420 protein-coding genes, 10 tRNA genes, 11 pseudogenes and 1 riboswitch (2 of these 442 running past the window's edge) are annotated in these 461373 nt (G+C 57.7%); of the genes and pseudogenes, 232 read left to right on the top strand and 209 right to left on the bottom strand.

All coding sequences use genetic code 11. The annotated features are described in order from the left end of the window. The 25 genes from fliQ to yegS all read left to right on the top strand — a co-directional run. Positions 1-156, top strand: partial view of a flagellar biosynthesis protein FliQ gene (gene fliQ, locus LVW35_RS20390; protein ID WP_010208761.1) — the 3' portion only. Its footprint begins 114 nt before the window's first position; 156 of the gene's 270 nt are visible here — the last part of the coding sequence; its start codon lies beyond the left edge, outside the window; the stop codon is at positions 154-156. Positions 157-160: 4 nt separating this feature from the next. After that, on the top strand, positions 161-946 hold the full coding sequence (gene fliR / locus LVW35_RS20385) for a flagellar biosynthetic protein FliR (protein WP_233891777.1): 786 nt from the start codon (positions 161-163) through the stop codon (positions 944-946). Positions 947-949: 3 nt separating this feature from the next. Then, on the top strand, positions 950-2086 hold the full coding sequence (gene flhB, locus LVW35_RS20380) for a flagellar biosynthesis protein FlhB (RefSeq protein ID WP_233891776.1): 1137 nt from the start codon (positions 950-952) through the stop codon (positions 2084-2086). A gap of 370 nt (positions 2087-2456) precedes the next feature. After that, the gene (gene cspE / locus LVW35_RS20375) at positions 2457-2660 is read left to right on the top strand and encodes a transcription antiterminator/RNA stability regulator CspE (protein ID WP_233891775.1); all 204 of its coding nucleotides are present in this window, start codon (positions 2457-2459) and stop codon (positions 2658-2660) included. Positions 2661-2815: 155 nt separating this feature from the next. Beyond that, positions 2816-4930, top strand: a complete 2115-nt coding sequence (gene flhA / locus LVW35_RS20370) for a flagellar biosynthesis protein FlhA (RefSeq protein ID WP_442799692.1) — start codon at positions 2816-2818, stop codon at positions 4928-4930. 12 nt (positions 4931-4942) lie between these two features. Beyond that, on the top strand, positions 4943-6259 hold the full coding sequence (gene flhF, locus LVW35_RS20365) for a flagellar biosynthesis protein FlhF (RefSeq protein WP_233891773.1): 1317 nt from the start codon (positions 4943-4945) through the stop codon (positions 6257-6259). Positions 6260-6365: 106 nt separating this feature from the next. Further along, complete coding sequence (fleN, locus tag LVW35_RS20360; protein ID WP_003192912.1) at positions 6366-7199, top strand: flagellar synthesis regulator FleN; 834 nt, start codon at positions 6366-6368, stop codon at positions 7197-7199. Continuing rightward, positions 7196-7936 (top strand): RNA polymerase sigma factor FliA, encoded by a 741-nt coding sequence (gene fliA / locus LVW35_RS20355; RefSeq protein ID WP_016976604.1) that lies wholly within the window; start codon positions 7196-7198, stop codon positions 7934-7936. The genes fleN and fliA overlap by 4 nt, the downstream gene beginning before the upstream one ends. Before the next feature lie 168 nt (positions 7937-8104). After that, on the top strand, positions 8105-8479 hold the full coding sequence (locus LVW35_RS20350) for a chemotaxis response regulator CheY (protein WP_015885173.1): 375 nt from the start codon (positions 8105-8107) through the stop codon (positions 8477-8479). Positions 8480-8497: 18 nt separating this feature from the next. After that, positions 8498-9286 carry a protein phosphatase CheZ gene (locus LVW35_RS20345; protein ID WP_033900779.1) on the top strand — a complete coding sequence of 263 codons (789 nt, stop codon included), beginning with the start codon at positions 8498-8500 and terminating at the stop codon, positions 9284-9286. Between the two features lie 11 nt (positions 9287-9297). Continuing rightward, positions 9298-11502 carry a chemotaxis protein CheA gene (locus tag LVW35_RS20340; RefSeq protein WP_233891772.1) on the top strand — a complete coding sequence of 735 codons (2205 nt, stop codon included), beginning with the start codon at positions 9298-9300 and terminating at the stop codon, positions 11500-11502. A gap of 48 nt (positions 11503-11550) precedes the next feature. Beyond that, complete coding sequence (locus LVW35_RS20335; protein ID WP_233891771.1) at positions 11551-12681, top strand: protein-glutamate methylesterase/protein-glutamine glutaminase; 1131 nt, start codon at positions 11551-11553, stop codon at positions 12679-12681. After that, the gene (locus LVW35_RS20330) at positions 12681-13421 is read left to right on the top strand and encodes a flagellar motor protein (RefSeq protein ID WP_033900785.1); all 741 of its coding nucleotides are present in this window, start codon (positions 12681-12683) and stop codon (positions 13419-13421) included. Before LVW35_RS20335 ends, LVW35_RS20330 begins: the two co-directional genes overlap by 1 nt. A 15-nt stretch (positions 13422-13436) precedes the next feature. Next, positions 13437-14324 (top strand): flagellar motor protein MotD, encoded by an 888-nt coding sequence (gene motD, locus LVW35_RS20325; RefSeq protein WP_233891770.1) that lies wholly within the window; start codon positions 13437-13439, stop codon positions 14322-14324. Positions 14325-14375: 51 nt separating this feature from the next. After that, positions 14376-15164: a ParA family protein gene (locus LVW35_RS20320; RefSeq protein ID WP_233891769.1), complete on the top strand. Its 789-nt coding sequence runs from the start codon at positions 14376-14378 to the stop codon at positions 15162-15164. Next, the gene (locus LVW35_RS20315) at positions 15164-15946 is read left to right on the top strand and encodes a CheW domain-containing protein (protein WP_233891768.1); all 783 of its coding nucleotides are present in this window, start codon (positions 15164-15166) and stop codon (positions 15944-15946) included. The genes LVW35_RS20320 and LVW35_RS20315 overlap by 1 nt, the downstream gene beginning before the upstream one ends. A gap of 54 nt (positions 15947-16000) precedes the next feature. Continuing rightward, positions 16001-16483, top strand: a complete 483-nt coding sequence (locus LVW35_RS20310; protein ID WP_010564003.1) for a chemotaxis protein CheW — start codon at positions 16001-16003, stop codon at positions 16481-16483. Further along, on the top strand, positions 16484-16876 hold the full coding sequence (locus LVW35_RS20305; protein WP_233891767.1) for a DUF2802 domain-containing protein: 393 nt from the start codon (positions 16484-16486) through the stop codon (positions 16874-16876). It begins immediately after the preceding gene. Positions 16877-17129: 253 nt separating this feature from the next. Beyond that, positions 17130-18875, top strand: a complete 1746-nt coding sequence (locus LVW35_RS20300; RefSeq protein WP_233891766.1) for a ShlB/FhaC/HecB family hemolysin secretion/activation protein — start codon at positions 17130-17132, stop codon at positions 18873-18875. Positions 18876-18886: 11 nt separating this feature from the next. Continuing rightward, a complete protein-coding gene (locus LVW35_RS20295; protein ID WP_233891765.1) occupies positions 18887-19408 on the top strand; it encodes a toxin-activating lysine-acyltransferase in 522 nt (173 codons plus the stop codon). Positions 19409-19432: 24 nt separating this feature from the next. After that, positions 19433-27199 (top strand): hemagglutinin repeat-containing protein, encoded by a 7767-nt coding sequence (locus LVW35_RS20290; protein ID WP_233891764.1) that lies wholly within the window; start codon positions 19433-19435, stop codon positions 27197-27199. A gap of 11 nt (positions 27200-27210) precedes the next feature. After that, positions 27211-27519: a hypothetical protein gene (locus LVW35_RS20285; protein ID WP_233891763.1), complete on the top strand. Its 309-nt coding sequence runs from the start codon at positions 27211-27213 to the stop codon at positions 27517-27519. Positions 27520-27543: 24 nt separating this feature from the next. Continuing rightward, on the top strand, positions 27544-27870 hold the full coding sequence (locus tag LVW35_RS20280) for a hypothetical protein (RefSeq protein ID WP_233891762.1): 327 nt from the start codon (positions 27544-27546) through the stop codon (positions 27868-27870). Positions 27871-27897: 27 nt separating this feature from the next. Then, positions 27898-28440: a hypothetical protein gene (locus tag LVW35_RS20275; RefSeq protein WP_233891761.1), complete on the top strand. Its 543-nt coding sequence runs from the start codon at positions 27898-27900 to the stop codon at positions 28438-28440. Positions 28441-28533: 93 nt separating this feature from the next. Then, positions 28534-29454 carry a lipid kinase YegS gene (gene yegS / locus LVW35_RS20270; protein ID WP_233891760.1) on the top strand — a complete coding sequence of 307 codons (921 nt, stop codon included), beginning with the start codon at positions 28534-28536 and terminating at the stop codon, positions 29452-29454. On the opposite strand, the gene LVW35_RS20265 is transcribed toward yegS, so the two are convergent. The 3 genes from LVW35_RS20265 to LVW35_RS20255 all read right to left on the bottom strand — a co-directional run bounded on the left by LVW35_RS20265 (position 29413) and on the right by LVW35_RS20255 (position 31779). Next, positions 29413-30072 (bottom strand): response regulator transcription factor, encoded by a 660-nt coding sequence (locus LVW35_RS20265; RefSeq protein ID WP_233891759.1) that lies wholly within the window; start codon positions 30070-30072, stop codon positions 29413-29415. The two genes, yegS and LVW35_RS20265, sit on opposite strands and share 42 nt — an antisense overlap. Further along, on the bottom strand, positions 30069-30959 hold the full coding sequence (locus tag LVW35_RS20260) for a sensor histidine kinase (RefSeq protein WP_233896524.1): 891 nt from the start codon (positions 30957-30959) through the stop codon (positions 30069-30071). Before LVW35_RS20260 ends, LVW35_RS20265 begins: the two co-directional genes overlap by 4 nt. Before the next feature lie 370 nt (positions 30960-31329). Then, a complete protein-coding gene (locus LVW35_RS20255; RefSeq protein ID WP_233891758.1) occupies positions 31330-31779 on the bottom strand; it encodes a hypothetical protein in 450 nt (149 codons plus the stop codon). Between the two features lie 539 nt (positions 31780-32318). On the opposite strand from LVW35_RS20255, the gene LVW35_RS20250 reads away from it, so the two are divergent. Further along, the gene (locus LVW35_RS20250; protein WP_010208794.1) at positions 32319-33254 is read left to right on the top strand and encodes a chemotaxis protein CheV; all 936 of its coding nucleotides are present in this window, start codon (positions 32319-32321) and stop codon (positions 33252-33254) included. Positions 33255-33294: 40 nt separating this feature from the next. Then, positions 33295-34101: an MOSC domain-containing protein gene (locus LVW35_RS20245; protein WP_233891757.1), complete on the top strand. Its 807-nt coding sequence runs from the start codon at positions 33295-33297 to the stop codon at positions 34099-34101. A 3-nt stretch (positions 34102-34104) separates the two neighbouring features. Here the strand turns inward: LVW35_RS20245 and LVW35_RS20240 are convergent, their stop codons facing one another. Further along, complete coding sequence (locus tag LVW35_RS20240) at positions 34105-34842, bottom strand: SDR family oxidoreductase (protein ID WP_233891756.1); 738 nt, start codon at positions 34840-34842, stop codon at positions 34105-34107. Between the two features lie 100 nt (positions 34843-34942). On the opposite strand from LVW35_RS20240, the gene LVW35_RS20235 reads away from it, so the two are divergent. Continuing rightward, positions 34943-35836: an AraC family transcriptional regulator gene (locus tag LVW35_RS20235; protein WP_233891755.1), complete on the top strand. Its 894-nt coding sequence runs from the start codon at positions 34943-34945 to the stop codon at positions 35834-35836. Between the two features lie 51 nt (positions 35837-35887). Here the strand turns inward: LVW35_RS20235 and ppnP are convergent, their stop codons facing one another. The 8 genes from ppnP to LVW35_RS20195 form a co-directional block, all read right to left on the bottom strand. Further along, a complete protein-coding gene (ppnP, locus tag LVW35_RS20230) occupies positions 35888-36172 on the bottom strand; it encodes a pyrimidine/purine nucleoside phosphorylase (RefSeq protein WP_010208796.1) in 285 nt (94 codons plus the stop codon). Positions 36173-36235: 63 nt separating this feature from the next. Continuing rightward, positions 36236-36778 carry an exonuclease domain-containing protein gene (locus LVW35_RS20225; RefSeq protein WP_233891754.1) on the bottom strand — a complete coding sequence of 181 codons (543 nt, stop codon included), beginning with the start codon at positions 36776-36778 and terminating at the stop codon, positions 36236-36238. A gap of 73 nt (positions 36779-36851) precedes the next feature. Beyond that, positions 36852-38735, bottom strand: a complete 1884-nt coding sequence (locus LVW35_RS20220; RefSeq protein WP_233891753.1) for an acetyl-CoA carboxylase biotin carboxylase subunit — start codon at positions 38733-38735, stop codon at positions 36852-36854. A gap of 140 nt (positions 38736-38875) precedes the next feature. Continuing rightward, a complete protein-coding gene (locus LVW35_RS20215) occupies positions 38876-39637 on the bottom strand; it encodes an enoyl-CoA hydratase/isomerase family protein (RefSeq protein WP_233891752.1) in 762 nt (253 codons plus the stop codon). Continuing rightward, a complete protein-coding gene (atuD, locus tag LVW35_RS20210; RefSeq protein ID WP_233891751.1) occupies positions 39634-40791 on the bottom strand; it encodes a citronellyl-CoA dehydrogenase in 1158 nt (385 codons plus the stop codon). Before atuD ends, LVW35_RS20215 begins: the two co-directional genes overlap by 4 nt. Positions 40792-40804: 13 nt before the next feature. After that, a complete protein-coding gene (locus LVW35_RS20205) occupies positions 40805-42421 on the bottom strand; it encodes an acyl-CoA carboxylase subunit beta (RefSeq protein ID WP_233891750.1) in 1617 nt (538 codons plus the stop codon). A 3-nt stretch (positions 42422-42424) separates the two neighbouring features. Further along, positions 42425-43297 carry an SDR family oxidoreductase gene (locus LVW35_RS20200; RefSeq protein ID WP_233891749.1) on the bottom strand — a complete coding sequence of 291 codons (873 nt, stop codon included), beginning with the start codon at positions 43295-43297 and terminating at the stop codon, positions 42425-42427. Between the two features lie 13 nt (positions 43298-43310). After that, positions 43311-45089 (bottom strand): acyclic terpene utilization AtuA family protein, encoded by a 1779-nt coding sequence (locus tag LVW35_RS20195; protein ID WP_233891748.1) that lies wholly within the window; start codon positions 45087-45089, stop codon positions 43311-43313. Between the two features lie 153 nt (positions 45090-45242). On the opposite strand from LVW35_RS20195, the gene LVW35_RS20190 reads away from it, so the two are divergent. Both LVW35_RS20190 and LVW35_RS20185 read left to right on the top strand, forming a co-directional pair. Continuing rightward, positions 45243-45866, top strand: coding sequence for a TetR/AcrR family transcriptional regulator (locus LVW35_RS20190; RefSeq protein WP_038844366.1), 624 nt, complete (start codon positions 45243-45245; stop codon positions 45864-45866). A gap of 94 nt (positions 45867-45960) precedes the next feature. Beyond that, complete coding sequence (locus tag LVW35_RS20185; protein WP_233891747.1) at positions 45961-46749, top strand: substrate-binding periplasmic protein; 789 nt, start codon at positions 45961-45963, stop codon at positions 46747-46749. Between the two features lie 42 nt (positions 46750-46791). Here the strand turns inward: LVW35_RS20185 and LVW35_RS20180 are convergent, their stop codons facing one another. After that, positions 46792-47343, bottom strand: a complete 552-nt coding sequence (locus LVW35_RS20180; protein ID WP_233891746.1) for an RNA polymerase factor sigma-70 — start codon at positions 47341-47343, stop codon at positions 46792-46794. Between the two features lie 301 nt (positions 47344-47644). On the opposite strand from LVW35_RS20180, the gene LVW35_RS20175 reads away from it, so the two are divergent. Beyond that, positions 47645-48397 carry a thioesterase II family protein gene (locus LVW35_RS20175; RefSeq protein ID WP_233891745.1) on the top strand — a complete coding sequence of 251 codons (753 nt, stop codon included), beginning with the start codon at positions 47645-47647 and terminating at the stop codon, positions 48395-48397. Positions 48398-48450: 53 nt separating this feature from the next. Continuing rightward, positions 48451-61332, top strand: a complete 12882-nt coding sequence (locus tag LVW35_RS20170) for a non-ribosomal peptide synthetase (protein ID WP_233891744.1) — start codon at positions 48451-48453, stop codon at positions 61330-61332. A gap of 59 nt (positions 61333-61391) precedes the next feature. Here the strand turns inward: LVW35_RS20170 and dsbG are convergent, their stop codons facing one another. Genes dsbG through dsbD form a run of 3 tightly spaced genes read right to left on the bottom strand, consistent with a single transcriptional unit; the run spans position 61392 to position 64708 of the window. Next, positions 61392-62153, bottom strand: coding sequence for a thiol:disulfide interchange protein DsbG (dsbG, locus tag LVW35_RS20165; RefSeq protein WP_233891743.1), 762 nt, complete (start codon positions 62151-62153; stop codon positions 61392-61394). Next, positions 62129-62980 carry a TlpA disulfide reductase family protein gene (locus tag LVW35_RS20160; RefSeq protein WP_233891742.1) on the bottom strand — a complete coding sequence of 284 codons (852 nt, stop codon included), beginning with the start codon at positions 62978-62980 and terminating at the stop codon, positions 62129-62131. The genes dsbG and LVW35_RS20160 overlap by 25 nt, the downstream gene beginning before the upstream one ends. Continuing rightward, positions 62981-64708: a protein-disulfide reductase DsbD gene (gene dsbD, locus LVW35_RS20155; RefSeq protein WP_233891741.1), complete on the bottom strand. Its 1728-nt coding sequence runs from the start codon at positions 64706-64708 to the stop codon at positions 62981-62983. Between the two features lie 177 nt (positions 64709-64885). On the opposite strand from dsbD, the gene LVW35_RS20150 reads away from it, so the two are divergent. From LVW35_RS20150 to LVW35_RS20140, 3 genes are all read left to right on the top strand, one after another. Continuing rightward, the gene (locus LVW35_RS20150; protein ID WP_010208813.1) at positions 64886-65566 is read left to right on the top strand and encodes a response regulator; all 681 of its coding nucleotides are present in this window, start codon (positions 64886-64888) and stop codon (positions 65564-65566) included. Continuing rightward, entirely contained in the window at positions 65563-66885 is a 1323-nt protein-coding gene (locus LVW35_RS20145; RefSeq protein WP_233891740.1) for an ATP-binding protein, read from the top strand. The genes LVW35_RS20150 and LVW35_RS20145 overlap by 4 nt, the downstream gene beginning before the upstream one ends. A 123-nt stretch (positions 66886-67008) precedes the next feature. Continuing rightward, positions 67009-67776, top strand: coding sequence for an N-acetylmuramoyl-L-alanine amidase (locus tag LVW35_RS20140; RefSeq protein ID WP_233891739.1), 768 nt, complete (start codon positions 67009-67011; stop codon positions 67774-67776). A gap of 125 nt (positions 67777-67901) precedes the next feature. Here LVW35_RS20140 and LVW35_RS20135 read toward each other — a convergent pair whose 3' ends face one another. Further along, positions 67902-68828 (bottom strand): IS110 family transposase, encoded by a 927-nt coding sequence (locus tag LVW35_RS20135; protein WP_233891738.1) that lies wholly within the window; start codon positions 68826-68828, stop codon positions 67902-67904. Between the two features lie 448 nt (positions 68829-69276). On the opposite strand from LVW35_RS20135, the gene LVW35_RS20130 reads away from it, so the two are divergent. Further along, complete coding sequence (locus LVW35_RS20130; RefSeq protein WP_233891737.1) at positions 69277-70671, top strand: aspartate aminotransferase family protein; 1395 nt, start codon at positions 69277-69279, stop codon at positions 70669-70671. A gap of 83 nt (positions 70672-70754) precedes the next feature. Then, positions 70755-70979 carry an MbtH family protein gene (locus LVW35_RS20125; protein WP_049712200.1) on the top strand — a complete coding sequence of 75 codons (225 nt, stop codon included), beginning with the start codon at positions 70755-70757 and terminating at the stop codon, positions 70977-70979. 23 nt (positions 70980-71002) lie between these two features. Here LVW35_RS20125 and LVW35_RS20120 read toward each other — a convergent pair whose 3' ends face one another. From LVW35_RS20120 to minC, 8 genes are all read right to left on the bottom strand, one after another. Next, positions 71003-72349, bottom strand: coding sequence for an amidohydrolase (locus LVW35_RS20120; RefSeq protein ID WP_233891736.1), 1347 nt, complete (start codon positions 72347-72349; stop codon positions 71003-71005). A gap of 17 nt (positions 72350-72366) precedes the next feature. Next, entirely contained in the window at positions 72367-74532 is a 2166-nt protein-coding gene (locus LVW35_RS20115; RefSeq protein ID WP_233891735.1) for a mechanosensitive ion channel family protein, read from the bottom strand. Between the two features lie 52 nt (positions 74533-74584). Further along, positions 74585-74761, bottom strand: coding sequence for a hypothetical protein (locus LVW35_RS20110; RefSeq protein ID WP_010208820.1), 177 nt, complete (start codon positions 74759-74761; stop codon positions 74585-74587). A 100-nt stretch (positions 74762-74861) separates the two neighbouring features. Then, the gene (locus LVW35_RS20105) at positions 74862-76151 is read right to left on the bottom strand and encodes a M18 family aminopeptidase (protein ID WP_233891734.1); all 1290 of its coding nucleotides are present in this window, start codon (positions 76149-76151) and stop codon (positions 74862-74864) included. A 97-nt stretch (positions 76152-76248) separates the two neighbouring features. After that, on the bottom strand, positions 76249-76884 hold the full coding sequence (locus tag LVW35_RS20100; protein ID WP_233891733.1) for an RluA family pseudouridine synthase: 636 nt from the start codon (positions 76882-76884) through the stop codon (positions 76249-76251). 95 nt (positions 76885-76979) lie between these two features. Further along, on the bottom strand, positions 76980-77234 hold the full coding sequence (gene minE, locus LVW35_RS20095) for a cell division topological specificity factor MinE (RefSeq protein ID WP_010208824.1): 255 nt from the start codon (positions 77232-77234) through the stop codon (positions 76980-76982). Between the two features lie 3 nt (positions 77235-77237). Continuing rightward, positions 77238-78050, bottom strand: coding sequence for a septum site-determining protein MinD (gene minD / locus LVW35_RS20090; RefSeq protein WP_034099397.1), 813 nt, complete (start codon positions 78048-78050; stop codon positions 77238-77240). Positions 78051-78216: 166 nt separating this feature from the next. Continuing rightward, positions 78217-78954: a septum site-determining protein MinC gene (minC, locus tag LVW35_RS20085; RefSeq protein WP_033900844.1), complete on the bottom strand. Its 738-nt coding sequence runs from the start codon at positions 78952-78954 to the stop codon at positions 78217-78219. Positions 78955-79073: 119 nt separating this feature from the next. On the opposite strand from minC, the gene LVW35_RS20080 reads away from it, so the two are divergent. Both LVW35_RS20080 and LVW35_RS20075 read left to right on the top strand, forming a co-directional pair. Then, positions 79074-80006: a lipid A biosynthesis lauroyl acyltransferase gene (locus tag LVW35_RS20080; protein WP_233891732.1), complete on the top strand. Its 933-nt coding sequence runs from the start codon at positions 79074-79076 to the stop codon at positions 80004-80006. A gap of 33 nt (positions 80007-80039) precedes the next feature. Next, positions 80040-81170, top strand: a complete 1131-nt coding sequence (locus LVW35_RS20075; RefSeq protein WP_233891731.1) for a patatin-like phospholipase family protein — start codon at positions 80040-80042, stop codon at positions 81168-81170. Between the two features lie 110 nt (positions 81171-81280). On the opposite strand, the gene LVW35_RS20070 is transcribed toward LVW35_RS20075, so the two are convergent. The 7 genes from LVW35_RS20070 to puuE form a co-directional block, all read right to left on the bottom strand. Next, the gene (locus tag LVW35_RS20070; protein ID WP_233891730.1) at positions 81281-82066 is read right to left on the bottom strand and encodes an outer membrane protein OmpK; all 786 of its coding nucleotides are present in this window, start codon (positions 82064-82066) and stop codon (positions 81281-81283) included. A gap of 436 nt (positions 82067-82502) precedes the next feature. Beyond that, positions 82503-83849 carry a nucleobase:cation symporter-2 family protein gene (locus LVW35_RS20065; RefSeq protein WP_233891729.1) on the bottom strand — a complete coding sequence of 449 codons (1347 nt, stop codon included), beginning with the start codon at positions 83847-83849 and terminating at the stop codon, positions 82503-82505. A 114-nt stretch (positions 83850-83963) separates the two neighbouring features. Then, entirely contained in the window at positions 83964-85259 is a 1296-nt protein-coding gene (locus LVW35_RS20060) for a urate hydroxylase PuuD (RefSeq protein ID WP_233891728.1), read from the bottom strand. Positions 85260-85310: 51 nt separating this feature from the next. After that, complete coding sequence (locus tag LVW35_RS20055) at positions 85311-85814, bottom strand: ureidoglycolate lyase (protein WP_233896523.1); 504 nt, start codon at positions 85812-85814, stop codon at positions 85311-85313. 135 nt (positions 85815-85949) lie between these two features. Continuing rightward, on the bottom strand, positions 85950-86945 hold the full coding sequence (gene alc, locus LVW35_RS20050; RefSeq protein ID WP_233891727.1) for an allantoicase: 996 nt from the start codon (positions 86943-86945) through the stop codon (positions 85950-85952). Between the two features lie 41 nt (positions 86946-86986). Beyond that, positions 86987-87502, bottom strand: a complete 516-nt coding sequence (gene uraD, locus LVW35_RS20045; RefSeq protein WP_233891726.1) for a 2-oxo-4-hydroxy-4-carboxy-5-ureidoimidazoline decarboxylase — start codon at positions 87500-87502, stop codon at positions 86987-86989. Next, positions 87499-88425 (bottom strand): allantoinase PuuE, encoded by a 927-nt coding sequence (puuE, locus tag LVW35_RS20040; RefSeq protein WP_233891725.1) that lies wholly within the window; start codon positions 88423-88425, stop codon positions 87499-87501. Before puuE ends, uraD begins: the two co-directional genes overlap by 4 nt. A 345-nt stretch (positions 88426-88770) precedes the next feature. On the opposite strand from puuE, the gene uraH reads away from it, so the two are divergent. Beyond that, on the top strand, positions 88771-89124 hold the full coding sequence (gene uraH, locus LVW35_RS20035) for a hydroxyisourate hydrolase (RefSeq protein WP_233891724.1): 354 nt from the start codon (positions 88771-88773) through the stop codon (positions 89122-89124). 146 nt (positions 89125-89270) lie between these two features. Continuing rightward, complete coding sequence (locus tag LVW35_RS20030) at positions 89271-94481, top strand: dermonecrotic toxin domain-containing protein (RefSeq protein WP_233891723.1); 5211 nt, start codon at positions 89271-89273, stop codon at positions 94479-94481. On the opposite strand, the gene LVW35_RS20025 is transcribed toward LVW35_RS20030, so the two are convergent. From LVW35_RS20025 to LVW35_RS20015, 3 genes and pseudogenes are all read right to left on the bottom strand, one after another. Beyond that, the gene (locus LVW35_RS20025) at positions 94462-95103 is read right to left on the bottom strand and encodes a LysE family translocator (protein ID WP_233891722.1); all 642 of its coding nucleotides are present in this window, start codon (positions 95101-95103) and stop codon (positions 94462-94464) included. The genes LVW35_RS20030 and LVW35_RS20025 overlap by 20 nt on opposite strands. Before the next feature lie 12 nt (positions 95104-95115). Next, on the bottom strand, positions 95116-96462 hold the full coding sequence (locus LVW35_RS20020) for an NCS2 family permease (protein WP_233891721.1): 1347 nt from the start codon (positions 96460-96462) through the stop codon (positions 95116-95118). Between the two features lie 177 nt (positions 96463-96639). Beyond that, a pseudogene (locus tag LVW35_RS20015) lies at positions 96640-96825 on the bottom strand (MarR family transcriptional regulator); the annotation flags it as partial. Between LVW35_RS20015 and LVW35_RS20010 the strand changes: the two are divergent. Then, positions 96825-97607: pseudogene (locus LVW35_RS20010) on the top strand (aminotransferase-like domain-containing protein); the annotation flags it as partial. The pseudogenes LVW35_RS20015 and LVW35_RS20010 sit on opposite strands and share 1 nt — an antisense overlap. Positions 97608-97617: 10 nt before the next feature. Continuing rightward, complete coding sequence (locus LVW35_RS20005) at positions 97618-98220, top strand: glutathione S-transferase family protein (protein WP_233891720.1); 603 nt, start codon at positions 97618-97620, stop codon at positions 98218-98220. Positions 98221-98263: 43 nt separating this feature from the next. Here the strand turns inward: LVW35_RS20005 and LVW35_RS20000 are convergent, their stop codons facing one another. Continuing rightward, the gene (locus LVW35_RS20000; protein ID WP_233891719.1) at positions 98264-99160 is read right to left on the bottom strand and encodes a LysR family transcriptional regulator; all 897 of its coding nucleotides are present in this window, start codon (positions 99158-99160) and stop codon (positions 98264-98266) included. 111 nt (positions 99161-99271) lie between these two features. Here LVW35_RS20000 and LVW35_RS19995 point away from each other — a divergent pair, with 111 nt between their 5' ends. The 3 genes from LVW35_RS19995 to LVW35_RS19985 are packed head-to-tail and all read left to right on the top strand — an operon-like array spanning position 99272 to position 102208. Beyond that, on the top strand, positions 99272-100564 hold the full coding sequence (locus LVW35_RS19995) for a CitMHS family transporter (RefSeq protein WP_233891718.1): 1293 nt from the start codon (positions 99272-99274) through the stop codon (positions 100562-100564). Between the two features lies 1 nt (position 100565). After that, positions 100566-101891 (top strand): acyclic terpene utilization AtuA family protein, encoded by a 1326-nt coding sequence (locus LVW35_RS19990; protein ID WP_233891717.1) that lies wholly within the window; start codon positions 100566-100568, stop codon positions 101889-101891. Then, complete coding sequence (locus tag LVW35_RS19985) at positions 101888-102208, top strand: AtuA-related protein (protein ID WP_233891716.1); 321 nt, start codon at positions 101888-101890, stop codon at positions 102206-102208. Before LVW35_RS19990 ends, LVW35_RS19985 begins: the two co-directional genes overlap by 4 nt. Positions 102209-102231: 23 nt before the next feature. On the opposite strand, the gene LVW35_RS19980 is transcribed toward LVW35_RS19985, so the two are convergent. The 5 genes from LVW35_RS19980 to LVW35_RS19960 all read right to left on the bottom strand — a co-directional run bounded on the left by LVW35_RS19980 (position 102232) and on the right by LVW35_RS19960 (position 105015). Next, positions 102232-102603, bottom strand: a complete 372-nt coding sequence (locus LVW35_RS19980) for a glutathione S-transferase N-terminal domain-containing protein (protein ID WP_233891715.1) — start codon at positions 102601-102603, stop codon at positions 102232-102234. A 102-nt stretch (positions 102604-102705) separates the two neighbouring features. Continuing rightward, positions 102706-103251, bottom strand: a complete 546-nt coding sequence (gene folE / locus LVW35_RS19975; RefSeq protein WP_003236739.1) for a GTP cyclohydrolase I FolE — start codon at positions 103249-103251, stop codon at positions 102706-102708. A gap of 78 nt (positions 103252-103329) precedes the next feature. Further along, positions 103330-103887, bottom strand: coding sequence for a Smr/MutS family protein (locus LVW35_RS19970; protein ID WP_016976371.1), 558 nt, complete (start codon positions 103885-103887; stop codon positions 103330-103332). A 75-nt stretch (positions 103888-103962) separates the two neighbouring features. Further along, a complete protein-coding gene (locus tag LVW35_RS19965; RefSeq protein WP_049712226.1) occupies positions 103963-104283 on the bottom strand; it encodes a hypothetical protein in 321 nt (106 codons plus the stop codon). A gap of 141 nt (positions 104284-104424) precedes the next feature. Further along, complete coding sequence (locus LVW35_RS19960; protein ID WP_233891714.1) at positions 104425-105015, bottom strand: cysteine hydrolase family protein; 591 nt, start codon at positions 105013-105015, stop codon at positions 104425-104427. A gap of 239 nt (positions 105016-105254) precedes the next feature. On the opposite strand from LVW35_RS19960, the gene prmB reads away from it, so the two are divergent. After that, positions 105255-106163: a 50S ribosomal protein L3 N(5)-glutamine methyltransferase gene (gene prmB, locus LVW35_RS19955; RefSeq protein ID WP_016976374.1), complete on the top strand. Its 909-nt coding sequence runs from the start codon at positions 105255-105257 to the stop codon at positions 106161-106163. 34 nt (positions 106164-106197) lie between these two features. Here the strand turns inward: prmB and LVW35_RS19950 are convergent, their stop codons facing one another. Then, on the bottom strand, positions 106198-107004 hold the full coding sequence (locus LVW35_RS19950) for a hypothetical protein (RefSeq protein WP_233891713.1): 807 nt from the start codon (positions 107002-107004) through the stop codon (positions 106198-106200). A gap of 99 nt (positions 107005-107103) precedes the next feature. Then, the gene (locus tag LVW35_RS19945; protein WP_233891712.1) at positions 107104-108066 is read right to left on the bottom strand and encodes an alpha/beta hydrolase; all 963 of its coding nucleotides are present in this window, start codon (positions 108064-108066) and stop codon (positions 107104-107106) included. 143 nt (positions 108067-108209) lie between these two features. Here LVW35_RS19945 and aroC point away from each other — a divergent pair, with 143 nt between their 5' ends. The 4 genes from aroC to LVW35_RS19925 all read left to right on the top strand — a co-directional run bounded on the left by aroC (position 108210) and on the right by LVW35_RS19925 (position 111552). Next, positions 108210-109301 carry a chorismate synthase gene (gene aroC, locus LVW35_RS19940; protein WP_233891711.1) on the top strand — a complete coding sequence of 364 codons (1092 nt, stop codon included), beginning with the start codon at positions 108210-108212 and terminating at the stop codon, positions 109299-109301. Between the two features lie 79 nt (positions 109302-109380). After that, entirely contained in the window at positions 109381-110544 is a 1164-nt protein-coding gene (locus tag LVW35_RS19935) for an MFS transporter (protein ID WP_233891710.1), read from the top strand. Beyond that, positions 110541-111071 (top strand): 1,2-dihydroxy-3-keto-5-methylthiopentene dioxygenase, encoded by a 531-nt coding sequence (locus LVW35_RS19930; protein ID WP_233891709.1) that lies wholly within the window; start codon positions 110541-110543, stop codon positions 111069-111071. The genes LVW35_RS19935 and LVW35_RS19930 overlap by 4 nt, the downstream gene beginning before the upstream one ends. Before the next feature lie 211 nt (positions 111072-111282). Further along, complete coding sequence (locus tag LVW35_RS19925) at positions 111283-111552, top strand: response regulator transcription factor (RefSeq protein WP_233891708.1); 270 nt, start codon at positions 111283-111285, stop codon at positions 111550-111552. Between the two features lie 67 nt (positions 111553-111619). On the opposite strand, the gene LVW35_RS19920 is transcribed toward LVW35_RS19925, so the two are convergent. Next, the gene (locus tag LVW35_RS19920) at positions 111620-111898 is read right to left on the bottom strand and encodes a DUF3509 domain-containing protein (protein WP_010208870.1); all 279 of its coding nucleotides are present in this window, start codon (positions 111896-111898) and stop codon (positions 111620-111622) included. A gap of 352 nt (positions 111899-112250) precedes the next feature. Here LVW35_RS19920 and LVW35_RS19915 point away from each other — a divergent pair. The 5 genes and pseudogenes from LVW35_RS19915 to LVW35_RS19895 all read left to right on the top strand — a co-directional run bounded on the left by LVW35_RS19915 (position 112251) and on the right by LVW35_RS19895 (position 116836). Then, positions 112251-112991: pseudogene (locus tag LVW35_RS19915) on the top strand (AMP-binding protein). A gap of 112 nt (positions 112992-113103) precedes the next feature. After that, on the top strand, positions 113104-113619 hold the full coding sequence (locus tag LVW35_RS19910; RefSeq protein ID WP_233891707.1) for an ankyrin repeat domain-containing protein: 516 nt from the start codon (positions 113104-113106) through the stop codon (positions 113617-113619). A 42-nt stretch (positions 113620-113661) separates the two neighbouring features. Further along, a complete protein-coding gene (locus LVW35_RS19905) occupies positions 113662-114192 on the top strand; it encodes a hypothetical protein (protein WP_233891706.1) in 531 nt (176 codons plus the stop codon). A gap of 67 nt (positions 114193-114259) precedes the next feature. Further along, complete coding sequence (locus LVW35_RS19900; RefSeq protein ID WP_003172956.1) at positions 114260-114451, top strand: PLDc N-terminal domain-containing protein; 192 nt, start codon at positions 114260-114262, stop codon at positions 114449-114451. A 297-nt stretch (positions 114452-114748) separates the two neighbouring features. After that, entirely contained in the window at positions 114749-116836 is a 2088-nt protein-coding gene (locus LVW35_RS19895) for an LTA synthase family protein (RefSeq protein WP_233891705.1), read from the top strand. A 52-nt stretch (positions 116837-116888) separates the two neighbouring features. Here LVW35_RS19895 and LVW35_RS19890 read toward each other — a convergent pair whose 3' ends face one another. Next, a complete protein-coding gene (locus LVW35_RS19890) occupies positions 116889-117041 on the bottom strand; it encodes a DUF3309 family protein (protein ID WP_233891704.1) in 153 nt (50 codons plus the stop codon). Positions 117042-117370: 329 nt separating this feature from the next. Between LVW35_RS19890 and LVW35_RS19885 the strand changes: the two genes are divergently transcribed. Further along, complete coding sequence (locus LVW35_RS19885; RefSeq protein ID WP_233891703.1) at positions 117371-118186, top strand: SDR family oxidoreductase; 816 nt, start codon at positions 117371-117373, stop codon at positions 118184-118186. Between the two features lie 128 nt (positions 118187-118314). Next, a complete protein-coding gene (gene csrA, locus LVW35_RS19880) occupies positions 118315-118512 on the top strand; it encodes a carbon storage regulator CsrA (RefSeq protein ID WP_233891702.1) in 198 nt (65 codons plus the stop codon). Positions 118513-118519: 7 nt separating this feature from the next. Here csrA (LVW35_RS19880) and LVW35_RS19875 read toward each other — a convergent pair whose 3' ends face one another. Genes LVW35_RS19875 through LVW35_RS19860 form a run of 4 tightly spaced genes read right to left on the bottom strand, consistent with a single transcriptional unit; the run spans position 118520 to position 123525 of the window. Continuing rightward, the gene (locus tag LVW35_RS19875) at positions 118520-118747 is read right to left on the bottom strand and encodes a YheU family protein (RefSeq protein WP_003192759.1); all 228 of its coding nucleotides are present in this window, start codon (positions 118745-118747) and stop codon (positions 118520-118522) included. 59 nt (positions 118748-118806) lie between these two features. Further along, positions 118807-119991, bottom strand: a complete 1185-nt coding sequence (locus tag LVW35_RS19870; RefSeq protein ID WP_010208883.1) for an osmoprotectant NAGGN system M42 family peptidase — start codon at positions 119989-119991, stop codon at positions 118807-118809. A 24-nt stretch (positions 119992-120015) separates the two neighbouring features. After that, positions 120016-121749: an N-acetylglutaminylglutamine synthetase gene (gene ngg, locus LVW35_RS19865; protein ID WP_233891701.1), complete on the bottom strand. Its 1734-nt coding sequence runs from the start codon at positions 121747-121749 to the stop codon at positions 120016-120018. 3 nt (positions 121750-121752) lie between these two features. Further along, positions 121753-123525, bottom strand: coding sequence for an N-acetylglutaminylglutamine amidotransferase (locus tag LVW35_RS19860; protein ID WP_233891700.1), 1773 nt, complete (start codon positions 123523-123525; stop codon positions 121753-121755). 311 nt (positions 123526-123836) lie between these two features. Here LVW35_RS19860 and LVW35_RS19855 point away from each other — a divergent pair, with 311 nt between their 5' ends. Further along, positions 123837-128666 (top strand): NEL-type E3 ubiquitin ligase domain-containing protein, encoded by a 4830-nt coding sequence (locus tag LVW35_RS19855; protein WP_233891699.1) that lies wholly within the window; start codon positions 123837-123839, stop codon positions 128664-128666. On the opposite strand, the gene mnmC is transcribed toward LVW35_RS19855, so the two are convergent. Next, complete coding sequence (mnmC, locus tag LVW35_RS19850) at positions 128663-130642, bottom strand: bifunctional tRNA (5-methylaminomethyl-2-thiouridine)(34)-methyltransferase MnmD/FAD-dependent 5-carboxymethylaminomethyl-2-thiouridine(34) oxidoreductase MnmC (RefSeq protein ID WP_233891698.1); 1980 nt, start codon at positions 130640-130642, stop codon at positions 128663-128665. The two genes, LVW35_RS19855 and mnmC, sit on opposite strands and share 4 nt — an antisense overlap. Before the next feature lie 141 nt (positions 130643-130783). Between mnmC and pap the strand changes: the two genes are divergently transcribed. From pap to LVW35_RS19835, 3 genes are all read left to right on the top strand, one after another. Next, positions 130784-132310 (top strand): polyphosphate:AMP phosphotransferase, encoded by a 1527-nt coding sequence (pap, locus tag LVW35_RS19845; protein ID WP_233891697.1) that lies wholly within the window; start codon positions 130784-130786, stop codon positions 132308-132310. Positions 132311-132401: 91 nt separating this feature from the next. Further along, positions 132402-133586, top strand: a complete 1185-nt coding sequence (locus tag LVW35_RS19840; protein WP_233891696.1) for a thiolase family protein — start codon at positions 132402-132404, stop codon at positions 133584-133586. 83 nt (positions 133587-133669) lie between these two features. Next, positions 133670-134626, top strand: coding sequence for a DMT family transporter (locus LVW35_RS19835; protein WP_233891695.1), 957 nt, complete (start codon positions 133670-133672; stop codon positions 134624-134626). On the opposite strand, the gene LVW35_RS19830 is transcribed toward LVW35_RS19835, so the two are convergent. Further along, positions 134623-136005, bottom strand: coding sequence for a class II fumarate hydratase (locus LVW35_RS19830; RefSeq protein ID WP_233891694.1), 1383 nt, complete (start codon positions 136003-136005; stop codon positions 134623-134625). The two genes, LVW35_RS19835 and LVW35_RS19830, sit on opposite strands and share 4 nt — an antisense overlap. Before the next feature lie 192 nt (positions 136006-136197). Here LVW35_RS19830 and LVW35_RS19825 point away from each other — a divergent pair, with 192 nt between their 5' ends. The 7 genes from LVW35_RS19825 to LVW35_RS19795 all read left to right on the top strand — a co-directional run bounded on the left by LVW35_RS19825 (position 136198) and on the right by LVW35_RS19795 (position 143962). Further along, positions 136198-136716: a DUF2059 domain-containing protein gene (locus tag LVW35_RS19825; protein ID WP_058424992.1), complete on the top strand. Its 519-nt coding sequence runs from the start codon at positions 136198-136200 to the stop codon at positions 136714-136716. A gap of 6 nt (positions 136717-136722) precedes the next feature. Beyond that, on the top strand, positions 136723-137016 hold the full coding sequence (locus LVW35_RS19820; RefSeq protein WP_233891693.1) for a BolA family protein: 294 nt from the start codon (positions 136723-136725) through the stop codon (positions 137014-137016). Positions 137017-137205: 189 nt separating this feature from the next. Continuing rightward, the gene (trhO, locus tag LVW35_RS19815) at positions 137206-138147 is read left to right on the top strand and encodes an oxygen-dependent tRNA uridine(34) hydroxylase TrhO (RefSeq protein WP_028617236.1); all 942 of its coding nucleotides are present in this window, start codon (positions 137206-137208) and stop codon (positions 138145-138147) included. Positions 138148-138183: 36 nt separating this feature from the next. Then, positions 138184-138786, top strand: a complete 603-nt coding sequence (locus LVW35_RS19810; protein ID WP_233896522.1) for a DsbA family protein — start codon at positions 138184-138186, stop codon at positions 138784-138786. Continuing rightward, positions 138779-140581 (top strand): ABC transporter ATP-binding protein, encoded by a 1803-nt coding sequence (locus LVW35_RS19805; RefSeq protein WP_233891692.1) that lies wholly within the window; start codon positions 138779-138781, stop codon positions 140579-140581. Before LVW35_RS19810 ends, LVW35_RS19805 begins: the two co-directional genes overlap by 8 nt. Before the next feature lie 71 nt (positions 140582-140652). Continuing rightward, positions 140653-143115: an EAL domain-containing protein gene (locus LVW35_RS19800; RefSeq protein ID WP_233891691.1), complete on the top strand. Its 2463-nt coding sequence runs from the start codon at positions 140653-140655 to the stop codon at positions 143113-143115. A 79-nt stretch (positions 143116-143194) separates the two neighbouring features. Then, on the top strand, positions 143195-143962 hold the full coding sequence (locus LVW35_RS19795) for a TenA family transcriptional regulator (protein ID WP_442799691.1): 768 nt from the start codon (positions 143195-143197) through the stop codon (positions 143960-143962). A gap of 25 nt (positions 143963-143987) precedes the next feature. Here the strand turns inward: LVW35_RS19795 and LVW35_RS19790 are convergent, their stop codons facing one another. Together LVW35_RS19790 and lldD are read right to left on the bottom strand one after the other, a co-directional pair. Further along, entirely contained in the window at positions 143988-144914 is a 927-nt protein-coding gene (locus LVW35_RS19790) for a GGDEF domain-containing protein (protein WP_233891689.1), read from the bottom strand. 362 nt (positions 144915-145276) lie between these two features. Beyond that, positions 145277-146407, bottom strand: coding sequence for an FMN-dependent L-lactate dehydrogenase LldD (gene lldD, locus LVW35_RS19785; protein WP_233891688.1), 1131 nt, complete (start codon positions 146405-146407; stop codon positions 145277-145279). A gap of 102 nt (positions 146408-146509) precedes the next feature. Between lldD and LVW35_RS19780 the strand changes: the two genes are divergently transcribed. Next, positions 146510-147406 (top strand): LysR family transcriptional regulator, encoded by an 897-nt coding sequence (locus tag LVW35_RS19780; protein WP_233891687.1) that lies wholly within the window; start codon positions 146510-146512, stop codon positions 147404-147406. Between the two features lie 60 nt (positions 147407-147466). Continuing rightward, positions 147467-147542: transfer RNA gene (locus LVW35_RS19775), tRNA-Asn, on the top strand. Positions 147543-147860: 318 nt separating this feature from the next. Here the strand turns inward: LVW35_RS19775 and LVW35_RS19770 are convergent. Continuing rightward, positions 147861-148712: an NmrA family NAD(P)-binding protein gene (locus LVW35_RS19770; RefSeq protein ID WP_233891686.1), complete on the bottom strand. Its 852-nt coding sequence runs from the start codon at positions 148710-148712 to the stop codon at positions 147861-147863. A gap of 111 nt (positions 148713-148823) precedes the next feature. Between LVW35_RS19770 and LVW35_RS19765 the strand changes: the two genes are divergently transcribed. The 6 genes from LVW35_RS19765 (at position 148824) to LVW35_RS19740 (ending at position 155981) form a co-directional block, all read left to right on the top strand. Continuing rightward, a complete protein-coding gene (locus LVW35_RS19765) occupies positions 148824-149729 on the top strand; it encodes a LysR family transcriptional regulator (RefSeq protein ID WP_233891685.1) in 906 nt (301 codons plus the stop codon). A gap of 175 nt (positions 149730-149904) precedes the next feature. Further along, positions 149905-151041 (top strand): MFS transporter, encoded by a 1137-nt coding sequence (locus LVW35_RS19760; RefSeq protein WP_233891684.1) that lies wholly within the window; start codon positions 149905-149907, stop codon positions 151039-151041. A gap of 253 nt (positions 151042-151294) precedes the next feature. Then, positions 151295-151927: a (2Fe-2S)-binding protein gene (locus LVW35_RS19755; protein WP_233896521.1), complete on the top strand. Its 633-nt coding sequence runs from the start codon at positions 151295-151297 to the stop codon at positions 151925-151927. Beyond that, complete coding sequence (locus LVW35_RS19750; RefSeq protein ID WP_233891683.1) at positions 151914-152900, top strand: FAD binding domain-containing protein; 987 nt, start codon at positions 151914-151916, stop codon at positions 152898-152900. The genes LVW35_RS19755 and LVW35_RS19750 overlap by 14 nt, the downstream gene beginning before the upstream one ends. Next, positions 152901-155096, top strand: a complete 2196-nt coding sequence (locus LVW35_RS19745) for a xanthine dehydrogenase family protein molybdopterin-binding subunit (protein WP_233891682.1) — start codon at positions 152901-152903, stop codon at positions 155094-155096. A 108-nt stretch (positions 155097-155204) separates the two neighbouring features. Further along, positions 155205-155981 carry an SDR family NAD(P)-dependent oxidoreductase gene (locus tag LVW35_RS19740; protein ID WP_233891681.1) on the top strand — a complete coding sequence of 259 codons (777 nt, stop codon included), beginning with the start codon at positions 155205-155207 and terminating at the stop codon, positions 155979-155981. A gap of 32 nt (positions 155982-156013) precedes the next feature. On the opposite strand, the pseudogene LVW35_RS19735 reads toward LVW35_RS19740, so the two are convergent. Both LVW35_RS19735 and LVW35_RS19730 read right to left on the bottom strand, forming a co-directional pair. Continuing rightward, positions 156014-156124 (bottom strand): annotated as a pseudogene (locus tag LVW35_RS19735) (amino acid dehydrogenase); the annotation flags it as partial. Positions 156125-156215: 91 nt separating this feature from the next. Then, positions 156216-159698, bottom strand: a complete 3483-nt coding sequence (locus LVW35_RS19730; protein ID WP_233891680.1) for an indolepyruvate ferredoxin oxidoreductase family protein — start codon at positions 159696-159698, stop codon at positions 156216-156218. 135 nt (positions 159699-159833) lie between these two features. On the opposite strand from LVW35_RS19730, the gene LVW35_RS19725 reads away from it, so the two are divergent. Then, on the top strand, positions 159834-160289 hold the full coding sequence (locus LVW35_RS19725; protein ID WP_233891679.1) for an Lrp/AsnC family transcriptional regulator: 456 nt from the start codon (positions 159834-159836) through the stop codon (positions 160287-160289). Between the two features lie 325 nt (positions 160290-160614). Here LVW35_RS19725 and LVW35_RS19720 read toward each other — a convergent pair whose 3' ends face one another. The 5 genes from LVW35_RS19720 to LVW35_RS19700 form a co-directional block, all read right to left on the bottom strand. Further along, complete coding sequence (locus tag LVW35_RS19720) at positions 160615-161328, bottom strand: 4-carboxy-4-hydroxy-2-oxoadipate aldolase/oxaloacetate decarboxylase (RefSeq protein ID WP_233891678.1); 714 nt, start codon at positions 161326-161328, stop codon at positions 160615-160617. Further along, positions 161325-162059, bottom strand: a complete 735-nt coding sequence (gene galB, locus LVW35_RS19715) for a 4-oxalmesaconate hydratase (protein ID WP_233891677.1) — start codon at positions 162057-162059, stop codon at positions 161325-161327. The genes LVW35_RS19720 and galB overlap by 4 nt, the downstream gene beginning before the upstream one ends. A gap of 26 nt (positions 162060-162085) precedes the next feature. Then, complete coding sequence (locus tag LVW35_RS19710; RefSeq protein ID WP_233891676.1) at positions 162086-162979, bottom strand: transporter; 894 nt, start codon at positions 162977-162979, stop codon at positions 162086-162088. Positions 162980-163101: 122 nt separating this feature from the next. Then, positions 163102-164058, bottom strand: a complete 957-nt coding sequence (locus LVW35_RS19705) for a PDR/VanB family oxidoreductase (protein WP_233891675.1) — start codon at positions 164056-164058, stop codon at positions 163102-163104. Continuing rightward, on the bottom strand, positions 164051-165391 hold the full coding sequence (locus tag LVW35_RS19700; RefSeq protein ID WP_233891674.1) for a Rieske 2Fe-2S domain-containing protein: 1341 nt from the start codon (positions 165389-165391) through the stop codon (positions 164051-164053). The genes LVW35_RS19705 and LVW35_RS19700 overlap by 8 nt, the downstream gene beginning before the upstream one ends. A gap of 282 nt (positions 165392-165673) precedes the next feature. Between LVW35_RS19700 and LVW35_RS19695 the strand changes: the two genes are divergently transcribed. From LVW35_RS19695 to LVW35_RS19650, 10 genes are all read left to right on the top strand, one after another. Beyond that, complete coding sequence (locus LVW35_RS19695; protein WP_233891673.1) at positions 165674-166618, top strand: LysR family transcriptional regulator; 945 nt, start codon at positions 165674-165676, stop codon at positions 166616-166618. Between the two features lie 436 nt (positions 166619-167054). After that, complete coding sequence (locus LVW35_RS19690) at positions 167055-168242, top strand: OmpP1/FadL family transporter (protein ID WP_233891672.1); 1188 nt, start codon at positions 167055-167057, stop codon at positions 168240-168242. A gap of 28 nt (positions 168243-168270) precedes the next feature. Beyond that, positions 168271-169746, top strand: coding sequence for an aldehyde dehydrogenase (locus tag LVW35_RS19685; RefSeq protein ID WP_233891671.1), 1476 nt, complete (start codon positions 168271-168273; stop codon positions 169744-169746). A 21-nt stretch (positions 169747-169767) separates the two neighbouring features. Further along, complete coding sequence (locus tag LVW35_RS19680; protein ID WP_233891670.1) at positions 169768-171369, top strand: GMC family oxidoreductase; 1602 nt, start codon at positions 169768-169770, stop codon at positions 171367-171369. 30 nt (positions 171370-171399) lie between these two features. Continuing rightward, positions 171400-172533: a methyl-accepting chemotaxis protein gene (locus tag LVW35_RS29010; RefSeq protein ID WP_326489591.1), complete on the top strand. Its 1134-nt coding sequence runs from the start codon at positions 171400-171402 to the stop codon at positions 172531-172533. Positions 172534-172863: 330 nt separating this feature from the next. Then, a complete protein-coding gene (locus tag LVW35_RS19670) occupies positions 172864-174486 on the top strand; it encodes a methyl-accepting chemotaxis protein (RefSeq protein WP_233891669.1) in 1623 nt (540 codons plus the stop codon). Between the two features lie 430 nt (positions 174487-174916). Then, the gene (gene gltP / locus LVW35_RS19665; RefSeq protein ID WP_233891668.1) at positions 174917-176242 is read left to right on the top strand and encodes a glutamate/aspartate:proton symporter GltP; all 1326 of its coding nucleotides are present in this window, start codon (positions 174917-174919) and stop codon (positions 176240-176242) included. 18 nt (positions 176243-176260) lie between these two features. Next, positions 176261-177097: an AraC family transcriptional regulator gene (locus LVW35_RS19660; RefSeq protein WP_233891667.1), complete on the top strand. Its 837-nt coding sequence runs from the start codon at positions 176261-176263 to the stop codon at positions 177095-177097. 98 nt (positions 177098-177195) lie between these two features. Continuing rightward, positions 177196-178080, top strand: a complete 885-nt coding sequence (locus LVW35_RS19655; protein WP_233891666.1) for a PhzF family phenazine biosynthesis protein — start codon at positions 177196-177198, stop codon at positions 178078-178080. After that, a complete protein-coding gene (locus tag LVW35_RS19650; protein WP_233891665.1) occupies positions 178073-178585 on the top strand; it encodes a RidA family protein in 513 nt (170 codons plus the stop codon). The genes LVW35_RS19655 and LVW35_RS19650 overlap by 8 nt, the downstream gene beginning before the upstream one ends. A gap of 215 nt (positions 178586-178800) precedes the next feature. On the opposite strand, the gene LVW35_RS19645 is transcribed toward LVW35_RS19650, so the two are convergent. From LVW35_RS19645 to LVW35_RS19615, 7 genes are all read right to left on the bottom strand, one after another. Next, positions 178801-179451, bottom strand: a complete 651-nt coding sequence (locus tag LVW35_RS19645) for an alpha/beta fold hydrolase (protein ID WP_233891664.1) — start codon at positions 179449-179451, stop codon at positions 178801-178803. Positions 179452-179547: 96 nt separating this feature from the next. Continuing rightward, positions 179548-180936: an MFS transporter gene (locus tag LVW35_RS19640; RefSeq protein ID WP_233891663.1), complete on the bottom strand. Its 1389-nt coding sequence runs from the start codon at positions 180934-180936 to the stop codon at positions 179548-179550. Between the two features lie 30 nt (positions 180937-180966). Then, the gene (locus tag LVW35_RS19635) at positions 180967-181977 is read right to left on the bottom strand and encodes a Gfo/Idh/MocA family oxidoreductase (protein WP_233891662.1); all 1011 of its coding nucleotides are present in this window, start codon (positions 181975-181977) and stop codon (positions 180967-180969) included. Further along, positions 181970-182809, bottom strand: a complete 840-nt coding sequence (locus LVW35_RS19630) for a class III extradiol dioxygenase subunit beta (protein WP_233891661.1) — start codon at positions 182807-182809, stop codon at positions 181970-181972. The genes LVW35_RS19635 and LVW35_RS19630 overlap by 8 nt, the downstream gene beginning before the upstream one ends. Further along, positions 182802-183203: a protocatechuate 4,5-dioxygenase subunit alpha gene (gene ligA / locus LVW35_RS19625; protein ID WP_233891660.1), complete on the bottom strand. Its 402-nt coding sequence runs from the start codon at positions 183201-183203 to the stop codon at positions 182802-182804. Before ligA ends, LVW35_RS19630 begins: the two co-directional genes overlap by 8 nt. 53 nt (positions 183204-183256) lie before the next feature. Beyond that, entirely contained in the window at positions 183257-184162 is a 906-nt protein-coding gene (locus LVW35_RS19620; protein WP_233891659.1) for an amidohydrolase family protein, read from the bottom strand. A gap of 45 nt (positions 184163-184207) precedes the next feature. After that, the gene (locus LVW35_RS19615; RefSeq protein WP_233891658.1) at positions 184208-185338 is read right to left on the bottom strand and encodes a 4-oxalomesaconate tautomerase; all 1131 of its coding nucleotides are present in this window, start codon (positions 185336-185338) and stop codon (positions 184208-184210) included. A 492-nt stretch (positions 185339-185830) separates the two neighbouring features. On the opposite strand from LVW35_RS19615, the gene LVW35_RS19610 reads away from it, so the two are divergent. Together LVW35_RS19610 and LVW35_RS19605 are read left to right on the top strand one after the other, a co-directional pair. Then, positions 185831-186262, top strand: coding sequence for a hypothetical protein (locus tag LVW35_RS19610; RefSeq protein WP_233891657.1), 432 nt, complete (start codon positions 185831-185833; stop codon positions 186260-186262). 104 nt (positions 186263-186366) lie between these two features. Beyond that, the gene (locus tag LVW35_RS19605) at positions 186367-187626 is read left to right on the top strand and encodes an IS256 family transposase (RefSeq protein ID WP_233891656.1); all 1260 of its coding nucleotides are present in this window, start codon (positions 186367-186369) and stop codon (positions 187624-187626) included. A gap of 153 nt (positions 187627-187779) precedes the next feature. Here the strand turns inward: LVW35_RS19605 and LVW35_RS19600 are convergent, their stop codons facing one another. The 3 genes from LVW35_RS19600 to LVW35_RS19590 form a co-directional block, all read right to left on the bottom strand. After that, the gene (locus LVW35_RS19600; RefSeq protein WP_233891655.1) at positions 187780-188079 is read right to left on the bottom strand and encodes an antibiotic biosynthesis monooxygenase family protein; all 300 of its coding nucleotides are present in this window, start codon (positions 188077-188079) and stop codon (positions 187780-187782) included. Further along, positions 188076-189056 (bottom strand): zinc-dependent alcohol dehydrogenase family protein, encoded by a 981-nt coding sequence (locus tag LVW35_RS19595; protein WP_233891654.1) that lies wholly within the window; start codon positions 189054-189056, stop codon positions 188076-188078. Before LVW35_RS19595 ends, LVW35_RS19600 begins: the two co-directional genes overlap by 4 nt. 61 nt (positions 189057-189117) lie before the next feature. After that, a complete protein-coding gene (locus LVW35_RS19590) occupies positions 189118-189420 on the bottom strand; it encodes an ArsR/SmtB family transcription factor (RefSeq protein ID WP_033900970.1) in 303 nt (100 codons plus the stop codon). A 220-nt stretch (positions 189421-189640) separates the two neighbouring features. Here LVW35_RS19590 and LVW35_RS19585 point away from each other — a divergent pair, with 220 nt between their 5' ends. Both LVW35_RS19585 and LVW35_RS19580 read left to right on the top strand, forming a co-directional pair. After that, positions 189641-190099: an Hsp20 family protein gene (locus LVW35_RS19585; RefSeq protein WP_233891653.1), complete on the top strand. Its 459-nt coding sequence runs from the start codon at positions 189641-189643 to the stop codon at positions 190097-190099. Between the two features lie 341 nt (positions 190100-190440). After that, positions 190441-191364, top strand: coding sequence for a LysR family transcriptional regulator (locus LVW35_RS19580; RefSeq protein WP_233891652.1), 924 nt, complete (start codon positions 190441-190443; stop codon positions 191362-191364). Here the strand turns inward: LVW35_RS19580 and LVW35_RS19575 are convergent. Beyond that, on the bottom strand, positions 191267-191971 hold the full coding sequence (locus LVW35_RS19575; RefSeq protein ID WP_233891651.1) for a TetR/AcrR family transcriptional regulator: 705 nt from the start codon (positions 191969-191971) through the stop codon (positions 191267-191269). The two genes, LVW35_RS19580 and LVW35_RS19575, sit on opposite strands and share 98 nt — an antisense overlap. A 121-nt stretch (positions 191972-192092) precedes the next feature. Here LVW35_RS19575 and LVW35_RS19570 point away from each other — a divergent pair, with 121 nt between their 5' ends. The 4 genes from LVW35_RS19570 to LVW35_RS19555 all read left to right on the top strand — a co-directional run bounded on the left by LVW35_RS19570 (position 192093) and on the right by LVW35_RS19555 (position 196285). Next, positions 192093-193304: an MFS transporter gene (locus LVW35_RS19570; RefSeq protein ID WP_233891650.1), complete on the top strand. Its 1212-nt coding sequence runs from the start codon at positions 192093-192095 to the stop codon at positions 193302-193304. A gap of 61 nt (positions 193305-193365) precedes the next feature. Continuing rightward, the gene (locus tag LVW35_RS19565; protein ID WP_233891649.1) at positions 193366-193800 is read left to right on the top strand and encodes a hypothetical protein; all 435 of its coding nucleotides are present in this window, start codon (positions 193366-193368) and stop codon (positions 193798-193800) included. Next, positions 193797-195257, top strand: a complete 1461-nt coding sequence (locus tag LVW35_RS19560) for an ATPase domain-containing protein (RefSeq protein WP_233891648.1) — start codon at positions 193797-193799, stop codon at positions 195255-195257. Before LVW35_RS19565 ends, LVW35_RS19560 begins: the two co-directional genes overlap by 4 nt. Before the next feature lie 8 nt (positions 195258-195265). Continuing rightward, positions 195266-196285: a sensor histidine kinase gene (locus tag LVW35_RS19555; RefSeq protein WP_233891647.1), complete on the top strand. Its 1020-nt coding sequence runs from the start codon at positions 195266-195268 to the stop codon at positions 196283-196285. Here LVW35_RS19555 and LVW35_RS19550 read toward each other — a convergent pair. Continuing rightward, positions 196282-197343, bottom strand: coding sequence for an SDR family oxidoreductase (locus LVW35_RS19550; protein ID WP_233891646.1), 1062 nt, complete (start codon positions 197341-197343; stop codon positions 196282-196284). The two genes, LVW35_RS19555 and LVW35_RS19550, sit on opposite strands and share 4 nt — an antisense overlap. A 228-nt stretch (positions 197344-197571) precedes the next feature. On the opposite strand from LVW35_RS19550, the pseudogene LVW35_RS19545 reads away from it, so the two are divergent. Then, positions 197572-197751, top strand: a pseudogene (locus LVW35_RS19545) (DNA/RNA non-specific endonuclease); the annotation flags it as partial. Positions 197752-197919: 168 nt separating this feature from the next. After that, complete coding sequence (locus LVW35_RS19540; RefSeq protein WP_233891645.1) at positions 197920-199131, top strand: YeeE/YedE family protein; 1212 nt, start codon at positions 197920-197922, stop codon at positions 199129-199131. Between the two features lies 1 nt (position 199132). Here LVW35_RS19540 and LVW35_RS19535 read toward each other — a convergent pair whose 3' ends face one another. After that, entirely contained in the window at positions 199133-199297 is a 165-nt protein-coding gene (locus LVW35_RS19535; protein WP_233891644.1) for a DUF2986 domain-containing protein, read from the bottom strand. A 54-nt stretch (positions 199298-199351) separates the two neighbouring features. Further along, positions 199352-200392, bottom strand: a complete 1041-nt coding sequence (locus LVW35_RS19530; RefSeq protein ID WP_233891643.1) for an alpha/beta hydrolase family protein — start codon at positions 200390-200392, stop codon at positions 199352-199354. 133 nt (positions 200393-200525) lie between these two features. Between LVW35_RS19530 and msrA the strand changes: the two genes are divergently transcribed. Together msrA and LVW35_RS19520 are read left to right on the top strand one after the other, a co-directional pair. Beyond that, positions 200526-201032 (top strand): peptide-methionine (S)-S-oxide reductase MsrA, encoded by a 507-nt coding sequence (msrA, locus tag LVW35_RS19525; RefSeq protein ID WP_233891642.1) that lies wholly within the window; start codon positions 200526-200528, stop codon positions 201030-201032. Between the two features lie 184 nt (positions 201033-201216). Then, positions 201217-202116, top strand: coding sequence for an MBL fold metallo-hydrolase (locus LVW35_RS19520; RefSeq protein WP_233891641.1), 900 nt, complete (start codon positions 201217-201219; stop codon positions 202114-202116). On the opposite strand, the gene LVW35_RS19515 is transcribed toward LVW35_RS19520, so the two are convergent. Beyond that, complete coding sequence (locus LVW35_RS19515) at positions 202110-203354, bottom strand: acyl-CoA dehydrogenase family protein (protein ID WP_233891640.1); 1245 nt, start codon at positions 203352-203354, stop codon at positions 202110-202112. The genes LVW35_RS19520 and LVW35_RS19515 overlap by 7 nt on opposite strands. A gap of 242 nt (positions 203355-203596) precedes the next feature. Here LVW35_RS19515 and LVW35_RS19510 point away from each other — a divergent pair, with 242 nt between their 5' ends. Further along, positions 203597-204520, top strand: a complete 924-nt coding sequence (locus LVW35_RS19510; protein WP_233891639.1) for an ABC transporter substrate-binding protein — start codon at positions 203597-203599, stop codon at positions 204518-204520. A 119-nt stretch (positions 204521-204639) separates the two neighbouring features. Here LVW35_RS19510 and gudD read toward each other — a convergent pair whose 3' ends face one another. After that, the gene (gene gudD / locus LVW35_RS19505; RefSeq protein ID WP_233891638.1) at positions 204640-205965 is read right to left on the bottom strand and encodes a glucarate dehydratase; all 1326 of its coding nucleotides are present in this window, start codon (positions 205963-205965) and stop codon (positions 204640-204642) included. A gap of 19 nt (positions 205966-205984) precedes the next feature. After that, positions 205985-207346, bottom strand: a complete 1362-nt coding sequence (locus LVW35_RS19500) for an MFS transporter (RefSeq protein ID WP_233891637.1) — start codon at positions 207344-207346, stop codon at positions 205985-205987. 339 nt (positions 207347-207685) lie between these two features. Here LVW35_RS19500 and LVW35_RS19495 point away from each other — a divergent pair, with 339 nt between their 5' ends. Both LVW35_RS19495 and LVW35_RS19490 read left to right on the top strand, forming a co-directional pair. Next, complete coding sequence (locus tag LVW35_RS19495) at positions 207686-208405, top strand: FadR/GntR family transcriptional regulator (protein WP_233891636.1); 720 nt, start codon at positions 207686-207688, stop codon at positions 208403-208405. Continuing rightward, a complete protein-coding gene (locus tag LVW35_RS19490) occupies positions 208402-209097 on the top strand; it encodes a tRNA (adenine(22)-N(1))-methyltransferase (RefSeq protein ID WP_233891635.1) in 696 nt (231 codons plus the stop codon). Before LVW35_RS19495 ends, LVW35_RS19490 begins: the two co-directional genes overlap by 4 nt. On the opposite strand, the gene LVW35_RS19485 is transcribed toward LVW35_RS19490, so the two are convergent. Beyond that, complete coding sequence (locus tag LVW35_RS19485; protein WP_233891634.1) at positions 209082-209993, bottom strand: AraC family transcriptional regulator; 912 nt, start codon at positions 209991-209993, stop codon at positions 209082-209084. The genes LVW35_RS19490 and LVW35_RS19485 overlap by 16 nt on opposite strands. 141 nt (positions 209994-210134) lie before the next feature. Between LVW35_RS19485 and LVW35_RS19480 the strand changes: the two genes are divergently transcribed. From LVW35_RS19480 to LVW35_RS19460, 5 genes are all read left to right on the top strand, one after another. Continuing rightward, positions 210135-211217 carry an aldo/keto reductase gene (locus tag LVW35_RS19480; RefSeq protein ID WP_233891633.1) on the top strand — a complete coding sequence of 361 codons (1083 nt, stop codon included), beginning with the start codon at positions 210135-210137 and terminating at the stop codon, positions 211215-211217. Beyond that, a complete protein-coding gene (locus LVW35_RS19475; RefSeq protein ID WP_233891632.1) occupies positions 211214-211705 on the top strand; it encodes a nuclear transport factor 2 family protein in 492 nt (163 codons plus the stop codon). The genes LVW35_RS19480 and LVW35_RS19475 overlap by 4 nt, the downstream gene beginning before the upstream one ends. Positions 211706-211779: 74 nt before the next feature. After that, complete coding sequence (locus LVW35_RS19470; protein ID WP_233891631.1) at positions 211780-212070, top strand: DUF3144 domain-containing protein; 291 nt, start codon at positions 211780-211782, stop codon at positions 212068-212070. Between the two features lie 219 nt (positions 212071-212289). Continuing rightward, entirely contained in the window at positions 212290-214347 is a 2058-nt protein-coding gene (locus tag LVW35_RS19465) for a methyl-accepting chemotaxis protein (protein ID WP_233891630.1), read from the top strand. Positions 214348-214509: 162 nt separating this feature from the next. Next, positions 214510-216237 (top strand): OPT family oligopeptide transporter, encoded by a 1728-nt coding sequence (locus LVW35_RS19460; protein ID WP_233891629.1) that lies wholly within the window; start codon positions 214510-214512, stop codon positions 216235-216237. A gap of 38 nt (positions 216238-216275) precedes the next feature. Here LVW35_RS19460 and LVW35_RS19455 read toward each other — a convergent pair whose 3' ends face one another. Beyond that, positions 216276-216716 carry a hotdog fold domain-containing protein gene (locus tag LVW35_RS19455; protein ID WP_010208999.1) on the bottom strand — a complete coding sequence of 147 codons (441 nt, stop codon included), beginning with the start codon at positions 216714-216716 and terminating at the stop codon, positions 216276-216278. A 135-nt stretch (positions 216717-216851) separates the two neighbouring features. Here LVW35_RS19455 and LVW35_RS19450 point away from each other — a divergent pair, with 135 nt between their 5' ends. The 3 genes from LVW35_RS19450 to LVW35_RS19440 all read left to right on the top strand — a co-directional run bounded on the left by LVW35_RS19450 (position 216852) and on the right by LVW35_RS19440 (position 219012). Next, complete coding sequence (locus tag LVW35_RS19450) at positions 216852-217490, top strand: TetR/AcrR family transcriptional regulator (protein ID WP_233891628.1); 639 nt, start codon at positions 216852-216854, stop codon at positions 217488-217490. 68 nt (positions 217491-217558) lie between these two features. Further along, positions 217559-218185 (top strand): glutathione S-transferase family protein, encoded by a 627-nt coding sequence (locus tag LVW35_RS19445; RefSeq protein WP_233891627.1) that lies wholly within the window; start codon positions 217559-217561, stop codon positions 218183-218185. Positions 218186-218289: 104 nt separating this feature from the next. Continuing rightward, complete coding sequence (locus LVW35_RS19440) at positions 218290-219012, top strand: BPL-N domain-containing protein (RefSeq protein ID WP_233891626.1); 723 nt, start codon at positions 218290-218292, stop codon at positions 219010-219012. A gap of 21 nt (positions 219013-219033) precedes the next feature. Here LVW35_RS19440 and solA read toward each other — a convergent pair whose 3' ends face one another. Together solA and LVW35_RS19430 are read right to left on the bottom strand one after the other, a co-directional pair. Next, positions 219034-220209 (bottom strand): N-methyl-L-tryptophan oxidase, encoded by a 1176-nt coding sequence (solA, locus tag LVW35_RS19435; protein ID WP_233891625.1) that lies wholly within the window; start codon positions 220207-220209, stop codon positions 219034-219036. 66 nt (positions 220210-220275) lie between these two features. Continuing rightward, a complete protein-coding gene (locus LVW35_RS19430; RefSeq protein WP_233891624.1) occupies positions 220276-221226 on the bottom strand; it encodes an alpha/beta fold hydrolase in 951 nt (316 codons plus the stop codon). An 89-nt stretch (positions 221227-221315) separates the two neighbouring features. Here LVW35_RS19430 and LVW35_RS19425 point away from each other — a divergent pair, with 89 nt between their 5' ends. Further along, entirely contained in the window at positions 221316-221852 is a 537-nt protein-coding gene (locus LVW35_RS19425) for a TetR/AcrR family transcriptional regulator (protein WP_233891623.1), read from the top strand. On the opposite strand, the gene LVW35_RS19420 is transcribed toward LVW35_RS19425, so the two are convergent. Together LVW35_RS19420 and LVW35_RS19415 are read right to left on the bottom strand one after the other, a co-directional pair. Next, on the bottom strand, positions 221853-223100 hold the full coding sequence (locus LVW35_RS19420) for a hypothetical protein (RefSeq protein ID WP_233891622.1): 1248 nt from the start codon (positions 223098-223100) through the stop codon (positions 221853-221855). Between the two features lie 158 nt (positions 223101-223258). Next, on the bottom strand, positions 223259-224122 hold the full coding sequence (locus LVW35_RS19415) for a LysR family transcriptional regulator (protein ID WP_233891621.1): 864 nt from the start codon (positions 224120-224122) through the stop codon (positions 223259-223261). Between the two features lie 112 nt (positions 224123-224234). On the opposite strand from LVW35_RS19415, the pseudogene LVW35_RS19410 reads away from it, so the two are divergent. Then, positions 224235-224839: pseudogene (locus LVW35_RS19410) on the top strand (LysE family translocator). A gap of 93 nt (positions 224840-224932) precedes the next feature. On the opposite strand, the gene LVW35_RS19405 reads toward LVW35_RS19410, so the two are convergent. Continuing rightward, entirely contained in the window at positions 224933-226699 is a 1767-nt protein-coding gene (locus tag LVW35_RS19405) for a S8/S53 family peptidase (RefSeq protein ID WP_233891620.1), read from the bottom strand. Positions 226700-226880: 181 nt separating this feature from the next. On the opposite strand from LVW35_RS19405, the gene LVW35_RS19400 reads away from it, so the two are divergent. Continuing rightward, positions 226881-227363 carry a GNAT family N-acetyltransferase gene (locus LVW35_RS19400; protein WP_233891619.1) on the top strand — a complete coding sequence of 161 codons (483 nt, stop codon included), beginning with the start codon at positions 226881-226883 and terminating at the stop codon, positions 227361-227363. A 33-nt stretch (positions 227364-227396) separates the two neighbouring features. On the opposite strand, the gene LVW35_RS19395 is transcribed toward LVW35_RS19400, so the two are convergent. The 5 genes from LVW35_RS19395 to LVW35_RS19375 form a co-directional block, all read right to left on the bottom strand. After that, the gene (locus LVW35_RS19395) at positions 227397-228104 is read right to left on the bottom strand and encodes a CPBP family intramembrane glutamic endopeptidase (RefSeq protein WP_233891618.1); all 708 of its coding nucleotides are present in this window, start codon (positions 228102-228104) and stop codon (positions 227397-227399) included. Between the two features lie 235 nt (positions 228105-228339). After that, positions 228340-228795 (bottom strand): SMI1/KNR4 family protein, encoded by a 456-nt coding sequence (locus LVW35_RS19390; RefSeq protein WP_233891617.1) that lies wholly within the window; start codon positions 228793-228795, stop codon positions 228340-228342. A gap of 23 nt (positions 228796-228818) precedes the next feature. Next, a complete protein-coding gene (locus LVW35_RS19385; protein WP_233896519.1) occupies positions 228819-229217 on the bottom strand; it encodes a hypothetical protein in 399 nt (132 codons plus the stop codon). Positions 229218-229410: 193 nt separating this feature from the next. Further along, positions 229411-229932 carry a hypothetical protein gene (locus tag LVW35_RS19380; RefSeq protein ID WP_233891616.1) on the bottom strand — a complete coding sequence of 174 codons (522 nt, stop codon included), beginning with the start codon at positions 229930-229932 and terminating at the stop codon, positions 229411-229413. Between the two features lie 57 nt (positions 229933-229989). Next, a complete protein-coding gene (locus LVW35_RS19375; protein ID WP_233891615.1) occupies positions 229990-230244 on the bottom strand; it encodes a hypothetical protein in 255 nt (84 codons plus the stop codon). 199 nt (positions 230245-230443) lie between these two features. On the opposite strand from LVW35_RS19375, the gene LVW35_RS19370 reads away from it, so the two are divergent. Together LVW35_RS19370 and LVW35_RS19365 are read left to right on the top strand one after the other, a co-directional pair. Further along, on the top strand, positions 230444-231127 hold the full coding sequence (locus tag LVW35_RS19370; protein ID WP_233896518.1) for a hypothetical protein: 684 nt from the start codon (positions 230444-230446) through the stop codon (positions 231125-231127). Between the two features lie 213 nt (positions 231128-231340). Beyond that, positions 231341-231553, top strand: coding sequence for a hypothetical protein (locus tag LVW35_RS19365; RefSeq protein ID WP_233891614.1), 213 nt, complete (start codon positions 231341-231343; stop codon positions 231551-231553). 146 nt (positions 231554-231699) lie between these two features. Here LVW35_RS19365 and LVW35_RS19360 read toward each other — a convergent pair whose 3' ends face one another. Beyond that, positions 231700-232479 (bottom strand): AraC family transcriptional regulator, encoded by a 780-nt coding sequence (locus LVW35_RS19360; RefSeq protein ID WP_233891613.1) that lies wholly within the window; start codon positions 232477-232479, stop codon positions 231700-231702. Positions 232480-232566: 87 nt separating this feature from the next. On the opposite strand from LVW35_RS19360, the gene LVW35_RS19355 reads away from it, so the two are divergent. Beyond that, the gene (locus LVW35_RS19355) at positions 232567-233172 is read left to right on the top strand and encodes a VOC family protein (RefSeq protein ID WP_233891612.1); all 606 of its coding nucleotides are present in this window, start codon (positions 232567-232569) and stop codon (positions 233170-233172) included. A gap of 392 nt (positions 233173-233564) precedes the next feature. Here LVW35_RS19355 and LVW35_RS19350 read toward each other — a convergent pair whose 3' ends face one another. After that, the gene (locus tag LVW35_RS19350) at positions 233565-234023 is read right to left on the bottom strand and encodes a GNAT family N-acetyltransferase (protein WP_233891611.1); all 459 of its coding nucleotides are present in this window, start codon (positions 234021-234023) and stop codon (positions 233565-233567) included. Between the two features lie 192 nt (positions 234024-234215). Here LVW35_RS19350 and LVW35_RS19345 point away from each other — a divergent pair. Then, positions 234216-234448 (top strand): annotated as a pseudogene (locus LVW35_RS19345) (integrase); the annotation flags it as partial. A 233-nt stretch (positions 234449-234681) separates the two neighbouring features. On the opposite strand, the gene phnA reads toward LVW35_RS19345, so the two are convergent. The 4 genes from phnA to LVW35_RS19325 are packed head-to-tail and all read right to left on the bottom strand — an operon-like array spanning position 234682 to position 238424. Beyond that, complete coding sequence (gene phnA, locus LVW35_RS19340; RefSeq protein WP_233891610.1) at positions 234682-235932, bottom strand: phosphonoacetate hydrolase; 1251 nt, start codon at positions 235930-235932, stop codon at positions 234682-234684. A gap of 33 nt (positions 235933-235965) precedes the next feature. Next, positions 235966-236775, bottom strand: coding sequence for a phosphonate ABC transporter, permease protein PhnE (phnE, locus tag LVW35_RS19335; RefSeq protein ID WP_233891609.1), 810 nt, complete (start codon positions 236773-236775; stop codon positions 235966-235968). Further along, a complete protein-coding gene (locus LVW35_RS19330; RefSeq protein WP_233891608.1) occupies positions 236768-237541 on the bottom strand; it encodes a phosphonate ABC transporter ATP-binding protein in 774 nt (257 codons plus the stop codon). Before LVW35_RS19330 ends, phnE begins: the two co-directional genes overlap by 8 nt. Before the next feature lies 1 nt (position 237542). Then, positions 237543-238424 carry a PhnD/SsuA/transferrin family substrate-binding protein gene (locus tag LVW35_RS19325; protein ID WP_233891607.1) on the bottom strand — a complete coding sequence of 294 codons (882 nt, stop codon included), beginning with the start codon at positions 238422-238424 and terminating at the stop codon, positions 237543-237545. A 132-nt stretch (positions 238425-238556) separates the two neighbouring features. On the opposite strand from LVW35_RS19325, the gene LVW35_RS19320 reads away from it, so the two are divergent. After that, positions 238557-239228, top strand: a complete 672-nt coding sequence (locus tag LVW35_RS19320; RefSeq protein ID WP_233891606.1) for an FCD domain-containing protein — start codon at positions 238557-238559, stop codon at positions 239226-239228. Between the two features lie 47 nt (positions 239229-239275). On the opposite strand, the gene LVW35_RS19315 is transcribed toward LVW35_RS19320, so the two are convergent. Both LVW35_RS19315 and LVW35_RS19310 read right to left on the bottom strand, forming a co-directional pair. Then, complete coding sequence (locus LVW35_RS19315) at positions 239276-240286, bottom strand: membrane dipeptidase (protein WP_233891605.1); 1011 nt, start codon at positions 240284-240286, stop codon at positions 239276-239278. 30 nt (positions 240287-240316) lie between these two features. Continuing rightward, a complete protein-coding gene (locus tag LVW35_RS19310) occupies positions 240317-241264 on the bottom strand; it encodes an ornithine cyclodeaminase family protein (protein ID WP_233891604.1) in 948 nt (315 codons plus the stop codon). Positions 241265-241451: 187 nt separating this feature from the next. On the opposite strand from LVW35_RS19310, the gene LVW35_RS19305 reads away from it, so the two are divergent. Further along, positions 241452-242075 (top strand): helix-turn-helix transcriptional regulator, encoded by a 624-nt coding sequence (locus LVW35_RS19305; RefSeq protein WP_233891603.1) that lies wholly within the window; start codon positions 241452-241454, stop codon positions 242073-242075. Here the strand turns inward: LVW35_RS19305 and LVW35_RS19300 are convergent. Next, positions 242070-243032 carry a DMT family transporter gene (locus tag LVW35_RS19300; RefSeq protein WP_233891602.1) on the bottom strand — a complete coding sequence of 321 codons (963 nt, stop codon included), beginning with the start codon at positions 243030-243032 and terminating at the stop codon, positions 242070-242072. The genes LVW35_RS19305 and LVW35_RS19300 overlap by 6 nt on opposite strands. Positions 243033-243254: 222 nt before the next feature. On the opposite strand from LVW35_RS19300, the gene LVW35_RS19295 reads away from it, so the two are divergent. Next, the gene (locus LVW35_RS19295) at positions 243255-244142 is read left to right on the top strand and encodes a LysR substrate-binding domain-containing protein (RefSeq protein WP_233891601.1); all 888 of its coding nucleotides are present in this window, start codon (positions 243255-243257) and stop codon (positions 244140-244142) included. 177 nt (positions 244143-244319) lie between these two features. On the opposite strand, the gene LVW35_RS19290 is transcribed toward LVW35_RS19295, so the two are convergent. Together LVW35_RS19290 and LVW35_RS19285 are read right to left on the bottom strand one after the other, a co-directional pair. Next, positions 244320-244802: a hypothetical protein gene (locus LVW35_RS19290; RefSeq protein WP_233891600.1), complete on the bottom strand. Its 483-nt coding sequence runs from the start codon at positions 244800-244802 to the stop codon at positions 244320-244322. 104 nt (positions 244803-244906) lie between these two features. Then, a complete protein-coding gene (locus LVW35_RS19285) occupies positions 244907-245797 on the bottom strand; it encodes a LysR family transcriptional regulator (protein WP_233891599.1) in 891 nt (296 codons plus the stop codon). Between the two features lie 169 nt (positions 245798-245966). Between LVW35_RS19285 and LVW35_RS19280 the strand changes: the two genes are divergently transcribed. From LVW35_RS19280 to LVW35_RS19265, 4 genes and pseudogenes are all read left to right on the top strand, one after another. Continuing rightward, positions 245967-246929: an alpha/beta fold hydrolase gene (locus tag LVW35_RS19280; protein ID WP_233891598.1), complete on the top strand. Its 963-nt coding sequence runs from the start codon at positions 245967-245969 to the stop codon at positions 246927-246929. A gap of 276 nt (positions 246930-247205) precedes the next feature. After that, positions 247206-248007, top strand: a pseudogene (locus LVW35_RS19275) (GNAT family N-acetyltransferase). Between the two features lie 270 nt (positions 248008-248277). Beyond that, positions 248278-248898 carry a hypothetical protein gene (locus tag LVW35_RS19270; RefSeq protein ID WP_233891597.1) on the top strand — a complete coding sequence of 207 codons (621 nt, stop codon included), beginning with the start codon at positions 248278-248280 and terminating at the stop codon, positions 248896-248898. Between the two features lie 113 nt (positions 248899-249011). Beyond that, positions 249012-249251: pseudogene (locus LVW35_RS19265) on the top strand (transposase domain-containing protein); the annotation flags it as partial. Positions 249252-249547: 296 nt separating this feature from the next. On the opposite strand, the pseudogene LVW35_RS19260 reads toward LVW35_RS19265, so the two are convergent. Then, positions 249548-250990 (bottom strand): annotated as a pseudogene (locus LVW35_RS19260) (IS1182 family transposase). 175 nt (positions 250991-251165) lie between these two features. Here LVW35_RS19260 and LVW35_RS19255 point away from each other — a divergent pair. Then, positions 251166-251558 carry a hypothetical protein gene (locus LVW35_RS19255; RefSeq protein ID WP_233891596.1) on the top strand — a complete coding sequence of 131 codons (393 nt, stop codon included), beginning with the start codon at positions 251166-251168 and terminating at the stop codon, positions 251556-251558. A 181-nt stretch (positions 251559-251739) separates the two neighbouring features. Here LVW35_RS19255 and LVW35_RS19250 read toward each other — a convergent pair whose 3' ends face one another. The 5 genes from LVW35_RS19250 to LVW35_RS19230 form a co-directional block, all read right to left on the bottom strand. After that, the gene (locus LVW35_RS19250; protein WP_233891595.1) at positions 251740-251979 is read right to left on the bottom strand and encodes a DUF6124 family protein; all 240 of its coding nucleotides are present in this window, start codon (positions 251977-251979) and stop codon (positions 251740-251742) included. 341 nt (positions 251980-252320) lie between these two features. Further along, the gene (locus LVW35_RS19245; RefSeq protein ID WP_233891594.1) at positions 252321-253310 is read right to left on the bottom strand and encodes a zinc-dependent alcohol dehydrogenase family protein; all 990 of its coding nucleotides are present in this window, start codon (positions 253308-253310) and stop codon (positions 252321-252323) included. Between the two features lie 170 nt (positions 253311-253480). Continuing rightward, complete coding sequence (locus LVW35_RS19240; RefSeq protein WP_233891593.1) at positions 253481-253999, bottom strand: flavin reductase family protein; 519 nt, start codon at positions 253997-253999, stop codon at positions 253481-253483. Beyond that, the gene (locus LVW35_RS19235) at positions 253999-255027 is read right to left on the bottom strand and encodes a methionine synthase (protein ID WP_233891592.1); all 1029 of its coding nucleotides are present in this window, start codon (positions 255025-255027) and stop codon (positions 253999-254001) included. Before LVW35_RS19235 ends, LVW35_RS19240 begins: the two co-directional genes overlap by 1 nt. Before the next feature lie 26 nt (positions 255028-255053). Next, the gene (locus LVW35_RS19230) at positions 255054-256037 is read right to left on the bottom strand and encodes a DUF1852 domain-containing protein (RefSeq protein ID WP_233891591.1); all 984 of its coding nucleotides are present in this window, start codon (positions 256035-256037) and stop codon (positions 255054-255056) included. 279 nt (positions 256038-256316) lie between these two features. Here LVW35_RS19230 and LVW35_RS19225 point away from each other — a divergent pair, with 279 nt between their 5' ends. After that, positions 256317-256550, top strand: a complete 234-nt coding sequence (locus LVW35_RS19225; RefSeq protein ID WP_100490160.1) for a hypothetical protein — start codon at positions 256317-256319, stop codon at positions 256548-256550. Positions 256551-256602: 52 nt separating this feature from the next. Here the strand turns inward: LVW35_RS19225 and LVW35_RS19220 are convergent, their stop codons facing one another. Both LVW35_RS19220 and LVW35_RS19215 read right to left on the bottom strand, forming a co-directional pair. Next, positions 256603-258135, bottom strand: coding sequence for a GMC family oxidoreductase (locus tag LVW35_RS19220; RefSeq protein ID WP_233891590.1), 1533 nt, complete (start codon positions 258133-258135; stop codon positions 256603-256605). Positions 258136-258231: 96 nt separating this feature from the next. Beyond that, positions 258232-258987, bottom strand: coding sequence for an alpha/beta hydrolase (locus LVW35_RS19215; protein ID WP_233891589.1), 756 nt, complete (start codon positions 258985-258987; stop codon positions 258232-258234). A 104-nt stretch (positions 258988-259091) separates the two neighbouring features. Between LVW35_RS19215 and LVW35_RS19210 the strand changes: the two genes are divergently transcribed. After that, a complete protein-coding gene (locus tag LVW35_RS19210) occupies positions 259092-260531 on the top strand; it encodes an HD domain-containing phosphohydrolase (protein WP_233891588.1) in 1440 nt (479 codons plus the stop codon). A 62-nt stretch (positions 260532-260593) separates the two neighbouring features. Continuing rightward, positions 260594-261166, top strand: coding sequence for a nucleotidyltransferase family protein (locus LVW35_RS19205; protein ID WP_233891587.1), 573 nt, complete (start codon positions 260594-260596; stop codon positions 261164-261166). Here LVW35_RS19205 and chrA read toward each other — a convergent pair. Then, positions 261155-262342, bottom strand: a complete 1188-nt coding sequence (chrA, locus tag LVW35_RS19200) for a chromate efflux transporter (RefSeq protein WP_233891586.1) — start codon at positions 262340-262342, stop codon at positions 261155-261157. The two genes, LVW35_RS19205 and chrA, sit on opposite strands and share 12 nt — an antisense overlap. 193 nt (positions 262343-262535) lie before the next feature. Here chrA and tspO point away from each other — a divergent pair, with 193 nt between their 5' ends. The 5 genes from tspO to LVW35_RS19175 are packed head-to-tail and all read left to right on the top strand — an operon-like array spanning position 262536 to position 265196. Continuing rightward, positions 262536-262976 carry a tryptophan-rich sensory protein TspO gene (gene tspO / locus LVW35_RS19195; protein WP_233891585.1) on the top strand — a complete coding sequence of 147 codons (441 nt, stop codon included), beginning with the start codon at positions 262536-262538 and terminating at the stop codon, positions 262974-262976. Beyond that, complete coding sequence (locus LVW35_RS19190) at positions 262976-263920, top strand: alpha/beta hydrolase (protein WP_233891584.1); 945 nt, start codon at positions 262976-262978, stop codon at positions 263918-263920. The genes tspO and LVW35_RS19190 overlap by 1 nt, the downstream gene beginning before the upstream one ends. A gap of 35 nt (positions 263921-263955) precedes the next feature. Continuing rightward, positions 263956-264420 carry a GNAT family N-acetyltransferase gene (locus tag LVW35_RS19185; RefSeq protein ID WP_233891583.1) on the top strand — a complete coding sequence of 155 codons (465 nt, stop codon included), beginning with the start codon at positions 263956-263958 and terminating at the stop codon, positions 264418-264420. 57 nt (positions 264421-264477) lie between these two features. Then, entirely contained in the window at positions 264478-264702 is a 225-nt protein-coding gene (locus tag LVW35_RS19180) for a hypothetical protein (RefSeq protein ID WP_233891582.1), read from the top strand. Next, positions 264699-265196, top strand: a complete 498-nt coding sequence (locus tag LVW35_RS19175; protein ID WP_233891581.1) for a GNAT family N-acetyltransferase — start codon at positions 264699-264701, stop codon at positions 265194-265196. Before LVW35_RS19180 ends, LVW35_RS19175 begins: the two co-directional genes overlap by 4 nt. A gap of 28 nt (positions 265197-265224) precedes the next feature. Here LVW35_RS19175 and LVW35_RS19170 read toward each other — a convergent pair whose 3' ends face one another. The 4 genes from LVW35_RS19170 to LVW35_RS19155 all read right to left on the bottom strand — a co-directional run bounded on the left by LVW35_RS19170 (position 265225) and on the right by LVW35_RS19155 (position 269257). Next, positions 265225-265989, bottom strand: coding sequence for an ABC transporter ATP-binding protein (locus LVW35_RS19170; protein ID WP_233891580.1), 765 nt, complete (start codon positions 265987-265989; stop codon positions 265225-265227). Next, positions 265986-266990, bottom strand: a complete 1005-nt coding sequence (locus LVW35_RS19165) for a FecCD family ABC transporter permease (RefSeq protein ID WP_233891579.1) — start codon at positions 266988-266990, stop codon at positions 265986-265988. The genes LVW35_RS19170 and LVW35_RS19165 overlap by 4 nt, the downstream gene beginning before the upstream one ends. Continuing rightward, positions 266987-267997, bottom strand: coding sequence for an ABC transporter substrate-binding protein (locus tag LVW35_RS19160; protein ID WP_233891578.1), 1011 nt, complete (start codon positions 267995-267997; stop codon positions 266987-266989). The genes LVW35_RS19165 and LVW35_RS19160 overlap by 4 nt, the downstream gene beginning before the upstream one ends. A gap of 102 nt (positions 267998-268099) precedes the next feature. Further along, a riboswitch (cobalamin riboswitch) is annotated at positions 268100-268294 on the bottom strand. Positions 268295-268330: 36 nt separating this feature from the next. After that, positions 268331-269257: a DNA/RNA non-specific endonuclease gene (locus tag LVW35_RS19155; RefSeq protein ID WP_233891577.1), complete on the bottom strand. Its 927-nt coding sequence runs from the start codon at positions 269255-269257 to the stop codon at positions 268331-268333. Between the two features lie 128 nt (positions 269258-269385). Here LVW35_RS19155 and LVW35_RS19150 point away from each other — a divergent pair, with 128 nt between their 5' ends. Continuing rightward, the gene (locus LVW35_RS19150) at positions 269386-270450 is read left to right on the top strand and encodes a M4 family metallopeptidase (protein ID WP_233891576.1); all 1065 of its coding nucleotides are present in this window, start codon (positions 269386-269388) and stop codon (positions 270448-270450) included. 14 nt (positions 270451-270464) lie between these two features. Further along, the gene (locus LVW35_RS19145; protein ID WP_233891575.1) at positions 270465-270770 is read left to right on the top strand and encodes a protealysin inhibitor emfourin; all 306 of its coding nucleotides are present in this window, start codon (positions 270465-270467) and stop codon (positions 270768-270770) included. Positions 270771-270799: 29 nt separating this feature from the next. Here the strand turns inward: LVW35_RS19145 and LVW35_RS19140 are convergent, their stop codons facing one another. Continuing rightward, positions 270800-272182 (bottom strand): aldehyde dehydrogenase family protein, encoded by a 1383-nt coding sequence (locus LVW35_RS19140; RefSeq protein ID WP_233891574.1) that lies wholly within the window; start codon positions 272180-272182, stop codon positions 270800-270802. A 103-nt stretch (positions 272183-272285) separates the two neighbouring features. Between LVW35_RS19140 and ptrR the strand changes: the two genes are divergently transcribed. Next, on the top strand, positions 272286-273158 hold the full coding sequence (gene ptrR, locus LVW35_RS19135; protein WP_233891573.1) for a putrescine utilization regulator PtrR: 873 nt from the start codon (positions 272286-272288) through the stop codon (positions 273156-273158). A gap of 17 nt (positions 273159-273175) precedes the next feature. Here ptrR and LVW35_RS19130 read toward each other — a convergent pair whose 3' ends face one another. Next, positions 273176-273385, bottom strand: a complete 210-nt coding sequence (locus LVW35_RS19130) for a hypothetical protein (protein ID WP_233891572.1) — start codon at positions 273383-273385, stop codon at positions 273176-273178. 100 nt (positions 273386-273485) lie between these two features. Further along, on the bottom strand, positions 273486-274682 hold the full coding sequence (locus LVW35_RS19125) for an amino acid aminotransferase (RefSeq protein WP_233891571.1): 1197 nt from the start codon (positions 274680-274682) through the stop codon (positions 273486-273488). 345 nt (positions 274683-275027) lie between these two features. Between LVW35_RS19125 and uvrB the strand changes: the two genes are divergently transcribed. The 13 genes from uvrB to LVW35_RS19060 all read left to right on the top strand — a co-directional run bounded on the left by uvrB (position 275028) and on the right by LVW35_RS19060 (position 287115). Continuing rightward, positions 275028-277043: an excinuclease ABC subunit UvrB gene (uvrB, locus tag LVW35_RS19120; protein WP_233891570.1), complete on the top strand. Its 2016-nt coding sequence runs from the start codon at positions 275028-275030 to the stop codon at positions 277041-277043. 120 nt (positions 277044-277163) lie between these two features. Then, the gene (gene gltX / locus LVW35_RS19115) at positions 277164-278645 is read left to right on the top strand and encodes a glutamate--tRNA ligase (protein WP_025856465.1); all 1482 of its coding nucleotides are present in this window, start codon (positions 277164-277166) and stop codon (positions 278643-278645) included. Positions 278646-278792: 147 nt separating this feature from the next. Next, positions 278793-278868, top strand: a tRNA-Ala gene (locus LVW35_RS19110). A 78-nt stretch (positions 278869-278946) separates the two neighbouring features. After that, a tRNA-Glu gene (locus LVW35_RS19105) sits at positions 278947-279022 on the top strand. Positions 279023-279072: 50 nt separating this feature from the next. Continuing rightward, positions 279073-279148: transfer RNA gene (locus LVW35_RS19100), tRNA-Ala, on the top strand. A 79-nt stretch (positions 279149-279227) separates the two neighbouring features. Further along, positions 279228-279303 (top strand) — tRNA-Glu (locus LVW35_RS19095). A 182-nt stretch (positions 279304-279485) separates the two neighbouring features. Then, positions 279486-280025, top strand: a complete 540-nt coding sequence (locus LVW35_RS19090) for a TetR/AcrR family transcriptional regulator (protein WP_233891569.1) — start codon at positions 279486-279488, stop codon at positions 280023-280025. 15 nt (positions 280026-280040) lie between these two features. Continuing rightward, the gene (locus tag LVW35_RS19085) at positions 280041-280871 is read left to right on the top strand and encodes an alpha/beta hydrolase (RefSeq protein ID WP_233896517.1); all 831 of its coding nucleotides are present in this window, start codon (positions 280041-280043) and stop codon (positions 280869-280871) included. Between the two features lie 39 nt (positions 280872-280910). Further along, positions 280911-281345 (top strand): acyl-CoA thioesterase, encoded by a 435-nt coding sequence (locus LVW35_RS19080; RefSeq protein WP_233891568.1) that lies wholly within the window; start codon positions 280911-280913, stop codon positions 281343-281345. Between the two features lie 55 nt (positions 281346-281400). Then, positions 281401-282378, top strand: coding sequence for a tRNA dihydrouridine synthase (locus tag LVW35_RS19075; RefSeq protein WP_233891567.1), 978 nt, complete (start codon positions 281401-281403; stop codon positions 282376-282378). Between the two features lie 563 nt (positions 282379-282941). Continuing rightward, a complete protein-coding gene (locus LVW35_RS19070; protein ID WP_233891566.1) occupies positions 282942-283913 on the top strand; it encodes a hypothetical protein in 972 nt (323 codons plus the stop codon). A 78-nt stretch (positions 283914-283991) separates the two neighbouring features. Further along, the gene (locus LVW35_RS19065) at positions 283992-284927 is read left to right on the top strand and encodes a hypothetical protein (protein WP_233891565.1); all 936 of its coding nucleotides are present in this window, start codon (positions 283992-283994) and stop codon (positions 284925-284927) included. A 262-nt stretch (positions 284928-285189) separates the two neighbouring features. Further along, positions 285190-287115, top strand: a complete 1926-nt coding sequence (locus tag LVW35_RS19060; RefSeq protein WP_233891564.1) for a hypothetical protein — start codon at positions 285190-285192, stop codon at positions 287113-287115. On the opposite strand, the gene LVW35_RS19055 is transcribed toward LVW35_RS19060, so the two are convergent. Both LVW35_RS19055 and LVW35_RS19050 read right to left on the bottom strand, forming a co-directional pair. Then, positions 287112-290408, bottom strand: coding sequence for a sensor domain-containing protein (locus LVW35_RS19055; protein ID WP_233891563.1), 3297 nt, complete (start codon positions 290406-290408; stop codon positions 287112-287114). The two genes, LVW35_RS19060 and LVW35_RS19055, sit on opposite strands and share 4 nt — an antisense overlap. Positions 290409-290474: 66 nt before the next feature. Beyond that, positions 290475-291365 carry a LysR family transcriptional regulator gene (locus LVW35_RS19050; protein WP_233891562.1) on the bottom strand — a complete coding sequence of 297 codons (891 nt, stop codon included), beginning with the start codon at positions 291363-291365 and terminating at the stop codon, positions 290475-290477. A 139-nt stretch (positions 291366-291504) separates the two neighbouring features. Here LVW35_RS19050 and leuC point away from each other — a divergent pair, with 139 nt between their 5' ends. From leuC to LVW35_RS18955, 19 genes are all read left to right on the top strand, one after another. Beyond that, a complete protein-coding gene (gene leuC / locus LVW35_RS19045; protein ID WP_233891561.1) occupies positions 291505-292923 on the top strand; it encodes a 3-isopropylmalate dehydratase large subunit in 1419 nt (472 codons plus the stop codon). A 10-nt stretch (positions 292924-292933) separates the two neighbouring features. Continuing rightward, on the top strand, positions 292934-293578 hold the full coding sequence (gene leuD / locus LVW35_RS19040; RefSeq protein WP_233891560.1) for a 3-isopropylmalate dehydratase small subunit: 645 nt from the start codon (positions 292934-292936) through the stop codon (positions 293576-293578). Between the two features lie 125 nt (positions 293579-293703). Next, positions 293704-294468, top strand: a complete 765-nt coding sequence (locus tag LVW35_RS19035; RefSeq protein WP_233891559.1) for a class I SAM-dependent methyltransferase — start codon at positions 293704-293706, stop codon at positions 294466-294468. 52 nt (positions 294469-294520) lie between these two features. Next, on the top strand, positions 294521-295603 hold the full coding sequence (leuB, locus tag LVW35_RS19030; protein WP_233891558.1) for a 3-isopropylmalate dehydrogenase: 1083 nt from the start codon (positions 294521-294523) through the stop codon (positions 295601-295603). 64 nt (positions 295604-295667) lie between these two features. Next, positions 295668-296780, top strand: a complete 1113-nt coding sequence (asd, locus tag LVW35_RS19025; RefSeq protein WP_233891557.1) for an aspartate-semialdehyde dehydrogenase — start codon at positions 295668-295670, stop codon at positions 296778-296780. A gap of 117 nt (positions 296781-296897) precedes the next feature. Further along, positions 296898-297908 (top strand): aspartate-semialdehyde dehydrogenase, encoded by a 1011-nt coding sequence (locus tag LVW35_RS19020; protein WP_233891556.1) that lies wholly within the window; start codon positions 296898-296900, stop codon positions 297906-297908. 162 nt (positions 297909-298070) lie between these two features. Continuing rightward, a complete protein-coding gene (locus LVW35_RS19015; protein ID WP_233891555.1) occupies positions 298071-300638 on the top strand; it encodes a FimV/HubP family polar landmark protein in 2568 nt (855 codons plus the stop codon). A gap of 141 nt (positions 300639-300779) precedes the next feature. Further along, positions 300780-301604: a tRNA pseudouridine(38-40) synthase TruA gene (truA, locus tag LVW35_RS19010; protein ID WP_233896516.1), complete on the top strand. Its 825-nt coding sequence runs from the start codon at positions 300780-300782 to the stop codon at positions 301602-301604. A gap of 63 nt (positions 301605-301667) precedes the next feature. Beyond that, on the top strand, positions 301668-302300 hold the full coding sequence (locus tag LVW35_RS19005; protein ID WP_233891554.1) for a phosphoribosylanthranilate isomerase: 633 nt from the start codon (positions 301668-301670) through the stop codon (positions 302298-302300). 243 nt (positions 302301-302543) lie between these two features. Then, the gene (gene accD, locus LVW35_RS19000; protein WP_233891553.1) at positions 302544-303464 is read left to right on the top strand and encodes an acetyl-CoA carboxylase, carboxyltransferase subunit beta; all 921 of its coding nucleotides are present in this window, start codon (positions 302544-302546) and stop codon (positions 303462-303464) included. Next, on the top strand, positions 303461-304768 hold the full coding sequence (folC, locus tag LVW35_RS18995) for a bifunctional tetrahydrofolate synthase/dihydrofolate synthase (protein ID WP_233891552.1): 1308 nt from the start codon (positions 303461-303463) through the stop codon (positions 304766-304768). Before accD ends, folC begins: the two co-directional genes overlap by 4 nt. Further along, the gene (locus tag LVW35_RS18990) at positions 304752-305411 is read left to right on the top strand and encodes an SPOR domain-containing protein (RefSeq protein WP_233891551.1); all 660 of its coding nucleotides are present in this window, start codon (positions 304752-304754) and stop codon (positions 305409-305411) included. Before folC ends, LVW35_RS18990 begins: the two co-directional genes overlap by 17 nt. A 248-nt stretch (positions 305412-305659) precedes the next feature. Further along, on the top strand, positions 305660-306217 hold the full coding sequence (locus tag LVW35_RS18985; protein ID WP_003192538.1) for a CvpA family protein: 558 nt from the start codon (positions 305660-305662) through the stop codon (positions 306215-306217). A gap of 41 nt (positions 306218-306258) precedes the next feature. Continuing rightward, on the top strand, positions 306259-307764 hold the full coding sequence (purF, locus tag LVW35_RS18980; RefSeq protein ID WP_015884965.1) for an amidophosphoribosyltransferase: 1506 nt from the start codon (positions 306259-306261) through the stop codon (positions 307762-307764). 65 nt (positions 307765-307829) lie between these two features. Next, positions 307830-309041, top strand: a complete 1212-nt coding sequence (locus LVW35_RS18975) for an O-succinylhomoserine sulfhydrylase (protein ID WP_233891550.1) — start codon at positions 307830-307832, stop codon at positions 309039-309041. Positions 309042-309052: 11 nt separating this feature from the next. Beyond that, positions 309053-309814: an SDR family oxidoreductase gene (locus tag LVW35_RS18970; protein WP_233891549.1), complete on the top strand. Its 762-nt coding sequence runs from the start codon at positions 309053-309055 to the stop codon at positions 309812-309814. A gap of 161 nt (positions 309815-309975) precedes the next feature. Further along, a tRNA-Val gene (locus tag LVW35_RS18965) sits at positions 309976-310051 on the top strand. Between the two features lie 55 nt (positions 310052-310106). Continuing rightward, a tRNA-Asp gene (locus tag LVW35_RS18960) sits at positions 310107-310183 on the top strand. Between the two features lie 105 nt (positions 310184-310288). Continuing rightward, positions 310289-310365 (top strand) — tRNA-Asp (locus LVW35_RS18955). A gap of 222 nt (positions 310366-310587) precedes the next feature. On the opposite strand, the gene LVW35_RS18950 is transcribed toward LVW35_RS18955, so the two are convergent. Further along, entirely contained in the window at positions 310588-311871 is a 1284-nt protein-coding gene (locus tag LVW35_RS18950) for an NAD(P)/FAD-dependent oxidoreductase (RefSeq protein ID WP_233891548.1), read from the bottom strand. Positions 311872-312055: 184 nt separating this feature from the next. Here LVW35_RS18950 and LVW35_RS18945 point away from each other — a divergent pair. Beyond that, positions 312056-312132: transfer RNA gene (locus tag LVW35_RS18945), tRNA-Val, on the top strand. Positions 312133-312219: 87 nt separating this feature from the next. Here the strand turns inward: LVW35_RS18945 and LVW35_RS18940 are convergent. Together LVW35_RS18940 and LVW35_RS18935 are read right to left on the bottom strand one after the other, a co-directional pair. After that, complete coding sequence (locus tag LVW35_RS18940) at positions 312220-312531, bottom strand: tyrosine-type recombinase/integrase (RefSeq protein WP_233891547.1); 312 nt, start codon at positions 312529-312531, stop codon at positions 312220-312222. Between the two features lie 1068 nt (positions 312532-313599). Further along, a complete protein-coding gene (locus LVW35_RS18935; RefSeq protein WP_233891546.1) occupies positions 313600-315132 on the bottom strand; it encodes an MFS transporter in 1533 nt (510 codons plus the stop codon). Positions 315133-315301: 169 nt separating this feature from the next. Between LVW35_RS18935 and LVW35_RS18930 the strand changes: the two genes are divergently transcribed. Then, positions 315302-316189: a LysR family transcriptional regulator gene (locus LVW35_RS18930; RefSeq protein WP_233891545.1), complete on the top strand. Its 888-nt coding sequence runs from the start codon at positions 315302-315304 to the stop codon at positions 316187-316189. A gap of 155 nt (positions 316190-316344) precedes the next feature. Here the strand turns inward: LVW35_RS18930 and LVW35_RS18925 are convergent. After that, a pseudogene (locus tag LVW35_RS18925) lies at positions 316345-316536 on the bottom strand (transposase domain-containing protein); the annotation flags it as partial. A 578-nt stretch (positions 316537-317114) separates the two neighbouring features. Between LVW35_RS18925 and LVW35_RS18920 the strand changes: the two are divergent. From LVW35_RS18920 to pcp, 4 genes are all read left to right on the top strand, one after another. Continuing rightward, entirely contained in the window at positions 317115-317594 is a 480-nt protein-coding gene (locus tag LVW35_RS18920) for a hypothetical protein (protein WP_233891544.1), read from the top strand. Positions 317595-317690: 96 nt separating this feature from the next. Then, positions 317691-318407: a DUF969 domain-containing protein gene (locus tag LVW35_RS18915; RefSeq protein ID WP_233891543.1), complete on the top strand. Its 717-nt coding sequence runs from the start codon at positions 317691-317693 to the stop codon at positions 318405-318407. Then, positions 318404-319354, top strand: a complete 951-nt coding sequence (locus tag LVW35_RS18910) for a DUF979 domain-containing protein (protein ID WP_233891542.1) — start codon at positions 318404-318406, stop codon at positions 319352-319354. The genes LVW35_RS18915 and LVW35_RS18910 overlap by 4 nt, the downstream gene beginning before the upstream one ends. Positions 319355-319361: 7 nt before the next feature. Further along, entirely contained in the window at positions 319362-320003 is a 642-nt protein-coding gene (pcp, locus tag LVW35_RS18905) for a pyroglutamyl-peptidase I (protein ID WP_233891541.1), read from the top strand. A 15-nt stretch (positions 320004-320018) separates the two neighbouring features. Here the strand turns inward: pcp and LVW35_RS18900 are convergent, their stop codons facing one another. From LVW35_RS18900 to LVW35_RS18880, 5 genes are all read right to left on the bottom strand, one after another. Beyond that, positions 320019-320243 carry a hypothetical protein gene (locus tag LVW35_RS18900; protein ID WP_233891540.1) on the bottom strand — a complete coding sequence of 75 codons (225 nt, stop codon included), beginning with the start codon at positions 320241-320243 and terminating at the stop codon, positions 320019-320021. A gap of 125 nt (positions 320244-320368) precedes the next feature. Further along, positions 320369-321769, bottom strand: coding sequence for a heavy metal sensor histidine kinase (locus LVW35_RS18895; RefSeq protein WP_233891539.1), 1401 nt, complete (start codon positions 321767-321769; stop codon positions 320369-320371). Then, positions 321766-322437, bottom strand: coding sequence for a heavy metal response regulator transcription factor (locus LVW35_RS18890; RefSeq protein ID WP_233891538.1), 672 nt, complete (start codon positions 322435-322437; stop codon positions 321766-321768). The genes LVW35_RS18895 and LVW35_RS18890 overlap by 4 nt, the downstream gene beginning before the upstream one ends. 42 nt (positions 322438-322479) lie before the next feature. Beyond that, positions 322480-322725, bottom strand: coding sequence for a DUF2790 domain-containing protein (locus LVW35_RS18885; RefSeq protein WP_233891537.1), 246 nt, complete (start codon positions 322723-322725; stop codon positions 322480-322482). Positions 322726-322836: 111 nt separating this feature from the next. Next, positions 322837-323607: an alpha/beta fold hydrolase gene (locus LVW35_RS18880; protein WP_233891536.1), complete on the bottom strand. Its 771-nt coding sequence runs from the start codon at positions 323605-323607 to the stop codon at positions 322837-322839. A 207-nt stretch (positions 323608-323814) separates the two neighbouring features. Here LVW35_RS18880 and LVW35_RS18875 point away from each other — a divergent pair, with 207 nt between their 5' ends. Continuing rightward, positions 323815-324492: an HAD family hydrolase gene (locus LVW35_RS18875; protein ID WP_233891535.1), complete on the top strand. Its 678-nt coding sequence runs from the start codon at positions 323815-323817 to the stop codon at positions 324490-324492. A gap of 19 nt (positions 324493-324511) precedes the next feature. Here LVW35_RS18875 and LVW35_RS18870 read toward each other — a convergent pair whose 3' ends face one another. From LVW35_RS18870 to csrA (LVW35_RS18860), 3 genes are all read right to left on the bottom strand, one after another. Continuing rightward, positions 324512-324805, bottom strand: a complete 294-nt coding sequence (locus LVW35_RS18870) for a hypothetical protein (RefSeq protein ID WP_233891534.1) — start codon at positions 324803-324805, stop codon at positions 324512-324514. A gap of 95 nt (positions 324806-324900) precedes the next feature. Continuing rightward, positions 324901-325140 (bottom strand): hypothetical protein, encoded by a 240-nt coding sequence (locus LVW35_RS18865; RefSeq protein WP_442799689.1) that lies wholly within the window; start codon positions 325138-325140, stop codon positions 324901-324903. Between the two features lie 203 nt (positions 325141-325343). Beyond that, a complete protein-coding gene (gene csrA / locus LVW35_RS18860; protein WP_233891532.1) occupies positions 325344-325538 on the bottom strand; it encodes a carbon storage regulator CsrA in 195 nt (64 codons plus the stop codon). Between the two features lie 262 nt (positions 325539-325800). Here csrA (LVW35_RS18860) and LVW35_RS18855 point away from each other — a divergent pair, with 262 nt between their 5' ends. After that, positions 325801-326166: an SPOR domain-containing protein gene (locus tag LVW35_RS18855; RefSeq protein WP_233896515.1), complete on the top strand. Its 366-nt coding sequence runs from the start codon at positions 325801-325803 to the stop codon at positions 326164-326166. 29 nt (positions 326167-326195) lie between these two features. On the opposite strand, the gene LVW35_RS18850 is transcribed toward LVW35_RS18855, so the two are convergent. From LVW35_RS18850 to LVW35_RS18840, 3 genes are all read right to left on the bottom strand, one after another. Continuing rightward, a complete protein-coding gene (locus LVW35_RS18850; protein ID WP_233891531.1) occupies positions 326196-326885 on the bottom strand; it encodes an endonuclease in 690 nt (229 codons plus the stop codon). A gap of 4 nt (positions 326886-326889) precedes the next feature. Then, on the bottom strand, positions 326890-327141 hold the full coding sequence (locus tag LVW35_RS18845; RefSeq protein WP_233891530.1) for a DUF1654 domain-containing protein: 252 nt from the start codon (positions 327139-327141) through the stop codon (positions 326890-326892). A 189-nt stretch (positions 327142-327330) separates the two neighbouring features. Then, complete coding sequence (locus LVW35_RS18840; RefSeq protein WP_233891529.1) at positions 327331-328419, bottom strand: asparaginase; 1089 nt, start codon at positions 328417-328419, stop codon at positions 327331-327333. Between the two features lie 563 nt (positions 328420-328982). Between LVW35_RS18840 and LVW35_RS18835 the strand changes: the two genes are divergently transcribed. The 7 genes from LVW35_RS18835 to LVW35_RS18805 are packed head-to-tail and all read left to right on the top strand — an operon-like array spanning position 328983 to position 335946. Further along, positions 328983-329939, top strand: a complete 957-nt coding sequence (locus tag LVW35_RS18835; protein WP_010209103.1) for a sugar ABC transporter substrate-binding protein — start codon at positions 328983-328985, stop codon at positions 329937-329939. A gap of 57 nt (positions 329940-329996) precedes the next feature. Next, positions 329997-331550 (top strand): sugar ABC transporter ATP-binding protein, encoded by a 1554-nt coding sequence (locus LVW35_RS18830; RefSeq protein WP_233891528.1) that lies wholly within the window; start codon positions 329997-329999, stop codon positions 331548-331550. Next, positions 331547-332524: an ABC transporter permease gene (locus LVW35_RS18825; protein ID WP_016978155.1), complete on the top strand. Its 978-nt coding sequence runs from the start codon at positions 331547-331549 to the stop codon at positions 332522-332524. Before LVW35_RS18830 ends, LVW35_RS18825 begins: the two co-directional genes overlap by 4 nt. Before the next feature lie 3 nt (positions 332525-332527). Continuing rightward, positions 332528-333550 carry a LacI family DNA-binding transcriptional regulator gene (locus LVW35_RS18820; protein WP_233891527.1) on the top strand — a complete coding sequence of 341 codons (1023 nt, stop codon included), beginning with the start codon at positions 332528-332530 and terminating at the stop codon, positions 333548-333550. Positions 333551-333573: 23 nt separating this feature from the next. Continuing rightward, complete coding sequence (gene rbsK, locus LVW35_RS18815) at positions 333574-334491, top strand: ribokinase (protein ID WP_233891526.1); 918 nt, start codon at positions 333574-333576, stop codon at positions 334489-334491. After that, positions 334488-334892, top strand: coding sequence for a D-ribose pyranase (gene rbsD, locus LVW35_RS18810; protein ID WP_016978152.1), 405 nt, complete (start codon positions 334488-334490; stop codon positions 334890-334892). Before rbsK ends, rbsD begins: the two co-directional genes overlap by 4 nt. A 25-nt stretch (positions 334893-334917) precedes the next feature. Beyond that, positions 334918-335946: a nucleoside hydrolase gene (locus tag LVW35_RS18805; protein ID WP_233891525.1), complete on the top strand. Its 1029-nt coding sequence runs from the start codon at positions 334918-334920 to the stop codon at positions 335944-335946. A 33-nt stretch (positions 335947-335979) separates the two neighbouring features. Here the strand turns inward: LVW35_RS18805 and LVW35_RS18800 are convergent, their stop codons facing one another. Next, on the bottom strand, positions 335980-336192 hold the full coding sequence (locus LVW35_RS18800; protein WP_010209115.1) for a hypothetical protein: 213 nt from the start codon (positions 336190-336192) through the stop codon (positions 335980-335982). A gap of 172 nt (positions 336193-336364) precedes the next feature. On the opposite strand from LVW35_RS18800, the gene LVW35_RS18795 reads away from it, so the two are divergent. Beyond that, the gene (locus LVW35_RS18795; RefSeq protein ID WP_233891524.1) at positions 336365-336673 is read left to right on the top strand and encodes a hypothetical protein; all 309 of its coding nucleotides are present in this window, start codon (positions 336365-336367) and stop codon (positions 336671-336673) included. Positions 336674-336817: 144 nt separating this feature from the next. After that, positions 336818-337138 (top strand): I78 family peptidase inhibitor, encoded by a 321-nt coding sequence (locus tag LVW35_RS18790; protein ID WP_071492188.1) that lies wholly within the window; start codon positions 336818-336820, stop codon positions 337136-337138. A gap of 73 nt (positions 337139-337211) precedes the next feature. Here LVW35_RS18790 and LVW35_RS18785 read toward each other — a convergent pair whose 3' ends face one another. Beyond that, entirely contained in the window at positions 337212-337424 is a 213-nt protein-coding gene (locus LVW35_RS18785; RefSeq protein WP_003234260.1) for a cold-shock protein, read from the bottom strand. A gap of 289 nt (positions 337425-337713) precedes the next feature. Next, positions 337714-338028 (bottom strand): hypothetical protein, encoded by a 315-nt coding sequence (locus tag LVW35_RS18780; protein WP_016978147.1) that lies wholly within the window; start codon positions 338026-338028, stop codon positions 337714-337716. A 367-nt stretch (positions 338029-338395) separates the two neighbouring features. On the opposite strand from LVW35_RS18780, the gene thrS reads away from it, so the two are divergent. From thrS to LVW35_RS18720, 12 genes are all read left to right on the top strand, one after another. Then, positions 338396-340318 carry a threonine--tRNA ligase gene (gene thrS, locus LVW35_RS18775; RefSeq protein ID WP_177052932.1) on the top strand — a complete coding sequence of 641 codons (1923 nt, stop codon included), beginning with the start codon at positions 338396-338398 and terminating at the stop codon, positions 340316-340318. Further along, a complete protein-coding gene (infC, locus tag LVW35_RS18770) occupies positions 340318-340869 on the top strand; it encodes a translation initiation factor IF-3 (protein WP_169850653.1) in 552 nt (183 codons plus the stop codon). Before thrS ends, infC begins: the two co-directional genes overlap by 1 nt. Before the next feature lie 60 nt (positions 340870-340929). Beyond that, positions 340930-341124 carry a 50S ribosomal protein L35 gene (rpmI, locus tag LVW35_RS18765; RefSeq protein ID WP_002553160.1) on the top strand — a complete coding sequence of 65 codons (195 nt, stop codon included), beginning with the start codon at positions 340930-340932 and terminating at the stop codon, positions 341122-341124. Positions 341125-341154: 30 nt separating this feature from the next. Further along, entirely contained in the window at positions 341155-341511 is a 357-nt protein-coding gene (gene rplT / locus LVW35_RS18760; protein WP_002553161.1) for a 50S ribosomal protein L20, read from the top strand. A gap of 108 nt (positions 341512-341619) precedes the next feature. Next, positions 341620-342636 carry a phenylalanine--tRNA ligase subunit alpha gene (pheS, locus tag LVW35_RS18755; RefSeq protein ID WP_010209123.1) on the top strand — a complete coding sequence of 339 codons (1017 nt, stop codon included), beginning with the start codon at positions 341620-341622 and terminating at the stop codon, positions 342634-342636. A 26-nt stretch (positions 342637-342662) separates the two neighbouring features. Beyond that, on the top strand, positions 342663-345041 hold the full coding sequence (pheT, locus tag LVW35_RS18750) for a phenylalanine--tRNA ligase subunit beta (RefSeq protein WP_233891523.1): 2379 nt from the start codon (positions 342663-342665) through the stop codon (positions 345039-345041). Positions 345042-345044: 3 nt separating this feature from the next. Continuing rightward, the gene (ihfA, locus tag LVW35_RS18745; RefSeq protein ID WP_002553164.1) at positions 345045-345347 is read left to right on the top strand and encodes an integration host factor subunit alpha; all 303 of its coding nucleotides are present in this window, start codon (positions 345045-345047) and stop codon (positions 345345-345347) included. Then, positions 345328-345684: a MerR family transcriptional regulator gene (locus LVW35_RS18740; RefSeq protein WP_003219935.1), complete on the top strand. Its 357-nt coding sequence runs from the start codon at positions 345328-345330 to the stop codon at positions 345682-345684. The genes ihfA and LVW35_RS18740 overlap by 20 nt, the downstream gene beginning before the upstream one ends. 90 nt (positions 345685-345774) lie before the next feature. Next, positions 345775-345851 (top strand) — tRNA-Pro (locus LVW35_RS18735). Positions 345852-346235: 384 nt separating this feature from the next. After that, a complete protein-coding gene (locus tag LVW35_RS18730; protein ID WP_233891522.1) occupies positions 346236-347564 on the top strand; it encodes a tyrosine-type recombinase/integrase in 1329 nt (442 codons plus the stop codon). A gap of 452 nt (positions 347565-348016) precedes the next feature. Further along, a complete protein-coding gene (locus tag LVW35_RS18725; protein WP_233891521.1) occupies positions 348017-349147 on the top strand; it encodes an SIR2 family protein in 1131 nt (376 codons plus the stop codon). Then, a complete protein-coding gene (locus tag LVW35_RS18720) occupies positions 349147-350916 on the top strand; it encodes an ATP-binding protein (protein ID WP_233891520.1) in 1770 nt (589 codons plus the stop codon). Before LVW35_RS18725 ends, LVW35_RS18720 begins: the two co-directional genes overlap by 1 nt. 342 nt (positions 350917-351258) lie before the next feature. Here LVW35_RS18720 and LVW35_RS18715 read toward each other — a convergent pair whose 3' ends face one another. Further along, positions 351259-352215 carry an aromatic alcohol reductase gene (locus LVW35_RS18715; RefSeq protein ID WP_233891519.1) on the bottom strand — a complete coding sequence of 319 codons (957 nt, stop codon included), beginning with the start codon at positions 352213-352215 and terminating at the stop codon, positions 351259-351261. A gap of 96 nt (positions 352216-352311) precedes the next feature. On the opposite strand from LVW35_RS18715, the gene LVW35_RS18710 reads away from it, so the two are divergent. Next, positions 352312-352770, top strand: a complete 459-nt coding sequence (locus LVW35_RS18710; protein ID WP_233891518.1) for a winged helix-turn-helix transcriptional regulator — start codon at positions 352312-352314, stop codon at positions 352768-352770. Positions 352771-352787: 17 nt separating this feature from the next. Here the strand turns inward: LVW35_RS18710 and tnpC are convergent, their stop codons facing one another. The 3 genes from tnpC to tnpA form a co-directional block, all read right to left on the bottom strand. Next, the gene (gene tnpC / locus LVW35_RS18705) at positions 352788-354326 is read right to left on the bottom strand and encodes an IS66 family transposase (protein ID WP_055135021.1); all 1539 of its coding nucleotides are present in this window, start codon (positions 354324-354326) and stop codon (positions 352788-352790) included. A gap of 61 nt (positions 354327-354387) precedes the next feature. Further along, on the bottom strand, positions 354388-354723 hold the full coding sequence (gene tnpB / locus LVW35_RS18700) for an IS66 family insertion sequence element accessory protein TnpB (RefSeq protein WP_233891517.1): 336 nt from the start codon (positions 354721-354723) through the stop codon (positions 354388-354390). After that, on the bottom strand, positions 354720-355052 hold the full coding sequence (tnpA, locus tag LVW35_RS18695; RefSeq protein WP_164485440.1) for an IS66-like element accessory protein TnpA: 333 nt from the start codon (positions 355050-355052) through the stop codon (positions 354720-354722). Before tnpA ends, tnpB begins: the two co-directional genes overlap by 4 nt. Positions 355053-355363: 311 nt before the next feature. Here tnpA and LVW35_RS18690 point away from each other — a divergent pair, with 311 nt between their 5' ends. Continuing rightward, positions 355364-356584, top strand: a complete 1221-nt coding sequence (locus LVW35_RS18690; RefSeq protein WP_233891516.1) for a DUF3800 domain-containing protein — start codon at positions 355364-355366, stop codon at positions 356582-356584. A gap of 135 nt (positions 356585-356719) precedes the next feature. Further along, positions 356720-357907, top strand: coding sequence for a restriction endonuclease (locus LVW35_RS18685; RefSeq protein ID WP_233891515.1), 1188 nt, complete (start codon positions 356720-356722; stop codon positions 357905-357907). Positions 357908-358253: 346 nt separating this feature from the next. On the opposite strand, the gene mobH is transcribed toward LVW35_RS18685, so the two are convergent. Next, complete coding sequence (mobH, locus tag LVW35_RS18680; RefSeq protein ID WP_233891514.1) at positions 358254-359987, bottom strand: MobH family relaxase; 1734 nt, start codon at positions 359985-359987, stop codon at positions 358254-358256. Between the two features lie 231 nt (positions 359988-360218). Between mobH and LVW35_RS18675 the strand changes: the two genes are divergently transcribed. Then, positions 360219-360416 (top strand): DUF7740 domain-containing protein, encoded by a 198-nt coding sequence (locus LVW35_RS18675; RefSeq protein ID WP_233891513.1) that lies wholly within the window; start codon positions 360219-360221, stop codon positions 360414-360416. 129 nt (positions 360417-360545) lie between these two features. Here the strand turns inward: LVW35_RS18675 and LVW35_RS18670 are convergent, their stop codons facing one another. Next, a complete protein-coding gene (locus tag LVW35_RS18670) occupies positions 360546-361508 on the bottom strand; it encodes an ArdC family protein (RefSeq protein WP_233891512.1) in 963 nt (320 codons plus the stop codon). A gap of 113 nt (positions 361509-361621) precedes the next feature. Continuing rightward, positions 361622-361951 (bottom strand): hypothetical protein, encoded by a 330-nt coding sequence (locus LVW35_RS18665; RefSeq protein WP_233891511.1) that lies wholly within the window; start codon positions 361949-361951, stop codon positions 361622-361624. Positions 361952-362399: 448 nt separating this feature from the next. Here LVW35_RS18665 and LVW35_RS18660 point away from each other — a divergent pair, with 448 nt between their 5' ends. Beyond that, positions 362400-362810, top strand: coding sequence for a DUF3742 family protein (locus tag LVW35_RS18660; protein WP_233891510.1), 411 nt, complete (start codon positions 362400-362402; stop codon positions 362808-362810). Here the strand turns inward: LVW35_RS18660 and LVW35_RS18655 are convergent. The 5 genes from LVW35_RS18655 to LVW35_RS18640 all read right to left on the bottom strand — a co-directional run bounded on the left by LVW35_RS18655 (position 362803) and on the right by LVW35_RS18640 (position 367370). Then, positions 362803-364341, bottom strand: a complete 1539-nt coding sequence (locus LVW35_RS18655) for a conjugal transfer protein TraG N-terminal domain-containing protein (protein ID WP_233891509.1) — start codon at positions 364339-364341, stop codon at positions 362803-362805. The genes LVW35_RS18660 and LVW35_RS18655 overlap by 8 nt on opposite strands. Before the next feature lie 10 nt (positions 364342-364351). Beyond that, positions 364352-364660 (bottom strand): hypothetical protein, encoded by a 309-nt coding sequence (locus LVW35_RS29005; protein ID WP_326489590.1) that lies wholly within the window; start codon positions 364658-364660, stop codon positions 364352-364354. Positions 364661-364663: 3 nt separating this feature from the next. Further along, entirely contained in the window at positions 364664-366046 is a 1383-nt protein-coding gene (locus LVW35_RS18650; protein WP_233891508.1) for an integrating conjugative element protein, read from the bottom strand. Further along, a complete protein-coding gene (locus LVW35_RS18645) occupies positions 366043-366999 on the bottom strand; it encodes a TIGR03756 family integrating conjugative element protein (RefSeq protein ID WP_233891507.1) in 957 nt (318 codons plus the stop codon). Before LVW35_RS18645 ends, LVW35_RS18650 begins: the two co-directional genes overlap by 4 nt. A 116-nt stretch (positions 367000-367115) precedes the next feature. Then, a complete protein-coding gene (locus tag LVW35_RS18640) occupies positions 367116-367370 on the bottom strand; it encodes a helix-turn-helix domain-containing protein (RefSeq protein WP_233891506.1) in 255 nt (84 codons plus the stop codon). Between the two features lie 159 nt (positions 367371-367529). On the opposite strand from LVW35_RS18640, the gene LVW35_RS18635 reads away from it, so the two are divergent. Further along, positions 367530-367787: a LasR-specific antiactivator QslA gene (locus tag LVW35_RS18635; RefSeq protein WP_082001413.1), complete on the top strand. Its 258-nt coding sequence runs from the start codon at positions 367530-367532 to the stop codon at positions 367785-367787. A 186-nt stretch (positions 367788-367973) separates the two neighbouring features. Next, positions 367974-368162 (top strand): hypothetical protein, encoded by a 189-nt coding sequence (locus LVW35_RS18630; protein ID WP_233891505.1) that lies wholly within the window; start codon positions 367974-367976, stop codon positions 368160-368162. Between the two features lie 13 nt (positions 368163-368175). On the opposite strand, the gene LVW35_RS18625 is transcribed toward LVW35_RS18630, so the two are convergent. Genes LVW35_RS18625 through LVW35_RS18585 form a run of 9 tightly spaced genes read right to left on the bottom strand, consistent with a single transcriptional unit; the run spans position 368176 to position 375634 of the window. Beyond that, positions 368176-370923, bottom strand: coding sequence for a conjugative transfer ATPase (locus LVW35_RS18625; RefSeq protein WP_233891504.1), 2748 nt, complete (start codon positions 370921-370923; stop codon positions 368176-368178). Beyond that, the gene (locus LVW35_RS18620) at positions 370923-371339 is read right to left on the bottom strand and encodes a TIGR03751 family conjugal transfer lipoprotein (RefSeq protein ID WP_233891503.1); all 417 of its coding nucleotides are present in this window, start codon (positions 371337-371339) and stop codon (positions 370923-370925) included. Before LVW35_RS18620 ends, LVW35_RS18625 begins: the two co-directional genes overlap by 1 nt. Next, positions 371302-372819: a TIGR03752 family integrating conjugative element protein gene (locus tag LVW35_RS18615; RefSeq protein WP_233891502.1), complete on the bottom strand. Its 1518-nt coding sequence runs from the start codon at positions 372817-372819 to the stop codon at positions 371302-371304. The genes LVW35_RS18620 and LVW35_RS18615 overlap by 38 nt, the downstream gene beginning before the upstream one ends. Further along, entirely contained in the window at positions 372809-373621 is an 813-nt protein-coding gene (locus LVW35_RS18610) for a TIGR03749 family integrating conjugative element protein (protein ID WP_233891501.1), read from the bottom strand. The genes LVW35_RS18615 and LVW35_RS18610 overlap by 11 nt, the downstream gene beginning before the upstream one ends. Then, on the bottom strand, positions 373618-374259 hold the full coding sequence (locus LVW35_RS18605) for a PFL_4703 family integrating conjugative element protein (protein ID WP_233891500.1): 642 nt from the start codon (positions 374257-374259) through the stop codon (positions 373618-373620). The genes LVW35_RS18610 and LVW35_RS18605 overlap by 4 nt, the downstream gene beginning before the upstream one ends. Then, positions 374256-374669, bottom strand: coding sequence for a TIGR03750 family conjugal transfer protein (locus LVW35_RS18600; RefSeq protein WP_233891499.1), 414 nt, complete (start codon positions 374667-374669; stop codon positions 374256-374258). The genes LVW35_RS18605 and LVW35_RS18600 overlap by 4 nt, the downstream gene beginning before the upstream one ends. A 7-nt stretch (positions 374670-374676) precedes the next feature. Further along, positions 374677-375048 (bottom strand): TIGR03745 family integrating conjugative element membrane protein, encoded by a 372-nt coding sequence (locus LVW35_RS18595; RefSeq protein WP_233891498.1) that lies wholly within the window; start codon positions 375046-375048, stop codon positions 374677-374679. A 17-nt stretch (positions 375049-375065) separates the two neighbouring features. Then, entirely contained in the window at positions 375066-375305 is a 240-nt protein-coding gene (locus LVW35_RS18590; RefSeq protein ID WP_233891497.1) for a TIGR03758 family integrating conjugative element protein, read from the bottom strand. Further along, positions 375302-375634 carry an integrative conjugative element protein, RAQPRD family gene (locus LVW35_RS18585; protein WP_233891496.1) on the bottom strand — a complete coding sequence of 111 codons (333 nt, stop codon included), beginning with the start codon at positions 375632-375634 and terminating at the stop codon, positions 375302-375304. The genes LVW35_RS18590 and LVW35_RS18585 overlap by 4 nt, the downstream gene beginning before the upstream one ends. Before the next feature lie 394 nt (positions 375635-376028). Between LVW35_RS18585 and LVW35_RS18580 the strand changes: the two genes are divergently transcribed. Continuing rightward, positions 376029-378098, top strand: coding sequence for a hypothetical protein (locus LVW35_RS18580; RefSeq protein ID WP_233891495.1), 2070 nt, complete (start codon positions 376029-376031; stop codon positions 378096-378098). Positions 378099-378278: 180 nt separating this feature from the next. Here LVW35_RS18580 and LVW35_RS18575 read toward each other — a convergent pair whose 3' ends face one another. The 12 genes from LVW35_RS18575 to LVW35_RS18520 form a co-directional block, all read right to left on the bottom strand. Continuing rightward, positions 378279-379010: a TIGR03747 family integrating conjugative element membrane protein gene (locus LVW35_RS18575; RefSeq protein ID WP_233891494.1), complete on the bottom strand. Its 732-nt coding sequence runs from the start codon at positions 379008-379010 to the stop codon at positions 378279-378281. Between the two features lie 83 nt (positions 379011-379093). After that, positions 379094-381199, bottom strand: a complete 2106-nt coding sequence (gene traD, locus LVW35_RS18570; protein ID WP_233891493.1) for a type IV conjugative transfer system coupling protein TraD — start codon at positions 381197-381199, stop codon at positions 379094-379096. Between the two features lie 9 nt (positions 381200-381208). After that, positions 381209-381724, bottom strand: coding sequence for an integrating conjugative element protein (locus LVW35_RS18565; protein ID WP_233891492.1), 516 nt, complete (start codon positions 381722-381724; stop codon positions 381209-381211). Further along, positions 381721-382269: a lytic transglycosylase gene (locus LVW35_RS18560; RefSeq protein ID WP_233891491.1), complete on the bottom strand. Its 549-nt coding sequence runs from the start codon at positions 382267-382269 to the stop codon at positions 381721-381723. The genes LVW35_RS18565 and LVW35_RS18560 overlap by 4 nt, the downstream gene beginning before the upstream one ends. Next, the gene (locus tag LVW35_RS18555; RefSeq protein WP_233891490.1) at positions 382251-382970 is read right to left on the bottom strand and encodes a TIGR03759 family integrating conjugative element protein; all 720 of its coding nucleotides are present in this window, start codon (positions 382968-382970) and stop codon (positions 382251-382253) included. Before LVW35_RS18555 ends, LVW35_RS18560 begins: the two co-directional genes overlap by 19 nt. Before the next feature lie 9 nt (positions 382971-382979). Then, positions 382980-383651, bottom strand: a complete 672-nt coding sequence (locus LVW35_RS18550) for a chemotaxis protein (protein ID WP_233891489.1) — start codon at positions 383649-383651, stop codon at positions 382980-382982. Further along, a complete protein-coding gene (gene pilL2 / locus LVW35_RS18545; protein WP_233891488.1) occupies positions 383648-384190 on the bottom strand; it encodes a PFGI-1 class ICE element type IV pilus protein PilL2 in 543 nt (180 codons plus the stop codon). The genes LVW35_RS18550 and pilL2 overlap by 4 nt, the downstream gene beginning before the upstream one ends. Positions 384191-384279: 89 nt before the next feature. Further along, on the bottom strand, positions 384280-385044 hold the full coding sequence (locus LVW35_RS18540; protein WP_233891487.1) for a DUF5983 family protein: 765 nt from the start codon (positions 385042-385044) through the stop codon (positions 384280-384282). A 55-nt stretch (positions 385045-385099) separates the two neighbouring features. Beyond that, positions 385100-385594, bottom strand: a complete 495-nt coding sequence (gene radC, locus LVW35_RS18535) for a RadC family protein (RefSeq protein ID WP_233891486.1) — start codon at positions 385592-385594, stop codon at positions 385100-385102. Between the two features lie 99 nt (positions 385595-385693). Next, positions 385694-385951, bottom strand: a complete 258-nt coding sequence (locus LVW35_RS18530; RefSeq protein WP_233891485.1) for a hypothetical protein — start codon at positions 385949-385951, stop codon at positions 385694-385696. Between the two features lie 71 nt (positions 385952-386022). Continuing rightward, complete coding sequence (locus tag LVW35_RS18525) at positions 386023-386604, bottom strand: STY4534 family ICE replication protein (protein ID WP_233891484.1); 582 nt, start codon at positions 386602-386604, stop codon at positions 386023-386025. 900 nt (positions 386605-387504) lie between these two features. Then, positions 387505-387846, bottom strand: coding sequence for a helix-turn-helix domain-containing protein (locus LVW35_RS18520; RefSeq protein ID WP_233891483.1), 342 nt, complete (start codon positions 387844-387846; stop codon positions 387505-387507). Between the two features lie 209 nt (positions 387847-388055). Here LVW35_RS18520 and LVW35_RS18515 point away from each other — a divergent pair, with 209 nt between their 5' ends. Further along, positions 388056-388313 (top strand): hypothetical protein, encoded by a 258-nt coding sequence (locus tag LVW35_RS18515; RefSeq protein ID WP_233891482.1) that lies wholly within the window; start codon positions 388056-388058, stop codon positions 388311-388313. Between the two features lie 47 nt (positions 388314-388360). On the opposite strand, the gene LVW35_RS18510 is transcribed toward LVW35_RS18515, so the two are convergent. The 12 genes from LVW35_RS18510 to LVW35_RS18460 form a co-directional block, all read right to left on the bottom strand. Then, positions 388361-390328, bottom strand: coding sequence for a DNA topoisomerase III (locus LVW35_RS18510; protein WP_233891481.1), 1968 nt, complete (start codon positions 390326-390328; stop codon positions 388361-388363). Positions 390329-390543: 215 nt separating this feature from the next. Then, positions 390544-391014, bottom strand: a complete 471-nt coding sequence (locus LVW35_RS18505; RefSeq protein ID WP_233891480.1) for a single-stranded DNA-binding protein — start codon at positions 391012-391014, stop codon at positions 390544-390546. Continuing rightward, positions 391011-391529, bottom strand: a complete 519-nt coding sequence (locus tag LVW35_RS18500) for a DUF3158 family protein (protein WP_233891479.1) — start codon at positions 391527-391529, stop codon at positions 391011-391013. The genes LVW35_RS18505 and LVW35_RS18500 overlap by 4 nt, the downstream gene beginning before the upstream one ends. Beyond that, positions 391526-392281 (bottom strand): PFL_4669 family integrating conjugative element protein, encoded by a 756-nt coding sequence (locus tag LVW35_RS18495; protein WP_233891478.1) that lies wholly within the window; start codon positions 392279-392281, stop codon positions 391526-391528. Before LVW35_RS18495 ends, LVW35_RS18500 begins: the two co-directional genes overlap by 4 nt. Before the next feature lie 142 nt (positions 392282-392423). Next, positions 392424-393611 (bottom strand): STY4528 family pathogenicity island replication protein, encoded by a 1188-nt coding sequence (locus tag LVW35_RS18490; protein ID WP_233891477.1) that lies wholly within the window; start codon positions 393609-393611, stop codon positions 392424-392426. Next, a complete protein-coding gene (locus LVW35_RS18485; protein ID WP_233891476.1) occupies positions 393608-394156 on the bottom strand; it encodes a DUF2857 domain-containing protein in 549 nt (182 codons plus the stop codon). Before LVW35_RS18485 ends, LVW35_RS18490 begins: the two co-directional genes overlap by 4 nt. Beyond that, complete coding sequence (locus LVW35_RS18480) at positions 394153-395736, bottom strand: ParB family protein (protein ID WP_233891475.1); 1584 nt, start codon at positions 395734-395736, stop codon at positions 394153-394155. Before LVW35_RS18480 ends, LVW35_RS18485 begins: the two co-directional genes overlap by 4 nt. A gap of 13 nt (positions 395737-395749) precedes the next feature. Then, positions 395750-395959 (bottom strand): hypothetical protein, encoded by a 210-nt coding sequence (locus tag LVW35_RS29000; RefSeq protein ID WP_326489589.1) that lies wholly within the window; start codon positions 395957-395959, stop codon positions 395750-395752. 84 nt (positions 395960-396043) lie between these two features. Beyond that, positions 396044-396886, bottom strand: a complete 843-nt coding sequence (locus tag LVW35_RS18475; protein ID WP_233891474.1) for a ParA family protein — start codon at positions 396884-396886, stop codon at positions 396044-396046. A gap of 4 nt (positions 396887-396890) precedes the next feature. Then, positions 396891-397124 carry an AlpA family phage regulatory protein gene (locus LVW35_RS18470; protein WP_233891473.1) on the bottom strand — a complete coding sequence of 78 codons (234 nt, stop codon included), beginning with the start codon at positions 397122-397124 and terminating at the stop codon, positions 396891-396893. Between the two features lie 106 nt (positions 397125-397230). Beyond that, entirely contained in the window at positions 397231-397977 is a 747-nt protein-coding gene (locus LVW35_RS18465; protein ID WP_233891472.1) for a hypothetical protein, read from the bottom strand. A gap of 293 nt (positions 397978-398270) precedes the next feature. Beyond that, positions 398271-398840, bottom strand: coding sequence for a TetR/AcrR family transcriptional regulator (locus LVW35_RS18460; RefSeq protein ID WP_233891471.1), 570 nt, complete (start codon positions 398838-398840; stop codon positions 398271-398273). A 495-nt stretch (positions 398841-399335) separates the two neighbouring features. Here LVW35_RS18460 and LVW35_RS18455 point away from each other — a divergent pair, with 495 nt between their 5' ends. From LVW35_RS18455 to LVW35_RS18445, 3 genes are all read left to right on the top strand, one after another. Beyond that, positions 399336-400082: an SDR family oxidoreductase gene (locus LVW35_RS18455; protein WP_233891470.1), complete on the top strand. Its 747-nt coding sequence runs from the start codon at positions 399336-399338 to the stop codon at positions 400080-400082. Positions 400083-400222: 140 nt separating this feature from the next. Further along, on the top strand, positions 400223-401134 hold the full coding sequence (locus LVW35_RS18450) for a LysR family transcriptional regulator (RefSeq protein ID WP_233891469.1): 912 nt from the start codon (positions 400223-400225) through the stop codon (positions 401132-401134). A gap of 658 nt (positions 401135-401792) precedes the next feature. Next, positions 401793-402914 (top strand): alkene reductase, encoded by a 1122-nt coding sequence (locus LVW35_RS18445; RefSeq protein ID WP_233891468.1) that lies wholly within the window; start codon positions 401793-401795, stop codon positions 402912-402914. A 227-nt stretch (positions 402915-403141) separates the two neighbouring features. Here LVW35_RS18445 and LVW35_RS18440 read toward each other — a convergent pair whose 3' ends face one another. Beyond that, positions 403142-403645 (bottom strand): TetR/AcrR family transcriptional regulator, encoded by a 504-nt coding sequence (locus LVW35_RS18440; RefSeq protein WP_233891467.1) that lies wholly within the window; start codon positions 403643-403645, stop codon positions 403142-403144. A gap of 567 nt (positions 403646-404212) precedes the next feature. Between LVW35_RS18440 and LVW35_RS18435 the strand changes: the two genes are divergently transcribed. Continuing rightward, complete coding sequence (locus tag LVW35_RS18435) at positions 404213-404986, top strand: isocitrate lyase/PEP mutase family protein (RefSeq protein WP_233891466.1); 774 nt, start codon at positions 404213-404215, stop codon at positions 404984-404986. Positions 404987-405237: 251 nt separating this feature from the next. On the opposite strand, the gene LVW35_RS18430 is transcribed toward LVW35_RS18435, so the two are convergent. Next, complete coding sequence (locus LVW35_RS18430; protein WP_233891465.1) at positions 405238-406188, bottom strand: LysR family transcriptional regulator; 951 nt, start codon at positions 406186-406188, stop codon at positions 405238-405240. Between the two features lie 622 nt (positions 406189-406810). Here LVW35_RS18430 and LVW35_RS18425 point away from each other — a divergent pair. Then, entirely contained in the window at positions 406811-407722 is a 912-nt protein-coding gene (locus LVW35_RS18425; RefSeq protein WP_233891464.1) for a DNA-3-methyladenine glycosylase family protein, read from the top strand. Between the two features lie 113 nt (positions 407723-407835). Beyond that, complete coding sequence (locus LVW35_RS18420) at positions 407836-408375, top strand: methylated-DNA--[protein]-cysteine S-methyltransferase (protein ID WP_233891463.1); 540 nt, start codon at positions 407836-407838, stop codon at positions 408373-408375. Between the two features lie 52 nt (positions 408376-408427). On the opposite strand, the gene LVW35_RS18415 is transcribed toward LVW35_RS18420, so the two are convergent. Continuing rightward, a complete protein-coding gene (locus tag LVW35_RS18415; RefSeq protein WP_233891462.1) occupies positions 408428-408712 on the bottom strand; it encodes a LysR family transcriptional regulator in 285 nt (94 codons plus the stop codon). A gap of 524 nt (positions 408713-409236) precedes the next feature. On the opposite strand from LVW35_RS18415, the gene LVW35_RS18410 reads away from it, so the two are divergent. Continuing rightward, positions 409237-409836, top strand: a complete 600-nt coding sequence (locus LVW35_RS18410; RefSeq protein WP_233891461.1) for a TetR/AcrR family transcriptional regulator — start codon at positions 409237-409239, stop codon at positions 409834-409836. Positions 409837-409927: 91 nt separating this feature from the next. Next, a complete protein-coding gene (locus LVW35_RS18405) occupies positions 409928-410434 on the top strand; it encodes a DUF1993 domain-containing protein (RefSeq protein WP_233891460.1) in 507 nt (168 codons plus the stop codon). Between the two features lie 238 nt (positions 410435-410672). On the opposite strand, the gene LVW35_RS18400 is transcribed toward LVW35_RS18405, so the two are convergent. Together LVW35_RS18400 and LVW35_RS18395 are read right to left on the bottom strand one after the other, a co-directional pair. Beyond that, complete coding sequence (locus LVW35_RS18400) at positions 410673-411239, bottom strand: TetR/AcrR family transcriptional regulator (RefSeq protein WP_233891459.1); 567 nt, start codon at positions 411237-411239, stop codon at positions 410673-410675. A 771-nt stretch (positions 411240-412010) separates the two neighbouring features. Then, positions 412011-412691, bottom strand: coding sequence for a nitroreductase family protein (locus tag LVW35_RS18395; protein WP_233891458.1), 681 nt, complete (start codon positions 412689-412691; stop codon positions 412011-412013). A 1248-nt stretch (positions 412692-413939) separates the two neighbouring features. Between LVW35_RS18395 and LVW35_RS18390 the strand changes: the two genes are divergently transcribed. The 4 genes from LVW35_RS18390 to LVW35_RS18375 all read left to right on the top strand — a co-directional run bounded on the left by LVW35_RS18390 (position 413940) and on the right by LVW35_RS18375 (position 417522). After that, positions 413940-414638 (top strand): isochorismatase family protein, encoded by a 699-nt coding sequence (locus LVW35_RS18390; RefSeq protein ID WP_233891457.1) that lies wholly within the window; start codon positions 413940-413942, stop codon positions 414636-414638. Positions 414639-414781: 143 nt separating this feature from the next. Further along, positions 414782-415573, top strand: a complete 792-nt coding sequence (locus tag LVW35_RS18385) for a type 1 glutamine amidotransferase domain-containing protein (RefSeq protein WP_233891456.1) — start codon at positions 414782-414784, stop codon at positions 415571-415573. 147 nt (positions 415574-415720) lie between these two features. Further along, positions 415721-416116 (top strand): nuclear transport factor 2 family protein, encoded by a 396-nt coding sequence (locus tag LVW35_RS18380; RefSeq protein WP_233891455.1) that lies wholly within the window; start codon positions 415721-415723, stop codon positions 416114-416116. Between the two features lie 68 nt (positions 416117-416184). Further along, positions 416185-417522 (top strand): MFS transporter, encoded by a 1338-nt coding sequence (locus tag LVW35_RS18375; RefSeq protein WP_233891454.1) that lies wholly within the window; start codon positions 416185-416187, stop codon positions 417520-417522. A gap of 433 nt (positions 417523-417955) precedes the next feature. Here LVW35_RS18375 and LVW35_RS18370 read toward each other — a convergent pair whose 3' ends face one another. From LVW35_RS18370 to LVW35_RS18360, 3 genes are all read right to left on the bottom strand, one after another. Continuing rightward, entirely contained in the window at positions 417956-419584 is a 1629-nt protein-coding gene (locus LVW35_RS18370) for a methyl-accepting chemotaxis protein (protein ID WP_233891453.1), read from the bottom strand. Positions 419585-420171: 587 nt separating this feature from the next. After that, entirely contained in the window at positions 420172-420789 is a 618-nt protein-coding gene (locus tag LVW35_RS18365) for a response regulator transcription factor (RefSeq protein ID WP_233891452.1), read from the bottom strand. A gap of 12 nt (positions 420790-420801) precedes the next feature. Then, a complete protein-coding gene (locus tag LVW35_RS18360) occupies positions 420802-422202 on the bottom strand; it encodes a PAS domain-containing sensor histidine kinase (RefSeq protein ID WP_233891451.1) in 1401 nt (466 codons plus the stop codon). Positions 422203-422876: 674 nt separating this feature from the next. Here LVW35_RS18360 and LVW35_RS18355 point away from each other — a divergent pair. Next, positions 422877-423128 (top strand): DUF1272 domain-containing protein, encoded by a 252-nt coding sequence (locus LVW35_RS18355; protein ID WP_233891450.1) that lies wholly within the window; start codon positions 422877-422879, stop codon positions 423126-423128. A 408-nt stretch (positions 423129-423536) separates the two neighbouring features. Then, a complete protein-coding gene (locus LVW35_RS18350) occupies positions 423537-424052 on the top strand; it encodes a TetR/AcrR family transcriptional regulator (protein ID WP_233891449.1) in 516 nt (171 codons plus the stop codon). Between the two features lie 118 nt (positions 424053-424170). Here LVW35_RS18350 and LVW35_RS18345 read toward each other — a convergent pair whose 3' ends face one another. From LVW35_RS18345 to LVW35_RS18325, 5 genes are all read right to left on the bottom strand, one after another. Beyond that, a complete protein-coding gene (locus LVW35_RS18345; protein ID WP_233891448.1) occupies positions 424171-424854 on the bottom strand; it encodes a DUF7002 family protein in 684 nt (227 codons plus the stop codon). Positions 424855-424949: 95 nt separating this feature from the next. After that, entirely contained in the window at positions 424950-425756 is an 807-nt protein-coding gene (locus LVW35_RS18340) for an isocitrate lyase/PEP mutase family protein (RefSeq protein WP_233891447.1), read from the bottom strand. Between the two features lie 64 nt (positions 425757-425820). Then, positions 425821-427317, bottom strand: coding sequence for an efflux transporter outer membrane subunit (locus LVW35_RS18335; protein WP_233891446.1), 1497 nt, complete (start codon positions 427315-427317; stop codon positions 425821-425823). Next, positions 427314-430451, bottom strand: coding sequence for an efflux RND transporter permease subunit (locus LVW35_RS18330; RefSeq protein WP_233891445.1), 3138 nt, complete (start codon positions 430449-430451; stop codon positions 427314-427316). Before LVW35_RS18330 ends, LVW35_RS18335 begins: the two co-directional genes overlap by 4 nt. Before the next feature lie 21 nt (positions 430452-430472). Beyond that, positions 430473-431696, bottom strand: coding sequence for an efflux RND transporter periplasmic adaptor subunit (locus LVW35_RS18325; protein ID WP_233891444.1), 1224 nt, complete (start codon positions 431694-431696; stop codon positions 430473-430475). A 369-nt stretch (positions 431697-432065) separates the two neighbouring features. Between LVW35_RS18325 and LVW35_RS18320 the strand changes: the two genes are divergently transcribed. Further along, entirely contained in the window at positions 432066-432686 is a 621-nt protein-coding gene (locus LVW35_RS18320; protein ID WP_233891443.1) for a TetR/AcrR family transcriptional regulator, read from the top strand. A 101-nt stretch (positions 432687-432787) separates the two neighbouring features. Next, positions 432788-433873 (top strand): DUF3800 domain-containing protein, encoded by a 1086-nt coding sequence (locus tag LVW35_RS18315; protein ID WP_233891442.1) that lies wholly within the window; start codon positions 432788-432790, stop codon positions 433871-433873. A 43-nt stretch (positions 433874-433916) separates the two neighbouring features. Here LVW35_RS18315 and mug read toward each other — a convergent pair whose 3' ends face one another. The 6 genes from mug to LVW35_RS18285 all read right to left on the bottom strand — a co-directional run bounded on the left by mug (position 433917) and on the right by LVW35_RS18285 (position 439459). Beyond that, positions 433917-434438: a G/U mismatch-specific DNA glycosylase gene (gene mug, locus LVW35_RS18310; RefSeq protein ID WP_233891441.1), complete on the bottom strand. Its 522-nt coding sequence runs from the start codon at positions 434436-434438 to the stop codon at positions 433917-433919. 274 nt (positions 434439-434712) lie between these two features. Next, on the bottom strand, positions 434713-436053 hold the full coding sequence (locus tag LVW35_RS18305; RefSeq protein WP_233891440.1) for an LLM class flavin-dependent oxidoreductase: 1341 nt from the start codon (positions 436051-436053) through the stop codon (positions 434713-434715). A 51-nt stretch (positions 436054-436104) separates the two neighbouring features. Beyond that, a complete protein-coding gene (locus LVW35_RS18300; protein ID WP_233891439.1) occupies positions 436105-437016 on the bottom strand; it encodes an ABC transporter substrate-binding protein in 912 nt (303 codons plus the stop codon). A gap of 48 nt (positions 437017-437064) precedes the next feature. Next, positions 437065-437748, bottom strand: a complete 684-nt coding sequence (locus tag LVW35_RS18295) for an ABC transporter permease (protein ID WP_233891438.1) — start codon at positions 437746-437748, stop codon at positions 437065-437067. Continuing rightward, the gene (locus LVW35_RS18290; RefSeq protein ID WP_233891437.1) at positions 437748-438377 is read right to left on the bottom strand and encodes an ABC transporter permease; all 630 of its coding nucleotides are present in this window, start codon (positions 438375-438377) and stop codon (positions 437748-437750) included. The genes LVW35_RS18295 and LVW35_RS18290 overlap by 1 nt, the downstream gene beginning before the upstream one ends. Then, positions 438374-439459 carry an ABC transporter ATP-binding protein gene (locus tag LVW35_RS18285; RefSeq protein WP_233891436.1) on the bottom strand — a complete coding sequence of 362 codons (1086 nt, stop codon included), beginning with the start codon at positions 439457-439459 and terminating at the stop codon, positions 438374-438376. The genes LVW35_RS18290 and LVW35_RS18285 overlap by 4 nt, the downstream gene beginning before the upstream one ends. 845 nt (positions 439460-440304) lie before the next feature. Between LVW35_RS18285 and trxA the strand changes: the two genes are divergently transcribed. Then, on the top strand, positions 440305-440634 hold the full coding sequence (trxA, locus tag LVW35_RS18280; RefSeq protein WP_233891435.1) for a thioredoxin TrxA: 330 nt from the start codon (positions 440305-440307) through the stop codon (positions 440632-440634). 587 nt (positions 440635-441221) lie between these two features. Here trxA and LVW35_RS18275 read toward each other — a convergent pair. The 8 genes from LVW35_RS18275 to LVW35_RS18240 form a co-directional block, all read right to left on the bottom strand. Continuing rightward, positions 441222-443606, bottom strand: coding sequence for a DNA polymerase II (locus LVW35_RS18275; RefSeq protein ID WP_233891434.1), 2385 nt, complete (start codon positions 443604-443606; stop codon positions 441222-441224). A 419-nt stretch (positions 443607-444025) separates the two neighbouring features. Continuing rightward, positions 444026-444868 carry a phosphoribosyltransferase gene (locus LVW35_RS18270; RefSeq protein ID WP_233891433.1) on the bottom strand — a complete coding sequence of 281 codons (843 nt, stop codon included), beginning with the start codon at positions 444866-444868 and terminating at the stop codon, positions 444026-444028. Between the two features lie 354 nt (positions 444869-445222). Beyond that, a complete protein-coding gene (locus tag LVW35_RS18265; RefSeq protein WP_233891432.1) occupies positions 445223-445486 on the bottom strand; it encodes a pentapeptide MXKDX repeat protein in 264 nt (87 codons plus the stop codon). A gap of 44 nt (positions 445487-445530) precedes the next feature. Beyond that, a complete protein-coding gene (locus LVW35_RS18260) occupies positions 445531-446250 on the bottom strand; it encodes a molybdopterin-dependent oxidoreductase (RefSeq protein ID WP_233896513.1) in 720 nt (239 codons plus the stop codon). Positions 446251-446326: 76 nt separating this feature from the next. Beyond that, positions 446327-446932: a cytochrome b/b6 domain-containing protein gene (locus tag LVW35_RS18255; RefSeq protein WP_233891431.1), complete on the bottom strand. Its 606-nt coding sequence runs from the start codon at positions 446930-446932 to the stop codon at positions 446327-446329. Between the two features lie 597 nt (positions 446933-447529). Further along, positions 447530-449089: a hypothetical protein gene (locus tag LVW35_RS18250; RefSeq protein ID WP_233891430.1), complete on the bottom strand. Its 1560-nt coding sequence runs from the start codon at positions 449087-449089 to the stop codon at positions 447530-447532. A gap of 102 nt (positions 449090-449191) precedes the next feature. After that, positions 449192-450643 carry a tyrosine-type recombinase/integrase gene (locus LVW35_RS18245; protein WP_233891429.1) on the bottom strand — a complete coding sequence of 484 codons (1452 nt, stop codon included), beginning with the start codon at positions 450641-450643 and terminating at the stop codon, positions 449192-449194. Between the two features lie 283 nt (positions 450644-450926). Next, complete coding sequence (locus LVW35_RS18240) at positions 450927-451778, bottom strand: lipopolysaccharide biosynthesis protein (RefSeq protein ID WP_233891428.1); 852 nt, start codon at positions 451776-451778, stop codon at positions 450927-450929. Between the two features lie 357 nt (positions 451779-452135). Between LVW35_RS18240 and LVW35_RS18235 the strand changes: the two genes are divergently transcribed. The 8 genes from LVW35_RS18235 to fecC all read left to right on the top strand — a co-directional run. Further along, complete coding sequence (locus tag LVW35_RS18235) at positions 452136-452804, top strand: GntR family transcriptional regulator (RefSeq protein WP_233891427.1); 669 nt, start codon at positions 452136-452138, stop codon at positions 452802-452804. A 65-nt stretch (positions 452805-452869) separates the two neighbouring features. Continuing rightward, on the top strand, positions 452870-453676 hold the full coding sequence (locus tag LVW35_RS18230; protein ID WP_233891426.1) for an ABC transporter substrate-binding protein: 807 nt from the start codon (positions 452870-452872) through the stop codon (positions 453674-453676). 11 nt (positions 453677-453687) lie between these two features. Next, complete coding sequence (locus LVW35_RS18225) at positions 453688-454464, top strand: amino acid ABC transporter permease (RefSeq protein WP_233891425.1); 777 nt, start codon at positions 453688-453690, stop codon at positions 454462-454464. A 2-nt stretch (positions 454465-454466) separates the two neighbouring features. Further along, the gene (locus LVW35_RS18220; protein WP_233891424.1) at positions 454467-455246 is read left to right on the top strand and encodes an amino acid ABC transporter ATP-binding protein; all 780 of its coding nucleotides are present in this window, start codon (positions 454467-454469) and stop codon (positions 455244-455246) included. A gap of 21 nt (positions 455247-455267) precedes the next feature. Next, positions 455268-456878: a gamma-glutamyltransferase family protein gene (locus LVW35_RS18215; RefSeq protein WP_233891423.1), complete on the top strand. Its 1611-nt coding sequence runs from the start codon at positions 455268-455270 to the stop codon at positions 456876-456878. An 84-nt stretch (positions 456879-456962) separates the two neighbouring features. Continuing rightward, positions 456963-459353: a TonB-dependent receptor gene (locus tag LVW35_RS18210; RefSeq protein WP_233891422.1), complete on the top strand. Its 2391-nt coding sequence runs from the start codon at positions 456963-456965 to the stop codon at positions 459351-459353. Between the two features lie 185 nt (positions 459354-459538). Then, positions 459539-460453: a Fe(3+) dicitrate ABC transporter substrate-binding protein gene (locus LVW35_RS18205; protein WP_442799688.1), complete on the top strand. Its 915-nt coding sequence runs from the start codon at positions 459539-459541 to the stop codon at positions 460451-460453. Positions 460454-460455: 2 nt separating this feature from the next. Continuing rightward, on the top strand, positions 460456-461373 hold the 5' portion of the coding sequence (gene fecC, locus LVW35_RS18200) for an iron-dicitrate ABC transporter permease FecC (protein WP_233891420.1). Its footprint extends 72 nt past the window's final position; the window shows 918 of its 990 coding nt (coding positions 1-918); it begins with the start codon at positions 460456-460458; its stop codon lies off the right edge, out of view.

The raw sequence follows: 461373 nt of genomic DNA, 5'->3' as shown, positions 1-461373 counted from the left end.
CAGGCCGCGACCCAGATCAACGAACAGACCTTGAGTTTTTTGCCGCGCCTGCTGGTGATGCTGGTGACCCTGATCGTGGCCGGCCCTTGGCTGGTGCAGACCTTCATGGAATACATCCTGCAGTTGTACGGCAGTATTCCGCAGTTGATCGGCTGACCGGATGCAGTCGTTGCTGGCACTGACCGACACCCAGATCAGCACCTGGGTGGCGTCGTTCATCCTGCCGCTGTTCCGGGTGACGGCGATGTTGATGGCCATGCCGGTGTTCGGCACCACTCTCGTGCCGCGCCGCGTTCGTCTGTACTTCGCGGTGGCGATTACCGTGGTGATCGTGCCGGGGTTGCCGCCGATGCCGCCGGTCAATGCCATTGATCTCAGTGCATTGCTGTTGATTGCCGAACAGATCCTGATCGGCGCACTGATGGGCTTTTCCCTCACCCTGTTTTTCCAGGCCTTTGTGGTGGCCGGGCAAATCATCTCGATCCAGATGGGCATGGGCTTCGCCTCCATGGTCGACCCCACCAACGGCGTGTCGGCGGCGGTGATCGGGCAATTCCTGACCATGCTGGTGACCTTGCTGTTCCTGGCGATGAATGGCCACCTGGTGGCCTTCGAGGTGATGACCGAAAGCTTCACCACCTTGCCGGTGGGCTCGGGGCTGGTGGTCAATCACTTCTGGGAGATCGTCGGGCGCCTGGGCTGGGTATTCGGCGCGTCGCTGTTGCTGGTATTGCCGGCGATTACCGCCTTGCTGGTGGTCAACATCGCGTTCGGCGTGATGACCCGTGCGGCGCCACAGCTGAACATCTTCTCGATTGGTTTCCCGTTGACCCTGGTATTGGGCATGTGGATTTTCTGGATCGGCCTGGCCGACATTCTCAATCAGTATCAACCGCTGGCAACCGACGCCTTGCAGTTCTTACGTGATCTGGCACGGACGCGCTGAGCCATGGCCGAGAGCGAGAGTGGTCAGGACAAAACAGAAGACCCCACGGAGAAACGTAAAAAGGACTCCAGGGAAAAGGGCGAGATCGCGCGGTCCAAAGAGCTGAATACCGTTGCGACCATGATGGCCGGCGCCGGCGCCTTGCTGATCTACGGTGGGGGCCTGGCGCTGGATTTGATGGAGTTGATGAAGCACAACTTCAGCTTGCCCCGCGAAGTGCTGCTCAACCCCGATGCCATGGGCCAGTACCTGCTGCACTCTGGCAAGATCGCGATCCTGGCGGTGCAGCCGATCCTGATCACTTTGCTGCTGGCTGCACTGATCGGCCCGGTGGCCCTCGGTGGCTGGCTGTTCGCCGCCGGCAGCCTGGCGCCCAAGTTCAGCCGGATGAACCCTGCTGCGGGGCTCAAGCGCATGTTTTCCACCAAGGCCCTGGTGGAGTTGCTCAAGGCCCTGGCCAAATTCATCCTGATACTGTTTGTGGCGCTGATGGTGCTGTCGTCCGACATCGACGACCTGCTGCGCATCGCCCATGAACCGCTGGAGTCGGCGATCATCCACAGTGTGCAGGTGGTGGGCTGGAGCGCGCTGTGGATGGCCGCCGGGTTGATCATCATTGCGGCGGTGGATGCACCGATTCAGTTGTGGGAAAGCCACAAGAAACTGCTGATGACCAAGCAGGAAGTGCGCGACGAGCACAAGGACCAGGAAGGCCGTCCCGAGGTCAAGCAGCGCATTCGCCAACTGCAGCGGGAAATGTCCCAGCGCAAGATGATGGCCTCGGTGCCCGACGCCGATGTGGTCATCACCAACCCCACGCACTACGCCGTGGCCCTCAAGTACGACCCGGAGAAGGGCGGCGCGCCGATGCTGCTGGCCAAGGGCAGTGACTTTACCGCCTTGAAGATCCGCGAAATCGCGATGGCCAACGACATCCTGCTGCTGGAGTCGCCGGCGTTGGCGCGGTCGATCTTCTACTCTACCGACCTCGACCAGGAGATTCCCGCCGGGTTGTACCTGGCGGTGGCTCAGGTGCTGGCGTACGTCTATCAGATTCGCCAATACCGCGCGGGTAAGGGCAAGCGTCCGGACCCGCTCAAAGACCTGCCGATTCCACCGGACCTGCGTCGCGATTCCTGACGCACTCCCGTCCTGCTTACCACTCATCGATAACTGTCGTCTACCTGTCAAACTTCACAGTAGCCAAAGCGCGCTGCTCGCGGTTCTATTGCCCTATGCACTGCGCGCAGGCTGTAAACGAGATGCAGGGAGAGTGATTTTGAATCGGGTTATCAGAGGCGTCGTCAAATCCTATGACCAGGCAACTGGAAAGGGTTTGATTGTCGTGGACGGCGAAGCCGTTCCAGTGGATCTCGTCGGTTCGCGGGGCGTCCGGCTTACGGTGGGTTTGCAGGTGGCATTTCAGCGGGTCCATCGACCTGACGGCGTTTTTGCGTCCGATGTCAGACTCATCCGGCAAGTTTTTGAGTGAGATGTCAGGAGAACGGTAATGGCAACAGGCACTGTGAAGTGGTTCAACGCGGAGAAGGGGTTTGGCTTCATTAAGCCGGACGACGACAGCGCGGATGTTTTTGTGCATTTTTCGGCTATACAAGGAGACGGTTTCAAAAGCTTGGATGAGAATCAGAAAGTCGAATACGACATCACTCAGGGCCAAAAAGGCCCGCAGGCCAGTAACGTCAAGCGTTTGTAGTGCTCTCCTCAAAGATCGCCCGCAGGCAGTGCCCGGTACGATCTGCCCCCTAAAGCAAAAGTTGGAAGGCTTCTTGCAATACCGCCTGCAAGACGCCCAACCGCGTCAAAACTTTGCTTCAAAGGACACGAGGAATACTGGTGGATCGCTCTCAAATGCTCGGCACGGCGCGCAGCACCCTGACTGACCTCTCGCGGGGCAATCTGGGTGTGCCGTTGTTGTTGCTGGTAATGCTGGCAATGATGATGTTGCCGATGCCACCGTTCCTGCTCGACGTGTTCTTTACTTTCAACATTGCCCTGTCCGTCGTGGTGCTGCTGGTCTGCGTGTATGCCCTGCGGCCGCTGGATTTCGCGGTATTCCCGACGATTCTGCTGGTGGCAACCCTGCTGCGGCTGGCGCTGAACGTAGCGTCCACCCGCGTGGTCATGCTCCACGGCCAGGACGGCCACGCCGCCGCCGGTAAGGTGATCCAGGCCTTCGGTGAGGTGGTGATCGGCGGTAACTACGTGGTCGGTATCGTGGTGTTCGCGATCCTGATGATCATCAACTTCGTGGTGGTGACCAAGGGCGCCGGGCGGATTTCCGAGGTGAGCGCGCGGTTTACCCTCGACGCCATGCCCGGCAAACAGATGGCCATCGACGCCGACCTCAACGCCGGCCTGATCGACCAGAACCAAGCCAAGTCGCGCCGCCTGGAAGTGGCCCAGGAAGCCGAGTTTTACGGTTCCATGGACGGTGCCAGCAAATTCGTGCGCGGTGATGCCATCGCCGGCCTGCTGATTCTGTTCATCAACCTGATCGGCGGCATGGCCGTGGGTATCTTCCAGCACGGCATGACCTTTGGCGATGCGGGCAAGGTGTACGCGTTGCTGACCATCGGTGACGGTTTAGTGGCGCAATTGCCATCACTGTTGTTATCAACAGCGGCGGCCATCATGGTGACCCGTGCTTCGGGCTCCGAAGACATGGGCAAGCAGATCAGCCGGCAGATGTTCGCTTCGCCCAAGGCCCTGGCCGTGGCGGCGGGCATCATGGCGATCATGGGTATCGTGCCGGGCATGCCGCACGTGTCATTCCTGAGCATGGCGGCCCTGGCTGGCGGCGCTGCGTACCTGTTCTGGAAGAAGCAGAACCAGATCAAAGTCATCGCCCAGCAAGAGATCGCCCGCCAGCAGGAACTGCTGCCATCCCCGGCCCGCGCCCAGGAAACCAAGGAGCTTGGCTGGGATGACGTGACCCCGATCGACATGATTGGTCTGGAAGTGGGCTACCGCCTCATCCCATTGGTGGACCGCAACCAGGGCGGCCAATTGCTCGCGCGGATCAAGGGCGTGCGCAAGAAACTGTCCCAGGACCTGGGCTTCCTGATGCCCACCGTGCATATCCGCGACAACCTCGACCTGGCGCCGAGTGCCTACCGCCTGACCCTGATGGGCGTGATCCTGGCCGAGGCCGAGATCTACCCGGACCGCGAACTGGCGATCAACCCCGGGCAGGTGTTTGGCAGCCTCAACGGCATTACCGCCAAAGATCCGGCTTTTGGCCTGGACGCGGTGTGGATCGAAATCAGCCAGCGCAGCCAGGCGCAATCCCTGGGTTACACCGTGGTGGACGCCAGCACCGTGGTTGCGACTCACCTCAACCAGATCCTGTACAAGCACTCCCACGAGCTGATCGGCCACGAGGAAGTCCAGCAATTGATGGGTTTGCTGGGCAAAGCCTCGCCAAAACTCGCCGAAGAACTGGTGCCAGGCATTCTGTCGCTGTCGCAGTTGCTCAAGGTATTGCAGGCGTTGCTGGCCGAACAGGTGCCGGTGCGCGACATTCGCAGCATTGCCGAGGCTATCGCCAACAATGCCGCCAAGAGTCAAGATACTGCCGCGCTGGTGGCCTCGGTGCGCGTCGGATTGTCGCGTGCAATCGTGCAAAGCATTGTAGGGCTTGACTCCGAGCTGCCTGTGATCACCTTGGAACCAAGGTTGGAACAAATATTGCTCAATAGTATTCAGAAGGCAGGACAAGGCCAGGAAGAGGGGGTTCTGCTGGAGCCAAGCATGGCTGAGAAGCTGCAGCGTTCGTTGATCGACGCCGCGCAACGCCAGGAAATGCAGGGCCAACCGGTGATCCTGCTGGTGGCAGGCCCGGTCCGGGCGATGTTGTCGCGGTTTGGGCGCCTGGCAGTACCGAATTTGCACGTTTTGGCTTATCAGGAAATTCCTGACAACAAGCAAGTGACTATCGTCGCGACAGTAGGGCCCAACGGCTGAGGGTAGTGGGTTATGCAAGTGAAGCGTTTTTTCGCCGCCGATATGCGTCAGGCCATGAAACTGGTTCGTGATGAGCTGGGCGCCGACGCCGCGATTATCGGCAACCGTCGTATTGCCGGCGGTGTCGAGCTGACGGCTGCCCTGGATTACACCCCCCAGGCCCTGGCGCCGCGTGTGCCGAACATGGAACTCGAAGACGAGCTGCGCAAGACCGCTTCGCGCATCGTATCGGCCCAGGCTGAACTGAGCATGCGTGGCGACAGCGATGCCACCACCAATCGCCAATTGTTTGCCGGCCTGCCGCTGACCGCTGCGGAGCCGCTGGTGGAACCGACGTTCAAAGAACCGCCGCGTCCTGCTGCGCCAGCCCCGGCGCCTGCGGTTGACCAGCGTGTGTTCGATTCGATGCGCTTTGAACTCAACGGCCTGCGTGAACTGCTGGAAGTGCAGTTGGGCTCGCTGGCGTGGAACCAGTTGCAAGGCAGCAAGCCGCAACAGGCCAACCTGTGGCGTCGCCTGCAGCGCATCGGCCTGTCCGGCCCGTTGTCCCGCGACCTGCTGGCCCTGACCACCGAAATCGAAGAGCCTCGCCAGGCCTGGCGCATGTTGCTGGCCCACTTGGCGCGGATGATCGTCACGCCGGAAATCGAACCCCTGGAAGAGGGCGGTGTGATCGCCATGGTCGGCCCTGCCGGCATGGGTAAAACCACCACCCTGGCCAAGCTGGCCGCGCGCTACGTGCTCAAGTACGGCGCTTCGAGTATCGCGCTGGTGAGCATGGACAGCTACCGTATCGGTGCCCAGGAACAGCTCAAGACCCTGGGCCGGATCCTCAATGTGTCGGTGACCCATGTCGACCCGGGCCAGTCCCTGGCCAACGCCCTCGACCCGCTGCTGCGCAAACGCGTGGTATTGATCGATACTGCCGGCCTGCAAGCCAGCGATCCGGCGTTGCGCATGCAGCTGGAAAGCCTCGCCGGGCGTGGCATCAAGTCGAAAAATTACCTGGTGCTTGCAACCACCAGCCAGAAACAGGTTCTTACCGCTGCGTATCACAGCTACAAACGCTGCGGCCTGGCCGGTTGCATCCTCACCAAGCTCGATGAAACCGCGAGCCTGGGCGAGGTGCTGAGCCTGGCCATCAGTCATGAATTGCCGGTCGCCTACCTGACCGACGGGCCGCGGATCCCGGATGATCTGCATCTGCCGCGCCGTCATCAGTTGGTCAGCCGTGCAGTCAGCGTGCAAATGCAAGACGAGCCTAGCGAGGAAGCGATGGCCGATATGTTCGCCGACCTGTACCACAACCCGGCGAAGCGGGTAGGTTGAGGGCGGCATGAACACCGTGAAATGTATCTACATCGATGGTCTGCAAGCGATTCACGCGGCCAAGCCATGTAGCCTGCGTCTAAGCAAGACAAGGTAAAGAAATAAAATGGGCAGCATGCATCCCGTACAGGTGATCGCGGTGACCGGCGGCAAAGGTGGCGTCGGGAAAACTAACGTGTCAGTGAATTTGTCCCTGGCCCTGGCAGAGCTTGGCCGTCGCGTCATGCTGCTGGATGCTGACCTGGGGCTGGCGAACGTCGACGTTCTGCTGGGGCTGACGCCCAAACATACACTTGCCGATGTGATCGAAGGCCGCTGTGAGCTGCGCGATGTGCTGCTGCAGGGCCCCGGTGGCATCCGCATCGTGCCGGCCGCCTCCGGCACCCAGAGCATGGTGCACCTGAGCCCGGCGCAGCATGCCGGCCTGATCCAGGCCTTCAGTGATATCGGCGACAACCTCGACGTGCTGGTGATCGACACCGCCGCCGGGATTGGCGAGTCCGTGGTCAGCTTCGTGCGCGCCGCGCAGGAAGTGTTGCTGGTGGTCTGCGATGAACCCACCTCGATCACCGACGCCTACGCCCTGATCAAACTGCTTAACCGTGATTACGGCATGAACCGCTTCCGCGTCCTGGCCAACATGGCCCAGAGCCCGCAGGAAGGGCGCAACCTGTTCGCCAAGTTGACCAAGGTCACGGATCGCTTCCTCGATGTCGCCTTACAATACGTCGGCGCAGTTCCCTACGACGAGTGTGTGCGCAAGGCTGTGCAAAAGCAGCGTGCAGTCTACGAAGCGTTCCCTCGTTCCAAATGCGCACTGGCGTTCAAGGCTATTGCCCAGAAGGTCGATACCTGGCCGTTGCCCGCCAACCCGCGGGGGCATCTGGAGTTTTTCGTCGAGCGATTGGTGCATCAGACGAGCGCAGGACCCGTGCTATGACAGCGACTGGCTACAACGCGTACAAGAAGTCTGCCCGTGACAGTCAGGGCGAGTTGATCGAGCGCTACGCGCCCTTGGTCAAGCGCATTGCCTATCACCTGCTGGCACGTCTGCCCGCCAGCGTCCAGGTCGAAGACTTGATCCAGGCGGGTATGATCGGCCTGCTCGAAGTGTCGACCAAATACGACGCGAGCAAGGGTGCGAGTTTCGAGACGTATGCGGGTATCCGCATACGTGGCGCAATGCTCGATGAGGTGCGTAAAGGTGACTGGGCGCCGCGCTCGGTGCATCGCAATACGCGCATGGTCAGTGACGCAATTCGCGCAATTGAAGCAAAAACCGGTCGCGACGCTAAAGATCACGAAGTTGCGGCCGAACTCCAATTGAGTCTCGACGATTACTACGGGATTTTGAACGATACCTTGGGCAGTCGCCTGTTCAGTTTCGACGACCTGCTGCAGGACGGCGAACACGAAGGGCTGCACGAGGACGGCGCGAGCGCTCATATGGAGCCATCGCGTGACCTGGAAGATGAGCGTTTCCAGGGGGCGTTGGCGGACGCGATTGCCAATTTGCCGGAGCGTGAGCGACTGGTGTTGGCGCTGTACTACGACGAAGAGCTGAACCTCAAGGAAATCGGTGAGGTCCTGGGGGTCAGCGAGTCGCGGGTCAGCCAGTTGCACAGCCAGTGCGCAGCCCGCTTGCGGGGGCGTTTGGGAGAGTGGCGAGCGCGCTGACAGGCAGTGTGGGGACACTGCAGACGAAACCGCGAGGGCAACCAGCCTTCGCGGGTTAGGCCCGTGGTGCCCCTGGCAGTCCTTTTTGTGTAATGCCTGTTGATTGAAATGGCGCGTCCAGGTGCTGGGCGCGTTTAAGACTGCTTGGAGGTCGAATTGGACAAGAACATGAAAATCCTCATCGTTGATGACTTCTCAACGATGCGGCGGATCATAAAAAACCTGTTGCGTGACCTTGGGTTCACTAACACGGTCGAGGCGGATGACGGCATTACGGCGATTCCGATCCTCAACAGCGGGAGCATCGACTTTCTGGTAACAGACTGGAACATGCCGGGCATGACCGGTATCGACTTGCTGCGCCACGTGCGCGCCGACGAAAAACTGCGCAGCCTGCCTGTGCTGATGGTAACCGCCGAAGCCAAGCGTGAGCAGATCATCGAAGCCGCCCAAGCGGGGGTCAACGGTTACGTGGTCAAACCATTCACTGCATTGGCCTTGAAAGAGAAGATCGAAAAAATCTTCGAACGCATCCACGGCTAATGCCATCGCGGGGGAGCTATGGAGCATAAAGAAACGTCACAGGGAGACTTTGAGTCGACCCTGAAAAAGCATGCTCACCAGTTGGTCGACAGCCTTGAAAAAGGCCAGTTCGGCGACGCGGTGCAGTTGATCCATGAGCTCAACCAGACCCGTGACCGCGGCCTGTATCAGGAAGTGGGCAAGCTCACACGCGAGCTGCACAGTGCGATCGTCAATTTCCAGATTGACCCACATATGCCCCAGGCCGAAGAAATTTCGCAAATCACCGACGCCACCGAACGCCTGTCCTATGTGGTCAGGCTGACTGAGGCGGCGGCCAACCGCACCATGGACCTGGTGGAAAACGCCACGCCCCTGGTCAACGGTATGGCCAACGAAGCCCAGGCCCTGAGCAACGACTGGGGGCGTTTCATGCGCCGCGAAGTGGGCGCTGAAGAGTTTCGTGAATTGGCGCGTCGGGTCGAAGGGTTCTTGTCACGCAGCGAGCAGGAAAACCGTACGGTTTCCAGCAACCTCAACGACATTCTGCTCGCCCAGGATTACCAGGACCTCACCGGCCAGGTGATCAAGCGTGTGACCCAGTTGGTCACCGAAGTGGAAAGCAACTTGCTCAAATTGGTGCTTATGGCAGGCCAGGTAGACCGTTTTGCCGGTATCGAACATGACCGCGAAGCGATCCTCTCGGAAAAAGATCCACAAAAACATCTCGCCAAGGGTGAAGGTCCGCAGATTCATGCCGATAAACGTGAAGACGTTGTATCGGGTCAAGATGATGTCGATGACCTGTTATCCAGTTTAGGCTTCTAAGGAGCACCCACATGAGCTTCGGCGCCGATGAAGAAATCCTTCAGGATTTCCTTGTAGAGGCCGGCGAAATTTTAGAGCAGTTGTCCGAGCAACTGGTCGAGCTGGAAAGCCGACCGGATGATGCGAACCTGCTCAATGCAATTTTTCGCGGTTTTCACACTGTAAAAGGGGGCGCCGGCTTCCTCCAGCTCCATGAGCTGGTGGAGTGCTGCCACATCGCCGAGAACGTGTTCGACATCCTGCGCAAGGGTGAGCGTCATGTTGATTCGGAATTGATGGACGTGATTCTCGAAGCACTGGATGCGGTCAATGGCATGTTCAGCGAAGTCCGCGAACGTGCCCCGATCACTGCCGCCACGCCGGAACTGCTGGCAGCCCTGGCGCGTTACGCAGAGCCTGCCGATTTGTCGGCGGCGCCGGTGGCTGAAGCTGCGCCGGAACCTGTGGCAGAGCCCGAAGCGGATGTAACCGACAGCGAGTTCGAACAACTGCTCAACTCCCTCAGTGCCGTGAAGGCCGAGGCCGAGGCACCTGCGGCGCCCGTCGCCGCGCCAACCAGCGAAGACATCACCGACGCTGAGTTCGAATCCCTGCTCGATCAATTGCACGGCAAAGGCCAGTTTGCGGCCGACGCCGTCGTGCCGACCGCTGCGCCAGTCGCGCCGGCAGCCAACGCCAACGCCAGTACCGACATTACCGACGACGAATTCGAAGCACTGCTCGACCAACTGCACGGCAAGGGCACCTTCGTGGCCGACGCGTTGCCGGAAGTCGCCGCCACGGCCGCAGCGCCTGCCGCCGCCAATGCAGCACCGGCTGGCGATGGTTTGATCTCCGATCACGAGTTCGAATCGTTGCTGGACGAATTGCACGGCAAGGGCAAGTTCAGCGAAGTGGCCCCGGCCGCAGCGGCTGCGACCGCAGCACCGGTTGCCGCCAAAGCCGCAGCGCCGGTACCGGCCGCCAAGCCTGCACCCGCTCCAGCTGCCGCCCCTGCGCCGGCGCGTGCCGCTGCAGCGCCGGTAGCCGAGAAACCGGCCAGTGAAGCCGAAACCACCGTGCGGGTTGATACCGCACGCCTGGACGACATCATGAACATGGTCGGCGAACTGGTATTGGTGCGTAACCGCCTGGTGCGCCTGGGCCTGAGCAGCGGCGATGAAGCCATGCAAAAGGCGGTGTCCAACCTTGACGTGGTGACTGCCGACCTGCAAACCGCTGTGATGAAAACGCGGATGCAGCCGATCAAGAAAGTCTTCGGCCGCTTCCCGCGCCTGGTTCGCGACTTGGCGCGCCAGTTGAAGAAAGAGATCAACCTGGAACTGGTGGGTGAAGAAACCGACCTCGACAAAAACCTTGTCGAGGCCCTGGCCGACCCGCTGGTCCACTTGGTGCGCAATGCCGTCGACCACGGCGTCGAAACCCCGGAAGAGCGCGAAGCCTCGGGCAAGTCCCGTGGCGGCAAGGTGATCCTGGCGGCGGAGCAAGAAGGCGACCACATCCTGCTGTCGATCACCGATGACGGCAAAGGCATGGACCCGACCATCCTGCGCAACATCGCGGTCAAGCGTGGTGTGATGGACAAGGACGCCGCCGACCGCCTGACCGACACCGAGTGCTACAACCTGATCTTCGCTCCGGGCTTCTCGACCAAGACCGAGATTTCCGACGTGTCCGGCCGTGGCGTCGGCATGGACGTGGTGAAGACCAAGATCAGCCAGCTCAACGGCTCGATCAACATCTACTCGACCAAGGGCCAAGGCTCGAAGATCGTCATCAAGGTGCCGTTGACCCTGGCGATCATGCCTACCCTGATGGTGATGCTGGGCAACCAGGCCTTCGCCTTCCCGCTGGTCAACGTCAACGAAATCTTCCACCTCGACCTGTCGCGCACCAACGTGGTGGACGGCCAGGAAGTGGTGATCGTGCGCGACAAGGCGTTGCCCCTGTTCTACCTCAAGCGCTGGCTGGTGGCATCGGCCAAGCATGAAGAGCAGCGCGAAGGCCATGTGGTGATTCTCTCTGTGGGCACCCAGCGTATCGGCTTTGTGGTCGATCAACTGGTGGGCCAGGAAGAAGTGGTCATCAAGCCTTTGGGCAAAATGCTGCAGGGAACCCCGGGCATGTCGGGCGCGACCATCACCGGTGACGGTCGGATCGCGCTGATTCTCGATGTCCCGAGCATGCTCAAGCGTTACGCCGCTCGGCGTATTTGATTCTGGTGGGGCAGGGCGGTCATGCCCGCCCCGCCTAACGGAGTGTTTATGGCAGTCAAGGTCCTGGTGGTGGATGATTCGGGTTTCTTCCGTCGCCGCGTCTCGGAAATTCTTTCCGCCGATCCAACGATCCAGGTGGTCGGTACGGCCACCAACGGCAAAGAGGCGATTGATCAAGCCATTGCGTTGAAACCGGACGTGATCACCATGGACTACGAGATGCCGATGATGGATGGCATCACGGCAGTTCGGCACATCATGCAACGCTGCCCGACCCCGGTGTTGATGTTCTCCTCGCTCACGCATGAAGGCGCCCGGGTCACCCTGGATGCGCTGGACGCTGGCGCGGTGGACTTCCTGCCGAAGAATTTCGAAGACATCTCGCGCAACCCCGAGAAGGTCAAGCAGATGCTGTGCGAGAAGGTGCACAGCATCTCGCGCAGTAACCGTCGCAGCCTGTTCAGCGCACCAGCGCCGACGCCTGCACCGGTTGCAGCGCCAGCTGCGCCAACTTCATCGTTTACTCGCCCAGCGCCTGCGCCGGTTGCACGGCCTGCCGTAGCGCCGGTTCGCGCGCCTGCACCGGCTGCCGGTCATTCGCCTGCGCCGAAGCGCAAGGCCTACAAGTTGGTCGCCATCGGCACGTCCACGGGCGGCCCAGTGGCCCTGCAACGTGTGTTGACCCAACTGCCGGCCAACTTCCCGGCACCGATCGTCCTGATCCAGCACATGCCTGCCGCGTTCACCAAGGCCTTCGCCGAGCGCCTGGACAAGCTGTGCCGCATCAGCGTCAAGGAGGCCGAAGATGGCGACATCTTGCGTCCTGGCCTGGCGCTGCTGGCGCCGGGCGGCAAGCAAATGATGGTGGATGGTCGTGGCGCGATCAAAATCCTGCCGGGTGATGAGCGCCTGAACTACAAGCCGTGCGTAGACATCACCTTCGGTTCGGCCGCCAAGTCCTACGGCGACAAAGTTCTGGCGGTGGTCCTCACCGGCATGGGCGCCGATGGCCGTGAAGGCGCGCGTCTGCTCAAGCAGGGCGGCAGCGCCATCTGGGCCCAGGACGAAGCCAGCTGTGTGATCTATGGCATGCCCATGGCCATCGTCAAGGCGGACCTGGCCGACGCCGTCTACAGCCTGGACGACATTGGCAAGCACCTGGTGGAGGCCTGCCTCTGATGGATGTCTTGAGCCTGATCGGCATCATCATGGCGTTTGTCGCGATCATCGGCGGCAACTACCTTGAAGGCGGTCACCTTGGCGCTTTAGCCAACGGCCCGGCGGCGCTGATCGTGATCGGCGGCACCGTGGGCGCGGCGTTGTTGCAGTCGCCCATGAGCTCGTTCAAGCGTGCCATGCAGATTCTGATATGGATCATTTTCCCGCCGCGCGTGGACTTGCCCGGTGGCATCGACCGCGTGGTCAACTGGAGCCTCACCGCGCGCAAGGAAGGCCTGCTGGGCCTGGAGGGCGTGGCCGATGCCGAGCCCGACAGCTACGCGCGCAAAGGCCTGCAATTGCTGGTGGATGGCGCCGAACCGGAAGCGATCCGCAGCATCCTGGAAGTGGATTTCTACACCCAGGAAAGCCGCGACATCAACGCCGCGAAAGTCTACGAAAGCATGGGCGGCTACGCGCCGACCATCGGCATCATCGGCGCGGTGATGGGCCTGATCCACGTGATGGGCAACCTGGCCGACCCTTCGCAACTGGGCAGCGGCATTGCCGTGGCATTCGTCGCCACTATCTATGGTGTGGCCAGTGCCAACCTGGTGCTGCTGCCGGTGGCCAGCAAACTCAAGTCGATCGCCATGCGCCAGTCGCGTTATCGCGAGATGCTGCTTGAAGGTATCCTGTCGATTGCCGAGGGTGAGAACCCGCGTTCCATCGAATTGAAGCTCCAGGGCTTCATGGATTGATGGGAGGTATGCATTGTGAGCCGTCGCCGTCGCGAGCCTGAAGAACACGTCAACCATGAGCGCTGGCTGGTGTCCTATGCGGACTTCATCACTTTGCTGTTCGCGTTTTTCGTGGTGATGTACTCCATCTCGTCGATCAACGAAGGCAAGTACAAAGTCATTTCCCAGGCGCTGATTGGCGTGTTCAACGACGCCGACCGCGCCCTCAAGCCTATTCCTATCGGTGAAGAGCGGCCCAAGACCGTGACGCCCGCCAAACCGCTGGTCAACGACAGCGATGAAACCGCCACTGGCGTCGGTGGCACCAGTGATCCGCTCAAAAGCATTGCCGATGACATCAGCGCGGCGTTTGGCGACCTGATCAGCTCCAACCAGATGACCGTGCGTGGCAACGAGTTGTGGGTGGAGATCGAACTCAATTCCAGCCTGCTGTTTGCCAGCGCCGATGCGATGCCCAGCGATCAGGCATTTACCATCATCGACAAGGTGGCGGCGATCCTCAAACCGTTCGAGAATCCCATCCATGTCGAAGGCTTCACCGACAACTTCCCGATCAGCACCGCGCAGTACCCGACCAACTGGGAACTGTCGTCGGCGCGTGCCGCGAGCATCGTGCGCATGCTCGCCATGCAGGGCGTGAACCCTGGGCGCCTGGCGTCGGTGGGGTATGGCGAGTTCCAGCCAGTGGCCAATAACGCCACGGTAGAGGGCCGCGCGAAGAACCGCCGTGTGGTGTTGGTGGTGTCGCGCAACCTGGATGTGCGCCGCAGCCTGACCGGCACCGGCACCGCCAATGCAACACCGGATGCAGCCTTGAAGCGGGCTGGCACACAAACTGCACCGGCCCTTGTAAAACCGCCGGTTCGACAGAGTGCCGTCAATTCTCCGTCGCCGGCTCAATAACCCTATGCAATGTCTCGGTCGCACCTGTGCCTGCCGGGAGGAACCAACCGAATGAGAGTCTGGGCAGTTGCCAATCAAAAAGGTGGAGTCGGCAAGACCACCACCTCCATCGCCTTAGCCGGCTTGCTGGCCGAGGCGGGCAAGCGCGTGGTCGTGGTTGACCTGGACCCTCACGGCTCCATGACCAGCTATTTCGGCTACGACCCGGACGCGCTGGAACACAGCAACTACGACCTGTTCCTGCACAAGGGCAGCGTGCCTGCCGATTTGCCGGGGCAATTGCTGCTACCCACCAGCAACGGGAGCATTTCCCTGCTGCCCTCCAGCACCGCCCTGGCCACCCTTGAGCGCCAGTCGCCGGGGCAGAGCGGCCTGGGCCTGGTGATCGCCAAGACCCTGGCGCAACTGTGGCAGGACTTCGACTACGCAATCATCGACAGCCCGCCGTTGCTGGGTGTGTTGATGGTCAACGCCTTGGCGGCCAGCCAGCAGTTGGTGATCCCGGTGCAGACCGAACACCTGGCGGTCAAGGGCTTGGAGCGCATGGTCAGCACCCTGGCGATGATCAACCGTTCACGCAAACAGGCGCTGCCGTACAGCATTGTGCCGACCTTGTTCGATCGCCGCACCCAGGCCTCTCTCGGCACCCTGCGCGTGTTGCGCGATGCGTACCCGGACACCATCTGGAACGGCTACATCCCGGTGGATACGCGCCTGCGTGACGCCAGCCGCGCCGGCCTCGCACCGTCGCAGTTCGATCCGAAAAGCCGTGGCGTACTGGCCTATCGCGCGCTGCTCAAGCACCTGCTGTCGCAGCAGCTTGTGGCGCAGGTGGCGTGATGAACCGTCCTGTCGAACTCAAGACCCGGCCGCAACTGGCACTGGAATCCTACCTGGATGCCCTGCTGCAAGATGCGACCGCCGAAGAACTGTCGGAACCGATCCTGGTACTGGAACCTGCTGTCGAACCAGAAGTTGCGCTGGACGAATTCCAGTTGGCAGTGCTGGAAGAGCAAGCCCGAGACGCGCAGGTCGTGGTGCCGATTACGCCGGTTGTAGCTGCCCCTGCCCCTGTCGTGGTCGAACCGGTGGTGGAAGTGCACCTGCCACCGAGCACCACGCCGCCGCCGGTGACCGGTGATGATCGCCCGAGCTGGGCTGCCGAACCGTTCGAGTGCCTGCTGTTCGACGTCGCCGGGTTGACCCTGGCAGTGCCGCTGGTGTGCCTTGGGTCGATTTATTCCCTGGAAGGCCAGGAGCTGACGCCGCTGTTCGGGCAACCGGAGTGGTTCCTCGGCATCCTGCCCAGTCAGGCAGGCAACCTCAAAGTCCTGGATACCGCACGGTGGGTCATGCCTGATCGCTACCGCGATGATTTCCGCCAGGGCCTGCAATACGTGATCTCGGTGCAGGGCTACGAGTGGGGGCTGGCGGTGCATCAAGTCAGCCGTTCGTTGCGCCTGGACCCGAACGAAATCAAATGGCGCAGCCACCGGGGCCAACGGCCTTGGCTGGCGGGCACCGTGATCGAACACATGTGCGCGTTGCTCGACGTCGCCGAACTGGCCGAGTTGATCGCCAGCGGCGCCGTCAAAACGATGCCGGTGACTAAACGCAGTTGATTGAACAATAAAGGCCCACGCCGTTGCGTGGCCAATCTTGAAGGGGTCAGGGGTATGAACAAGTCAGCGTCCGCACAAGGTTTGGATGATCCGATCCTGCAATGGGTGACCTTCAAACTGGACAACGAGTCCTACGGTATTAACGTGATGCGCGTGCAGGAAGTGCTGCGCTACACCGAGATCGCGCCGGTGCCGGGTGCGCCGAGCTACGTGCTGGGCATCATCAACCTGCGCGGCAACGTGGTGACAGTGATCGACACCCGCCAGCGTTTCGGCCTGGTGCCCACTGAAGTCAACGACAATACGCGTATCGTCATCATCGAGGCCGACAAGCAAGTGGTCGGGATCATGGTCGACAGCGTGGCCGAGGTGGTTTACCTGCGCCAATCGGAAGTGGAAACCGCGCCGAACGTGGGCAACGAAGAATCCGCCAAGTTCATCCAGGGCGTGTGCAACAAGAACGGCGAACTGCTGATTCTGGTTGAGCTGGACAAGATGATGAGCGAAGAAGAATGGTCGGAACTGGAGAGCATCTGATTGTTCCTTGAGGCCGCGGTGATCGTCCTGGCTCTGTTGTGGGCCGGGACCCTGGCATTTCTGTTGCGCTATGTGCGTCAGCAGCGCGAACTATTGATGCAGCAGGCTGAGCGTGATGCGGTGCGTGACCGGCGCATTCTTGAGCTGGTCAAGCGCGTTGATCATTACCAGCAGAGTGCGGTGCGGGTCGGGGATGAGGTGCATGAGCTGCGCGCAATCCTCGCGCCGTTGCCGGACAAGCTGGCACAGATCGAGCAACGCGATCCTTCAAGCCTGTCGTTTGCCCAAGCGGCGAAGTTGGTGGGGATGGGGGCTACGGTGGATGAGCTGACCCAGTCTTGCGGGCTGACCCAGGCTGAAGCGCAGTTGATGAGCAAGTTGCACAAGAGCTGATTGCTGGTTGTACCCTGATCAAAATGTGGGAGTGGGGGCCTCCCACATGAAAACTGTACAAAAATCGAATTATTTTCGAATCCGCCAAGATCCCCTCTAAGCCTCGAACTAGAGCCTTCAAACCAAAAACGAAGGCGCGCCAGAAGCTGTGTTTTTGCGAAATGTGTCACAGGGCCATACTCCCTGATGGCACTTTTATGTCTTTGTGGTGACCAACTGCGCATGTAGGAAGTTTCACTCACAAGGATGCGAAATGTCTTTCGACGTTCTACCCAGGACGAAACCGTCTGTTTTGCTGCAATCTTGCGTTGCCACCTGTTCCCTTGTCGGTTTTCTGACCAGCGCAACGGCACTGGCCGCTGAACCTCAAGCGCCTGCCCAGCAATTGCTCCTGCAGCAGCAACGTGAACGCGCTCAGCGCGAGCAGTTGGAACCGTCGCCCGACGTGCGCCTCGAAGCCCCGCAAGACAGCTCCGGCATCTTGCGTCTGCCGCGCAATGAAACGCCGTGCTTCAAGATCGACCGGGTGGTCCTGACCGGCGATCAGTCCGCCGATTTCCAGTGGGCGCTGCGTGCCGCCAACCCGAGCGACGACCCGGTGCAGGGTCAATGCATCGGTTCCGCCGGGATCAACTTGACGATGAAACGCATCCAGAACGCAATCATCGCCAAGGGCTTCATCACTACGCGCGTCCTCGCCCAGGCCCAGGACTTGAACCAGGGCACACTGGCGCTGGTGTTGGTGCCAGGTCGTATCAAGCACATCCGTTTCGCCGAAGGCACCTCTAACCGCGCCAACTATTGGAACGCCATGCCCGCAGCGCCTGGCGATGTGTTGAACCTGCGCGACATCGAACAGGCGCTGGAGAACTTCAAACGCGTGCCCACCGCCGACGCCGACGTGCAGATCACGCCAGCCGAGGGCGCGGATGCGCAACCGGGGGAAAGCGATGTGGTGATTGCCTGGAAACAGGCGATCCCGGTGCGCGTCAGCCTGTCGGTGGACGACTCCGGCAGCAAGCAGACCGGCAAGTATCAGGGCAACGTCGCGTTGTCGCTGGATAACCTGGCGACCCTCAATGATCTGTTCTACATCAGTTTCAACCACGACCTGGGCGGCGGTCAGAGCGGTGACCGTGGTTCGAAAGGCCACACCGTGCACTACTCGGTGCCCTACGACTATTGGCAACTGAGCCTGACGTCCAGTGAGTACGACTACCACCAGACGATTGCCGGGGCGAACCAGGCCTATTCCTACAGTGGACGCAGCCGGACCAACGAGGTGCAGCTGTCGCGGGTGATCTACCGCGACGCGGTGCGCAAGACCACCGTGTCGATCGGCGGCTGGAGCCGCACGTCCAGCAACTACATCGAAGACACCGAAATCGAACTGCAACGTCGCCGTATGGCCGGTTGGCAGGCCGGGATCAATCACCGTGAATTCATCGGCGCCAGCACCCTCGACCTCGGCGTCGGTTATCGCCGTGGCACCGGTGCCCGCGATGCGCTGCGTGCGCCCGAAGAAGAGAATGGCGAAGGCACCTCGCGTTCGCAGATCATCAGCGCCAACGCGCAATTGCAAGTGCCCTTTACCCTGGCCGATCAGCGCCTGCGTTATGTCGCCGGCTGGCGCGGGCAGTGGAACCGTACTCCGCTGATCCCCCAGGACCGCTTTTCGATTGGTGGCCGCTACACCGTGCGCGGCTTTGACGGCGAGCAGATCCTGTCGGCCGAACGCGGCTGGACATTCAGCAACGACCTGGGCCTGAGCCTGGCCAACACCGGTCAGGAGTTGTACCTGGGCGTGGATTACGGCGAAGTCGGCGGGCATTCCACCCAGTACCTCTCCGGCCGACGGCTGGCGGGTGCGGTAGTGGGCCTGCGCGGCGGTTACAAACAGTTTTCCTATGACATCTACACCGGCAAACCCCTGGAAAAACCCAAAGGTTTCCAGACCGCCGACGTGACCAGTGGCTTCAGCGCCAACTGGTCGTTTTGAAGGAGCCCAGCATGCGTCACGACACCCTGGAGGTGCTCGCTCCCGAGCGCGCCGACAGCGCCATCGACGAAGCCCAGGTGCTGGGCTCGGCGGTGTGGCTGTGGATGCACTCGGCGGCCCATCGCGATGCGCCGTTGCACAGCCTGTCGACCTTGTTGTTGCCGGCGATCAAGCGACGCCAGTTCATCTTGGTCAGCGAAGACGGGCGGCCGGTGTTTTTCTTGTCGTGGCTCAACCTCAATGCCGAGGCTGAGGCGCGCTACCTGCGTGCTCCGGCGGTATGCCTGCCGGCAGAAGACTGGGACAGCGGCGACCGGTTGTGGATCAACGATTGGGTCGCGCCGTTCGGCCATACCCGGCGAATCAGCAGTCTGCTGCGCCGCCGCCTGTGGGCCGGGCGAGTGTTCCGTTCGCTGTACCACAAAGGCGAAGAGCGCGGTTTGCGCGTCTTGAATTTCCACGGCATCGCCGTGTTGGACCTGGAGGCGCAAGCCTGGTTTGCCACTCACCCGTTACCCAGCGATGCGCTCTGATCAGCCACTGCGCAAAGGATTTGCATGAACAAGCATCTATTTCGAGTAGTCTTCAACCGCGCCCGTGGCCTGCTGATGGTAGTGGCCGAGAACGTCAAGAGTGCCTGCAAGGCACCCGGCACCACACGCGCCGTGACCCAGGCCAGTCCTGCGGTGGCGACACTTACGCCACTGCGTTTTGCGCTGATGCTGGGCATGGGCTGGGTCGCGCTGGTCGCGCCCGTCCAGGCCCAGGTCGTGGCCGACGGCTCCGCACCCGCCGGCCAGCGGCCAACCATTGGCGCCGCCGGTAACGGCGCGCCCGTGGTGGACATCACGGCGCCGAGCGGCGCGGGCGTGTCACGCAACACCTATTCGCAGTTCGATGTGGATAAGCGCGGGGTGATCCTCAACAACGGCGCGACCAACAGCCAAACTCAACTGGGCGGCTGGATCGAAGGCAACCGCGCGCTGGCCAACGGCAGCGCACGGGTGATTCTCAACGAGGTCAATTCGAGCAACCCTAGCCAGTTGCGCGGCTTTGTCGAAGTCGGCGGTTCCAAGGCCCAAGTGGTGATTGCCAACCCCTCAGGCATCGCCTGTGAAGGGTGCGGTTTCATCAACGCCGACCGCGCCACCCTCACCACTGGACGCGCGCAGTTCGAAAATGGCCTGATCACCGGTTATCAGGTCTCGGGCGGCAAGGTCACGGTCGGCGGCGCCGGCATGGACAGCACCCGCGCCGACTACACCGAGATCATCGCGCGCACCGTCGAGGTAAACGCGGGCATCTGGTCCAAAGACCTGACCATCAAGACCGGCACCACTGGCCAGCCGCAGGCCGACACCCCGGCCGTGGCCATCGACGTGGCACAACTGGGCGGCATGTATGCCGGCAAGATCACCCTGGTGGGCAACGGCGCCGGTGTGGGCGTGCGCAACGCCGGGCAGATCGGTTCCAGCGCTGGTGAAGTGGTGATCGGTAGCGACGGGCGTATCGAAAACCGTGGCCAGATCAGCAGCGCCACCCGCCTGACAACCACGGCCGACAAGGGCATCGACAACAGCGGCACGCTGTACGCTCAGGGCGACCTGACGCTGAACACGGGCGCCGATATCGACAACAAGGGCATCGCGTCCGCCCAAGGTAATGCACGCCTGACCGCCTCGGGAGCGATTCGCAGTCACGCCGGTTCCGCCCTTGCGGCGGGCGTCGACAGTGCCGGCAAGCTGGGCGCTACTGGCTCGCTGACCCTGACGTCGACGGGCACGATCACGGCTAAGGGGCAGAACCTCGCGGCACAAAAACTCACCACCAACGCCGCCCAGGTCGACCTGAGTGACAGCCAGACCTCGGCCCACACCGTTGAGCTGACCAGTACCGCCGGCGACTTGGACTTGCGCCGCAGCCGCGTCACCGCCAGCCAAGCGCTGACCGCCAACGCCAACCAAACCTTGCTCAGCGATGCAGCGCAGGTGGGCGCGGCGCAGATCAGCGTCACCGCGCTGGACCTGACCAACGTCGCTGGCAAATGGGTACAGACCGGCAATAGCGGCATGCGCGTGACCGTTACGCGCAACCTCGACAACAGCGGCGGCACCCTCGCCAGCGGCGGGCGCCTCGACGTGAGCGCCGACACCTTGGGCAATCGCGGCGGCCTGGTGCAATCCGGCGCGCAGGGCGACCTGGCGGTGACCGCACGCAAGCACCTGGATAACCAAAACGGCAAGCTGGTGACTGCCGCACAACTGAGCCTCGACGGCGGCACCCTGGATAACAGCAGCGGGCAGATCACCGCAGGCGGCGCGCTGGCGATCAACGCCGCGCAGTTGAACAATGCCAAGGGCACTGTCGCCGCCTCGCAAACCCTGACGGTCACGGCCGAAAATGTGTTGAACCAGGGCGGTACCCTGGGTTCGGTGGCCGGCAATTTGCTGCTCAACAGCAATAACGCTGCCTTCGACAACACCGGCGGCCGCCTCGAAGCCGCCAAGGCGTTGACTATCAACGCCCAAGGTTTGAATAACAGCGGTGGCGTGATTACCGCCGCGCAGTTGCGCATCGATAGCCACGGCCAGCAGTCGGACAACAGCGGCGGCACCCTCAACGCCAGCGATACCCTGACCCTCGACAGCGGCGCGCTGAACAACGACGGTGGTATCGTGCAGGCCAAATCGAGCCTTAACGTGGACACCCACGGCCAGTTGTTGACCAACCGCAACGCCGGTAGCACCGGCGGCATCCTTGGCCAGCGCGATGTTACCGTGCGCGCCGGGCAGTTGCTCAACGACAGCGGGTTTATCGGCAGCGCCAGCACCTTGCAGGTCTACGCGCAGCAACTCGTCAACCAGGCCGGTCTGCTGCGTGCCGACGGGCATTTGTTGCTGAGCGGTGCCCGTGTGGACAACAGCAGCACCCAAGGCGCCAACCAGGGCATCAAGGGCCACTCTGTCGCGATTGATGGCGACGCCATCAGCAACCGCAACGGTTCGATCGTCTCCGATACCACGCTGAACGCCACTGGCAGCGGCACCCTGGACAACGAGCAGGGGATCATCTCGGCCGGCAGCACGCTGACTGTGGCAGACCGTGACCTCGCGCAAAAGCGCCAAGTCATCAATAACAGCGCGGGCACCTTGATTGCCGGCCAGGCCCTGTTGATTGACAGTGCCCACTACACCGGCAATGGCAAGGTGTTGAGCCTGGGCGACCTGACCTTGCGCCTGACCCAGGATTTCATCAACAGCGGCCTGTTCCAGGCCAACGGCAATGTGGCGCTGGCGACCAACGGGCGACTGACCAACCTGGGCGCCCTCCAGGCGGGCAATCTGCTGCGCCTCGACGCCAACGTGATCGACAACAGCGCCACGGGCGTGATCAGCGCGCGCAACGTGCAGGCCAACGCGGCCACGCAACTGGACAATCGTGGCCTTGTCGACGCCGAGACCACCCGCCTCAGCACCGCGACCCTGAACAACCTCGGCACCGGGCGCATCTACGGTGATCAACTGGCGATTGCCGTCGGTACCCTCAATAACACCCTCGAAGGCGCGGCGGCGGCGACCATTGCGGCGCGCAACCGCCTGGATATCGGCGCGCAGGTGCTCAACAACCGTGAACACGGCCTGATCTTCAGCACCGGCAATCTGTTCATCGGCGGAGCCCTGGATGCCAACAACCAGGCCAGCGGCCAGGCGCAGGTGTTGAACAACGCCAGTGCCACCGTCGAAGCGCTGGGCAGCCTGAGCGTCAACGCCAGGCAGATCAATAACACCAACGAACACTTCGCCACCGAACAGGTGCAGGTGTCCCATGAGGCGTTGCAGGAATACCTGCTGTCGGGCTCGACCAACCGCTACCTGCCAGGCCAGATCTCGCTGTACAAAGATGAGGTCCTGCATCTGGTCACTCCGGAAGGCTATGGCACGCGCTGGAACCGTTATGACTACGACCGCACCGTCACCGAAACGCGGATTGTCGCCTCGGACCCGGCGCAGATGCTTGCGGGTGGCAATGTCAATCTGATTGCCGACCAGGTGTACAACGACAAGAGCCGCATCATCGCCGGCCAAGCGCTGAACGCCAGCGTCGGCACGGTGATCAACACGGAGGTGACCGGCCAGAAAGTCACGACCGACAGCGGCACAGTGTCCAACTACTACCGCATCCAGCGCAAAGGCCGTGACCGCCAGGGCCTTAACGTCACGGCGTACACACCGGCGCCGTTGATCGAGCAGATCTCCCTGACACCGACGTTGTTTACCGAGTACGCGGCCATCAACGGCTCCGGCACCCAGGTCGGCGCCTTGGTGCTCGCCAAGGTTACCGACAGCGCGGCGGGCACCGGTGATCTGGCGGGTGCCGGGCGCACCTATGCGGTCAGCCCGATCAGCCAGGTGCAGGCGCTCACCCAGCAGAACGCGACGGGCGCGGTGGAGCAGATCCGCACCGGCGGTTTCAACCCGGACCTGCCCAACAGCAGCCTGTACCAGATTAACCCGAACAGTACCGCCGGTTACCTGGTGGAGACCGACCCGCGTTTCGCCAACTACGGCAAATGGTTGTCGTCGGACTACATGCTCGAACGCCTGAATCTGGATCCGGCGGGTACCCAGCAGCGACTGGGTGACGGGTTCTACGAGCAGAAGCTGATCCGCGAACAAGTCGCGCAACTCACTGGGCGCCGTTTTGTCGATGGCTATGCCAGCGACGAAGCGCAATATCGCGGCATGATCGACAGCGCCGTAACCCTGGCCGATCAGTGGAAACTGATCCCGGGCGTGGCGCTGACCGCTGAGCAAATGGCGCAGTTGACCAGCGACATCGTGTGGTTGGTGTCCAGGGACGTCACCCTGGCCAGCGGCGAAGTGCGCCAGGTGCTGGTGCCGCAGGTGTATGTGCGGGTTCGCGAAGGCGATGTGGATGGTTCGGGCGCGTTGATGGCTGGGCGCACGTTGAACCTGGATGTGCGCGGTGACCTGGTCAACTCGGGCAGCCTGGCCGGGCGCGACGGCGTGACCATCAGCGTACAGAACCTCGACAACCTCGGCGGGCGCATCCAGGGCAACGACGTGTCGCTGAATGCCAGCCAGGACCTGAACAACATCGGTGGCCTGATCAGCGCCAACAGTCGTCTGGCGTTGAGCGCCGGCAACGATATCAATGTGCGCTCGATCACCACCGACAGCACCAGCGAGCAGGGCACCCGCACCGCGTTGTCGCGGGTGGCCGGGTTGTACGTGTCGGCCCCGGCGGCGAACCTGATCGCCACGGCGGGCAATGACATCAACCTGCAAGCGGCTCAGGTCAGCAACACCGGCGTCGGCGGCAAGACCGCGCTGGTGGCGGGCAACGACATCACGTTGAGTACGGTGAAAGAGTCCTACACCCAGGGCAATCAGTGGGACGGCGACAACTGGCGCAAGGAAGCCGGGCGCAATGAAGTCGGCAGTTCGGTGCAAGCCAACGGCGATATTCGCCTGGGCGCCGGGCGTGACGTGCAGGCACGCGGTGCGCAGGTCAACAGTGACGCGGGCGCGGTGTCGGTGAGTGCACTACGCGACATCAATGTCGAGGCCAGTGAGCGCTTCAACAGTGCGGACGAAGCGCACAAGGTCAAGGGCAGCAACGGTATGTTCTCGAGCAAGACCACCACCACCCGCGACACGGTGAGCAGCACCACCGCCCAGGCCGCGACCTTCAGCGGTGAGCAGGCGGTGATGCAGGCTGGCAACAACATTACTGTCATTGGCAGCAACGTGGTCTCGACCTCAGGCACGGCGCTGGTGGCGGGCAATGACATCAAGGTGTTGGCGGGCACCGAGACGCTCGACGAAAAACACATCAAGGATGTGAAGACCAGCGGCATGTTCAGCGGCGGCGCGATTGCCGTCACCATCGGCTCGCAGCAACAGACCAACAAAGACAGCAGCCAGCAGACCACGGCGGCCGCCAGCAGTATCGGTTCCACCGACGGCAATGTGTTGATCAGCGCGGGCGGCGAATACCGCCAGGTTGGCAGCAATGTGAGCGCGCCCAAGGGCGATGTGTCGATCGAGGCGTCCGAAGTCAACATCCTCGAAGCGCGCAACCTCAGTGCGCAGCAGCAAGAGCAGCGCTTCAAGCAGACCGGCGTGAGCCTGACCCTGACCAACCCGATCGTGAATGCCGTGCAAACCGGCCAACGCATGAACAAGGCCGCCGAGCGCACCGACGACAAACGCATGAAAGCCCTGGCCGCGCTGAACACCGCGTGGGCGGCCAGCGAAGCGCATACCCAGGTGATGGCCGACCCTGCAGCGGCGGGCGGGATCAACTTGAGCATCGCCCTGGGCATGAACAAGAGCGAGAACAAAAGCGAGCAGACGTCCAATACGGCGGCCGGCTCGACGGTGGCGGCGGGGCACGATGTGTCGATTGTGGCCACCGGCGGCACGCGCAACAACGACCTGACCGTGCAGGGCAGTCAGATCACCGCAGGCAACGATGCGTTATTGAAGGCCGATGGCAATATCCTGCTGGCAGGTGCGCAGAACACCATCGAGCAGCACAGCACCAACAAAAGTGTGAACGGCAGCCTGGGGATCGGCATCTCGTTCGGCAGTGAGAAAAACGGTCTGAGCTTCAATGCTTCGGCGTCCCAGAGCCGGGGCAATGCCGATGGCAACGACCTGGTGTGGAGCAACACCCACGTGACGGCGGGCAACCAGGCCAGCCTGGTGTCCGGTAAAGACACCACCCTGCGCGGCGCGGTGGTCTCGGCCGACAAGGTCAAGGCCGACGTCGGCGGCGACTTGAACATCGAGAGTCTGCAAGACACCAGCAAATTCGCCTCCGAGCAGAAGAGCATGAGTGCCGGCATCAGCATCTGCATCCCGCCCGTGTGTGCGGGTGCTGCGACGGCCAGCTTCAGCTCCAGCAACACCCAGCAGAAGTCCAACTTCGCCAGTGTGATCGAGCAGTCTGGCATCCACGCCGGTGATGGTGGTTACGATCTCAACGTGCGTGGCAACACCGACCTCAAGGGCGGTGTGATCGCCAGTTCCGACAAGGCCATCGCCGACGGCAGGAACAGCCTGACCACCGGCACACTGACCGTGGCCGATATCCACAACGTCTCCGAAGCCAGCGCCAAGACCTCGGGGGTGGAACTCAATTCGGACATGCTTGACGGCAAGCTCGGCACGGCCAAGGCGCTGCTCGCCAACAGCCTCGCCAACGGTTCGGACTCCGACTCCGCATCCAGCGACACCCGCAGCGCAATCAGCGCGGGCACCCTGGTTATCACCAATGCCGAGCGCCAGCGCGTAGTTGCCGGGATGAGCGTTGACCAGACGATTGCCAACCTCAACCGCAACACCGAGGCCGCTCATGTTGCCGTGGAGCGCCTGGACGTGGCGGAAATGGGGCGCAAGGTCGAGGCTGAGCAGGAGATCAAGCGTGAGTTCTATCGCCAGGTGACGTTGCTGGCGGATGAGGCGTATCGCAAGATCTTCCTTGAGAAAGCAAGGGTGTATGAGGTGTTGAAGGATGAGAATGGCAAGGCACTGCTGGATAACAAAGGCAATGTTCAGCGCCGCGAGTTGAGCGACGAAGAAAAGCGCAATCTCAAGCCCGGACCGGACGGCAAGGTACACATTGCCAACAACGGTATCTTCAACGACATTGATGGCGCGGCCAAATATGCTAACCAACACAGCACCGCTGATACCGGGCCGCAGTATTTGATCCATTTTGAGAAAGCCAACAACTTCACATCCGAATTGATGATCGCGGCCTACCAGAAGAATCTTGAAAGTGACTTCTGGGGCCTGTCCAACGCGGCTGTGCAGACCAAGGACTACATGATCCAGTTCGGCCAAAGCGGATTGCACATCGACGGGCATAGTCGCGGCACATTGACCACGGGCAGTGCCATGGAGTCGTTGACTCGTGACCCTGCAAACGCTGGCCTCCTGGGCCAAACGTCGATGAACTTCTTCGGTGCGGCCTACGCGGTGCAGAAAGCCGATTCACTGTTAGGCGTCTTGCAGAACCGTTCAGCATTCACTTCCGATGAGCAGCGCGATGCGATGGCGCTGCAGTACCAGAATCATAACTTCGACCCCGTCGCCCGAGCGCCGCTGGTAGGGTTCAACGCCGGTACCGGCGGTACGATCCCGGAGGGCAGCAATCGGTTGTGGGAGTGGTTGAAAGTGTTGGGCGGCGATAAAACCGTGCATAACTGCTATGGCGATGGTGGAGCGGCTTGCAAGCCTTTCTGGATGGATTCGCCCGACGGCATGTCACACTTTGTCCGCGTCAAACAATGAGGAAGAACGCCATGTTCAGCAAAAGCCTACTGTTCAGTGCTTGCGGTTTTTTATTGATCGGCTGCACGGGCAGGGGCTTTCAACCGCCGCCGCCGGACTTTACCAACTGGCAAAAGAGCGGGGTCTCGGTCGAGGGTGTCAAGAGTGCCATGCTCGCGTGCGGTTACCCCAATGTCGCGGGTACAGGCAACGGCTCGATCGATGCGGAATTGAAGCACTTCTATTGCATGAAAGACGCAGGCTTCAAGCGCAAGGACAACCTGGACTTGTGCAAGCTGGGCCGTATTGGCGAATCGCCGGTGTGCGAAGGCCGCCGCTAATTCATCACTAAAAGGAAACAAGGAATGACCGATCTACGCAATGGACTGTACGGCGCCGCACTGGTGCTGGCGGCAACCACCCTGGGCGGTTGCGCCTCGTCGGCGGCCGTTACCGGTGAGCCGGTAGTGAACATGGGCGACAGCTACCAGAAGGTACTCGCCGTGGTCAGCCGCAACAACACCGTGACCAAACAGGTCGATGGCCAGGGCTTTCGCGCGGAGGGTTATTCGTCGATGTTCAAGGACTGCCGCGTAAAGTACTTCCTGTTCCAGGACGCTGACGGCTTGCAGCGCGTGAGCTACGAGCCGGCGCCGCACCTGTCGGTCAAGCAGAATTGTCGCCAGCCGTAAATTCCCCCCGATGCGAAAGGACGGCTGATGAGAAGTTCAATGGTGATGCCTGTTGTGTTACTGGCCCTGGGCGGTTGCGGCCAGGTGGCCAACATCCGTTCGCTGTCCACCGGCTACGTGCCGCCGCAAAGCGGTGAAACCGCTCGGGTGCGTGTCGTCACCGACGGTCTGGTGCGCGCGGTGCCGGGGCGTGACTGCCTGGACTGGAACGTGCCGGGCGCCGGGGTGATGGCCTCGGTGAAAGCCGGTTTCCCCGATCACAACGGCGAAAATCTCGGCATGCCCGGACCGATCTACTCCTGGGCCGGTGCGGTCACGTCCGAGTTGGTGGTGCCAGCGGGCAAGCCGATCGCGTTCCATTACCTGGGGCGGCTGCAATACCCCCGCCAGTGCGCCAAGACCATGACCTTTGTGCCCAAGCCCGGGCGCGACTACATGGTGCAGGCGTCAATGTCGGCGGATTGCTCGTTCCTGCTCGACGAGTTGCCGGCGGACGGCAAGCAATGGGTACGGATCGAACCGACGTCGGTGGGCAAGGTCTCGATGTGCAACGTGATGGATAATTTCTAGGGCAGCCAATTAATTTGCCTTGCCCATGGCTTTTTTCCGGCTGCCAAAGGTCCACATCCTTCATGCACCCTTGAATCCAGGAGTAAGCCCGCTATGACCAGCCCCAAGGCACTGTTGATCCTCCACGGCAAGCAAGCCCTCAACGAGGACGTGCGCGCAGCCGTGCAGGCTCGGCGTGAGTTGGGTTGGGAGCTGGCGGTACGGGTTACGTGGGAGGGCGGCGACGCCCAGCGCCTGGTGCGTGAGGCGTTCAGCGCAGGCTACACCCACATTATCGCCGGCGGCGGCGACGGCACCTTGCGTGACGTCGCCGAAGCCATGGTCCAGGCCAAGGCCGACGCCAGCCTGGTGCTCATGCCCCTGGGCACCGCCAACGACTTTGCCAAGGCCGCCGGCGTGCCGCTGGAGCCTGCCCAGGCCCTGGCGCTGCTGGACGTGCCGCCAAAGGCCATCGACCTCGGCCAGGTTGGCGGGCAGATCTTCCTCAACATGGCCACCGGCGGCTTCGGCAGCCAGGTCACCGCCAACACCTCCGAAGATTTGAAAAAGGTCCTGGGCGGCGCCGCCTACCTGTTCACGGGGTTGACGCGGTTCAGTGAGTTGAAGGCCGCCTACGCCGAACTGGATGGCCCCGATTTCCATTGGAAAGGCGAGTTGCTCGCTCTGGGCATCGGCAACGGTCGCCAGGCGGGCGGTGGACATGAGCTATGCCCAGGCGCCATGGCCGATGATGGCTTGCTGGATGTCAGCGTCTTGCCCGCGCCTCAGGAAGTGGTCGGTACCTTGCGTGAGTTGATGAACAACGGCTGGGGCCTGGACACCATGTTTGTCCGGGCACGGCTGCCGTGGGTGAACATCAAGGTTGCGCAAGGCCTGTACATCAATCTGGATGGCGAGCCGCTGGAGGGCGATGACCTGCACTTCGAAGCCCTGCCCAAGGCTTTGCGCGTGCACCTGCCGGTGGGTTCGCCGTTAGTCATCCAGGCTGATGATCTGCTCGCGCACCGCGAATAACACCAGGCCCGCCACGTCGAAAATCTGCAGGCGTTTCATGATCTGTGAGCGGTGCGCTTCCACGGTCTTGATGCTCAGGCCCAGGCCGTGGGCGATTTCCCGTGTCGACTTCCCGCGCACAATCAAACGCAGGATCTCCAGTTGCCGCGCCGTGAGATTGTGGGTGTGGCCGGCCGGGGTGGTGGGGCCTTGGCTGCGCACAAGTGCCTGGTTGATTACCGTGTGGGCAATCGCAGGGCTCAGGTAGCGCTCGTTATTGTGCAGGGCCAGCAAGGCGTGTTCCAGCTCGTTGGCGGTGGTGTCCTTGAGCAGGTAGCCATGGGCGCCGGACTCCAGCGCGCACATGATCAGTTCCGGGTCAGTGTGCATCGACAGGATCAGTACTTTGCTTTTGGGATAGGCGCGCTTGAGTTGTTGCAGCGCATCCAGCCCGCCGGTGTGTTTCATCGACAGGTCCAACAGCACGATATCCGGCAGCAGGCCGCTGAACTGCTCCAGCAACTGCGCGCCATCGCTGGCCTCGCCGATTACAGTGTAGCCGGGGATATCCTGGACCAGCGCGCGTACGCCGGCCCGGATCAGTGCATGGTCATCCACCAGGAGTAATGTGCAGGTCACTCAAGAACCTTAGGGGAACTGGCCCGTTCGAGGGCGCGGGGCGCCCAGGGGAAAAGCGCTTCGATCCGTGTGCCTTGGCCTGGCTGGCTGCTGACGGACAACGTACCGCCAAGCTGATCGATCCGCTCGGACATGCCGGCCATGCCCCGTTGGCCTTCCAGGCCAGGGTTGATCGCCGGCGAAAAGCCCCGGCCGTCATCGCAGATAGTCAGTGACAGGCCTTCGGGCAAGCGTTGCAGGCGTACCAGCAGATTGCGCGCCTGGGCGTGGCGCAGCATGTTGGTCACCGCTTCCTGGGTGATGCGAAAGGCCGCGACGGCCATTTCTTCGGGGATGCCGGTCAGCCGTTGCTGGCATTCCAGGCTCCAGTGAACGGGGGTGTTTTCCAGGGTCTTGAGCAGGTGCGCGCGCAGGCTGGCTTCCAGGCCCAGGCTGGCCAACTGGCGGGGGTTGAGGATGGCGGAGACGTCGCGCACTTTGGCCAGGGTTTCGTTCAGAGTGTTGCAGAGCACTGTGCACTGGCTTTGCAGGTCTTCAGGCAGGCGGCGCTTGAGCCATTCGCTTTGCAACTTGGCGGCGGTGAGTAGTTGGCCGATGTCGTCATGCAGTTCGCGGCTGAGGCGGTGGCGTTCGTTTTCCTGCACTTGCAGCAGGCGATCAGCCAGTTCCTGGGGCTGGAACTTGATGGATTTACGCGAGTGCCATTGCTGCAGGCCGAGCACCAACAGTGTTGCCAGGTTAAGTACCACCAGCAGCGGCAATGCCGCAGAAAAACTGTAGGCCCACAGGCTCAGCAGCAGCGAGCCAAGGCACAGGGCAAGGATCAGACGGCGTGCATTGCTGCGGGACGCGGACCTTGCGATGAGTGTCTTGAGGTAGGCGTACATAGCGGATGGAGCCAATGAAGGTTCGCTGCGGGAAGTCCGGTCACGGCGGCTGACAGGGCTCTGTTTGGGACGCGTTATCGAATCGTTTTTATGCATGATGAAGTTGAGTCACTTCGAGCGAGGTATAGTACCACCACTATTACCGTTGGTCGCCTGGTGCCTTGCCTGCCGGGGTTATTAACCGCGCAAATGCTCCGGGCGGTATTCCCAGAGTTCATGAAGTAGGGGGATTATATTATTTCAGTTGAGTTGTATCGATATTACCGTTAATGACTAATTGATATTTTTGTCTTTGCGTTTCAATTCCGCTGGATGTATCGGTTGTGTCGTTTTCAGATAACTTCAGGTTTAAACGCGACCCACTATCCGCTTAAGACGCGTGGTGCATACGTTGCTGCGGTTTATAACTGAAATCTTTTTGCGGAATCTGCAGCGTCACGGTTGCAATCAATGTTGCTTGCTCACTCTCATCCATACTCAGCTCGCCGGTGCGGGTGTCGATCAGTTCCAGTTGCCACGCCAGTAATGTCAGGCACGCGTGCAAGGCGTCCAACGCCTGATCATGCAGCTGCATGGGGCTGACGGCGTTGGCAATCAGGTATTGAATATGCCGGGAAAACTCGCTGATCGCCTGCAGAGCCAGGCTGTCAGCCTTTTCGGCCAGTTTGCTCAAGCTGGTTTTCATGCAGTCGATGGCGTCGCTGTCGTCGCGAATCAGGTGCAGATGGTTCAGGCACTCTTCCGATTTTGCCAGCAGCTTTTCTGCTTCAAGCAAGAACTGGGGCAGTGTGGTTTGCCATTCATTTGCGCTGTTCATCATACAAGTCTCCACAACTTAAGGTCGGGTGATGAGATGCCGCACCGAGTGAATGGCTTAAAAGTAGCGCTGAAATATGACTGAAATCTGTAGGTTGCTTCTGAATTTTCAGTAGGAGCTTTATTAGAGTGACGGCAACGGCTGTGCGCGACCCTCGTGAATGGGGTCAATCGCACACCTTCAGTTGCCGACATTTGAATGTCTGAAAGGCCTGTGGGCCGAGGGCTTGGGATGGCGAACAAAAGCCTGACTCCATTCATGCATTGAGAATGGCGTCACATTAATGGCTATTAGATATTGCGAATATCAGGTTGGGCCTGATTGTGCATAGGGGAATCCCTTACATAGCGGAACCTTGCGTCGAACTGAATGTCGCGCAAGGACGCTGTACCGCTATCTGGAGAGGCCTGCGCAGTAAACCATGATGTCAGTGTGACATCAATGGATTTACGTGGCATTTTACAGGGGTCAAGGTCTGGCGCTTGCCGCCGATAACGAGCTTAAGTGAGCTGCACAATTCCTTAGCGCATCAGGAGCTTTTAATGGCTGGCATTCTCGACACGGTAGATCAACGCACGCAACTGGTGGGTGAGAATCGCCTGGAGATCCTCATGTTCCGCCTGTTCGGGCGTCAGCTGTTCGCGATCAACGTGTTCAAGGTGCAGGAAGTCCTGCAACTGCCCAAGTTGACCTTGATGCCCCAGCGCCACCCGTTCGTGTGCGGTGTAGTCAACCTGCGCGGCCAGACCCTGCCGGTGATCGACCTGTCCCAGGCCATCGGCATGCGTCCGCTGGTGCCGGGCCCCAACAGCACTATTATCGTCACCGAATACAACCGCTCAGTGCAGGCGTTCCTGGTAGGCGGCGTGGACCGCATCGTCAACATGAACTGGGAAGCCATTCTGCCGCCCCCGACCAGCGCCGGTCGCCAGCATTACCTCACGGCCATCAGCAAGGTTGACGACCAGTTGGTGGAAATCATCGACGTGGAAAAAGTCCTGGCCGAGATCGTGCCGTACAACGCCAAGGTCTCCCGTGAAAAACTCGAAGACCCGGTACTGGAGCGTGCCCGTGGTCGCGAAGTGCTGCTGGTGGACGACTCCAATGTGGCCCTCTCGCAACTGCGCGACACCCTCGGCCAACTGGGCGTGAAGATGCACATCGCCAGCGACGGCCTCAAGGCGCTGAACATGCTCAAGGCCTGGGCCGACAGCGGCCAGGTGATGACCGACAAGTTGCTGATGATCTTCACCGACGCCGAAATGCCCGAGATGGACGGCTACCGCCTCACGACCGAGATCCGCAACGACCCACGCCTGCGTGGCCTGTATGTGGTGCTGCACACCTCGTTGTCGGGCAGCTTCAACGACTCGATGGTGAAGAAGGTCGGTTGCGACAACTTCCTGTCCAAATTCCAGCCCGATAAGCTGGTGGATGTGGTGCGTCAGCGTCTGATGCTGGACGAAGTGCCTGCTTGACCCTTAGGGTGATGGCTTTGCCCCTCAGGAATGCAGGCCCATGCTTCGTCTCAGCGCGCTGTACCGTTACCCCTTGAAGTCCGGCAAGGCCGAGATATTGCAGCAAGTCGGCCTGGATAAACTCGGGCTGGACGGGGATCGACGTTGGATGCTGGTGGATGAAGCCAGTGGGCGCTTTCTCACCCAGCGCGCGGTAGCGAAGATGAGCCAACTCTCGGCCCTGAGGAACAGCAGCGGGGGGCTCGCCCTGAGTTCGCCGGGCTACACGCCGCTGGACGTGGCGCTGCCTGGCCGCGACGCGGAGCTACGCGGTGTGACCATCTGGCGCGACACCTTGCGCGTGCCGGATGCGGGCGACGAGGCCGCCGCCTGGGTCAGCGACTTTATCGGTAAACCGACACGCCTGGTGCAGATCCCCCTCGAGCGCGCCCGCACCACCGAAGCCGGTTATGGCAAGGACGATGATCAGGTCGCGTTCGCCGACGGCTACCCGCTGCTGGTGATCGGCCAGGCCTCGCTGGACGACCTTTCGCAACGCATTGGCCGGCCCATGGAAATGCTGCGTTTTCGTCCCAACCTGGTGATCGAAGGCGGCGAAGCCTTTGCCGAGGACGGCTGGAAACGCTTGCGCATCGGCGATGTGGAGTTCCGAGTGGTCAAGCAGTGCTCGCGCTGCATCCTCACCACCATCGACCCGCAGACCGGTGAACGCAGTGCCGACCGCGAACCCTTCGCGACGCTGGAGGCCTACCGCAAGACTGAAAATGGCGCAATGTTCGGTCAGAACCTGGTCAACGATGGCATCGGGCGCCTGGAAGTCGGGATGCCGGTGACGATTCTCGAATAAGCGCTAGCGAGTCAGGGCCAGGGCGTCCGCGCCGGCTGCAAAGCGCAGTTGGCCAGACGTATCATTGGCAGCGCGCCATACTCCCTGCGCCACATCACTCTCCTGCGTGGCCGCGGTGGGGTTGGTTGCCCAGGCGAACACGCGATGGGCAAACGGTTCGTAGGCTTCTGGAATCAGGCCTTGCATCCGCTGCTGTCCATTGCTGGTGAAGCGCGTGGTGGGGCCGTAGCCAGGCTGGACGACCTTGATGTTCACGCCGAACTCCTTGAGTTCCAGTTCCAGCGACCCGGAAAACCCTTCGATCGCGGTCTTGCTGGCCGTGTAGACCGCCACCAGGGGAAAGGGCGCCAGCGTTGCGCTGGAAGTGACATTCACAATCGTCCCGGCCCGGCGCGCGCGAAACTGCGGGATCACCGCTTGGCACATCGCCATGACCCCAAAGGTATTGGTTTCGAACACATCGCGCACAGTGGCCATGGGGGTAGCTTCGAATGCGCCGAGTAAGCCGATGCCGGCGTTATTCACCAGGACGTCGATGGGACCGGCAGCCTCAAGCGCCTGTGCGATGCTGCCGGGGCGGGTCACGTCCAGCGCAAGCACGCGCAGGTGGTCCGACGTCGGTAGCAGGCCTTCGCGCGGTGTGCGCAGGGTAGCGATGACTTTCCAGCCCTGCGCCAGGAAGTAACGGGCCGTGGCAAGGCCATAGCCCGAGGAACAGCCGGTAATCAGTACGCTTTTCATGGGACGCTCCAGTCGTTGGTTGATTCGTCGGCCACGATAGAGAAATCTTGGTGGATGATCGATGATGTAACGTCTGCATCTGTTTAGTGGGAGTCCAAAAATGGCCGATCCTCTGTCCGAAGTCATTCGATTGCTGCACCCGCGCGCGGCGTTCGCCAACCCCATCAGCGGCAAGGGCAATTGGGCCGTGCATTACACGGAATTCGGCCTGCCCAGTTTCTGCGTCATGCTGGAGGGCAGTTGCCTGCTGACGGTCGAAGGGCACGCGCCCGTTGCGGTCAGTGCCGGTGATTTTGTCCTGTTGCCCACCACGCCGGCCTTTACCCTGTCGAGCTTTGCGCCTGCACCCGCGGTGCAGATGGACCCCCATCAAGTCGCCAGCGTCCATCGCGAGGTGCGTTACGGCGAGCCAGAGGGGGCGCCGCAGATGCGTTCGCTGGGCGGCTCGTTCGTGTTCGACTGCGCCGATCCGGGCTTGCTGGTGTCGTTGTTGCCCACGGTGGTTCACGTACGCGACTCGGCCCGCCTGTCCCAGCTGGTGAACATGGTCGGTGAGGAGTGCGTCATACAACGAGCGGGCAGTGAGTTCGTCCTGTCGCGGCTGGTGGAATTGTTGCTGGTGGAAGCCATGCGTTCGGCGGCGACGGGCGATGCCCCGGCGGGGCTGCTGCGAGGCTTGGAGGATGAGCGACTGGCTCCGGCGCTGAAGCAGATCCACGCACGTATCGGCCACGCCTGGACGGTCGACCAATTGGCGAAGGTGGCAGCGCTTTCTCGCTCGGCGTTCTTCGAGCGTTTCACGCGGGTGGTGGGCATTGCGCCGATGGCGTATCTGCTGGGGTGGCGTATGCAGATCGCCAAGCAATTGCTGGCCGAGAACAGGCTGGCGGTCGGTAACGTCGCCGAGCGAGTGGGCTATGGCTCGACCAGCGCCTTCAGCGTGGCGTTCAGCCGGTATGTCGGGGTCGCGCCGAGTCAGTACGCCCGCCCATAAAAAATGCCCGTCTCTTGGGATACGGGCATTTTTTTTGCAGCCGAGAAACCCTTAGCCGCGGTATTCGCACAGGTAAGCGGTGTCCACGGCGACCTTCAACTGGAACTTGCTATTGGCCGGCACGTTGAACTGGCTGCCGGCGGCAAAGGTTTCCCACTCGCTGGCATCAGGCAGTTTGACGGTCAGGGCGCCGGACACCACGTGCATGATTTCACGCTGGGCGGTGCCGAATTCGTATTCGCCGGGGGCCATGACGCCGATGGTCGCCGGACCTTCTGCGGTGCCGAAAGCGATCGACTTGACGGTGCCGTCGAAGTACTCGTTGACTTTAAACATGGGCGATTCCTCGGAAAAGGGTCTGGAAAGGTCGGCCAGTATGCCCAAGGGCAGGGGAGCTGCCTAGACCGGCAATATCAGCGGCAGCAGGCGCGCAGTATTGCGTGCATCTTCCAGTGCCCGATGCTGCTGGCCATGGAACTGCATCCCCGCCAGTTGCAGGGCGCCATTGAGTCCCAGGGGCTTGTCCAGGCGCCGGGCCTTGGCGAAGCGCTGCTTGAGGTTCACATGGGGCGTGGTGGCGAGTGCGCTGGCCAGGCCATGGCGTTGCCATTCCAGTTCCAGTTGCTTGCGATCGTAGTCACCCCAACTGGCCCAGCCTTCCAGGCGCGGCTGATGCTGGCCCAACCAGCGTTCGAACAGCGGCCACACTTCGGTAATCGGCGCGGCGCCATCGATGTTGGTCTGGGTGATGTGGGTCAGTTGGCGACAGAAGGGCGTCAGCAATGGTCGGCGCAGCGGCCGCACAAAGCGCTGGAAGTGATCCAGCTCGCGGCCCTGGCGGTTGACCAGGCTCGCGCCGATCTCGATGACTTCCATCTCCGTCACGGGCCAGCCGCCTTCATCCGTTGTGGCTTCAAGGTCAATAATCAGCCAATGAGGCATCGCGCAGGTTCCCGTACTCTTCCCTTTCTGTTGGGGATAGAGCGTAGCCCGGCCCTGTAGTTCCGCCTAGGGGCTAGACGATCTCGAGTAAAACTTGACGATTACGCACCTGGTCACCGGCGATTACCTGCACGCCCTTGATCACACCGTCGATACCGGCTGTCAGCGGATGCTCCATCTTCATGGCTTCGAGCACCAGCAGCAGTTGGCCCTTGGTGACGCTGTCACCGGCGCTGACGCGCACATCGACAATCGCACCGTCCATCGGCGCCTGAACCGTGCCGCTGCTGGTGGCGGCCTGGCGGCTGGCGACTTGCTGGGTTCGGTTGATCACCTTAAGGCCCGGCAGCCACAGCTGGTTGGCGTCGATATGATAGGCGATGCGGCGCCGGATACCGTTGAACACCAGAGTGGCGTGACGGCCGTCGGTGGTCAGTTCCAGCGGTTCAGCGCTGACGGTGTGGATGTCGCCGTTGACCTCCAGGCGATAGGTGCAAGGCGCGCTGGCGTTGTTGCGCCATCCCGCCAGGCCTTGGGGATGCTGGTTGGCGCTGTGCTGGTAAAACAGAGCAGCGGCAAGGACCAACTGTTCTGTTGACGGCGTCAGGGGCGGGACTTCGCTGAAGTGCTCAGCGATAAACCCGGTACTGAACGCGCCGCTGACAAAGTCCGGATGCTTGAGCAAATCCACCAGCAACGGCTGATTGGTCGCGACCCCCAGCAGCACCGTGTCCTCCACCGCCCGGAGCAATTTGCGTCGCGCCTCTTCTCGGGTGGCGCCATGGGCGATGATCTTGCCCAGCATCGGGTCGTAGAACGGGCTGATGCGTTGACCTTCCATCACGCCGTGGTCGATACGTACGCCAGCGGCAGGCTCCCAGTGCAATACATCACCGGTTTGCGGCAGGAAGCCTTGGGCCGGGTCTTCGGCGTACAGGCGCACTTCCATGGCGTGGCCGCTGAGGGTGACGTCGGCCTGTGTCAGCGGCAGTGGTTGGCCAGCGGCGATCTGCAACTGCCAGTCCACCAGGTCCAGGCTGGTGATCAGTTCGGTCACCGGGTGCTCCACTTGCAGGCGCGTGTTCATTTCCAGGAAGTAGAACCGGCCGTGGCGGTCGAGCAGGAATTCCACGGTGCCGGCGCCGACATAGTTCACCGCTCGCCCGGCTTTCAAAGCGGCTTCGCCCATGGCTTGGCGCAGTTCGGGCGACATGACCGGGCAAGGGGCTTCCTCGATGACTTTCTGATGGCGGCGCTGGATCGAGCAGTCGCGCTCGCCGAGGTAAATAAGGTTGCCGTGGCTGTCGCCGAACAGCTGGATTTCGACGTGGCGCGGGTCGATCAAGGCCTGTTCGAGGATCAGTTCGTCGCTGCCGAAGGCATTTTGGGCTTCTGAGCGGGCGATGTGCAGGTTGTCCAGCAGATCTTTAGGGTGGTGGACCAGGCGCATGCCGCGACCGCCGCCCCCGGCGCTGGCTTTGATCATCAGCGGGTAGCCGATGCGTTCGGCTTCTTGTTGGAACGTGAGGTCGTCTTGGGCGCTGCCTTGGTAGCCGGCGATGCAGGGGATGCCGGCTTCAAGCATGGCGAGTTTGGACAGACGTTTGCTGCCCATCAGTTCGATGGCCTCAACGCTGGGGCCGATGAAGGTGAGGCCGGCTTGCTGGCAGGCGCGGGTGAAGTCGGGGTTTTCGGAGAGGAAGCCGTAACCGGGGTGGATGGCGTCGGCGCCTGTTTTGCGCGCTGCCTCCAGAATCGCTGCGATATTGAGATAGGACTGTTGGACAGGGGCCGGACCGATGTGCACGGCTTCGTCAGCCATCTGCACATGCAGGGCCTGGGCGTCGGCGTCGCTGTAGATGGCCACGGTGCGATAGCCCAAGGCCTGGGCGGTGCGCTGGAGGCGGCAGGCGATTTCGCCACGGTTGGCGATGAGGATTTTGGTGAGCTGTGGCATTTCTTGCTCCGGGTACATATCCGTTATTTAGTTGACGGGGCGCCCAAGATCAAAAGCAAAAGCGCGGCGGCCTGGTAGCCGACCGGTGTTGTGTGGTCGAACTCGGTCAAAATGTGGGAGCGGGCTTGCCCGCGAAGGCGTCATCTGCACCACCCTGGCTTTTGCTTCTGCACAAACGCCTGCGTCCCCTCAATCCCTTCCTCGCTCCTCACGGCCTCGGCAAACCACTGCGCTCCTCGATCCAGGACCGCCTCAAGCGGCTCATCCACACTCGCAAGCAGCAGCGCTTTGGTCCGTGCATTGGCGCCTGGCGCACACTTCAGCACCTGGCCCAACACTTCATCCAATCGTTCTGCCAGCGACTGCGGATCGCGCTCGGTAAAGTGCACGACGCCCAGTCGTTCAGCCTCAACACCATCAAAGCGCGCGGCGGTCAGTGCCAAGCGTCGCGCTTGGGTCAGGCCAATCCGCTTGACCACAAAGGGTGCAATCTGCGCCGGCAACAAGCCCAAGCTGGTTTCCGGCAGGCCGAATTGCGCCTGGTGATCGGCAATGGCGATATCGCTCACGCACGCCAGGCCAAAACCGCCGCCCAGCACCGCGCCTTGCAGCACCATGATCACCACTTGCGGCACGGCTTCAACTTCCTGCAGCAAGGTGCCAAACGCCCGGTTCAGCGCCTGCAATTGATTGCCCGCCTTGACCAGGTCTTTCACATCCGCCCCGGCGCAAAAATGCCCGCCTGCGCCGCTGATCACCACGGCCCGCGTCTGGCTGTCCAACTGTGCCAGCACGTTGCGCAGTTCATTGACCATTTCCAGGCTCATCGCATTGCGGCTTTCCGGCCGGTTGAGGGTGATGTGCAAGACGCCGTTGTGCGGTTCGAGCAGCAGGGTGTTCATGATTTTTTCCCCGGCAAGGTGCCCATCAGTTTGCAGATGATGCCCAGCATGATTTCGTCGGCGCCACCGCCGATCGACACCAGGCGCACATCGCGGTAAGCGCGGGCCACGGGGTTGTCCCACATGAAGCCCATGCCGCCCCAGTATTGCAGGCAACTGTCGCTGACTTCGCGGCCCAGGCGGCCAGCCTTGAGTTTGGCCATGGAGGCCAGGCGCGTCACGTCCTGGCCCTTGATGTATTGCTCGGTGGCCTGGTAGACCAGCGCGCGCAGGCATTCGATGTCGGTGGCGAGTTCGGCCAGGCGAAAGTGGATCACCTGGTTGTCGATCAGCGCCTTGCCGAAGGTCTGGCGCTCCTTGCAGTATTCGATGGTGCTGTCGATGCAATGCTCCAGGCCCTTGATCATATTGGCCGCGCCAAACAGGCGTTCTTCTTGGAACTGCAGCATCTGCATCATGAACCCTGCGCCTTCGTGGCCGATGCGGTTGCGCTGGGGCACGCGCACGTCGTCGAAGAATACTTGGGCGGTCTCGGAGCTGTGCATGCCGAGCTTTTCCAGGGGCACGCTGACGCTGATGCCGGGGGTGTTCATCGGCACCATGATCAGCGACTTATTGATGTGCGGTTTGTCGTCGGAGGTGTTGGCCAGCAGGCAGATGAAGTCGGCACTGGGCGAGTTGGTGATCCACATTTTGCTGCCGTTGATCACGTAGTCGTCGCCGTCCTTGCGCGCATGGGTCTTGAGCCCGGCCACGTCGGAGCCGGCGCCGGTTTCCGAAACGCCGATGCAGCCGACCTGCTCGCCGCTGATGGCCGGGCGCAGGAATTCATCGCGCAGCTCATCGGAACCAAAGCGGGCGAGGGCGGGGGTGCACATGTCGGTCTGCACGCCGATGGACATGGGGATGCCGCCACAGCGGATGGTACCGAACTCCTCGGCGGCGACGATCGAGTAGCTGTAGTCCAGGCCCATCCCGCCGAATTTCTCCGGTTTGGAAATACCCAGCAGGCCGAGGTCGCCGGCCTTGCGGAAAACTTCGTGGATGGGAAAGCGCCCGGCTTTTTCCCATTCGTCCACATGGGGGTTGATCTCGCGGTCGACGAAGGCGCGGACGGTGCGGCGTAGTTCCTGGTGTTCCTGGGTAAAGATCATTTTTATTGTTCTCCTAAAAGCGCGCTACACCGAAGGTATTGGCTTGCAACTCACGCCGCTCGGCCTCGTGGCAGATATCCAGCAGAAAGCCCAGCAAGGTCCGCGTATCCCGTGGATCAATCAGTCCGTCATCCCACAGGTTCGCGCTGCCGTACAGCGCGGTGGACTGGCTGTCGAGCTTCTGCGCGGTGACCTGCTCCAGCATGTCCAGCACCTTGGGATCCGGCACCAGACCGTCCTTCAATTGCTTGGCCTCGGTGACGATCCGCAGCACTTTGCCGGCCTGCGCGCCCCCCATCACCGCCGTGCGGCTGTTGGGCCAGGCGAAGATAAAGCGCGGGTCCAGGCCGCGCCCGCACATCGCATAGTTGCCGGCGCCATAAGAACCGCCGACCACAATCGTCAGTTTAGGCACGCGCGCATTGGCCACCGCCTGGATCATCTTCGCACCGTGCTTGATCACGCCTTGCTGCTCCGACTCGCTGCCCACCATAAAGCCGGTGGTGTTGTGCAGGAACAGCAGCGGCGTGCGACTCTGGTCGCACAGTTGGATAAAGTGCGCGGCCTTGCTCGCACCTTTGGGCGTGATCGGGCCGTTGTTGCCGATCACGCCGACCGCACGGCCCTGGATGTGCAGGTGCCCGCAGACGGTGTGAGCATCGAACTCGCCCTTGAATTCAAGGAAGTGCGAGCCGTCGGCCAGGCGTGCGAGGATCTCGCGGACGTCGTAGGGTTTTTTCGGGTCGTCGGGGATCAGGCCCAGCAGTTCTTCGATGGGATACAGAGGCTCTGCGTAGGTCTGTTTTGGCGTCAGTGACAGGCGATCATTCCAAGGCAGCAGGCCAACGATCTCCCGTGCGATACGCACGCCGTCCGCATCGTTTTCCGCCAGGTATTCGGCGGTGCCGGCGGTTTGTGCGTGCATCTCGGCGCCGCCCAGTTCTTCATCTGTCGCTACTTCGCCGGTCGCGGCTTTAAGCAGCGGCGGGCCGGCGAGGAACAGCTTGGCCCGGCCGCGCACCACTATCACATAATCCGACAACCCCGGCTGATACGCGCCGCCGGCCGTGGCCGAGCCGTGCACCACGGTGATCTGTGGCAAGCCCATGGCTGACATGCGCGCCTGGTTGGCGAAGCTGCGCGCGCCTTCGACGAAAATCTCGGCGGCGTAGTTGAGGTTGGCGCCGCCGCTTTCGGCCAGGGTCACCACGGGCAGTTTGTTCTCCATGGCGATCTGTTGCAGGCGCAGGGATTTTTTCAAGCCCGTGGGAGAAATGGTACCGCCCTTGATCGCGCTGTTATTGGCCACCACCAGCATGCGCACGCCGCTGACGTAGCCAATGCCGGCGATCAATCCACCACCGGCGGCGCTGCCGTCCTTGTCGTCGTGCAGCTTGTAGCCGGCCAGGCTGGCCAGCTCCAGGAACGGCGCGCCGGGGTCCAGCAACAGGTTGAGGCGCTCGCGGGGCAGCAGTTGGCCGCGCTTATCGAACTTGGGCTTGGATTCCTGGGCCTTGCTCAGCAGGTTGCCTTCCAACTGGTGCAGTTGGGCGATGACTGCCAGCATCGCGGCACGGTTTTGTGCGAATTGGGCGCTGTGGGCGTCGATCAAGGACTCGATTACCGGCATGGTCTATTTCTCCGCCTTGAGCACATCCGGCAGATAGGCGCGATGAAAGCCATTGAAGGGCTCGCTCGGCGCGTGTGCCTTGTGCAACGGCCAGGCGCGGCCGCCAAGGCTGGCCGCGCCGTCGATACGTAAGGTGCTGCCGCTGATAAAGGCGGCGGCGGGGCTGAGCAGGAACACGATGGCCGCGCTGACTTCCGATTCGGTGCCGATACGCTTGAGCGGTACGTGTTCGCGTAAGGTCGGGATCACCGCCTTGAACGCGCCTTCATAGGTGTCCATGCCACTGGAGGCGATCCAGCCCGGTGCTACGGCGTTGACCCGCACCCCGGCGTAGCCCCACTCGAAGGCGGCAGTCTTGGTGAAGTTGTCCATACCCGCACGTGCCGCGCCGGAGTGACCCATGCCAGGCATGCCGCCCCACATGTCCGCGAGCATGTTGACGATGGCCCCGCCATGTTGGCTCATGGATTGGTTGAACACTTCGCGGGCCATCAGGAAGCCGCCGACAAGGTTGGTGCGGACTACGGTTTCAAAGCCTTTCTGGTTGATTGAAGCCAGCGGTGACGGGTATTGGCCGCCGGCGTTATTCACCAGGCCGTGGATCGGGCCGTATTGTTGAATCAGGTGGCTGACCAGTGTGGTGACGCTGATTTCGTCGCGAATATCGCAAGCGCCCCACCGCGCAACGCCGCCATCTTCGGCAATTTCCGCCGCGACCCTCTCCAACTTTTCCGGCTTGCGCCCCACCAGGATCACCTGGGCGCCCAAAGCCGCCAGTTCATGAGCCGTGCAGCGGCCAATGCCACTGCCGCCGCCGGTAACCATCACGGTGTGACCCTGGAACAGGTCGGCTTTGAAGATCGAGTCGAAGGCCACGGCAACGCTCCTGTTATGTGAGTTGATCGACGATGTGTTGCGGCACTGCAATGGGGATTTCCAGCAGTTGCTGGGCGAAGGCTTTGCCCTGTGGATCGATGCGCAGGCTGGCGATGCCGCCGCCGCCCAGGGCGTTTTCCAGCAGGAAGTTGAGGCTGTGGCTTCCCGGCAAATACCAACGCTCGACGCGACCGTGCATCGGGTCCAGGACGTGGCTCATCCAGTCGACAATCACTTCTGGTGTCAGCGCCTCGGCGATCCATGGCAAGTAGTCTGGATGGCGAGCGATCACGCCGATGTTGCTGTGGTTGCCCTTGTCGCCGGAGCGCGCCACGGCCAGTTTCACCAGCGGCACGCTGGCGTCGGCACGGCCTTGGGGCTTGGGTGGGTCAATCGGTGCTTCGGGCAGAGCGGGGGCGGCGGCAACCGGCAGGGTGCAGGTGTGGCGTTCGCCCAGGAAGTCGACCACCAATGCGCAGGCGGATTTATCGATCAGGAATGAAAACAGCCGGATCAACGGGTACACGGTCGGCCTTCCGCCGACGATACCGGTCAGGCCCGGTGCCATGCCGGTGGCGGCTTGGGCGATCTCATGGGCGAACAACACCAGGGCCTGTTTGCTCGGGTGACGCACCGCCAGTTTCACCACCACTTCGCGACAGTCCTGGCGCATGGCCTGGGCGCCATAGGTGGCTTCGCTGCCCAGCAGTTCGATATTGACCTCGGTGTACGGCGCCCAGCCGTGTTGGCTGAACAGCTCCGAGGTCTTGTTGATGATCGCCTGGCTGACCCGCTCGGCCTTGGCCACCGCATCGATTCCGGCGATCAGGCAACTGGCGGTGCAGCGAAAACCGTCCGGGTAAGTGGCGCTGACTTTGTACTGATCGGTCGGCGGCAAGCCCTTGGCGCCGTGCAGGCGCACGCAGTGTTTGCCTTGTTGCTGCAGCTTGACCTGACTGAAGTCGCAGATCACGTCCGGTAGCAGGTAGGCACGCGGATCACCGATTTCATACAGCAGCTGTTCGGCCACGCTGAGTTCGCTGATCAACCCACCGGTGCCGTCCACCTTGTTGACGGTGAACTGGCCGTCGGCGCTGACTTCGATGATGGGAAAACCGATGTGTTCGTAATCTGGCACGTCGCGCCAATCGGTGAAATTACCGCCGGTACATTGCGCGCCGCACTCGATGATATGCCCGGCCAATGCAGCTTGGGCGAGGCGGTCATAGTCCTGCCAGGACCAGTCGAATTCATGCACGAGTGCCGCGCTGACCACTGCACTGTCCACCACGCGGCCGGTGATGACGATATCCGCGCCCAGCGCCAACGCCTGGGTGATGCCTGGCGCGCCGAGGTACGCATTGGCGGACACGCACATCGGCGGCAGCGGTGTTCCGCTGAACATGTCGGTGATGGTGTGCAGTTGCTTGAGTTGGGGGTTCAGGTCGTCGCCCAGCAGCACGGCGATTTTAAGTTCAGTGCCTGCCTTGTCGCAGGCTGCTTGCAGGGCGGCGGCGCAGGCCTGGGGATTAATGCCACCGGCATTGCTGATCACGCGAATGCCTTGGCGTTGGATATCCGCCAGCAGTGGCGTGAGCACTTCGACGAAATCCATGGCGTAACCGGCCTGGGGATCTTTCATGCGCGCACCGGCCAGGATCGACATCGTGACTTCCGCCAGGTAGTCAAAGACCAGGTAATCCAGCTGGCCGCCGTGGACCAGTTGGGCTGCGGCGGTGCAGGTGTCGCCCCAAAAAGCGCTGGCACAGCCGATACGAACCGTCTTGCTCATGAGAAGTCCTTCCTCTGATAGCTGTGGGTGAGACTACCAAGCAAGCGCTTGGTTTGTAAACGCCAGGCACAAGTTTTAGCCAAGCGCTTGCTTGGGTGTCCGCCACAGCCTAAATTGCCGGCCAAGACGTCCGTGGAAGTAGAGGAGAGAGGCATGGATGAGCATAAAGCCCTGCGGGTGATGCGCACCATGGTCGATGGCGGCCAATTGACCGACCCCGACAGCGCCCGGGGCAAGCTGCTGCAAACTGCGGCCCACTTGTTTCGCAACAAGGGCTTCGAGCGCACCACCGTGCGTGACCTGGCCAGCGCCGTGGGCATCCAGTCCGGCAGCATCTTTCATCACTTCAAGAGCAAGGACGAGATCCTGCGCGCGGTGATGGAAGAAACCATCCACTACAATACCGCGATGATGCGAGCCTCCCTTGAGGAGGCCACCAACGTACGCGAACGTGTGCTGGCGCTGATCCGCTGCGAGTTGCAGTCGATCATGGGCGGCAGTGGCGAAGCGATGGCGGTGCTGGTGTACGAATGGCGCTCGCTGTCAGCCGAAGGCCAGGCCCAGGTGCTGGCCCTGCGTGATGTGTATGAGGCGCTGTGGCTGCAAGTGTTGGGCGAGGCCAAGGACGCGGGCTATATCCGTGGCGATGTATTTATTACCCGGCGTTTCCTTACCGGTGCCTTGTCCTGGACCACCACTTGGTTCCGCGCCGAGGGCAGCCTGACGCTTGAGCAGTTGGCCGAAGAAGCGCTGCTGATGGTTCTGAAAGCCGATTGAGGTGCAAGCTATTAATTTGCCGGTAGAAAGTTGTCTCGCCAGACGAAAACGCCTAGCTTATCGCCATTAGCGTTTTTGAACGGTGTGTGCCTTGATGTTTTCGCCATGGCGGCTGGCTGCAGGACTTACCTTTTGGGCATTGGGCACCGCGTGGTGTGTGCCGGCGTCGGCGGCGCAGTTGGTGCGCATCGGCGCGGCGCATTTTCCTCCGTACACCGTGCGCCCGGAGCAGGGCGCCGACACCGGGTTGCTGCCGCAATTGGTCGAGGCACTGAACGCCTCGCAGACCGACTACCGATTTGTGTTGGTGCCTACCTCAATCCCCCGGCGTTTTCGCGATTTCGAGCAGAGTCGAATCGATATGGCGATCTTCGAAAACCCTGATTGGGGCTGGCAGGAAATTCCTCACACCACCGTCGACATGGGCCTGGAAGACGCCGAAATTTTCGTCGCCCAGCGTGAGCCCGGTCGTGATCAGACTTATTTCGCTGACCTCAAGGGTAAGCGTCTGGCCGTGTTCAGCGGTTATCACTACGCCTTCGCCAACTTCAATCCCGACCCCAAGAACATGGCCGAGCACTTCAACGCCACCTTGACCTACTCCCATGACAGCAACCTGCTGATGGTCGCGCGCGGGCGTGCAGATATTGCCTTGGTGACGCGTTCGTACTTGAGTGATTTCATGGTGCGCAATGCCGATATGGCCGGGCAGTTCCTGGTGTCGGAACGCATCGATCAGGTCTACCACCACTACGCCTTGCTGCGCCCGAAGGCGCCGATCACGGGGGAGGCGTTTTGCGCGTTGCTCAAGCGTTTGCGCGATGATGGCGAGATGCTGAAGATTTTTGAGCCGTATCGCATTGATGTAACAGCGGTGCCCTGAGTGTGGGAGCGGGCTTGCTCCCACATTTCTTACAGCGATGGGTCAGACCCGGCGCGCAAACGTATCGCTATGCCTGCCCGACACCTTGCGGCAGTGCACCAGCGCATCCCGGATCATGAAGTTCACCAGGGTCGGCGACACGCCGAGTTCCTTGGCGATGTCCTTTTGCGGTACGCCGTGCAGGCGGTACATCTCGAACGCGTAGCGGGTGCGTTGCGGCAGCTCCGTCAGGGCGTCGGCGATGTTTTCCAGGGTGTTGAAGTTGATGTGCGAGGTTTCCGGTGAAGCGCCGTGAATAACCACATTCAAGCCTTCTTCTTCCGTCCCGGAGTATTTGAGCTCCAGGGCCTGCTTGCGGTAGTGATCGATAGCCAGGTTACGCACGATCTGGAACAGATAACTCAATTGAGCCTTGAACGATGACGTGATCGTCGGCGCCGATTGCAGCCGGAAGTAGGCGTCCTGCACTACGTCTTCGGCGCGGGAGCGGCACCCTGTAATGCGCGCCGCGATCTTCACCAGAATCAGACGATTATCGACGAATGCCTGGAGAAGCGGTGAGTCGCACCTGCCTGTGGATACTTGTTCCGTCATGGAAATCACCTTGTCGCAAAAGAGGTTAGGGGAGGGCGTCCTTGCTGAGGCCTCCTACACATCGGGCAACAAATTATTCTGAATGATAATGATTGTCAAATGAGAAGGCGAACTAATCTTATGCTTTCTTGTTAGGTGTGAACCACGCCTCGCTCATACCCGGCGACTAATTATTTGCCGGTGCCGTCCGTTCTTCTGGGTGACAGGCCTGTTAGTAAACGGCCAAGGATCAGCACCCGCAGGAGGGCGAAATGGGTTTCTATCGTGCATACAGCGAGTTTAAGTTTGGAGTCGTCACTCGATGAGTACGCCGACCCGGCTGCGCCTGTTCTGCCTGCCCTATTCGGGCGCCAGCGCCATGGTGTATGCGCGCTGGCGCCGGGCCTTGCCTGAATGGTTGCAAGTGTGTCCGCTGGAGTTGCCCGGGCGTGGCATGCGCATGGACGAGCCGCTGCAACGCGATATCAAGGTGTTGGCCGCCCAGCTCGCCGATGAAATCAGCCATGACTTGAACGGCCCCTACGCCTTGTTCGGTCACAGCCTCGGCGGCCTGCTGGCCTTCGAATTGGCGCATGCGCTGCGTGCGCGCAACGTGCCGCCACCACTGGCCCTGTTCGCTTCCGGCACGGCCGGACCGGCACATCGCGACGTCAGCGAATACGCTATCGAAAAGACCGATGAACAACTGATCGCCCGCCTGCGCGAACTGCAAGGCACCGCCGAAGAAGTCCTGGCCAACCCCGAGTTGATGCAGTTGATGCTGCCGATCCTGCGCGCCGATTTCCTGCTGTGCGGCAGTTTCACCTACGGCGAGCGTGCGCCGCTGGGCATGCCGATCCACGTGTTCGGCGGCAAACAGGACAGTGTGCGCGTCGACCAGTTGCTCGACTGGCAACTCGACGCCGCCAGTGGCTTTTCCCTGGACATGTTCGACGGCCACCACTTCTTCCTCATGCAACACGAAACCGCCGTGCTGCGCTGCATGCGGCGCTACGCCGACGAACACCTGGCCCGCTGGCGCAATGGTGCGGCGCGGTCACTCGCTGTCGGCTGAACCAGCTCCCGAATTCTTGAATTTCCCGTAAGCCGATTTCAGGCAGGAACCCCATGATGGACGCCTTCGAACTTCCCCGCACCCTGGTCCAGTCCCTTCAACGTCGCGCAGAGCGAACCCCGGACCAAGTCGCCTTGCGCTTCCTTGCCGAATCCGCCGAGCACAGCGTTGTACTCAGTTATCGCGACCTGGACCAGCGCGCCCGCACCATTGCCGCCGCCTTGCAGGCCAATGCGGACCTGGGCGATCGTGCCGTGCTGTTGTTTCCCAGCGGTCCGGATTACGTCGCGGCGTTCTTCGGTTGCCTGTACGCCGGGGTCATTGCGGTGCCGGCCTATCCGCCGGAGTCCACCCGCCGTCACCATCAGGAGCGCCTGCTGTCGATCATCAGCGATGCCGAGCCGCGCCTGTTGCTGACCATCGCCAGCCTCGCTGATGGCCTGTCGCAGATCGAACATGCGCCGCCGGTGTTGAGCGTCGATAGCTTGCAAGATGTCGGCAATTGGGTCGCCCCTGACCTGCACCCGGACGATATCGCCTTTTTGCAATACACCTCCGGCTCTACCGCGCTGCCCAAGGGCGTGCAAGTCAGCCACGGCAATCTGGTCGCCAACGAAGTGTTGATCCGTCGCGGTTTCGGCATCGACCTCAACCCGGATGACGTGATCGTCAGCTGGTTGCCGCTGTACCACGACATGGGCCTGATCGGCGGCCTGCTGCAGCCGATCTTCAGTGGTGTGCCGTGTGTGCTGATGTCGCCGGCCTACTTTCTCGGTCGGCCGTTGCGTTGGCTCGAAGCGATCAGCGAATACGGCGGCACCATCAGCGGCGGTCCGGATTTCGCCTATCGCCTGTGCAGCGAACGGGTCAGCGAGACAGCCCTGGAGCGCCTGGACTTGAGCAAATGGCGCGTAGCCTATTCCGGCTCCGAGCCGATCCGGCTCGACACCCTGGAACGCTTCGCCGAGAAATTCGCCGCCTGCGGTTTTACCCCGAACAATTTCTTCGCTTCCTATGGTCTGGCCGAGGCGACCCTGTTTGTCGCCGGCGGCACCCGTGGGCAGGGCATCCCGGCGCTGCGTGTCGATGATCAGGCCTTGGCCGCCAACCGCGCCGAGCCGGGGCGGGGCAGTGCGATCATGAGCTGCGGCACCAGCCAGCCCGACCATGCGGTACTGATTGCCGACCCACAGACCCTTGTGGAGCTGCCCGACAACAGCGTCGGTGAACTCTGGGCCAGCGGCCCGAGCATTGCCCACGGCTACTGGCGCAACCCCGAAGCCACCGCCAAGACCTTCGTGCAGCACGCCGGCGGTACCTGGCTGCGCACCGGCGACCTGGGCTTCATCCGAGACGGCGAGGTGTACATCACCGGTCGACTCAAGGACTTGCTGATCGTGCGCGGCCACAACTTGTATCCGCAGGACATCGAGCAGACCATTGAGCGCGAAGTGGAAGTGGTGCGCAAAGGCCGGGTCGCCGCATTTGCGGTGAATGAGCAGGGCCTGGAAGGTATCGGCATTGCCGCCGAAATCAGCCGCAGCGTGCAGAAAATCCTGCCGCCCGAAGCGCTGATCAAAGCGATCCGCCAGGCCGTTGCCGAGGCGTATCAAGAAGCGCCAAGCGTGGTGGTATTGCTCAACCCCGGCGCCTTGCCGAAGACTTCCAGCGGAAAAGTACAGCGCGCAGCGTGTGCGCTTCGCCACAAGGACGGCAGCCTCGACAGCTATGCGCAGTTCCCCGATGTGCAAGCACACGCGAGCGATGGAGCATTGCACTCTGAGCTGCAACAGCAGATCGCCGCGATCTGGTGCGAGCAGTTGCAGGTGGCAACAGTGGCCGCCGACGATCACTTCTTCCTGCTCGGCGGCAACTCCATCACCGCCACTCAGGTGGTCGCACGCCTGCGTGAAACCCTCGCCATGGAACTGAATCTGCGCATGCTGTTCGAAGCGCCAACCCTGGAAGGCTTTGCCGCCAACATTGCGCAATTGCAGCATGACGGCGGCGTTGCCCAAGGTGCGATTCGCAGCCTGTCGCGCCAGGACGAGTTGCCTCAATCCTTGGCGCAGAACCGTTTGTGGATCACCTGGCAATTGGACCCCCGCAGCAGCGCCTACACCATCCCCGGCGCGCTGCGCCTGCGTGGCGAGCTGGATGAAGACGCCGTGCGCGTCAGCTTCCAGCAACTGGTCCAGCGCCACGAAGCCCTGCGCACGCGTTTCTACGAGCGCGACGGTCAGGCTTTTCAACGTGTCGACGCCAAGGCTGATTTCGACCTGCAAGTCATCGACCTCAGCGACCTGCCCGTTGCCGAGCGCGAAGCCCGTGCGCTACAGATCCGCGAAGACGAAGCGCGCACCCAGTTCGACTTGGAAAACGGCCCGCTGTTGTGGGTAACGCTGGTACGCCTCGACGATGAAGATCACCAACTGCTGGTGACGCTGCACCACATCATCGCCGACGGTTGGTCGCTCAATATTCTGATAGACGAGTTCTCGCGTCTCTATGCCGCCGCAGCTCAGGGCGAAACCCTGGAACTGCCGCCCCTGGCCTTGCAATACGCCGACTACGCCAGCTGGCAGCGTCAATGGCTGGCCGAAGGTGAAGGCCAGCGGCAATTGGCGTACTGGAAAGCGCAGCTGGGTGAAGAGCATCCCACCCTCAGCCTGGCGACCGACCACCCGCGCTCGGCACACCACCGTCACAGTGCCTCACGCCACACCGTGCGCCTTGGCGCGAGCCTCAGCGAAGCGATTCGCCAGGTCGCCCAGGCCAACGAATCCACTCCGTTCATGCTGTTGCTCGCAGCGTTCCAAAGCCTGCTCCATCGCTACAGCGGTCAGCGTGATATCCGCATCGGCGTGCCCAATGCCAACCGTTCGCGCCAGGAAACCCAAGGCCTGGTCGGCTTCTTCATCAACACGTTGGTGCTACGTGCCGAGCTGGATGGACGCCTGCCTTTCACCGAGCTGTTGGCCGCGACCCGCCAGGCTGCGCTGGACGCCCAGGCCCATCAGGATCTGCCATTCGAACAACTGCTGGAAACCTTCCCGCAAGCTCGCGAGCAGGGCCTGTTCCAGGTCATGTTCAACCACCAGCAACGCGACCTCAGTGCCTTGCGGCGCCTGCCGGGTATGCTCGCCGACGAGTTGCCGTGGCACAGCCGTGAAGCCAAGTTCGACCTGCAACTGCACACCGAAGAAGACCGCAACGGGCGCCTGAGCCTGTCATTCGACTACGCCGATGAACTGTTCGACAGCGCGACCATCCAGCGCCTGGCCGAGCACTACATCAACCTGTTGCACGCTGTTTGCGAACAGCCCGAGCAAGCCATCGGCGACCTCACGCTGATGCAACACGACGAACAGGCGCTCTACAGCAAAGCACCCTGCGCGCCAGCGCAACAGTGGCTGCCGGAACTGCTCAACCAGCAGACCTCGGACAACACCGCGCTGGTCTGGGACGGCGGCAGCCTGACCTTCGTCCAGTTGCACACTCAGGCCAACCGCCTGGCCCACTACCTGCGTGACAAAGGCGTCGGCCCGGACGTGTGCGTGGCCATCGCCGCCGAGCGTTCGCCACAATTGCTGATCGGTTTGCTGGCGATCATCAAGGCCGGTGGTGCCTACGTGCCGCTGGACCCTGACTATCCCGCCGAACGCCTGGCCTACATGCTCAAGGACAGCGGCGTCCACCTGTTGCTGACTCAGACCGCGTTGTTGGAACAGGTGCCGAGTGCCGAAGGCGTGTGCGTCATCGCGATGGACAGCCTGCACCTCGACAGCTGGCCGACCCAGCCGCCCGGCTTGCACTTGCACGGCGACAATCTCGCCTACGTGATCTACACCTCCGGCTCCACCGGCCAGCCCAAAGGCGTGGGCAATACCCATGCGGCCCTGGCCGAGCGCTTGCAGTGGATGCAGGCCACCTATCAACTCAACGGCACCGATGTGCTGATGCAAAAGGCGCCGATCAGTTTCGACGTGTCGGTGTGGGAATGCTTCTGGCCACTGATCACCGGTTGCCGCCTGGTGCTGGCCGGTCCAGGTGAGCACCGCGACCCGCATCGTATCGCGCAGCTGGTGCAGGAACACGGCGTGACCACGCTGCACTTCGTGCCGCCGCTGTTGCAGTTGTTTATCGACGAGCCGTTGGTGACCGAATGCACCAGCCTGCGTCGCCTGTTCTCCGGCGGTGAAGCCTTGCCGGCCGAGTTGCGTAATCGCGTATTGGCACAGTTGCCGGCGGTGCAATTGCACAACCGTTATGGCCCGACCGAGACCGCAATCAACGTAACCCACTGGCACTGCCGCGCGGAAGACGGCGACCGTTCGCCGATTGGTCGCCCGCTGGGCAATGTGATTTGCCGCGTGCTGGATGAGCAGCTCAACTCCGTGCCGCTGGGTGTGCCGGGCGAACTGTGCATCGGCGGCATTGGCCTGGCCCGGGGGTACCTTGGCCGCGCCGGATTGACGGCTGAGCGTTTTGTTGCCGACCACCAGGGGGCACGCTTGTACCGCACCGGTGACCGCGCCCGTTGGAACGCCGACGGCGTGATTGAGTACCTCGGTCGCCTCGATCAACAAGTCAAACTGCGCGGCTTTCGCGTGGAACCGGAAGAAATCGAAGCGCGCATGCTTGCCCTGGAGGGCATCGTCCAAGCTGTAGTGCTGGTGCTTGATGGGCAGTTGATCGGCTACTTCACCGCCCATGGCGAGCTGGACGAACAGCAGATCAAATCCGCCCTGGCCGCCGAGCTGCCGGAGTACATGGTGCCCGCGCTGCTGATGCGCCTGGACGCCATGCCGTTGAGCCCCAGCGGTAAGCTGGACCGTCACGCATTGCCGGAGCCGGTGTGGCAAACCCGCGAACACATCGAGCCTGAAACCCCGCTGCAACTGCAGATCGCCGCGATCTGGCGTGAAGTCCTCGGCCTGCCAAGCATCGGCCTGAGCGATGACTTCTTCGCCCTTGGCGGCCACTCATTGCTGGCCACGCAGATCATCTCCCGCACCCGTCAGGCCTGTGACGTCGAGCTGCCGCTGCGCACCTTGTTCGAAGCCAGTGAGTTGGGGGCTTTCACTGAGCAGGTCGGTCTGATCCAGGCCTCGGGCCAACGCAACCAACAGACCGCCATCGCCAAGGTCGACCGTAGCCAGCCGGTGCCGCTGTCCTATTCCCAGCAGCGCATGTGGTTCCTGTGGCAGATGGAACCGGACAGCCCGGCCTACAACGTCGGCGGCATGGCGCGTTTGCGTGGTGTGTTGGACGTAGGGCGATTCGAGGCGGCGCTGCAGGCGCTGATCATGCGTCACGAAACCCTGCGCACGACGTTCCCGAGCGTCGATGGTGTGGCCTATCAGAAGGTCTCGTCGCAGACCGGGCTGCGCATGGATTGGCAGGACTTCTCCGCGCTGAGCGAACCCGAACGTCAACCGCGCCTGCAACAACTGGCCGATCATGAAGCCCATACACCCTTCAACCTTGAAACCGGGCCGTTGCTGCGTGCGTGCCTGGTCAAGGCCGGCGAGCAGGAACACTACCTGGTGCTGACCCTGCACCATATCGTTACCGAAGGCTGGGCCATGGACATTTTTGCCCGTGAACTCAGCGCGTTGTACGAGGCCTTTATCGATGAGCGCGACTCGCCGCTGGCGCCGCTACCCGTGCAATACCTCGACTACAGCGTGTGGCAGCGCCAGTGGCTGGAATCCGGCGAGCGTCAGCGCCAATTGGATTACTGGACTGCGCAACTGGGCAATGAACACCCACTGCTGGAACTGCCCGGCGACCGTGCACGCCCGCCTGTGCAAAGCCATCAGGGCGAGTTGTACCGCTTCGATTTGAGCGACGACCTCGCAGCCCGAGTGCGTGCCTTCAATGCCGAGCGTGGTCTGACCCTGTTCATGACCATGACCGCGACCCTGGCCGTGTTGCTCTACCGCTACAGCGGCCAGACCGACCTGCGTATCGGCGCCCCGGTCGCCAACCGCATTCGCCCGGAAAGTGAAGGGCTGATCGGCGCGTTCCTCAACACCCAGGTACTGCGTTGCCAGCTCGATGGGCAGATGAACGTTGCTGAATTGTTCGAGCACGTGCGCCACACCGTGATCGAGGGCCAGTCCCATCAGGACCTGCCCTTCGACCACCTGGTGGAAGCCCTGCAGCCGCCGCGCAGTGCGGCGTACAACCCGTTGTTCCAGGTGATGTGCAACGTGCAGCGCTGGGAATTCCAGCAGAGTCGTCAACTCGCCGGCATGACCGTCGAGTACCTGGCCAACGATGCGCGCGCGACCAAGTTCGACCTTAACCTGGAAGTCACCGACCTCGACCATCGCCTGGGTTGCTGCCTGACCTACAGCACCGATCTGTTTGACCAACCGCGCATTGCGCGCATGGCCAAGCACTGGCGCAATCTGCTGGAAGCGTTGATCGCCAATCCGCAGCAGCGCCTCAGCGAATTGCCGTTGCTGAGTGCCGATGAGCAGCGTGCGTTGCAAGACAGCCTGGGTATTGAAAAAGGTGAGCACCGTCTCGACCAGTGTATCCATCAACTCTTCAGCCAACAGGCGGCAGCCCGTGGTGATGCGCCGGCGCTGACCTTTGTCGGCGTTACCCTCAGCTACCGTGAGCTGGACGCCCGCGCCAACCGGTTGGCCTGGATGCTGCGCGAGCGTGGCGTCGGCCCGCAGGTGCGCGTCGGCCTGGCGTTGCCGCGCTCCCTGGAGATGGTCATCGGCCTGCTGGCGATCCTCAAGGCCGGCGGCGCCTACGTGCCGCTGGACCCTGAATACCCGCTGGACCGCTTGCACTACATGATCGAAGACAGTGGCATCGGCCTGCTGCTCAGTGATGCGGCGATGTTCGCAGCCCTCGGCGAGTGGCCGGCGAGCGTGGGGTGCTGGTGCCTCGAAGATGATTCGCCGGTGCTCGCCAACTACCCGGCCGATGAGCCGCCGTTTATCAGCCTGCCGCACCATCAGGCCTATTTGATCTACACCTCTGGCTCCACCGGCAAGCCGAAAGGCGTGGTGGTGTCCCACGGTGAAATCGCCATGCATTGCGCGGCGGTGATCAAGCGGTTTGGTATGCGCTCGGACGATTGCGAGCTGCACTTCTATTCGATCAACTTCGACGCCGCCACCGAGCGCCTGCTGGTGCCGCTGCTCAGTGGCGCGCAGGTGGTGTTGCGTGCCCAGGGCCAGTGGGACGCAGAAGAAATCTGCGGATTGATCCGCACCCATGGCATCAACATCCTGGGCTTTACACCGAGCTACGGCAGCCAGTTGGCGCAGTGGTTGGCGAGCCAGCAGCAGACCTTGCCGGTGCGCATGTGCATCACCGGCGGCGAAGCCCTGACCGGAGAACACTTGCAGCGTATTCGTGCCGCGTTCAAACCCCAGGTGTTCTTCAACGCCTATGGCCCGACTGAAACCGTGGTGATGCCGCTGGCCAGCCTAGCGCCCGAGCAGTTGGAGGAGGGCGCCGCCAGCGTGCCGATCGGCAGCATCGTCGGCGACCGTGTGGCCTACATTCTCGACGCCGACCTGGCCCTGGTGCCGCAGGGGGCGACCGGTGAGTTGTATGTCGGCGGCGCGGGTCTGGCCCAGGGGTATCATCAGCGTCCGGGCATGACGGCGGAACGGTTTGTCGCCGATCCATTCGCGAGCAACGGCGGCCGTCTGTATCGCACCGGCGACCTGGTGCGCCAACGCGTCGATGGCCTGGTGGAGTACCTGGGACGCATCGACCATCAGGTGAAGATCCGTGGTTTCCGTATTGAACTGGGCGAGATCGAAACCCGTCTGTTGGAACACGAGGCCGTGCGCGAAGCGGTGGTGTTGGCGCTGGATTCACCGAGCGGCAAACAGCTGGTGGCGTACCTGGTCAGCGAGGCCGAGCACTGCGCATTACGCGATGTGCTGAAGACCCATCTCAAGGCGCAGCTGCCGGACTACATGGTGCCCGCGCATCTGATCGTGCTGGACAGCATGCCGCTGACCGCCAACGGCAAACTCGACCGTCGTGCCTTGCCGCAACCGGACCCCGAAGCCAACCGTCAACATTATGTGGCACCCCGCAATGAGCTTGAAAGCACCTTGGCGGCGATTTGGCGTGCGGTGCTGAACGTGCAGCAAGTCGGCCTGGACGATAACTTCTTTGAGCTGGGTGGTGACTCGATCCTGTCGATCCAGGTGGTCAGCCGTGCGCGGCAGGCGGGGATTCATTTCAGCCCCCGCGACCTGTTCCAGCATCAGACGGTGCAGACCTTGGCCGCCGTGGCCACGCGCTCCAAGCAAATCACCGCAGAGCAAGGCGTGATTACCGGCAGTTCGAGCCTCACGCCGATCCAGCAGTGGTTCTTCGACACCGAGATCCCGAACCGTCAGCACTGGAACCAGGCGCTGGTCCTCAAGCCGCTGCAACTGCTCGACCCCCATCGCCTGGAGCAAGCGTTGCTGGCGGTGCTGGAACACCACGATGCCCTGCGCCTGAGTTTCTCCCAGCGCGACGCGCAATGGCACGCCGAACACAGTGCCGTTCCGCAAGGCGGTGTGCTGATGCAGGCGCAAGTGCGCGACATGGCGCACTGCACCGCACTATTCACCGACACCCAACGCAGCCTCGACTTGGAACACGGCCCACTGCTACGCGCCTTGCTGGTGGACGGGCCCGAGGGGCAGCAACGCCTGTTGATCGTAATCCATCACCTGGTGGTGGACGGCGTGTCGTGGCGCGTGTTGTTGGAAGACCTGCAAAACGTCTACCGCCAACTGAGCGACGGCCCATCCGTCAGCCTGCCGGCCAAGACCAGTGCCCTGCGGGACTGGGCCGCGCGCTTGCAGGCCTACGCCGGCAGCGAATCCTTGCGTGAGGAATTGAGCGTCTGGCGAGACCAACTGGCCGGCCCTGACGCGGTATTGCCGGTAGCTCGCCCGCACGGTTCGATGCGCAACCGCGATGCCGAAACCATCAGCGTGCGCCTGGACGCCGCACGCACCCGACAGTTGCTGCAACAAGCGCCAAGCGCCTATCGCACTCAGGTCAACGACCTGTTGCTGACTGCGTTGGCCCGTGTATTGTGCCGCTGGAGTGGTCACGCCTCAGCGCTGATCCAACTGGAAGGTCATGGCCGCGAAACCCTGTTCGATGACATCGACCTGACCCGCACTGTCGGCTGGTTCACCAGTGCCTACCCGCTGCGCCTGACCCCGCAAGCCGGGCAGGGCGATTCGATCAAGGCAATCAAGGAACAACTGCGCGCGGTGCCCCATAAAGGCCTGGGTTATGGCGTGCTGCGCTACCTGGCCGACGACCTGTGCAAACAGAGCATGGCCGCGCTGCCGGGCGCGCAGATTACCTTCAACTACCTCGGCCAATTCGACCAGAGCTTCGGCGCCGATGCGCTGTTCCACCCGCTGGACGAATCCGCCGGCCTGGCCCATGACTCGGACGCGCCGCTGCCCAACGAGTTGAGCGTCGACAGCCAGGTGTACGGTGGTGAACTGGTGCTGCGCTGGACCTTCAGTCGCGAGCGCCACGATCAACAGAGCATCCATGCACTGGCCGATGCCTACCTCGCCGAATTGCAAAGCCTGATCCAGCATTGCCTCCAAGACGACGCCGGTGGCCTCACGCCTTCCGATTTCCCATTGGCCCACCTGACCCAGTCGCAACTCGACAGCTTGCCGATTGCCGCCAGCGCCATCGAAGACGTCTACCCGCTGACCCCGATGCAGGAAGGCCTGCTACTGCACACTCTGCTGGAGCCCGGTACCGGTCTCTACTACATGCAGGACCGCTACCGCATCAACAGCGCCTTGGACCCCGAGCGCTTCGCCCAGGCCTGGCAGGCGGTGATCGCCCGTCACGAAGCCCTGCGCGCGTCGTTCTGCTGGAACGTCGGCGAAGACATGCTGCAAGTGATCCACAAGCCGGGCAGCACGCCAATTGAGTACCTGGACTGGAGCAACGATCCGCAAAGCGAACAGGAACCGCGTTTGCAAGCGCTGCTCAAGCTCGAGCGTGAAGCCGGTTTCGATCTGCTCAACCAGGCGCCGTTCCATTTGCGTCTGATCCGTGTCGGCGCTGAGCGCTACTGGTTCATGATGAGCAACCACCACATCCTCATCGATGCCTGGTGCCGTTCGTTGCTGATGAATGACTTCTTCGAACTCTACATGGCCTTGGGTGAAGGCCGCGAGGCGCAACTGGCTACACCGCCGCGTTACCGCGACTACATCGCCTGGCTGCAACGCCAGAACCTGAATGAAGCACGCCAATGGTGGCGGCAGAACCTACAGGGCTTCGAACGCACCACGCCGATCCCGAGCGACCGGCCGTTCCTGCGTGAACACGCGGGCCATAGCGGCGGCATGGTGGTGGGCGATTGCTACACCCGACTGGATGCCCGCGACGGTGCGCAACTGCGCGAACTGGCCCAAGCTCACCAACTGACCGTCAATACGTTTGCCCAGGCGGCATGGGCGCTGGTGCTGCGCCGTTTGAGCGGCGACCGCGACGTGTTGTTCGGTGTGACCGTAGCGGGGCGCCCGGTGGACATGCCGGAGATGCAACGCACGGTCGGCCTGTTCATCAACAGCATCGCGCTGCGGGTGAAACTGCCTGAGGACGACCAGCGTTGCAGCGTACGCCAGTGGTTGAGCGGCCTGCTCGACAGCAACATGCAACTGCGCGAGTACGAATACCTGCCACTGGTGACCATCCAGGAACACAGTGAGTTGCCCAAGGGCCAGCCGCTGTTCGACAGCCTGTTTGTGTTCGAAAATGCCCCGGTGGAAGTCTCGGTGCTGGACCGCGCGCAAAGCCTGAATGCCACCTCGGATTCCGGCCGCACCCACACCAACTTCCCGCTGACCGCCGTGTGCTATCCGGGCGACGACCTGGGCCTGCACCTGTCCTACGACCGGCGCTATTTCGATGAAACTACCGTGCAAGGCATGCTCGGCGAGTTCAAGCGCCTGCTGCTGGCGTTGGTCCAAGGCTTCCACGGCGACATGGCCGACCTGCCGCTGATGGGCGAGCAGGAGCGCGCGTTTCTGGTGGAGGGCTGCAACCAGAGTGAGCATGAGTATCCGCTGGAGCGCAGCTATGTTGAACTGTTCGAGGAACAGGTGGCCGCGCATCCGCAGCGAATCGCCGCCAGTTGCCTCGACCAGCAATGGACTTATGAAGAGTTGAACCGCCGCAGCAACGGCCTGGGCCATGCGCTTATTGCAGCGGGTGTCGGTCTGGATCAACCGGTGGCGTTGCTGGCCGAGCGCAATCTCGACCTGCTCGGCATGATCATCGGCAGCTTCAAGGCCGGTGCCGGTTATCTGCCGCTGGATCCAGGCCTGCCGAGCCAGCGCCTGCGCAGCATCATCGACCTGAGTCGTACGCCGTTGCTGGTCTGCACCGAAGCATCCCGCGAGCAGGCCATCGAATTGCTGGAGGGTTTCGACTGCCAGTTGCTGGTGTGGGAAGAGTTACCGGCACGTGGCGAAAACCCCGGCGTCTACAGTCGCCCGGACAACCTCGCCTACGTGATCTACACCTCCGGCTCCACCGGCCTGCCAAAAGGTGTGATGGTCGAACAGCGCGGCATGCTCAATAACCAGTTGAGCAAGGTGCCGTACCTGAATCTGAGCGACGCGGATGTGATCGCGCAGACCGCTTCGCAGAGCTTCGATATTTCCGTGTGGCAGTTCCTTGCCGCGCCGCTGTTTGGCGCACGGGTGGATATCGTGCCAAATACCATCGCTCATGATCCCCAAGGTCTGCTGGAACACGTCCAGGCTCAACGGATTACCGTGCTGGAAAGCGTGCCCTCGCTGATTCAGGGCATGCTGGCTCAGGACCGTATCGGCCTGGACGGTCTGCGCTGGATGTTACCGACCGGCGAAGCGATGCCGCCGGAGCTGGCGCACCAGTGGTTGTTGCGTTACCCAGAAATCGGGCTGGTGAACGCTTATGGCCCGGCGGAATGTTCGGACGATGTGGCGTTCTATCGCGTCGACCTCGCGTCTACCCGTGGCACCTACTTGCCGATTGGTACGCCGACCGACAATAACCGTTTGTATCTGCTGGATGGCGCGCTGGAGTTGGTGCCGCAAGGTGCTGTGGGTGAGCTGTGCGTTGCCGGTACGGGCGTCGGTCGCGGCTACGTCAGCGACCCGCTGCGCACCGCTCCCGTGTTTGTACCCAACCCGTTCGGCGCAGCGGGCGAACGCCTCTACCGCACCGGCGACCTCGCGCGCCGGCGCAGTGACGGTGTGCTGGAATACGTCGGGCGTGTCGACCATCAAGTGAAGATTCGCGGCTACCGCATCGAACTGGGTGAAATCGAAGCGCGCCTGCACGAACAACCGGAATTGCGCGATGCGGCGGTAGGCGTGCAGGAAGGCGTCAACGGCAAGCACCTGGTCGGCTACCTGGTGGCGGCGGATGAGGCACTGAACCCAAGCGAACGCCTCGACCGCATCAAGCAACGCCTGCGCGCCGAGCTGCCGGAATACATGGTGCCGCTGCACTGGCTCTGGCTCGACCGCCTGCCACTCAACGCCAACGGCAAACTCGACCGCAAAGCGCTGCCAGCCCTGGAGATCGGCCAATTGCAAAGCCAGGACTACCTGGCGCCGCGCAACGAGCTGGAAACCACCTTGGCCGCGATCTGGGCCGAGGTGTTGAAGGTCGAAAGGGTAGGGGTGCAAGACAACTTCTTCGAACTGGGCGGGCATTCGTTGCTGGCCACGCAGATTGCCTCGCGGGTGCAGAAGACCTTGCAGCGGAATGTACCATTGCGAGCGATGTTCGAGTGCAGCACGGTGGGGGAGTTGGCTGAGTACATCGACGGGTTGGCGGGGAATGAAATCAGTGCCGAGAAGGTGGATCGGTTGAGTGATTTGATGGCGGAGCTGGAGGGGCTTTAACCTTTCTTTCCTGTCAGACCCTCATCGCTGTGGTGCGACGAGGGCCTGACAGGTGCCAGCTATTTCGGGCCCATGATCTTCCCCAACTTCTCCGGCGATGGTGCTCCCTGCTGTTGCTGCAACCCTCCCTTGTCATCCAGATAGAAAATCGCTGGCGTCGCCGACAATTCCAGCTCATCCATCAACTTCATATTCCCATCAAGTTTGGCCTCAATGTCCGCCGGGATCTTGTCCAGTGCCTGCAGCTTGCTGCCCTTGCCAGCAGCTTCGTGTTCTTCCAGGGCTTTTTGCGGGTCTTTGGCGGCGAACAACGCAGCCGATTTACCCGGGCTGTCTTCGCGGATGATACCGACCATGATGTGGCGCAACTGCACCTTGCCGGCCTTTACCCACGGGCGGGCCTGTTCCCAGAACATGTTGCAGTACGGGCAGTTGGGGTCGCTGAACAGGTAGACGATGCGTGGAGCTTTCACATCGCCGTCCTGGATCCAGCTGCTTTTTTCCATTTTGGCCCAGACTTCCTTGGCCATCGGCGCGTACACCAGTTTTTCCAGGGGCGCGCTGCTAAGGTCGTTGCCTTGGGCGTCGTACAGGTTGCCAGCGATCACGTTTTTGCCGTCGGCGGTCAGGTACAGGGCCATGCCACGGTTCTGATACTGGGCGGCGTAGCCGGTGAGGCCGCTGGGGGCGTCGAACTTGCCGAGGATCTTGGCGCCCTTGGCTTCGATCTGTTTGATCGGCGCCGGCCAGTCTTCGGCCTGGGCCAGGGTGGCGGCAAGCGTCAGCGGCAGCAGGGTCAGCAGGTGGCGGAGGCGGGGCATGTCGGTTTCCTTATGGCAGCAGGAGTGGAGTCGAAAGGTTCCATGGCACGGGCCAGGCTGGCGTGGGACAGTTCACCGAGGTGGCTGTTGATCAGGCGCCCATCGGCTTGGTAGAACAGGGTGGTAGGCAAGGCCATGGAGCCCACGGCCTGGCCGAGGCGGCCGCTGGCATCGAATAAAACGTTATCGAGGGTCAGGCCTTGGGTGGCGAGAAAGGTGCTGACGCTTTGCATGCTTTCGGCCTGGTTGACGAACAGGAAGGTCACGTCGGGGCGTTGATGTTGGGCACGCTCCAGTACGGGCATTTCGCGACGGCATGGCGGGCACCAGGTGGCCCACAGGTTGATCACCAGCGGGCCGCCTTTGTAATCGGCCAGTTGCACCACGTCGCCATTGGCATTGCGCAGGGTGATATCCGGCAGTTGCGAGCCTTTGTCGTAGAGGCTCAGGGACAAACTGGCCATGCCCCAGAACACCAGGCCGGTGACCACCCCGGCGCTCAGCGGCTTGCGCAGGGCCGGGCGGCGCCAGCCGTAGGCGAGTGCGCCGAGGATCAGTGCGATCACACCGGGCCAGGCGAGGAAGCCGCCGTCGCGCAGGTCGACCATCTGCAACCAGTCGTTGCTGTATTCGCCCCAATACATCAGCACAAAGCTGATGCGTGCCGCCAGTATGCCCAGCAGGAACAGGCTGAACAGCACCGATTCCGGGTTTTCACCGCCACGCTTGGCCACGCGCCAGCCCACCAGGGTGGCGAGAATCAGCGCGCTGATCAGCAGCAAGTGATTGAGCGCGATGGCGAAGGTGCCGATGGTCAGGGTCAACATTCAGAGGGCATCCCGGGTGTGCGTCCAGCTTTGCAGGAAGGCGGCGGCATCCACTTCGCCGGTGATGCGTTGGGCACGACGTTCTTCACCGTCCGGGCCTATCCACACGAAACTCGGTGGGCCAGGGACTTTGTAGCGGCCGAGCAGCTCGCGGCTGGCGGCGTTGTCAGCGGTGACGTCCAGGCGCAGCAGGCGCACGTCTTTCAGGGCGTCCATGACTTCAGGTTTACCGAATACCTGTTTTTCCATGATCTTGCACGACACGCACCAGTCGGCGTAGTAGTCCACCAGCACCCACTGGCCTTGAGCCTTGGCGCTGTCGAGCTGGGTTTGCAGCACGGCGGGGTCGCTGATGGTCATGAAGGCGTCGTGGGCGGTGGGAGCGGCAGTGGTACGTGAGCCGCTATAGACCTTCAAGGGCTGCCACAGGTCGTCGCTGCCGCCTGCCGCGCCCATCACCAGCACGGCGCCCCACAAGCCCAGCAGCAGGGAGCCTGCGCCAAATACCTTGGCGGCCAGCCCGTATTCGCGGGCCAGGGTCCAGCCGCAGTACGCCATGATCAGGGCCAGTGCACCCCATAGGCCGATCCACAGGCTTTCATCGACCACCGGGCGAATCATCAGCACGGCGGTGCCGAGGAACAGGAAGCCGAAGATACCCTTGAGCACATTCATCCAGGTGCCCGGCTTGGGCAGGAAGCGATTGCCCACGGTCACCAGCAGCAACAGCGGAATGCCGATGCCGATGCCCATGGCGAAGAGGATCAGGCCGCCGTGCAGTGCATTGCCACTCTGGGCGATATACAGCAGGGCGCCGGCCAGGGGGGCGGTCATGCACGGGCCCACCAGCAGGCCGGAAAGTGCGCCGAGAACCCCCGCGCCGACCAGGCTGCCACCGCTCTGCTGGCGGCTGACGTTGTCCAGGCGATCACGCAGGAAGGCTGGCAGTTGCAGTTCGAAGAAGCCAAACATCGGCAGGGCAAGTATCACGAACAAGGTAGCGAAACTGCCCAGAATCCACGGTGTTTGCAGCCAGGCGGCAAGGTTGCCACCCAGCAAGGCTGCGAGCACGCCCAGCGCCGCATACACCAACGCCATGCACACGACGTAGCTGCTGGCCAAGGCAAATCCACGACGCGGGCTGGCACCACTGCCTACCACCAAACCGGCGAGAATCGGCAGCATCGGCAATGAACAAGGCGCAAATGCCAGCAGCAGTCCCAGGCCGAAAAATATCAGCAGGCTCCAACCCAGGCTGCGCTGTTGCAGGCCGCTGGCCAGGCTCTGGTCCTGGGCTTCGGCGGTCGCGGCGACGGCCGGGTTGCCACCCAAGTTCACGGTCATCGACTGCGGCGGGTAGCACAGGCCCGCATCGGCACAGCCCTGCCAGCCGAGCTTGACCTGCCCGGTAGCGCCAGCCGGGATCTTCACTTCCAGGCCTTGGCGATACACCTCCTGGTCACCGAAGAATTCATCGCTATGGGCCTCGCCTTGTGGTAGCGCGGGCTTCTCAGCCAGGCCATCGAACTTCATGCGCTGCTTGTACAGGTAATAACCGTCGGCAATCTGCCAATACAGCTGGGTCTCGCCACTTTCAAGACGTTCGGAGGTAAAGGTGAAGGCTTTGCCCACCGGGAGGAAATCGGGTTTGGTCTCAAACGGGTTGCCCGGCGATGCCTGGGAGAATCCCGCAAACAACACCAGCAGAAAGGTAAACAGATGCCGCATGGTCAAGCCTTAGTTCGATGCAAGTTAGGCACACAATGTGTGGCGTTGATTAACCAATGATTAACCGGACGCTATTCTAGAGTGTAGGGATTGTCCGGTGTTGCAGACTTTGACGGCATAATGCGGGCTTAATCTGCCGCTTTTCTAATCACCCCCATCTTTCATGAAGGGTTCACCATGCACGTACTGGTCTGTGAAGACGACGAACTGATCGCCAGCGGCATCGTGGCCGGCCTGACTGCCCAGGGCTTTACCGTCGAGCGTGTGGCCTCGGCTGGCGCCGCGCGCGCGATGCTCCGGGCGGCCACGTTCGACATCATGGTGCTCGACCTCGGCCTGCCGGACGAAGACGGCCTCAAGCTGCTGCAGCAACAGCGCAGCCAGGGCCTGGAAATCCCGGTGCTGATCCTCACTGCGCGCGATTCTGTGACCAACCGTGTCGACGGCCTGCAAGCCGGCGCCGATGACTACCTGCTTAAACCTTTCGACCTGCGCGAACTCGCCGCGCGACTGCAAACCCTGTTGCGTCGGGTGGCGGGGCGCAGCGTCAACCTGATCGAGCATGGCCGCCTGGCCTACGACCCCAGCAGCCGTGAGACCTTCCTGGGCGGCGAGCCGGTGGACCTGTCGCGCCGCGAGCAGGCATTGTTGCAGGCTCTGTTGCACAACAAGGGGCGTGTGCTGTCCAGCGAGCAGCTCAAGGACAGTGTCTACGGCTTCAATGACGAGTTGGAAAGCAACGCTCTCAACGTGCATATCCACCACCTGCGGCGCAAATTGGGCAATGGCATTGTCGAGACCGTACGCGGCCTCGGCTATCGCCTGGGCCCGGCTGACGGGGGCGAGGACGCATCGTGAAAAGCCTGCGCCTGCGCCTGACGTTCAAGCTGGGCGCCGCTTTTGTGTTGATCTGGGCCTTGGCGGCGGCCTGGATGCTCAACGATCTACGCAACCAGATGATGTTCTCCCTCGACCAACGCCTGGTGGCGTCGGCACGCATGGTGGCTGGGCTGACCGAGCAGATGCCGGGCCTGGCCAGTGTGAGTGGCGGTGCGCATTTCAGCGCCGAACAATTGCAGGTGCCTGGGGGCATGGCCTGCCAGGTCAGTTCCTTGCGCGGGGAAATCCTCGCGCGCAGCCACACCACGCCGGATGAGGGGCTGGAGTCGCGCAAGAGCGGCTTTCGTGATCAAGTCATTGATGGCGTAGGTTGGCGCAGCTTTACCTTGTCGCGCGGCGACCTTTTAATCACTACCGCCGACCGCCAAGTGGAGCGCGAGGCCCTGAACCTGTCGATCCTGCTGGCCGCTTCAGTGCCGGTGGGCGTGGCGATGCTGGGCTGCCTGTGCCTGCTGTGGCTGGGCATCGGCCAGAGCCTGCTGCCGCTCAACCGCATGCGTGACGCCTTGATGCGGCGCAGTGCCGACTCCCTGGAACCCCTGCAGATCCACCCGTTGCCCAGCGAGCTCAAGCCGCTGCTCGACACCCAGAACCAACTGTTGCAACGCATCGCCAAGACTATCGAACGCGAACGCCGGCTCACCGGTGACGCCGCCCACGAACTGCGCAGCCCGCTGACGGCGATCAAGACTCACCTGCAAGTGGCCCGTATGACCGAAGGCGCTGCCCGCGACCAGTCGCTGGCTCATGCCGAGGAGGGCGCAGACCGCCTGCATCGCACCCTCGAGCAATTACTGTTGCTGGCGCGGGTGGAGGGCAACCTGTCATTTGACGATGGCATGCACTCCAGTGCCGAGGATGTGGCACGGCTGGCCATCCAGGATGCCAATGCCGGTGATAATTCGCGTATCGACCTGATCCTGCCGGATGACCTTTCGGCCGTCCCGGTGGAAATGCCGGTGGGCTTGGCGGTCGCCGCCTTGCGCAACCTGCTGGACAACGCCTTGCGCCATACGCCGGCCGATACCCGAGTGGAACTGAGCGTGTTCACTGCCGCCGATCACGTGGTGTTCCGCGTGCGTGACCATGGGAAGCAGATCTCCACCGAGGACCTGCAGTACCTGACCCAGCGCTTCTGGCGCAATGGCAGCAGCGAGGGCTGTGGCCTGGGCCTGGCGATCGTGCAAGCGATTGTGCAGCGTTGCTCCTGTTCGCTGAAGTTCGACAGCCAGCCGGATGGCCTGCGCGTCCACCTGGGCATGCCGCTGCGGCGCTGATCACTTTTCTTTCAAGTGCCAAATAGTTACCGCCCTCCTGAGGATCAAGTCGTCAGGATGGCGGTAATTTTTTGCGCTTGAACGGGCTGAATGAGTCGGCCTGTATTGAAAAGGACAGTTCTTATGTTGGTCATTGATACCAGTTTCCCTGCCAAAGGCTTCAACGAACGTAACGGTGAACCCGTGCGGCAGGTGATCGTGCATTACACCGCGGCGCCTTTTGGCTCCTCCTTGCGCACGCTGACCCAGGACGGAGTGAGTGCGCACTATCTGCTGCCCGACCCTGAGGATCCCAGTTACCGTGCCACAGGTTACGAAGAGTTGCGGGTGTTCCGGTTAGTGGCAGAGGACAAGCGCGCCTGGCATGCCGGGGTGAGTCATTGGGCGGGGCGCGACAATCTCAATAGCCGCTCGATTGGCATCGAGATTGTCAACCTGGCGCGGGATGACGGCGGGGTATTCACCTTTCCGGCCTATGGGGAAGAACAAACCGAGGTGTTGATTGCGCTGTTGCGCGACATTCTCGGGCGTTACCCGCAAATTGGACCGACCGACATTCTCGGGCATTCGGACGTGGCGTACAGCCGTAAGAGCGATCCAGGGCCGCAACTGCCGTGGCGGCGTTTGCACGATGCCGGGGTGGGGGCCTGGTTTGATGACGCTACACAGGCGATGTATCAGCGCCGCTTTTGCCTGGGGTTGCCGCCGGAGGTCGAGGTGGAGCGGGCTTTTCAGCGCTACGGGTATGCGCCTGCGAAGAATCGGCAAGGGTTTCAACAGAGGACGAGGGCGTTTCAGATGCACTTTCGACCACGGGATTATTGTGGATTTCTGGACGCTGAAACCTGCGCGATTTTGTATGCACTGAACGAAAAATACCTGGGTTTGTGAAGCCGAGCGCGGTTCAAATGTGGGAGCAACTGTCTTGATGACCATAACTTGGCCATCGATTTCAAAGACAGCCAAACTCCCACAGCTTCAAGCCGTGTGACCTTCAACGACACATCGCTGCCGATCTAGGCAGCGTGTTCTTTCCATTCAGTCCTATCACGCAGCATTGCGTTCAGCCGGATTAACAAAACACGCATGCATGCGATTAGCGCAACTTTTGCGCATTTTCCTTTGCCACGCAGTGCTTTATAGCGGGCCTGGAATTCAGGCTGGTCCCGAATGACTACCCAGCAGGCCATGTATAGCGAGCGACGTGCGGAAAACCTTCCGCCACGAATGTGACGCGCGCCTATGTGCTTCCCACTGTCGTTGTTATACGGCGCGAGGCCCGCTAGGGCCGCGATCGGACGCTTGCCAACCTCACCCAACTCCGGCAGGTATGCCATAAGGCTAGCCGCCGTAATGAGCCCGATGCCCTTAACTGAACACAGGCGTTCGACTTTTTCGTGGTCTAGCACGTTGGCGCTTTGACGAATCAACTGGTCTATCGCGTTCACAGCTTTGATCAGGTAGTCGATATGACTCTGCAACGCTGGCTTTACTACGTCACATGAGGCCGTTTTCAGGCGCCTTTTGTCATCGTCTCTCTGCTGAATAAAGTTTTCTCGCTGTTGGACTAACGCGCGCAACTCGTCATGTTTCGGGCTGGTGATTCGGCTGTTAGGCGAGTCGAGTACCGCTGCGAACTGCGCAAGGGACTTTGCATCTATCGGGTCGGTTTTGGCTTGTTGGCCCATCGCCGTGGAAAAACTCTTGGCTCGACGGGGATTGATGCAGTTGAGGCCCGCAGCCTGGAGCGCCTTCATGACTTTGCGCTCGTAACCGCCAGTGGCCTCCAACAGCACGCGACCGACCTGGTGAAGCAATAGCCACCCAATCAACCCAGGGAAATCATCTTCGGCGTTAGCGCAACTTACCCCAACGTCAATCAGATTAACTCGAGCCTCAAGGCTGTCCTTGGAAACATCAATGCCTGCTGGATAGGAAAACATAGCCAAACCCTCTTACACTCAAAGTGAGAGCGCTCTGGCTTGGCCCACGCTTGTAACTGTTCGAGGTGGGCTCGTTCAACTGTTCGGGCTCATGTCCAGAGCGGAGAAGTGAGTGGCAGCATGGGCTCCCACACGTGCTTTAAGCACTTCGGGCATTCAGCTTGCCACTCACCCTCTCACCTTCAGCTTAATCCTGTCTCAAGACACAAGCGGGCTTGCTCGCGAAAGTGGTGGCTCAGTCAACATTTCCGGCGCCTGACACACCGCTGTCGCGAGCAAGCCCACTCCCACACTTGGAACTTAATCCGTCAGTTAAAGCTCGGCGACCACTAAATCCCTTCCTTGCTGGTGCGTTTCCAGAACAGGAAATCCGTGCGCATGCCCTTGGGCCAGACGCCAGCGGATCGGCAGTTTGGTCACCATCATCAGCGTATTGAGGGATCGAGAAATGTCAGTCGCTACCAGCCGTATCGAAGACGCCCAGGTGCATGAAACGCTCTACCAGTTCGACGAAACCCCGCTACTCGCCCGTCAGCGCCAGCAGGAGTCCAACGCCCGCAGCTACCCTCGACGTATTCCCTTGGCGCTCAAGCGCGCCAAGGGTATCTACGTGGAAGACGTCGAAGGCCGCAGCTTCATCGACTGCCTGGCCGGCGCCGGTACCCTGGCGCTGGGGCATAACCACCCGGTGGTGATCGAAGCCATCCAGCAAGTGCTGGCCGATGAGCTGCCACTGCACACGCTGGACCTGACCACTCCGGTCAAGGACCAGTTCGTGCAGGACCTGTTCGGCCTGCTGCCGCCTGCGCTGGCACGCGAGGCAAAGATCCAGTTCTGCGGCCCCACCGGCACCGATGCGGTGGAAGCCGCATTGAAGTTGGTGCGTACCGCCACTGGGCGCAGCACGGTGCTGTCGTTCCAGGGCGGTTACCATGGCATGAGCCAGGGGGCGTTGAGCCTGATGGGCAGCCTGGGGCCGAAGAAACCCTTGGGTGCCTTGCTCGGCAATGGCGTGCAATTCCTGCCATATCCTTATGATTACCGCTGCCCGTTCGGCCTTGGCGGCGCGCAAGGGGTGCGGGTCAACCTGCATTACCTGGAAAACCTGCTGAATGACCCGGAGGCTGGCGTGTTGCTGCCGGCGGCGGTGATTGTCGAAGTGGTGCAGGGCGAGGGCGGTGTGATCCCGGCTGATCTGGACTGGTTGCGTGGACTGCGCCGCATCACCGAGCAGGCGGGCGTGGCGTTGATCGTCGATGAAATTCAAAGCGGTTTCGGCCGCACCGGCAAGATGTTCGCCTTTGAGCACGCTGGCATCATTCCGGATGTGGTAGTGATGTCCAAGGCCATCGGCGGCAGCCTGCCGTTGGCGGTGGTGGTGTATCGCGACTGGCTCGACACTTGGCTGCCGGGTGCGCATGCCGGGACGTTCCGTGGCAACCAGATGGCGATGGCGGCGGGTTCGGCGGTGATGCGCTATCTCAAGGATTACAACCTGGCCGATCATGCAGCGGCCATGGGCGAACGCCTGGTTGAACACCTGCGCATCCTGCAACGTGACTTCCCGCACCTGGGGGATATTCGCGGCCGCGGGTTGATGCTCGGCGTCGAACTGGTGGACCCGAATGGCACGCCAGACGTCCAAGGCCATCCGCCCGTGCACCGCCAATTGGCGCCGCTGGTGCAGCGTGAATGCCTCAAGCGTGGGCTGATCCTCGAGCTGGGCGGTCGGCATGGCAGTGTTGTGCGTTTCCTGCCACCGTTGGTAATCACCGCCGCCGAAGTCGACCAGGTAGCCGATATCTTCGGGCGTGCGTTGGCGGCGGCGGTTGCCAGCCTCTAATTTTTTGCACGCTTGGTACGTTTCTACAGATATCAGTGCTGCGCACGGTGCGCAGCCCGTCTTTTCAGCGATGGAGAACAGCAATGACCTCAGTATTTGACCGCGACGACATCCTGTTTCAGGTGGTGGTCAACCATGAAGAACAGTATTCCATCTGGCCTGACTACAAGGCTGTGCCGGAAGGCTGGCGCACCGTGGGCAAGAGCGGCATGAAAAAAGAGTGCCTGGCCTACATCGAAGAAGTCTGGACCGATATGCGCCCGTTGAGCTTGCGCCAGAAGATGGACGGGGCTGCGCTGACCAACTGATACACCGCTCCCACAGAAACGCGTTACAGTGGCTGGTTGGCGTACAGGTAATCCGTCGCCAACGACGCCAACGTCCTCACCCCCACCACCAACGCCGACTCATCCACAAAGAACCCCGGATTGTGGTTCGGCGCCGCCTTGCTCATGTCCTGATCCTTCGGCGTCACGCCCAGGAACACAAACAGTCCCGGTGCCTCCTTGGCATAAAACGAGAAGTCTTCGGCACCGCCCACCAGCGGGCCTTGCACCACATCATCGTTGGCCGCCCAGCGCAGACTCGGCAGCATTTTTTCGGTCAGCGCCAGGTTGTTGATGGTGGGGTCGTACTTCTCGATGATGCTGACTTCGGCCTTGGCACCCCCGCTTTCGGCAATTTTCTCTACGGTCTGCCGCACGTCTGCGTGCAGTTTCTGGCGGATACCGTAGTCGTAGGAGCGAATGGTGCCGGTCATGTCCACCGACTCAGGAATGATGTTGTAGCGCGTGCCGCCATTGATGGTACCGATGCTCACAACTGACGGGAATGAAGAGATGTCAGTGCGGCGGCTGACCACAGTCTGCAACCCGACAATGGTCTGCGCACCCACGGTGATCGGGTCGATACCATCCCAAGGGCGGCCGGCGTGGGTCTGTTTGCCAAGGATCTTGATGCGCAAATCGTCCGAACTGGCCAGGGTTGGCCCTGGCCGGTAGGCAATCTGGCCGGCGGGCACACCGGCCCACACATGCAGACCGAACACTGCGTCCGGTTTGGGCGCCTTCATCACGCCTTCCTGCACCATCATTTTGGCGCCCCAGGTGTTTTTGCCGTCGGGGATGAAATCGCTTGGGCCTTCCTCGGCCGGTTGGAAGTAGAACACCACGGTGCCAGGCAGGCGCTCGCGCATGCCGGTCAGAATCTTCGCAGTGCTCAGTAGGATCGCGACGTGGGCGTCGTGGCCGCAGGCGTGCATCACGTCGACCTCCTTGCCCAGGTAGGTACCTTTGGCTTTGGAGGCAAAGGGCAGGTCGGCGACTTCCTTTACCGGCAGCGCATCCATGTCGGCACGCAGCGCGACGGTCGGGCCGGGCAGCGCGCCTTTCAGCACGGCGACAACTCCGGTGCGCGCCACGCCGGTTTTCACCTCAAGACCCAGGTCGCGCAATTGTCTGGCGACCAGCTCGGCGGTGCGGGTTTCGGTGTTGCCCAGTTCCGGGTGGGCATGGATGTCGCGTCGGGTTTCCAGCAGCGCCGGCTCAAGGGCTTTTGCTTGGGCGGCGATTTCCTCCCGGGCACTGTCCTGGCCACTGCTGGCGGCAATCACTGCGCTGCTGGCAACCGCGCACAGCACGCCGAAAACCCATGGGTGTGTCAGACCGGTTAAACGCATAAGGACCTCTCCTGAGTTTATTGTTGTTGACCTTTCTCCTGCACCGTACCGGCGGTCACCACCTGCACACTCAAGCGCGGCGTCGCCAGGTCCAGCCCGGCCTCATCCAGATGACGCTTGAGCGACAGGTTGAACGCTCGCGATACTTCCCACTGCTTGATTGGTGCGGTCTTGAAGCGTGCGCGCAGGATCGCGCTGCCCGATTCGAAACTTTCCACGCCTTGAATCTCCAATGGCGACCAGATATTGCGGCGTTGCAGTGGGTCGTTGCGCATTTTCTGGCCGACATCGCGCATCAACTTGATGGCGTCGTCGATTTCCATGTTGTAGGGGATCGCCACCCGGAAGATCGCGTAGCCGAATTCGCGCGAGTAGTTCTTGATGCTCTTGATCTCGCTGAACGGGATGGTGTGCACGATGCCGTCAATGTCGCGCAGGCGCACGGTGCGGATGGTCAGGCCTTCGACGGTGCCAAGATGACCGCCGACATCCACGTAGTCATCAATGGCCAGGGAGTCTTCGATGATGATGAACAGGCCGGTGATCAAGTCCGCCACCAGGGACTGTGCACCGAAACCAATGGCCAGGCCGATCACACCGGCACCGGCCAGCAGTGGCGTGACGTTCATGCCCATGTTTGCCAGAGCGACGATGGCCGCGATGATGAAGATGGTCACGAACAGCACGTTGCGGATCAGCGGCATCATGGTCTGCGCGCGGGCATTGGCCAGGCCTTTGCGCGAGCGGGTGAGGGCGTGGTGGATCGCGGTGTCGCTGAGGATCCAGATCAACCAGGCAAACAGCAGGGTCCCGGCCAGCCCGAACAGCTTGACGCTGACTTCATGCCCATCGCCTTCGGTAAAGCGGATCAGCGACAGGCCCCACACCCGCAGGCCCAACTCGATAAACACCAGCCACACGATGAGGTGGGCCAGGGTGTAGACAAAGCTTTTCAGGCGTTCGGAGTAAAGCGCATGGCGCTTGTGCCCGCGTTGCGGCTTGAGGGCATGGCGGCGTACCAGGCCGTTGATCACCATGCACAATACCAGCAGCACGGTGCACAGTAGCGACTGGCGCAATGCCGTGCTGGTATCACCCGCCGAGACAAAGGTGGCAAACAGCGAAATACCCACCAACAACAAGGCTGGGATGTACCAGAAGGAACCGATGATTTCGATCGTGTCGCTGAGGGCACGGCGTGTGAGGCGACGTGACAGTGGTTGGTTGCGGATCAAGTGGGCGATGGGTCGCCGGAAGCGCAGGATAAACACGCCGGTCGACAGTGCCGCCATCACATTGGCTACGGTCGCGGCGGTGTGGGACAAATGCTGGCCCAGGGCCTGGACCAGTCGCGGGTCGCTCAAGGCTTCACCAAAGGCGGCAAAGCTGCCGATCCACCACAGCGGGCGGAAGGCCTGGTGGCGCAGGATATACAGCGCGCGATGACGGTGAGGGCCGTCGAGCACAGAAAACGCGATCACGCAGATTGCCGAGAAGCAGGTGCCGACCACCAGTGCGTAGGCCAGCACCATCGCCAGGGACTTGCCCAGGGACGAGGGCAGGGCGTAGCTCAGGTACACCGTGATCACCAGAGCGATCAACCAGGGTCCCAGTTTTCGCAGGGCAAAGCGCACCATGTCCCAGGTGCGTGGGTGTTGCGGCAATTCTTCGGGCAGGCCGAAACGTTCGCGCACGCGGTGGCTCAGCCAGATCAGCGCGGCGGCGAGCAGGCTCCATACCGCCAGGATCAGGGCAAAGCCAAAAATGATCGGCAGCCATTCGTTGGCCGGCAGCATCAGCGCACTGAGTTCTTGCTTGGCCAGCTCGACCTCGTCGGACCAGCGTCCCAGCGGACTGTCAGCTCCGGAAAACTGCTGCTCGAAGCCGGACAGCGTACTGCCGATCAGCCCCAGCACCCCTTGTTCGGCGGCGGGCTGGGCTTTTTGCGTGGCTTCGCGCAGCTTTTTAAGGTCGCTCAGCAACTGGGTGCGCTGCTGGTCGTTCTCCAGGGTCTTGATCACTTCGTCCAACGACTGTCCCAATGGCACTTCAGCCTGGGGTTGGGTTTTGTTGGAACTGCCTAACAAACCGGGCAGGCTCACGGCCTGGGCAGGCGCAAGCGGCAGCAGTGTCAGCAGGGCGATCAAGCAGTAGCAGGGCAGGGCAAACAAACGGGAAAGCACGAGGCGGTCAACCTTGAAAACGACGAGTTGACCGAGTGTACGAGCGCAAGCGTCATTCAGCCAGTTTTGCGAGGATCTTGTAGACCACGGTGCCCAGGATCAGCAGCATGCCAATCCACATGCCGAATACGCCGAGGGGCTTGTCACGGAAGTTGAAGCCCACGGCGAGCATGATCATGCCGATCAGGATCGGGATAAGCATGGCGTGGAAGGAGGACATGGAGATCATGGGGCGACGGCCTTGTCGGAGTGGGAATACTGACAAGTCTAGGTCGGATTGCAGGAAGTGGGGTTGATGTGTATCAGAAACACATCAACCCCATGCCACATCAGGGCAAGTCGCGGCTCGCGTAGAACGCGCCCAGCACCTTCACCAGATGCGCCAAATCATGGCTGCCGCACAGCTCACGAATGGAGTGCATGGCAAACGTCGGCAGGCCGATGTCCACGGTGCGCACGCCCAGGTGGCTGGCGGTGATCGGGCCGATGGTGGAGCCGCAGCCCATGTCGCTGCGCACCACGAAGCTCTGCACCGGTACTTCCTGGGCCATGCACAGGTGGCGGAAGAACCCGGCGGTTTCGCTGTTGGTGGCGTACCGCTGGTTGCTGTTGACCTTGATCACCGGGCCCGCGTTGAGCTTGGGACCGTGGTTGGCGTCGTGCTTCTCGGCATAGTTTGGGTGCACGCCGTGGGCATTATCCGCAGACACCAACAGGGATTTCTGAATGGTGCGTACGAATTCTTCCCCCTCCGGCAACAAGCGACGCAGGGTCTGTTCCAGCATCGGCCCGTCGGCGCCGCAGGCCGAGCAGGAGCCGACTTCTTCGTGGTCGTTGCACACCAGCACGCAGGTTTCTTCGCTGTCGCTGGTGAGCAAGGCTTGCAGGCCGGCATAGCACGACAGCAGGTTGTCCAGGCGTGCGCCGGCGATGAAGTCGCCGTTCAGGCCAATGACCGCAGCGCTCTGGGTGTCGTAGAAGCTCAACTCGTAGTCGAGCACCACGTCGGCGTTCAGCCCGTGCTCGCGGGCAAGTTGCTCGGTGAGCACGGCGCGAAAGTCCACGCGCTCGTCCCCGGCAAATTGCGCGAGGATCGGTGGCAGCTCGGTCTGGGCATTGATCGCCCAGCCTTGGTTGGCTTCACGGTTCAGGTGAATGGCCAGGTTGGGGATGATGGCGATGGGCAGCTTGAAGTCGATCAGCTGGCTTTCGACCTTACCGTCGCGGCGGAAGGTCACGCGGCCGGCCAGGGACAGGTCGCGGTCGAACCACGGTGCCAGCAGTGCACCGCCGTAGACTTCCACGCCCAGTTGCCAGAAGCCCTGGCGTTGCAGCTCGGGTTGAGGCTTGACCCGCAGGCACGGGCTGTCGGTGTGGGCACCGACCAGGCGGATACCGCCCTGCAGCGGCGAATGGCGGCCGAGCTTGAAGGCGATGATCGAGGAATCGTTGCGGGTCACGTAATAGCGACCGTTGGCCTCGGTGGTCCAGGTTTCGCGCTCGTCGAGACGCTGGTAACCGGCCGCTTCCAGGCGCTGGGCCAGGGCGGCAGTGGCATGAAAAGGAGTAGGGGAGGCCTTGAGGAAGTCGATCAGGCCTTGATTCAACGCTTCGCGCATAAATAGCTCCAGACAGCAGTGCGCGGAGTTTACCGTATTGGTTTCACTCGGTGTCTAGAACTGACACAGAACTAAATGTGGAAGCGTATTGCCAATGCTAGAACGGCGCAGGGCACTCAAAACGCAGGCGCTCGCCACTCTGCGGATGGGTGAAGCTCAACATGCTCGCATGCAGGCACAAGCGCGGCCAGGCAGCCAGGGCCTGTTCATGGGCATACAGACCATCTCCCAGCAATGGGTGGCCGATGGACAGCATGTGCACGCGCAGCTGGTGCGAACGCCCGGTGATCGGCGTCAGTTCCACACGGCACCAATCGCCACAACGCTCCAGCACTTTCCAGAAGGTCAGCGCATGCTTGCCGAATTCGTGGTCCACCACATGGCGTGGTTTGGTCGGCGGGTCGTAGCGCAGGGGTAAATCGATGCTGCCGCTGTCCAGTTCCGGTTGGCCCCAGGCCAGGGCGGTGTAGGCCTTTTCGGTTTCACGGTCGTGAAATTGGCGGGACAGTTCGCGGTGGGTGTCGGCGTCACGGGCCAGCAGGATGATGCCCGAGGTTTCCCAGTCCAGGCGATGCACGATGCGGGCTTCGGGGTAGCCGTTTTCCTGCAGGCGGGTGATCAGACAGTCCTTGTTGTCGTCGGCGCGGCCAGGCACCGAGAGCAGCAGGGTCGGCTTGTTCACCACCAGGACGGCGTCGTCCCGGTGGAGGATGTGGATGTTGGACAACGGCATTAAACAGCCTCGTAACAAACGCCAACGGCGGCTCGCCCACCCGGCCCGCAAAACGGGTCAGGGTGAACGAGCCGCCGTGGCGGCCGCCTGTTCGATCAACGATCAGGCAGGGTGATATTGAGTTCCAGAATCGAGCAGCTGCCGTCATTTTCCAGGGCGACATGCACGTCATCGTTGCCGATATTGACGTACTTGCGGATCACCTCGACCAGTTCCTTCTGCAAGGCTGGCAGGTAATCCGGCGTGCTGCGTTGGCCGCGTTCGTGCGCCACGATGATCTGTAGACGCTCTTTCGCTACCGACGCGGTCGTAGGCTTTTTGTTGGCGCGAAAGAAGTCGAGAAATTTCATTGTTTAGTTGCCTCCAAAGATACGCTCGAAGAATCCCTTCTTCTTGACATCGAGGAAGCGATGTTCCACGGACTTGCCCAGCAAGCGATCGACGGCATCGCTGTACGCCTGGCCGGCGTCGCTCTGGTCGTCAAGAATCACCGGAACCCCCTGGTTGGAAGCCTTCAGGACGGCCTGGGATTCTGGAATCACGCCCAACAGGGTCACTGCGAGGATTTCCTTCACGTCTTCAACACCGAGCATTTCGCCGTTGCTGACGCGCTCAGGGTTGTAACGGGTGAGCAGCAGGTGTTCCTTGATCGGATCCTGGCCTTCCTCGGCGCGCTTGGATTTGCTGGCCAGCAGGCCCAGCATGCGGTCCGAGTCACGTACGGAGGACACTTCCGGGTTGGTGACCACGATGGCTTCATCGGCGAAGTACATGGCCAGGTGAGCACCGGTTTCGATACCGGCCGGCGAATCGCAGACCACGTACTCGAAGGTCTCCTTCAGCTCGGCCAGAACTTTGCCGACGCCTTCTTTGGTCAGCGCGTCTTTGTCACGGGTCTGGCTGGCGGCCAGCACGTACAGGTTCTCAAGGCGCTTGTCCTTGATCAGGGCCTGTTGCAGGTTCGCTTCACCATTGACCACATTGACGAAGTCATACACCACGCGGCGTTCGCAGCCCATGATCAGGTCGAGGTTACGCAAGCCGACGTCGAAGTCAACGATGACTGTCTTGTGGCCGCGCAGAGCGAGACCGGTACCGATAGCGGCGCTGGTGGTGGTCTTACCCACACCACCCTTGCCGGATGTAACCACGAGAATCTTGGCCAAGGTGTTTCACCCCTAAGGAAGAAGGACGTTTTAGTCCCTGAAAAACATCTCTTGGAACTCGCTGCAGGCGGACAGCCTTGTAGGAAAAAATAATTCCTACATAAGTAATGCCGGTTTCGCTGTGCTATCAGAGTCTAGAGATGCTTGGAAAATGCGGCAGTATCCGTTAAAGACGGATGATGTTCAACACATCGCCCGACAGGTTGACCTGCACCGAAGCCCCCCACAGCGGATCACGGCGCAAATCTTCTGAAACCTTGTACTGGCCTGCGATGGACACTAGCTCAGCGGTCAACTGCTGGCAAAAAATACGGGCCTTGGTATCACCCTTGATGCCGGCGAGGGCACGTCCGCGCATCGGGCCGTATACATGGATGTTGCCATCGGCGAGAAGTTCCGCCCCGGGACTGACCGAAGAGATGACTACAAGGTCGCCACCCTGGGCGTAAATCTGCTGTCCGCCGCGTACGGGCGAGGTGATGATCTTTGTAGGCTTGATCGCAGGCTCCGGTGGTTTTTCCGGTTTTTTCTTCTCTTCACCGACCAATGGTTCAAGCGGACGCTCGCGTGCGCCGGACGGTGGCAGTACTGGCAGTTCAATGGCGATGGCTGCAGCAATGTCTTCGATGCGGCTGGCACGAATCGCCAGGGTGCGCAGGCCGTGGGAACGGCATACACGCATCAGGCCGGGGAGGTCGATGCTGCCTTGGCCGGCGGGCAGTTTGTCCAGGGCCAGCACCAGCGGGGCATTGTTGAAAAAGTTGGGCGCCAGGGCAACCTTGGCGGCCAGTTGGCGATCCAGGGCGTCGAGGTCGTTACGGGCAAGTTCCAGCACGGTGATGGCGAGCATGCTGCCTTTCAGCTGGAACACGGGATCTTGGTCTAGCGGTTCGGTTTGGCTCATGGTCGGCAAAAGCGGCTTGTCACGAAAAGTGTCGAGACTTATAACGAGAACACTCACCCGCCGCAAGCCGGGTCGAACCGTTGTAGAATGCGCGGCCCTTGTCTTTACCGGAATCTGTAATGGATCGCCCGCGTTTTCGAGCTGTATTTTTTCACCCGCGTTTCTGGCTGTTATGGCTGGGGCTGGGCCTACTGTGGCTGGTTACCCAACTGCCGTACCGTGCGCTCTTGACCATTGGTCGCCTGCTCGGCGCCGGCATGTACCGCGTGGCCGGCGAGCGTCGCCGCATTGCCGCGCGAAACCTGGAATTGTGCTTCCCGGAAAAATCCGCCAAAGAGCGCAAACAGCTGCTCAAAGAAAATTTCGCCTCCACCGGCATCGCCTTTTTTGAAATGGCCATGAGCTGGTGGTGGTCGCGCCAGCGCCTGGCGCGTCTGGCCCATGTCGAAGGCCTGGAACACCTCAAACAGGCCCAGCTGGATGGCAAGGGCGTGATCCTAATGGCCCTGCACTTCACCACCCTGGAGATCGGCGCAGCGTTGCTGGGGCAGAAGCACACCATCGATGGCATGTACCGCGAGCACGGCAACCCGTTGTTCGACTACATTCAGCGCCGTGGCCGCGAACGCCACAACCTCGATTCCCTGGCCGTGGAGCGCGAAGACGTGCGTGGCATGCTCAAGCTGCTGCGCGCCGGCCGGGCCATCTGGTACGCGCCGGACCAGGACTACGGCGCCAAGCAAAGTATCTTCGTGCCGCTGTTCGGCATCCAGGCCGCCACCGTGCCGGCCACCAGCAAGTTCGCCAAGCTGGGCAAGGCGCTGGTGGTGCCGTTCACCCAGCAGCGCCTGGCCGACGGTAGCGGTTACCGCTTGGTGATCCATCCGCCGCTCACGGACTTCCCTGGCGAGAGCGATGAAGTCGACTGCCTGCGCATCAACCAATGGGTCGAAGCCTCGGTACGTGGATGCCCCGAGCAATACCTGTGGACCCATCGCCGCTTCAAGAGCCGGCCCCCGGGTGAGCCTAAGCTGTACGAAAAACGCCGTTGATAAGACAGACTTTTCCCGACATGGAGTGACGCAATGCGCCCAGCTGAACCGGTTACAGGCTTGATTCTTTCCGGCGGCGGGGCGCGAGCGGCGTATCAGGTGGGGGTGTTGGCGGCGATTGCCGAGTTGCTGCCACCGGGGGCGCCTAATCCTTTTCCGGTGATCGTGGGCACCTCGGCCGGCGCGATTAATGCGGTGACGCTGGCCAGCGGGGCGATGGACTTCACGGCGGCCATTCAACGCCTGACTGCGTTCTGGCAGGGCTTTCGCAGCCATCTGGTGTTGCGCAGCGATTGGCCAGGGGTGATTCGCCAGGCGGGACGTTTCTTTATCCATAGCTTGCTAGGCCTGGGAGCCCAGGTGCCAGTGGCATTGCTCAACAGTTCACCCTTACGTGACTTGTTGCAAGAACGCTTGAACCTGGACGGCATCGATGAGGCCATCCGCAACAAGCACCTGCATGCTGTGGCCGTCACCGCCTTTGGTTACGAGTCCGGCCAGGCGGTGACGTTCTACCAGGGTGGTGGCACCATCGACGCCTGGTTGCGCCACCGTCGCATCGGCATGCCCACCCAACTGACGGTTGAGCACCTGCTGGCCAGTTCGGCGATTCCTTTGCTGTTTGCCCCGGTCAAACTCGACCAGGAGTACTTCGGCGACGGCGCTGTGCGGCAATCGGCTCCCATCAGTCCGGCGTTGCACCTAGGCGCCAGTCGCGTGCTGGTGGTCGGCGTCAGCGGCAACCCGCGAGGTAATGAACCCGCGGCGCAGCGTACCTACACCGGCCAGGAGCCGACTCTGGCGCAGATCGGCGGGCACATGCTCAACAGCACATTCATTGACAGCCTGGAAAGCGATATCGAGTTGCTGGAGCGCTTGAATCAGTTCAGCCATGCTGCGCCAGGGGTGGCGGCGGTGGAAGTGCTGGTGATTGCGCCCAGCCAGCCGATCGACGAAATCGCGGCGCGCCATCGTCAGGAATTGCCGGCGGCTTTGCGCTTGTTTTTGCGTGGGCCGGGGGCGACCAAGACGAGCGGGGCAGGGGTATTGAGTTACTTACTGTTCGAGGCGGGGTATTGCAGCGAGTTGATCGAGTTGGGGCGGCGTGACGCGTTGGCCAAGCGCGAGGAAATTACGCGGTTTCTGGGGTTGCCCCCAATCTAACTGTGGGAGCGGGCTTGCTCGCGAATGCGGTGTGCCAGTCAACTCATGTGCTGACTGATCCACCGCATTCGCGAGCAAGCGCGCTCCCACAAGGGGAATGTTGTGCTCAGTTAGAAGTGGTACTTGACCAAAAAGCTGGCGGTGTCCTGGTTGGTCTTGAACGCACCTGAATCTTCGATCCCGTACTTGTTCTTCCAGTAATCGTATTCAAAGCCCACATACAGTTGCTTATCGCCCCAATGCAACGCTTTACCCAAGTCATATTTGACCTGCGGGTTGAAGTGCAGGTTGGCGTGGTAAGTGCCCCGGGCGTTCTTGTCGTTGTCCGTTACCCAGTCCATGAAACCGTCGATCAACACGTCGGAGTTGCCCACGGGAATGGTGTAAGACCAGACCGGGGTGATCTGCCAGACGCCATCACCCGGGCGATTGCCTTCGGTCTGGCGCTGGTAGAAGTTCAACTGGAAGTAGTCGAAGCCAGGGATGTTCAGGTCAAAGCCCGGGCCGAGCAGGTACGACTCGTTATCGCCTTCGCCAAACTCATAAGTGAATGCCAGCAGCACGTCTTTGATCGGGCCGAACGACAGGTCTTTATCAAGGATCTTGCCGAACGACAGGCGTGGGCTTATTTCACCGTAATAAGTACTGGGGCCGACATTGCCGTCTTCCTTGCCGTTGTAAAAGATGCGGTCGACGAAGATAAAGTTGTCGCCGTACTTCCAGGCATCGGCATGTTCGAACGTGACCGTTTGCTGGATCTGCGGGTTGACGGTAAAGCTCTTGCCCCACAGGTATGTCAGGCTGTTGTTTTGCCATTGCAACAGGTCACCGGCCACGGCTTGGCCACCGGCCAGCAGGGATCCCGCCAGCATCAGGCCTTTGAACATAGGTTTCATTCGGTTGCTCCCGAGTTAAAGTTTTATGGTTTTTCTTCTATGCAGGCGCTCTGGTGTGGCGCCTTTTGGTTCGCTGCAAAAATCGTCTGTTCGGTCAGCTTTAGTGCTTTTAGCAAGAGCTGCGCCAAGGTGTTTAAAAAGCCAAAAAATCCCCGTCGGCTGCATCGGATGCAGTCGAATTCAGAGGACGTTTGCGCACTTTGGCCGCAGACATAAGGCCGGGATAAGTTGGCCTTGCAGTCAGCTTTTACATTCGCTGTTTTTTTTTGAGTCGAGTCGAGCGGGCGCGGAGAATACTGGCTCCCAGGCCGTGGCTCAAGTGCGCTGTTAGAGCGCGCGTGGGGCGAGAATGGGGCACGGCTCGTGGCCGGCCCCAGGCAAAGGGTGTGCATGTGGGTGTTCCCTGTTTGTTGTTATTGTTTTACTAACAAAGGAATCAATGCGTGTGAGCAACGGCAGGTCGTTCAGCGCCGCCGAGAATGTTGAAAAGGATATTCAGCGACAACGCGCTGAGCGTGGCCATGGCGATGCCACTGTGGGTAATCGGGCTCATCCACAACGGTAGCTGCGCGAAGAACTCCGGGCGCACCACCGGGATCAGGCCCATGCCGATGCTCACGGCCACCAGCAACTGGTTGCGACGGTCGGCGATGTCGGCTTCCTGGAGGATCTTGATCCCGGTCGCCGCCACCATGCCGAACATGGCGATGGCCGCGCCGCCCAGCACTGCCGGCGGAATCGACGCCACCAGGTAGGCGGCCTTGGGCAACAGGCTGAGCACAATCAGGAAGACCCCGGCCATGATCGTCACCGAGCGGCAGCGCACGCCGGTCATCTGCACCAGGCCGATGTTCTGGGCGAACGAGGAGTGGGTGAAGGTGTTGAAAAAACCGGCAAAGAAGGACGCACCGGCATCACACAGCAAGCCACGGCGCAGCATCTTTGGCGTGACGTCCTGGCCGGTGATCTTGCCCAAGGCGAGGAACATTCCGGTGGACTCGACAAAGATGATCACCACCACCAGGCACATCGACAGGATCGGCGCCAACTCGAACCTGGGCATGCCGAAGTGCAGCGGCGTCACCACCTGCACCCACGGCGCCATCGCCAGTCCGCTGAGGTCGACCATGCCGAGCGCGCCGCATAAGGCGTAACCCAGGCCCATGCCGATCAGCACCGAGATGTTCACCCAGAAACCACGCATGAAGCGGTTGATCAGCAAGATGGTGGCGAGTACCAGTGCCGCAATTGCCAGATAGATCGGTGAGCCGAACGTGGCAGCGGCACTGCCGCCACCGGCCCAGTTCACGGCCACTGGAAACAGCGACAGGCCAATCGCGGTGATGACCGTACCGGTCACCAACGGCGGGAAAAAGCGCACGACCTTGGACATGAATGGCGCGATGAGCATGCCGAATAACCCGGCGGCGATGGTCGCGCCGAAGATCCCCTGCAAGCCGATACCCGGCATGCCGGCCATCGCGACCATGCTGCCGACGGCGGCGAAACTGGCGCCCATCATCACCGGCATGCGAATGCCCACCGGGCCGATGCCAAAGGACTGTACCAGGGTGGCGATACCGGCCACCAGCAGGTCGGCGTTAATCAGAAAAGCGATTTCTTCACGACTCAGGCCGGCGGCCTGGCCAATGATCAGGGGCACGGCGACGGCGCCGCCGTACATCAGCAAGACGTGTTGCAGGCCTACCAGAATCAGTTGCAAGAGGGGCAGCCGCACCATGGCGGGCGCGGCAGGAATCTGCGGTTCGGCTAACTCGGTCATGCAACACCTCGGATCTTTTTTATTTTTTTGTGTTGTTTGGCATTCAATTGCCGGGTGGAACTTGGTCTTGAAAACGCTGCAAAGCCCCTGTGGGAGCGGGCTTGCATCAGGCTGTCAGTTGGTACGCGCCCCCTGATTGATCCAGGTGCCAATCAAGTCCCGTTCCTGCTGGGTCATCTGGGTGATGTTGCCCAGCGGCATGATCTGGCTCGCCACGGCCTGCGCCTGAATACGCGCGGCCTGCTGCTGGATCTGTGCCGGTGTGTCAAACATCACGCCAGCCGGCGCGGTGCTGAACAGTGGGCTGGTGGGCTTGGCCGAATGGCACACGGCGCAGCGTTCCTGGATCACCCCGTGCACCTTGTCGAAATCAATCGTCGCCTGGGCGGGCGCAGCAGGTGCTGCAGCCGGTTCGGCAGGTGCAGCAGGTTTCAGACCACCACCCACTGCGGTCTCCGGCAATGGCTGGTACTCGATTGCGGCCGGTGCCTTGGCCACTTCTGGCGAAGTCGATACCGGTTTTGGCCCGGTCACATACGCCAGGCAAATCATCGCCAACGCGCCAACCGGCAAGGTCCATGCATACTTTTGGCTGTCATGCCGGGTGTTGAAATAATGCCGTACCAACACCGCCGCCACCGCGATACCCGCCAGGATCAGCCAGTTGTATTGGCTGCCGTAGGTGCTCGGGAAGTGGTTGCTGATCATGATGAACAGCACCGGCAAGGTGAAGTAGTTGTTATGGCGCGAACGCAACAAGCCCTTGGCCGGCAGTGCTGGATCCGGCGTGCGGTTCTCTGCAATCGCCGCGACCAACGCGCGTTGCGCCGGCATGATGATGCGGAACACGTTGCCGACCATGATGGTGCCGATCACCGCACCCACGTGCAGGTAGGCGCCACGGCCACTGAACACTTTGCTGAAGCCGTACGCGGCGGCGATCAACAGCACGAACAGGATGAAACCGAGCAGGGCAGGGCGTTTGCCCAGGGCCGAATCGCAGAGGAAGGAGTAGATGAACCAGCCGGCGAACAACGAGCCAATGCCCAGCAATACGCCTTCGGTGCCGCTGAGTGTGCTGCCGGGAGCGAGCAAGTACAGCGTCGGGTTCCAGTAGAACACCACGCACAGCAGCGCGATGCCCGACATCCAGGTGAAATAGGCTTCCCATTTGAACCAATGCAGGTTGTCCGGCATGGTCGGTGGGGCCAGTTTGTATTTTTCCAGGTGGTAGATACCGCCACCGTGAATCGCCCACAAGTCACCGGCCAGGCCGTTCCTGGGGTTGACGCGATTGAGGTTGTTTTCCAGCCAGACGAAGTAGAAAGAAGCGCCGATCCACGCGACGCCCGTAATCATGTGAACCCAGCGCACGCTCAGGTTCAGCCATTCCATCAAATGTGCTTCCACAGTCTTTACCTCTCGCCTGTCACCCTTGTTGTCGGGTGATCAGACCTTCTCTTATTGGTGGGGGGCGAGGATCAACCGCTCATCCTCTTTGAAAAAATGCTCATCGCAGTTATTGCCTGTGCCACTGCGATCAACCACCAGGAAGTCATCCCGCTTTTCGATCGTCAGCACCGGGTGGTGCCAGACGCCGCGATGGTAATTAATGCCCTGCCTGCCGTTGGTGACGAAGGCGCGGACCAAGCCTGATACAGGTGCATCGCCAAGTGGCGCGACCACGATCAGAAAGGGGTTGCCGAGCAGCGGAATGAAAGCCTGGCTGCCCAGCGGGTGTCGTTCCAGCATGCATACGGTCAGCGGCATGTCCTGCGCGTCGGCGCGGAAGATGCTGATGATGGCGTGGTCTTCCGGCTGTGCGGTTTCGACCGTGGCCAGTTTGTGAAAGCGCATGGTCGACCCGTTGTTGATCATGAAGTGATCGCTGCCATCGGTTTCGATAACGTTTCCGAAAGGGGCGAAGGCTTCTTTGGTCAGGGGTTCGATCACGAGTGTGCGCATGGTTGTCTTCTTATCCGAATGCTGTGTTGTTTGTTCTGCTGCCTTCGCGAGCAAGCCCGCTCCCACAGGGGAATGCATTTCAAATGTGGGAGCGGCGGTGCGACGATTCGACTTGCTCGCGAATGGCATCACCGCTTATTTGGAAACTTTGCCCAGGACGCGCAGGCGGCTCACACCACCATCCGGGAACACATTCAGGCGGATGTGGGTAATCGGCCCCAGCGCCTTGATCTGCTCGGCGAAGGTGTGTTCAGCGTGCATTTCCAGTTTCTGCGCCGGCAGCAGTTCGCGCCAGAACAGCGATTGGGTTTCGATCTGGCTGTCGGTGCCGCCTTTTACGAAAGCGCCCTGGATCGAGCAGGTGTCCGGATAGTTGCCCTTGAAGTGCAGGGTATCGACGATGATTTTCTCGATCTCGCCAGGGTGGCCCAGTGCGACAATCACCCAGTCATTGCCTGGCGTGCGACGACGTGCGGTTTCCCAGCCGTCGCCCATGTTGATGCCACGGCCTGGGTTGAGGATGTTGCTCATGCGCCCGAAGTGTTCATCGGAGCAGGCCAGGGCGCGACCGCCGTTCAGTGCGGCAGCCAGATCGACCTGTTCGTTGTCACCCACCGAGGACCAGTCGCGGAACGGCACGCCGTACACACGCAGACGCGCTACGCCGCCATCCGGGTAGATGTTGAAGCGCAGGTGGCTGAACGCCTTGTCGTTGTTGATTTCGTGGTAGTGGTGACTGTTGCCTTGCAGCTCGACGGCCGACAGCACTTCCACCCATTGGGTGTTTTCATCAGGGTCGCCCGAAGCCAGGAAGCAGGCCTCCAAAGAGGCCGACGGCGGGTAGTTGCCGGTGAAGAATGAAGTGTCGATGTCCACGCCCTTGATCGAGCCGGGGACGCCCAGGCGGATCACAGCGCTGTCGTAGCCTTCGAAGCGCTTGCGGCGCGACTCCCAGCCGTCCATCCACTTGCCGTTGTCATCGAAAACGCCCTCCTTCCACACGGCCGGGGTCGGCTGGAACAGGCGGTTGGCGTCAGCGAACCAATCATCGGTCACCGAGAGGATCTTGGTACCTAGACGGGCGTCGGCCAGGTTGACGAACTTTTCGAAAGGTACGGCGTAAGCTTTCATTCTTCTTGTCTGCCTTGAATTGAGTGGCTGGGGATGGTCGTTTAGAGGGTCAGTAATCGGAACAACGCGATCTTGTTGATCTCGGCCAGTGCACATTTGAACTCGGCGTCCGCCGAGTTGTGAATGCGCGTTTCGAACGCGGCCAGGATCTGATGCCGGTTGCTGCCTTTTACCGCCATGATGAAGGGAAACTTGAACTTGGCCTTGTAGGCATCGTTCAGCTCGGTGAAGCGAGAAAACTCTTCGGCCGTGCATTGATGAATACCGGCGCCAGCCTGTTCATGGGTACTGGCTTCGGTGAGTTGCCCCTGGACGGCAGCTTTGCCGGCCAGGTCCGGGTGAGCGTTGATCAAAGCCAACTGGCGGGTGTGATCAGCGCTCAACAAGATGTCGCTCATGCGCTGGTGCAGGGTCTCGATCTCGTCGATCGAAGCGTCCTGACCCAGGTCGAAGGCCTTTTCGGCCACCCATGGCGAGTGTTCGTAGATATCGGCAAAAGCGTTGACGAATTCGTCGCGGCTCAGGGTCGAGGGTTTCAGGGTGTGGAATGCAGTCATTTGGCGGCTCCCTTGAAAGGGTGGGTTTCATGCCAGTGACGGGCAATATCGACGCGACGGGTGAACCACACCTGTTCATGACCTTTGACGTATTCAATGAAACGCTTCAACGAAGCCAGACGTGCAGGGCGGCCGATCAGGCGGCAGTGCAAACCGATCGACAGCATCTTCGGTGCCTCGGCGCCTTCGGCATACAGCACGTCGAACGCGTCCTTGAGGTACTCGAAAAAGTCATCGCCCTTGTTGAAACCCTGCACCTGGGTGAAGCGCATGTCGTTGGTGTCCAGGGTGTAAGGGATCACCAGGTGCGGCTTGCCGGTGGGGGTGTTGGGTTCCCAGTAGGGCAGGTCGTCGTCGTAGGTGTCGCAGTCGTAGAGGAAGCCGCCTTCCTCCATCACCAGCCGCCGCGTGTTGGGGCCGGTGCGTCCGGTATACCAGCCCAGTGGGCGTGCGCCGGTCAGTTCAGTGAGGATGCGGATGGCTTCGAGCATGTGCTCGCGCTCCTGGGCCTCGTCCATGTATTGGTAGTCGATCCAGCGGTAGCCGTGGCTGCAGATCTCGTGGCCGGCTTCGACCATCGCACGGATTACATCCGGGTGACGCTGGGCGGCCATGGCCACGGCGAAGATGGTCAGCGGGATATCGAATTCCTTGAACAACTTGAGGATGCGCCACACACCGGCACGGCTGCCGTATTCGTACAGCGACTCCATGCTCATGTTGCGTGCGCCTTGCAGCGGCTGGGCCGAGACCATTTCCGAAAGGAAGGCTTCAGACTCTTTGTCACCGTGCAGAATGTTGCGCTCACCGCCTTCTTCGTAGTTGAGTACGAAAGACAGCGCAATGCGCGCCTTGCCCGGCCAGTGGGGGTGAGGAGGGTTACTGCCGTAACCGATCAGGTCGCGTGGGTAGTCAGCGCTCACTGCAGTCTTCCTTCTTGTTCGTCGTGTTAGCGATGAGTGATTGTATACAACTTATCGGCAACTTTGTAAGCCTGCATTTCTGCATTTTTTCTGCAGGCCTCCAGCTGAATGGTGTAGCAAGAAACTTGCCTGACTGGTCAGCTAATGGACAAAAGGTCGTTTAAAAGCAAGGATTACTCATCAGTTGACCTGCCGAGCAACGCCGGCGCTCGAATCCAAAGATTTGTGATTTTTATTGTGTACAATTTTTTTAAAAAGTGTCTTAATCGGTCATCGCCGGCTTTTTTGATGCCCTGAAAAAGTGCGGATCACTTTCCTACTGACTACGGGAGGCGCGTAGACGCCATGGGACGTTTGACTACACACGTTTTGGACGCCGCACACGGCTGCCCCGGCGACGCAATCAAGGTTGAGCTGTACCGCGTCGAAGGCGCGCAGCTTGAACTGGTTGCCACCACGCTCACCAACGCCGACGGTCGCTGCGATGCACCGCTGCTGCAAGGCGATGACTACCGCAGTGGTGTGTACCAACTGCAATTCAGCGCTGGCGACTACTATCGCGCCCGTGGCGTGAAATTGCCCGAACCGGCCTTCCTGGATGTAGTGGTACTGCGTTTCGGCATCAATGCCGAGCAGGATCACTACCATGTCCCACTGCTGATTTCGCCTTACAGCTACTCCACCTATCGCGGTAGCTAGCGTCACCTCGCTTCACACCCCCAAAGCTCTTCGTTGGTTTTTTGCCCGCCCACACTGCGGGCTTTTTTTCATCTGCATTTAACTATCTAACGTCGCTTGGAGACCTGCATTACCTAAGCTGGTTTTTTCCACGAGTAGAAAAAGTCATGACTTCCACCCCCGCAGCTCCCGTCGTTTCCCTCGCTTCTGACCTTTCGTCCGACACCGTCGACATTGACGACTCCAGCGACACCGAAGCCAAGTTCCGGGCGATGCGCGACAAGTTGAAATGGCGGATCAACACCTGTACTCATCCCAGCCGCCTGATCAATCAGCTCTGCCTTGCCGACATGCGCTGCCGCGAATCCGCGCAGACGCTCACACACCTGATAGGGCGCTCACCAAGAATCTTGAAGGTGATTCGTGCCGAGCTGTACAAAGAGTTCAATGAAGAACCCGATGATCTGCTGTTTACCGTTCCTGCGAAGGATGGTGGGCCCGAAAAAGTCGACACCCTGACAGGTCGGGCATTGTCGATGCTCTTTGAGCCTCATATAGATGCCGATGTCTGCTCCTCAACCACCCTGAGTATCAAAGCAAAGCCCGGCTACCGCGTGACGTTGACGCCATTTAATGTGCTTCAACGGGTGATTGCGATGAGGCTCTTCGAGCGTCTGGTTCTTGCGGCCACAGAATATTGGGACACGTTGGTCTACGGTTCCTGGCTGACGCGCCGGGAGCGCTGGGTGGACTTGCATAAGGTACTTTTCGCTGATCGTGCCTTTGTTGCGCGGCAATTGGATGAGCTGTCGAGTACCGCCATGGCCATGGTTCAGGTCGTGATCGATGCCCCGAGCGCTGAGGCGCGTCAGCGCGCAGGGGGAGAGTGGGCCGCAGTGCGAGTGGGTCATTTACTGTGGCCGGGTACGCCAGCGATTGCGATTCCAGGTGCCTTGCATATCTATGGTGAGGGAGACCACGAAGGAGCGCCCCATGTCATTTACCTACCGGGTGTCGCTCGCAATTTCTACGAGTACCCCTCCTTCGTCGCGTTTCAGTGTGGCGTGCTGGAACTGAGCCAGTCGCGGTTTGAGGAACTCTGGCAATGTCTGCCTTTAGATCGTCGTCAAGCGCTTTGCCGCCCTGCGGACTTGTCACCGGCGTCCAGCGTGGTGCTTGGCTCGAATATTCTTGAGGATGCGTTGGCGCTGGGGACGCAAGCGTTACTGAGGCAGCAATGGGATAACGAACTGGCCTGTGCGATCACTCTTTATCACCAACAGGTGTTTGCCCAAGAGCGGTCGCAGCCAAGTAATGCGAGCTTTTTCCTCAAGTACGTGGAGGGCAACAGGAGCTTACTGGTCGGAGGCGGGCCGCTCGGCGAGCTGTGTGACGAGCTGCTCAATTGGGACCAGCAGCGCCGACACGCAGAAATCATCTTTGCCAGTACCGCGCCCGGTTTGCCCTTGCGCACCATAGAGCAGCAGATCAGGCGTTACCAAAAAGGCCTGGTGGCGCTGCTGGATCCGAATGATCCAAGCGCCGAGACCCTCGCGTACCAGGAGGTCGTCGCACTGGTGAGTCAACTCAAGGCGCATGCCCAAACGTTGAGTGCAGTCACGCAGGGTGCTCGGCAACAGTTGCTCCATGTTGATTTCTGGTTTAAACGCCCCGGTGGAGCAGGGACGCCCAGGCGGGGGGTGTCATTTTTGCGCGCGCAAACCGAGGCCTTGCGTTGCGAGGTGCAATTGCAACACAGGCTTAAGTTACTGAGTACGGCGCATCGGGACCTGATGATTGAAGTGGTGGAACAGCCCTTGTCCTGTCGGCGCCAGGACAGTCAAACCCAGGTGCTATCGATCGCCATAGGTAGCGAACTCGATGGGTTTTACTCGCTGCACAACGTCTGGGTGGTAACGAGCGCCGCAGCGGTGAGAGTTCCGCGACGTCAACTGCCAGTGGTGCTGTACGCGTTCGGGGAGGAGGGTGGGGTGATGGGTTTTGCCGGGCTGGATGCACTGACCCGCAGCGTCAAGGCCAGTCTCGTCAGTCGGGACGATTCCGTGCTATGGGGTTGTGTCGCGCGCGATAAGCGCAACGGTTTACGCGCGCATGCGGCACATGAAACGTTAGAGGTGCGCTACGTGCCCATCCAGGGCAAGCCTGCCTTGGTGTTCGTCAAGAAGCTCCTTGGCTCCTATGATCGCTTGTACAACAGCGTGGATGAGATTACGCGTATTTTCAGTGAGGTGAAGGACGCCGAGTTGAGCCGTGCGCTGCTGCTGACTGAGTTGGAGCAACGACTGCAGGTTCCCCGCAATAGTGCCCTGAGCCATGCGCAGACGAATATAGAGCTGCTGCGCAACCTCGCGCTTGAAGCGAAAAAACTGCCAGCATGGTTGACCACGGCAGCGCAGGCTCAGCGTAGACGTTTCAGGCGTTTGCAGAAGCATTACATGAGCAGTGCCTGGGCATTTCTAGCGCGTCAGGAACAACGTTTGCCGGACCTGATGACGTATGCCCGCCAGGCATTGACCGCCCGTTTGCGTCGCGACGGTATTTCGTTGGAGGTGGAGATAGATGAGCCGTTTATCGCAATGTCGGGTGATATTCATGGCACCTATTGTGACTATGAAGAAGCTTGCCGTCTGAGGGACCCGCACACGGGACTGTCGCCGTCTTCTTCGTGCAGAGCTTTCAGCCTGGTGGAGTTGGCGCTGCATAACCTGGATCCGCAGGCAACGTGGACGCAATATAAATTAGACCGTGCCTGCGTTCTGCGACGGCCGTGGCGAGACTTTCATGTCAATCATCTGAGGCAAATAATAGGGTCACTGGATATCGGCGGCCGGTACGACGCATTGATCAGCAAAGCGTTTTATCCTCCTGTTAGTCCCAACCACCCGCTCAGCGAGGGGCGCATCCCCGAGTTGTTGAATCGCACATTGCGTGCGGGCACTGAATTTCATCTGTTTTGTGCGGTGCAACAGGGGCTGTCGGCGAACGCGCAAAGCGTATTCAGCACTGCAATGGCCGCCCGAACGCCCCAGGACCTGTTGAAAAACCAGCACGAACTGCAACTGTATAAGGTTCATCTGGTGGGGCATACGATGCAGCATGATCGTTATGTCGCAGGGATAGTGGTCGTGCAGGACAAGCGCTCGGCGCTTTGCGTGATCTACTGGCCGCAGGCCCCGCACGCGTCGGTGCTCACTGAGTACAGCAGCCTCGACAAGGCCAGGACTGAATTGAACCGTCTCGGCGCTTTGCCAGATAACGCAAAGACACTCGCACGGCAGGTCGCGCCCGGCTGGGCCTTTCAGGCTGGAGCTGATCCGATGGCCGTCAACATCCTTGATGTGCTCTCTGGCAATTACTTTGTGAAAGGCATCTGGCGGGTGTACCGCATGTTCCGCGTGAAGCACCCTGAACCTTCGCTGTCGATCCATGAGATAGAAGAACAAGTGCTCGGTCAGATTGCCAGTGATCCACAGGAATGGCTGGCGATCGTTGCCACCTCTCACTGCAATGCCCAGGCGTTGCTGTACCACGCAACTGTGTTGGAGCTGCAACGCCAAACGCAAGCAGCCAGCTACTCCAACAAGGCGCTGGAAGAGTATCGGATCCGCCGCCGTCGCGATGATAGCGTCGCTAAAATACGGATGGTGTTAGGTCTTTTTGTGCCGATAGTTGGAGTGTTCAGTGATCTCTATGAGTTGTACGGCGCGGCGCGGCGTTATTTACGATCTGGTAATCCCGGCGATAAGCGCGTGTTGGCCGATACGATAAAATTTTTTACGGTGGGCCTGGTCATGGCGTTCGTACCCGGCCCTAAGAGGGTGGGTGTATCGGTGGCGGCTTTGGGGCGGATACGACGCTGGCGTGTGGAGCGCAGCGGTGTTCCTCGTTCGGCGTCATCCGTGCGGCAACTTCCGGGGCTGGAGCGTTTCAAGGTCAAGTCGGTGCCTGAGGAGGCTGTGGCGTTGAGCGGGCCGGATCGGAATGGTGTCTACGTCAAAAACGGCGAGCTATTTGTCGCGGATGACTCACACCATTATCCGGTGTATCGGCGCGCGAACGAGACGACGTTCCGCTTGAAAAACCCACAGGTACCGGGGCAGGACGAACTTATCATCAATATCCGGCAGTCCAAGGAATGGTTACTCGGCGCAGACGCGCCTCAGCCGGCGGCGGGAACGAGTCTGGATGCGCTTAATCCGTGGCGTCGGCCGCTGTCGTCGCCAGCACCGCCTGATTGGTGGCCACCCATTGTTCGCACGTCGACGGAAAACTCAATTCTTCAGTCAGCATCGACGGCGGGTCATTGGGCGCAATGGCGAATGCCGACTCCGGATGTTCGGCAATTGACGTCGCCCGCACCAGGCGTTTTTCTCGTTCCAAGAGATGCTGCGGGTTTCTCCTGTCACGTCGCGCGCATCGCCCCGCCGAATGTTCCCTTAGACCATCCGTTAAGTGGTTATTACAGGCTGCTCCCAGAGGGCAATCAGGCGCCCTTGAACCGCATCGTATTCATGACAAAAAATGAGCCGTTGATGTCGAGCGCTGCTTTTGACATCGAACGGTGGACCAGCAGCGCGCTGGATGAACAACCTCTTCCGATGTCATTCACTGAACGCAATGAGTGGGCACTTCATAACCCATTGTTCGACCGGCCGTTGACTCAGTCTGTAGGTGAGGCTTTTCCGACCATGACGATCACGAGTCGACATTTTGCGGTTGCGCGCATGATTGAATTGTCTGGGCCGACGCGTCCTGCAACCGCCACTCACTTGCTTAACATTCGTGCGACGTTGGACAAATGGTTGCCGCCACTTCCTGCCGGGCCGGGAAAAACGGACGACTTGCTGAGGATGTTGCGGCCCATCGAAAGGCACGGTCATAGCCTTTTCATCGGTTACGACGGTAAGGCTCCTGGCTTCACGCGTGTCGATTTTCAGGCGTCTGGATTGGACCCCTCGTTGTGGCTGCCCAAAGGTGGGCAAGGGGGTCAGCGAAGGGTTACGCAGCGCGCGGCGGTTAGGCACGAGTTGAAACAGCAGGGCTTTAGAGTCAGAGATCGAGAAGTATCAATCGGCGGTCGAGCCACGAATCAACTTATCGTGACGCACCCCAATTCGAACACGCTGTATTACGTATCCCTCCACTGGGTTGAGAAAGGCGCCATCAAGCTCGACGAAAGGCTGACGAATGTCTGGCTCAATAAAGTCATCAATCGATATTCGGCTTCAGCTACGTTCGCGGGAGTCAAAAGTGCCATGGAGGAAGGGCGATTGGTTCGGATCGCAGCAGGTATCCAATGGCCCGTCGTGGGTACCGTTCCTCCCAGCGTCTATTTTGTCAAAGTGAATCCATCCTGACCTTCATCAGCGACAGCATGCCCGCACCGCCAAACAACCCCGCACTGACGCGGTTGAACCAGCTTTGGCCTTTGCCGCTGCGCAGGTAGCGGGCTGCGCCATGGGCGCTCAGGCCATAGACCAGTTTGCACAGCAGGTCGAGCACGGTCCAGGTGGCGATCATGCTCAGCAGTTGTGGCAGGAACGGTTGCTCACCGTTGAGAAACTGCGGCAGGAATGCGGCGAAAAACAGAATGTCCTTGGGGTTGCTGGCGCCGAGCACAAAGGCGCGGCCGAACAAGGTGCGAAAGCGTGGTGTGGCGGCTAACTGCGGTACTTCGGCGCCATGTGCCGGTTGCTGCGATTGCTTCCAGCTTTGCCAGGCCAGATAGAACAGGTACGCCGCGCCGATCACCTTCAAGGCGCTGAACAACTGCTCCGATGCGAGCAACAGCGCGCCCAGACCGAGGGCCGAGGCGCTGAGCAAACAGATCGAGGCCATGACCCCACCGAGAAACGCTGGATACGAGCGGCGCAGGCCGTAGTTGAGGCTGTTGCTGATCATCAGCAGCGACAACGGGCCAGGGATCAGAATCACGATCAATGCAGCGCCGCTGAACAGCAGCCAGGTTTCCAGGGTCATGCCTTACTCCTTTTATAGAAATATGAACTTGGCGATGAAGATCGCGCACAACACCCAGAGGCTGACCGAAATTTCGCGGTACTTGCCGGTGCCCGCCTTGAGCGCCACATAGGTGATGAAGCCCAGGGCGATTCCGTCCGCGACCGAGAAGGTCAGGGGCATCATGATGGCGGTGACAATCGCCGGAATGCTGTCGGTGGCTTCATCCCAATTGATATGGGCCATGCTTGCCATCATCAGCATCGCCACGTAGATCAGCGCGCCAGCGGTGGCATAGGCTGGAATCATGCCAGCCAAAGGGGCGAAAAACATGGCTGCGACAAACAACACGCCCACGGTCACAGCGGTGAGCCCAGTGCGGCCGCCAGCAGCTACGCCGGCAGCACTTTCCACATAGCTGGTCACCGGTGGCACACCGACCATCGCTCCAAACACACTGGACGCACTGTCGGCCTTCAGTGCACGGGACAGGTTATCGATCTTACCGTCGGCATTGACCAAACCGGCCCGCTGCGCGACGCCCATCAGTGTACCTGCGGTATCAAACATGTGTACAAAAAGAAATGCGAATACCACGCTAATCATACTTACATTGAATACACCTTTTACGTCCATGGCCATCCAGGTCGGCGCCAGGCTCGGTGGTGTGGAGAGAATACCGTTGTAATGCACCAAACCCAGGCCCCAGCCAGCCAGGGTTACGGCAATGATGCTGATGAGGATCGCACCAAATACCCGGTGGTAGCTGAGGATGGCAATCAGCAGGAAGCACACGGCCGCCAGCAGGGGGGCAGGCTCATGCAGTGAACCCAGTTTGATCAGCGTGGCCGGGCTGTCGACGATGATGCCGGCGGTCTTCAGCCCGATCACCCCGAGGAACAAGCCGACACCTGCGCCCATGGCATGCCGCAGGCTCACGGGAATGCTGTTGAGCAGCCATTCACGCACCCGCGAGAGCGTCAGGCCCATGAACAGCACGCCGGAAATAAACACCGCACCCAGCGCGGTTTCCCAGGTGTAGCCCATGGTGCCCACCACGGTGTAGGTGAAAAACGCGTTCAGACCCATGCCCGGCGCCAGGCCCACCGGCCAGTTGGCGTACAGGCCCATCAACAGGCAACCCAATGCAGCCGCAATGCAGGTGGCGACGAACGCTGCGCCGTGATCGATGCCGGCGTCGGCCATGATGTTCGGGTTGACGAAGATGATGTAGGCCATGGTGATGAAGGTAGTGAGGCCGGCAATCAGTTCGGTCTTCACTGTGGTGCCATGCAAGCGCAGTTTGAACAGGCGTTCCAGCCAGCCGTTCTGTGAGGGGGCAAGGTCGAGCGTCGGGGCTTCGGATTTGCGGCTATCCACAGCGAGTACTCCTCAAGAGTCTTATTGTTATTTCCAGCGCCGGTCACGGATGTGGGCCACAGCGCTTTGAGGTACTGGCGGGTTTTGTTGACCAGTAGGTCAGGAACTCGCACGAGGCGAATTATGCTTTTGTATACAAATAAAGCAAATAATGTTTTCGAATAGTGGGATGAGTGGCTAGTTCACGCCACTCAGTGCCTGATTAACCGCCAGCCACCCGACTACCGCTTCTTCGCCGGCTTCATTGAACGCACGTTGCAGCAACTTCACCTGTTCACGCCTTAACGACTGCTCGAAACGCAGGCCTTCCTCGGTCAATTCCAGCAGGCGTTTGCGCTTGTCGGTCTCGGACGCAACGCTGTTGCCTCACTGTGCAACTGGAAGCCGACGGCCCGAACTTGAGCGTGTTACGCGCCAACCTCGAACGCCATCGCCCGGCGTTCATCTACCTGATCCCGACCTTCCAAAACCCCTCGGCCGTGCGCTACAGCGAAGCCAAGCGCGAAGCCGTCGCTGCGTTGCTGGATGAATTCGGCGTGACACTGATCGAAGACGAGCCCTACCGCGAACTGACCTTCGACGGCGGCAGCGCCAAACCCATCGTCGGGCGCTTGAAAAAAGCCAGCTGGATCTACACCGGCACGGTGTCCAAAACCCTGCTGCCGGGCCTGCGCGTAGGCTACCTGATCGCCAGCCCGGACCTGTTCGCGCACTTGCTCAAGCTCAAGCAGTCTGCCGACCTGCACACCAACCGCATCGGCCAATGGCAGGCGATGCAGTGGATTGGCACACAGAAATACCAGCAGCACCTGGTTGAATTGCGCAGTTTTTACCGCGAGCGCCGCGATGCATTCCAGGCCGCGCTACGGCGTCACTTCACCGATCTGGCCGACTGGCAGGTGCCCCAGGGTGGATTATTCTTCTGGCTGACCTTGAAACAACCGCTCGACACCCGCACCTTGTTGGCTCACGCGCTCGACCAGAACGTCGCGTTCATGCCCGGTGAACCGTTCTTTTCCGAGCCGGACCAGCATCATGGTTCGCTGCGACTCAATTTCAGCCATATCGACCCGGCCCGCCTCGACGAAGGTCTCAAGCGCCTGGCCGCGGTAGTCCGGCAAGCACAGCACGCGCAAGCGGCATAAGGGGAGCCCCATGTACAAGGTTTATGGCGATTACAAGTCGGGCAACTGCTACAAGGTCAAATTGATGCTCAGCCTGCTGGGCATCCCGTATCAGTGGATCGATGTGGACATCCTCAAGGGTGACACCCAGACCGCCGAATTCCTGGCCAAGAACCCCAACGGCAAGATCCCCGTGCTGGAGCTGGAGGACGGCACCTGCCTATGGGAGTCCAATGCGATCCTCAACTTTCTGGCCGATGGCAGTGATTTCCTGCCGTCCGAGCCACGCCTGCGCACCCAAGTGCTGCAATGGCAATTCTTCGAACAGTACAGCCATGAGCCGTACATTGCGGTGGCGCGGTTTATCCAGTTTTACCTGGGGCTGCCCGAGGATCGCCTGGAGGAATACAAAAAGCTGCACAAGGGCGGTTACAAAGCGCTCAAGGTCATGGAGCGCCAATTGCAGCTGACGCCGTATCTGGTGGGCGATCAGTTCTCCATTGCCGATGTGGCGTTGTATGCCTATACCCATGTCGCTCAAGAGGGTGGGTTTGACTTGGGTGCCTATCCGGGTGTTCAAGCCTGGTTGGCGCGAGTGGCCAGCCATCCCAGACATGTGCCGATGCTCGACTGACTTACGCGGTCAAATGAGGGAGCGAGCAAGCCCGCTCCCTCATTCAGCCTGATGTTGTGCCAGGTAATTCTTCATTCAACAACTCGAAACACCGCTGCGCCGCCGGGCTCAGGCCCATCCCGCTGCGACTGATCAGCCCGATCTCCCGGCTCACACCGGGATGATCGATGTCGATGCGCTTCAACCCCTCCAGGCTGTCCGCCGCCGACTCCGGCAGCACACTGATCCCCAGCCCCTGACGCACAAGCGCCAAGACCGTCGACATGTAGTTGGCTTCCATGCCGGCGTTCAGGGTCAGGCGTGTCTCATCGAACAGTGCATCCACTTGCTCGCGTACGCTGCTGTCGCGGCCAGTGAGGATGATCGGCTGGTCAGCCAACTGCTCCAGGGTCAATTGGCGATAGCGGGTGAGGGGATGAGCCACCGGCACGAACGCACACAAGCGATCATTCAACACCGGCAGGAATTCCAGCCCATGGCTGAGCCGTGCGCGCACGCCGATGCCGAAATCCACCTCGCCGGAACGCACCTGCGCATGTATGCGGTGGGCCACCAGGTCATGCAGGCGCACCTCGATTCCGGCAAAGCGCTCGCGAAACAAGCGTAGAACTGGAGGCAAAGTGCCGGCGCACACCGAGGGCAGGGCGGCGATAGTGACCACGCCCCGGCGCAGGGCGGCGAGGTCGCGGGAGCCGGTGACAATGTTGTCCAGGTCCAGCAGCAGTTTTTCCATGGGGCCGCGCGCATCCTGGCCCGCGGCGGTAATGCTGACGTGGCGCGGGCTGCGGTCGAGCAGGGCGACGCCGAGCCAGTCTTCCAGTTGTTGCACCTGAACCGTCAGCGCCGAAGGCGACAGATGCAGTTCATTGGCTGCCTTGGTGAAACTGCCTGTGCGAGCCACTGCGAGAAACGCTTGAATGTGTTGGATGCTGTTCTTCATTTTGTTTTTCCGAACACTGGCGAGTGAATATTCCAATTTACAAAGACTAACCCGGTTCCAATACTCCAGGGAAAACAATAACCGGCCAAAAAGGCCGCTCTGGAGTAACCCATGCTCGCTACCCTGGGTGTCATCACCATCCTGTGCCTGCTCGCTGCCGTCATGAGCAAACGCCTCTCGCCGCTGGTGGCCCTGATCGCCCTGCCGATCATCGCCGCGCTGCTCGGCGGGTTCGGCCTGCAAACCAGCGCCTTCATCATCACCGGTATCAAGAACGTCGCCCCCGTGGTGGGGATGTTTGTGTTTGCGATCCTGTTTTTCGGGATCATGACCGATGCCGGCATGCTCGACCCCATCATTGATCGCATCCTGCGCACCGTAGGGACGCGTCCTACACGTATTGTCGTAGGCACCGCGACCCTGGCGCTGCTGGTGCATTTGGACGGCTCTGGCGCGGTGACCTTTCTAGTGACGGTGCCGGCGATGCTGCCGCTGTATACGCGGCTGGGCATCGATAAACGCATTCTGGCGTGTGTGTGTGCGATGGCTGCGGGGGTCAATTTCCTGCCTTGGACCGGCCCGGTGCTGCGTTCCTCAGCGGCGCTGCATGTACCGGTGGCGGACCTGTTCCAGCCGCTGATCCCGGTGCAGATCGTCGGCCTGATCTTCGTGTTTGCCTGTGCCTGGTGGCTGGGCCGTCGTGAAGAAAAACGCCTGGGCCTCGGCGTCGGTTCCACCGTGGATGCGGTGCCGCAGCGGGTGCTCAGTGATGACGACATCAAGCTGCGCCGCCCGCGCCTGTTCTGGGTCAACCTGATCCTGACCGTGCTGGTGATGGTGGTGATGATTGCCGGTTGGGTCGACCCGGTCGTGATGTTCATGCTCGGCACCGTGGTGGCGCTGTGCATCAACTACCCGAACGTCGACGCCCAGCGCGCCCGCATCGACGCCCATGCCAAGACCGCCCTGACCATGGCCAGCATCTTGCTCGCCGCCGGGGTGTTCACCGGCATCATGCAGGGCACCGGCATGCTCAAGGCGATTGCCGAAGTGGCGGTGGCGCAGATTCCCGCCGGCCACGGCAAGTTGATCCCGGCAGTGGTGGGCTTTATTTCCATGCCGTTGAGCATGCTGTTCGACCCCGATTCCTACTATTTCGGCGTGATGCCGGTGATCGCCGAAGTCGGCAAGGCCTTGGGTGTGGATCCGCTGCAAGTGGCCCAGGCCTCGTTGCTCGGCGTGCACACCACCGGCTTCCCGGTCAGCCCGCTGACTCCTGCGACTTTCCTGTTGGTGGGCCTGTGCAAGATCGAACTGGCCGATCACCAGCGCTTCACCATTCCGTTTCTATTTGCCGCGTCGGTGTTGATGACCCTGACCGCGTTGCTCCTGGGAGTTATTTGAGATGAAAACCTTGCGCATCGGTTCCGGCGCCGGCTATTCCGGCGACCGGATCGAACCTGCCGTGGAACTGGCCGAGCAGGGCGACCTGGATTACCTGGTGTTCGAATGCCTGGCCGAAAGAACGATCGCCTTGGCACAACAGGTGCGGATCAACGATCCAGAGGGCGGTTACGACCCGCTGTTGAGCGAACGCATGCGCCGGGTGTTGCCCTTTGTCGGCGTGAAGGCCGGGCGCCGTCGTTTGCGGGTGATCACCAATATGGGAGCGGCCAATCCGGTGTCGGCGGCCAGTGAAGTACGGCGGATCGCCAGTGAGTTGAGCCTTGATCTGAAGGTCGTCGCCGTCATCGGCGATGATGTGTTGAAGATGTTGCAGCCCGAGTGTTTGCTGGATAACGGCCAGACCGTCGAGTCCCTCGGCGAGCGGCTGATTTCCGCGAATGCTTACTTGGGCGTCGACGGCATTCTGGAAGCGTTGCACGCCGACGCCGATGTGGTGATCACCGGACGCGTAGCTGACCCTTCGCTGTTCCTGGCACCGCAGATGTTTGAATTCGGTTGGTCAGCGGACGACTGGCAGCGCCTGGGGCGTGGCACGCTAGTGGGGCATTTGCTTGAGTGCGCCGGGCAAGTCAGCGGCGGCTATTTCGCAGATCCTGGCTTCAAGGACGTGGAGGATCTGGCTCGTCTGGGTTTCCCCTTGGCCGAGATCTCTGTGGACGGTGAGGCGGTGATTACCAAGGTGGGTGGGTCCGGTGGGCGGGTCAGCCGCGCTACCTGCACGGAACAGCTTATCTATGAAGTGCATGACCCGGCGGCGTACCTCACGCCTGACGTGACAGCCGATTTTTCTCAAGTGAGCTTCATTGAGGAAAACATTGATCGTGTGCGTGCCCAAGGTGCGGGCGGCCGTGCACGCCCCGAAAAGTTGAAGGTCAGCGTCGGCTATCTGGACGGTTGGATTGGTGAAGGACAGATGTCCTACGGTGGCCCCGGCGCTGTCGCACGGGCGCAGTTGGCGCGGGATGTCGTCCTCAAGCGGCTTGAGTTGATGGGCGTGAAGATGCAGGAAGTGCGTGCCGAACTGATTGGCATGGACTCGCTCCATGGCCCGCGCAGCACGGTCGAGCCCTGGGAAGTGCGCCTGCGCGTAGCGGCTCGCTGTGAGGATCGCGGCGAGGCGGTGCGCGTGGGCAATGAAGTGGAAACCCTCTACACCAACGGCCCGTCGGGAGGCGGCGGCGCGAGCAAGAGCGTGCGTCAGGTGGTGGCGGTTGCGTCGTTGTTGCTGCCGCGCGATAAGGTCAACCCGAGGATCGAAGCATGAAGCTGCACACGCTGGCCCATTCCCGCACCGGGGACAAGGGCGATACGTCGAACATCTCGATCATTGCCTATAGTGCCGATGATTACCCACTGCTGCGCGAACAGTTGACGGCCGAGCGCGTGGCCGAGTTTTTCGCGGGTTTGCGTGAGCCGGGCGCAGCGCCTGTGCGGCGCTATGAATTGCCGAATGTACAGGCGCTGAACTTCGTGTTGCCGGGGATCCTGCGCGGCGGCGTCACCCGCTCACTGGCGCTGGATGCCCATGGCAAGTGCCTGGGCTCTGCGTTACTCGATCTCGATTTGGTAATGCGGGGCTAACTGTAGGGGATCTGCGTAAAGTTCTAGAGGGCGGCAAACCGCTTATCGAGGTAATCAATGATCACCTTGGAGTCATACATCCAGGTGGTCTGGTCATTCTCTTCGATACGCAGGCACGGCACCTTGATCTTGCCGCCCTGCTCCAGCAGGGTCTGACGGTCCTGTTCGTTGTTCTTTGCGTCTTTCAATGCGACGGGCACATTCAGACGGTGCAGGGTGCGGCGGGTCTTCACGCAGAAAGGGCAAGCGTGGAATTGATAAAGGGTCAATTCCCTGGCCGCTGCATTCACCTGCGCCTGCTGTTCGGCGGGACGCTGCTTTTTGCGAGGACGGGTAAGAAAGTCGCCCGCGATGATGATGTGGCCGAGGCCCACTCGAAGTGCTTTGACGAACATGGCTGAAACCTCTTGCCCGATACAGAAGGGGCCGCAGCTTACCTCAATTTTGCGGGCGAAAAAAAACCGGCGATGAACGCCGGTCTTTTCCTACCCAGCCGTTTACTTGATCAGACTGAGGAATTCGCTGCGGGTGGCCGCGTTTTCGCGGAATTCACCCAGCATCACCGAAGTGATCATCGACGAATTCTGTTTTTCCACACCGCGCATCATCATGCACATGTGCTTGGCCTCGATCACCACGGCCACGCCCAGGGCGCCAGTCACTTGCAACACGGCATCGGCGATCTGGCGGCTGAGGTTTTCCTGGATTTGCAGGCGGCGTGCGTACATGTCGACGATCCGTGCAACCTTGGACAGGCCCAGCACCTTGCCGCTCGGGATATAAGCCACGTGGGCCTTGCCGATGAACGGCAGCAGGTGGTGTTCGCACAGCGAGTACAACTCGATGTCCTTGACCAGCACCATTTCGCTGTTGTCGGAGCTGAACAAGGCACCGTTGGTGACTTCTTCCAGGGTCTGCTCATAGCCGCGGCAAAGGTACTGCATCGCCTTGGCGGCACGTTTTGGCGTGTCGAGCAGGCCCTCGCGGGAAACGTCCTCGCCGAGTTGGCCGAGGATCGCGGTGTAATTCTGTTCCAGGGACATGAAACTACCTGTGGGATTTTCGCAAAGCGCAAGGTTACGGTGGCGGGCACATCGCTGCAAGCCTGATGATGGCAGTTGTTACTCGTCGCGCCCCTCCATCATCGTACGCTTGAGCATCACATACACCGCCCCCGCGCCGCCGTGGCGGGCCTGGCATGAGGTAAAGCCGAGCACCTGGGCATGCTGGCGCAGCCAGGTGTTGACGTGGCTCTTGATCATCGGGCGCTTGCCGTCCAGCCGCACGGCCTTGCCGTGGGTGACGCGTACGCAGCGGATTTCGAACTTGGTGGCTTCGGCCAGGAAGGCCCATAGGGTTTCTCGAGCCTTTTCTACATTCATGCCATGCAGGTCGAGGCTGCCCTCGAACGGGATCTGGCCAGCCTTGAGCTTGCGCATCTGGCTTTCCTGCACGCCATCGCGGGCCCACATCAGCTCGTCTTCGGGGCCGACGTCGATCACGAACTGGTCCGACAGGCCATCCACGGTGGTGGCATCGGTGCGCACGGTCGCGGCCTGGCGCAGCTTGGCGATCTGCGCGCGGTCGGCCTTGGGTTTGCCGGTGTCGGCACGGTCGTGCTTGATCGGCTTGACGCCGCGCAGCTCGTTTTTGAACAGGGAAAAATCGTCGTCTTGCATGTTGGCCTCCGCGAAGGGCGGGCAGTTTACCTAAAACGCGGCGGCCAGGGCGCAGGAAACGCTATCCAAGCGCCATCAGTCGTGCTTTTTCATCAGGTGCGAAGCGATGTTAAGCGACAACGGTTGGCGCATTTTCCGACGGCTACGCCGCCATAACCATACGCCCAACCACAGCACCAGCAGCCCAATCACCAGCAGGATAGCCGAGCCGCCAGGGCTGGCATTCAGCTCGCCAAGGGCCGGCGAGTGACCAAACAAACCGGCGCCACCAGCGCCGGCCAACAGCACACCAACTATCGCCAGCAACGCGGCAATGCCGGCCACCAGGCGCAGACGCCAGTTGCTCGGGCCCTTGGGGCGCAAGCGACGAGCATCAAAACCATCGGATATCTTCATTCCGACCTTTCCTCCAGGGTATCGGCCCTTCGACCGGACAATACACAGGTTGTTCCGGGGCGAGGGGTAAATGCGCCAAATGAAAGGGCTTTGCGGATGAGCGGGGCCGTAAACGGGCCGCGCCGCTCATCAGAAGGTCGATCAGATCAGATCTTTGGTCAACGCCAGGGTGGCGAAGTTGTCGGCCATGATAGCCATTTCGGTTTGTTGCACATGCTCAGCGCTCAGGATGCCGCCTTTGTAAGGCAGGTCACGAGTGGCGCAGGCGTCCTCCACCAGGGTGCAGCGAAAGCCCAGGTTCTTGGCGGCGCGCACGGTGGTACTGACGCTGGAGTGGCTCATGAAACCGCAGACGATCAGGTCCAGGGACCCGAGGTCCTGCAAGTGTTTTTCCAGGCCGGTGCCATGGAACGCGCTGGGTAGCAGTTTGCCGATAATGGTTTCATCGCCCACAGGCTCAAGGCCCGGGATGAATTCGCCGCGCTCGCCTTGAGGGTCGAACAGGCCGCCAACGGTGCCCAGGTGGCGCACGTGTACGATCGGCCGACCGGCGTTGCGCGCAGCTGACACCAGCTGTTTGATATTGCCAACGGCTGCTTCCATGCCCGAGAGGGCGAGTGGACCGCTGAGGTATTCCTTCTGGGCGTCGATGATCACGAGAGTCGCATGGCTGAGGTTCGCTGCTGCGTAACCACGACCGCTGAGTTGAAACATCGTCTTTGGAACGGACATTCTGGGGCTCCTGTGAGGGGGGCTTTTGCGACATTGTCCACTGGCTGAGCGGTTCTGTGAATCGCTACCATCGTAAGGTACGCCGTTGTTGACGTGTAGCCATGTCAAGAGGTGGGCCTGTTTAACACAATGATGGCAATTTGGATGAAATCCGACGGATGGCGACGGGTTTTCGTACATCGTCGGTACAGGTGAAGGCTGTTAGAATCGCCAGTCGTTTTTTCCAGGAGCTTGCCCCCGTGACCACTTCCCGCCTGCGCACCTTGCGCGACCATATCCGTTGGGCTGTCAGCCGTTTCCATGGGGAAGACCTGTTTTTTGGCCATGGCACCGACAATGCCTGGGACGATGCCCGGCAACTGGTGCTGGGCGCCTTGCACCTGCCCTGGGAAATTGCCGACAGCTACCTCGATTGCAACCTGGAAGAAGAGGAAGTCGCCCATCTGCAACGCTTGTTGCACCGCCGCATCCATGAACGTGTGCCGACCCCTTACCTGATCGGCGAGGCCTGGTTTTGTGGCATGTCGTTTATCGTCGATGAGCGCGTATTGATCCCGCGTTCACCGATCGGCGAGCTGATCGAAAACCGCTTCGAACCCTGGCTGGCCCAGCCGCCGGCGCGTATCCTCGACCTGTGCACCGGTTCAGGTTGCATTGGTATTGCATGTGCTTACGAGTTCCAGGACGCGGAAGTGGTACTGGGCGACTTGTCTTTCGAAGCGTTGGAAGTCGCCAACCAGAACATCGAGCGCCATGGTGTCGATGAGCGTGTCTACACCGTGCAGGGTGACGGCTTCGACGGCCTCCCGGGCCAGCGCTTTGACTTGATCGTGTCCAACCCGCCGTATGTGGATGCCGAAGACTTCGCCGACATGCCCGACGAATACCAGCACGAACCGGAACTGGGCCTGGCCTGTGGCGACGATGGCTTGAACCTGGTGCGGCGGATGCTGGCCGAAGCGGCCGACCACCTGACCGAGAAGGGTTTGTTGATCGTTGAAGTGGGCAACAGCCAGGTGCATGTCGAGGCGCTGTACCCGGAAGTGGATTTTGCCTGGCTGGACTTCCAGCGTGGTGGGCATGGGGTGTTCATGTTGACCGCGGAGCAATGCCGCCAGCATCAGGCGGTGTTTGCCGCCCGAGTTTAATCATTACCCGCAGGGTGCCCAATAAACAGGGCGCCTAGCGGTGCGTGGCAATCCAGATCAACAAACCCGCCTGAAACACCGTAAACGCCACCAGACACGTGATGGTAAAGCGCAATCCACTGTCCTCACGCTTGAACTTAGTGACCTTTTCCTCTTCCTTGCGCAGCTTCACTTCCTGCTCCGCCAGGTTCTGCTCGGCTTGTTGCAGCATCTGCGCCGCTTCGAGAATCTCGACGAATTGCACCTTCTCGGTGTTCCAGCTGTCCAGCACATTGCCGACTTTGCCCGGCTGCACATTGCCCTTGAGGTGCTGCACATCGGCGTAGGCCACATCAAAGCCCTGGATGCGCAGGAAGTGATCGCGACGCAAGCGGGTGGCTTCGTTCAACGCATCTTTGTTGGCCAGGTCAACGCCGTCGACGCGGTAGTGTGACCACTTCTTTTTCGCCCATGCGGCGCCTTGCGCCACGAGAAAACGGCCCAAACCACGGTTGGCTGGTTCAATTTCCAGGCTGCTGCCTGGGCCGAAGTGCACACGATGTTTGTCGTGATCAACCCAGATATCCAAGTGATTCTGTTCACGGCGCACACGCTGGCTCGGCAACTGGATGACCATGCGCAGCAGGCTGTGGTGTTTGTCATTGCGCTCGGCATAGCCGAACTGCACGAACCGCAACGGCCGCACGCCTGTGGCGCGGTCGGTCGCCAGGGGGGCCAGGCGCAGCATCTTGAAATGCTCGGCCTGGACATCCGCCCACGGCAGGGGGGCCGCGTCGACGGCCTCGGTTTTTTCAGCCGAGGTATCGGCGGTGGATTCCGGTGTTGCTTCAGTGGTTGTCATGCGGCGCGATCCTGTCCAAGCCCAGCTAGCCGACAGTCTTTTTACTGTCGACTCTGGGCTTATCGGCCATTTCCCCCAGGACTGGAGGCAAATTGTCGCTTAACGGGGTTGAAGTCCGTCGATAAAGCGCAGCAGCCGGCTGCCCAGCTCGGCGGCGAGGGGCAGTTGCGGGTCGTTATAGGAGGCCAATTGCTGCTTCACGTCATTAGGCACGATGCGCATCACGTGGTTCATGCCTTCAATCAGCACAAGTTGTGCGTCGGGCTTGGCTTTTTTCAGCTGCCGGGCATCGCCGACGCCTACCTGGATGTCGTTGGTGCCCTGAATGATCAATGCCGGCATATTCAGTTCAGCGAAGGCGGCCGATGGATCGGCACGGAACAGGCTGATCAGATACGGCTGCACACTGGGTCGGAAGATGCCTTCCAGCGGGCCAGGCACATCCGCGTCCACCTGCCCGGCTTTGAGGTGATCGAGGATTTGATTGCTGCGCAGCAGCAGGGCAGGGGGCAGATGATCGGCCAGCTGTTGGCGAATGACTTGATCAACCGGGCGCGCGCTGCCGGACAGCGATACCACGCCCGCCGGGGCCAGTTGCGGGGCGGCGAGGGCAGCCACCAGCGCACCTTCGCTGTGGCCCAGCACAATCAGCGGGCCCATGCGTTTGTCTGCCTTGAGCAGTTTGCCCCAGGCCACGGCATCTGCGACGTAAGCGTCCAGGGTCAGGTTGCGTTCGTCGGGGGTGGCCGACAGGCTGGCCGCGACGCCGCGCTTGTCGTAGCGCACGCTGGCAATGTTATGCCGCGCCAGTACCCAGGCCAGGCGCTTGAGGCTGTCGTTGCGCGCGCCGTCGGCGCTGTTGCCGTTGCGGTCGGTGGGGCCCGAACCGGCAATGATCAGCACAACCGGCACGGGCTTGTCGGATTTGGGCAGTAAGAGTGAGCCAAACAGCTCGCCGCTACCGGTGTCCAGGCTGATAGGCCGTTGCAGCACCACGGGAGAGGCGGCGAAGCCAAGGCTGGAAAACAGGGTGAGGGTCAAAAGCAGAACTCGCAGCATCATCGCGCCATCATGAAAGAGGTGCCGGTTGGACCAAGGTCTACCGCTAAGGTTTCGAGGATGAACTACTCGATTAGCCTGCGTATACTGGCCGCCTTAAGTTATTACGGTTGACTTGATTCAACTGATTTCACGGAGCGCCCTGCATGTCCGGCAATACCTTCGGCAAGCTGTTCACTGTCACCACCGCGGGCGAAAGCCATGGCCCGGCGTTGGTCGCCATTGTCGACGGCTGCCCGCCCGGCCTCGAGCTGTCCCTGGAAGACCTGCAGCGTGACCTCGACCGCCGCAAGCCCGGCACCAGCCGCCACACCACCCAGCGCCAGGAACCCGACGAAGTCGAGATCCTTTCCGGCGTATTCGAAGGTCGCACCACTGGCTGCGCCATCGGCCTGCTGATCCGCAACACCGACCAGAAGTCCAAGGACTACTCGGCAATCAAGGACCTGTTCCGCCCGGCGCACGCCGACTACACCTACCACCACAAATACGGCGAACGCGATTACCGTGGCGGTGGCCGCAGCTCGGCGCGCGAAACCGCGATGCGCGTGGCTGCCGGCGCCATCGCCAAAAAATACCTGGCCACCCAGGGCATCGTGATCCGTGGCTACATGAGCCAACTGGGCCCGATTGAAATTCCGTTCAAGACCTGGGACAGCGTGGACCACAACGCCTTCTTCAGCCCCGACCCGGACAAAGTGCCGGAGCTGGAGGCCTACATGGACCAATTGCGCCGCGACCAGGATTCCGTTGGTGCCAAGATCACCGTGGTGGCCGAGGGCGTGAAGCCGGGCTTGGGCGAACCGATCTTCGACCGCCTCGACGCTGAACTGGCCCACGCGCTGATGAGCATCAACGCCGTGAAAGGCGTGGAAATCGGCGCCGGCTTCGCGTGCGTGTCCCAACGCGGCACCGAGCATCGTGATGAACTGACCCCGGAAGGTTTCCTCAGCAACAACGCGGGCGGCATCCTCGGCGGTATTTCCTCCGGCCAGCCGATTGTTGCGCACCTGGCGCTCAAGGCCACGTCGAGCATTACCACCCCGGGCCGTTCGATCGATGTGAACGGCAACCCGGTGGATGTGATCACCAAGGGGCGTCATGACCCATGCGTCGGCATCCGCGCCACGCCGATCGCCGAAGCAATGATGGCCATTGTGTTGATGGACCACCTGCTGCGCAATCGTGGGCAGAATGCCGATGTTCGCGTGAGTACGCCGGTGCTGGGCCAGCTGTGACCACCTGCTGGAGTGAGCGGGCTCGTTGTGGTGAGCGAGCTTGCTCGGGCCGGGCTGCGAAGCAGCCCCCTGCCAAGTCATGACTAACGACCTCCCATACTGGCGTCTCTCCAGCTTTTACCTCTTCTACTTCGCCCTGCTAGGGGCGACAGCGCCCTTCCTCGCGCTGTACTTCGACCACCTGGGCTTTTCCAGCGCGCGCATCGGCGAGTTGGTGGCCATCCCCATGCTGATGCGCTGCGTGGCGCCCAATCTGTGGGGCTGGCTGGGCGATTACACCGGCCGGCGCCTGGCTATCGTGCGGTTCGGCGCGGTGTGCACCCTGGCGAGTTTTTCGCTGATCTTCATCAGTCACACCTACGCCTGGCTCGCCTTGGTGATGGCCCTGCATGCGTTTTTCTGGCATGCGGTGCTGCCGCAGTTTGAAGTCATCACCCTCGCGCACCTGCAAAAACAGACCTCGCGTTACAGCCAGATCCGCCTGTGGGGCTCCATCGGGTTCATCCTCACCGTGGTGATCATGGGTCGCTTGTTCGATTGGCTGAGCCTGGATATCTACCCGGTGGTGGTCATGGTGATCATGGCTGGCATCATCGGCGCCAGCCTGGGGGTGCCGAACGCGCAACCCACCACCCAAGGTACTCGCCTGGCGGGCGATGGTTTCCTCAAGCAATTGTGCAGCCCCGGCGTGCTGGCGTTTTATGCCTGTGTGGCGTTGATGCAGATGAGCCACGGCCCGTACTACACCTTTCTCACCCTGCACTTGGAACACCTGGGCTACAGCCGTGGCGTGATTGGCCTGTTATGGGCGCTGGGCGTGGTGGCGGAAGTGCTGATGTTCCTGGCCATGAGCCGCATCCTCTCGCGCTTCTCGGTACGCCGGGTGCTGCTGGCGAGTTTCCTGTTGGCGGCACTGCGTTGGTTGCTGCTGGGCTCGTTTGCCGAGTTTTTCTGGGTGCTGTTGCTGGCGCAAGTAATGCACGCCGCTACCTTTGGCAGCTTTCATGCGGCGGCGATTGCCTTTGTGCAACGCAGTTTTGGTGACAAGCAACAAGGCCAGGGCCAGGCGCTGTATGCCGCTTTGGCCGGTACCGGCGGTGCATTGGGCGCGCTCTATTCGGGCTACAGTTGGAACCTGTTCGGGCCGACCCTGACCTTCAGTATCGCCAGCGTCGCCGCCCTGGCCGCCGCCGTTATCATCGGTTTTCGATTGCAAGAGCAGAACCAAGGAACCCTTCAATGAGTTATGTCGCTGTCTACTCCGCCACTACACCGGACACTCCGAACAAGGTCCTGACCCATCTCGATGACATCGTCGCTACCCTGGCCGAGCACGGCGTGCGTTTTGAGCGTTGGCAGCCCGGTCCAATTGAGCAGGGCGCCAGCGATGCAGCGCTGATCGCCGCGTACCAGGCGCAGATCGATAACCTCGGCTACAGCGCCGTAGAAGTGCTCAGGGTTACCGGTGACCCCGCGCAGAACGCCGAATTGCGTGCGCAATTTCTCGATGAGCGGCGCTACAGTGAAGACGATGTGCGCTTATTCATTGCTGGCCAAGGCTTGTTCGTTTTACACATTGGCGATTATGTATACGCCGTACGTTGTGAAAAAAATGACCTGCTGGTTATCCCGGCGGGGATGGCGCACTGGTTTGATATGGGTGAAAACCCGCACTTTGTGGCGTTGCGCTTATTCAATACGGCGAACAAGTGGGTGCCTGAGTTCACGGGTGACGATATTGCCCGGCGTTTCCCCGGATTGGACGATTAATTGCCAATTATCAGAAACTTCAACCCCCGCATGTTGGAAGTTGTTGTGGGACGGGGCTTAAGTTTCCGTAAGACCTTGCTGTTTATTCCAGGGCCTACGCCTGAAGGCCATTCGTTATGTAACTCTCTCGGCACAGACGTTTATATCACCTGTCAATAGGAGGAATCCGAAGGGTGGTGCGGCGTCAGCCAACACAATAGGAGAGAAGCAAATGAGTGGCCCAAGGGATTCGTTTCCAGTGCCGTATTCGGTGCCCAATGCTGTCAGGCGACGCATTAACCTGGCGGGCAAACCGCTGACCCCGACGGAGCTGGAAATCCTGCGTTGGGCCTCGGAAGGCAAGACCGTCTGGGAGATGAGCAGGATACGCGCCACCTCCGAAGCCACCGTGAAGTTCCACCTGCGTAATATCTACGGTAAGTTGGAAGTCAGTAATCGCGTGCAGGCCTTGAATGAAGCGGCGCGCCAGGGCCTTTGCTGAGGGCGTGAAAAAGGGCCGCGACACTCAACGGTGTTGCGGCCCTTTTGTGTATCGGGCGCTTAAGGGCTTAAGCCGAATGGTAAGTCGGCAGTGCAAAGCGATTCTGGCTCTGCAGCATCGAAATCTGAGGCAGGTCGCTGGCTTGTTCGGCCAGGTCACGGCGAATGGCGCTGATCACCCATGTCAGCTGATCAGCGGTGTGCAACTGCTGATAGGAAATCGAACGTTTAACCTGCTTGCCTTCGCTGTTACGCAGGGTCAACAGGATGCCGCCGTCAGGACGTGGCTGGGTGGTGACGTCGTAGTTGGAAAATACTGAAGCGAATTTATCTTGGATCAGGCTCATGTCTATCAGCTCCATTGGCTCAAGTTGGCAAGCATGGAGTGACAGTTGCAGTGATTGTGCCAGCTACTGGTTTGAGAAAATAACCTTTAAAATCAGTTAGTTAAAAAAAATTCAAATTTTCGGTTTCGTGCAATTTGCATGAATAGCCATCATGCATCCTGCATTTTGCGCTGCTCGACAGCGCTGCGTGGATGTCTCATTACTCATAAAGACTACCTTGGCGTTGCGAAATTCCTTTTTTCAGCGGTCGCTCATCGGGATACAAAACTTTTCAAATCCTGCGTGTACAGTCGAAGAGGGGCTGACGTACTTTCCTGCAAGGTTTGCGAAGAATAAGAAAAAGGACGTTCCCATGAGCCACTCACAAAGCGACATGATCACCTGGGGCATGATGCTGCGTAAGGTGCCTGCCATTGTTTGTGCTCTACCACGCGTGGTGCGCGGCATGCGTGCCGCCAATGTCACCGACCCCGCCCAGCCCTGTGGCCTTGGCTGGCAGTTTGAACAAGCCAAGGCCGGCGTCATGAAACATGGCCGCTGGACCAAGACCGCCGTCAGCTTCGGCAGCATTGCGCTGGACATGGGCCCGGACGATGTCCTTTATTGCACCTTGCCGCTTTACCACGCCACCGGCGTGTGTGTGCTGGGGGGCGGTAATTGTCGGGGCGTCGGGGTTTGCCATCCGGCATAAGTTCAGTGCCAGCCAGTTCTGGGATGACGCCCGAAAATTCAAGGCGACCATCCTCGGTTATGTCGGTGAATTGTGGTGGAAATCAAACATACCAATGGCCGCGCCGGCATGGTTGCCATCACCCCGAGCGAGTCTTTGGCTGCACTGGATATGCGTGAGTTGCTGCAATATGCCCACGGCCAGTTGCCGCATTACGCAGTGCCGCTGTTCCTGCGGATCAAGGTGAAGATGGAAACCACGGGAACGTTCAAATATCAGAATGTAGAGCTCAAGGAAGAAGCGTTCGACCCAGACAAGTCGGGCAATGACCCGGTCTATGCCTGGTTGCCGGGTTCGGACTGCTATGTGCCGGTCACTGGGCCGCTGTTGGCGCAGATCCAGGGCGGGCGCTTTCGTTATTAATACCAACGCTATTGAATCTGCCTATAGGGGCTTTTGACAAAAAAGCCATGACAGGGTGGAACTCCATCGCGACACTGGGCGCCCTATAGAGGACCAGACAAGGAGTTCCACAATGTCAGACCAAGCCAGACAAATGACCGATGACGAAGCCGCAGAGTTTGCCGAGCAGGTGTTCGACGTCGCCCGCAAAGGCGACGCCGCCATGCTCGCGGCGCTGTTGGCCAAGGGGTTGCCGGCCAATTTCCGTAACCATAACGGCGACACCCTGTTGATGCTCGCGGCCTACCACGGTCATGCCGAGGCGGTAAAAGTGCTGCTGGAGTTCAAGGCTGACCCGCTGATTGCGAACGACAAGAACCAGCTGCCGATGGCTGGCGCGGCATTCAAGGGCAACCTGGAGGTGGTGAAGGCGCTGATCGAAGGCGGTGCGCCGGTGGATGCTTCGTCCTCCGATGGCCGCACGGCATTGATGATGGCGGCGATGTTCAACCGCGTGGAAATGCTCGATTACCTGCTCGGCCAAGGCGCCAACCCTAAGGCAACAGACGCACAGGGCGCCACGGCGTTGGCGGCGGCACACACCATGGGCGCCGTGGATACGGCGGCGAAGTTGCAGAAACTGGTGTAGGCTACGCGCCCTCTAAAACCAGCCCGCCACAGGACCACGCCCATGAAAACCGCCCTCGTCGAACTCATCAGCAAAATCAGCGCCGGGGTCATGAGCGAGGACGAGGTGACGCGTATCGCCGATGAAGCGGCCCAGGCCTACGCAGACCCGGCGGCGTTTCTGGCAGCCAACCCGGATATCAACTACGACGACACCTTCCCGATTCCGCTGGGCGAGTGGGTTGTGGTCGGGAGCCTGCCGGACACTGTGTTGTTCCAGGCCGACACTTACGGCGACCTGTTCGCGCAGATCGTCGCTTCGTTCGGTCCGGGCGTGGCCTTCAACCTCAAGCCCAAGCAACTGACCAAGACTGAAGACCTCACCGCATTGAACCGCATCCAGATCCAGATGAGCGCCCTCAGCCCGGAAGACGGTGGCTATGTGCTGCTCAACTTCAGTCAACTGCTGGACGACGAGATCCAGGCCGTGCTGGTCTACGGCAACGACCTGCCACGTGTGCTGGAGCTGTGTGCGCAAGTTGGAATCAAGGGCGAGCCATCCCTGGAAGCGCTGAAGATCGCCGTTCACGTCTGAAATAAAACGGAACCCCAGCCACGGCTGACTATCCTACAAGTGCATGCACCCACTTAGGAGCGACACCATGGGTTCCACTTTTAATGGCTTGATCGGGCTGATCATCCTGGCGCTGGATATCTGGGCGATCATCAACGTGTTCAAAAGCGGCGCGAGCACAGGCGCCAAGGTGCTGTGGATCCTTTTGATCCTGCTGCTGCCGGTGCTGGGCCTGATCATCTGGGCGATTGCCGGGCCACGGGGCAACGTGCGGATTTGACTATCCAATCGATCTAGACTGGGCATAGTCCATGTGGGAGCGGGCAAGTCCGCTCCCACATTGGTTTCAGTACACCGTTGGATTTGTGTATCGAAATATTCGCTGCACAGAATTTTCACATCCCATCCAAGACAATTCGCCGGCTTTATTTCCCTGCCACGGCTCTATTTCAAGTGCCACTAAAGGCGGGACAGCGGTGCGCGTTCAGTAATTAATAGCCTTGCTGGCGTTGATCGGGCACCATTCGCGCCACTGCACTATTTCATCACTTAAACTTCCAATGGGTCCTGAAACGACATGGCAAACCCGGACGCCCTGAGTCAGCAGCGAGCTTCTAATCGCCTGCTGCAACCGACCGTCAAATCCCATCTGGCGTACACGCTGCTCTGCGCACTGGTCATGATGGTGATGTTCTCCCTGCTGCGCCTGGCGCTGCTGGTGTACAACCGAGAAATGATCCTCGACACGCCTGCCTCGACTTTCCTGGAAGCGTTCGGCAACGGCACGCGCTTCGACATCCGCTTTGTGATGTACGCATTGATCCCGCTGCTGTTGGCATTGTTCAGCGTCCGGGCCATGGCCGCGCGTGGGTTCTTCCGTCTGTGGTTGACCGTTGCGTCCAGCATTGCCCTGTTCCTGGGCCTGATGGAAATGGACTTCTACCGCGAGTTCCACCAGCGCCTCAACGGCCTGGTCTTCCAATACGTGAAGGAAGACCCGAAAACCGTAATGAGCATGCTCTGGTACGGTTTCCCGGTGGTGCGCTACCTGTTGGCCTGGGCCGTGGGGACGTTGATTCTGAGCATTGCGTTCAAAGGCGCCGACCGTGCAACACGTCCGCGCGGCCCCTTCAGCGGTGGCAGCATCGGCACCCGCCAGGTGGCGCCGTGGTACACCCGCATTGCGGTGTTCGTGGTTTGCCTGCTGATCGCCGTCGTCGCCATCCGTGGCACCCTGCGCCAGGGCCCGCCGCTGCGTTGGGGTGATGTGTACACCACCGACTCGAACTTCGCCAACCAGTTGGGCCTCAATGGCACGCTGTCGCTGATCGGCGCTGCCAAGGCACGTTTCTCCGAGCACCGGGATAACACCTGGAAAGCCACGCTGGAGCAGCCGCTGGCGACCCAGACCGTGCGAGACATGCTGGTGCTGCCGACGGAAAAACTGGTGGATACCGACACCGCCGCCGTGCGCCGCGAGTTCACACCGCCGGCCGAGAAAACCCTGCCGATCAAAAATGTCGTCGTGATCCTGATGGAAAGCTTCGCCGGTCACTCGGTAGGCGCACTGGGGCGTCCGGGCAATATCACGCCGTACTTCGACAAACTGTCCAAGGAAGGCCTGCTGTTCGATCGCTTCTTCTCCAACGGCACCCACACTCACCAAGGGATGTTCGCCACCATGGCGTGTTTCCCGAACCTGCCGGCGTTCGAATACCTGATGCAGACCCCTGAAGGCAGCCACAAGCTGTCGGGCCTGCCGCAGTTGCTCAGCGCGCGCAAGTTTGACGACGTGTATGTCTACAATGGCGACTTCGCTTGGGACAACCAGTCGGGCTTCTTCAGTAACCAAGGCATGACCAACTTCATTGGGCGCAATGACTTCGTCGACCCGGTGTTCTCCGACCCGACGTGGGGCGTGTCCGACCAGGACATGTTCAACCGTGGCCTGGAAGAGTTGAAAGCCCGTGAAGGCGGCAAGCCGTTCTATGCCTTGCTGCAAACCCTGTCCAACCACACACCGTATGCCTTGCCGACACCCTTGCCGGTGGAGAAGGTCACAGGCCGTGGCAGCCTCGACGAGCATCTGACGGCGATGCGCTACTCCGACTGGGCCCTGGGTCAGTTCTTTGAAAAGGCCCGCAAGGAGCCTTACTTCAAGGAAACCCTGTTCGTGATCGTCGGCGACCACGGTTTCGGCAACGAACAGCAGATCACCGAGATGGACCTGGGCCGCTTCAACGTGCCGATGCTGATGATTGCACCGGGCATGCAGGAGAAGTTCGGCGAGCGTGATCACACCGTGGGTACCCAGATCGACATTGTGCCGACCATCATGGGCCGCTTGGGTGGCGAAACCTTGCACCAGTGCTGGGGCCGCGACCTGCTGAACCTGCCGGAAGGCGACAAGGGTTTCGGCGTGATCAAGCCGTCGGGCAGCGATCAGACGGTGGCACTGGTCACCGGCGATCGCATCTTGGTACTGCCCAAGGAAATGCCGCCGAAGCTGTGGGAATATGAGTTGGGCGCCAACCCGAGCGGTAATGTGATTCCTGAATCACCGGACGAGGGTGCATTAAGGCAAAAACTCGAGTCGTTCCTGCAGACGGCGACCAAGAGTCTGTTGGATAACACCGCCGGTGTGGTTGACGGTAAGCCGGACTAATTAACCGGCAATAAAAAAGAGGCCTTGAAAGGCCTCTTTTTTTGCATGGCTTTTATATCCGGCCGAGCAACAACAGTACCAGCAGGACGACCAGCACCACACCCAGGATACCCGACGGGCCATAACCCCAGTTGCGCGAGTGAGGGAACACTGGCAGACCACCGACCAGCAGGAGGACCAAGATAATGATCAGAATGAGGCTCATGGTTTTTTTCCTTATTGGCCTTCTGTAAAGACCGGTTATTTAACGATAGGCCCGCTAATTAATTCACGAACGCCTTAACAACTCCGACTGCTGCGCGCTGAGGAAAATTCACTATTTTTTTAAAGCATTTTGCAAACTTGCTTATTTCTTTTAATGCGTTCGCACTTACACCCTATTAGTTGAAAAATATTGAACTTAGGCTATACGCAAACCTCCTACCCGGCTGACGGTTTGCCAGCGGCATTCATCAATCTGATGGTGGATGGGTGTAGGAAAAACCTTCGCTACACTGCCGCTCACTTCTTCTGTGAACCACAAGGCTACTTCCTATGCAAAATCGCATGATGATCACTGGCGCCGGGTCCGGCCTGGGTCGTGAAATCGCTCTGCGCTGGGCCCGTGAGGGTTGGCAATTGGCCTTGTCGGACGTCAGTGAACCCGGCTTGCAAGACACCCTCAAGCGGGTGCGCGAGGCCGGTGGCGATGGCTTCATCCAGCGCTGTGACGTGCGTGACTACAGCCAGCTCACGGCCTTCGCCCAGGCTTGCGAGGTGAAACTGGGTGGCATTGATGTGATCGTCAATAATGCGGGCGTGGCTTCGGGTGGGTTCTTCGCTGAATTGTCTCTGGAAGATTGGGATTGGCAGATCGCGATCAACCTGATGGGGGTGGTCAAGGGCTGCAAGGCGTTCCTTCCGCTGCTGGAAAAGAGCAAGGGCCGCATTATCAACATCGCGTCCATGGCGGCGCTGATGCAAGGGCCGGCGATGAGCAACTACAACGTGGCCAAAGCCGGCGTGGTGGCGCTGTCGGAAAGCCTGTTGGTGGAGCTCGCACAGCAGGAAGTCGGCGTGCACGTGGTGTGCCCATCGTTCTTCCAGACCAACCTGCTTGACTCGTTCCGTGGGCCGACGCCGGCGATGAAGGCCCAAGTGGGCAAGTTGTTGGAGAGTTCGCCGATTTCGGCGGCGGATATTGCGGACTACATTTTCCAGCGCGTCGCGAAAGGTGAGTTCATGATTTTGCCCCATGAACAAGGACGGATGGCTTGGGCGCTAAAGCAGAAGAACCCGCAGTTGCTCTATGACGAGATGACCACCATGGCCGACAAAATGCGCGCCAAAGCGCAGGCGATAAAGGGTTGAGTCAGCGGCTGTCTGTCAGGCATTTTACCGGCGCTCGTAGGTAGTGCCTGATTTTACCGCACGCCATTGATGCGTCGACACCCAGCGCGCATGGTCGGGGTCCTTTCACTCTTAAAAGGATAACCGCCATGCTGGTCTTAAGCCGCGCTGTAGGCGAGGTCATCTTCATTGGCGATGACATCGCCGTGCACATTCTCGAGTTGAACGGTACTCAGGTGAAGTTCGGCATCGAAGCGCCGGCCGGAGTGCATGTACATCGCGCAGAGGTGTACCAGAAAATCCTCGAGCGCCTGGCTGCAAAACTTGAGGCTGCACCCAACCCCTAGGACAACCTCAGTCAAACAGATGCTTGGGCACGTCGTGCTTGAGCATCAACTGACACTGCTCGCTCTCCGGGTCGAACACGATCAGTGCCTGGCCCTTGGTCAGTGCCTGGCGCACGCGCAATACGCGGGTTTCCAGAGGTGTGTCGTCGCCGTTGTCGGTGCCGTCACGGGTGACGAAGTCTTCGATGAGGCGCGTGAGGGTATCGACTTCAAGTGCATCGTAGGGAATCAGCATACAAGCCTCGGGTGATGGATCCCGGCGATCCTACTGCGCCGGGATCATAGTTGCCAGTCTCAGGATTTGTTGCCCACCAGGCTGTCCACCGACGGCACCCGCGTGTCGCTCTCCATCTGTGTCTCGTGCTCGATCTGATGACTGAAACGATCAAGGGAACCCTGGGCCGGCTGCGCATCGCTGGCAAACACCGGCGGGCTCAGGATGTACGCTCCCAGCAAACGGCTCAGCGCAGCCAGGCTGTCGATATGGGTGCGCTCGTAGCCGTGGGTGGCGTCGCAACCGAACGCCAGCAAAGCAGTGCGGATGTCGTGGCCGGCGGTTACGGCGGAATGGGCGTCGCTGAAGTAATAGCGGAACAGGTCGCGACGCACGGGCAGCTCGTTATCCGAGGCCAGGCGCAACAAATGCCGCGACAGGTGATAGTCATAGGGACCGCCGGAATCCTGCATCGCCACGCTCACCGCATGCTCGCTGGAATGCTGGCCTGGAGCGACCGGGGCGATATCGATGCCAACAAACTCACTGACGTCCCAAGGCAGGGCGGCGGCTGCGCCGCTGCCGGTTTCCTCGGTGATGGTGAACAGTGGGTGGCAGTCGATCAGCAAGGGTTCGCCACTGTCCACAATCGCCTTGAGCGCGGCGAGCAGGGCGGCAACACCCGCTTTGTCATCCAGGTGACGGGCGCTGATATGCCCGCTTTCGGTGAACTCCGGCAGTGGGTCGAAGGCCACATAGTCCCCGATACCGATCCCCAGGGAATCGCAGTCGGCACGGGTGGCGCAATAGGCATCCAGGCGCAGCTCCACGTGGTCCCAGCTCACCGGCATTTCATCCACGGCAGTGTTGAACGCATGCCCGGAGGCCATCAACGGCAACACGCTGCCACGGATCACACCGTTATCGGTAAACAGGCTGACGCGGCTGCCCTCGGCAAAGCGGCTCGACCAACAGCCCACAGGCGCCAGGCTCAGGCGGCCATTGTCCTTGATCGCACGCACGGCGGCGCCAATGGTATCCAGGTGCGCTGAAACCGCCCGGTCGGGGCTGTTTTTCTGACCCTTGAGGGTGGCGCGAATGGTACCGCGACGGGTCATTTCAAACGGGATGCCCAGTTCTTCCAGACGCTCGGCGACATAACGCACGATGGTGTCGGTAAACCCGGTGGGGCTGGGAATGGCGAGCATTTCCAGCAGGACTTTTTGCAGGTAATTCAGATCCGGTTCGGGGATGGTTCGGCTCATAAAGACTCCTGGGGTTCGGATCGTTCAGCTATGGGGAAACAGCAAATCCACAAATTTCTCCGCGGTAGGCTGCGGTTCATGATTGGCCAGGCCGGCCCGTTCATTGGCTTCGATAAACACGTACTCGGGTTGATCGGCGGCAGGTACCATCAGGTCCAGGCCCACCATGGGGATATCCAGGGCGCGGGCGGCGCGCACGGCGGCGTCCACCAACGTCGGGTGCAGGGTGGCGGTGACGTCTTCCAGACAGCCGCCGGTATGCAGGTTGGCGGTGCGGCGCACGGCCAGGGTCTGGCCACGGGGCAGGATGCTGCTGTAGTCGAAACCTGCGGCTTTCAAGGTGCGTTCGGTCTCGGCATCCAGCGGGATTTTGCTTTCACCGTCGGTGGCGGCCTGGCGGCGACGGCTCTGCGCTTCGATCAGCGCACCGATGGAATGATGGCCGTCGCCGGTCACTTCGGCAGGGCGGCGAATCGCGGCGGCGACCACCTCAAACCCGATCACCAGGATGCGCAAGTCCAAGCCTTCGTGAAAGCTCTCCAGCAACACACGGCTGTCGAACTGGCGCGCCGCTTCAATCGCCTGCTGCACCTCTTCGATGCTCTGCAAATCCACGGCTACACCCTGGCCTTGCTCACCATCCAGCGGTTTGACCACGACGCGCTGGTGCTCGTCGAGAAACTCCAGATTGTCATCGGCACTGCCTGCCAATTGCTGCGACGGCAGTTTCAAGCCGGCTGCTTTCAACACCTTGTGGGTCAGGCTCTTGTCCTGGCACAACGTCATGCTGATGGCGCTGGTCAGGTCGCTCAAGGATTCACGGCAACGCACACGGCGTCCACCATGACTCAGGGTGAACAGGCCCGCATTCGCGTCGTCCACGTGCACGTCGATGCCGCGCCGATGGGCTTCTTCAACAATGATCCGCGCATACGGGTTGAACTCCGCCTGCGGTCCAGGACCGAGAAACAACGGCTGGTTGATGCCATTCTTGCGTTTGATCGCAAAGGTGGTCAGCGCGCGGAAACCGAGCTTGGCGTAAAGGTTCTTGGCCTGACGGTTATCGTGCAGCACCGACAGGTCCAGGTAGCTCAGGCCACGGCTCATGAAATGTTCCACCAAGTGACGCACCAACACCTCACCCACACCGGGGCGTGTGCATTGTGGATCGACCGCAAGGCACCACAGGCTGCAACCGTTTTCCGGGTCGTGAAACGCCTTCTGGTGATTGAGGCCCATTACGCTGCCGATCACCGCGCCGCTGTCCTCATCCTCTGCCAGCCAATACACCGGGCCACCTTGATGACGCGGTGTCAGACGTTCTGCATCGACAGGTAACATGCCGCGTCCCTGGTAGAGCTGATTGACCCCCAGCCAATCCGCTTCGCTTTGTGCGCGGCGGATACGGAAGCCGCGAAACACGCGGGTGGCGGGGCGGTAGTCGCTGAACCACAAGCGCAGCGTGTCGGAGGGGTCGAGAAACAGTTGTTGCGGGTCGATCCCCAGAATCTGTTGGGGTGCTGCCACGTAAAGCGCGATGTCGCGTTCTCCAGGCTGCTCATTCAACAGTTCCTGGGCCAAGGTCGCAGGGTCGGGAAAGGTATGCCCGATCAACAGCCGACCCCAACCGCAATGCACGGCAATCGGATCGGCCGCCAAGGGGCTGCCATCTTCAGCCAGCCGGGCCTGCAGGCGCTCATAGGTAGGCGCCTGGCCCTTCAGCAAACGTTGGCTGTAAGCCGCCGCGAGAGGTTTCATCGATCAGATTCCTTGTTCGCTGAGCCACAGGTTCAGTGCCGCCAGTTGCCACAGCTTGGAACCGCGTAGCGGGGTCAGCTGACCTTGCGGGTCGGTGAGCAGGCGGTCGAGCATGGCGGGGTTGAACAGGCCACGATCCTGGCTCGGGTCCAGCAGCAGTTCACGCACCCAATTCAAGGTGTCGCCCTGCAAATGCTTTAGGCCCGGCACTGGAAAGTAGCCTTTCTTGCGGTCGATCACTTCGCTTGGAATGACGCGGCGCGCGGCTTCTTTCAAGACCTGTTTGCCACCGTCAGGTAGCTTGAATTTGCCGGGTACTCGAGCCGACAGCTCCACCAGGCGGTAATCCAGGAAAGGCGTGCGCGCTTCCAGCCCCCAGGCCATGGTCATGTTGTCGACGCGTTTGACTGGGTCGTCCACCAGCATCACTGTGCTGTCCAGGCGCAGGGCTTTGTCCACGGCGGCATCGGCGCCGGGCAGGGCAAAATGTTCGCGGACGAAGTCGCCGGCGGCGTCGTTGGCGGTCAGCCATTTTGGCGCGACAGTGGCGGCGTAATCGTCGTAGCTGCGGTCGAAAAACGCATCGCGGTAGGCCGCATACGGATCGCTGGCGCCGTCTACCTGCGGATACCAGTGGTAACCGGCGAACAACTCATCGGCACCCTGGCCGCTTTGCACCACTTTGCAATGCTTGGCCACTTCCCGCGACAGCAGGTAGAAGGCGATACAGTCGTGGCTGACCATTGGCTCGCTCATGGCGCGGAACGCCGCGGGCAATTGCTCGATGATCTCGCTTTCGGCGATGCGCAACTGGTGGTGGCGGGTGCCATAGTGCTTGGCGATCAGGTCCGAATACTGGAACTCGTTGCCGGCCTCGCCGCCGACGTCTTCAAAGCCGATGGAGAAGGTGGACAGGTCCTGCACACCGACTTCTCGCAGCAGGCCAACGAGCATGCTCGAATCCACGCCACCGGAAAGCAGCACGCCGACGTCCACCGCCGCACGTTGGCGAATCGCAACGGCTTCGCGGGTGCTGTCCAGCACGCGGTCGGTCCAGTCTTCCAGTGTCAGGTTTTTCTCGTCGTCACGTGGGCCGTAGGGCAAGGTCCACCACACTTTCTGCTCGGTCTTGCCACTGGCGTCGATGCGCATCCAGCTGGCCGGCGGCAGTTTTTCGATGCCCGCCAGCAAGGTGCGCGGCGCAGGTACCACGGCGTGGAAATTCAGGTAGTGGTTGAGGGCGACCGGATCAAGGATCGGGTTGATATCGCCCCCTTTAAGCAGCGCCGGCAAGGCTGACGCAAAGCGCACACGCTGGCCGGTGCGCGACAGGTACAGCGGTTTCACGCCGAGCCGGTCACGGGCGATAAACAGGCGCTGCGCATCGCGCTCCCAGATGGCAAAGGCAAACATGCCATTGAGTTTGGGCAAAAGCGCTTCGCCCCAGGCGTGAAAGCCCTTGAGCAGCACTTCGGTATCGCCCCCTGAATAGAAGGCGTAGCCCAAGGCTTCCAGCTCTTCACGCAGTTCCGGGAAGTTATAGATCGCGCCGTTGAAGGCCAGGCTCAGGCCGAGCTGCGAATCGACCATCGGTTGGGCCGAGCCGTCCGACAAGTCCATGATTTTCAGGCGTCGATGGCCCAGGGCAATCGGCCCTTGGGCATGGAAACCCCAAGCGTCGGGACCGCGAGGGGCCAGGTGATGGGTGATGCGCTCAATGGCCGCCAGGTCGGCAGGTTGGGCATCGAAACGTAACTCGCCAGCTAATCCGCACATAAATTCCTTACCGGTTTTTCCGTTGGGGAGGGGTAAACACTCAATACGCCCAGAGGGCGCGTACCCAGAAACTGACACGGGGCTATGGCGGGAGTTTTAGAACAATCCGTTATAAGGCACATCGCCTTGATGCCCGTCGCACGGCCCCAAGTGCTGCGTGGCCTGTGCGCTTGGGGGGCTACATGAAGCGTTGATACATACGGATTTTCAATCTGATCGAGGGCTGTGCGCCCCTATATTTGAATGCGTTTTGGCCGTCGCTGCGTTTACGGTGATCTATTACTCAGCAATGCGCCAAGGAGGCTTCGCCCATGATGGAAAAACGCGATTTAAGTGCTGTTACCGATCAGGTGACTGAAGATGAACGACTGGGACTGTTGTTGGACATGACCGGTGATTTGGACAAGGCACGGGTGCTGCGCCGTACCCTACCGGCGTGGCTGGTGGAGGCCACGCCGGCTTCCCTGGCCGGTCTCGAACACGCGCACCGCGACAGCAAGCTGCCCCGTCACCAGGTCAAGCGCCTGTTCAAACGCCTGCAACCGTTGCACCACTATTGCGTAGAGCGGCTGCACAGTTTTTTGCTCAGCAAGGGGGTAGAGGGAGTTGACGTGGAACGGGACCAATTGGAGTTACCCACGCGCAAGCTGACCTTGGCGATGCCACCGGCGGCTGGGCGGCTGATCGAGACGATCACCTGGGAAAAACTCAGCCTCGTGCAAGCGGCCATGCAAAATTTCGATGCTTCCAGAGCGCGCAGTAATGGTAGGTGGCCTTCGGCCCGGATCCTCAGCGCCGCGACCCGTCAAGTGTTACCGGCGCTCAGCGCGGAACAGTTTATCGACTATTGCCGCGAGCTGGATCTGGGAGAGTCCTACCAGCGTCATATCCGTGACGTTTTCAACTTGCGCGCCCCCCACGAGCAATTGGCGGATGGAGACATGGGCTACAATCCGGCCGCCTTCCACCTCGGTCAGTCAAAAAACCTGGACATGCAGATCGACCTGCACATTGCCTGTGCCAAGGAAGATGTGAGTGCTGGCGTTGGTGAGCGTTTGCTCAAGTTGATCAAGGCTGATCGCCCAGCCAATGAGCAGGCCTCCCGGCCCTTGCTGGAAAAACCACTGATCTGGCAAGGGCTGAATCTGGACGGGGCTTGCCTATGGGGAGTACTGGTCATCTGCGATGCAAACCCGGGTGAACTGGATGATGGATCGCTGCTGGTGTACATGCCCAATGAGCCGGTCAGGCCATGGTTTGAATACGAGACGTTGGCGGATTTCGAGCGTTACCTGACCTTGAAACTTCAAGTGAAGTCCTATCGCACCGCGTTTGAACGTTACCTGGATGAGCACGACCGCGTGGGTTTTTTCCAGCGTTTCGACCAGAACAGGACCTTGGGGCAGTTGGCGCCCGTGCCAGTGGTCACTAACTTCTCCGCATTTTACTTCAACTCCATTGCCGGCAAGATCCAGCGCGATGCCCTGGCATTGGCTGTGCCGACGGCAGAGGTTGACGCAGAGGCCGATAGCGCACGTTGGGCAGCCTACCTGGACGCAGGGCTTGACCTGTTGAACGTGGCGGCTTTCGTCGTACCTGTGTTAGGTCACCTGATGCTGGGCGTGGCGGTCGGACAACTGCTGGGGGAAGTGTTCGATGGCGTGCAAGACTGGACCCATGATGACGATGCCGAAGCCCTGCGGCATTTGATCAATATTGGCGAAGGTCTTGCCGCCATGGCGGTGTTTGCGGCTGGAGGGCGCGTGGTGGGGGCACTCAAGAAGCGGGTCACCTCTGTGGATTTTTTCGACAAGGTCGAGGCTATTTCCTCCAGCGATTATCAATCGCGGTTGTGGCGCCGACGCCTGGCGCCGTACGAACAAACCTTGCCGCCTGAGCCGTGGGTCGCCGATAGCAGGGGCATCCACCAGGCCAAAGGGAAGTCGTGGGTCAGAATCGATGGCGCGGTGTACACCATTGCATTCGATCCCGGAACTGGCCAATGGCGCATCAACCATCCGTTACGCTCTGAGGCCTACCGCCCGCCGCTTAATCACAATCATCGCGGTGGCTGGCAGCACGCGTTCGAGCGGCCCGAGCAATGGAGGGATTTACGTTACAATTTGGCTCGTCTCGATCCTCAGGTGCAGGCGCTCAGCCCCGAAGATGCGAGTTCAATTGCCGCAATCACCGACCTGCACCTCTCCGGCGCGCAACGGTTGGCGTTGGAACACGAGCCGTTGCCGCAGCGTTTTCAGGATTGCCTGGTACGCTTTGAGCAGCATCGCAGAGTCGCCAGCCTCATCGGCCAATTGGAGCGTGGCGAGGTGCCTTCTGTCGAAACCTCGCGCACACAGATGCTGGCGATACCTTTGATGCCGGGATGGCCCAAGGGGCGTTTCATCGAGCTGTTGGATGACGCTGATTACGTGCTGGACAGTTACCCGGACGTGCGCCCCTTTGATTATGAGGACTTGAGCGTGCATCTCACTCAGCAGCAGCTCCGACAGGGGCAGGTGATGCCGACGGTGTTGCAGGCACTCAGTGCTCAAGAGCGTGAGACCTTGCTGGGTGAAGCGGTAGCGCTGGAAGAGGCGTCGGCGGTGCTTCGGCGTTGCTTGGTGCCAACTCTCAAGGCCCATCAACAAGCCCTGACGCAGAAGCTTTTCATGGATCAGGAAGGGACGGCCTTGGGCGAGCTGCTGCCGATCAAGAACGCTTATCCGCAGCTCTCCGACCGAGTGGCATGGGACCTGCTGTGCGAGTCTTCCCATCGGCAGCGCCAGCGCTTGCGTGCAACCGGGCGCGCACCGCTGTCGCTTGCCGAGCGTGCGCGTGCGGCCGTGGCGCGCACCCTGGAGGATCGTGCATTGACTGGCCTGTACCTGCCTGAACAGGCACTGCCTTCAACGCAGCGAGTTGCCCTGGGCGTGGTGCAACACTTGCCGGGATGGCCGCGTGATTTTTTCCTGCAGCTTCGTCAACACAGCGTGGGCGGCGAAGTGCGCGCTCAAGTGGGCAGTCCCACGGCGACCGTGCAGCGGACCTTGGTGCAGACCGCCGAGGGTTTCCAGGCGTACGATACCGCGAGCCAGCCGGTGGCCCGAATGGCCGGCGGGCCCCATGGATTTTACCGGGCGCTGATCGATGCCCTGCCAATGGAAGGTCAAGCCGACATGGGGCTGTCGGGTGACGCCGCCGATGAACAGCTGCTGACCCGCATTCGCCTGTATACCGAGGGCCGGCGACGGCGTGTGACCGCGTACCTGGATGGCGAACCGCAACCTACTGAAAGTGAAGTCCTCCCTTGTGTTCAAGGGGCGCCACCGGCAGCGCCAACGCTGGAGCCGGCCTTGTTGCGCAAGTTGAGAGCGCTCTATCCTCTGTTGAATGACGCGGACTTGGCTGATCTGATCAACGGCGCCGGTGATGACCACCTCAAGCGGGCCACCGTTGTCGAGAAGCTGGAACAGCAGTACGCCAGTTTGCGACGGGCCCTGAAATTCTGGCGCAGCGACCGCTCGGCCCACGACGCTCGCGTGACGCCACGTTGGGACTACCGGTTGAGTCGACACCAAGTGGCCAGAGCCATTGAGCGGGGGTGGCGTCGTATGACCTCCCGGCATGATCACCTGCGCCGCATGGTGCCTGGTCTTACCCTGGACGGTATGCTGAGTTTCACGTTACCGACTTTGCCACCCCAGGCCAATTTCGAACACATAGGCGTATTGTCCCTGGTTGACACGGCCCAGGACGACGCCGTTGCCTACTTTCTCAAACATTTCAAACGGCTGAAATACCTGAATTTGGCGCGTAACCGAATCAGTCGACTGCCTCAAGTGCTGTTGGAGATGCCGCAGCTTGAATTCCTGTGTCTGGCCGATAATGCCCTTCAACTCACTGAATACTCCCGAGCCACGCTGGCCAAGATGACCAGCCTGCAGGTGCTTAACCTGAACAATAACCCGCTGCTGGACGAGCCGGATGTCAGCGGTATGTTCGTACTGCGTGAGTTGATGCTGCGCAACTGTCGACTCAAGGCATTTCCAAAAGGGGTGTCGCGTTTGATTTATTTAGAGAGTCTCGACCTGCGCGAGAACGAAATCCGCGAATTACCCGAATGGTTATTCCAGATGCCGCGTCGCTTCGCGAGCACGGTGAACCTACGTCATAACCCGCTGGACGAGGCCAGCCAGCAACGGCTGCGTGACTACCGTACGGCCCACGGCGTGGGGATGGGCTACCTGGAAGACGACATCGCCCGCATGACCGAACAGGCGGCGCGCGACCTTTGGCTGGGGGATCAGCGTACTGCCGGGTATGCTGAGAAAGATCTCACTTGGAGCGGCCTGCGGGACGAGCCGGGTTCGGACGGACTGTTCAACTTATTGTCCAGCCTTGGGGGGACGGCCGACGCTTCCAAGGTGCGGGAAGACATGGACCGACGTGTCTGGCGCGTACTCGACGCCGCCGCCACTGATGGCGAGCTGCGTGAGAAAATTTTCCAGCGTGCTGCTACGCCAGTCAATTGCGATGACGCCGCCGCGGTCAGCTTCAGCAACCTGGAAGTGCTGGTGGAAATCCGCAACGCCTCGCGTCTGGCTGAAGACGGTAGGCTGACGGCCCCGGCGTTGCTGAAATTGGCCAGAGGCTTGTTTCGTCTCGATCAACTTGAGCGCCTGGCCTACAGCCACAGCCTGGAGCACCCCTCCGCCGATCCGCTGGAAGTTCATCTGGCGTATCGAACCGGGCTGGCTGACCGTTTCGATCTGCCGGGCCAGCCCAAACACATGCGATTCGCTCAACTGGGCGGGGTGAGTGCGCAGCACTTGAATGATGCGGAAGACCAGGTCAAGTCGGCCGAGCTTTCGTCCAAGCTGCTCAGTTACCTGGTGGACCTGCCTTTCTGGGAGCAGCACCTCAAGCGTACCCACGCCGATGAGTTCAGTGCGATGAACGCGCCGTTCGACCACCGCTACGACGCAGTTTTCAAGCAGCGCGAGACCCTCACCGATGCGGCTTATAACGAGCAGATGAAGGCGATCCAGAGCGAGCACGATCAAGCCGAACGTGCACTGTTGGAGCGGTTGACCCAGAGCGCGTTGCGGCAAAGTGAGCAGGGTGGGTGTGCGCTGCCCTAGGTTTTGGTGGTGTTGCCGCGCACCAGTGCGCGCACGGCAAATCGGTTGGGGTGGCAGGCTTCGGCCACGCTGCGTGGCACGGGCAATGGTTCATTATCAAGCCAGGCCGCCAGCAGCTCGGCTGACAAGGGTGCGGTGATCAGGCCTCGGGAACCATGGCCGCTATTGATGTACAGGCCGTCCTGCCACGGACATGGCGTATTCGGTACGCTGCGTGCGTCCTTGCGCAACGACTCATAGGCCTGGGCGAACGCGGAACTGTCGGCCAGCGGGCCGACAATCGGCAAGTAATCGGGGCTGGTGCAACGGAAAGCGGCGCGGCCATACAGCGTGGCGGGGTCGAGGGTGTCGGTGCGCAAGCGTTTGGCCAAGTCGCTGGAAATATTCTGGAGCATTGTCAGGTTGCCAGCGTGGTCAGCGGCCGTGGGTGTGAGGTCTTCATGCTTGAAATCAAAGCTGGCACCCAGGGTGTGCTCGCCCAGACGCGGCGGCGCGATATAGCCTTCGGCGCACAATACGGTGGTCAAGGCCTGGCTCTCGACGGTTTGCGCCAGGCGTGTGATCTGACCGCGAATGCGCTTGAGGGGCAGGTCGGCGAAGCGCTGGACCTCGGCCGCGCCCGCTAGGACCACCACGGGGGCGGTGGCCAGCAGTTGTCCGCCGTCCCGGGCCTGCCACTCGTCACCGACTTTACGCAGATCGAGCACATTGTGATGGAGCTGCACGGTGATACCAGGTTGGCGCGCTTGCCATTGGCACAGGGCCGGCGGGTGCACCCAACCGCCTTCCGGGAAAAACAGCCCGCCGTGTTCCAAGGCAATTCCCGCCTTAGCTTGTGCCTGGTCGCGGTCGAGCAGGTGCAGCAAGTCCGGCGCAAAGGCGGCAACCAACTGCGCCTGGCGCTGGGCTTCCTTTACATCGAAGGCCAGTTGCAACACGCCGCAGCCGTCCCAATCTACCCCGCGATGCAGGTGTTCCAGCAGGCGTCGCGTGTGGCCGAACCCCGCGACGATCATTTGCGACAACGCGGTGCCGTGGGCCGACAGCTTCAGGTAGAGCACACCTTGTGGGTTGCCGGAAGCTTCCTGGGCGAGGGCGTTGTGGCGCTCCAGTATGCTGACGTGCCAGCCCCGTGCGGCAAGGCTGGCTGCCGTGGCGCAACCTGCCAGGCCGCCGCCGATCACCAGGGCGTTGCGCTCGCCTTTTATCGGTGAAGGTCGGGCGAACCAAGGTTTGGCGCCGACGGGCTTCGCCGTTTCTGCGGGCCAGCCCACAAACTCACCGCGCAGGATCTCCCACTTGTGGCCGATGCCCGGCGTGCGTTTCATCTTGAACCCCGCCGCGTTGATCAGCCGCCGCACCCAACCAGTGCTGGTGAAGGTGCTGATGGTCGAGCCCGGTGCGGCCAGGCGCGCCAATTCGGCGAACAACTCGGCGGTCCACATTTCGGGGTTCTTCGCCGGGGCGAATCCGTCTAGAAACCAGGCGTCGATCTGTGCGTCGAGCTGGGGCAATTGCTCCAGCACGTCGCCGATCAGCAGGGTCAGGGTCACGCGGCCGTTGTCCAGCACGATGCGTTGAAAGCCTTGGTGGATGGCAATGTACTGGGCCAGCAGTTGCTCGGCGAACACTGCCAGCTCGGGCCAGAGGGTGAGGGCGCGTTGCAGGTCGGCGTGGCTGAGGGGGTATTTTTCCACGCTGACAAAATGCAGCCGCGCCCCGGCTTTCGCGTGTTGCTCAAACAATTGCCAGGCGCAGAGGAAATTCAATCCGGTGCCGAAGCCGGTCTCGCCAATCACCAGTCGCCCACCCGCCGGCAGCGCAGCAAAACGCTCCTGCAAACGGTTCTGTTCGAGGAACACATAGCGGGTTTCTTCAAGGCCCGACTGATCGGAAAAGTACACATCGTCGAAGACCCGCGAGTGCGGACGACCTTGGTCATCCCAGTCGAGTTGGGCGTGGGTTACAGGGTTCATGGGCGGCTCGGTAAAGACAAGGCGGCCATTCTAGCCGATCAATGAGGAATGAATTGACCCACGGCAAGCGCCAATGGAATTTCCTCCCGCGTGTTGCTGCCCAATCCGCTAGTCTTGGTCCACTCACTCACGGAGCCGCCCATGTTCGAATCCGCCGAAATCGGTCACGCCATCGACAAAGACACCTACGACGCCGAAGTGCCCGCGCTGCGCGAAGCCTTGCTGGAAGTGCAGTACGAGCTGCAACAGCAGAAGCGCTTCCCGGTGATCATCCTGATCAACGGCATCGAAGGCGCCGGCAAGGGTGAGACCGTCAAGTTGCTCAATGAGTGGATGGACCCGCGCCTGATCGAAGTGCGCACCTTCGACCAGCAAACCGACGAAGAACTGGCGCGACCACCGGCCTGGCGCTACTGGCGCCAGCTGCCCGCCAAGGGCCGCATGGGGATTTTCTTCGGCAACTGGTACAGCCAGATGCTGCAAGGCCGGGTGCATGGGCAGATCAAGGACGCCCGGCTGGACCAGGCCATCGCCGGCGCCGAGCGTCTGGAGAAGATGCTGTGTGATGAAGGCGCGCTGATCTTCAAGTTCTGGTTCCACCTGTCCAAAAAACAGATGAAGGCGCGGCTCAAGGCCCTGGCCGATGACCCGCTGCACAGCTGGCGCATCAGCCCGCTGGACTGGCAGCAGTCCGAAACCTATGACAAATTTGTGCACTTTGGCGAGCGCGTGTTGCGCCGCACCAGCCGTGACTATGCGCCATGGCATGTGATTGAGGGCGTTGACGCGCATTACCGTGGGCTGACCGTGGGCAAGATCCTGCTGGAGGGCCTGCAAAACGCGCTGAAGTTGCCCAAGGCCAAGGCCAGCGGCATGAACCCGGCGCCATTGCCCTCGGCGGTGGACCAGATGAGCCTGCTCAACAGCCTCGACATGACGCTGCGCTTGGACAAGGACGATTACGAAGAGCAACTGGTTACTGAACAGGCACGCTTCTCTGGCCTGATGCGCGACAAACGTATGCGCAAGCACGCTCTGGTCACGGTGTTTGAAGGCAATGACGCCGCGGGCAAGGGCGGAGCGATCCGGCGTGTTGCCGCCGCACTGGACCCGCGTCAGTACCATATCGTGCCGATTGCCGCGCCCACCGAAGACGAACGTGCCCAGCCTTACCTGTGGCGGTTCTGGCAGAAAATCCCGGCGCGGGGCAAATTCACGGTGTTCGACCGTTCGTGGTACGGCCGCGTGCTGGTGGAGCGCATCGAAGGTTTCTGCACCACGGCGGATTGGATGCGCGCCTACGGCGAGATCAATGATTTCGAGGAGCAGTTGCGTGACGCTGGGGTGATCGTGGTCAAGTTCTGGCTGGCCATCGACAAACAGACCCAACTGGAACGTTTCCAGGCCCGTGAAGAAATCCCCTTCAAACGCTTCAAAATCACCGAAGACGACTGGCGCAACCGTGATAAATGGGACGACTACCGTGCCGCCGTGGGCGATATGGTCGACCGCACCAGCACCGAAATCGCACCCTGGACCCTGGTGGAAGCGAACGACAAGCGTTGGGCCCGGGTAAAAGTGCTGCGCACGATCAATCGGGCACTGGAGGAGGCGTTCGACAAATCCGACAAGCACGACAAGCACGACAAGAAAGGCAAGAAGAAGTAGGCCTATCCATAGGGTGAATGATCGTCGCGGTTGTCGGGAGCTGGATCTATCCTCGATCCATCTCCCAGCCATCACAAGATCGAGGTAGCCCATGCGTGAAGTAGTGATCGTCGACAGCGTGCGAACCGGCCTGGCCAAATCCTTTCGCGGCAAGTTCAACCAGACCCGTCCGGATGACATGGCAGCCCATTGCGTCAACGCGCTGCTGACCCGCAATGGCCTCGACCCGGCCATTGTGGAAGATTGCATCGTCGGCGCAGGCTCCAACGAGGGCGCGCAGGGCTACAACATCGGGCGCAATGTGGCGGTATTGTCGCAACTGGGCACCGGCACGGCGGGCATGACCCTCAACCGTTTCTGCTCGTCTGGCCTGCAGGCGATTGCCATCGCAGCCAACCAGATCGCGTCGGGCTGCAGCGATATCATCATTGCCGGTGGCGTCGAGTCCATCAGCCTGACCATGAAAAGCGTCAACACCGACAACCTGATCAACCCACTGCTCAAAGAGCAGGTGCCGGGCATTTACTTCCCCATGGGCCAGACCGCCGAAATCGTTGCGCGTCGCTACAACGTCAGCCGCGAAGAGCAGGACCTGTACGCTCTGCAAAGTCAGCAGCGCACCGCCCAGGCCCAGGCCGACGGCTTGTTCAATGATGAAATCGTGCCAATGGCGGTCAAGTACAAGGTGGAGGACAAGAGCACCGGTGAGGTGCAGGTGCTCGAGGGTGTGGTCGACCGTGACGACTGCAATCGTCCGGACACCACTCTGGCCAGCCTGCAAGGCTTGAAGCCGGTATTTGCCGAGGACGGCTCGGTGACGGCGGGTAACTCGTCGCAGTTGTCCGACGGTGCTTCGATGACCCTGGTGATGAGCCTGGAAAAAGCCATCGCACTGGGCCTCAAGCCCAAGGCGTTTTTCCGTGGGTTCACTGTGGCGGGCTGCGAGCCGGACGAAATGGGCATTGGCCCGGTATTCTCGGTGCCCAGGTTGCTCAAGGCCAAGGGCTTGCAGGTGGCGGACATCGACCTGTGGGAACTCAATGAAGCCTTCGCTTCCCAGTGCCTATATGCGCGTAACCGCCTGGACATCGATAATGCCAGATACAACGTCAATGGCGGCTCAATCTCCATCGGGCATCCGTTCGGCATGACCGGTTCGCGGCAGGTGGGGCATTTGGTGCGTGAGTTGCAACGGCGCAATCTGCGCTATGGCATCGTCACCATGTGTGTGGGTGGCGGCATGGGGGCCACCGGGTTATTTGAAGCGGTGCGCTGATCGGCAGATTAAGTGTTCGCTACACAAAGTGCATCGAGTGCCCCTAGAATGCGGCTCCACTTCCTCTGGCTTCTGGGGCACTCATGCACATCTCTTCCGGCCGCTGGGTCTATGGTTTTTTCCTGACCCTGCTGACCGCGCTGCTCTGGGGCATTCTGCCGATCAAACTCAAACAGGTGCTGCAAGTGATGGACCCGATCACCGTCACCTGGTTTCGCCTGACCGTGGCCGGTGGTTGCCTGTTCGTCTACCTGGCGCTGACCAAACGCTTGCCCAGCCGCAAAGTGCTGGGTCCCAAGGGCGGCTGGCTGGTGGGGATGGCGGTGTGTGGTCTGGTGGGCAACTACGTGTTGTACCTGGTGGGCCTGAAAATGCTCAGCCCTGGCACCGCGCAACTGGTGGTGCAGATGGGGCCGATCTTCTTGATGATCGCCAGTGTGTTCGTGTTCAAGGAACGTTTCACTCGCGGGCAGGTGCTCGGGTTGTTTGTGCTGATCGCAGGCTTTGGCCTGTTCTTCAACCAGCGCCTGGAAGAGTTGCTGACATCCCTTGGCGCCTACACCGCCGGCGTGCTGACCATTCTGCTCGCCACCTCGATCTGGGTGTTCTACGCCCTGGGCCAGAAGCAGTTGTTGACGGTGTGGAATTCGCTGCAAGTGATGATGGTGATCTACCTCACCTGCGCCTTGTTGCTCACCCCTTGGGCGCACCCGCTGGAGGCTTTGGCACTGAGCCCGCTGCAAGGCTGGCTGCTGCTGGCGTGCTGCATGAACACCCTGGTGGCCTACGGCGCGTTTGCCGAGGCGCTTGCCCACTGGGAAGCTTCGCGGGTCAGTGCGACGCTGGCGCTTACACCTCTGGTGACTTTCGTGGCCGTCGCCCTGGCGGCATGGCTGTGGCCCGAGTATGTGCAGGCCGAAGAAATCAACGCCCTGGGCTATGCCGGGGCGCTGGTGGTGGTGCTGGGGTCGGCGACAGTGGCGCTGGCCCCGTCGTTGCTCGCCGGGCTCAAGGCCCGGCGATTGCGCATGGCGTCCTAGGCGCCGAGCATGTCTTGCGGGCGCACCCACTGGTCGAATTCCGCATCGGTGAGGTAGCCCAGGTCCAGCGCGGCTTCCCGTAACGTCAGCCCTTCGGCATAAGCCTTTTTGGCGATCTCTGCGGATTTGTCGTAGCCGATGTGCGGGTTGAGCGCTGTGACCAGCATCAGGCCCCGCTCCAGGTGCTCCGTCATCTGCACCGGGTCGGGTTCAAGCCCGGCTATGCAGTGTTCCTGAAAGTTGTTGCAGCCGTCGGCCAGTAGGCGGATCGATTCCAGTAGGTTGTGGATGATCACCGGCTTATACACGTTCAGTTGCAAGTGACCTTGGCTGGCGGCAATGCCGATGGTCACATCATTGCCCAGCACCTGGCAGGCGAGCATCGACAGCGCTTCACACTGAGTAGGGTTGACCTTACCCGGCATTATCGAGCTGCCTGGTTCGTTGGCCGGCAACTTCACCTCGGCCAGGCCTGTGCGCGGGCCCGAGCCCAGCAGGCGCAGGTCGTTGGCGATTTTCATCAGGGCTACGGCCAGGGTTTTCAGCGCGCCGTGCAGGGTGACCAGCGGCTCATGGCCGGAGAGGGCGGCGAATTTGTTCGGCGCCGTGACGAACGGTAAGCCCGACAGTGCCGCCAGCTCGGAAGCGATCGCCTCGCCAAAACCATGGGGCGCATTGAGCCCGGTGCCGACAGCGGTGCCGCCCTGGGCCAGTTCGCATACGGCGGGCAGGGCGGAGCGAACGGCACGCTCGGCGTAATCGAGCTGGGCAATGAATGCCGAAAGCTCCTGGCCGAAGGTGATCGGCGTGGCGTCCATCATGTGAGTGCGCCCGGTCTTCACCAGCTTCATGTGTTTGGCGGCCTGTTCGGCCAAACCGCCTGACAGCGCGGCAATTGCCGGCAACAAGCGCTGGTGCACGGCCTGGACCGCCGCGATGCTCATCGCCGTGGGAAAGCAGTCGTTGGAGCTTTGGGAGCGGTTGACGTGGTCGTTGGGGTGAACCGGGCTCTTGCCCCCGCGCTGATTGCCCGCCAGTTCGTTGGCGCGGCCGGCGATCACTTCGTTGGCGTTCATGTTGCTCTGGGTGCCACTGCCGGTTTGCCACACCACCAGCGGGAACTGGTCGTCATGTTGGCCAGCCAGCACTTCATCGGCAGCTTGCTCAATCAGGCGGGCGATGTCGGCGGGCAAGTCGCCATTGCGGTCGTTGACCCGCGCGGCAGCCTTCTTGACCAGTGCCAGTGCGTGCAGGACCGCCAGGGGCATGCGCTGCTCACCGATGGCGAAGTTCACCAGCGAGCGTTGGGTCTGCGCGCCCCAGTAAGCGTCGTCCGGGACATTGACTTCTCCCAGGCTGTCGGTTTCGATACGGCTCATCGGGCACACTCCTTCAGGTCTGTTTGCGCAGTTTAGGCCCTGATCGACCCAGTGGGTTCCCTAAAAGACTTTTCATCGGATCATTGCCCGCAAATCCAGGCCTGACAAGGGGTGGGGTTGAGCCATGGTGTTTTTTAGGCGCAGAATGGGCGCCCTTGGGGTCTTACCTCGCCTGCTAGAAAAGGAAACTCGATGACTCGTCTTCGTGCCATCTGTACCGCGGTTGCTCTGGTTTGCGCCAGCGGCCAGGTTCTCGCCGATACCGCCAGCCACAACGCCAGTGCCGAAGCCTTCCTTACCCTGGCCCATGCCGACAAGCTGGGTACCCCGGTGTACATGCAAGTGCAGCAAATGTTTGCCCAGCGTTTCGAACAGACCAAGGCGCCTGCCGCCAAGCAGTCCGTGCTGGACAGCTACCAGGCCAAGGCCAACGCGGCGTTGGACCAGGCTATCGGCTGGCCGAAGCTGAAACCGGATATGGTCAAGCTCTACACCACCAATTTCAGCGAATCCGAACTCAAGGACCTGGTTGCTTTCTACCAGTCGCCACTGGGCAAGAAAGTCCTGGAAAAAATGCCGCAGCTGACCCAGCAATCGGCCCAGATGACCCAGGCCAAGCTGGAAAGCGCTGTGCCGGTGGTCAATAAGCTGTTGGAAGACATGACCAACGAGCTGACGCCTAAAGCCGCCGCTCCGGCCAAGAAGAAGTAAGCAGGAATGACCATGCAACAGCGTATCGAAACGGCGCTTGCCGCTCTGGGCACCGACCACCTGAGCGTGCTGGATGAAAGCCATATGCACAGCCGTGGGTTGCAGACCCACTTCAAGGCCGTGCTGGTCAGCCCGCAGTTCGAGGGGCTCAACCGCGTCAAGCGCCACCAGAAGGTCTATGCCTGCCTGGGTGACCTGATGAGCGAGTTTCATGCGCTGGCGCTGCATACCTACACGCCTGAGGAATGGGCGAAAATCGACGCAGCCCCGGCTTCGCCGACCTGCGCTGGAGGGCATTGAAGCAGCGCCAAGTTGTCAGCTGCCAGCTTCAAGATTAGAGCCCCAGCAGCTGCCTTCTTGCTACAATCCCCAACGCGCCGCCTAGCCGGCGCGTTTTTTTTGCCTTTACATGCAGCTTGCAGCTGAAAGCTCGCAACTGCCGTTATCCGGTTCACCCCTTACGAGGGTAGCCACCTGGAGAGAACACCCATGACTCAACCGATCGTCGTGGCGGCACTGTACAAGTTCGTCACCCTCGAAGATTACGTCGCCCTGCGCGAGCCATTGCTGCAGGCGATGGTCGACAACGGCATCAAAGGCACCTTGCTGATCGCCGAAGAAGGTATCAACGGCACCGTTTCCGGCAGCCGCGAAGGCATTGATGGCCTGATGGCCTGGCTGAAGAAAGACCCGCGCATGGTCGACATCGACCACAAAGAATCCTACTGCGACGACCAGCCGTTCTACCGCACCAAGGTCAAGCTCAAGAAAGAGATCGTGACTCTGGGCGTCGAGGGCGTCGACCCGAACAAGAAAGTCGGCACCTATGTAGACCCGCAGGACTGGAATGCGCTGATCAGCGATCCGGAAGTGCTGCTGATCGACACCCGTAACGACTACGAAGTGTCCATCGGTACCTTTGAAGGCGCGATCGACCCGAAAACCACCAGTTTTCGCGAATTTCCCGACTACATCAAGGCCAACTTCGATCCGGCCAAGCACAAGAAAGTCGCCATGTTCTGCACCGGCGGCATTCGCTGCGAGAAGGCGTCGAGCTACATGCTCAGCGAAGGGTTCGATGAGGTCTACCACCTCAAGGGTGGCATCCTGAAGTACCTCGAAGAGGTACCCCAGGCAGAAACCAAATGGCAGGGCGACTGCTTTGTTTTCGATAATCGCGTGACCGTGCGCCACGACTTGAGCGAAGGCGACTACGATCAATGTCATGCCTGCCGCACACCCGTCAGCGTCGAAGACCGCGCCTCCGAGCACTATGTAGCTGGCATCAGCTGCCCGCATTGCTGGGATAAGCTGCCGGAGAAGACCCGTCGCAGCGCAATCGACCGACAAAAGCAGATCGAGTTGGCCAAGGCCCGCAACATGCCGCACCCGATTGGCTTCAACTACAAGCAAACTCCTTCCGAGGCCTGACCCATGTCCGCGCGCCTGCTCTATGTAATGGACCCGATGTGTTCCTGGTGCTGGGGCTTTGCCCCGGTGGCCGAGGCGTTGGTGGAACAGGCCCAGGCGGCCGGCGTGGAGCTGCACCTGGTGGTGGGCGGCTTGCGCACCGGCAGTGGCGCAGCGCTGGAGCCGACAACTCGGCGCTACATTCTCGAGCACTGGCAGGCGGTTACCGACGCCACCGGCCAGCCGTTCAAGCGCGAAGGCGCGTTGCCTGACGGTTTTGTGTATGACACCGAGCCGGCCTGCCGCGCCATCGTCACTGCCCGTAGCCTGGCGCCGGATTGTGCCTGGACACTGCTCGGGCTGATCCAGCGCGCGTTTTATGTCGAGGGCCGCGACGTGACTCTCGCCAGCGTGCTGGTGGAACTGGCCGAGCAGGCGGGCATCCCGCGTATCGAGTTTGCTGGCGCCTTTGACCGGGCCGAGCAACACGCGGCCACGGCTGCCGATTTCACCTGGGTGCAGGACTTGGGTATCGCCGGTTTTCCTACGCTGCTGGCCGAGCGCAATGGTCAGCTGGCGTTGCTGACCAACGGTTACCAGCCGCTGTCCGAGCTGTCGCCTTTATTGAGTCGATGGCTGGAGCGAGCCGCCTGTGCATGAACCCGCCCAGCGCACCGATCGCCTGACCTGGGCGGAAATTCGCCGACTGGCCCTGCGTCACAAGAAATCCCTGTGGATCGCCAATGGCGTCGCCGTACTGGCGACCTTGTGCAGCGTACCGATTCCCTTGCTGTTGCCCCTTTTGGTAGACGAAGTCCTGCTGGGCCGCGGCGACGCCGCCCTCAAAGTCATGAACCACGCGTTGCCGCTGGGCTGGCAGAAGGCCGCCGGTTATATCGGCCTGATGCTGTTGGTGACCCTGTTCCTGCGTTGCGGCGCCCTGGTGTTCAACGTGGTGCAGGCGCGGTTGTTCGCGCGGCTGGCCAAGGACATCGTGTACCGCATCCGCGTGCGGCTGATCGAGCGGCTCAAACGCATCTCCCTGGGCGAGTACGAAAGCCTGGGCAGTGGCACGGTCACCACGCACTTGGTCACCGACCTGGACACCCTGGACAAATTTGTCGGCGAAACCCTCAGCCGGTTCTTGGTGGCGATGCTCACCCTGGTCGGTACCTCGGCGATCCTGGTGTGGATGCATTGGCAACTGGCGATGTTGATCCTGCTGTTCAACCCGCTGGTGATCTACGCCACGGTGCAGTTGGGCAAGCGCGTCAAACACCTGAAAAAGCTGGAAAACGACAGCACATCGCGTTTTACCCAGGCGCTGACCGAGACCTTGGATGCTATCCAGGAAGTGCGCGCCGGCAACCGCCAGGGCTTTTTCCTCGGGCGCCTGGGCCAGCGCGCCCAGGAAGTGCGTGACTACGCGATCCATTCCCAGTGGAAGACCGATGCCTCCAGTCGCGCCAGCGGTTTGCTGTTCCAGTTCGGTATCGACATCTTCCGCGCAGCGGCCATGCTGACCGTGCTGTTCTCCGACCTCTCCATCGGCCAGATGCTCGCGGTGTTCAGCTACCTGTGGTTCATGATCAGCCCGGTTGAACAACTGCTGAACCTGCAATACGCCTATTACGCGGCGGGCGGGGCGCTGACGCGAATCAACGAGTTGCTGGCGCGTGCCGACGAGCCGCAGTATGCCGGGGGCGAGGACCCATTCGTCGGGCAGGAAACTGTCGGGATCGAAGTGCGTGGCCTCAATTTCGGCTATGGCGAAGAGCGGGTGCTCAATCAATTGAACCTGACCATCGCGCCCGGTGAAAAGGTGGCAATCGTCGGTGCCAGCGGTGGTGGCAAAAGTACTTTGGTGCAACTGCTGCTCGGCCTGTACACGCCCCAGGCCGGCAGTATCCGTTTTGGCGGTGCCGCCCAGCAGCAAATCGGTCTGGAGACTATCCGAGAGAACGTCGCCGTGGTACTGCAACATCCGGCCCTGTTCAACGACACGGTGCGGGCCAACCTGACCATGGGCCGCGAGCGCAGCGACCAGGCGTGCTGGCAGGCACTGGAAATCGCCCAGCTTGAGGCTACCGTTAAGGCGTTGCCGAAGGGATTGGACAGTGTAGTGGGGCGTTCCGGCGTGCGATTTTCCGGCGGGCAGCGCCAGCGTCTGGCGATTGCGCGGATGGTGTTGGCCGAGCCGAAGGTGGTGATCCTCGACGAAGCGACTTCCGCCCTGGACGCCGCCACTGAGTACAACCTGCACCAGGCACTGGCGCGATTTCTCAGTGGCCGTACTACACTGATTATCGCCCACCGCCTGTCGGCGGTTAAGCAAGCTGATCGAGTATTAGTGTTCGACGGCGGTCACATTGCTGAGGACGGGGATCATCAGCAACTGATTGCCGATGGCGGCTTGTACGCCAAACTCTACGGGCACTTGCAACAAGTACGTTGATTTAGCCTAGGCTGAGCTATCGGAAGCGGATTTTCGCGTGCGTATCCAGCGGTGCATGTGCAAGGGACTTCATGAAGCAAAAGCGGACTCTCGGAACGCCAAAGCTGTTGGGCATCGTATGGCCTTTCATCGCCGTGGTGCTGTTTCAGGCATTGCTGGGCTGTGTCAGTCTCTTCATGCTGTCAGCGGTGCGCGGCTACGTAGCTGGCGAGAGCCTGTGGTCCAAGGGCCAGAAAGATGCCATCTATTACCTGACGCTCTACGCCGACAACCGTGACGAAACCACTTACGTCAAATACCAGCAGGCCATCGCCGTGCCCCAGGGCGGGCATGAGCTGCGGGTTGCCCTGGACCGTTCCACCCCTGACCTGGACGCTGCACGCCTGGGCATCCTCAAGGGCGGCAACCATCCGGATGACGTCTCCAGCCTGATTTGGCTGTACCTTAATTTTCGCCATTTCAGCTACCTGGAAAAAGCCATCGAGCTGTGGACTGTCGGCGACGGCTACCTGGTGCAACTGGATGACCTGGCTCGGGAGATGCACGATGCGATCAACCGCGACCATGTCAGTGCCAACGATGTGCGGCAATGGAAGGCGCACATCACCGCTATCAACGAGGGCGTGACGCCAGCTGCCAAGGCCTTCAGCGACGCGCTGGGCGAAGGCTCGCGGATGATCTTGCGGCTGCTGCTGATCACCAACCTGGCCACGGCCCTGGGCTTGATCGTGCTGGCGCTGCTGCGGACCCATAAGTTGCTTGCCCAACGCCATGCATTTGCCGACGCCCTGCAGCAAGAGAAAGAGCGCGCGCAGATTACCCTGGAATCGATTGGCGATGGCGTGATCACCACCGACGTCGACGGCGCTATTACTTACATGAACCCGGCAGCCGAAGCGCTGACTCACTGGAATTCAGCCCAGGCCCAGGGATTGCCCTTGGCGGCGTTGTTCAATTTGCTGGATGACAATGCCCAGCCCGACGGCTTTACCTTGATTGAACATATTGTCAAGGGCCAGCTCAGCGGTGGCAGTGAGCATTCGAAGACGATCCAGCGCCTGGATGGCAGCACGGTCTCCGTCACCCTGGTGGGCGCGCCGATCCGCAGCGCCGGCAAAGTCACGGGGGCGGTGCTGGTGTTGCATGACATGACCCAGGAACGTCAGTACATCGCCAACCTGTCCTGGCAGGCGACCCACGACGCCCTGACCGGTCTGGCCAATCGCCGTGAGTTCGAATTCCGCCTGGAACAGGTGCTGCACCCCACGGCTCAGCGGCAGGATGGGCGGCATGCGTTGATGTTCCTCGACCTGGACCAGTTCAAGTTGGTCAACGACACCTGCGGCCATGCGGCTGGTGATGAGCTGCTGCGGCATATCTGCGCGCTGCTGCAATCGGACCTGCGCGAAGGCGACACCCTGGCACGCCTGGGCGGCGATGAGTTCGGCATCCTGCTGGAAAACTGCCCGGCGGCGGTGGCCGAAAAAATCGCTGAAAGCCTGCGTCATACCGTGCAAAGCCTGCACTTTGTGTGGAAGGGACGGCCGTTCATGACCACCGTCAGCATCGGTCTGGTGCACTTGGGAAACACTCCCACCACCCTGGAAACCTCACTGCGCACCGCCGACATGGCGTGTTACATGGCCAAGGAAAAGGGCCGCAACCGTGTGCAGGTGTATCACGCCGACGATTCGGAACTGTCCCTGCGCTTTGGCGAAATGGCCTGGGTGCAGCGCCTTCACATGGCCCTGGAAGAGAACCGGTTCTGCCTGTACGCCCAGGAAATTTCACCGTTGGGGCACACCGACGGTGGCGATGGGCACATTGAGATCCTGCTGCGCCTGCACGACGAGGCCGGCCGTATCATCCTGCCCGACAGTTTTATTCCGGCTGCCGAGCGCTACGGTTTGATGACGTCCCTGGACCGCTGGGTAGTGGAGAATGTGTTCAAGATCATCAGTCGCTGCCTGCATGAACGTCCGGATCGACCCATGGCCATGTGTGCGATCAATCTGTCAGGCATAACGATTGGTGATGATGACTTTCTCGGGTTTTTACGTGAGAAGTTTCGTACATACAATATTCCGCCCAGAATGATCTGTTTTGAAATTACAGAAACCAGCGCTATTGCAAATTTAGGCAGTGCAATCCGCTTTATTAATGAACTCAAAGCCTTAGGCTGTCATTTCTCGCTGGATGACTTTTGTGCAGGCATGTCCTCATTCGCCTATCTTAAACATTTACCTGTAGACTTCCTGAAGATCGATGGAAGTTTCGTAAAGGATATGCTGGACGACCCGATTAACCGCGCGATGGTCGAAGTGATCAACCACATCGGCCACGTCATGGGTAAGCGCACAATTGCAGAGTTTGTCGAGACACCGCAAATCGAACAGGCGTTACTCGAAATTGGTGTGGATTACGCTCAGGGCTACCTGATTGAACGGCCGCAATTGTTTACCTTTGATAGCTTGCAGTGTCGACCTGTGCGGCCGCAGCCTCTGTTATTCAAGGCGCCCGGCACATTCCGCTGAAACATTTGCTGGTCTGTACAATCACACTTAAAAAGGAGCCTTAACAGTGATCGACACATTCAACAGAACCGGCCCGCTTATGGAAGCCTCAAGTTACCCCGCCTGGACGCAGAAACTGATCCTGGACTGTAGCGAGAGCAAGCGCCGCGTTGTCGAACACGAACTGTATCAGCGCATGCGCGACAACACGCTCAGCGCCAAGACCATGCGCCACTATCTGATCGGTGGCTGGCCTGTGGTGGAGCAGTTTGCCTTGTACATGGCACAGAACCTCACCAAAACCAAATTTGCCCGTCATCCTGGGGAGGATATGGCGCGCCGTTGGCTGATGCGCAATATACGTGTGGAACTCAACCACGCCGATTATTGGGTGCATTGGGCGCGTGCCCACGGCGTCAGTCTGGAGGAGTTGCAGGCCCAGAACGTGCCGCCGGAATTGCACGCGTTGAGCCATTGGTGCTGGCACACCAGTTCCGCCGATTCGCTGATCGTGGCCATCGCCGCGACCAACTACGCGATCGAAGGGGCGACCGGAGAATGGTCCGCCGTGGTGTGTTCTACCGGCGTCTATGCGGCGGCCTTTCCCGAGGAAGACCGCAAGCGTGCGATGAAATGGCTGAAGATGCACGCGCAGTACGATGATGCACATCCATGGGAAGCGCTGGAAATCATCTGCACACTGGCCGGGATGAACCCGACCAAGGAACTGCAGACCGAGCTGCGCCAAGCCGTATGCAAGAGCTACGACTACATGTACCTGTTCCTGGAAAGCTGCATGCGCCTGGAGAAAGAAAAAGCCCCAGCCGTGGTGCATGAGCGTCAGGCGCGGGTCGCCAGCGAAGCCTGATGTAATGACGGTGGCGGGGGCGTTTTTACCCCGCCATTGCCAGGCGGTTGCGGCCTTCGCGCTTGGCCACGTACAAGGCGCTGTCGGCCCGGCGCAGCAGGCTTTCGGCAGACTCGGCGGCCAGCAAGGTCGAGCAACCCAGGCTTACCGTCAATTCGATCCGTGTGCCATCCGCCCAGTAATCCTGGGCCTGCGCTGCTTGGCGCAGGCGCTCACCGACCATTTTCGCCGCATCGCGGCCAGTGTTGGACAGCAGGATCAGAAACTCTTCCCCGCCAAACCGGAACACCATGTCCACATTGCGCAACTGGCTCTTGATCGCCCCGGCGACGGCGCGTAGCACCTTATCGCCAGCGGCGTGACCGTAGGTGTCGTTGATGGCCTTGAAGTGATCGATGTCCAGCATCAGCAAGGACAGCGGGTTGAGGTGCCGGCGCGCCATGTCGATTTCCCGTTGCAGGGTCTGGTCCATGGCGATGCGGTTACCGGTTTCGGTCAATGGGTCGCGCAGGGCGCTACGGGTGGCGGCGCGGTAGAGCAGGGCGTTACGCATCGGGTAGAGCAGGCTGGTCAGCAGTGATTCAAGCTGGCCAAGCTCTTCTTCCACCAGACGTTGATTGCGGCGAAAGATCAATTCACCCAAATGCTCGCCTTCATGGCTCAGGGCGTAGCTCACCGAATGGTGGCCGCGATGGCCGAACTCCAGGCGCAAATCGCTGGCTTGGTGGCGGTACTGCAAGGCATCCAAAGGCACCAGTCGCTGGATCTCACGGAAGAACACACCGAGGATACGCTCCGGTTCCAGGCTGGTTTGCAGTTGTAGGCCCAGTTGCTGGCGAAGTTGGGCGAGGGTGGTGGGACGGCGAGGGAGGAGGGATGGTTGACCAAACCCCAGGCGTTGCAATTTGGCACTGTCAAAGTCAATTGCGTTGGTCTGGGTAGGTGTTTTCATAAGTGACCGGCCTCTAGCACTTAGCTGTCTTACAGGCTCGATGAGAATGGCGGGTGCCAAGCGTCTTACTGTTCCTTCAGTTCCGTAAAACATGAGTAACAGTTTAGACCGCTTTGCAATGGGTTATAACCCCTGGGCGCCGCCGCACGTCTTGTCATCGCTTAACCTGCTTGAATAGGCTTAGAGCGAGATTCATGCCAGATAGGTTCAACTCAATAAAAAACCTTATAAATCAAGCGACTGTTTTTATCGCTAAAAACAGTCGCCGAACGATGACGCCAGTTAATTGGCCACTAAGCGGTGATCTATGCCTGTGGATCAAATTGTTTATCGCGAATAAACAACGCCGTCGAACAGCAATACTAGACCAGGGTGGTGCGGTCGATCTGCGCGATGGAGCTGACGCCGGTCAAGGTCATCGCCACGCGCATTTCCTTGGCGAAGATGTCCAGCAGATTTTCCACACCGTGCTGGCCGTCGGCGGCCAGCGCATAGGCGGTGGCGCGCCCCAGCAGGCAGGCCCTGGCGCCCAGGGCGAGCATGCGCACCACGTCCAGCCCGGAACGGATGCCGGAGTCCACCAGCACCGTGAGGTCCTCGCCCACGGCTTCGGCAATCGGGGGCAGTGCTTTGGCGGTGGACAGCACGCCATCCAACTGGCGGCCGCCATGGTTCGAGACCACGATGCCATCGGCACCGAAGCTCACCGCATCCTTGGCATCCTGGGGGTCGAGGATGCCTTTGATGATCATCGGGCCTTTCCAGAAGTCGCGGATCCATTCGAGGTCTTTCCAGCTGATGGACGCGTCGAAATTGTTCGCCAGCCAACCGATGTAGTCTTCCAAGTGAGTGGGTTTGCCCAGGTACTTGGAGATATTGCCCAGGTCGTGGGGGCGGCCCATCAACCCCACATCAAACGCCCATTGCGGCTTGGTGACGGCTTGCAGCATGCGCCGCTGCGCCGCGAACGGCCCGGACATCCCCGAGTGTGCGTCGCGGTAACGCGCGCCAGGTGTCGGCATATCCACGGTAAACACCAAGGTCGTGACGCCGGCCGCCTGGGCCCGCTCCAGCGCGTTGCGCATGAAGCCACGGTCCTTGAGCACATACAGCTGGAACCAGATTGCCTGCACGCTTTGCGACGCCACTTCTTCAATCGGGCATACCGACACTGTCGACAGGCAGAACGGAATGCCCTTGATCGCCGCCGCCTTGGCCGCCTGCACTTCGCCGCGTCGCGCGTACATGCCGGTGAGGCCTACCGGGCTGAGGATGACTGGCATGTCGAGTTCCTGGCCAAACACCGTCGTCTTCAAGCTCAGGTTGTCCACATTGCGCAGGATGCGCTGGCGCAGGCTGATCTCGGCCAGGTCCGAACTGTTGGCGCGCAGCGTGTGTTCGGCGTAGGCACCGCCATCGATGTAGTCGAACAGGAAGCGCGGTAGCTTGCGCTTGGCGGCTGCGCGGTAATCGGAGGCGGACGAGATGATCATTATTGGGAGGCTCCACAAGGCAAGATAGAGTCAGGATAGGCAAAGCTCTGGCATGATAAAAACAACTTTTATCGCTGGTAGGCAGTCGCCAAAGGAATACTGATGAACCTGAGAACATTGCGCGTCTTTGTCGAAGTGGTGCGCCAAGGTGGTTTCTCCCAGGCCGCCGAGGTGGTGTCCTTGACTCAATCCAGCGTAAGCAAGGCGGTCAAGACCCTGGAAGACGAACTGGGCACGCCGTTGCTCAATCGCCTGGGCCACCGTAACGAACTCACCGCCGCCGGTGAAATTGCCTACCGCCGGGCCTTGGTGCTGCTCGCCGAGCGCAACGATCTGGTGGCCGAGATCAACGACCTGTGCGGCCTCAAGCGCGGCGTACTGCGCATCGGCCTGCCGCCGGTGGGTTGCGGCGTGCTGTTCGCGACGATGTTCGCCACCTACCGCAGCCGCTACCCGGACATCGACATCGAACTCACCGAGTACGGCAGCAAACGCCTCCGCGAGTGCCTGGAAGCGGGGGAGGTGGACCTTGCCGCGCTGTTGCTGCCGGTGGACGAAGACTTTGATTACCAGCCCGTGCGCAATGAGCCGCTGATGGCCGTGCTGCCCATCAGCCATCCGCTGGCTCACCTTGAGCGGATCGACTTCACCCACCTGGCCGATTCGCCGTTCATCCTGTTCGAAGCGGGCTTCGCCTTGAACGCCAAGATCCTCGCCGCCTGCGAGCGCAAAGGCGTCGCCCCCAAGGTGACAGCCCGCAGCGGGCAGATCGACTTCATCATCGACCTGGTCGCTGCCGGCTTGGGCGTGGCCTTTGTGCCTCGCATGCTGGCGTACAAACATCAACACGCTGGCATCGCCCTGATTCCCTTGGATGAACCCCACACCGACTGGCACATCGCCCTGGCCTGGCGCGCCAGCGCTCACCTGCCACCGGCCGCTTTGGCGTGGCTGAAGTTGGCCAGGGAGCACGCGGTTTCAACCGATTATCCGGTTTAATCACGCCAAATGCCGCGGAAGGCTTGACTTATCCTTTTTAATCAGTAACATACGGCGCATTCCGCGATAGCTCAGTTGGTAGAGCAAATGACTGTTAATCATTGGGTCCCTGGTTCGAGTCCAGGTCGTGGAGCCAGATAGCGATATAAAGAGAAGCCTGCAGAGATGCAGGCTTTTTTTTGCCTTGGATTTCTTCGGGTGATCAAAGCACACAGCGTGACCAGCATGAAGCCGTCTCTAATCCTACGATTCAGAGGGAAGCCCCATGAAAGTCGCTGCAGTCGTTTCAACCAAAGGCGGGCCGGAGTCATGTATCGGACTCCAGATTGGATCGCCGCTCGCGACGCGGGCGGCGAGGACAGTTACTCGCTAACGTAATCCTCTCAAGCTAGGCGCCATCGTTTTAAAGGATGGTACGGCTGCGAGATCAATGTCGCGTCGTACGTACTAGCTATCAGCGGGAGAGAAGCTGCGCCAGAACTTCTTTCAATCCAACGCGTCCCTTGCGAGGGATACCTTCGAAGCGAATCCAGCCTTCATTGAAACCGTGGAGCATCCGAATACGTGGATGAGGGTTGTTCATCCCTTGAGAGTGGAACAGTGCTTCCCACCTATCGCTGGGCACCACATCCATTGTTACCGGCTTATCCAGCAGCTCTGATAACGTCGCAGCGATGTCATTAGGCGTAACCTGTTGCTCAGATTCCAGCTCCACGATTCGTTTGCCGAACCAGTTTTCCTGCAGCAACTCAGCGCTTACTTTGCCCACGTCAGCAGTCGCGATCATAGGAACTGGCTTATCCAATGGCTGAAGGAAGCTTGGAATCAGGCCGTTGCTCTTGGCGGGCTCGATATCCCAGAGACTGTTTTCCATGAACCAGGCTGGACGCAAGAAGGTGATCGGCAAGTCCAACGTACCAAAACTCTGTTCTAGGATTTGCAACTGGGTCAGCAAATTCTGCTGAGGTGCTTGGGCGCCAATCGTCGAGATGCACAACACCTTCTCAGGTTTCGCTGTTTCCAGCGCTGAGCGCAGGTTCTCGATGATGTAGCGTGTTTCCGGAAAGCCTTCGGAAGGATCAAAGTTGGGAGGTAACAGAACGAATACGCCAGTACTGGCAGTGAACGCGGCGGTCAGCGCACTCACATCATTAGCGTCTGCAACCGCAACCTCGCATCCTTTGGCAGCCCAAACTTTGCCTTTTTCAGCGTCACGTACCACGACCCTGACGCGTTTATTCGCAGTCAGAAGATTGCGGGCAACTTCCGCGCCTACTTGGCCTGTAACACCCATTACCGTATACATGTGAGTTCCTCTTGAAGAGCGACCCGTTGCCGCTATGGGCGAATTATTGCGTTGCTTCCAAACTTCCCGCGATATCATGAATGTCATTAACGCCATGATGGAAAATCATTAATGAGCTTCGACGCGCGTTTGGTCAGCGGTATGGGGGTGCTCTCAGCCGTGGTTGATAGCGGCAGCTTCGTTAAGGCTGCAGATGCGCTGGACATGACTCAGTCCGGGGTCAGCAGGGCTGTCGCCCGTCTCGAAGCGAGGTTGGGGATCCGTTTGTTTGACCGGACCACTCGGTCGGTGAAGCTCACAGACGAAGGGCGTCGGCTGTATGAAGAAGTTGCGCCACTGCTCGCCGGACTGGAGGAAGCGGCTACGGTCGCCTCTGGCAGTGCAATTGCAGTGCGGGGGAAGCTTCGAGTCAATATGGACCCGTATTTTTCCAGGCTGATCCTGGCGCCTGCCCTCGGAAGTTTCATGGCTACCTATCCTGCCATTGAGTTGGACCTCGTGACCCGAGAGCAGATGGGAGACCTGGTAGCAGACGGAGTAGATCTTGCTGTGCGCTTTGGCGAGCAACCATCTTCCTCGCTCATAGGCAGACAACTTCTTCAAACACGAGTGCTCACTGTTGCTTCGCCGGCTTATCTGAAGAAACACGGTCGTCCACTTCATCCCTGCGACCTAGAGAGTTCGGCCCATGTTTGTGTCGATTTCCGAAATCCTCAAACCGGCAAGCCTTTCATTTGGGAATTCCATCGAGGTCAGGAGCGTGTAAGCGTCAAGACGCACGGTAGGTTGATGGTCAATGACGTAGGCACGATGCACCGAATCTGCGAGGAGGGGCAGGCCGTGGCACAGGTTTTGGAGCTGGGTGTAGAGGCGGCCCTGCGTGAGGGGCGGCTCATCGAGCTCTTTGCGGATTGGCCTGATGAATATTTTCCTCTCTATGCGTTGTACCCGTCTCGGCACTTGCCACCCGCCAAGGTGCGGGCATTTCTTGAATTTGTAGTCGCTCTCAGTCGATAAGACGACCTTCGAGCGCTCTGCCTATTAATGATTCGCCGTCATTTTTGATTTGACGAGTACGATGTGCCGACATGAATGATCGCTGGATACCCTGACTGCCATATCAATTGGTAAATGGGTTTTTCTCATGCGACTTAATACAGAGCACAGCACCATATCGAGTGGATTGACTGGGTTGCTGGCTTTTGCCTGCACTCTCATCAGCGCCGGAAGCTACTTCGCGCAACCACTGGTTAACGTCATCAGCCCCTCCCTTGGGCTTGGATCTTGGGCCGTTGGATTGCCAGTGACCCTTAGCCAAGTCGGTTACTGCCTTGCCTTGCTACTGATTGCTCCCTTGGGTGATCGGATCGAGAATCGACGGCTTTTGCTCTGCAATCTTTTCCTTTCCATCGGGGCATTATTTACGGCTGGGATCGCAAGCACTGGCGGCTTGTTTCTTTTCGCATGCTTTTTCATAGGAGTGGCTTCAATTGCAGTTCAATCCATCGTGGTGATGGCGGCGTCAATGAGCTCATCCGTGAACCGAGGACAAACTGTAGGTCGGGTCACCGCTGGGCTACTGTTCGGGGTGCTTCTCGCATGGCCAGCAGCTGCTCTGATAAACAGCCACTTTGGTTGGCGTGCACTGTATATCGGCGATGCAGGGCTCATTGCTCTCTTGGCGCTGTCACTGAGAATCGTCCTTGTGGTGAGACGACCTGAGGGTGGAGCGCCATATCTATCCCTGATCAGTTCACTACCTACCCTTTGGCTAAAGCATCCAGAACTGCGCCGCCGTGCGCTCTGCCAAGCTTTGTTTTTTGGAATCTTCAGTTTGTTTTGGGTGACTGCACCACTAGAGCTGCGCACTCGATACGACATCGGAGCAAACGCGTTGGCTTACTTTGGATTGATCGGCGTAGGTGGGGCTCTCGCTGCACCGGTGGCTGGATGGTTTGCCGATAGAGGGCTCTCAGGAATTACATCCATGGCAGGCAGCACATGTGTCGCGCTGGGATGTTTGGCCTGGGTGCGTATCGACTCCTTTTGGGCATTGCTCGGCGCGGCATTTCTGATCAGTGCAGGTGTTCAGACCTGTCACGTCATAGCCCAGCGACGGATACTTCTACTGCAACCCAATGCCGCCAATCGATTGAACAGTCTGTACATCGCTACTTTTTTTGCGGGCGGGGCGGTGGGCTCCGCGTCAGCCTCTCCACTTTTTTTCGCGCATGGGTATCTACCCGGATGCGTGGCGCTGTCGGCCGCCACCATTGCCTGGGTAGTTGGCCTGTTCATAAACCTTCAGTCGTTCTCGATGGAGGTTTGAACCGAGCCCCCCCACGCCTCTGTCAAGCAATTTTGCGCTTGGTTTCATGACTGGCAGTCATGGCTCAAATGACCTGCTTGTCATTGCACCTGCAGATAGCAGTGACGAGACTAAACATCAGAAAAATATGGTTCTGATGTGCTTCGCGTATCAGTTAACCGATACCCCTGCGCTTAAGTCATTTAGTTCGAGGTTGGTTATGTCTTCTGAATTTGAAGGTAACGATAACGACGCGAGCGGCTTGAAATCGACAATGGATCCTGCGAACGGCCTACCGTCATTGAGCCGGCGAGCAATTCTCAAAAGCGGCATGTTTGCCGCAACGACGTTCACCGTAGGTAGCACTCTCGCCGCCACACACCGAGTCGAGCTTAAAGAGCCTACTGTTGCAGTGGATTCGCAACTGCCGATCCATGTAACGATCAATAAAGTAGCGTACGCGTTGCAGGTGGAGCCTGCTTTGACCCTACTCGATCTCTTGCGGGAGAAGTTACACCTCACAGGCACCAAAAAAGGCTGCAACAGAGGCGAGTGCGGTGCCTGCACCGTGTTGCTGAATGGTCGTCGAGTCAACGCTTGTCTTGTATTCGCAGCCACTATCGAGGGTAAGCAGGTGCAGACGATTGAAGGGCTTTCGGAGGGGGGACAGCTTCACCCCGTTCAGCAGGCCTTCATTGACCATGATGCGTTTCAGTGCGGATTCTGCACGTCGGGGCAAATCATGTCTGCGGTCGCTTGTATCGAAGAGGGCCATACCCGGACCAATGGCGAAATTCGTGAATGGATGAGCGGGAATATTTGCCGGTGTTCGGCCTACCCGCAGATCAGTGCCGCCGTCGCATCAGCCGCTGCAAAACTCAATGGAGGCGGCGATGGAACCCTTTGAGTTTTACCAACCGCTATCGATCCAGGATGCAGTCAAATTCGCGGGCGATAAAGATTCTTCTTTTTTGGCCGGTGGAACTGAACTGCTGAATTGGATGCGCATAGGCATTGCCGCCCCTAAGCGTGTTGTAGACATCACAAGGGTGCCAGGGATTGATTCCATAGAAGAGCTGCACGGGCATGGGTTGAGAGTGGGTGCATTGGCCAAACTCAATGATGTTGCGGAGCATCCAGATATCGTTCGCGACTACCCCGTGCTCTCTCAGGCCATTTTGAAAGCTGCATCGGCCCAGATCCGAAATCTCGCCACCATCGGCGCAAATCCCTTGCAGCGCGTACGTTGTCCCTACTATCGCTCTGATGATGACACCCCTTGCAACAAGCGGACTCCAGGCTCCGGGTGCGCCGCGTTGAATGGGTTCAATGACAAGCATGCAATCTTTGGTTGGACTACATCTTGCGTAGCTGTCCAACCTTCTGATCCGGCAGTTGCATTGGCGGCGCTTGATGCTTTCTTACTGGTCTATAGCGCCACCGGCATGAGACGAATTCCAGCCACGCAATTCCATGTTACACCCGATGTGGATCCTGTCGCCCATACCATCCTCAAGCCTGGCGAACTGATTACTGGCATTGAGCTTGGACCGGGATGGAGAAAATCCGCGTACCTGAAAATCCGCGAGCGTGAAAGTTATGAGTACGCCACCGTTTCCGTAGCTGTTGCACTGCGCTTGGATGCAGACAATCGTACGATCCTTGCCGCCAGAATCGCCTTAGGTTCTGTGGCGATGAAACCTTGGCGCCTGCATGCGACGGAGCAGCGCTTGATCGGTATGGCGTTCGATGCGCCCGAAGTATCAGCAGCAGTCGATGAAGGGTTTGCAGAAGCGCGTCCTCTCTCGAGGAACGGCTACAAAATCAAAATTGCCAGAAACGCGACCATCCGCACGATCAACACAGCGGCGAGGGCCTGAATGAATAATCTCGGAGAAGGCATCACCCGATTCGACGGCCCGACAAAGGTCACAGGGCGCGCACGCTATGCGTCTGACCAAAACCTTGTCGGCCAGCTGTATGCGACGTTCGTAACCGCAAGTGTGCCTGCCGGCTCTGTGAGTAGCGTTGATCTTTGCGCAGCAATGAAAGTGCCAGGCGTTGTCAAAGTGCTGCAAGCGAAAGACATGCCCAAGGTTCATGAAAATCTGAAAAACATCTCAGTTCCTCCGCTGGCGTCTCGCTTTATCCCGATGCAAGACACCGTGATTGAGTATGAGGGCCAGCCTGTTGCCATGGTGTTGGCCGAGTCGTTGCTTGCGGCCGAAGCTGGTGCTGCGCGCGTGAGAGTCCGCTATACGAAGCGCAGCTTTGCCGTACCTGAATCTGCTCCGGCGATAGTGCCTGCGCAGGACCGAGGTTCTTATGTGAAATCAGGCGCACTGAGTTTCAAAAAGGGCTCCGTCGAGACGGCGATTCGTGATTCCCACGCCTCGATTAATGAGCAGTACAGCCAGCCCTCAAGGCATGGCAATCCCATGGAACCGCCTGCGATTTTGGCTCAGTGGGACGAAGAAGGGTTGACTGTCTTTGACTCGGTCCAACACCTGCCCGCGGTCCAGAATGCGTTGGCAGCCGTATTCGGAATTGATCCGGCGAAGGTCCGAGTGCTTTCTCCTCATACAGGCGGTGGATTTGGGACGAAAGCCTTCATCTGGCCACACGAGATCCTCACCAGTATGGCTGCTCGCGTGGTAGGAAGACCGGTGAAGCTGGTGCTGACTCGACAGCACCTTTACAGCATGGTCGGTTATCAGCCTCAACTGAATCAGGCTGTTGATTTAGGCGCAGATGAAAATGGCCGCTTGGCCGGAATCAACTTGGTGGTTGATAACATTACAAGCACCACTGAGGACTATGTCGAGTTTGCCAGCGCCTCAGCCAAGTCGTTTTATGCCTGCGACAATATTCAGACCGAGCAACTGGTCCGCCGTGGGAACATCGTTTTACCGACCTTCATGAGGTCCCCTTGGGATGGTCCCGGCTCCTGGGCACTCGGCTCGGCAATGGATGAATTGGCAGTTAAGCTTGGAATTGATCCTTTGGAGCTGCGTCTGCGTAACTATGCCGAAGTCGACCCCGAAACTGGAAAAGCCTGGTCGTCGAAAAAATTGCGAGAAGCCTATGAGGAAGGGGCCCGTCGCTTTGGTTGGCGTGAGCGCTCCAAGGGTGGGACCAGAGATGGGCACTGGCATCTCGGGTTTGGAATGGCCGACTGCAGTCAGGGACAGGCTCGATTCCATTCCACTGCCAAGGTGCGGCTACGCTTTGACGGCACTGCAGTTGTGGAATCCAGTTTCTGTGACATAGGTACTGGACCGGCAACGATCTTCCCTCAAATCGCCGCGGCAACGCTCGGCCTGTCCCCCCATAAAGTCAGAGCTGTCTCAGGGGATACTCGACTCCCTTACTCCGGGCCTACATACGGTTCGGGTACCACGGTTAGCACCGGTGCCGCAGTACAGCGCGCAGCAGCTGAGGTTCGTACTAAGTTGTTGAGGCTTGCGGGCTGGCCGCAGGAACAAGTCACCATCGAAAATGGTGTGCTGAGCTTTCAGGGGAAGTCTCGGACAGTGCAAGAGGTGCTTTCTGAGGCGGGGGTGATGGAGCTCGGTGCAGACGGCTCCTTCGATTTGCCCGCCAATGCCCCGGTTGATATGGGGAGCCCAGAGCACCCAGCGCGAAGTTTCGGAGTGATTTTTGTGGAAGTTGGCGTAGACCCTGAGGTTGGTTTGGTGCGATTGCGTCGCGCAACCGGTGTCTACAGCGCTGGGCGCATCATCAATGCCATGACCGCTCGCTCACAAATGATTGGCGGGATTGTGTGGGGATGGGGTATGGCGACGATGGAGGCCAGCCATTTCGATCCGAATCTGGGGCGTTGGTTGGCAAAAGATCTTGCAGGCGTTGCTATCCCGGTCCAGGCGGACATCCCCCCGAATATCGATGTTTCTTTCATTGATGAGTTTGACGCAAATGCGGGACCCACTGGAGCGAAGGGGATCGGTGAGCTCGGTGCTACCGGAGTGGCGGCGGCAGTGGGTAATGCCATCTTTGATGCTATAGGGCTGCGGGTTCGTGATCTTCCGATCACTCCCGACAAGATCATTCTTTGATCCAAGGGCTGTCCCTCTCCAGCCATTGATTCTGATCGCAACAGCGTAAAAAGTGTGTGCGACCTATGTGTTACTGCAAATTAATTTCAATATATAGAGGTATCAATAATGGCTCGAGTATTTATTACTGGATCCGCAGACGGTCTTGGTTTCATGGCGGCTGAACTGCTCTTGGAAAGGGGACATGAGGTTGTACTGCACGCACGGACTAAGGACAGGGCCGACCAGGTCAAAGAAAAAATCTCAAGAGGGACGCCCGTGGTGGTCGGGGATCTATCCCACGTTTCCCAAATGAAGAATGTTGCGGAACAGGCTAATCGCCTTGGGCCATTCGATGCAATCATCCATAACGTCGGGGTGGGCTACCGAGAGCCTTACCGTATCGAAACTGAGGATGGGCTGTCCCATGTTTTCGCAGTCAACGTATTAGCACCGTACGTTCTGACAGCTCTTATTAAAAAGCCTAAGCGACTTATCTACCTCAGCTCACTGCTTCACGACGCTGCTGAGATAGATATTGATGATCTCAGCTGGAGTATTCGTAATTGGGACGGAATGAAAGCTTACTCAGAAAGCAAATTCATGGATGCATTGCTTTCGAGAGCAGTGGCCCGCCTATGGCCTGATGTGTTGGTAAACGCCCTGGAGCCAGGTTGGGTCCAGACTAAAATGGGGGGTGAACAGGCCAATGATGATCTTAGCCAAGGGCACCTTACCCAAGTCTGGCTAGCTGAAGGTCTGGATCCTGCCACGCACGTCACTGGGGGATACTTTTATCATTTGCAACGTCGTGAGATGGATACTCGAGCCGGGGATTTAACTCTTCAAACCCGGCTGCTGGATTTTTGCCAGAAAGTTTCAGGGATCGTACTACCTGGACGGTGACGAGTGACACGCACTGGCCGGCTCAGGGCGGCCAGCGCCAATTGAATGAGGCTCCCTGCGTTAATGACGTAATCTGGAGCGTATAAAATCTTTCTCGCGGCGAGCGCATCGGCATGTCGCAGGGCGACCAATTGATTATTAGCGCCGTCCGAGGGACGTGTTCGTGATGATCAAACTGATCGAGTTTGGAAATTTCCACGGCGTGGTACCTCTTCGAAATCCGATGAATAATCGTTAGGCTTGGGACGTGATCAGCGATGAGGGTGTGGCCCGTTTCCGTGCCATGAGCCGACGATGATTTTCGTAATAGGCTTCTATGGACTTTTGCTTGACTGGACCGAAGCCTCTTATGTCATCAGGTAGCTGAAGTACCTGAAGAGCATGCTCATAGTTGCCGGGATTCAACTCGCTCAGGGTCTCGTGTACCAACCTGAAGTAATGGATGATCAAGGCACGTTCATCTGCACGTTCACGGGTGTACGAAAAAGGGTCGAATAATGTCCCCCTCAGGCCCTTGAGCGCTGCGAGTAAGGCGAAGCCTTTAAAAGCCCATGGGCCGAATTTCATTTTTCGAGGTCTGCCTGTGGCCGGATTCAGGCGCGCGAACAGGGGAGGGGCCAACCAGACGGATAGCTTGCCAACATCAGTGAATTGAGCAGACAGACTTTTCTTGAAGTCAGCTGATGCGTAGAGCCTGGCGACTTCATACTCGTCTTTGTACGCCATCAATTTGTAGGCATTCTTAGCCACGGCAGCTGCCAGTTTTTCCGATCCCGGAACCACACGTGACTCGGCAGCACGTGCTGCATCGACCAGCTCGCTGTATCGCTTGGCGTAAGCCGCGTCTTGGTATGCGGTCAGATCCTCATGGCGTAGCGACACAAGATCCTCGACGCGCTCAGAAACCGAATGCGGAGTTCGATCCGTTGACCCCATGATTTGAGCGACTGCATCTGGGTTTGTGGCAGCGATCCGTCCCCATGAAAAAGCCCGCTTGTTGAGCTGCGGTGCGACCCCATTGAGCTCTATCGCGCGCTCCAGCGATGGCAGGCTCAGGGGCAGCAGTCCTTTCTGCCATGCGTAACCAAGAAGTAATACATGGACGGTGGTGGTGTCACCAAATAGTGCCTTAGCTAGCGCGCCGGCGGATAGGGCATGAAAGGACGTTGCGTCAGTGCGTTGCCGAAGGTGCTCGGTCATTTCATCGATTGGCTGAGTTGCATCTCGAAAGTGAATAACCTGTGCGGTAGGCACCTGCTCAGTGCTCAACACAACTGATGTCCGGTTCGGTGACAGACGTAATGAGATATCCGAGGCGCAGGACACTACTAGGTCAGCACCGATCAGCAAATCAGCCTCTCCTGGACTGATGCGGGAGGCGAAGATTTCCCCTGTTGCGCTGCTGATTTTGACCTGGCTCAACACAGCGCCGTTTTTTTGCGCAAAGCCGGTGAAGTCCAGCACGTTCGAGACCTTGCCATCGAGTAGGGCAGCCATGCCCAGCAACGCTCCTACAGTGAGTACACCGGTCCCGCCTATACCGGCCAGCATAACGTTGTAACTGCCAGCTCCTAAGTCAATCTCTTTAGGAGGCACAAGTGCGTCAATGAGAAGCCGCTCCAGTTCCCCGTCCGGCCCGGATGGTTTCGCCAACCTACCACCCTCGATCTCCACGAAACTGGGACAAAACCCTTTGAGACAGGACATATCGGTATTACAGCTTGTCTGGTTGATAGCACGCTTACGTCCGAATGAGGTCTCGAGTGGCTCGATCGCGATGCAGTTGGATTGAACCGAGCAATCGCCGCACCCTTCGCATACGCGGGGGTTGATCAACAAGCGTTTTTCTTGAACGGATGGCGCAGCCTTTTTCTTCCTGCGGCGTTTTTCTGCCGCACAGGTCTGCTCATAGACGATTGCCGTCACGCCAGGGATATCGCGTAGACGCCTTTGGACGGTATCCAATTTATCCCGATGATGGACTTCAACGCCGGGCGCCAGTCCCGAAGAATTTACCCACTTGCCGGGCTGGTCAGAAACCAGCACAACCGTCTTTACGCCTTCAGCATGCAATTGTCGGGTAATGCGGGCGGGATCGTTTACCCCTTCGGCGGGTTGGCCGCCGGTCATTGCAACGGCATCGTTGTAGAGAATTTTGTAGGTAATGTTGGTACCCAACGCCAAAGCCGCGCGAATGGCCAACAGGCCAGAGTGCTGATAGGTACCGTCTCCAAGATTTTGGAAAATATGCTGGGTTTGGGAAAAAGCTTGCGCGCCTGCCCATTGCATACCTTCTCCCCCCATTTGGCAGAACGTATTGGTTTTAAGCTCTGGCTGCATCAGCGCCATTACATGACAGCCGATGCCACCACCGCTGATGGAACCATCCGGGGTTCGGGTAGAAGTGTTATGCGGGCAGCCGGAGCAGAAATAAGGCGTCCTGACCGGAAAGCTCTTGTTCGATGCAGGCATCACACTCAATGCTTCAAGCTCCGCGAGCCGCTGGCGCAGTTCGCCTCCACCCAGGCGATCAACAAGCACACGCGCCAGAATCAAAGGTGAGAATTCGGAAACCTCTGGAAGCAATGGTCTTCCGTCTGGGTCCTGCTTCCCAATAACTCGAGGACGAGAACTGGCAGAGATGTGGAACAGGGCTTCCTTGATTTGCCCCTCAACAGTGCCACGTTTTTCTTCGATGACAAGGAGCTCTTCATGGTCACGCGCAAATTCGGTCATGCCCACTGTTTCCAATGGCCAGCTCATTGCAACCTTGTAGATCGAGACGCCGAGAGTCTGCAACGTTGCAGTACTCAGCCTCAAATCGACCAACGCCTGCATGAGATCCTGGTGAGCTTTACCGACCGTAACGATGCCTATGCGCTTTGATTTTGCAGCTACCAGGATCTTGTCCAAGCCGTTCGCATGGGCCCAGCGGCGGGCAGCCGGCAACCTTAGTTCAATGACGCGACGCTCGAGCTCATACCGCTGGTTTGGCCAGATGACCCTTGGGTCCCAGTTGAAGCTGGGCAGGCCAGGATCTTCATCGAGAGGCGTGCGATGAACGACGGGAGCGCGGAAATCTACAACAGCGGCGGCTTCGACAACCTCTGCAATGGTTTTCAGGCCGACCCACAGCCCGCTGAAACGCGACAGCTCAATACCTGCAAGCCCGAACTCTACAACTTCGGCCACGCTCGCTGGTTGAAGCACCGGCATTGAAGCAGACTGGAAAATGCCATCCGTTTGATGGGGGTACATGGAAGATTGTGCAGCATGGTCATCTCCTGATACCGCCAGAACACCCCCTAGCTTTGAGGTCCCCATGACGTTGGCGCTTCGGAAAACGTCTCCCGTCCGATCAACGCCTGGTCCTTTTCCGTACCAGATCCCGAAGACTCCGTCGACTTTAGTTGGACCAAACGCGCGGTGCATCTGCGCACCCCACAACGCAGTTGCAGCCAGATCCTCATTAAGGCCCGGCTGGAACACGATGTCGTTCTCTTTGAGTTGCCGGGCAGCTCGCCACAGCTGTTGGTCGTAAGCGCCCAGTGGAGAGCCTCGGTACCCAGACACAAGGCCAGCGGTATTCAGACCGCGAGCCCGATCTAGGCGCCGTTGCATGATGGGTAGGCGAACCAGTGCCTGAATACCTGAAATGAATACTCGACCATCTTGTGAATAGATGTCTTCGAGCCCGTAGTTATTATTCTGAGCCATGGCTAACCCTCCGAAACGTTCGGCCCATCTTAAAAAAATAGCCGTAGCGGGTGTGGCCAATGTTCAGGGGAAAAGCGTGATTTATTGGTGAATTGATCTACAATCTAAAAAATTAATGGTGAATACGGCTAATCCATGGACCGCATTGATGTGAAAATACTGCAAGTACTGGCCCGTGACGGCCGAATCTCTTGGCGCGAGCTTGCTGAAGAAGTCGGATTGTCCTCCACGCCGGTACTGCGCCGGGTCAAAGTACTGGAGGATGAGGGATATATTCAGGGATATTCCGCAACCCTGAACGAAGCAAAGCTTGCGGGTCCGCTGAGCGTACTTGTGTCCGTCAGCCTTGAGAAACAGGACGCCGATGCATTGGGACGTTTTGAAACGCAGATAAAACTAGCGCCGCAAGTCATGAGCTGCTTTCTGATGACTGGCGATTACGACTACCAACTCCGTGTCGTAACGCCCACTATAGAGGCCTTTCAGGCATTTCTGACGAACACGCTCGCCCACATCCCGGGCGTTGCGCATGTTAAATCCAGTGTCGCGTTGAAAGCGGTCCTGCTGCGTCAGTCTCCCCTGGTCTCGTAGCGGTTGCCCGCACCTAAACTGTACGTCCGGCAGAATGACGTCGCTCACGATTACCCGAGACGATGGGCATGCCGACCTGCTTTGCATATAACGCAACATAAATGAGCGGAAACAGCAGGCACCATACACTTGATCCCAGAAGCGCTAATAATTCATCGGTCATATTCTCTATTGGGTCGGTCAGTAAGCCTAGCATTACTAAGATGATTGGTTTGGGCAAAAAAACACATATCTTATTTTTTTGCAGAGTCATTATTTGGTTAAAGAAAAAACTGCCTTTCTTAGTATTAAAACGGCCCCGAAGTGTCAGGGCGGTTTAAAAAAGCTATTCAGCTAATACGCTGAGTTGATATTGAGATAAATCATCGTAATAGACCAGTCCGCGAGTCTGCAGAGTGGGTCGCATATCATAGATGTCCAGCCCTAATTCGCCGCTAGCCAGACGTTTGCGCTTACCGACTTCCAGTGCTTCTCGCTGCCGGGCGGCAGTAAGGACTTTTTCGACGCTTTGATGAGGGACTACTACAACGCCGTCGTCGTCAGCCACGACCGCGTCGCCCGCAACGATGTAGGCGCCTGCGCAGACAATTGGAACATTGACAGATCCCAGGGTAGCTTTGATCGTGCCCTTGGCGCTGATCGCTCGCGACCAGACGGGAAAGCCCATCTCGGTCAGCGTGGATATGTCTCGACAGCCCGCATCGATGATCAAGCCCCGTACGCCCCTGGCCATGAGCGAAGTCGCCAGAAGATCACCAAACATACCATCATGGTTTTCCGAGGCGCAGCCCACCACCAGAATGTCTCCGGGTTTGCACATCTCTACTGCCACATGCAGCATCCAATTGTCACCGGGTTGAGCAAGGACAGTCACTGCCGGGCCAGCGATCGCCGCGCCCTTGTAGATTGGGCGCATGTATGCCTGAAGCAAGCCGCTGCGACCCTGCGCTTCATGGACCGTAGCCACCCCTAATGCTGCCAGTTCATCGCCTGTCTGCACGGAAAATCGCGGCAAATTTCGAATTGCGACCCCGCTCATGACAAATCTCCTGTTACGCGTGGAAAGATGCTTTGATAACCCTCGGCATAAATGATGTCGCGTTGGGCTGTGATTCCGATGTTTCGCTTGGCCTGGACACCACGTTGCAAAGCGACTCGAGTGTAGTACTCCCAAAGATGCTCCTGTCCGGCCATACATTTGATAGCGGCCAGCTTTTGCTCCCACACAGGCGTGATGTCCAGCAGCACGTCGGGTTTCCATTCGCACTGCTCTGGTTGATGCGGTTCGAAGCTGTAAACCGGCGGAGCACCAACGATTTTTTCGCCAGGCCGATAACCCTCGGCCTGGGCAATGATGCGCGCTTCCTGGGTGAGATGCGTTGCCAAGGGGTGATCGTAGTTATAGGGATCTTTGAGAGAGTGGCTCAATGCAAATGCTGGCTGCACCCGCCGAAATACGTCCGCCAGACGAAACAGCACTTCTTTATCCGCTCGCATCGGATAATCACCAATGTCGAAAAACTCAATACTCGCACCCAGGATGTCTGCCGCGGCCTGAGCTTCCGCTCGGCGTCCGGCCTTTACCTTGTCCTCTGTCATTTCACCTTTGCGCCACATTTTTGCCGACTCGCCCCTTTCGCCGAAGGACAGGCACACGATGTGAACCTTGTAGCCTTGCTGGGTATGCAGAGCAATCGCGCCAGCAGCGCGCCAGACAAAATCAGCAGAGTGTGCGCTCACCACCAGCGCGGATTTTTGTTCGTTTGACATGTTGAAGTTCCTTTATCTTTCAATAATCAGAAGAAGTAACCAATACGCACGAAGCCTGAATAATCGAACTTGTATCCACCCTCCACTTGCAGGTCTCGGGTGAGCTCGGAATACAGCTGCACATCTTTCCTGACCCAATAACCCAACCCGACCCGTGCACGGGTAGAGTCCGAACGTCTACCGGTATCGATGCCGTCCAAGGTCGAGTTACCTCCCCAGGTACGGGTCAGTCCCACAGAGGTGGTGACCTTGTTGTCGAAGGTGTAACTAAGCCAAGGTTGTAATGTGTAAACAGGGTCTTGCTTGAGCGTGCGCTCAGCGGGTGTGGAGTCCGTGTTATCGCCGTACCAACTGACATCGCCGGTCAACTCCGCCCGCCAGGCACCGAAGCTTTGTACGTAGCCCGCTTGCAAAGCCGCGCCATAACGGTTGTTTCCCATGTTGACTCGGCTGTCATGGTCATAACTCCCTTGAGGGAAAAACACGTACCCAGTGATCCCCAGGTAACGCTTGTTTACGGTGTCGTTAAGAGGCCATGCCGTTATCGCCAGAAATGGATCGGCCAAGCCGGAGTCGTCGCCGATACGAACACCGTTCATTTTTAGCTTTTGCGAACCGAAGGGCAGTCCGAGTTGCACTTGGAGCCTCGTCTGGTCGACATCAATCATGTGAAACAGCCGAATCAGGCCTGTCCTTGTGTCCAGCTGTGTACCGTGGTTCACGGTTGCCCCTTTTTCCGGGTGGAATTCTGTTGCCCGACCTCCGCCCAGATACAGCATTGCGATACTGCTATCCGCCGGCGCGGGGAGATATGCGCCGGGGGATACATCCACCGCCCAGGCATCTGGAAAGCCACCAAGGGAAGCGAATGCACCGACTGGAATAGCGGCGTTACGTATACAGCGAGATAGAGAAATCATGTGTTGTCTCCGTTGTTGTTTTTGTTCGGAATACACAATCGTTATGCTGGCAAATGTTACGAGCGCGACCCTCGAGAAGAAGACAGAACCAGCAAGCACGAATTTCACTCGCTGGTTCGAAGTTAAAGGTCAAGAACCAAGCGGCTGCTTTTGGCTCGTGAACAGCAAGGTGTGAACTGGTCGTTAGACGCTTTTTCACGATCGCTCAAGTAGTAATCTCGATGATCCGGAACACCATCCAGCACCTTCGTCACACACGTGCCGCAGATGCCCTGCTGGCAAGAGACCGGAATTTCAATGCCCGCTGTCAGCAACACATCCGTGACTGTTTGCTGTGGCCCAACCTCCAGTATCTGGCCAGTGCTTGCCACTTGGATCTCAAACTGATCACTGCTTTGTTCCTCTGGGGTACCGGGTGCGCTGAAATACTCACGGTGCAGATTCGCCTCTGGCCATTGCTGCTCTCTCGCGACACCGAGGACGAAATCCATGAACCCGCCTGGCCCGCAAATGTACAAATGCTTGCGAGGCTCCGGGTTGTTGAGCAAAACCTTAATGTCTAATCGCGCCTGAGTATCATCGTCGTCGAACTGGCAAAAGGTGCTGTCGCAGTAGCGCGACTTTCCGACTCGCTTGATGAATGCAGCACTTGAAGCACTGCGGGCGAAATAATAGAGAGAAAAAGAGTGCCCTCGATCACTCAGAACTTCTGCCATGCTGAGAATAGGCGTTATGCCGATACCACCGGCGAACAGCAAGGAATGACTTGCATCCTGCTCAAGCTCGAAAAGATTTCGTGGCTCGCTAATGAGTACAGTTTGACCAATGTGCAAATCTTCATGCATGCCTTTGGAGCCGCCACGGGATTCTGCCGTCTGCAAAACACCCAACTGGTAACGATGGCGTTCCTGAGGGTGATTGCACAGTGAATATTGACGAATCAGTCCAGGCCTGACTTGTACGTCGATGTGTGAACCTGCTGTAAACGGTGGTAATGCACTACCGTCGGGATGTTGAAACTCAAACAAAAAAATGTTTTCTGCTTCGAGTTCTTTGCGAGTGAGGATGACCTCAAACATCACGACCTCCGCTTGTTTCAGGAGCGAATAGAAACTCGTCCTCAGCGTGAACATTGCAGAAGGCTTCCTGGCTGGTATCGGGCCCTATGACACCTGTAATCACGACCATGTCTTTGAAGTTGTTTGCCTCAGTGGTGCGAACAACACCACGTGGGTCTTTGCCTTCAAGTACGTCGCGGGCACCCTCATCAAGCATCCGACGCGCACGCATGATCGCCACGTCAGTTGCGCCGAGATGTTCATGGGTATGCTCGTGAATAACACCTTGGGATTGGGTAATTGCAATGTCATGCACAGAGAAACATTCGCCCATGCCTAGATAGGCTGCATCTTTCATGGACTCGCGGTCCTGCATGAAAAGCGGGTCGTCAGCGCGCAGCATGCGGTCGTGCTCATCTTTCTCAGCCTGGTATTGCTTCTCCAAGGCTTCTTTATCGAGCTGCCCGCTGCGGTGATAAATAAACTCCCAACGCCAGTGCGCGTGATCATCGATAGGAACGTCCCACAACATCGTCAGCCCGCCGTCCCCTAAATAACCCTCAAATCCTCCGACCGCGCAGGCGTTGGGCATGACGTAATTCGTGATCCGAATTGAGGTGTCGCGAGTTTCACTGATGGCACGCTTGGTATAAAGACGAACACCGAATCGGGTGTCTTCGATACTGATGATTGGACGTGCCTTGTTCGAAAATACACCCCACCGAGCTTGCATGGTCTCGTCAGTCAACTCGAGCTGATGGAGGTAAGAGGTATGTACCGGATCAATGTTGCCTTCACTGGCTTGCAACCAATTGCAGTCGCCGCGCCAGCGGCAGGTGTAACGGTGCTCATCGCCACCAGCGAGTGCCGGATAATTGGGGAAAAGTGGTGGCTCGCCAGGTCCCATGTACGCCCAGAACGCACCTGCCGCTTCATGTAGAGGGTAGGAATGGGTGCGCACCTTGTCCTTAGCGGTCGCAGAGTGTTCCGCAGGCTGATCGAGACATTTTCCTTTACCGTCGAACAGCCACCCGTGATAAGGACAGCGCAGACCGCCATCTTCGATACGACCCAAAGCCAAGTCTGCACAGCGGTGTGCGCACTTGCGATTGATCAGCCCAACTTCACCTTTATCATCGCGAAACAACACAAGGTCCTCGCCCATGATTCGCACTGGAAAAGGCGCCGAGCCCGGTGGTACGGCATCGGCCAAGGCAATGGGTTGCCAGTAGCGACGCAAGAGCTCACCGGCAGGCGTACCACGATTGGTGCGAGTCAGGTATTGGTAGCGGCCAGGGCCGCGCTCGCTCGGAATACTGTCTTGAACCACAGGGATCAGGCTTGTCTGGTCCATCTTTTAAATCCTGTTCTTGAAGTACCGAACTACCGGAAGGAACGACTCCTTAACAGGTGAACGGTTACGTTATTATTGGAGGCTCATCGTTTTGAGCTGACCCAACATTGAGGGGTGGGGCACGAGGCGATCAATGACGCGCACTCACTAGCAGTTATGCAAAATTTAGATAACTGTGCCTAAGGGGGCTTTCAGTTGTGATGTGAACCGCCTGGGTGCATCCTATTGAGTAACGCAACGACAAAATCAACCAACCCTAACAACTAAAAAAACGGGATTGGCATGGACATAAAACAGCTTGAATATTTCAGTCAGGTCGCAGAACTCGGTAGTTTCAGCAAGGCTTCTGCATTTCTCGACATCGCTCAACCTGCACTGAGCCGGCAGATACGACAGTTGGAAATCGAACTGCGTGCGTCATTGTTCGAACGTACTGGTCGTGGGGTTACGCTGACGGCGGCGGGTACCCGACTGCTTAAACATTCACGAGGCATTCTTCGGCAAATCGACCTGGCGCGTTCGGACATTGATCAGCATCGCAATGTCGCTGAAGGACGATTGGTCCTAGGTTGGCCCCCCAGTTTAGGACGCACCGCTACGGTGCCGTTGGTGGAAGCGTTCCGCGAACAATTTCCGGGCGTGACGCTCTGCCTGGTTGAAGGGCTGTCCACTCACATTCTCGAATGGTTGGGCATTGGTAGACTGGATTGCGGTGTGGTCTATAACACCACGCCTACTGCGAATGTCGACCTGTTGCCGTTGGCGGAGGAGCCGTTGTTTCTAATCTCTCCGCGCACCCCTGACGATGATGTCACTCTTGGTGGCTCCATCACCTTGGAGGCCCTTGCAGAGCTTCAATTCATCATGCCGGGGCGTCCGAATAATATTCGCCTCTTGCTTGAGCAGTCATTAGCGACTGTGGAGCGAAAGATCAAAGTGCGTTATGAGATAGAGAGCATCCCTGCCATCCATGAGCTGGTCCGGCGAGGGCACGGCCATGCAGTCCTTCCAATGAATGCTATCGGTGACGATAACTGTCATCTCGATAAGCGCTTAAGTGTTCGCGCGATACAGCCGGAACTGGCCACCAGCCTTTGGCTGGCCACTTCTACGCATCGGCCGAGCAACCTCTTGACCCAGCAGGCGCTGGGGCTTATTGACTCCGTGATTCGCGAGGAAATCCGGCAACGATCCATCGCCGTGCGATCACTGATGTTGCCGGCTTGAGCAATGCTTTTATTCAATAACAGTCATGCGCCATTTCGCGTTGCTGGTGTCCATTGGCCTCCCTACCATCGCTTCACAGGACGGTGATCAGGAACGGTGTCTTTCTGATCAAAAGAAGCATGAGTGGAGCGAACTGACGGCTTAAATTACGTGTCTTCTTTCCCATATGTGCTGCTTCAATAAGGGCCAATTCCCGTCAACGCATGTTGTCTGCCAGGCGCTGCCCAAAACTATGTGTTCTCCTTCGTAACTAACTAATTAGTGGATTATTCGTAGCGAAGTTTTTATTTGTTAAGTGCTACCGAAATACGATCCGATGAAGCTTTCTAGAGGGTTATAAGGGTAGGCTCGCGTTCTAAATTTTACACTAACGACTATCCGATTCTTGGCCTAGTCACTTGCTGTCGCCTCACCATAAAAATAAAAGAGAGGAAATATGAACACTACGTTCAGGTATTACGTCGTCCGGACTTTTGCAGGTTGTATTGGAGGGCTGATGTTAGGCGCTCCAGTCATGACATACGCGTCCAATGGTTTGTACACCGATGGTCAAGGGCTAAAAAGCGTGACGATGGGCGGAGCTGCAATTGCATTGCCACAGGACTCAATGGCTGCCGCGTCTAATCCGGCAGGAATGGCGTATGTAGGCAATAGAGTTGACGGTGACATTCAGCTATTCATCGGTAGTAATGAGGCCACTTATGGCTCCCCGGATAATCGTCTGCGTGGTCATAAAACGGTCCCCATCCCCGAGTTTGGTTTTAACTACGACCTTTCACCGAAGCTGAGCGTCGGGGTGTCCTCGATCGGTTCGGGTGTGGGCTGGGACTACGACGGACCGTTGTTTCAGGGGCAGGGACTACCACGATTTCAAGCGATGCTCAAGCAGGTCGGCATTGCGCCGACAGTGGCGTACAAAGTTACTGACAACTTTGCCATAGGTATGTCGATTACGGCGGCCTACCAATCACTGTTTGTTCGCGGCGCTGCATTTCCAACGCCTGCAGGTCCCGCCCTTTTGCCTAACCATGGAACCCAAGGCGCGTGGAGTTACGGGGTCCGCCTGGGTGCTTTGTGGACGCCTGTTGCCCCTCTGACGCTGGGTGTCTCGTATATCAGTAAACAAAAAGCGACCAGCTTTGATGGTTATAAGGATGATTTGTTGGCTGTCTCTGATGGCAAGCTCGACAGCCCTGAAATCCTCGGCGCCGGATTGGCGTGGCGACCAACAGACAAGCTGACAGTCGCATTCGATTACAGGCTGATCCGCTGGTCAGAGGTCAAAGCATTAAACAGCGATCAGACGTTCGGCTGGCGTGATCAACACAACATGCGCCTGGGGTTGGCCTATCAACTCAATGAGCAATGGACGGTTCGTACGGGCATCAACTACGCCAACCGCCAGTACGCCAGTGATTCGCTCGTAGCCAATATTTTGATCCCGGGTTTATTGCATAAGTCTTATAGCGCTGGCGTGACACGCACTGTAGGCGAAAGCGGGGAAGCGACCTTTGGATTGGTCAAGGATCTCAGCGAACACGTTACCGGCACGGGCAAAAGCAGCGGTTCGACCATTGACGTGAAGTACGGCTACGTCGTGATGGGCTATGGCTACAAATTCTAATCATCCATCGCTCTTACCTGGAGGCGCTATGAAACAGCCTGTTTTCGATTTTAAAAGAGAGCTATCGGAAAACGTTCTTTCACGCTTTTTCATCGCAGGCCAATGGTCGCCGGTGGACGGAGCTCTGCGACGTACGCTGATCGATCCTTCTACCGAAGCGCCAATGTGCGACGTACCCTTGGCGAGTTTTTCCGACATTGATCACGCCGTCGCTGCAGCCCGTCAGGCGTTCGATCTGGGCCCGTGGGCGCAATTGAGCGGCCCGCAGCGGGCCACCCATTTGCGGCTGTTTGCAGAGATCGTTAACGATCGCTTGCCGTTGCTCACTCGGCTCTGGACCGCTCAGGTCGGTGCACCGGTAGCTTTCGCGGGACGTTTCTCCGGTTTCGCACCCGCGATGCTCGACTATTACGCGCAGTTGGCTGAAACCTTCGAATTCACACAGGTACGTGAAACATTCGAAGGCAAGGCCGACGTCATTCGTCAGCCGGTCGGCGTTGTTGCTTTGATTGCGCCCTGGAATGCCCAGTTGCCTATTCTTGCCTACAAACTCGGTGCTGCACTCGCGGCGGGTTGTACAGTCATCATCAAGTCGCCACCGGAATCGCCCTTCGATGCGCTGGTGCTGGCCGAATGCGCGGAAGAAGCTGGCATTCCAGATGGCGTAATCAATGTCGTGACGGCAGATAGAGACGAAGGAGCCTACCTTGTAGCGTCCCACGGGGTAGATAAAGTCAGCTTTACCGGTAGCACGGCGGTAGGCAAGACGATCGCGAACGTGTGCATTCAACGCATGGCGCGTTTCACTTTGGAGTTGGGCGGTAAATCCGCAGCCATCATTCTGGATGACGCTGACCTGCAAGCCACTGTCGGAGCTCTAGCCCATTTCAGCATGCCGTTTTCAGGGCAAATTTGTTTCGCTCAAACCCGTTTGCTTGTACCTCAATCGCGCCATGAAGAATTTGTCTCTGCCTATACACAGGCGATTGCCAGCCTGGCAGTCGGGGATCCTTGGGACGACACGACACACTTGGGGCCGGTGGCCAGCGCCACGCAATATGAGCGTGTATTGGCTTACATCCAAAGCGGTTTAGATGAAGGCGCGCGAATCGTTACAGGTGGATCGCGAGCCAAAGGGCATGGGTCAGGTTTCTTCATTGAGCCAACAGTGTTCGTCGACGTGACGCCTGAAATGACGATTGCACGTCAGGAGATCTTTGGTCCGGTAGTGGTAATTATGGCCTACGAAGATGATGCCCACGCCCTGCGCCTGGCCAACGACAGCGATTTCGGCCTCAGCGGAAGCGTATTCAGCACATCCACCGAGCGGGCTGCCGCCTTTGCGCGCCAGATCAAAACGGGCAACGTGACTATCAATGGTTTGCAGATGGCGCCTAACGTGCCTTTTGGTGGGTTCAAGCAATCAGGTATGGGCCGCGAAGGCGGTCCCGAAGGGCTGGATGCGTTTCTGGAATCCCAAGCCATCTATCTCCCCAGCGTTTGAACTCGCTACCGCAGGTATCTCATGAAATATGACTACATCATCGTCGGTGGGGGCAGTTCCGGCTGCATTGCTGCAAACCGCCTTGTCATCGACCACGGCAAGCGAGTGTTATTGCTTGAGCAGGGCGCCGTGGACAAAAGTATGCTGCTAAAAATGCCAGCTGCAACATTCAAGATGCTTTTCGAAGGAAGTCCTTACGTCAAGCAGTACGCATCCGAACCACAGCTGCGATTGAACGGACGCGTAGTGCGGGTACCCCAGGGCAATGTGATGGGTGGTGGCAGTTCCGTCAATGCGATGGCTTACACCCGTGGTTCACGTCAGGATTACGAGCAGTGGAACACGGTACTGGGACAGCCGCAGTGGGGCTGGGATGTCTTGTTACCTTATTTCAAGCGTCAGGAAGGCAATCAGCGTTTCGATAACGATGCGCATGGCGCCGAAGGTCCATTGAAAGTCTCGGATCCTCGTTACCGGGTCGAGGCAGCCGATATTTTTGTGCGCACGATGCAACGCGTAGGTCTGCCGTTCCGGTCAGATTTCAATGCTGGCGATCTTTACGGAGTCGGTTACCTACAAACTTCCACCTGGCGTGGTGAACGCAGCAGCGCATCCACGGCATTCATAAAACCAATCCTCGATAACCCGTTGCTGACGGTTATCACTGGCGCTCGAGTCAATAAAATTCTATTCGACGCTGATCGAGCCGTGGGCGTCGAGTACCAGCTTAAGCAATCGATACACGAGGTTCATGCTGGAGCTGAAATACTCCTCGCCGCTGGTGCTTTTGCAACACCAAAATTGCTGATGCTTTCGGGGATTGGTCCTGCTGAGCACCTGAACCAGCACGGTATCGACGTACGGGTCGATTTACCGGGAGTGGGGGAAAACCTGCAAGACCACAACACGGCGCTACTTTCCATGACTACCAACGGTGCCTACGGCTACTACGGCGAGGACAGAGGTTGGCCTGCGGTACGCAATGCGTTGCGTTATTTTGCATTTCATGATGGGCCGATTTCCTCGAACGGCGCCGAAACCATGGCCTTTGTCAATCTGCAGGACCCATTGTCGGACCCGGATTTGCAGATCTACGGGGTCGGTGTCATGTGGCCTATGGAGGATGAAGAGAATGTGACCCACGGTTTCACTTTAATGGCCAATCTGGTCAAACCTCTTTCCCGGGGCACTGTACGTTTACGCTCAGCGAATCCAAGCGACGACCCGCTGATCAATCCCAACTGGCTGAGCGACCCTAGTGACTGCTCGCGCCTGGTAGAAGCACTCAAATATTTGCGTTCCATCGCAGCGACGGAACCGCTGGCCGGCATCATCCGCAAAGAGATTCAGCCGGGCATCGAAGTGCAAACTGACGAAGCGCTGCTGGAATACCTCAAGCGCACAACTGAGAGCAATTACCATCCTGTAGGCACCTGCAAGATGGGACCCGATCACGACCCCATGAGTGTGCTCCACGGCGATCTGCGAGTAAGAGGTGTAACGGGGTTACGCGTCATTGATGCCTCAATGATGCCCACTATCATCAGTGCCAACACTAACGCACCAGTGATGGCAGTGGCGGATCGGGCAATAACTCTGATGATGTCCAGCAACCCCGCCTGACCGCCTATCGTTCTCGTAGGGAAATTTCAAATGAGTATACGAACCAAGCGAGTCCTGGCCGCAGTGACATTAGTATTGGTGGCTATCGCAATATTCGGTGCGCTGAGCACTCACGAGCATATTGCTAGGCGGTGCCTGACGATATTAGCTATCGGATTGCTCATTACATCCTGGCAGGCAAATCGATATTTAACGACGTTATTTGTAGTCTGCGACTACGCCGTACGTGTAGCGCGGACGATGGGTGTAGGTGATTTCAGCCAAGAGCCTATTGCGACGAAAGGGGCTGTGATTGGAAACGTCACGCAGACCTTGGTGGATGCGCAACGGAACTGGCGAGTGAAGTGTTTGCAACGCTATGAACTGGATCAAACAGTGCGAGCCTCGGCTCATTCATTGAATGAACAAGCTTTCTTGATCGCCGACAGTACCAGTGCGCAGGCAACGGGGGCTTTGACAATGGCACAGGCGTTGGACTCGATGGGTACCGCTATCAGCCAAATTGCAGGACAGGCGAGCAATGCGAGAACAATCTCGGGTCAATCGGAACTTTTGGCTCAGAAAGGAGGTGACGTGATTGCTAATGTCACTGCCGGAGTCGAAGGCATCGTCGAGGCAGTGAATCAGTCTTCTATTCGAATAGTCGCCTTGGGAAATTCCTCCGAGGAAGTTAATTCAATTATCCAAGTCATCAAGGACATCGCGGAGCAGACAAATCTATTGGCACTGAATGCTGCCATTGAGGCCGCTCGGGCGGGAAGTGCCGGTCGAGGATTTGCTGTGGTGGCTGATGAGGTACGTAATCTTGCCGCAAGAACCGCGCAATCAACCAAGGAAGTGACTGAGATGATCGAACGCATAAGAACTCACACGACCCAGGTGATAGACAGCATGCAAGCGGCAGTTACTCGAGCGAATGAGGGAGTCGCTTTGACCAAAGAAGCAGGATCAGTCATGGAGCAGATTCGAGAAGGTGCTCATTGTTCGGCAATAACCATCGACAAAATTTCAGAAGAACTGAGTAATCAGACGAAAGCAGCAGAGAAAATTGCTTCGCGGGTAGAAGCCATGGCGCAAAAATCTCACAGCAATAATTTATCGATACAAAGTCTTGCGCAAGCGTCGCATAAATTGAAAATGGATACTCTCTTATTTAATAGCTGATAGCCGATATAAGAACAAGACGGTTTATCCTTGCCATCTATTGAGATAAAACAAGTCGCGATCAGTTGAGCACGACCTTGGAAGACTCATGAAGTTAATGGTCGTTCTACTGCTGTGTCTCCAATTAATAGACACTCCACACGGCGCACGCCCTCCGGAAATCATTATGGAGCTGAGGCACTCCTTGTATTTTTCCACTGGCCGATAGTAAGGCGCGCGATCTTTTTGATTTAGATATGCAGGGCGCGTTTATTATATTTACAGGTTATAAGTGCTTGATGGCTGAGTTGTTGGCTTTATGAAATCGTAACGCTCATTAGGTGAATCTAGATGTTGTTTAGAAAGATGAATATTTCCACACGCGCCACACTATGCTTTGCGGTTATCACCACCTTATTGATTGTCCTGGGGGTGGTTTCACTTTGGAACTTACGCGCTATTCGGACGTTGGCCGCTGACGTCGAGGAGCAATCGATGGCTAGCGTCATTTCCGCAAACCGGATCGATGCCACTGCCCTAAAGTTGATGCTCGAAAGCCGTCGCCTCTTTGGTCAATCCGACGCAGCTAACAAGGGCCTAATCATTGAAAATATTCAGACGATCCGCATGTCGTTGCGAGCGCAAATGAGAGAGTACAACGCGCACATGAAAGACGACAACGAGCAACAACTCCTTAAAGTGGTCAGCGATGGAGTCCTTCGCTTGGAGCACCTGGCAGAGAGCTGTATCGATCTGAGCCTTAAGGGCCGGAATGCCGAGGGGGCGGCCTTGCTAGAAGAGCACGAGGCCCGTGCCAGGCAAATGCAGTTGGCCCTTGAGCAACTAATACAATTTAATATCGATAAAGCCGGTCAGTCTGGCATTGACTCCGTGCGAACTTATGAGCATAGCGTTCAGTTCATCGTCGCAATGATATTCTGTGCTGTCCTGGCGACCTTGGCACTGGCGTTTTTTTTAACCCGTAGCATTGTCTTACCGCTGAAGCATGCCTTGTCAATCAACGATCGCATTGCAAGTGGTGACCTGCGTAGCGAGATAGCAATAGAAGGTAATGACGAGCTGTCAGCATTGCTGGGTTCGGCAAAGATCATGCAAATCAATCTCCGTGAAACGATCCACTTAATTAGTGACGCATCGACCCAGCTAGCCTCGGCAGCTGAGGAAATGAGCACGGTTACCGATGAGTCCAGTTGTGGACTGATTCGACAGAACCATGAGATTGAACAAGCCGCCACTGCAATGAACCAAATGACGGTCGCGGTAGTTGGAGTCGCCAGTAGCGCGGCCTCAGCCTCAATGGCGGCAAGCTCATCGGGAGCGTCTAGCCACCGCGGTTCTGATCGGGTAAAACGAACCATTACTGCTATCGAAAAATTGACCGACTCCGTCCAGAGTACTAGCAAAGATGTGGAGCATTTGGCCGTGCAATCTCAAGATATCAGTCAAGTACTGGGGGTTATCCGCGCTATTGCCGAGCAGACTAATCTGTTGGCCCTGAATGCAGCCATTGAGGCTGCACGGGCTGGGGAACAGGGAAGAGGGTTCGCAGTAGTGGCAGATGAAGTACGGGCTCTGGCGGGCCGTACTCAGGAGTCGACCGGTGAAATTGCTCAGATAATCGAGCGAATTCGCCTGGGAACCGAACAAGTCAGCCATGCGATGCGCGACAGCTGTTTGGAGGCTCAAGATACCGTTTTGATCGCTCATGAGGCAGGCGCGGCGCTTACAGAAATATCTAAGAATATCGAACAGATCAATGAGATGAACAGGCACATCGCCGCAAGCTCTGAAGAACAGGCTGAAGTGGCGCATACGGTGGATACTAACCTGACGAGCATTCGCAATCTCTCAGCGCACAGTGCCACTGGAGCGCAACAGACTTCAGCGGCCAGTGCCGAGCTTTCCCGACTAGCCGCTGATATGCACAGGCTCATGGAGCGCTTCTCGATCTAAGCTCTAGATATCAAAATACGAGCTCATCATTCGGAGATAGGAGTTAAAGATGCGGATCGACGGCGAACCCCTTAAATCCGAATAGTGGCTGCCAGAATCGACGGGGCCAAGGATGTGTCTAATTCAGTAGGTTGAAGTGGTTGCTGCCGAACTAGCTATCTTGGAAAGCATGATTTCAGTCTTGCGGTCGCATTGGAATATTAAGTAATAAGCAAGAAAAGGGAGCCTGATCTAACAACAGGCTTTTCCAGGTTTCGCGGCGTATCTGAGTCCAGCGATGTCAAGGGTTGATTGGCCCAATTGTGCGCTCAACAGGCCCGATTAGCAGTCAGTGGCTGCTGATACTTGCTTAATATCGAGTTGCCCTCCGGCGAGACAGCGCATCACCTGGTGGCTCGCTTACCCTTCAGTAGCTAGGAAACCTATAACTATGACCAAGCCAAAAATGGGCCTCGCCTGGCAAATTCTTTTCGGCCTGATTTTGGGTATTGTCGTTGGCGCAGTACTCAATCGCTACAGCTCAGACAAGGCGTGGTGGATTGCAACCATGCTGCAACCTGCGGGTGAATTATTTATTCGGTTGATCAAGATGATCGTGATTCCGATTGTGATCTCGTCATTAATCGTTGGTATCGCAGGCGTAGGAGATAGCAAAAAGCTCGGTCGAATCGGCATCAAGACGCTGGTGTACTTTGAAATCATTACGACGCTGGCTATCGTAGTCGGACTGCTGCTCGCCAACTTCTTTCAACCCGGCCATGGCATTGATATGAGCCAACTCCGGACGTCGGATATCTCTCAGTATGAGAAGACGACCAGCGAGGTGCAGTCCAATCATGCGTTTATCAGCACGCTTCTTAATCTGGTACCGTCCAACGTGTTCGCCGCAATCGTACGGGGCGACATGCTGGCAATCATTTTCTTTTCAGTAATGTTCGGGTTAGGTCTTGCCAGCCTCAAGGATGAACTGCGCCAGCCTCTGGTCAGTGCGTTGGAAGGTATTTCGCAAAGTATGTTTAAGGTTACCCACATGATCATGCGCTACGCACCGATTGGTGTGTTCGCGCTGATCTCCGTGACGGTGGCCAACTTTGGCTTCGGATCGCTCTGGCCTTTGGCAAGGTTGGTGACGTTAGTCTATGCCTCCATCGTTTTTTTTGGGGTCGTAGTATTCGGGTTGGTCGCACGTGTGTGCGGTTTCTCCGTCTGGAAACTGATACTTATTTTAAAAGCCGAGATAATTCTGGGCTACTCGACCGCCAGTTCTGAGACTGTACTGCCACGAATCATAGAAAAAATGGAAGCTTATGGCGCGCCACGTGCCATCACGCGCTTCGTAGTTCCTACGGGCTATTCATTCAATCTCGATGGGTCGACTCTTTATCAGAGTATTGCGGCGCTCTTCATCGCTCAGCTCTATGGCATCGACTTGTCCATCGTTCAGCAGATTACTTTGGTGCTGACCCTTATGGTTACCTCCAAAGGTATCGCTGGTGTACCTGGGGTATCCTTCGTGGTGTTGCTTGCTACCTTGGGCAGCGTCGGTATCCCTTTGGAGGGATTGGCGTTCATTGCGGGCGTCGATCGCATCATGGATATGGCAAGGACAGCACTGAATATTGTTGGGAACGCTCTGGCTGTGTTGGTCGTGGCGCGCTGGGAAGGCATGTATGATGATGAAAAAGGTGATCGCTACTGGAGATCCTTGTCCGCCTCCCAAGGCGACAACGACGTGGTTGTCACACCGTTGCACTGACGTAATGAGGTCTACCTGATGACCCATCTTTCGCTCAAGCTAAAGGGTATCTCATCCGACGTTTTCCGTTTCGAGACCAGCGACAGCAGCGGTTACGCCAAGGACTGGCACACTCATGATTGTCATATGCTGTTGTTACCACGTCTGGGTGGGCTGTTCGTATCGACCGAGAGCAGTCGGACCAGCCTTCTGGCGCGCCAGTCGTTTTCCTTGATACCGGCAGATTTTGCACACGCCACCCAGGCGGCGCCAGGGCGAGAAAAACATATGACCCTTTATGTGGACTCATCTTACGTCGAGCGTCAGGGGCGGCTGAGCGGATATGAGGGTTTTGCTCAGCAGGTTCAACGCTCGGGCATCTGGCAAGGAAACGAGGCGCTGGATAGCATCTTGCGCTTGCACGACCTGCTTCTGGACAGCGCCTCCCCGGAGGCCTTCCAACGTCAATTACCCCACCTCAATCATTTACTCTTTGAGGAGTGTGCGAGGCTTATCACTTGTCAGCGAACCCAACCGAAGCCGGCTGAACGCCAGCAACATGCATTGCTGGTGCGCGATATTCAGCGGTATGTTCGGGAGAACTTGGAAACCGATTTGACGGTTGAATCGATTGGCTATGAATTTCACCTTTCACGACGTCATCTTACGCGTGTCTTCAAGGCATTCGCGGACGAAACCCTACTGGATTTCACCAACCGCACCCGCGTGGAAACTGCCGCCCGGCTTGTCGCAACCACTTCACTATCGATCTTGGACGTGAGCCTTGCGGTAGGTCTGGACTCTCCTTCGTATCTCGCCCGTTTATTCAAACGCTACCTGGGCCTGACTCCCAGCGAGCTGCGTAAGGCCAGATAAAGCTTGGCCCAAACGAGTGGGAGCGTGACCCGATCATGCGTTATTGGCGAATACATCTTTGCCACAATTGATCTCATCTACAGAATCCAGAGGTCAGTATGCCCAACGTCCACGTTGTAGAAGTATTCAAATCCAGCCAAGGGGGAGGCAACCCTGCTCCTGTTGTTATCGATGCTGTTGGCCTTGAAGCTGAACAGATGATGGCAGTTGCGCGAGCCTACGGTCATGAAAGTGGTTTTGTGCTCCCCGCAACCTCCGGTAACGACTATCGATTCCGTTTTTTTGTACCACGGCATGAGATGAGCATGTGCGGGCATGCTACCATTGGTACGGTCTGGCTTCTACATACGCTTGGTAAACTGGGCAGTTGTCATCTGTCCATAGAAACGCTGAGCGGTAATGTATCGGTGCAAATACATGGGAAAGAGGGCGAACAACCTTTCATTGAGATTTCCCAGCCCGCAGGGGTCGTTAGCCCAATAAACAAGCCAGAATTACGCGACTCTATTATTCACGCCATTGGTCTTGAGCCCGAAGACATCCTTGACCTGCCATTGCTGAACTCGGCGACAAGCCGGGTCAAAACACTGATCCCGGTAAAAAACCCGGAAAGGTTGGACGCGGCAGTACCTGACTCGACCCGGATCGAAGAACTGTGTGAGGAGTTGGACTCAACTGGTTTCTATCTTTTTTGCGCTCATCCAGGCAAACCTCGGCAGTTTGACAGTCGTCAATTCCCGAAATCTTCAGGCTATCCGGAAGATGCGGCTACTGGCATTGCTGCGACCGCACTTGCATTTGGTTTGCTTAAGTACGAAATGATAAAGCCCGGCCCCGCTTCGATGCTTATCCACCAGGGGCGGGCAATGGGGCGTCCATCAGACATCCACGTGCGCTTTGATGTGGACGAAACTGGGAGTCCACATGGATGCTTCGTCGGCGGCTACAGCGCTTTTGCTCCGACTGAACACGCACATGAATAATGATCCTAGACCACAATGGTTGCCGCTGAGCGAGGTCGTAGACCCGCTCAATAGTACGTTGCAGACTTTGTATCCGACCGCGCCCCAGACGTTCATGGAACCTGCGCAATTCCAACTGAGCATCCGCGACGGAGAACTGCTTTGGGTATCTGGGCAGGTACCGCGATTCAATCAGGAAATCCGCTATACAGGTATCGTTGGAGAGCAACTATCCATAGAACAGGCGCGCGATGGCGCACGCCTGTGTATGGCGAACTTCCTCTCCATTGTCGCGGCAGCTTGCGATGGCAATCTTAATCGGGTTGCACAGGTGATTCGGATCACAGGTTATGTACGGGGCACACAGGATTTCGGCGCGCAGTCGCAAGTGATCGACGCCGCATCTGAAGTGCTGACAGCGCTTTTCGGTGAGCGTGGGCGGCATGCGCGATCCGCTATTGGTGTGCATTCACTACCAGGTGGCGCGGCGGTGGAGATTGAAGGTGTGGTGCGATTACGCGTATGAGGCAAGCAACGCGTAATGGCCAGATACGCTGCATTTGATTAGCGCGCAGCTCCCAGTTAATACGCATACCACTAGGTTCCAGAGCAGTAACCTTGACGCCAAAGGGCCCGACCTGAAGGGCAACACTTTCTGTAAAACCACCCACAGCCAATTTCTCGATTTTGGTAGGCGAAATAATCGAGTCTGAGTCTGCGCTTTCCCCCGCTCACAAATGCTCAGGAGTGGCTCAATCTCAACCAATCGACTAAAGCGTTTTCGACCTGTAGCGGTGCCTCAAAGGGTGCCATGTGGCCACTTTTCTCGAACACCCTGAAATGCGAACCGGTAACTCGACAGGCGATGAATTCATGCTGCGCTACAGGGCTCCAGGCATCTTGCCTACCAACCCCAATCAGCGTTGGGCAAGTGATGTCCAGCAGCTGCTGTGACGCATCCGCTCGATTCAACAAAGCCTTGATCTGGCGCGCCAGTATGTCTGGCGTCATACGTAAAACCATTTCACGGAGTGGCTCCACGAAATCGGCATTTTGAGCATGCATGGCGAGCAACATAGGCGGTAGCCAACGCTCCATCACTGCGGCCATGCCGTGTTGATACGCAATATCCACCAAGGCCTGGCGCAGTTTACTCTCACCAGGCTTTACGGGATGCACACCCGTACTGAGCAGTGCGATACGAGTGATTCGCTGAGGGGCGCGATGGTAGACTTCGAGTGCGACTCGCGCCCCCATCGAGTGACCTGCGAGCGAAAACCTATCGGGAGCTATATCCAGCACCCGCTCGGCCATTTTCTCTATTTGGTCGTCCTCACTGAAGTCAACCGGCATGATTCGAGCGTGCCGTGCCAGGCCTGGCAGCACCTTCATCCAGATGGTCCTGTCACACATGAGACCTGACAAGAGCAATAGATCCGGTTTCATATGTATCTCAAGTATGGCAGCAATGGAAAACGCGCTGTCTGACTAATGACTGTTCTCACCGAAAGGGCTGCTGACGCCCGCCGGCATCGGATTAAGTGAGATATCAACGCTTTTTTTCACGGCATCCAGGAAGGGGCGCAGCTTCACTAGAACAATCGATGCGATGATCATCGGTGCCGATAGAATCGCGATGTACATGGTTTTATCCAGTCCCAGCCCTATCAGATAACCAGCTAAAAGGGGACCCGCTACCGCACCAAGGCGGCCAGCGCCCATAGCAATGCCTGTACCAGTACTTCGCACCTGTACGGGAAAGACACCAGGGACCAATACGTAGAGCGAATTGACCGCGGAGAACAAGCAGAAGCCGACGGCAACTGCCGTCACTAGCAGCAATATGCTTGCCCCTGGTGCCGCGGCGAACGACACGGAGGTTATGACCAGCCCTACCATAAACGCTGCAGCCAAAGCTCTAGGTCCGAGTTTTTGGGCCAAAAAGCCATAGACCAAGCAGCCTGCTATACCGCCCAAGTTCATTAAAAGAGATCCGGAAATCCCCATGGTCTGAGTCATACCACTGCGGGTGAGAATTTGGGGCGTCCAGCTAAGGAGGAAATAACACGTCATCATCACAGTGAAATAAACGACGCTGGTAAAAAATAAGCGACTGACCATATCGCCATTCCCAAGTAGTGCAATCAAACCAGGTTTAGCGCCCGTTACGGAGTGATGAGCGGGAAGCAGGTCCAGATTTGGCATCCCCATCTTCGATAATATCCGGTTGCAACGTTCCAAAGCGTTGGCCGGTTTTTTAGCGATCAGGTAGTCGACCGACTCTGGCATGGCAATCCAGATCAGAGGAAGCAACAACGCTGCTGCGCCGGCCCCGAACAGGTACACCGACTGCCATCCGTAGGCTTGGATGAGAAACACAGAAAAGATCCCACCCAACGTAGCGCCTACTGGATAACCGAGCGCCATAAGTGAAACGCACAATGCTTTTCGGCGGGCTGACGAATACTCAGTCACCATGATGTTTACGTTGGCCAGAATTCCACCAATGCCAATCCCAGTGACCAAACGCATGAAGGCCAGCTCGCCGAGTCCGCTTGTAAATGCAGATAACCCCATCCCTACCAATAAAAGGACCATGCAAAACATTATCGTTGGCTTTCGTCCCACAATGTCGCCGATCGGAGCAACCGCTACAGCGCCAAGGCCCATTCCTGCCAGCCCAGCACTGAACAGAAGGCCAAGGTCGGTAGGGGCAAGCCCCCAATTTATTGATATAGCGGGACCGGTGTAGGCCACCACCAGCACATCGAAACCATCCAGGCCAGCAATAAGGGTACAAAGCGCAACGATCAAAATCTGATAGCTACTCATTTTTCCCTTTTTGATAGCGTCCAAGATATCAGCAGCATTATTCATTATTGTTCTGCCTTGTGATTGGGTTATGGATCAGTAAGAGCCGCGGTCCATAGGCGGGGTGAAACCTATACGGTCGGGCATCGAATCCTGTATCGCGCCCAGCAATCGATAGCAATTCATAACGCTGCTCACACTGGAGCGTGGTTCGCGATCGTTGCGTATCGCATCGACGAATTCCCGATCCTGCAATTCGATCCCATCGGCATATAGCCCGGTACTCGACAGGTCGACAGGCACCCCATAGCCATCGCTCAATTCGTCATAACGGGCGAGGTAGGTACCTCGATCACCGATAAAGCGAAAATGACTGCCAAAGGGGCCTTCGTTATTGAAGCTCAGGCTTAAGCTGCATAACGCGCCGTTGCTGCTCTTGAGTTGCAATGAAAGATCCATGGCGATCCCCAGTTGCGAATCCAGAGGACCTTCCAGCACGTTCCAAGCAACGACTTCACTGTTTGTTTGATACTGGAAAAGGTCGACTGTATGTGCAGCGTGATGCCACAACAAACTGTCGGTCCATTGTCTAGGCTGGCCTTCGGCGTTTAGATTCTCACGGCGCATGAAGTGCGTGGAAACCACGAGATGCTGCAGGCGTAGACGGTCCTCACCTATCTGCTGATGAAGCCACTGATGGGAAGGATTGAAGCGCCGCGTGTGCCCAACCATAGCGACGCAAGGGCTTTTGGCGCTTACCTGCAGCAGGCGTTCGGCATCCTGTAGGTTATCCGCCATTGGAATTTCCACCAGCACATGCTTGCCAGCCTCCAGGCACCGTATGGCCTGGGAAGCATGCAAGGGCGTGGGTGTGCATAGAATCAACGCATCGATATTTACATCAGCCAGCGCAGAATCGAGATCGCGATAAGTCCGGTCAATACCATAGTGGGCTGCGAGCAATTGGTTTTGTGCCGGGTCGATGCCCACCAGTGCTGTGACTACAACGGTCTCGATGTTCGCTAACACGTCGAGATGTTTACGCCCGAAAGCGCCGAGCCCCACCAGTGCAATTCGCACTCGGGCACCCATGTTTGAATCAGTCATTTTCCAGCACCAGCAGACCATAAGCTGTGTTGGAGACGGGGATGTGATGGAAGCGATGCATCTCGCGTACGCGCTCATTCATAGCGCCCCGCATGATCAACCACATCACGAGCTCGATACCTTCGGAGCCGGTTTCACGCAGGTACTCGGTATGCCCGATGGTGAGGAGGGTCACCGGATCACTGACAAATTGATCCAGCCACTTGAGGTCGTACTCCCGGTTGGTCAATCCTGCTCGTTCACCCTGTAGCTGATGTGACATACCGCCGGTACCGAAGATGGCCACCTTGATATCTTTGTCATAACTGTCGATGGCACGCCGTAGCGCTCTGCCCAATTGGAAGCAACGGTTACCGGTGGGTGGCGGGTATTGAATGACGTTCACGCACAATGGGATCACCTTGCACGGCCATGCCTCTGGTTGGCCGTAAGCCAACGATAGAGGCACCGTCAACCCATGGTCGACGGTCATATCAGACACCAGAGTCATGTCAAATTCATCGAGAATCAGAGACTCAGCAAGGTGCCAGGCAAGTTCAGGATCACCTTGTACCTGAGGCACAGGCCGCGGCCCGTAACCCTCATCATGAATATCAAACGTTGCCCCCATACCGAGGGCAAAAGTTGGAATCAGCGACAGATCGAACTGCGAAGCGTGGTCGTTATAAACAACGATACAGACGTCCGGTTTGTGCTCGGCTATCCACGCTCGTGCAGGTTCGACTCCGTCGAACAAGGGTTTCCAATAAGGCTCGCCAGTCTTTCCGTGGTCGATTGCTGCGCCGATGGCCGGGACATGGGATGTACCTATTCCGCCAATTAATTTAGCCATGCGATTGCTCCTTCTTACTGCGGTTGCCGGCGATGGAGCGACCTCCCTCGAGCATCATTTTCTGAAAGGCCTCAAGAGACATTCCATTGCCGGACATAGCTGCGCCGGCCTGCTGCATGCTCAAACCATCAAAAATGGCCAATTTGAAGGTGTAATAAATGTTTCCACCCAGCCTCAACATCTCCAGCCATTCGCGCTTCATCACTGCGGCGTGTTGTTGTTCGGTCATAGGGTGACGCTGCAAGTAACCCAAGGGGTCGCGGCGAAACGCTTCCCGGTTTTCAGCCAGGTCCAAGGACTTGCAGAACATGTTCAGCGCATACCCTTTACGATGGTGGCTGCCGTCGAACACATAAGTGCCGGGTATGTCGTCGTAGTCTTTTGGCCGGTTCATGGCGGCTCCAGTAGGAAAAAATCAGGCTTAAAACGGCTGGCTCCGCAGAGGAGTCAGGCCCAGTACAGACGTGTCGGGTTGTCGACCAGCAGCTTGCGTTGCAGCTCGGCTGTGGTCGCTATGCGCGGAATGACGTCCACCAGCAATCCGTCATCGGGCATGTGATCCTTGAGATTGGGGTGAGGCCAGTCGGTCCCCCAGAGCACCCGGTCCGGAAACGCGTCGACGACCTTTTTGGCAAACGGAACCGCATCACGATACGGATGTGATTCGCCATTCAGTGCCGCAGGACCGGTAAGGCTCAGGCGTTCCGGGCAACTGACCTTGGTCCAGATATTGGCGTGTTCGCCGAGCAAGCGCAGGAACAGGCCGAATGACGGTCCGTCGACGCTTTCACTGACGTCCGGGCGACCCATGTGGTCGACCACGACTGGCAGTGGCAAGCCAATGAAGAAATCCCAAAGTTCAGGTAAATCCTGTGCCTCGAAATACACCACCACGTGCCAGCCCAACGGTGCGATACGCTGTGCGATGGCCTGTAACTCATCACGAGGAGTGAAGTCCACCAAACGCTTGACGAAGTTGAATCGCACGCCCCTTACACCTGCGTTATGGAGCTTGCGCAACTCTTCGTCGGTCACCGTGTTCTTGAGCGTCACGACGCCACGAGCCCGGCCGTCTGAGTGCAGCAAGGCATCGACTAATGCTCGATTGTCACTGCCGTGGCAGGTGGCCTGCACGATCACGCTACGTTCAAATCCCAGGCGCCGGTGCAAGGCGAACAACTGCTCTTTGGACGCGTCGCAGGGTGTGTATTTTCTTTCGGGGGCGAAGGGGAAACTGGACGCTGGACCGAAGACATGACAATGAGCATCCACGGCGCCCGTAGGCGGCTGAAAGGATGGCTTACTGGGATTGGGGTGAAAATTAAGCCAGCCGGGGGTGATATCGCTAGTCATGATTACTCTCGATTGAGGTGAAGCGCTGCGTTTTTTAGGCTGGAGTCAGTTCACGAATCCAGGCCAGACGGCGTGCGGAATGAATACCTCACCCCGCATCAACAGCCGAGCGGTTCGCAACAGGGTGGCACTCGTCACGTTTGGGTCGCGACCGTCGGGGGAAGCCTCCAGGCCCAGTTGCAGAGTGAATTCGCCTGTCGGGTGTTCCACGCTGACGGTCTGTTGCAGCCCGCCGGAAACCTCGGCCAGTCCGTCAGCCACCGTGTGCTTGAGGACGCACGCGGTTGCGACGGTGACGGCGGCCAAGACACCGATAGCGTCGTGACATACATGGGGAATAAAGCAACGGGTGACGATGCTGCCGCCTTGCAGAGGAGAGGCAATCAGGCACATTTTCGGGTAGTTACGCGCGCTGACATCTCCCAGGCCCATCAACTCACCGCACACCAGCCGTAACGCCTCCAGCCGGGTCTTGAGCTCGTCATCGGCATTGAGCGATGACGTTGGTTCAGACCCTGTGCGCCCTAGTGCACTGGCGGGAATCAGTACCATTGGCATGCCATTGTCAATGCAAGTCACGTCTAGAGAGAGGCCATCCGGTAACGTGATTCGATCACACCGATTGCCGGTAGGCAGTAAACCCGCACAGACCGATCCGGCGGTTTCTAGAAAATTGATACCAATAGGAGCGGCCTGCTTCGGCACACCATCAATACGTGTAGCTCCCGAATATTCGACATACCGCACTCCATCGGAACTGGGTGTCTGTACCGTGATGTCACACTGCATTCCCGTGTTGAGTGTGAGCACACGCAATGTTGTCGTATCGCCTTGGGCATTAACCAATCCGCGCTCCAAGGCAAACGGCACCACGGCGGCGAGCATGTTGCCGCAGTTGGCCGTGGTATCGACTCGATCACTGTCAGGTTGGAGTTGTGCGAAAAGAAATTCCAGATCCACTCCAGGAGCATTGCTGATGCTAACAATGCCCACTTTACTGGTGAGCGGATGGGCGCCGCCCAGGCCGTCGATCTGTCGACGATCGGGGGAGCCCATGATGGCGAGCAGGACGCGATCACGGGTAGGGATGTCGTCCGGCAGATCGGCCCGGTCGAAAAACGGTCCGCGTGAAGTACCTCCACGCATGAACAGGCAGGGGATCGAAGTTTGAGTCATTATTGTGCTCGCATCGCCGCTTCTTGTTAGTAAGGATGCGGGGGTTTTTGATTACCACCGCCCCGTCAAATGATGATAGGGAGCCCTACCAAGGCCGGCAATGCGATCCAGAACATGACTGTTATCAAATAAAAGCATCGCTCAAAACCTATAAGCACTGAGCGCTGGACAACCGCCGTAGGAAAGGCGGTGAATCGCCCGGGTTCTCTAGACACTTTGCAAGCTCATATGGACTGCCCCCGGCATCGTAGACATCTCCAGCCTAAGCTTGGACTGGAGATGTCTACGATGCCGGGGGCAGTCCAATGAACAGCTTGCAATGGAGCAGGCTATTTCAAATCCTGCTGCTGGTCGCCCACTGTCGGTTCCGATGACTGATTCCCGATGGCCAGCAACTGATGGTTGGGTGAAATCGGCGCAAAATATCAATGGAATAGAAATCCACTACGTTAGAAACTCCATTACTGGAGCAATTGACGACTTCAAATTTAAGTGAGTAAACATATGCTTGCCTTTTGCCAGGCCAATCTCGGTAGCGCTATCCCAACAACGGAACGCTATTTAGGTGAGGTAGATCAAACTGACTATTCTCCTTTGAGTATTGGAGAAAGCTACGTGGTGTATGCGCTGTCGTTTATTTTTGATCGGGTGGATTTTTTAGTGCGGGCTCCTGAACAACCTCCTTTTTGGGCTCCGAGCAGTCTATTTCGATTGGGTGATGCTAGGACTCCAGCAGGCTGGGAGTTTTGTATTACTCAGTTGCGCCCTGGCTACAAATCTCTTTTTGATGCGTTCAAAATTAGCTATGTTATGGGCTATCCGCTGCTAGTAAATGAGTATGAGCATTATGTAGGGATTGTTGAGCGAGACCCAGTAGAGCTTCTACGATTTATGGAGGAGGAGCTGAAGCACATGTTAGACTGATTTAACGGTGTGATGGTGCACAAGGCATCCAGAAGGTTCCAGGTTTCGGAAGGGACTGTCATAAATTTTGTGTTCGGGCATAACATGTTGCTAGAGGTGCATGTATGCCGACAAAAAAGAAACCGGCCCGTGAGGCCACGCGAGACCTTCCATCCATTCCCAAAGAGCTGATCGACCAGTTCGTCAGCGGTCCGATGAGTGCCGAAGCCATTCAGGACGCCTCGATGGCGTTCAAAAAGGCGCTGATCGAGCGAGCTCTTGGTGCCGAGTTGGGCCACCATCTTGGCTATCCTCAGGGCGCGGAGCGCCCTGAGGATTCGAGCAACCAACGCAATGGCAAGAGTGGCAAAACGGTGCTGACCGATGACGGCCCTTTGCGTCTGGATATTCCCAGAGATCGCGATGGAAGTTTTGCCCCGATCTTGATCCCTAAGCATGAGCGCCGTTTTACAGGCTTTGATGACAAGATCATCGCGATGTATGCCCGAGGTATGACGGTTCGCGAAATCAGGGCGTTTCTCTCGGAACAGTACGGAACAGAAGTCTCCCACGACTTTATCAGTTCCGTCACTGACGCCGTTTTGGAGGAGGTTGCCGCCTGGCAACAGCGACCGCTTGAACCGATGTACCCGGTAATTTTCTTCGATGCATTGCGAGTCAAAATTCGTGACGAAGGCCTGGTGCGCAACAAAGCGATTTACCTGGCACTGGGCGTATTGCCGGACGGAACCCGAGATATCCTGGGCATTTGGATTGAAACAACCGAAGGCGCCAAGTTTTGGATGAAGGTCTTCAACGACCTGAAAACGCGAGGCGTCGAGGACGTCTTGATCGCCGTAACTGACGGTCTCAAAGGCATGCCCGAAGCGCTGAGTGCTGTGTTTCCTGAGACGACGTTGCAGACCTGCATCGTCCATCTGATCCGCAACAGCCTCGATTACGCAGGCTGGGACAAGCGCCGTGAGCTGGCCAAGGCATTGAAGCCGATCTATCAAGCGCTCAATGCTGACCTCGCCGAGCAAGCGCTGCTGGCCTTCGAAGCCGGGCCTTGGGGCAAGCAATATCCCACGGTTGTGGCGGCTTGGAAGCGCGCTTGGGATCGGGTTATCCCGTTCTTCGTGTTTCCCCCGGCGATACGCAAAGTGATCTACACAACCAACGCCATCGAGAGCATCAATGCTCAGTTGCGCAAGATCATCAAGACGCGAGGCCACTTCCCAACGGACGATGCCGCGACGAAGCTGATTTGGCTGGGTTTACGCAATATCACCGCGAACTGGGGCAGTGCAGCCCATGACTGGAAGAGCGCGATGAATCAATTTGCGATCCTGTACGCAGATCGATTTATCAGGCCGACCTGGTAAAGCTAGGGCCTGCCTGACGGCAGGCCGTTACCGGCCCGCACACAAAAAATCTGACACTCTCTTTCGGAAAGGTAGATGACTTCTTTTCATCCCAATCGACACTGGATAAAGAGAAGCCTGCAGAGATGCAGGCTTTTTTTGCGCTAGAGTTTTTTAGTCGACAAAACCGCCTCCCTCAATGTGATACACCTGCGGTTCCTCCGAGAAAAACTCTTCCAACCCCAGCATGAACACCCGGTGATCCTCACTCGCCTCAAAACCCGGCGTGTGATCCTCCAGTGACTCCCAACGCACAATCAGGTTGAATCGCTCAGGTGTTTCAATCCCTTGCGCGAGCATGTGGCCCAAATGGCCTTTCGCACGACTGAGCAGCGGAGCGACTTCGGCAAATGCATCCCTGAATGCTTCGATGCGTTCTTTGTGAACAGGGAGTAGAGCGATCTCGTAGATCATGGCTTTGCTCCGGCAGTGGGGCCAACGGCTATCGCGATTTTTCCTTGGAGGCCATTGTTGGGGCTTTCCAGTCGCGCATGGGCGAGCGGCATGTCGGCAAGCGCATAGACGGCGCCGACGTGTGGGCGCAACTGACCTTGTGCAACCAACGTGCTCAACTCATCCAGCTTGCCGCGGTTTTGCCTCGTGAACACGAAGTGATAACTCGCATTCTTGCCCCAGGCCTGAACCAGGTTCTGCGGCTGTGCGATGTCGACGATAGAGACCACGCGGCCCAGTTGTGCGAGCGCGTCAGGGCTGCGCGATAGCGTGTTGCCGCCGATGGTGTCGAACACCACATCAACGCCGCGTCCATTCGTTTCCCGCATGATCGCGTCGACGTAGTCTTCCTTTTCGTAGTCGATGATCACGTCGGCGCCCATGCTGCGTGCGAACTCAGCGTTGGCTTCGCGCACGGTGGTGAACACCCTTGCGCCGATGGCCTTTGCCAGTTGGATCGCTATATGGCCAACGCCGCCAGCGCCGCCGTGTATCAGGATACTTTCTCCAACCCGAAGCTCTGCGCGTACGGTCAGCGCTTCCCATGCCGTCCCGCCGACCAAGCTCAGGCTGGCCGCCTCAAGGTGACTCAGTGCGAGCGGCTTCTTGCCGATAATGCTTTCGGCCGCCACGTGGTATTCGGCATAACTTCCGGGGCCGTCGAATATCTGCGGGGTGTACCAGACTTCGTCGCCTGGCGCGAAGTTCGTCACGCCCGGCCCGACCGCTTCGACAACGCCGGAGATGTCGTGGCCGGTAATGGCGGGGAGTTGCACCAGGTCGGCGTAGTCGCCACGGCGCACCTGATAATCCAACGGATTGATGGACGTGGCATGTACCCGCACCAGGACTTGCCCGGAGTGCGGCACCGGATTGGGCACTTCGCAGAGTTCGAACGAATCCGGGCCGCCAAATGAATTAAGGATCATCGCTTTCATTGTACTACCTCGTTTCGGTAAAAAGGGATATCGGGAATTATCGATATCCTGTGGTAAAAAATTACAGTTCCTTGCCGATGATCTCGGCAAGTGCACTGATGGTTGCTTCGTTTCGCTTGTAGTAGGTCCACTGGCCGATGCGCCGGGTTTCGATCAGGCCCGCTCGGTGCAGCGTGGCAAGGTAATCGGACACCGTCGACTGCGACAGCCCGACGCCTTCTTGAATGCTGCTCACACAGACGCCCACCGTATGAACGTCCCCTTCATCCTGCGCGGGGAAGTTCTTTTCGGGATCCTTCAAACCTTTCAGGATTTCAAGTCGAGTGCGGTTTGAGAGGGCTTTGAATATTTCGAGTAGGTCCATGGCGCAAGGATATCGAGATTTACCGATATGTCAATGCGGAGCGTGAGCATACGATTTTTTACCGCTGTATGAATGCGGTGGAGAACGTGATAGCAGCACCACGAAAAAAAATTTATGGGCAGCGCTTGAAATTTTTTTGCCTGAACCTACTTAGGTTTTACGCGATGCCGAACACGGGTCGCGTACCAAATCACTTGGAGAAACCTCAGGAGATTTTGCAATGGCTACTACTCTTTCGTTGGCCCCACTGTTCCGTCATTCCGTCGGCTTTGACCGTTTCAACGATCTTTTCGAATCGGCGCTTCGTAGCGAGGCCGGTACCACCTACCCACCGCATAACGTCGAAAAGCATGGCGATGACCACTACCGAATCGTCATCGCGGCTGCAGGTTTGGTGGAGGACGACCTGGACATCCAGGTGGAAAAAGGCGTGCTGACCGTCGCCGGTGGCAAACGTGAACAGAACGAGAGCATCACTTACCTGCACCAGGGCATCGCCCAACGCGCGTTCCGCCTGTCGTTCCGCCTGGTCGACCACATCGAAGTGCAGGGCGCACAGCTTTCCAATGGCTTGCTGAGCATTGACCTGCTCAGGGTCGTACCGGAGGAAGCCAAGCCCAAGCGCATTGCGATTGGTAGTGCGGCCAAAGCTGATGTGAAATCCATCAGCGAGCAGTGAGTTGAAATGAATAGAGGCGCTCTTTGGAGCGCCTTTATTTTGCCCAATGATTAACAGTCATTTGCTGTTAATCGAACGAGTCGTTCTGTGGAGTCAGCTGTTTTCTTATCGTCCAGACCCCTGCCAGGCAGGGTTGCGCCAGCATTGCGTGCTGAATAATAGATGTCGAAAAGCTGCCCGTCTTCAAGCTCTTCGGGGCGACAGTAGCGCTACCGGCGCTGCCGGATATCCAGTAAGTGGCGTTGCACCGGATGGACCGGCAATATGGGTTGAATCAAGAGGTGGCGCAACTGGCACAGGCGTGCTGCAATTTCTCGCGGCTGTTGTTCCAGGGAGCGATCATGAAACGCCATTTCGAAGACTTGCAGCTGGGCAGCATCGAGCTGTTCTGCCTCGCCGCCGAAGCCAGCAGCTTCACCGCCGCCGCGCAGGTCGCCGGTGTCACGCCGGCCGCCGTGAGCCGCAGCATCTCGCGTTTGGAAGAACGCCTGGGCTCGCGGCTGTTTGTGCGCACCACCCGCAGCATTCGCCTGACTGACAGCGGTCGAACCTTCTTCGAGCAATGCCGCCAGGCCCTGACTCAACTGGTGGAAGCGCAGCAAGAGATGATGGGCGCGCAGGCCGTGCCGTCGGGCCTGTTGCGCATCAGCATTCCAACCACCTATGCCCATCACCGGTTGTTGCCGTTACTGCCGAAGTTTCGTGCGCTGTACCCGCAAGTCACGGTGGATGTTCACATCAGCAACCGCAATATCGATTTTGTCGCCGAAGGTTATGACCTGGCCGTGCGCGTGCGCGCCCAGCCGGACTCATCGCTGATTGCCCGCCTGTTGGAAGACGCCGAACTGGTGGTGGTGGCGTCTCCTACCTACTTGAAACGAGCCGGCGTCCCACAAACGCTGGAAGATTTACCCTCCCATGAATGCATCCAGTACGAACTGCCGAGCAATGGCCGTCGCATCTCATGGTTGTTTCAGGTAGACGGCAAGGCGCAGGAGTATGCAGGGGAGGCGGGGTACAGTTGTTCCGACGATGTGCTGGGCGGCGTGACCCTGGCCAAGCACGGGGCGGGGTTGTTCCAGACCTACAAGTTTATTGTCGAGCAGGAGCTTGCAAACGGCAGCCTGGTGCAGGTGTTACAACCGTTTGGTGGGCGCTCGCGGCCCTTTACCTTGCTGTATCCCCATGGGCGCTATGTGCCGCATCGGGTGCGGGCGTTTGTGGATTTCTTGATGCAATGTCGGGACGAATGGGCGGTGCGATAGACGCGGCTATATCCCAGGTAAGCAGGAGTTGGCTGATCGCCGCGTCGATAGTGGCATGGGGCACATTGTCCCGCGCCAGGATCGAAATGCCCTGCAGGAAACTGTCAAACACAGCCGCCATTGCTGCCGGGTTAACCGTGGCTGGCAACTGCCCTGTACGCATCGCGCGCTCCACACACGCCACAATCCCCGCTCGCGTGCGCAGCCGCGACTGCGTCAACCCAGTCGCCACCCGCGCGTTCTCCGGGCTCGGTGCGCTCATCACACCCAGTGCCACCATGCAGCCCTTGGGATGGCCGTCTTCACACTGCATACGTGCGGACTGGCGTAGCGCCGTCTCAACAGCCTGACGCGGCAGCAGGCTTTGGTCCCACAAGCATTCGGTGACCTGGGCGTAGGTCGCCAAGTAACGCTGCACGCATTCGTCGAACAACGCCTCTTTTGAACCGAAGGCCGCATAAAAACTTGGCGCAGAGATACCCCCACCCAGGCCAGCCTTGAGTTGAGCAAGGGAAGTGGCGTCGTAGCCGTGCTCCCAGAACAGGTGCATGGCCTGTTCAACGGCGTGGTCGCGGTCGAAGGTGCGGGGGCGGCCCATCTGTGCCATGTCAGGTCTCCGGTGGAAGGCGAGATAAATACTAGTCGATACATAAGTCATTGACAATGCGTTGTGCTCGCCTGCAACATTTGTATCGATCAGTATCTAAGTTCCACTCAAGGAGTTTCCCGTGACACCCTCACTCACGTTATCGGCGTCATCCGACCGCCTGCCCATCGGCGCGTTACTCGCCCTGGCCATGACCGGCTTTATCTGCATCCTCACCGAAACCTTGCCCGCTGGCCTCCTGCCGTTGATCAGCGAGGGCCTGGCGATTTCGCCGTCCATGGCCGGGCAGATGGTCACTGCGTACGCCTTGGGTTCGGTGCTGGCGGTGATCCCCATGACCATTGCCACCCGTGGCTGGCGTCGGCGCAACGTGTTGTTGCTGACCATCGTCGGTTTCTTGTTGTTCAACTCCATCACTGCGTTGTCATCCCACTATGGCGTGACCCTGGTGGCGCGTTTCTTTGCCGGTGTGGCCGCGGGGTTGGCCTGGAGCCTGCTGGCCGGTTACGCCCGGCGCATGGTCGCGCCGCATCAACAGGGCAGGGCGCTGGCGCTGGCGATGGTGGGTACGCCGATCGCGTTGTCATTGGGTGTGCCGTTGGGCACCTGGCTGGGTGGGCTGGTGGGCTGGCGCACGACCTTTGGGCTGATGTCGGCGGTGAGCCTGGTGCTGATTGCGTGGGTGCTGGTAAAAGTCCCGGACTACGCGCCTCAACCTGCACATCAACGCCTTTCCCTGGGCCAAGTGCTGACCACGCCGGGCGTGCGACCGGTGTTGGCGGTGGTGATCAGTTGGATGCTGGCGCACAACATTCTCTACACCTACATTGCGCCGTTCGTGGCGCCTGCAGGGCTGGCCGACAGGGTTGATCTGGTGTTGCTGGTGTTCGGGATTGCTGCGCTGGCCGGCATCTGGATCACGGCGAGGCTGGTGGAGCCGCTATTACGCAACACGGTACTCATCAGCCTGGCGGTGTTTGGTTGCTTCTCGCTGGTGTTGGGGCTGTTCGGCAAGTTGCCCGCGGTGATCTACCTCGGCGTGGCGGTATGGGGCCTGAGCTTCGGCGGCGCGGCAACCTTGTTGCAAACCGCCCTGGCGGATGCGGCGGGCGATGGCGCGGATGTGGCGTTGTCGCTGAACGTGGTGGCGTGGAACAGCGCGATTGCCGGCAGCGGCGTGGTCGGCGGTGTGTTGCTGGATACCTGGGGCGTGGCGTCGTTCCCGTGGGCGATGCTGGTATTGATCGGCGTGTCGTTTGTAATCGCCTGGGCCGCTCGTACCCATGGTTTCAAGCCGGGAAGACGGGCGGGTGCTGTAGTCGTTGCGCATTAAACCTTCGGTCGGGCGCCATAGGGTGTAGGCTGGGTCTCAATTCATCGGATATTAGCCCTTCATGTCCACGCTAAGCGAAGAGAGCCGCCAGATCGTAGCTTCTCTGGCGCACCGTGTTGGTCCCACCGCTGATATTGCAGGCATCGCCGAGGCGATCACTTCGATATTGCAGGACATGGACGCAGCACTCACGCCCATCATCGGGCAGCAAGGCTGTGTCGCACTGTTGCGCCGCAGCCTGCACCTCAGCGCCTCGTCCCATGCCCGCGTGGCCAACACGTACGAGCACTTGCAGGCAACGCCCGACCATGACGGCCTCAAGGCCGTATTGCTCGAGCAGAGTGAGGCCGATGCGCTGTTTTTCGGTGAGGTGCTGCTGACCACCTTCTACACCTTGCTCACCACGCTGATCGGGCCCTCGCTGACCGCCCGTTTACTGCGCGATGTGTGGGCACCTTCTTTGAGCGACACCCCTTCGCAGGAAAATTCGCCATGAGCACCAAAGTAACTATCAACCGCCTGGCTACCGGCGTGCCAGGTCTGGACGAGGTGCTGGGCGGAGGTTTGCCGGAGTTTTCGTTCAACCTGATCGCCGGCCCGCCCGGCTGCGGCAAGACCACTCTGGCACATCAGATGATGTTCGCCCTGGCGACACCAGAACGCCCCGCGCTGTTTTTCACCGTGCTGGGCGAGCCGCCGCTGAAAATGCTGCGTTATCAGCAGCAGTTCGACTTTTTCGACAACGAAGCGATCAACCAGTCGATCCGCTACATCAACCTGGCCGACGACACCCTGGCCGGTGACTTGGATGAAGTGCTGCGGCGCATTGTCAGCGAAGTGGAGGCGCACTCGCCGTCGCTGGTGTTCGTCGACTCCTTCCGCTCGGTGGTGATGGCCAGCCAGACCCAGCACAACCCCAATAACAACCTGCCGCAGTTCGTTCAACAACTGGGCATGTTGATGACCACCTGGCAGGCGACCACTTTCCTGATTGGCGAGTACTTCACCGAGACCGATACCAACCCGATTTTCACCGTGGCCGATGGGCTGATCTGGATGCGCCAGAGCGTCGAACGCAATTCGATGGTGCGCAAGCTGGAAATCATGAAAATGCGCGGCCAACCGACCTTGCCGGGGCTGCACACCTTCCGTATCGCCAGTTCGGGCATCAAGGTTTTTGCACCGGCCGCGCTGAACCCGGTCGATAAACCGATGGAACTGCCTGTGCAGCGTCTGAAAATGGGCGTGCCGCGCCTCGACGATATGCTCGGCGGCGGCTTGCCTCGGGGCTATTCGCTGCTGGTTGCAGGGCCTTCGGGGTCGGGCAAAAGCATTTTGGCGGCGACCTTCCTGGCCGAAGGCGCACGTAATGGCGAAACCGGCGTTATCGCCGTGTTCGAACAACGCCCCAACCACTCACAAAACGCCGTGCTGGCCGGTTTGATCGCAAGCGGGAAGGTCGGTTTGGTGGACAGTCGGTCGCCTGACCTGTCGATTGACGAAATTGTTCACTTGCTCCTCGGCGAAATCAGCCGCTTGAACGCCACGCGGGTGGTCATCGATTCGCTGTCGGGCTTCGAGCTGGCCCTGGCGCCGACCTTCCGCGCGGACTTTCGTGAGTCGTTGTCACGCATGGTCACCGCGTTGACCCGCGCCGGCGTCAGCGTGCTGATGACCTCGGAACTGGAAGACCGCTACACCGACCTGCGCTTCAGCCCCTACGGAACGGCGTTCCTGACTGATGCGATCATCGTGCAGCGCTACATCGAAGTGCGCAGCCGCCTGTTGCGCATCATGGCCGTGGTCAAGGTACGCGCCAGTGCCCACTGCGATGAATTGCGCCAATACCACATCAATGACCATGGCCTGCAGATCGGCGAGATGCTGCCTGATCAGGAGGGGCTGCTCGGCGGTCGCCCGACCACCCGGCACATAGGGAGTGACAATGTGTGAGCTGACTCATGAATAATCGCGCTGGAGAGGACGAGCGCAGGGTCGCCAATGCTGCCCACGAACTCTTCCTGCTTGGCCGCAAAACCGTTGAAGCCCGCGCTGTCTTGGCCGCGCTGCAGGACCAGTTGAGTGACGCCAATAATCGTCTGGAAGATGCCCAGCACGTCGAACAACTGATCGAGGCCAATCAGCAACTGGTGCTGGCGATACTCCTCACGCAATCCGACGCGATGGCGATGCCTCAGGCCGAAGAGCAGCAGCTGTTCCAGGAGCTGCGCGAAGCGAATGCGCAGTTGGTGATCGCCGCGCTCAGCGCTCAAGACCTCCAGGCCACTGCCGAACGTGCGCTGGGCCAGCAGAAAAGCATCCTGGCGATGGTCGCCCATGAACTGCGCAACCCGCTGACGCCGATCAGCCTGATTGCCGAGCGCATGGTCAGGTTGCCCAGCGACCAGCTGCCGCGCATGCGTGAGTTGATCGAAGGCCAGGTCCAGCATATTTCCCAGCTGGTCGACGACCTGCTGGATGTCTCGCGCGCCAGCACCGGCAAGCTGCGTATCCACTGCAGTGAGGTGGACATGCAGCGCATCCTGAATGCTGCTGTCGACGCCTGCAGCCCAGTGATGATCGCGCGCAACCAGTACTTTGATGTAGCGCTTCCCGACGCCAGCCTGGTCATGAACGGCGACCCCGTGCGGCTCGCGCAGATCCTGCATAACCTGTTGGGCAACGCTGCGAAGTACACACAGGCCGGTGGCAAAATCTCGATGGTTGTCACCGTCGAGGCCGAGCAACTGAGGATCAGTATTTGCGACAACGGTATCGGTGTGACCGCCAAGGCCTTGCCGTTCATCTTTGATCCCTATGTGCAAGACGCCCATGCCATCGGTTTCAACAGCGCCGGCCTGGGCATTGGCTTGACCGTGGTGCGCGAACTGGTCGAAGCCCACGACGGCACGGTCACGGGCAGGAGTGAAGGGCACGGCAAGGGCAGCGAATTTGTGGTGGTGCTGCCGTTGTCCGGTTAAGGGATCAGCCGCGCACCGCGTAACTGATCGAACACGTCGAAAAAGGCCTGGTCACTTGCCTGGTAGGCGGTGAAGCCCAGTTTGCGGCTCTTGGACATATCGGTGACCACCTCAATCGGTCGTCCCAGGTCGGCGTCGGTGTGCCACGGCGAGATGAGTCGACTGATGTCGGCTTCTTTCAGCCCATACTGCGCTGCAATCTGGCTCCATGCGGCCTGGTCGTCGACCATCTGGTGTTCGAGTGGGGCGGGCGTGGCTGGGAACGCCGCTGGTGCAAGATCGAAGTAATTGGCAATCTGCCCCCACATCCATTGCCAGCGGAAAATATCGCCATTGGTGATGTTGAATGCCTGGTTGGCGGCCGCTGGCGTGGTGGCAGCCCATAGCTGCTGCTGGGCCAATTGCCGTGCATCGGTCATGTCGGTGAGGCTGTCCCATTGCACGCGGGAGCCTGGGAACACGAACGGGCGACCAGTGTATTTACACACGCTGGCGTAGACGGCGAGGGTGGTCGCCATGTTCATCGCATTGCCCACGGCGACACCCGTGACGGTGTGCGGGCGGTGCACGCTCCAGGTGAAGCCATCTTTCTCGGCCGCAGCGAACACTTCGTCTTCCTGGGCGTAGTAGAAATTCTCCACATCCAGGCGGCCTTGTTCTTCGCGGAACGGCGTTTGCGGCAGGCTGCCCTTGCCATAGTTTTCAAAGGGGCCGAGGTAGTGCTTCAACCCGGTGACCAGCGCCACGTGTCGCACACTGCCGGCGGGGCGCACGGCGTCCAGCACGTTGCGCACCATGGCGGCGTTGACGCGGATGTTCTCGGCCTCCGTGGCCTGGCGCGACCACGTGGTGATGAACACGTGGGTGGGTTTTACCGCGACCAGTGCCTGCTGTACGGAGGCCGGGTCTTGTAAGTCGGCGGTTACGGGGATCACGTCGGGCACCCGGGATGGGCTGCGGGACAGCGCGGCCACCTGCCATTGGTTGTCGAGCAGTAACTGGGTGATGGCGCTGCCAACGATGCCGCTGGCACCGACGACTAAGGCTGTCTGGGTCATAAAGTTCTCCCGAGGATGTAGGGTTCTGAGCCCTTGTTTGTAGGAGAGGTTCAACCTGTTCCGTAAGCCTGGCGGCACCAAACAGGCATATCAGGGTCCATAGGCCCCGCACGAACATTCGCACGTGTCCGTTTACCCTCACCATAAGATCCAACGCATGTACCTACGCACCCTTGCAGTCGGGCTGTCGGCCCTGGTTTTTCTCTCCACCGCTGCAGACGCACGCGACCGCCGACGCGCCTGTTCAAGCTGGTGTACGACGCCTCAAGCCAGCGCGCCTGGGCCTACGTGCCGCCCAATGCGGAAACGCGAATCCAGCAGCCGATGGACTATGACACTTTTGTGAAGAACACCGGGCTGAGGTTATTGGGGAATCTCCCGGTGTCGGGGTCGGTGGGGCGGGGTTGATCGCCACATTTGCGCTCACCTGACCGGCACGGCGGACGCAGTGCCACAGCGGATTTGCCTTGCCGACATCCCATACCCGATCTCGCCAGCCCCAAGACGTGGATATCGCCCCACGCGGTTATACTCTTGCGCTCGCAATACCTTCATCCAGACAATCCGAGATACCCCATGAGCACCTCTACCCCTATCACTCACGTGCGCAAGCCCGTCGCGCCGCTGGTGGCCCTTATCATCCTCGCGCTGGGCGCCCTGTTCCTGCAAAACAGCGTCGGATCACACCAGGTGCTGTTGCTGGTGGTCGGCGCGGCACTGGGCTTGACCCTCTACCACGCCGCCTTCGGGTTCACGTCGGCCTGGCGCGTATTCATCAACGATCGCCGTGGCGCCGGCTTGCGTGCGCAGATGGTGATGCTGGCGATCGCGGTATTGCTGTTCTTCCCGGCGCTGGGGGCGGGCACCTTGTTTGGGCAGCCGGTGGTCGGGCTGGTGGCACCGGCCGGGGTATCGGTGGTGTTTGGGGCGTTCATCTTTGGCATCGGCATGCAGTTGGGCGGCGGTTGTGCGTCGGGCACGCTGTTCACCGTGGGCGGCGGTAATGCGCGCATGCTGGTGACATTGTTCTTCTTTATCTGTGGTTCGCTGATCGCCACGCACCATGTGGACTGGTGGTTTGCGCTGCCTGCGTTCCCGGCGGTGTCCATCGTCAAGAGCTTTGGCGTGGTGCCGGCGATGGGCTTGAGCCTGGCGGTGTTCGCGATCATTGCGGTGGTGAGCGTACGCCTGGAGAAGGGCCGTCATGGTCAACTGGAAGAGGGCGTGAAAAGTGAGCATCAAGGCCTGCGCCGCTTCCTGCGTGGCCCGTGGCCATTGGTATGGGGCGCCATCGGACTGGCCTTGCTCAACTACGCCACCCTGGCACTGGCGGGGCGGCCATGGGGCATTACCTCGGCGTTTGCGTTGTGGGGCGCCAAAGTCGCCAGCGGCCTGGGTGTGGACGTGGCCAGCTGGGCGTTCTGGCAGATGCCGGGCAACGCCAAGGCACTGGCTGCGCCGGTGTGGGAAGACATCACCAGCGTAATGGACATCGGCATCGTCCTCGGTGCGCTGTTGGCGGCAGGCCTGGCCGGGCGTTTCGCCCCTAGCCTGAAGATTCCAACGCGTTCGTTGGTGGCGGCGGTGATCGGCGGTCTGCTGCTCGGCTACGGCTCGCGCCTGGCCTACGGCTGCAACATCGGCGCGTACTTCAGCGGCATTGCTTCGGGCAGCCTGCATGGTTGGGTGTGGCTGGTGGCGGCGTTTATCGGTAACAGCGTAGGCGTGCGGTTGCGGCCGTTTTTCTTTACGGGCGAGCGACCACAGGTGGCGTTGAACGGTTGCTGAATCAGCTTTCCTGGGAGCTGTCGGACGCCTGGGCCGCTTCAGCCGCCGCCAGCTTTTCACGGTCCGCCTTGCTGATGTACTTGTCCTTTTTCTTCGGTGCCAATTTGGCGTTGGCCTTCTTGGCTTTTTCCTTGAAGAGCTGCTGGAGTTTTTTCTGGCGGTTCATGTCGTTCTACCCGGGTTGTTCAGGCCCGGGATGATACCAGCTTAGCGCCGCTCTTCAGTTTCGAAACGGTGGCTGCACAAACGCAGTGATCAGCCCGAGTATCTGCTGTTGAATCACAGCTCTTGGCCGAGCCCCCTCACCATCCCGGCAAATCATGCCATCACCCGGCGAGCTTTCTTCAATCATTTCCATGCCACCCGGCTTGCAGATCGACATGAAACTGAAGTGAGTGGCGTCGCCGATCTCAACGTATTGAGTTGACGCTGTTGGCAGGCGCTTGACCAAGGCGGCGGACTCAAGGTTAGGGTCCATATCCTCCGTGGGCACGCCACCCGCAATCACCAGCACCGGCACCGGAAGGGCGGCCAGGCTGGCGTCGGTGAAGCCGGGCGCGAGGCCCAGGTCCAAAGACACAATGGCGGTGACGCGTTTGTCGCTCAAGTCGGCGGCCAGGTTGGCTTTCCCTTCGAGGGTGCCGGCGGGGTTCATCTCATGGTAGCCAATGCAACCACCGAGCTTGGGGTGTGCGTTGCACTCCCGGCTGAACAAATCGGGATCGAAGCGCGCGCCGGCAATCTCCAGCACGGTCCAGCCGCCGAGAGAGTGGCCGACGGCGGCAATGCGGTGTTTCGCCACCGCGCCAAATGACTTGGGTTGGGCCAGGACCGCGTCGATAGCGCGGCTCAGGTCGGCCGGGCGTTTCCATAACTGAGCGGCGGTCTGCGGGTTGCGATCCTTGGTGGTGGTGCCGGGGTGGTTGACCGCCGCCACGATGTAACCCTTGTGCGCCAAGGCGCTGGCCAGCCACACCTGATTGGCCCAATTGCCGCCGTAGCCGTGGGAGAGCACGACCAAAGGATGTTCACCGGCGGCCGGCGGTGCATCTGACACAGCGAGGGCGCCGATGAAGACAGCGTTGTCGGCGATCAGTTGGGGTTTGGCGGTGGTTGCAGCGGGGTACCAGACGACCATCTCCAGCGGGCGGCTGTTTTGCGCGTCGGGCAGGGTAGTGGTCTTGAAGCCTACGGGGCTTTCGGTCGCGAGGGCAGGAGTGGCCAGGCAGAGCAAGAGCAGGGTGCGCAGGGCGGTTTTCATTGTTGTTGTCTTCCTTGATTTTGGACGCGCATCATTACCTGAAACCAATCGTCTGGGTACCCCCCGTTTCCCCTTGGTATTTGCCAGCACAGCCCCATAACGGGTCTGTATTCATTGCGTGGAAGAACCGACCATGACCAACCCAACCGAAACCGCCATCCTCGCCGGCGGCTGCTTCTGGGGCATGCAAGACCTGTTGCGCCGTTACCCTGGCGTGCTGCACACCCGCGTTGGCTACACCGGCGGCGATGTGCCGAATGCCACCTACCGTAACCATGGCAACCACGCGGAAGCGATCGAGATCGTGTTCGACCCGGCGGTGATCAGCTACCGGCAGATCCTGGAGTTTTTTTTCCAGATCCATGACCCAAGCACACCCAACCGGCAGGGCAATGACCTGGGGCCCAGTTATCGTTCGGCGATCTATTACCTGAGTGAGCAGCAACGGGACGTGGCCGAAGATACGGCGGCGGATGTGGACGCCTCGCAATTGTGGCCGGGTCGGGTGGTGACAGAGATTGAACCGGCGGGGCCGTTTTGGGAGGCGGAACCGGAGCACCAGGATTATCTGGAGCGGATTCCCAATGGGTACACCTGCCACTTTATCCGGCCGAACTGGAAGTTGCCGACGCGAGGTTGAGACGCTCAACAGCAGAAAAAATGAAGGGGACGGATCAATCCGTCCCCTTTACGCTTAGCCAGCACAACTCTGCTTGTCGATTTCGAACCGCACAATATACCCATGTATGGTTCCGGCCGTCGTTGCCCCGTCGCACACTGTTTGGCAGGCGATGCATTCGCCTTCAAACAACCGGAGAGCGACCATGACAACCCTACTGAAAGTCCCGACTGAAGAACTGGTACCGTCCCGCTACGCGGTGCGCGTCGGCGAAATTGATGTGTTGGTGATCAGTGACGGCGTGCTGCCGCTGCCGACCCAGACCATGTCCACCAACGCCGACCCGGCCGCCCGCGCGGCGTGGTTCAAGGAGATGTTCCTGGGCCCGGACGCGTTCGATTGGGCGCTGAATGTACTGGTGGTGCGCAGTGGCGAGCAGGTGATTCTGATCGATGCCGGCCTGGGTGGGCAGTTCCCCGGCTTTCCACGGGCCGGGCAGTTTCCCAAGCGCCTGGAAGCGGCCGGCATCCCGTTGTCCTCGGTGACCGACATCGTGATCACCCACATGCACATGGATCATATCGGTGGCCTGCTGGTGGACGAGGTGAAGCGCAAGTTGCGTGCGGATGTGCGCATCCATGTGGCGGCCATCGAGGTCGATTTCTGGGCGTCGCCGGATTTCACCCACACCGACATGCCCGCACCGGTGCCGGATGTGCTCCGCGCCACGGCCCAGCAATTCATGGCGCTGTACCACGACAATCTGCACACCTTCGATGATGAGCATGAAGTCGCGCCTGGGGTGGTGGCCAAACTCACCGGCGGCCACACACCAGGGCATAGCGTGGTGTATGTGACCTCCGGCGGCGAGCGCCTGACCTTTGCCGGTGACGCATTGTTTCCCGTCGCGTTCGAGCATCCCGATTGGCACAACGGCTTCGAGCACGACCCCGAAGAGTCGGTGCGCGTTCGGGTGCGGCTGATGAACGAAGCGGCGGCGAGTGGTGAATTGTTCGTGGCTACCCACCTGCCGTTTCCGTCCGTGGGGCGGGTGGTGGTGGATGGGGATGCGTTTCGCTGGGTGGCTGCATTCTGGGATTACTGATCCTTCGCCACGCCTACTCGCCACTGCGCGGGCGGTAGGATCCCATTCACCAGGTAATTTCCCACAATCCGCGATTTGTACACGCGCGGGTTGTGGTTCGCCAGGGTTCTAGCGTTTCGCCATAACCGGTCCAGCGCCTTGTTGCTGGCGGTGGCACTGGCGCCCAGCGCATCGAACAAGGCTGTAGTGGCGGCGAGTGTCGCATCCACCACCGGGTTCACCGCCAGGCACACTTCCAATTCAGCCAACGCCACCTGCGGATCATCATCATGCAACGGATGGTCATGGGCGATCACATACCGCGCGGTATGCTCCAGCCGCTGCGCCGCTTGCTGGGCAATGGCTTGCGCGGCGTAGGCCTGGCTGGCAACTTCGCCGATCACTTGCAGCAGTTGCACGTCCTGGCCCGCGGTGTCGGCATTGCCGGTGGTGAAGGTGCGTGCGCGCTGGCTGAGTTCTTCGGCGCCACTGAGGGCGGCGCGGCGGGCGATGCCGGCGAGCGTGCTGAGGTGGTAGAGCTGGAAGAACGATTGACCGTGGCCAAAGCGCTGTTGTGTAAGGCGTACATCGTCATCCACCACAGGTGCGTTATCGAAGATGCAGGTGCCGCTGGCGGTGAGACGTTGGCCGAAGCCATTCCAGTCATCGACGATCTGCACGCCGGGGGCCTTGAGGTCGACGACCACGCTGTAGATCGTGCCGTCTTCGCCGGTGGCAATGGTGTTGATCAAGTCGCTGTAAAGCGCGCCGGTGGTGTAGAACTTTCTGCCGCTGATGCGCAAGGCGCCGGCTTCGTCACGGTGCAGGCGGGTTTCGAAATCGCCACGGGTCTGATTGCCGACTTCGGTGCTGCCGGGGGAGAGCAGGGCGCCCTGGCCGAGCCGGTCCAGCCATTTGGCGCGCCAATCCAAGTCTTTGGCGCTGAGCACGTCTTCGCAGAAACCGAAGTGTCCCCGCAGGGCCTGGGTGATGTTGGAGTCGGCGGCGGACAGTTCCGTGAGCAATGTCAGCAACTCGACCAGCGTTGCATCTTGACCGCCATAGCTGACCGGCAAGCGCCAGCGCGGCAAACCCAAGGCGTTCAGTTGCTGGATCACGGTGGCGAGACTACCGCGTGTCTGATCCGCCACGGCCGCCTGAGCGAGTATCCGCGCAAAGAGTGGACGAAACGGCGCGGCCAGTTTTTCGTAGCGGGCAGTGGGCGGTGCGCCCCAGATATTCAAAGCGGGAATCGACATGCAATGGACCTTGCAGAAAAATGGTTCAGGTGCTGGGGTCCAGTGGTCTGGTGCGCCCACCCTAACTCAGGTGCGGCAAAGTTTTTAATACGAAAAGCAGCTAGCGACCTGTACGACGGTTCTATCGATAGTGCCCAACAGTATTAAACCCCACGCTTTTATTGCGTTAGCTTCTACGTCAGACGACCAGACTGCATGCCCACGGATGGTTGAACCAACCCTCCAACCCTGTGGGATTTTCCATGATCAACCGTCGAACACTGCTGTCTTTGCTGGGCCTGGCCTCTCTTGCTCTGTATGGCCCATCGGCCGGCGCCGCCGAACCGCTGACCCTTACCGTGGGTGACCAGTTCTTCTCCAACCGCATCGTGCTGGAGCTGTCGGGCGAGCTGAAAGACTTGCCCTACAAAATTGACTTCAAGCGCTTCAACACCGGCTCCCCGGTGGCCTCGGCCGTGGCCAGCGGCGCTCTGGATGTGGGCATCGTTGGCGACACCCCGGTGATCAGCCTGGCCGCCAATGGCGCGCCGGTCAAAGTCGTCGCCAGCACCCAGACCAGCCTCGACGGCGTGGGCATTGTGGCGCGCAAGGGCATCAAGTCGGTGGCCGACCTCAAAGGCAAGACGGTCGCCATCTGGAACGGCTCGTGGAGCCAGCAGTTGGCGTACAAGGCGCTGGATGAAGCCGGTGTGCCGCGCAGCAGCGTTCACTTCAAATACCTGCTGCCGGCCGAGGCCAGCCTGGCGCTGACCCAAGGCGATATCGACGCTTTCGGCACCTGGGAACCCTACGTGTCGCTGCAGGAAAAAGAAGGCAGCACCCTGATCCGCAACGCCAAGGGCCTGATGAGCGCGCCGACCTACATCGTCGCCTACGAGCCGGCCCTGGCGCAGAAAAACGCGATCATCAAGGACTTCATCGCCCGCCTGACCCGCGCCCGGGTTTGGAGCAACACCCACGTCGACGAATATGCCGAAGCCTGGTCGAAGGCCAACCAGTCTGCGCCGGAAATCGCCAAGGTGTGGTTCAAGCGCGATGCGATCAAGGTGCTGCCGATCTCACCGAGGATCATCAGCGAGGCCCAGGCCACGGCGGATTTCTTGGTGGATGCGCAGATGTTGAAGCAGCGGTATGACGTGGCGCCATTGTTTGATCGGGTGCTTTAAATCCTTGATTGTAGGAGCGAGCTTGCTCGCGAAGAATGCCAACGATAACGCGGGCATTCAGGAGGAGTGCGGCAGTTTCAAGTATTTAGCAAGCAAGCCCGTCCCTACAAAAATCTGAATCAGCGCACCAGGCACGGCTGTTTGTTGTTGAAGCGCCACCCCGGAATCAGAAACTGCATCGCCACGCTGTCATCCCGCGCGCCGAGGCCCATGCCTTTGTACACGTCATGGGCCTTGGCGACCGCGTCCATGTCGATCTCTACACCCAGGCCCGGCTTGCTTGGCACTTTCACATAACCCCCTTCGATTTTCAGCGGCGTCTTGGTCAGGCGCTGGCCGTCCTGCCAGATCCAGTGGGTGTCGATGGCGGTGATGTCGCCAGGGGCAGCGGCCGCCACCTGGGTGAACATCGCCAGGGAAATGTCAAAGTGGTTGTTGGAGTGCGAGCCCCAGGTCAGGCCCCATTCGTGGCACATCTGCGCCACGCGCACCGAGCCCTGCATCGTCCAGAAGTGTGGGTCGGCCAGGGGGATGTCCACAGACTGCAGCTGGATCGCGTGGCCCATTTCACGCCAGTCGGTGGCGATCATGTTGGTGGCGGTTTTCAGGCCGGTGGCGCGGCGGAATTCGGCCATGACTTCGCGGCCTGAATAACCGTTTTCGGCGCCGCAGGGGTCTTCGGCGTAGGCCAGTACGTGATGCTGGTCGCGGCACAGGCGGATGGCCTCTTTCAATGACCAGGCGCCGTTCGGGTCGAGGGTGATGCGCGCATCCGGGAAGCGTTCGGCCAGGGCGGTGACAGCTTCGATTTCTTCGTCGCCGCTCAGCACGCCACCTTTGAGCTTGAAGTCATTGAAGCCGTATTTGGCTTTGGCGGCTTCGGCCAGGCGCACCACGGCGTCGGCCGTCAGGGCTGTTTCGTGACGCAGACGGAACCATTCATCATCGCTGTCGGCTTCGTTTCGGTAGGCCAGATCGGTGGCGCTGCGGTCACCGACATAAAACAGATAACCGAGCATTTTTACCGCGTCGCGTTGCTGCCCTTCGCCGAGCAAGGCAGCCACCGGGACTTCGAGGAATTGACCCAGCAGGTCGAGCAGTGCGGCTTCCATGGCGGTGACGGCATGGATGGTGATGCGCAGGTCAAAGGTCTGCAGGCCACGCCCGGCAGCGTCGCGGGAAGCAAAGGTGCTGCGCATCTGGTTGAGGACGCGTTGGTACTGGCCGATGGGCTGGCCGATCACCAGGCTGCGGGCGTCTTCCAGGGTTTCGCGGATGCGTTCGCCACCGGGCACTTCGCCGACGCCGGTATTACCGGAGCTGTCCTTGAGAATGACAATATTGCGTGTGAAGTACGGGCCGTGGGCGCCGCTGAGATTGAGCAGCATGCTGTCGTGGCCGGCGACGGGGATGACCTGGAAGTGAGTAACAACGGGCGTAGTCATGGCAAGTTCCTGAATGGGCTCAAAGAGGTTTGCTGAGGGCAGCGCCCGTTGGCGCGACGCTCGGTGCAGTCAACACGGCAGAGGGTGCGGTATTGGCGAAGAACACCAGGATCGCGGCCAGCACCGAGGTACCGGCCAGGCCATAGAGGCCGCCCTGGATCGAACCGGTGGTCTGTTCCAGGAAACCGAAGGTGGTGGGCGCTACGAAGCCGCCCAGATTGCCGATGGAGTTGATCAGCGCGATCACCGCGGCGGCGATGCGCACATCCAGGTAACCCTGGGGAATCGGCCAGAACAGCGACGACGCCGACTTGAAACCGATAGCTGCGAAGCAGATCGCCACGAAGGCAAAGACCGGCCCGCCGGTGGTGGACATGAACATGCCCGCTGCCGCAATCAACAGCGCCGCCGCAACCCAGGCCTGCTGGAACTTGAACTTGCCCGACAGGGAGGCGAAGGCGTACATGGCGATGATCGAGATCAGCCACGGGATCGAGTTGAAGAAACCGACCTGCACATCACTGAGGTCACCCATCTTCTTGATGATGCTCGGCAGCCAGAAGGTGGCGGCGTAGATCGTCAGTTGGATGCAGAAATACAGCGCGCAGAACAGCAGGATCTGGCGGTCCTTGAGCAGCTTGCCAATGGTCGGTTTGACGCTGGTGAGGGCCTCACGGTCGCGCTGTTCCTGATCGATGGCATTGACCAGCGCGTCCTGTTCTTCGCGGCTCATCCACTTTGCGTCGTGGGGTTTGGAGTCCAGCCAGAACCACACAAAGAACCCAATCACCACCGAAGCCAAGCCTTCAATGGCGAACATCCATTGCCAACCGTGGAAGCCAAAGCCCTCGATCTGCAACAGCGCGCCTGAAAGCGGGCCGGAAATCAGCGACGCAACCGCCGAGCCACTCAAAAAGATGGCGATGGCTTTACCGCGTTCCACGCCGGGCAGCCAGCGCGTGAAGTAGTAGATCACCCCAGGAAAAAAGCCGGCCTCGGCCACGCCCAGCAGGAAACGCAGGATGTAGAAGTGGGTTTCGTTCTGGATGAACGCCATCAGCGTGGCGACGATGCCCCAGGTGAACATGATGCGGGTCAGCCAGATACGTGCGCCGACCTTTTGCAGCAACATATTGGAAGGCACTTCGAACAGGGCATAGCCGATGAAGAACAGACCGGCGCCGAAGCCATAGGCGGCTGCGCCGATGCCCAGGTCGTGTTCCATGTGCGTGCGCACAAAGCCGATGTTGACCCGGTCGATGTAGTTGAGGATGAACATGATCACGAACAGTGGCAGCACATGGCGCTTTACTTTGCTCACGGCGCGCGCGAGGACGGGATCACTTTCGGGTACGGCAGATACATGGATTGAATGGGTCACAGTTCAAAACTCCCCCTGATTATTTTTATGCGGGTATGTGTGTCTTGTTGATAGACATCATACAAGTAGGTTTCTTGAAATCGCAATCCGGTAGTGAGTGTTTTTCTTCTTATAACGCGGTGTGTGGCGCCAGATTTTTGGTTATTTGCGCAGTATTTGTTGGATTTTAAGGCGGTTGGTAAGTGTGGTTCTGCTCAGTAGGTGTCGCGGTAAGAGTGTCTATGAGAGTGGATGTAAAGTTTAGTTGTCATACAAGTTGAGGGTTTTTTCAATCAACCCAGGCCTGGTGCCGGGCTGGGTGTTAAGCTCCCCCCAGTTCAACCCCGTGGACCTGTTGCAATGCCCATTGAAAGTGGAACTCCCCTACGCAAACGCTCCACCAACCTGGCCCAGGGCGTGGTCGATGCACTGACCCAGCGCATCCTGCTCGGCCAACTGAAACCTGGCGAAAAGCTGCCGTCAGAATCCACCATCGTGCTTGAGCATGGCGTGAGCCGCACCGTCGTGCGCGAAGCGATCTCCAAATTACAGGCCTCCGGGCTGGTCGAAACCCGCCACGGCATCGGCACCTTTGTGCTGGCGCAACAGGCGCAGCAGGGTTTGCGCCTGCATGTGGACACGGTGGCCAGTGTGCGCAACATGCTGGAGCTGCGCCTGGGCCTGGAGGTGCAAGCCGTCGCGCTGGCCGCCTTGCGCAGAACCGACGAACAACTGGCTCATATGCGCCAGGCGCTCGACGACTATCAGGCCTCCCTGGCCAACAACGACAGTTGCGTGGAGGAAGACAAACGCTTTCATCAACTGATCGCCGAGGCCACCGGCAATACCTTCTTCAGCGAAATCATGCTGCACCTGGGCAATGCGATGATCCCGCGCACCCAGGTAAAAGGCGATGAACGTGGCGGCGCCGACTTTGCCAAGCTGGGCCAGTTGGCCAACCTGGAACATGAGGCGATCTTCAACGCGATCAAACGCCAGGACCCGGACGCCGCTCGCGCGGCCATGGTGCTGCACCTGACCAACAGCCGCGATCGTTTTTCGGGGGAGCAGGGCCGTTGAACGAACACACCTTATCCCTGCGCCTGGAGCGCGTCGCCGCCAACGTACCGGCAGGCGCGCGCCTGGCCGATATCGGCTCTGATCACGGTTATTTGCCAGTGGCATTGATGCGCCGTGGCCTGATCACGGCGGCAGTGGCGGGGGAGGTCGCGACCACGCCCTTTCATGCGGCGCAACGTACCGTGCGCGACAACGGCCTGGAGCAACAGATCACCGTGCGCCAGGCCGATGGCTTGGCGGCCATCGAACCCCATGACGGCATCACCGCGATCAGTGTCTGCGGCATGGGCGGCGAGACGATTCGCGATATTCTCGAAAGCGGCAAGCGGCACCTGAGCGGCCAAGAACGCCTGGTCCTGCAACCCAACGGCGGTGAGCAACCGTTGCGCCAATGGCTGATGGATAACGGTTACTCGATCCTTCATGAAGAGTTGCTGCGCGAGAACCGCTTTTACTACGAGATCATCGTCGCCGAGCGCATCGGGCCAGTGGCTTATACCGCTGAGCAGCTGTACTTCGGGCCGCTGCAACTGCAGGCACGCAGCCCGGTGTTCATCGCCAAATGGCAACGCCTGCTGCTTCAAAAGCGAAAGACCCTGGCCAGCCTGGCGCATGCACGACAGACAGTGCCGGAGGAGAAGGTTGAGGAAATTGCTCGGCAGATCGGGTGGATGACTCAGTTGTTGGCTTGAACCTCAACCGTAGGCGCGTCACGGCGCAATCGACCGGCATCCTTGGCCGGTGGCAAGCCAAACATGCGCACATAGTCGCGGCTGAACTGCGAGGGGCTTTCATAGCCTACGCGAAAGCCCGCACCGGCAGCGTCCACCGCCTCGGCGACCATCAATCGTCGGGCTTCCTGCAAGCGCAATTGGCTGCGAAATTCCAGCGGGCTCATGGACGTGACCGCCTTGAAGTGGGCGTGGAAGGTGGAACGGCTCATGCCGGCGATATCTGCGATGGCATCGATCCGGCAGGGTTCGTCGTAATGCTGGCGTAACCACGCGATGGCTTTGGCGATCTGGTTGAGGCGGCTGTCGGCCTTGGCCATTTGCCGCACCGCACCCTGGCCGCTGCCGGTGAGCAATCGGTAAAGCAGCTCGCGAATGATCAGCGGCGCCAGGCCCGGAATGTCGCCTGGTGTGTCCAGCAGTTTGGCCAGCCGGACAGCTGCGTCCAACAGTTCAGGCGTGGTGGCGTTAAGTTCGATGCCTGCGGTGGGCAGTGAAGGTTGATGTGCCGGCGCCGGGTGCCGCAACGCCAGATCCGTCAACGCCGCCATGTCCAGATCGAGTACCAGGCACAGGTAAGGCGCGGCCTGGCTGGCCTCGATAACCGAACCCATCACGGGAATATCCACAGAGGCCACCAGGTAAGTGGCCGCGTCGTACACGTAGGACGTTGCGCCCGCGACCACCTGTTTGCGCCCCTGAACAATCAGGCACAGCGTCGGCACATAGACGACCGGCATAGGCAGCGTGGGTGTGCCCGAGCGCACCAGGCTTACGCCGTCAATCGGTGTGGCGTGAGTGCCGTCGCTGGGTGCGTGGCGGCTGATCAGCTCGATTAACTGCGGCAAGGCATCCATGAGGGCTCCGTTGAAAGGCGGGTGAATGTCGCGTCCCGGATAATCGTGCAAGAACACGGGACGATCCTGTTACAGGCGACGAGCCGGTGGGGGGCAGACTTGCCTTCACCGGCTTAACGCCATCGCTGAAAGGAGTTCATCATGCCCACTCTCAACGCACTCGACCACTACCGCCTGCTCGGACGATCCGGTATGCGCGTTTCGCCGCTCGCCCTCGGCACCATGACGTTCGGCGCCGACTGGGGGTGGGGCGCGGATGAAAGCGAAGCACGCCAGATCTTCGATGTCTACGTCGACCAAGGCGGCAACCTGATCGACACCGCCGTCAACTACACCAACGGGGCTTCGGAGCGCATCCTTGGTCAATTCCTCAAGGGCAAGCGTGATCGCCTGGTCGTCTCGACCAAATACACCATGGCCCGGGATCCGGGCGACCCCAATTCTGGTGGTAACCACCGCATGAACCTGATGCGCTCGGTGGAGACCAGTTTGCGCCAGCTCGACACCGATCGCATTGAGTTGCTGTACCTGCATGCCTGGGATTTCACCACGGGCGTCGACGAGGTCATGCGCGGGCTGGATGACCTGGTGCGCAGCGGCAAAGTGCTGTACCTGGGCATCTGCAATACCCCGGCGTGGAAAGTCGCCCAGCTACAAACCCTGGCCAAGCTGCGCGGCTGGTCGCCGTTGGTGGCACTGCAAATCGAATACAGCCTGGTCGAACGCAGCGTCGAACATGAACTAATCCCGATGGCCGCCGAAATGGGCCTTGGCGTGTTGCCGTGGTCACCGCTCGGCGGCGGAATCCTGACCGGTAAATACAGCCGCGACGACCTCGGCGGGGCCAGTGAGGCGAACGTGTCGGCCACGCGCAAGGGCGTGATCAGTTCGTCGGGGCATATGAATGCCCGCTCACTGGAAATCGCCAGTGTAGTCACCGCCATTGCTGCCGAAACCGGCGCGACGCCGTCCCAGGTGGCTCTCGCCTGGACGCTGTGCAACCCGGCTGTCGTTGCACCTGTCATGGGGGCCAGAACCTTGGCCCAGGCCCAGGATAATCTGGAGGCGCTGAGCATTGAGCTGGACGCTGAACATATCACCCGGCTCGATCAGGTCAGCGTGCCCGAACCGATCTTTCCGGAGCGTTTTGTTTCCCGGCCGATGGTGCAGCAATTGATTTTCGGCGGTGCTCGGCTTCAGCGCGAGAAGGCGTACCTGAAATGAAGCGTTCAATCTTTCAACGCGTGGTCTTGGTCATCCTGCTCGGCTTGGGGTCATGGTCGTGCGCGGCGCGTGCAGATACGCAAGTCGAGAACCACAACAAACAGCGCGTGACCGAAGCCTTCGAGCGCTGGCGCGGCGGTGGCAGCACATTTTTCAGCGACATGCTGACGCCGGATGTCATCTGGACGATCAAGGGTTCAGGCCCGAGTGCGGGGGTTTATCGAGGTGTCGACGCGTTTGTGGCCGGCGCAGTAAAACCGTTCGTGTCGCGCCTATCCAGCCCGGTCAGGCCTGTGAGCCAGCAGGTCTGGGCTGACGGTGATCACGTGATTATTCAGTGGGAGGGAGCAGGTGTTGCGCGTGACGGCCAGGCCTACCGCAACAGTTACGCCTGGATCTTTCATATGCGTGATGGCAAAGCCTTCGAGGTGACCGCCTTTCTGGATTTGGTCCCTTATGACGATGTGTTGCGGCGTATCCCGGAGTGACAGGGTGATTGCTGACAGCGGTCAGTCGTGCATGCTCCAATGGCCGACTTACGACGGATCACCCAGGTAACGCAATGACAGATGCTACGGACTCCACCTTCTACGACCGCGCCGACGCGCATATCGAACTGTCGAACGAGCAGCTACAGGCTCACGAAAACCTCGGCCAGGTCAGCGCCTCGATGATGTTCGGCACCACGCGCTTCAATGCCTGGGCCAGCGCGCGCAACTTCAAGTCCGGCGCGGAAATGGCCGATGCGCGGGAGGCGATGTTGAAGTATTTCTGCGACCAGTACCGGATGATGCTTGAGGATAATCTGGACGATCACATCAATAATTTCAGCCGGTATATGTCGACCCGATAGGCCATTGTTACAGGTCTGCACAGGCCTTGAGTGCTTTTGCCCCATTTTCGCGCATCCCATGCCCGCCATTGGTCACCGCACCGCCTATTGCGGGCAGGTTGACGGCGGCCCGTATCTTGCTTGAGCCAAGCTAATCAATGACATGGCATTTTGCCGTTAGTCATTTCAAGGCTTCGCCCAGCGGTGCACCGCGTGGGTTGTTTTTGGGAGTGGTCGGACATGCACAGCCTTTTATCACCGGGTATCCGCCTGCTGGGACGTTTCGGTTTTGCGCACAAGTTCCAGATCCTGTTCTTGCTGTTCATGCTGCCCCTGGCGGGTAGCCTGTGGATGATCGGCTCGGACTATCGCGACAAATTGACCGTTATTTCCAGCGAGCAGTCCGGGGTTCGGCAACTGTTGGCGCTGGATGCGCTGGATGGCCAACTGACGGCCCAGCGCAACCTGGCCGCGCGCTGGAAAGCGGCAGACATCCTGCACGCGCCGACCCCGGCAGCCAAGGCGGCGATGGACAAGGTCGATGCCAACTTCCCGATGATCCAGCAAAGCCTGCAAGCCCTGGGCGATTCGCTCAAGGCCCGGAACGCCAGCGCCGACATCCAGGCTCGCTTCGAGGCATTACAGGCCACGGTCAAGGGCATGGACTCCCAATCCCTGCGCACCGTGGGCTGGTGGCCGGATGGTTTCGACCGTTTCACCTCGGCTCTGACCGCCATGCAAACCCTGCGCGAGCAGATCACCCTGGACGCCGGGCTGATCCTCGACCCGTGGCTGGAAACCTACTTGTTGATGCAGATTTCCACCCAGCACACGCCGGACCTGATCGAGCGTATTGGCCGTATGGCGAGTGTCGGGCAATCGTCCATTGCTTCGGGGCAATTCACCTTGCAAAGCCGTTTGCAGATGCGCGATTTGCGCAGTCGCATCGGCGATGCGCGGGACCAGCTGCTCAAGGCGGCGGCTTCGCTCAAGGCCAAGCAATATGCGGGTCTTGAACCCTGGACGGTGCAGTACGACAACAGCCTGCAACGGCTGGACAACGAACTCAAGGTGCTCGACGACGGCGTGTTCGGCGGCGCCATCAAACTCGATACGACGGCCTTCGAGACCAGTGTCGACGGCATGCTCGACAGCCTCGGCGCGCTACGCAACCAATCGCTCAACTCACTGGATGCGCGCCTGGGTCACTACCGTGATCGCTCGCTGCAGAAATTTGTCCCCGTGGCCGCGACATTCAGCCTGTTGGCCTTGGCTGCGCTGTACCTGTTCGTGTGCCTGCAAGCCTCCATCCGCCGCAGCGCCAGCGGCATCACCACCCTGGCCGAGTCGCTGCGGGACGGCAATCTGTGCGTCGAGGTGGCGGTGGAGGGGCGCGATGAACTCGCGGCCATCAGCACCGCGCTGAACGTGGCGGTGGTGCAACTGCGCACGAGCCTGCTGGGGGTCAATCACGAGACGCAGCAATTGGGGGCCGCCGTGCAGACACTCAATTCGCAATCGGGCAGCACCCTCACCGAAGTCGAAGAGCAACAGCACCAAATCAGCCAGATTGCCGCTGCCGCCACCCAACTGGCCGCCACCTCCCTGGGCGTCGCCAAAAGCTGCGAGCACGCCTCGGGCAGCGCCCAGCAAACCCGGCGTATTGCCGAAGACAGCAGCCGCGACAGCCAGCGCACCACTGCCAGCATCCAGCAGCTCAACCAACGCCTGACCGACACCGCCGATGCGCTGGAGCAGGTCAGCCAGCAGGGCCAGCAGATTCAATCGGTGGTCGACACCATCCATGGCATCGCCGAACAGACCAACCTGCTGGCGCTCAACGCCGCCATCGAAGCCGCCCGAGCCGGTGAGCAGGGGCGCGGATTTGCTGTGGTCGCGGATGAAGTGCGCAGCCTGTCGCAACTTACCCAGGCCTCCACGGCGCAGATCGCCGGCACGGTCGACAGCCTGCGCGCAACCGTCAGCCAGGCGGTCACCTTGATGGGCGCGGCCTGTGAACAAGCGCTGACCGACGCGGAATCCGTCACCGGGCTGGGCACCCGTCTGGGTGAGATTGCCGGCGCGGTGCAGCACGTCACCGACACCCTGGCGCAGATCGCCACTGCCGTAGAGGAACAAGCCGCTACGGCGGATGAAGTGAGCGGCAATATCCAGCAAGTCGACCAGGCGGCCGGGCGCTTGCTCGACGGTGCAAGGGCAGTAAACCGAGCGGCCGACACCCTGAGCAAAGGCAGCCAGGCATTGAGCGACAACACCGCGCGGTTTCGCCTGGGCTGAGCGCTTCACAGACTGACACAATCCCTCTGTGGGAGCGGGCTAGCTCGCTCCCACATTTTGAGCTCCGGTGTTTAAGTATCCCATCAGGTCCTCCACCTGAACCTTCGGCCGCTACAGGGCTCACTTAATAAGTCGCCCGTTCCCTTGCCGAAAGGAATCCGCATGTCCGCAACGACCCTCCCGCACGGCCCCGTCACCCGCGAACTCAGTTTGCGTGCCGTCATCACCGGCAGTGTCCTCGGCATCCTGCTCACGCCGTCCAATGTGTACGCCGGGTTGAAGATCGGTTGGTCGTTCAACATGTCGATCATCGCGCTGTTGATCGGCTACGCCATCTTTCAAGGAGTGGCCAAGCGTTCCACCGACCACCTGCCGTGGACCTTGCATGAAAGCAACATCAACCAGACCGTCGCCTCGGCCGCCGCTTCAATCATTTCCGGCGGACTGGTAGCGCCGATCCCGGCCTATACCTTGCTCACCGGCAATCAATTGGACGCCGTCACGATGATCGGCTGGGTGTTCTCGGTGAGTTTCCTGGGCATCTGGATCGCCTGGTATCTACGGCCCTCGCTGCTGAATGACAATGCGCTGAAATTCCCCGAAGGCATGGCCACCCTGGAAACCCTGTTGCACATCTATAACCACGGCCGTGAAGCCGCGACGCGCTTGAAGGTGTTACTCAGCGCCGCGTTGCTCTCCGGGCTGGTCAAGTGGGTGGACACCTTTATATGGGCCTTCCCGCGCTGGTCGCCCAGCGCCCAGTTGGAGCGCCTGACCTTCACCGCCGACCCTTCGCTGTTGCTGGTGGGCTTCGGCGGTATCATCGGCATTCGTGTGGGCCTGACCCTGCTGCTTGGCGCCTTGCTTGCCTGGGGTGGCCTGGGCCCCTGGCTGTTGGCGCAACACCTGGTGACCTTGCCAGCGGGCAGCAGCGGTCCGCAGTTCGCCGCACTGGTGGAGTGGTTGCTGTGGCCGGGCGTGAGCCTGATGGTGTGTTCCACCTTGGCGTCGCTGGCGATTCGGTTGTGGGCCTTGTACCGGTCGACGCACTCCAGCGGCGGTTCGACCTGGTCCGTACCCAAGCCGGGGCCGGCCGCCGGTTTCGCGTTGGCGATCGTGCTGGTGGTGAGCCTGCAGGCGCTGCTGTTCGGTATCAACCTGGGCATGGCGTTGCTCACTATTCCCTTGGCGATCTGCCTCGCCGCCGTCGCCGCGCGTGTGGTGGGCGCCACGGGCATTCCGCCCATCGGCGCCATTGGGCAACTGTCCCAGCTGAGCTTCGGCATCGTCGCGCCGGGGCAAGTACCGATCAACCTGATGAGTGCCAACACGGCCGGCGGCTCGGCCGGGCAGTGCACGGACTTGATGAATGATTTCAAGGTGGGCAAGGCCATCGGCGCTACGCCACACAAGCAAGTGATCGCGCAGATCCTGGGGATTTTCATCGGCAGCATCGTCGGCGTATTCGCTTACCTGGCCTTGATCCCTGATCCACAATCCATGCTGCTCACCGAAGAATGGCCGGCACCGGCGGTCGCCACTTGGAAGGCCGTGGCGCAAACCCTCACCCATGGGCTCGATTCACTGTCCACCAGCATCCGCTGGGCGATTGCCATTGGCGGCCTGGTCGGTGTTCTGCTGGGTGTGGCGGACAGCCTCTTGCCCGCCCATCGCGCCCGCTACCTCCCGAGTGCCGCCGCATTGGGCTTGGCCTTTGTACTGCCCGCCTCGGTGTCGCTGATGATGGCCCTGGGCGCCATACTGACCTGGCTGCTGAGCTGCCGCTGGCCGAGCCTCACCGAGCGCTTTGCGATTACGGCCGCCGCCGGTTTGATCGCGGGGGAGAGCATCACCGGCGTGGGGGCTTCACTGTGGTCGATGGTGAGCTGAAGTGTGGCTCGGCAGTTGCCGAACCTGCCGCCATGGCCTCAGGCGATCTTCACATTCATGGTGATCTTCGCCGTGAACACCTTGACTTCGCCCTCATCGAAAATATCCACCGGCACGATCTTGTCCCCAGCGGTTGACCAATCAATGCCGCTGCCATCCGCCACCGCGCGGATGTTTGACTTGGCCTTCGCCAAATACTCCACGGTCATGCCCTTGGGAATCCATTTGGCACCTGACGGGATCGACACGTCCGTCATCGTCCCACCCGCCAATTCCGCCGCGTTGCATAACGCAATCGCATGCACGGACGCCAGGTGATTGGTGATTTCCTTGCGAAACGGCACGTTGACCACGGCATGCCCAGGGCGCAGTTCGGCGATTTCCGGGTTGATGGTGCTGAAGTAGGGCGCCACCTGGCAGGCCATTTGGCTGAACGCTGCAGGGCCTACACTGTTGAACATGCTGAGAAACTGGCTCATGGATTATCCTCGCAATGGTTTTACAGAATAATATTCTGTAGCGGAACAATATTCCGTAAGTTCCACAGGTGTCAAGCCATGCCTTCTCGGCAGGCGGCTGTACCTTTAGACTCCGCACATTTGGCGAGCCACTTCATGCACGCACCTGATCTGATCGAGCGCACCTTCCCGAGCCGGCGCGGCGACCTCAAGCGCAGCATCCTGCGCGAGGCCCTGGCCTGCTTTAACGAAGTCGGTATTGAGGCGACGAATATCGAAACCATCCGCGCGCGGTGCGAGACCAGCGTGGGCGCCATCTACCATCATTTCGGCAACAAGGAAGGCATCGTTGCCGCGCTGTTTTTTGCCGCGCTGGAAGATCAGGCCGCACTGCGAGAGCACTACCTCAAGCAGGCGCAAACCGCCCAGGCCGGTGTGGAAGCGCTGGTGCGCAGTTATGTGGAGTGGGTAGATGCGCAACCCGAATGGGCGCGCTTTATGTTCCAGAGCCGCTTCGCCGTGGCCAACGGCCCGCACAAGGACGAACTGCTCACCCGCAACAAGCAGCGCAATGCGCAATTGACCGAGTGGATGAGCGACGAAGGCCGCCGTGACGCGTTCAGCCATATCCCGGCTGAACTGTTGCTGTCGCTGATCATCGGCTCGGCGGAAAGCTACGCCCGTGCGTGGTTATCCGGCCGCGTCAAGCACAGCCCGAATCACTACGCGGCTTTACTGGCGCAGGCGGCGTGGGCCTCGATCAGCCAAACGCCTTCGCAATCGGCAGACATTTAATTATCGGCACTCCCGGGCGCTGGCGTAGTCTGTTTCCAAGACACCCCTCTCGCCCTGCGGAGCACTCAATGATCATCGTCCACCACCTCAACAACTCACGCTCGCAACGCATCCTGTGGCTGCTCGAAGAACTCGGCCTGCCCTACGAGATCAAGCGCTACCAGCGCGACCCGAAAACCAACCTCGCGCCGCCGGAACTCAAGGCGATCAACCCGTTGGGCAAATCTCCGGTAATCGAAGACGGTGGCCAAGTGCTGATCGAGTCAGCCGCGATCATCGACTACCTGATCCGCCGCCATGGCCAGGGCCGCCTGCAACCCGACCCTGCCAGCGCCACCTACGACCAATACGTGCAATGGCTGCATTTTGCCGAAGGCTCAGCCATGTTGCCGCTGATGCTCAACCTCTACGTCGGCCGCCTGGGCGAGGCTGGCGCGCCGTTGCATCCGCGGATCGAGTCGGAAATCGCCAACTATCTGGGTTACCTGAATGACGTGCTCGCGGATAAAACCTACCTGCTCGGCGATGAACTGAGCGGCGCGGATATCCAGATGAGCTTTATCGGCGAAGTGGCCGGGGCCCAGGGCAAGTTGCAGGCCTACCCGCACCTGGCGGCGTGGGTGCAGAAGTTCCAGGCGCGACCTGCGTATCGCAAAGCGGTGGAGCAGGGTGGGGAGTACGCGTTTGCCAGGTGAAGGGCGAGTAGTCCAACGCTGTTTGCAGGGCATTTACAACTGTTAACGGATTAAGCGGCGCAATCGCTATAGGCTTGGCTGGGTCCGTCCAAGGAGACTTTGCCATGAACCTGCGAGCTGTCGCCGCCACGTTGTTTGCCCTTGCTCTTTTGCTGCCGTCACCAGCCGACGCCGCGACGCCCATCACCCACGTCGCTATCTACCGTGGCCCGGCGGGCTGTGACGACTGTTCCGAAAACGTGGCAAAAGCCCTGCAACGTCTCAACCCCAACTACCACATTGATTTTGTGGGCGCGGATGAGTCGATCGACATCACGCCACAAACCCTGGCGCGCTACGACCTCTACGTGCAACCCGGCGGCGGCCAGGATATTCCCGGCGCCCTGCGCAGCCTGGGTGAGGCGCGCAGCGAGGCCATCCGCAGCTACGTCGCCAATGGCGGCCGCTACCTCGGATTGTGCATGGGCGCCTACCTGGCGGATGACAACAACCTCGGTCTGATCCCCCAGGACCTCGACGGCGAGGCCGGTCGTCCCGGTTTTGAAGTGCCTGGAATTGCCGATGCCGCCGTGCAGGTGACTTGGACGGGCAAGGTTGACCACGTCTTCTTCCAGGACGGCCCTTACTTTCCCCAAGGGTCGTACACCACCATCGCGACCTACCGCAACGGCGACGTAGCGGCGGCGCGGTATACCTATGAAAAGGGCGTCGTGGTGCTGAGTGGCCCGCACCCTGAGGCCAGCCAGGAGTGGTTCGAGAATGCCGACATTCCGTTGAGCAAAATGCCGAAGGGTGATCTATTTGGTTCACTGATACATAGTTTCTGACGCTCACCACAAAATGGGCTTTCAACCGTTTATCCCTTCGAAGCGCTGCAGCGAAAACGACGAGAGGTCCAATTCACTCGTACCCTTCACGCACCACTGCGCAAACGCCTCACCCAGCGCCGCCGAGTGCTTGAAACCATGCCCCGAACACGGCGATACCACCAACGTGTGCTGCAACGTCGGGTGCCGGTCGATGATGAAATGATGGTCCGGCGTCACCGTGTAGGCGCACACCGCTGACTTGACCACCCTGGCCGTCAGCCCGGCTATGCGGCCCTGCACCTGTTGCTCGTACATCTCCCGTTCCTGGGCGGGCGAAACGGTGCGGTCCAGCGTCTGCGGCGTGGACACGGTGTGATACTGCGCCGTCGCTACTTTCAAACTGCCTTCCCCGGGCAGCGCCGGGAAGCCGTAGTTGGTGTGACCGTCGCCCGGCCCGTGGGTGAAGATAAACGTAGGAGACGCGCCGACCAGTGCTGCATCCGGCTCCGTTTCGAACCAGAACAGCTGCTGCCTATAGACCTTGAGCAATCGATCAAACGGCGCTCCCAGCAAACCACCGGCCCAGTTACCGGCGCTCACCACCAGCTTGTCGGCCTGCAAGGTACGTTGGTCGGTGGTCACCGTGACGCCCTGTTCATCCGAACTGATGTAGGTCACGGTTTCGCCTGTGTACAGCGTCGCGCCTTGTTGCTCGGCCAGGCGCAACTGCACTTCGATGCAGCGCTCGGGCCGCACGAACCCGCCACCAGGCTCGTAATAGCCGATGGCGCTGTCGGCCACCTGGGCAAATTGGGGAAAACGCTGGCGAATCTGCGCCGCATCCAGCACTTCGTGTTCGATACCGTAGGTTTGCGCCAGGCCAATGGTGCGCAGGGTGAAGTCGGTTCCATCGCTTGGGTCGAAATCCTCGCGGGACGTGAGCACCAATAACCCCGACTGCTCAAAGAGCGACTCCCCCGACAGCGCTTCCAACTCCCGCCAGATGCGGTGCGAATTACGCACGATGGGCACGTACTGCGCGCCTTCACCCACCGACAACCGCGTGATCCGCGTATCGCCATGACTGGAGCCGAAGGTGTGTGGTGGATGATGACGGTCGATTCCGGCGACCTTTACACCGGCCTTGGCCAGTTGGTACACCGTGGCGGCACCCATGGCGCCCAAGCCGATGACCAGCGATTCATAACGTTCCAAGGTCGATACTCGCTATAGGGAAGGCGCTTAGTTGAGTGCAAGCGCGCCTAAAACACAATGGTTCGATCAGCGTGTGGTCGCGCGAAACGGCCGGAACGCCTTCCACAATTGCTCGGCAAAAATCTGCGGCTGCTCGAACGCCGCAAAGTGCCCGCCTTTGTCCACGGCATTCCAATAGAACAGGTTGGCCCATGCCTCTTCAGCCCACGCCCGTGGCGGCTTGAAAGTTTCGGCGGGGAAAATGCTTGCGCCCATCGGCACCTGGATACGCTCCACGCCGCCCCGCGCCGACGAGAAAAAATCCGCGCCACGAATGGTCGCGCCCACGCCTTCCCAGTACAAGCGCGCGCTGGACGTGCCAGTGCCGGTGAACCAATACAACGAGATGTCATCGAGCATCTGGTCGCGGGTGAGAGCATCTTCGGGACGGCCGTTGTTGTCGGTCCATTCCCAGAACTTTTCATACATCCATGTGGCCAGGGCCACCGGTGAGTCGTTCAGCGCGTAGCCGATGGTTTGCGGGCGGGTGTTCATCTGGTTGGCGTAGCCGGCCTTGTCGCTGACGTAACGCTCGATATCCTCAAGGGCCCGGCGCTCTTCTTCGGTCGGGTTGGCGGGTAGTTGCGCCGGCACCACCATCGGCAAATTCACATGCGCGGCCATCAGCCCCTCGGGTGCCTGGCCAGCCAATGCGGTGGTGATGGCCGCGCCCCAGTCGCCGCCCTGGGCCACCCAGTTCTTGTAGCCCAGCCGTTGTGTCATCAGCACCGCCCAGGCGCGGGCGATACGCGCCGGGTTCCAGCCCTGCTCGGTGGGTTTGTCGGAGAAGCCGTAGCCTGGGATTGCCGGCACGACCACATCAAACGCGTTTTCGACCGTGCCACCGAATGCCACCGGATTGGTCAGGCGCTCGATTACCTCCAGAAACTCCAGCACCGAGCCCGGCCATCCGTGCGTGAGCAGAATTGGCATGGCGTTCGGGTGCGGCGAGCGGGCGTGAATGAAGTAAATACCCACGCCGTCGATCCGCGTGCGGAATTGCGGGAAGCTGTTCAAGCGCGAGAAAAATTGCGTTTGATTACGATCAGGCCGTCGAGAAGGCGAAGGTGTTGTTCTGGCAGCGCGGCTACGTCGCCACCGGCCTGCGCGACTTGCTGAAGGTCATGGACATCGGCGAAAGCTCCTTCTACAACTCGCTCAAAAGCAAGAAGCAGCTGTACCTGGCCTGTGTGCAACGTTACGAAGATGACGTGGTGGCGCGGCGCCTGGAAGCCTTGGTGTCGGCGCCCACTGCGACCGAGGGTATTCGCGCATTTTTCAGCGTGATCCTCGACGATCTGGAAGGTGCACAGATGCCATCGCCCCTGTGCATGGTGGCCGCGATGGTGACGGACGTGGTGTTGTCAGACCCGGAACTGCGCGAGCGCGCCGAACAAGGGTTGGAAGCGGTGCGCGGCATCATGGCCGAGCGCTTGAGCGAGGATCAAGCCCGGGGCCTGCTGCCGGCGTCCCTCGACCCGCAAGTGACTGCCTCGGTGATCCTCACCTATCTGCAAGGCTTGTGGCGCATGGCGTTGGTGAAATTCGAGCGACCTGGATTCGAACGCCAGGTCGACACGTTTTTGCAGGGGCTGGAGCTTTAGTCAGCGCACCACGTCCAGCGTCTGGATTTCATTCACATAGTGAGTCTGGCTCGACGTCGACTCCAGCGTCAGCGCGACGCCCAGGTCCTCGATAAACGCGCGCGACGAAGAATAACCGTCCTGCTCGCAGGTCAACCGGATGGCATCACCCGTCAGCGACGCAAACACTTGACGCGCCGGGAAGCGCTCGCCCACCTTGCAGGTCAAGGTTGTTTCGGTCGGTTTGTCGGTGGGCTTGACCGGTACATTGGCCATCTTCAGGTGCGCACTCAAGGTCTGGCCCGGAGCCCAGCTTGTCGGTAGTTTTACCTCGGCCTCGCGGGTCTGCAGGACCTGGCCTTCGCCCACGCCGTTCATTTTCGACTTGAGCTGGATCAGGTCGGCCAGCATCAGACGGTCCACGTTGAAGGCGCTGCCGTAGGCTTCGTTCTTCACCAGCAAACCGCCCTCGGCCTTGAACCGGATGGTGATCGACGCGTCCTTGCCCGCGCCGTTCTTTGACAGGTAGGTGTAGCTCAACGTCTTGAACTTGGGCTGCAACAGCGGCACGTCGAGGCCCTGGAGCACGTTGGGCGGCACCGGCACATCGGCCAGATGGGTGTCGGCCACGGTGCGCGGGTAGTCCACCGGCGAGATGTCCGGCCGCAACAGCGCCAGCAACCCGGCATTCACGCCGCCCTGTACCGAACAGCTCACACGGGAATACTTGCCCTCCGGCTCCACGATCAGCACCCGCTCCACATTGCGCAGCCCCGGCGCCTTGCCCGGCATCGGCTTGATCGCCTGCCAACGGTTGCCCACCTTCAACTCACTGCGCGTGTATTGCCCCTCGCCTTTTTGCAGCGCACCGGGTTGGTCCAGCAACGCTGCGACGCGCGGGGCGACTTCATCCATGGTGCCGTCCACCGTGAAGCCCCAGAAGTAATACAGGCCCAACGGGCCAAGATCGCTGACCTCATCGTTGTAGGACAGCAGCTTCAACCCCGCGATGGCCGGCGCGGTCACTGGCACTGCCGAGGCCTTGGGTTCGGTGCGGTCGCGCACCGCGATCCAGGTGAAGTTCTTTTCCTGCTTGAGCGGGGCATAGGCCTGCCAGGCGTCACGGTGGGTGTTCAGGCGGCTGAAGAAGCTCTCGTCGCAACGAGTGAAGGCCTTGAGCGTGTCGACCAACGCGGCGTCGTCGGCCTGGGCAATCGACGGCGCCAGCAGGGCAGATGCGAGCAGGGCAGCGGAAAACGGCAACTTCATGGGGCGGGACTTCCTTATCGGTGGGCAGTGAGCGAGGTCGGGCATTATCCAGCAGTTGGGCGTCAGGCTCTAGTTGGCTGAACGGGTCAGGCGTTGCTTGATTTGCTGAATATCCAGGGTGATTTGAACCTTTCTTCTGATCGCGGCAGAGCAGCGCGCTACGCCTGAACCCTAAGCGCACTGATGATAAACCCATGCAGACTGTTGACCGCCTGGGACCCGCGAGAGGCTCGGCTACGCAGAATCGATACCTCCATCGGTTCAATATTCCCCAACCCCTGTTCGCGACCCAAGACCTGAAGTGACGGCTGCACCGTACATTGAGTAATCGCGGCAATCGCCAGCCCGCCTTCAACCGCAGCCACTTGGCCGGCGAGGCTGGAGCTGTTGTACACCACCTTGAACTGACGCCCTTGCTGGGCCAGTGAATTCACCGCATACCGCCGCGCCAGACTGGCGCTTTCGTAGACGGCGATAGGCACCGGGTCCCGGCGCCAGAGTTCGAACTGAGGCGAGCCTACCCAAACCATCGGTTCCTTGAACAAAAAGGTGCCGCTGTGTGGCGAGTCCCGGGACACCAGCGCCAGATCAAGGTCGCCGCTGCGTACACGTGGGATCAGTGCGGTGGATTGTTCACAGGTCAGTTCGATGTCCACACCGGCGTAGCGCGGCGCAAAACGCTTGAGCACCGGCGTCAGGTACTTGGCCGCGTAATCCTCCGCGACCCCAAGGCGGATGCGCCCGGTCAAGGCTTCACCATGGAACGCCGCCTGGGTCTCGGCGTGCAGCGCCAGCAGGCGACGGGCGTAGCTCAGCAGCGTCTGGCCGTCATCGGTCAGTTGCAGGTGCCTCGGACCACGGTTCAACAAAGGCCGTCCCAGCGCTGCCTCCAGTTTCTTCATCTGCATACTGACGGCAGATTGCGATCGGTTCACCTCATGAGCTGCGCCCGACAGCGAACCGGCGTCCACCACCGCCACGAAGCACTTGAGCCAATCGATCTGCAAATCACTGGAAGGCATGTGGGTTATTTCTATTCGTTAATCGAATGGCTGCGGCGTGAATTATGCGCTTTTCATGATAGCCGTTCGCTCGCAGGATGCGGACTTGAATCCACCGTTGCCGGACCTGATCATGCCCTTCGAGACCTGGTTGCTCTACCTGTTCACCTGCTGCGGCATAGCGGTAGTGCCAGGCCCCAACGCGTTGTTGGTGCTGACCCATGGCGCGCTCCATGGCCGCCGCAAAACCCTGTTCACCATCAGCGGCGGCGTGCTCGGCTTTGCTTTTGTGCTCATGCTGTGCGCATTGGGCCTGGGCGCGTTGATCCAAGCCTCCGCCAGCTGGTTTACCGCCTTGAAGGTGCCGGTGGGCTGTACTTGATCTGGTTGGGCCTAGGGTTGTGGCGCTCCGCCCCGGTCAGCCTGGAGGCCGGCGCCATGGCACTGAGCAGTTGGTCGCTGTTCCGTCAGGGACTGGTATCGGCCATCTCAAACCCCAAGGCGTTACTGCTATTCACCGCGTTTATTCCACCTTTCCTGGACCCGCACAGAAGCCTCATCGCGCAAACGGCCGCCATTGCGCTGACCTATGCCGTCGTGGAATTTGTCGTTGAATACCTGGTGGCCAGTGCTGCCAACCGGGTCAGGCCGTGGTTGGCGCACACCGGGCGGCGGTTCAATAAGGTCTGCGGTGGGTTCTTTGTGGTGTTTGGGTTGGCGTTGCCCATTCACAGCTGAGGGCTTGACCTTCCCCATAACGCAACGGCTCGGGCGCCGGGCTTTGTCGTCACAGGCTTTCGCGGCTGTCTGACTGATGATTTCCAGCAACTGTCAACGCACCCGCGTCCGGCTCTGCACCGCCAGATCCAACGCCTTCTGCATATCCAGCCGCGCCGAGCGCCCTACGTCCTTGTCATTGAGTTGATAATTGCGCTCCGACGGCAGGATCGGCGCAGTAAGGTCCTGCGCATCGCTGCGTTCAAAGTCATGGTTGTCGCCAATCGCCATGGCGCTGCGGCGCAACAGCATGCGCAATTGCTCGGGCTCAAGCTGCGGGTTGATCGACAGCATCGCCGCCACCAGCCCCGCGACCATCGGCGTGGCGTACGACGTACCACAATGCACCGCGCCTTCCTCACCGGCCTTTACCGTCGACGCATGGGCGCAGGCCGCCGCGGTGATATCCACACGCATGTCCACATTCGACGAACTGCGCGTCACCGCGTAAGCCGGGTCATCCACGGCGACACCACTGCGCTCCCCGCGCTGATGGCCGCCAACCACCAGCAACTGCTCGGTGATAAACGAGGAGGGCAAGCGGTAATCATCCGTGCCCGAAAACGCCGACCCATTGCCCGCCGAATTCACCACGATCACCTCCGGATGCGCCTTGCGCAGCCACAGGAAAAACTCTTCCAGCAATTCCTCGTAGCCACTCATGGCGATACCCGAGCGCAGCAGAGAGTCCACCTCATCACCGTTGACGTCCTTGGTGCCGACACGGTGAATGCCCCAACTCCAATTGAGCACCCGCACACCGTCCTCCACCAGGTTGACCGACGCGGCGATATTGGCAGTAATGCCCGCATCGGAATCGCGATCGACGATCACATCAAACCCGCCGCTGGCCTTGTCCAGCCCGCGCAGGAAACCACTGTTGCCGCCATCGTCCCACTTCGCCGCAAGGATCCCGGCGACGGTCGTGCCATGCCCGTCCGCAGCGCCCATGTCCCGCGCGTAAACACAGGTGCGCTTCGGCGAACAGCCGCCCCGGTAATCGGCAAAATCCGCCGTGTCGAAATCCACCCCCCGCTCGATCACCCCCACACGTATCGGCTGCGGCACAATCGGCGCGTAGCGCCCCGGAATCCGGTGCCGGTAGTAGGTAACTGCATCCAGAAAGCGGTTTGCCGCCCACTCATCAGAGTCCGGCGCAGGTTTGCTCGGTTCCTTGGGGCGAGTAACGGCCTGCTCGGACTCTTCAGCGGCAGACTCTTCAACCACCACCGCATCCACACTGGTTTCACTGCCAAGGCGCAGCACCAACGCATCGCGCTGCACCAGATCCTTGGCCGGCAGGCGCAGTTGGAACACATTCAACGGTGCAATACTGCCCACCACCGTCGCCCCATATTTATGGGCCAACCGCTCGGCCTCCTGGCGACCGTCGTGGTCCTCTTCAATCAGTACGCTGACCAGATCGACGTAAGTGGTCAGGCCGTCCATGTTCTTCGTCACCTCGCCCGGCGTGGCGGCGACCACATGGCTGTTGCGCACCGTCAGCCACGCGGCGTTGCTGACGCGGGAGCCCTCTTCAAGCCAGAGCGGGCCGCTTTGGTAATGGCTGGCGTCCAGACGCAGACGCAGGGTCTGGCCGTCGCGTTGCAACGCACTCGACGGCAGCACCTTGCCCGCCAGTTTCAATTGCGGCGCTGCATCACCCAGCCCGCGCACGTTCAGGCACCAGTCCTGTTGGCGACTTTCCAATAGGTCACCGCAGCGCTTCAGGTTTTCCAGACGCAGCGGCTCCTGCGCCGCGACGCTGGTGCAGGCGACCAGGGTGAGAAGGGTTGCGAGGTTAGCGGGGCGTAGGGACATGGGGGCAGGTCTTTGCCGGAGTGATGGTGTTCGGACTGCGGCAGAGGGCGCTTCGTTCAGAGGGAGGGGGCAAAGGTGAACAAAGCGCAGTTGATCGCGCAGGGAGAACGGGCGGCACACGGCCCTTGCTCCGGACGTTGATCCCTGCAATAACTCACCGCTTCTATTCAGGATGAGTGTTATGCCCACGCCACTTAATCAAAGCGACGCCGTTATTTTACGCGCAGCTTCCGATAGCGACCTGGAAAGCCTGGTCGCGATCAGGATCGAAGCCATGCGCGAAAGCCTCGAACGTCTGGGGCGATTTGATCCCGCCCGTGCCCGGGAACGATTTGTGGCGGGTTTCGAGCCCAAGAGCACACGCCGCATCGAAGTGTCTGGCGAGTGGGTTGGCTTCGTCGTTATCAAAGATTACCCGCGTGAACTCCTGCTCGATCACCTGTACGTGATCCCCAGTGCGCAAGGCGCAGGAATCGGCGCTCAAGTGCTTGGCCAGATCTTCAGAGAAGCTGATGAAACCGGTCGCCCCATCAGAGTGGGCGCTCTCAAGGAAAGCGCTTCAAATCGGTTCTACATTCGCCACGGTTTTAGGTTTGTCGAAAGCGGTGAGTTCGATAATTACTATGTGCGGGTTAACGGTATCGGCGTGCATTCGGGTAAGTGAATACGACTGCAGGGCAGCCTGATGGAAAGGTGCCTAAAGCCAGTGGTTAGCCACGAGGTCCTTCGAAATGGCCATGACTTGCGCAGAAATATGCAGTAGCACCGGCACCAACAGGCCCGCACTTCGTACCCGCGCATAGGCCAGGATAACGGCGAGCGTGCCGATGAGCAGGAACGAGGTCCAGTGAGTGAATGGCATGTGAATGAACATGTACAAGGCGCTGGTGGTCACAATCGCAACCCACTGCCAAACGCGGCTCTCAAGAGGGAACAGGCGAATCAGGAAGTGCCGGTACAGCAGTTCCTCGAAAATAGGCAAAAAGGTCAGCGCCATCACCCAGAAAAGCGCCTTTTGAGCCACTGACGTACCGCCAGAATTTAACATCGATTCCGTGCGCCCGTACCCCAGCCAGATATCGAGCCCGCTGCAGACCAAGTAAGCGCCCACTGTCCATGCAACGCACAACTTGAATGTCCTGCCCAAGTCATGACCGATAAGGGCACGCACGCCCCCCGAGTGTCTACGCTCGAACACCGCAAACAAAAACAGCACCGCCGCAGAAAAACCACTGCCAGCCAGCAGCCGCATTGCGTTCAGGTTACCGGCGCCCACCATTGACACCAGCGCCAGTTGAGTCGCGATAAATAACCCCATCGCGAGGCAGGCTGTTAAGAGACGCCGCCGCCAAGAATAGGTGTCCATGTCAGTTTCAGAGGGGGCTGAGAGGGGTTCGTACTTCATTCGATATTTCCTTTACCGGTAGGCATGCTGTGGGCATCTTGAAAGTGTTCCCGACCCAGATACGAAATGACGACGATTGCGCCAGGCTGACCCATGATTGATCCGCGCGTTTCGTTGGTCGGGTGGCGGTTATACCAATCCCAATTCCAGCCACAACGGCGCTCAAATGTGGGAGCTGTCGAGCCCCGGCGAGGCTGCGAAAGCGGCGGCACTGCGAGCACTGTCCTCGCCTGATTCACGCATCCGGTATCAACCTACCCAGCAACGCTGTGAACGACTCGGCGACATAAAAAATGCCGTCCTGTACGTCCAGTTCATGGAAGTAAAACACCACCTTGGGAGAGGCGGGCGTCTCGGAGTAATCGAAACAAAGATAATCACCGCCGCCGCCCACCACGATAGGCAGATAATGCTCAGGCAGTTGATGATGCTCTCGCAGTTTCACCAGCGCAGTGATGATGTTCTCCGCGCTCTCAAAGGGGTCCAGGGTCAATAACATGCCGAAGCCGATGTCCCACGCGGTACCGTCCACCTCGATGCACAAGGTCCGGTCTTTTGGCTGCCCACCGTGATAGCGCTTTACGCATTCAACGTAGTCCGCGGGCAGCTTGAAACGGATCACTTTTTCAATACCGTCGACCAGATCATCGGATAACGGTTGATGGGTGGGTGAGTAGGTATTCCACTCCATTGAAAGGCTGCTCCTGAGTCGCTTTAGAAATTATCGCTCCAACTGCACAACTTGCTCTCGCTCAATGGCACAAGCTTTCCCTCGATGTGCCCCACCAGCATCCGCTTGAGCGTCACCCCGCATTTGTAACGACCCGCTGCTTCAAGTTCATAGTCCATACCTGCCTCGGGCACAAAACTGAACATGTTGTAGCACCGATCACCAATGTAATGAAACGCGATAGGCTGCGCGGCGGGCACCCGCAGCTCGGTCATCACCGTGGCCTCCGAGTAACGCTCGATAGGCGCCATGCCCAGGGTTTCGCCGTTGCGGTCGGCATAGCCATCACGTTTGGCGACCATCACACCGGCGCCAGGCAGGCGGAAGTCGATGCAGTTGGAGTTGGGCACGCCACGGACCATGCCATCGCTGACAACGCGCATGCGCACGGTTTCACCGCGGGCTGGCGATGCGTAGGGCGTTGAAAATGAGCGGACATCCGTCAATGCGCCACAGCCAGTGAGTGACACCAAGATGCTAACGCAGAAAAAGGATTTGAACCGGCGCGGTAATTGACTCATGAGGCATGCTCCCTGCAGATTGCTGTTTCAAACTATTCAACATTCACCCCACCCACTAATGGCATGCCTTCGCGGTGTGACTGCTGACAGGTTCACGGCTGACCGCTTCCGTCGTGCTGTTCTTGACGATTTTGCTGATCCAGATCCCGCACGGCTCTGATTTGGCTTCATAGTCTGCGCCGGCCTCAGGCACAAAATAGACACCGGTGAGGCATTGAGATTTTCGGGCGACACCTGCATACACCAGCGTGATGGGTGTGTCCGGGCGAATATAAATTTCTGCGCTGTTTTGAACACCGTCTCCTCCTGGAATCCCAAGGCTCCTGTCGTTGAACGTGTGATTGTTCAACGGCGCCGAGGACCTTGAATTGACTATCCCAGAGTCGGGTAAATGCCAGTCAATGCATTGGCTGTTGGGCACCAGCCGAAGGGTTTGATCGGTGATGACCCTTAGCCTGCTGGAGGTAGCGGGCTGGGGTTCGTTATACGCCGTGGTATAGGATTTAAGCGCCGTGATCGTAGAGCATCCGCAAAAAAGTGGGATTGATAGCAGCATCAATAAGCTGGCTTTTTTCATAGTGTCGACTCCATTCATAGGGCGCGCGAATCGCCCCGTGTCGCTCGCGGCGACGCGTTAGAGGGCGCTTGCTTGAATCGAGAGGCGCACCCGTTGCCATTCATTCCAGCAGTCTTCGGCAACGATGTCCGGATAACCACGTTCTGTTTCCATCGCCAGCGCGGTGCTGAAAGGTAGCGCGATGCAGGTGGCGGCATCTCGGATTTCGCACACTTCGGATTCTGTCAGCGGGGTAGCCTTTTTTGCTTCCGCCGCTGTGAGCACGGCCACAAGGGCCGGCACGAAAACCAGGCATAGCGGATCGGTAGGCATTGGTTTCTTCCCTGAGTGAATTGCGCAAAAGCGCCAGTGTAAACGTGTGTAGTTAAACCCGGTTGTCTAATGTCTAGTTTTAATTCGTGGCTGGGTCTGAGGTTCACCCTAATGACCGGTGCCCTCATTATCTCGCCCACCCTGCCGATAACCTGCGCTGCGGTAATCAATAGGAATGCCTCGCGCAGGAAGCCGGATGATGATTTTTGACGTTAACCGTTATGCTCAAGTGTATTACCAGAATATCCAGCCATCACCGGGTAACGACTACCCGCGACTCAAAGCATGGGAGTTTCTCTACGAGTACATTTGGGACGAATGCCGACCTCATTGGGCAGATCTCATCAGTGATGATCAGATCGACACGACAGCGCTGCACATCGGGTTCTACCTGGCGAACTGGGGGATGTTCCGCGGCTCCTCGGGGTTGTTGCAAAACAGCAACCTTGATCTGATGAAAGCATTGGCCAAGTCTCTCTTTACGGGCAAAGGTCCGGAATTGCTTGAGCTCTCTTTGAATGATTTTGCAGCGGGATCGCCAAACCTGGTCTACAACCAGAAGCTTTTGGACGATGTATTCGGAGCGATGGAGACGCTGGCCAGTAACGTCTCCTGGACGGATACGCTCAAGACCAAAATCCTGATGGGCGTGTGGGGAGAGTGCCCGGCGCTGGACCGTTTTTATATTGCGGCTTGCCGAGATCTATTTCCGCGCCTTCCACACATCACTGCGGCCAGCGGAAAGGGCCTTACTGCGCTGGCGGATGTGGTCCGAGAATTGAAGGTTCGCCCGTTGGTGTTGAAAACGGCGCGGCTGAAACTGCCATACTCCACTGCTCGGATTATGGATATGGCGCTGTTTGAGTATGGGCTTGGGTTGTAAGAAACAGCAGGGGCGTCACTTGCAATAAATCAGTAGGTTTATTGCGGGGTCTTCATCGAAAAAGCGCCCCTGTTGTGTGTTTAAAATTATAGAGCGAAGAAGATGGAAGAATTAGCTTAGGGATTTAAAGGGTTTGACTTTAAGGCCGCGATCGAGGACTTAAAAGCACGAGCTTTGCTCGCGCGACTGACGAGGCGGATTATTGCGATCAGTATGTTTGTCTCGATCTTTACCGCCGTAACGGGTGTGTATGTTTTTAATGTGGAGGGCATCACGTCCTACCGAGGTTTTGCAGAAAGAATTTCAAATAGCGCGCCGCGTGACCCCAGTATTTTTCTGCGTACCTCCCGAGATTTATTGAATAAGGCCTACCCCGATGAATTGGTCGCCACGGGCAAAGCAAAGCGCCAGCTGAGCGCAGCGTGAGTGCCCCACCAGTTAAAAGAAAACTGATGCTCTGGCGACTCCTGAAGTGGCTGGCATTTCTTTCTTCATCTGTTCCGGCACATGGTTGAAGGTCTAGCCTGTAGCGCGCAGGATCGGGTTGGATGGTACAGCGGTTCTTACACCCATCAACTTGATCTAGAAATTGCCTCTTTGCTAATCAGTGTTTGCGCTCGCACATATTGTCCTGGCGTAACACCCATTATCCGACGGAACATGGCAATGAAAGCACTAATATTTTCGTAGCCAAGCTCAATCGCCGTTGTCGTCACTGACATCCCCTCGACCAATAGTTGAATAGCGCGCAACGTGCGTGCACGTTGTCGCCATTCAGAAAAACTAAAACCGGTTTCAGCGACCAGACGCCGGGCAAGTGTTCTAGGTGCCATACCTGACCAAGCAGCCCAATCCTCAAGTGATCTATTGTCATCAAGCTGAGCAAGTATCGCATCGGTGATACGCCTCAAGCGCGGGTCATTGGGGTGCGTCAGACCGATGGGTTCAGCGGGTGAGGTAGCAATTTCATCCAAGATGACTGCCGCAACCCGCGACTCCATTTCGTTGCGGGGTGGTTGTCCCCACGACGCAGCGCGGCTTACCGCTTCGCGCAGCAAACTGCTAACCCTAAATGTGCATGGCATTTGATGCAGGATCCCGCACTCTTGCTCCGCGATATAGACCATCGCTCCTGCAAAAGCGCCATGTGACATCATCGCGTGTGCGACACGGGGAGGTATCCAAATGGCATGAGTAGCCGGCACTAGCCATGAGCCGCCGTCAGTGCTGACGGAAAGCAGGCCGGCAAGGCTTGCGATTAGTTGGCCTGTCGTATGAGTGTGGGGCGCCGTTTCGCGGATCGCCCGGTCGCGTTGCTCTATCGCCAACAGTGGCATAAGCGCGCGGTTCATGGCTGGTTTACGTTATCCAATGTCATATCCGAGGTAGCCATATCCTGAATGCCTAATGGAGAATAAGGCCGGTCAGAGGAATACTCAATGTCTAAAAATCGCAAATGTTGCTTCTCTTGGATTGGCCTGATTATGCGTACCTCTCACACATTTATTTTCTGTGTCTTGGTCGTAACAGCTGGATGCGCAAGCTCACCTCCCTATTTGGCCCGTGAACCTTTAAAGGATCATTTGATGAATTCTAACCACATGGTGCATGCCGTCGATCATATTGGCTTCGCAGTCAGTTCATTGGAAGAAGCCATTCGCTTCTGGACAATTGGACTTGGGTTCACTCTTGAGCGTCAGTCGGAAATGGGCGGATCATTCATTTTGCAAGTAACCGGCACCGCCGATCCGAGCGTGCGAACGGCGATAGTCAAAGGCCCGGATGGCAGCCGAGTAGAGTTGCTGGAATATTCGCAGGGTGACCGCCACGGTATCACTCCACCTACGGCATCAGCGATTGGTTCAGCGCATTTGGCATTGAGAGTGCAAGACATATACGCCGTACTCGAACGCATTGAGCAAGCAGGCTGGAAAGCAAGAGGCAAGCCTCAAGCGATTCCCGCAGGCCCACGCAAGGGAACTCTAGTTGTATATGTGACAGGGCCAGATCATATAACTCTGGAACTGATGCAGGCTAATGAGTAGCTTCCTGCCGAAGGCTGTTAAGCTTATTTCCCTAAGGCAATTACTCAAAGCGCTCTCCGTCGCGCATGACGTCTCATGGCAAACATAAAGATCATCACCTTCAAGTATACAGCTGGCGTAATCATACACTTCGCCGGTTAAATAAAATTTGGATTTCCTTTCTGGCACTCCACTGCGCAGATCGAAAAGCTAAAGTCCTGTTAGTGCGCTAGAGCGCAGATCACTAACGCGTAAAGGCGAAAATCTTAAATTACCGCCATATAGGATCTATCAATGACTGCTTTTGGCGGTGGACATTCCTGAATTAGCAGCTTCTGGCCTTTCGTCCCTATTGCGAACATCCGCGCTCCCAGGCGTTTGCTCTCCATCTTATGCTGCAAACCTGAGCGAGTTCAAAGATCCCGCAGCATCAATCGCTGCTCCTTACCCCACGCCCGAAAAAACTCCTGCACCTGCCATCCACGCTTGGCGTAGTAGTCGCTGCGATCATAGGTGTGCAAGTACAACCGCGTGGTGCCGTTTGCCTTCGCGGCGTCGCAGATGCCTTCTATCAATTGTTCCGCCAACCCTCGCTTCCTTGCCTGCGGGGCGATAAAGACGCAGGCTAGCCAGGGCCCCAGCTCCGGGCGTTCGGGCAAGTCGTTGGCGGCAAGTGCAGCGCCGCCAAGTAGCTGGTCATTCTCTAGGGCGATCAGACATTGCCAATCACTGTTGCCCTGGCCTTCCGCGAATTCGCGTTGCCAATCGGCCAATGGTTGCTCAACAAACTCGTATGCGAACTGCTGATGCAGCCACTGCGCCAGGGTGTCGCTGTGTTGCATATGGTCACGCAGCCAAACCAGGCGGGGCATGTGAGAGTCTTCCTTGTTTTTGGATCAGTACGCGTATGTGGCCGCAAGGAGGGAATAGGGTCAAGCGCAACGGTGAAAAGGTGACTGAAACGGTGACAGATTTACTTTTCTTCCGGAATGACCGCTTCTGGCCGGTTAGCGTCCGTTGCTCTGATTAGCCATCCTTGTCCTTCCCCACGTGGAGGACTTGTCATGAACATCATTGCTACCTGCAGCCATCAGCCCTGGAACAAAGGAAAACTGGTCGGGCAGAAAACCCCACTCCGACTGAGAGATATCTGGGCCATCCGAGTAAGGCTTCAAATTGCGGAAAGAACCCGAGATCTGGCCTTTTCGATCTGGCCATCGACAGTAAGCTTCGAGCCTGCGACTTAACCAAGCTCCGCGTGCGCGATGTCGCTCATGGCGAGTACGTCTCATCGAAGCTGGAGAGCACTGTTCGATACCTGGGGATTGAGGTCGATGACGCCCTGGAGAAGGCGGAACAGACTGAGGTTTGACCATGTATAGCGACGGTCGACGTCAGACCGTCGCTAACCGGCCAACACTGGACTCTCAGCCACGGCCAAAAGCGGACGTTCACATACCGTTTGGGAGTTTTAAAGCAGGAAAAAGGTGTGTCATCAAGCTAATTGACACACCCGTCAATCCGCAGAAACTACTGCGTGCCATTAATAGCAAAGTCGAAGATTTGGTAGCTCTTGATTTCGCTGCAAGCGACTTGCTGGCGGTATTCTGTATTCAATGGTCGGTTAAGAATGAATGGAACTCGCCTTTCCGAGACACCGCCATGGGTTCGTAGGCGGTTGCCTTTCAAGCCCTCCAGGTCATGCAGCTTGGCAGAGCTGCCGATGCAGACATCTTTTCTCGACACCACTACCACATCCGCCTCGCGATCTTCCGGCAGCTCGAACAGTCGGCATGCGGTTTTCTTATCCAGGGAGAGATCAACCCCGTCGATCGCCGCTACTCGATCAATGACCGCTTGAATGCTGACATTGCCTCGTGTCCAAACCCGCACAAACCCGCCAAGTGCACCGTGATGGGCAACAAATGCGTCGGTGATGGGACAGATCACTGTGGTTTCGCCTGCTCCAAATTCTGCATCGAGAATATCTTGTAGCCAGATTACATTCGGTTCGCCGTCTTCGTTGCTTTTGTCACTCATGCCGTGGTCGGCGATCAGTCCCAGCACAATGTCTTCGTTGACCAGCCGGCCGAAGGCATTGTCCAGTGCTTGATAAAACTGCCGAGCCTTGTCGTGATCGGGTGCCCACTTGTGTTGAACGAAGTCGGTCAGTGAGAGATACATCAGGTTCGGGCGGCGATCCTGAAGCAGCTTGATCCCCGCTTCCAATACGAATAGCGAAAGCTCCATTGAGTACATGTCAGGCTTGGGCATGCCGACATACTCCAATACGTTTTCAATGCCGTTTTCCGCCAGCGTACAACGGTCGGCGAATTCCGATGAAAACGACACATGACCCTGGCCGACATCCAGGCCTTTGCCCAGTTGGCGGCGCAGTTTGTCCTTGGCAGTAATGGTCACCACCTTGGCACCTGAGTCGGCAAATCCGGCCAGAATGGTTTCGCCGCGCAGCAGTTCAGGGCCCGTCATTACGACCGGTTGCCAGGTGTTGGTATCCAGGTAGTAATTGCCGGATATGCCGTGTTTGGCCACAGGCGTGCCGGTAACGATCGACATGTTGTTTGGGCAGGTGAACGAAGGCATCGAACCCATGGCTACCGTGGAGTAACCCTCTTCAACAAACCGCTGGATATTGGGTACCGTCCCCTCTGCCAGAAACTGCTGAAGATACTCCGGGTCTCCTCCATCAATACACACCACTACGACGGGGCGTTCAGGTTGACGGTAGGATTTCCCATTGATGGAAATAGTGCTGTTCATGATGACTCCTTTTGAATAATTCGAATGAGGCGTTTAGCGCCGTTTTTTGAGTAACGCTACGCGCGCGTGGGACGAGAGTTTTTCCACCGTCAGCACCAGCAGGAACACCAGCAGAATGATGGTGGCGGCTTGGTCGAAGCGGAACATTTCCATGGCCGTAGCGAGTTCCGCACCAATGCCGCCGGCGCCTACCAGGCCGAGTACGACGGAGGCACGGACGGATTTTTCAAGGGCGAACAGGCTGGTATTGATAAGGCTTGGCATGGCCATCGGCAGGGCAGCGCAGACCACTATCGAGGCGCGCGGCGCGCCGATGGCGGTCAATGCTTCGGGCGCCCCGTCATCAACCTCCTCAATGGCCTCGGCAAAAAAGCGCGCGCAAAAGCCCACCGTGTCCATGATCAAGGTCAGCGTGCCGGCAAAGGGGCCCAGGCCCACGGAAGCAACGAAAAACAGTGCCCATGCCAAATCCGGAACTGTTCGGATAAAACTCACCACGCTGCGAACGATGGAGCGCACCAGCGGATGCGGGGTGTAATTGCGCGCCATCAGCACCGCCAGGGGCAGGCTGATCAGTACGCCAATCACAGTACCGACCAACGCCATCTGGAAGGTGACTAGTACGGCTACCAGCATCGGGCTTATGCGGTTGGTGGCGGGTGGCACCATTTCTCCAGCAATCTTCGCCATGTTTGGCAAACCGCTAATTAGCTGCGGCAACGACAGGCCCGCTGCCGAGACAGACCAACAGAACAAGGCGATAAAGCCCGCGAAAAGCAAGGCTGAAATCAGTGAGGGTCGCTCGAAACGAGATGGCAGGCTGGCATTGGGTTTCTCACTCATACATGCCTCGCAATTGCTGAACGCTTAACTGCTGGCTCACCGCATCCAGATGCAGCTTGCTATCGCGCAGCCCTAGTACGCGGTCGGCGTAGTGCAAGGCGTGATCCAAATGATGGGTGATGAATACCAAGGTCAGGTTCTGGCTGCGCACTAACTCCGAGAACACCTGCATGACATCCTCTCCCGCTTGTGGATCGAGGCTGGCGACAGGCTCGTCGGCAAAGATCATTTTCGGCTTTTGCATCAAGACGCGAGCAATGGCCACTCGTTGTGACTGCCCGCCCGACAGTTCACCGGCGTAGCGGCCACCCAAGTGCCCGAGATGAACTTGCTCCAGGCAATGCATGGCGTAGTCGCGGTGTTCGCGAGTGGCGATGGAGTGGAACCACAAACGCGGTGTTCGCGAGTAGGCCATTGCGCCGTGCAACACATTTGTCAGCACCGAAAGGCGGCTGACCAGATTGTGTTTTTGAAACACAAAACCCACCTGCGAGCGCGCTTTGGCCAGCGGCCTCAGGCCCAAGCCAGTGACGGTGTGCCCAGCGAATTCGACGCTGCCGCTGTCAGGCTCGATAAGCCGCATGCAGCAACGTAACAGGGTGCTTTTGCCAGCGCCGTTCCCGCCCACAATGGCCACCCGCTGGCCCTGGGGGACTTCGAAGGAAACGTTGGACCACACGGGTGTTGAAGCGCCTTCAAACTGTTTGCTAAGACCGTTTACCCGCAATGCGGTGTTCGTAATGTCCGGATGTGCCAAGGCATTCATGTCACTCACCTATGAAGTCAGAAAACTCCGGATACCCCGCAGTGCTAAACATTGAGCGCACCACGTTGTAGTCCTTGTCGGCGATAGAGGCGAGAAAACGCATGCCCTGATAACGTTTAACTTGCTCGGGACCTTGGCTGATGCTGTTGATCAACGCTGCGGAGTTATCCACGATCGCCTTGCGTAGACTCGCAACCGTTTCAGCGGGGACGTGCTCACCAGCCATCAGCAGATCGCTCGGCAAATCACCGCTGCGTGCCAGTACTCGGAAGGCATTTCGTTGGTCTTGCGGCTCCTGCGCAATAAAGGTCTCGTAGTCCGAGCGCCCCATACCCATGGCGTTCAGGTCGCCACCTTTAAGCCCCTCCCACGCTAAGCGCAGATTGGTGCTAGTAACACTGACGTCTTTGAGCGGATCGAGGTGGGCATCGGCGAGTAATTGCATGGGGCCGAGGTAGCGCGAGGTCGAACCGACCGGCCCCATGCCAAGGCGCTGCCCCTTGAGTTCTTGCAGAGAAAACAGCGGGCTATCGGCTCTAACTACGATCATTGAGTAGTAATTAGGTCGATATAAGCCCGCTACCACTGTGGCATTCGCACGCTTGTGCATCACCACATACTCCGCCGGACCCGCCAGAATAAAATCTACTTTTTTAAAGCGAAGAGCTTCTAGGGCGGCAGTGCGATTGGTAACAGGCAAAAAATCAATACTCAGTCCACTCGCACGCTCCAACTCGGCTTTAAACGGACCAAATTCGCGCTGCAGTTCTTCAAGCCCGACAAGGTCGGTGACGGCGAGCTTGACGGACTCTGCCTGGGCGACCAGGGAAGTGCTCGTAAGCGCAAGCGCCATTGCGCCGGTGTACAGAAGCTGTCGAAACATGGTCGGACGTCCTTAACAGTTTGCGGGGGATAGGGTCATCCTAGGTGCCATTTATTGCATATTGTTGACAATATGCAAATCTATTAGAGGTTTGGTAGGCTCTGCTACCTATCTCTAAGCTGGACGTTTTTGATGAGTTCTCTCGAAGCCATAGCCATGCTGCGTACACAGTCGCTCACGACGTTGGCGCATGAGCGCCTTGAGCAGCTTATCGCCACCGGCGAACTAGCTCCTGGCGATCCGTTACGCGAAGCGGCAATTGCCAATGACTTGGGGATTTCCAGAGGGCCGGTGCGCGAGGCATTTCGCATGCTGGAAGAGCGAGGTTTGGTGATTTTCGAGAAGAATTGCGGGGTTCGTGTGCGCCAGCTTGACTTGAGCCAGGCCGCCCAGATCTATCAGGTACGAATTTCGCTCGAAAGTCTGATTGGCGAATTGGTCACTCAAAATCTTACGCCGGATGCTTCTACTTATCTCAGCAGAGTGCTCGATAGCATGGCTAACGCTGTCCAGCGAGAGGATATATCGGCCTACATTAGCCTGAACTTCGAGTTCCACGATCTGCTCGCCCGGTTCACGACCAATGAAGCGCTATACGACACTTATCGTCGTTTGGTAGTGCAACTCAAACTGTTCAGAAGCTATTCGTTGCGACACACACCGCAGTCCATCCATATCTCGTTGGGCGAGCACCAGGCAATCTTCAAGGCGATAGTGGATTCAGACGCAGTGTTGGCCGGGGCGCGTCTGCGCCAGCACTCGATTGACAGCCTGGAACGGCTGCACGCTTCTGTAGCGCGTTGAATTGCTCATCCAATTGATCAGACGCGAGCTCAATTAACGGGTGCGATTCAAGTCCCAGCTTTCGGTCTTGGCCAGGTTGCCTTTGCAATACGCATGAAATTATTGCCGTAGATCGCCTGGATATCCGCATCTGCATAACCCAAGCGCGTTAATTGTTGTGCAACCTCACCCAGTGTCTCTGGCTGCAACTGAGCACGTCCGTTCATCTGGCCATAGTGTTCAATCGGCCACCAGTCGTTCTCTTCTTCACCTTCCGGCAGATCTTTATGCTCAGGGTGCAACTCGGTGTCCAGGCCTATGCCAATATGGCTCGTCCCGATGCGCTCTGCCAGATAATCGATTTGTCGAACGTAAGTCTCTGCAGAAGCGGATGGGTCGCCTAAGAATATGCCTAAGCCTGTCAGTCCGATCACTCCACCTTGAGCGGCACACGCGAATATTTGTTCGTCGTCGATTGTTCGCGGGTGGTCAAACACCGCTTTAACGTTGGTATGAGAGAAAATGGCGGGATGTTGTGAAACTTCCATAATCTCAAGACTTGAACGTTTGCTGGCGTGCGAACAGTCAATGACAATTCCCGCTGTATTAATACCCCGCACGATCTTGCGCCCCAGGTTGGTCAATCCGGTACCTGCTCCATGGCAACCGCCCGCACAACTGTTGTCGCGGTTGTAGGCAAGCAACATCTGGCGAACCCCCAAGCTTGCGAACAGGTCCACCATCGCCGGATCCTGTAGCAGCATATTCGAACCTTCGAGGTCAAAGGAGACCGCGAGCTTTCGATACTTATGCGCATGGTAGATATCGTCAACGGTGGTCACCAGGACAAAGTCTTCAAGGTGGTGAGCCAGCCAGCTTCTAAAACCCGCGATCGTTCGCATCACGGTTTCAAACGGGGTCATGTCCATGCCAACGTTGATCGACACATGATGGAAGCCGGCTGCTCGGTACCTGTTCAGGCGGGACATATCCTGTCCGGGAATCAATGGCAAGCACGCATGGGCCTCCCATTGAATCACCGGGGTCTTACTGACTCCTGATGGGTCAAGCTTCATCATTTAAACCCCGTCTAATAGCTTCTCTATCCACTAGTGCGCTAGTGATGCCATGGCGCATTTCGCAATCTGAGCATCCTGTACGCCTAAGCCTGTAAGGTCTGCAATGGTAATCTGCGTGTCGTCCTGTCGCCCGATGGCGTGACCGCTCAATACGCTGCCGAGTGCTACAAGGCTGCCTTTGTCGATCAGGCCGGATTTGAAGGCTCCTGAAATCTCACCGAATTGGCAGCATTGCTCTATTGAGTCCACGACAATCACATCGGCACGTGCAACTAGGTGCATATCCAGCTCTTGCTTGCCAAGGCTGTCTGCGCCTACCGCAGTGATGTGTGTCCCAGGGTTGACCCATTCATTCGCGATGATGGCTTCGCGAGAGGGGGTAGCCGTGATGATTAGGTTGGAGTTGGTCGCAACGTCCTTTGCATCTTGGGTAGCAACGACATCAAAGCCTAAAGCGTCGGCAAATTCACAATATTGTTCCAAGCCTTGCCGGTTACGCCCGTAAACCGTCAAGCGTCGACATGCCGTGACGGGCATCAGTTGTTCCAGTTGCATGCGTGCCTGGTCGCCGGTACCCACCACACCAATGCCTCTCACCTGTGAAGGCGCCAAAGCCCTCGCCACGATTTGCCCCGCCAGCGCTGTACGCATTGAGGTCAGCCAGCCGCCATCCCGAAGCAAAGCGACGGGTTGTCCCGTCAAGGCCGAGAAAATCAGCGTCAACCCATCATTACTGGAAAAACCCTTCGCAGGATTGTCGTAGAAACCTGCCGAGACCCTGACTGAAAACACCTCGTCTCCTAGCGTCCAAGCCGACTTCACGCAGCAGTCACCGTTGCTGGCCGGGAACTGAAAGCTCTGAACCGGAGGCAGGTGCACAAGCCCGTCAGCATGGGCAATGAATCCTTCGGCGATCAGCGCAGCAGCGTCTCTTGGGCACAAGGCACTCATGATTTGCGCTTGAGTGTAGATATTCATCGATTGCTCCATCGGCTATTGAAAGACGGGCGTTGCGCTTACCCGGCTGACTGGCGGTTACTCGCCGCCGTTAGACGGGATATGGCGCTACAATCGGGCGCTTCAGTAAAGGCGGGCATAACCATAGCACAAAAATACAATTAGTATCTTGAAGACGTTTTGTATTTTTTCGAGGCATATTTTTACCGTGAATAAACATCTGGATAATTACATCAGCAGCGCCCAGGCGATTGCGAAGCTCCTGGATCCGCACGCCGAGGTCATTATTCATGACCTGGCCTCCGGAAAGATTGCACATATCTTCAATGTGTTCTCTCAGCGGCGGGTCGGCGACAGTTCATTGACGGATATCAACGACGGGGCATCATTCGAGGGAGATGTTGCGGGCCCTTATAGAAAGGTGAATTTTGATCGCCGACAGCTAAGGTCGGTTACAGCGGTGCTCCGAGATCCTGAAGGGATCCAGATCGGGCTCTTATGCGTAAATTTTGACATCACTGTCATGAGCGGGATGGCAGAAATCGCTGCGTCATTTTTAGGTCTTGAACAGACCGTTGAGAAGCCTCCGGCATTGTTCGCCACAGATTTTCAAGAGTTAGCTCATTCTGTTATGGATGAATTTTTGAGGGCTCGCAGGGTGACGTTGGGGTCGCTTACTTCAGAAGAAATGGTGGCACTGATTGGTGAAATGGATAAAGGCGGAGTCTTCGCGCTGCGCAATGCAACCAACTACATCTGCGAGCTGTTATCTCTATCACGGGCTACCGTCTACAAATATCTAAGGCGCTCCAGAGCAGCCACGGGTTTATAACGGTACTTTCTCCTTGTGATTTTTGGGTCTCAGATAACTGCTTTCCTCCTGAGTCTGTCCGCCCGACTTGCTGAGATTCACTACCAGCAGGCCAACAATAGTGAGGCTTGCACCCAGCAGAAATCCGTAACTTGTCTGTTCTCCAAGCCATAGGTACCCCATGAGTACGCCAAAGAGCGGACTCATGAAAGCCAGCACACCAAGGCGAGCTGCGAGGTAGCGACGAAGCATCCAGAACCAGATTAAGTAACTTGCTACTGACACAATCACTGTTTGAAAAATCAAGCTGGCCACAGCTTGGGTTGAAAAGGTCATTGCGTTCTGGCCTAGCAGCAGGCTTGAGGGCAACAAGAGGAGAAACGCGCCCGCGAGTTGGTAGAACAGAGTCTGGGTTGCTGGTGCCTCACTGAGGCGGCTGGTACGCACCGCTACGGTCGTGAACCCCCATGCAGCACCTGCGCCTAAACCCAGCAGATCGCCCAGTAGACTGTCTGTGATGGCTGGCTGAGTCGCGCCCCCATCACGCGGCATGAGAAAGGTGATGGCAATACCGGCGAATGCTAAAGACATGCCAAGCCATTGCATTGCACCAAGACGCTCCTCCGGCAGGCGCAGGTGCAGGCCGATGGCGGCGAATAACGGCGCTGTATAAAGAAAAACCGCCATATGCGAAGCACTTGTCCAGCGTAGTCCTTGCGCAACAAGCAGAAACTCAGCGGCAAATAAAATGCCCACGACTAACCCGGAGTGGCACCAAACGTTTGGTAACCATACCTCCCGCATGATCCATTTTCCTATTAGCCAGACCAGGAGTGCAGCGACTCCGGAGCGAACGGCGACCTGCATGATAGGGGCTATGTCGCTCGCAACAGCTTTGATCGCCACTTGCTGGGCACCCCATATGAGGCATAGCAGAACCATCACCGCCGTGGCGGCTCCGTCTACTGACTTCCTCATTCATCGATACCTTTTGATTGGGGCAACCCTTTATTTGCCTGCGACGACCTGCTGTTCACCTCGGGTGATTTATCGTCAAACCAGGTTGCTCGAACAATCGACATTGGCCTTTCCTTGGAAGTTGGGATCTGTTGTTGCCCTACGGCGAACGTGGATTGTGCGAAAGTAAGCAAGCCGCTACAAATCACGTGTTTTCAGCCTATAGAAGAGAAAAACTACGTTATGAGAGCTGATACGCCCCTTCGGGCCATAGCTTGTTTCGACGCGGTCATGCGAACGGGAAGCGTCAGTCTTGCGGCAAGCCAGTTGTTTGTGACGCCGGGAGCAGTAGGGCAACAAATTCGCAAGCTGGAAGGTTGGCTAGGAACGCAGCTGTTTGTGCGTAACGTTCGCAGGCTACGACCAACGGCTGAAGCGCTGAGCTATTGGGAGCAAGTCAAGCCGGCGCTTCGCCAGCTAGAGACCGCCAATCTCGCCGTCCGAGGGAGTAGGGACAAGCAGGTACGTTTAAGCCTGCCGCCGGCGTTCGCCAACTCCTGGTTCGCAAAGCGCATGCCTTTGTTCACGGAACGTCATCCAGAGGTGCAACTGCACTTGAGCGCATCTACCGATGCTGTGGATTTCAATGACGCTACTTGCGACCTGGCAGTGCGGCATTTCGATGGATATGGCAGTGACGTGAACGCAGAACTGCTCTTGCCGGACGAGGTAAGGGTTTATTGCAGCCCGGCTTACCGCGAACGGCTCCAGTTGCATAGCCTTGATTGTTTGCTGGGAGCAACCTTGCTCTATACGACGTCTCATGCTCACTGGTCTCAATGGCTATCATCGGTCGGGATGTTTCCCGATAGCTTCTCCAGCAGCCTCAAATTCGACCAGTCTGAGCTGGCAATCGACGCGGCCCGGCGCGATCAAGGTCTAGTGCTCACCAGCCCTTGGCTGGTTGAGGAGGACGTACAGCGAGGCCTTCTCGTACCGGTCTTTGACGCTGCCCTAAGGACAGGTAAAGGCTATTACGTGGTGCAGGCCAACGATGTGGTGTTGGGTGAGGCAGCCCAACTGTTGCGCCGATGGCTTTGCGACGTAGCGCAGCGAGCCCAACAAAATTGATAACTTGAGCACACTCTGTCTTGGCTTTGCGGGGGGGATCTGCGCAAAGGGCATCTATCAATCGTATTTGGGCGAACGGGGGGTTACGTCGTACTGTCCGGCCGCCGTATTTTTTTGCCTGGCTCAATCTTTATTGTGTAATCAGTACGCGTCTCGGTTGTTCCCGGAACGGAGCCTTCATTTCTTCGTAGATGTCCATCGTCCCTTCTTACCTGAGCGCAATTTGCCGGCGAGCCATGACAGGGCTATCGCCGGAATTGAGAGAAGGGCCGCATAGATGATACCGACGCCTAGCAACGGGGATGCACCAGAAATCGCTAAAACCACTGGGATCTGAGAGAGCATTACGACGCCACCTGCGGACCACTGTGAGCTTCTTAGTACTGCCCCGAGGATTACCGACAGCGCTAGCGCGGCGGGATAGATGATCGTCCAGTAACTGGCTAGGTCCCACGGCTCCTCAGCCCCTGTGATTGCTGAAACACCAGTCCAAAAAAACAGGGACACAACGCAGGTAACAATGAATGGCATGAATAATTCCTGGAACTTGGGAGCAAATCGGCTTTGGTGGTTATCGTAATCGTGGTCGATGGTCCAGTCTCTTGATTTTGTTCTTAACCCTCTCGTGAAAAAATCATAAATTCCCGCGATTGCAGCCATCTTAGAAATTTTCGGCCTCTAGCCCACTTCGTCGGCGTGTTCGCGCCAACATTCCCGATATAAGTCTTATGCCATCTGAATGTTTACGCACGCCATCGCTGAATTTACTGATCCAGGCGTTGACGAAACCGAGGAACAGCAAAATCCAAAAACCGCCTCATTTTCAGGGGCATGTGTCCAGGTGACATGTGGATCAGGTTGATAGGCGCCGACAAAGGCTCATATTTATCCAGCACAATCTCCAGCAGTCCCTCGCTGACCGCTTCCGCGACTTGGTAGTGCAATAACTGAACGACTCCAACGCCATCAATGGCAGCCTGCGCTGCGGCTTCAGCGGTCGTCACCGATAAGCGCGGGGTCATCCGCTTCGTTGATTCTGCCACGCCATGTTTTGAGTTTTGAAAAGGCATAGGGGCGTCAAATCGCACGGTTGGCCAATTCTGCAGATCTGCGGGACATTCAGGTCTTCCATACGCTTCCAGCAGCCTAGGACTCGCACAAATTACAGTTCTCATGGCCCCCACCTGAGTGGCGATCATGCCGCTATCAGCGAGTGTTCCGATGCGCACCGCCATGTCCACGTGGTCGTCAACGAGGTGAGCGTTGCGATCTGAAAGCAAGAGCCGAATGTTGATTTCGGAAAACTCCCCTAAAAATGCGTTGACGATCGGCAGCACATGCAGCCGGCCGAACATGATTGGCGCGGTCAGGACCAGTTCGCCCTTGGGGGCAATGAATTCTCCGGCAGCTTCGCGTTCGGCAACCTCCAACTGCTCCAATATTCGGCGTGCAGCAGCCACATAAGCCACCCCTGCATCGGTCAACGAGAGCCTACGCGTGGTCCGAATCAATAAACGGCTACCTATCAGCGTCTCCAGGTCAGAAATTTTCCTGCTGATGGTGGGAAGAGGGATATCGGCTAGCCGGCCGGCCGCCGTCAGGCTGCCAGCATCAATCGCAGCCACGAGCAGCTTCATTGCCTCAAATCTGTCCATGGAATGTTCCAATATTTGGTAGGTAGATTACCGATATTCTCGAATTATGCAGGTTTATTGAAACAGGCAATATAGCCCTATCAAGTGGGTGCGCCTGACGCTCGACAAGCCATGAACTCACCGCCTGATAGACCACTTATCTTTTTCATTCAGTGTCCAAGGAGTTTGCATGAGCATTAAAAGTTTATTAGCGGCAACGGCCCTCAGTGCAGCGCTTGTCAGCGCAGGAGTCGAAGCGGCGGACATTAGCCATCAACGGGCAAGCGACGTCCAACACCATTTTGTCGAGGTAAAAGGGGTCCGCATCTTCTATCGGGAAGCGGGCGACCCTTCGGCGCCAACCATCGTGTTGCTTCATGGATTCCCTACCTCATCCTTCATGTATCGCGACTTGATGTCGAAGCTGGCGGACCGTTACCACGTGATTGCCCCTGACTTCCCGGGTTTTGGATTCTCGGACAGCCCTGATCGGGCGAAGTACTCATACACGTTCGACAACATCGCCAAAACCATGGACGGGTTTACTGAAGCACTTGCGCTTAAGCGCTACGCGCTTCAGGTTTTCGACTACGGTGCGCCTGTGGGCTGGCGGATGGCCGTCGCACACCCCGATAGAATCACCGCAATCATCAGCCAAAACGGGAATGCTTACGTTGAAGGCCTCAGCGAGGGCTGGAACCCGATTCAACGTTACTGGAACGCTCCCACTGCCGAAAACCGCAACGCATTGCGCGAGCTGATCAAACCAGATTCAATCAAATGGCAATACACTCATGGCGTAGCGGACCCTGACAGTATCGCGCCGGAAACTTACACCTTGGATTACGCGTTCGTGTCGCGACCAGGTAACGATGAAATCCAGCTGGACCTGTTCGGGGACTATGCCACCAACGTGAAGCGCTACCCCGAGTTCCAGGCCTATTTCCGCAAATACCAGCCGCCGATGTTGGCCGTCTGGGGAAAGAACGATCCGTTTTTTCTCCCGGCAGGGGCGAACGCATTCAAGCGTGATATTCCCAAAGCTGAAGTACATCTCTATGACACCGGGCACTTCGCACTGGAAACACACGTGAACGAGATCAGTGGCGAAATCCACCGTTTCCTCGACCGGAATGTCGTGCCGCAAAAATAAGTCCCGTCGCACGTCTGCAACGGCGGGCCGTGCGCTCGCTGTTGCTGGTCCTCTCTACTCGCTCGTTAGCGTGTTGTGTGTTAGGTGGCTCAATAGCGCCTAGCTTCGTAGAAACATCCGACTGACTGCTTTTGGCCGATTGCAGCCCTTCGCGACAGGCAGTTATCGATCCCAAAGGGACACCGGAGAGGTTATCTACCAGCTGTGTGTTTGGAGGTGTGTATTGTTGAATTTGCCGTTACCCTTCTGAGACATCACGCAATAAGGACTATGCACATGAATGTCGGAATGGCTCATGCGATTGAGGCCGCTGAAATCGAGTATTTATGTGCCCGCGTCGAGAGTTTGTCTCGGATAAGTGGAAACCCTTTTGGTGCTCGTGTGTTTTTCAACGAAGCTTTTCCATGCTTTCAGGTGAAGGCATCACCTAGCCCGATGCTCAATCGCATCTACGGCGATAGTACCGACAGACCCAAGCCACTATTGAGCTTGCTCAAGGCATCAGTAGAGTATTCGACAGTAACGCCTCTTATCGGAAAGGCCTCGACTTTGAAACAGTACGCTTTGGTGGGTGAGAAGCGGCTGGAGCGTTTGAGGGGGTGGACGCATCTGCAACTCGCGTGCACACATCGAAAATGTGGTCTTGAATCACCACTCATTCGAAATCGAAGAAGCCACCTCACAAACGCTTCCTGAGTTCGCAGCCGTGCATGCGAGTGGATTTCATACCAAGCCAGAGCATCTTCAGTTGAGCCAGGCTTCGTTCGCAGGACTGATGTCAAATGAACGTCTGAAAATCTACGTCCTTAAAGCTGATGGAAAGGTCGTGGCAGGAGCGTTGATGTACCTGGCCTGCAATGGAGTTGCCTACCTTGGGACGGCTGCCACCCGAAAAAATGCACGAGGCCAGGGCTACCATGGAGCCCTGATATCTCATCGGGTAGAGCAAGCAAAAAAACACGGTAGTCTTGTGATCGCCGCAACCGCGCTTCCCAGCTCCCAAAGTCGCCGAAATTTGCAGCGTACAGGGCTAGCGACATCCCACGCTCAAGCGCTATATCGCCTGGTAGATAGTTGAAGTCTGCTCTTGGCCGGCTGCTGTCGTAGTCGGCGCAGTCTTGGTGGCTCGTTCCTCTTTCGACTTTTCTGGTCGCCTACTGGCCGAGTCCCGCCTGTCCTGACCGCCAGTTGTGCGTCGATTCTGCCACCGTAATGTAAGCGTCCAGTCAAGTCATCTACCGATCCAGCTATCAGCACGAGGATGACTGCTTGCCGCCCATGCCGTAAGGTTCGTTACCAAAATCGCCACAGCCTTCCGGTGGTGGTAATACAGCAAGGAGAGCGAACAATGAATACCTTCAAATCATCAGTTCAAAACGTAGCTGCGGCCATAGGCCTCATCGCAGCAGTGGCAGTCGGTGGATGCGTGATGATCCCTTACGACACGCCGGAATCAAAAGCCCAAATCCAGCGCGATCTGAAAATTGCACCATCGGATATTCAAGCCGTGTCGGAAACGAACTGGTGTTTGTTCCCATATGGAAGCGAAGGCAGCTGCAGAGCCACTCAAGGCCTGGGAGTGTTGACCAGCAAAGGCCTGATCCTCAGCCTCTACAACAACCACACCTACACTGAAACCGCACGCATCCTCCCAGAACAAGTGCAGTGCGTAAAGACAGTTGGTGGTCGCGCTGGAGTCGAACCGTTCGTTGTATTCACCAAAGACCGAGCGATCATGCTCGCCGTCATTACGCCAGGTGGGCAAATGAATGCGCCTGTGAAAGTCAGTTTCTTTGATTATCTGACGAAGCCAGGGCAGCACGTCTTCACTGGGACGGATGGGGGATATGTGCGCAACTCGGGTCGACAGCAAACCGTAGGCGGAATGGTTTCAGGCACTGCCGTCCCGTGGCATACAACACTCGACGTAACCGAGGTTTTTAACCCTTGCCCGCAGGTTACAGATTAACGAGGAGTGGTGCGTTCCCTCGCGACAGCCGCCCTTGAAGAGCACACCTTGAAACAGTAAGTACAGGGCTTTTAGCATCCGCTCAAGCGTCTGATGTCCCCAAGTCGACAGCAGCGCTACCCATTGACAATAATTGGTGCGGGAACCAGATCCGACCCTGGGCGTTGGGTCGCAAGAACTGGCTCTTTACAGGGTCGCTACGCAGCGGCAAACGAGCGGCGGCGATCATGAGTTTGATCCAGTCTGCACGGCTGAATAGTCATGATTCATATGCTTACTTGAAGGATGTGCTCACGCGCCTGCCGACGCAGCGGGCGAGTGAAATCGATCAGTTGCTGCCGTATAAGTGGTAACCGGTTAATTAAGCAAGATATGATGTTTCGTTGGATGTCGAAGACTGAACGGAGGCCACGTCCAATTCATCATCGAAATTGGAAGAGAGAGCTGCTGCGGCCGTAATGACCGCTTTCGGCCCAGGCTGTGTGAAAACGCACTGAACACGTCGAAAGCTGAAAGTCGCGAGGATTGGCTGTGGAGTAAGCGGGCGGAAGCGCGAATTGCCCTAGCCATCTACATAGGCGTTTGTAATTCCGTTTGGGCAGCGTCAGCGCCCCAAACGGCTACTAACGGGTGAGCCAAGCGACTCGATTCAAGCCCTGATCGCCTCCAGCAGTCCTGCGATACCGAAGATGCTCATCATTCGCTTGAGGTTGTAGGCGAGCACATGAAGACTCATCTCAGTGCTCACCCTCGGCAGTGTTTTGGTCAGGAAGTGGGTACTTCCCATCCAGTACTTGAGCGTTCCAAAAGGGTGTTCAACTGTCTGTCGACGAACCTTCATCATCGCTGGATCATGTTCTAGTCGAACCTGCATCGCGTCGACTACAGCCTCATGTTCCCAGCGCTTCACACGGCGTTCCTTACCCGTCGTACATTGCTTTTGCATTGCGCAGGACTGGCAGCCCGAGAAATAGTAACAGTGCAACAACATGCCGTCTTCTATCGACGAATGCCGCCGGGTCAGCAACTGTCCCGCAGGGCATCGATACGCGTCCGATGCAGCAACGTAGATGAAGTCCTGCTTACCAAATCGGCCTTCGGCCTTCGGCCTTGCTGCCTGATGTCAGAGGTTTTGGTACAAAGGTGGTGATGCCCGCCTGCTCGCAGGCAAGGATTTCCAGACCTTTGTAGTAGCCTCGGTCGGCCACCACCGTTAGCGTTTCAGCCTCAATTTGTTCACGCGCCAAGTTCGCCATATTGCTCAGTTGCCCACGATCATTACCAACGTTGGTCACCTCATGGGCAATGATCAAATGATGCTTGTCGTCGACAGCTGTTTGTACGTTGTAGCCAACCGTTCCGGTGCCTCGACCGCTCGTGGCCATTGAGCGTGCATCTGGGTCTGTGAGGGAGATCTGCTGGTCTGGACTGTCGTGGAGCTGCGCCTCGATGTCCTTGAGTTTCTGCATCTGCTTTTTCAGTGTTTCTATCTTTTCTTTAAGCCGTTCTGCTTTGGCCTCGGCCATTTCGGGTGTTGCCCGATCCGCCGAATCCATCGCCGCCAGATATCGATCAATGCTCTGCTCGATCTGCTGCACGCGTGCCTTCACCTTGCCCTGAGTGAAGTTGCGGTCGCGATTATTGACGGCTTTGAATTTGCTGCCGTCGATGGCGATGATTGATTGGAGAAGAGATTGAGGTTGCGACAAAGAACTACGAATTGGCGGCATACGCTGCGAATGGCTTTGCCGTTGTCTTTGCGAAAGTCGGCAATGGTTTTGAAGTCCGGAGCCAAACGTCCCGATAGCCACATCAACTCGACGTTGCGCTCGGCCTCACGCTCAAGCCTGCGGCTGGACTGAATCCGATTGAGGTAGCCGTAGATATAGATCTTCAGCAAGACCGCTGGGTGATAGGCTGGACGACCCGTTGCGGCAGGATTGGCGCCCTCAAAACCAAGTGCGCCCAGGTCGAGTTGATCGACGAAAACGTCGACCACTCGGACTGGATTTTCTTCGGTTACGTAATCGTCCAGGCACTCTGGCAGCAGCGTCACCTGTGTCCGAGTCTCACCCTCAATGAATCGCTTCATGATCGCCCCCGATACGATCTCGACGATCAGAAGGTTAGACAATCTGGGAATTTTTTCACCAAGCCTGGGACCGATTGGTCGCTCACGACGGGCATAAATCAGCGAAGAGTTGACGATAGACACTTGATCGCGAGGTGCCTAATCTAGGCTTCGAATTCACGACAGGGAAAAGGATATGGCAGGAGGGAACATCATTTGCGGTACGTTCCAAAGTGCCGACAAATCGGGATCAGCCTTGGAGGCAGTGTTAGATGCACTCCCATTGCAGGCTCACGAACTGGTCGAGAATGTTAAACAGCAACTCGATACAGCAGACTTTGTCCTCATAGATGTAGAACAAGCGAAAAGCTTGCTTCCATTTTTACGGGTCTACCAAGCGCAACTGATCGCTGAGATCGGGCACGATGATTGGGCTCAGGCAACGCAGGAGGAGGAGTTTTCGCTTGAAACGGACGCTGCCAAGTGGGGATCGGGTAAGGGATGGAGACTTTACTGCGTGCGAGATCTCGTAGGTGCTTGTGAAAATGCGTTGGTAGAAATGGAACCTGTTTGCATAGCGTTTAGTTAACTGCATCCAGCCCGTTTTCACACAGCCTGGGCCGAAAGCAGACCCTGAACTACATAGGTAAAGCCGGGAGTTTAGACCTGCTCCGGAGTTCATCGATTTCATGGGAAGCAAAGTCGCCGAATCGTAACCGCGGCATATGACGACTCGGCGAGCAGTCAGCTAGTGACTGGGATTCTGTTATTCAACGAGGGCAGGGTGCTTCGTGGTCGAGGAGCCTTGCCGTCATGAGCACGCCCAGTTCGCTCAGTTGGTGAATCGCCAGTGCAATGTCACGGTGTTTACCGCTGAGATCTTCCGATAGGTCGAGCAGCAGGGTGCTCACCGAGCTAAAGGTCTCGTAGCTATTGGTAATAAGGCTTTCAGTACTGGCGTCGGGGCTGACGGAAAACAGGATGGTCGGGTCAGATGATGCTTTGCACATATTCGTAATTCCCTTAGTCGGGCCGTCACCCCATCGCTACTAAACGAAAGGGTGGCAGCTGTACGCAGGTTAGTAGACCGGGGAACTACGCAAAGCCGGCGCGCCCGAAGGCGCCCTGCGCACAGCCACCATCAAGCACCGACAGGAATGTCAGATTGATGAAGCTCATGCACTCAACGTAATTGAACCATCAGGCTACTAAACCCGATCACCGAAAAATTCAGCGACCGCGCAACCTTAGATTCCACCACCCCAGCGCACAAGCCGGCGGATTCTGACGCAGGCGTAGGCAATCGGGCAACCCACTCCCCCGCTTTGGGAAATGTCCTAGGACATCGCCCTCACACCGTCACCACCACCTTGCCCACTTGCTGGTTCGCCTCCAAATACCGGTGCGCGTCCTGCACCTCATCCAACGTAAACGTCTTCGCAATCACTGGCGACAACGCGCCCGACGCCAATCCGTCCAAAATAAACGCCTTGGCCCGCGCCAACACTTCCGGGTCGGCGACGATCTCGGCGTACAAATACCCCTTGAGCGTCAAACATTTCCCCAACACGGTAAACAACGGAAACGGCGTCGGCTCGGCACTCAGTGCGCCGTATTCCAGCAGGATCCCGCCCTGGGCCATGCTTTGGGTGAGGGCTTCAAAGCCGGGCCCGCCGATGGGGTCGAACACGACGCGGGCGCCTTGGCCGTCGGTCAGTTGCATCACGCGTTGCACCAGGTCTTCTTCGTCGCTGACGATGACGTGGTGGGCGCCGGCATCGAGCAGGGCTTGTTGTTTGGCGCGGGTGCGGGTGACGGCGATGGCGGTGGCGCCGACGCTGCGGGCGATCTGGAAGGCGGCGAGGCCGACGCTGCTGGAGGCGGCGGTCACCAATACGAAGTCGCCCTGGGTGAGTTTGGCTTGTTCGACCAGGGCGCCCCAGGCCGTGACGTATTGCATCCAGGAGGCTGCGGCTTGGACGAAGCTGAGGGTCTGCGGGTGTTTGACGGTGAGGTGGGCGGGCACGTTGGCGACCTCGCCGTAGGTGCCCCAGCGAGCGATGTCCAGCGGTGGGATGACGCTGACGGCGTCGCCCACTTGAAGGTCGCTGACGTTGGCGCCGACGGCGGTGACTACGCCGGCGGCTTCGTAGCCAAGGCGGCTGGGGAATTCGGCTTCTTGCAGGTAGGCGTGGTTGCGGAACATCACTTCGGCGCGGTTGAGGCCGAAAGCTTTGACGTCGATTTGCACTTCATCGGCGGCGGGGGCGGGGACGTCGATGTCTTCGAGTTTCAAGACACTGGCGTCGCCGTAGGCGTGGATTCGGACAATGCGTGGCATGGCGGATGACCTCGGGTTGATCGCAGAGGCGTTCCATACTAAGCGCTATGCAGTACTTTTAGGGCAATGTTGTAGGCATTGATCGGTGGGTCGTGTGGCCTGTTTCAGAGGTAAATAGGCCTGTCCCCTTTACGGGCGGCCGCCCCTGGCGAGGACGGCGCGCGTACAGGCTATACCGCGCCAGGCGCGGCGAGGTTGCAATATTGCCCTTTGAAATACAGCAAGGGTTGGGTCGCCGCCGCTTCTTGTCGGTTCAGCGCCTTCACTTCCCCAATCACAATCAGGTGATCCCCGGCAGCGTGTTCAGCATGGATCTCGCAATCCAGCCAATGCAGGCTGCCGGCGATGATCGGGTTGCCCAGCGGCGATGCCTGCCAGTCGACGTCGTGCCACTTGTCGGTGCCACGCCGCGCAAACTGGTTGGAGATATTGACCTGCTCGCCCGAGAGGATGTTGACGGTAAATCGACCGGCCTGGCGGATCTTGGGGTAGCTGGCGGAACTGGCCATGACGCTGAACGACACCAACGGTGGGCTCATCGACACGCTGTAGAACGACTGGCACGTAAAGCCAATCGGCTCGCCCTCGAGGTGCGATGTAATCACCGTGATACCGGAGGCGTAGTGCCCGAGCGCTTCGCGAAAGCTCAAGGGCTCGATGGTCGCACAGGGACGTGACAGGGTGGGCATCAGTTCGACAGTTCTTGGCGGATGATTTCAGCGCCGGCACTCAACGCATTCAGCTTGCCGCGTGCCACACGGCGGGGCAGGGGCGCCATGCCGCAGTTGGTGCACGGGTAAAGCTTGTCGGCATCCACGAACTGCAGGGCTTTGCGCAGGGTATTGGCGACTTCTTCCGGTGTTTCAATGGCGTGGTTGGCCACGTCAATGGCACCGACCATCACTTTTTTACCGCGAATGAGTTCGATGAGTTCCATGGGCACATGGGAGTTATGGCATTCCAGCGAGACGATATCGATACTGGATTGCTGCAACTTGGGAAACGCCTCTTCGTACTGGCGCCACTCGGAGCCCAAGGTCTTTTTCCAATCGGTATTGGCCTTGATGCCGTAGCCGTAGCAGATGTGCACCGCCGTTTCACATTTAAGGCCTTCTATGGCCCGTTCCAGGGTGGCAACGCCCCAGTCATTCACCTCGTCAAAGAAGACGTTAAAGGCCGGCTCGTCAAACTGGATGATATCCACACCCGCCGCTTCCAATTCCCGGGCTTCTTCATTGAGGATCCTGGCGAATTCCCAGGCCAGTTTTTCGCGGCTTTTATAGTGGTTGTCATACAGCGTATCGATCATCGTCATGGGGCCTGGCAACGCCCACTTGATCGGTTGACTGGTTTGCTGGCGCAGGAACTTGGCGTCTTCGACAAACACCGGTTTTTGACGGGTGACAGCCCCCACCACAGTCGGCACGCTCGCATCATAACGGTCACGGATTCTGACGGTCTCACGCTTCTCGAAATCCACGCCGCTGAGGTGTTCGATAAAGGTGGTGACGAAGTGTTGGCGTGTTTGTTCACCGTCACTGACGATATCAATGCCAGCGTTTTGTTGTTCTTGCAGGGACAAGCGCAAGGCGTCTTGTTTGCCCTCGATCAAGGCTTCTTCTTGCAGTTTCCAGGGTGACCACAGTGTCTCGGGGTGTGCCAGCCAGGACGGTTTAGGCAAGCTGCCGGCGGTTGAGGTAGGCAATAGCTTTTTCATTAGGGTGACCTTGTCTTTTAAAGGAATCAACGCGCGCAGTGGGCAGACCACTGCGCCAGCACCGACTGGTAGGGCTTGATGAAGTGCTCTTCAACAAACTTGCCCTGTTCGATGGCCAGTCGGCCGCGTTCTTCGCGGTCATACACAATCCGCGTCAGTGAATAGTCCTGGTGTTGCAGGCTGGGTTGATAGGATTTGCCGGCTGCAGAGTTCGCGTTGTAGATCTCTGGGCGGTAAATCTTCTGGAAGGTGTCCATGGTGCTGATGGTGCTGATCAGCTCAAGGGGGCTGTAGTCGCTGAGCAAATCGCCGGAAAAATAAAACGCCAGCGGCGCAACGCTATTAGCCGGCATGAAATAGCGAACCTTCAGCCCCATCTTGTTGAAGTATTCATCCGTCAGTGAATATTCATCTTGCTGGTATTCAACGCCCAGTACAGGGTGCAGGTTTTCGGTGCGGTGATAGGTCTTGGCGCTCGACACACTCAGGCAAATGACCGGCGGCTTGTTGAAGTGTTCTTTGTAGGTGCTGGAATTGACGAAGCTCTTGAACAACTGTCCGTGCAGGTCGCCAAAGTCCGCGGGTGTGCTGAACTGGGGTTGATCCTTGTTGTGCTCCAGCAAGCGCACGCTGAAGTCGTAGTCGCGTACGTAAGAGGAAAAGTTATTGCCGACAATGCCTGCCAGGCGCTCGTTGGTTTTTCGATCAACAATGTTGGTTTTCAATACCTCAATCAAAGGAATGGCATGGCCGCTACTTTGTGTACCCATGTCCATTTCCACGGAAATGATTTCAAGCTCGACCGTATAGCGATCGCCTTTGGGGTTATCCCAATGGGCCAAGGCATTGAAGCGGTTATCAATCATCCTTAACGTGTTGCGCAAGTTTTCTTGACGGCTCGCGCCCCTCGCCAAGTTGGCAAAGTTGGTGGTGATGCGCGTGTTTTCGGCGGGGTGATAGTGCTCGTCGAAACGAATGCTCTTGACCGTAAATGCAAATTCTTTGTTCATTGTGATGCCACACCCTGATTGCCGCGATAGCACCTGAACGTGTTCAGGTGCTTGTTCAGCGGTCTATAACCTGTCTTGAAGTAGGGGGCATTCTAGGCAGGCAACAACATGAGCAAAACTGAATTGATTTCACGGCAGCGTTAGCGCTCCTCATGATGGGGTGTAGGCCCGTTGCGCGGCGAGCGCCAAAACCAGCCCTTTTGTGTGCAAACCGGTCTACCATGCCTCCCCGGCAGTGGTTCCACGCGCTACCGATTTCTCTCTTGCAAGGTATCGCCCATGTCCATCGACCAAATCAGCCTGCCGAAAGGCGTCGGCCCTCACGCCACCAAGCTTCTCGACGCCATCACCGGCGCGTCCACCCACGAAGAACTCAACCGTGCGGGCGGGAAGGCGGAGGGTTTCGTCCTCGGGCTGGAAGCCAGCAAAGCCATCAAGAGCCAGATCGCCGAGTCGCTGTATGTGGCCTACGACGACGCAGCGAGTCATCGGGCGGGCGAGCTGAAGGGCTAGGCAGTCTTGTTGGGGGATGGACGATTCGGCCGCAGGTTCATGGCTCAGCGGGTCAGAGCTGATACAGCGCCCGAATCTCCTCCACCGCGCGCTCGCCGATCAACACGCACGGCGCCATGGTGTTGCCGCTGGTCACGTGCGGCATGATCGAGGCGTCGGCAATTCGCAGGCCCTGCACGCCGTAGACTTGCAGGCGGCTGTTAACCACTGACATCGAATCCCGGCCCATTTTGGCGGTACCGCATTGGTGCCAATAAGTCACGGCTGCATTGCGGGCGTAGCCTGCCAACGCCTGCGAGTCGAGCTTGCCCGGCAGGCATTCACCTTTGATCAGGCCCTTGAACGCGGGCTGTGCACCCAATTCCTGGACGAAGCGCAGGTTGTCCAGGGCGCAACGCAGGTCGTCCGGGTGCGCGAGGGTGTTGGGTTGGATGATCGGCGCGTCGTCCACGCGCGGGCCGGACAACGTCACGAGGCCACGGCTTTGTGGGTGGGCCAGGCCGGCGAACATGGTCCAGCCGTGGGCGGGGACGCCAAGGTGGGCGTTTTCGGCACTGGGTACCGGGAATTCAAGCTGGCAGTGGAACATGTCCGGCAGGCGCAGGGCGCTGTCGCTGCTCCAGTACAACGTGGCTTCGGAGCCGCCGTAGCCCAAAGGTTGTGGCGTGGCGTATTCGAAGATGGCGGCGAAGGACACGTGGTCCTGATGGTTCGCCCCGACGCCGGGCAGGTGCTGGCGAAGCGCGATGCCGTGGCGCCGCAATTCCTCCTCAGGCCCGATGCCAGACTGCATCAGCACCTTGGGCGTGTTGATTGCGCCGAGGGACAGGATCACTTCGTGGTCGGCCTGGTAGCGCTGGGTCTGCCCGTCGCGCAACGCTTCAACGCCCACCACCCGCTGGCCCTCGAACAGCAGCCGGCTCACCAGCGTGTCGGTCAGCACGGTGAGGTTGGGCCGTGGTCGCACATAGGCGCGGTAAATGGAGTGGCGTTTGCCGTCCTTGATGATCAAGTCGTTGATGGCCGCGCCGCCACGGCCTTCCATCATCAGGCCGTTGGGGCTTTCAAAGGTCGGGATGTCCATCGCGCGGGCGGCGTTGAGCAGGGCGTGGGCGATGGGCTGGGCCCCCGACGCCGGTTGAATGTGAACCGGGCCGTCGGTGCCGCGTCGGGTTGGGTCGCTGGCGCCCTGGTAGTGTTCGATGCGTTGGTACAGCTTGAGCACGGAGGCGTAATTCCAGGCCGGGTCGCCGCTTTCTGTGGCGAAGTCTTCCCAGTCGTTTTTGTGCCCTCGCGCCCACAGCATCACGTTGATGCTCGACCCGCCACCCAGGCCCCGGCCCATGCTCAGCGGGAGCTGTCGGTGGTTGATGTGCGGGTTGGCGGCCGCGGTGAAGTTCCAGTCGCGGTCAGTGCCCAGGTTCAGCGGCCAGTGGCCGGGCTGTTCGATGTCGGGGTGGTCGTCAGTGCCACCGGCTTCGATCAGCAGCACACGAACGTCGGGGTTTTCCGCCAGTCGGCCGGCGACCACAGAGCCGGATGCGCCGGCGCCACATACAATGAAGTCAAAATTATCGCTGGACATGAATCCGTTTCCATCCGCTTGATGCAATTAAAGTCAGGCACTTACTTTTTCGTGCGTTCTTGATAAGTGCCTGGCCCCTGGTGAGAATGCCGGGCGTTACTGGCTTTGCTGCACGGCCTGGATGATCACCTTGGCCACGTCGGCCGGGCGCGATTGTTGAGGCACATGGCTGGCCGGGATCTCAGTGACTTGGGCGCCGATTTTCTTGGCGAAGGCGCGCTGCAGGTCGGGCTGGATCATGCGGTCGTCACGGGCCACCACGTACCAGGACGGCTTGCCTTTCCAGGCGGCGACGCTGGTTTTGTCGTCAAAGGCCGAGGCGCGGATCGGGCCTTGGGTCGCGGCCATCACGGCGGTCTGCTCAGCTGACAGGTCCTGGGCGAAGCCGGTGGCCATGCCTTGCGCGGTCATGTAGAGAAAGCCGTTTTTATCAGCTGTAATGTCTTTGACGCCGGTCGGGGCGGGGTAGTCTTTGCCCAGGTCTTTGCTGGCCTGGCCGGCATCCGGTGCGAAGGCGGCAACGTAGACCAGGCTGCGCACTTTCTTGTCAGTGCCGGCCTCGCTGATCACGGTACCGCCCCAGGAGTGCCCGACCAGTACGACGTTGCCGTCCTGGTTGTTGAGCACGCGCTGGGTGGCGGCCACGTCGTCGGCCAGGGAGGTGAGCGGGTTTTGCACCACGGTCACCTTGATACCTTGGGTTTGCAGCAGCGGCACCACCTTGGCCCAGTCGGAACCGTCGGCAAAGGCACCGTGCACGATCACCACCGAGGGTTGGGCGGCGAAGCTGGCGCTGGCGAAAAGCGAAGTGGTCATGGCGAGTGCGAGGGCGATTGCTTTGGGCTTGAACATGGCGGTGTCTCCGGTTGGGGGTGACGCCAGTGTCGGCATTGCGGGGGCGCGCGGGTATCGGTCGTTTATCCGAGGCCGGCCAAATAATCTGAGCGGAGAGGCGTATGGGCGACACTGACTGCATCGAGGTGGACGGCGCAATCCTGGCGTTGTCCATGGTCGGCGACCTGAGCATGGGCCAGCCGTTTGGCCAGTCGCGCCGCACGGCACGCCTGGTGCACCTGCTGGGCCAGGCCTGCCACGGTGACGGCGAGCACATCGACATCGGCCGCCAGGTGGCGCTGCTGCGCTGGTCGGGGTGTACGGCCAATGCGGACGGTTTTACCGCGTTGCTCGGTGACGACGTGCAGGGCCGCAACGCGATGCTCAGCCAGACCCTCGACGCGGCGGGTGTGCGCGCCGTGGGCCAGGCGACGGGGTTGGCACAGGTGCATTGCGAGGTGTCCGGCGACATCGCGCGCACCTTGGGGCTCAATGCCGGCGTTGAGCGCGGCCTGCGCAATGTGTTCGAGCAGTTCGACGGCGGCGGCAGACCCTTTGGCCTGCGCCATCCACAGGTGCCGGAAGTGGTCTATTGGGTGGTGCTGGCGGGCGACTTGGAGATTCTGTCGCGGGTGCACGGCCTTGAGATGGCGTTGCAATGGATCGCAGGCCAGCGTGATCAACGGTATCCGGGTGCACTGATCGCCGAGCTGTCGCGGCACGCCGAGGACTGGCTGGAGCAACTGCGTTCAGTACCGGAGGGGTTGGCTTGTGTGCGCACAGAGCTACGTGAGGTGCCGTTGACCCTGGTGGGCGACGTGATCGACCTCAAGTTGCCCTGGCTCGCCGGGTATTCGCGGCGTTCGGCCGAATTGGTGCGCGTGGCGGCGGGCCTGTGCGGCCTGTCGCACACTACTACCCATCACCTGAGCCAGGCGGCATTGATTCACGGTATCGGCCGGGCGGCGGTGCCCAATCGCATCTGGAACACCCCCGGTGCGCTGCTGGACGACGACCTTGAACAGGCCCGTTTAGTGCCTTACTGGACGTCCCGCGTATGCGGCCAGATCCCCGCGCTCGCGGTGCCGGGGCAATTGGCAGCCCACGCCTATGAGCGGCTGGACGGCAGTGGGTACTTCCGCAGCCTCAGCGGCGATGCACTGACGGACGAGCACCGCTTGCTCACCGCCACACTGGCCTGGGAGGCCTTGCGCAGCGAGCGTCCGTGGCGGCCGGCGTTCAGCGAGGAGGGGGCTGAACGCGTGCTGTTGGATGAGGCGCAGCAGGGGCGCTTCGACACCCGCGCGTGCCAGGCGGTGATCGCTGCGGCGCGGGGCGAGCTGTCGGTCAAAGGCTGCAAGGCCAGCAATGGCCCGCTGACCGAGCGCGAAACCGAGATTTTGCAGCGCATCAGTAAAGGTGGCAGCAACAAGGAAGTGGCGCGCCAACTAGGCATCAGCCCGAGCACCGTACGCACCCACGTGGAAAGCGTATTTCGCAAATTGGAGTGCACGACGCGCGCGGCCGCCACGCTGAAGGCACTGACGCTGGGTTTGATTTAGGCGTGTCGGTCACGAAATCCTCTTATCGGTCGTGTAGGCTGGTGACACCTCAAGGAGTGCCCATGACATTGACCGTCGAAACCCTGCTCAACCTGGCCATGGCCAACCCCATCAATGCCGAAATCACCGCGCGCTTGCCTGACCTCGGCGTGGACCAATGTTTCCTCACGGCGGGCTGCCTGTTCCAGGCGGTGTGGAATCATCAGTCGAACCTACCTGCGGACCAGGGCGTCAAGGACTACGACGTTTTCTACTTTGATACGGACTTGTCCTACGAGGCCGAGGATAGGGTGATCCGGGTGGCCGAGCAGTTGTTCCTGGACCTGGGCGTGAATGTGGAAGTGAAGAACCAGGCGCGGGTTCATCTTTGGTATGGCGAGCGCTTTGGTCGACCTTATCCGCAGTTGCACACGGCCAAGCAGGGGATTGACCGGTATCTGGTGGCGGGCACCTGCATCGGCCTGGAGATTGCCACCGGTGAGTGGTACGCGCCGTATGGGTTGGAAGACATCGCACAGGGCGTATTGCGCATCAACCCGCTGCATCCGGAGCCAGCGTTGTTTGCGCAGAAGGCCAGGAGTTATCAGGCGCGCTGGCCTTGGCTGCGGATCGTGGAGCCGGGTTCAGCCCAGTAAGCCTCCCAGTACGCCGCAGCCGGCCACCACCAGCCAGGGTGGCAAGCGCCATACCATCAGTGCTGTCAGGGCGATCACTGTCAGGCTGAAGTCCAGCACGGTGAAAATCGCGCTGGTCCACACCGGCTGGTACAACGCCGCCAGCAATAGCCCCACTACCGCGGCATTCACCCCGGCCAGCGCAGCCTGGGTGCGTGGACTGCGGCGCAAGCTGGCCCAGAAGGGCAGGGCGCCGAAGACCAGCAGAAACGACGGTGCAAAGATCGCCAGGAGGCTGACCGTGCCGCCCAGCCAGCCGGTCGGGGCGTGGTTCATCGAGGCGCCGAGGAAGGCGGCGAAGGTGAACAGCGGGCCAGGTACGGCTTGGGTGGCGCCGTAGCCGGCGAGGAAAACGTCGTTGCTTACCCACTGCGGTGCCACCACATCGGCTTGCAGCAGGGGCAACACCACGTGACCGCCGCCGAATACCAGTGAGCCAGTGCGATAAAAGGCATCCACCAAGGCCAGGGTGGGATTGGGCAGCCAGTTGACCAGGACCGGCAAGCCCACCAACCCAATCACAAACAGCCCCAGCCATAGGGCGCCTGCGCGGCGGTTGATAGCGATTGGCAGCGCGTCATGCTCGGCACTGGGTTTGAGCTTGAACAGCAACAGGCCGGCCACGCCTGCTGCGATGATCACACCGACCTGGCCCCAGGCAGACGGCTCCAGCAGTGCCACGCTCGCCGCAATCAACATCAGCGTGAAACGCGCCACGCCCCGGCACAAGTTGCGTGCCATACCCCAAACCGCCTGGGCCACCACGGCCACGGCGACGACTTTGAGGCCATGCAACGCACCGGTGGGGATTACGGCACCGTAGTGCGCAAGACCCAGAGCGAACAGGATCAGCGCAATGGCCGATGGCAACGTGAAACCGGCCCAGGCCGCAGCGGCACCGCCGTAACCCGCGCGGGACAGGCCCAGGGCGATGCCGACCTGGCTGCTGGCCGGGCCCGGAAGAAATTGGCACAACGCAACCAGTTCGGCGTAACTGCGTTCGCTCAGCCAGCGTCGCCGTGTGACGAACTCCTCCCTGAAATAGCCGAGGTGCGCAATCGGGCCGCCGAAGGAGGTGAGGCCCAATCGCAGGAAGATCAGGAACACCTTCCAAGGATGGGTAGAGGGGTGAGCCAAAGTGAGGTCTCGCTCATGACAAATCGGGCTAAGGTGTGCGAGCACCTTAGCGAAATTTGATGACGTGAAGAAGCGACGTCGGTTTGCCCGATGTGCCGCTTTGATTGAATTTTTGCTCGCGCGCTTGAGTCATTTAAGCAGGCACGGAAAAAGCCGGCCCTTCACAACCGCTGACTACAGCCAAGGACAGACGATGACTTTCTTTATTTTTCTGCTGGCCTGTGCCGCCGCCGCGAGCACCGGCGTGATCTTCAAGCCCGGTGCCTGGTACGAATCCCTGGTCAAGCCCAGCTTCACCCCGCCCAATTGGTTGTTCCCGGTGGCGTGGACGATCATCTACCTGTTGCTGGCCTGGGCCGGTTATCGCCTCAGCCTTATCCCAGGCAGCCAAAGGGTGCTGGCCTTGTGGGCGGCACAGATTGCGTTGAACACGCTGTGGACGCCGGTGTTCTTCGGTGCCCATCGCATTCTCGCCGGGATGGTGATTATCACGATGCTGTGGGTCACGGTGGCGGCGATGGTGGTGTTGGCGGTGCGTCTGGATCTGATCACTGGCTTGATTCTGTTCCCCTACCTGGCGTGGTTGTGTGTGGCGGCGGCGTTGAACTTCTCGATCCTGCGGAACAACCGCTGATGGCTGTCAACGCGTGGCCTGCCAGTGAGCCGGAACTGGCCGAGATGCGTCGCTTCAATCAAAAGCTTGCCTGGCTGCCGCGCTTCAAGATCCGCAATCGGATCACGCCGCGTTTGATCCAGGCGCTGTTGCGGGTCAGTCAAAAGATCAAGCAATCCCCTGTGGCTGAAACCCGCTGCGTCGACACCGTCCCCTTGCGCATCCTGCGCCCAAGCGGCAAGCCCAAGGGCGTGGTGTTGGACATCCATGGCGGTGGCTGGGTGATCGGCAATGCACAGATGGATGACGACCTCAACCTGGGTATGGTCAATGCCTGTGACGTGACGGTGGTGTCGGTGGATTATCGGCTGGCGGTCGACACGCCGGTCCAAGGGCTGATGGACGACTGCCTGGCGGCGGCGCGCTGGCTGCTCACCACCGATGAGTTTGCCGACCTGTCGGTGTTTGTTGTCGGTGAATCGGCCGGTGGGCATCTGGCGGCGGCCACCTTGCTGGCGCTGAAGCAATGGCCAGCGCTGCTCCAGCGGGTGAGCGGGGCGGTATTGTATTACGGCGTCTACGACTTGGCCGGCACACCCAGCGTTCGCGCGGCGGGGCCGGACACGTTGCTGCTGGACGGGCCGGGCATGGTCGAGGCGCTGCGTATGCTCACGCCGGGCTTGAGCGATGACGAACGTCGGCAGCCACCGTTGTCACCGCTGTATGGCGACTTCGAAGGCTTACCCCCGGCGCTGATGTTCGTGGGTGAGCTTGATCCGTTGAAGGATGACACGCGGTTGATCGCGCAGCGGTGGCCGGGAGCTGAAGCGCATTTGTTGCCGGAGGCGGCTCATGGGTTTATTCATTTTCCGGTGGCGATGAGGGCGAATGTGCTTGCCTACAGCCGCAAGTGGATAAACCAGCGAGTCGATTGGGAAGTACTCAATCTTCCAGCGTCCGAGTAATCTCGCGCTTTTCAATACAACCCCCAGGAAAAAATGTGCCTGTTAACGCATTGATCTTACGCCCGGCGATTGTCACCGACCTCCCGGCCATCTACCGAGGGGAGCTGGCCTATATCCAGCAATGGGAACCCGCCCACGAAGCCGGATGGCGCTCGCATGTGGAGCACAACCTCGCGCTGTGGGTGGACAATTTTGAGCGGTTGACGGTCGCAATGCTGGACGGTCAATTCGTCGGTTACTCGTTATGGAAACCCGAGGACAGTTTCGCCGAGCTTTACACGATCAATGTCCGCGAAGCTTACCGGCGCAAGGGGATTGGGCGGGCGTTACTGGACGCCTACGTAGTTGCGGCGCAGGGGAGTGACTGCACCCACCTGAGTTTGAGCGTGCGCCCCGACAACCCAGCCCGACTGATGTATGAACGTGGAGGGTTTATCAACGTGGGGACAGGCGCCCATGGCTATCTTCGCTATGAGCGCGCAAATGGAAAGGGAACTTAAAACTTGATCAACTGGTCAGGTTGAACAGTTGCTCCTCTCCAAACAAGGACTCCCCTCATGCGCGAATACACCCTCAACTACTTGTTCAACGATGAACCCCGCACCCATGTGTTCGAACTCAAGCAAGCCCATCTACCCGTGCATGAAGCAGCGTTGCATTTGCTGCAGCTGCATTTTGGCGACGCCGAGAATGGCTTGATCCTGCCCCCAGCGGATGCGAGCCCGGATGAAATTCTGGAGCAGGCGCAGGTGGTGGGGATTACGCAGATAGTCGTTGCATGAGTTCAAGCCCGATCATTCAGGCGGTCACGGCGGCGGATATCCCTGAGGTAGTGAGATTCGTGCTGCACGCCCGTGCCGAGCTTTTCCCCAAGCTCAGCGCGACGGGGGTGCCGGTGGACCTGGCGCAGTTCGAGGCGATCTATCTGCAGGGCGATGGGCAATTTCTGCTTGCCCGCGATGAGGGCCAGATTGTCGCTGCCATCGGCTATCTGCCCTATGACGGGCGCTTCCCGCAGTTGAATTACCAGGGCCGCAAGACGGTGGAGGTGGTGCGTTTGTTTGTGCTGCCGACGTTTCGCCGCTTTGGCTTGGCGGGCGAATTGTACCGTGCGCTGGAGGCGATGGCGCGGGCAGACGGAGTTGAGGTGATGTACCTGCACACCCACCCGTTTTTGCCGGGAGCGATTGATTTTTGGGCTAGGCAGGGTTTTGAGGTGGTGGACGTGGACGCGGACCCTGTGTGGCAGACCACGCATATGCAGCGTTTCCTGTAGATCTTCGTGGCAAGCCCGCTCGCCACAATTAGATCGGGCGCAACCGCAATATCTGCGCCCCGTCGAACGGGTCGGTGAGGTAATGCGCCTGCACCCCAAAGGTTTCCTGTAACCGCTGCGGTGTGAGGACCTCCAGTGGTTTGCCCAGGGCGACCAGGCGACCACGATCCAGCACTGCCAGCCGATCACAGGTCAACGCCTGATTCAGGTCATGCAGGGCAATCAAGGTAGTCACGGGCAACGCTTGCACACCCTTCAAAATGCCAAGTTGATGCTGGATATCCAAATGATTGGTCGGCTCATCCAGCAACAGAATCTGCGGCCTTTGCGCCAACGCCCGGGCGATGTGCACGCGTTGGCGCTCACCCCCGGAGAGGCTGCGCCAGGCGCGGTGGCTCAGGTGGGCGGCGTCAACGTCGTGCAGGGCCTGATTGACGATGGCGTCGTCTTCGCTCGACCACGGGCTCAGCGCTGACAGCCACGGTGTACGGCCCAGCGCCACGGCGTCGAACACGCGGATGGCGTCGTCGGTGTCGGCCTGCTGTTCCACCACGGCCAGTTGTTGTGCGACAGCGCGGCGCGACAATTTGCACAGGCGTTGGCCGCCCAGCAACACGTCGCCGGACGCCGGTGTACACAGGCCGGCGAGCAGCTTGAGCAAGGTGGACTTGCCGGAGCCGTTCGGCCCGATAATTCCCAGGGTTTCACCCTGCTGAACGTCCAGGTGAATATCGCGCAGCAACTCGACCTCGCGTACCTTGAAGCCTAATCCCGTGCAGCTCAGTACCGTCAACGCGCATTCCTCCGGCCAATGAGGATCAGCGCAAACACCGGCGCGCCGACCAGCGCCGTGACCACGCCAACCGGAATCACCTGGCCCTTGATCAGCGTGCGCGACAGTACATCCGCCGCAATCAGGAACAACGCGCCGCCCAATGCACTGGCCGGCAGCAAGCGCGAATGCCCTGTGCCGAGCAGCAGGCGCACGGCGTGGGGAATCACCAACCCCACAAAACCGATGGAGCCGACAATCGACACCATCACCGCCGTCACCAGCGCCGCGCAGCCGACTAACATAAACTGCACCCGGCGCACCGGAATACCCAAGGATGCTGCCGAGTCGCTGCCAAAGGTAAACGCATCCAGCGCACGACGATGCCACAGGCACACTGCCAACCCCAAGACCGCCACCGGCACCGCAAGCCACACCGAAGGCCAGCGCACGCCGCTGAGGTTACCCAGCAGCCAGAACATGATGCCGCGCGCCTGTTCGGAGCTGGCGGATTTGGTGATCAGGAACGCGGTGAGCGCATTGAACAGCTGTGACCCGGCAATCCCCGCAAGGATGATCTGGCCGGTGCCGCTGGAAGAGCCGCTGGCGCGTGCCAGCAGGATCACCAGGGCAAACGCGGCCATGGCGCCGACAAACGCGCCGGCCGACAACGAAATCAACCCGCCGCCCACGCCCATCAACGCCACCAGCACCGCGCCGGTCGAGGCACCGGCGCTGATGCCGAGCAAGTACGGATCGGCCAATGGGTTGCGCAACAGCGATTGCAGGATCACCCCGCACGTTGCCAGCCCGGCGCCACACGCAGCGGCGACCAGGGCGCGGGTGAGGCGGTAGTTCCATACCACGCCTTCGTCGATGGGATCGAGCACATAACCGGCGGCCCACAGTTTGTTGGCCAGCACCTGGAGCACGATCTGCGGCGAAATAGCGGTTTCACCGATGGCCACGCCTGCCAGTACAGCGGCCAAAAGCAGGGCCAGGGCGAGTAGGGTGCGAGTCATTTTGGCAGGTCGTAGCCGTCGATGGCGGCCGCCAGTTGTGCAAGGCCGTCAAACGTGCGAATGCTTGCCTGCAACGCCATGGCATCCAAGATGATGATGCGGTTGTTCTTTACCGCGTCCATGTTGCGCGTGACCGGGTCGCTGCGCAAAAAGGCCAGTTTCTTTTCATGGTCGTCGGCCGGGTAGCGGCGACGGTCCATGCGCGCGATTACCAGAAAGGTCGGGTTGGCCTTGGCGAGGGTTTCCCAGCCGACGGCGGGCCACTCTTCATCGGACTGCACCACGTTGTGCAGGCCGAGGGTCTCCAGCATTAATTCCGGAACGCCCTTGTGGCCGGCCACGTAAGGGTCGCTGGCCATTTCCGAACTGGAGAACCACACCAGCGCGCTGGCTTGCTTGAGGCCTTTGCTCTGCACAGTGGCGACGGACTTGGCCAAGCGCGCCTTGAGTTCGTCATTCAGTTGTTGGCCGCGCGCCTGTACATCGAAAATCTCGGCCAGTTGGCTGATGCTTTTATAAATGGTGTTGATGCGGAACGGCTCCAGCCGCGTGCCGTCGGCGCCCACCAGGTTGTCCTTGCCTTCGCAGTCGGAGGGCAGCAGGTAGGTGGGGATTTTAAGTTCATGGAATTGTTCGCGGGTGCCGACCACGCCCTGGGGGCCGACCACCCATTCCAACTCGGCGGCCACCAGTTGCGGGCGCTTGGCGATCACCGCCTCGAAGCTCGGCTCGTTGTTGGCCAGGCGTTCGATGCTGTCGTTCTGCGCTTTGTACTGTGGCAGTACGCTGTTGAACCACAGCGAGGTGCCGACCACTTTGTCGCCCACGCCCAGGGCATACAGCATCTCGGTGGCGGCCTGGCCGATGGTCACGCTGCGGGCCGGGGCTTGCTCAAAGGTGAGGCGGCTGCCGCAGTTTTCCACGGTCAGCGGGTAGTGAGTGGGCGCGGCCTGGGCCAGGGCGCAGAAGCCCAGGCCGGTGAGCAGGGCGGTAACGCGTGGCAGCATGGGGCAATCTCCGAGTGAACCGTGTGTGTCATTCGGAAATTCACCCTTGAGCGCTGCGATAGAGACAGGCAAGAATGTCCTTCCCGGACACCCCGCCGGTTGGTAGTTGAGCATGGGCCGGCAGGTCTCCTGACTGATGCGTCGTCGCCAGGCTCCGGCCTTCCCGGACAAGGTCCAGTGGCATCAAGGAGCAGGCTCAGCACCTACAGTTGCGGGGGCAGTTCCGATTGGCGCGGGGGTACCGCGCTTCGGATTCCCTATTAGTCCCGTTTGGGAACCGGCGCGGTATGGTAGTTGATTAGGGCGGGGCGATATAGCCCGAGGCACGCCCGCTCAGAGACGAATGTCCTCAGGACCTTGTATCAGCGCTTCAATCCGCGTGCCGGTGGCGCGTTCTTCGTTGCTGAAACCGTCGTAGTCGGCCAGGTTGGCGAAGCGGATGCCGGTCAGGCGCTCAATCTGGATCACGCTGCGCTGGTAGGTCCTGAGTTGGCCGAACACCAGGTCGAGTTGGCCCAGTTCGCGGCTCTGGTCAATCATGTAGGCACTGGCCGAAGGCTTGCCGTCGTCGCCGAGGTAGGCGACGACTTTCCAGAAGGCCTTGGGGATCTGCACGCCTCGATATACCCGGTCGTCGTCGGCGAACACCGGGCCGGTAAATACCGTGGCGCGGGCTTTCCAGCGTTGGGTGTTGTCGAGAATGTAGTCTTCGAGCTCCAGCCAGGTCTTCTGGTTGAAGCCACTCATCTGCGGCGAGCAGTTGGTGAAATGAAAGGTGTCGAGGTTGGCGGTTTGTGCCGAGTCGCCCCAGTTGGGGTCTTGGCGGCGGACCAGATGGCCGCGATCCAAGCCATTGCTGGCATACAGCGCTTCACCCACCTGCGCATCGACGGGCAGGCGGCCGTCATAGGCCCAGGTATCGTTGCTGCGGATGATGTCCACGTGCTGTCCGCCGTCGATGTTGACGCCCACATACAGCGCAAGCCTTTTGGCGCGTGACATCGTTATCGAGAAGTGCGTGTAGTCCAGGCGCTTCTGTGCATCATCGGCCAAGGTCTCTTCAACCGTGGGCCAGGGCACCCCGAAGCTGCCGAGAAAGTCCTCGGCGTAGCCGCTTCGGTCCTTCAAGTCTTTGGCCGGGGTAACACGGGGTTTCGCGGCTCGCGCTTCCAGCAATGTGGGACTCGGTGCGATCAACGGGCGCAGATCGGCGAGCCTTGGGCGGTACGAAAGGTCGATTTTGGCTTTACGTGCGGGCATCGGTCAGTCCTCCTTGGATAAACACGACTGCAACATAGGTTAATGACAATTGATGACACGCGTTAACCCCACGGGGCTATCCTGAATCGATTACCCGGACGTTGTCATTTGCCAAATGGAGCCAGCCAATGTGTGTTCGCCAGCAGCATCGCAATCCGATTTTCTGCCTGATCCCACCCTATATGCTCGACCAGATCGCGCGCAACGGTAATAAAGCGCAACGGGATGTCGCATTGCGCACCCGCGCCAAGGACAGCACGTTCCGCTCACTGCGCCTGGTCGCGGTGCCCGCCAAAGGGCCGGCACATATGGCCCTGGCCGTGGGGGCCGACAAGCGCCGCTCGATCTACACCGCCGAGGGCTCCGACAGCCTGCCGGGTACGCTGGTGCGTGGCGAGGGGCAGCCCGCCAGTGGTGATGCGGCGGTGGACGAGGCCTACGATGGCTTGGGCGCCACGTTCGATTTTTTCGACCAGGTCTTTGATCGCAACTCCATCGACGACGCGGGCATGGCGCTGGATGCCACGGTGCATTTTGGCCAGAACTATAACAATGCGTTCTGGAACTCGGCACAGATGGTGTTCGGCGACGGGGACGCGCAGTTGTTCAACCGCTTTACGGTGGCCCTCGACGTGATCGGCCATGAGTTGGCCCACGGCGTCACCGAGGATGAGGCCAAGCTGATGTATTTCAACCAGTCCGGGGCGTTGAACGAGTCGCTGTCGGACGTGTTCGGCTCGCTGATCAAGCAATATGCCTTGAAGCAAAGCGTGCAAGACGCTGATTGGCTGATCGGCAAAGGGCTGTTCACCAAGAAGATCAAAGGCACCGCCCTGCGTTCGATGAAAGCCCCCGGCACCGCGTTTGACGACGAACTGTTGGGCAAGGACCCCCAGCCCGGGCACATGGATGATTTTGTGCAAACCTACGAGGACAATGGCGGGGTGCATATCAACTCCGGCATTCCCAACCACGCGTTCTACCAGGTGGCGACCAAGCTGGGCGGGTTCGCCTGGGAGCGCGCCGGGCGTATCTGGTATGACGCGCTGCGTGATGCGCGGCTGCGGCCCAACTCGGGGTTCCTGCGTTTTGCGCGCATTACCTACGATGTCGCCGGTCGGCTTTACGGTGCGAACAAGGATGAACAGAAGGCGGTCAAGGACGGTTGGAAGGCGGTCGGCATTTCGGTCTGACGTGAGGAACAGCCATGCAAATTTCGATCAAGGAAAACGGCGGGCCCGGTTATTTTCCGGGTTTGGCCAAGCCACAGACGGTGGAGCTGGAGGCGCTGCCGGAGCAGGACCAGCAGGAGCTGCGGCGGCTTGTCGAGGCTTGCGACTTCTTTCAATTGCCGCAAAGCCATGCACCTGCGCCCGGTAAACCTGGCCAGGTGCATTACACCCTGACGGTGAAGGAGGACGAGCGCGAGCACACTGTTTGCGTGCTCGCGCCGGTGAAGTCCCAGGCGTTGGATGGGTTGGTGCAGTGTGTGCGTCGGCATGTCCGCTGCTGAGACAAACCAGTCACGCCGTCTGGGCCGGCTTACTTGCGGTCCAGCCACACCGTCTGGGCGTTGCAGAATTCCCGCACGCCGAAGTGCGACAACTCACGGCCGAAGCCACTCTTCTTGATCCCGCCAAACGCCACCCGAGGGTCGGAAACGCTGAAGGCGTTGACGAAGATGCCACCGGTTTCCAGCTGATTGGCGATATCCCGTGCTTTCGCCGGGTCGGTGGTGAAGATGCTGGCGGTGAGGCCGAACTCGCTGTCATTCGCCAGGGCCACTGCATGGTCGGCGTCGCGGGCGGTGATGATCGAGGCGACTGGGCCGAACAGTTCCTGTCTGAATGAGGTCATCTGGTCGGTGACGTTGGCCAGTACGGTCGGCGCGTAGTAATTACCGGCGCCGGGTACTTTATTGCCGCCCAGCAGCAGGGTCGCCCCTTCTTCCAGGGTGGCCTGGACTTGGCCGTGCAGCTCGTCGCGAAGGTCGAAGCGGGCCATCGGGCCGATGTAGGTGGTGGTCGCGGTCGGATCGCCCATGACCATGGCGCGGCTGGCCTCCAGGAATTTAGCGGTGAAAGCGTCCACGACACCTTCTTCGATGATCAGGCGCTTGGCCGCAGCGCAGACTTGGCCGCTGTTCTGGAAGCGGCCGATCAGCGCGGCTTGCACGGCGGCGTCGAGATCGGCGTCGTTGAGCACGATGAACGGGTCGGAGCCCCCCAATTCAAGTACGCATTTTTTCAGCGCGGCGCCGGCCTGGGAGCCGATGGCGATACCCGCTCGCACGCTGCCGGTAAGCGTGACGGCGGCGATGCGAGGGTCGGCGATGGCTTTGGACACGCCGTCGTTGGTCACGTTGACCACTTCAAACAGGCCTTCGGCGAACCCGGCCTTCTGGAACGCCTGCTGGATTAGATAAGCGCTGCCCATCACGTTCGGCGCGTGTTTGAGCACGTAGGTGTTACCGGCCAGCATGGTCGGCACGGCGCCGCGCAGCACTTGCCACACCGGGAAGTTCCACGGCATCACGGCGAAGATCGGGCCCAGCGGACGGTATTCGATCCGCGCGCTGCCATTGTCCACCCGTGTCGGTTCCGGGGCGAGCATGGCTGGGCCGTGGGCGGCGTACCATTCGCTGAGTTGCGCGCATTTTTCGATTTCGGCACGGGCCTGGGCGATGGGTTTGCCCATCTCCAGGGTGATCATCTGCGCCATGTCTTCGGCTTGCTCGCGCAGGGCGCTGGCCAGGCTCAGCAGCAACTCGGCGCGCTGGCTGACCGGTTGGCGGCGCCAGGTACGGAAGGCGAGGGTGGAGCGGTCAAGGGCGGCGTCCAGTTGCTGCGCGGTTTCATACGGATAGCTGCCAACCGTTTCGCCGTTGGCCGGGTTGATCGAGAGAGCGTGGGTAGTCGCGTTCATGGCACCGTCCTGCTGAATGAATAAGTTGAGTTCAGCGTACGGGGCTATCTCTTTTCTGGAAACTGAATAATATTAAGCAATACGTTCACGATTGGAGAATGATTTGGACCTGGTGCAGCTGGAAATCTTCAAGGCTGTTGCCGAGCAAGGCAGCATCAGCGCCGCCGCGCAGTTGATTCATCGCGTGCCATCGAACCTGACCACGCGCATCAAACAACTGGAGCAGGACCTGGGCGTGGAATTGTTTATCCGCGAGAAAAGCCGCCTGCGCCTGTCACCGGCTGGGTGGAATTTCCTGGGCTATGCGCGACGTATTCTCGATCTGGTGCAAGAGGCCCGTGCCACGGTGGCAGGGGAGGAGCCCCAAGGGGCGTTTGCCCTGGGTTCGCTGGAGAGCACGGCGGCGGTGCGCATCCCGGCGTTGCTGGCGGCGTATAACCAGAAACACACCAAGGTTGAGCTGGACCTGAGTACCGGACCCTCCGGCACCATGATCGAAGGCGTGCTGTCCGGGCGGCTGACGGCGGCGTTTGTCGACGGCCCGCTGCTACACGCAACCCTGGAGGGCGTAGCGGTGTTTGAGGAGGAGATGGTGGTGATTGCGCCGCTGCATCACGCGCCGATCACCCGAGGGCAGGACGTGAATGGCGAGAATATCTACACCTTTCGCTCGAACTGCTCGTACCGCCATCACTTTGAACGCTGGTTTTCACAGGACGGCGCGGTGCCGGGCAAGATCTTCGAGATCGAGTCCTATCACGGCATGCTTGCCTGCGTCAGCGCCGGCGCGGGCCTGGCGTTGATGCCGCGCAGCATGCTCGACAGCATGCCCGGGTCGGCGGCTGTGAGTGTGTGGCCGCTGACAGACAACTTCCGGATCCTGCACACCTGGCTGATCTGGCGGCGGGGGACGGTGTCGCAGAGTTTGAACAGCTTTGTACGGCTACTGGAGCAATGCCATTTGGTAACGCCATAGATCCATTTTGATTTCTATCATCCGCCGAATTGCAGGGTGCCCATGGCCAGTTTTGCCATCAGTGCGGTCGCGCCCAGTTGCACCAGCCACAGTGCCAATCCACCGAGAAACACACCCAGCGCCACCTGCAACACCAAGCTTTTCTGGCGCTTGGCTTGCGGTGCACGCGGGGTGAAGTCATCCCGTTCATCGCGGTCGGCGCGCAGGTCCAAGTCATCGTTTCTCATAAGATTCTCACAGCAAAGGGGCGATCAAGGTTCAGTCTAGGGGTTGGATACGAAAAAGGGGAAGCCACCGGCTTCCCCTTCTGGTGCAACGGCTGCAGATTTATAGCACCTGAACGATTGCCTTTGTGACTGCATCAATGTTCGACTGGTTCAACGCGGCCACGCAGATACGGCCAGTGTCGAGTGCGTAGATACCAAACTCGCTGCGCAAGCGGGTGACTTGCTCAACGGTCAAGCCGGAGTAGGAGAACATCCCACGCTGACGACCGACAAAGCTGAAGTCGTGGCCCGGAGCAGCCTTGGCCAGTTCGGCCACCATCTGCTCGCGCATGCCACGGATGCGCAGGCGCATCTCGGCCAGTTCGGCTTCCCACTGGGCGCGCAGCTCAGGGTTGTTCAGGACCGCTGCAACGATCGCCGCGCCGTGGGTCGGCGGGTTTGAGTAGTTGGTGCGGATCACGCGTTTGACCTGGGACAGGATGCGCGCGCTTTCTTCTTTGGAATCGCCGACGATGGACAGCGCGCCCACGCGTTCGCCGTACAGGGAGAACGACTTGGAGAACGAGCTGGACACAAAGAAGGTCAGGCCCGATTCAGCGAACAGGCGCACGGCGGCGGCGTCTTCGTGGATGCCGTCGCCAAAGCCCTGGTAGGCCATGTCGAGGAACGGCACCAGGTTCTTGGCCTTGATCACGTCCAGCACGTTCTGCCAGTCGGCCGGGCTCAGGTCGACGCCGGTCGGGTTGTGACAGCAGGCATGCAGCACCACGATGGACTGGGGCGGCAGGGCGTTGAGGTCTTCGAGCAGGCCGGCACGGTTTACGTCATGGGTGGCGGCGTCGTAGTAGCGGTAGTTCTGCACCGGGAAACCGGCGGTTTCGAACAGGGCGCGGTGGTTTTCCCAGCTTGGGTCGCTGATGGCGACGACGGCGTCGGGCAGCAGCTGCTTGAGGAAGTCAGCACCCAGCTTCAGGGCGCCGGTGCCGCCTACCGCTTGCACGGTGGTGACGCGGCCAGCGTTCAGCAGTGGGGATTCAGCACCGAACAACAGGGTTTGCACAGCCTTGTCGTAGGCTGCGATGCCGTCGATCGGCAAGTAGCCACGGGCGGCGTGTTGCGCCACACGAATGGCTTCCGCTTCGGCAACGGCACGCAAGAGTGGAATCTTCCCCTCCTCGTTGCAGTAAACGCCCACGCCAAGGTTGACCTTGGTGGTTCGTGTGTCGGCGTTGAATGCTTCGTTGAGGCCCAGGATAGGATCGCGTGGTGCCATTTCGACAGCGGAGAACAGGCTCATTTTTGCGGCAGCTCTATGGGGGGGTAGGAGGGACGTGTCGCGCTCCAGCCGAATGCACTAGAGCGGTGCACAAACGGGGAGCTAGTATAGAGGCCATCATCGCCTGAGGCGACAGCCGAAACGGCTTTTCGGCCAAGTTTTTCGGTTTATTTGCTGACCGTTAGTCTTATTGCAACATTGATCGATAAGGGCCCGTAGGACGATTGCCTTGAAACCCGTCACATTCGCCACCACTTCTATGTCTATCATGGTTTTTTCCTACTATCCGCTCTAATTTTTCGCGGGTGGCAGTCTATTTCGTCCTCGACGGGTTTACAGTCCGGGGGTGACTACACGAGGTACGTTATGTCGGATTTCCAACTCGTCACCCGCTTTGAACCCGCCGGCGATCAGCCGGAAGCCATTCGCCAGATGGTGGAGGGCATCGAAGCCGGCCTTGCCCATCAGACGCTGCTCGGGGTGACCGGGTCGGGCAAGACCTTCAGCATTGCCAACGTGATCGCACAGATCAACCGTCCTACCCTGGTGCTGGCACCGAACAAGACCCTGGCCGCGCAGCTGTATGGCGAGTTCAAGGCGTTCTTCCCGAACAATGCGGTGGAGTACTTCGTTTCCTACTACGACTACTACCAGCCCGAAGCCTACGTGCCGTCCTCCGACACCTTTATCGAGAAGGATGCGTCGATCAACGACCACATCGAGCAGATGCGGCTGTCAGCGACCAAGGCCTTGCTGGAGCGCAAGGACGCAATCATCGTAACCACGGTGTCATGCATCTACGGTCTGGGCAGCCCGGAAACGTATCTGAAGATGGTGCTGCACGTCGATCGCGGCGACAAACTTGACCAGCGCGAGCTGCTGCGCCGTCTGACGAGCTTGCAGTACACCCGCAATGATATGGATTTTGCCCGCGCCACCTTCCGCGTGCGCGGCGATGTGATCGACATCTACCCGGCCGAATCCGACCTGGAAGCGATTCGCATCGAGCTGTTCGACGATGAAGTCGAGAGCCTGTCGGCCTTCGACCCATTGACCGGCGAGGTGATCCGCAAGCTGCCGCGCTTCACCTTTTATCCGAAAAGCCACTACGTGACCCCGCGTGAAACCCTGATGGGCGCCATCGAGGGCATCAAAACCGAATTAGCCGAGCGCCTGGAGTACCTGCGCTCCAACAACAAGCTGGTGGAGGCCCAGCGCCTGGAGCAGCGTACCCGCTTCGACCTGGAGATGATCCTGGAGCTGGGCTACTGCAACGGCATCGAAAACTACTCGCGCTATCTCTCGGGCCGTGAATCCGGCGCGCCGCCGCCGACGCTTTACGATTACCTGCCGCCTGACGCGCTGCTGGTGATCGACGAGTCCCACGTCAGCGTGCCGCAGGTCGGCGCGATGTATAAGGGCGACCGTTCGCGTAAGGAAACCCTGGTGGAGTACGGTTTCCGCCTGCCTTCGGCACTGGATAACCGGCCGATGCGCTTTGATGAGTGGGAAGCCATCAGCCCGCAGACTATCTTCGTGTCCGCTACGCCGGGTAACTATGAGGCTGAGCATGCAGGCCGCGTGATCGAGCAGTTGGTGCGGCCGACTGGGCTGGTCGACCCGGAAATCGAAATTCGCCCGGCGCTGACCCAGGTCGACGATTTGCTCTCGGAAATCACCAAGCGCGTGGCCCTGGAAGAGCGGGTTTTGGTGACCACGCTGACCAAGCGCATGTCCGAAGACTTGACCGACTACCTGGCTGACCACGGCGTGCGTGTGCGCTATCTGCACTCGGACATCGACACTGTGGAACGTGTGGAGATCATCCGCGACCTGCGCCTGGGCACCTTTGATGTGCTGGTGGGCATCAATCTGTTGCGTGAAGGCCTGGACATGCCGGAGGTGTCGTTGGTGGCGATCCTCGATGCGGACAAGGAGGGCTTCCTGCGCTCCGAGCGCTCACTGATCCAGACCATCGGCCGCGCCGCGCGTAACCTCAATGGCCGGGCGATTCTCTATGCGGACCGTATCACCGGCTCCATGGAGCGGGCGATTGGTGAAACTGAGCGCCGTCGTGACAAGCAGATTGCCTTTAACTTGGAGCATGGCATCACGCCTAAAGGCGTGTTCAAGGACATTGCCGACATCATGGAAGGCGCCACCGTGCCCGGCTCGCGCAGCAAGAAGCGCAAAGGGATGGCCAAGGCCGCCGAGGAAAGTGCCAAGTACGAGAACGAACTGCGCTCGCCGAGCGAGATCACCAAACGGATCCGGCAGTTGGAAGAGAAGATGTACCAGTTGGCGCGAGACCTGGAGTTTGAGGCCGCGGCGCAGACGCGGGATGAGATTGGCAAGTTGCGCGAGCGGTTGCTGGCTGTTTGATCTTGTAGGGACTGTGATGGCCTCTTCGCGAGCACCTCGGTCTGCCAGAACCACCCAAGCTGGTGTTACCATTCGCCCCTTGTTTCAATTTTCAGTTTTATCGCCCATTCGAGACCTGCCATGACCACCGTCCGCACGCGCATCGCGCCATCGCCTACTGGGGATCCCCACGTCGGCACTGCTTACATCGCCTTGTTCAACTACTGCTTTGCCAAGCAGCATGGCGGTGAATTCATCCTGCGGATCGAAGACACCGATCAACTGCGGTCCACCCGCGAGTCGGAACAGCAGATCTTCGATGCCTTGCGCTGGTTGGGCATTACCTGGGCGGAAGGCCCGGACGTGGGCGGCCCGCACGGCCCGTATCGCCAGAGCGAGCGCAGCGACATCTACAAACAGTACACCCAGCAACTGGTCGACATGGGCCACGCCTTCCCGTGTTTCTGCACCGCGGAAGAATTGGACCAGATGCGCGCCGAGCAACAGGCCCGTGGCGAAACCCCGCGCTACGACGGCCGCGCGCTGCTGCTGTCGAAAGAAGAAGTGGCCCGACGCCTGGCCGCTGGCGAACCGCATGTGATCCGCATGAAAGTGCCAAGCGAAGGCGTGTGCGTGGTGCCGGACATGCTGCGCGGTGACGTCGAGATCCCGTGGGACCGCATGGACATGCAAGTGCTGATGAAGACCGACGGCCTGCCGACGTACTTCCTGGCCAACGTGGTCGACGACCACCTGATGGGCATCACCCACGTGCTGCGCGGCGAAGAATGGCTGCCATCGGCGCCAAAACTGATCCTGCTCTACGAGTACTTCGGCTGGGAGCAACCGCAACTGTGCTACATGCCGCTGCTGCGTAACCCGGACAAGAGCAAGTTGTCCAAGCGCAAGAACCCGACCTCGGTAACCTTCTACGAGCGCATGGGCTTCATGCCTGAGGCGATGCTCAACTACCTGGGCCGCATGGGCTGGTCGATGCCGGACGAGCGCGAGAAGTTCTCGTTGCAGGAAATGGTCGATAACTTCGACCTGTCCCGCGTGTCCTTGGGCGGGCCGATCTTCGACATCGAGAAGCTGTCGTGGCTCAACGGCCAGTGGCTGCGTGATCTGCCGGTGGAAGAGTTCGCCAGCCGCGTTCAGCAATGGGCGTTGAACCCTGAGTACATGATGAAGATCGCGCCGCTGGTGCAGGGCAGGGTGGAGACGTTCAGCCAGGTCGCACCGTTGGCCAGCTTCTTCTTCGCCGGGGGCGTGAATCCGGATCCTAAGCTGTTCGAATCCAAGAAACTCTCGGGCGACCAGGTTCGCCAGTTGATGCAGTTGATCCTGTGGAAGCTGGAAAGTCTGCGCCAGTGGGAGAAGGATGCGATTACCGCAACGATCCAGGCGGTGGTGGAGTCTCTTGAATTGAAACTGCGCGATGCCATGCCGCTGATGTTTGCCGCGATCACCGGGCAGGCCAGTTCGGTGTCGGTACTGGATGCGATGGAAATCCTTGGCCCGGACCTGACGCGTTTCCGTCTGCGCCAAGCCCTTGATTTGCTTGGCGGTGTGTCGAAGAAAGAAAACAAAGAGTGGGAAAAGCTGCTGGGTGCTATCGCATAAGTACGCGGTTGCAACGGCGAAACCCCGGTTTTCCGGGGTTTCGCCGGTAAGTGATTGTTATCCCGGCAAAAAACTTTGGAAATTGTTGAAAATAAATTTGACACACTTCCAAACCGCCATTAAGATTCGCCCCGTCCTCACCGATGAGGGGCTATAGCTCAGCTGGGAGAGCGCTTGCATGGCATGCAAGAGGTCAACGGTTCGATCCCGTTTAGCTCCACCAATTTACAGGTTCAAGGTCTGGCCACACCGTCCTTGAATCGATCAGTTCTCAGCGCTGATCAGTTGTACAGAAGGTTTTGTCCCCTTCGTCTAGTGGCCTAGGACACCGCCCTTTCACGGCGGTAACAGGGGTTCGAGTCCCCTAGGGGACGCCAGTTTCAACAAGCAGATCGCAAGGCCTGCTGCGTCGCGAGACGAAAAATCCGGGGCTATAGCTCAGCTGGGAGAGCGCTTGCATGGCATGCAAGAGGTCAACGGTTCGATCCCGTTTAGCTCCACCAATTTACAGGTTCAAGGTCTGGCCACACCGTCCTTGAGTCGATCGGTTCTCAGCACTGATCAACTGTACAGAAGGTTTGTGTCCCCTTCGTCTAGTGGCCTAGGACACCGCCCTTTCACGGCGGTAACAGGGGTTCGAGTCCCCTAGGGGACGCCACGATTACCCGCTCTGCGGGATTTTTAAGGGTCATTCAATTATTGAATGGCCCTTTTGTTTGTCTGGTGTTTGGCCAACTCTCTCTTCCATTTCCATCCTCTCTTCTGACCAGCGGTCATGGCTGTGGCTTGCCAAATATTATTATGATAATAATATTCAGCCCATGAACATCGGAGGCAATGATGAGCGATAAAAAAGCACAAACCCGCGAACGTATTCTGCAAGCCGCCAGCGCTGCATTGATTCAGCGTGGCCCGGCCGAGCCGAGTGTGGGTGAAGTCATGGGGGCGGCGGGGCTGACTGTCGGTGGCTTCTACGCGCACTTCGAAAGCAAGGATGCGCTGATGCTGGAGGCCTTCACCCAGTTGCTGGCCAAGCGTCGCGCCTCGATTGATGACATTGACTCACAGATGAGCGCAGAGGAGCGCAGAAGCCTGGTGGCCGCGTTCTATCTGTCGCGCAAGCATCGTGACTCTACCGCCCAGGCCTGTCCGATCCCGGCGACCGTAGGCGAGATGAGCCGCCTGCCGGATGAATTCCGCCAGGCATTGAATGAGCACTGCGAACTGATGGCCGCGCAACTCGCCGCCAGCCCCGAAGACACCGACAAAGCCCTGGCCGACATGGCGCTGATGATCGGTGGCCTGGCCTTGGCCCGCGCCTTGGGGCCGGGCGAGTTATCTGACCGTGTGCTGCGCGCCGCCAAGTCGGCTGTGCGTTAGAAGAGGGCTGTCATGATAGGCACGTTAACCTGGATTCGTCGCTTCAACGGCACCCTGGGGCACCTGGCACCGCAAACGGTGGCGAACAAGATGCTTCGTGCCTTCATGACGCCTCGCGATCTGCCGCCGCGTGACTGGGAGCTGCCGCTGTTGGCGCAAGCGGAGCGCATCACCTTGCGTTTCGGTTTGTCTGCCTTGCGTTGGGGGCAGGGGCCTGCGGTGTTATTGATGCACGGTTGGGAAGGCCGGCCGACCCAGTTTGCCAGCCTGATCAGTGCGTTGGTCGATAACGGTTATTCAGTGATAGCCCTCGATGGTCCTGCCCATGGCCGTTCGCCGGGCCGTGAAGCCCATGTGTTGCTCTTCGCTCGCGCCATGCTTGAGGCCGCCGCCGAGTTGCCGCCGTTGCACGCCGTGATCGGCCATTCCATGGGCGGTGCCAGTGCGATGCTGGCGGTGCAGTTGGGCTTGCGTACCGAAGCGCTGGTGAGCATTGCTGCGCCGTCGCGTTTTCTGGATGTGCTGCGTGGCTTCACCAAGATGGTTGGCTTGCCGACGCGGGCGCGCACGGTGTTCATCCAGGAAGTGGAGCTGGCCTTCGGGATGCCGCTCAAACACCTGGATGTGGCCCACTACCAGATGAATATCCCTGGCCTGATTGTGCACGCCGAAGACGATACCTTCGTTCCAGTCAAAGCTTCCCAGGCCATTCACGAAGCCTGGTTCGACAGTCGCCTGCTGCGCCTGGAGCAGGGCGGTCATCAGAAAGTGCTGGCCGACCCCCGCGTGATCGCCGCTGTGCTGACGCTGCTCGCCGGCCGCCTACAGGAGCGGCAAACGGCCTGATACACTGCCCCGGTCAAGTTAATCGACTGGGAGCAAGGCATGGGCTGGGATTTGGCAACGCCGTTTATCATCGAGCTGCAGGTTGCCCCTGAAGACATCGACGGCTTGGGGCACGCGAACAACGCGGTGTATGTGTCCTGGCTGGAGCGCTGCGCCTGGCGCCACTCCCAACGCCTGGGCCTGGACCTGACCGAATATCGCCGCCTGGACCGCGCCATGGCGGTGGTGCGCCATGAAATCGACTACCTGGCCGCAGGCTACGAGGGTGATGAGCTGCAACTGGCCACCTGGATCGTCGACTGGGACCAGCGCCTGAAGATGACACGGCGCTTCCAGCTGGTCCGCCCGCGGGATGGCGTCACCCTGCTGCGTGCACAAACCACCTTTGTCTGCATCGAACTCTCCACCGGCAAGCCCAAGCGCATGCCCGCTGAATTTCTCGACGGTTATGGCCCCGCCCTGACAGGGGGTTAACGGTCGCTGTGGGAAACCCAGTAAACTGCGCCACGATTTTTGTTGAGTGTTTTCCATGCAAATTGCTTTGGCGCCCATGGAGGGGTTGGTCGACAACATCCTGCGGGACGTTCTCACTCGTGTCGGCGGTATCGACTGGTGCGTGACCGAGTTCATCCGCGTCAACGACCGCCTGCTCACCCCTGCCTATTTCCACAAGCTCGCCCCGGAGTTGTTGCACGGTGCCCACACTGCGGCGGGTGTACCGCTGCGTGTGCAATTGCTCGGCTCCGACCCGGTGTGCCTGGCGGAAAACGCCGCCCTTGCCTGTGAGCTGGGTTCGCAAGTCATCGACCTGAACTTCGGCTGTCCGGCCAAGACCGTCAACAAGTCCCGAGGCGGCGCGGTGTTGCTCAAGGAGCCCGAACTGCTTAACCAGATCGTTGAGCATGTGCGTCGCGCTGTGCCGGCCCACATCCCGGTCACCGCCAAGATGCGCCTGGGCTTTGACAGCCCGGACGGCGCCTTGGTCTGCGCCACGGCGCTGGCCGAGGGTGGTGCGGCGCACATCGTGGTGCATGCGCGCACTAAGACCGATGGCTACAAGCCGCCTGCCCATTGGGAATGGATCCCGCGCGTACAGGACGTGGTCAAGGTGCCGGTGTTCGCCAATGGTGATATCTGGAGTGTTGAAGACTGGAAGCGCTGTCGCGAAGTCAGTGGTGCCGAGGACATCATGCTGGGGCGTGGCCTCGTCGCGCGCCCGGACCTGGCGCGGCAGATTGCAGCGGCGCGGGCAGGTGAGGAAGTGGTCGAGATGACCTGGGCAGAAATGCAGCCCATGCTTCAGGACTTCTGGACCCAGTCTGTGGAGCAACTGACTGAGCGTCAAGCGCCAGGGCGTCTGAAGCAATGGTTGGCCATGTTGACGCGCAATTATCCGGAGGCGGTGGAACTGTTCACCCTGATGCGTAGGGAGACCGATCTGAGGCGGGTCGGACATCTGCTGGGAATGCCTGACCAACCTATACAGCTGGCAGCGCTGCAAAATTAGGTTGGTATATATAAGTATTTCATCTTTTGCTGAACAAGGCGCCAATTGGCGCCTTTTTCTTGTGTGAAAAAATACAGTGAAGCGCAAACGTAGAGTGTGCGGGCAGTTCTCACGGCTGCAGCAAGGGCGTGAGTACTGGGTCGTTACCAGGTATATGCAAAAAAACATTAATGATTTTCTCAAATGGTACTGAATGTTAAGGCTGCGCGTTTACCAATATGTTTTCGCGTAGTGGCGTGCGCGCTAATTAACACAGGTTGCAAACCGATCTAAGAGTTGTTGTTTTCTTTACATTGCTTAGTTCCCGGAATGTTTCTGCCTGTGACGAAAACTGGCGCGTTCGATGTGCGTGTGTTCGCGGGTTTTGGCGGATTGTCCATAGGAAAAATACAGCGCGGCTCATTTGGTTTCCTTATATGAGCTGCGACTTATCGGAACTCATACTCTTTGCGGCCCACGAATCCCTCGAGTTCGGAGTGTTTGCAGCAGCTTCATACTCTCAATCAATAAACGGGCCCCGCCTGTGCATGTGGGTGTTGAACACAATCTGAGGAGTAAAAAATATGTCCAATGTGTCGACCAATCAGTTTCCGTCGATGAATATGAATTATGCGAACCTTAATCCGGCGACAGTGCCAGTGAACACGCCGGGCGAATCATCACCGTCTACGGAAAGTATTAATAAGTTTCTGAAAGATAGCGCCCCAGCGCAAAAAGAAAACCTAGTGACTGTGAGCAAAGAGTCCTTGGAGAAGTTGTTTGCAATTTTTGAGTTTGCGGTCAAGGCGATGCGTAGCATATTGTTGGGCATGGGCGTATTCCCTAAGTCATCAAGTGAATTGGACACTCAACCCCACATTAACCCCAACGCTGAAGGTAAAGTTGTTAAGGACGCGGTGACGCAACAGGTAAAGCCTGCCAAGTCCGACGTAGCGTCAAGCCAAGATGGCAAGGTAGACGTGGATGTAGGGGGGCAACCCAAAACCGAGTTGCAGACGGATTCCAAGGCCCAGCAGAAGGTTGGTCCGCAAGTCAAAATACTGTCGGATGAGCGCACTCAGGTGACTGTTGCTCCTGATGGCAAACTCAATGCCCAGCAATCAACGACTTCTCTGAATGATGTGGCGCAGCAGAATAAGGTGTCCTCTGATATCAATGTGACGGTGCACGTTCAGGGCTGTCACTGCCCGCATACAGATGAGCGCACTACACCGCAGCCGTCGGTGACGCCGAAGGTCGATATGCAGCCGTTGCCCCGACCGTCGGTGACGCCGAAGGACGATACGCAGCCGTTGCCCCAACCGTCGGTGACGCCAAAGGTCGAAACGCAGACCACGCCACAGCCTCAGGTCCCCCCTGTGACGATTAAAAGTTCAGACGCCAAGCCGCCTGTACTACCCGAAGTGCCTAGCCCGCCCACTTCGGACCTTACATCGCCTGCTCCCGATGACCTAGAGGACGATTTGCGCAGTCCTTCCCAAGCCCGGTTCGATAGCCGCATGGCTGTCAGACATGGTCTGCGCCAACGCTTTTGAACCCGCCGCCTTAATGCACTGACCCTAAATATCCGTTCCCTGGCTGGCTGGTCAGGGAGCATTCAACGAGGCTAAAGCATGTTATCGACCAGTCGTAATTATCTCGAACGCCCCATCTTTGATGCTTACCCGGCCCCAGACCGTTCGGCTCGTGTATTGCCGGAGGTTCCAATACGGGACGCCACGCCACCCACTGTATGCCCCCACAGGATGCCGACCAGCGTCAGCCAACACGCAGACGCCGCAGTGCTGATGGGCACGCTGATTGATTTGTTCAAGCAACTCCTGAACCAGATACAGAGCCTGGTGCGTAAAGATGTGCGCCCGTCTGATTCGGTAAATCATGAAAAAACTTTACCACAACCCTTTGTGCAGCCCGATACGGTGCAGGTCGATAAGCAACTCGATCACATTTCTGTACTTTCCAATAAACCAAAGGGAGAAAAACCTAAAAGCATCTGGAGAGGGTTTCGGCAGGGCAAGAATGGTAATTGCGTAACAATCTCCGCCATCAAGGCAGCGATGGCAAAGTTTGGCCAAAACCCAAAGAGTATTTACGCGTCTGTTGAAAAAACTGCTGAGGGTTATAAGGTGGTCATGCGCGATGGGTTCAAGCTGAATTTGACAGATTCTGAACTGAACCGGGCCATTCGAGGTTCCAACTTTGTCGGGATCGATGATCAGGGGATGTTGAAGGATGCTCACTTTATGTTTGCCTGTTCCGCCAAGCGTGCGCAGATTGAAAATAATGACGGCACGGCCAAAAGAAGTTTTGAGGCGGCGATCAGAAGTCTTAACGATGGCGAGGATGAACGAGGCCCGGGAGAAGGTTTCAAGCGTTTGGGCCTGAAGGCTCATACGCGGCGCGTGAAGGTGAGTGACTTTGCAGACAAATCATTGATAGGCATGGTCAACAGGCGTGGGCACTCGGTGGCTGTAGTAGATGGATGTGAGGAACTGTACGGACGCAAGGGCCGCCGGCCGACCAATGGGGACGCCATCGCATTGGTCTGATACCGCGGTTCAAACGATGAGTTCGCAACGAACAGATCGAAGAATTTCTGTTGGGAATGTTACTTCAGTTTTTTGCACATTGAGACTTGTGAAGTTCCACGGGTCAGAGATCCCAGTCTTTTGTAAATAGCAGATTTCGAACGAGTGGGTAGTGCAGCCCTCAGTCGTCTCAACCTGCCTTTTTATGTTGGGCGCTGAATTGCAAAGTTTAGGTTTTTTTTTAGTGCTGTCCCTTCTAACTATTTAATGATGAGTTGATTATATGAATGTGTCCGCAATTGGATCTTCTGTGCGCATAACGCCCCTGGCGCTGCAACGTTCCGAGCACTTGGAAAATGACGCTTCACTTATCACCGCATTTGACGCCCGGCAACGCCGCTTCGGCGAACACTACAATGCGAGCTCCCATAGCGCAGTCATCAAATTGATGATGCTCACTTTTGGCGTGCGTCCTGCTGATATGTTCAATGAGGTACGCAGCACTACCGATGGTTTTGACGTGACCATGAAAGACGGCTACACGCTGCATCTATCAGAGCAAGAGCTACAACAGGCTGGAGCGGCCTCGTGTTTTACCGGCAGTGATAGTGAAGTACTTGGTAGTGCACATTTCGCGCTGGCGGTGTTTATCAAGCGCAAACAACTGGGTACTCGCAATACAGCGGGTCTACCCGATTTCGCATCAGTCCTGGCTCAGTCGCTGCAGGGTGAAACGACCTTTAACATGCTCAAAGGCATGGGATTGTCCAAGCATCTGCGTTACCTGCCCACTGCAACCGTTGTCAACGAAGGAGGACTTGGGGTCGCAGACAGTTATGACGCTGGTTCATCGCTGATTCACGCCGGCAAGGCATACCGCTTCGGCAAGCAGGGTTCACCTGACCGTGCCTACATGTATACGTTGGTGACGGACCCTGCGCCAAAGCCTCGCATCAGCCCGGCACCGCCAATTGTTGTGCCCAAGGTTGATCCTGAGCCTCAGACTGCCCGTCCCCAAGTCACCGAGGTGTTACAGGGGTTTGATACAACCCCGCGAAAATTCGGCGAGTTTATCGACCTCAGCAGCCATGCGGCCGTTTTCAAGCTGATGATGCTCAGGTTTGGCAGGTCGCCTTCCGATGTGTTTGAAAAAGTCGAAGCCACGCCACATCAGTTCAATGTCACCCTGAAAGATGGTTTTAAAATGACGCTGTCAACGCAAGAAGTGGAGCGCGCCGGTCAATCCTCGCGATTTGTCGGCCCTGATGCGCAAATGGTGAAGAGCGCCAATTTCATGCTGGCAGCCTTCGCCAAGCGCAAACAGCTTGAACGCAACACGTCATTTGATGCGGCGCTGTCGAGCACTTTACGGGGAGAGACCCTATACAACTTGTTGAAGGGGATGGGCGTGGTCGGCTTCCTGCGAAAGTTATCGCCTGATGATCTGCGCAAGCCCGATAGCATCGGCGTTACCCAAATATTTAACTCTTCAGGTGCCTTGGTGGTCGGTGGGTTCAAGCATAGCGACGGCGGTAAAGAGGCGGTTGGCAACGACTACGGCTACCAGTTTTTACCCGATCAGCCCGTCGAGCCTGACGGGTGGCCGGCGCGGCTGTCCGGCGTGCCTGTGGGGACCAAACCGGTTGATACCTTGAGCGGTTTCTATCAGGGCTTTGAAGGGAACTGTGTCACCGTATCGGCGATCAAGGCTGCGATGAACAAGTTCGGGCAAAATCCTTCTGGCATCTACAAGCGTGTCGTCGAGACGCCGAAAGGCTTCACCGTTGTGATGCGTGATGGTTGCACCGTGCGCCTGACCCATGCCGAGTTGGAAAAGGCACGTGAGGCGGCACAATTCAGGGGGGAGGATAAGGGGCTGGTTGACGATGCCGTGTTCCTCTATGGCGTGAGTGCCAAGCGTGCTCAGATGGAAAACCACGAGTTCCGCGCCGGCGCCAGTTATGCAAGCGCCCTGCAAACCCTGAACGACGGTGAGATTGCGGGAGACGCGCTGCGTCGTCTTGGCTTGTATGCCTTTATTCGCCAAAGCAGCGTGCAGGAGTTGGCGTCGGGAGTACCGGGCACCCTGGCAAACTTCCAGCATTCTGTAGTTGTGATAGACGGGGTCTTTGATCATTACGGAGCCAAGAAGGTCTTGAAAGGCTCGCGTTGGATGAGCGAGAAAGGTTACGCCCTGAAACTGGTTTAGCTCAGGGCCCCGCCCGCGATCAAGCGCTCCCTGAATCCGATCATGGGCAGTGGCCGGCTGTGCAAATACCCTTGGTACAAATGGCAGCCCAGACCCTGCAGGAAGGCCAACTGGTCCTGGGTTTCCACCCCTTCGGCAATCACCTCCAGGTTAAGGCTGCGGGCCATGGCGACAATGGCGCGGATGATTTCCGCGTCGTTGGGGTCATGGGTCGCGTCGCGCACAAAGGACTGGTCGATCTTCAGCGCATCCACCGGCAGGCGCTTTAGGTAGGTAAGCGATGAATACCCGGTGCCGAAGTCATCCATCGCAAAGCTCACGCCGAGCTTTTTCAGGCGGCGCATTTTGCTGATGGTGTCGTCCAGGTTCTGTATCACGATGCCTTCGGTGATTTCCAGTTTCAACAGACTGAACGGTAATTGGTGGTGCTTGAGGCTGCGCTCCACCCGCTCCACGAAGTCATTCTGGCGAAACTGTCGGGGGCTGATGTTCACGCACAGGCTGAAGTTCAACGGGTCGACCAAGCCTTCCGCGATCAGTTGTTGAAAGGTCGCGCAGGCTTCATCCAGGATCCAGGTGCCCACTTCAAGGATCAGGCCACTGTCCTCCAGTACCTTGATAAAGTCGGAGGGTGACTGCGCGCCCAGTTGCGGATGCTGCCAGCGCACCAGGGCCTCGGCGCCGACGATTTTGTTGCCGCGTGCATCCACCTGCGGTTGGTAATGCACGCTGAACTCGCCGCGGGACAGGGCCAGGCGCAGGTCGGTTTCCATGCGCAAGCGTTCGCTGGCGGTCTTTTGCATGCTGTTGTGGAACATCTGCGTGGTGTTGCGGCCCGAGTCCTTGGCACGGTACAGGGCGATGTCGGCGCGTTTGAGCAAGTCCGCCGGGGTAGAGCCGTGATCGGGGATCAGCGCCACGCCAATGCTCGGCGTGACCTGCAAGCGATGGCCATCCAGAAACATCGGCTCAGACAGCAACTCACGTAAGGTGTCGGCCAATTGCTGTACCTGGCCGCTGACTTCCGTGCGCGTGCCATCCAGGCCACTGAGCAGCACCACAAACTCATCGCCCCCCAGGCGCGCCACGGTGTCCTCCATGCGCACACTGGCTTCCAGGCGTGCCGTGACAATTTTCAGCACCGTGTCGCCCACCGGATGACCGAGCGAGTCGTTGATGTGCTTGAAGTGGTCGAGGTCGAGGAACAGCAAGGCACCGCGCAGGTTGTGACGCTTGAGCAGGGCAATCTGTTGGCTCAGGCGGTCCATCAACAGGGCGCGGTTCGGCAAGTTGGTCAGCGGGTCGTGATAGGCCAGGTGGCGAATTTGCGCCTGGGCGTTTTTCAACAGGCTCACGTCCCGCGCGGTCAGCAGCAGGCACGGGGTTTCATTCAAGGTGATGGGTTCCACCGAGACTTCCACCGCCAGCAACTCGCCGCGTTTGTTGTGCCAGAGCATTTCCAAGTGATGGATGCGGCCCTTGATCTGCAATTCGGCCAGCAGCGCGGCGCGTTGGTTCTCGTCGGCCCAGATGCCGATCTGGTACAGGGTCAGGCCAATGGCTTCTTCGGCGCGATAGCCGGTCAGCCGGCAGAAGCCGTCGTTGACCTCTACATAGCGGCCGGTGTCACGCTCGGTGATGGAAATCGCATCGGGGCTGGAATGAAAGGCTTTGGCGAATTTCTCTTCACTGGCCTTGAGTGCGGCTTCCGAACGCTGTTGCTGGGTGATATCGCGCAAGGTGGTGACGATACATGACTGATCACCGACTTTGATCAAGCGGCTGGAAATCACGCAGGTCAGCGCCTGGCCGTTCTTGTGATGCACCACAATCGCCACATTGCTCAGCGCCTGCTCGCGGATCACCCGTTCGATGCGTTGCAGGCGCTTGCTGGATTCGTCCCACAGGCCGATCTGCTCGGCGCTCTTGTCGATCACCTCGGCGGCCGTCCAGCCAAAAGTCTGGGTAAACGCCGGGTTGATCTCGATAAACGCACCGCTGTCCAGGCCAGTGACGCAGATCGGGTCGGGGCTGGCTTGAAAGAGGCTGGCGAATTTTTCTTCGGAAGCGGTCAGGCGCTGTTCGCGTTCGACCTGGTCGGTGATGTCCAGCAAGGTGCCGGCCATGCGCACCGGTGCGCCGTGTTCATCGCGGTACAGCCGCGCGCGGCTTTCAAGGTAGCGTGAGCTGCCGTCTTCCATGGGCACGCGGTAAGTCAGTTGATAATTGCCGGCCGGGCCCTCGCGCAAGGTGCGATAGGCGTTGCGCATGCTCTCGCGCTCTTCATCGGGCATGCCCTCGAAGAACGCGTCAAAGGATTCATGGAACGGCTCCGGGGGCAGCCCGTGCAGTTGAGCGGCGCGGGCCGAGCCGTAGAGCATGCCGGTGGGGATGTGCCAGTCCCAGGTGCCCAATTGCGCCGAATCCAGTGCCAGGTCGAGGCGTTCCTGGCTGTCCTTGAGGGCCTGATCGGCGTTCTTGCGGTCGGTGGTGTCGAGAAAAGTGCTGATCAGGTAGGCCTCACCCTCCAGCTCGACTTTTTGCGCGCTGAGGGTGCCATCGTGGATCTGGCCGTTACTGGCACAAAACTGCACCTCCATGGTGATGGGCTCGCCCTTGCGCTGGGTGGCCTTGACCAACTGCCCGCGTTGCTCCGGGTGGCGCCACAGGCCCAGGTCCAAGGTGGTGCGACCGATAGCGTCGGCCAGTGGCCAGCCGAACAGCATTTCGAAATACTGATTGGCTTCGCTGATCAGTCCGTCGGACTGGCGGGTGAGCAGGACCATGTTCGGGCACAGGTGAAACAGTGTGGCAAAGCGTTTTTCGGAGTGGCTGAGGGCGTGCTCCCGTTCGCGCTGGCGGGTGGTCTCGCGGATCACCCCGATCATGCGGCGCCGGCCGGCTTTGTCGGGTGCCAGGCTGCCATTGATCTCCAGCCAGTGGTGAGTGCCGTCCGGCCACTGGATGTGGTGATGCATGGCCTGCTCGAACGGCTCGCCCGCCAGTACGGCATGAAAGGCCCGCACCACACGGGCGCGATCCTCTGGCGCGAGCAGGTCGAGGTAATCCAGATCCTTGGGCAGCGGCTGGCGCGGATCAAAACCGAACAGTGCCTGGGTGCCGCGCGACCAGCTTATTTTGCCGGTGTCGATTTCCCAGCTCCACGCACCCAGCCGGGCAGCATTGAGCGCTGCCAGCAATTGCGGAGCATTGTCCCAGCTTTGTTCCGCCTCTTGAGGGTCGAGGGCGTAGATGCGGGGCAGAGGTGGCACGGAGTCGACGGGGTTGCGCATTATCAAAGGGCCTTGGCTCGATGGGCGTAAGGCGCGGTTCAGTTCAGACCTTGAGGCCGCACAGTTTCATGCCGGGATCCCTGGCAGATCGACTTGTGCATCCAATAGGCTCATGAAAGCCCGCGCAGCATTCGACAGCGTCCTTTCGGTGTGCACGATATAGCCTAGCTGGCGACTGAGCTGTATGCCCGGCAAAGCGATACTTGCCACCTGATCATCGAGCATGGTGCGCGGCAAAACACTCCAGGCCAGACCGATGGACACCATCATCTTGATGGTTTCCAGATAGTTAGTGCTCATCGCGATGTTCGGTGTAAGACCCTGGGCCTCGAACAACCGGCTGACAATATGGTGGGTAAAGGTGTTGCCTCCGGGGAAAACCGCCGGGTGGCCGGCGATATCGGCCAAGCTGATGCTGCCATTGCTGATCAAGCTGTGCTCGGGGGCCACCACGAAATCCAGTGGGTCATCCCACACCGCAGTAGCACGCACCAGGTGGTGAGGGTCGGGCGCCAGAGTGATCACCGCCACTTCGGCGCGGCCATGGAGGATTTCTTCGTAGGCCACTTCCGAATCGAGGAACTGAATATCCAGCGCCACATTCGGGTATTCCCGGGTAAAGGTACGCAGCACCGGTGGCAAGCGGTGCAGGCCGATATGGTGACTGGTGGCTAACGTGAGACGGCCGCTGACCTCGCCGGTGAGGTTAGTGAGGGCGCGACGCGTGTCGTCCAGCACGTTGAGGATCTGATAGGCGCGCGGCAGCAAGGCCCGCCCAGCCTCGGTCAAGCCGACTTCACGGCCCAGGCGATCGAACAAGCGCACCTTCAATTGTTGTTCAAGGCCGGCGATACGTTTGCTGATGGCGGGCTGGGTCAGGTGCAGGCGTTCACCCGCGCCGGAGAAGCTGCCGGTCTCGGCGATAGCGATAAAGGCATTGAGGTTGGCCAGGTCCATTGTTGTATTCCAGTTGGTAATCCAAAGCATAAAAAATATGAATTTGAGTTATTTAATGTAGCGCCATACCATCAGCCTCACAAGCCAAAGGGTTATTGAAAACCCGGCATAGAGAAACACCGCTGATGAGGACCGACTGATGGCCGGCAAAACGCTGTACGACAAGCTTTGGGATTCCCATGAAGTGAAACGGCGCGACGATGGCTCGTCGCTGATCTATATCGACCGTCACATCATCCATGAAGTGACCTCGCCGCAAGCGTTCGAAGGCCTGCGACTGGCCGGGCGCAAGCCTTGGCGTGTCGACTCCATCATCGCCACACCCGACCACAACGTACCGACTACCCCGGAGCGCAAGGGCGGTATCGAAGCCATTGCCGACCAGGTGTCGCGTTTGCAAGTGCAGACCCTCGACGACTACTGCGACGAATATGGCATCACCGAATTCAAGATGAATGACGTGCGTCAAGGCATCGTGCACGTGATCGGCCCGGAGCAGGGGGCCACTTTGCCGGGCATGACCGTGGTCTGCGGCGACTCCCACACCTCCACCCACGGTGCGTTCGGCGCCTTGGCCCACGGCATTGGCACGTCCGAGGTGGAACATGTGTTCGCCACCCAGTGCCTGGTCGCCAAGAAAATGAAAAACATGCTGGTTCGCGTTGAGGGCAAATTGCCGTTCGGCGTGACCGCTAAAGACATCGTGCTGGCTGTGATCGGCAAGATCGGCACCGCCGGCGGTAACGGCCATGCCATCGAGTTCGCCGGCAGCGCCATTCGCGACCTGTCCATCGAAGGCCGCATGACCATCTGCAACATGTCCATCGAAGCCGGTGCCCGCGTCGGCATGGTGGCAGCGGACGAAAAGACCGTTGAATACGTCAAGGGCCGCCCATTCGCCCCGCAAGGCGCGGAGTGGGATGCCGCCGTGGAAGCCTGGAAAGACCTGGTCTCCGACGCCGATGCGGTATTCGACACCGTGGTTGAGTTGGACGCTGCCCAGATCAAGCCGCAAGTCAGCTGGGGGACCTCGCCGGAGATGGTCCTGGCTGTCGACCAGAACGTGCCGGACCCAGCGCAGGAAGCCGACCTGGTCAAGCGTGGCTCCATCGAGCGCGCCTTGAAGTACATGGGCTTGCAGGCCAACCAAGCGATCACCGATATCCAGTTGGATCGCGTGTTCATCGGTTCCTGCACCAACTCGCGGATCGAAGACCTGCGCGCGGCGGCGGTGATCGCCAAAGGCCGTAAGGTCGCGTCCACCATCAAGCAAGCCATCGTGGTGCCGGGTTCGGGTCTGGTCAAAGCGCAAGCCGAAGCCGAAGGCCTGGACAAGATCTTTCTTGACGCCGGTTTTGAATGGCGTGAGCCGGGCTGCTCCATGTGCCTGGCGATGAACCCGGACCGCTTGGAGTCGGGCGAACATTGCGCGTCCACCTCCAACCGTAACTTCGAAGGGCGCCAGGGCGCTGGCGGGCGGACCCACCTGGTCAGTCCGGCCATGGCCGCTGCGGCTGCTGTCAACGGTCGTTTCATCGACGTTCGCGAATTGATCTGAGGAATACCCGATGCGTGCTTTTACTCAACACACCGGTCTTGTCGCCCCTTTGGATCGCGCCAACGTCGACACCGACCAGATCATCCCCAAGCAGTTCTTGAAGTCGATCAAGCGCACCGGCTTCGGCCCGAACCTGTTCGATGAGTGGCGCTACCTGGACGTGGGCTACGCCTACCAGGACAACTCCAAGCGCCCGCTGAACAAGGACTTCGTGCTCAACGCCGAGCGTTACCAGGGCGCCAGCGTCCTGCTGGCCCGGGAAAACTTCGGCTGCGGCTCCAGTCGTGAACACGCGCCATGGGCCCTGGAAGAGTATGGCTTTCGCAGCATCATCGCGCCGAGCTATGCCGACATCTTCTTCAACAACAGCTTCAAGAACGGTCTGCTGCCGATCATCTTGAGCGATGCCGAAGTGGACGAGCTGTTCAAGCAGGTAGAGGCCGAAGAGGGCTACCAACTGATTGTCGACCTGGCTGCGCAGACCGTGACCCGTCCGGACGGCAAGGTGTATCACTTTGAAGTGGATGCGTTCCGTAAGCACTGTCTGATCAACGGCCTGGACGACATCGGCCTGACTTTGCAGGACGGCGATGCGATTGCTGCGTTTGAAGCCAGGCACCGGGCGAGCCAGCCTTGGTTGTTTCGCGATGCCTGACCTGATGTAAGCAGCCCGCTCCCACATTCGACCCGGTTTCTTCAGTTGAAATGCAATCAAATGTGGGAGCGGGCCTGCTCGCGAAGACGGCAGTACAAACAACACAAGCCCCAAGGAAAACCACCATGGCCACCACCGCCCACACCCAAGTCGTGCAAAAACAATTCGGCGAGCAAGCCTCGGCCTACCTGAGCAGTGCCGTGCACGCCCAAGGCACCGAATTCGCGCTGTTGCAGGCCGAACTGGCCGGGCAGGGCGGTGCACGCCTGCTGGACCTGGGTTGCGGGGCCGGCCATGTGAGTTTCCACGTAGCGCCACTGGTCAAAGAAGTCGTCGCCTACGACCTGTCACAGCAGATGCTCGACGTAGTCGCCGCTGCGGCGACAGACCGTGGCCTGGCCAACATCCGCACCGTCCACGGCGCCGCCGAACGCTTGCCGTTCGCCGATGGCGAGTTCGACTTCGTGTTCAGCCGTTATTCGGCCCACCACTGGAGCGACCTCGGCCTGGCCCTGCGCGAAGTACGCCGCATACTCAAGCCGGGCGGCGTGGCGGCGTTCGTCGATGTCTTGTCACCGGGCAGCCCGCTGTTGGACACTTACCTTCAAACCGTCGAAGTGCTGCGCGATACCAGTCACGTGCGCGATTATTCCGCCGCCGAATGGATGCAGCAGCTCAGCGAATCCGGCCTGCATGTACGCACCAGCAGTCGTCAGCGCCTGCGCTTGGAATACACCTCGTGGGTCGAGCGAATGCGCACGCCAGAGGTTCTGCGCGCTGCCATCCTGGAGCTGCAAAAGGCGATGGGCCAGGAAGTGCGCGATTATTACGAAATTCAGGCCGACGGCACCTTCAGCACCGACGTGCTGGTGGTTTTCGCTGAACGCTGATCTATTTTTCCGACCCGCCCACGGGCGGGTCGCTCGATGAAATGAGGAACGCATGAGCAAGCAGATTCTGATTCTCCCTGGCGACGGTATTGGTCCGGAAATCATGGCCGAAGCGGTCAAGGTGCTGGAACTGGCCAACACCAAGTACAGCTTGGGCTTTGAGCTGAGCCACGACGTGATCGGCGGCGCGGCCATCGACAAGCACGGCGTGCCCCTGGCCGATGAAACCCTGGACCGCGCCCGTGCGGCCGACGCCGTGCTGCTCGGCGCCGTGGGTGGCCCGAAATGGGACAAGATCGAACGTGACATCCGCCCTGAGCGCGGCCTGCTGAAAATCCGCGCGCAACTGGGCCTGTTCGGCAACCTGCGCCCGGCGATCCTCTACCCGCAACTGGCTGACGCGTCGAGCCTCAAGCCGGAAGTGGTGGCGGGCCTGGATATCCTGATCGTGCGTGAGCTGACCGGCGGTATCTACTTCGGCTCGCCACGCGGCGTGCGTGAGCTGGAAAATGGCGAACGCCAGGCCTACGACACCCTGCCGTACAGCGAGAGCGAAATCCGTCGTATCGCTCGTGTGGGGTTCGACATGGCCCGCGTGCGTGGCAAGAAGGTCTGCTCGGTAGACAAGGCCAACGTCCTGGCTTCCAGCCAACTGTGGCGCGAAATCGTCGAAGAAGTGGCCAAGGACTACCCGGATGTCGAACTGAGCCACATGTACGTCGACAACGCCGCCATGCAACTGGTGCGTGCACCGAAGCAGTTCGATGTGATCGTCACCGACAACCTGTTCGGCGACATCCTGTCCGACCAGGCGTCGATGCTCACCGGTTCCATCGGCATGCTGCCGTCGGCGTCCCTGGACACCCACAACAAGGGCATGTACGAGCCTTGTCACGGTTCGGCGCCGGACATCGCGGGCCAAGGCATTGCCAACCCGCTGGCGACCATCCTGTCGGTTTCGATGATGCTGCGTTACAGCTTCAACCTGGGCGACGCAGCCGACGCGATCGAGAAAGCCGTGAGCCTGGTGCTGGACCAGGGCTTGCGCACCGGTGACATCTGGTCGCAGGGTTGCACCAAGGTCGGTACGCAAGAAATGGGCGACGCAGTAGTCGCCGCGCTGCGGAATCTGTAATCTCTCGGGCCCGCTTGCAGTTGTTGCTGCAAGGCGGCCCACTTTTTAACAAGGTGTAGTTGCGATGAAACGTGTAGGTCTGATCGGTTGGCGCGGTATGGTCGGTTCCGTGCTCATGCAGCGGATGCTGGAAGAGCAGGATTTCGATCTTATTGAGCCGGTGTTTTTCACCACTTCAAATGTGGGTGGCCAAGGGCCGTCCGTGGGCAAGGATATTGCCCCGCTCAAGGACGCCTACAGCATTGAAGAGCTGATAACCCTCGACGTGATTCTGACCTGTCAGGGTGGCGACTACACCAGCGAAGTCTTCCCCAAGCTGCGCGAAGCCGGCTGGCAGGGTTACTGGATCGACGCCGCCTCGAGCCTGCGCATGCAGGATGATGCGGTGATCATCCTTGACCCGGTGAACCGCAAGGTCATCGACCAGCAGCTGGATGCGGGCACCAAGAACTACGTCGGCGGTAACTGCACCGTCAGCCTGATGCTGATGGGCCTGGGTGGCTTGTTCGAGGCTGGCCTGGTCGAATGGATGAGCGCCATGACCTATCAGGCGGCCTCCGGCGCCGGCGCGCAGAACATGCGTGAACTGATCAAGCAAATGGGCGCGACCCATGCTGCTGTCGCCGATCAACTGGCCGATCCCGCCAGCGCGATCCTCGACATCGACCGTCGTGTGGCCGAAGCCATGCGCAGTGAGGCCTACCCGACCGAGAACTTCGGCGTGCCCTTGGCCGGCAGCCTGATCCCGTGGATCGACAAAGAGCTGCCGAATGGCCAGAGCCGCGAAGAGTGGAAGGCCCAGGCCGAGACCAACAAGATCCTCGGTCGCTTCAAGAGCCCGATCCCGGTGGACGGCATCTGCGTGCGTATCGGCGCGATGCGCTGCCACAGCCAGGCGCTGACCATCAAGCTGAACAAAGACGTGCCGATCGCCGATATCGAAGCCTTGATCAGTCAGCACAACCCTTGGGTCAAGCTGGTACCGAACAACCGCGATATCAGCATGCAGGAGCTGAGCCCGACCAAGGTCACCGGCACCTTGAATGTACCGGTTGGCCGTCTGCGCAAGCTGAACATGGGCAGCCAGTTCCTGGGCGCGTTCACCGTGGGCGACCAACTGCTGTGGGGCGCGGCCGAACCGCTGCGCCGCATGCTGCGGATCTTGCTGGAGCGTTGATCGCTTTGACGTGTTGAAGAAACCCGCGCTCTGGTGACAGGCGCGGGTTTTTTATTGGCCTCACCCCCAGCCACCCGGTAAAGTGCCGCTCCCCCCGCAATGCCCGAGGCAGCCCCCATGACCCAGACCTTTGAAATCGCCGTAATCGGCGCCACCGGCACCGTTGGCGAAGCCCTGGTGCATATACTCGAAGAACTGAGTTTTCCAGTGGGCACCTTGTATCTGTTGGCGGGCAACAACTCGGCGGGCGCATCGGTGCCGTTTCGCGGCAAGAATGTGCGGGTCAAGGAGGTCGATGAGTTCGACTTCAATAAGGCTCAACTGGCGTTCTTTGCGGCGGGGCCAGCAGTCACCTTGAGTTTCGCGTCACGTGCTACTGCAGCAGGTTGCTCGGTGATCGACTTGTCCGGCGCCTTGCCGGCCGAGCAGGCGCCGCAGGTGGTGCCGGAAGCCAATGCCCATGTGCTGGACGGCCTTAAAAAGCCATTTCAACTCGGTAGCCCAAGCCCATCGGCGACCAACCTGGCGGTGGTCCTAGCGCCATTACGAGGTTTGCTGGACATCCAGCGCGTGAGCGTCACCGCCAACCTGGCGATGTCTGCCCAGGGGCGTGAGGCGGTCAGCGAGCTGGCGCGGCAAACCGCTGAGCTGCTGAATATGCGCCCGCTGGAACCGAAGTTTTTTGATCGGCAGGTGGCCTTCAACCTGTTGGCACAAGTCGGCACCCCAGATGCCCAAGGTCATACAGCCTTGGAGAAGCGTCTCGTACACGAACTGCGCGCAGTGCTGGAATTACCTTTGCTGAAGATTTCCGCAACCTGCGTTCAAGCCCCGGTGTTTTTTGGCGATAGCCTGACTGTGTCCCTGCAACTGGGCGCGGCGGTCGACCTCGCTGGGGTGAACCGCGCACTTGACGCTGCGCCGGGGATCGAGCTCGTGGATGAAGGGGATTTTCCTACAGCAGTCGGTGATGCGGTGGGCCAGGATGTGGTCTACGTGGGGCGTGTAAGGGCAGGCGTGGACGACCCGGCGGAACTAAATCTGTGGCTGACGTCAGATAACGTACGCAAAGGCGCCGCACTGAATGCCGTGCAACTGGCGCAGTTGTTGATAAAAGGCCTTGCGTAAAAGATACTTGGCGGCAATTTGTAGATTGATTCTAGCCAGGCGCTATGCTTGGCCCCAGGTAGGAAAAGTTGCGCGTCGGTGACCTATCGGCTCGCCATGCCTTATGGCAGCGGTTACCAACCTTCTCGCAGGCCGGGGAGTGTTCAAACAAAGGATGAGGCTATGGTTCAAGTTCGCAAACTGGTGTTAGCAATAGCGGCCGCCTCGGCGCTGTCCTCCGGTATGGCGCAGGCGCTGCAGCTGGGGGAAATGACCCTCAAGTCGAAGTTGAACCAGCCGCTGGCGGTGGAAATCGAATTGCTCGATGTCGGTGGCCTCACCGCTTCCGAGATCACGCCAAGCCTGGCGTCGTCCCAGGCGTTTGTGGATGCGGGCGTTGATCGCCAGGCGTTCCTCGATGACTTGACGTTTACTCCAGTCGTCAACCCTAATGGCCGCAGCGTGGTGCGCGTCACCTCCAGTAAGCCGCTGCCCGATTCCTACGTACGCTTTCTGTTGCAGGTGCAATGGCCCAATGGGCGGTTGATGCGCGATTACAGCGTCTTGCTTGATCCGGCCAAATTCGATCAACCTGCACCGACGGCCGCCGCGCCCGCGCCGCGTCTGGCTGCACCGGCCAGCAGCGCGCCGGCCGCAAGCAAGCCGACACAACACACGACCACATCCCGCGACACCTTGTGGGAAATTGCCGCTAAGAACCGCAATGGCGGCTCGGTGCAGCAGACCATGCTGGCAATCCAGGCGCTGAACCCCGACGCCTTCATCGACGGCAATATCAACCGCTTGAAAACCGGCCAGGTCCTGCGCCTGCCCGATCCCGTACAAAGCACCGCGCTGCCGCAACCCCAGGCGATCGCCGAAGTCAGTGCGCAAAATGCGGCCTGGCGCCAAGGTCGCCGTGCCGCTACCAACCCATCGGCAGGTAAGCAGCAACTGGACGCCACCAAGCGCACCCAGGCCGGTAATGCACCCGCGAGCACCAACGCCAAGGACAATTTGAGCCTGGTGTCTGCCGAGGCAGCCAGGAAAGGCGCCAAAGGCAAGGCCGGCGATAGCGCGGCATTGAGCGACAAGCTGGCGATGACCCAGGAGCAGTTGGACACCACCCGTCGCGATAACGAAGAACTGAAAAGCCGCGCGGCAGACCTGCAAAGTCAATTGGACAAGCTGCAAAAGCTGATTCAGCTGAAAAACGATCAGCTCGCGCGTTTGCAGGCTGAGAAGGGCGTTCCGGCGGCTTCTGCCACGGCGGCGATGCCCGCGCAGTTGGCCGGCGAACCGGCTGCTGTGACCGCAGCTCCCGATGCAGCCACAGCGACGCCCGCACCTGCACCCGCACCCGCTGCGCCAGCGACTGAACCAGCCAAGACGGCTGCAGCGCCTGCCACCACTGAGGGCAAGTTCAACGACCTGCTGACCAACCCAGTTGTGCTCGGCGTGCTCGGTGGTGCGGCTATTTTGCTGGTGTTGCTGCTCCTGCTGTTGTGGGCACGCCATCGCAATGCTCGCCGCGAAGAGGAAAAACACCTGCGCATGGCGCGGGCCCTGGCGGAAGAGCCGGAGTTCACCTCGAACATCGATCACGACCTGCCACCCGACAGCTTCGAAGGCCTCGAAGTGCCGCCGCCAAACGTCAAGCTGGCCGCCACGCCAGCGGCCGCGCCGGTGGTTGAGCCGGCCGTCGTAGTGCCGACCGTTGCCTCTGTGCTCGCCCCGCTGGCGGTTGCTGTTGCCCCGGTGAACTCCAGCGATGCGCTGGCCCAGGCCCAATCCCATATCGACCGTGGGCACCTGAACCAGGCTGCCGATGTTCTCCAGCAGGCGATCAAGCACGAGCCCAAACGCAGCGACCTGCGTTTGAAACTGATGGAAGTCTACGGCCTGCAAAACGACAAAGACGGTTTCGTGACCCAGGAGCGTCAGTTGGTGGCCAATGGTGAAAACCATGCCCAGGTAGAGCGGCTCAAGAGTCGCTTCCCGGCCATGGCCGTGTTGGCGGCGGGCGTCAGCGCTGCGGTTGCCGCCGCTGCCCTGGACGCTCAATACGTCAAGGATTTGCTCGAAGACAAGCCGGCGGTGCCTGCGCCAGAGGCCTTCGACACCGATTTCGACCTGAGCCTGGACGATCTGGAAGAAGCCTCTGCGGCTGAGGTCAAGAACGATCAGCAGAACTTCGAATCGCTTTTGCAGCAGCAAACCGAAGCCCAGGCCGCGGCGAATGATCTGTCGGACTTCGACCTGGACCTGCAACTGGATGAGCCGGCTTCTGCGCAATCCGACGACGACTTCCTCTCCGGCCTGGAAGAGCAGATGAAGGACGTGCCAGCCGTCGAGCCCCCGACCCTGACCCCGGCGGCGCTGGATGACTTCGATCTGCCGGAAGATTTTGACCTGTCCCTGGCCGATGAGCCGGAGGCGCCTGCCAAGCCTGATGCTTTCGCCTCGGAGCTGGATGACGTCAACGCCGAGCTGGATCGTCTGTCCCAGAGCCTGGAACATCCGTCCATCGAGCCGTCCTTCACCGCCGAAGACGCGGCATTGGGCGATGATGAGCCGGAATTCGACTTTTTGTCCGGCACAGACGAGGTTGCCACCAAGCTCGACCTGGCCCAGGCCTATATCGACATGGGCGATGCGGACGGCGCACGGGACATCCTTTCCGAAGTGCTGATCGAGGGTGACGAGACTCAGCGTGGCGAGGCCAAGGAAATGCTCGGTCGATTAGCCTGATAGGCTAGTGTTCACGCGACGGCGACCTTCGGGTCGCCGTTTTGCTTTTGTGGGCGCCCACACAAATCGGCATAATGGCCGCCTTTGCGCAACTCATCAGGCTCTCAGTTCTTGGCAAATATAGATAACGCGGCCGCCGAAATAGCGGCCGCAGGCTTTTACCGCATCGCCCTGGGCGTGGAATACAAAGGCTCGCGCTATCGCGGCTGGCAGCGCCAGGCCTCTGGCGTGCTGACGGTGCAGGAAACGCTGGAAAAGGCGTTGTCGAAAGTCGCTGACTCGCCGGTGTCGCTGATGTGTGCCGGACGTACCGACGCCGGTGTGCATGCCTGCGGGCAGGTGGTGCACTTTGATACCCAGGCCGAGCGCACCATGAAGGCGTGGGTAATGGGCGCTAATATCAATTTGCCCCATGACGTCAGCGTCAGTTGGGCCAAGGTCATGCCTGCGCATTTTCATGCGCGCTTCAAAGCCATCGCCCGACGTTATCGCTACGTGATCTACAACGACCAGATCCGCCCGGCGCACCTTAACGAAGAAATTACCTGGAACCATCGCCCGCTGGATGCCGAACGCATGGCCGAAGCGGCGCAGCACCTGGTCGGCGTGCATGATTTCAGTGCCTTCCGTGCTGGCCAGTGCCAGGCCAAGTCGCCGATCAAGGAAGTCCACCACCTGCGGGTGACCCGTCATGGCAAAATGATCGTGCTGGATATCCGTGCCGGTGCGTTTCTGCACCATATGGTTCGAAACATTGCCGGAGTGCTGATGACCATCGGCACCGGCGAGCGCCCGGTGGAGTGGTCCAAGGAAGTGCTGGAGAGCCGCGTCCGCCGTACGGGCGGGGTTACGGCGCATCCGTTCGGCCTGTACCTGGTGGATGTGGAGTACCGTGACGAGTTCGAATTGCCGGAACGTTTCATCGGGCCACACTTCCTCACAGGTTTCAGCGAACTTGGCGGCTGACGCCCGGAAAAGCTTTTGTTACCATCCGGGACTTTCTCGGCCCATCCCTGAGGTTTCCACGACATGTCAGCCGTTCGCAGCAAGATTTGCGGGATTACCCGCATAGAAGACGCGCTGGCGGCAGTCGAGGCGGGGGCGGATGCCATCGGTTTCGTGTTTTACGCCAGGAGCCCGCGGGCGGTGAATGTGTTGCAGGCCCGGGCGATCATTGCAGCCTTGCCACCGTTCGTGACCACCGTGGGGTTGTTCGTCAACGCCAGCCGCTGCGAACTCAATGAAACCCTGGATGCCGTGCAGTTGGACATGCTGCAGTTTCACGGTGATGAAAGTCCTGATGAGTGTGAAGGCTACCAGCGTCCCTATATCAAGGCGCTGCGCGTCAAGGCCGGGGATGATATCGCGGCTGCATGTGCCGCATATGGTGGCGCTCGCGGAATCCTGCTGGATACCTATGTCGAAGGCGTGCCGGGCGGTACGGGTGAAGCGTTCGATTGGTCGCTGATTCCCGAAGGCTTGAGCAAGCCGATCATCTTGGCTGGCGGGCTCAACCCCGCAAATATCGGGGCGGCGATCGAACAGGTTCGCCCCTATGCCGTGGATGTCAGCGGTGGGGTAGAGCAGGGCAAGGGCATCAAGGATCACAGCAAGATTCGCGCATTCATGCAGGCCGTGCGCAACAGCAGTGGCAGGATGTGACGGCTGGCAGTCTGCCGCCGTCCATAACTACCACTGTGTAAAACAGCCCGGCGCCGCCTGTGGGTGGCCCGGAAACGAAGTGGCAACCCTGCGCTGGCAGGTTGTCTGGAAGGCTGAGGATACAGCAGGAAAAGGCCGGTCGAACGTCTGACCCCGTCCCGCATGTGTCATCGCCACATATGAATTTAGCTCAAGGGCATACGCGGGGCTGTGTTCAAGCCACCGGTACTGGAGAAAGAAAGCATGAGCAACTGGTTAGTAGACAAACTGATCCCTTCGATCATGCGTTCCGAGGTGAAGAAAAGCTCGGTTCCTGAAGGTCTGTGGCACAAGTGCCCATCCTGCGACGCGGTGCTGTACCGCCCGGAACTGGAAAAGACCCTGGACGTTTGCCCCAAGTGCAATCACCACATGCGTATCGGCGCCCGCGCCCGCATCGATATCTTCCTGGATGCTGACGGCCGCAACGAGCTGGGCGCGGACCTGGAGCCGGTTGATCGGCTCAAGTTCCGCGACAGCAAGAAGTACAAGGACCGTCTGGTCGGTGCGCAGAAGCAGACCGGCGAGAAAGACGCGCTGATTTCCGTCAGCGGCAAGCTGCTGGGTATGCCTGTCGTTGTTTCGGCTTTCGAGTTCTCCTTCATGGGCGGCTCCATGGGTGCCATCGTTGGTGAGCGTTTCGTTCGCGCCGCCAACTACGCGCTGGAAAACCGTTGCCCGATGATCTGCTTCGCCGCCTCTGGTGGCGCGCGCATGCAGGAAGCCCTGATCTCCCTGATGCAAATGGCCAAGACCTCTGCGGTGCTGGCGCGTCTGCGTGAAGAAGGCATCCCGTTCATCTCGGTACTGACCGACCCGGTCTATGGCGGCGTTTCCGCCAGCCTGGCGATGCTGGGTGACGTGATCGTCGGCGAGCCTAAAGCGTTGATCGGCTTCGCCGGCCCGCGTGTGATCGAGCAGACCGTGCGTGAAAAACTGCCGGAGGGCTTCCAGCGCAGCGAATTCCTGCTGGAGCACGGTGCGATCGACCTGATCATCCCGCGTGGTGAACTGCGTCCTCGCCTGGGCAACCTGCTGGCGCAAATGATGGGCCTGCCGACCCCTGTGTACGTTGCGCCTAAAATTGAACCGATCGTCGTGCCGCCGGTGCCTGCAAACCTATGACCCAACGTACCCTGGGCGAATGGCTCGCCTACCTTGAGCAGTTGCATCCGTCTGCCATCGACATGGGCCTGGAGCGCTCGCAACAGGTAGCGGCCCGCCTCGGGTTGGGCCGGCCGGCACCGCGCGTGATCACGGTGACCGGCACCAACGGCAAAGGCTCTACCTGTGCCTTTGTCGCGGCGCTGCTGCAGGCCCAGGGCCTGAAAGTCGGCGTCTACAATTCCCCGCACCTGCTGCGTTACAACGAGCGGGTGCAGCTCAATGGCGTCGAAGCCACCGATGAGCAACTCTGCGAAGCCTTTGCCGCACTTGATGCCGGGCGGGGCGAGACTACCCTGACTTACTTCGAGATGGGCACCTTGGCGGCGTTCTGGCTGTTCGAGCGTGCGCAACTGGATGTGGTGGTGCTGGAAGTTGGCCTGGGCGGACGTCTGGACACGGTCAATGTGGTGGATGCCGACCTGGCATTGGTCACCAGCATTGGTGTGGACCACGCCGACTATCTGGGCAATACCCGCGAATCCGTGGCCTACGAAAAAGCCGGGATCTTCCGCCAGGGCAAGCCTGCACTGTGCGGCGACCTGGATCCGCCGCATACCTTGCTCGACAAGGTGTGCGAGCTGGATTGCCCGTTTTTGCTGCGTGGTCGCGACTTCAATCTTGAAGTCGGTGCGCGGCACTGGCAGTGGCGTGGGCGTGATGCCCGTGGTCAAGTGGTCGCGTTGCGTGACTTGCCGCTGCTGAACCTGCCGATGGAAAATGCCGCGCTCGCACTTCAGGCCTATCTGCTGCTGGACCTGCCGTGGGATGCCGAGCAGATCGCCGCTACTTTGTTGGCGACGCGTGTAGTCGGTCGGTTGGATCGCCGTGAATTCGAATGGCAGGGCAAGCGCCTGAACCTGCTGCTGGATGTGGGGCATAACCCCCATGCGGCGGAGTACCTGGCGCAACGCCTGTTGCGCACGCCGCCGGTCGGCCGCCGCCTTGCAGTATTCGGTCTGCTGGCCGATAAGGACCTCGACGGTGTGGTCGCTCCCTTGCTGGGCAATGTCCAGGCGTGGGCGGTAGCGCCATTGGATACTTCCCGCAGTCGGCCAGCCGCCGAGCTGGAAGTGGCCTTGCAGAACCTTGGTGCGCAGGTGGCGTCGTATGCAAGCGTGACCGATGCCCTTGAAGCGCAGTGCGCCGTTGCCACACCCGATGATGAGATTCTGTTGTTCGGGTCATTTTATTGTGTCGCCGAGGCGCTCGAGTGGTTGGCCCGGCGCTCCACGGAGGAAGCTGCACATGGCATTACTGGATAGCGCATATAAGCAGCGAATGGTCGGAGCCCTGGTTCTGGTGGCGTTGGCCGTGATTTTCCTGCCGATGTTGTTTTCGCGTCAGGACGAAGAGCGTCAAGTAATCGTCGAAGCCCCGGCTGCCCCGCAGGCGCCGTCGGTGCCGCAAGTACAGGTTGAGCCGGTGGTGGTGCCTGAGCCCCAGGCCTTGCCGGAAGAAGAGCCGGTGCCGAGCGATGCTGAGGTTGCGGCCCAGCAAGCCCCGTCGATGCCGGTTCAGCCGAGCGTGCCGGTGGTCAAGCCAACGCCTGCGCCGACTGTAGCGGTCAAGCCTGCCGCGCCTGCGCCCGCACCTAAGCCGGTAGCGCCGCAACCTGCTGCGCCGGGCAAGCCGGATGTGGGCCAGAGCCGTATTGATCCGAATGGCCTACCGATCAGTTGGTCGATTCAAGTGGCCAGCCTGGGCAATCGCGAAGGTGCTGATGCATTGCAGAAGAAGCTGCGTAGCCAGGGCTATAACGCCTATATCCGCAGCGCCGACGGCAAGAACCGCGTGTTTATCGGGCCGTTGATCGAACGTGCCGAGGCGGATCGCCTGCGAGATCTGTTGGACCGCCAGCAGAACCTCAAGGGTTTTGTGACCCGTTTCCAGCCTGAGCGCGGCTGATTTCAGCCTGGAATGCAGTAAAAAATGTGGGAGGGGGCTTGCCCCCGATGGCGGTCTACCAGCATTCAGTGTGCCGGCTGGACCAACGCTATCGGGGGCAAGCCCTCTCCCACATTGGTTTTGTGGTGGGGTTGAAATGGGCTTCGCTCCCCCCAAACTACTGATTTGCAAAGCGCCTGCAATCACAGCTTACCGACAGCCCAGCGCTCTGCTAAAATGCGCCGCCTCATCTGTCCGTAGGCTGAACTGTGCCATTTACCTGGGTTGATTGGGCGATCGTCGCAATCGTCGCCATCTCCGCTTTGATCAGTCTAAGCCGCGGCTTCGTAAAAGAAGCACTGTCGTTGCTGACCTGGATCATCGCAGGAGTCGTAGCCTGGATGTTCGGCGGTTCTTTGTCGGTCTATCTGGCCGGATACATCGAGACACCTTCGGCTCGCGTCATCGCGGGCTGCGCCATCATGTTCATCGCCACGCTGCTGGTGGGAGCAATGGTCAATTATCTTATTGGCGAGTTGATACGTGTCACCGGCCTCTCCGGGACCGATCGATTTCTCGGCATGGCCTTTGGCGCCGCGCGTGGCGCGTTGCTGGTAGTCGTGGCGGTCGGGCTGTTGAGCCTGGGGCCGGTACAACAGGATTCATGGTGGCAGGAGTCGGTACTCGTGCCAAAATTTCTATTGGTTGCAGATTGGTCCAAGAACCTCATTTTGGGATGGAGCAGTCAGTGGCTGGCCAGCGGAATCAGCGTACCCGCTGACCTTCCGTTCAAGGAACACCTCTTGCCGGCCAAAACGCCTCAGTAAGCTGTGTTCAGTCAAGATTCATTAAGTAGGGGTTGCGTCGCATGTGTGGCATCGTCGGTATCGTCGGTAAGTCGAACGTCAATCAGGCGCTGTATGACGCGCTAACCGTCCTCCAGCACCGCGGCCAGGACGCTGCCGGTATTGTGACCAGCCACGACGGCCGGTTATTCCTGCGCAAGGACAATGGCCTGGTGCGTGACGTGTTCCATCAGCGTCACATGCAGCGCCTGGTCGGGCACATGGGCATTGGTCATGTGCGTTACCCGACCGCCGGTAGCTCAACCTCGGCCGAAGCTCAACCGTTTTACGTCAACTCGCCTTACGGCATTACCCTGGCGCACAACGGTAACCTGACCAATGTTGAACAGCTGGCCAAGGAGATCTACGAATCTGACCTGCGCCACGTCAACACCAGTTCCGACTCGGAAGTGCTGCTCAACGTGTTCGCGCACGAACTGGCCCAGCGCGGCAAGCTGCAGCCGACCGAAGAAGATGTGTTCGCCGCCGTCACCGACGTGCATAACCGTTGCGTCGGTGGTTATGCCGTGGTGGCCATGGTCACCGGTTACGGCATCGTCGGTTTCCGTGACCCGCATGGCATCCGCCCGATCGTGTTCGGCCAGCGTCACACTGACGAAGGCGTCGAGTACATGATCGCTTCCGAAAGCGTGTCCCTGGATGTGCTGGGCTTCACCCTGATCCGCGACCTCGCACCGGGCGAAGCGGTGTACATCACTGAAGACGGTAAGCTGCACACCCGTCAGTGCGCCGTGGCGCCGAAACTCACCCCGTGCATCTTCGAGCATGTCTACCTGGCGCGTCCGGATTCGATCATCGACGGTGTTTCGGTCTATAAAGCGCGTCTGCGTATGGGTGAGAAGCTGGCCGAGAAGATCCTGCGCGAGCGTCCTGAACACGACATTGACGTAGTGATCCCGATTCCGGACACCAGCCGTACCGCTGCACTGGAGCTGGCCAACCACTTGGGCGTCAAGTTCCGCGAAGGCTTCGTGAAGAACCGCTACATCGGCCGTACCTTCATCATGCCGGGCCAGGCGGCGCGCAAGAAGTCGGTACGCCAGAAGCTCAACGCCATCGAGCTGGAGTTCCGCGGCAAGAACGTGATGCTGGTGGACGATTCCATCGTACGTGGCACCACCTGCAAGCAGATCATCCAGATGGCCCGTGAAGCCGGTGCGAAGAATGTGTACTTCTGTTCCGCAGCGCCTGCCGTGCGTTATCCGAACGTGTACGGTATCGACATGCCGAGTGCCCACGAACTGATCGCTCACAACCGTTCGACCCAGGACGTTGCCGACCTGATCGGCGCCGATTGGTTGATCTATCAGGACCTGCCGGACCTGATCGAAGCAGTCGGTGGTGGCAAGATCAAGATCGACCAGTTCGACTGCGCCGTGTTCGACGGCAAATACGTGACCGGTGATGTCGACGAGGCCTACCTGAACAAGATCGAGCAGGCGCGCAACGACTCGTCGAAGATCAAGACCCAGGCGGTCAGCGCGATCATCGACCTGTACAACAACTGAGTGACAACCGGCCCTGAGGGGCCGGTTTTGTATCTTAAATAAAGAATTGAGTAAGGAGTCGCAGCATGAGTCAGGAATGGGATGCCGGTCGGTTGGACAGCGACCTCGATGGCGTAGCGTTCGATACCCTGGCTGTGCGCGCCGGCCAGCACCGTACCCCGGAAGGTGAGCACGGTGACCCGATGTTTTTCACCTCCAGCTATGTGTTCCGCACCGCGGCTGATGCGGCTGCGCGCTTTGCTGGTGAAGTGCCGGGCAACGTCTATTCGCGTTATACCAACCCGACCGTGCGCGCGTTTGAAGAGCGTCTCGCGGCACTGGAAGGTGCTGAGCAGGCGGTGGCTACGGCGACCGGCATGGCGGCAATCCTGGCAGTGGTGATGAGCCTGTGCAGCGCCGGCGACCACGTGCTGGTGTCGCGCAGCGTGTTCGGATCGACCATCAGCCTGTTCGAGAAGTACTTCAAGCGTTTCGGCATCGAAGTGGACTACGTGCCCCTGGCAGACCTGTCCGGCTGGGATGCAGCGATCAAGACCAACACCAGGTTGCTGTTCGTCGAGTCGCCGTCCAACCCATTGGCCGAGTTGGTGGATATCGCGGCATTGTCCGAAGTGGCCCACGCCAAAGGCGCCATGTTGGTGGTGGACAACTGCTTCTGCACCCCGGCGCTGCAACAGCCGTTGAAGCTGGGTGCGGACATCGTCGTGCACTCGGCGACCAAGTTTATCGACGGCCAAGGTCGTTGCATGGGCGGTGTGGTCGCGGGTCGCAGCGAGCAAATGAAAGAAGTGGTTGGTTTCCTTCGCACGGCCGGCCCGACTTTGAGCCCATTCAACGCGTGGATCTTCCTAAAAGGCCTGGAAACCCTCAACCTGCGGATGAAGGCCCATTGCGCCAACGCCCAGGCCCTGGCCGAGTGGCTGGAGCAGCAGGGCGGTATTGAGAAGGTTCACTACGCCGGCCTCAAGAGCCACCCGCAACACGAGTTGGCCCAGCGTCAGCAGCGTGGTTTTGGCGCTGTGGTGAGCTTTGAAGTGAAGGGCGGCAAAGAGGGCGCCTGGCGCTTTATCGATGCGACACGCCTGATCTCCATCACTGCCAACCTGGGTGATAGCAAGACCACCATTACCCATCCGAGCACCACGTCTCACGGTCGCCTGGCGCCGCAGGAGCGCGAAGCGGCGGGTATCCGTGACAGTCTGATCCGTATCGCGGTTGGCCTGGAAGACGTGGCTGACTTGCAGGCTGACCTGGCTCGCGGGCTGGCAGCCTTGTGATCGAGTGGTCCATGGAAGCCGCCGCCAGTAATGGGCGCGTCGCACTGGTCACTGGGGCGGCACGGGGCATTGGTCTCGGGATTGCCGCGTGGCTGATCAGCGAAGGTTGGCAGGTGGTGTTGACCGACCTGGATCGCGAGCGCGGTTCCAGAGTGTCCAAGGTGCTGGGTGAGAACGCCTGGTTTATCAGCATGGACGTGGCTGACGAGAAGCAAGTGGCCCAAGGTGTTGCCGAGGTATTGGGGCAGTTTGGGCGCCTGGACGCGTTGGTCTGCAACGCGGCAGTGGCTGACCCGCGTAATATCACTCTGGAAAGCCTGGACTTGGCTTACTGGAATCGAGTGTTGGCGGTCAATCTCAGTGGGCCGATGCTGTTGGCCAAGCACTGCGCGCCGTACCTGCGTGCCCATGGTGGTGCCATCGTCAACCTGGCGTCGACACGGGCTCGTCAGTCTGAACCGGACACCGAAGCCTATGCAGCGAGCAAAGGTGGCCTGCTGGCCCTTACGCACGCTTTGGCCATGAGCCTTGGGCCGGAAGTGCGGGTCAATGCGGTCAGCCCTGGGTGGATCGACGCGCGTGATCCAGCCGCCCGTCGTGCCGAGCCGTTGAGTGATGCCGATCATGCCCAGCATCCGGCGGGCAGGGTGGGCACTGTAGAGGACGTGGCGGCGATGGTAGCGTGGCTGCTGTCGCGCCAGGCGGGGTTTGTCACCGGGCAAGAGTTTGTCGTGGACGGTGGCATGAGCAAGAAGATGATCTACGAGCAGTGAAGAGCAGCTTCAAGCCACAAGCTGCAAGTGAAAGCGGATTTCGGCGGCTTTTGGCTTGCAGCCTGAAGCTTGCAACTTACTGCTGTTTTTGAAAAAAACTCAATCCTGCTATTGACTTAGGTCTGCTACCTGCGTAAATTTCGCGGCCTCAACGAAGCAAAGGGTGATTAGCTCAGCTGGGAGAGCATCTGCCTTACAAGCAGAGGGTCGGCGGTTCGATCCCGTCATCACCCACCACTTCTTGAGAGTTTTGCCCTGGGGCAAGACGCAACGTTAAAGGTTGCACCGACGCGCAGCGGTAGTTCAGTCGGTTAGAATACCGGCCTGTCACGCCGGGGGTCGCGGGTTCGAGTCCCGTCCGCTGCGCCATATTTTCCAGGTCTGATTAGTCAGGCTTGAGATTGAACAGCCAAGGTTGGTCGATCAGATGTTTAAAGACGGTTGGGGTTGTACGCTCAGCCGGTCAAGCGATACGCAGCGGTAGTTCAGTCGGTTAGAATACCGGCCTGTCACGCCGGGGGTCGCGGGTTCGAGTCCCGTCCGCTGCGCCATATCTGATTCAAGGCCCACTGAACGCCTTGGAGCACAAAGCAAGCCTCTGGCTACTTTGATCCGATAGCAAAGACCCTGGTCGAAAGACCGGGGTTTTTTGTGTCTGCGATTTGGCTTTGTGTGGGAGTGGGGCTTGTTCGAGAAGGCGGTTCGTCAGTCAATATTTCCAGCGACTGACTCACCGAATTCGCGAACAAGCCCGCTCCCACAGTTTGATAGTGTTAGAACCCCAGCTTGTCCCGGAGCCCGTAATACCAGGCACCTATTGCCGCGAACGGCGTACGCAACAGTTGCCCGCCCGGGAACGGGTAGTGAGGCAGGTCTGCAAACGCGTCAAAACGCTCTGCCTGGCCTCTGAGCGCCTCTGCCAGCACCTTGCCGGCCAGATGCGTGTACGTCACGCCATGGCCACTGCAGCCTTGTGAGTAGTAGATGTTGTCACCCAGGCGTCCCACCTGCGGCAAGCGCGACAGGGTCAGCAGGAAATTGCCGGTCCAGGCATAGTCGATCTTCACGTCCTTGAGCTGCGGGAAGGCCTTGAGCATCTTCGGACGGATGATCGCTTCGATATTGGCCGGATCACGCGCGCCATACACCACGCCACCGCCGAAGATCAGGCGCTTGTCGCTGGTGAGGCGGTAGTAGTCCAGCAGATAGTTACAGTCTTCAACGCAGTAATCCTGTGGCAGCAGCGTTTTCGCCAATTCGTCGCCCAGGGGGGCTGTGGTGATCACTTGTGTGCCGCAAGGCATGGATTTGGCTGCCAACTCCGGCACCAGGTTGCCCAGGTAGGCATTGCCCGCGACGATGATGAACTTGGCCCTGACCTTGCCTTCGGCAGTGTGCACCACCGGATTGGCGCCACGCTCGATACGCACTGCTGGCGACTGCTCGTAGATCGTACCGCCCAGGGATTCCACCGCCGCTGCTTCACCAAGCGCCAGATTGAGCGGGTGGATATGCCCGCCGCTCATGTCCAGCAAGCCCCCCACATAGTTGTCACAGGCCACTACTTCGCGGATGCGACGCTCGTCCAGCAGCTCCAGCTGCGTATGGCCATAGCGTTCCCACAGGCGCTTCTGCGATTCCAGATGGCCCATGTGCTTGCTGTTGAGCGCGGCAAATACACCACCGTCCTTCAGGTCGCACTGGATCTGATATTTGGTGATTCGCTCGCGGATGATCTTGCCGCCTTCAAACGCCATCTGCCCCAGCAGTTGCGCCTGCTTGGGCCCGACGCTGCGCTCGATTACATCGATATCACGGCTGTAGCTGTTGACGATCTGTCCGCCGTTGCGGCCCGAGGCACCAAACCCCACCTTGGCGGCTTCCAGCACTGTCACGCGAAAACCGCTCTCCAGCAGGAACAGCGCACTGGAGAGGCCGGTGTAACCGGCGCCAATCACGCACACATCGGTCTCGACCTCGCCTTGCAGTGATGGGCGAGGTGGAACGGCATTCGCGGAAGCGGCGTAATACGACTGGGGGTAGGGGGTGTTCGCCATCCTGGAACCTCTGTTTTATATTTTTTACGAGTGCGCCGATCCTACCTGAGTTGAAAATTGCCTGCCAGCCACGCGAAATTCACGGGTGTGCCCCGCGCAAATAAAAAATTCGCATATTCATAGGGTTAGCTGTAAAAAAGGTGTTGACACCCCTCCGGAATTCCGTAGAATGCCGCCTCACAGCAGGCACGTAGCTCAGTTGGTTAGAGCACCACCTTGACATGGTGGGGGTCGTTGGTTCGAGTCCAATCGCGCCTACCAAACAAAATCCGCTCTGCTGGGCGGTCTAGAGGGGTCATCGGAAACGGTGACCCCTTTTTGCTTTCCGCGATTTGCAAAACTCCCACCTCAAAACGCCAACTCGGCGCCCACCTCGACATACTCGATCTTCTTTTCGTCGTGTCCCTCCTGGTAGTGCTTCGTCATCTTCTCGTCCGCGTGGCCCATGAGCGCCTGGATGTACTCCTGTGGGAATTTCTGCTGCTCATATAGCCAGGTCCCCAATGCGCGGATCTCGTGAAAAGTGGGGCGCTCACCAGTCGGCACATGGTCGTAGGTGTGCGCGGCGTCCCTGGCCTTGCTGAACTCCTTGATCAGATAGTCCGACGTTACGGGTATCCAGTGATCCTTGGCGTCTACCCACATTGACCTCCAACTCATAAACGCACCGATATTGGCGCTATCCCAGTCCTTGGGCTTGCAGGCGAAGGATTGGGGAAATCCTTTAGCCTTTCGCTTGGGTTTCGACGATCAATCGCCAGCCGATAGTCTGCGCCGACCCTGGATGCTGGTGCGTGTTCTGGGGCGGAAACTTGGCGTCTTTGTTTGAAGTGATCTCATCGCCGCAAGTCCATTCTCATAGTCCAGCCTCGCGCTGCGCTTTTTGCATCTGGTGTTCGTAAACCTCAGAAAAAAATCTTGAACCAGAAGGGCGCCAGATTTAACGCTATGCCTAGAGCCATGAAGCCAAAGACTATGGGGGCCTCGAACGGCTTTCGTGAGGAAGTAAAAAAAACCGCGAGCAATGCTCCGATTAGAACGCCTGGAAAGCTGAAGAAGTAAATAAGCCAACCCATAGACTCTGTGACCCAGATGTCGAATAGGTACAAGTACAGTGCCATGGATGCAGCGATTCCTCCCAGCGTACCTCGTGATGCCTTGCATAGAAGAGCTACGCAAAGAACTGCTGCTTGTGGCAACCAGTAACCTGCGAAATTGGCTAAGAAATACGCATTTTTTGGCGATATTAAGGCAGCAACGGCTGGGCTCAACGCGACGCCTATTGCTGCCATAGGTATGCGTATAGGTCGTGAAATACTCTTTTCTACTGATCTCATTCCATGTGACCTTTTTAAAACTGAGTGATGGTGCGGATAGCCCGCGTGGCTTTTGGCGCCAAAGCCTCAATGTTACAGTCCCGCCAAACCAAAGAGGGAACGACATGCGGATTTATGGACGGGACGTCCCAAGCTCGGAGGATATTTGGCAGCTATACAGCCAGATCATCCAGTCTCCAAAACTCTGGGGGGCTGGAGAGTTCAAGGGTAAGCGTCCGGCGAACACGGCTTGGCGAGTCAATAACACATGTCTCCAGCGTGGGCACGGAGAACTCCGGGTAGTCTTCCATTGGGGTGATGAAACCGAAGATGGGCCGAGTTTCCCGCTGGATACCCGCGCATAGCCGATGCTATGTGCGGTCGGGGGGCCGAGAGCCTGTCCCAATCGGATTCATGCCGCGGCTACCACTTCTTCATGCGCACGCGATCGACCCAGCAAAGCGAGCACTAGCAGCGCAGTCAGTGCCGAAGATGCAGCCAGGATGTACAAGACCCAGCGGAATGCCCGGTCGTAGGTCGCCAGCAGCAAGGCGCGCTCGCCGCTGACAAGGGCACTGGCATGCGCCAGATCGCCGAGCGCGGCGCGATTGGCGGCCTCGATCACAACGGCTGGATCGGCCGCGACTAAAGTGCCGAGCAATCCGCCCTGAATTAAGAACGCCAGCATCGCGCCCGCCACCGCGATGGCAATCCCATCGGCCGAAACGCGCACGCAGTTGAAGATGCCGGTCGCCATACCTGCACGTTCTGTCTCCACCACGCTCACGGCCATGCCATCCATCAGCCCCCAAGGCAGGCCAATGCCTGCGCCGATCAACGCCAGCGGCGCTACCAGCGCAGGGCCGGCCCCGCCGGACAACACCTGAGCCATCCAGATCAGTCCGGCCGCCACCAGCAGCAGCCCGACGCCAGACAGGATGCCGGAGGTGAACCAGCGCGACAACAACGCGGTAAGGAACGGCACGACCAGCAGCGGCGCAGCTAGGGCAATCATCATTTGGCCCGCTTCCAATGCGCTCAGTCCGTCGATTCCGATGAAGCGGCCCGGCAGCATCACGATCAGTGTGACAAAGAAGAAGGCCGGCGATGCGGCCAACACCTGCACGCCGACGAAGCGCCCACTGCCGAATAACGAAAGGTCGAGCATCGGGCGCGCGACACGGCGTTCGATGCGTACAAATGCGATGAATAGCACGACTGAGGCCAATAACGTGCCGAGCACCGAAGCGCTGCGCCAGCCTTCTTCCGGCGCCAGCAGGATGCCGTAGGTGAACAAGCTCAGCGCGGCGGTGAAGCTGAGGGCGCCGGGCCAGTCCAGGCCGGTAGAGTCTGGGTCTCGGGACTCTGTGGCGCTGACCCACACCAGCAGGAAACCGGCCACGCCGATCAGCGCCGTCGCCAGGAACACCCAGCGCCAGCCCGCCACCTCCACCAGCAAGCCTGCCGCCAGCGGGCCGAAGGCCAGGCCGATGCCAAACGTGGTGCCGAGCAGGCTGAACACACGTGTACGGATCGGTCCGTGGAAGGTCTGTGCCAGCGAGGACATGGCGCCCGCGAAGGCGGCTGCGCCGCCCAACCCTTGCGCCAGGCGCAGCCCGTCGATCCAGCCGACCGTCGGCGCCAGCGGGATTAAGAACGTTATCAGCACGAATAGCGCCAGGCCGACCAGCCACACGCGCTTGCGGCCATAGGTGTCGGTCAGGCTGCCGGCCGCCATCATGGCGCTACCGTAGGTCAGGATGTAGCCGTTGACCACCCAATTCAATTGCACCGCCGTCCCGCCCAGTTCCTGACTGATGGACGGCAGCACGACGGCCGGCCCGGTGAAGCACAGCGGGATCAGGATGCCGGTAAGGCAGGCGGCAAGCAGTTGCAGCCAGTCGCGTCCGGTGGTACCGCTTGTGGCGGTCAGGGCTTGTGTCATGGGAAACATCCGCAAAGAGTCATTAGAGGGTCAGGCAGGCGTCCCATATCTCGAAAGCCAAGACAGCCGCATCCAACCTGCGCAGCCGTCAGAGTAAGTGCGGGCTCGATTAAGAAAAATGGGCTAAGGTTCCGAACATATCGGACAAATTTTCTTAGAACGGTGAAGAATGGACTCCCTCAATGGCATCGCGTTCTTCGTGCAGGCGGCGCAAGCCCGTAGCTTTTCGGAAGCCGGGCGCGTGCTCGGCGTCTCGTCTTCCGCCGTGGGCAAGAGCGTGGCCCGGCTGGAGGAGCGGCTGGGCGTGCGCCTGCTCCACCGTAGCACGCGCAGTATCACGCTGACCGCCGAGGGCACGCTGTTCCTGGAGCGTTGCCGGCGCATCCTCTGCGAGGTCGAGGCGGCGGAATTGGAACTGTCGGAAACCCGGCAAGCGCCCCAGGGCAAGCTGCGCGTGAGCATGCCGCTGGTAGGCAGCTTGGTCATGCCGGCGCTGACGGCCTTCATGCACCGCTACCCCGCCATCGAACTGGACGTGGATTTCTCGGATCGGATGGTTGATGTAATTGAGGACGGATTCGATGCCGTCATTCGCACCGGAGAACCGACTGATTCCCGGTTGATGTCCCGTGCACTGGGCACTTTCAAGCTGCTGCTAGTTGCCTCGCCCCGGTACTTCACCGCGCGCGGCACTCCGCGCGAACCCGCCGACCTGACGGGCCACGCGTGCCTGCAACATAAGTTCCCGAGTACCGGCAAGTTCGAGTCGTGGCCCTTGCGCAGGCAGGAGGGCGAGGCAGAACCCGTCCTCTTGGCCTCGATGGTATGCAACACCACCGAGGCCCTGTTTCACGTCGCCCGCGATGGCCTTGGAATCGCCTGCCTGCCGGACTTCATGGTGCGTGATGCCATTGCGGCCGGCGAACTGGTGACGGTGCTGGACGACTTCAACCAGCATCAGGGCACCTTCCGCATGCTTTGGCCATCGAGCAAGCACCGGGCGCCGAAGCTGCGCGCATTCATCGATTTCATGGGCGCGGAGCTTTTCAAAACTTGATCCGGACTGGGCCACGTAAGCGCCGATGCCCATCACCTGGGCCTATCCAGGAACTTCGACGCGATGCGCTGACGCCTGCCGCGTCTGCTACAGCATCAGTGCGGTCCCCAGGCCCACGGCAACCGTCAGCGTGCCGTCAACGCACTTTGCGAAAGTCAGATAGGCACCCACTGATGTGGCAACAGTTGCCCAATCTCACTCGCGCGCTGAGTTGGCAGGTGCGTGAGTACATCCTTCAAATAGGCATACGGATCATGCCCGTTGAGCCGCGTAGACTGGATCAAGCTCATGATCGCTGCCGCTCGTTTGCCGCTGCGCAACGAACCCGCAAAGAGCCAGTTGGAACGGCGTTGTGGCTGCATGAAAGACCCGCTTAAAAGGCTAGAACTGGTGTCCACTTAAATTTGAGTGCACACCATGTCTTGGCTTTGCAGGCCGGGATAGATGACTTAGCCGGACGGATATGTTCAAGAATGCGGCAGTCAATGTTGGCCTTCGTAAGATCGCTCAGCTCGCGTCGGATTACTCCAGTCTCTTCAGGCTGAAGCTCGGGGAACCCAGAATTGCGCACTATAACCACATCTTTGAATACAACGACCACCGGGTTCGTGTGCTATCGAGCGGTTGCGTCTGGGTCGTAATCTCCAACCTGTCAGTCATCAAGCAATTGCCAAATGATTGGTGGCCACACCCCGCATCATAATTACTTCCTTAGTGCCATACGAGACGGTCCGTCGTGTGGTTCAGATGAGCCGCTACGCAAGCCTTGCGGTATCCGTCCAATGACCTACGCACAACAAGGCCATGGTTCCCCAGTCGGCGTTGGGCCTTTTGCGTCCTGTTCCGGATGCTAAAGTCCCACCTAAACAGCGAGGGAACGACATGCGAATTTGGACGGCGGTGGAAATGGTTTAGGAGCTTCGAGATGGACTTTGCGACGACACTCTGGGAGTGGTATGGGGAGGGTGAATACAAGCGGGTGCTCGCCGTTTGTGAAGCGTTTCCTGCTCTGGAATTCTTGGCGATGAGTGCAGATGCGCAACAAAAAACTATTCCGGACTGCCCTGCATGCGAAGCTTGGTCCATGACAATGTTGCCGTTGAGCGATACCTTGGTCGCCTGTGGTAACGCAATGCCAAGCGAATTAAGACGTGGCCTCGAAAGTCTCTGGAAACTATGTAACGGCCTGTCTGAAGACCCTATTTGCTTGACGGCTGATGACAAGCGGCAAATCGAACCAGCTATCGAAAAACATGGAGCTCGTGCCTTCGGGAAGAATCCACAGTTGTTTCAATCACCCACAAAATTTATTGGTTCGCAGCAACAATTTTTCTTGTTGGACACCTCCCGCCCCCAGGCAGCAAAGTTGCCGCCACTGACGCTCGACCTTCCGGGTCAACAATAAAAAACCGAGCCGACTGCACGCCACTTCTTGCTGTGAACCCTTTGTTCACATCCTGCTGTAATGGCGCCGCAGCGCGCACTTAAGGACCTCACCGCCATGCAAACTGTTGTGAACTTATGGCCGTTGATCGGCGTACTTGTGATCGTGGTTGGCTTTGTCTTGCGCTTCAACCCGCTGTTAGTAGTCACCGCCGCCGCTATCGCCACGGGGCTTGCAGCCCAATTCCCCTTGGAAAAAATCCTCGCGACCATGGGCGATGGCTTCCTTCAGACCCGTGCCTTGCAATTGATCCTTTTGTTGCCCCTGGCGGTCATCGGCCTGCTGGAGCGTCACGGGCTGCGCCTGCATGCGCAGAACTGGATTGCGCGGTTCGAGCGCGCCACGGTGGGGCGTTTGTTGATCATCTATCTGTTTGTGCGCGAATCCACCGCTGCCATGGGATTGACCAGCCTGGGTGGGCACCCGCAGATGGTGCGCCCGTTGCTGGCGCCCATGGCCGAGGGCGCTGCGGAAAAACGCTACGGCAAACTGCCGGATAAACTCCGTCACAAGGTGTTGGCCATGTGCGCCGCGACGGATAATGTCGGTCTGTTTTTTGGTGAAGACATTTTTGTCGCCTTTGGCGCGATCGCGTTGATGCACACGTTCCTGCTCGGCTCGGGTATTGATGTGGAACCTTTGCACATTGCGGTGTGGGGCATTCCTACAGCGATTTGCGCGTTCATCGTCCATGCGATTCGCCTGCACCGGTTCGATCGAAGACTTACCCGTGAGATGACGCCGGCCACTACGCCAGTGGAGGCCGCGCAATGATCATTTCCATTCAATACCTGTACTGGCTGGCCGGGGTTCTGCTGCTGATCACGGCGGGCATGATCTTGATGGACCGAACCCATCCCAAGCGCTGGTCCAGTGCATTGTTCTGGCTGTTGTTCGCCATTCCGTTCCTGATTGGCGAGCGACTGCCTTCGGTGGTCATCGGCGCTGGCGTCGTGGTAATGGCATTGATCGCCGGCATGGGCGGCGTCGGCCGTGGCAAGCATGCTGAGTTGCATGACAAGGCATCCCGCGCCAGTGCCGGTCGATTGGGCCACAAACTCTTCATTCCTGCGTTGGCCATTCCGCTGACCACGGTGATTGGCTCGGTATTACTCAAGCACACCGAGATCGGCGGTGTACCGCTGCTGGATCCGAAAAACACCACTTTCGTTTCTCTTGGGATAGGTTGTCTGATTGCTCTTGGCCTGGCTTGCTGGCTCACCCGTGATACGCCGGTGCAAGCGCTTCGTGAGTCCCGCCGTCTCACTGAAGCCCTTGGCTGGGCTATGGTGCTTCCGCAAATGCTGGCGATGCTCGGCTTGCTGTTTAACGAAGCGGGGGTCGGTACGGCCGTTGCGCATGTCACCACTACCTACATCAACCTGGATTTCAAGTTGGTGGCAGTGATGGTCTATGTGCTGGGCATGGCCTTGTTTACGGTGATCATGGGGAACGGCTTCGCGGCGTTTCCGGTGATGACTGGCGGTGTCGGCGTGCCCGTGCTGGTGGGTATCTACGGCGGGAATCCGGCGGTGATGGCGGCAATTGGCATGTTCTCTGGCTATTGCGGGACCTTGATGACGCCGATGGCCGCCAATTTCAACATCGTGCCAGCAGCGTTATTGGAGCTGCCGGACAAGAATGCCGTGATCAAGGCACAATTTCCCACCGCGTTGATGATGCTGGTGGTCAATATTGTCCTGCTCTACCTGTTGATGTGAGGCCAAGATGCAAACTGTACTGCTGACGGGCTTCGAGCCCTTTGATCAAGACTCGGTGAATCCGTCATGGGAAGCGGTGCGCCAGTTGGAAGGTGTTTCCTTGGCGCCAGGTGTGCAGATTGTGGCGCGCCAACTGCCTTGCGCGTTTGCCAACGCTGGCGAGTGCCTGACCCAGTTGATCGACGAATTACGCCCGGCGATGGTGATAGCGACTGGCCTGGGGCCAGGCCGTAGTGATATCTCGATCGAACGGGTGGCGATCAATATCAACGATGCTCGCATTCCCGATAACCTGGGCGAGCAGCCCATCGATACGGCAGTCGTGACAGGCGGCCCGGCGGCCTATTTCACCACATTGCCGATCAAGGCGATGGTCCAGAGCGTGCGCGAAATGGGAATCGCGGCCTCGGTTTCACAGACGGCGGGGACGTTTGTGTGTAATCAGGTGTTTTATCTATTGCAGCATGCGCTTGCAGGGTCTGGGGTGCGCAGTGGGTTTATCCACGTACCGTTTCTGCCGGAGCAGGTGGCGGGTTCGCAGCGGCCCTCGATGGCGCTGGGCACCATGGTTGCGGGATTGCAGGCGGCTGTGCTGGCGGCGTGGCAAACGCCCGTGGATGCAAAAGAAGTGGGCGGGCAGGTCAGCTGACCGGCCCGACGCTTCTCACATTGCAAACAGTCGGATGAGCCCGAAGGTGATGGCGCAGGCCAGGCCTGTCATTGCGAATGCAGTGGCCACGTACCACTTGATAATGTTCAGTTCAGTGGTTGCCAGGTCTGTCTTGGACGCGAAGTGCTTATCCATGGCGTCTGCCTTGCCCGAAACGGTGATCAGCTTCTCATTCATTTCAGCCAGCCCCTTTTCCAGTAAACCTAATCGCATTTCCATTCCCGTGTCTCCCTATGGTTACCGCTGCGGGCTCTGCCTTGAGCCCCTTGGGAACGAAGAATAGTGTGGCTTCAGTCCCTCCGTAAGAGACAAACTTTTGCAAAATACCACCGGGCGTTTGTTGCTCAGTCTTCCCGCTTTGGAAAGAACAGATCAAAACACGTCACTCCCGCCTCACTGCTCACGCTGTACTGCCCGTTATGCAGTTGCATGATGGTCGCCACGATCGACAAGCCCAGCCCATTGGATTGCGCCGATCGTTCCCGTGACTCATCCACCCGGTAAAACCGTTCGAACAGCCGCGGCAAATGCTCGGCAGCGATGGTCTCGCCCTGATTGCTGACCCTAAGGTGAATGCCCTCGGCATCGGGAACCGCCTGAATCACTAGCTCGGTACTCGGCGCACCATATTTGATGGCATTGGCGCACAGGTTCGCCAGGGCCCTGCGCAGCAGCATCGGCTCCGCCCAAATTACCCCTTCACCGCTGGCATGAATGCTGATATCCACATCACCCGCCAGGCCCTCGAAATAATCAGCGATACGTTCCACCTCATCCGCTGCGCTCAGTTCCTGGCGTTGCCGCAGCGCACTGGCGGGGTCGGTACGGGCCAGGAACAGCATGTTGTCGAGCATCCGCGCGAGGCGCTCAAGTTCTTCGACATTGGACGCCAGCAGTTGCTGATAGCTCTCGATGCTGCGGTGTTGCTGCAGGGCGACCTGGGTTTCGCCCAACAGGTTATTGATGGGAGTGCGCAGTTCGTGGGCCATGTCGGTAGACACCTGTCCCAGTTGTACAAAACCCTTGGCCAGCCGCTCCAGCATGGTGTTGAATGAATCAATCATCGGCAGCAATTCTTTCGGCGCGCCGTAGCTGTCGAGGCGTTCGGCGAGGTTACCGACGCCGATGCCATGGGCGTGCCGTGCCAGGCGGCGCAACGGCACAAGTCCGCGATGCACCAGCAGATACCCAACAACAGCCAGGATGATCGCGGCAATGCTTGCCAGGATGTAAACGCTGAGGCGATAGCTGGCGAGCACTGCTGTGCGCTCGGTCATAAGGCGTCCCGTGGTGACTTGCAGGCTGCCCAGGTCGCCCGAGTCGATGGACGCGGCCACGGTCGCAAAGGGCACGCCATCGATGCTGGGAAAGTGGTGCACATCTGCAAACGTCAGCTCGTGGTTCTTCGGGACGGGGGGGACGGAGGGCAGGTCGATATTGCCGGGGTTGACTGTCAATAACGGTTGTTGCCCTGGCGCGGCGATGCTCAGCACCGATTCACGATTGCCCAGCATGTTCTGAAACAGCTCCGGCTTGGTCTTGATCAAGTCGACGGTGTTGCTGTCATTGAGCAGGTTGCGCAATTGATCGACGCGGTAGATCAGGGCCGCGTCGTCGCGCCTGATCAACTCCCGCTCCAGCTCGCGGTACAGCGCCACGCCGAGGGTCGCCAGCAAAGCGAAGGCGAGCAGGGCGAAGATCAGCGCCAGGCGCAGAGTCAGGGAATAATGACGTCGCTTGATCATGGCTGTGTATCGAAGCGGTAGCCGATGCCGCGCACGCTGTGGATCAGCTTGAGCTGGAACGGGTCGTCGATTTTCAGGCGCAGACGGCGTACCGCTACGTCCACCACGTTGGTGTCGCTGTCGAAATTCATGTCCCACACCCGCGACGCGATCAGCGAGCGGGACAACACCTGGTCTTGGTGGGTAGCGAACAGATGCAGCAGAGCAAACTCCTTGTTGGTCAGGGTAATGCGGGTGCCGGCGCGGGTGACGCGGCGCTTGAGCACATCGATTTGCAGGTCGGCGATCTGTAGCTGTTCCTCATCCCGGCTCGGACCGCGACGGGTCAGCGTGCGCAAGCGTGCCACCAGTTCGGCGAAGGAAAAAGGCTTGATCAGGTAATCGTCAGCGCCCAGTTCCAGGCCCTTGATGCGGTCAGCAATATCATCGCGGGCCGTCAGAAAAAGTACCGGCGTATCGACTTCCTTGCGCAGGCGACGCAGCACCTCCCAACCGTCCATTTTCGGCATCATCACATCCAGCACGATCACGTCGAAGGACGTTTCCAGTGCTTGGTGCAACCCGTCCACGCCGTCTCTGGCAAGGCTGACGGAGTAGCCCAGTTCCTGTAGGCCATTGAGCAAGTAATTGCCGGCCTTGGGTTCGTCTTCGACAACGAGGATGTTCATGGGAAGTGCCCTGTCTCAATGCGTGGCGCAAGTGTAGCCCGATCAATTGTCACTGGCGCAACCGATGCCCTGCACTTGGTAGTCCAGCACATGTTCGCGGCCCTGGCTGTCGAGGTAGTTGAGTTGCGCCGGGACGATGCCGCATTGGCCGTAGGTGTCGGTGCTTGACAGTACTTTGGCCACGTCCAGGTGGATGAAAAAGCCGGTTTTGTCGTGGATCACGGGTTCGGCGGCAAACACGGAACCGGTAGCGAGCAATGCGGCAAAGCCGAGGATAAACAGTTTCATGGTGGTAACTCTCTTAAAGGGTTGGCTGCCAGGTCGCGGCAGTGATTTCACAGTAACCGGGCACCCCGAACAGCCAACCAACAGGATGATGACAAGTTTGTAATGCAGGGCTCAGGGCTGGCGGCCGGAGGCTTCAAGGATCAAGTCGGTGATTTCCTTGGCGTGGGACACCAGCGACAAGTGGCTCGATGGCAGCTCGATGGTGCTGGCGTTCATCCGCTTGGCAAGGAAGCGCTCCAGGTCAGGGTTGATCGTTTGGTCATTCGCTGACACTGCGTACCAGGACGGCTTGGTGTGCCAGGCGGCATTGACGGTGCGTCCGCTGAATAGAGTCTTGGTGATGGGTTGCTGCACGGCGTACAGCTCCAGCGCCTTGGCATGCGGCACGTCGGCGGCGAAGTATTTGAGGAAGGCGTCCTGGCTCAGCGTGAGGTAACCGTCGTGGTCCTCCACGCCAGCCCGCACAGGCATGGTTGGGTATTTGGCCGAGAGTGCGACAAAGTCTTCATTGGCGTCCGGTGCGCGAGCAGCCACGTACACCAGGGAGCTGACTTTTGGGTTCACCCCGGCGTCGCTTACCACGGTGCCGGCGTAGGAATGGCCAACCAGCACCGTGGGGCCATCTTGTTGGTCCAGCACACGGTTGGTGGCGGCGACATCGTCGGCCACCGACGTCAGCGGGTTTTGCACGGCGGTGACATGCAGGCCGGCGGCCTGGAGACGGGTGATGACTTCGGACCAGCTCGAACCGTCAGCCCAGGAACCGTGCACCAGCACTACGTTATTGGCTTTGACCGGCGCGACGGTGCCGGCCATGGCGGTGCCAGTGCCCAGCATCAACAGGCTGGCGGCGATCAGGCAGAGTTTGCTTGCAGGTTTCATGGGTGGACCCTTTTCATCAGTAGGAAGTGGCGTCATCCGATGTGGGTGACTGACGAGCCCACTGTACGAAGTGAGGGTGCTGGCAAGACTTACAGCTTCATTACAAACCTGTAATGCAATCGGCGTTGCTGGCGTTTACAAGTGTCAAGGTGATCCGTAGATTGCATCGGGCCCATCATTTGTTACAGCCCATGAGGAAGCCGCGCAGTGTCCATCCGAGGTCCAGCCGTATTCAATCGCCGTTACCGCGCCTTTCTGTTTGATATGGATGGGACGTTGCTCAACTCCATTGCCGCCGCGGAGCGGGTGTGGAGTATCTGGGCTGAACGCCATGGCCTGGATGTGACGGCGTTTCTGAAGACCATTCACGGTGCCCGTGCGATCGACACCATCACTCGCCAGGCATTACCCGGCGTTGATCCTGAGGTCGAGGCGCAATGGATTACGGAAAATGAACTCAATGATGTCGAGGGCGTTGTAGCGATTCCCGGCGCCGCCGCGTTTTTGAACAGTCTGCCGGGCGACCAATGGGCGCTGGTCACCTCGGCACCGAGGGAGCTGGCCTTGCGTCGACTGCAAGCGGCGGGCATAGCCCCGCCGGCGGTGTTGGTCACGGCTGAAGACGTCGCCGTCGGCAAACCCAACCCCGCCTGTTACGTCTTGGGGGCGCAACGCCTGGGTGTACCGGTGCAGGATTGCCTGGTGTTTGAAGATGCGACGGTGGGTATCCGGGCGGGAGAGGCCGCCGGGGCGGATGTGATGGTCGTAACGTCGACGCATCATACGCCAATGGTCACGCAGCATCCCTCGGTTGACGGGTACGAGCAGTTAACGGTGCAGCGTGATACGGACGGCTTGCTTTACTTGCAGGACGGGGCGGCCTGATGCAAAAAGGCCGAGCCCGTTACCGGTCCCGGCCTAGTTCGGCACCGGCGGGATCGGGTGCCTGCATCCGATCATTCCTCATGCCCTGGCGTGACAGTACCATCTCCCTGAGTATTTCATTCGCCAGCCGCGCGATGGCTTCGGCACCGCGATAATGCGCGCGCACGATCCCGGTAATTGCGAAATGGTCGGTTTCCGGGCCGCTGAGCACTGCCGAAAGGGTCCCGTCTGCGTGCAAGGTGCAGGTCACTTTGTAGCTGGGCAGGCGGGCTGCCAGTGCAGATTCGATCTGGGATTTACTCAGGGTGTCCATCTTGATTCAGTGCCTTTTACTGATCGTGCACGTCCAAGCATAGGCCCTACCGTGGCGCTGTAAATACCGGCGATCTGATGGCGAAGAGCGCGGCATCAGTGCGGCATTTTTCGACACAATCTATGCTGTACGGCCTTTTGGATGGGTTTGAGGCAGAACAGAAATAAATAGTCACTAAGCAGCAGTGCCAGATCCAGCCAGGAGTGAGGGGCGACGGCCCCCGCGCCTTCGATTGCATACCTCAAACCATAAGCCAGCCCCGCGAAGACCAGCCCGATCAACAGGGCGATCATCCAAGACCTGTAGGCAAATGGAGATGCGATCGTAGGCATTATCGACGTGCTCCTGAATACACGGATGGCTCAGTGTCAGTCAGGAGATTCGGCCGGGAATGAAACAACAAGTTCCAGACGTGAAGACAGTTTCATCTTTCCATGAAGATGAGGAGAGCGTCAGCCACGCAACAAACACAACAGCAGTTCATAGGTGTTTTCGCCAGCCGTTACAGTGAACGAAAGGGCTGGCTACTGAGGGGGCTTCAAGGCGTCTGGTTTTTGTCCGGAGCAGCCAGGCCAGCCTGGATGCGCTGGTAGATCTCCTCGCGATGCACGGCAACGTCCTTGGGTGCATTGATGCCGATTCGTACTTGCTGGCCGCTTACGCCCAGGATGGTGATCGTGATGTCATCACCAATGTTTATGCTTTCACCAACTTTGCGGGTGAGTATAAGCATGGACTTCTCCTTGATTACTTTTAAGGACACATGTTTCAGACAGGGCAGGTGTCGGATGTGTGTAGCTTACTGCTAAGCGCTTCCCTGTGACTGCCTCTTTTAGGACGCATAGAGGCGACATTAATTCCCATGGCGGCATCATACAGGTCTGCGATACATGATTCGCATTGTTTAATCCAACGTTTATGACGGCCAGAATAGACAGTGAATGATAAAGTCGCCTCTTTATCTTTTAAGGAGCAGGTCAGTGCGTAAAGTAGCGATGGCAATTGCGGTGTTGGCATTGGCCGGTTGCGGTGAAGGCAAAAGCGTCGACGCGCCCAAGCCCAAGCCTGCCGTGACCGAAAGCCAGCCCCAGACCGGCGCGATTGCCGTCCAGGAGTGGGACATTCGGGTAGGCCCGCCGGACCATAAGTTGCAGGCGATCACCGACCTCACGGCCTGGCTGCTGGAGCATGGCTTCAATTTCTACATCGTGAAAGTGGATGGCAAGGACGAGGTCCTGTTGGGGCCTTTCGCAACCAAGGCTGAAGCCGAGGCCAAACAGACGTTGCTCAACGAAAAAATGGCTCGCGCCAAGAAAACCGACACTGTGTCAGAAATCATTGAGCACAACGCCGGTCAGTAAGGGCCTTGTGGGCGGGTCTTCGCCCACGTTCAACCGCAGGCTTTCAGGTTCACCGGGCCGACAAACTCATTGCCGCGCCCCATCACGCAGGCCACGGTCTGGTTGCGTTGACGCTCCCAGGGTTGCACGGGGTAGGTCTTGTTCCAGGCTTCGTACAACTGGCGATCCTGTTTTGACAGCCGCAAGCCGTATTGCTTGCTCATGTAGAAATACGTGCGCGCGATCATTCCCCGAATCGAAGGGCGCGGCATGACCTTCTTGGCCTTGAAGTCCACCTGGGTCAGGCAAGAGCCGTATTGCCCGCTTTGCACCGGCAGCCAACCAAAACTGAAGTTGTTGCGGTCCCCATTGACCTCGCCGATGCTCGGCACCAGGTTGTGCAGGTCGGCTTCGGCACGTTTGAACACGTCGTCGTGACGCGTGCAATTCTTGCGCCCGCCGTCCTGCCAGCACTGGCGCTGATGCCCGATCTGCCACGCAGGAACGATGTGTTCCCATTCAATGCGTGCGGCGCGGTTGGCGTTTTTGCGTGGGATGTAGCCGCAGGCCTTCAAATCCACACGGTTGCCGGTGTATTTGCAACCGCAATAGAACTCGGTGGATTGTGGCGCGTAGAGCTTCCAGGCGACTTTTTTGGCTTCGCTGAAGGTACGGGGCGCCTGGGCGTGGGCGGTAAAGGTGAAAAACAGGCAACACACAGCGATAAAACGGACACTCATTGAATCAATCTTCCTTCGGCACAACCCAGAAAATCTGTACACCGCCGTCATCCCGATAGGCGAGGGTGACGTTGTCGTTTTCGGCGATTTCCTCCAGCAAGCGCGCCCACTCATCCTCAGGTTCTTCCGGCAAACGGAAGATCAAAGCCGCCTTGGCTTTCTGCGCATTGGTCGAATTGATGATCTTTTGCACACGAATGGCCAGGCGTTCGTAGGCATCAGGCGGGGTTTGCGCTGCGGAAGAAGATTTTGCCACGGAGTATTCCTTAATAAGCTGTACGCACATACAGTATTTAACTGTAGGCAATTTCGCAACTGCTTAAACTTCAAGAAGTCTGTCTGACAGCAATTCAGGCAATTTAGTGTAGAGCGCAGGAGTTTTAATCGAAGGGGGCTGGGGGAGCAGGGACGGGTAGAGCCGCCCCTGCCGGGATGTCACCGGGAATCAGTATTCCCAGAACATCCGCTGCAGCTCTTTGCTGTCCTGAGTCTTGGTCAGGGCGACCATCGCCAGGATGCGTGCTTTCTGCGGGTTCAGGTCGAGGGCCGCGACCCAATCGTATTTATCGTCAGGCTGTTCGGCGTTACGCAACACCATGCCGCCAGCATTCACATGGGAAGACCGAATGATCTGCACACCTTGCTTGCGCAGTTCTACCAGTGTGGGCACGACTTTGGAGGACACCGACCCATTGCCGGTGCCAGCATGGATGATCGCTTTGGCGCCAGCTTGAGCCAGAGCCTTGTAGGCAGTATCGCTCACGTTGCCATAACCATAGGCAATCTCGACATCAGGCAGGCTCTTGATGTTCTTGATATCGAATTCCGAATCCATGGTGTGACGCTTGGCTGGCAAGCGGAACCAGTAGGACTTGCCTTCAACCACCATGCCCAGCGGGCCCCATGGGCTCTTGAATGCTTCGGTCTTGATATTGATCATTTTGCTGACGTCGCGACCCGACTGGATCTCATCGTTCATGGTGACCAATACGCCTTTACCGCGTGCATCTTTGCTGCCTGCCACGGCGACGGCGTTGTACAGGTTGAGCATGCCGTCTGCGGACATGGCGGTGCCAGGGCGCATGGAACCGACCACTACGATTGGCTTGTCGGTTTTTTCCACCAGGTTCAGGAAGTAGGCGGTTTCTTCCAGGGTATCGGTGCCGTGGGTGATCACGATGCCGTCCACGTCCTTGCTGTCGGCCAGTTCGGCGACGCGGCGGCCCAGTTGCAGCAGGTTTTCATTGTTGATGCTTTCGGACGCAATTTGCATCACTTGCTCGCCACGTACATTGGCGATCTGACTAAGCTCAGGAACACCGGCAATCAACTGCTCGATGCCGACTTTGGCGGCCTGATAGGTGGCACTGTTGGCTGCGCTGGCGCCAGCGCCGGCAATGGTGCCGCCAGTGGCGAGGATCACCACGTTGGACAGTTTGGTCTTGGATTCAACTTCCTTTGCCTGAGCGGCAACGGGGAACAGCAGCAGGAGGGCTAACGCGCCCGGAACAAAGTTCTTCAGTGCAGATTTCATTATTTTTCTCTCTGGTTTTTGATGAGTGCTGTAGCAGGTTCATCTAGAACACCCGGGGCGGTTCCGAATGCCACGCGGTGATGGGGTACAGCAGGATCCGTACCAGGCTCATTGGCTTCGCAGATATAAAATAACTTATTGATTTATAACAAATTATAAACTTATTTTGAGATGGGCGAGCAGGTGGTTGTCCGGCTTTCCGAACATGGGACGGCACCGTGTTCGGTTGTCCGAAAACACGGGTGTTCGGGGGCGTGTATTTGCATACGCGAAACGGCGCAGTCTGTCGTTTTAGAGAACGGTTGGGAGTGGGCAATGTTTAATGGGCCGCTGTGGCTGGCGCAAGGAAAGGGCTGGATGCCGCAGATGAAAAGCTGTTTTCAACCGTTGACAAAACTCGACAAGGTTCTCATAGTTTGAATAACGCAAACGTTTGCGAGATGTTTCACGGGACACTCTTGGAGTATCGTGACAGCTCGTATCAGCCCCCCGGGTGGGAAGGCTGCCGAAGCGCTCTTCGGTACAAGCGTTGCTCACAATAATCATAAGATCGGAGTGAACCCATGAAGCTGCCATTCGCTGGACGTCTTCTTGCTGTCGCTGTGCTTGCCGCCGCATCCGCTGCCCTGCCTCTCTCCTCTGCATTCGCTGATGACGCCGCCAAACCCAAGGTCGGCCTGGTCATGAAATCCCTCGCCAATGAATTCTTCGTCACCATGCAAGACGGTGCCAAGACATACCAGAAAGAACACGCCGCCGATTTCGACATGATCACCAACGGGATCAAGAACGAAACCGATACCAGCGCGCAGATCGACATCGTCAACCAGATGATTCTCGCCAAGGTCAACGCCATCGTCATTGCCCCTGCCGACTCCAAGGCACTGGTCACCGTGCTGAAGAAGGCTTCCGATGCAGGTATCAAAGTCGTCAACATCGACAACCGCCTGGACCCGGACGTGCTCAAAAGCAAAAACCTCGATATTCCTTTTGTAGGCCCGGACAACCGCAAAGGCTCCAAGTTGGTGGGCGACTATCTGGCCAAGCAACTGGCCTCGGGTGACAAGGTCGGCATCATCGAAGGCGTGCCGACGACCACCAACGCGCAGCAGCGTACCGCAGGCTATAAGGATGCGATGGACGCTGCCGGCATGAAGATTGTTTCCACTCAATCCGGCAACTGGGAAATCGACCAGGGCCAGAAAGTGGCTTCCGCCATGCTGAGTGAGTACCCGGACCTCAAGGCCCTGCTGGCCGGTAACGACAACATGGCTCTGGGCGCTGTCTCCGCCGTACGTGCGGCAGGCAAGGCCGGTAAAGTGCTGGTCGTGGGCTACGACAACATCGAAGCTATCAAGCCGATGCTGCAAGATGGCCGTGTGCTCGCCACCGCTGACCAGGCCGCTGCCCAGCAAGCCGTGTTCGGTATCCAGAACGCGCTCAAGCTGGTCAAGGGTGAGAAAGTCGATTCCAAAGACGGCGTGATCGAGACCCCGGTCGAACTCGTCCTCAAGAAGTAATCCTGGCAGTACCCAACAGCGCCTGCTCGTCCTGAGCGGGCGCCTGGAGATTTTCCTATGTCATCTTCCGCCCCGAACGCTGTCCTCTCGGTCAGCGGTATCGGCAAGACCTATGCCCAGCCGGTTCTGTCCGACATCACCCTGACGCTCAATCGCGGGGAAGTGCTGGCGCTGACCGGTGAGAACGGCGCAGGCAAAAGCACCTTGTCGAAGATCATCGGCGGGCTGGTCACACCGACTACCGGGCACATGCAGTTCAATGGACAGGACTACCGCCCCGGCAGCCGCACCCAGGCCGAAGAGCTGGGCGTGCGCATGGTCATGCAGGAACTCAACCTGCTACCGACACTGACGGTCGCCGAGAACCTGTTCCTGGATAACCTGCCCAGCCACTGTGGCTGGATCAGCCGCAAGCAACTGCGCAAGGCAGCGATTGAGGCCATGGCCCAGGTCGGCCTGGATGCTATCGATCCGGATACACTGGTCGGCAGCTTGGGTATTGGCCATCAGCAAATGGTCGAGATTGCCCGCAACCTGATCGGCGATTGTCACGTACTGATCCTCGACGAACCCACCGCCATGCTCACTGCGCGTGAAGTCGAGATGCTGTTTGAGCAAATCACCCGCTTGCAGGCCCGAGGCGTGGCGATCATTTATATTTCACACCGGCTGGAAGAGCTGGCCCGCGTAGCCCAGCGCATTGCGGTGCTGCGTGATGGCAAGCTGGTTTGCGTAGAGCCGATGGCCAACTACAACAGCGAGCAGCTGGTCACCTTGATGGTCGGTCGCGAGCTGGGCGAGCACATTGATCTGGGCCCGCGCACCATCGGGGCCCCGGCCCTGACGGTAAAGGGCCTGACCCGCTCGGACAAGGTCCGCGACGTGTCCTTCGAAGTGCGCGCGGGCGAGATCTACGGCATCTCCGGCCTGATCGGTGCCGGTCGTACTGAGTTGTTGCGCCTGATCTTCGGCGCCGACCTGGCCGACAGCGGCACCGTGGCGCTCGGTTCGCCGGCCCAGGTAGTGAGTATTCGCTCGCCGGTCGACGCGGTAGGTCACGGCATTGCCCTGATCACCGAAGATCGCAAGGGTGAAGGCCTGCTGCTGACTCAGTCGATCAGCGCCAACATTGCCCTGGGTAACATGCCGGAAATTTCCGGTGGCGGTGTGGTTAATAGCCGCAACGAAACCGCCTTGGCCAAGCGCCAGATCGACGCCATGCGCATCCGCAGTTCCAGTCCGGCGCAGTTGGTGTCCGAGCTGTCCGGCGGCAACCAGCAGAAAGTGGTGATTGGCCGCTGGCTGGAGCGCGACTGCTCGGTGATGCTGTTCGATGAGCCAACTCGCGGCATCGACGTCGGTGCCAAATTCGACATTTATGCCTTGCTCGGCGAATTGACCCGCCAGGGCAAAGCGCTGGTGGTGGTGTCCAGTGACCTGCGCGAACTCATGCTGATCTGCGACCGCATCGGCGTGTTGTCCGCCGGACGCTTGATCGAAACGTTCGAGCGCGATAGCTGGACCCAGGACGAATTGCTCGCCGCCGCCTTCGTCGGCTATCAGAAACGTGACGCGCTGCTCAACGACGCAGTGCTTAGGGATACCCCATGAAAACCACAACTTCCCCCGGCAAGACTGGCGGCAACTTCTACGGCCTGGGCACTTACCTGGGCCTGGCCGGCGCCTTGCTCGCGATGATTGCGCTGTTCTCGGTGCTCAGCGATCACTTCCTGTCTTATGACACCTTCAGCACCCTGGCCAACCAGATTCCGGATCTGATGGTGCTGGCAGTCGGCATGACCTTTATTTTGATCATTGGCGGCATCGACTTATCGGTGGGCTCGGTACTGGCCCTGGCGGCGTCGGCAGTCAGTGTGGCGATTCTCGGCTGGGGCTGGAGCGTGTTGCCGGCCGCCTTACTGGGCATGGGCTGCGCAGCTTTGGCGGGCACTATCACTGGCTCGATCACTGTAGCCTGGCGCATTCCGTCATTTATCGTGTCCCTCGGCGTGCTGGAAATGGCCCGTGGCGTGGCGTACCAGATGACTGGCTCGCGCACCGCCTACATCGGTGATTCGTTTGCCTGGCTGTCCAACCCGATCGCCTTTGGCATCTCGCCGTCGTTCATCATTGCCTTGCTGGTGATCATCGCCGCGCAGCTTGTGCTGACGCGTACTGTATTTGGTCGTTACCTGATCGGTATCGGCACCAATGAAGAGGCTGTGCGCCTGGCGGGGATCAACCCCAAGCCCTACAAGATCCTGGTGTTCAGCCTCATGGGCCTGCTGGCCGGTGTGGCGGCGCTGTTCCAGATTTCGCGCCTGGAAGCGGCGGATCCGAACGCCGGCTCCGGCCTGGAACTGCAAGTGATCGCAGCGGTGGTGATCGGCGGCACCAGCCTCATGGGCGGACGCGGCTCGGTGATCAGTACCTTTTTTGGTGTGTTGATTATTTCGGTATTGGCCGCCGGCTTGGCGCAAATCGGTGCCACGGAACCCACGAAGCGCATCATTACCGGTGCCGTGATCGTGATTGCCGTGGTCCTTGATACCTATCGCAGCCAGCGCGCCAGTCGGCGAGGTTGAACCATGGCAACGATCAAGGATGTGGCAGCGCTGGCAGGTATTTCCTACACCACGGTGTCCCATGTGGTGAACAAGACGCGCCCGGTCAGTGAGCCTGTACGTATCAAGGTTGAGGCCGCGATCAAGCAACTCGACTACGTACCCAGTGCCGTTGCGCGCTCGCTCAAGGCCAAGACCACGGCCACTATCGGCTTGCTGGTGCCCAACAGCCTCAACCCGTATTTTGCCGAGCTTGCCCGAGGCATCGAGGATTACTGCGAGCGTAACGGCTACTGCGTGATCCTCTGCAACTCCGACGACAATGCTGAAAAACAGCGCAATTATCTGCGTGTGTTGCTGGAAAAACGTATCGACGGCCTGATCGTGACTTCGGTGGGCGGCGACGATAGTGGCCTTGCCGCCGGTTTGAGTGCGGTGCGCACGCCCATGGTGATTGTCGACCGGGCGCTGGATGGCATTGACGTGGACCTGGTACGTATCGACCACGAGGGGGGCGCCTACCTGGCAACCCGCCACCTGCTCGAACTGGGCCACCGCGACATCGCCTGCATCGGCGGTCCTGGCCATACCCGTGTTGCGCAAATGCGCCTGGCGGGGTATCACCGCGCGCTGCGAGAGGCAGGCGTGGCTGTGGTGGCCAATCGCACCCAGGAAAGCGATTTCACCAGCACGGGTGGTTATGCCGCCGCTGTGCAACTGCTGGCACACAATCCGCCCAGCGCCATTTTTGCCAGCAACGACATGATTGGTTTCGGTGTGTTACGCGCCGCAGCAGAGCGCAATATCCGCGTGCCGGGCGAGCTCTCGGTGATCGGTTTCGATGATATCCAAATGGGTCGGTACGTGTACCCGGCACTGACCACGGTAGGGCAGTCGATCGTGCAGTTGGGCGAGACGGCAGCCGAGCTCTTACTGCGAAGAATTGCAACACCCCAACTGCCGTTCGATCAACGCATCGTGACGCCGAGCATCGTTTTGCGCGAGTCTACGGCGCCCGTCGCCGGTACATTCGCCCAATACCGCTGAACCGAATTGATGAGTACTGATGTATGCCAGCAAAAGTAGTGGTAGTAGGCAGCTTGAACATGGACCTGGTCACTCGCGCCAGCCGGCTGCCGCGGGCCGGTGAAACACTCATCGGGCAGACATTTTCCACCGTGCCTGGCGGAAAGGGCGCGAACCAGGCCGTCGCTTCGGCCCGTCTGGGCGCTGATGTTTCAATGATTGGCTGCGTCGGCACCGATGCCTATGGCATCGAGTTGCGTGATGCGCTGTTGGTGGAAGGCATCGATTGCCAGGCCGTCAGCACCGTGGATGGTTCCAGTGGCGTGGCCTTGATCGTGGTCGATGACAGCAGTCAGAACGCGATCGTGATCGTGGCGGGCAGTAACGGCGAACTGACGCCCGCCTCGTTGCAGGCGTGCGATGCGGTGCTGAAGGCGGCCGACGTAATCGTCTGCCAACTGGAAGTGCCGATGAATACGGTGGGTTTCACCCTCAAGCGCGGTCGTGAACTGGGCAAGACGGTGATCCTCAATCCGGCCCCGGCCAGCGGTCCATTGCCGGCTGAGTGGTACGCCTCTATCGACTACCTGATTCCCAATGAAAGTGAAGCCACCGCTTTGAGTGGCGTGACGGTCGACTCCATTGAGAGTGCCAAGGCAGCAGCGACGCAGTTGATCCAGGCAGGCGCTGGCAAAGTCATCATCACCTTGGGTTCTCAGGGCGCGCTGTTTACCGACGGCCAGCGCTTTGAGCACTTGCAGGCACCAAAGGTCACGGCGGTAGATACCACGGCAGCAGGCGACACATTTGTTGGCGGTTTCGCCGCGGCGTTAGCCAACGGCAAAAGCGAGGCTGAAGCCATTCGTTTCGGCCAGGTCGCGGCGGCGCTGTCGGTGACCCGCGCGGGTGCGCAACCCTCTATTCCAACGCTGAATGACGTACAAGGTTTTGTGCCCTCATGAAAAAGACACCTCTGCTCAATATTGCCCTGTCGCGTGTGATCGCTTCGCTGGGGCATGGTGACATCCTGGTGATCGGCGACGCCGGCCTGCCGGTGCCGCCAGGCGTCGAGCTGATTGACCTGGCGCTGACCCAGGGCATCCCGGATTTCATCAGCACCTTGCGTATCGTGCTCAGCGAAATGCAGGTAGAAAGCCATGTGTTGGCGGAAGAAATTCTGCTCAAGCAACCGCCGGCGCTTGCCGAGCTCAATACACTCACAGAGCAGGCCGCCCTCGGTGAGCGGCGTCTGGTCAGCCATGAAGAATTCAAACAGCTGAGCCGCAAGGCGCGCGCCGTGGTACGCACTGGTGAGTGTCAGCCTTATTGCAATATCGCGCTGGTGTCCGGCGTAACGTTCTAGCGTTCTCAACGACAAGGAGTGTTTTATGCAACGTGGTCTCCCAACCCTGAAAAACCTGTTCCGGAGTGTTCTGCTTTTGTCCGCACTCACTGCTGCAAGCGCCCAGGCGGCGGAAAAGGTCGATTTGATCATCGATACCGACCCTGGTGCCGATGATGTGGTCGCCTTGCTGTTCGCCATGGCTTCCCCGGATGAGCTGAACATCCGCGCGCTGACTACCGTCGCTGGCAACGTGCGCCTGGACAAGACCTCCCGCAACGCACGGCTGGCCCGCGAGTGGGCAGGGCGCGAAGAAATTCCGGTATATGCCGGCGCGCCTGCGCCACTGTTGCGCAAGCCGATCTACGCCGAGAATATCCACGGCAAGGAAGGCATTTCCGGCGTCACCGTGCATGAGCCCAAGAAGGGCCTGGCTGATGGCAATGCCGTTGATTACCTCATCAAGACCTTGACCACCGCCAAGCCTCACAGCATCACCATCGCCATGCTCGGCCCGCAGACCAACCTGGCGCTGGCGCTGACCCAGGCGCCGGAAATCACCCAAGGCATCAAGGAAGTGGTGGTGATGGGCGGCGCGCACTTCAATGGCGGCAATATCACGCCCGTGGCGGAATTCAATCTGTTCGCTGACCCGGTTGCGGCCGAGATTGTGCTCAAGAGTGGCGTCAAGCTGACCTATCTGCCGCTGGACGTGACCCACAAGGTACTGACCAGCGAGGCGCGCCTGAAAAAGATCGCCGACATCAAGAACAACGCGAGCAAGGTGGTGGGCGATATTCTTAACGAATACGTCAAGGGCGACATGGAACACTACGGCATTCCAGGCGGCCCGGTGCATGACGCCACCGTCATCGCCTATCTGCTCAAGCCTTCGCTGTTCAGTGGGCGTCAGGCCAATATGGTGGTGGATAGCCGTGAAGGCCCGACCTTCGGCCAGACCATCGTCGACTGGTACGACGGCCTGAAGCAGGAAAAGAATGTGTTCTGGGTCGAGAATGGCGACGCCCAGGGCTTCTTCGATCTGCTGACCGAGCGCCTGGCGCGTCTGAAGTAATGGCTTTACCGGTCGGCGTTCGCCGGCCGGTTCTTATTCGCGCTCGGGGTCGTGTGCCCCCATGTGGTCGGCTGGATATTTCTCGAATATCTGGCCGATGAATGCTTGCGCCGCTTGTGTGCCCAATTCCTTGACCAGCAGGTCGATACCGATGATCGCCAATTCCTCTGGGCTTCCGGGGCTGTAGGAACTCTGTCCTTGGGGCCACTTGGCTTTGATGTCGGCTTGGAGCGTTACGGTGGTCATGAATATCTCGCGGGGGGCTGAAAGGGCAGGGCAGTGCGCTGGAACGCGGTTCTTACGGGCCCAGTTAACCATTTTGCAGCGTGTTTGGCACTGATACTTAGGCATGAAGCGCGTCGGAATGACGTCGCGGCTGTGCGACACTGTCCGCTTGTTTAATAGCCGGGGAAACCACGTGCAGATTGACTTGAACAACCCCGAGAACCTGACGTTGGCGAATGTGCGCCAACTGCTCGCCAACGCCAGCGATGACGAACATACCCAACTGCGGGTGACCAAAGCTGGAATCGCCTATATTTCCTCTGGAAAGGTTGTAGGCGGAGTGGACATCGACGGGCTGCTGTTTCGTCTGGAGACCTGGGCAAAAGGCTCCGGATGCGTCGGCAATGTGGCCGCCAGCGATGAAGTCTGGGTGACCCAGATTTTCAATGCGCTGGAGCAGAATTGGCCGACGCCGGAATTTGCCTACATCGATATCTACTGATTTCGTTCATATCTGGTCACGATTGACCGGGCGAATGCCTGTCGAGAGTCAGGCAGACTTGCTCTGCGGCGGTTTACGTCTTGAAACCAATCCGTCCAATCGATGTCGCAAAATCTCTGTCCATTTTTTATCATAGGAGGCTTCATGCCTTGGAAGCTCGCATCATTCGGTACTTTGTTGGCAGCACTCGCGTTGGCGGGTTGCAGCACCCCGGGTGCCTCTGAGCCAGCCAAAGACGCCGCCGTGACCGATGCCGGTCATAGCCGCTGTGAGTCGAAGGCCGCCGAATTCACCATCGGCCAGAAAGCCTCGCCCCAGTTACTGGAACAGGCGCGTACCCGTGCCGGTGCGCAGAACGCTCGCATCCTCAAGCCTAACGACATGATCACCCTGGAATACCGCTCTGACCGCTTGAACCTGAACACCGACGACAACCTGGTGATCACACGGGTCAATTGCGGATAAACTGCTACAGGCTTTTGTAGCACCCATAAAAAACCCCGTCACATGGACGGGGTTTTTTTAGCTCAGCGGAGAATTACTCGCCGCGAACCTGTGCAGCTTGCATACCCTTTTGGCCTTTCTCAGCCACGAAGGAAACGGTTTGGCCTTCTTTCAGGCTTTTGAAACCGTCGCTTTCGATAGCTTTGAAGTGTACGAACAGGTCGTCACCGCCACCTTGAGGAGTGATGAAGCCGAAGCCTTTTTCATCGTTGAACCATTTAACGGTGCCGGTTTGGCGATTAGACATGGTGTATCTCCAAGAAACATATATTTTCAGTAGTGCTGTGCTGCTCAGGCCAACTGGGCACACCGGGCTATCATAGTCGAAATGTTCGGCTTGGGAGCCCCCCCAAGGCATTGTTTGCTAATCAATAGCGTTGCGTTTAGTGCTTTGGTCGGCTGAAAGCCCCGATTTACGGGGCTTTAGCTCGAAATATCAGCTCGTAAAAAAAGCCGTAAAAGCTATGTAATTTGTGAGAAACGGCAGTTTTATAGCCATTTTTCCGGCAAAGCAGCTGTGTGACCAATTGCAAATCTTACTTTTTCTTCACCACTTTGCAGGATGAAATAGCCGCGACCGCTTTGTTTTTAAGCTCAGGGCTGGCGTTCTGATTGGTCATCAGTTCCTTGATTTCGGCGGTGCTCAGCTCAGCGTTGATCTTGTCAGCGCCACATTCGCAATGGGCTTTGGCAGTTTTGACGTCTACGTTCTGGCTGGCGGCTGCGCTGCAGTCGCTGACGAAGCTGTCGCGAGCACCGGCTGGCCAGTTCGACGGCGCTGCAGCTTGTGCGCCGAGGGAGAGGAGGGTCAGGGAAGCGGCGAGAGCGAGGGTAGAGGTAAAACGCATCATGAGGATGCTCCTTTGGGTCGAGGACGAACGGCGATTCTCAGTGGGTTTGAGGCATTGCGTACAGCTCAAGTTCACTTTTGCAGCTATAAAGGACGGAATTTGTGTTTACAGAAGATAGCGGCGGCACGATGACCGTTCATCTGTGCTAGCATCTTTCGCTTGGCTATTTCCAGGCGCGCCCATCGCCGCCTTGCCACGTTCTTTTTAGCTCACTCCAGTCACTCTGGTTCGATTATCGGTTGGCCGAAAGGCTCCTGCCGCTGTAAGGCAGGCGTTCATCACTGAACGGCCTGGTATTGGATCTTGTACTGGCTCATCCCAACCCACGTGACCTTTGGTAGGGGTCACCACTAGGAGAGGAGGCGCCATGCCAACTATTACTCTTCCCGACGGCAGTCAACGTTCATTCGATCATTCGGTTTCCGTCGCCGAGGTCGCCGCATCCATTGGTGCAGGCCTGGCCAAGGCCACCGTGGCCGGTAAGGTCGACGGCAAGCTCGTCGATGCCAGCGATCTGATCACTCGCGACGCCAGCCTGCAAATCATCACGCCCAAGGATCAAGAGGGGCTGGAGATCATTCGCCACTCTTGCGCGCACTTGATTGGCCATGCGGTCAAGCAACTGTACCCTACCGCGAAAATGGTGATTGGGCCGGTCATTGAAGAAGGCTTCTATTACGATATCGCCTATGAGCGTCCTTTCACTCCGGACGACCTGGCCGCCATCGAACAGCGCATGCACCAGCTGATCGAAAAAGATTACGACGTGATCAAAAAGGTCACGCCGCGCGCCGAAGTGATCGACGTGTTTACCGCCCGTGGCGAAGATTACAAGCTGCGTCTGGTGGAAGACATGCCGGAAGAACAGGCCATGGGCCTGTACTACCACGAAGAATATGTCGATATGTGCCGTGGCCCGCACGTGCCGAACACGCGCTTCCTCAAATCGTTCAAGCTGACCAAGTTATCCGGCGCCTACTGGCGTGGCGACGCGAAGAACGAGCAACTGCAACGGATCTACGGCACCGCCTGGGCTGACAAGAAGCAGCTGGCGGCCTACATCCAGCGCATCGAAGAAGCCGAAAAACGCGACCACCGCAAGATCGGCAAGCGCCTGAACCTGTTCCACCTCCAGGAAGAAGCGCCGGGCATGGTGTTCTGGCACCCGAACGGCTGGACCCTGTACCAGGTGCTTGAGCAGTACATGCGCAAAGTACAGCGTGAGAACGGCTACCTGGAGATCAAGACGCCCCAGGTCGTTGACCGTAGCCTCTGGGAGAAATCCGGGCACTGGGCCAACTATGCCGACAACATGTTCACCACCCAGTCGGAAAACCGCGATTACGCCATCAAGCCGATGAACTGCCCTTGCCACGTGCAGGTGTTCAATCAAGGCCTCAAAAGCTACCGCGAATTGCCAATGCGCCTGGCCGAATTCGGTGCTTGCCACCGTAACGAGCCATCAGGTGCGCTGCACGGCATCATGCGCGTGCGTGGCTTTACCCAGGATGACGCTCACATCTTCTGTACCGAAGAGCAGATGCAGGCCGAGTCCGCTGCTTTCATCAAGCTGACCATGGACGTTTATCGCGATTTCGGCTTTACCGAAGTCGAGATGAAGCTCTCCACTCGTCCGGAAAAACGCGTCGGTTCCGATGAGCTGTGGGATCGCGCCGAAGCTGCACTGGCCGCTGCGCTCGACAGCGCGGGCCTTGCGTACGATTTGCAGCCGGGCGAAGGCGCTTTCTACGGTCCGAAGATCGAGTTCTCGCTGAAAGATTGCCTTGGCCGCGTCTGGCAGTGTGGTACCCTGCAGCTCGATTTTAACCTGCCGATCCGTTTGGGCGCCGAATACGTGTCCGAAGACAACAGCCGTAAACACCCGGTCATGCTGCACCGGGCGATACTTGGCTCGTTCGAGCGGTTCGTCGGGATCCTGATCGAGCACTACGAGGGTGCATTCCCTGCGTGGCTGGCTCCGACCCAGGCAGTGATCATGAATATCACTGATAAACAGGCAGATTTTGCCGCTGAAGTTGAAAAAACTCTCAACGAAAGCGGGTTTCGTGCCAAGTCCGACTTGAGAAATGAAAAGATCGGCTTTAAAATCCGTGAGCATACTTTGCTCAAGGTTCCCTATCTTTTGGTTATCGGAGATCGGGAAGTCGAGATGCAGACTGTCGCTGTGCGTACTCGTGAAGGTGCTGACCTGGGCTCGATGCCCGTCGCCCAGTTCGCTGAGTTCCTCGCGCAAGCGGTTTCCCGGCGTGGTCGCCCAGATTCGGAGTAATTATTATTAAGCGTGAAATGAGACAAGATAAACGAGCTGCACCGAAAGCCCCGATCAACGAGAATATCTCGGCACGCGAGGTTCGGTTAATTGGCGCTGACGGCGAGCAGATTGGCATCGTCTCGATTGATGAAGCGCTTCGTATCGCTGAAGAGTCCAAATTGGACCTGGTGGAAATCTCCGCCGACGCAGTCCCGCCTGTTTGCCGGGTGATGGACTACGGCAAGTCGATCTTCGAAAAGAAGAAGCAGATTGCTGCAGCGAAGAAGAACCAGAAGCAGATTCAAGTAAAAGAAATCAAGTTTCGTCCAGGGACGGAGGAAGGGGATTACCAGGTAAAACTGCGCAACCTGGTACGTTTCCTGAGTGATGGGGACAGGGCTAAGGTATCCTTGCGATTCCGCGGCCGTGAGATGGCCCACCAGGAGCTGGGGATGGAACTCCTCAAGCGGGTTGAAGCTGACCTGCTGGAGTATGGTTCCGTCGAGCAGCATCCTAAGATGGAAGGACGCCAGCTGATTATGGTCATCGCCCCGAAAAAGAAGAAGTAATCAACAGGGCACGGCAGGCCTTCTGATTATGTTTATCAACTGAATGCGGAGTATCCGAACATGCCAAAGATGAAGACTAAAAGTGGTGCTGCTAAGCGGTTTCTGAAAACTGCTAACGGTATCAAGCACAAGCACGCTTTCAAGAGCCACATCCTGACCAAAATGTCGACCAAGCGTAAGCGTCAACTGCGCGGTAGCAGCTTGCTGCATCCGTCTGACGTGGCAAAAGTCGAGCGCATGCTGCGCCTTCGTTAATTTTTGGATCAAGAATAGAGGAAGTAACTCATGGCTCGTGTAAAGCGTGGCGTCATTGCCCGTAAACGTCACAAAAAAATTCTGAAACTTGCTAAAGGCTACTACGGCGCGCGTTCACGCGTGTTCCGTGTTGCCAAGCAAGCGGTAATCAAGGCAGGCCAATACGCCTACCGTGACCGTCGTCAGAAAAAACGTCAGTTCCGCGCTCTGTGGATCGCTCGTATCAACGCTGGTGCACGTGTTAACGGTCTGTCCTACAGCCGTTTCATCGCTGGCCTGAAAAAAGCGTCCATCGAGATCGACCGTAAGGTTCTGGCTGATCTGGCAGTGAACGAAAAAGCGGCGTTTGCTGCGATTGTCGAGAAAGCTAAAGCCACCTTGGCTTAAGTACCCCCGACAGTCACCCTGGGCTACTCTGTAGCACAGGGTGTTAAACGTCATAAATAGGGGAAGAGCCTTCAAGCTCTTCCCCTATTTTGTATCTGGAGTCTGTACATGGAAAACCTGGACGCGCTCGTCGCCCAAGCCCTTGAGGCTGTGCAAAGCGCTGAAGATGTAAATGCCCTGGAGCAAATCCGGGTTCACTACCTTGGCAAGAAAGGTGAATTGACTCAGGTGATGAAGACCCTGGGGAATTTGCCGGCTGAAGAGCGTCCGCAAGTCGGTGCGCTGATCAACGTCGCCAAGGAGCGTGTCACAGAGGTGCTCAATGCGCGCAAGGCGACCATGGAGGAGGCCGATCTTGCGGCCAAACTCGCCGCCGAGTCCATTGACGTAACCTTGCCTGGTCGTGGCCAGGCCTCGGGCGGCCTGCACCCGATCACCCGGACTCTGGAGCGTATCGAGCAGTTCTTCACCCATATCGGCTACGGCATTGCCGAAGGCCCTGAGGTCGAAGACGACTACCACAACTTTGAGGCGCTCAACATCCCAGGCCATCACCCGGCCCGGTCGATGCACGACACCTTCTATTTCAACGCGAACATGCTGTTGCGCACCCATACCTCGCCGGTACAGGTCCGCACCATGGAAGCGAACAAGCCGCCGATCCGCATTGTCTGCCCAGGCCGTGTGTACCGCAGCGACTCCGATATCACCCACTCGCCGATGTTCCACCAGGTCGAAGGCCTGCTGGTTGATCGCGACATCAACTTCGCTGACCTAAAAGGCACCATCGAAGAATTCCTGCGGGTGTTCTTCGAGAAGGAGCTGGCGGTGCGGTTTCGTCCATCGTTCTTCCCGTTCACCGAGCCATCCGCTGAAGTCGACATGGAATGCGTGATGTGCAGCGGTAAAGGCTGCCGCGTCTGCAAGCAGACCGGCTGGTTGGAAGTGATGGGCTGCGGCATGGTTCACCCTAACGTGCTGCGCATGTCCGGCATTGATCCGGAAGAGTTCTCAGGCTTTGCCTTCGGCATGGGCGTTGAGCGTCTGGCCATGCTGCGTTACGGCGTGAACGACTTGCGTCTGTTCTTCGACAACGACTTGCGGTTCCTCGCGCAATTTCGCTAGTCGTAACGAATCTTTAGGAGAGCAGGATGAAATTCAGTGAACAATGGCTGCGTGGCTGGGTAAGCCCGCAGGTAGATCGCGACGCGCTGGTTGCGCGTCTGTCGATGGCAGGTCTTGAGGTCGATAGCGTTACGCCGACCGCCGGTGTTTTCAGCGGTGTGGTAGTGGGCGAGGTGCTGAGCACCGAACAGCACCCCGATGCCGACAAATTGCGTGTGTGCCAGGTCAGCAACGGCGCGGAAACCTTTCAGGTCGTGTGCGGAGCGCCAAACGTGCGTCCGGGCCTGAAGATCCCGTTCGCCATGATCGGTGCCGAGCTGCCGGGCGACTTCAAGATCAAGAAAGCCAAGCTGCGTGGTGTTGAATCCAACGGCATGCTGTGCTCCCAGGCTGAACTGCAAGTCGGCGAGGGCAATGATGGTCTGATGGAGCTGCCGGCCGATGCGCCAGTGGGCCAGGACATCCGCGTTTACCTGGAACTGGAAGACGCCAGCATCGAGGTCGACCTGACCCCGAACCGTGGCGACTGCCTGTCCCTGGCTGGCTTGGCCCGTGAAGTCGGCGCGTTGTACAGCGCCCCGGTCACCCGTCCGGTCGTTGCCGCCGTGCCTGCGATGCACAACGAAGTGCGCCCGATCGACGTGCTGGCGCCAAACGCTTGCCCGCGTTACCTGGGCCGTGTGATCCGCAACGTCGACCTGTCCAAGCCAACCCCGCTTTGGATGGTGGAGCGCCTGCGTCGTGCCGACGTACGCAGCATCGATGCTGCCGTCGACATCACCAACTATGTGATGCTGGAGTTGGGTCAACCGCTGCACGCGTTCGACCTTGCCGAAATCAACGGCGGCATTCGTGTACGCATGGCCGAAGAAGGCGAGAAGCTGGTACTGCTTGACGGGCAGGAGGTCAGCCTGCGTGCCGACACCCTGGTCATCGCTGACCACTCCCGCGCCCTGGCGATTGCCGGCGTGATGGGTGGCGAGCACAGCGGCGTGTCCGCGACCACTCGCGACGTGTTCCTGGAGAGTGCGTTCTTCGACCAGATCGCCATCGCTGGCAAGGCCCGTTCCTACGGCCTGCACACCGATGCCTCGCACCGCTACGAGCGCGGTGTGGACTGGAACCTCGCCCGTGAAGCCATGGAGCGTGCCACTGGCCTGCTGCTGGAAATCACCGGTGGCGAAGCCGGCCCGATCACCGAAACCGTCAACGAACAGTACCTCCCGTCCGTTGCGCCGATCACCCTGCGTGCCAAAAGTGTTGAGCAGATGCTTGGCCTGGTAATCGAACCGGCTGAAATCGAGCAATTGTTGTCGGCCCTCGGCTTGGGTATGTCCCCTGGCAGGGAAGGGCAGTGGACCGTTGAGGTGCCAAGCCATCGCTTCGATATAAGCCTGGAAGTCGACCTGATCGAAGAACTGGCCCGCCTCTACGGCTACAACCGTTTACCGGTTCGTTACCCGCAAGCGCGCCTGGCGCCACAGCCGAAGGCCGAAGCGCGCGCGCACCTGCCTGAGCTGCGTCGCCTGCTGGTCGCTCGTGGTTATCAGGAAGCGGTGACTTACAGCTTCATCGATCCAAAGCAGTTCGAACTGTTCAACCCAGGCGTCGAGCCGCTGTTGCTGGCCAACCCGATCTCCAACGACATGGCCGCCATGCGTTCGTCGCTGTGGCCAGGCCTGGTGAAAGCGCTTTCCCATAACCTGAACCGCCAGCAAGACCGCGTACGCATGTTCGAAAGCGGCCTGCGTTTTGTCGGTCAGTTGGACGGCTTGAAGCAAGAGCCGATGCTGGCCGGTGTGGTCTGCGGTAGCCGTCTGCCGGAAGGTTGGGCACAGGGCCGCGATGCCGTGGACTTCTTCGACGTCAAGGCCGACGTCGAAGCGGTACTGGGTTTTGCCGGTGCTCTGGATGCCTTCACTTTCGTGCCTGGCAGCCACCCGGCATTGCACCCGGGCCAGACGGCACGCATTGAGCGTGAAGGTCGCCTGGTGGGCTTCGTCGGTGCCATTCACCCTGAGCTGTCGAAGACCCTCGGTCTTGATCGTCCGGTGTTCGTGTTCGAACTGGTCCTGGCTGAAGTGGCTGCGGGCAAAATGCCTAAATTCAGCGAGTTGTCGCGCTTCCCTGAAGTGCGCCGTGACCTGGCGCTGATTGCCGACCGTGACGTGGCCGCCACTGCCGTTCTGGATGTAATCCGTGAAAATGCAGGGGAATGGCTGACAGACCTCAGGCTATTTGACGTCTATCAAGGTAAAGGTATTGATCCGCATAGAAAAAGCCTTGCAGTTGGCTTGACCTGGCAGCATCCATCGCGCACTCTTAATGACGATGAGGTGAATACCACGACACAAAATATCCTCACCTCGCTTGAACAAAGGTTGAACGCCACGTTAAGGAAGTGACGTATGGGGGCTTTGACGAAAGCTGAGATGGCGGAACGTCTGTACGAAGAGCTGGGTCTGAACAAGCGCGAGGCCAAGGAATTGGTCGAGTTGTTTTTTGAAGAGATCAGACACGCTCTGGAAGACAACGAACAGGTCAAATTGTCCGGTTTCGGCAATTTTGACCTACGGGACAAACGCCAGCGGCCTGGCCGCAATCCAAAAACGGGAGAAGAAATCCCGATCACGGCTCGCCGTGTGGTCACCTTTCGTCCAGGGCAGAAGTTGAAGGCCCGAGTTGAGGCTTATGCTGGAACCAAGTCATAACGACGAGCTACCCGTCATCCCAGGCAAACGCTACTTCACCATTGGTGAAGTCAGCGAGCTCTGTGCGGTAAAACCGCACGTGCTGCGCTATTGGGAGCAGGAGTTTCCTCAACTCAACCCCGTCAAACGCACCGGGAACCGTCGGTATTATCAGCGCCAAGACGTGCTGATGATCCGACAGATCCGTGCGTTGTTGTATGACCAGGGGTTCACCATCAGCGGCGCGCGCCAGCGTATGTCCGGTGATGAGGCCAAAGACGACACTACCCAATACAAACAAATGATCCGCCAGATGATCTCCGAACTCGAAGATGTGCTGGTGGTTCTGAAAAAGTAATTCCGGCTTTTAAAATACTTCCACATTTCAAAAGCTTGCGGTATATTCCGGATCGCTTCGTCAAGAAGCGAACCCAGTAACACGCCTAGTCGGGGCGTAGCGCAGTCCGGTAGCGCACTAGCATGGGGTGCTAGGGGTCGAGTGTTCGAATCACTCCGTCCCGACCATATTATTCAATGACTTAGCCCAACTTTACCGAGTTGGGCTTTTTCATGCATACAACATTACTCCCACATTTACTCCCACGAATATCTTGGATCTTGGTGGCGCCGCGATCTGAGATGGCGCATTTGTGTTCGAGTCTCGTCCGCTGCGCCATATTTGCTTCCACTAAGGCCCACTGAACGCCTGGAAGCCACGGAAATAGCGGCCTTGAGCCGCTTTTTTCGTTTTCTGAATTCCACTGGAATCCATCTCCAGCCACGGTTTTTAAGTACACATTTGAGTACACCGCTGGCACAGCCTTTTACGATCCCTTGCGCATCAATTTTCGTATTGGTTCGTCTACAGCTGGGCTGTATTCCCCTCCTTGATGCAAAAGGAGGTGTCTGATGGCTTTGACAGATACAGCGATCAAGCAAGCCAAGCCCGCTAGCAAGCCTTATACGTTAACTGATGGGGATGGCTTATCTCTGCAAGTGCCCACGACGGGTTCGAAGCGCTGGCATTTCCGTTTCTATTGGCATGACAAGCAATTGCGTATTTCCCTTGGCATCTATCCCGACATCAGTCTCAAGGAGGCTCGCCAGCGGAGAGAGGCTGCACGTGCGCTGGTGGCCAACAATATCGATCCCCGCTCTCATCGTCGCGCCGAGCGCCAAAAAGCCTCTCACGCCGCCAACAACACGTTTGAAGCGGTTGCTGGTCGCTGGCATGAGTTCCGAAGTAAAAAGTTGACGAAAAGTAAGAAGGGCAGTGCAGGACAAGCGAGTAAATACCTGAAGAAGGACATGCTGCCGTGTTTAGGCGATCTTCCGATCTCAGATATTTCTCGTGGTGACGTGCTGGAGCTCATTAGGCGAATTGAGCGCAGAGGCGCGCTGGTCTCTGCTCGAAAGGTGCGCACCTGGCTCAACCAGATCTTTCGTTTTGCCATGGCGGAAGGGCTCGTTGATGTGAACCCAGCAGCAGATCTTGATATCGCTGCCGAGACGCCGCGGCCAGTTCGCCATAATCCCTTCCTCCAGGTAAATGAACTTCCAGGACTGCTCGGGGCCGTCACCCACTATGGGTGTGCAGAAGCGACACGGCTTGGTATTCGTCTATTGCTGTTGACAGGGGTGCGTACAGGAGAGCTACGGGCGGCGACGCCAGACCAATTCGACCTCGACAAGGGGGTCTGGCTGGTGCCGCCGGAGGGTGTCAAGCAACTCCGGAGTCGTGTTCGAACCCAGGGGAATGAGATCCCACCTTATGTGATTCCACTGTCTACTCAAGCAATTGCAATAGTGCAGCGGCTGATACAGCTAAGGGCGCCCGGTGCGCGGTATCTGCTGGTTCACCGATACGAACCGCAGGAAATGATCAGTGAAAATACCCTTAACACCGCGATCAGCCGGATGGGTTACAAAGGAAGGCTCACCGGTCATGGGATCAGGGCCACCATCTCAACGGCCCTCAACGAGGTTGGCTTTGTAGAGGAGTGGATTGAGGCCCAGCTTTCGCACTCTGATCCCAACCAAGTTCGGGCTGCGTACAATCATGCGGAATACGTCGAGCCGAGACGTAGCATGATGCAATATTGGGCGGATTTATTGGATGCGCTAGAGGGCGAAGTTTCGCCGCCTAACCCCGAAGCATACATGGTGCAGGGCGGTCGACCCGCAACGGATTTTCTGAATACGCAGCAGGAATCTGCTAATTATTGTATGGGGCGCTAGGGGGCGAGCGTTCGAATCACTCCGTCCCTACCATATTTTTCAATGCCTTAGCCCAATCTGAAAAGATTGGGCTTTTTCATTTTGCACCAGGCATGGCGCGCTACGCGCAAGCCCAGGGCCGCTTTCGCGTGCGTTGAGCGGGTTGCCGCACCTCACGCCAACAAGACCTGTTACAGCCTGTCAGGCGCTGTGACATGATCCGCAATTCCCCGAGAATAAAACGGCTACACGGCGTCAAGGCTGATGGTTAAAGTGCACCTCGTTGGTGAGCAGGAGGTCGGTGCCGCGTCTGGCTTGCTCCGAACGCTTCTGCCGGGCTGGCAGTGCATGAGAAAGACGTGGGGCCGTCAGTAGACACTATAGTAGCAAAATAGTAGCGTGCAGGGCAGGCTTCTCCAAACGGTTATAGGAGGGCACGGAATAAGGCTCAAGGCCGAATGACAGGAGGTTGCATGTTTGAGCCCATAGAAGCACTGGATATCTACAACAAAAATGTCAATATTCTGATCGGCTCTGGTGCTTCGGCGGATTTGTTTCCCACCTTGGGATTGCAGATTAAGGATGCGCTTGGCAACTGGGAGACGATCGAAACGCTGTCGACAAAGTATGCACTGCGCCCAGAGAAGAACGCAGCGCTGTTCATGCACTATTACAACACGTGCATTCATCCGGTTCAGACGTTTTCTCCGTCAGAGATTGCCACGGCCGAGGGACTGGAAAATCTTGATAATTATGAAGTTTTTTTGCGTACGCTATTAGGTTTTTTGGATAGAAGAAAGGACGTCAATCGCAAGATCAACATCTTCACCACCAACTATGATGGCTGTCTGGCGCACGCCGCTGATCGCCTGCTGGCGAGAGGGACTCACGAATTTGTCGTGAACGACGGGACTTCAGGGTTTTACAAGAAGCATTTGCACGCGAAAAACTTCAGCACCTTTCAGTGCCAGACCGGTGTTTTCGAGCGTACCGCGTACGGCGTCCCGCAGCTCAATATTATTCACCTGCATGGCTCGGTCTACTGGGCAAAGAGTGGGGACAAGATTGAAGTTAGTTACAAGAATGACTTCAAAGACCTTCTCAGTCCGCACGTCGTAAACAGAATTTCGGAGTTCTCAAAGTATCTGGTCACAGAAGGGGGCGTTACGGACGAGATTCCCTTGGTGAACCTCACCCACAATCAGATGGAAAGATTCTGGTACGAGTACAATAAGCTTCCAATCGTGAACCCCACAAAGTGGAAGTTTCACGAGACGGTCTTTGAAGAGCATTACTATCAAATGCTCCGACTACTCAGCTACGAACTGGAACGGCCAAACTCGATCTTGATTACATTCGGGTTCTCCTTTGCGGATGAGCACATCTTGAAGCTCGTTCAGCGCTCGCTGTCGAATCCCAAGCTCCAGACCTTTGTCTGCGCATACAGCCAACGAGGCGCACAGAAAATGCGCGACGAGTTTGGTGCGTGGAGAAACGTCAAGGTCATTGGCCCGCCCGAGGGGGCTGACTTGAATTTTGCCAATTTTAATAAGCACGTGCTTTCGCTCAGCCCGCAGGCCTACACGCCCGGAGATGCTCACTGATGGCCATCCGGGTAGGTGAGGTTATTGCCGTCAGCGGCGTCAGGATTACCCTGAGGATATTTGAGGATTCCAACCAAGAAACCCTATTTCACGAGGGTAAAAAGTATAGAGGTGTTTCAATCAGAGAGCATTTGCTGATTCAGCGCGGGTTCATCGATATTGTATGCTTGGTGGAAGGTGAGTATCTGGATGAGCGCAAGCTTGACGAAGCCGCTGAAAAAACCTCCTACATCAGAAAGGTGGATGTTCGGCCCATCGGCTACGTGACTGACAATAAGTTCTATGAAGGCGTGAAATACATGCCGATGATCAGGGATCGTGCCTCTCTCCTCAGTGAGGAGATGGTAGGGAAAATCTACGGTGTGAATGATGGTGGCAGCTTTACCATTGGCGCGATGCTCAAAGAAAATATCCCTATCAGCCTGCCGTGGACACGGCTGTTTAACAGTCATCTGGGCATTTTTGGTAACACTGGCAGTGGGAAGTCGAACACGCTGGCAAAATTGTATACGACCTTGTTTAGGGAGAAACTTGCCGGGTTAAAAGGGAAGAGTCAGTTCGTTATCATTGATTTTAATGGTGAATACACTGGAGGCCAGATCCTGGCCACCCCCGATAAAAAGGTTACGGTTTTAGACTCCAAGAATGGGGCACAAAAATTCACGCTGGAAAGTGCTCACTTCTGGGATGCAGAAACCCTCAGCCTGCTTTTTCAGGCGACCACCAACACTCAGGCACCGTTTCTCCGACGGGTCTTATCGGGGAGGGAAAAGTTTAAAGACCTGCCGCTCTCCCATTTTCTGGAAAAAACGTTTGAACGAGTGTTTGCTGCTGCTGAGCCTAAAGCGGAGGCGCTCGAGTTAACACGCGAGGTCGCCCGAATTATAGGCTCTGAGGCATTGCAGCACCATTTGGCAGGGGTAAAGTACCATGCGCAGAACAAATACTTCAGAGCGCTGGAAGGGCATTACTACGATTCTGATGGGAAAGCATTTGCTGGCTTTTTGAAGCCTTTCCTCGCCGCACATGTAAAACTGGATGCGTTGGACCAATTCGATGAGTTGCTTTTGCGTTGCTATCTACAGCTCTGCGGTGATGTGGTTATGGGCTATGCACAATACGAACATATCCAGCCCGTGTTGGCCAGGGCGAGGTCTTCTCTGGCGGGATTGCGCAACGTATTGCATATCGTCGATGCACCACCCCCTCCCTACCTTCTGCACGTCATTTCACTGAAAAAATGCAAGAACGATGTGAAAAAAATTCTGCCGATGCTCATTGCAAAGAATTTTTATGTGAATCACAAGGAAGCAGAAGGGTTGAACAGCCCACCGACTAAAACCCTGCACTTGATCATCGATGAGGCACACAACATCCTTTCCGAGCAATCAACACGAGAACATGAAATCTGGAAGGATTATCGACTGGAGTTGTTTGAGGAAATCATCAAGGAAGGAAGAAAATATGGCGTGTACCTGACCCTCTCCAGCCAGCGGCCTGCGGACATTTCTCCTACTATCGTCTCTCAAATACACAATTTCTTCATTCATCGCCTAGTGAACGAACGCGATTTGATGCTGCTGGATAATACAATCAGCACATTGGACGCTTCGTCCAAATCATTGATACCCACGCTAGCTAAAGGGTGCTGTGTACTTACTGGAACGGCCTTTGATTTACCGATGATTCTGAAGATAGATCCTCTGCTTGAAGGGCACAGGCCGGCGAGCGATGACGTTAATCTTGAGGCGCTGTGGGCGAACCAATAGCTTTTTCACGCGATGAGCCATGGATTGGCATGACCAAAACACTGATCCGCAGCCGGCAGCCCGTCGTGATTTTTGTACGTAAAATAGACCTCGGCTTCATAGCTCCGCTGGTATGAAGGACGTCTGCGTATGCCATCTCCAATTGGACAGGTCTTTACTTCGCTTCAACGTAAGCGTCCGACGAACACACCTTCAGAATGCTCCAATCATGGCAAGCGTTTGATTCAAGCGCTGTGGATTTGCAATCCGCGCTGAGAAAACTCAATAGTTGGTGGCTTTGGAGCGCCTCAGACCTCCTGGCTATTCAGTAGGTCAACTCCCTGCGCGGAAACGCTCGTTCGGCTACTGCACTTGCGCTGAAGAGGTTGTCAGATTTGCCCGGGCCCACTTCTCAGCAGTCGTGACCTGAATCGATTGCTGCGCGTTGAAGGTGCCTGCTTTAGGCCAGGCCACACCTCTGCCCTGAGCGAACACAGCGCGGTACTTCTTGATGTGATGCGTTGGGTCTTTCTCCAATTCTTGGAGCAAGTACGGAACAGTCCATACGTTACGTTTGAACGGGCGGCCCAGTACACGTTCGAGGAGGCTCGCAACCTCTCCGTACGTCACAGTGTCTCCCGAGAGGTACACAATCTGATTGCGGAAGCGAGGTTCGAAGAAAACGATTTCCGCTGTCAACGCACCAATGTCGTCTGGAGTCGTAAGCGTCACGCTGGTATCAAGACTGCCCAGCGCGTTCACGGTATCGTTTTCGAAGTCAACCACCTCAAATACAGGCTCGAACAGGAAACTGGTAAACATACCCGTAGAGATGATTACCCATTCAGTTTTATCTTGGGCTCTAAGCAATTCGCGAACATCAAGCTGAGCATCGAACAGATCCTGAGGACTGCCCCGACCGATTACCTCGAAGTCGACACCAAACTGCCACGGGAAGTAGCGCTTCACACCGGACTTCAGAGCAGCGCTAGCCAGTTTCATCGGGGTTTCACGGCCTGCAACCATGCCTGCACAGCCGATTACGGTATCGAAACGTGCGAATACTTCAGCCAACTGATCGATTGAGTCATTCACGAGGTCTGCGGCTACCATTTGGATGCCGAGCCCCCGAAGCTCATTTATTTCGACCTTTTTCTCGGGTACCTCAGTGTTGATGGTCGAATCCCTTAGCAGCACGCTGATTGTGGAACCGGGCGCGCGCTTTGCTACTCGCGCAAGATTACGCAAAACCGGTAGCCCAAGCTCACCGGCGCCTAGAACGAGAATGGATTGGGGGGAAAACTGGGTCACTTCGGTCATGATTTCTCCTGAGACCTGTTGCCTGTAAGATGAACAAATGCTTGCACGATTTGGCAACGCTCGTAAGAAGGCACACCTGTGATACCAGAGAAAGAAATGACCGATCAGGAGGCTCTCAGCCAGGCAGAGACAATCTGCCAAACCCTGAGAGAAGACGATGATGGCATCAGGCGGGAAGTGCTTGCTCACGCAGGCAGCCGCTGGTCGTTGGGTATCCTGCATGCTCTGGGTGTGTACGGCACGATGCGTCATGCCGAAATAAAAAGACAGATGACCGGTGTGACTCAGCGGATGTTGACCAAGACACTCCGCTCCATGGAGAGGGATGGCCTAGTAGTTCGACGGGAGTTCGGTGAAATCCCGCCACGTGTCGAGTATGAGCTGACGCCGCTTGGTATGGGACTTTTGATCCGCATGTCCCCTATCTGGACTTGGGTTGTCGAGAACGTTGAGGATTTCCGCAAGGCGCGGCGTATTTTCGACAGTCAGGATGGCAAAAAACCCGCATGGCAAATACCTACATCGACACCATTAGGCTCAGAAGCGTCTGACTGAATCTAGCTCAGAGTATATTAAGAGCCCTGTGCCCATTGATGCGGTAGTAATTGGTAAATCGCACTGGCCCTCTGTGTAGGTAATCGCGTCAGTACATCCTTGAGATACGCGAACGGATCATGACCGTTCATGCGTGCCGACTGGATCAGACTCATAATCGCCGCTGCCCGTTTGCCACTGCGAAGCGATCCGGCAAACAACCAGTTCGCGCGTCCAAGTGCCCATGGCCGGATCTGATTTTCGACCTGGTTGTTGTCGATGGGCACAGCCCCGTCCTCAAGGTAGCGCGTCAGCGCTACCCAGCGTTTAAGGCTGTAATCCAGGGATTTGGCCGTTGCTGATCCGTTGGGCACCTGATCACGCTGGGCCAACATCCAGTCATGCAGCGTTTTGATGATTGGGGCAGCCTTTTCCTGGCGTATTCGCCAACGATCCTCATCGCACATGTTCCGAGCTTGGCGTTCAACTTCGTACAAGCCACCAATCGAGTACAGCGCTTGTTCAGCCAACTGGCTTTTATTCGCCACATGCAGATCGAAAAACTTGCGACGGGCGTGGGCCATGCAGCCAATTTCGATCATGCCTTTCTCGAAACCGGCTTTGTAGCCAGCGAAATCGTCGCATACCAGCTTGCCGTTCCACTGCCCAAGGAAGTTGCGCGCATGCTCGCCTGCACGACTAAGACTGAAGTCATAAACCACAGCATTGAGCGCCGAAAACGGCGTGGTGCTGTAGGCCCAGACGTAAGCACGGTGAGTTTTCTTCTCGCCTGGCGCGAGCATCTGAACCGGAGTCTCATCGGCGTGGATCACGCCCTGGGCCAACACTTGTTCACGCAGCGCATCGACCAGAGGCTGGAGTTGTACGCCGGTTTGTCCGACCCACTGCGCCAGTGTCGAGCGAGCAATCGCTAACCCGGCCCGAGCAAAAATCTTCTCCTGCCGGTACAGCGGTAAATGGTCGGCGAACTTCGCAACCATCACATGGGCCAAAAGGCCTGCGGTCGGGATGCCCTTGTCGATCACTTGGGCCGGTACAGGGGCCTGGATTAGTGTTTCGCACTGGCGGCAGGCCCATTTTCCACGCACATGCTGCTCGACGGTGAACACGCCGGGTGTGTAATCGAGCTTTTCGCTGACATCTTCGCCAATTCGCTGAAGCTGGCAGCCGCAGATGCACTGGGTGTTTTCCGGCTCGTGGCGGATCACTGTACGTGGGAACTGCGGTGGCAGAGGCGCACGCTTGGGTTTCTGACGTAGCTCGTCCGGTGCAGATGGCGGATTGACCGCTTTCAACTCGGCCTCGATGGCCGCGATATCAGTGTCGAGCAGGTCGTCGAGCAAGCTACCTTGGTCAGGGCTTAGCTGTTCGCTGCGCTTGGCGAATTTGTGTCGCTTGAGGATGGCAATCTCATGAGCGAGTTGCTCGTTGACCGTTTCAAGGCGGTGGATTTTCTGGCCCATCGAGTCGACCTGATGTAGCAACTCCAAGCCCTGTTCGGCCAAAGCACGTAGCTGTTCCGGTGTCATTTGATCGAGGTTGGGCGAGGAAGTCATGCCGCTGATTGTGCCAGAGCCGGAAGTCAGCAGCGATAAACCTATGAGCTAATGGCAGGCGTTACAACACTGTGATCAAGCCGCCAACACCGACCCGTTGCCATGGCAAGCCCAGTACCAAAGCCTGAAGCTGCTCGTTATCGAGTTCGACCTCCGATCCGTGCCGAATGCCGGGCCAGTGAAACTTGCCTTGATTCAATCGTCGCGCCGCCAGCCAGATACCCACGGCGTCATGCACCAGAACTTTCATCCGATTGGCGCGGCGATTGGCGAACAGATAAGCACAGTGCGGCTTAGCCGCACCGAACACCGCGACAACTCGCGCCAGCGCGGTTTCAGTGCCGGCGCGCATGTCCATGGGCTCAATGGCAAGCCAGATGGTGTCGATGCGAATCATCGCAGCAGGTCTCGAAGAAAAGCGGAACATGTCGCTGCATTTTCTGCCGGCCAACTCACCACGACTACGCCTTTTGAATGAGGTACTTCGATTCGAATCGTGGCCGGAAGAATTTGAGGGGCCGCTGTCGAAGACAATGCCTTGACCGGAATAAAGGCAGTTTGCAGTGCCAGGTTTTTCTGCGCATGCACCCGAATCCATTTATGGACAAGGTTTGCATTGAGGTTGTGGGTCAAGGCGACATTGGCAATCGAGGTGTCAGCCTGCGCACACTCGGCGATGATCTGGGCCTTAAAGGACTTGGAATAGGAACGGCGTTCTTGTGGCATGGGCGTCCGCTTAAAAAGGCTAAAAATGGTGTCCACTTAAATTTAGGTGGACACCATCGCCTTAAGCGATGGCATCAGGAAGGTGTGTTGCCCGGACGCTTACGCTTCAACTCGATTTTGGTCAAGCAAGATCGTTGTGTGCTTGAGCAGGAGGATCGAGTGACGGACCTCATCTCGATGAGGCGCTGGCACGCGTGTCCGAATACTCATATACGAAGGCGGACAAGTGAGATTGCCACGCGAACTATGCTTAGTGGCGCATGGATACAATTCGTCCCGCTGCTCGTGTCGAGGTAGGTTAAAGTGTATCAATGGCTAAGCAAAGCCTCCCAAGGCATGAAGGAGCATCTGGGTTGGAAAGGACTTATGCGTTTGTCGACGAATCCGGAAATCATGATCTAGAAACCTCGAAGCAAGGCAGCTCCGGATTCTTTGTTGTGTGCTCAGTGCTTGTTTCTGAAACCGGTTTGGAAAAAGCTTATGAGCTTGCTGAAGCGCTCCGGGTGCGGCATTTCCAGACGGGTGAGATCAAATCCAGCAAAGTTAAGGTCCAGGATAAAGAGCGGCGTATCCGCATTCTGAGTGACCTGGCGGAGCTTCCTCTTAAGCTCTATTTTACGGTCGTCGACAAGTCGAGAGTGTACCGAGATGGGGGGCTTCAGTTCAAAAAATCCTTTATTAAGCACATAAACGGCATTCTTTATGAGCGGCTCTTCGTTGACCGCCCAAATCTCCAGATGACCGTCGATGAACACGGTGGTGCAGAGTTTCAGGAGAGCCTGAAAGCCTATGTTCAGGCCCGTTACGTCGATGATCTGTTCGGCGATGATCAATCCTTTCAGACCAAGAGCAGCAAAGACGATGTCCTCATACAGGTAGCAGACTTTTTCGCCGGTTCGGTCGCCCAAATCTATGAGGGAAAGGCTGGCGAGGAGGTTGTTAAAGCCTATAAAAGGATATTGCGTGATCTAACGCTAGGTCTCGTTGAGTGGCCTCCGAAATATCAATCGCTGCTTGCTGCTCCTGCCGATGATTCTCAGTACGCAGATTATCGAGTGCATCAGGAAGCACTTAAACAGGCAGATCAGTTCATCGCTAAGGTTGGCAAGCACCCTGACGAAGACGAACGCTTACAGCGCTGCATCCTTGACTACCTTCGGTTTCAAAGCGAGTTTGTCAGTAGGGATTACGTGACGATGGGTGACATAAAAAGTCATTTGGCTGATCGTGGATTCGGCGATCTCAGCGACCAAAAAATCAAGTCAAGCGGGATTGCAAAACTTCGCGATTCTAATGTGATCATCACCAGTGCATCCAAGGGGTACAAGATTCCGCAAACACGGGCCGACATCAATGATTTCCTGAGAATGACGTCTGGGCAAATTGTGCCGCAGTTGGAACGAATCAAGAGGGCTCGTGATGTCTACATGCTGAGCAGCAGAGGGGAATACGATATTTTGGAGGCGGCGAATTTGCCTGAGCTTGACAAGTTACTGGCCTCACTTGAAGTGCTTGGAGAGGGTGATCATTAGTCCTGAATGGCCGCCCCTACCATGGTGCGGCTGATGGAATGAAAACACGCACTTGTTGATGCACGATGGATAGTGCCGAAAAGAACACCTTGTTGACATCGGCTTGGGTGAAATACGGGACAAGAGGGTGGACGATTGAGCGCATATACGGATCGAGACCTTGAGCGGAAAATCGTAGCCGCCCAAAAGGACATACAAGCCTGGGCGGTAACCAACGATCTTTGGTATGACAGCGGTTTCACCTCCTATGCGAAGCGTGTACAAGGAGAGCCTGGCGAAGGGGCGGTGGCTTTCATTCTCTACAGCAGTGGAGAGCTTGCACGCATGCTTGATGAGGATCTAGATCCAAAACTTCGAGCGGAGCTTGAGACAATCGCTGACTCGCATGGTTTCTGGTACGACAACAACGACGGCTGCTCTTACTACTTTTACGCTACAACCGAAGAACTCCAAGAAGCCTACGACCAATTCTTTCACTGGAAATGGGTCTGCAGTCTGATCATCGAAGATTTCGGCGATATCTACGCTGAGCTCTATCAGTATTTTCAGGCTCGCCCTGAGCGGCTTTACAATCTGCATCACCGCGAATTCGAAATATTGCTTTACCGTGTATTCCAGAGCTTGGGATATGAATCAGAACTGGGGCCGGGAGTTGGAGATGGAGGGGTTGACGTCAAACTACTTCAGCGGAGTCCGTTGGGGGATACCTTGGCTTATGTCCAAGCTAAGCGATATGCCCCTAACCGGCCCATAGGCCTTGAGGCTGTGCAAGCATTGCGTGGGGCGGTAGCAAACGATGGCGCTGACCTAGGCATATTTGTCACCACCTCCCGTTACTTACAGGGAGCGCAGAACTTTGCACATCGATCATCAGGAATACTGGAGCTGAAGACCTCTGCAGACGTCGCTCAGTGGTGTCAGCAAGCGCAGGCGGGCATCGTCCAAGACAAGTCCGTATTAGTTTCGGATACGCATCTATTATCTATTCTGCGTCGTATTGAAGACGGAAGTCACGCGTTAGTCGTTCACGCTCACACTGGGTATCGAACAATCGGAAACAGCTTTGCACTCGTGTTTAAGGAGACCAAGCACGCGGCTCTCCTCATGAGTCTGCCACGGCGGATTATCAGCCAGGACTCCCATGGACTTGAGGGGCATGAAATCCCACTGTTGGATAAACAGATACTGACTGCCAAAAATGCAGATACGGTCTTCCGTGCAAAACGGAAATTGGATGATCAGGGGCGGGTGAGCTATTGGGATGGGCAAAACCTCTATTCGATCTGGAATCGGCAGCCGAGTCGCTTCAGCCATTTAGACTGAGTCCTCTGCGGGGAACTGGTCTGCCATTGCTGCCTGCAGCGAAAATAGTAAATAGCTCCTCATTTTTGGGTTCTCCTACCCGGGTTCATACAGTGACCGGGTTTGGTGCCGTCTCACGTGGCTAACAAATTCAGAATGCGGATTTCAATGCACATCCCGTCCCCTTTGTGTGCACTAGGGGAGCCCGCCATGGTACCAATGGCAGCTTGATTCGAAAGTGGGTACTTACTGCATTCAGTCCGTCATTAAACATTATGGGCCGCTGAGAGGCGGCAAGAGTATGGTTCAGTGGCGGGTGTTCCAGCGTCGACTTTGCGTGTTGAGCTCTTTTGGGGGCTACTGACGTTTATGCTTTTTCCACTTTAAGGAAAGGATTGTCGGCAGGTACCGGTCCAGTTTCGAACAAGAGTGATGGATTTTCTATCAAATAGCCTTTGAGGGTTCCTTTCTTCCGTGGACCTTCTACCTGACAGATCCAGATGTTCAAGCCATCGTCGCGCTTTTTGTGGGTCTTCAGTTTCTCGAACTGCTTCTGCACCCATCGCCATTCCTCACCTGCGGAATTGGCCCCCAGTGAGATGCACGGAAACTCCTGAACGTAGCGCTGAAAAAGGCCAGGCGTGACCAGGAACACAGTACCGTCCACCGTGTGAATTTTAGCTTTGCTGTCATTGATGATCAGCTTGTGGCTCAGGATACCTTCCTTGACCCAATTCAGGAATGTCTGGCCTAGGTTATCCGATGGAGGTGTTGAAGTTTTTTCGAGAGTATTTTCTGAGGGGGCTTCACTGGCCTCATGCTCCTCCAACTCGAACATATCCAGCAGCGTACCCAGGTAATCGGCATTCTCTAGCGCCATAGCATCCGGCTGCGGCTGGCTTTGATCTGATCTAGTCCTGATCGTTTCGGAGGCTGGTATTGGTAGCGGAGTGTCAGTTGAGTGGTCATGGGCCGCAATGCTCACCATTCCGCTGAAAGCCTCAGGCCGGTCTTCGTTCCCCCAAATCAACGTGGGTTGAAGGCGCAGAAAAGTGAAACTCTGCTGCCAGTTGCCTTGCGCGACAAGCGCGGTCCAGATGGCTTTGCCTTCCGGCGTGGACTCAACCAATCCATGTGATTGCAGCTCGTCGAACACCGCGAGGTTGGACGAGGGGATGCCTTCAATCGATTGCGACAGCAGATAGGCTCGCAGCTTGTCCGTGACCGTCTTACTGACTAGCCACAGTGCATCCTGAGTCAACCAACCCGCGGCACCCGGCTGGTTGAGTTTCAGCTCGTGTTGAACCAGATGACGCAGTCCGCTGATCAAGTGATGTTGCAGCGAATGAGTCGGCGCTTGCAGCGCCTTGCTCGGGTTACCACCGATGTTCTGTGCGGTGGAGACCCGGTCGGCTTGAATCACCAGCTCGCCGAGCACGCCGGCACGTTCGTACTGGCCCGCCAGGACATACAGCAGACTGGCCCACAGTGACGGAAATACACTTAGCCAATCGAGGATTGGACGATCGAGAATCTGGGTGTAGAGCAAGCCTACGGCCGCGCCGTGCAGGTGGTAGTCGCGCCCCTTTAGGTAGCGGAAACGATACGGCTGATCCAGGGATCCCTGCCAAGGATGCCAAACACGGCCATCCTGGCGCTCGACCAGCAGGTCCACGGCGATCTTGCCGATGTCATGCAGCAGGGCACCATAGGCGATGCCAGCAGACCAGGCGTCGGTCTGGGCGGCTTGGTCTTCGGGCGCGGCGCCGGTGGGGAGCAGATACGACTGACGCAGTTTCAGACTACAGGCGACCAGTTCCAAGCCATGGTCAAGCATGCCGCCAAGATACGCATGATGGTGCGTCTCGCTGGCCGGGAGTTGTTGGACCAGTTCGGCGTAGCGATGGATCGGATTTAAATAGAGCTGGCTGAACTGCTGATGGGAGAGGGCGGTGTACTGCCAGATGCGATCGAGCAGTTGGCGGCGGTGCTCGGCTGCTAACAGGCTCTGGGACGACTCGATGGGCAGGTAACCTTCGGCAACGTTTACGGTTGGTGGCGGAGGGGGCTTCTGCCTTTTGTGGCGAAACAGACTGAGCATCATGGCTTCCCAGGAAATGGCAGGGTCAGGGGCCTTTTAGCCTTTTCGGATAGGGCTCTTACCCTTGAGTCCCCATTCCCCTTCCAACCCTTACCCGTCCTTTTGCCGTGTGTCCCTTTGTGCGGCAATCAGAATATCGATTTGTCCTGGTGCCGTTTTGTTGGATGCGTGTGCTGGTGCGAAAAAGGGAAGTGTCGGTACACTGCGGTGCGAATTTTATCGGGTCTTGCCATGAACCTCACTGACGCCACGCTCATCCTGCTGCTCGCGGCACGTATCCATGGGACAGACGAAGCTATCAGGGCCTCGGCGAAGAGCGTGGTAAAAAAGCTTCCGCGCAGCAAGCGCGATCTGATCTACAAGGTGATCGACAGTCGCAGCCCGCTCGATCTGGTTAATTATCTGGCACAGAATCTGGATGCGGAATGACATGCTGCGGGTGTTTCTACTTGCCTGCTCTCTGCATCAGAGCCCTACGGCATGAGACTTTTTCTGGACAAAAAAAGGGGCCCAACTCATGTTGGACCCTTTGAAGGATTTGCTGCAGCGAGGTAACGATCAAGCTCCATCGTTCGTGCATTGAGGGCCATCCATGACCGTCTGTTTCCGTTGCAGTCCCAGATTGAGCACATACTCCGAAGCACATCGGGCTTGACCACTGGCTCGGAAGATCGCGCGGTTATCAGTCTTGAGCAGGCCGAGCCAAGAGTCGATGTAGCTCTCGTGGCGCAACTCTCCTTGTATACCCGCGTAGGCACATAAAAAAGCGGCACCCATTTCGGCGATCAATTCTTCAAATGCGTAGCCTGGCGAGCCGAATGGGCTAGGAGAGGTCACGCCCTCGCGCTTTAATCGAGAGTGATGTCCGGTCCAGTGCGTCAGCTCGTGCAATGCGGTGGCGTAGTACCCACCATGATCATGAAATTGCGCTTTTGTCGGCAGTTGGATGAGGTCCCTGATTGGGTGATAAAAAGCTTCGTCAGCAGCTCGATGAATTATGTTTGCGCCTGAACTTAACAACAGTTCCTTCGCCGCGCTGTTTGGGAAGAAGGGATCACTCGGTTCCGTCTCAAGAACGTTTTCGTTGAGCGTTTCGAGCCCCTCCGTTTGCTCGATGTTGAACAGAAAGTGCGTTCTGAGAATGCCAAAGTGGACGACCTTGGGCTGACCGTTTTCATCGAGTACGGGTTGACCTGACTCGGTCTGTTCCTCGCGCTCCATCGGCTTGTAGAGCACTGCCAGGGTGCTGTGCTCACCCTTACGGATGTGCCCTCCGGCTTTTTTGGCTTGGTTGAAGGTCAACCAGCGATCTTGAACGAACCCCTGCAACCTGGCCTCGGCCCAGAGCAACGGTAAATTGATGCCTGAATAGGGACGCTGCGTGATGGCGTTAATGGGATAGGGTTGGTGATGACCGACGTCAGCTGAGTCACTTGAGGACCACGGTTTGATCCAGGGGGCTACGCCTTGGTCTAACGCGGCAACAATTTTGTCAGTCACGTCTTGGTAGATATTACGCATGGGCATTTTCCTCGAGAGAAATCGGAGGAACGCCTTGCCCGTCGGGGAAGGGTTCCCCGGTGGGAGTTGGTTGGATTGATGCAGGATTACGCGCAGTCTGAGTGTGTATGCGTTCAGCGTTGATGCTCTTCCGCAAGCGCTATCAGCAAGGCTTCAGGTTGATCCGGTGCCTGAAGCAGGCTGAGGCTCAGTCGCAGCAATGGCTCAGGATCTGCCTCACTCGCTGAGGCGAGCTTGACTACCTCGAACACCACGTAGGGTGCGTTTGGATCGGCCAGGTGAGCTTTGAACGCTGCGCATATCACATTGCTCAGCCTATCCAGCTGCAGCTTTTCAGGATGATTTGGACCATCGAGCAATACTGCTTGTTGCCACGCGTCTGTTGTGAACACAACGGGCAAGCGAAGGTTGTTCAGTGCTTCGGATGTGAGTGAGCCGGACATGGTGTACCTCCGTTGGGCGCGCGAAGAAACCTGTCCCATACGGGAAAGAGTTTCCCCGCGGTGGGTTGAAGAAAAACAAGAGGGTTTGGAACGAGCCGAGCTCGAAAGGCGCTCGGGAGAGCAGTAGGCGTTCATCACCGTGAAACGTGACCGTGCGAGCTACCGAACGCTAATCGCACTTGGGGAACCATCACCGGAGTGACGTAGCTTTGAAGGCTCTGGCTACCTGGGAAGGTGCTGTCGATAACAGCGATCCGTATCCTCTATGTAGCTGGATGATTTGGATGGGTCAACGGCCTTAGGGGCACTGGTGCACGAGGTGTGTCTTCTGTCTTCCAGTGAAGAGTTTCCGACCGAATAAGCTGATAAACGGTTAAGCATGGGCGGTTTTCAGTAGTAGGCTGTAATCTCGATTTCCACAGGAATACGCTCAGAAGAGGGCGCAATCATGCCGGCTCAGCAGCCACTTCAAATCTCCCGCGCACACCGCTGGGCATATGCATGCGGCATGTCGGTAAAACGTGTTTATCGCAGGTTGAAAGGATTTGAAATTCGTGTGGCTAAACGTGCGGTGTCGACAGGCCTGCCCGCAGGTGGGCTATTGGTTCGTGGGAGCTTTCTGGTTACGAAGCTGGCACTCATCCTTGGGTTGCTCTTTATCGGTTTCTGGCTGGTCGCTTCTGTGGCAACGATGATTGCTGTAATTGGGCTTCTGGTGTCCAAGGCTGCCATTGATGCGGATCTTGAAGACAATGATCCAGGTCCAGACTTTTTAGGGGCCAACTCCTATCTAGGCAATTACGACGACAATGGCCATTACATCGGGCATTCCAAATCATCGAGTAGTGACGTCAGATAATCCTTTTCGTAGCTCCCATCAGCTGATCTGTGCCTTTGCCTGCCGAGCCATGCGCGGCCTTGCTCGCACTTCCTAGCATTCCTTCAAGGCTGCTGCCAATTGAGTAACCTGCCCAGCTCATAGCAACCAGAAATAGACCTGGCAGGACCAAGAACATTGCCCCCATCACATACTCAATCACCTGCGCCGTGACGGTTCCGTCCATAAATCCGGATGTGGGCAGCGACAACAGCACCTGATTGGACACAGACACTTGGTTGTACAAGGTATCGAGCATGCTGGAGTCGACCCAGCGGGCCAACTCCCACCAGAAGGTCAGCATGTGCAGCGTGAACAGCGTGAACGTCACCGTCATGACGGTCTTTAGCTGGTAAGTACTGACCAGCAGGATCAGCGGCAAGCTGATGATGACGCCCATGATCAGGAAAGCCTGCACCATGGGCAGGGCGGCGCGTAGCGCATTCATCGCCGGGAAGTTGCTGAAGGAGCCGAGGGCCAGCCCAGTGTTGGTCGCCAGGTTATTGAGCCCCTGATTGATCGACCCACCGCGAGCACTGGAGCCATAGTCCTGGTACACCTGTCCGGGCGACATGGACATCGATTGTTGGCGCGGGCTGACCAGTTCGCGCAGGGTGGCATCCTCGATTTCGTTGCTCGAGCGGCCAGTCAACCAGCCTTTCAGTTGAGTCAGCAGCGACGGATCAACTTGCTCGATCAAGCGCTCGCGCAACCCGATTCCGCTGTCACTCCACCATTGTTTGCAAGTGGGGTAGCCCGCGCCATTCTCCAACCGTGGTAAGGAAACATCGCGGCTGTCGTCATACGGCCAGCTGACTCGCGGTGTACGTGAGCGATCGGTGTCGTAGTAGCCCGGAGTGTCGAGAAAATAGCGTGAGCCGATCCAGGACGCGTCGTGGCTTTGTTCCTTGTCCAGCTGGGGACGATTGGTGAACAGCCGAGAGCGGGAATAGCTGTAGCAATCACGAGTGAAGTCGGCGATTTCCTGCAGCAGGACCTGACTGTCGATGCGCGAACTGTCGATCTCCATGCGCATCTGCCGGATATCCGGTGCGCAGGGGATGGAGGCGGTGGCCGCAGCGGTCACTCCTTTGCTCAAGGCATGAACCAGAAACCACCAGACCGGCACATTGGCAGAGCGTTCTCCGATGGTGTTGAAAGTGGCGCCCCAGGCGGTTTCCGCTGGCTTGGCCACACTGACACCGCATCGTTGGCTAGCTGCATCATCGAACGTCATTGAAGCGAGGTTTAGCGGAAAGACCGGCGCGCAGCCGAACAATACGATGATGTAGGCCAACCACAGCCGGTTCTCGATTCGAGGCACCGAGAGCAATCCCTTGTTGCCTTCATCCGCGCCTTGCTGACGGGCCGACAACCACTCCTGCAAAATGATCGCGCCGAAGGGTGCGGCGAACAGGCCAGTATCGGACAGGACGTTCCAGATACCGTTGTTGATGATCCAGGCGAGCAGGGAAAGGTAAAACTCCAGGTAGCTGTTGGTGCTCATGAGCATGATGGTGACCTCACAATCGAGTGAGCTCGACGCAGGTAAAGAGCAAGAGCCCTAATATCCCGGCGCGCTTCACGCGCAGTCGGTCCTGTGGTCGATGTCGGTAGCGCCTCACTAGGTCCCACCAGAGTGCTAATAGGACGCCGTAGAGCAGGGCACGCCACCACCGCAGGAAAGGCCGTATCGATTCCAAGGCTTGCTGCCAGACCTCGAAACTGCCCAGTGCAGTGCGGCCGATCCAGGCGACCAGTGTGGCGGCCAGGACCATCACCGCGGCAATGCCCAGGCCTGAAAGCAAAGTGAATAGCGGTGAGCGTTTCATGGCTTACCTGCGCTTGGCGTCAGCGTCGTTGAGTCGGCCAGGTTCGGGGTCGCCTTGCTCGACGGTGCGCGACGCGTCGGCACCTCCGGCATGCCGATCGAGCACTAGGCTGGCGGTATTGGTAGCCAATATTTGCCGTACCTGCAGCTCGGTCTGCAGCATGCGTATTTCGCGCTCCAACGTGTCGATGTTTTTCGTCAAGGCCGTTTGGGCCGGTTCGGCGGAAGCGATGTTCGGTTCGTGGCTGCCTGCCAGCAGGGTGCGCAATAGCAGGAGGGCTTTGTCGAGCACGCTGGACAGGGCCGTCTCACTGGCCAGGCGTCGCGCCAATAGATCCTGGTCGGGATCGTCGCGCAGGGCTTCAATCACGCCTCGGGTCACCGGCAGCATCGGGCTCGAGGCTTTAATCAAGTTGTCTGGGGTAAGCGGCAGTGAACCCGACAGCAGCCCTTGCAGGGCCTGGAGGCGTTCGCTGTAGGCTTCTTGGATCAGCGGCGTCAATCCGCTGCCGGCCGTAGCGCGCAGGGTTTCGCAGTTATCGCAGGTTGCGACTTCGCTTTCGCCCAACACGCGAACGGCCCAGTCGGACTCCTCTTGGGGCGAAGTCCATATCTGGCAAATGGCCCCACCTAGGCAATCACTGCTACTGATTGAGGAGCTGTCATCCACCGATCGGTTATGCATCAGGTTGTAGCCGGCACGCACCACGTCGGAAGTCACCCGAATGGGCGCTTGCCCGCTACCTCCGGCCTTTGAGCCGCCGACCCAGGGCACCCCCTTGTTGCCGTTATGGGTTTCGGTGTTTTTCACCGCGGCCACCGCATCACCGCCGGTTTGCTCCAGATTACTCTGCATCTCCTGGTTCTTGGCCAGTGCCCCCCAACCGGCTTGACCGACCTTGTCTGCCATCTTTTCAGCCATGGCCTGGCAGGTCAGTTTGGAGCGGTCGAAATCGATACGACCCTGCAGCACTCCATTACTGAGCAACTCATAGAGACCGGGGTTGGCGCGCTGAATAATCAACGCCGGCAGCGACATGACTGCTTGGGTCGCGTTCTGCACGATGCTGCCCATGATCTGCTGGAAGCCCTCGGTGACGCCGTTCAACTGGTTTTGCAAGGTATTGGTGAGGCTCATGTTGCCGCACATCATGTTCGCTCGCCATGAAGCGCCGACACCGAGCCCATTGGGACGATAGAGCGAACTCGGTGAACCCACTGCCGAGCCACCACCGATGGTGTACATCACCCGATCGTCGAGCACTTCGCCTTGGGTGCCTAAGCGGTAATCGTCCCCGGCGGCGTGGGTATGTGTGGCCACGGCAAGCAGTCCGCAGAGCAACAAACTCATCGGGCCCAACCATGGTCCTGCAAGAAGCCGACTCATGAAGCACCACCTTCGAAGTCGATGCTGAACAGGAAGGTCTGCCCCTCACGCCTGCAGCAGCTGTAGGGACGCCACAGCGACCAGGCGTAGCCGCCATCCGCGCTCTGCACTGGATCGCTGGGGAAGATGACACATGTGGGTTGAACCAGAGGGGAGAGCAATTGCCATTTGTGGGTCGAAGCGTCGTTTTCAACGATTGGGCCAGGCGGCCAATAACCATCGCGTGGTATGTGTATGAGCGGGACATACACATGCGGCTGCCAGTTGCGGGTAATGACATCACCCGCCCGCTGCGCCATCACCGCAGCGGCTTTGAAGTCGTCGGGTTGTACCAGAAATCCTTGCCGGGGATAGACGTTGCCCCACATGTTTCCCGCGAGCTGACGACCGATTTCACGGATTCCCGGTACGAGTGACTCGGGGTAGAGGCTTTCCGGGATGCCATGACGCCAGGCCAGCGAGTCCCAAGTGCTTAGGTAGTAGGGCATGAACGCCATGGCACCGCTGGCGCAAGCATAGCCGGACTGAGAAGCTAATTGCGTGGCGGCCCAGCCTCCGGGGTGGCCGATGCCATCAACATTTTTGAAACGAGGTAGGTTATCGCGCTGGGTGTTCGGTGTGATCAGGTTACCACCACCTTCCGCACCGCTGATGGGGGAGGAGAGGGTGGCCATCTCGGTCCATGGGTTACTGCCCGTGGTGCTGTAGCTCGAGACCACCAGCTCAGGAATGAAGTGACGCACTTTGGTCGAAGTTTTGACCGTGCAGCCAAAGGGGGTGCAGAGCAACCAGAAGCAGATGCCAACGATCCTGTACTCAAGGCAGTCTGGAGAAAGCACGGAGGCAGTAATGCTGCCAGTATCCAGCGCTACGCTTGGCCCGGATGCCAGCAGAATGCTCAGCACCAAAGGATGTAACTTCTGGGGCGAAATGTGCGGACAAGCAGCAGACATGATCCAGGCTCCGGGTGTAGGGCCTGGACAGGTTCAATAATCGAGAGAGGGATGTCAGTGAGAAAGCCGAACTCAGAACCTTCGGTTTATGGTGATCCTTCTAGATCAACAGAGGGTCATTCAATAATCAGCGTACGAGCAGGTGCGTTAGACTCAATCAGCAGTTGGTGTGCTTTGATCTCGAAAATGCTGGCGAGCTTGCAGAGAACCAACAACGACGGGTTGCCTACTCCTCGTTCGATTTGACTCACATAGGTACGATCCACCTCAGCCATGAGCGCCAATTGCTCCTGGGTGAGGTTCTTCATGCGTCGCATTGAGCGAATGTTAGCCGCCAGCTGCAGACGGAGCTGTTCGTAGTCTTGAGTCATGCGCGCAAACTGCGCCTTGAGGGACTCTCAATCCACGGGATATAGTCTACATTTGCTCTGGGTTGGGCTTTTTTTGACGCTTAGGTTGAGTATCAGTTTTGTTTCTATGCTGTTTAGAACAGACGGAGCATTAATAAATAATCGAAAGCTAAGGTGTGTATGGACGAAAATTACGTTTCAATTCCGGCAGCGGACGGTTGCCCGAGCCTTCTGACAGCGTGGGGCAGGGAATTTGCGCCTATGATCGAAAGTGGCGTGCGATGTGCTCAGGTTTGGCTTAATACACCTGACGACGTACCACTTTGGTGGGAACTGGCACAGGCACGTAAGACTTGTCCGGCAGGAGATTCTCAGGATGCTTTCGAAGCAGGATTTTTATTGAGAATTCAGCAACGGCTTCAAGGCGGTTTACCGTAGCCGTGCGGGTCCAACCTGGACGATATGGCTCGCAGATTACTAGACAGTATGGTTCCAGGCGCCATTCCTCTAGAATGGAGATCTGACAGAAGTGGCGTTGGTCTGTGACAAACAGATTTACGGCTAGGATTCTGCAGATTCTGCGCGCTCTGAGAACGTGGAGCGGGATATGAAAGCCGACCAAGATTGAGTGATGATCTGGTGAACCGACTGGAGGGTAAAATCCCAGCCATGGTTGAAGGTGCGATCAATACGGCCTACATCAACCCGGATGAAAATCGAAAAGGTTGCCAGAGAAGGCGGACGCCTGGAGTTCAGCGAATTCTACATGAAGAGGGTGTTCAAGGATTTGCTGCCGGGCTGATCGAAACCTAGGATCCGCTCCGTATCACTTAATTCCTCGCATCCTATCGATCCGTTCAGCTACCCGGTAAGCCGCCTCCAATTCCGAGCAGCCGGTGCTCTGCATCAGTGTCCAGCGTTCGGCTTTTTCCTCGGGCTCTGTCATGGCCAGGGCGAGATAAAGACTGGGCGGCACGGCTCGAAACAGCGTTTCGAGGTTCTTCGATAGCACGACTCCTTCGGTGTATTTGCCCGGCTCCTTGCTGGCGGAGAGCAACAAGGCTTTCTGCGCTGGTGTAAGTTTCTTGAAACGTGCGATCTCTTCGATTTCCGCGGGCGGCATGTTCAAACAAATCCACCATTCGATCATGTTGAGCATGGTCTGCGCGGCAGTAGGGAAGTCGGCAAGGTTTTGCGTCGCCAGCCAGAACCAGGCCCCGAGCTTGCGCCACATCTTGGTCCCCTTGACCACGAATGGCGCCAGCAGTGGGTTTTTGGTGATGATATGGCCCTCGTCGGTGACCATGATGATCGCTCGGCCCAGGTACTGGTCTCGCTCAGCAAGGTTGTTCACGGTGTTCATCAGGCTGATGTAGCTGATGGACATTTGAGCCTCATAGCCTTCGCGAGCATAAGTGGCCAGGTCGACAATGGTCACATCGCTCTCGGGCCAAGGCGTACCCTCGCGATCGAACAGCTCACCCTCGAAACCTTGGCAGAACAGGTCGATGGACTCGCCCATTTCCTGGGCACGCTCACGCCGCTTCTCCGGCAAGTGCGTGTCGGCGGCGACGCGCAGCAGCGCGTCGCGCACGTCGCAGGTCAATACCTGGCGACCCGACGCGACACAGGTATGTGCCGCATCGAGAATGCACTCGCGGATTAGACTGCGATCGGCTCGACTCAGACGTGCCTCTTCCTTGGCCTCACCGCCGGTGATCATCAAGCGAGCAGTGATTTCCAACTCGCCGAGCACATCGCGCTGGTCCTCGCGACTGGCTACTGCTTCATCGTCCCATTCATCAACCGACAGGCTCGCCACCTGATCTGGCTGCTCGACCAGGCGCCAGGCATCGGCGAACGGGGCGAGGCTGATCGCGGTACCCGGCTTCAATTGAACCTTGTTGACCGACAGGCCCTGTGTCGCAAAATAATCGCCTTGCAAGCCGAATGAGTTACCGGCCTCGACGATAAACAGGCGAGGGCGATATACCGCCATGACCTGCATCAGCAGGGTGACCAGAGTGGCCGACTTACCGGCGCCGGTCGGGCCGAACAACAGCAGATGGCCGTTCATAGCCCGGTCTAGTCGTGACAACGGATCGAAGCTCAACGGCGAGCCACCACGATTGAACAGAGTGATGCCCGGGTGGCCAGTGCCAGTGCTGCGGCCCCACACCGGAATCAGGTTTGCCAGGTGCTGGGCGAACATCAGGCGGGTGTACCAGTTGCGTGTGTCGCGGGCCGGGTTGTAAGCCATCGGCAACCAACGCAGGTAACTGTTGCAGGCGGCGACCTCATCGCTTTCGCGTACCGGCTGCAGCCCCGCGCCCAACAGCGCGTTGGCCAGGCTGACCGATCGCTGGTGCAATTGCCGTTCATCGTGACCGCGTACGTAAAATGCCAGAGTGCCCCGGTATAGCTTGTGCTGGCGGCCAATGATCGCGCGAGCCTCTTCAACATCCTGGCGGGTCTGGGTCGAGGCCAGGTTTTCACCGATGGCTTTGCGCGCCAGACGGTTCAGCTGCTCCTCGAGCACATCTTGGGGTTTGACCACCAGGGTCAGACTCATCACCGTGCCTTCGGGTAACTGGTCGAACAGCGCATTCACCGCGTCGCCCTTGCGAGTTTCACCAGTGAGTTGACCAATCAATGGCGCCCGGCGCAGCTTGTCTACCACCATGACCCGGTGTGGCTGATCATCAAAAAACCAGAGTCCGTGCTGCACGTCCGAGCGCGGTTCGTTGAAAAACAGCCGCTCGGCGAAGTCGTGATCGAAGGGTAACTCCAGCGACTCGCCATCACTTGACTCCGGATAGGCCACGCATTGGTAGAAATCCTCGGGTGCTTGATCGGTGAGCGTGGGGGCCGGATTGAACCAGGGCAGCAGCCAGGCATACAGACCTCGGCCATCGATTCGCGCCGATTGCACTCCGCATGCCTGCAACGAAGCCACGATACGCTCGCAAGCCTGTTGCAGAGATTGCACCGGAGTGAGTTCCATCTCCTCCGTGCCAGATTCAAGCCAGCGATAGATCACCAGGCGCACCCGTCGATTATTGCCGCGCCAGGGTAGGCGCGTGACGGCCTTGTCCTCGAACAGACCTCCCGGCTTGGCGATGGTCTTCAAGTGGCGACGACTGAGTTCCAAAAACGTCTCGGTGAAGACCGTGCCTCGCGCGCTGTCTTGAATATAATCGGTGAGCCGCGTCAGGTAGGGGGAGAAGTCGTTGTCGTCCTGGCAGAAAAACTGCGCCACCCAAGGCGCTTGATCCAGTTCGTCAAAGCTATCCTGCAGGACGTCTTCGAGGGCATCGCGGGCGGCCATCAGCCAATCGGGTTCGCGCCCTTCGGTGCCGATGGGCAGCAACTCGAACACCGCACCCACCGAGTGATTGTCGTCCAGTAAAAAGCATTGTTCTGTATCGAGGTATTCGACCCAAGGCAAGTGGTCGGTGAAGCTGGGGTTGTGCGCATAGAGTGCAGCTTCATCGGCCAAGGTGGTGCGCGGACGCAATGGGTTGCGCCAGGCTTTCCACGCAGAAGTGCGGTTGCCCGAGACGCCGGTACGCATTACAAGTCTTCCTGACGTTCGCCCGGCAATGCGTACTGCACCCGTTGGTAGAACGGGAAAACTGTCGAGTAACCTGGGATCGGTGCCTGCTCGGTACCACTCAGGTGCGGATACACGTACAGCACCAGATCGGGATTGGGCAGGCGAGGGAACAGGTTGCGGATCTCGTTCGCCGCAGTGCGCGTGTACGGTTCTTGGATAGGAGCGGAGAAAACCACCTCAGCCAACGGGCGGCGTAACTGCTGCCGAGCCTCCAGCAGTTGCTGCTGAGTGCCTTGCGACCCGGCGCCGTTCCAGATGTCCAGCATGGTTTGCTCGCCATGGGGCAGCAGCGTGTCCTTGTGGGTGGAACATCCCGCCAGGACCAAGGAAAACACGCTAATCCAGGTCAGGCAGAGAAACGTGGTCTTTTTCATGGCGAACGCTCCGGCCCTTGGGCTCGTAGTCGATGGTGATCTCATGGTCTAGGTGCAGCGCGACTTGGGCGGCCGGTGGCACGTATACGGCAGCAAAGGCTTCGCCATAAAGTTTATTGACCCACTCGCGGATGTCGCTGACCCCACCGCTGAGAATTGAATTCAGCGCGCTATTGCCACTGCCACTGGTGACCCCGAGGGTACTGCCGCCTGAACTGATCACACTGCTGTTGTTCTGCTCATCCCCGAGCAAGGTGGCGACACCCGCACCAGCCGCAGTGATCAGGCTCTGGCTGCCGAGGTACTGCCGGGCGTTCGAGCGGCGCTCGCCAGCGATGCACGGAATACCATACGGATCGGACAGGTAACCGAGGCCGCCACGGATCTTGTCAGTGTTCGAGCTTTGGGTGGTGGAGGCACTGCGGCTGGCTACGGCTTTTGGCTGAGGTACTGTGCGGATGGTGCCATCGGTAAACACAAAGGTGATTGACTCGACCTGCCCGCGGACGCAAGACAGGGTCCAGTCACCGGACGCCGTGCCGCTCATCACGGCACCTTCGACGTCCGGCAGGTCGATGCCGTTGGCCGTCAGATTCTCCGGGCCGACCAGCACCTTGAAGGGATAGGGATCATTCACTGTGCCGTCGACTGGGACTCGGCCGATCAGCGCGGTCATGGCGACCGAACCCATCAATGTTGCGTTTTCGGGAATGGTGTAGACCGGCTTCGCGCCTTCGGTACGATCAGCGGACCGCGACAGGTCATATTCACCCTTGGTGACCTCGCGTAACTGCTTCTGGTTGCGGTCGATGGCATTGTCCTTCAAACCCTCCAGTGTGTTGAAGGCAGTAGGCAGACTCAGGGTGGACGCGGTCTTGGTTTTGCCCTGGGGGGCGGTGGACAGAGCATCCGAGGGCTCAATCCACTGTAGTGCATCATTAGCAGAATGCTGCCCATCGAACTGAGCGCTATCGCCCGGCTCAAGCCCCAGTCCGATCGGCATATCCTTGCCTTTGCCGGTCAGCCCCGACAACTGTTCCTGCAATTGTGTGAGCAGGCCGCGAGCCTGACGATTGTCCTGTTCTGCTTTAAGTCGGGCCTCGTTGGCTTGTCGGCGGCCTTCGTCGACTTGCTGGGTCACGCTGCCAAGCGCCGTCTGGATTCGCGAATCAACACTGTTTTCCCGCTCGCGCAGGCGGTTGTTCTCCGTCTGCAGCGAATCGTTGTGTTTTTTCAGGCCGAGCATGTCGCTGCGCATGGCCTTCACCTGGCCGATCAGCGTGGCGACCGTATCGCGTGGGGTATCGCCCGCAATGCCGAGCGATTTGGCTTGCTCGGCGGATAACTGAAGATTGCCTTGATCAACCGAGCGCTCTGGAGAGGGAGTGCTACTTCCCGCGACCCAGGTTTTCAGGATGATCAGCGCCACGCCCAACAGGGCAGCCGGTACCAGCCATTTGAGCAAGGCGTTAGCTTTCATCGCTAGCACCTCGCGAAACGGCCGGGAACAGCACGGCTTGCTCAAGGCCGGCACTGCGGGTGACAAGGTAGGCGATCGTGGTGTCTTCAGCGCTGCCGACAGGTCCGAGGAAAGCATGCTGGAAAGCCGCGGCGAATAGCTTGGCCTGAAGTCGACGTGGATCGAGTTGCACCGTCTCTGAACCACGATTGCGCAGCTTCACGGCCGTCACCCAGTAATCACCGAGTCGCCAGACGGCGATGGGTGTGCTGGACACGTTTTCGGTCGGCAGCAGGGTTGGCAGTTCGGTGCGCAGCTTGAGCGGGACGCGGCGTACGCCGGGCAGGGACTCCACGGTGCGTAGCGGCGCGTACAGGCTTTGCGCAGCGTAGCGCGTCAAAGCGACTGGGATTGGCGTACGTTCTGGAACAGGGATGGTGCTAGATTCAGCCTCGGTAGGCTGCCGCTGAGCATTCTTGAGAATACGCACGGGCTCCAGCGGTTGATCGCCAGGCGTGGCTGCAATGTCCAAGAGGATGATCTCGCCCGTCGCGACCGATTGCAGTTGTAATCGGGTAGGTGCAATGGCTTCTGACGCGCGTAGGTACAGCGTGCCACCGGTTGATTGCACGCGCAGTTTGCCTGTCAGAGTTGAGGGCAGCCCGACTCGAACATCCTCATCGATAAAGACCACTCGTTCCTGATTGATCACCAGCGGGACCGCGAGAGGGAGGCGTTCCCAGCGCATCAACTCGACGGCCTGTGCTGCTGCTCCCCATAGCATCAGTGCGATGGTGAGCCCCGGGGTAAAAATCCGCTTCATGGCCCACCTCCAGGCAGAGCGATTTTTTGCGGCGTGGCCTGATAACAGTCCAGTGCCAGCCCCCATTTATTGCGTTCGGGGTCCAGATCAAAACGCACCACGCGTAATGGATAACGCACCACCACCCGTTTCACCGGTTCGGCTGCGTAATACTCATCGGCGTTGAGGTCGAGCGTGACCAGCCAGCTGTCGCGATCGAGCTGCTTGACCCTGAGTTCCGGATCTTCGCTGTAGCCTCGGCCCAGAATTTCGTAGACGCCACGCACCCGCTGGCGGAGTTCGCCGGCGGCCTTGCGGTACTCGTAGTCGCCGTCGAGGAAGGTCTTGCAGGAGGGTGTCAGGTAGGACTGCAAGCTGTAGATAGCGCGGCGGTAGTCCTGTTCGCCATCCGAAGGCCAGCGGTTGAGTTGGCCAAAGATGTACAGGGCGAAGGCATACACATTCTCTGAGGGGATATCCCACCACTTGCGCGTGCTGCCCGAACGCAGATCCGGGGGGACATGCACAGTCAAATCGGTCGGTGCCGAGCGCCAGCCGTACCAGAGTCCGGCACAGAGCGGGGCAAGGACTATTACCGCCAAACGTAGGCTGAAAATGTGGGCCTGTTGGGCATCCACCTTATTCCGAAAGCGACTCATGGCTGCCACCGGGACAGAGCAGGGCGCAGTCGACGCGAGCGGCGAACCGTCCAGACGCCGGAGTGAAGGATCAAACTCCCGCGCCCCAGGCGCCAATGACTGGCCAGTATCCATTCGAGCTTGCGGTACAACCATGTATCTGGCCGGGCGCGTTTGGCTCGACGCAGTAGCGAGCCACCGAAAAATAGCACCGTCGCCATGGTCCCGATCATGCTGGTGGGCGCCACGGCAATGGAAGCGGTGGCGATCGCCAGAGGAACGCCCAGCAGCAGGCCAATGACGGCGCCGGTACCGAGTGCTACCCACATCTCATCATTGGTCAAACCGCGCAGTACGGCAGGGTCGCGATTGAGTCGCTCAGGGAGAAAGACCAAGGTGCCGTCGGCAAGGCGTTCGATAGCGTCGTTCATGTCGACCTCACAGAATCGCGGCGGCCTTAGTCAGGAACCAGATGATGATCACCACCAGCAGGGCGCCGATGCCGACCACCGCGCCGAGATCTTTCCAGGTCTTGCGCTGGTTCTGCACATCGGCATACACCGTCAGCGAGTGCCAGGCCACACCCAAGAAAGCGAGCAGGGCGATCAGCAGACCAAGCAGGATGCCGCCGTCGTAGGCGTAGTTTTTGATCGTCTCGATCAACCCAGATCCTTCGCCACGCGAAGGGGCTTCCATGGTGGGGAGCTCGGCAAAAGCCAGGCTTGGACCGAGCACCAACAGCAGGCCGATCAAGCGCTGACTGGCATGATTGCGCAGGTTGTTTTTCAGGGGGGCAAAGTACTTGAGCATGGCGGCGATCTCCTGGATTAGGACAGGGTGAAGAACATCAGGACGAGTAGGGCGAGCAAAGCGCGCGCGGCACTGCCGCCGAAGGCGCCAAAGCGCACACTGCCTGTTGCCCAACCGCGGTAAGCCGTCCACATCACCCAGGCACACCAAAGCAAAGCCAGAACGAGGACCAGAGACAGCCACAACGTCGAACTGCTCTGCGCCGAAAACCCTGAGGCGTTTTGGAAAGCTACGGTCTGCGCGTCGGTCATGCTCATGGCGAGGGCTCCGCGGGCAGAGTGTCAAGGCGGTAGTCACCGACCAGCTCAACAGGATCGCGAGGTTGAGCGCGGGAGGGGGAGAGATAGCTCTGCACACCTTGGCGGATGCGCTGGATATCCTCAGCCAGGCGGGGATAGTCGAAGCGGTAGCGCTCATTTGGTTGAGCGTTGCCTGGAGTCTCGGCTTGAGCGGCTAGGCGCTCGATAATGTTCAGCTGCTGCTGGACTAGGCTGAGCTCACCCTGTTCATATTCAGATGCGGCATAGCCGCTGCTATCGACGGCAGCTAGCGAGAGTAGTAAGCAACGAATGATGGTCGTCGGCATGATGCTGGCCCTTATGGATCTGGGGAGCAGAATCAAGTCGGAGATAGATTTTTTCAGCAAGAAAACTGAGGTTTGATGAATCGCCTTTCTGGTGAAGGACGAGCAGCCAGCATTACAGCTGCAGTGACTTTTCGACTTTTCGACTTTCGGTGTGAGATAGGGACTATGCCCGAATTATCACTGGGAGAACAAACATGCCGCCACAGCATGCCCGAAATGCCTTGCGCTGCTCGTCGCTCGGGACCGCATCACTGCGAAGGAAGGCCCTTGTTTAAGGGGCGGTTCGGATATGCATGACTGGAGACTAAATGTTGTTAGTTAGCTTTGCAGGGGAAGTGTAATAATGTGTGTGTATATTTAATAATTCGTTTTTTGAAACTTGACTGGTGCCGAAATGGAAAATTTTATACCTCCTGTTGTGTCCTTGGCTCGAAAGAAAAAACTTACTCATCCGACCGAGCGGAAGCCTTTCAATACGGAACAATGGCTTGAAGCTTACAAGAAATACAGTAACGGAAATCTTATTGATAAATCGTTATGTGAAGGCGCGGGTTGGTTGGCAACACATTTCTCAAGAGTGTATGCGACGCGAGACTATTACAGATTAGATAATAATGATAGTTTGTCTGGGAAAGAGCTATTGCATGCACACCTGGCAGGCGCAAATTTTTCATTCGTGCTGTTGACTAAAAAGCAGATGCGTGACCTGCCGCCCGACGCTGTGCCAACGATGGAAACCTATCTGGACTACAAAACCGATCTTACTTTGAGTGGGGTGGAGGTTAATGCAAACCAATTAAATATGTTCAGATTGGATAGCTTACGCTCCCCGATTTATGAAATTCTAAATGAGCGAAAGGATTTAGGCACATCTGTTCGTGGCGATGCCGAGTCCTCAAAAGGGTTGCCAAAGTTAGACTATATTGTAAATGAATTTCGCTGTTCTCAGCTGTATTACAATGGGGTGGTGATGTGGCAGCAATTGCTTTATGGGGAAGCCTTCTTTGCTTATGACTTGCAGCGCAACAGGATACATATATCGCAGTTGAATGGCTTTGGCAAAATGAAAGCTATATGTGACTACCGTAGAGAGCATCACCAGGCGACAGTGGCGCTGGAAACACAAGGCGTCGCGCATAATATGTTATTTTGGCGTGGTTTGAATTATCCGAAATCGTTGTTGAAGTATGATGGCGTATCAGGTGTTTCTATCGCCACAGTCGAAGAGTTAGATGAAGGTGCGGACTGTTTTGTTAAATATAAATGGGCGGAGCCTTATTTAGTCGTTGAGCCTCATCTCTTTGAGCTGGTGAAGGTTCATCGATCTAAGGGGGAGGGTGGTCAGGACTATTCTGTTCGCGATGTACTTATAGTGTGGTTTCACTTGGCCGTACTAGCTCGGCAGAGAGTCCTAGCTTCAAGTGAGGAAAATCCAGATAGCTGGGAACTCTTGCTCGAACATAGCACTTGGCTTGATCGGAAAAATTTAGTCAATGCGTTAGTAGTTGTGACTGAGATGTCGGAAGAGGTTGTTGAGGCGATCATAGGGTTTCTGACTTTTAAAGCTGTGGATAGACAGGATGATCTCTGGACGAAGCCTATCCTTCAAGTGGACGGGGAGGTTGCTCTTGCGATATCTGCGTTGATGAGCGCAAGCCTGCGTAGAAATGTAGATACTTGGCTTAGGCTTGTTGATCCCAAATCACATCTAAGGGGCGAATATTTTGAAAAATATTTAGAGGGTGTGATGGAAGAGTGCAGATTGACTAATGACGTTATGCGTCATAATTTGAGTTGGACTGGTTCTCTAATGCTAAAGTATGATCGGGAACTAGTGCCGGAAGAGATTGATCTGACATTTAGTTTTGGTAATATTTTAGTGGTGGCGGAGCTCCGCAGTCGCCGCACGCCAATCACACCGCTTGATTATCATAATGCACTCTACGAGGATGGGGGGATTTTCACAAAGGTCGAGCAGGCCGAGCTGAAGGCCGCGTACGTTCGCAATAATCTAGCTGATTTTTGTCGAGACTACTATCCGAGGCTGAGCGAAAAAATAAATTCTGTCATCGTGCATCCTATGGTTATTGTAAATGATCAATTTCACGCTGGATTTCCGTGTGGTGAAACTCCGATTTTAGATGAGCATTTACTGAAGCATTTTTTGAAGGACGGTACGGCGAAATTTTGCGGCTCGCATGATGACCGTTCTGATTATCGTTATGGGGTGGTGTTTTACGAAAATTTAGAGGAGGCGGAGCGCAGCTTTCTAAGCTACGCGCTGCACCCAACCATAATTGAAACGCATCAGGCGTGCGTTGAGCAAAAAAACACTCTCTATTCTTTGATGCCCGGTGAGCCTGGTATTAATTGGTTGAGTTATGAGGTCAAGGAACCAGGTAGAGAGAAACAACTGAGGATTCTCAAGAGCCTCAGTGTCGGTAAGTTTGTCCAGCGGTATTGAAGTCATTGACCCAAGCGTAGGCACATATCTCCGTTTGGGTTGATTTTCAGTGATTAAAAATAATCTCTATTTTTTAGAGCATAGCCTCAGGAAATGCATTGGATGCATTACGTTTTAAGTTTCATGCGCTACGAAGGAGGTTACCTCTAATTATTTTTAGAAAATGGACTGGCTAAACACTTAAAGATATTTTTTGAATGTCGTCGCTGTAATCGCTACTGTTACTCCGAGTATTACTGCGCAAGGCAAAAAAATAGCGATTGGATTGAGCGAAAAGGGTAGGGACAGGTAAATGATCCACGGAATAATCAGCAGTGGCATCGCTGCTCGCTTAGCTCGGTGATACACAAAGCTGCTTTCTCGTCCGGCTCCAAATTTACGTAAGTCGCGACGGATCAAACCATCGATAAAACCAGTAAACGAGGCCAACAGAAATAATGGTGTGGCTAGGACCAGAATGGTCAGGCGCACCACGAAGGTGAAGGTGACATATACCGCCGCCAGCACGAAATCTTCAATGCTCACATATAGCTGATTGGTCCAACTCCAGAAACCGTTGCCCTGGCTCGACACCCGCGCCTGCAGGGCAAAATCCGCAAATCCAGTCTTGACCAAAAGCCACTGGTTCAGGAGATCTAGCCACTGGAAAATCGCCTGTCCGGGTTGTTGGATGATTAGTGAATATTTGAAGTGTTCGCTGAGCCAGCTCAACTCGCTATTCAGCATGGCCTGACTATGTCGCCAGCCTTGATCTCCCCAGAAGAAGAGCAGACCAGCCCACTCGATCAGGATTGAGAACAACAATGAGGCAATGAGCATTCCGATGATGCACAGGACCACGCCGATCACGGAGATGATCAGCCCCGGACGCTGGATCGGTTGTGGCGGTGTGTTCTGGACGGAAGTTGCCATCATTCACTCCATTGTGTTCTGCAGTGTTGATATCGTCACGCCGTCTGATGGATAGTTTTCCGCTGAAGCTGTGCAGGCGCGTGCTACCCCACCTCATCCAGATCAAAGTTTGTTGTTGGACCCGCACCGCTCGCACTCCACCATTGGCCCGCTTGTTCGTTGTAAGTGGCCCGCATCCGCTGAGTAAGCTCCTGCAGGTCCTTGGGCATAGCATCTTCGTTGGAGGGCTTAGGCAGCGGCATACGGACCTTCCATAGCTGCCCACCGGCCTGGAAGGAAAACATTTGTCCCTTCGGCAAACTGACGATATGTGCCGGCTCGATCAGCGGCACACTGGTGCTGCTGATGCGGTCCTGCGAGGACGAAGTGAAGTCTGTGTTGGCCTCAGGATCGGAGGTGTCTGTTGCACCGGATACCAGCGTTTTTGTCAGTACATTCACCGTAGGCAATTGTTTGGTGAGTAACTCCGCGGTGGCGGTTTCGCGCACTCGGAGCATCTGCAGGGTGTTGAAGTTGCCAATCACTTGACCGGCTTTGGCCCGATTGCCAATGCGCGCCTCGATATCGCTAAGAGTTTGGGTATAAGCCGTTACCTGGATACCCGCTCCGCCGCCCTTGTTGATCAGCGGGATGAACTCATCGCCCATCAACTCGTTAAATTCATCAGCATGCAGGTTGATCGGCAGCTTGCCGCCGGTGCTGCCCGATTGGGGTAGGCCATGGTCAACGCCATGTTTGTAGATTTGGCCTGCGACTGAGACCAAATCGGCGAACATGGAGTTGCCCACAGCAGCGGCGACCTCTGCATCGGTCAGCGCATCCAGACCAACGTAGACGATGCCGCGTTTTCGGATGATCTGCATCCAATCGAAGATTGGCCGCGGGTCATCTAAATCGGTGTAGTTGGGAGCCAGTAGCTGAGCGGTCTTACCGGTGGTAAGTTTCTCCAGCAGCGGTAGCAGCGAGGCAACAATTTTGTCGAAGTAGGTGCGGTCATAACGCACCGCCGAACGTAATCCGTCCATTACCGGATCAAACACCCGTTTTGCCGCCAGGTATTGCTCGATGGCCACCACCCGCTTTTCGCGTCCCACCATGTGCCTGGGAATGTTCTTCTCGGTGAGCTTGCCTTCAAACTGGACGATCACTTCCCACGCTTTCGGATCGGTTTTGGCGAAAAACTGCTGGGCGTATTCGATGAACAGCGCGTCGATGTTGACCACATGTCGCTGGATTTGCAGGTAGTCCGGACGTCGGCCCAGCTCGATCAGTGCCCGGGCGATGATGTTGACGAAACGCCAGGCGAACTCACGAAAAGCTGCAGAATTGCCTTCACCACTGAGCTGCCCGGCGATGCGTGACGCCACTTCCGAGATGCGTCCGAAACGTCCCACGGCGTTGTAGCGTGCGGAGATCTCCGGCCAGCCTAGATGGAAAACATAGAATTCTTTTTCCCGACCGGCGCGTTTGGCTTCGACGTACATGCGTTTGAGCAGGTCGGCATCGCCCTTAGGATCGAAAACGATGACTACCTCATGTTCGATGCGGTGAATGTCCTGGGTGATGTACACCTCGGCGAGTCGCGTCTTGCCAACACGAGTAGTGCCGAGCACCAAGGTGTGTCCGACCCGTTCACCCAGCGGCAGACCGACTTCAGTTTCATCGGGCTGGACCCCATGTAACAGCGGCGAGCCACCGACCGGTGGTAGCGGGCGCAACGGGTTGAAAGCGCTGTCCCAGGCCGTGACACGCGCCAATGTAGAGAGTGGAAACGGTGCATGTTCCAGTCGACGTTCGAGTCCACGAGCCATGCGGTAACGGGGCGGTTGGTCGATATAATGCGCGACAGCCGGATCCTGCGCCTCGACCAAGCGCTGGGTATGCAGGCGGGTCCAGAGAAAGCCGCGGCCCATGAACAGACGCTTGCGGCTGACCGGGATCTGCCGGCTGGTCAGTTCGTAGCGGGGCAACCGACGGATATTGCGCCTATACCGCAACACCTCCCAGGCTTGCCGGAGCCGGATAAGGCCGAACAGGGTGTAGGCCAGCGCCGCTACCTGCCCGATCTCGGGTGACAGCGCCACAGCCCAAGGCGAGTACAGGCACAACACCACAGAGGCGACGCAGATCGCTACGGTGTAAAGCTCCACCGCTGGCCGGAGCTTGGACTCCATCGCATGCTCGGCCATGACTTGGGCTCACTGTTCCAGTGAAGTGGCGGTGATCAGGGCGGGGTAGTGCTCAATCTGCAAACGGGTGGCAATGTCGTTGCCGTTGACCGGCAGGATAGTGATGCCCGGAGCAGCTGCTCGAATCCGGGCCAGGGCTTCAGTATCGGTTACTTCCACGGCGAGGCCAGCCGCACCCATTTCCTGCAATTCAGCCGCACGTTGACGCAACCAAGCCAACGATTGGGGATCCTCACCGACCAGGAAAAAAGGTCGTAAGCCCGGCATGTTCAGGGCGCGAGACGTGATCTGACCGGGGCTCAAGTGGGAGCTGCGGACGGGCAGTATCCACGCTTCATCGGCAAACGCGGACAGGTCCGCATGCATGGCTCGAGAAGGCTGGATGTTGCTATTTGTTGTCGACCCGGAAACCTGAAATTGAGGCCGGACGAAGCCGCTAGGTTGGTCTCCGGCAACGGTCAGTTCCGGCTGAGCGAAAGGTACTAAAAACAGGAGGAAATAGTGGGTAAGGGGTATTCGTTTCATGGTGATGTGCCCTGCTTGAAAGAAACCTGCAGACGTTCGAGTTGCCGAGAGAAACCCTCGCGGTAACGTGCGGCCGGCGTTCCTCCCGCCGGGCGGTGATAGCGTCCCGCAGCTGACACCCAATCGCCGGTAACGGCGTGATGCTCCCGCAATAGCGTGGCGGTCACGGCGAGGTTCCGATAGGGGTCAAGGGCTTCGCAGGGACTGGAAAAATGTTGTCCGTGATAACCCAGGTTGGTTTGCCCAAGTCCGACATCCACCCGCTTGGCCTCCTGCCGGGCAAGCGCCTGAAGTAAAGCGTGACAGGCTGTCTGCCGAGTGGCGAAGCGGTAGGGTGTTCCTGCGATATTCAGTGTCCAGGGCCAGGGCAGCAGCCGACCGCGGACGTGGATCCCACTCTCCTGCAGAGCAATTGCGAATAACACCATGGAAGGAATGTCCGCGTTATGCGCTGCCAATTGGTACGCAGGGGGCGGAAGTTCATCAGCCTGGACGGCGAGCACCGTCAGCATGAGTGCAATACCGCTCAATCGAGGCGTTGCCATTGTCCATTCACCTGCTGAAGCGTGGCGGGCAGTGGTCCTGGGGCACCCAGGCTGAACCAGCGACCACGGTCATGGTTCAAGGTAATCTGCCGACGCAGAACGTTGGCTGGGTCGATGCCTGCTTGACGAGCCCAGCTACGGACGCGTTCATCCTCGCCCTGGCTGCCCACTAGGTAGATATCGAAAGCCATGTCGCTGCTTTGCAGAAGTTTCGCTTGGGCGTTGCACGCCGCGCAGTTGTCCTCCACAAATAGGGCCTGTCGCGGTGCGACCAATGAGTTGGCAGGGGGCGGGGATGCCATACCCTGGATCGGCAGCAGCCCGGGGAACAGCTTGGCCCAGGCCGCGGTGTAAGCGTTTTGGTAGGCCAACTCGCGTTCGGCGCGTTTGGCTTCCAGCGCTACCTGCAACTCCGCATAGCGCTGACGCTCTTGGTCGGTCTCCGCCTCGACGCCGAGCGCAGTCAGCGGATCGAGGTTCGGACTCCAGAAACCGCGCGGGCCGGCTTGAATCTTTTCGAAGCGCGTCCACTCTTGCTCCGTCAGACCCCAATTTGTCGCCTGTTCGGAGTCAGAACGTCTCAGGGGCGCGGACTGTGTGTTCTGAGCCCGTGACTGTGTCGGGACGGGATTGGCCATCGCTGCGATTGTGGTCAATAGAGAAACGAGACAGACGACGGCGGGCAGTAGCGCTCTGTTCATGATCGCGTCTCAAGGGAGTTGCACGGTCTGGTCTGGCTGAGCGGCCACAGCGAAGACGGCCGCGTTCGGCTCCAGCACTTTCAACTGCCATGTGCCGAGCTGCTCGCCGTTGTGCAGCAACCGGATATCGTCGAGCGAGCGACTATCAGGAGGTGAGACGGCCAGAAAGCGCTCGCCACCGCGGTACTCGATGCTCAGCACTGAAAATGGCGGCAGGAGTGGGGCAGGCTTAGGCTGAGCGGTTTTTTTCGGCTCGGCCGTGGAAGGCGTCGGAGGTGGGAGTGGTGGCTGGCTCTTGAGGTCCAGGAGTTGCTGCTCGACGTGCTCAAGTCGTGCGCGTAGCGCGATCATGTCGACTTCGGTAGCACGGGCTGCCAGACCATCACGCAGTTCCTGTATCTCCTGCGCCCATTGATCCAACATCGGATCGAGGGTATTGGCCTGTTGCTCACCGGAATCGACCATCTGCTTCAGGTCTTTCAGTGCGTACTGCAGCTTCTCCTGTGCATCCAAGAGGGTGCTTGAATCACGTTGCAGGGTATCCAGGGTCTGTACGCGTTGGGCGTTCGCATTTTCCAGCTCGGTCACGCGTTGATACTGGTTATACAAACCACCACTCAGCCCGGAGACCGCCAGGCAAAGTGAGCCGACAATGAGGGTTTGAAACGTCGAGGCTTTCATGGGCGTGCCTCCGGCTGATGGGGCACGCTGGGTGCGACCCGCACGACGGCAGCATCTTTTTTTTGCCGTTCGAAGCAGACCGAACGGCTGACCTCATCGATCGTGAGTTGCCAGGCGGGGCCAGCCAGTACTTGTAGAGCGTTGCTTAATGAAATCGGGCCGAGCCGGTAATGGGCGGCGGGCAGAGGCCGGGTAAACAGTATCTTTACTGGTTCAGCAGTAGAGCAGAGCGAATAGCCTGAGCGCTGCAGCACGTAGTGCATCGCCTCCTGTACCGAGGGTTTTAGGTTGGACGGAATGCTCACGTCAATGATTTGAGCCAGAAGATCACGTTGCTCTGTCGTGGGCTCGGTGCTAACCAGCGTATAGCGGCCATAGCGAAGTTCTGTCCGAGGACTTTCTTCAACTGCGTCCTTCGAGCGCTGGATCCGATTGGAGCCACTGTCGACCTCCGGATGGGTCGGCAATGTATTAGGGATCTGCGCCGTGCAGGCGCTCAACAAACCCAGCAGGCAGACAGGCGTGAGAAAACGCTCCATGGAAAAAACCTCATGTCAGATTCAGTGCAGAACTTGACATGAGGTGAAGGAGCGATTCAGTGAGTAAGTTGATTCAAGACGGGTCGTGTTTAAGTTGAACGCGTTGCTATTTCGTCATAAATGGCTAGCCCATCCAAAACGCTAGCGTCGGGGGCAAAGATCAACAATCGCACATCCGCCAATGCCGCCAGATACAGCACGTTGACCAAGGCCTCCGGCGTACCGGCGTCGAGCTGATCTTGCCTAAGCGACGAGTAAGGAGCGCCCTCGATCTGCACCAAGTTATCGTCGGTCCAGGGCGTGCCGATCAGCTTACACCCGACGCCATTGCAGTCTGGCAGGGCAAAAGGTTCAAACAGCAGTCCGGTTGGCTTGAAGACGGCATTGCCAACCCGGCTTTCCAAGTAGCGCAGTGCTTCGTCAGTGAGGTGTGCGGTACTGATCTCCCAGGCTCGACTGTAGTGGCCCGTTTCGAAGCTCAAACGATGGATCGTGGCTTGGGCTTCTTCCAGGGAGTACAGGTCACCGACGTGATGTCGCTCGTTGAGCGTGTCGCCCGTCACGGCATAGATCACTTGCCGCACCAGCCCGGTTGACTGGAAGCGTTCATCCAATTCATCCGGAATGGGCTGACCCTCGCTGATCAGAGCGAAGTCATCATTGAACACGCAGGGAAACTGTTCTAACGCATCGTCGGGCAGATGGGATTGTGCGTCGTCTACGGAGCGAAAGCAGGGAGGGCAGTCATTTGCGTAGGTGATCTGTAGCAGTCGTTCGGTATGCAAGTTGTCGTAGCCGCGAGCAAATGGGTTTGAGGTTTCCAGCAGAGCTGGGAGTTGGGGTGAAGGGGTCATGAATTGGGTTCTCCAGAAGGAAATGAACAAGGCGTCCGAAGACGCCTATTGAGGGTTAAAGCCAGCCATGCTCGGCGAGGGAGAGAGGACGACCTTCGCCTACGATGAAGTGATCCAATACGCGCACTTCGATCAAGTCCAAGGCCTCTTTCAACCGTTCGGTCAAGGCGCGATCCGCCAGGCTGGGTTCCGTGCAACCGGAGGGGTGGTTATGAACGACAATGGCAGCTGCTGCGTTATGTGCCAGGGAGCGCTTGACAACTTGGCGGGGGTAAACACTGGCGCCATCGATACTCCCGTGAAAGAGGATCTCGAATGCCAGAACGCGATGGCGGGCGTCGAGAAAAATCACGCCGAAGACTTCATGCTCTTGTGGCGCAATATGCAGTTTTAGGTATGAGGCCACGGTGTCGGGTGACGTCAGGCCGGGGCCGCGGGTGAACAGTCGACGATCCAGAATATGCAGCGCTTCTTCGATCAGCCGGTTTTCTTGGGCAATGCGATCAGCCTCGACATCCGAGGTTTCAATCAGCGTGAGTTGGGTGCTCATGGGGTACCTCCGAGGGGAACAATCCGGGGTACACACCCAAGGGGAGTGGTGTCCCCGAGGTGGATATAGAGTCACGGGCATTGCCCGATGACGCGCTGTTTAAAGCCGAGTGAATCGGTGGCGTTGTCCGTGCAGGTGTGAATCACAACCGTCGCAGGGCAATGGGGAGAAGGCTCTTATTCCACGGCCAGTTTCGGGATCGAAGTCGGCACTGATGGGCATTAATCGAACCAGTTCCTGATGGAGACCGGCGATGCGTTTCTCGATCTCATCCGTCGTGTAGTAGAGCGATAACGCGCTGTAGTCTTCGTAAGCCGCAGCGAACAGGCAGTTGTCGCAAAGCCAGAAGGATTCCATGTTGGTTCTCCTGTGCTGACTGAAGAAAAGGCGCTCGATTGAGCGCCTTGATGTAAAACATCGTGAATTGTTCAGGCGGACTGAACAGTACGTGTGGCGACACGGCGGGCCGTGCGGGGAGTGGGTGGAGATTCAGGTTCAGTCCTGGACTCTGTTGGGTTTTCGGTATCCTCAGCTTCGGCATCAGCCGACGTTGGGGGCGGCTCACCGTTTGGCGCTTGCTCAGCAGGTGCTGTTGCCTCCTGCCTGGCTGGCGCTTTGTATTCGTACGTGCCGTTGACCTTGATCCAGTCGATGTACAGCAGACGACCTTTCAGGCTGGCGCCCGGCTGGCCTTGTTTATCGCCTTTCTCATAGAGAAATGGGTCAATCCACAGGTCGCCGATACGGAACGACAGCAAGACCTTTTTCTCGGCTTTGACGGCGTCCATATAGAGACGAATTAAGCGTTCAGCTTCACCTCCAGCGACTTTGCAGTCGAAGCGGGTGTACTCGACCGCATCGCTTGCACCATGCAGGGCGGCGATATCGCAGGCCATGAACGGCTGGCCGCGGCGAACTTGTACTTCACGAACACGGTTGAGGTAGCCGATACCGACGGTGTGCAGATTGAAGTAAGGGACTGCTTCTTGGGATTGGTGGGCGTGGGCCATGGTGGTTCTCCTTTGAAGGAAAAACGGCGACGCACAACCCCTGATGAGGAAGTGAGCCCCCGTCAGGGTGGGTAAGGTGAAGGCGAGCGATGAGCGACTCGCCACCGGCAAGCCGATGACAATCAGAATGATGCATCTGGGGGAATAGCGGTGCAGCAGAAGAGAATCCGCAGCAGTGGTCTGCGGACCTGAGGTAGTAGGCATTCATCACCGCTGAAGCGGCAATTGTGCGAGCCTCCGAACGCTAATCGCACTTGGGTAAACCACCACGAGCGTGGCGTAGCCTTGAAGGTTCAAGCTACCTGGGCTGGGCTGTCAACGACAGCGAACCACACCCTTTGTATAAGCCTGTCACAGGGGAGCGTCAAGACGCCGCAGGCCGATTTTTTATGGCCGGAATACAGTGGTAGTCACTGGACTGAAGAAATCGAAGAGTGGGCCTGGCGGGGCGCCAGGCTAGGAAGAGAAAAGCCACCTTTAGTTGTCTGACGCAGTCGGCAAGCGCCTCGCAATACTTGGCTTGACTGCGCCGTGATTCACCAACCGACCCTTGTCGTGGCTTGGGTCGGAACATGCTGGCACGCATCCGCGCACAAAGGGTGCCCAGTGGTTCCCCGGTGGGCTCCGGGACTGAATACGATCGCTGAAGCGGATGACCGCTATTGCCTGACAGAGGCAACAGTGGTCATCCGCCACCACGATCAGGTCGAGCACAAACAGGAATGAAATTCCGCAGAAGAGAAGGCTCCGAACTCAAGGAGTTCGACCGAGCTACCCGGAGCGCATCGGTCTTGGGCCGCCGTTGGCGGTGATCCGAAAGGCACTACAGCAGAGATGGACGGATGACGTCAAGACAGAGAGCAACCCTCAAGGCCTCTGATCGGATACGAGTGAATGAGCTTATTTGTTGGCAAGATGAGCAGCCAATTGCTGGACGGTAGCCAGCACAAAGGCACGGTCACTTTCTTTCAGACCGTTCAGCAGACCCGCGATCATCTGGCCCTGGTCATTGGGACGATTGCTCGACTCCGTCAGCAGTTCATCCATCCTGCATTCGAAAATATCCGCTAACTGCATCAGCTTAACGACGGAAAGCTCCACCACACCCCGCTCTAGGCGCGATATGGCTTCACTGCCGATCCCCATGCGTTCAGCCATCTCTTCCTGGGTGAGATTACGCTCGGTCCGGTGTTTCGCGATCATGCGCCCGATTTGGGCTTGGGTTGGATGTCTATGTGCCAAGTGATGAGTTCTCCGATTCAACCCGAATGGTTGAGCAAAGACCCATTGACATGAACATCCTTAGGGGTTGAGTATCGACTTGAAGGGTTGTTATATTGACTGAAATAGCTGTTTGTCGCGACGTGGCATCTGTTCCTCCAGGAATCAGAGCCCGAAGTGACCAGCGAGACTGAGCGGTCTGATAAGGCCATACGGAGGAAAAGTTGAGCATGGATGAGCAACGCGAGAACGTCATGGATCTGATTTGGGATCGAACACTGGAGCTGTTCATCAAGATCCATGATTGCCCTGATGATCCCGAACACCTCGATAGCCTTGTTCATTGGCTCAACGAAAATCCTGCTCACCTGAAAGCTTTCAACGAACTGGGGCAGATATGGATCGCGACAGGCATCGCGTTGGCCCGTGAAATCGGACAACCGATAAGCGACTTGGAGAAGGATCAACTGCCGTTGATGATGCACTGACCCGTACATCAGCCCCCCAAAAGATTCATGTGATCACCAACGGTGCGTCATGGCCGACGCGGCCCTTTGCTGATCGGCACAGTGCCTTTGCAGTCCGGGTAGTGGGAGCATGACCAAAACGGTCCTGATTTTCCCTTCCGCCTAAGCATTGAGGCGTTGCAAATGGGGCAGTGCGGTCCGGCTTCGACCGGTACCGACAAGGTGAGCGCTCCGTAGTGCTCGACCAACTGCGTAATCCAGTTCGCCTGCTTGGCGACGAATGCATCCAAGGTCAGACGTCCCGCTTCGATTTCATCCAGAGCTTGCTCCCAGATCGCTGTCATACCCGGATCCGCGACTGCAGCGGGTACCGCTTCGATCAGCGTATGGGCCGCTGCGGAGGCCATTAAGGCACGTTTTTTCTTCTGCAAATAACCACGATCAATCAATCCCTTGATGATGCCGGCTCGTGTGGCTTCGGTACCGATACCAGTGGTGTCCCGAAGCTTCTGTTTCAGGCGTGGGTCATTGACCAGCTTGGCCACATTTTTCATTGCATTGATCAGATCGCCCTCGGTGAGCGGTTTGGGGGCGGCAGTGCGCATGGGCTTGAGTTCGACGTCGTCCACGGCGCACTGAGTACCCTGATGCAATACAGGCAAAACTTGGGCCTTTTGATTGGACTCATCCTCCTCGGTATTTTCGTAGAGCAAACCTTTCCACCCCTGAACCAGGATCTGTTTGCCAACGGCAGTCAATCGTTCCTCGCCACACGCCAGTTCGACCTGGGTCCGATCAAACTCATGATGTGGAAGAAACTGCACAAGGTAATGGCTGCGAATCAGTTCGTAGACTTGGCGTTCTTGTTCGGGCATCCGCGCGAGGTTCGCCGGCTCGGTGGTAGGGATAATGGCGTGGTGCGCGGTGACCTTGGCATCGTTCCAGACTCGGGAGTGTAATGATTGATCGAGGCTTTCGAGCGCAGGCTGTAGCGCGGGATCCGTTCTGAGCAGGGCATCGAATACCATGGGTACCTCGTTAAACATACTCTCTGGCAAATAGCAGCAATCGCTGCGCGGGTAGGTAGTGGCTTTGTGGGTTTCATACAGGGCTTGGGCAATGATCAGGGTTTCCTGAGCACCGAGTCCCAGCTTGCGTGAGCAGACTTCTTGCAATGTGCTCAGGTTGAAGGGTAGGGGCGGCGCTTCGCGGAAATGTTCAGTCTGCAGCGAGAGTACGGTGGCGGTCGCCCTGCTAGAGATTGCTTCGACGGTCTGGCTGGCAAGCGTCTGCTGCAGGCAACGGCCGGCCTCGTCTCGTCCTGAGCTGGGTGGTGACCACGACGCGATGAATGGTTGCCCCACTGAGGACAGGTGCACCTCTACGTCCCAGTAGGGCACCGAGACGAAGCTGGCAATTGCCCGATCCCGATCGACCACCAGACGTAGCGTGGGTGTCTGGACCCGTCCAACCGACAATACACCGTCGTAACCTGCCCGCCGTCCGAGGAGGGTGAACAATCGACTCAGGTTCATGCCGATCAGCCAGTCAGCGCGGCTGCGGGCGAGGGCTGAGTGGTAAAGTGGCAAGGTCTCCTGACCAGACTTCAGCGAGGACAGTGCTTTGCGGATCGAGGCCTCGTTAAGTGCGGATAACCAGAGGCGCTGAACGGGACCTCGATAGTTGCAGAGCTCCAATAACTCGCGGGCAATCATTTCTCCTTCTCGATCGGCGTCGGTGGCGACGACGACGGTGCTAGATTCGCTGAGCAGGCGTTTGATGACGTTGAACTGCGCCGCTGTCTTGGGTTTGACCTCGACCTGCCACAGCTCGGGAATGATCGGCAGATGATCAAGCGACCAAGATTTGTAACGCTCGCCATAGGCTTCGGGGGGGGCCGTCTCCAGCAGATGGCCGATGCACCAGGTGACGGTTAAGTCGATGCCGATTAGGCAGCCAGCACCGCGCCGGGTGGCTCCGAGGACCTTGGCGATGTCGCGACCTTGGGAAGGTTTCTCGCAGAGAAAGAGACGCATAGGACTGCTCCGGATTGAGTTCGGAGCAGCGTTATTGAAAACAGCGGTGGCAAGATATGAGAAACCTGAATGACAGGTTCCTCATATTTGTCGATGAAAGCAGTCATTGATAGACCGAGGCTTAGGTGTGGCGTGGCAACAGGGGGATCTTCACGAGCAGCGAGGAATAATGGCCAGAAACTTCGCGCGGGAGCATTTTTTATGCTTAATGCTCGTCAACCTGAAGACGGCGGCCCTCTGCGCTTTTTGGGCTTTGACGCAGGCGAGCTGGCAGGATCTGTTGATTGCCCAGCATTTGCCCCAGATGAAGCCGGTTCGTTGGATCGTTCCCGCATGACCACGTTCTGCACCCGGTGAGGCAGTATGCCGACTCGACGGGCCTCGATCTTGAAGGTGACCCGCGCATTATCTTCGCTGTCCTCCCACTCATCGCGCACTGTGCGGCCTTCGACTAGCACACGCATGCCTTTCCGAAACAGCGTGCTCCAGTGTTCGGCCTCGCGGTGCCAGAGCTCAACTGGCGCCCAATAGCCGCCTCGATCTTCATAACTTCCCTCACGTGGCACGGGGTTGTCGAAGTAAACATTCAGCCGTAGCAAACGCCGTGGCTCGTCATTGCCTGATGAAAATTCCTGGAACTCTGGCGCACTGCCAATGTTGCCTTCGCCGACAAAAAAAGTACTCATCCTGCTACCTCCACTGCGGTTGTGAATTGACGCAGTAGCCGTTCGGCACTGGCCATTTTGATCGCGCAGGTCGATGCCTGGCGGTAGAGCGAATGCACCACGCTCATCTGCAAATTCAGCGCAATGCGCTCGCATTCGAAATGGTGCAATCCTTCGCGTATGGCTTGCGGCAAGGCCTTGATGGAGACTTGGCGTTCCCAGACTGCGACCCCCATACGAGCGAAGTCACGGGTGCGCCAACGCAAAAAGGTGCTGCCCGCACTGGTGTTTTGCAGCACCAGCCGAATATCCAGCAGCGAATAAGGCGGTTGTCTCGCCTGGTGCGCCACTGCTTCCATCAGGAGACATAACTGCGCCTCGATTTCCGTCGCTATCTGCGCCAGATGTTCCAGCTCCCCCTTACCCTTAAATGGTTTTAAAAGGCCTTTTAGGGAGGCAGCGTGTTCGAGTTGTCGATATGCATCTGGTGTCAATGCTTCGAGGGACATTGGTTGAGCCGGTGTCATGGGACTCATGTTTCGTCCTCCGGGCCATTCACTGCTGCAGATGGGGCTACCGCGTCCTCCATCAACGCGTCAGCGTCATCCACTGTTACAGCGCCACGACGAATAATCGGTGGCGCGAACTGGGAACGGCGATGTCCCTCAAGGATGTCCATGGGGGGCAATCCAAACTTTTCCATGGCCGCCAGGGCGCGGGCATTGTTTGCGGCCATATCATCGCGTGTGACACCTGCAAGTCGATAACGCTGCGCCTGACCGAACAAGCTGCGCAGCAGATGGGCACCGTCGTCTATCCAGGCCTCCATGTCTCTGCGACCAATCAAGGCGGTGTGGTGGGCCAACAGGGTGTGGCGCACCAGCGTGTCATAGTCAGTCAGCAAGTAGACGGCGAGAAACCCCAGTTGGCTGCCGATGTACAAGGGCAAGGTGACGGGGTGGATATTGAGGTTGTCGCTCATGTCGATCTGCGTCGGAAGGTCCTGTTTGATCCGATCCAATTGTTGGGTCAGCGCCAACATCCCAGCCTTGGCCTGCAGCAGTTTTTCTTCGAGCTGCACGATAGCCCAATCAGCGTAAGGATCATCCTGCGCTGAGGCTTGTTTGATTAGGTTGGTGACGCTGATGTAACCGGCCATGCCCATGATCGAGTGGATGCCTTCACGTGCGGTCCGTCCTTGCCAGATACGGGCGGCGTGGTGGGTGTGCAGTGTCAGGGTGATGCTGCTGCGCAATGAGCCCAGGTTGAGCTGATAGTGATCGGCCACGGTGTTGTCCTCGCATAGACTTGGACGGGACGTTGCGACAGATAAAGGTCAAGGACAGTCAAAAAGCTGAATGTGGTCTGTTCGGTTTGGTTCGAGACGGCACTTTCTAGGACGCTTGGCACTGATGCCAGTGGCATCAAATCTACTGACGTCCAGCACGTTTGCCACGCAGCTGGCGTAACTCATTCAGGCACGCTTGGGCAAGGGCAGAGACGGGTTCGCCTTGTTTTCTTGAGCGGCGTGAAGGGACGGAGGGTGGCTCTGCAATGGGTAATAATTCAGCCTGACCTGCCCAAGGACGAAAATCGCCTTTCAGTGCTCGCTGAATAAGGCCCATCAGATAAGCCGCGGGCTTGCGGATACCGCCAGCCGCACACCGTGCACCCGCTTCGTTGAGCACTGGCTGTCGATCCACTGGTTTGAGCTTGTTCAACGCCACGGCGACGGCCTGGCGTTCGTTTGGGCTCAAGTGCAGCGGATCGGGCCAATGCAGGTTATCCACCGCTGGGGTCGCGCGCGGTACAGTACAAATACTTTCTTTTAATACAGTACAGGCGGCGTTCGGTTTCCGAACTGTGCCGGAAACATTGGCGTTCAGGCCCGGTTCGGAATCCGAACGAAGTCCCACACGATTCGGAACACTGTGATCGCTACTCAGTTCGGAATCGTGTAACACTTCATCGGTTGCCTGATCCAATTCCTGCGGCGTCCAATGTTCGCCCCAGCTCTCAAGTCGGGTAGGTAGTCGCCCCTGATCGATATTCTTGTCTTGGCGAATTTCTTCCACAATATGCTGCGCGACAATACGCACAGCCTTGGTCGCGTGATCGAGGGCGTGTCCGACTAGCTCGAGGTAGTCTTGATCCAGTTCCATGGCTTCGGCAGGAGTTAGCGGTTCATCGTGTAGGACATACAGAGAGCCCTGTAGGCGTCCGCTGAGCTGATCGCGGCCACGACTTACCAAGCTGAGCCATCGGGTCAGCCGGAGCATCGTTAGGACGCGAGCGATGGTTTCTCGGGAAGCTGATACTCCATAAGGCACGCTCGACAGGTAAGGCTGCAAATCCTCATAGCGCGGGGTAACCACCCCCTGGCCTTGCAACATAAGTCGAAACACTTGCCAGGCGTTACGCTCCAATGGCGTCAACCGGTTATCCAGCAGTAGGCGACGCGGCACGACTTCATGTGATTTGCCACTGAACAGAAAACCAGCCTGTAGAGCCTGGTTGGAGGGTTGTTCAGTGGTGGGACGTGCAGGCCAACGTTCACTCAACTGCTGGGTGCATTGCTGCAGAACACGCTGCCAGCGACTGAAGGGGGCGGTGTTCATGTTCCGTTGCTGTACTGATCGATCTGTTGCCAAACAACGGTCAAGCTGATCTGTTGCTCCTCCGCCAACATCATCATGGCATCGAGCTGATCCTCGGTACCGTCCTGTGCGCGTAATTGACACCAACGCTGCCAGAGCGCGTGTTCCTGCGCTTCACTCAAGTTCTGTGGACGCCCCTTACGGGTTTCTATCTTGAGCAGGCGTCGGCGCAGGGCGGTTTCCGAATGTGCTAAGCCGAAGCACTGGTACATGATGGTACTGCTGGCACCAAGCTTGAGCGCTCGGTTGATCAAGCGCTCGTTCTGCTCGTCGCGTTCGGCCTGGTCGATCAAACGATGTAGCACCGGCGAATCAATCTTGACCTCAACCCAGGGAATGGTGGCATGGGCCAGGCGTGACAGCGTGGTAGGCGGCAAAGATTGCAGCAGGTAGATATCCTCTTCACCCAATCCGAGCGCCTTGCAGCGTTGCAGATTGCCCAGACGCACCTCGTGAAGGACCTGGGTCAGCATGGCCTGGTTGAGCACATTGAAAGACAGGTTCATGGCAGCTCCCTTGGTTCGTCGTCTTCAGGGGTAAGCGCTAAGTCGATCAGGCGCCGCGCTAAGCGAATGAGGCGATACAGTTTTATCAGTAGAGCGTCAGGCAATCGCTCCAATCCTACGTCCACAGCGGGACGATCTGTCAGCGGAAGTTGATAGACCCCCAATAGCAGTTGTCCGAACAGGGCTGAGGGCAATTGCTTGCGATCTTCCCAGTTCACTTCGTCTTGAGCGCGCAGTAGGGCAAGGAGCATCAGATGAACGCCGGTCGCACGAGGCGTTGAAAGATCCAGTTGATCCATGTTGAGAGCGAAACCCAAACCATACTTCTGGTCGACGATGCTCTCGGAATGTCCGGCGTAGGTCGCCATTTCCCTGGCCAATCCCGCAATGGCAAATCGCAGCTGCTCAGGGCTATCCAACGTTGGGGCGATGAACCAGATGTCGTCGATCGTGTAAGTTTCGACGATTGGTGTTGGTTCGGGTGCAGTGTTGCGATCAATCTGCTCGCGAATCCGTTGGACGCGTGACGTAAGGTTGACTGTTGATTCGACATTCGTTTCGGGCAGCGTGAGCAGATCCTCTCGCTCTATTTCAGTCTTGGCCTTAGTCTCAATTGATTGGGGATGGGGCGCGGAGGAGAGGGGGCCTACCGCGGTTTCATCGACGTTCGGCGGATGGCTGCTCTCTGAGGGCATGACGACACCGCCAGGCGTACGGATGATGCGTTGTGTATCGCTCAGCTCCAGGGCCAGCATGCGGTAGGACTGTCCGAATAAGCGGCTCATGCGTGTGAGCAATTCATCCTGGACTTGCTCAAAATCGAGAGAGTCAGGGACGGCATCAAATTGGCCCAGGGTGTCGAGCCAAAACTCGGGGAATGCAATGGCGTCGCTTTGATAGCGATTCCAGGTCCGTTCAGCTTGGCTACGCAGGCCGATCAGACGTTCAATTTTGGGCTTACCCAATCCGGCATACAGGGTTTGTGGGATGGCGGGCAGCAAGTATTCGAGGGTGTCGAGCATCCGGCTGATGTGCGACTGTGAAATGGGATAGCCCCCAGAGGCAAGACGTCGTGCGAGCTCGCGTTGTGAGAGAGCAGCTTCATCTGCTTCGAGCATGGTCTTGAGTTTGGCTACCGCCAGAGCACGTTCGATGAAGGTGAGTTGGCCGTGCAGATCGCTTTCGGCCAGATGGCCGATCAGGGTGGTGATTTCATTGCTCCAAGGCCGGAACAGGCAATGAATACGAAAGAAGCGCTCGTCGTGGGTTTCTTGCCACAGTTCGCCGAGAATCGCCAATCGCGTATTACCGCCGTTGCGGATAATGAAATAGGTTTCACCCGGGCGGCGGGTAATCGGCGGTGGTTGGTCCAGCCCTCGTTCACGAATCGAGGCTTTTATATCGTCATAAAGCGGATTTCGGATGAAGCGCGGGTTGTGTTCGTAGGGCCGCAATTGCTCCAGTGTGACCAGCATGGGGGTATCGATGATTGGATCGGACAGTCGCTCCAGTTCTGGACCCCGAGGAAAATGGTCCTGGTGCAGCTTCTCGATGATCTCCTCCTGGCTGAGCTTCTTCATTTGAATGCCTCAGTTAACGCCGGTTACGCAAATGGTCACCGATCTCGAACTTTACAATTTCAGCTGTTCCCGAACCTTCGAAATGTCGGGAGAGTTCTGCAAGGAACCACCCCATGGCAGAGCGCGCACCCTGTAGGCGAAAGACCACGGTGCAGTACTCCTCGCCAGGTGGATGATTTTGTCTAGTGGATGGCTGAACGATGATGGGAAACTGATCCAACATCAAAAGACTCCTCGCCAAACGCTGTTGGCCTGAAGGTTGAACAAACAAAATGACTGGCGAGAAATGCCGGCTTCGGTATCCATCTCATCGAACGTCTGCGTAACTGCCCACCCTAGAAATCGCTTCGCGCCATTCCGGAAACAACTCGATGGCTAACGCTTGCATGGTTTCCAACGCTGATTGCATGCGTCGTTCACGTGACTGGCGAGTCTCGATTCGGTGGGCTGGTAGGCCTAGGGAGGCGGCATTGAGGTAAGCCACTCGGTCTGGAACTACGGTGCTTAGAACTGAGATGTTGGGAGCCCCAGCGAAGGTCTCGTGCAGGCCACGAATGATCATGCGCGTGTCTATCCGGATGCTATTTACCTGGTTCAGCAGCAGTCGCAACGGTGGCAGCGTAATACCCAGGTGCCGAAACGGTTCGAGCTCGCTGAACAGCTTCAAAGTGCCGCGGCGTAGTTCACGGGCGGCTAGCATCTCCGGTGTGATGGGAGAGAGGGCGATATCGCACGCGAGGATTGCCATCTCCAGCAGTACGCTACGTGCGCCTTGGGTGTCGATCAAAAGCAGGTCATAACGGGGGCGAAAATCGTCTAGCAAATTGCGTAGTCGTAATCGCCCGTCAGGGGCATGTAGCAGTAATGTACTTAACTGGCCCTGAGCGTCGTTGGAGATGATCAGATCAAGCCCTGCGATTATGGTCTTGGAAACGATCCGTGCAGGCTTCGTTAAGTTGAGTGCAATGAGCTCGTACGTGCCAGCGACAGCTTTCTGGTTCAAAGCGTAATAGCTGGAGAGGGTGGGTTGGCTGTCGAGATCGAGCAGTAGGACGCGTAGACCAGCATCCGCCAGCAGACCGCCGAGATTGGCAGCTACTGTGGTTTTTCCGACCCCACCTTTGGTGGAAAGCACCGCGACCACGCGCATGGCATCAGCCCTGCTGGCCCAGACGCTCAACAACCCATCGCTCGATCTCCAACGAGTCCCAGCCGACTGCACGTAATCCGATGCGTTTAGCCTGAGGGAATTTACCTTCCTTCATTAGGTTATAGATGTGCGCGCGCTTGAATCCAGTCTTTCGCTCCACCTCGTCGCGCCGCATGATGTGGCGCTCGATTAATTCAGGTTGAGACGAATCGATTGCTGTTTGGGATTGCATGGTCATTCCTTGGCGCCGGATGGCGCAATTGGGAGAGACCTGAATTCAAAACCAGAAACGTCTGACAGTCATTGCATTGCAATTGTGCCAATTGCAAGTGCAATGCGCTGACTTAAACGCGGGAAAAGCTGCGCCGAGCAGTGGCGAATTTTTCATCGAGGGTACGTTTGCTCAAACCTGGGATGCCTTCAAAATGCGCAGTTATTGAATCAACTATTGCGGCTTGACTATCGAATACGGAATTGGGTTTACCAGCTGGTGAGGTGCCGAGAAGTGTTTCGAGCAAGGCGCCGATTACACGCTGATAACCGGTTTCACTGCGTTCGCTGAGCTTGCCCTGCGCCTTACCCAGCGCGCGTAAATTATCTCGTTCTAAGCCGACGGACTTGAGGTCTTCGAGGAGTTCACGAAGGGCAGTTCTGTTTGCTTTCAGCTCTATCTCAAGCGCATCTTTATCTGCCCGCAGTGTCAGGTAGGTACCAATGTTGATTTGCTCATCAGCCGGCTGCTTCCCGAATAGGAACGTTGGACGTTGATCGGGATAATGATGAAGCATCCACCATTTGAGATCTGTATGCCTAATAGTCAGCAATCTGCAATCGATGGGAGTTCCAGGTGTTACCGTCACGCCGAAAACGCCGTACGGTAGCTCACGGTTGCGCACCGCATCGAAAATTTTTTCGGTGTTGGTGCGAAGACATGGCCATTGAGGGAAAGTAGTGAACAGCGTTGCGGGCGAATCCTCGACGGACGCAAGAATCTGAGATTCATGAGTCATGAGATTACACCAACGTATGGCTGCATCGATGGGACGATAAAACAATTTTGCCAGCGGATTGTAGCTGTTGGGCGTGTACATATTGGCGGCCTCATGTCTGAGGGGGCAGATCCGCTAGATACGTTTTGAAGGCTGTACAGGCCTGAGCTTCCGTGCGGTGACTGTCCCTTGGTCGGTCCGAGGTATTATTAAAAAAATCCTATTCGTCATACTTGGATAAATTGTTCGCTCTGTCTGGCTTTTAACACCAAGACGATACAACGTCGGCAGGCTTCAGAAGGTTTTGACTTGGGCGCCTGAACAGAAAATCTGCCCCGGCGCTCCCCATAAGCCCAGGTCATTTGCAAAGCTGACATCTCGAAGGCTAGAAGAAGTCACGCTGCTTTTGCTTTTGTCTTTGTGCGTTTAATTTTCGGGCCTGTCGATAGTTCAAGCAGCCGCGTCCTTGTCGATTCAAGAATGAGATCGGAAAGCTCTGGATCATCTACAATTCGCGACATTGTCACGGCCCCAATCATGGACGAAAGTGTAAAAATCGCATCAGCCTTCGCCGCCTCAGGATCTTTGAATCGGCTTCGCTTAGCTATGAGATCGATCAAGCCCTCGAATCCTGATGATGCCGCGCGACGAGTATCTGCGTCTGCGCGCGCCAATTCGCTACCCATAGCGACCAAAGGGCAACCGCCCAAACGATCGTCACGATATTCTGAGGAAAGAAATTCTTGGACGTGCTTCAGGAATGCCTCTTCACCGCCATTTACAGCGATTTCTGCGGCGCCCACCAGCTCTTCCATACTCACGGCACAGGCTTCGGCAACGAGTTGTTCTTTCGACTCGAAATGGCGATAAAAACCACCGTGCGTCAGTCCTGCCGCGGCCATAATCTCTGATACACCAGTGGCATGGATTCCATTGCATTTGAATACTTGGGACGCGACATTCACGATCCGTTTCCGCGTTTCTGCGGTTTCTGCCTTTGATTTCCTCATTTCAACAGTCTCTCCTATCAATCTGGCGCTGCGGCTTCGCGCACCAGCAACTGACCATAATGATTAAAGCTTATCAGATTAATCTAAGCCGTACACTCAAAACGGATATTCGGTCACATCTCATCATCTATGTGGGTTTTTTCCGACCCTGGTTTCCTCGCTAGACACGCTGGCGACGGCGCATCCATGGCCTTTGGAACCCCGCTATGGCTATCCCTTAGGCTCGATCTCCTTCGTCACCCGTCTTAGCGTTTCGACTGACCACCAACACAGATTAGGGATCATTTACTCGATTTTCGAATAGGTGTAATCCGCGTTTGCTGGATTATCCAAAGCCTCTGTAGCAGGCATTCTTCCTCACCAGCAACGTCGCTGATGTCCTTAACAGAGGTCGACGATGATTGCGTCATTGGCACATCCGTGCGTTGGTTACTCGATAGGAGATACGATATGAAACTGAAAAACAAAGTGGCTTTCATCACGGGTGGCACCTCCGGGATCGGCTTGGAAACAGCCAAACTATTTCTGGCCGAAGGTGCAGAAGTTGTAATCGTTGGCTCCACCGCTGATCGCTTGGAAGCAGTTGATCAGGAGCTGGGTGGCCGAGCAGTGTTTATCCAAGCCGATGTCCGTAAAGTCGCCGACATCGAGCGTGCTGTTGAAGAAACGCGTGCGAAATTCGGCCGCATCGATATCGTGTTCGCGAATGCCGGCGCTAGCACTGTCGCTCCGCTGGAAGCGGTTACGCCAGAGTACGTCGAAGACAACCTGGCTCTGAATTTCAACGGTACGTTTTTCACGATCCAAAAAACCGCCCCACTTATTCCCGCAGGTGGCAGCATTATCGTCACTACATCATTCCTAAACACCGTTGGCATGCCTGGCCTATCGATTCTCGCCGCCACAAAAGCAGCCGCCCGGTCGTTGGTCCGCACTCTGGGAGCTGAGCTTGCTCCTCGCGGAATTCGCGTCAACGCAATCAGCCCCGGCGCCATCGCCACGCCGTTTTACAGCAAGATCGGTTTGAACGAGGAACAGTTAAGCGAGGTCGCAGCCGGCTTGGAACAAAAGATCTCACTGAAGCGGTTCGGTGAAGCGTCGGAGTTGGCAAAAAGTGCGCTTTATTTGGCCAGTGATGACTCATCGTACACAACAGGCATTGAATTGGTCGTGGACGGTGGTCTGACACAGTTTTAACGGTAGTTGATCATGCTTTCTTACGGACGACCGCATTAGCGAGTGCTAAACGCGGTCGTTTTTTGGGCCTTATGCGTACGTATCTCATGATGTCAAAATCTCCTACACTGGCGACATTTACCCTGAAATGGACTAGTGATTTGGACCGTCTCGAAGCTATGGCGATGCTGTTATCCGCTGTCGACAAAGGAAGTCTTTCCGCTGCCGCGCGAGAGCTTCGGATCCCGGTGTCAACGCTTACCCGTCGGGTGACGGACCTTGAGGCGCATCTAGGAACAAGGTTGCTCACACGTACGACACGGAAGCTGATGTTGACAGATGCAGGTGCTGCATACATCGCAGCTGCGCGTCGAATCCTGGAACAAGTCAACGATCAGGAGCGAGAGGCAACAGGTGAGTTTACGGCCCCCCGAGGTGAATTGGTTATCGCTGCTCCCGTGCAATTTGGACGGCTGCATGTGTTGCCGATCATCAACGAATTTTTATCCTTGTTTCCCGACATTACAATCAAATTGCTTCAGTCCGATCGCAACATAGATCTCGTCGATGCACACGCTGATTTGGCGATCCGCATTGGAGAGCTAGCAGATAGCAGCATGATCGCGACAGGCGTTGGGTATCTGCGTGCGACTGTCTGTGCCAGTCCTGCTTTTTTGAAGAAATACGGCGTGCCCCGCGAATTGGATGCACTCACAAAGATACCGTGCGTTGTGTTCAACAGTCCGTACCTTTCACCTTGGCGTTTTCGAATGCCCAAAACAGGGAACGTTACCACCGTTCCCGTAGAACCACGTTTGCAAGTTTCTGCCCCCGATACTGCGGTTGATGCAGCAGTTTATGGGATTGGAGCAACGTTGGTACTGCAGCACGATTCTGCCGAAGCAGTAAGGGACGGTAGGTTAGAGATCTTGCTTCAAGAGTTCGAGATCGAGCCGGTTCCAGTGCATATGATTCACGTATCGCGTAATTTGATGCCACTCAAACTCCGTCGCTTCATTGATTTTGCTGCACCAAAGCTCAGAGAGTCACTGTCTCAGTTTACGAAGGTGTGATCCAAGAAGAGAGGAGGTGAGAATGAGGCAAGCTCAGCAGGTTCAGCGAACTCTCGAAAAGGTGGTGCCCTTCGTCAATATGTCGTAAGGGGATGCTCAACGACGAGGCGTTGAGCCCAACTGGCGATACAAACGTCATCATTGTAGGAAGCGCTGGTCTAGCAGAGCGACCACGTCGCGACTTGCCTTTCTGCGCATAGCGAGCGATCCGTGTTGGTGCTCGTCGCCACGCAACGCTGTCACTTGCTCTTATTAACTATTTGACTGCGTTCCATTCATAAAATGTGCGGAAGAGGCTGCGCATTTGAGCGTGTATCGCATCCTGCAAAACACGTCATGCCCACCGAAGGCCGTATGCTTCATTCTTTGTCCTGGGTTGATAGGGCGCTCATGAATCCGGCCCTTGCTCGATCGTGCTTGACAGAATGTCTGTTTAGGATCTATTCCTATACAAATCTATCTATCGATAGATTCAGGAATAAAAGATGCTGTTCAGCAGTCAGCATTGATCGTCGCTGGGGGAGCTTCAATCTGTCGAGGTGTCACGCCAGATTGATAAGGGAGCATGTGATAACAGCAGCGACGATCAATCCTTGGCAGCGGGACGTTTGGCATGACATCTACAAAGTCTATCGCTTCGTTCATCAGGAGATTCTCAATGTCCGCGCCTATGCCCCAGAAGCTTTTCACTCCCATACAGATTGGAGATATCACTCTAAAACACAGAGTCGTAATGGCGCCGCTTACCCGCCTCAGGGCTGTCCTGCCAGGCGGGATACCGAGCGATCTCATGCTTGAATATTATCGTCAACGAGCTTCGGTTGGGGGGCTGATTATCACGGAATCGACTGCCGTTGCGCAGTCCGGACATGGCTACTACGGCTCCCCAGGAATTTACAATGCAACGCAGGTTTCAGGTTGGAAGCGCATTGTTGAGACTGTTCATGCGTTCGGTGGCCATATGTTCGCCCAACTTTGGCATGCCGGCCGCTGCGCGCATGACTCCGTAACCCAAGCAGCTCCAATTTCAGCCTCGGTTGATGCTGCGTATTGGAAAGACGAAATCAACATGGTGCCGACCTCTGAAGGTTTTCAGTTGCCGTCTCCGCATCGCGCATTGCAAACACACGAGATCCCCGAGCTCGTGGAGCAATACCGAGGTGCAGCCGCAAATGCTAAAAAGGCCGGTTTCGACGGCGTGGAGCTGATGGCGGGGAATGGTCATTTGATGGATCAATTTCTACAAGACATAAGCAATAAGCGCACTGACGAGTATGGTGGCTCGATAGAAAATCGGACCCGGCTTCTCATCGAGGTGGTGCATGCGTTGGTTTCCGTTTGGGGACCGGGTCGAGTAGGGGTTCGTGTCGCGCCGAGCGGGACATTCAACGGAATGGGGGATAGTGATCCGCAAAGCTTATTCCGACATCTAGCAAGCCGCCTTAACGAAGTCGGATTAGCTTACCTTCACGTGATTGAACCCAGGATTAAAGGCGGAGAAACATTGATTGAAGGGCAGGAGCCCATTGCTGCGAGAGATTTGCGTCACTATTTCAAGGGACCCATTCTCGCAGCAGGCGGCTTCGAACCTTCCACAGCTGAAGCAGGCGTTGCTAACGGTGATGCAGACTTGGTTGCGTTTGGCCGGCATTTCATTGCCAACCCAGATCTACCAAAACGTATAGAAAGAGGGTTCCCTCTTAATGCGTATGATCGAAACACTTTTTATGCATACGATGAACGCGGCTATACGGACTATCCATTTTTTGATCAGAGCTAGCAGCGATCGGTTTTGAAATTGACGTGTGAAAGGCGGCTATACCTTTTCTCCATGTAGCCGTCTTTTTTGCCTCCAGGAGCCACACGAGATCGACCGGATGCATACCAGGAGGGAGATGGAATCAATGTTGGACGCTGCGATCCTCGGGAGGGACCTCGAGGCGTACTTTTGTATCAAGACGACATTAGGCAGCGTCGTTATCTAGTTTTGGTATCGTCCGTTCGAGTCTACAGCATCCCCCGGGTTGCACGATCGTAAGCTTTGATATCCCCCAGAGCGTTCGCAAGTAGCAAGGCTCCGACGATCGTCGAAAGCAACTGAGACGCTCCTTCGACCGTCATGCCTTGAGTCGTCATTTTCTCGAGGCACATTTCAAAAAAGCTCTGCACTGCGCCCGATACTTTATCGGGTAGGTCTCTCGTCTCTGCACCCAGCACGGTGCTAGGGCACATTCGGTCGACTGAGTAGATTGTCCCACGAAAGGCTTGAACCCATACCTTTATGCAGTCGGGCTCTGCTGCAAAATCATTATCAATCAATTCCGCCACACGCTCGGTATAGCGGTGAATGACCGACGCTGCGAGCAGCTCCTTGGTAGGAAAGTGATAATGAACGGTAGAGCTTTTGACGCCTACGTCAGTCGCAATTTCTCGAAAACTGAAACCATTGAACCCACCGACCCGAATTCGCCGTTCGGCAGCATCCATGATTGCGACACCGATGTCGCTCATAGCTCTGCTCCTTAATCATTTCATAGAATGCAATCATGCTATTCATTATGGGCATATTTGATACCTATCTGGAATCACGACGCAAATTAAAATGAGCTTTTCGTCTGTGATGGCGAAAGGATTTTCAGGTTGAGCTGGCAGTCCGGATAGCCCTCACCTCTTGGTAAGTAGAGCCGTAGTCGACCGAGGGAGCGTGGCTTCACAAACCGTGCGACCTGGTTCGAGCGAGTAAGACAGCGATTTGTCTCTCTCGGCTATCAAATCCTGCTATCGGTTCTAGGCACTGCTGCTTCGAGCGAAATCGAAACCTAGATTATAGCCGCACCAGAGCTGCAGAAACCTGATGAGGAGGCAGGTGCGATGGTGGGTCGCCATGCTCGATCAAATGAGCCGTCTTGCCTATGGAGGAGGTTAGACATGTGCAGCCAACTGCTCTATCGTTAGATAGACGTGGTCGGGAGTGTTTAGGTTTTGGAAATTGAGATCTTACAGCCAATTTTTTCAAACCTTGTGCATTTCCTTTCCCGCACGTGACCCCCTTGCAGAGTGGTATCGAGGATGGCGGTGATGAATCAAAGCGAAAAGGTAGCGCGTTTCACAGAGTTGCATCGAAAGGGAAATCCCCTGTTGCTGTACAACGCTTGGGATGCTGGAAGTGCAAAATCCATATTTGATTGCGGCGCGAAAGCCGTTGCGACGAGTAGTTGGTCGATGGCGCGCGCACAAGGATATCGCGATGGAGAAATGATCCCATTCAGTCTGATAGCGCAACTCACCGAGCGCATCGTTAAAACAGTAGAGGTCCCTGTCAGTTTGGATTTCGAAGGGGGGTATTGCGGCGAAAATGATACTGAGCTCGTCTTTAACGTCCTGGAATTATTGAACCTTGGCATCACAGGCCTCAATTTTGAAGACCGAGTCGTCAAAGGCCATGGCTTGTATGGAATCGAGCACCAGGCCAATAGAATTGCTATTCTCCGTGAGGCCGCGAATACAAAAGGCGTCCCTTTATTCATCAATGCCCGTACTGATCTTTTTCTCAAAAAAGATGGAAAACCAGAAGATTATATGGATGAGGCAATTAAAAGAGCTCAAGCATATGCCGTCGCCGGTGCCTCAGGCTTGTTTGTTCCAGGGTTAATTGAGGACCATTTGATACGTGAAATTTGTGACAACACTTCCCTCCCGGTAAATGTGATGTTGCTTGGAGGCATGTCATCTATTCGCTCGCTGTCTAGGCTAGGAGTGGCACGTATCAGCTTTGGACCAGCGCCCTATGTGCAAACAATGGGCGTCTTACAAAGTGCGGCTAGAGTGCTGTTCACCGCAGACGGCGACTAAATCTGCGTCAGCCCCTGATTAACTTGGAGGATATCCAGTTACGCATGACAGATGCGGGATATCAATGTTACGCTTTCGAAAAGTGGCTGCATTTATGCTGTAGCGGCCACTACAATGATGATTTATTTTCTTCCGCTGCTGAGTGCTCTTCCCAGCGCAAGCTACAAACTGCACTCGCACGGTGACCTTGCGATCTTCTCGATTGAATTTAGTGGTCCGCGGCGGCCAAACTGCCTTCGCGCGATGCTGCGTTAAAAAACGCGATTTATTAATAGCTGCTCATCACGATTTTTGGATTCGAATTGACATAATGCGAAATTTCCGCTGAGTCGATTAATGCAAAGGTCTACAAAAGCGCTGATTTTTGCCGGTATTTTTCGATCTGCTTGAAAACATATTCGCACCGGTAATGGCGCTTGTTCATAATTCTCCAACACTATTTCCAACTCACCAGTAGTAACTTTGTCTGCAATCTGGTATGAAAGAGCCTGAGTTAATCCCCAGCCAAGTGATGCGATACGAATGGCAGCCTGATCGGTAGAGACAGTGAGTTTTAAGTCAGGTTTTATATGCAACGAATGTCCGTCTGCTTCAAATTCCCAATTGCGTGATAAAGTATTAGCTGTAGATGCAATGAGGCGATGATTATGAAGATTCGAAGGATGTGAAGGTCGACCATATTTTTTGAAATATTCAGCGGATCCACAAATAACACGCCGGGTTTTGCCAACTACGATCCCATGTTGTAAGTCTTCCTCTGTATTGCCAATACGAATAGCTACATCAATACCTTCTTCAACCATATTTGTAATTCGGTCTACCAACAACGTATTAATTGTTACGTTGGCATGTTCAGCTAAAAAGCTAGTTATTATTGGCATAATATGCAGTTCGCCAAACATTTGTGGTGCTGCCACCGTCAATTGTCCAGATGGAGTTCCGAAATTCCCGCTGGCAAAATTTTCCGCTTCATCGAGCTCAGATAAAATTCTTTTGCAATCGACCAAAAATCGCCGTCCCGTATCACTCAGTTGAACATTGCGAGTATTCCGAATAAGTAATGAAGTATTTAATCTTCGTTCCAATGATGCAATGGCGCGAGTCATCATGGTTGGGGACACGCTAAGTCGTCGTGCTGCAAGAGTGAAACTTAGTTCTTCGCAAATAACGACGAATGCTTGCATCTCTTGAATTTTGTTCACGACTTATCAACCTCATAAAAATTATAGATGTTTATTGATGAAGCGAGAGTGCTTGGCTTGAAACGGAAAAGTCGACATGTACTTACAAATGCACATTACCTCGTGTATTTTGCGAGTGACGCCACGTCATCTCCATTTGGTAAATTTATCGAGCGTAGATTCATCTCCAAAAAAACTGATGAGGCGAAGGTTCTTGAGCGAAAGTCGGTAGAAGAGTGTTCAAAAAAACTAGATGATCTGATGACGTGTCCACAGATTTCTATATGTAAATCGTTAAATTGTGAACTGTGAATTTTCTGGCTTAACTGAGATGTCCACTTTTTTCTATTATTTTCGCTTTCAATGTCAGATGTTTTTTAAAATAGTTTCGTTTCCTGTGTAAGGAGCAATTCATTCGAGTAGCAATGGGTGTTTTGGCCGTTGATCGTTGCACTTTATGAAATAATGCAGATTGTTTTTCGGTTATTACATACAAATGAATTGCAATATAAATTTTTGTGTTGACGGCCTGGCCAACAGAATAGCTTGCGGGAACGTTTGTAGCTATAGCACCTTGGTGGATTGCGAGAGGAGAGGGATTGAGCTAATTTAATTAGTCGATTATTGCAAGGCGCGTCGCCCAATGTCTGCATCAGATTCTTTCCAAACAGTCCGTTTGCTGCCATTCAATCCGCCGTTAGACTGGCACCGTATCCTGGCTTTTTTCTCTGGGCATCTGACGTTTGGTGTCGAAGCTGTAATGGACGGCGTTTATACGCGTAACGTTGAATTCAAGGGCAGCTTAGGTGTGCTTTCAGTCGGGAAGGCTCCAGGAGAGGATTACTTAATCGCTACAGTGAGTGGCGATATCAGTCGGTACATGGATGATTTGATTGAGCCTATTTCCCATATGTTTGATCTCTATGCTGTTCCCGATCAAATTGCTGAAGGATTAGCCCGCGATCCGTGGCTGAAGGCATTGGTTCAGGCGCGCCCTGGTTTGCGTGTGCCTGGATCTTTTTCAGGTTTCGAATTGATTGTGCGCACTATTGTCGGCCAACAGGTAAGCGTTAAAGGCGCCACTACCATCATCGAACGATTGGTACGGCGGGCGGGGATCCAGATTCTTCAAGATCCCAGCGCACAATTGGGATGGCTATTCCCGACACCTGATGCTCTAGCGGGGGCTAATCTGGAAAAAATTGGTATGCCCGGCAAGCGGGTTGAAACGCTACAACGCGTCGCTGCTGCGGTCGCTTGTGGCGAGCTTTCTCTCAACCCCCCTCATGAAGATATCAGTGAACTTCGCCTTCAGTTACTGGCGATGCCAGGCATAGGTCCATGGACAGTTGAATATATGGCTATGCGAGCTTGGCGTGATCCAGATGCTTGGCCTGCGTCCGATTTAGTGCTGATGAACCTTATGACTCGACAGGACTCTAGTCTGACACGATTGGCATTACACAAAAAACGTGCGCAAGCGTGGAAACCCTGGCGAGCTTACGCCGCTATGCACATTTGGAATTCCGCAGTTGATGGGCCGGGCCTAATGTAAAATACTCAGATGACAATTGAAATCACAAGATCCAGATTGTATTTCGATCTGTTATCCGCATTCTCAACGATGGCTTTAAATAAGCTAGGTCGATAGTTGATGAGGACCATTTTATGGCGTTCACGTTTCGCTACATAAACTCCCCCGTAGGTCGTTTGACATTGGTAGCGCAAGACTCTTGCTTAGCTGCCATTCTTTGGGAGAACGATCGACCGAATCGCGTGCCTTTAGGTGTAATGAACGAAGACCAGGGGAGTGTCATTCTTAATCGCGCTGAAACGCAGTTATACGAATATTTTGCGGGCACCCGTGAACGATTTGATATAGAGCTAAACTTTCGTGGCACCGATTTCCAGAAAAAGGTATGGCACGCCTTATTGGCCATTCCTTTTGGCGAAACACGAACTTATCTAGATATTGCTAAGCAAATTGGCAATCCGGCTGCAGTCCGAGCAGTCGGTGCGGCCAATGGCAAGAATCCGATATCCATCATCGCACCGTGCCATCGTGTGATCGGTAGTACCGGTGCTCTCACGGGCTTTGCCGGTGGCTTGAGGGCTAAGGAATTATTGTTGACTCTGGAAGGGGGGTTGCCACATAAAACCTCAAAAATGCGCGATGACAACGCATCAAAGCAACGGTCTTTATTCTAGAAAGTTCAGTTACTGCGAAGCTGATTTGTGAGCAGGCTTCACGTGCTCAGAATTATAATGAACGCTCAGCAATAATATTTTGGACTACTGCCATCGCAGGCGCTAATGTTTGTGCGATGAGATCTGCCTTGGTGGTTGGTTTTACAGTCCTTCCACAAGGAATAAATAAAGGATCGTCAAATGAGGCACGAAGTTTAATCAACACATTGCTGACAGCGGGCTGGGTCACATTCAATGATTTTGCAGCCTTGGACACGCCTCGCTCTTGGTAAACGACCATAAAAGTGACGAGCGAATTCAAGTCAAACTTATGGAAGATTTGCACATCGATTGACATCTTCAACCTCCAGGAAAATGATCCCCTAAATAAGAACAGAGGAGCTGCCTTTTCACGCAGGTGTCGTTGTTATCCAACGCTATTGGGTCCGAGTATCCATTCGAGCTTTGCACGCCACGCTATTTTCTTGAGAAGACGCGCGACACCATGTCCTCCAACCTCTTCGGTCCAATGAGCAGTTTTGCCATCGACCCCCTCACGACAGAAAGACCACCTCACCTGCTAGCGAATCATTGTCGGTCCTTCAACCATCGAATCTGATGCGCTTCAGTACGACAATAAGATGATGTATCGTCACTAAAATGATGATAAAAGACATCATCTAAAGCGTCAAGCGCTAGATTTTGGAGGGCCTGACGTTTTTTCAGGTCAAAAATCGCGCGTGACCAAAAGGCGAATTAGATTACAGGTTGACGCTAATAGCTTTTTAGGCGTAACGTCAAATGACGTACGGAGAGAACTCGAAAACCCAATCGGCGGATGGGTTGTGATTCGTAGTCGCACTGGCAAGAAAGGCGATAGAGATGAAGACATCAAAGGTGCAGAAGGCAGTGACGCGCAAGCGCATTTTAGATGTTGCTTCGCAGGAGTTTCGGAAAAACGGTATCCATGCGACGAGCGTTGCGGAAATCATGAGCATTGCTGGATTGACCCACGGAGGTTTTTACCGGCACTTCGCCTCTAAAGAACAGCTGATAGCGGAAGCGTGCGCTGTGAGCATGGAGAGCATCGTTGAAATGGCTGAAGTCGCAATGGAAGGAGGAGAAGAATCGTTCATAAACCATTTCAATGATTTTCTCTCGCTGGAATATCATGATGACATTAAGGGTGGTTGTGCATTTGTAGTGATGGGAAGCGAGTTGGCGCAAGCGGATTCCGAGACACGCCGAGCTGCCTCAGAAGGGCTAAAAAAATGGGTGGATGTCATCGCTCAACGTGAGCTTGGCGGCAGCTCTAAAACAAACAAAGCGGATGTTTTGTTTAAACTGTCAGCCATGGTTGGTGCGGTTACGATGGCCCGAATTGTCGACGATCAAGCGCTCTCAAATCAGATTCTCAATGAAACGAAGGATCGGTTGAGGAACATGTTGACGAACCGTTCTCCAAAAACCAATATCGGATAACACATAATCATGTGTTGTTCACACAACCCATCACTGAAGATATATTGAAAAACATTTTGTATTAATCGTTCGATTTAAGAGGTTTTACTTCATGTATTTCGAAATCATAACTCAATGCGCGCGTAATCTAAAAAATGTTGAAATTTTTTTTATAAAAGCAGAGCAATACGCCGTTGAAAAGAAGTTTGACATCGACGTACTCATGCACGCCCGTTTGGCGCCTGACATGAAGCCACTGATCTATCAAGTGCAGAGCGCATGCGACTACCTCAAAGGTGGAGCCGCTTGGCTCTCGGGGACAGAGATTCCTCGGCACGTAGATAAAGAGCAGACGATCACGGAGCTGCGCGCAAGGATAGAAAAAACCTTAGTTTTCGTCGAAGGAATCGGCAGGCAAAAATATGTTGGGGCAGACAAACGAATCATGACGCTTTCTTGGGAACCTGGTAAGGTGATTGCTGCTCCCGATTATGCGCTGCAAGTTGTGATCCCTAATTTTAATTTTCATATTGCTATGACTTACGCCATCTTGCGAAACAATGGTGTAGATGTAGGAAAGATGGATTTTTTAGGGCAGCTGAATATGATCGATCCATGATCATGAGTTAACAACGTGATGCCAACAAAATTCGGCAATTGGTCGGGTGCAATTGACTGTGCCGAACTGCTTATAGAGCAATTTGGTGTTATACCAATAAGGACAAAATAATCCGACAGTTGGAATATTTTCATAGATGACTGGATAGAAACATCGACTCAAGCGAGTGAGGTATTTTATATTTTTGTTTCAGATCGGAACGCATGTGCTCGTTGGCAAAAAAATGCGTAAAAAAGGATCAGAGCAATGGCTCTGTTCCATTGCACCACAAGTTGATAACTGATGACATAAATTTTTCAGCAAAGTAGCAATCATTGAGAGCCCCGGCAATCAGCATTGCTCCCGCCATAGACGACATAAGCTGCATAGCGCGTTCTTCATTTGGTTCAGACTGCCCAACATTCTTTTCCATTAAAACGACGAGCAATTTACGAACGCCATCAGTGAACGCATCACTGATGGTACCACCCATTCTTGTGACATCAGCTGCTAATGTTGGAATAGGGCAGCCGTTTTGGCTACATAACTGGTGTTCGCTGCTGACGTACTTTTTCACCAATGACTTTGCCGAAAGTTCTGCGGACCAAAGTTTGCAATATTCGTCGAAAGTGTGAATTATTGCCTCCGACACAAGTTGTTCTTTACCGTTTGGGAATTGTTGATAAAAACTGCCATGGGTGAGGCCGACGGTTTTAGACAGCTTGGCAATACCGATTCCATGCACTCCATACTCTCGGTACAGCTTAGATGCCGCTGTCAATATTTTGTCCTTGTTCAGCATGCTTTGTTCTTTAGTAACTTTCATGATTATATACCAAAATAAATGACAGCGAATATTAGCGGGAAGCGAAACTAATAAAAAAGCCTCCCTCTGAGATTCAACCGCAGTCTTAATGAGCAGATAACGCAAAAATCATCTTTTAGGTCTGCATTTGCAATCAAGTTGTCTTAAGTTGGTCAGTGTCCTTTGTTGTTCAACTGCTAGGTCTTGGTTGTATGGATTAATCGGTCTCTCAACCATTAGGAGGATGTGGTCGGTTCGAGAGGCCTGGTCCCCATTGTAGGCATCACTCCGTAGCGTCGGAACAGGGGGCCGCCATAGCCACGGTCTGATCTGGTTAAGCTGTTCTGGTGCGACAAAATTGTCCATCGTCTTGTCCGGAAGCAGTGAAGCAACCAAGTTCAGGAGCTCAGCACGTGCTGAGAATCCCGTCGAAATCTACTCCTCGGGCGCCGTGAATGAAGCAACCTAATCCCCGAGAAAGTTTTAAATTCTCTTGCGACTCCTGAGACCTCTGTCGAAGCGAGATGCGAGAGAAGCAATACCATATCGCAATCCTACGTCGTTTGTGAATCTATCGTTAGATAGATTGACTGGGGAAAGGACGGCCGGCAATGCCCATGGCGCAGACGCGGGTGATTCGGATGTCGGTATGATCGGCCAGCTTCAGCTATTTCCCATCATCAATGGAAGGTGCAGGCCTTAGCTCTCTCTGGCTGGGAGCCTCCGGCCTGGAACCGAATCTGATAACGGGAGTAGTGTGCTAGGGGAGGCATGGGCGGTTACTAAACGCATTCACATACTTGCCCAAAAACCTGTTCCGATAGCCACGTCGCCTAGATCTTCGGCTACCTCAGGTGTCGCTTCAATGACTGAAAATCCGTCTCTGAAAAGGAATTCGGATTTTGGGATTGAGCTAGGTTTTGGCCATGGCGCCTTGGTACCCTTGCCGACCACGAGCAAAATAGATATCAGATGATCTTCAGGCAAATTGATGATTTTCGCCACTTCGTTAGCATCAAAGCCAATCAGTACGCAGGAGTCATAGCCCATCGCCTTGGACGCGAGCATCATCGTTTGAGCGAGGAAGGTTGTGGAACGAATTGCCTCATCGCGCTGTAGTTGTTCACGTCCTTCATAGAAGGATCTCGTCATCGGAACAAGAACGTTCCGAACGTTGGCAGGTGCTTTTTCCCAATATCGGGCAGGATCTTTATCCCACGCTTTGACGTCAGCGCAGATTACGTAGAGCAACGAGGCATCTGTTACCTGTTCCTGGTCAAAAGCTGCGGCACGAATTTTTGCGCGAATGGTGGGGTCTTTCACATCCACCAATCGCCAATGTTGGATGTTGAAGGACGATGGTGATTCGAGTGCGAGATCAATCAACAGGCTCTCTTCTGCAGAAGAGATGCGATACGTTGGATCATAATGCTTGATCGAGCGGCGCTCGCGAATCGTCTCAAATGTATCCATGATCAGCTCCTGAAAAAACAAAATTGAAGTCTGCAGCGTTCGCTGCGATGTCGATATAGCTTAAACACGTCATCTATAATCTTGCAACAGAATGTTGTCTCTGACGCTCCGGAGCCTGGTTCGAAAGGGGGATTGAGGGAAGCGATGTTTGCACCGCGGGGTCAAAATAAAGGAAGAGGTACGAGGCAGCGCGCCCTCAGCTTGCGATTCATTGCTTGAAAAAATGGATCTAAAAAGTGCCACTTGTCTCTCGGCGTTTCCCCTACGAACCTCAATCAGTACGCGGTCCTAAGCTGGTGTTAAACGAGCAGAGAAAAATCTGCGAGGGATGTGGAAGGGCTCATTTCGCCATTAAGGCCAGAGCCGAAGGATCAGCATAAACTCGTCATTTTTTCCGTATCAGAGCGCATTCAGAAATAGCTGTGCCAGGCGCTGAACAATTTGCCTGACATCGCATCTGGTCAAATAACGCAGATAGACGCTGTAGGCGATGAGATTGCGCAACAACGCCTCTTCGGGTAAATGGCCACTGCTTTTGATGCGCAAATTCGACAAATGGTTGTCGTGCGCCTCATGGTGGACACCGATGATTTTATCGCTTCAATTCGCAATGAAAGCGCCAAAAATTCTGCAGGCGCCCGCAAGACTCGATTGAGTTATGCGCTGCCTGGCGTCCCCCAAAGGCATTAGAACCTATCGAGAACTTGCGAGTGATGGCGCTGAGCGCGTGTTCCCTACCGTCGTTTTTCGCCGTCACTCGCGCCGGCGACAGCTAGCGATTCGCTAAGCACCAACCGATTCTTCCACGCCGGGTAGCAAAGCACAGGCGATGCTACAGCGCATTATTCGCCGCGGAAGCGCATTCAAGGCAGCGGTGTTCCTTTCTGGCGTGGATGGCTTAAACCATTCCTATTCTGGCGCGTCGCGTGGCGGTTCCTGCGGCGCGGAGACGGTACCTATCGGCCTGCAGCTCACGACCTTCGACAGAATAACCAAAAACCCGCTTGACAGTTTGGATGACGGGTATTAACTTAATTTTAGTGAAGGCTCATCAGCTAAAACGGCGAGTAGCTACCGATCTGATGTAGTCACATGCCGGGTTGCTGCGGGTTTCACCGATGCAGGTCAGGACGATCGAGGCGGTGCTGTAGGGTCATTCGATTGTGCCCAAAACAGCAGTCCGTGATCGTTCGAAGGCGATTACGACCTAAAACTCTCCAACGCTTCATCCTTCATAGGAATTACCAAATGGTTACCTTTACGCATCAGATTCAGGAAGTGGAGCTTGAAAAAGAACGGACTGCTTTGGTCTTGGTAGACATTCAGAACGACTTTCTTACTGACGGCGGCAAGTACTTCGTCATGATTGAGGAGTTGTTGAAGCGGAACAATGTGAACGCCAATCTGGAAACGCTTCTTCAGACAGCCAAGGACAACAGTTTTCCAGTCTTCATGTCGCCGCACTACTTTTTCCCGCATGACCACCATGGCCATCACGGTCATACCCATCTCAGCCCGATGGAGGACTTAGCACTCAATGGTGGCGTGGTTGCACGACAGAGCGCGCTCAATTTCGAGGGGGTGCAGGGCTCGGGAGCCGATGTACCTGACCGTTTCAAAAAGTATATGGAAGACAGCAACACAACCATTACATCTCGCCATGTCTCTTACGCTCCGACTAACGATCTTGTACTGCTGTTGCGTCGCCGGGGAATTGAGAAAGTCATCATGGCAGGGCCGGTCGCAAATCTCTGCCTAGAAGACCATATGCGCAACCTCATCCAAAACGGTTTTGAGGTTGTGATGGTACGCGACGCGGTCGCGGCCGCAGCAAACGAGGAGGGTTCCGGTTACGACGCCGCGATGATCAACTGGCGATTCATGGCTAACGCAGTGTGGACTACAGAAGACACTGTTCGCCGCATGACAGAACTTACAAAGATCTAACACATATTCGACCTGTCCAAATCCGACTTCAGTAAATGACGAAGTCGGATGACGGTGCGACACCGTTGAACATTGACTTATCAATTCGAAATATCACGAACGGAAGTACGAAATGCTTCCTCTCATACCTGTAGGAGATAGTCATGAGTAAAGGCACTATTCTAGTCGTCGGTTCCAATGCAACTCAGCTTGAAGCACAAGGCGGCGGCACAATTACAATTGGTCAATTCTTAAACGAAACTGCCATACCTTTATTGGCACTTGGCGAAGCGGGTTACGATTTCGTTCTCGCTACTCCGACGGGCGAGAAGCCGCATATGGATCAAGATTCTGATGCGCTGATCTATTTTGCCAACGATGACAAAGCTCGTACTCGAGCAAGGGATTTCTTTAATAACGACCCTGCCATGAACGAAGTTCAGACGGTGCGAGCAGTAATTGATGATGGCCTCGATCGATTCGCTGGCGTCTTCTTTCCGGGTGGTCATGCACCGGTGGTGGACTTGATGCAAGATTCGGATGTGCGTGAGGTACTTCACCATTTCCATATTAACAACAAACCTACCGCAGCTATTTGTCATGGGCCAATGGCGATCATTGCAGCGCTGGACAATGCACCTGAGTTCCGCGCGGCTCTGATTGATGGAGATCAGGCTAAAGCCCGCGAATTAGCTCAGGACTGGCAGTATGCCGGTTATCGCATGACTGCTTTTTCGCGCAGCGAAGAGGAATACGCGGAGGATAACGTCTTCCACGCCAAACTTCTCTTCAACATGCCTGATGCCTTGCAAGCAGCCGGCGGTGACGTCATCACAACCGATAAGGATTTTACGTCGTTTGTGATCGTCGATCGTGAGCTGGTGACCGCCCAAAATCCTATGTCGGATCACGAGCTGGCCAGCAAGTTTATCGAGTTGCTCCAACAGTCAGCATAAACCGTATTGCATCTTCGTCATGGTTGCAAAGACGTTTTCGTCTAGCTCCGCCAACTGTCACCCACAGACATCGCCTTCGAAATGTCTGTTGGGTGGCATACATCTCATGGGTACTACTTACGCTCATCTCAAATCAAGGACCAAATCATGAACAATGTAAAAACCATTCAGGAAAAAAACAAGGAGGTCGTTGTAGCCTTTTATAAGGAAGCTCACTTTGATGGTGATGTCGACGGCGCGATTGCTCGATATGTCGGTAATACGTATCTTCAGCACACGCCTGGTGCTGCAGATGGCATCGAAGGCCTACGCGAATACATTAATGCTTTTCTGAAGGCCTTTCCCAATGCCAAGGGCGATATCCGTCGCGTGATTGCTGAGGATGACATAGTCGTTGTCCATGCCCACTGGACTGGTTTGATTAGTCCTAATGGCGATGTTGGTGTCGATATCTTCCGAGTAAAGGATGGCAAGCTCCTTGAGCATTGGGACGTCATTGCACCAATCCCTGATACATCAAAAAATCAAAACACAATGTACTGACCATCCGCGCGAGGGTTGTTCAAACGACCCTCGCGCGATAGGTACACGCACTGGATGGAGATACTATTGTGATCAATCGCGAAAGCCTCATAACGGATCCGGTGGTTGAACAGACAGTTGAATCGACCTGCGTGACGTCTCCTTCACTTGAGGCTTTGTGGAGCGCCGAGCGAGATAGCTCTTACGGTTGGCGGGTTGTTGCAGCGGCGTTCATTGTGGCCGTATTCGGCTGGGGACTTGGATTCTATGGCCCGCCTGTCTATTTAGAAGTTATCCGTCAATCGCATAATTGGTCGATCGCATTCGTATCAGGGGCTGTCACACTCCACTTCCTGGTAGGCCTCGTTGTCATCCCAAATCTGCCGCCTTTATATCTTCGCTTCGGACTGCCGATTGTGACCTTTGTCGGTGGGATCGTAATGGCGTTGGGTATTCTTGGTTGGGCATTTGCCAGCAATGCATGGCAGCTCTATCTGGCGGCGCTTTTCTCCGGTATCGGTTGGTCGGCACTTGGAGCAGTAGCCGTCAACACGATCGTTTCTCCATGGTTCATTACGAAGCGCCCTCTGGCACTCAGTGTGGCATTCAACGGCGGCAGTGTTGGCGGAGTAATTTTTTCGCCTTTTTGGATCATACTGATCGATTGGATAGGCTTTACTTTAGCCGCTATGGTGGTTGGCGCGGTGATGGTTGTGACACTTGGGGCCCTGGCTTTACTCGTTCTTGGACGCTCCCCCGACGGCGTCGGGCAGCACAACCCAGCTTTGAATACTGTTTTCCCTCTGGAACCTGCCACATCGGTTGAGCGGTTGGATCTGCTCCGAGATCGAGCTTTTTTGAGTCTTTGTATCGGAATGACTTTAGCGTTGTTCGCGCAAACAGGGCTCGTTGCTCATCTCGTGTCAGTGCTGGCTTCCGCGCTCGGTAGACAAGGTGCGGGCCTCGCTGCCGGTGCGTTGGGCGTTGCTGCTATTGTGGGACGATTGGTCGTCGGCTCGCGAGCCACCAGTGCTTCAAATTGGCGTGCCATCGCATGCTATAGCCTTGTGGCTCAAGCCCTAGGATGTGGAGTGTTAATACTGGCCCATGGCAATAATCCTACGCTCTTGGTTTTAGGCGTGGTGCTCTTTGGTTTGGGGGTTGGTAATGCCATTTCCGTCCCACCGGTGATTGCGAATCTTGAATTCTCAAGTGCTGATGCGACCCGTGCAGTTGCTCTGATTGTCGCAATATCACAGGGTGCTTACGCTACCGCCCCAGCAGTATTTGGCCTTTTTCGTGAGATGTTTTCGGATCAAATCATTTTTTTTGCGGCTGCTGTAGTACAGCTTTTGGCTATTGCCGCATACCTGTCAGTGGGAGTTATCGGGAGAAAACATCGCCGCGGAAACAGAGCTCTGCCCTGACTCCGACACAATATATTGATGGTGTGCTGAATTTAATTAGATTAAGAATAAGTCAATATTTTTCAAGGTTGTATGAAATATATAAAGATGCGACCAGTTTTAAGTTCAATCAGGTAGAATAGAAGCTGTCTCTTTTCTATTTCTACCAATTTTTCGAAAAAACTAGTTAAATTCGGATCTTAGCTGCGAAAGTAAATTGCTTATCTTTCATAGAGTTTGGATGACGTTTTAAATCGTACGTAAGGTCATTGCGACCTGCAATGACCTTACGTTCTCTGACCTTTTCGACCCTCTTTGTGTCGCTGCGACTGTCACTGCTTTCCAATAGAGTGCTGACGTCGAGCGGAGATGCATTCACTGTGCTAAGGTATGTTGTAGTGTTCAGGCGGATCTTGACCAACAGACTCTATAATAAAAAGAAAGACCAAAGAAGTCAGATTGAGAAGCGAGAAATCGTTTTCTTTAATTCTATTGCTAACTTAGATAGTTCTAGACTGGCTTCGGAGGTCTGATCCGCACTTGTTGCGGAATGGCTTGATAAATCCCTAATCTTGATAAGACTGTGGTCCAGCTCCCGGGCTACAGTCGCTTGCTGCTCTGATGCACTTGCAATCATAAGATTACGATCTTTGATTAATGAAACTGCACTGGAAATTCGCTCGAGAGCGGTATTCACCGTTAACGCACGCTTTAGTGTCTGATTTGCGTGGGATGCGCTGAGTTGGAGAGATTCCACAGTCTCCATGGTGCTGCCCTGAATGTTGAGAATGATTGATTGTATTTCTTGAGTGGAGTCTCGTGTACGTAGCGAGAGTGAACGAACCTCGTCGGCAACCACCGCAAAGCCACGGCCTGCTTCGCCGGCCCTCGCGGCCTCGATCGCTGCATTGAGTGCCAACAAATTGGTTTGTTCAGCAATACTACGAATGACTTCCAAAACCCTAGTGATGCCGCGCGCCTGGTCTGCCAATTCATTAGCTTGAGCGGAGGCATTAGAGACCTCATGGTTCAGTGTTTGAATATACTCAACAATTTCTAAAATTTGTTTATGCCCGTCCTGCATTTCTTTGTCTGACTCTTGAGAAAGCTCCGAAGTAGATACAGCATTGCTAGCAACCTCATCCACAGCCGCACTCATTTGGGTAACAGCGGTAGCTGCTTGTTCAATTTCGCTGCTCTGTTGTTGCAACCCGCGATTGCTTTCCCCCATGATCACACTCATTTGTTCAGAAGCGGTGGCTAATTGATCAGCTGAAGTGCCAATGAGGCCTATGGTCATGAGTAAGTATTGCTGCATGTCGCGCATTGCAAATAAGAGCATAGCTGGTTCGTCATTGCCGCGTGGCTCTAAGCGTATGTTAAGTCTTCCAGCCGCGATGGATTTTGCGGCGTCCAGCGCTTGATTGATTGGTAAGACAATGCTATTCGTCAGCATCCATGCCAACGCAATTGTGAGTAGCGAGGCTATTCCCAAGACGATAAAAACTATTGTAACTGCTCGCCCGTAAAGCTCTTGAGTCTCTTCGGTAGCTCTCGTTACACCTGCCTGATTTAGCTTCAGCAACTCTGTTAAATGCTCGCCCATTGATCTTCCGGAGTCCGCGAGCCCCGTGCCAAGCGTTAAGGATTCTTCGGGACTGAGTGGACCAGTTTTGAGCGACAATAGCAGTTGATCCAAGAAGCGAAGATAAGTTGTTAAATCTTTTTCCAGATACTCCACCAACGCGAGATTTTCTGCTCCAGAATTTCGTAATTTATACCGTTCTAATTCACTCACTAAATTGGCCCTGGATTGAGCGATCAGTTCCTCACTCTTTGATCGTAACTGAGCAGCATCATTGGAGCGGATTCGAACGCTTTCAATTCGTAAGACCCCGACCTGACTACTGAACTTTTGCAGGATCGTCATGCCAGATAGCCAATGATCATTGATATGCTTTGTCATCTTGTTCAACTCGGCCATGCGCGAAAGGCAAAATAGCCCGGTCAATAATAAAATTAACGTAATAGCGCCGAACCCAACGGCGGCACGCTTTCCTATGGTGAGCTTTCTCAATAACACGTTAAATCTCCATTTGGGGCGACTATTGACCCTACCATCTACGGTTAAATCGACAGAGTGGCTAACGGCCAATCAAATCGATTCTGGAGTGACGATAAGTGAGCGTGACCTAATGGTCAGCACTACGTTAAGGTGACCGACTAGCACCATGGTGCTAATAATTAGATCTTTAGCATTATAGGTAAGTTAAGAAGTAGAATGGTGAAGTTGATTGGCTTTAACGTTGTGGTTTGTAATTTTTTGGTCTTTAATTAATGATTATTTAAAAGAGATGGCCGAAATATTGCCAATAATTAAATTTTTCGCCATGATGCGAAAATTTATAAAAATAATTCGTCTTTTAATCAATCGCTATTGGTGAATATCATAGAGTAGAGCCTATTTGTACGGAAGTTGCGTTTAATTGGAGGTGATTTCAGATTGTATGCCCTCTTATTTTTAATGTGTTCAATTATATTGAGGGCGGTTGTCGTTTTTAAATTTAACAGTGATCAATTTTGCACCTGATTTAAAAAATATATTATATAGCTTGGCAGGGCAGGGGGCGCATTTCATTATTCTTTAGCGTACATCGAGCAACAAAATATTTAACTTTTGCAGCTTAGGGATAAGTTTTGTGCCATCCGAACTAATTCGGCAAAAGACTTTGCTTGCATTTTTTTCATTACAGATCGGCGGTGTATTTTTACGGTGAACTCACTGAGTTCGAGATTTCCGGCTATGTGTTTATTCATCAAGCCGGCAGTGGCCATAGACATAACTTGTTGTTCTCTTGAGGTCAACGTCTTAAAACGCTCACATAAATTGGTGGTGCATTGTTCGCGTGTACGGCGCCGACGATCTTGTTCAAGCGCCTCCATCACAGCGTCTAAAATATCCTGATCACGGAATGGTTTAGTCAGAAAATTAAGGGCGCCTGCCCTCATTGCCCTCACACTCATAGCAATGTCACCATGGGCCGTTATAATGATCACCGGAATGCAATCTTTGAGTTCATTTAAGTGAGCTTGAAAATCGAGGCCGCTCATTCCCTTTAATCGTACATCCAGAATTAAACAGCTCGAAATATTCGGGCGAGAAATTAACATAAATTCTCGTGGCGAAGAAAAGCACTTTGTTTTCAAACCCACAGAACGTAGAAGGCTGCTCAAAGCGTCGCAAAATGCTTGATCATCATCTACAATAAATACGCATGAGTCAGTCATGTTGTATGGTTCCTATTTCAGTGTAGGCAAAATAAAGCACAATTTAGCTCCTTGCCCTTCTTTACCTTCAGCCCATATTTTTCCATTATGAGCTTCAATAATCGAACGGCAGATGCACAAACCTATGCCCATGCCGTTTTCTTTTGTTGTAAAAAAAGCATCAAAGAGAACGGATTGATCTTCTTCATCTATTCCCGTTCCACTGTCTTCGATTTCCACAACTATATTTTTATCTAATTGTCGAGTTCGCACATGAATTTCACGTACATTGCTATTACCGGATTCAATCGACTGTATGCTATTCATGATCAAATTTATTATGACCTGTTGGAGTTGGACCGAATCTCCTAAGACATATAAGGGTAGCCCTTCCAAGACTCTATTGACGTTGATTCGGTGACGATAGATTTCACGGTTAAGTAGCATCAGGGACTCAGTCAATACGACTTCAATATCTAATAAATCGTATTTGGGTACGCTTTTACGCGTCCAAGCGCGAATGCGGTGGATCACTTCACTGGCTCTTCTGGCATTGCTAGATACTTGCTCTATTGAAACTTGAACTTCATTGAGATCTGGCTTGGTTTGCCTTAGCCACCTTAACGCAGCGTCTGCATTCGTGATTATTGTTGCCAATGGCTGGTTAACCTCATGAGCGATAGAAGTACCCAGTTCGCCGAGCATGGTCAAACGGCTCACGTGCGCTAATTCGGTCTGGGAGCGATGTAGTTCTTCTTCAGCTCGGCGGACGTCAGTTATGTCATTATTGCTGGCAAGAATCGCTTGGGGACGATCGCAATGATCTTTGTACAATGACCAGCGACTCAAGATGATAACCTCCTTGCCCATGCGTGTTATTTCCGTCAACTCGCCTTCCCAGCAACCGTTAATTAAGAGCTCGTCTTTTATGGCTTGTAAGGGCAGGGATGAGCGAGTATTGAGTAAGTCCCAGCAATTGCGTTCTTTAACCTCATCTTCGTTCCAACCGTAGAGTGCCTGCGCTCCAAGGTTCCAGCTGCTAATTGAACCATCGAGTGCGCATATAATGATTGCATCGTGTGTTTGTGCGAGTAACTTTAAGTGCGCTTGTAGTTCGTCGCTAAATTTATTGGTCTTTATGGCTAGCCCCCCCGCAATCGCGATAGCAATTAAGCTAACCAAGCATCGTGCAAACGCCGTGCAGAGAAAATTATTATGCGAAATAAAAAAAGCGATCAAGGTAAGGCAGGCGCATGTGAGTGACAAAACTTTGATTCCATAAGCAGAAAAATTTCTCATGGCGATCATGATGACAAGGATATATAGGACAGCTACGGCGATATCCAGGGATGTCACAGCGTCGGTGATGAAGATGGCTACCATCACGGCGCAAACGAGAAAGAGGTCTTTGAAGTCGGTCGAGCGGTCAGTCAATTCTGTTTTTCCATACAAGAGAAAAAATTGGTGGCGAATAGATTTTCTCGTTGCTGAGCGCCGATCCCAGCCTGAAATTTGAATAGAAGGGTAGCGGATGTGGTCATGTAAATCTATCGATAGATAGACAAATCGAGGGTCATCCTACTGAGCTAAGGTGAACCGTGGAGGCCTGCATTCTGGCATCGCATAAATACCTGACGGCTTCTAGCATCTGTCGATAGCTTTCTCTCCTCCAAGTCGCGAAGCCTTGTCCGCTCCTCAGCATTTTCCAAATGATCCGCCTGTGTTAATGACAGCAGCCAGGAGAGGCGCACAGATGTCAATGCTCTTCGCCATTTCCCCGTCGTTGCTCTGCGTTGCCTGTTTTTGTTCATCGCTGACGAAACGACCTTTGTTCCAGATGCCAATCACTTCTAATCGAGCTCATAACTGTTCGATTGTGGCGTAGCTCCTCAAAGCAAAAAACTATAGGTGTCTATCTATCGATAGATGATTTTCACTGCGCATGTGCTCACGAAGAGCTAGTCTTGTGGAGGAAATATAGAAAGCATTGCATCAGATTTTTGTTAGCTAATTTTCAAGATTCCCAATCTGAAATGAATGTTCGTTCAATCCGTGCGTATCTATTGATAGTCATTAACAATGACGCGAAATAAATGAGGAGAACCCGTATGCTTTCGTTGCGACCCAACTGTGAATGCTGTGACAAGGATCTTCCACCTCAATCAACTGAGGCGATGATTTGCAGCTTCGAATGCACCTACTGCCAAGATTGCGTACAAACCAAGCTTGGGGGAATTTGCCCTAATTGCGAAGGCCAATTAGTAATGCGTCCGATTAGGCCTACGAACAAATTGCAGGACTATCCAGCTTCGAAGGAAAGAATTCACAACCCTCAAGCTTGTGCTAAATCTGTTGTGTGATTGCTGTTAGCAAAAAGCTAGATTAAGCTTTGTCACATAAACCCGCTCAATGATATTGTTATTTGGGTGGGTTTCCTCTTATTGATAATCATCCAATAATATATAGGTGCCGTTTGTTGAGACTTCCAAGGGGGCTAACTTTATACAGGGCGCGTCGTATGCATGTTATATTTCATGACAACGGTTTTCCGTAATTTTTTTGCTTTCATAACGACACTACTGATGTGAAAGTTTGCGACTTAAATTACGCCGAAGCTTAAGCGAAGATTATCGAGATACTACATCTATCTCTAGCCTCCCGGAGAGAACGACGAAGAAACGCAAATGACAATGATGTTTTTGAATAGAAAAGTATTGGCGTGCAAATGGACGTTGTACGAGTTTTTGAAAATTAACTAAGGAATATTTATGAGCGACAATGCAATTGCTATTATGAACGCTGCAGAACGAAGGATGCGCCTCGGCGGATTCAATGGATTTAGCTTTCGAGAGATCGCCGCAGATATTGGTATAAAAAGCTCCAGCGTGCATTACCACTTCCCAACCAAGGAACATCTCGTTGCAGCAGTTATTCGACGTTATACCCACCAAGCGGCCGAAGAAATTGACGGAGAGTTTTTGCCAACCTCTAATGCTATGGAGGTCTGGACACGCATTTTTCGCCAAACGTTATACTGTGCAGAACGAATGTGTCCTTGTGCGGTATTGGGTGCAATGGCCCGAGATCTACCACCAAAAGTCAGTGTGGAGATTCAAGGTTTCTTCAATATGTGCTTAAATAAACTTGTACAACATGGCGTAAACCCGGATGACGCTGCTGAGTTATTATCTACGCTGGTGGGTGCTCAGGTACTCGCGAACGCGCTTGATGATGTCAGCATTTATGATCGAGCTACAGCCGGATTAGCACTCGGCCACAAATAAATGATTTTCACAGAATTATTTCGCAGTTCTAGAGAAACCCTATCTGGTATTACATCTAATTTCATAGTTTCTTTACTGATACGATATGGAAACCATGTGCCCATATAAAGGTTGGCATTTAAGGAAGGTATCTGCACTCGATCAAATGGGAGTTGATATCCTGGATGCCTCCCAATACCGTCAGTTCCTTTATCCGATCCCTACCTCCGCGTAACCTTTGCCAATCACGATAATTGTAAAGGTGTGCGGGTGAAAAGGTAGACAGTCCACGTCTGGCAGCTTTTCGCACGGTCGAACCAGTATTGATAGGGGCAAGTTCAATGTTCTTGAAATTCGCCTGAGCAATACTAAGTGTGTCGAACACCATAACTACCCGGTTTTCTCTGCGATGAGTGCTTGCGCGAAGATGATTTGTCATATTTTTCTCATCGACCCAAAAAAATACCCTTTGATTAAGCAATCGCATCCAATCGGCAGGATGCATCCCATCATCCAGGCATTGGCTTAGGGCTTTGACCACAAGCGGCGTATTATCCGTTAAGATCGCTTTACCGTGTACAGGATGTTCAATCTCTATATTCGTAGGCCTGCGCATGGTTTCCAATAGTGATCGGTCTTCCGACGGCACATCAAACAGCTTGAGTAACTGGCTGGTTGAAAGCAATCCGTGCTTAGAAATACTGGGTAATGCCTGTGAGTGGGTAATATGAAAAAGACGTGGATGAAGAGATGCAATTTCTTCTGGTGTTAAGATTGGATTCGGTTTGGTAGAAGCCGAGGCCGTAATGTCAATGGAACACATATATTGGTTTCCTTGCAGCTGTGCTTATCTAAAAGGTTGAAGAAAACGATCAGCTCAGAAAGCTACCTTTCCTTATCTGATCGTTTTCCATACCTTCAACGTCCGAGGAAGAGCTCTTGCAAGTGCGGATAAGACATTGACTCTTCATACAACGGATCCGAATCGCCATTCTGCAGGAACTTCTGCGCGATTTGTTCGGCTTTTCCCCACAACAATTGAGAAATGCTTGATCCAGCGCTGAGCCGACGAACGCCAAGTTTCCCCAACTCATTGGCATTACTAAGCCCCGGAAGAGCCATGACATTCAGCGGCAAACTGACTTCCTTCACGACGGCTTGAATTTCATCGTGTTGATGGATACCTGGTAGAAATAATCCATCGGCACCCGCTCTTGCATACAACTTACCTCGCATTATTGATTCTTCGATCTGTTTTGAGGGTTGAACGAGACCGGCCAGAATTACGTCGGTGCGTACATTCACAAACAAGTCGGCGTTGGCCTTAGAAAGAGCTGTACGGATCGCGTCTATTTTGGCCGCTAACAAAGGGGCGTCGTCTACACCATCTTCGATGTTGATACCTGCCACACCCAAATCAACAAGACGCATCACGTTATCGACCACCGCTTTTGGATTATCGGAATAACCGTGCTCAATGTCGAACGAGAGAGGAATCGTCAAGATGCGAACCATACGTGATACAGCGCCTACAACTTCCTCGAAGGGCAGATGTCGGCCGTCACGATAACCAAGGGTCCAGGCTACTCCTGCGCTGGTCGTGGCTATTGCAAGCGCTCCCGCACTTTCGAATACCCGAGCGCTTCCCGCGTCCCATGCATTAGGTAGAAGAAGTGGGGTATTATGAGTATGCAGTTCGCGAAAATTCGTAACGGTGTTTTTCATGTTCATTCTCCTGGCAGCCCGAAAAGCAGGCTGCCCGATAGTTTCATTAAAAAGACGAGTCGCTTTACAGCCTATCCTGTTGAGTATTAACAGTCTGATCGTTCTGTATGGCTAGTGGAGCTCCTGTGTCCCAACCGCCGCCAAGTGAGCGGAATACTCCCACAGCTGATCGAGCCGCATCCGCACGATTAGCATCAAGCTCATCACGAGCAGTCAGCAATTGCCGGTCTGCATCCAACACATCGGTCAGAGTGATAGAACCCGCACGGTAAGCTTGCTCAGACAAGTCACGAGATTTCTCAAGCGCCTTTACCTGCTCCTGGATCTGTACAACGTGAATCACTGTTTGACTAAGTTGCATAAAAGAGTTTTCAACATCTTCGGCCGCTTTCAAAACCGATTGGCGATATAGCGCCAATGCTTCGGCATTTGCGCCGCGGGCCTGAGCAACTTCTGCATCGACTTTGCCAAAATCAAACAATCTCCAGCGCAACCCAGCTCCGCCCACGGTTGTAAATGACTTCGAACTGAAGAGACTGCCACTCATGGTGTCGAACCCTAATGCACCAGACAGAGAAATCTTCGGATAGTAGTCAGAAATTGCGGCGCCAATACGTTCATTCGAGGCAGCTAGTCGACGTTCAGCCGCAATGATGTCGGGACGACGGCGAAGCACGTCGCTAGGCTCTACATTTCCAGGAACTGCCGGTACGCTTGGAATCTCAGTCACTCGCTCCAATTTTTTGGCATAGGTCCCTGGCTGCTCACCCATTAGCACATCAAGTCGATTCAATTGACGCTCAAGGGCGATGCGAAGTGGAGGCACTGTTGCACGCGCTGACTTCAACAATGCGTCAGCTTGTGCCACCTCCAAACCTTGCGATGCCCCCGCTTCATAACGGTTTTGCACTAATTTTAGCAGGTGCTCATCGGTTTCAATCTGTTGCTGCGCAATAGCAAGACGTGCTTGATATCCGCGCACCTGGAAATATGCGTCGGCTGCATCGGCTGCCACAATCACACGAGTACCGACTTGTTCTGCCTCAATGGCCTGCGCATCATTTTGTGCAGCATCGGCGCCGCGACGCAGTCCTCCGAACAGGTCGATTTCCCAGCTTGCTGCAGGTCCAATCGTGGTGTCATGAACGTTTCTTTTGAAACCCGGACTGTCACCAGCGATAGTGCCAGTTGGCCCTCGCAGACTCTGACGTTGCGCTGTTGCCGACGCACCGAGGTCGACTGTCGGCAAGAGTTCGGCTCCTGCACCCGATGCAGCGGCGCGAGCTTGACTAACCCTGGCCATAGCTGCTGCAAGGTCCAGATTCTGATCAAGCGCTCTCTGAACGATAGTGACCAGCACTGGATCGCTGAAGCCTGTCCACCAGCGATCGATCGAGGGCACTGGTTTTTTGTCGTTTTCAACTTTTTCCACATTGTGCAACGGCGCCAGCTCCGTGTTAGGTGCGGCATAATCAGGGCCTACAGCACAGCCGGCCAACATGATAGCGATTGCCAGGCTGCTAAAAGCAGTTTTCAAAACCTTTGCATTAACCTGTTTCATGCTGACCTCCTGCTGCTGATTTTGCGGATAATTGTGTAGAAGGCAGGGGTGAAAAGAAGGCCGAAAATCGTTACGCCAATCATCCCGAAAAACACCGTTGTCCCAAGGGATTGACGCATTTCCGATCCTGCACCAGTCGAGAAAACCAACGGTGCCACGCCTGCAATGAATGCAATAGAAGTCATCAAGATCGGACGAAGACGAGTACGGGCAGCAGCCACCGCCGCCTCTTCGGCCGATGCTCCATGATCGTCTTGTCGTTGTTTGGCGAACTCCACAATCAGAATTGCGTTTTTGGCCGCCAATCCAACCAATACGACGAATCCAATTTGAGCCAAGATGTCAATTGGCAAACCACGCAGATCGAGACCAATAGCGGCAGCAAGCAAGCACATCGGTACGATCAGAACGATGGCCAATGGGAGCCTCCAGCTTTCGTATTGAGCGGCGAGTACAAGGAAAACAAACAATGCAGAGGCACCAAAAATCAGAAGGGTAGGTGTACCGGCCTTCTTTTGTTGGTATGCAAGGTCTGTCCATTCCAAGCTGATACCTGTTGGCAATACTTGCGCGGCCAGCTCTTCCATACGCTTCATTGCTGTACCCGAAGCAACACCTGGTGCTGCGGCACCCAGGATTTCGGACGCTGGGAACAAGTTGTAACGAGGTACACGATAAGGCGCGGTTCTGTCTTCGAATGACGCCACGGTACCGATTGGAACCATGTCTCCAGACGTATTTCGAACTTTTAGCTGCGCGATATCACCTTTTGTCTTCCGATAGTCTTCGTCGCCTTGGACAACCACTTGATAGGTGCGTCCCAGGTAGTTGAAGTCATTCACATATTGCGACCCAAGGTACAGCTGAAGTGTCGAGAAAACGTCTGTAGGAGTCAGTCCTACTTTTTCAGCTTTTAGGCGATCAATGTCTGCGTAAACCGAAGGCGAACCTGCATTGTAGAGGGTAAAGTTGCCCGCAAATGCCGGATCTTTATTCGCCGCCGCGACCAAATCATTTGTTGCCTTCGCCAACGCCTGTGGACCAAGACCATTATTGTCCTTGAGCATTAATTTGAAGCCACCCGCCGCGCCCAATCCCTGAACGGCTGGAGGTTGAATCACCATTACGTAGGCGTCTTTGATACCCGCCAAGCGCTCGCGTAACTTTTTAACCATTGTCGGGGCATCAGAACCGGGTGAGCTTCTACCGTATTGCGAGGGTAAAGCGGTGAAAACTGTCCCCACGTTCGGTGCGGTGGTCGAAGTAGCCACATCAAACCCACTTGTAGCGGAAGTATGATCCACACCAGGTGTAGTTAACGCGATTTCGTTAACCTGACGAACAACCTCATCAGTACGAGCCAAACTGGAGCCCGGTGGCAGCATCACGATGATTGCAAGGTAACCGATGTCTTGATCAGGGATAAAGGCGGTGCTCATCCGTGACATTTGAACCCCGGTAAGCCCCATCAGTCCGACGTAGACGATCGCAACAATTGCACCACCTCTGATAATACGACGGGTCATTTTTCCATAATGTGAAGACAACCATTCAAAGCCGGCGTTGAAACGACCAAATACGGCTTTTAAGACTCGACTTACACCGCGGGGGCCATGTTCTTCACCCGGTGTATGCGGCCTTAAGAATACGGCGCAAAGGGCTGGACTCAAGGTCAGAGAAACGAATGCTGAAATCACTGTCGAGGCGGCAATCGTGATGGCAAATTGCTTGAAGAACAGCCCCATAATTCCAGAAATGAATGCTGCCGGCACAAACACAGCACATAGCGTCAGCGCGATAGCAATCAATGCGCCAGAAACTTCATCCATGGTGCGATGCGCAGCCTCACGAGGAGACATACCCATAGCCATGTTTCGCTCGACGTTTTCAATCACAACAATTGCGTCGTCCACCACGATACCGACGGCGAGCACAAGTCCAAACAATGACAGGTTGTTAATCGATGCTCCGAAAAGTGCGAGGATGGTAAATGTACCTATCAACGAGATTGGAATAGCCAATACGGGAATGATCGTTGCTCTCCAGCTTTGCAGGAAGAGAAAGACCACGATAACCACCAATGCAATTGCTTCAAAGATGGTAGTGATTACCTTATTAACGGATTGGCTCACAAAAGTAGTCGGATCATAGATGTTCATATAATCCACACCGACTGGAAAGCTCTTCTTGAGTTCTTCCATTTTATTCCAGACAGCGTGTTCGACATCTACTACGTTTGCACCAGGTGTCGCGATAACCCAAAAAGGCGCCGAGATATGCCGATCTGCGTATGCAATTGAGCCGTAATCCATTGAACCCAGCTCAACGCGTCCGATATCTCGAATTCGAGTGACGCGCCCGTTATTATCGGATTTAACAATAATGTTGTTGAATTGTTCAGGTGTAGTCAACCTTCCCAGCGCTTCTACGTTGATCTGATAAGCGGCATCAGTGGATACCGGTGGTTGATTGAGCACACCTGCCGACACTTGCGCATTTTGAGCACGCAATGCGGCAAGAACTTCACTTGCGCTGATGTTGTAAGACGCAGCCTTATCAGGATCTATCCAAATACGCATAGCATATTGGCGATCACCCAATATCCAAAAATCAGCAACGCCTGGAAGTCGTGCAATTTCATCCCGGATACGAATGGTGTAGTTCGACAGGTACTCAGCACTACGAGATCCGTCCGGCGAATACATATGAACGCCGAGCAGGAGAGCCTGAATGGTCTTCTTGACCTGTACACCCTGCAATTGAACTTCTTGAGGCAGGCGCGAAAGCGCGTCTTGTACGCGGTTTCGTGTGAGCATCAATGCCAGGTTTGGATCCGAGCCAATTTTGAAGATCACTGTGATCGTCAACTGACCATTCCCGGTCGATTGGCTACTGATGTACTCCATATTTTCTACGCCGTTGATCGCCTGCTCGAGCGGCGTCGCAACGGTCTTGGACACAGTTTCAGCAGAGGCACCTGGATAAACCGTTGTAACCTGTACCGTTGGAGGAACGATGTCCGGGTATTGCGCTACCGGTAACTGCGACATTGCAGCTAAACCAAACAGCATAACGAATATGTTAATCACCGCGGCAAAGCGCGGATGATCAATGAAAAAATGGGCGAGTTTCATGATCAATCATCCTTATCCGTCTTAGCCTTGGTCGGAAACAAATTTTAGGGGTTTGTTTTGTGGGTCAACGGTGGAGCCTGGCGCCGCAATCGGGATGCCATCGATGATGACGCGATCGGTCGGAGCAAGACCTGAACGGATAACCCGCAACCCACCACGAACATCACCAACTTCCACAATCTTTGGTGCTACTTTGTTGTCCGAGCCGACAGTCAGAACGATGTGACTTGATTGATCGGGCAGCACTGAAGCATCCGGGACGAGCAGCGCAGGGCTTGCGGTCGAGTAGTCCATGCGTACCCGTGCAAATCCACCTGGGGTCAGCAGCATGTCTGGGTTAGCGACGGTGGCGCGTGCATGAATGGTCCCGCTCGAACGGTCCAATGCGTTGTCGACAAAGTCGAGTGTGCCTCGGCGTTTGTAAGTCTTTTCGTCGGCCAATGAGATGTCGACGTTTCCACCCACCAGGCTATTTTGATCTGCACGTCCACGCATGAACGCCATGTAGTCAGACTCACTCATGTCAAAGTCCAAATACATCGGATCCATGGAGACCAAAGTCGTCAGCAAAGTGGTGGGGCTTGTTGCTGCTCGGCTACCTCCCACCAAGTTACCTACTGACACCTGATGAGTACCGATGCGTCCGGTAAACGGCGCGGTGATGCGACAATGATCAAGATCGAACTTAGCGTCACGAACCAATGCCTTGGCTTCGTCCACCGCTGCCTGTGCAGCCCGTTTTTCAGCTGCACGCTGATCCACATTTTGTACGCTACCAGCATCGTTACGCCTTAAGGTTTCGGCGCGATCGAGCTCACGAATCGCCAAGTCGAATCGAGCATTCGCGCTTGCCAGCTGCGCCGTCGCCTGAGCGAATTTGATTTCATATGGAATCGGATCGATTACGAAAAGTAGATCACCTTTACGAACGATGTCACCGTCCTTGAAATGAATTTCAGTGAGCGTGCCACCGACCTGTGCGCGCAATTCGACTTTGTTTACAGCCGAAAATTGGCCCAGGAAACCCAGTCGAGGTGCAATGTTCTGTTGTATTGGAGTCGCGACACCCACCGACGGAATGATTGGTGCGACTGCCGCAGTAGGGGCTTGGCTATTGAAAACCATTGCACCTGCTGCGCTCAGGGCCACTGCTGCCGCAGCAGAGATACCCCAAAATTTTCCGTTTAATTTGTGTACGCGGCCACCTGTCATGCTGCTGTCGGGCCGGGAGATATCAGTTTTCATGGTGTGCCTCTCTTATGCTTCGTGGAGGTGTCGGCCCCGCTGGACATCAAAACCAAGCTGCCCTATGCGTCGACACGGTCTCTGGGTTTTCCCGGTTCGGATGCCGCCAATCCGGTTTAGATGACGCGTTAACACTATCTGGCTTTAAGTTAAGTCTGATCATCTAAACTGTCAAGCCACCACGCCACAGATTTTTCGTTTTCATCGTCTGATGCTCCTTTGGTCGGAGCACGGGGCCATCATATAGATGATTGATTGACACTATAGCTAATTTAGGAAATAGTCATCATCTAATGAATTGATACAGACCTCCTGCGCGGATTACGCCGAAGCGATTAGCCGCGACTCGAGGCCAGGAGGATGAGGTGAATGAAGAAGTCAAAATCAGAGACTGCCAAAACGCGCAGACGGATCGTCGAAGTCGCAGCGGAGGCCTTTAAATGCAACGGCATTCATGCCACCAAGGTTTCAGAGATCATGGCCAGGGTGGGGTTAACGCACGGAGGGTTTTACAGGCATTTTTCATCCAAGGAGGAGCTGGTCGCTGAAGCATGTGCAGCGAGCATGAATGCGATTGTCGACTCGGCAGAGGCTGCGATCGGAGGAGGAAACGAGGCTTTTTTAAAGCACCTGGAAAATTTCTTATCAGATGAATACCACGAAGAATGTCCTGGTGGATGTCCTCTGGTTGCGATTGGTAGTGAGTTGGCGCGCGCCGACATGGACACGCGTCGAGCTGTATCACAGGGATTTCAAGAATTAATCGACGTAATCGCCACAAGGATTCACCCAGACGGAGGGATCACGGCGAGAGACAATGCAACCTTCACTCTGTCGTCAATGATCGGAGCTGTCACCATGTCACGAATAATCGACGAACCGGGATTTTCGCTTCAGATTTTGGACGTGGCCAAAAAACATTTGGCGACGCTTTCTAGCGAGGTACAGACGAAGCTTCCGGCAAAAAATACTGAGGAAATGGTTGATTAACAGCTTGAGGATGGACCCCTTCTACACAAAGCCTCTTGGATTGCGTGGGGTGGAACGTTCTGTAACTTGCAGCCGGTTTGCCAATACGAGGAAAGGTGCTTATGTCCATGACGTTCTATTTGGATGAAAGTGGTCACAGCGGAGACGTAGTCAACAGTGGCGAAGGGTTCGATTTCAAAGACCAACCTTTTTTCTCGTTGGCAGCGATAGGTTTGAGCGATGAGGGTGCTGTGGCGACTCGGATCTCGGAATTGCGTGAGCAGCACAGAATTCCAGCCGGTGAGTTGAAGTCAAAATCGCTCAACAGCAAGCCCATTTTTGTCGCTCAAGTAATCGATTACCTCCAGTCCATTGCGACTCCGATTTTCGTCGAGGTCGTGGATAAGCGATATTTTATTTGTGTGCATATCACAGGCTTTCATCTGCTGGCGCCGTGCATGGGGTTCGCGGAGGGGCCACCATTGGCTTTCCTCAGAAACGCCCTGGCGGATTTTTTAAATGAGGTGGTCACCGATGAAATTCTGGAGACATTTGTAGAGGCATGCCTCAATCCTTCAGAGGCGCTGGTCATGCGATCTTTCGACCTGCTTGAGGACCTGGGAAAAAATCTCCTTGGTAACCCAAGCAGTCGAGATATGGCCCAGGGTTTATGCATGACGGTAACGGGAGCCCGTTCTGAGTTGTTGGCGCTTAAGAGAATAAATTCGACTGTCTATCTTCAGTTTTTACCGCCTCCAGATCTCAACAAACGAAGCAAGCGCGTTTGGATGCTCCCCAACCTAACCTCCTTCACCAACATCTACGCACGGCTGAACCTTTATTTCGGACAAAAGCTTCAAGGAATCCACATCGTCCATGATCAGCAGCTGGAGCTCGACGAGATCTTACAGTCGAGTAAGTTGGCAGCAGAGAAAATCGGCAAAAATGGTGACCGACCCTACACACCACGCTCCAATTTTTTGTTCAAAGAGACTGCGGCGTTCGCCTTTGCGCAGTCGCATGAGGGTATTGGTTTGCAGATTGCAGATGTCGTTGCGGGCGCGGTGATGCGCTACTTCCGAGATGGACGACAAGCATTGCACGCAGATCTCGTTCTGGCCGTTGAAAACTTGATCGCAGCTTCTGATGGTCAGACGGGATACGGCGTCAACCAGGTAGTGGCCACCTCGGATGTTCGAAATGTCTAAATAATATCTATGCTTTCGTTTGCTTGGGGCTCAGCTATGAGCGTTAGTTTTCTAGCGCAGCAAGACGAAGCAACTGGTAGGCCTCTACCAGACGGCTCAGTGTAAAAGACCGATTTCGGCCGCTTGGATTGGGCAGCACCCAGACCTGAGCACCACCAAAAGAGTTAGGTTGCAGACCCCAAGCGACATTACGCTGTTCCGTGATTGCCGCATAAGCCGATTTGCCTAGAAATGCTATGTATTTGGGGCTGCACTGCAAAATTTTGGCTTCGAGAGCCTGCGCTGCGCTGCGGTATTCCTCAACGCTTACGGCTTGAGCCGACGATGTCGCTCTTTGCACTGCCGTAGTCATGCCGCAACTGAATTGCAGAATACGAGCATGGTCACCGGGATTGATCTCTACTGTGGTGAATCCCGATAGAAACAATGTTCGCCAGAATCGATTGCTACGATTGAAGAATGGCTTCTGCTCAAACGCCGATTCCAAACCTGGATTCAAGCCGCAGAAAACAACGGTCAGTCCTGGTACCAACAGATCGGGTAAGCCAGTGATCTCGTTATTCATGTTTGATGAAGCCTCCAGTGGTTTAAACCCTTGTATCTCGAAGGAGTCGCTTCCTAAGGCAGTTGTCCATAGACGGCCAGGACCAATCGTTTGTATTCACTAATAATGGTCGCACGCGGAGGTGACAACTGCCGTGCCTGCCCTTTGAAGGGGCGCTTCATCCAATCGGCCAACGCATCATCAGCTGAAAAGGGCGCCTTGCGTCCATGAGAAGGCGCGATTTTTCCGGATTGGCTGCACCGGCTGCAAGGGACGGATCGTAACCGATACCCTTTTAATCAGCGGTCTGAGCCAAGAAACTGTTCGGCGGCCTTTTCAAACCCAACCGATCCCTGAGCGTCCCTGGCTCATACTCTGTCCGAAACACGCCACGTGCTTGCAACAGAGGCACAACACTCTCTGTGAATCGATCGAAGTCGTTTGGCAGGAGAGGGAACATCAGGTTGTAGCCGTCGACGGCACCTGCTTCGTAGAGCTCCGATAGTTGTGCGGCGACGTGCTCAGCAGTCCCAATGACTAACCATGTGTTGGAGCTGTTGACCAGGCGACGTCCGAGCTCTCGTATGGTGAGCGTCGAGTCATATTGTCTGATCAACTCGAGTTCAGTTCGGATGCCATCAAAATCGGCGCTATCAGGCAGCGGCGGCAATGGTTCATCTGGCGACAATCCGCTCAGATCAATTCGGGTGTAACTTGACACAAGATCTATTGCCAACTCATCAATGATCAGACTGTCGACCAATGCTTGGCGACGATCGGCTTCGGTTTCATCAACGAGTACGACCGGTAACACCCCGGCGATGATTTTAAAGTCGGAGGGAAGACGGCCATTAGAGGCTAGCCGCCGGTTGAAGTCAGCTCTGTATGAAAGTCCTTCTTCCACGGTTTTGAGCAAGCAGAAATGGAAATCGGCGTGGGCCGCAGCGAGATTTTTCCCCGCCTCGGAGGATCCTGCTTGAGCAAGCACAGGATAGCCTTGAGGAGAGCGGGGAACGTTCAGTGGTCCGCGAACACTGAACTCCTCTCCTACATGGTTCAACGTGTGTATTTTTTCAGGGTCTGCAAAAGCACCAGTGGCCTTGTCAAAAAGCAAGGCATCATCTTCCCACGAGTCCCAGAGCCGCTTGGTCACCGTGATGAACTCTGTAGCACGGGCATAACGATCACTGTGCTTTGCCATGCCCATTGCACCGTAGTTTGCAGCTTCTTCTTCCAGCCAGGACGTAACAATATTCCAAGCAACACGCCCGTTGCTCAGGTGGTCCAGAGAAGCAAAATAGCGCGCCAGATTGTAGGGTTCATTGTAGGACGTGGATGCTGTAGCCATCAGCCCGATGGATTGGGTGACTGCAGACAGTGCGGAGATGAGGGTTAGCGGCTCCAGACGCGCATTAGCGTAGTGCTTCAAACCGCTGGTCGCCGCGTCCCAGACCGCTACATGATCAGCAATAAACACGGCATCGAATTTCGCCGCCTCCGCCTGCTGGACAAGCTTAACGTAAAAAGGCAGTCCGAAGATCTCTTGTTCGGGGGCGTCGGGGTGACGCCATGAGAATCGATAGTCTCCCTGCGGATTAAAGAAAAAAAGGCTGAGCGACATGTTGTTTCGCGACATCACGGTCTCCTGTTGGCTTCTACTGTTGGCCGTTTCGGGGAGCACAAGGGCCTAGCCTGAGAAAGCAGGTACATGCTCCGCCACCCATTGGTCTGCCACTTTTGCCGGATCCTTGTGATCGATTTCGACCAGACGATTCAGCTCTTTCAACTCATCGTCATTCAACGCAGCGGATACCTTATTAAGCACCCGGGTGACATCCGGAGTGGCCACCGCTTTTCGAATCAGCGGAGTGATGTTTTGCAGGGGCTGCTGGTGCTTATCATCCTTGAGTACCACCCATCCTTCTTTCGCCAAAACGCCTTGCGTGGACACAACAGTGGTTACGTCAACGGTGCCAGAGTTCAAGGCAAGTCGAGAAAGAGGCCCACCTACATCAAGGGATTTGATCGACTTGAAGTTGATTCCATAAACCGCCTTCAATCCTGGGGCACCCAAGGCAGAGGTGGCGACTTCAGGCGGGCCACCCAGCACGAGTTGATCGGACACTCTTGCGAGGTCAGACAAAGTCGACAAATTGTATTTTTCTGCGGTCTTTTTCGTAACAGCCCACGCAGTTATTGATCCCGCAGACGATGAATCGAGCAGCTTGAGATCCTTCGGCAGCGTCGCCTTCAACGCATCAAGGATGACTTTCTGGTCCGTGAACGCACTCTTGCTGTCGTAGAAGCTAAGTAGCGCACCAATGTATTCAGGAACCACATCTACGTCGCTATTTTCCAGAGCTTTGGAAATGATCTGTCGATTACCCAGATTCAAGCGAGTGCTCGCGTCGATGCCTTCTTTACGAAGCGCCGAGGCATAGATGTTCGCAAGGACAGACTGTTCAGAGAAGTTTGCGCCGCCGACAGTTATAGAGGCGGCGTTGGCCACCACATCCATAAAGAGTGTACTGAGACCCAGCATGAAGGGGAGGGCAGCACGCGCCCAGCGTCCATGATACGTACAGTTTTGAGTGACCATTTCCTGCTCCATGATGATGATTGGGTTTTGCTGATGCCAGGGTGGCGGTCAAGCCAGTTGCTTGAGGTTTTCGCCGGGCCTTAGCCGTCTCCTGATGACTTGCTCGACACGAGAACTTAACCACTCGCAGCTGAAGGCAACGGTCGAAACAACCACTGCGCCTGCAATAATTTGTGTTGTGTCGTTACGGCCTAGGCCGTCAATCAAAAAACGGCCCAATCCTCCAAAGCCCGCATAGGCGGCGATGGTTGCGGTGGCGACAAGTTGGACCAGGGCGGTACGAAATCCTGCGAAGATTGCGGGGAAGGCCATCGGCAGTTCTAGCTGCAAAAATGTTTGGCAGCGCTGCATACCCATGGCAGCAGCCGCGCTTGTTAATGCGGAGTCGACCTGGGCGATACCGACGATGGTGTTCGTCAGGATAGGAGGAATGCTCGTCAAAGTGAGCGCCAAGATGACCGTGCTGGAATCGTAGCCAACGACCATGATCGCTAGAATGATCACGCCCAGCGCGGGCAGCGCACGCCCGACGTTAAACGCGGCCATCGCGATTTGTGCTGCCGATTTTTGCTTGGCAATCAGCACTCCAAATGGAAAGGCCACCGCCACCGCGAGAGCAAAGCTCACTCCTACAAAATAAAAGTGTTCGGTTAGACGAGTGAGTATCCCGTCAGCACCCATCCAATTGACTGGGTTCGCGAACCACACCAACACCTTACTAACGGCGTCCATTACCGCTCCCATGGGAAAAGATATTTTTCAGCGATGTAAAATGCGAAATCAAAAAACAGCGCAACGGCAACGGTCAGAATCAAACTGACGATGACTGGAGTGGAAAAGTCCAGCGTCAGACCAGTGATAAACAACTGTCCAAGACCGCCCTGGCCTATAACTGCGGTGACGGTGACCATGCCTATTAACGTGACGGCGGTCGTTCGGAGGCCAGCAACAATGGTAGGCATGGCCAAGGGCAATTCAACTGAAACGAAGCGTTGAAAACGCGTATAGCCCAACGCTCGAGCTTCCTCCAAAATCTCAGCTGGGGCGTTGTCGAACCCTGCTAACGCGTTCTGTAAAATGATCAGCAGCGAGTAAGCGCTGAGTCCGATGATCGAGGTTGTTTTGGAAAGCCCGGTCAGCGGCATCAACAGGATGAATAGCGCAAGCGACGGGATGGTAAACAACACGCCGCTTATGTAGATCAGAGGGCGGGAAAGGGATGGCTGCCATAAGACCATCAGAACCATCAGCGCAGTGGCGACTGCTCCAATGAATAGAGATAAGCCCACCAGCTGAAAATGATCCATGAGCAACATCAGAATTTGCCAGCCGTTCTCGTAGACCCATGCGGTATCAATCATTGAGCGCAATCCTTGCGATTTTGCTGCAACGCGGCGTGCAGTTCTGCCATGGAAATACAGCGTTTGAACCTGCCGTGATCGTCGACCTGAACAGCGACTCCCGACGGCGAATTCAGGATTTCAAGTAATGCGGTTTGCAAAGAATTCGTGCCGCAAACCAAAGTCAATTTAGGGGGGGGCGCTTCCGTTTCGCTGATCCAGCGAACGGGCTCGCGATTGTTGTTGATTACCAGTTTGAATGCTGTCTCACCATGACCGTAGAGGTTTGAGTTGACCAACGAGGCGATTTCCATCCCCTGAATATCTTCAAGCGCGTTAAGCTCTGAGACTTTCATCAATGCCAGTCGCTTAAGCGATGGATCGTTGCCCACAAACTGCCGTACGAAGTCATTCTCGGGACGGGCCAGGATGTTTTCGGGCGAATCGAACTGGACCAGCTTGCCTTGATCTTCAAACACTGCAATTCTTTGACCTAGCTTGATCGCTTCTTCCATGTCATGTGTGACTAGGATGATGGTCTTTCGCAGTCGTTTGTGAAGTGAGATGAGCTCATCCTGCAGTCGTTCTCTCGTTAGCGGATCAAGAGCCCCAAACGGTTCATCCATCAGAATAATAGGAGGATCTGACGCCAGTGCCCGAGCCAAAGCGACTCGGCTTTGTTGCCCACCCGAAAGCTGATTCGGGTAACGCGTCAAGAGCTCTGCCGGCAAGTCAACAAGGGTCATAAGCTCGGCGACTCGAGCAGCAACTCGCCCCGTGTCCCACTTGAGCAACCGAGGGACAGCACTAATGTTTTCTTCTACAGTTTTATGCGGAAAAAGCGCGGCTTTTTGCATCATGAATCCGACATGACGGCGAAGAGTCACGATATCTGTCTCTTGCGTATCCACACCATTAATGCTGATCCGCCCGCTGTCCAGTGTGTCAAGCCTGTTGATCATCCGAAGAATGGTAGATTTGCCACAACCACTTGGACCAACAAACACACACAACTCGCCTTGTTCGACAAGGAGGTTCAAACCACTTACTGCAGGCGCACTTTTGCCTGCGTGATGTTTAGTCACGTTTTCAAATTTAAGCATTCTTCAAATACCATACTGGTCAGAGGAAATTCGAAGCCTGAAGCAATGCCTATTCACCATGCCAGCCAAAAATCACATTTATACCAGCTAATCGGCGCCGTAGTGTGAGCAAATTAGCATGACAGATAATTCGTATTAAGAATAATTTTCACTGCTCTTATACTAAAAAAAACTAATCACTCAGAGTGATGAGTTATTCTCAATAACCTTTTTATTTCCGGCAAAATTTCTTCTGGCTCTGCGGAAGATTTGCCTTGGAATCGAAAATAGATTTACGTTAGCTGAAATAATAATGAGCATTGTCATGATTAAGTCAGTTAAACCGTAGGTGTTAGTGCACGAAGCATCAAGCCCTCTTGTAGGCAAGATCTTCTGCCTGTTTGCGTTCCCTCTGAATAGCGGACAGGCATCGACCGTTTCGTACCGCCAAGTCAAGAATGCATCAGTCTAATCGAGGCCCAAGGCTTTCTTTTTGGTCACTCACGCTTGCCGTGCACCTAGGCCGGGCGCGGATGTTTGTGGATGAACACAGGTGACGGTGCTGGCGTTCAAGCCTTGAAGCAGGATGAGGCACTTTTCGTCGGATCAGTCGGCGGGATGAGTGATCCCATCAATTAGCCTATGGAGCTCATTCAAAAAAAAATTTCAATTTAGATTGATCTCATCATCTATAGGGGGTTAAATTGAAGTCACTCACCGTCGCAGGTGATCTCAGTGAGCCCTTGGCAGACTCAACGATGGGTCTTGCAGCTACGGTCTTAGCGACGGTCGGCAACCAGTCGTTCAACTGCTTAACGTTGAGCATCGGGTACTCCTTACACCAATCATGAGTCGAGGAATTTGAAATGAGCAATAAAAAAATCAAACATGTCACTGACGCAAGCTTTGAGGACGACGTATTAAGGGCTAGTGGGTTGGTTTTAGTTGATTACAGCGCAGATTGGTGTGGGCCATGCAAAATGATCGCCCCGGTTCTTGACGAAATCGCTGACAGCTACGACGGCAAAGTGCTGATCGCAAAGGTCGATGTCGATGCAAACAGAGAAATTGCAGAAAAGCAGGGGATTCGTGGCGTCCCGACTCTGATGCTATTCAGAGATGGTAAAGTTGCCGACACCAAAGTGGGGGCGCTTTCAAAGTCCCAACTGTCCGCTTTTATCGATGCTAACCTGTGATATCAATCAATCTGCGGCCTCAAATGCAACGTGGGGCCGCACGACTGATAGATATTAGGACTTTTTAGATGCAGATAGGTTGCCATTGAGCTTAATTTCACCATTCTAGCTTTGATCTTTAATCTATAAGCAGGAGCGACAGTTAAACAGGAAATATTAATTCGCATACGCATTGTCTGTTGAACAGATGAATGTTGTTGGAGGATAAAATGAACAGTTGTGGTAGTGCTGACGGCAGAAAGGGAAAACCTAATATATTCAGAGGGACTCTAACTTCTATACGAGTTGTGACAGCGCTACTGGCTGTGCTGATTGCACTGCTTGCCGCTATTTTCAATGACAGTGACGCCACGCACACGTCAGAGCCGGAGTTAAGAAATATCGTCACCGAGTTCGGTAGTAACGCTAACAATCCCGCCAATGCTGCGGCTTCGAAAATTTCGTTCAATGCCATAAATCATGAAAGGGCGATGTTGAAAAGCTCGCAATTGCCGGACGCGCCTTAGACTTCGTGTTCGCTCCGCCGCTGCGTCATTAGTGGGGCTCCAACGACAGCTGTGAAAGAGGTTTGCGGTTATCACGCCAGGCTAAAATAACGATCGTTGATCGCTCACGATGATGGAAAAATTGGTGTTGAGCGGAACAAGAATCGAGTCAGCGATGGGTGCCAGTTGATGGCCAATATAGTGTTCGTAGTCCACCAATGATTGGACGTGCTCAACAGGTTGGGGGCCATTGATCGTTATCACATAGCTGATCCAGCCGCCGCTCTGGTATTTCATTGGCTGGCCATTCTTTTGACTTATCTCATCCGCCAGCTTCGCCGCAAGCACTTGAGGTGGCACATTTTTCACGTAATCGGTGAGTTTTCGTGGAATGCGTTTTTTATAAATAAGACGATGATCAAAAATGCCCTCCCTCGTCAATTTCACATAATTGCGGATGAAATCCTCGAACGGTTGGTCGTGAAATATTCGCTGATATAGGTCGTGCTGGAATTGTCGGGCCAGAGGCGTCCAATCGCTTCGAGTGCTCTCTAGTCCGCGATAGACGATCTTTTGCTCACCGTTGACATGTAGGACGAGTCCGGCGAAGCGCTTTTTGCTTCCCTGATTGGTGCCGCGAAGCGTCGGCAAAAAGAACCTTTGATAGTGCGTGTCGAACTCGATCTCCAGTTCGCTCTCGATTTGTAACGTTGTCTGAGTAAATTCCCTCCACCACTGATTGACCACATCAACAAGGTGCTCAGCGATTTCCTGGGCGCGATCATTCGATGCTGCCTCATCGAGCGAAATGAAAATCGAATCAGTATCTCCGTAAATCACCGCATAGCCCTGAGCTTCGATGATGTCGCGCGAACGCGAAATGATGTCATGTCCTCTCAGCGTCATGGCCGAGACAAGTTTTGGGTCGAAAAACCTGCAATCGGGCGATCCCAGCACACCAAAAAATGAGTTCATTAGTAGCTTGAGCGCCTCAGACAGTGGCTCATTGTTGTCGAGTTTGGCTTGATCGCTTCGCTTCCAGAGGCTGCTCGTGATGGCCGGAAGACAATGCCTCGTCCTTGAAAACTTCGTCCCGTTTATTCCAAAAATTATCTGAGTCTCGTCATTGCTGTCGTTTGCGGCGGCCATTCCGACAGGGTCTACAAGAAAGGTGCGAATAATCGATGCGTACAGACTTTTATAGTCGAGTACGATCACAGAATCGTAGAGGCCTGGCTTGGAGTCTAAGACGTGCCCTCTAGGATAAGACGCCATGGGGACGTCACCCACATTGGGTGCAACGAATCCTTCACGGTGCATGCGCGGAAGATACTGGTGTTCGAATGCCGCAATGGAGCCTCGGAAATTGTCGACTTGCAGGCCTGTCACGCTCGCTCGATCCATCATGAAGCGCAGCAGTTTTGTTTCATCAAAAATCCGGAAGACCATTAGGCTGCTCATCATGCTGTAGCGAGCGAGTTGCATCAGACGGTCGATCGTATATGCCTGAGGCTCACCTGAGCCGTGTTTATGAGGGTGTTCGGGGTGGGAAACGCCGGGGAGGAGAGCTTCAATGACATTATCCAAAGTCGCGGACATGAATGAAGCTAAAGCAGTCTTGATCGCTTCGCCGCCTGCAATAACAGCTCTGCCTGCTACGGTTGCAAAGAAACTGCCTTCTTTGCCGACATTTTCCCGCCAGTCAATAGGCGATCCGTCGCGGCCGAGCTTGAGAGGAACATTATGCCTGTCGGCGTAAATCTGTAGGACGCGTAATTCAACCTGGATCAGGTTCCAGCCTATGATCGCGTCCGGATCATTTGCGCAAAACCATCGATTGAGCTCCTTGATCATCTCAGCATGATCACCAACCTGAATCACCTCAAAATCTTCGGAAAGGTTAGGCGGGTCTACGTCGGGAGCGGCGGCGGAAGCCTGCAGAGATATCACCGTACTGTGCTCGGGGTTATATAAAGAGATGAGCTTCAATGCACCAGCTTCATCGGCCTCCATGGTCAATGAAACGACTTTAAGCGAAGGCCGATACGTATCGTTGGGGAGTACTTTGCAGTTCAGAAGAACTTTTTCGTCAGGGTGGTTAACGTATATCGACACTGACGCTGTCAGAAAGCGCTCCATGAGGTACCTTTCAGGGGGCCGGATGTCAGCCTCATACACCGGTACTCTTCGAGTCTTGAGATTTTTTTCAATTGTTGCTTGTTGACGAAAATTTTTGGAATAGATACCGAGAATCGGCCGGCCATAAAAATCCATCAGGTCAAGTCGTTTGACGGTGACGTCTTGCATCGTTGAGACGACCGCCTCGACGTCCTCCTGATAATGGGCTGGCGCAAAACTCACAGACACGATGTTGGTGCGACGCAGTAGTTTTGCGCCATGGTCGGTGGCTAGCCAAAAATCTACAACCGTGCCAGAAGGCGTATCGCGCCAATGCCTTGTCAAGATGAATCCGTCGAGAGTCTTCATAAAGTCTCCGCGTCTCAGTCAACAGCCCCATGGCCGCCCCCTGGCGCGCAGTTAAAACTGACACAGCTATGCTCATCGTCCTGAGTGCTTAGATCAGAAGCGAATCCGTTTGACGTCGGGGTGCGGCGAAATAGGTGACCATCGATGGGGTTTGAGAGACCCGATTGGGCTGCGTCAGTCTTAAAAAAACCGCCCTGCTAAAATGCAACATACAAACCAGGGCGGCCCAGAGAGCAACCAAATAGCGAGTGATTCAGGGATGCCTCGATTCCTCGCGGCGAGAGCAAAATTAGCACTCATAGATGGCCAAGGCAATCTAAATCGCGCAATTCACTTGAACTGATTAATTTGGCCTGTCGGGTTATAGCATCCCACCAAATTACGCGTAGCAGGGGAGCGGCTGTTGAGATCAACACAGCCTAAACAGGGTCGCTCTCAATGAAGTGAGTACACGCCAAATCCAATGCTGCGCGCGCTTTGTGAAGGGCAACCTGTCCGGGGCTATCGTCATAGCAAGCCGTATCTCGCATCCTCAATTCTATCTCGCCATATCCGTATTGCCTCAGCCACAGGAGGGTGCGATCGCGATCCATCTCCGGTCGGCCGGTAATTATCGCTTCAACACACTTATGCGCAGGGAGCAAACTGAATGGTTCTAGATCATCGCGTTCGAGCAACGCGCGCTCCAAATTTGCCTCATAACGTGCGGGACAGATGTCCGGCAGTAGAATCCCGTCTAGATCAATCGCGTAGGTATCGTAGTCGTGGTCATTCCCCATGGAGCCCGTCGCGCCGCCGCGAGTCTTAATCCAGTGCCGGCGGTATTCCTCCGTGAAAGACTGTCTTTCCCAGGGAAAGAGAAGAAAGTAGCCGCGTCCGTCGATGCCATAATCAGGACGGATAATGCTTTTGTCGTCAAAGCCCGCAGTGAGTATTCGAACTTTAAGGCCGCGTTGCCGAAGAAACTCGCGACAATCAGACAGCGTTTTGCCGACGCCGGAAATATCTTCGCAAAGTAAGACTTTGCTGTTCGTGTCAGGGATGGGAATTGACGAATCCCAGCTTACCTCCCGTGCCGTACGATCGTATCGTAGAAAAGCGACGGGGGCTCCGGTTGCATGAGAAGCCATCAGGGCAATCGGGCCACCGCCACGTAGGATCCCGATGATGCAGACGAACTCTTCATGAATGAGTTGTGTTTGGATCGAAGCGATCCATTGATCGATTTGTTCGTACGTCACGGATAGAACACGTTTACTCACAGAAAACACCTTCTGAAGCACGGGATCATTTATTTGGAGATTTCCGATTACCATCAAAGATATCGAGTCCAGCGATAGCACCCATGGCGGTACCTACTGGTTATTGTCAAGCGTTTACATCACTGTCGTGATATAGGTGAGGCACAAGTTTTGACGTTTTTAACATGGCTCGAATATCCAGTTGAGACTACCGCTGCGTTCGACGAATTTTTGGCGCTATTGAAGGCCTTTACTGAGTGAGAATTAATGGGCAATAACATGAATCTGCGTTTGGTTTGAGATCCTTAAATAGTCAATAAATATAACAAGACCTCGACATCGACCGACGCGTCCGATGTCGAGGCAAACTTGAGATTATTCTTTCTTCATATTGTCTTTAGACATAGCGTCGCCATCTTTACCCATCGCATCCTTGCTCATTGCGTCCTTGGCCATGCCGTCATGTTTTTGTTCGGGTTTGGACATGGCGTCTTTGCTCATGTTGTCATGCGCCATGGAATTTTGCTTGGTTGTATCATTCTTGCTCATCGCATCTTTCGACATTGTATCCGCAGCAAAAGCACCGCCAGTTGCTAGCAATAAAGAACCGGTAAACAAAGTAACGATTAGCTTTTTCATTTGAGTCTCTCTTTGCGTGGATTAAAATGTTCGTAGCGGGGGGATCAACTTCCTCCGAACCAGTTGTAGCCTTGATCTTCCCAATAGCCACCAGGGAAACGGTTAGTTATTTCGATTGAAACAACGTGTTTCGGATTTTTATAACCTAATTTTGTTGGAATACGCACCTTGATAGGATAGCCATATTCTGACGGAAGCGTACGATCATCCCACGTGAGCGCCAATAGTGTCTGTGGATGAAGAGCAGAGGCCATATCGATACTCGTGTAATAGTCATCTGCGCAGCGAAAACCTACATATTGAGCGCTGATATCGGCACCAATAAAATTCAGAAAATCGCTAAAGCGAACACCACCCCATCTGCCAATGGCGCTCCACCCTTCGACACATATATGTCGGGTGGTGTAGGCGACTTGTGCCATTGTTTGGAGCTCGGATAGATGCCAAGCTTTGCTATCTCTGACAAGCCCTCGTACTTCCAGACGATATTCATCTCCATTGATCACGGGGATCGAGTTTTCGCCGTAGAAAGCATTAAACGGAAAGGGGCGTGTTATATCCGCACTTGTATACTCCGGCGCTAAGCGGCTGCTATTGAATAGCCAGGCTTGCACTCGATCATTAAACCGAGAGATTTCGGATAACACTTTCTCGGCGTCAGCGTTGTCATCCAGGCTGCAGCCTGTAAGCATCATCATCCCTCCGAGCGTGAGGCCTTGGCGCAAGAATTGGCGGCGTCCAGCGACGTCAAATTTCGGTTTCATCAAGCGTTGCGCGTCTGCGATTAAATCTTTAGCGTCACTGTTCGAAAGCCCGGTAAATTTGTTATCTTTGGTCACTTTAGTAGCCCCTCACTATCGTCAACAACGTCTTTGGCACAAGTGCGACCATCGTCAGATGCACCACGATGAAAAAAGTGAGGAAGCTCATCGCAAAAAAATGAAGATACCTAGCTGCCTCATAACCCCCCAATGCTTCGCGCAGATAGGAAAACTGTACGGATTTCCACAAAACGAGGCCAGAGAGAACTAATACGATACCCGCAATTACAGCCGCTATATACGCAAACTTCTGTGCCATGTTGTAGTGTTTAGGATCAGCATGTTTTAGCTGCCCGCGCAACGCTGCTTTGAGATCGCTCGAAAGTGTACTCAAGCTAAGTGGCCAAAATCGACGACGTAGTCGACCCGTCGTCAGGTTCATAAGCAGATAAATTAAACCATTGACACCGAGCATCCACATCGCGGCGAAGTGCCACTGGAGCGCGCCCCCAAGCCATCCTCCTAATGTAATACCTTTGGGAAAATGGAAGTCAAAAAGAGGGGACGCATTGTAAATCCGCCAACCACTCATGATCATCAGTAGAACCGCCACAGCATTTATCCAGTGGCATAACCGTAGCCATAAAGGATGAATCGTCTTCGAGTCTTTCGACACAGCGTCCATGAGCGGATCCGGTTGTTGTTATGTATGACGTAGTATGCCAAGAGATCGACCACTAAAACATCATGGAAAGTTAAAAAAATCGCGACATTCGGGACGAACGTATCGCCGAATTATAGTCCGTGTGCGGTATTAGACTGATTTTGTTGGAGTAATACGATACCTATCACTAACAGTGATGAATTAAATAATAATTTAAGTTTGATACCTCAAAATGGGCGCTTTTTTTGCTTGAAATTAATCGTGGGGACGTTTGTATTAATTGCGAATATCATAAATACACGTTCGAGCTCTATTAACAGTCATGCCGCGTATAGATGCCATCCCAAAAGAGATGAGTGAGGAGGGTCGATGCTTCCTGTCCTGAAATGGGATCGCATTGAAAATGCGCTAGGTGCGATGAGCGCTGTCGCTATCCCTATTTAACCTATTCAGGTCAGGTGTAGGGCCAAGAACCGTTGGGCTTGCTTCAGCGACAGCAATTTCTTTAGGCAAAGGGAATCCTTTGTTCCAAGCCCGTTATAGGTTAGAAGGAAACAGAAGCGCACCTTGCCTCGGACCTAGAATGCAGCCCTGGCAGGGTGAACTACAGAGGCGGCGTTAGCTTTGATTGAGCGGTGCCGAGCACCCGCCGCGGCAAGGTGTGAGAAAACCAGTGGGCGGCTTGTCCCATCCGATTAGTGCTCCGCCGCGCGAAGTGCCGGGAGCATGTTCGCTGGTCGTCAGAACGTCGCCTCCAGATGTAATGGAGCTGGGGGCCAGCAGGCTCCAAATGTTATGGTCCCAATCCGCGCCGTTATGCAGCATAAGACCTTGGTAAGTCGGGTGCTGAACAGCCCCATGTTTGTTTCCCGGGCCGAATGAGTACGCTAACCGTTTATAAGCCACTCCGCTCGGTGATTTAGGAATGGGACTTTTGCTGTCGAGATCAGCACCATGATGTGGTGAGACCATGCCCACGGGTGGCAATGGTTTCAGTTCTTTCACGAAGTGCAGATAGTCGCAATCGCCGGTGAGCAGCCAGCTCCTTGCAGGAACACTATCAGGCTCTTCCACGGCCAGGACGATCCCGGTTCCATTGCGGTCTCTGCCGTTGCCGCGCATGAATCTGATACGCCGTTGTGACGTCAGTATCGCGTTCCCGATCTCACCTGGAGGCGGAGAGTAGATTAAAAACTCCCCTCCTTTGCTGATGACGTCGTGAGCGAATGCTATGTGTAGGGGGCCGACTGCCTGGAGGGGGGCGATCCACCTGCACCGGAGCGCGGGGTAAGCGTTGTTTACAGTGACAGCGTAGGTGCCAGCCCAGTGATCGGCATCCCAGTGGGAGAGTATGATCGAGGGCGCTTTTGTGAAGCAGAACGCCAGCGGGTAAGGTGTTGTGTGCTTATTTCTGTAAACGCCAGCGCCCAAATCGTAATAGTGCGTCGGTATTCCAGGCTCTCGGAATTGTTTAGTTGACAGCAGCGCATTGGCGTTGCCTTGACCCACGTCATATACAGCCAGCAGATCAGCCGTCGCGCTTGAAAGCTCAGCTTCCAGTTCCTGCGTGGACAAGGTCGGCAGATGTGCCAGAGAAAAGATGGCGGACAGCGCCTTATTCTTTTGCGACGATGGCATTTTTCCCTTTGCGTATACCGGGACTGAGTTAGCGAACAGTCCGGGATAGAGCTTTGCCGACATGACTCCCGATCCACGTTGATTGTTAATCTCTAGCTCGAACCACATTTGCTCAAGGTCCGCGGCTGCGTTACGCAGAGCGTGGGAATCGTTTACGGAGGGAAGGGGTGGCAGGCCGAAGAGTTTCTGCCCGTCGGGTAGTTCAAATTCCAACCGATACATCGGCATCGATTCGAATGGATTTGAGGCGCCGTACGGAGCAAGTTGTTTCCACTCACCCCAAGCCTTTGCAACATCGTAGGGCCGCTCCGCATTCAGCAGCGGATTTTGCTGTCCCTGCGTGTCCAGCCAATCGCCATCGACCAAGTCAAATGCCAGCAAGACAGATTGGGCGTCATGAATGATTTCGAGGTGATCGAAGCGGGCGTATGCGCGTGCGGGAATCCGCGTAGTTGGGCCTTCATGGTGCGGGGCATTACGGCGAAAATGAGTGTTCATTGTTATGGCCTTGTTGAACTGAGGTGACAGACCGTCATTCATCGGGCTGCATGCACTCGGTCGCCTTGGGGTATCGCGAATTTTAGGACACAACACCGGTGTCGCGATGACGAATTCCGGAGAGCGCTGGGTGCAACTGCTTTATTACAGTGTCCGCATCTCTGTTGCTGCGTGTACAGGAAAAGACAATATAGACTCGTTTGGCTTGTGCTCGAAAGTTGAGGACAGCACGGCGCTGAGGCGATCGCCCAGCAGGTTCCAGGCGCGTTTCTTCTCTTCGGCATAGTCGTGATGCAGGTAATGGCGTCTCACGCGGGAGCCAGCCAACACATGGTTTTGGCAGCGATCGATGACGTCCAAGCTGACCCCCAAGGCCTGCATCATAGTCGCGCCCGTGCGACGCAGGTCGTGTGGCGTCCAGTCACCGTTTTGGCCATCGGCAAGGACTAGAGTATTGTCGTGGCGCCGTCGAGAGAGGGCTTTGCGATTTTTGAACCGGGCCTGGCGATCGCCGACCTGTTTGCTCACCACCTTTACGTCTACATGTCCATCATCCTGCTTGTTGGGAAAGCACCACTGAGAGTCTCCCGTCAAGATCTTGAGCTCCTGAAAGAAATGCAGGGCGAAAGGTGAGAGGAAGACATGATGGTCCTGTTTTTTGCCCCGGGTGCCTTTGACGTTCTCGCTGGGGATGAACCAAGTCTGCTGGTTCAGATCGACATTTTTCCATTCGGCCTTAAGTAGTTCACCGATCCGGCACAACGTTCCTAAACAGATCCAAAGTGCAAGCTGAGACTCTACTTTGAGAGGGCGAATCCCTTCGTACTTTTTGCCGGCAGGTAATGCTGCGTAATCCGCAGTCATTTGTTGAAAACGGAGGTGTAGTTCTTGAAGTTCTCTTGAGGAAAGGATCCGAGTCCGCTCCTCCTGATAGTCACTGGGTATAAGTTTGTTGATTTCGACCAAGTCTGCTGGGTTTCCGTTAATCAGTAGCGTTCGCCATGGTTGGCGTTTTTGGGCCCACCCGAACATTTGAACGATATCCGAGAAAAGACTGATGGCTTGACGAGTAGCGCCGCGAGCCATTACTGCCCGCACTACGTTTCGCAGGTCATGTTCACTGTATGAGCTGATGACTTTAGAGCCAAGAGTGGGGTAAAGATCTTTTGTAAACTTTCTCCGTAGCTCTGCGTTACCGTCCTTGCGAGCGACCCCGTCGCGGAGCCATTCTTCCGCGAGATCCCAAAGCGTTAGCTCCTCAGATTTTTGTCGATCGGCCTCTGCGAGTTGTGCGGCCAGTTCCGCTTTTTGCCTGACCTTCGCGGCACGTTTGTTTTCATTAGGATTGATCCCTTTCGCTACAAGGTCTCGCGCTTCGTTGCGCTCCTTGCGGATTTCGGTCAGCGACTTGTTTGGCCAGGTACCGCAGGAAAAGCGAGTGTAAATACCCTCCCAGCGGAACTGGAAGTAGAAGGGGATGGCGACGCCTTTTTTGCGGAGTGAAACCCTACCCGAGAGGCTGCCCTCGTCGCGTATAACGGTACCGACATTTTGCTCAGTAAGCGCTTCTAGCTCTTTGGCGGTGAGCTTGGCCATGATCAACCTCCTAAGAAATTTACTCCCACATTTACTCCCACAGTTTCGTCAGCTAAGGGTAGGCCAGAATGGTGGTCGCTGGAAGAGTAAATTGCTGAGAGCCCACGTTTTTAAGGGCCTTAGGATTCTATAGAGGTACAGTGAAAACCATGGATGTTCATTGATTTATTGCATGGTGTGCTAGGGGTCGAGTGTTCGAATCACTCCGTCCCGACCATATTTCCGAGAGGGGATCCACTGCATCAGTAGTGGGTCCCCTTTCTCATTTCTGGCTTTGGCAGCGCTACGCAAGCATGCCTTCAACATCTGCCAGGGTGGCACGGGGAACGACACTGTCCGGAATTCGGGAGATGTCAGACAGGTTGTAAACCCTGAAGTCATCCCCCACGACTTTATCGGACATCAATTCGAAAGACGGCAATATGCGCGTGAAGTAGTGCTGATCGAGCCCGCAGGGTGAGTTGGCGGATTCAGCGCTCTCATAAAACCTGCCTGAATTCTCGTCCAGATCAACGCCCACCAGAAAGACCTGGGTAAATCCCACATGGAACGCCAACTGTATGGCCAGATAGGCCACGGTTCGAGCGTCAAAAAAGCCTTCGCTCATGTCTTTGCTGAATCCCAGCGGCCTTTCCCGACTCGGTAGCAATGGGCGATTAACGACCAGTGCGCTGTGTTTACCCAGTACAGATTCCAGCCAGGAAGGCCGCTTTGCCTTGGATAACGGGTACAGCCGTCCAGTTGGTCGAGCATGAGAAGACCGGGCGTGATCTTCCCACAGCGCAACTCTCTGGCTGATCGCCATCGCGTGTTTGAACAGATCCGGCTGCTGTTCGGAAAAACTTCTGTCCGTACAGGCGTAAAAGTACGGCTTGATGTCAGTGTCCAAAAACATCGAAATGGCGCCATTCATGGTGATCATTGGCACATGCGCAAATTTTTCGATGGGAAACGACTTCACCGAGGGCCCGGAGGCGATGATGAAGACCGCACCTGACTCGGTGTTCCGGCAGGCACCAAAATCGCTCACATCCAGCTGGTATTTGTTCGAAAGCCACGGGGCTGTGAAGGGGGCGTACAAAGCCTGTTGAGCGTTGCCAGCCTGTTCGATGGCGACGAAGGATGTTTGTTTCATCGGGCCCAACCGTGCAGTTAGAAGAAAGTGCCTACACACCCGACCTGTTGGGGGGGCGCAGAGTTCCTTCATAACGCGGTATTCATAAACCTGCCTGCAGGCCGAAGCCTATATGGGTGTGGGATATTTTCTGCCAGCAAGATGGTATGGCCATGTCCCGTTACCTCTGTTCACAGATGGGGCGTCTTCTGCGCCGTTTGGTAGCAATTTCCTACGCGCGCGTTCCACGCAACTTTCGATACTTCATCGCTAGTTCATCTGAATCAATCACTTGGCTCATAGCCAGATTAGTTGGCACATATCATGCTTTTTTGCATTCGTGGATAATTGGATACAAAAATTCAAAAGGTGCTGCCGATGCAATTTGCCTCTGCTTACGTTGACCGTCAGCCCCTCACCGCAGAAGAGGAGGCCTACAATTTCCTGCTCGACGCCATTTGCAGTGGCCGCTACCGCAAGGGCGACCGCCTGATCGCCGAAGACATCGCCAGTGAGATCGGCATGAGCCGCATGCCCGTGCGCGAAGCCTTCCGCCGCCTGGATGCCCAAGGTCTGGTAACCCTGCGACCCAACCGTGGCGCCGTCGTCAGCGGCCTGGATATTGATGAGTTACACGAAGTGTTCGAGATGCGCAGCGCCTTGGAAGGCCTGGCAGTGCGCGTGGCAGTTGCACGCATCGGCGACCGTCAATTGGCCGCACTTGAACGCATGCTCGACGAAATGGATGACTACCGCGACGAAAGCACCGCTTGGGTCAGTCGCCACCGCGCGTTTCACGAATACCTGTGCAGCCTCAGCGGCCGCCCGCGCTTGATGAAGCAGATCTCGGCGCTCTACTCGCTGGTGGAAGCGCCCATGCGCCTGTGGTTGCAGCATGGTGAGAAACCCCTTAGCGCACGCCAGGAACATGCGGTGATCCTTGACGCTATCCGTTCCAGTGACGCTGCCCGCGCCGAGGCCGTGGTGCGCGAGCACATCGAGGGTACCGTCCCGGCGCTGTTCCAGTTCCTGCAAACCGGAAAATAACAAAGACCTGCTGTGTTTTGACGTTGAGTCCTGCCCCGTTAACCAACGAACTGGAGTGTCTGGTCATGCATAAACGCCGCGCCTTGCTGGTGGCTTTTTCCCTCGGCCTCTGTACCCAATGGGCTGCTGCCGCGCCTCAGGTACCGGAACGCTTGAAGACCGTCGATAAACTCGTCTATTGCTCGGGGATGGATTCACCGCCCCTGGTGTCCTTTGATGAAGCGCAGAAACCGCGTGGACTTACCGTTGACCTTGGCCTTGAGATCGCCAAGCGCCTGGGCGACAAGCAGGTGCAGTGGCGCGTAATCCCGTTCTCCGGCCTGGTGCCGGCGTTGCTCGCCCAGCAGTGCGACATGATCGTCGACCAGTTATTCGACAAACCCGAACGGCGCCAGGTGATCGATATCGTCAACTACATGTATTCCAGCCAGTCGGTGGTGGTGCCCAAGGGCAATCCCAAAGGCATCAAGGCCCTGGATGACCTGTCCGGGCACAAGGTCGCGGTGCTCAACGGCTCCACCATCAAGACCCTGCTGGACGCGCAAAACGACAGCCTGACCAAAGCCGGCAAGCCTTTGATGAAACTGGTGGTGTACAACACCGATACCGATGCCTTCCAGGCCCTGCGCATCAGCCAGGTCGACGCCTACGGCACCACGGTGGAAACCGCCGGCTACTACGCCGCGATGGCCCCGGACCTGTTCCAGGAAGGCGTTCCTGCATTCAGTCGCATCCTCACCGGCCTGGGCATGCGCAAGGACGACCCGCAACTCACTGCCGCCGTGCAGCAAGTGATCAGTGACATGCGCGGTGATGGCAGCTACGTGGCGCTGCTGAATAAATGGCATGTCAGCAGCGACACTCTCGACTGAGGTCTCCCGCAATGAACTTCAATTGGGATGTGTTCTGGCAGTACCTGCTGCAGCCCAGTGGGGTGTACCTCACCGGTCTATGGCTGACCTGCCTGATCGCGGTGTCCGCGATGTTGCTGGGCTGCGTGCTGGGCTTGGCGGCGGCGCTGTTGCGATTGTCGAAGAACCCGCTGCTGCGCCTGCCGGTACGGTTTTATGTGTGGTTGATGCGCGGCACGCCGTTGTTGGTGCAGATCGTGTTCCTGTACACAGCGCTGGCGGCGGGCGGGATTTTCCGCTTTGAGGATATCGACCTGTTCGGCCTGGTCGTGCCCGGCAATATCCAGGCGGCGATCATCGCTCTGGGCCTCAACGAAGGCGCCTATATGGCCGAGATCATCCGCGCCGGCATCGGTGCGGTAGACAAGGGGCAATATGAAGCCGGGCGCTCCCTGGGCATGGGCTTTGCCAAGCTGATGCGGCGCATCGTGCTGCCCCAGGCGTTCCGCGTGATCGTGCCGCCGCTGGGCAACGAGTTCAACGTGATGCTCAAGAACACCACCCTGGTCAGCGTGATCGGCGTGCAGGAGTTGCTGCTCAGCACGCAAATGGTCACTTCGGCGACGTTCCGCGTGTTCGAGTTGTACCTGGTGGTCGCGATCTACTTCCTGATGCTCACCACGCTCTGGGGCTTCTTCCAGCGCTGGCTGGAAGCACGCTTCGGCCAGTCCGACCGGCCTTCGGCACCGCCACCGGCGTCCAGCCGCCTGTTCGGGCGCAGCACCTTGAAACTGCTGAGGGGACGATAACCATGTCGCATCAAAGTGAAGACGTAATCATCGAGGCGCTGGATATTCATAAGTCGTTTGGCGCGCTGCAGATCCTCAAGGGGATTTCCCTGCAAGTGCGACGCGGTGAAGTGGTGGTGCTGATCGGCGCATCGGGTTCGGGCAAGACCACGTTTATCCGATGCATCAACCTGCTGGAAGACATCCAGGGCGGACGCATCCGCGTCAATGGCCGCGCCATGGGCTATCGCGAGCGCAGCGACGGCAGCCTGGTGCGCGATTCGGAGCGCAACATCGCCCGCCAGCGCCGCGACATTGGCATGGTGTTCCAGCGTTTTAACCTGTTCCCCCATATGACCGCTTTGGAAAACATCATCGAAGCGCCGATCCAGGTGCTTGGCACGCCACGCGCCGAAGCCTTGGAACAGGCCCGCGGATTACTGGCGCGGGTCGGCCTGGCGGACAAGGCCAGCCACTACCCGTCGATGCTTTCCGGCGGCCAGCAGCAACGGGTGGCCATCGCCCGTGCACTGGCGATGAAACCCCAGGCCATGTTGTTCGACGAACCCACCAGCGCCCTCGACCCGGAAACCGTCGGCGAAGTGCTGCAGGTGATGAAGGAACTGGCCGAGGAGGGCATGACCATGGTGGTGGTCACCCACGAAATGGGTTTTGCCCGTGAAGTGGCCGACCGCGTGGTGGTGCTTGACCAAGGCGAACTCATCGAACAAGGGCCTGCGGAACAGATTTTCAGCCACCCCAGCCACCCCCGTACCCGAGCCTTTCTCAGTCGCGTGCTATGACCTTTTTGAAGAGCCTCTGCCATGTTTAAATTTTCTGCTCACGAGTACCCTTATCCCTCGCAACGCCAGAGCGTGTTTGCCCAGCGCGGCATGGTCGCGGCGTCCCAGCCCCTGGCCGCCCAGGCCGGTATCGAGGTCATGCAGAAGGGCGGTAACGCCATCGACGCCGCGATTGCCACGGCGGCCGCTTTGACGGTAGTGGAACCTACCGGCTGCGGCCTCGGCGGCGATGCGTTTGCCCTCGTCTGGTGCAAGGGCCAATTGCACGGTTTGAATGGCAACGGCCATGCGCCGGCCGCCTTGAGCATTGAGGCGGTCAAGGCGGCGGGGCATGATCAGATGCCGCTGTATGGCTGGACCCCAGTCACCGTGCCAGGCTGCCCGTCGGCCTGGGCAGAGCTGTCCCAGCGTTTTGGCAAGCTGCCGTTTGCCGAGTTGCTGCAACCGGCCATTCGCCTGGCGCGCGACGGTTTCCCGCTGTCGCCGGTGGTTGCCCATCAGTGGCAGCTTACCTTGGAAGAATTCAGCCCCCATCGCGACGCTGCGCTGGATGCCTGGTTCGCCACCTTCCTGATCGACGGCCGTGCGCCACGGGCCGGAGAGATGTTTCGCAACCCGGCCCAGGCCCGAACCCTCGAAGAATTGGCGGCCACCCGCTGCGAAAGCCTGTATCGCGGCGCACTGGCCGAACGGTTGGACGCGCATTCCAAGGCCAGCGGCGGCTACCTGCATGCCAGCGATCTCAAGGATTACCGCGCCGAGTGGGTGGAGCCGATCCACGTCAACTACCGGGGCGTGGATGTCTGGGAAATCCCGCCCAGCGGGCAGGGCTTGGTGGCGCTGATGGCGCTGAAAATCCTCGAAGGCTTCAGCTTCGATCACCGCGACAGCCAGCAGACCTGGCACCGTCAATTGGAGGCGATGAAACTCGCCTACAGCGACGGCCTGCACTACATCACCGACCCGCTGCACATGCGTGTGGCCGTCGCCGACCTGCTCAGCGATGACTACAGCAGCCGTCGCCGTGGGCAGATCGGCGAACAGGCCCGGCCGCCCAAACCCGGCGACCCCCATGCCAGCGGCACGGTGTACCTGGCTACGGCGGACGTCGAAGGCAACATGGTTTCGTTTATCCAGAGCAACTACCACGGCTTCGGTTCCGGCGTGGTACTGCCCGACAGCGGCATCGCGTTGCAGAACCGTGGGCAAGAGTTCAGCCTCGACCCGACCCACGCCAACTGCCTGGCGCCGGGCAAAAAAACCTTCCACACCATCATCCCCGGCTTTCTCACCAAGGACGGCCAGGCCCTCGGCCCGTTCGGCGTGATGGGCGGCTACATGCAGCCCCAGGGCCATGTGCAGATGGTGATGAACCTGGTGGACTTCGGCCTCAACCCGCAAGCGGCCCTGGACGCGCCGCGCTGGCAATGGCTGGGCGACATGAAGGTCGGCATCGAACAGGGCGCATCCCGCGACTTGGCCAACGCTCTGGCACGGCGTGGGCACCAGGTGCAGATCGCCAGCGACCTCACCGACTACGGGCGTGGGCAGATCATCCTGCGTGATCCGGTCAGTGGTGTATTGTGCGGCGGAACGGAGCCAAGGGCGGATTCAACGATCGCAGTGTGGTAAGCGAAAAAATTGGCTGAAGCTTGTCCCTTTTTTTCATCTCGCCTGTCATTCCAGGCAAGTGAACAATATCGAGAGCTTCTGCCAATGCCCGTCGTCCGACCCTTGCTGAAACTGAGCCTGCTGCTGAGCCTCAGCGCCAGCCCGTTCTTCTCCGTCGTCAGCTACGCCGAAGACACCGCCACCCGCCGCAGCTATCAGGTGCCCGCCGGCAGCCTGAGTGCGGCGCTTACTCGCTTTGCCGGGTTGGCAGGCGTCAATCTGTCGGTGGACCCGGCCTTGGTCAGTGGGCGCAGCAGCAGCGGTTTGTCCGGCGAGTATGGAGTAGAGGAGGGCTTTGCCCGTTTGCTGCAAGGCTCTGGCCTGCAACTGCAGCCGATGGGCGCGCAGGCCTACATGCTGGTGCTCGCGCCGGAGGGCGGTAGCCTGGAATTGGCCCCCACATCAATCCTCGGCACCACTGGCCTGTACGACGGCGACACCTACGCCGGTGGCCAGGTGGCGCGCCGCACGGCCCAGGGCATGCTGGGCACGCGGGACTTCATGGAGACCCCGTTCAGCATCACCACCTACACCGCTGAGGCAGTGAAAAACCAACAGGCCCGCACCCTGGGCGATCTGATCGCCACCGACCCTTCGGTGCGTGCCACCAACCCGGCCGGTGGGCGCTACGAGCAATTCACCATTCGCGGGTTCAGCCTATTCAACAGTGACGTGGCCTACAACGGCCTGTACGGCGTGCTGCCGACGTACACCATCGATATGGAAATGGCCGACCGCGTCGACATCCTCAAGGGCCCGAGCCAGTTGATCAACGGCATTTCGCCGCGCGGCAGCGTGGGCGGCGGGATCAACGTGGTGCCCAAGCGTGCCACCGACAAGGACATCAACTCGTTTACCGGCAACTGGGCCTCCGACAGCCAGGCCGGCGGCGCGGTGGACATTGGTCGACGCTTTGGCGAGGACAATCAGTTCGGCATCCGCTTCAACGGCGTGAAGCAGTCCGGCGACACCGAGTGGGACCACCAGAGCGTCGATCGCGAAATGGCCGTGCTGGGCCTGGATTTTCGTGGCGAACGCTTGCGCCTTTCCACCGATATCGGCCACACCGAACGCGACACCGATGCACCGCAAGAGCGCGTTCAGGTGGCGGCTGCAGCGCCGGTGCCCAGCGCCAGCGACGTGCGCCGCAACTATGCGAAATCCTGGAGCAAGGCTCGCACCAACGACACCTTCGGCACTTTCAACGCCGAGTACGATCTCAGCGACAACGTGATGCTCTACGGCGGCATGGGCGCGCGCAAAAGCAACCACGATTTCCTGCGTCACGCGGTGTCCGTCTCCAATGCGGCCGGTGATTTCAGCGTGCAGCCACGGGATTTCACCCGCGATGAAAACGTGCGCACCTACACCGCCGGCGTGCGCAACTGGTTTCATACCGGGCCGGTCAGCCATGAGGTCAATCTGGCCGCCAGCTACTTCGACATGGACTTCACCAACGGCGGCGCGCGTTATACGTCGCCGTCGAGCAACCTCTACAACCCAGTGCAAACCCCGACGCCTTCACGGCCGACACGGTTTGATCCGAAGGTCTATACCGAAAACAAATTCAGCGGCGTGGCCCTGTCCGACACCCTGGGCTTCTTCGATGATCGCCTGTTGCTGACCCTCGGCGCCCGCTGGCAGCGCGTGAAGGTCGATGACTGGAGCGACGGCATCAAAGGCGATACGGCCTACGATGAAGAGAAGGTCTCGCCATCCGGCGGGCTGTTGTTCAAGGCCACCGACAAGCTGTCGCTGTACGCCAACTACATGGAAGGCCTGAGCCAGGGCAAGATCGCGCCGTCCACCGCGCGAAACGAAGACGAGATCTTCCCGCCGTTTATCAGCCGCCAGGTGGAAGTCGGTGCCAAGTACGATGCGGGTGTGTTCGCCGTGACCGCCGCTGTGTTCCGCATCAAGCAGCCGGCCTATGAAACCAATGCGACCACGCGGCTCTTTGGTCCCAACGGTAAGCGCGAAAACTCTGGTGTAGAACTGAGTGTGTTCGGCGAGCCGCTCAAGGGCTTCCGCCTGCTCGGCGGTGTGATGTACATCGACAGTGAACTGAAAGACACCACCAACGGCGCCTGGGACGGCAATCGCGCCCCCGCCACGCCCAAGTACAACGTCAACCTGGGGGCTGAATGGGATGTGCCAGGGCTGGAAGGCTTGACCTTGACCAGCCGTGGCATCTATTCCAGCTCGCAGTACCTGAACCCCTCCAACGTCAAGGAAATCGACGCCTGGAACCGCATCGACGTCGGCGCACGGTATGGGTTCAAGGTGGATGACAAACACATCACCTTGCGGGCGAATGTGGAGAACGTCGCCGATAAACGCTACTGGAGTTCGGCCGGTGCTTCGGATGACAGCGAGCCGGGACTGACCTTGTCGACGCCGCGAACTTATCTGCTTTCTGCCACCGTCGACTTCTAACGGCTGTACACCGATCAACTGTGGGAGCGGGCTTACTCCCACATTGGGGCGGCGGTATCAGTGCGTACCTGAACACCTTAATGAGAATGTTTTTTGATCACGCCGCCCCGATATGGAATAGTACCCGCCGTTTTCCCCGGCCTGTCTAGCTGGGGTGTTTTAACGCCGAGGTCCTTGTCATGCGAATGCCGCGCTCCATCCCCACCCTTGCCGCCTGCCTCCTGGCGTTGACTTCAAGCCTGCTGAGCGCCGCCCCAATCGACCTCAACGACGGCCAGCATGCGGTGCATTTACCGGACGCGCCCAAGCGTGTGGTGGTGCTGGAGTTTTCCTTTCTCGACAGCCTGGCCGCGGTTGACGTAACGCCCATTGGCGCGGCCGATGATGGCGATGCCAACCGCGTGTTGCCGCGTGTGCGCCAGGCCATCGGCCAATGGAAGTCCGTGGGCCTGCGCTCGCAACCGAGCATCGAGGAAATCGCCCGGCTCAAGCCGGACTTGATCGTTGCCGACCTCAACCGCCACCAGGCGTTGTACAGCGACCTGGCGAGCATCGCGCCGACCCTGTTGCTGCCGTCGCGCGGTGAGGATTACCAGGGCAGCCTGAAATCCGCCGAGCTGATCGGCAAGGCGCTGGGCAAGAGCGCGCAGATGGAAGCGCGGATCCAGAAGAACCGCGAGAACCTCAAAGCCATTGCTCAGCAGATCCCAGCCGGCGCCAGCGTGGTGTTCGGCGTGGCGCGTGAAGACAGTTTCTCCGTGCACGGCCCGGACTCCTATGCCGGCAGTGTGCTCGAAGCCATCGGTTTGAAAGTCCCTTCGGTACGCGCCAATGCCGCGCCCACCGAGTTCATCAGCCTGGAACAACTGCTCGCCCTCGACCCAGGCTGGTTGCTGGTCGGGCATTACCGTCGCCCCAGCATCGTCGACAGCTGGAGCAAGCAGCCGCTGTGGCAAGTGCTTGGTGCGGTGCGTAACAAACAGGTCGCCGAAGTCGACGGCGACAGCTGGGCGCGCAACCGCGGTGTGCTGGCTTCGGAGCAAATCGCTGAAGACGCGCTGGCGATTCTAAAGGGCGGTAAAGCCGTACTGAGCCCATAAGCATGGGGCGAAGTTTTGCGACGGCAGGCATCGTGCTGCTGGGCGCCGGGTTGTTCTGGCTGTCGCTGTATAGCTGGTCACCGTTCACCATTACAGCGACGGATGCGTGGAATGGCCTTATCCATCAAGGCGGCGTGGGCGGCAATATGGCGTATATCGTTGCGCAGTTGCGCGTGCCACGGGCCGTGTGCGCCGCGTTGGTCGGTGCCTGCCTGGGCCTGGCCGGTGCGTTGATGCAAGGCATCACGCGCAACCGCCTAGCATCGCCGTCCTTGTTTGGCGTGACAGCGGGGGCGGCGTTGGGGCTGGCGTTGTTTTCCACTGGATTGGTCGCGCCACCGTTTGCCGGCGGTGCCTTGTTGATGACCTGCCTGGGTGGCGCCCTGGCCTGGGTCACGGTGTTCAGCCTCGGCGGCGCCTGGTCGCCGACCACCACCCAAGGTCGCCTGGTATTGGCCGGCGTGGCCGTGGCGGCGTTGTGCGCCGCCTTGACCCGGCTCACGGTAATCCTGGTCGAGGTCCAGGCACAAAGCGTGCTCAACTGGCTGGCCGGTTCCCTGGCCAATGTCGGCGCCGCGCAAGTGCAACTGCTCTGGCCGTGCACCTTGATCGGCGGCCTGTGGGCGCTGTGGTGCGCGCCGCGCCTGAACCTGATCAACCTCGGCGAAGACGCGGCGCGCTCCCTGGGTGTGGGCATTGCCAGCCTGCGTTTGCAGGTGTTTATCGCCAGCCTGTTGTTGGTGGGGGCGAGTGTCTGCGCAGTCGGCCCCATCGGGTTTGTCGGGTTGATTGCACCGAATATCCTTCGCCAGTTCCTCGGTAATGACTATCGCTGGCTGATCCCGCTGAGTGCCGCGTTGGGCGCGGTGATCGTGCTGGGCGCCGACCTCCTCAGCCGCGCTGTGGCATTTCCAGTGGAG

The sequence above is a fragment of the Pseudomonas sp. HN11 genome (assembly GCF_021390155.1).
Lineage (GTDB): Bacteria > Pseudomonadota > Gammaproteobacteria > Pseudomonadales > Pseudomonadaceae > Aquipseudomonas.
Note: the sequence above shows the minus strand (reverse complement) of the source record. Positions and strands in the feature narration are given on the sequence as shown.

Bases quoted from the DNA above. Each gene is read 5' to 3' on its own strand.
- fliR (WP_233891777.1), top strand. From the start codon at position 161: ATGCAGTCGTTGCTGGCACTGACCGACACCCAGATCAGCACCTGGGTG.
- flhB (WP_233891776.1), top strand. From the start codon at position 950: ATGGCCGAGAGCGAGAGTGGTCAGGACAAAACAGAAGACCCCACGGAG.
- cspE (WP_233891775.1), top strand. From the start codon at position 2,457: ATGGCAACAGGCACTGTGAAGTGGTTCAACGCGGAGAAGGGGTTTGGC.
- flhA (WP_442799692.1), top strand. From the start codon at position 2,816: ATGCTCGGCACGGCGCGCAGCACCCTGACTGACCTCTCGCGGGGCAAT.
- flhF (WP_233891773.1), top strand. From the start codon at position 4,943: ATGCAAGTGAAGCGTTTTTTCGCCGCCGATATGCGTCAGGCCATGAAA.
- fleN (WP_003192912.1), top strand. From the start codon at position 6,366: ATGGGCAGCATGCATCCCGTACAGGTGATCGCGGTGACCGGCGGCAAA.
- fliA (WP_016976604.1), top strand. From the start codon at position 7,196: ATGACAGCGACTGGCTACAACGCGTACAAGAAGTCTGCCCGTGACAGT.
- LVW35_RS20350 (WP_015885173.1), top strand. From the start codon at position 8,105: ATGAAAATCCTCATCGTTGATGACTTCTCAACGATGCGGCGGATCATA.
- LVW35_RS20345 (WP_033900779.1), top strand. From the start codon at position 8,498: ATGGAGCATAAAGAAACGTCACAGGGAGACTTTGAGTCGACCCTGAAA.
- LVW35_RS20340 (WP_233891772.1), top strand. From the start codon at position 9,298: ATGAGCTTCGGCGCCGATGAAGAAATCCTTCAGGATTTCCTTGTAGAG.
- LVW35_RS20335 (WP_233891771.1), top strand. From the start codon at position 11,551: ATGGCAGTCAAGGTCCTGGTGGTGGATGATTCGGGTTTCTTCCGTCGC.
- LVW35_RS20330 (WP_033900785.1), top strand. From the start codon at position 12,681: ATGGATGTCTTGAGCCTGATCGGCATCATCATGGCGTTTGTCGCGATC.
- LVW35_RS20320 (WP_233891769.1), top strand. From the start codon at position 14,376: ATGAGAGTCTGGGCAGTTGCCAATCAAAAAGGTGGAGTCGGCAAGACC.
- LVW35_RS20315 (WP_233891768.1), top strand. From the start codon at position 15,164: ATGAACCGTCCTGTCGAACTCAAGACCCGGCCGCAACTGGCACTGGAA.
- LVW35_RS20310 (WP_010564003.1), top strand. From the start codon at position 16,001: ATGAACAAGTCAGCGTCCGCACAAGGTTTGGATGATCCGATCCTGCAA.
- LVW35_RS20300 (WP_233891766.1), top strand. From the start codon at position 17,130: ATGTCTTTCGACGTTCTACCCAGGACGAAACCGTCTGTTTTGCTGCAA.
- LVW35_RS20295 (WP_233891765.1), top strand. From the start codon at position 18,887: ATGCGTCACGACACCCTGGAGGTGCTCGCTCCCGAGCGCGCCGACAGC.
- LVW35_RS20290 (WP_233891764.1), top strand. From the start codon at position 19,433: ATGAACAAGCATCTATTTCGAGTAGTCTTCAACCGCGCCCGTGGCCTG.
- LVW35_RS20285 (WP_233891763.1), top strand. From the start codon at position 27,211: ATGTTCAGCAAAAGCCTACTGTTCAGTGCTTGCGGTTTTTTATTGATC.
- LVW35_RS20280 (WP_233891762.1), top strand. From the start codon at position 27,544: ATGACCGATCTACGCAATGGACTGTACGGCGCCGCACTGGTGCTGGCG.
- LVW35_RS20275 (WP_233891761.1), top strand. From the start codon at position 27,898: ATGAGAAGTTCAATGGTGATGCCTGTTGTGTTACTGGCCCTGGGCGGT.
- yegS (WP_233891760.1), top strand. From the start codon at position 28,534: ATGACCAGCCCCAAGGCACTGTTGATCCTCCACGGCAAGCAAGCCCTC.
- LVW35_RS20260 (WP_233896524.1), bottom strand. From the start codon at position 30,959: ATGTACGCCTACCTCAAGACACTCATCGCAAGGTCCGCGTCCCGCAGC.
- LVW35_RS20255 (WP_233891758.1), bottom strand. From the start codon at position 31,779: ATGATGAACAGCGCAAATGAATGGCAAACCACACTGCCCCAGTTCTTG.
- LVW35_RS20250 (WP_010208794.1), top strand. From the start codon at position 32,319: ATGGCTGGCATTCTCGACACGGTAGATCAACGCACGCAACTGGTGGGT.
- LVW35_RS20245 (WP_233891757.1), top strand. From the start codon at position 33,295: ATGCTTCGTCTCAGCGCGCTGTACCGTTACCCCTTGAAGTCCGGCAAG.
- LVW35_RS20240 (WP_233891756.1), bottom strand. From the start codon at position 34,842: ATGAAAAGCGTACTGATTACCGGCTGTTCCTCGGGCTATGGCCTTGCC.
- LVW35_RS20235 (WP_233891755.1), top strand. From the start codon at position 34,943: ATGGCCGATCCTCTGTCCGAAGTCATTCGATTGCTGCACCCGCGCGCG.
- ppnP (WP_010208796.1), bottom strand. From the start codon at position 36,172: ATGTTTAAAGTCAACGAGTACTTCGACGGCACCGTCAAGTCGATCGCT.
- LVW35_RS20225 (WP_233891754.1), bottom strand. From the start codon at position 36,778: ATGCCTCATTGGCTGATTATTGACCTTGAAGCCACAACGGATGAAGGC.
- LVW35_RS20220 (WP_233891753.1), bottom strand. From the start codon at position 38,735: ATGCCACAGCTCACCAAAATCCTCATCGCCAACCGTGGCGAAATCGCC.
- LVW35_RS20215 (WP_233891752.1), bottom strand. From the start codon at position 39,637: ATGAACACCCTGCTGCTCGAACCGCACAACGGCGTCTTGCACATCACC.
- atuD (WP_233891751.1), bottom strand. From the start codon at position 40,791: ATGATCTTTACCCAGGAACACCAGGAACTACGCCGCACCGTCCGCGCC.
- LVW35_RS20205 (WP_233891750.1), bottom strand. From the start codon at position 42,421: ATGCCGGTAATCGAGTCCTTGATCGACGCCCACAGCGCCCAATTCGCA.
- LVW35_RS20195 (WP_233891748.1), bottom strand. From the start codon at position 45,089: ATGAGCAAGACGGTTCGTATCGGCTGTGCCAGCGCTTTTTGGGGCGAC.
- LVW35_RS20190 (WP_038844366.1), top strand. From the start codon at position 45,243: ATGGATGAGCATAAAGCCCTGCGGGTGATGCGCACCATGGTCGATGGC.
- LVW35_RS20185 (WP_233891747.1), top strand. From the start codon at position 45,961: ATGTTTTCGCCATGGCGGCTGGCTGCAGGACTTACCTTTTGGGCATTG.
- LVW35_RS20180 (WP_233891746.1), bottom strand. From the start codon at position 47,343: ATGACGGAACAAGTATCCACAGGCAGGTGCGACTCACCGCTTCTCCAG.
- LVW35_RS20175 (WP_233891745.1), top strand. From the start codon at position 47,645: ATGAGTACGCCGACCCGGCTGCGCCTGTTCTGCCTGCCCTATTCGGGC.
- LVW35_RS20170 (WP_233891744.1), top strand. From the start codon at position 48,451: ATGATGGACGCCTTCGAACTTCCCCGCACCCTGGTCCAGTCCCTTCAA.
- dsbG (WP_233891743.1), bottom strand. From the start codon at position 62,153: ATGCCCCGCCTCCGCCACCTGCTGACCCTGCTGCCGCTGACGCTTGCC.
- LVW35_RS20160 (WP_233891742.1), bottom strand. From the start codon at position 62,980: ATGTTGACCCTGACCATCGGCACCTTCGCCATCGCGCTCAATCACTTG.
- dsbD (WP_233891741.1), bottom strand. From the start codon at position 64,708: ATGCGGCATCTGTTTACCTTTCTGCTGGTGTTGTTTGCGGGATTCTCC.
- LVW35_RS20150 (WP_010208813.1), top strand. From the start codon at position 64,886: ATGCACGTACTGGTCTGTGAAGACGACGAACTGATCGCCAGCGGCATC.
- LVW35_RS20140 (WP_233891739.1), top strand. From the start codon at position 67,009: ATGTTGGTCATTGATACCAGTTTCCCTGCCAAAGGCTTCAACGAACGT.
- LVW35_RS20135 (WP_233891738.1), bottom strand. From the start codon at position 68,828: ATGTTTTCCTATCCAGCAGGCATTGATGTTTCCAAGGACAGCCTTGAG.
- LVW35_RS20130 (WP_233891737.1), top strand. From the start codon at position 69,277: ATGTCAGTCGCTACCAGCCGTATCGAAGACGCCCAGGTGCATGAAACG.
- LVW35_RS20125 (WP_049712200.1), top strand. From the start codon at position 70,755: ATGACCTCAGTATTTGACCGCGACGACATCCTGTTTCAGGTGGTGGTC.
- LVW35_RS20120 (WP_233891736.1), bottom strand. From the start codon at position 72,349: ATGCGTTTAACCGGTCTGACACACCCATGGGTTTTCGGCGTGCTGTGC.
- LVW35_RS20110 (WP_010208820.1), bottom strand. From the start codon at position 74,761: ATGATCTCCATGTCCTCCTTCCACGCCATGCTTATCCCGATCCTGATC.
- LVW35_RS20105 (WP_233891734.1), bottom strand. From the start codon at position 76,151: ATGCGCGAAGCGTTGAATCAAGGCCTGATCGACTTCCTCAAGGCCTCC.
- LVW35_RS20100 (WP_233891733.1), bottom strand. From the start codon at position 76,884: ATGCCGTTGTCCAACATCCACATCCTCCACCGGGACGACGCCGTCCTG.
- minE (WP_010208824.1), bottom strand. From the start codon at position 77,234: ATGAAATTTCTCGACTTCTTTCGCGCCAACAAAAAGCCTACGACCGCG.
- minC (WP_033900844.1), bottom strand. From the start codon at position 78,954: ATGAGCCAAACCGAACCGCTAGACCAAGATCCCGTGTTCCAGCTGAAA.
- LVW35_RS20080 (WP_233891732.1), top strand. From the start codon at position 79,074: ATGGATCGCCCGCGTTTTCGAGCTGTATTTTTTCACCCGCGTTTCTGG.
- LVW35_RS20075 (WP_233891731.1), top strand. From the start codon at position 80,040: ATGCGCCCAGCTGAACCGGTTACAGGCTTGATTCTTTCCGGCGGCGGG.
- LVW35_RS20070 (WP_233891730.1), bottom strand. From the start codon at position 82,066: ATGAAACCTATGTTCAAAGGCCTGATGCTGGCGGGATCCCTGCTGGCC.
- LVW35_RS20065 (WP_233891729.1), bottom strand. From the start codon at position 83,849: ATGACCGAGTTAGCCGAACCGCAGATTCCTGCCGCGCCCGCCATGGTG.
- LVW35_RS20055 (WP_233896523.1), bottom strand. From the start codon at position 85,814: ATGCGCACACTCGTGATCGAACCCCTGACCAAAGAAGCCTTCGCCCCT.
- alc (WP_233891727.1), bottom strand. From the start codon at position 86,945: ATGAAAGCTTACGCCGTACCTTTCGAAAAGTTCGTCAACCTGGCCGAC.
- uraD (WP_233891726.1), bottom strand. From the start codon at position 87,502: ATGACTGCATTCCACACCCTGAAACCCTCGACCCTGAGCCGCGACGAA.
- uraH (WP_233891724.1), top strand. From the start codon at position 88,771: ATGGGACGTTTGACTACACACGTTTTGGACGCCGCACACGGCTGCCCC.
- LVW35_RS20030 (WP_233891723.1), top strand. From the start codon at position 89,271: ATGACTTCCACCCCCGCAGCTCCCGTCGTTTCCCTCGCTTCTGACCTT.
- LVW35_RS20025 (WP_233891722.1), bottom strand. From the start codon at position 95,103: ATGACCCTGGAAACCTGGCTGCTGTTCAGCGGCGCTGCATTGATCGTG.
- LVW35_RS20005 (WP_233891720.1), top strand. From the start codon at position 97,618: ATGTACAAGGTTTATGGCGATTACAAGTCGGGCAACTGCTACAAGGTC.
- LVW35_RS20000 (WP_233891719.1), bottom strand. From the start codon at position 99,160: ATGAAGAACAGCATCCAACACATTCAAGCGTTTCTCGCAGTGGCTCGC.
- LVW35_RS19995 (WP_233891718.1), top strand. From the start codon at position 99,272: ATGCTCGCTACCCTGGGTGTCATCACCATCCTGTGCCTGCTCGCTGCC.
- LVW35_RS19990 (WP_233891717.1), top strand. From the start codon at position 100,566: ATGAAAACCTTGCGCATCGGTTCCGGCGCCGGCTATTCCGGCGACCGG.
- LVW35_RS19985 (WP_233891716.1), top strand. From the start codon at position 101,888: ATGAAGCTGCACACGCTGGCCCATTCCCGCACCGGGGACAAGGGCGAT.
- LVW35_RS19980 (WP_233891715.1), bottom strand. From the start codon at position 102,603: ATGTTCGTCAAAGCACTTCGAGTGGGCCTCGGCCACATCATCATCGCG.
- folE (WP_003236739.1), bottom strand. From the start codon at position 103,251: ATGTCCCTGGAACAGAATTACACCGCGATCCTCGGCCAACTCGGCGAG.
- LVW35_RS19970 (WP_016976371.1), bottom strand. From the start codon at position 103,887: ATGCAAGACGACGATTTTTCCCTGTTCAAAAACGAGCTGCGCGGCGTC.
- LVW35_RS19965 (WP_049712226.1), bottom strand. From the start codon at position 104,283: ATGAAGATATCCGATGGTTTTGATGCTCGTCGCTTGCGCCCCAAGGGC.
- LVW35_RS19960 (WP_233891714.1), bottom strand. From the start codon at position 105,015: ATGTCCGTTCCAAAGACGATGTTTCAACTCAGCGGTCGTGGTTACGCA.
- LVW35_RS19950 (WP_233891713.1), bottom strand. From the start codon at position 107,004: ATGACAACCACTGAAGCAACACCGGAATCCACCGCCGATACCTCGGCT.
- LVW35_RS19945 (WP_233891712.1), bottom strand. From the start codon at position 108,066: ATGATGCTGCGAGTTCTGCTTTTGACCCTCACCCTGTTTTCCAGCCTT.
- aroC (WP_233891711.1), top strand. From the start codon at position 108,210: ATGTCCGGCAATACCTTCGGCAAGCTGTTCACTGTCACCACCGCGGGC.
- LVW35_RS19935 (WP_233891710.1), top strand. From the start codon at position 109,381: ATGACTAACGACCTCCCATACTGGCGTCTCTCCAGCTTTTACCTCTTC.
- LVW35_RS19930 (WP_233891709.1), top strand. From the start codon at position 110,541: ATGAGTTATGTCGCTGTCTACTCCGCCACTACACCGGACACTCCGAAC.
- LVW35_RS19925 (WP_233891708.1), top strand. From the start codon at position 111,283: ATGAGTGGCCCAAGGGATTCGTTTCCAGTGCCGTATTCGGTGCCCAAT.
- LVW35_RS19920 (WP_010208870.1), bottom strand. From the start codon at position 111,898: ATGAGCCTGATCCAAGATAAATTCGCTTCAGTATTTTCCAACTACGAC.
- LVW35_RS19910 (WP_233891707.1), top strand. From the start codon at position 113,104: ATGTCAGACCAAGCCAGACAAATGACCGATGACGAAGCCGCAGAGTTT.
- LVW35_RS19905 (WP_233891706.1), top strand. From the start codon at position 113,662: ATGAAAACCGCCCTCGTCGAACTCATCAGCAAAATCAGCGCCGGGGTC.
- LVW35_RS19900 (WP_003172956.1), top strand. From the start codon at position 114,260: ATGGGTTCCACTTTTAATGGCTTGATCGGGCTGATCATCCTGGCGCTG.
- LVW35_RS19895 (WP_233891705.1), top strand. From the start codon at position 114,749: ATGGCAAACCCGGACGCCCTGAGTCAGCAGCGAGCTTCTAATCGCCTG.
- LVW35_RS19890 (WP_233891704.1), bottom strand. From the start codon at position 117,041: ATGAGCCTCATTCTGATCATTATCTTGGTCCTCCTGCTGGTCGGTGGT.
- LVW35_RS19885 (WP_233891703.1), top strand. From the start codon at position 117,371: ATGCAAAATCGCATGATGATCACTGGCGCCGGGTCCGGCCTGGGTCGT.
- csrA (WP_233891702.1), top strand. From the start codon at position 118,315: ATGCTGGTCTTAAGCCGCGCTGTAGGCGAGGTCATCTTCATTGGCGAT.
- LVW35_RS19875 (WP_003192759.1), bottom strand. From the start codon at position 118,747: ATGCTGATTCCCTACGATGCACTTGAAGTCGATACCCTCACGCGCCTC.
- LVW35_RS19870 (WP_010208883.1), bottom strand. From the start codon at position 119,991: ATGAGCCGAACCATCCCCGAACCGGATCTGAATTACCTGCAAAAAGTC.
- ngg (WP_233891701.1), bottom strand. From the start codon at position 121,749: ATGAAACCTCTCGCGGCGGCTTACAGCCAACGTTTGCTGAAGGGCCAG.
- LVW35_RS19860 (WP_233891700.1), bottom strand. From the start codon at position 123,525: ATGTGCGGATTAGCTGGCGAGTTACGTTTCGATGCCCAACCTGCCGAC.
- LVW35_RS19855 (WP_233891699.1), top strand. From the start codon at position 123,837: ATGATGGAAAAACGCGATTTAAGTGCTGTTACCGATCAGGTGACTGAA.
- mnmC (WP_233891698.1), bottom strand. From the start codon at position 130,642: ATGAACCCTGTAACCCACGCCCAACTCGACTGGGATGACCAAGGTCGT.
- pap (WP_233891697.1), top strand. From the start codon at position 130,784: ATGTTCGAATCCGCCGAAATCGGTCACGCCATCGACAAAGACACCTAC.
- LVW35_RS19840 (WP_233891696.1), top strand. From the start codon at position 132,402: ATGCGTGAAGTAGTGATCGTCGACAGCGTGCGAACCGGCCTGGCCAAA.
- LVW35_RS19835 (WP_233891695.1), top strand. From the start codon at position 133,670: ATGCACATCTCTTCCGGCCGCTGGGTCTATGGTTTTTTCCTGACCCTG.
- LVW35_RS19830 (WP_233891694.1), bottom strand. From the start codon at position 136,005: ATGAGCCGTATCGAAACCGACAGCCTGGGAGAAGTCAATGTCCCGGAC.
- LVW35_RS19825 (WP_058424992.1), top strand. From the start codon at position 136,198: ATGACTCGTCTTCGTGCCATCTGTACCGCGGTTGCTCTGGTTTGCGCC.
- LVW35_RS19820 (WP_233891693.1), top strand. From the start codon at position 136,723: ATGACCATGCAACAGCGTATCGAAACGGCGCTTGCCGCTCTGGGCACC.
- trhO (WP_028617236.1), top strand. From the start codon at position 137,206: ATGACTCAACCGATCGTCGTGGCGGCACTGTACAAGTTCGTCACCCTC.
- LVW35_RS19810 (WP_233896522.1), top strand. From the start codon at position 138,184: ATGTGTTCCTGGTGCTGGGGCTTTGCCCCGGTGGCCGAGGCGTTGGTG.
- LVW35_RS19800 (WP_233891691.1), top strand. From the start codon at position 140,653: ATGAAGCAAAAGCGGACTCTCGGAACGCCAAAGCTGTTGGGCATCGTA.
- LVW35_RS19795 (WP_442799691.1), top strand. From the start codon at position 143,195: ATGGAAGCCTCAAGTTACCCCGCCTGGACGCAGAAACTGATCCTGGAC.
- LVW35_RS19790 (WP_233891689.1), bottom strand. From the start codon at position 144,914: ATGAAAACACCTACCCAGACCAACGCAATTGACTTTGACAGTGCCAAA.
- lldD (WP_233891688.1), bottom strand. From the start codon at position 146,407: ATGATCATCTCGTCCGCCTCCGATTACCGCGCAGCCGCCAAGCGCAAG.
- LVW35_RS19780 (WP_233891687.1), top strand. From the start codon at position 146,510: ATGAACCTGAGAACATTGCGCGTCTTTGTCGAAGTGGTGCGCCAAGGT.
- LVW35_RS19770 (WP_233891686.1), bottom strand. From the start codon at position 148,712: ATGTATACGGTAATGGGTGTTACAGGCCAAGTAGGCGCGGAAGTTGCC.
- LVW35_RS19765 (WP_233891685.1), top strand. From the start codon at position 148,824: ATGAGCTTCGACGCGCGTTTGGTCAGCGGTATGGGGGTGCTCTCAGCC.
- LVW35_RS19755 (WP_233896521.1), top strand. From the start codon at position 151,295: ATGGATCCTGCGAACGGCCTACCGTCATTGAGCCGGCGAGCAATTCTC.
- LVW35_RS19750 (WP_233891683.1), top strand. From the start codon at position 151,914: ATGGAACCCTTTGAGTTTTACCAACCGCTATCGATCCAGGATGCAGTC.
- LVW35_RS19745 (WP_233891682.1), top strand. From the start codon at position 152,901: ATGAATAATCTCGGAGAAGGCATCACCCGATTCGACGGCCCGACAAAG.
- LVW35_RS19740 (WP_233891681.1), top strand. From the start codon at position 155,205: ATGGCTCGAGTATTTATTACTGGATCCGCAGACGGTCTTGGTTTCATG.
- LVW35_RS19730 (WP_233891680.1), bottom strand. From the start codon at position 159,698: ATGGCTCAGAATAATAACTACGGGCTCGAAGACATCTATTCACAAGAT.
- LVW35_RS19725 (WP_233891679.1), top strand. From the start codon at position 159,834: ATGGACCGCATTGATGTGAAAATACTGCAAGTACTGGCCCGTGACGGC.
- LVW35_RS19720 (WP_233891678.1), bottom strand. From the start codon at position 161,328: ATGAGCGGGGTCGCAATTCGAAATTTGCCGCGATTTTCCGTGCAGACA.
- galB (WP_233891677.1), bottom strand. From the start codon at position 162,059: ATGTCAAACGAACAAAAATCCGCGCTGGTGGTGAGCGCACACTCTGCT.
- LVW35_RS19710 (WP_233891676.1), bottom strand. From the start codon at position 162,979: ATGATTTCTCTATCTCGCTGTATACGTAACGCCGCTATTCCAGTCGGT.
- LVW35_RS19705 (WP_233891675.1), bottom strand. From the start codon at position 164,058: ATGTTTGAGGTCATCCTCACTCGCAAAGAACTCGAAGCAGAAAACATT.
- LVW35_RS19700 (WP_233891674.1), bottom strand. From the start codon at position 165,391: ATGGACCAGACAAGCCTGATCCCTGTGGTTCAAGACAGTATTCCGAGC.
- LVW35_RS19695 (WP_233891673.1), top strand. From the start codon at position 165,674: ATGGACATAAAACAGCTTGAATATTTCAGTCAGGTCGCAGAACTCGGT.
- LVW35_RS19690 (WP_233891672.1), top strand. From the start codon at position 167,055: ATGAACACTACGTTCAGGTATTACGTCGTCCGGACTTTTGCAGGTTGT.
- LVW35_RS19685 (WP_233891671.1), top strand. From the start codon at position 168,271: ATGAAACAGCCTGTTTTCGATTTTAAAAGAGAGCTATCGGAAAACGTT.
- LVW35_RS19680 (WP_233891670.1), top strand. From the start codon at position 169,768: ATGAAATATGACTACATCATCGTCGGTGGGGGCAGTTCCGGCTGCATT.
- LVW35_RS29010 (WP_326489591.1), top strand. From the start codon at position 171,400: ATGAGTATACGAACCAAGCGAGTCCTGGCCGCAGTGACATTAGTATTG.
- LVW35_RS19670 (WP_233891669.1), top strand. From the start codon at position 172,864: ATGTTGTTTAGAAAGATGAATATTTCCACACGCGCCACACTATGCTTT.
- gltP (WP_233891668.1), top strand. From the start codon at position 174,917: ATGACCAAGCCAAAAATGGGCCTCGCCTGGCAAATTCTTTTCGGCCTG.
- LVW35_RS19660 (WP_233891667.1), top strand. From the start codon at position 176,261: ATGACCCATCTTTCGCTCAAGCTAAAGGGTATCTCATCCGACGTTTTC.
- LVW35_RS19655 (WP_233891666.1), top strand. From the start codon at position 177,196: ATGCCCAACGTCCACGTTGTAGAAGTATTCAAATCCAGCCAAGGGGGA.
- LVW35_RS19650 (WP_233891665.1), top strand. From the start codon at position 178,073: ATGAATAATGATCCTAGACCACAATGGTTGCCGCTGAGCGAGGTCGTA.
- LVW35_RS19645 (WP_233891664.1), bottom strand. From the start codon at position 179,451: ATGAAGGTGCTGCCAGGCCTGGCACGGCACGCTCGAATCATGCCGGTT.
- LVW35_RS19640 (WP_233891663.1), bottom strand. From the start codon at position 180,936: ATGAATAATGCTGCTGATATCTTGGACGCTATCAAAAAGGGAAAAATG.
- LVW35_RS19635 (WP_233891662.1), bottom strand. From the start codon at position 181,977: ATGACTGATTCAAACATGGGTGCCCGAGTGCGAATTGCACTGGTGGGG.
- LVW35_RS19630 (WP_233891661.1), bottom strand. From the start codon at position 182,809: ATGGCTAAATTAATTGGCGGAATAGGTACATCCCATGTCCCGGCCATC.
- ligA (WP_233891660.1), bottom strand. From the start codon at position 183,203: ATGAACCGGCCAAAAGACTACGACGACATACCCGGCACTTATGTGTTC.
- LVW35_RS19620 (WP_233891659.1), bottom strand. From the start codon at position 184,162: ATGACTAGCGATATCACCCCCGGCTGGCTTAATTTTCACCCCAATCCC.
- LVW35_RS19615 (WP_233891658.1), bottom strand. From the start codon at position 185,338: ATGACTCAAACTTCGATCCCCTGCCTGTTCATGCGTGGAGGTACTTCA.
- LVW35_RS19605 (WP_233891656.1), top strand. From the start codon at position 186,367: ATGCCGACAAAAAAGAAACCGGCCCGTGAGGCCACGCGAGACCTTCCA.
- LVW35_RS19600 (WP_233891655.1), bottom strand. From the start codon at position 188,079: ATGATCTACGAGATCGCTCTACTCCCTGTTCACAAAGAACGCATCGAA.
- LVW35_RS19595 (WP_233891654.1), bottom strand. From the start codon at position 189,056: ATGAAAGCGATGATCCTTAATTCATTTGGCGGCCCGGATTCGTTCGAA.
- LVW35_RS19590 (WP_033900970.1), bottom strand. From the start codon at position 189,420: ATGGACCTACTCGAAATATTCAAAGCCCTCTCAAACCGCACTCGACTT.
- LVW35_RS19585 (WP_233891653.1), top strand. From the start codon at position 189,641: ATGGCTACTACTCTTTCGTTGGCCCCACTGTTCCGTCATTCCGTCGGC.
- LVW35_RS19580 (WP_233891652.1), top strand. From the start codon at position 190,441: ATGAAACGCCATTTCGAAGACTTGCAGCTGGGCAGCATCGAGCTGTTC.
- LVW35_RS19575 (WP_233891651.1), bottom strand. From the start codon at position 191,971: ATGGCACAGATGGGCCGCCCCCGCACCTTCGACCGCGACCACGCCGTT.
- LVW35_RS19565 (WP_233891649.1), top strand. From the start codon at position 193,366: ATGTCCACGCTAAGCGAAGAGAGCCGCCAGATCGTAGCTTCTCTGGCG.
- LVW35_RS19560 (WP_233891648.1), top strand. From the start codon at position 193,797: ATGAGCACCAAAGTAACTATCAACCGCCTGGCTACCGGCGTGCCAGGT.
- LVW35_RS19555 (WP_233891647.1), top strand. From the start codon at position 195,266: ATGAATAATCGCGCTGGAGAGGACGAGCGCAGGGTCGCCAATGCTGCC.
- LVW35_RS19550 (WP_233891646.1), bottom strand. From the start codon at position 197,343: ATGACCCAGACAGCCTTAGTCGTCGGTGCCAGCGGCATCGTTGGCAGC.
- LVW35_RS19540 (WP_233891645.1), top strand. From the start codon at position 197,920: ATGAGCACCTCTACCCCTATCACTCACGTGCGCAAGCCCGTCGCGCCG.
- LVW35_RS19535 (WP_233891644.1), bottom strand. From the start codon at position 199,297: ATGAACCGCCAGAAAAAACTCCAGCAGCTCTTCAAGGAAAAAGCCAAG.
- LVW35_RS19530 (WP_233891643.1), bottom strand. From the start codon at position 200,392: ATGAAAACCGCCCTGCGCACCCTGCTCTTGCTCTGCCTGGCCACTCCT.
- msrA (WP_233891642.1), top strand. From the start codon at position 200,526: ATGACCAACCCAACCGAAACCGCCATCCTCGCCGGCGGCTGCTTCTGG.
- LVW35_RS19520 (WP_233891641.1), top strand. From the start codon at position 201,217: ATGACAACCCTACTGAAAGTCCCGACTGAAGAACTGGTACCGTCCCGC.
- LVW35_RS19515 (WP_233891640.1), bottom strand. From the start codon at position 203,354: ATGTCGATTCCCGCTTTGAATATCTGGGGCGCACCGCCCACTGCCCGC.
- LVW35_RS19510 (WP_233891639.1), top strand. From the start codon at position 203,597: ATGATCAACCGTCGAACACTGCTGTCTTTGCTGGGCCTGGCCTCTCTT.
- gudD (WP_233891638.1), bottom strand. From the start codon at position 205,965: ATGACTACGCCCGTTGTTACTCACTTCCAGGTCATCCCCGTCGCCGGC.
- LVW35_RS19495 (WP_233891636.1), top strand. From the start codon at position 207,686: ATGCCCATTGAAAGTGGAACTCCCCTACGCAAACGCTCCACCAACCTG.
- LVW35_RS19485 (WP_233891634.1), bottom strand. From the start codon at position 209,993: ATGGATGCCTTGCCGCAGTTAATCGAGCTGATCAGCCGCCACGCACCC.
- LVW35_RS19480 (WP_233891633.1), top strand. From the start codon at position 210,135: ATGCCCACTCTCAACGCACTCGACCACTACCGCCTGCTCGGACGATCC.
- LVW35_RS19475 (WP_233891632.1), top strand. From the start codon at position 211,214: ATGAAGCGTTCAATCTTTCAACGCGTGGTCTTGGTCATCCTGCTCGGC.
- LVW35_RS19470 (WP_233891631.1), top strand. From the start codon at position 211,780: ATGACAGATGCTACGGACTCCACCTTCTACGACCGCGCCGACGCGCAT.
- LVW35_RS19465 (WP_233891630.1), top strand. From the start codon at position 212,290: ATGCACAGCCTTTTATCACCGGGTATCCGCCTGCTGGGACGTTTCGGT.
- LVW35_RS19460 (WP_233891629.1), top strand. From the start codon at position 214,510: ATGTCCGCAACGACCCTCCCGCACGGCCCCGTCACCCGCGAACTCAGT.
- LVW35_RS19455 (WP_010208999.1), bottom strand. From the start codon at position 216,716: ATGAGCCAGTTTCTCAGCATGTTCAACAGTGTAGGCCCTGCAGCGTTC.
- LVW35_RS19450 (WP_233891628.1), top strand. From the start codon at position 216,852: ATGCACGCACCTGATCTGATCGAGCGCACCTTCCCGAGCCGGCGCGGC.
- LVW35_RS19445 (WP_233891627.1), top strand. From the start codon at position 217,559: ATGATCATCGTCCACCACCTCAACAACTCACGCTCGCAACGCATCCTG.
- LVW35_RS19440 (WP_233891626.1), top strand. From the start codon at position 218,290: ATGAACCTGCGAGCTGTCGCCGCCACGTTGTTTGCCCTTGCTCTTTTG.
- LVW35_RS19420 (WP_233891622.1), bottom strand. From the start codon at position 223,100: ATGAAGTTGCCGTTTTCCGCTGCCCTGCTCGCATCTGCCCTGCTGGCG.
- LVW35_RS19415 (WP_233891621.1), bottom strand. From the start codon at position 224,122: ATGCCTTCCAGTGATTTGCAGATCGATTGGCTCAAGTGCTTCGTGGCG.
- LVW35_RS19405 (WP_233891620.1), bottom strand. From the start codon at position 226,699: ATGTCCCTACGCCCCGCTAACCTCGCAACCCTTCTCACCCTGGTCGCC.
- LVW35_RS19400 (WP_233891619.1), top strand. From the start codon at position 226,881: ATGCCCACGCCACTTAATCAAAGCGACGCCGTTATTTTACGCGCAGCT.
- LVW35_RS19395 (WP_233891618.1), bottom strand. From the start codon at position 228,104: ATGAAGTACGAACCCCTCTCAGCCCCCTCTGAAACTGACATGGACACC.
- LVW35_RS19390 (WP_233891617.1), bottom strand. From the start codon at position 228,795: ATGGAGTGGAATACCTACTCACCCACCCATCAACCGTTATCCGATGAT.
- LVW35_RS19385 (WP_233896519.1), bottom strand. From the start codon at position 229,217: ATGCGCGTTGTCAGCGATGGCATGGTCCGTGGCGTGCCCAACTCCAAC.
- LVW35_RS19380 (WP_233891616.1), bottom strand. From the start codon at position 229,932: ATGAAAAAAGCCAGCTTATTGATGCTGCTATCAATCCCACTTTTTTGC.
- LVW35_RS19375 (WP_233891615.1), bottom strand. From the start codon at position 230,244: ATGCCTACCGATCCGCTATGCCTGGTTTTCGTGCCGGCCCTTGTGGCC.
- LVW35_RS19370 (WP_233896518.1), top strand. From the start codon at position 230,444: ATGATTTTTGACGTTAACCGTTATGCTCAAGTGTATTACCAGAATATC.
- LVW35_RS19365 (WP_233891614.1), top strand. From the start codon at position 231,341: ATGTTTGTCTCGATCTTTACCGCCGTAACGGGTGTGTATGTTTTTAAT.
- LVW35_RS19360 (WP_233891613.1), bottom strand. From the start codon at position 232,479: ATGAACCGCGCGCTTATGCCACTGTTGGCGATAGAGCAACGCGACCGG.
- LVW35_RS19355 (WP_233891612.1), top strand. From the start codon at position 232,567: ATGTCTAAAAATCGCAAATGTTGCTTCTCTTGGATTGGCCTGATTATG.
- LVW35_RS19350 (WP_233891611.1), bottom strand. From the start codon at position 234,023: ATGCCCCGCCTGGTTTGGCTGCGTGACCATATGCAACACAGCGACACC.
- phnA (WP_233891610.1), bottom strand. From the start codon at position 235,932: ATGAACAGCACTATTTCCATCAATGGGAAATCCTACCGTCAACCTGAA.
- phnE (WP_233891609.1), bottom strand. From the start codon at position 236,775: ATGAGTGAGAAACCCAATGCCAGCCTGCCATCTCGTTTCGAGCGACCC.
- LVW35_RS19330 (WP_233891608.1), bottom strand. From the start codon at position 237,541: ATGAATGCCTTGGCACATCCGGACATTACGAACACCGCATTGCGGGTA.
- LVW35_RS19325 (WP_233891607.1), bottom strand. From the start codon at position 238,424: ATGTTTCGACAGCTTCTGTACACCGGCGCAATGGCGCTTGCGCTTACG.
- LVW35_RS19320 (WP_233891606.1), top strand. From the start codon at position 238,557: ATGAGTTCTCTCGAAGCCATAGCCATGCTGCGTACACAGTCGCTCACG.
- LVW35_RS19315 (WP_233891605.1), bottom strand. From the start codon at position 240,286: ATGATGAAGCTTGACCCATCAGGAGTCAGTAAGACCCCGGTGATTCAA.
- LVW35_RS19310 (WP_233891604.1), bottom strand. From the start codon at position 241,264: ATGAATATCTACACTCAAGCGCAAATCATGAGTGCCTTGTGCCCAAGA.
- LVW35_RS19300 (WP_233891602.1), bottom strand. From the start codon at position 243,032: ATGAGGAAGTCAGTAGACGGAGCCGCCACGGCGGTGATGGTTCTGCTA.
- LVW35_RS19295 (WP_233891601.1), top strand. From the start codon at position 243,255: ATGAGAGCTGATACGCCCCTTCGGGCCATAGCTTGTTTCGACGCGGTC.
- LVW35_RS19290 (WP_233891600.1), bottom strand. From the start codon at position 244,802: ATGGCTGCAATCGCGGGAATTTATGATTTTTTCACGAGAGGGTTAAGA.
- LVW35_RS19285 (WP_233891599.1), bottom strand. From the start codon at position 245,797: ATGGACAGATTTGAGGCAATGAAGCTGCTCGTGGCTGCGATTGATGCT.
- LVW35_RS19280 (WP_233891598.1), top strand. From the start codon at position 245,967: ATGAGCATTAAAAGTTTATTAGCGGCAACGGCCCTCAGTGCAGCGCTT.
- LVW35_RS19270 (WP_233891597.1), top strand. From the start codon at position 248,278: ATGAATACCTTCAAATCATCAGTTCAAAACGTAGCTGCGGCCATAGGC.
- LVW35_RS19255 (WP_233891596.1), top strand. From the start codon at position 251,166: ATGGCAGGAGGGAACATCATTTGCGGTACGTTCCAAAGTGCCGACAAA.
- LVW35_RS19250 (WP_233891595.1), bottom strand. From the start codon at position 251,979: ATGTGCAAAGCATCATCTGACCCGACCATCCTGTTTTCCGTCAGCCCC.
- LVW35_RS19245 (WP_233891594.1), bottom strand. From the start codon at position 253,310: ATGCCACGCATTGTCCGAATCCACGCCTACGGCGACGCCAGTGTCTTG.
- LVW35_RS19240 (WP_233891593.1), bottom strand. From the start codon at position 253,999: ATGCCCACCCTGTCACGTCCCTGTGCGACCATCGAGCCCTTGAGCTTT.
- LVW35_RS19235 (WP_233891592.1), bottom strand. From the start codon at position 255,027: ATGAAAAAGCTATTGCCTACCTCAACCGCCGGCAGCTTGCCTAAACCG.
- LVW35_RS19230 (WP_233891591.1), bottom strand. From the start codon at position 256,037: ATGAACAAAGAATTTGCATTTACGGTCAAGAGCATTCGTTTCGACGAG.
- LVW35_RS19225 (WP_100490160.1), top strand. From the start codon at position 256,317: ATGTCCATCGACCAAATCAGCCTGCCGAAAGGCGTCGGCCCTCACGCC.
- LVW35_RS19220 (WP_233891590.1), bottom strand. From the start codon at position 258,135: ATGTCCAGCGATAATTTTGACTTCATTGTATGTGGCGCCGGCGCATCC.
- LVW35_RS19215 (WP_233891589.1), bottom strand. From the start codon at position 258,987: ATGTTCAAGCCCAAAGCAATCGCCCTCGCACTCGCCATGACCACTTCG.
- LVW35_RS19210 (WP_233891588.1), top strand. From the start codon at position 259,092: ATGGGCGACACTGACTGCATCGAGGTGGACGGCGCAATCCTGGCGTTG.
- LVW35_RS19205 (WP_233891587.1), top strand. From the start codon at position 260,594: ATGACATTGACCGTCGAAACCCTGCTCAACCTGGCCATGGCCAACCCC.
- tspO (WP_233891585.1), top strand. From the start codon at position 262,536: ATGACTTTCTTTATTTTTCTGCTGGCCTGTGCCGCCGCCGCGAGCACC.
- LVW35_RS19190 (WP_233891584.1), top strand. From the start codon at position 262,976: ATGGCTGTCAACGCGTGGCCTGCCAGTGAGCCGGAACTGGCCGAGATG.
- LVW35_RS19180 (WP_233891582.1), top strand. From the start codon at position 264,478: ATGCGCGAATACACCCTCAACTACTTGTTCAACGATGAACCCCGCACC.
- LVW35_RS19175 (WP_233891581.1), top strand. From the start codon at position 264,699: ATGAGTTCAAGCCCGATCATTCAGGCGGTCACGGCGGCGGATATCCCT.
- LVW35_RS19165 (WP_233891579.1), bottom strand. From the start codon at position 266,990: ATGACTCGCACCCTACTCGCCCTGGCCCTGCTTTTGGCCGCTGTACTG.
- LVW35_RS19160 (WP_233891578.1), bottom strand. From the start codon at position 267,997: ATGCTGCCACGCGTTACCGCCCTGCTCACCGGCCTGGGCTTCTGCGCC.
- LVW35_RS19155 (WP_233891577.1), bottom strand. From the start codon at position 269,257: ATGCCCGCACGTAAAGCCAAAATCGACCTTTCGTACCGCCCAAGGCTC.
- LVW35_RS19150 (WP_233891576.1), top strand. From the start codon at position 269,386: ATGTGTGTTCGCCAGCAGCATCGCAATCCGATTTTCTGCCTGATCCCA.
- LVW35_RS19145 (WP_233891575.1), top strand. From the start codon at position 270,465: ATGCAAATTTCGATCAAGGAAAACGGCGGGCCCGGTTATTTTCCGGGT.
- LVW35_RS19140 (WP_233891574.1), bottom strand. From the start codon at position 272,182: ATGAACGCGACTACCCACGCTCTCTCGATCAACCCGGCCAACGGCGAA.
- LVW35_RS19130 (WP_233891572.1), bottom strand. From the start codon at position 273,385: ATGAGAAACGATGACTTGGACCTGCGCGCCGACCGCGATGAACGGGAT.
- LVW35_RS19125 (WP_233891571.1), bottom strand. From the start codon at position 274,682: ATGAGCCTGTTCTCCGCTGTCGAAATGGCACCACGCGATCCTATCCTG.
- uvrB (WP_233891570.1), top strand. From the start codon at position 275,028: ATGTCGGATTTCCAACTCGTCACCCGCTTTGAACCCGCCGGCGATCAG.
- gltX (WP_025856465.1), top strand. From the start codon at position 277,164: ATGACCACCGTCCGCACGCGCATCGCGCCATCGCCTACTGGGGATCCC.
- LVW35_RS19090 (WP_233891569.1), top strand. From the start codon at position 279,486: ATGAGCGATAAAAAAGCACAAACCCGCGAACGTATTCTGCAAGCCGCC.
- LVW35_RS19080 (WP_233891568.1), top strand. From the start codon at position 280,911: ATGGGCTGGGATTTGGCAACGCCGTTTATCATCGAGCTGCAGGTTGCC.
- LVW35_RS19075 (WP_233891567.1), top strand. From the start codon at position 281,401: ATGCAAATTGCTTTGGCGCCCATGGAGGGGTTGGTCGACAACATCCTG.
- LVW35_RS19070 (WP_233891566.1), top strand. From the start codon at position 282,942: ATGTCCAATGTGTCGACCAATCAGTTTCCGTCGATGAATATGAATTAT.
- LVW35_RS19065 (WP_233891565.1), top strand. From the start codon at position 283,992: ATGTTATCGACCAGTCGTAATTATCTCGAACGCCCCATCTTTGATGCT.
- LVW35_RS19060 (WP_233891564.1), top strand. From the start codon at position 285,190: ATGAATGTGTCCGCAATTGGATCTTCTGTGCGCATAACGCCCCTGGCG.
- LVW35_RS19055 (WP_233891563.1), bottom strand. From the start codon at position 290,408: ATGCGCAACCCCGTCGACTCCGTGCCACCTCTGCCCCGCATCTACGCC.
- LVW35_RS19050 (WP_233891562.1), bottom strand. From the start codon at position 291,365: ATGGACCTGGCCAACCTCAATGCCTTTATCGCTATCGCCGAGACCGGC.
- leuC (WP_233891561.1), top strand. From the start codon at position 291,505: ATGGCCGGCAAAACGCTGTACGACAAGCTTTGGGATTCCCATGAAGTG.
- leuD (WP_233891560.1), top strand. From the start codon at position 292,934: ATGCGTGCTTTTACTCAACACACCGGTCTTGTCGCCCCTTTGGATCGC.
- LVW35_RS19035 (WP_233891559.1), top strand. From the start codon at position 293,704: ATGGCCACCACCGCCCACACCCAAGTCGTGCAAAAACAATTCGGCGAG.
- leuB (WP_233891558.1), top strand. From the start codon at position 294,521: ATGAGCAAGCAGATTCTGATTCTCCCTGGCGACGGTATTGGTCCGGAA.
- asd (WP_233891557.1), top strand. From the start codon at position 295,668: ATGAAACGTGTAGGTCTGATCGGTTGGCGCGGTATGGTCGGTTCCGTG.
- LVW35_RS19020 (WP_233891556.1), top strand. From the start codon at position 296,898: ATGACCCAGACCTTTGAAATCGCCGTAATCGGCGCCACCGGCACCGTT.
- LVW35_RS19015 (WP_233891555.1), top strand. From the start codon at position 298,071: ATGGTTCAAGTTCGCAAACTGGTGTTAGCAATAGCGGCCGCCTCGGCG.
- LVW35_RS19005 (WP_233891554.1), top strand. From the start codon at position 301,668: ATGTCAGCCGTTCGCAGCAAGATTTGCGGGATTACCCGCATAGAAGAC.
- accD (WP_233891553.1), top strand. From the start codon at position 302,544: ATGAGCAACTGGTTAGTAGACAAACTGATCCCTTCGATCATGCGTTCC.
- folC (WP_233891552.1), top strand. From the start codon at position 303,461: ATGACCCAACGTACCCTGGGCGAATGGCTCGCCTACCTTGAGCAGTTG.
- LVW35_RS18990 (WP_233891551.1), top strand. From the start codon at position 304,752: ATGGCATTACTGGATAGCGCATATAAGCAGCGAATGGTCGGAGCCCTG.
- purF (WP_015884965.1), top strand. From the start codon at position 306,259: ATGTGTGGCATCGTCGGTATCGTCGGTAAGTCGAACGTCAATCAGGCG.
- LVW35_RS18975 (WP_233891550.1), top strand. From the start codon at position 307,830: ATGAGTCAGGAATGGGATGCCGGTCGGTTGGACAGCGACCTCGATGGC.
- LVW35_RS18970 (WP_233891549.1), top strand. From the start codon at position 309,053: ATGGAAGCCGCCGCCAGTAATGGGCGCGTCGCACTGGTCACTGGGGCG.
- LVW35_RS18950 (WP_233891548.1), bottom strand. From the start codon at position 311,871: ATGGCGAACACCCCCTACCCCCAGTCGTATTACGCCGCTTCCGCGAAT.
- LVW35_RS18940 (WP_233891547.1), bottom strand. From the start codon at position 312,531: ATGAGTTGGAGGTCAATGTGGGTAGACGCCAAGGATCACTGGATACCC.
- LVW35_RS18935 (WP_233891546.1), bottom strand. From the start codon at position 315,132: ATGACACAAGCCCTGACCGCCACAAGCGGTACCACCGGACGCGACTGG.
- LVW35_RS18930 (WP_233891545.1), top strand. From the start codon at position 315,302: ATGGACTCCCTCAATGGCATCGCGTTCTTCGTGCAGGCGGCGCAAGCC.
- LVW35_RS18920 (WP_233891544.1), top strand. From the start codon at position 317,115: ATGGACTTTGCGACGACACTCTGGGAGTGGTATGGGGAGGGTGAATAC.
- LVW35_RS18915 (WP_233891543.1), top strand. From the start codon at position 317,691: ATGCAAACTGTTGTGAACTTATGGCCGTTGATCGGCGTACTTGTGATC.
- LVW35_RS18910 (WP_233891542.1), top strand. From the start codon at position 318,404: ATGATCATTTCCATTCAATACCTGTACTGGCTGGCCGGGGTTCTGCTG.
- pcp (WP_233891541.1), top strand. From the start codon at position 319,362: ATGCAAACTGTACTGCTGACGGGCTTCGAGCCCTTTGATCAAGACTCG.
- LVW35_RS18900 (WP_233891540.1), bottom strand. From the start codon at position 320,243: ATGGAAATGCGATTAGGTTTACTGGAAAAGGGGCTGGCTGAAATGAAT.
- LVW35_RS18895 (WP_233891539.1), bottom strand. From the start codon at position 321,769: ATGATCAAGCGACGTCATTATTCCCTGACTCTGCGCCTGGCGCTGATC.
- LVW35_RS18890 (WP_233891538.1), bottom strand. From the start codon at position 322,437: ATGAACATCCTCGTTGTCGAAGACGAACCCAAGGCCGGCAATTACTTG.
- LVW35_RS18885 (WP_233891537.1), bottom strand. From the start codon at position 322,725: ATGAAACTGTTTATCCTCGGCTTTGCCGCATTGCTCGCTACCGGTTCC.
- LVW35_RS18880 (WP_233891536.1), bottom strand. From the start codon at position 323,607: ATGAAACCTGCAAGCAAACTCTGCCTGATCGCCGCCAGCCTGTTGATG.
- LVW35_RS18870 (WP_233891534.1), bottom strand. From the start codon at position 324,805: ATGGACACCCTGAGTAAATCCCAGATCGAATCTGCACTGGCAGCCCGC.
- csrA (WP_233891532.1), bottom strand. From the start codon at position 325,538: ATGCTTATACTCACCCGCAAAGTTGGTGAAAGCATAAACATTGGTGAT.
- LVW35_RS18855 (WP_233896515.1), top strand. From the start codon at position 325,801: ATGGCAATTGCGGTGTTGGCATTGGCCGGTTGCGGTGAAGGCAAAAGC.
- LVW35_RS18850 (WP_233891531.1), bottom strand. From the start codon at position 326,885: ATGAGTGTCCGTTTTATCGCTGTGTGTTGCCTGTTTTTCACCTTTACC.
- LVW35_RS18840 (WP_233891529.1), bottom strand. From the start codon at position 328,419: ATGAAATCTGCACTGAAGAACTTTGTTCCGGGCGCGTTAGCCCTCCTG.
- LVW35_RS18835 (WP_010209103.1), top strand. From the start codon at position 328,983: ATGAAGCTGCCATTCGCTGGACGTCTTCTTGCTGTCGCTGTGCTTGCC.
- LVW35_RS18830 (WP_233891528.1), top strand. From the start codon at position 329,997: ATGTCATCTTCCGCCCCGAACGCTGTCCTCTCGGTCAGCGGTATCGGC.
- LVW35_RS18825 (WP_016978155.1), top strand. From the start codon at position 331,547: ATGAAAACCACAACTTCCCCCGGCAAGACTGGCGGCAACTTCTACGGC.
- LVW35_RS18820 (WP_233891527.1), top strand. From the start codon at position 332,528: ATGGCAACGATCAAGGATGTGGCAGCGCTGGCAGGTATTTCCTACACC.
- rbsK (WP_233891526.1), top strand. From the start codon at position 333,574: ATGCCAGCAAAAGTAGTGGTAGTAGGCAGCTTGAACATGGACCTGGTC.
- rbsD (WP_016978152.1), top strand. From the start codon at position 334,488: ATGAAAAAGACACCTCTGCTCAATATTGCCCTGTCGCGTGTGATCGCT.
- LVW35_RS18805 (WP_233891525.1), top strand. From the start codon at position 334,918: ATGCAACGTGGTCTCCCAACCCTGAAAAACCTGTTCCGGAGTGTTCTG.
- LVW35_RS18800 (WP_010209115.1), bottom strand. From the start codon at position 336,192: ATGACCACCGTAACGCTCCAAGCCGACATCAAAGCCAAGTGGCCCCAA.
- LVW35_RS18790 (WP_071492188.1), top strand. From the start codon at position 336,818: ATGCCTTGGAAGCTCGCATCATTCGGTACTTTGTTGGCAGCACTCGCG.
- LVW35_RS18785 (WP_003234260.1), bottom strand. From the start codon at position 337,424: ATGTCTAATCGCCAAACCGGCACCGTTAAATGGTTCAACGATGAAAAA.
- LVW35_RS18780 (WP_016978147.1), bottom strand. From the start codon at position 338,028: ATGATGCGTTTTACCTCTACCCTCGCTCTCGCCGCTTCCCTGACCCTC.
- thrS (WP_177052932.1), top strand. From the start codon at position 338,396: ATGCCAACTATTACTCTTCCCGACGGCAGTCAACGTTCATTCGATCAT.
- rpmI (WP_002553160.1), top strand. From the start codon at position 340,930: ATGCCAAAGATGAAGACTAAAAGTGGTGCTGCTAAGCGGTTTCTGAAA.
- rplT (WP_002553161.1), top strand. From the start codon at position 341,155: ATGGCTCGTGTAAAGCGTGGCGTCATTGCCCGTAAACGTCACAAAAAA.
- pheS (WP_010209123.1), top strand. From the start codon at position 341,620: ATGGAAAACCTGGACGCGCTCGTCGCCCAAGCCCTTGAGGCTGTGCAA.
- pheT (WP_233891523.1), top strand. From the start codon at position 342,663: ATGAAATTCAGTGAACAATGGCTGCGTGGCTGGGTAAGCCCGCAGGTA.
- ihfA (WP_002553164.1), top strand. From the start codon at position 345,045: ATGGGGGCTTTGACGAAAGCTGAGATGGCGGAACGTCTGTACGAAGAG.
- LVW35_RS18740 (WP_003219935.1), top strand. From the start codon at position 345,328: ATGCTGGAACCAAGTCATAACGACGAGCTACCCGTCATCCCAGGCAAA.
- LVW35_RS18730 (WP_233891522.1), top strand. From the start codon at position 346,236: ATGGCTTTGACAGATACAGCGATCAAGCAAGCCAAGCCCGCTAGCAAG.
- LVW35_RS18725 (WP_233891521.1), top strand. From the start codon at position 348,017: ATGTTTGAGCCCATAGAAGCACTGGATATCTACAACAAAAATGTCAAT.
- LVW35_RS18720 (WP_233891520.1), top strand. From the start codon at position 349,147: ATGGCCATCCGGGTAGGTGAGGTTATTGCCGTCAGCGGCGTCAGGATT.
- LVW35_RS18715 (WP_233891519.1), bottom strand. From the start codon at position 352,215: ATGACCGAAGTGACCCAGTTTTCCCCCCAATCCATTCTCGTTCTAGGC.
- LVW35_RS18710 (WP_233891518.1), top strand. From the start codon at position 352,312: ATGACCGATCAGGAGGCTCTCAGCCAGGCAGAGACAATCTGCCAAACC.
- tnpC (WP_055135021.1), bottom strand. From the start codon at position 354,326: ATGACTTCCTCGCCCAACCTCGATCAAATGACACCGGAACAGCTACGT.
- tnpB (WP_233891517.1), bottom strand. From the start codon at position 354,723: ATGATTCGCATCGACACCATCTGGCTTGCCATTGAGCCCATGGACATG.
- tnpA (WP_164485440.1), bottom strand. From the start codon at position 355,052: ATGCCACAAGAACGCCGTTCCTATTCCAAGTCCTTTAAGGCCCAGATC.
- LVW35_RS18690 (WP_233891516.1), top strand. From the start codon at position 355,364: ATGGCTAAGCAAAGCCTCCCAAGGCATGAAGGAGCATCTGGGTTGGAA.
- mobH (WP_233891514.1), bottom strand. From the start codon at position 359,987: ATGCTCAGTCTGTTTCGCCACAAAAGGCAGAAGCCCCCTCCGCCACCA.
- LVW35_RS18675 (WP_233891513.1), top strand. From the start codon at position 360,219: ATGAACCTCACTGACGCCACGCTCATCCTGCTGCTCGCGGCACGTATC.
- LVW35_RS18670 (WP_233891512.1), bottom strand. From the start codon at position 361,508: ATGCGTAATATCTACCAAGACGTGACTGACAAAATTGTTGCCGCGTTA.
- LVW35_RS18665 (WP_233891511.1), bottom strand. From the start codon at position 361,951: ATGTCCGGCTCACTCACATCCGAAGCACTGAACAACCTTCGCTTGCCC.
- LVW35_RS18660 (WP_233891510.1), top strand. From the start codon at position 362,400: ATGCCGGCTCAGCAGCCACTTCAAATCTCCCGCGCACACCGCTGGGCA.
- LVW35_RS18655 (WP_233891509.1), bottom strand. From the start codon at position 364,341: ATGCTCATGAGCACCAACAGCTACCTGGAGTTTTACCTTTCCCTGCTC.
- LVW35_RS29005 (WP_326489590.1), bottom strand. From the start codon at position 364,660: ATGAAACGCTCACCGCTATTCACTTTGCTTTCAGGCCTGGGCATTGCC.
- LVW35_RS18650 (WP_233891508.1), bottom strand. From the start codon at position 366,046: ATGAGTCGGCTTCTTGCAGGACCATGGTTGGGCCCGATGAGTTTGTTG.
- LVW35_RS18645 (WP_233891507.1), bottom strand. From the start codon at position 366,999: ATGTCTGCTGCTTGTCCGCACATTTCGCCCCAGAAGTTACATCCTTTG.
- LVW35_RS18640 (WP_233891506.1), bottom strand. From the start codon at position 367,370: ATGACTCAAGACTACGAACAGCTCCGTCTGCAGCTGGCGGCTAACATT.
- LVW35_RS18635 (WP_082001413.1), top strand. From the start codon at position 367,530: ATGGACGAAAATTACGTTTCAATTCCGGCAGCGGACGGTTGCCCGAGC.
- LVW35_RS18625 (WP_233891504.1), bottom strand. From the start codon at position 370,923: ATGCGTACCGGCGTCTCGGGCAACCGCACTTCTGCGTGGAAAGCCTGG.
- LVW35_RS18620 (WP_233891503.1), bottom strand. From the start codon at position 371,339: ATGAAAAAGACCACGTTTCTCTGCCTGACCTGGATTAGCGTGTTTTCC.
- LVW35_RS18615 (WP_233891502.1), bottom strand. From the start codon at position 372,819: ATGAAAGCTAACGCCTTGCTCAAATGGCTGGTACCGGCTGCCCTGTTG.
- LVW35_RS18610 (WP_233891501.1), bottom strand. From the start codon at position 373,621: ATGAAGCGGATTTTTACCCCGGGGCTCACCATCGCACTGATGCTATGG.
- LVW35_RS18605 (WP_233891500.1), bottom strand. From the start codon at position 374,259: ATGAGTCGCTTTCGGAATAAGGTGGATGCCCAACAGGCCCACATTTTC.
- LVW35_RS18600 (WP_233891499.1), bottom strand. From the start codon at position 374,669: ATGAACGACGCTATCGAACGCCTTGCCGACGGCACCTTGGTCTTTCTC.
- LVW35_RS18595 (WP_233891498.1), bottom strand. From the start codon at position 375,048: ATGCTCAAGTACTTTGCCCCCCTGAAAAACAACCTGCGCAATCATGCC.
- LVW35_RS18590 (WP_233891497.1), bottom strand. From the start codon at position 375,305: ATGAGCATGACCGACGCGCAGACCGTAGCTTTCCAAAACGCCTCAGGG.
- LVW35_RS18585 (WP_233891496.1), bottom strand. From the start codon at position 375,634: ATGCCGACGACCATCATTCGTTGCTTACTACTCTCGCTAGCTGCCGTC.
- LVW35_RS18580 (WP_233891495.1), top strand. From the start codon at position 376,029: ATGGAAAATTTTATACCTCCTGTTGTGTCCTTGGCTCGAAAGAAAAAA.
- LVW35_RS18575 (WP_233891494.1), bottom strand. From the start codon at position 379,010: ATGGCAACTTCCGTCCAGAACACACCGCCACAACCGATCCAGCGTCCG.
- traD (WP_233891493.1), bottom strand. From the start codon at position 381,199: ATGGCCGAGCATGCGATGGAGTCCAAGCTCCGGCCAGCGGTGGAGCTT.
- LVW35_RS18565 (WP_233891492.1), bottom strand. From the start codon at position 381,724: ATGAAACGAATACCCCTTACCCACTATTTCCTCCTGTTTTTAGTACCT.
- LVW35_RS18560 (WP_233891491.1), bottom strand. From the start codon at position 382,269: ATGGCAACGCCTCGATTGAGCGGTATTGCACTCATGCTGACGGTGCTC.
- LVW35_RS18555 (WP_233891490.1), bottom strand. From the start codon at position 382,970: ATGAACAGAGCGCTACTGCCCGCCGTCGTCTGTCTCGTTTCTCTATTG.
- LVW35_RS18550 (WP_233891489.1), bottom strand. From the start codon at position 383,651: ATGAAAGCCTCGACGTTTCAAACCCTCATTGTCGGCTCACTTTGCCTG.
- pilL2 (WP_233891488.1), bottom strand. From the start codon at position 384,190: ATGGAGCGTTTTCTCACGCCTGTCTGCCTGCTGGGTTTGTTGAGCGCC.
- LVW35_RS18540 (WP_233891487.1), bottom strand. From the start codon at position 385,044: ATGACCCCTTCACCCCAACTCCCAGCTCTGCTGGAAACCTCAAACCCA.
- radC (WP_233891486.1), bottom strand. From the start codon at position 385,594: ATGAGCACCCAACTCACGCTGATTGAAACCTCGGATGTCGAGGCTGAT.
- LVW35_RS18530 (WP_233891485.1), bottom strand. From the start codon at position 385,951: ATGGAATCCTTCTGGCTTTGCGACAACTGCCTGTTCGCTGCGGCTTAC.
- LVW35_RS18525 (WP_233891484.1), bottom strand. From the start codon at position 386,604: ATGGCCCACGCCCACCAATCCCAAGAAGCAGTCCCTTACTTCAATCTG.
- LVW35_RS18515 (WP_233891482.1), top strand. From the start codon at position 388,056: ATGGATGAGCAACGCGAGAACGTCATGGATCTGATTTGGGATCGAACA.
- LVW35_RS18510 (WP_233891481.1), bottom strand. From the start codon at position 390,328: ATGCGTCTCTTTCTCTGCGAGAAACCTTCCCAAGGTCGCGACATCGCC.
- LVW35_RS18505 (WP_233891480.1), bottom strand. From the start codon at position 391,014: ATGAGTACTTTTTTTGTCGGCGAAGGCAACATTGGCAGTGCGCCAGAG.
- LVW35_RS18500 (WP_233891479.1), bottom strand. From the start codon at position 391,529: ATGAGTCCCATGACACCGGCTCAACCAATGTCCCTCGAAGCATTGACA.
- LVW35_RS18490 (WP_233891477.1), bottom strand. From the start codon at position 393,611: ATGAACACCGCCCCCTTCAGTCGCTGGCAGCGTGTTCTGCAGCAATGC.
- LVW35_RS18485 (WP_233891476.1), bottom strand. From the start codon at position 394,156: ATGAACCTGTCTTTCAATGTGCTCAACCAGGCCATGCTGACCCAGGTC.
- LVW35_RS18480 (WP_233891475.1), bottom strand. From the start codon at position 395,736: ATGAAGAAGCTCAGCCAGGAGGAGATCATCGAGAAGCTGCACCAGGAC.
- LVW35_RS29000 (WP_326489589.1), bottom strand. From the start codon at position 395,959: ATGTTGGATCAGTTTCCCATCATCGTTCAGCCATCCACTAGACAAAAT.
- LVW35_RS18475 (WP_233891474.1), bottom strand. From the start codon at position 396,886: ATGCGCGTGGTCGCGGTGCTTTCCACCAAAGGTGGGGTCGGAAAAACC.
- LVW35_RS18470 (WP_233891473.1), bottom strand. From the start codon at position 397,124: ATGACCATGCAATCCCAAACAGCAATCGATTCGTCTCAACCTGAATTA.
- LVW35_RS18465 (WP_233891472.1), bottom strand. From the start codon at position 397,977: ATGTACACGCCCAACAGCTACAATCCGCTGGCAAAATTGTTTTATCGT.
- LVW35_RS18455 (WP_233891470.1), top strand. From the start codon at position 399,336: ATGAAACTGAAAAACAAAGTGGCTTTCATCACGGGTGGCACCTCCGGG.
- LVW35_RS18445 (WP_233891468.1), top strand. From the start codon at position 401,793: ATGTCCGCGCCTATGCCCCAGAAGCTTTTCACTCCCATACAGATTGGA.
- LVW35_RS18440 (WP_233891467.1), bottom strand. From the start codon at position 403,645: ATGAGCGACATCGGTGTCGCAATCATGGATGCTGCCGAACGGCGAATT.
- LVW35_RS18435 (WP_233891466.1), top strand. From the start codon at position 404,213: ATGAATCAAAGCGAAAAGGTAGCGCGTTTCACAGAGTTGCATCGAAAG.
- LVW35_RS18425 (WP_233891464.1), top strand. From the start codon at position 406,811: ATGTCTGCATCAGATTCTTTCCAAACAGTCCGTTTGCTGCCATTCAAT.
- LVW35_RS18420 (WP_233891463.1), top strand. From the start codon at position 407,836: ATGGCGTTCACGTTTCGCTACATAAACTCCCCCGTAGGTCGTTTGACA.
- LVW35_RS18415 (WP_233891462.1), bottom strand. From the start codon at position 408,712: ATGTCAATCGATGTGCAAATCTTCCATAAGTTTGACTTGAATTCGCTC.
- LVW35_RS18410 (WP_233891461.1), top strand. From the start codon at position 409,237: ATGAAGACATCAAAGGTGCAGAAGGCAGTGACGCGCAAGCGCATTTTA.
- LVW35_RS18405 (WP_233891460.1), top strand. From the start codon at position 409,928: ATGTATTTCGAAATCATAACTCAATGCGCGCGTAATCTAAAAAATGTT.
- LVW35_RS18400 (WP_233891459.1), bottom strand. From the start codon at position 411,239: ATGAAAGTTACTAAAGAACAAAGCATGCTGAACAAGGACAAAATATTG.
- LVW35_RS18395 (WP_233891458.1), bottom strand. From the start codon at position 412,691: ATGGATACATTTGAGACGATTCGCGAGCGCCGCTCGATCAAGCATTAT.
- LVW35_RS18390 (WP_233891457.1), top strand. From the start codon at position 413,940: ATGGTTACCTTTACGCATCAGATTCAGGAAGTGGAGCTTGAAAAAGAA.
- LVW35_RS18385 (WP_233891456.1), top strand. From the start codon at position 414,782: ATGAGTAAAGGCACTATTCTAGTCGTCGGTTCCAATGCAACTCAGCTT.
- LVW35_RS18380 (WP_233891455.1), top strand. From the start codon at position 415,721: ATGAACAATGTAAAAACCATTCAGGAAAAAAACAAGGAGGTCGTTGTA.
- LVW35_RS18365 (WP_233891452.1), bottom strand. From the start codon at position 420,789: ATGACTGACTCATGCGTATTTATTGTAGATGATGATCAAGCATTTTGC.
- LVW35_RS18355 (WP_233891450.1), top strand. From the start codon at position 422,877: ATGCTTTCGTTGCGACCCAACTGTGAATGCTGTGACAAGGATCTTCCA.
- LVW35_RS18350 (WP_233891449.1), top strand. From the start codon at position 423,537: ATGAGCGACAATGCAATTGCTATTATGAACGCTGCAGAACGAAGGATG.
- LVW35_RS18345 (WP_233891448.1), bottom strand. From the start codon at position 424,854: ATGTGTTCCATTGACATTACGGCCTCGGCTTCTACCAAACCGAATCCA.
- LVW35_RS18340 (WP_233891447.1), bottom strand. From the start codon at position 425,756: ATGAAAAACACCGTTACGAATTTTCGCGAACTGCATACTCATAATACC.
- LVW35_RS18335 (WP_233891446.1), bottom strand. From the start codon at position 427,317: ATGAAACAGGTTAATGCAAAGGTTTTGAAAACTGCTTTTAGCAGCCTG.
- LVW35_RS18330 (WP_233891445.1), bottom strand. From the start codon at position 430,451: ATGAAACTCGCCCATTTTTTCATTGATCATCCGCGCTTTGCCGCGGTG.
- LVW35_RS18325 (WP_233891444.1), bottom strand. From the start codon at position 431,696: ATGAAAACTGATATCTCCCGGCCCGACAGCAGCATGACAGGTGGCCGC.
- LVW35_RS18320 (WP_233891443.1), top strand. From the start codon at position 432,066: ATGAAGAAGTCAAAATCAGAGACTGCCAAAACGCGCAGACGGATCGTC.
- LVW35_RS18315 (WP_233891442.1), top strand. From the start codon at position 432,788: ATGTCCATGACGTTCTATTTGGATGAAAGTGGTCACAGCGGAGACGTA.
- mug (WP_233891441.1), bottom strand. From the start codon at position 434,438: ATGAATAACGAGATCACTGGCTTACCCGATCTGTTGGTACCAGGACTG.
- LVW35_RS18305 (WP_233891440.1), bottom strand. From the start codon at position 436,053: ATGTCGCGAAACAACATGTCGCTCAGCCTTTTTTTCTTTAATCCGCAG.
- LVW35_RS18300 (WP_233891439.1), bottom strand. From the start codon at position 437,016: ATGGTCACTCAAAACTGTACGTATCATGGACGCTGGGCGCGTGCTGCC.
- LVW35_RS18295 (WP_233891438.1), bottom strand. From the start codon at position 437,748: ATGGACGCCGTTAGTAAGGTGTTGGTGTGGTTCGCGAACCCAGTCAAT.
- LVW35_RS18290 (WP_233891437.1), bottom strand. From the start codon at position 438,377: ATGATTGATACCGCATGGGTCTACGAGAACGGCTGGCAAATTCTGATG.
- LVW35_RS18285 (WP_233891436.1), bottom strand. From the start codon at position 439,459: ATGCTTAAATTTGAAAACGTGACTAAACATCACGCAGGCAAAAGTGCG.
- trxA (WP_233891435.1), top strand. From the start codon at position 440,305: ATGAGCAATAAAAAAATCAAACATGTCACTGACGCAAGCTTTGAGGAC.
- LVW35_RS18275 (WP_233891434.1), bottom strand. From the start codon at position 443,606: ATGAAGACTCTCGACGGATTCATCTTGACAAGGCATTGGCGCGATACG.
- LVW35_RS18265 (WP_233891432.1), bottom strand. From the start codon at position 445,486: ATGAAAAAGCTAATCGTTACTTTGTTTACCGGTTCTTTATTGCTAGCA.
- LVW35_RS18260 (WP_233896513.1), bottom strand. From the start codon at position 446,250: ATGAAACCGAAATTTGACGTCGCTGGACGCCGCCAATTCTTGCGCCAA.
- LVW35_RS18255 (WP_233891431.1), bottom strand. From the start codon at position 446,932: ATGGACGCTGTGTCGAAAGACTCGAAGACGATTCATCCTTTATGGCTA.
- LVW35_RS18250 (WP_233891430.1), bottom strand. From the start codon at position 449,089: ATGAATGACGGTCTGTCACCTCAGTTCAACAAGGCCATAACAATGAAC.
- LVW35_RS18245 (WP_233891429.1), bottom strand. From the start codon at position 450,643: ATGGCCAAGCTCACCGCCAAAGAGCTAGAAGCGCTTACTGAGCAAAAT.
- LVW35_RS18240 (WP_233891428.1), bottom strand. From the start codon at position 451,778: ATGAAACAAACATCCTTCGTCGCCATCGAACAGGCTGGCAACGCTCAA.
- LVW35_RS18235 (WP_233891427.1), top strand. From the start codon at position 452,136: ATGCAATTTGCCTCTGCTTACGTTGACCGTCAGCCCCTCACCGCAGAA.
- LVW35_RS18230 (WP_233891426.1), top strand. From the start codon at position 452,870: ATGCATAAACGCCGCGCCTTGCTGGTGGCTTTTTCCCTCGGCCTCTGT.
- LVW35_RS18225 (WP_233891425.1), top strand. From the start codon at position 453,688: ATGAACTTCAATTGGGATGTGTTCTGGCAGTACCTGCTGCAGCCCAGT.
- LVW35_RS18220 (WP_233891424.1), top strand. From the start codon at position 454,467: ATGTCGCATCAAAGTGAAGACGTAATCATCGAGGCGCTGGATATTCAT.
- LVW35_RS18215 (WP_233891423.1), top strand. From the start codon at position 455,268: ATGTTTAAATTTTCTGCTCACGAGTACCCTTATCCCTCGCAACGCCAG.
- LVW35_RS18210 (WP_233891422.1), top strand. From the start codon at position 456,963: ATGCCCGTCGTCCGACCCTTGCTGAAACTGAGCCTGCTGCTGAGCCTC.
- LVW35_RS18205 (WP_442799688.1), top strand. From the start codon at position 459,539: ATGCCGCGCTCCATCCCCACCCTTGCCGCCTGCCTCCTGGCGTTGACT.